The sequence below is a fragment of the Winogradskyella sp. 266wxhm genome, from assembly GCF_058964685.1.
The window spans coordinates 22501-483873 of record NZ_CM179559.1; the positions used below are offsets into that span (position 1 = coordinate 22501).

The 461373-nt window shown below is 33.2% G+C and carries 423 protein-coding genes, 5 tRNA genes, 1 rRNA gene, 6 pseudogenes and 1 riboswitch (2 of these 436 cut by a window edge); of the genes and pseudogenes, 251 read left to right on the forward strand and 184 right to left on the reverse strand.

Annotated features, from left to right (window positions below; genetic code table 11):
* Positions 1 to 864: ribosomal RNA gene (locus tag AC2H4K_RS00115) — 16S ribosomal RNA — on the reverse strand (it extends 662 nt beyond the left edge of the window).
* A 591-nt stretch (positions 865 to 1455) separates the two neighbouring features.
* On the opposite strand from AC2H4K_RS00115, the gene thrS reads away from it, so the two are divergent.
* The 5 genes from thrS to AC2H4K_RS00140 all read left to right on the forward strand — a co-directional run bounded on the left by thrS (position 1456) and on the right by AC2H4K_RS00140 (position 5607).
* Positions 1456 to 3396: a threonine--tRNA ligase gene (thrS, locus tag AC2H4K_RS00120; RefSeq protein WP_281141421.1), complete on the forward strand. Its 1941-nt coding sequence runs from the start codon at positions 1456 to 1458 to the stop codon at positions 3394 to 3396.
* Positions 3397 to 3429: 33 nt separating this feature from the next.
* Positions 3430 to 3978, forward strand: coding sequence for a translation initiation factor IF-3 (gene infC / locus AC2H4K_RS00125; protein ID WP_281141427.1), 549 nt, complete (start codon positions 3430 to 3432; stop codon positions 3976 to 3978).
* A gap of 56 nt (positions 3979 to 4034) precedes the next feature.
* Positions 4035 to 4232 (forward strand): 50S ribosomal protein L35, encoded by a 198-nt coding sequence (rpmI, locus tag AC2H4K_RS00130; RefSeq protein ID WP_102754533.1) that lies wholly within the window; start codon positions 4035 to 4037, stop codon positions 4230 to 4232.
* A 105-nt stretch (positions 4233 to 4337) separates the two neighbouring features.
* Complete coding sequence (gene rplT / locus AC2H4K_RS00135; RefSeq protein WP_281141420.1) at positions 4338 to 4682, forward strand: 50S ribosomal protein L20; 345 nt, start codon at positions 4338 to 4340, stop codon at positions 4680 to 4682.
* 127 nt (positions 4683 to 4809) lie between these two features.
* The gene (locus AC2H4K_RS00140) at positions 4810 to 5607 is read left to right on the forward strand and encodes an HAD family hydrolase (protein WP_281141419.1); all 798 of its coding nucleotides are present in this window, start codon (positions 4810 to 4812) and stop codon (positions 5605 to 5607) included.
* A 10-nt stretch (positions 5608 to 5617) separates the two neighbouring features.
* Here AC2H4K_RS00140 and AC2H4K_RS00145 read toward each other — a convergent pair whose 3' ends face one another.
* Complete coding sequence (locus tag AC2H4K_RS00145) at positions 5618 to 6739, reverse strand: ATP-grasp domain-containing protein (RefSeq protein WP_281141418.1); 1122 nt, start codon at positions 6737 to 6739, stop codon at positions 5618 to 5620.
* Between the two features lie 419 nt (positions 6740 to 7158).
* On the opposite strand from AC2H4K_RS00145, the gene AC2H4K_RS00150 reads away from it, so the two are divergent.
* A complete protein-coding gene (locus AC2H4K_RS00150; protein ID WP_281141417.1) occupies positions 7159 to 8268 on the forward strand; it encodes a hypothetical protein in 1110 nt (369 codons plus the stop codon).
* A gap of 67 nt (positions 8269 to 8335) precedes the next feature.
* On the opposite strand, the gene AC2H4K_RS00155 is transcribed toward AC2H4K_RS00150, so the two are convergent.
* The 9 genes from AC2H4K_RS00155 to tgt form a co-directional block, all read right to left on the reverse strand.
* Entirely contained in the window at positions 8336 to 8758 is a 423-nt protein-coding gene (locus AC2H4K_RS00155) for a secondary thiamine-phosphate synthase enzyme YjbQ (protein WP_281141416.1), read from the reverse strand.
* A 15-nt stretch (positions 8759 to 8773) separates the two neighbouring features.
* Positions 8774 to 9817 (reverse strand): adenylate/guanylate cyclase domain-containing protein, encoded by a 1044-nt coding sequence (locus AC2H4K_RS00160; RefSeq protein WP_281141415.1) that lies wholly within the window; start codon positions 9815 to 9817, stop codon positions 8774 to 8776.
* 47 nt (positions 9818 to 9864) lie between these two features.
* A complete protein-coding gene (locus tag AC2H4K_RS00165; RefSeq protein ID WP_281141426.1) occupies positions 9865 to 11049 on the reverse strand; it encodes an asparagine synthetase B in 1185 nt (394 codons plus the stop codon).
* A gap of 199 nt (positions 11050 to 11248) precedes the next feature.
* Complete coding sequence (locus AC2H4K_RS00170) at positions 11249 to 12283, reverse strand: AI-2E family transporter (RefSeq protein ID WP_281141414.1); 1035 nt, start codon at positions 12281 to 12283, stop codon at positions 11249 to 11251.
* 72 nt (positions 12284 to 12355) lie between these two features.
* The gene (dnaB, locus tag AC2H4K_RS00175) at positions 12356 to 13888 is read right to left on the reverse strand and encodes a replicative DNA helicase (RefSeq protein WP_281141413.1); all 1533 of its coding nucleotides are present in this window, start codon (positions 13886 to 13888) and stop codon (positions 12356 to 12358) included.
* Between the two features lie 169 nt (positions 13889 to 14057).
* Positions 14058 to 15011 carry an acetyl-CoA carboxylase carboxyltransferase subunit alpha gene (locus tag AC2H4K_RS00180; RefSeq protein WP_281141412.1) on the reverse strand — a complete coding sequence of 318 codons (954 nt, stop codon included), beginning with the start codon at positions 15009 to 15011 and terminating at the stop codon, positions 14058 to 14060.
* 140 nt (positions 15012 to 15151) lie between these two features.
* Positions 15152 to 16060, reverse strand: a complete 909-nt coding sequence (locus tag AC2H4K_RS00185) for a DMT family transporter (protein ID WP_281141411.1) — start codon at positions 16058 to 16060, stop codon at positions 15152 to 15154.
* Positions 16047 to 17126 carry an LptF/LptG family permease gene (locus tag AC2H4K_RS00190; RefSeq protein ID WP_281141410.1) on the reverse strand — a complete coding sequence of 360 codons (1080 nt, stop codon included), beginning with the start codon at positions 17124 to 17126 and terminating at the stop codon, positions 16047 to 16049. Before AC2H4K_RS00190 ends, AC2H4K_RS00185 begins: the two co-directional genes overlap by 14 nt.
* 4 nt (positions 17127 to 17130) lie before the next feature.
* On the reverse strand, positions 17131 to 18261 hold the full coding sequence (tgt, locus tag AC2H4K_RS00195) for a tRNA guanosine(34) transglycosylase Tgt (RefSeq protein ID WP_281141409.1): 1131 nt from the start codon (positions 18259 to 18261) through the stop codon (positions 17131 to 17133).
* 168 nt (positions 18262 to 18429) lie between these two features.
* Between tgt and AC2H4K_RS00200 the strand changes: the two genes are divergently transcribed.
* The 3 genes from AC2H4K_RS00200 (at position 18430) to AC2H4K_RS00210 (ending at position 20900) form a co-directional block, all read left to right on the forward strand.
* Positions 18430 to 19275 carry a transketolase gene (locus AC2H4K_RS00200; protein ID WP_281141408.1) on the forward strand — a complete coding sequence of 282 codons (846 nt, stop codon included), beginning with the start codon at positions 18430 to 18432 and terminating at the stop codon, positions 19273 to 19275.
* Positions 19276 to 19292: 17 nt separating this feature from the next.
* A complete protein-coding gene (locus AC2H4K_RS00205; protein WP_281141407.1) occupies positions 19293 to 20246 on the forward strand; it encodes a transketolase family protein in 954 nt (317 codons plus the stop codon).
* Positions 20247 to 20309: 63 nt separating this feature from the next.
* On the forward strand, positions 20310 to 20900 hold the full coding sequence (locus AC2H4K_RS00210; RefSeq protein ID WP_493743056.1) for a porin family protein: 591 nt from the start codon (positions 20310 to 20312) through the stop codon (positions 20898 to 20900).
* Between the two features lie 74 nt (positions 20901 to 20974).
* Here the strand turns inward: AC2H4K_RS00210 and AC2H4K_RS00215 are convergent, their stop codons facing one another.
* Positions 20975 to 22012, reverse strand: coding sequence for an FKBP-type peptidyl-prolyl cis-trans isomerase (locus AC2H4K_RS00215; protein ID WP_281141405.1), 1038 nt, complete (start codon positions 22010 to 22012; stop codon positions 20975 to 20977).
* Between the two features lie 133 nt (positions 22013 to 22145).
* Between AC2H4K_RS00215 and AC2H4K_RS00220 the strand changes: the two genes are divergently transcribed.
* The 3 genes from AC2H4K_RS00220 to AC2H4K_RS00230 are packed head-to-tail and all read left to right on the forward strand — an operon-like array spanning position 22146 to position 23600.
* A complete protein-coding gene (locus AC2H4K_RS00220; RefSeq protein WP_281141404.1) occupies positions 22146 to 22517 on the forward strand; it encodes an RNA-binding S4 domain-containing protein in 372 nt (123 codons plus the stop codon).
* Positions 22504 to 23106 carry a methyltransferase domain-containing protein gene (locus AC2H4K_RS00225; protein WP_281141403.1) on the forward strand — a complete coding sequence of 201 codons (603 nt, stop codon included), beginning with the start codon at positions 22504 to 22506 and terminating at the stop codon, positions 23104 to 23106. Before AC2H4K_RS00220 ends, AC2H4K_RS00225 begins: the two co-directional genes overlap by 14 nt.
* Positions 23097 to 23600: a phosphoribosyltransferase family protein gene (locus AC2H4K_RS00230; protein ID WP_281141402.1), complete on the forward strand. Its 504-nt coding sequence runs from the start codon at positions 23097 to 23099 to the stop codon at positions 23598 to 23600. The genes AC2H4K_RS00225 and AC2H4K_RS00230 overlap by 10 nt, the downstream gene beginning before the upstream one ends.
* Here the strand turns inward: AC2H4K_RS00230 and AC2H4K_RS00235 are convergent.
* The gene (locus AC2H4K_RS00235) at positions 23592 to 24113 is read right to left on the reverse strand and encodes a shikimate kinase (protein WP_281141401.1); all 522 of its coding nucleotides are present in this window, start codon (positions 24111 to 24113) and stop codon (positions 23592 to 23594) included. The two genes, AC2H4K_RS00230 and AC2H4K_RS00235, sit on opposite strands and share 9 nt — an antisense overlap.
* A gap of 137 nt (positions 24114 to 24250) precedes the next feature.
* On the opposite strand from AC2H4K_RS00235, the gene AC2H4K_RS00240 reads away from it, so the two are divergent.
* From AC2H4K_RS00240 to AC2H4K_RS00265, 6 genes are all read left to right on the forward strand, one after another.
* Positions 24251 to 24323: transfer RNA gene (locus AC2H4K_RS00240), tRNA-Lys, on the forward strand.
* 53 nt (positions 24324 to 24376) lie between these two features.
* Positions 24377 to 24460, forward strand: a tRNA-Leu gene (locus AC2H4K_RS00245).
* 120 nt (positions 24461 to 24580) lie between these two features.
* Positions 24581 to 25480, forward strand: coding sequence for a MerR family transcriptional regulator (locus tag AC2H4K_RS00250; RefSeq protein ID WP_281141400.1), 900 nt, complete (start codon positions 24581 to 24583; stop codon positions 25478 to 25480).
* Complete coding sequence (crtID, locus tag AC2H4K_RS00255) at positions 25480 to 26955, forward strand: bifunctional phytoene desaturase/3,4-desaturase (protein ID WP_281141399.1); 1476 nt, start codon at positions 25480 to 25482, stop codon at positions 26953 to 26955. Before AC2H4K_RS00250 ends, crtID begins: the two co-directional genes overlap by 1 nt.
* A gap of 11 nt (positions 26956 to 26966) precedes the next feature.
* The gene (locus AC2H4K_RS00260) at positions 26967 to 27806 is read left to right on the forward strand and encodes a phytoene/squalene synthase family protein (RefSeq protein ID WP_281141398.1); all 840 of its coding nucleotides are present in this window, start codon (positions 26967 to 26969) and stop codon (positions 27804 to 27806) included.
* 16 nt (positions 27807 to 27822) lie between these two features.
* On the forward strand, positions 27823 to 28269 hold the full coding sequence (locus AC2H4K_RS00265; RefSeq protein WP_281141397.1) for a sterol desaturase family protein: 447 nt from the start codon (positions 27823 to 27825) through the stop codon (positions 28267 to 28269).
* 1 nt (position 28270) lies between these two features.
* Here the strand turns inward: AC2H4K_RS00265 and AC2H4K_RS00270 are convergent, their stop codons facing one another.
* The 8 genes from AC2H4K_RS00270 to AC2H4K_RS00305 form a co-directional block, all read right to left on the reverse strand.
* Positions 28271 to 28741 carry a TlpA family protein disulfide reductase gene (locus tag AC2H4K_RS00270; RefSeq protein ID WP_281141396.1) on the reverse strand — a complete coding sequence of 157 codons (471 nt, stop codon included), beginning with the start codon at positions 28739 to 28741 and terminating at the stop codon, positions 28271 to 28273.
* Between the two features lie 241 nt (positions 28742 to 28982).
* Complete coding sequence (locus AC2H4K_RS00275; RefSeq protein ID WP_281141395.1) at positions 28983 to 29921, reverse strand: hypothetical protein; 939 nt, start codon at positions 29919 to 29921, stop codon at positions 28983 to 28985.
* Between the two features lie 72 nt (positions 29922 to 29993).
* Complete coding sequence (locus AC2H4K_RS00280; protein ID WP_281141394.1) at positions 29994 to 30665, reverse strand: Crp/Fnr family transcriptional regulator; 672 nt, start codon at positions 30663 to 30665, stop codon at positions 29994 to 29996.
* Positions 30666 to 30776: 111 nt separating this feature from the next.
* Positions 30777 to 33044: an aconitate hydratase gene (locus tag AC2H4K_RS00285; RefSeq protein ID WP_281141393.1), complete on the reverse strand. Its 2268-nt coding sequence runs from the start codon at positions 33042 to 33044 to the stop codon at positions 30777 to 30779.
* Between the two features lie 397 nt (positions 33045 to 33441).
* Positions 33442 to 34395 (reverse strand): AAA family ATPase, encoded by a 954-nt coding sequence (locus AC2H4K_RS00290; RefSeq protein WP_493742663.1) that lies wholly within the window; start codon positions 34393 to 34395, stop codon positions 33442 to 33444.
* 6 nt (positions 34396 to 34401) lie between these two features.
* Positions 34402 to 35811, reverse strand: coding sequence for a peptidylprolyl isomerase (locus AC2H4K_RS00295; protein ID WP_493742664.1), 1410 nt, complete (start codon positions 35809 to 35811; stop codon positions 34402 to 34404).
* Positions 35804 to 36655: a peptidyl-prolyl cis-trans isomerase gene (locus AC2H4K_RS00300; protein ID WP_493742665.1), complete on the reverse strand. Its 852-nt coding sequence runs from the start codon at positions 36653 to 36655 to the stop codon at positions 35804 to 35806. Before AC2H4K_RS00300 ends, AC2H4K_RS00295 begins: the two co-directional genes overlap by 8 nt.
* 4 nt (positions 36656 to 36659) lie before the next feature.
* On the reverse strand, positions 36660 to 38603 hold the full coding sequence (locus AC2H4K_RS00305) for a peptidylprolyl isomerase (RefSeq protein ID WP_493742666.1): 1944 nt from the start codon (positions 38601 to 38603) through the stop codon (positions 36660 to 36662).
* Positions 38604 to 38829: 226 nt separating this feature from the next.
* Here AC2H4K_RS00305 and AC2H4K_RS00310 point away from each other — a divergent pair, with 226 nt between their 5' ends.
* Both AC2H4K_RS00310 and AC2H4K_RS00315 read left to right on the forward strand, forming a co-directional pair.
* A complete protein-coding gene (locus AC2H4K_RS00310; RefSeq protein WP_281141388.1) occupies positions 38830 to 39285 on the forward strand; it encodes an SRPBCC family protein in 456 nt (151 codons plus the stop codon).
* A complete protein-coding gene (locus AC2H4K_RS00315) occupies positions 39278 to 39517 on the forward strand; it encodes a hypothetical protein (protein ID WP_281141387.1) in 240 nt (79 codons plus the stop codon). The genes AC2H4K_RS00310 and AC2H4K_RS00315 overlap by 8 nt, the downstream gene beginning before the upstream one ends.
* On the opposite strand, the gene AC2H4K_RS00320 is transcribed toward AC2H4K_RS00315, so the two are convergent.
* The gene (locus tag AC2H4K_RS00320) at positions 39514 to 40653 is read right to left on the reverse strand and encodes a lycopene cyclase family protein (protein WP_281141386.1); all 1140 of its coding nucleotides are present in this window, start codon (positions 40651 to 40653) and stop codon (positions 39514 to 39516) included. The two genes, AC2H4K_RS00315 and AC2H4K_RS00320, sit on opposite strands and share 4 nt — an antisense overlap.
* 118 nt (positions 40654 to 40771) lie before the next feature.
* On the opposite strand from AC2H4K_RS00320, the gene AC2H4K_RS00325 reads away from it, so the two are divergent.
* The 4 genes from AC2H4K_RS00325 to AC2H4K_RS00340 all read left to right on the forward strand — a co-directional run bounded on the left by AC2H4K_RS00325 (position 40772) and on the right by AC2H4K_RS00340 (position 47128).
* Positions 40772 to 41197, forward strand: a complete 426-nt coding sequence (locus AC2H4K_RS00325) for a hypothetical protein (protein ID WP_281141385.1) — start codon at positions 40772 to 40774, stop codon at positions 41195 to 41197.
* A gap of 124 nt (positions 41198 to 41321) precedes the next feature.
* Entirely contained in the window at positions 41322 to 42413 is a 1092-nt protein-coding gene (locus AC2H4K_RS00330; protein ID WP_281141384.1) for an efflux RND transporter periplasmic adaptor subunit, read from the forward strand.
* A 25-nt stretch (positions 42414 to 42438) separates the two neighbouring features.
* The gene (locus AC2H4K_RS00335) at positions 42439 to 45687 is read left to right on the forward strand and encodes an efflux RND transporter permease subunit (protein WP_281141383.1); all 3249 of its coding nucleotides are present in this window, start codon (positions 42439 to 42441) and stop codon (positions 45685 to 45687) included.
* Positions 45680 to 47128 (forward strand): TolC family protein, encoded by a 1449-nt coding sequence (locus AC2H4K_RS00340; protein WP_281141382.1) that lies wholly within the window; start codon positions 45680 to 45682, stop codon positions 47126 to 47128. The genes AC2H4K_RS00335 and AC2H4K_RS00340 overlap by 8 nt, the downstream gene beginning before the upstream one ends.
* Positions 47129 to 47202: 74 nt before the next feature.
* Here the strand turns inward: AC2H4K_RS00340 and AC2H4K_RS00345 are convergent, their stop codons facing one another.
* On the reverse strand, positions 47203 to 48642 hold the full coding sequence (locus tag AC2H4K_RS00345) for a pyridoxal phosphate-dependent decarboxylase family protein (protein WP_493742667.1): 1440 nt from the start codon (positions 48640 to 48642) through the stop codon (positions 47203 to 47205).
* A gap of 119 nt (positions 48643 to 48761) precedes the next feature.
* Between AC2H4K_RS00345 and AC2H4K_RS00350 the strand changes: the two genes are divergently transcribed.
* Positions 48762 to 49241: a DinB family protein gene (locus tag AC2H4K_RS00350; RefSeq protein WP_281141380.1), complete on the forward strand. Its 480-nt coding sequence runs from the start codon at positions 48762 to 48764 to the stop codon at positions 49239 to 49241.
* Here the strand turns inward: AC2H4K_RS00350 and trhA are convergent.
* On the reverse strand, positions 49216 to 49842 hold the full coding sequence (trhA, locus tag AC2H4K_RS00355; RefSeq protein ID WP_281141379.1) for a PAQR family membrane homeostasis protein TrhA: 627 nt from the start codon (positions 49840 to 49842) through the stop codon (positions 49216 to 49218). The two genes, AC2H4K_RS00350 and trhA, sit on opposite strands and share 26 nt — an antisense overlap.
* A complete protein-coding gene (locus AC2H4K_RS00360; RefSeq protein ID WP_281141378.1) occupies positions 49842 to 50522 on the reverse strand; it encodes a DUF4294 domain-containing protein in 681 nt (226 codons plus the stop codon). Before AC2H4K_RS00360 ends, trhA begins: the two co-directional genes overlap by 1 nt.
* A gap of 125 nt (positions 50523 to 50647) precedes the next feature.
* On the opposite strand from AC2H4K_RS00360, the gene AC2H4K_RS00365 reads away from it, so the two are divergent.
* The 6 genes from AC2H4K_RS00365 to AC2H4K_RS00390 all read left to right on the forward strand — a co-directional run bounded on the left by AC2H4K_RS00365 (position 50648) and on the right by AC2H4K_RS00390 (position 56552).
* A complete protein-coding gene (locus AC2H4K_RS00365; protein ID WP_281141377.1) occupies positions 50648 to 51736 on the forward strand; it encodes a M42 family metallopeptidase in 1089 nt (362 codons plus the stop codon).
* A 29-nt stretch (positions 51737 to 51765) separates the two neighbouring features.
* A complete protein-coding gene (locus AC2H4K_RS00370) occupies positions 51766 to 52329 on the forward strand; it encodes an NUDIX hydrolase (protein ID WP_281141376.1) in 564 nt (187 codons plus the stop codon).
* Positions 52326 to 53003 (forward strand): PrsW family intramembrane metalloprotease, encoded by a 678-nt coding sequence (locus AC2H4K_RS00375; RefSeq protein ID WP_281141375.1) that lies wholly within the window; start codon positions 52326 to 52328, stop codon positions 53001 to 53003. The genes AC2H4K_RS00370 and AC2H4K_RS00375 overlap by 4 nt, the downstream gene beginning before the upstream one ends.
* A gap of 78 nt (positions 53004 to 53081) precedes the next feature.
* The gene (locus AC2H4K_RS00380; protein ID WP_493742668.1) at positions 53082 to 53558 is read left to right on the forward strand and encodes an acyl-CoA carboxylase biotin carboxyl carrier protein subunit; all 477 of its coding nucleotides are present in this window, start codon (positions 53082 to 53084) and stop codon (positions 53556 to 53558) included.
* Between the two features lies 1 nt (position 53559).
* Complete coding sequence (gene accC, locus AC2H4K_RS00385; protein WP_281141374.1) at positions 53560 to 55002, forward strand: acetyl-CoA carboxylase biotin carboxylase subunit; 1443 nt, start codon at positions 53560 to 53562, stop codon at positions 55000 to 55002.
* A gap of 8 nt (positions 55003 to 55010) precedes the next feature.
* Complete coding sequence (locus AC2H4K_RS00390; protein ID WP_281141373.1) at positions 55011 to 56552, forward strand: acyl-CoA carboxylase subunit beta; 1542 nt, start codon at positions 55011 to 55013, stop codon at positions 56550 to 56552.
* Here AC2H4K_RS00390 and AC2H4K_RS00395 read toward each other — a convergent pair.
* A complete protein-coding gene (locus AC2H4K_RS00395; RefSeq protein WP_281141372.1) occupies positions 56549 to 56995 on the reverse strand; it encodes a DinB family protein in 447 nt (148 codons plus the stop codon). The genes AC2H4K_RS00390 and AC2H4K_RS00395 overlap by 4 nt on opposite strands.
* 83 nt (positions 56996 to 57078) lie before the next feature.
* Here AC2H4K_RS00395 and AC2H4K_RS00400 point away from each other — a divergent pair, with 83 nt between their 5' ends.
* Entirely contained in the window at positions 57079 to 58296 is a 1218-nt protein-coding gene (locus AC2H4K_RS00400; RefSeq protein ID WP_281141371.1) for a multidrug effflux MFS transporter, read from the forward strand.
* On the opposite strand, the gene AC2H4K_RS00405 is transcribed toward AC2H4K_RS00400, so the two are convergent.
* From AC2H4K_RS00405 to AC2H4K_RS00420, 4 genes are all read right to left on the reverse strand, one after another.
* Complete coding sequence (locus AC2H4K_RS00405) at positions 58288 to 59421, reverse strand: carboxylate--amine ligase (protein WP_281141370.1); 1134 nt, start codon at positions 59419 to 59421, stop codon at positions 58288 to 58290. The two genes, AC2H4K_RS00400 and AC2H4K_RS00405, sit on opposite strands and share 9 nt — an antisense overlap.
* Before the next feature lie 8 nt (positions 59422 to 59429).
* The gene (locus tag AC2H4K_RS00410; protein ID WP_281141369.1) at positions 59430 to 60452 is read right to left on the reverse strand and encodes an HTTM domain-containing protein; all 1023 of its coding nucleotides are present in this window, start codon (positions 60450 to 60452) and stop codon (positions 59430 to 59432) included.
* Positions 60453 to 60514: 62 nt separating this feature from the next.
* Positions 60515 to 60868 (reverse strand): hypothetical protein, encoded by a 354-nt coding sequence (locus AC2H4K_RS00415; RefSeq protein WP_281141368.1) that lies wholly within the window; start codon positions 60866 to 60868, stop codon positions 60515 to 60517.
* Positions 60869 to 60994: 126 nt separating this feature from the next.
* A complete protein-coding gene (locus tag AC2H4K_RS00420; protein WP_281141367.1) occupies positions 60995 to 61615 on the reverse strand; it encodes an L-threonylcarbamoyladenylate synthase in 621 nt (206 codons plus the stop codon).
* Positions 61616 to 61694: 79 nt separating this feature from the next.
* Between AC2H4K_RS00420 and AC2H4K_RS00425 the strand changes: the two genes are divergently transcribed.
* Together AC2H4K_RS00425 and AC2H4K_RS00430 are read left to right on the forward strand one after the other, a co-directional pair.
* On the forward strand, positions 61695 to 62654 hold the full coding sequence (locus tag AC2H4K_RS00425) for an aspartyl protease family protein (protein ID WP_281141366.1): 960 nt from the start codon (positions 61695 to 61697) through the stop codon (positions 62652 to 62654).
* Positions 62651 to 63595, forward strand: a complete 945-nt coding sequence (locus AC2H4K_RS00430) for an early set domain-containing protein (protein WP_281141365.1) — start codon at positions 62651 to 62653, stop codon at positions 63593 to 63595. The genes AC2H4K_RS00425 and AC2H4K_RS00430 overlap by 4 nt, the downstream gene beginning before the upstream one ends.
* Here the strand turns inward: AC2H4K_RS00430 and AC2H4K_RS00435 are convergent, their stop codons facing one another.
* Positions 63596 to 65929: an ATP-dependent helicase gene (locus AC2H4K_RS00435; protein ID WP_281141364.1), complete on the reverse strand. Its 2334-nt coding sequence runs from the start codon at positions 65927 to 65929 to the stop codon at positions 63596 to 63598. It lies immediately after the preceding gene.
* Positions 65930 to 66063: 134 nt separating this feature from the next.
* Here AC2H4K_RS00435 and AC2H4K_RS00440 point away from each other — a divergent pair, with 134 nt between their 5' ends.
* Positions 66064 to 67335, forward strand: a complete 1272-nt coding sequence (locus tag AC2H4K_RS00440; protein ID WP_493742669.1) for an amidohydrolase — start codon at positions 66064 to 66066, stop codon at positions 67333 to 67335.
* Here AC2H4K_RS00440 and AC2H4K_RS00445 read toward each other — a convergent pair.
* Positions 67332 to 68909, reverse strand: coding sequence for a hypothetical protein (locus AC2H4K_RS00445; protein ID WP_493742670.1), 1578 nt, complete (start codon positions 68907 to 68909; stop codon positions 67332 to 67334). The genes AC2H4K_RS00440 and AC2H4K_RS00445 overlap by 4 nt on opposite strands.
* A gap of 49 nt (positions 68910 to 68958) precedes the next feature.
* Between AC2H4K_RS00445 and AC2H4K_RS00450 the strand changes: the two genes are divergently transcribed.
* Both AC2H4K_RS00450 and AC2H4K_RS00455 read left to right on the forward strand, forming a co-directional pair.
* On the forward strand, positions 68959 to 70515 hold the full coding sequence (locus AC2H4K_RS00450) for an FMN-binding glutamate synthase family protein (protein ID WP_281141361.1): 1557 nt from the start codon (positions 68959 to 68961) through the stop codon (positions 70513 to 70515).
* 17 nt (positions 70516 to 70532) lie between these two features.
* Positions 70533 to 71054 carry a DUF7935 family protein gene (locus AC2H4K_RS00455; RefSeq protein WP_281141360.1) on the forward strand — a complete coding sequence of 174 codons (522 nt, stop codon included), beginning with the start codon at positions 70533 to 70535 and terminating at the stop codon, positions 71052 to 71054.
* 18 nt (positions 71055 to 71072) lie between these two features.
* Here the strand turns inward: AC2H4K_RS00455 and AC2H4K_RS00460 are convergent, their stop codons facing one another.
* On the reverse strand, positions 71073 to 71957 hold the full coding sequence (locus AC2H4K_RS00460; RefSeq protein WP_281141359.1) for a patatin-like phospholipase family protein: 885 nt from the start codon (positions 71955 to 71957) through the stop codon (positions 71073 to 71075).
* Positions 71957 to 73915, reverse strand: a complete 1959-nt coding sequence (locus AC2H4K_RS00465; RefSeq protein WP_281141358.1) for a M1 family metallopeptidase — start codon at positions 73913 to 73915, stop codon at positions 71957 to 71959. The genes AC2H4K_RS00460 and AC2H4K_RS00465 overlap by 1 nt, the downstream gene beginning before the upstream one ends.
* A gap of 157 nt (positions 73916 to 74072) precedes the next feature.
* Between AC2H4K_RS00465 and AC2H4K_RS00470 the strand changes: the two genes are divergently transcribed.
* Positions 74073 to 76613, forward strand: a complete 2541-nt coding sequence (locus tag AC2H4K_RS00470; RefSeq protein WP_493742671.1) for a DUF559 domain-containing protein — start codon at positions 74073 to 74075, stop codon at positions 76611 to 76613.
* 124 nt (positions 76614 to 76737) lie between these two features.
* Positions 76738 to 77172, forward strand: coding sequence for a universal stress protein (locus AC2H4K_RS00475; RefSeq protein WP_281141356.1), 435 nt, complete (start codon positions 76738 to 76740; stop codon positions 77170 to 77172).
* Between the two features lie 240 nt (positions 77173 to 77412).
* On the opposite strand, the gene AC2H4K_RS00480 is transcribed toward AC2H4K_RS00475, so the two are convergent.
* Complete coding sequence (locus AC2H4K_RS00480) at positions 77413 to 77568, reverse strand: YqaE/Pmp3 family membrane protein (protein ID WP_281141355.1); 156 nt, start codon at positions 77566 to 77568, stop codon at positions 77413 to 77415.
* Positions 77569 to 77739: 171 nt separating this feature from the next.
* Here AC2H4K_RS00480 and AC2H4K_RS00485 point away from each other — a divergent pair, with 171 nt between their 5' ends.
* Both AC2H4K_RS00485 and AC2H4K_RS00490 read left to right on the forward strand, forming a co-directional pair.
* Positions 77740 to 78210, forward strand: coding sequence for a hypothetical protein (locus AC2H4K_RS00485; protein ID WP_281141354.1), 471 nt, complete (start codon positions 77740 to 77742; stop codon positions 78208 to 78210).
* Between the two features lie 265 nt (positions 78211 to 78475).
* A complete protein-coding gene (locus AC2H4K_RS00490; protein ID WP_281141353.1) occupies positions 78476 to 80812 on the forward strand; it encodes an nSTAND3 domain-containing NTPase in 2337 nt (778 codons plus the stop codon).
* Between the two features lie 243 nt (positions 80813 to 81055).
* Here AC2H4K_RS00490 and AC2H4K_RS00495 read toward each other — a convergent pair whose 3' ends face one another.
* Positions 81056 to 82273, reverse strand: coding sequence for a peroxiredoxin family protein (locus AC2H4K_RS00495; protein ID WP_281141352.1), 1218 nt, complete (start codon positions 82271 to 82273; stop codon positions 81056 to 81058).
* Positions 82274 to 82392: 119 nt separating this feature from the next.
* Between AC2H4K_RS00495 and pheT the strand changes: the two genes are divergently transcribed.
* The 11 genes from pheT (at position 82393) to ribB (ending at position 95253) form a co-directional block, all read left to right on the forward strand.
* Positions 82393 to 84819 carry a phenylalanine--tRNA ligase subunit beta gene (gene pheT, locus AC2H4K_RS00500; RefSeq protein ID WP_281141351.1) on the forward strand — a complete coding sequence of 809 codons (2427 nt, stop codon included), beginning with the start codon at positions 82393 to 82395 and terminating at the stop codon, positions 84817 to 84819.
* 13 nt (positions 84820 to 84832) lie between these two features.
* Positions 84833 to 85684 carry a phosphatase PAP2 family protein gene (locus AC2H4K_RS00505; RefSeq protein WP_281141350.1) on the forward strand — a complete coding sequence of 284 codons (852 nt, stop codon included), beginning with the start codon at positions 84833 to 84835 and terminating at the stop codon, positions 85682 to 85684.
* Between the two features lie 106 nt (positions 85685 to 85790).
* Positions 85791 to 86291, forward strand: coding sequence for a thiol peroxidase (tpx, locus tag AC2H4K_RS00510; protein ID WP_281141349.1), 501 nt, complete (start codon positions 85791 to 85793; stop codon positions 86289 to 86291).
* Positions 86292 to 86321: 30 nt separating this feature from the next.
* Positions 86322 to 86696, forward strand: coding sequence for a diacylglycerol kinase family protein (locus AC2H4K_RS00515; protein ID WP_281141348.1), 375 nt, complete (start codon positions 86322 to 86324; stop codon positions 86694 to 86696).
* Positions 86697 to 87182, forward strand: coding sequence for a hypothetical protein (locus tag AC2H4K_RS00520; RefSeq protein WP_493742672.1), 486 nt, complete (start codon positions 86697 to 86699; stop codon positions 87180 to 87182).
* A gap of 13 nt (positions 87183 to 87195) precedes the next feature.
* Positions 87196 to 88113: an ATP-grasp domain-containing protein gene (locus AC2H4K_RS00525; RefSeq protein ID WP_281141347.1), complete on the forward strand. Its 918-nt coding sequence runs from the start codon at positions 87196 to 87198 to the stop codon at positions 88111 to 88113.
* A 72-nt stretch (positions 88114 to 88185) separates the two neighbouring features.
* Positions 88186 to 88962, forward strand: coding sequence for a M15 family metallopeptidase (locus AC2H4K_RS00530; protein ID WP_281141346.1), 777 nt, complete (start codon positions 88186 to 88188; stop codon positions 88960 to 88962).
* 30 nt (positions 88963 to 88992) lie between these two features.
* Complete coding sequence (locus tag AC2H4K_RS00535) at positions 88993 to 91392, forward strand: DNA translocase FtsK (RefSeq protein WP_281141345.1); 2400 nt, start codon at positions 88993 to 88995, stop codon at positions 91390 to 91392.
* Positions 91393 to 91415: 23 nt separating this feature from the next.
* Positions 91416 to 92057: an outer membrane lipoprotein periplasmic chaperone LolA1 gene (lolA1, locus tag AC2H4K_RS00540; RefSeq protein WP_281141344.1), complete on the forward strand. Its 642-nt coding sequence runs from the start codon at positions 91416 to 91418 to the stop codon at positions 92055 to 92057.
* A 24-nt stretch (positions 92058 to 92081) separates the two neighbouring features.
* Entirely contained in the window at positions 92082 to 94076 is a 1995-nt protein-coding gene (locus AC2H4K_RS00545; protein ID WP_348634913.1) for an LptF/LptG family permease, read from the forward strand.
* 28 nt (positions 94077 to 94104) lie between these two features.
* A complete protein-coding gene (gene ribB / locus AC2H4K_RS00550; RefSeq protein ID WP_281141343.1) occupies positions 94105 to 95253 on the forward strand; it encodes a 3,4-dihydroxy-2-butanone-4-phosphate synthase in 1149 nt (382 codons plus the stop codon).
* Here ribB and AC2H4K_RS00555 read toward each other — a convergent pair.
* Positions 95250 to 96446 carry a DegT/DnrJ/EryC1/StrS family aminotransferase gene (locus AC2H4K_RS00555; RefSeq protein ID WP_281141342.1) on the reverse strand — a complete coding sequence of 399 codons (1197 nt, stop codon included), beginning with the start codon at positions 96444 to 96446 and terminating at the stop codon, positions 95250 to 95252. The genes ribB and AC2H4K_RS00555 overlap by 4 nt on opposite strands.
* A gap of 27 nt (positions 96447 to 96473) precedes the next feature.
* The gene (locus AC2H4K_RS00560) at positions 96474 to 97103 is read right to left on the reverse strand and encodes an NAD(P)H-dependent oxidoreductase (RefSeq protein ID WP_281141341.1); all 630 of its coding nucleotides are present in this window, start codon (positions 97101 to 97103) and stop codon (positions 96474 to 96476) included.
* A 112-nt stretch (positions 97104 to 97215) separates the two neighbouring features.
* Between AC2H4K_RS00560 and AC2H4K_RS00565 the strand changes: the two genes are divergently transcribed.
* Entirely contained in the window at positions 97216 to 98067 is an 852-nt protein-coding gene (locus tag AC2H4K_RS00565) for an endonuclease/exonuclease/phosphatase family protein (RefSeq protein ID WP_281141340.1), read from the forward strand.
* Between the two features lie 69 nt (positions 98068 to 98136).
* On the opposite strand, the gene AC2H4K_RS00570 is transcribed toward AC2H4K_RS00565, so the two are convergent.
* From AC2H4K_RS00570 to scpC, 8 genes are all read right to left on the reverse strand, one after another.
* Positions 98137 to 98706 (reverse strand): YceI family protein, encoded by a 570-nt coding sequence (locus AC2H4K_RS00570; protein ID WP_281141339.1) that lies wholly within the window; start codon positions 98704 to 98706, stop codon positions 98137 to 98139.
* Between the two features lie 27 nt (positions 98707 to 98733).
* Positions 98734 to 99567, reverse strand: a complete 834-nt coding sequence (gene ygiD, locus AC2H4K_RS00575; protein WP_281141424.1) for a 4,5-DOPA-extradiol-dioxygenase — start codon at positions 99565 to 99567, stop codon at positions 98734 to 98736.
* 76 nt (positions 99568 to 99643) lie between these two features.
* Positions 99644 to 100174 carry a YceI family protein gene (locus tag AC2H4K_RS00580; protein ID WP_281141338.1) on the reverse strand — a complete coding sequence of 177 codons (531 nt, stop codon included), beginning with the start codon at positions 100172 to 100174 and terminating at the stop codon, positions 99644 to 99646.
* An 80-nt stretch (positions 100175 to 100254) separates the two neighbouring features.
* Positions 100255 to 101088, reverse strand: a complete 834-nt coding sequence (locus tag AC2H4K_RS00585) for a helix-turn-helix domain-containing protein (protein WP_281141337.1) — start codon at positions 101086 to 101088, stop codon at positions 100255 to 100257.
* Positions 101089 to 101239: 151 nt separating this feature from the next.
* Entirely contained in the window at positions 101240 to 102292 is a 1053-nt protein-coding gene (locus AC2H4K_RS00590) for a GNAT family N-acetyltransferase (RefSeq protein ID WP_281141336.1), read from the reverse strand.
* 101 nt (positions 102293 to 102393) lie between these two features.
* Positions 102394 to 103575, reverse strand: coding sequence for an acyl-CoA dehydrogenase family protein (locus AC2H4K_RS00595; RefSeq protein ID WP_281141335.1), 1182 nt, complete (start codon positions 103573 to 103575; stop codon positions 102394 to 102396).
* Between the two features lie 193 nt (positions 103576 to 103768).
* A tRNA-Ser gene (locus tag AC2H4K_RS00600) sits at positions 103769 to 103853 on the reverse strand.
* A 121-nt stretch (positions 103854 to 103974) separates the two neighbouring features.
* Entirely contained in the window at positions 103975 to 105495 is a 1521-nt protein-coding gene (gene scpC / locus AC2H4K_RS00605) for a succinyl-CoA:acetate CoA-transferase ScpC (RefSeq protein WP_281141326.1), read from the reverse strand.
* A 165-nt stretch (positions 105496 to 105660) separates the two neighbouring features.
* Here scpC and AC2H4K_RS00610 point away from each other — a divergent pair, with 165 nt between their 5' ends.
* The 5 genes from AC2H4K_RS00610 to AC2H4K_RS00630 all read left to right on the forward strand — a co-directional run bounded on the left by AC2H4K_RS00610 (position 105661) and on the right by AC2H4K_RS00630 (position 110508).
* Positions 105661 to 106476, forward strand: coding sequence for an AraC family transcriptional regulator (locus AC2H4K_RS00610; protein ID WP_281141325.1), 816 nt, complete (start codon positions 105661 to 105663; stop codon positions 106474 to 106476).
* A gap of 175 nt (positions 106477 to 106651) precedes the next feature.
* Positions 106652 to 107431: a DUF3108 domain-containing protein gene (locus AC2H4K_RS00615; protein ID WP_281141324.1), complete on the forward strand. Its 780-nt coding sequence runs from the start codon at positions 106652 to 106654 to the stop codon at positions 107429 to 107431.
* A gap of 4 nt (positions 107432 to 107435) precedes the next feature.
* The gene (locus AC2H4K_RS00620) at positions 107436 to 107771 is read left to right on the forward strand and encodes an FUSC family protein (RefSeq protein WP_281141323.1); all 336 of its coding nucleotides are present in this window, start codon (positions 107436 to 107438) and stop codon (positions 107769 to 107771) included.
* A gap of 67 nt (positions 107772 to 107838) precedes the next feature.
* Positions 107839 to 108870: a M28 family metallopeptidase gene (locus tag AC2H4K_RS00625; protein ID WP_281141322.1), complete on the forward strand. Its 1032-nt coding sequence runs from the start codon at positions 107839 to 107841 to the stop codon at positions 108868 to 108870.
* Positions 108871 to 108924: 54 nt separating this feature from the next.
* On the forward strand, positions 108925 to 110508 hold the full coding sequence (locus AC2H4K_RS00630; protein ID WP_493742673.1) for a M28 family peptidase: 1584 nt from the start codon (positions 108925 to 108927) through the stop codon (positions 110506 to 110508).
* A gap of 97 nt (positions 110509 to 110605) precedes the next feature.
* Here the strand turns inward: AC2H4K_RS00630 and AC2H4K_RS00635 are convergent.
* Together AC2H4K_RS00635 and bshB1 are read right to left on the reverse strand one after the other, a co-directional pair.
* Positions 110606 to 110681: transfer RNA gene (locus tag AC2H4K_RS00635), tRNA-His, on the reverse strand.
* A gap of 60 nt (positions 110682 to 110741) precedes the next feature.
* Positions 110742 to 111464: a bacillithiol biosynthesis deacetylase BshB1 gene (gene bshB1, locus AC2H4K_RS00640; protein ID WP_281141320.1), complete on the reverse strand. Its 723-nt coding sequence runs from the start codon at positions 111462 to 111464 to the stop codon at positions 110742 to 110744.
* A gap of 216 nt (positions 111465 to 111680) precedes the next feature.
* Between bshB1 and AC2H4K_RS00645 the strand changes: the two genes are divergently transcribed.
* The 3 genes from AC2H4K_RS00645 to AC2H4K_RS00655 are packed head-to-tail and all read left to right on the forward strand — an operon-like array spanning position 111681 to position 115920.
* Entirely contained in the window at positions 111681 to 113519 is a 1839-nt protein-coding gene (locus AC2H4K_RS00645) for an SLC13 family permease (protein WP_493742674.1), read from the forward strand.
* 22 nt (positions 113520 to 113541) lie between these two features.
* Positions 113542 to 115179: a phosphoenolpyruvate carboxykinase (ATP) gene (gene pckA, locus AC2H4K_RS00650; protein ID WP_493742675.1), complete on the forward strand. Its 1638-nt coding sequence runs from the start codon at positions 113542 to 113544 to the stop codon at positions 115177 to 115179.
* 57 nt (positions 115180 to 115236) lie between these two features.
* The gene (locus AC2H4K_RS00655) at positions 115237 to 115920 is read left to right on the forward strand and encodes a DUF2490 domain-containing protein (RefSeq protein WP_493742676.1); all 684 of its coding nucleotides are present in this window, start codon (positions 115237 to 115239) and stop codon (positions 115918 to 115920) included.
* A gap of 32 nt (positions 115921 to 115952) precedes the next feature.
* Here AC2H4K_RS00655 and AC2H4K_RS00660 read toward each other — a convergent pair whose 3' ends face one another.
* Positions 115953 to 117104, reverse strand: coding sequence for a trans-sulfuration enzyme family protein (locus tag AC2H4K_RS00660; protein WP_493742677.1), 1152 nt, complete (start codon positions 117102 to 117104; stop codon positions 115953 to 115955).
* A 271-nt stretch (positions 117105 to 117375) separates the two neighbouring features.
* Between AC2H4K_RS00660 and AC2H4K_RS00665 the strand changes: the two genes are divergently transcribed.
* Entirely contained in the window at positions 117376 to 119061 is a 1686-nt protein-coding gene (locus tag AC2H4K_RS00665; RefSeq protein ID WP_493742678.1) for a carbamoyltransferase family protein, read from the forward strand.
* Between the two features lie 83 nt (positions 119062 to 119144).
* Here AC2H4K_RS00665 and AC2H4K_RS00670 read toward each other — a convergent pair whose 3' ends face one another.
* The 5 genes from AC2H4K_RS00670 to AC2H4K_RS00690 all read right to left on the reverse strand — a co-directional run bounded on the left by AC2H4K_RS00670 (position 119145) and on the right by AC2H4K_RS00690 (position 125365).
* The gene (locus AC2H4K_RS00670; RefSeq protein ID WP_493742679.1) at positions 119145 to 120551 is read right to left on the reverse strand and encodes an MATE family efflux transporter; all 1407 of its coding nucleotides are present in this window, start codon (positions 120549 to 120551) and stop codon (positions 119145 to 119147) included.
* 292 nt (positions 120552 to 120843) lie between these two features.
* On the reverse strand, positions 120844 to 121032 hold the full coding sequence (locus AC2H4K_RS00675) for a hypothetical protein (protein ID WP_493742680.1): 189 nt from the start codon (positions 121030 to 121032) through the stop codon (positions 120844 to 120846).
* 68 nt (positions 121033 to 121100) lie between these two features.
* Positions 121101 to 124370 carry a cytochrome c biogenesis protein gene (locus AC2H4K_RS00680; RefSeq protein ID WP_493742681.1) on the reverse strand — a complete coding sequence of 1090 codons (3270 nt, stop codon included), beginning with the start codon at positions 124368 to 124370 and terminating at the stop codon, positions 121101 to 121103.
* Between the two features lie 100 nt (positions 124371 to 124470).
* Entirely contained in the window at positions 124471 to 124920 is a 450-nt protein-coding gene (gene mscL / locus AC2H4K_RS00685; RefSeq protein ID WP_281141311.1) for a large conductance mechanosensitive channel protein MscL, read from the reverse strand.
* A 55-nt stretch (positions 124921 to 124975) separates the two neighbouring features.
* Positions 124976 to 125365 (reverse strand): group III truncated hemoglobin, encoded by a 390-nt coding sequence (locus AC2H4K_RS00690; RefSeq protein WP_281141310.1) that lies wholly within the window; start codon positions 125363 to 125365, stop codon positions 124976 to 124978.
* A 70-nt stretch (positions 125366 to 125435) separates the two neighbouring features.
* Between AC2H4K_RS00690 and AC2H4K_RS00695 the strand changes: the two genes are divergently transcribed.
* The 11 genes from AC2H4K_RS00695 to AC2H4K_RS00745 all read left to right on the forward strand — a co-directional run bounded on the left by AC2H4K_RS00695 (position 125436) and on the right by AC2H4K_RS00745 (position 137230).
* Complete coding sequence (locus tag AC2H4K_RS00695) at positions 125436 to 126197, forward strand: Rossmann-like and DUF2520 domain-containing protein (RefSeq protein ID WP_281141309.1); 762 nt, start codon at positions 125436 to 125438, stop codon at positions 126195 to 126197.
* Complete coding sequence (locus AC2H4K_RS00700; protein ID WP_281141308.1) at positions 126184 to 126717, forward strand: KdsC family phosphatase; 534 nt, start codon at positions 126184 to 126186, stop codon at positions 126715 to 126717. Before AC2H4K_RS00695 ends, AC2H4K_RS00700 begins: the two co-directional genes overlap by 14 nt.
* 11 nt (positions 126718 to 126728) lie before the next feature.
* Positions 126729 to 127043 (forward strand): hypothetical protein, encoded by a 315-nt coding sequence (locus AC2H4K_RS00705; RefSeq protein ID WP_281141307.1) that lies wholly within the window; start codon positions 126729 to 126731, stop codon positions 127041 to 127043.
* A 9-nt stretch (positions 127044 to 127052) separates the two neighbouring features.
* Complete coding sequence (locus tag AC2H4K_RS00710) at positions 127053 to 127979, forward strand: geranylgeranylglycerol-phosphate geranylgeranyltransferase (RefSeq protein WP_281141306.1); 927 nt, start codon at positions 127053 to 127055, stop codon at positions 127977 to 127979.
* A gap of 1 nt (position 127980) precedes the next feature.
* Positions 127981 to 128571 (forward strand): Maf-like protein, encoded by a 591-nt coding sequence (locus AC2H4K_RS00715; protein WP_281141305.1) that lies wholly within the window; start codon positions 127981 to 127983, stop codon positions 128569 to 128571.
* Positions 128572 to 128603: 32 nt separating this feature from the next.
* The gene (locus tag AC2H4K_RS00720) at positions 128604 to 129542 is read left to right on the forward strand and encodes a septum formation inhibitor Maf (RefSeq protein ID WP_281141304.1); all 939 of its coding nucleotides are present in this window, start codon (positions 128604 to 128606) and stop codon (positions 129540 to 129542) included.
* A 46-nt stretch (positions 129543 to 129588) separates the two neighbouring features.
* Positions 129589 to 130122 (forward strand): mechanosensitive ion channel domain-containing protein, encoded by a 534-nt coding sequence (locus AC2H4K_RS00725; RefSeq protein WP_493742682.1) that lies wholly within the window; start codon positions 129589 to 129591, stop codon positions 130120 to 130122.
* Entirely contained in the window at positions 130122 to 131204 is a 1083-nt protein-coding gene (gene corA, locus AC2H4K_RS00730) for a magnesium/cobalt transporter CorA (protein WP_493743057.1), read from the forward strand. Before AC2H4K_RS00725 ends, corA begins: the two co-directional genes overlap by 1 nt.
* A gap of 564 nt (positions 131205 to 131768) precedes the next feature.
* The gene (locus AC2H4K_RS00735) at positions 131769 to 134288 is read left to right on the forward strand and encodes a PIG-L family deacetylase (RefSeq protein WP_493742683.1); all 2520 of its coding nucleotides are present in this window, start codon (positions 131769 to 131771) and stop codon (positions 134286 to 134288) included.
* A gap of 166 nt (positions 134289 to 134454) precedes the next feature.
* On the forward strand, positions 134455 to 136263 hold the full coding sequence (locus AC2H4K_RS00740) for a sodium:solute symporter family protein (protein ID WP_493742684.1): 1809 nt from the start codon (positions 134455 to 134457) through the stop codon (positions 136261 to 136263).
* Positions 136253 to 137230 carry a Gfo/Idh/MocA family protein gene (locus tag AC2H4K_RS00745; RefSeq protein ID WP_281141300.1) on the forward strand — a complete coding sequence of 326 codons (978 nt, stop codon included), beginning with the start codon at positions 136253 to 136255 and terminating at the stop codon, positions 137228 to 137230. The genes AC2H4K_RS00740 and AC2H4K_RS00745 overlap by 11 nt, the downstream gene beginning before the upstream one ends.
* Positions 137231 to 137296: 66 nt before the next feature.
* Here the strand turns inward: AC2H4K_RS00745 and AC2H4K_RS00750 are convergent, their stop codons facing one another.
* Positions 137297 to 138145 carry a DUF2911 domain-containing protein gene (locus AC2H4K_RS00750; protein WP_281141299.1) on the reverse strand — a complete coding sequence of 283 codons (849 nt, stop codon included), beginning with the start codon at positions 138143 to 138145 and terminating at the stop codon, positions 137297 to 137299.
* Positions 138146 to 138306: 161 nt separating this feature from the next.
* Here AC2H4K_RS00750 and AC2H4K_RS00755 point away from each other — a divergent pair, with 161 nt between their 5' ends.
* The 20 genes and pseudogenes from AC2H4K_RS00755 to AC2H4K_RS00850 all read left to right on the forward strand — a co-directional run bounded on the left by AC2H4K_RS00755 (position 138307) and on the right by AC2H4K_RS00850 (position 154422).
* On the forward strand, positions 138307 to 138636 hold the full coding sequence (locus AC2H4K_RS00755; protein ID WP_281141298.1) for an ArsR/SmtB family transcription factor: 330 nt from the start codon (positions 138307 to 138309) through the stop codon (positions 138634 to 138636).
* A 37-nt stretch (positions 138637 to 138673) separates the two neighbouring features.
* Complete coding sequence (locus AC2H4K_RS00760) at positions 138674 to 139564, forward strand: arsenite methyltransferase (RefSeq protein WP_281141297.1); 891 nt, start codon at positions 138674 to 138676, stop codon at positions 139562 to 139564.
* Positions 139565 to 139588: 24 nt separating this feature from the next.
* Complete coding sequence (locus AC2H4K_RS00765; RefSeq protein ID WP_281141296.1) at positions 139589 to 140203, forward strand: arsenate-mycothiol transferase ArsC; 615 nt, start codon at positions 139589 to 139591, stop codon at positions 140201 to 140203.
* Positions 140204 to 140206: 3 nt separating this feature from the next.
* Positions 140207 to 141250 carry an ACR3 family arsenite efflux transporter gene (arsB, locus tag AC2H4K_RS00770; RefSeq protein ID WP_281141295.1) on the forward strand — a complete coding sequence of 348 codons (1044 nt, stop codon included), beginning with the start codon at positions 140207 to 140209 and terminating at the stop codon, positions 141248 to 141250.
* Between the two features lie 98 nt (positions 141251 to 141348).
* Complete coding sequence (locus AC2H4K_RS00775; protein ID WP_493742685.1) at positions 141349 to 142008, forward strand: TetR family transcriptional regulator C-terminal domain-containing protein; 660 nt, start codon at positions 141349 to 141351, stop codon at positions 142006 to 142008.
* Positions 142005 to 143315, forward strand: coding sequence for an ABC1 kinase family protein (locus AC2H4K_RS00780; protein WP_493742686.1), 1311 nt, complete (start codon positions 142005 to 142007; stop codon positions 143313 to 143315). The genes AC2H4K_RS00775 and AC2H4K_RS00780 overlap by 4 nt, the downstream gene beginning before the upstream one ends.
* Positions 143316 to 143954 (forward strand): flavin reductase family protein, encoded by a 639-nt coding sequence (locus tag AC2H4K_RS00785; RefSeq protein WP_493742687.1) that lies wholly within the window; start codon positions 143316 to 143318, stop codon positions 143952 to 143954.
* Positions 143955 to 145376, forward strand: a complete 1422-nt coding sequence (locus AC2H4K_RS00790) for an SDR family oxidoreductase (RefSeq protein ID WP_493742688.1) — start codon at positions 143955 to 143957, stop codon at positions 145374 to 145376.
* Positions 145373 to 145456 (forward strand): annotated as a pseudogene (locus AC2H4K_RS00795) (DUF2256 domain-containing protein); the annotation flags it as partial. The gene AC2H4K_RS00790 and the pseudogene AC2H4K_RS00795, both read left to right, overlap by 4 nt.
* A 35-nt stretch (positions 145457 to 145491) precedes the next feature.
* Positions 145492 to 146796: a DASH family cryptochrome gene (locus tag AC2H4K_RS00800; RefSeq protein ID WP_493742689.1), complete on the forward strand. Its 1305-nt coding sequence runs from the start codon at positions 145492 to 145494 to the stop codon at positions 146794 to 146796.
* 1 nt (position 146797) lies between these two features.
* Positions 146798 to 148276, forward strand: a complete 1479-nt coding sequence (locus AC2H4K_RS00805) for a cryptochrome/photolyase family protein (protein ID WP_493742690.1) — start codon at positions 146798 to 146800, stop codon at positions 148274 to 148276.
* Positions 148273 to 149718: a cryptochrome/deoxyribodipyrimidine photo-lyase family protein gene (locus tag AC2H4K_RS00810; protein WP_493742691.1), complete on the forward strand. Its 1446-nt coding sequence runs from the start codon at positions 148273 to 148275 to the stop codon at positions 149716 to 149718. Before AC2H4K_RS00805 ends, AC2H4K_RS00810 begins: the two co-directional genes overlap by 4 nt.
* Before the next feature lie 97 nt (positions 149719 to 149815).
* The gene (locus tag AC2H4K_RS00815) at positions 149816 to 150253 is read left to right on the forward strand and encodes a hypothetical protein (protein WP_281141422.1); all 438 of its coding nucleotides are present in this window, start codon (positions 149816 to 149818) and stop codon (positions 150251 to 150253) included.
* Complete coding sequence (locus AC2H4K_RS00820; protein WP_281141286.1) at positions 150244 to 150516, forward strand: TIGR03643 family protein; 273 nt, start codon at positions 150244 to 150246, stop codon at positions 150514 to 150516. Before AC2H4K_RS00815 ends, AC2H4K_RS00820 begins: the two co-directional genes overlap by 10 nt.
* A gap of 55 nt (positions 150517 to 150571) precedes the next feature.
* Entirely contained in the window at positions 150572 to 151264 is a 693-nt protein-coding gene (folE, locus tag AC2H4K_RS00825; RefSeq protein ID WP_243471579.1) for a GTP cyclohydrolase I FolE, read from the forward strand.
* 3 nt (positions 151265 to 151267) lie between these two features.
* Complete coding sequence (locus AC2H4K_RS00830; protein ID WP_243471578.1) at positions 151268 to 151495, forward strand: hypothetical protein; 228 nt, start codon at positions 151268 to 151270, stop codon at positions 151493 to 151495.
* Positions 151495 to 152181 carry an SDR family NAD(P)-dependent oxidoreductase gene (locus AC2H4K_RS00835; protein WP_493742692.1) on the forward strand — a complete coding sequence of 229 codons (687 nt, stop codon included), beginning with the start codon at positions 151495 to 151497 and terminating at the stop codon, positions 152179 to 152181. Before AC2H4K_RS00830 ends, AC2H4K_RS00835 begins: the two co-directional genes overlap by 1 nt.
* A 6-nt stretch (positions 152182 to 152187) precedes the next feature.
* Positions 152188 to 152652 (forward strand): TspO/MBR family protein, encoded by a 465-nt coding sequence (locus tag AC2H4K_RS00840; RefSeq protein WP_281141283.1) that lies wholly within the window; start codon positions 152188 to 152190, stop codon positions 152650 to 152652.
* A 2-nt stretch (positions 152653 to 152654) separates the two neighbouring features.
* Positions 152655 to 153116, forward strand: a complete 462-nt coding sequence (locus tag AC2H4K_RS00845; RefSeq protein ID WP_281141282.1) for an SRPBCC family protein — start codon at positions 152655 to 152657, stop codon at positions 153114 to 153116.
* 1 nt (position 153117) lies between these two features.
* Positions 153118 to 154422 (forward strand): cryptochrome/photolyase family protein, encoded by a 1305-nt coding sequence (locus AC2H4K_RS00850; protein WP_281141281.1) that lies wholly within the window; start codon positions 153118 to 153120, stop codon positions 154420 to 154422.
* Positions 154423 to 154476: 54 nt separating this feature from the next.
* Here AC2H4K_RS00850 and murA read toward each other — a convergent pair whose 3' ends face one another.
* From murA to AC2H4K_RS00865, 3 genes are all read right to left on the reverse strand, one after another.
* Positions 154477 to 155793: a UDP-N-acetylglucosamine 1-carboxyvinyltransferase gene (gene murA, locus AC2H4K_RS00855; RefSeq protein ID WP_281141280.1), complete on the reverse strand. Its 1317-nt coding sequence runs from the start codon at positions 155791 to 155793 to the stop codon at positions 154477 to 154479.
* A 6-nt stretch (positions 155794 to 155799) separates the two neighbouring features.
* On the reverse strand, positions 155800 to 156444 hold the full coding sequence (locus AC2H4K_RS00860; RefSeq protein ID WP_281141279.1) for a DUF4290 domain-containing protein: 645 nt from the start codon (positions 156442 to 156444) through the stop codon (positions 155800 to 155802).
* A gap of 90 nt (positions 156445 to 156534) precedes the next feature.
* Entirely contained in the window at positions 156535 to 156828 is a 294-nt protein-coding gene (locus AC2H4K_RS00865; protein ID WP_281141278.1) for a DUF493 family protein, read from the reverse strand.
* Positions 156829 to 156920: 92 nt separating this feature from the next.
* Here AC2H4K_RS00865 and AC2H4K_RS00870 point away from each other — a divergent pair, with 92 nt between their 5' ends.
* The 5 genes from AC2H4K_RS00870 (at position 156921) to AC2H4K_RS00890 (ending at position 161464) form a co-directional block, all read left to right on the forward strand.
* A complete protein-coding gene (locus tag AC2H4K_RS00870) occupies positions 156921 to 157463 on the forward strand; it encodes an AAA family ATPase (protein ID WP_281141277.1) in 543 nt (180 codons plus the stop codon).
* Positions 157463 to 159355, forward strand: a complete 1893-nt coding sequence (locus AC2H4K_RS00875) for a RecQ family ATP-dependent DNA helicase (protein ID WP_281141276.1) — start codon at positions 157463 to 157465, stop codon at positions 159353 to 159355. The genes AC2H4K_RS00870 and AC2H4K_RS00875 overlap by 1 nt, the downstream gene beginning before the upstream one ends.
* Positions 159352 to 160311, forward strand: coding sequence for a methionyl-tRNA formyltransferase (gene fmt / locus AC2H4K_RS00880; protein ID WP_281141275.1), 960 nt, complete (start codon positions 159352 to 159354; stop codon positions 160309 to 160311). Before AC2H4K_RS00875 ends, fmt begins: the two co-directional genes overlap by 4 nt.
* 197 nt (positions 160312 to 160508) lie before the next feature.
* Positions 160509 to 160781, forward strand: coding sequence for an HU family DNA-binding protein (locus AC2H4K_RS00885; RefSeq protein ID WP_281141274.1), 273 nt, complete (start codon positions 160509 to 160511; stop codon positions 160779 to 160781).
* A 128-nt stretch (positions 160782 to 160909) separates the two neighbouring features.
* Positions 160910 to 161464, forward strand: coding sequence for a YqgE/AlgH family protein (locus tag AC2H4K_RS00890; protein WP_281141273.1), 555 nt, complete (start codon positions 160910 to 160912; stop codon positions 161462 to 161464).
* Here AC2H4K_RS00890 and AC2H4K_RS00895 read toward each other — a convergent pair.
* Both AC2H4K_RS00895 and AC2H4K_RS00900 read right to left on the reverse strand, forming a co-directional pair.
* The gene (locus AC2H4K_RS00895) at positions 161455 to 162312 is read right to left on the reverse strand and encodes an aminotransferase class IV (protein ID WP_281141272.1); all 858 of its coding nucleotides are present in this window, start codon (positions 162310 to 162312) and stop codon (positions 161455 to 161457) included. The genes AC2H4K_RS00890 and AC2H4K_RS00895 overlap by 10 nt on opposite strands.
* 68 nt (positions 162313 to 162380) lie before the next feature.
* On the reverse strand, positions 162381 to 162773 hold the full coding sequence (locus AC2H4K_RS00900; protein WP_281141271.1) for an START-like domain-containing protein: 393 nt from the start codon (positions 162771 to 162773) through the stop codon (positions 162381 to 162383).
* 130 nt (positions 162774 to 162903) lie between these two features.
* Here AC2H4K_RS00900 and AC2H4K_RS00905 point away from each other — a divergent pair.
* From AC2H4K_RS00905 to AC2H4K_RS00920, 4 genes are all read left to right on the forward strand, one after another.
* Positions 162904 to 162977 (forward strand) — tRNA-Met (locus AC2H4K_RS00905).
* A gap of 55 nt (positions 162978 to 163032) precedes the next feature.
* On the forward strand, positions 163033 to 164442 hold the full coding sequence (locus tag AC2H4K_RS00910; protein ID WP_493742693.1) for a tyrosine-type recombinase/integrase: 1410 nt from the start codon (positions 163033 to 163035) through the stop codon (positions 164440 to 164442).
* A complete protein-coding gene (locus AC2H4K_RS00915; RefSeq protein WP_493742694.1) occupies positions 164439 to 165140 on the forward strand; it encodes a hypothetical protein in 702 nt (233 codons plus the stop codon). The genes AC2H4K_RS00910 and AC2H4K_RS00915 overlap by 4 nt, the downstream gene beginning before the upstream one ends.
* A gap of 34 nt (positions 165141 to 165174) precedes the next feature.
* Positions 165175 to 165591 carry a hypothetical protein gene (locus AC2H4K_RS00920; RefSeq protein WP_493742695.1) on the forward strand — a complete coding sequence of 139 codons (417 nt, stop codon included), beginning with the start codon at positions 165175 to 165177 and terminating at the stop codon, positions 165589 to 165591.
* Here AC2H4K_RS00920 and AC2H4K_RS00925 read toward each other — a convergent pair.
* From AC2H4K_RS00925 to AC2H4K_RS00985, 13 genes are all read right to left on the reverse strand, one after another.
* Positions 165588 to 166451 carry a hypothetical protein gene (locus AC2H4K_RS00925; protein WP_493742696.1) on the reverse strand — a complete coding sequence of 288 codons (864 nt, stop codon included), beginning with the start codon at positions 166449 to 166451 and terminating at the stop codon, positions 165588 to 165590. The genes AC2H4K_RS00920 and AC2H4K_RS00925 overlap by 4 nt on opposite strands.
* Before the next feature lie 347 nt (positions 166452 to 166798).
* The gene (locus AC2H4K_RS00930) at positions 166799 to 167809 is read right to left on the reverse strand and encodes a hypothetical protein (RefSeq protein ID WP_493742697.1); all 1011 of its coding nucleotides are present in this window, start codon (positions 167807 to 167809) and stop codon (positions 166799 to 166801) included.
* 6 nt (positions 167810 to 167815) lie between these two features.
* The gene (locus tag AC2H4K_RS00935) at positions 167816 to 170077 is read right to left on the reverse strand and encodes a PIN domain-containing protein (RefSeq protein WP_493742698.1); all 2262 of its coding nucleotides are present in this window, start codon (positions 170075 to 170077) and stop codon (positions 167816 to 167818) included.
* On the reverse strand, positions 170064 to 174383 hold the full coding sequence (locus tag AC2H4K_RS00940) for a sacsin N-terminal ATP-binding-like domain-containing protein (RefSeq protein ID WP_493742699.1): 4320 nt from the start codon (positions 174381 to 174383) through the stop codon (positions 170064 to 170066). Before AC2H4K_RS00940 ends, AC2H4K_RS00935 begins: the two co-directional genes overlap by 14 nt.
* Before the next feature lie 46 nt (positions 174384 to 174429).
* A complete protein-coding gene (locus tag AC2H4K_RS00945) occupies positions 174430 to 177414 on the reverse strand; it encodes a type I restriction endonuclease subunit R (RefSeq protein WP_493742700.1) in 2985 nt (994 codons plus the stop codon).
* Positions 177415 to 177416: 2 nt separating this feature from the next.
* Positions 177417 to 179030: a DNA recombination protein RmuC gene (locus tag AC2H4K_RS00950; protein WP_493742701.1), complete on the reverse strand. Its 1614-nt coding sequence runs from the start codon at positions 179028 to 179030 to the stop codon at positions 177417 to 177419.
* A gap of 24 nt (positions 179031 to 179054) precedes the next feature.
* Positions 179055 to 180365, reverse strand: coding sequence for a hypothetical protein (locus AC2H4K_RS00955; RefSeq protein WP_493742702.1), 1311 nt, complete (start codon positions 180363 to 180365; stop codon positions 179055 to 179057).
* Positions 180366 to 180368: 3 nt separating this feature from the next.
* Positions 180369 to 181763, reverse strand: coding sequence for a restriction endonuclease subunit S (locus AC2H4K_RS00960; protein ID WP_493742703.1), 1395 nt, complete (start codon positions 181761 to 181763; stop codon positions 180369 to 180371).
* Positions 181763 to 183550, reverse strand: a complete 1788-nt coding sequence (locus AC2H4K_RS00965) for a type I restriction-modification system subunit M (protein WP_493742704.1) — start codon at positions 183548 to 183550, stop codon at positions 181763 to 181765. Before AC2H4K_RS00965 ends, AC2H4K_RS00960 begins: the two co-directional genes overlap by 1 nt.
* A gap of 75 nt (positions 183551 to 183625) precedes the next feature.
* Positions 183626 to 184591: a hypothetical protein gene (locus AC2H4K_RS00970; RefSeq protein ID WP_493742705.1), complete on the reverse strand. Its 966-nt coding sequence runs from the start codon at positions 184589 to 184591 to the stop codon at positions 183626 to 183628.
* A gap of 3 nt (positions 184592 to 184594) precedes the next feature.
* Positions 184595 to 186421 (reverse strand): AAA family ATPase, encoded by a 1827-nt coding sequence (locus AC2H4K_RS00975; RefSeq protein WP_493742706.1) that lies wholly within the window; start codon positions 186419 to 186421, stop codon positions 184595 to 184597.
* 31 nt (positions 186422 to 186452) lie between these two features.
* The gene (locus AC2H4K_RS00980; protein ID WP_493742707.1) at positions 186453 to 187469 is read right to left on the reverse strand and encodes a helix-turn-helix transcriptional regulator; all 1017 of its coding nucleotides are present in this window, start codon (positions 187467 to 187469) and stop codon (positions 186453 to 186455) included.
* A 7-nt stretch (positions 187470 to 187476) separates the two neighbouring features.
* On the reverse strand, positions 187477 to 189369 hold the full coding sequence (locus AC2H4K_RS00985) for a DUF262 domain-containing protein (RefSeq protein ID WP_493742708.1): 1893 nt from the start codon (positions 189367 to 189369) through the stop codon (positions 187477 to 187479).
* A gap of 391 nt (positions 189370 to 189760) precedes the next feature.
* Here AC2H4K_RS00985 and dinB point away from each other — a divergent pair, with 391 nt between their 5' ends.
* From dinB to AC2H4K_RS01015, 6 genes are all read left to right on the forward strand, one after another.
* Positions 189761 to 190975, forward strand: coding sequence for a DNA polymerase IV (dinB, locus tag AC2H4K_RS00990; protein WP_493742709.1), 1215 nt, complete (start codon positions 189761 to 189763; stop codon positions 190973 to 190975).
* Positions 190975 to 193971, forward strand: a complete 2997-nt coding sequence (locus tag AC2H4K_RS00995; protein ID WP_493742710.1) for a DNA polymerase III subunit alpha — start codon at positions 190975 to 190977, stop codon at positions 193969 to 193971. The genes dinB and AC2H4K_RS00995 overlap by 1 nt, the downstream gene beginning before the upstream one ends.
* Positions 193972 to 193991: 20 nt before the next feature.
* Positions 193992 to 194729 carry an SOS response-associated peptidase gene (locus tag AC2H4K_RS01000; protein WP_493742711.1) on the forward strand — a complete coding sequence of 246 codons (738 nt, stop codon included), beginning with the start codon at positions 193992 to 193994 and terminating at the stop codon, positions 194727 to 194729.
* A gap of 231 nt (positions 194730 to 194960) precedes the next feature.
* Positions 194961 to 196280, forward strand: coding sequence for a tyrosine-type recombinase/integrase (locus AC2H4K_RS01005; RefSeq protein ID WP_281141270.1), 1320 nt, complete (start codon positions 194961 to 194963; stop codon positions 196278 to 196280).
* On the forward strand, positions 196277 to 197002 hold the full coding sequence (locus AC2H4K_RS01010; RefSeq protein WP_281141269.1) for a hypothetical protein: 726 nt from the start codon (positions 196277 to 196279) through the stop codon (positions 197000 to 197002). Before AC2H4K_RS01005 ends, AC2H4K_RS01010 begins: the two co-directional genes overlap by 4 nt.
* Positions 197003 to 197039: 37 nt before the next feature.
* Positions 197040 to 197456: an FCS-Like zinc finger protein gene (locus AC2H4K_RS01015; protein WP_281141268.1), complete on the forward strand. Its 417-nt coding sequence runs from the start codon at positions 197040 to 197042 to the stop codon at positions 197454 to 197456.
* A gap of 16 nt (positions 197457 to 197472) precedes the next feature.
* Here AC2H4K_RS01015 and AC2H4K_RS01020 read toward each other — a convergent pair whose 3' ends face one another.
* A complete protein-coding gene (locus AC2H4K_RS01020; RefSeq protein WP_348634912.1) occupies positions 197473 to 197748 on the reverse strand; it encodes a hypothetical protein in 276 nt (91 codons plus the stop codon).
* 194 nt (positions 197749 to 197942) lie between these two features.
* On the opposite strand from AC2H4K_RS01020, the gene AC2H4K_RS01025 reads away from it, so the two are divergent.
* The 7 genes from AC2H4K_RS01025 (at position 197943) to AC2H4K_RS01055 (ending at position 203675) form a co-directional block, all read left to right on the forward strand.
* Entirely contained in the window at positions 197943 to 199076 is a 1134-nt protein-coding gene (locus AC2H4K_RS01025) for a tyrosine-type recombinase/integrase (RefSeq protein WP_281141266.1), read from the forward strand.
* 181 nt (positions 199077 to 199257) lie between these two features.
* Positions 199258 to 199884, forward strand: coding sequence for a porin family protein (locus tag AC2H4K_RS01030; RefSeq protein WP_493742712.1), 627 nt, complete (start codon positions 199258 to 199260; stop codon positions 199882 to 199884).
* Between the two features lie 258 nt (positions 199885 to 200142).
* Entirely contained in the window at positions 200143 to 200469 is a 327-nt protein-coding gene (locus AC2H4K_RS01035) for a hypothetical protein (protein ID WP_493742713.1), read from the forward strand.
* Complete coding sequence (locus AC2H4K_RS01040; RefSeq protein WP_493742714.1) at positions 200432 to 200770, forward strand: hypothetical protein; 339 nt, start codon at positions 200432 to 200434, stop codon at positions 200768 to 200770. Before AC2H4K_RS01035 ends, AC2H4K_RS01040 begins: the two co-directional genes overlap by 38 nt.
* Positions 200771 to 200990: 220 nt before the next feature.
* The gene (locus AC2H4K_RS01045; RefSeq protein ID WP_493742715.1) at positions 200991 to 201731 is read left to right on the forward strand and encodes a hypothetical protein; all 741 of its coding nucleotides are present in this window, start codon (positions 200991 to 200993) and stop codon (positions 201729 to 201731) included.
* Between the two features lie 157 nt (positions 201732 to 201888).
* The gene (locus AC2H4K_RS01050) at positions 201889 to 202806 is read left to right on the forward strand and encodes a DUF6268 family outer membrane beta-barrel protein (RefSeq protein ID WP_336127871.1); all 918 of its coding nucleotides are present in this window, start codon (positions 201889 to 201891) and stop codon (positions 202804 to 202806) included.
* 218 nt (positions 202807 to 203024) lie between these two features.
* Complete coding sequence (locus AC2H4K_RS01055; protein WP_493742716.1) at positions 203025 to 203675, forward strand: hypothetical protein; 651 nt, start codon at positions 203025 to 203027, stop codon at positions 203673 to 203675.
* 35 nt (positions 203676 to 203710) lie between these two features.
* Here the strand turns inward: AC2H4K_RS01055 and AC2H4K_RS01060 are convergent, their stop codons facing one another.
* Positions 203711 to 204676: an IS110 family RNA-guided transposase gene (locus AC2H4K_RS01060; protein ID WP_281141647.1), complete on the reverse strand. Its 966-nt coding sequence runs from the start codon at positions 204674 to 204676 to the stop codon at positions 203711 to 203713.
* Positions 204677 to 205107: 431 nt separating this feature from the next.
* On the opposite strand from AC2H4K_RS01060, the gene AC2H4K_RS01065 reads away from it, so the two are divergent.
* From AC2H4K_RS01065 to AC2H4K_RS01135, 15 genes are all read left to right on the forward strand, one after another.
* Positions 205108 to 206577, forward strand: a complete 1470-nt coding sequence (locus AC2H4K_RS01065) for a serine hydrolase domain-containing protein (RefSeq protein WP_493742717.1) — start codon at positions 205108 to 205110, stop codon at positions 206575 to 206577.
* Between the two features lies 1 nt (position 206578).
* Positions 206579 to 207658 carry a serine hydrolase domain-containing protein gene (locus AC2H4K_RS01070; RefSeq protein WP_493743058.1) on the forward strand — a complete coding sequence of 360 codons (1080 nt, stop codon included), beginning with the start codon at positions 206579 to 206581 and terminating at the stop codon, positions 207656 to 207658.
* Positions 207659 to 207827: 169 nt separating this feature from the next.
* Positions 207828 to 208397, forward strand: coding sequence for a hypothetical protein (locus AC2H4K_RS01075; protein ID WP_493742718.1), 570 nt, complete (start codon positions 207828 to 207830; stop codon positions 208395 to 208397).
* Positions 208398 to 208560: 163 nt separating this feature from the next.
* Complete coding sequence (locus tag AC2H4K_RS01080) at positions 208561 to 209430, forward strand: DUF4238 domain-containing protein (protein WP_493742719.1); 870 nt, start codon at positions 208561 to 208563, stop codon at positions 209428 to 209430.
* A gap of 196 nt (positions 209431 to 209626) precedes the next feature.
* Complete coding sequence (locus tag AC2H4K_RS01085; protein WP_493742720.1) at positions 209627 to 210184, forward strand: hypothetical protein; 558 nt, start codon at positions 209627 to 209629, stop codon at positions 210182 to 210184.
* Positions 210185 to 210357: 173 nt separating this feature from the next.
* Positions 210358 to 211428 carry an IPT/TIG domain-containing protein gene (locus AC2H4K_RS01090; RefSeq protein WP_493742721.1) on the forward strand — a complete coding sequence of 357 codons (1071 nt, stop codon included), beginning with the start codon at positions 210358 to 210360 and terminating at the stop codon, positions 211426 to 211428.
* 154 nt (positions 211429 to 211582) lie between these two features.
* The gene (locus AC2H4K_RS01095; protein ID WP_493742722.1) at positions 211583 to 212359 is read left to right on the forward strand and encodes a hypothetical protein; all 777 of its coding nucleotides are present in this window, start codon (positions 211583 to 211585) and stop codon (positions 212357 to 212359) included.
* A 489-nt stretch (positions 212360 to 212848) separates the two neighbouring features.
* The gene (locus AC2H4K_RS01100; RefSeq protein ID WP_493742723.1) at positions 212849 to 213469 is read left to right on the forward strand and encodes a hypothetical protein; all 621 of its coding nucleotides are present in this window, start codon (positions 212849 to 212851) and stop codon (positions 213467 to 213469) included.
* Between the two features lie 3 nt (positions 213470 to 213472).
* The gene (locus tag AC2H4K_RS01105; RefSeq protein WP_493742724.1) at positions 213473 to 213832 is read left to right on the forward strand and encodes a hypothetical protein; all 360 of its coding nucleotides are present in this window, start codon (positions 213473 to 213475) and stop codon (positions 213830 to 213832) included.
* A 661-nt stretch (positions 213833 to 214493) separates the two neighbouring features.
* Positions 214494 to 215375, forward strand: coding sequence for a hypothetical protein (locus AC2H4K_RS01110; RefSeq protein ID WP_493742725.1), 882 nt, complete (start codon positions 214494 to 214496; stop codon positions 215373 to 215375).
* A 154-nt stretch (positions 215376 to 215529) separates the two neighbouring features.
* Positions 215530 to 216165, forward strand: coding sequence for a hypothetical protein (locus AC2H4K_RS01115; protein WP_336071035.1), 636 nt, complete (start codon positions 215530 to 215532; stop codon positions 216163 to 216165).
* A 170-nt stretch (positions 216166 to 216335) separates the two neighbouring features.
* Entirely contained in the window at positions 216336 to 216575 is a 240-nt protein-coding gene (locus AC2H4K_RS01120) for a ribbon-helix-helix domain-containing protein (RefSeq protein WP_121062756.1), read from the forward strand.
* Positions 216568 to 216855 (forward strand): type II toxin-antitoxin system RelE/ParE family toxin, encoded by a 288-nt coding sequence (locus AC2H4K_RS01125; protein ID WP_281141627.1) that lies wholly within the window; start codon positions 216568 to 216570, stop codon positions 216853 to 216855. Before AC2H4K_RS01120 ends, AC2H4K_RS01125 begins: the two co-directional genes overlap by 8 nt.
* Positions 216856 to 217029: 174 nt before the next feature.
* Positions 217030 to 217473, forward strand: coding sequence for an Imm44 family immunity protein (locus AC2H4K_RS01130; protein ID WP_281141643.1), 444 nt, complete (start codon positions 217030 to 217032; stop codon positions 217471 to 217473).
* Between the two features lie 153 nt (positions 217474 to 217626).
* Positions 217627 to 218490 (forward strand): GIY-YIG nuclease family protein, encoded by an 864-nt coding sequence (locus tag AC2H4K_RS01135; protein WP_493742726.1) that lies wholly within the window; start codon positions 217627 to 217629, stop codon positions 218488 to 218490.
* Positions 218491 to 218652: 162 nt separating this feature from the next.
* Here AC2H4K_RS01135 and AC2H4K_RS01140 read toward each other — a convergent pair whose 3' ends face one another.
* Positions 218653 to 220131, reverse strand: a complete 1479-nt coding sequence (locus AC2H4K_RS01140; RefSeq protein WP_493742727.1) for an aminotransferase-like domain-containing protein — start codon at positions 220129 to 220131, stop codon at positions 218653 to 218655.
* Between the two features lie 76 nt (positions 220132 to 220207).
* Here AC2H4K_RS01140 and AC2H4K_RS01145 point away from each other — a divergent pair, with 76 nt between their 5' ends.
* The 24 genes and pseudogenes from AC2H4K_RS01145 (at position 220208) to AC2H4K_RS01260 (ending at position 238307) form a co-directional block, all read left to right on the forward strand.
* Positions 220208 to 220654, forward strand: a complete 447-nt coding sequence (locus AC2H4K_RS01145) for a GNAT family N-acetyltransferase (RefSeq protein WP_493742728.1) — start codon at positions 220208 to 220210, stop codon at positions 220652 to 220654.
* 8 nt (positions 220655 to 220662) lie between these two features.
* Positions 220663 to 220998: an antibiotic biosynthesis monooxygenase family protein gene (locus tag AC2H4K_RS01150; RefSeq protein ID WP_016775870.1), complete on the forward strand. Its 336-nt coding sequence runs from the start codon at positions 220663 to 220665 to the stop codon at positions 220996 to 220998.
* A 20-nt stretch (positions 220999 to 221018) separates the two neighbouring features.
* Positions 221019 to 221426, forward strand: coding sequence for a GNAT family N-acetyltransferase (locus tag AC2H4K_RS01155; RefSeq protein ID WP_016775869.1), 408 nt, complete (start codon positions 221019 to 221021; stop codon positions 221424 to 221426).
* 67 nt (positions 221427 to 221493) lie between these two features.
* Positions 221494 to 222114, forward strand: coding sequence for a GNAT family N-acetyltransferase (locus AC2H4K_RS01160; protein ID WP_493742729.1), 621 nt, complete (start codon positions 221494 to 221496; stop codon positions 222112 to 222114).
* 2 nt (positions 222115 to 222116) lie between these two features.
* Complete coding sequence (locus tag AC2H4K_RS01165; protein WP_493742730.1) at positions 222117 to 222851, forward strand: YggS family pyridoxal phosphate-dependent enzyme; 735 nt, start codon at positions 222117 to 222119, stop codon at positions 222849 to 222851.
* Between the two features lie 12 nt (positions 222852 to 222863).
* A complete protein-coding gene (locus AC2H4K_RS01170) occupies positions 222864 to 223592 on the forward strand; it encodes a type 1 glutamine amidotransferase (protein WP_493742731.1) in 729 nt (242 codons plus the stop codon).
* A gap of 19 nt (positions 223593 to 223611) precedes the next feature.
* Positions 223612 to 224005, forward strand: a pseudogene (locus AC2H4K_RS01175) (alanine racemase); the annotation flags it as partial.
* A gap of 98 nt (positions 224006 to 224103) precedes the next feature.
* Complete coding sequence (locus AC2H4K_RS01180; protein ID WP_493742732.1) at positions 224104 to 224754, forward strand: hypothetical protein; 651 nt, start codon at positions 224104 to 224106, stop codon at positions 224752 to 224754.
* A 154-nt stretch (positions 224755 to 224908) separates the two neighbouring features.
* Positions 224909 to 225205 (forward strand): hypothetical protein, encoded by a 297-nt coding sequence (locus tag AC2H4K_RS01185; protein ID WP_493742733.1) that lies wholly within the window; start codon positions 224909 to 224911, stop codon positions 225203 to 225205.
* A complete protein-coding gene (locus AC2H4K_RS01190) occupies positions 225202 to 225609 on the forward strand; it encodes a hypothetical protein (protein WP_493742734.1) in 408 nt (135 codons plus the stop codon). The genes AC2H4K_RS01185 and AC2H4K_RS01190 overlap by 4 nt, the downstream gene beginning before the upstream one ends.
* Positions 225610 to 225777: 168 nt before the next feature.
* Positions 225778 to 226017, forward strand: coding sequence for a ribbon-helix-helix domain-containing protein (locus AC2H4K_RS01195; RefSeq protein WP_121062756.1), 240 nt, complete (start codon positions 225778 to 225780; stop codon positions 226015 to 226017).
* On the forward strand, positions 226010 to 226297 hold the full coding sequence (locus tag AC2H4K_RS01200) for a type II toxin-antitoxin system RelE/ParE family toxin (RefSeq protein ID WP_281141627.1): 288 nt from the start codon (positions 226010 to 226012) through the stop codon (positions 226295 to 226297). The genes AC2H4K_RS01195 and AC2H4K_RS01200 overlap by 8 nt, the downstream gene beginning before the upstream one ends.
* A gap of 226 nt (positions 226298 to 226523) precedes the next feature.
* On the forward strand, positions 226524 to 227789 hold the full coding sequence (locus AC2H4K_RS01205; RefSeq protein WP_493742735.1) for a hypothetical protein: 1266 nt from the start codon (positions 226524 to 226526) through the stop codon (positions 227787 to 227789).
* A 180-nt stretch (positions 227790 to 227969) separates the two neighbouring features.
* Positions 227970 to 228632, forward strand: a complete 663-nt coding sequence (locus tag AC2H4K_RS01210) for a CPBP family intramembrane glutamic endopeptidase (RefSeq protein WP_194716517.1) — start codon at positions 227970 to 227972, stop codon at positions 228630 to 228632.
* 225 nt (positions 228633 to 228857) lie between these two features.
* Positions 228858 to 229250, forward strand: coding sequence for a lipocalin family protein (locus AC2H4K_RS01215; RefSeq protein ID WP_493742736.1), 393 nt, complete (start codon positions 228858 to 228860; stop codon positions 229248 to 229250).
* Between the two features lie 178 nt (positions 229251 to 229428).
* Complete coding sequence (locus tag AC2H4K_RS01220; RefSeq protein WP_493742737.1) at positions 229429 to 230793, forward strand: hypothetical protein; 1365 nt, start codon at positions 229429 to 229431, stop codon at positions 230791 to 230793.
* Between the two features lie 198 nt (positions 230794 to 230991).
* Positions 230992 to 231618 (forward strand): porin family protein, encoded by a 627-nt coding sequence (locus tag AC2H4K_RS01225; protein WP_493742712.1) that lies wholly within the window; start codon positions 230992 to 230994, stop codon positions 231616 to 231618.
* 244 nt (positions 231619 to 231862) lie between these two features.
* The gene (locus tag AC2H4K_RS01230; RefSeq protein ID WP_194716517.1) at positions 231863 to 232525 is read left to right on the forward strand and encodes a CPBP family intramembrane glutamic endopeptidase; all 663 of its coding nucleotides are present in this window, start codon (positions 231863 to 231865) and stop codon (positions 232523 to 232525) included.
* A 269-nt stretch (positions 232526 to 232794) separates the two neighbouring features.
* Entirely contained in the window at positions 232795 to 235125 is a 2331-nt protein-coding gene (locus tag AC2H4K_RS01235; protein ID WP_493742738.1) for an N-6 DNA methylase, read from the forward strand.
* 9 nt (positions 235126 to 235134) lie between these two features.
* Positions 235135 to 235740: a hypothetical protein gene (locus AC2H4K_RS01240; protein WP_493742739.1), complete on the forward strand. Its 606-nt coding sequence runs from the start codon at positions 235135 to 235137 to the stop codon at positions 235738 to 235740.
* A 172-nt stretch (positions 235741 to 235912) separates the two neighbouring features.
* Positions 235913 to 236350 carry a hotdog fold thioesterase gene (locus AC2H4K_RS01245; protein WP_272973347.1) on the forward strand — a complete coding sequence of 146 codons (438 nt, stop codon included), beginning with the start codon at positions 235913 to 235915 and terminating at the stop codon, positions 236348 to 236350.
* 308 nt (positions 236351 to 236658) lie between these two features.
* The gene (locus AC2H4K_RS01250; RefSeq protein WP_493742740.1) at positions 236659 to 237213 is read left to right on the forward strand and encodes a hypothetical protein; all 555 of its coding nucleotides are present in this window, start codon (positions 236659 to 236661) and stop codon (positions 237211 to 237213) included.
* Positions 237214 to 237380: 167 nt separating this feature from the next.
* Positions 237381 to 237572, forward strand: a complete 192-nt coding sequence (locus AC2H4K_RS01255) for a hypothetical protein (RefSeq protein WP_493742741.1) — start codon at positions 237381 to 237383, stop codon at positions 237570 to 237572.
* Between the two features lie 357 nt (positions 237573 to 237929).
* Positions 237930 to 238307, forward strand: coding sequence for a hypothetical protein (locus AC2H4K_RS01260; RefSeq protein WP_493742742.1), 378 nt, complete (start codon positions 237930 to 237932; stop codon positions 238305 to 238307).
* A 43-nt stretch (positions 238308 to 238350) separates the two neighbouring features.
* Here AC2H4K_RS01260 and AC2H4K_RS01265 read toward each other — a convergent pair whose 3' ends face one another.
* Positions 238351 to 239316, reverse strand: a complete 966-nt coding sequence (locus AC2H4K_RS01265; protein WP_493742743.1) for an IS110 family RNA-guided transposase — start codon at positions 239314 to 239316, stop codon at positions 238351 to 238353.
* Positions 239317 to 240040: 724 nt separating this feature from the next.
* On the opposite strand from AC2H4K_RS01265, the gene AC2H4K_RS01270 reads away from it, so the two are divergent.
* The 4 genes from AC2H4K_RS01270 (at position 240041) to AC2H4K_RS01285 (ending at position 241842) form a co-directional block, all read left to right on the forward strand.
* Positions 240041 to 240346: a hypothetical protein gene (locus AC2H4K_RS01270; RefSeq protein WP_493742744.1), complete on the forward strand. Its 306-nt coding sequence runs from the start codon at positions 240041 to 240043 to the stop codon at positions 240344 to 240346.
* A 159-nt stretch (positions 240347 to 240505) separates the two neighbouring features.
* Positions 240506 to 240682 carry a hypothetical protein gene (locus tag AC2H4K_RS01275; protein WP_493742745.1) on the forward strand — a complete coding sequence of 59 codons (177 nt, stop codon included), beginning with the start codon at positions 240506 to 240508 and terminating at the stop codon, positions 240680 to 240682.
* A 177-nt stretch (positions 240683 to 240859) separates the two neighbouring features.
* Entirely contained in the window at positions 240860 to 241273 is a 414-nt protein-coding gene (locus AC2H4K_RS01280; protein WP_493742746.1) for a DUF3157 family protein, read from the forward strand.
* A gap of 155 nt (positions 241274 to 241428) precedes the next feature.
* Positions 241429 to 241842 (forward strand): hypothetical protein, encoded by a 414-nt coding sequence (locus tag AC2H4K_RS01285; protein WP_281141653.1) that lies wholly within the window; start codon positions 241429 to 241431, stop codon positions 241840 to 241842.
* A 43-nt stretch (positions 241843 to 241885) separates the two neighbouring features.
* On the opposite strand, the gene AC2H4K_RS01290 is transcribed toward AC2H4K_RS01285, so the two are convergent.
* Entirely contained in the window at positions 241886 to 242851 is a 966-nt protein-coding gene (locus AC2H4K_RS01290; protein ID WP_281141647.1) for an IS110 family RNA-guided transposase, read from the reverse strand.
* 369 nt (positions 242852 to 243220) lie between these two features.
* Between AC2H4K_RS01290 and AC2H4K_RS01295 the strand changes: the two genes are divergently transcribed.
* A complete protein-coding gene (locus AC2H4K_RS01295; RefSeq protein ID WP_243472769.1) occupies positions 243221 to 243622 on the forward strand; it encodes a hypothetical protein in 402 nt (133 codons plus the stop codon).
* 42 nt (positions 243623 to 243664) lie between these two features.
* On the opposite strand, the pseudogene AC2H4K_RS01300 reads toward AC2H4K_RS01295, so the two are convergent.
* Positions 243665 to 244629, reverse strand: a pseudogene (locus AC2H4K_RS01300) (IS110 family RNA-guided transposase).
* Positions 244630 to 244978: 349 nt separating this feature from the next.
* Here AC2H4K_RS01300 and AC2H4K_RS01305 point away from each other — a divergent pair.
* Positions 244979 to 245527 (forward strand): hypothetical protein, encoded by a 549-nt coding sequence (locus tag AC2H4K_RS01305; RefSeq protein WP_493742747.1) that lies wholly within the window; start codon positions 244979 to 244981, stop codon positions 245525 to 245527.
* 43 nt (positions 245528 to 245570) lie between these two features.
* Here the strand turns inward: AC2H4K_RS01305 and AC2H4K_RS01310 are convergent.
* Positions 245571 to 246541: pseudogene (locus tag AC2H4K_RS01310) on the reverse strand (IS110 family RNA-guided transposase).
* Positions 246542 to 246887: 346 nt separating this feature from the next.
* Between AC2H4K_RS01310 and AC2H4K_RS01315 the strand changes: the two are divergent.
* From AC2H4K_RS01315 to AC2H4K_RS01335, 5 genes are all read left to right on the forward strand, one after another.
* On the forward strand, positions 246888 to 247379 hold the full coding sequence (locus AC2H4K_RS01315) for a hypothetical protein (protein ID WP_493742748.1): 492 nt from the start codon (positions 246888 to 246890) through the stop codon (positions 247377 to 247379).
* A 23-nt stretch (positions 247380 to 247402) separates the two neighbouring features.
* On the forward strand, positions 247403 to 248029 hold the full coding sequence (locus tag AC2H4K_RS01320; protein WP_493742749.1) for a DUF4145 domain-containing protein: 627 nt from the start codon (positions 247403 to 247405) through the stop codon (positions 248027 to 248029).
* Positions 248030 to 248196: 167 nt separating this feature from the next.
* On the forward strand, positions 248197 to 248604 hold the full coding sequence (locus tag AC2H4K_RS01325) for a hypothetical protein (RefSeq protein WP_493742750.1): 408 nt from the start codon (positions 248197 to 248199) through the stop codon (positions 248602 to 248604).
* Between the two features lie 162 nt (positions 248605 to 248766).
* Complete coding sequence (locus tag AC2H4K_RS01330; protein ID WP_493742751.1) at positions 248767 to 249213, forward strand: hypothetical protein; 447 nt, start codon at positions 248767 to 248769, stop codon at positions 249211 to 249213.
* 187 nt (positions 249214 to 249400) lie between these two features.
* Positions 249401 to 250237, forward strand: a complete 837-nt coding sequence (locus AC2H4K_RS01335; RefSeq protein ID WP_493742752.1) for a hypothetical protein — start codon at positions 249401 to 249403, stop codon at positions 250235 to 250237.
* On the opposite strand, the gene AC2H4K_RS01340 is transcribed toward AC2H4K_RS01335, so the two are convergent.
* The 3 genes from AC2H4K_RS01340 to AC2H4K_RS01350 all read right to left on the reverse strand — a co-directional run bounded on the left by AC2H4K_RS01340 (position 250234) and on the right by AC2H4K_RS01350 (position 252851).
* Positions 250234 to 251535, reverse strand: coding sequence for a DNA methyltransferase (locus AC2H4K_RS01340; RefSeq protein WP_493742753.1), 1302 nt, complete (start codon positions 251533 to 251535; stop codon positions 250234 to 250236). The genes AC2H4K_RS01335 and AC2H4K_RS01340 overlap by 4 nt on opposite strands.
* A gap of 640 nt (positions 251536 to 252175) precedes the next feature.
* Positions 252176 to 252382, reverse strand: coding sequence for a helix-turn-helix transcriptional regulator (locus AC2H4K_RS01345; RefSeq protein WP_281141651.1), 207 nt, complete (start codon positions 252380 to 252382; stop codon positions 252176 to 252178).
* The gene (locus tag AC2H4K_RS01350; RefSeq protein WP_281141650.1) at positions 252372 to 252851 is read right to left on the reverse strand and encodes a hypothetical protein; all 480 of its coding nucleotides are present in this window, start codon (positions 252849 to 252851) and stop codon (positions 252372 to 252374) included. The genes AC2H4K_RS01345 and AC2H4K_RS01350 overlap by 11 nt, the downstream gene beginning before the upstream one ends.
* Positions 252852 to 253201: 350 nt before the next feature.
* Here AC2H4K_RS01350 and AC2H4K_RS01355 point away from each other — a divergent pair, with 350 nt between their 5' ends.
* The 5 genes and pseudogenes from AC2H4K_RS01355 (at position 253202) to AC2H4K_RS01375 (ending at position 258060) form a co-directional block, all read left to right on the forward strand.
* A complete protein-coding gene (locus AC2H4K_RS01355) occupies positions 253202 to 253963 on the forward strand; it encodes a helix-turn-helix domain-containing protein (RefSeq protein WP_281141641.1) in 762 nt (253 codons plus the stop codon).
* A 129-nt stretch (positions 253964 to 254092) separates the two neighbouring features.
* Positions 254093 to 254987 (forward strand): annotated as a pseudogene (locus tag AC2H4K_RS01360) (3-hydroxyacyl-CoA dehydrogenase).
* A gap of 326 nt (positions 254988 to 255313) precedes the next feature.
* Positions 255314 to 255979, forward strand: coding sequence for a hypothetical protein (locus AC2H4K_RS01365; RefSeq protein ID WP_493742754.1), 666 nt, complete (start codon positions 255314 to 255316; stop codon positions 255977 to 255979).
* A 158-nt stretch (positions 255980 to 256137) separates the two neighbouring features.
* The gene (locus AC2H4K_RS01370; protein ID WP_493742755.1) at positions 256138 to 257226 is read left to right on the forward strand and encodes a hypothetical protein; all 1089 of its coding nucleotides are present in this window, start codon (positions 256138 to 256140) and stop codon (positions 257224 to 257226) included.
* Between the two features lie 174 nt (positions 257227 to 257400).
* Positions 257401 to 258060: a hypothetical protein gene (locus tag AC2H4K_RS01375; RefSeq protein WP_281141649.1), complete on the forward strand. Its 660-nt coding sequence runs from the start codon at positions 257401 to 257403 to the stop codon at positions 258058 to 258060.
* Positions 258061 to 258291: 231 nt separating this feature from the next.
* Here AC2H4K_RS01375 and AC2H4K_RS01380 read toward each other — a convergent pair whose 3' ends face one another.
* The 33 genes and pseudogenes from AC2H4K_RS01380 to AC2H4K_RS01540 all read right to left on the reverse strand — a co-directional run bounded on the left by AC2H4K_RS01380 (position 258292) and on the right by AC2H4K_RS01540 (position 294264).
* The gene (locus AC2H4K_RS01380; RefSeq protein ID WP_388021163.1) at positions 258292 to 258933 is read right to left on the reverse strand and encodes a DUF6266 family protein; all 642 of its coding nucleotides are present in this window, start codon (positions 258931 to 258933) and stop codon (positions 258292 to 258294) included.
* 88 nt (positions 258934 to 259021) lie between these two features.
* On the reverse strand, positions 259022 to 259495 hold the full coding sequence (locus tag AC2H4K_RS01385; RefSeq protein ID WP_493742756.1) for a DUF6943 family protein: 474 nt from the start codon (positions 259493 to 259495) through the stop codon (positions 259022 to 259024).
* A gap of 633 nt (positions 259496 to 260128) precedes the next feature.
* Positions 260129 to 260860 carry an SOS response-associated peptidase gene (locus AC2H4K_RS01390; RefSeq protein WP_493742757.1) on the reverse strand — a complete coding sequence of 244 codons (732 nt, stop codon included), beginning with the start codon at positions 260858 to 260860 and terminating at the stop codon, positions 260129 to 260131.
* 2 nt (positions 260861 to 260862) lie between these two features.
* On the reverse strand, positions 260863 to 261450 hold the full coding sequence (locus AC2H4K_RS01395; RefSeq protein ID WP_493742758.1) for a hypothetical protein: 588 nt from the start codon (positions 261448 to 261450) through the stop codon (positions 260863 to 260865).
* On the reverse strand, positions 261447 to 262712 hold the full coding sequence (locus AC2H4K_RS01400) for a Y-family DNA polymerase (RefSeq protein ID WP_493742759.1): 1266 nt from the start codon (positions 262710 to 262712) through the stop codon (positions 261447 to 261449). Before AC2H4K_RS01400 ends, AC2H4K_RS01395 begins: the two co-directional genes overlap by 4 nt.
* Position 262713: 1 nt before the next feature.
* Positions 262714 to 263163: a LexA family protein gene (locus tag AC2H4K_RS01405; RefSeq protein WP_092205671.1), complete on the reverse strand. Its 450-nt coding sequence runs from the start codon at positions 263161 to 263163 to the stop codon at positions 262714 to 262716.
* Between the two features lie 498 nt (positions 263164 to 263661).
* Positions 263662 to 265626 carry a heavy metal translocating P-type ATPase gene (locus AC2H4K_RS01410; RefSeq protein ID WP_493742760.1) on the reverse strand — a complete coding sequence of 655 codons (1965 nt, stop codon included), beginning with the start codon at positions 265624 to 265626 and terminating at the stop codon, positions 263662 to 263664.
* Between the two features lie 33 nt (positions 265627 to 265659).
* On the reverse strand, positions 265660 to 266451 hold the full coding sequence (locus tag AC2H4K_RS01415; RefSeq protein ID WP_177229164.1) for a cation diffusion facilitator family transporter: 792 nt from the start codon (positions 266449 to 266451) through the stop codon (positions 265660 to 265662).
* Between the two features lie 85 nt (positions 266452 to 266536).
* Positions 266537 to 266968 carry a cytochrome P450 family protein gene (locus AC2H4K_RS01420; RefSeq protein ID WP_027885443.1) on the reverse strand — a complete coding sequence of 144 codons (432 nt, stop codon included), beginning with the start codon at positions 266966 to 266968 and terminating at the stop codon, positions 266537 to 266539.
* Positions 266969 to 267096: 128 nt separating this feature from the next.
* Complete coding sequence (lpdA, locus tag AC2H4K_RS01425; protein ID WP_111126196.1) at positions 267097 to 268500, reverse strand: dihydrolipoyl dehydrogenase; 1404 nt, start codon at positions 268498 to 268500, stop codon at positions 267097 to 267099.
* Between the two features lie 87 nt (positions 268501 to 268587).
* Complete coding sequence (locus AC2H4K_RS01430; protein WP_493742761.1) at positions 268588 to 268971, reverse strand: Fur family transcriptional regulator; 384 nt, start codon at positions 268969 to 268971, stop codon at positions 268588 to 268590.
* A gap of 85 nt (positions 268972 to 269056) precedes the next feature.
* Positions 269057 to 271585, reverse strand: a complete 2529-nt coding sequence (locus AC2H4K_RS01435; protein ID WP_093026604.1) for a heavy metal translocating P-type ATPase — start codon at positions 271583 to 271585, stop codon at positions 269057 to 269059.
* 4 nt (positions 271586 to 271589) lie between these two features.
* Entirely contained in the window at positions 271590 to 271916 is a 327-nt protein-coding gene (locus tag AC2H4K_RS01440; RefSeq protein WP_493742762.1) for a SpoIIAA family protein, read from the reverse strand.
* Between the two features lie 37 nt (positions 271917 to 271953).
* Positions 271954 to 272367 carry a Fur family transcriptional regulator gene (locus tag AC2H4K_RS01445; protein WP_493742364.1) on the reverse strand — a complete coding sequence of 138 codons (414 nt, stop codon included), beginning with the start codon at positions 272365 to 272367 and terminating at the stop codon, positions 271954 to 271956.
* Between the two features lie 60 nt (positions 272368 to 272427).
* Complete coding sequence (locus AC2H4K_RS01450) at positions 272428 to 272844, reverse strand: Fur family transcriptional regulator (protein WP_027885450.1); 417 nt, start codon at positions 272842 to 272844, stop codon at positions 272428 to 272430.
* A 15-nt stretch (positions 272845 to 272859) separates the two neighbouring features.
* Positions 272860 to 273198 (reverse strand): P-II family nitrogen regulator, encoded by a 339-nt coding sequence (locus AC2H4K_RS01455; protein ID WP_008613762.1) that lies wholly within the window; start codon positions 273196 to 273198, stop codon positions 272860 to 272862.
* Positions 273199 to 273294: 96 nt separating this feature from the next.
* Positions 273295 to 274533, reverse strand: coding sequence for an efflux RND transporter periplasmic adaptor subunit (locus AC2H4K_RS01460; RefSeq protein WP_281139054.1), 1239 nt, complete (start codon positions 274531 to 274533; stop codon positions 273295 to 273297).
* Positions 274534 to 274555: 22 nt separating this feature from the next.
* Positions 274556 to 278994 (reverse strand): annotated as a pseudogene (locus AC2H4K_RS01465) (CusA/CzcA family heavy metal efflux RND transporter).
* Between the two features lie 138 nt (positions 278995 to 279132).
* Complete coding sequence (locus AC2H4K_RS01470) at positions 279133 to 279444, reverse strand: DUF6660 family protein (RefSeq protein WP_105045957.1); 312 nt, start codon at positions 279442 to 279444, stop codon at positions 279133 to 279135.
* Positions 279445 to 279502: 58 nt separating this feature from the next.
* Positions 279503 to 281566, reverse strand: coding sequence for a Piwi domain-containing protein (locus AC2H4K_RS01475; protein WP_493742763.1), 2064 nt, complete (start codon positions 281564 to 281566; stop codon positions 279503 to 279505).
* 20 nt (positions 281567 to 281586) lie between these two features.
* A complete protein-coding gene (locus AC2H4K_RS01480; protein WP_113966042.1) occupies positions 281587 to 281880 on the reverse strand; it encodes a helix-turn-helix domain-containing protein in 294 nt (97 codons plus the stop codon).
* A gap of 179 nt (positions 281881 to 282059) precedes the next feature.
* Positions 282060 to 285143 (reverse strand): efflux RND transporter permease subunit, encoded by a 3084-nt coding sequence (locus AC2H4K_RS01485; RefSeq protein WP_150313772.1) that lies wholly within the window; start codon positions 285141 to 285143, stop codon positions 282060 to 282062.
* 11 nt (positions 285144 to 285154) lie between these two features.
* Positions 285155 to 286660 (reverse strand): efflux RND transporter periplasmic adaptor subunit, encoded by a 1506-nt coding sequence (locus AC2H4K_RS01490; RefSeq protein ID WP_129760610.1) that lies wholly within the window; start codon positions 286658 to 286660, stop codon positions 285155 to 285157.
* Between the two features lie 11 nt (positions 286661 to 286671).
* Positions 286672 to 286965 carry a hypothetical protein gene (locus AC2H4K_RS01495; protein ID WP_129760609.1) on the reverse strand — a complete coding sequence of 98 codons (294 nt, stop codon included), beginning with the start codon at positions 286963 to 286965 and terminating at the stop codon, positions 286672 to 286674.
* 20 nt (positions 286966 to 286985) lie between these two features.
* Positions 286986 to 288170, reverse strand: coding sequence for a TolC family protein (locus AC2H4K_RS01500; protein WP_129760608.1), 1185 nt, complete (start codon positions 288168 to 288170; stop codon positions 286986 to 286988).
* A gap of 78 nt (positions 288171 to 288248) precedes the next feature.
* Positions 288249 to 288683 carry a DUF6769 family protein gene (locus AC2H4K_RS01505; protein WP_129760607.1) on the reverse strand — a complete coding sequence of 145 codons (435 nt, stop codon included), beginning with the start codon at positions 288681 to 288683 and terminating at the stop codon, positions 288249 to 288251.
* 36 nt (positions 288684 to 288719) lie between these two features.
* Positions 288720 to 290033 (reverse strand): DUF3987 domain-containing protein, encoded by a 1314-nt coding sequence (locus tag AC2H4K_RS01510; RefSeq protein WP_493742764.1) that lies wholly within the window; start codon positions 290031 to 290033, stop codon positions 288720 to 288722.
* A 27-nt stretch (positions 290034 to 290060) separates the two neighbouring features.
* Complete coding sequence (locus tag AC2H4K_RS01515; protein ID WP_493742765.1) at positions 290061 to 290456, reverse strand: PriCT-2 domain-containing protein; 396 nt, start codon at positions 290454 to 290456, stop codon at positions 290061 to 290063.
* Entirely contained in the window at positions 290453 to 291361 is a 909-nt protein-coding gene (locus AC2H4K_RS01520; protein ID WP_493742766.1) for a BT4734/BF3469 family protein, read from the reverse strand. Before AC2H4K_RS01520 ends, AC2H4K_RS01515 begins: the two co-directional genes overlap by 4 nt.
* Positions 291348 to 291620, reverse strand: a complete 273-nt coding sequence (locus AC2H4K_RS01525) for a helix-turn-helix domain-containing protein (protein ID WP_240640170.1) — start codon at positions 291618 to 291620, stop codon at positions 291348 to 291350. The genes AC2H4K_RS01520 and AC2H4K_RS01525 overlap by 14 nt, the downstream gene beginning before the upstream one ends.
* Before the next feature lie 26 nt (positions 291621 to 291646).
* Positions 291647 to 291943 (reverse strand): helix-turn-helix domain-containing protein, encoded by a 297-nt coding sequence (locus AC2H4K_RS01530; RefSeq protein ID WP_093026613.1) that lies wholly within the window; start codon positions 291941 to 291943, stop codon positions 291647 to 291649.
* Between the two features lie 211 nt (positions 291944 to 292154).
* Positions 292155 to 293159 (reverse strand): DUF6617 family protein, encoded by a 1005-nt coding sequence (locus AC2H4K_RS01535; protein WP_493742767.1) that lies wholly within the window; start codon positions 293157 to 293159, stop codon positions 292155 to 292157.
* Positions 293152 to 294264, reverse strand: coding sequence for a site-specific integrase (locus tag AC2H4K_RS01540; RefSeq protein ID WP_125466316.1), 1113 nt, complete (start codon positions 294262 to 294264; stop codon positions 293152 to 293154). Before AC2H4K_RS01540 ends, AC2H4K_RS01535 begins: the two co-directional genes overlap by 8 nt.
* Before the next feature lie 649 nt (positions 294265 to 294913).
* On the opposite strand from AC2H4K_RS01540, the gene AC2H4K_RS01545 reads away from it, so the two are divergent.
* From AC2H4K_RS01545 to AC2H4K_RS01555, 3 genes are all read left to right on the forward strand, one after another.
* The gene (locus AC2H4K_RS01545) at positions 294914 to 295423 is read left to right on the forward strand and encodes a helix-turn-helix domain-containing protein (RefSeq protein WP_493742768.1); all 510 of its coding nucleotides are present in this window, start codon (positions 294914 to 294916) and stop codon (positions 295421 to 295423) included.
* A 129-nt stretch (positions 295424 to 295552) separates the two neighbouring features.
* On the forward strand, positions 295553 to 296449 hold the full coding sequence (locus AC2H4K_RS01550) for a 3-hydroxyacyl-CoA dehydrogenase (RefSeq protein WP_150315369.1): 897 nt from the start codon (positions 295553 to 295555) through the stop codon (positions 296447 to 296449).
* Between the two features lie 309 nt (positions 296450 to 296758).
* Entirely contained in the window at positions 296759 to 297961 is a 1203-nt protein-coding gene (locus AC2H4K_RS01555; protein ID WP_281141644.1) for a retropepsin-like aspartic protease, read from the forward strand.
* 213 nt (positions 297962 to 298174) lie between these two features.
* Here AC2H4K_RS01555 and AC2H4K_RS01560 read toward each other — a convergent pair whose 3' ends face one another.
* The 3 genes from AC2H4K_RS01560 to AC2H4K_RS01570 all read right to left on the reverse strand — a co-directional run bounded on the left by AC2H4K_RS01560 (position 298175) and on the right by AC2H4K_RS01570 (position 300370).
* A complete protein-coding gene (locus tag AC2H4K_RS01560; RefSeq protein WP_281141651.1) occupies positions 298175 to 298381 on the reverse strand; it encodes a helix-turn-helix transcriptional regulator in 207 nt (68 codons plus the stop codon).
* Positions 298371 to 298850: a hypothetical protein gene (locus AC2H4K_RS01565; RefSeq protein ID WP_281141650.1), complete on the reverse strand. Its 480-nt coding sequence runs from the start codon at positions 298848 to 298850 to the stop codon at positions 298371 to 298373. Before AC2H4K_RS01565 ends, AC2H4K_RS01560 begins: the two co-directional genes overlap by 11 nt.
* Before the next feature lie 554 nt (positions 298851 to 299404).
* Positions 299405 to 300370 (reverse strand): IS110 family RNA-guided transposase, encoded by a 966-nt coding sequence (locus tag AC2H4K_RS01570; RefSeq protein WP_281141647.1) that lies wholly within the window; start codon positions 300368 to 300370, stop codon positions 299405 to 299407.
* Positions 300371 to 300719: 349 nt separating this feature from the next.
* Here AC2H4K_RS01570 and AC2H4K_RS01575 point away from each other — a divergent pair, with 349 nt between their 5' ends.
* The gene (locus AC2H4K_RS01575) at positions 300720 to 301106 is read left to right on the forward strand and encodes a hypothetical protein (RefSeq protein ID WP_232395794.1); all 387 of its coding nucleotides are present in this window, start codon (positions 300720 to 300722) and stop codon (positions 301104 to 301106) included.
* Between the two features lie 342 nt (positions 301107 to 301448).
* On the opposite strand, the gene AC2H4K_RS01580 is transcribed toward AC2H4K_RS01575, so the two are convergent.
* Positions 301449 to 302414, reverse strand: coding sequence for an IS110 family RNA-guided transposase (locus tag AC2H4K_RS01580; RefSeq protein WP_281141647.1), 966 nt, complete (start codon positions 302412 to 302414; stop codon positions 301449 to 301451).
* Positions 302415 to 302779: 365 nt separating this feature from the next.
* Between AC2H4K_RS01580 and AC2H4K_RS01585 the strand changes: the two genes are divergently transcribed.
* The 9 genes from AC2H4K_RS01585 to AC2H4K_RS01625 all read left to right on the forward strand — a co-directional run bounded on the left by AC2H4K_RS01585 (position 302780) and on the right by AC2H4K_RS01625 (position 309273).
* Positions 302780 to 303679 carry a DUF1963 domain-containing protein gene (locus AC2H4K_RS01585; RefSeq protein ID WP_493742769.1) on the forward strand — a complete coding sequence of 300 codons (900 nt, stop codon included), beginning with the start codon at positions 302780 to 302782 and terminating at the stop codon, positions 303677 to 303679.
* A 152-nt stretch (positions 303680 to 303831) separates the two neighbouring features.
* Positions 303832 to 304632 (forward strand): TIGR02391 family protein, encoded by an 801-nt coding sequence (locus AC2H4K_RS01590; protein WP_493742770.1) that lies wholly within the window; start codon positions 303832 to 303834, stop codon positions 304630 to 304632.
* Between the two features lie 401 nt (positions 304633 to 305033).
* On the forward strand, positions 305034 to 305174 hold the full coding sequence (locus AC2H4K_RS01595; protein WP_493742771.1) for a hypothetical protein: 141 nt from the start codon (positions 305034 to 305036) through the stop codon (positions 305172 to 305174).
* Between the two features lie 79 nt (positions 305175 to 305253).
* Positions 305254 to 305502: a type II toxin-antitoxin system ParD family antitoxin gene (locus tag AC2H4K_RS01600; RefSeq protein WP_055413791.1), complete on the forward strand. Its 249-nt coding sequence runs from the start codon at positions 305254 to 305256 to the stop codon at positions 305500 to 305502.
* Positions 305495 to 305794 (forward strand): type II toxin-antitoxin system RelE/ParE family toxin, encoded by a 300-nt coding sequence (locus AC2H4K_RS01605; protein WP_493742772.1) that lies wholly within the window; start codon positions 305495 to 305497, stop codon positions 305792 to 305794. The genes AC2H4K_RS01600 and AC2H4K_RS01605 overlap by 8 nt, the downstream gene beginning before the upstream one ends.
* A gap of 522 nt (positions 305795 to 306316) precedes the next feature.
* The gene (locus tag AC2H4K_RS01610; protein WP_281141643.1) at positions 306317 to 306760 is read left to right on the forward strand and encodes an Imm44 family immunity protein; all 444 of its coding nucleotides are present in this window, start codon (positions 306317 to 306319) and stop codon (positions 306758 to 306760) included.
* Between the two features lie 147 nt (positions 306761 to 306907).
* Entirely contained in the window at positions 306908 to 307480 is a 573-nt protein-coding gene (locus AC2H4K_RS01615) for a hypothetical protein (RefSeq protein ID WP_493742773.1), read from the forward strand.
* A 166-nt stretch (positions 307481 to 307646) separates the two neighbouring features.
* Positions 307647 to 308378 carry a DoxX family protein gene (locus AC2H4K_RS01620; protein WP_417859064.1) on the forward strand — a complete coding sequence of 244 codons (732 nt, stop codon included), beginning with the start codon at positions 307647 to 307649 and terminating at the stop codon, positions 308376 to 308378.
* Positions 308379 to 308559: 181 nt separating this feature from the next.
* Positions 308560 to 309273, forward strand: a complete 714-nt coding sequence (locus AC2H4K_RS01625) for a hypothetical protein (protein ID WP_493742774.1) — start codon at positions 308560 to 308562, stop codon at positions 309271 to 309273.
* Positions 309274 to 309316: 43 nt separating this feature from the next.
* Here the strand turns inward: AC2H4K_RS01625 and AC2H4K_RS01630 are convergent, their stop codons facing one another.
* Complete coding sequence (locus tag AC2H4K_RS01630; RefSeq protein ID WP_281141647.1) at positions 309317 to 310282, reverse strand: IS110 family RNA-guided transposase; 966 nt, start codon at positions 310280 to 310282, stop codon at positions 309317 to 309319.
* A 364-nt stretch (positions 310283 to 310646) separates the two neighbouring features.
* Between AC2H4K_RS01630 and AC2H4K_RS01635 the strand changes: the two genes are divergently transcribed.
* From AC2H4K_RS01635 to AC2H4K_RS01655, 5 genes are all read left to right on the forward strand, one after another.
* Positions 310647 to 311270: a hypothetical protein gene (locus AC2H4K_RS01635; RefSeq protein WP_281141248.1), complete on the forward strand. Its 624-nt coding sequence runs from the start codon at positions 310647 to 310649 to the stop codon at positions 311268 to 311270.
* 150 nt (positions 311271 to 311420) lie between these two features.
* Positions 311421 to 311933, forward strand: a complete 513-nt coding sequence (locus AC2H4K_RS01640) for a hypothetical protein (protein ID WP_281141247.1) — start codon at positions 311421 to 311423, stop codon at positions 311931 to 311933.
* A 136-nt stretch (positions 311934 to 312069) separates the two neighbouring features.
* On the forward strand, positions 312070 to 312537 hold the full coding sequence (locus AC2H4K_RS01645; protein WP_281141246.1) for a nucleoside monophosphate kinase: 468 nt from the start codon (positions 312070 to 312072) through the stop codon (positions 312535 to 312537).
* Between the two features lie 485 nt (positions 312538 to 313022).
* Entirely contained in the window at positions 313023 to 314414 is a 1392-nt protein-coding gene (locus AC2H4K_RS01650) for a phage tail-like protein (RefSeq protein WP_281141245.1), read from the forward strand.
* Positions 314415 to 314592: 178 nt separating this feature from the next.
* Positions 314593 to 316035 carry an SLC13 family permease gene (locus AC2H4K_RS01655; RefSeq protein WP_281141244.1) on the forward strand — a complete coding sequence of 481 codons (1443 nt, stop codon included), beginning with the start codon at positions 314593 to 314595 and terminating at the stop codon, positions 316033 to 316035.
* A 3-nt stretch (positions 316036 to 316038) separates the two neighbouring features.
* On the opposite strand, the gene AC2H4K_RS01660 is transcribed toward AC2H4K_RS01655, so the two are convergent.
* Positions 316039 to 317040, reverse strand: a complete 1002-nt coding sequence (locus AC2H4K_RS01660) for a PorP/SprF family type IX secretion system membrane protein (RefSeq protein ID WP_281141243.1) — start codon at positions 317038 to 317040, stop codon at positions 316039 to 316041.
* 9 nt (positions 317041 to 317049) lie between these two features.
* A complete protein-coding gene (locus AC2H4K_RS01665; RefSeq protein WP_281141242.1) occupies positions 317050 to 323118 on the reverse strand; it encodes a PKD domain-containing protein in 6069 nt (2022 codons plus the stop codon).
* Between the two features lie 290 nt (positions 323119 to 323408).
* On the opposite strand from AC2H4K_RS01665, the gene AC2H4K_RS01670 reads away from it, so the two are divergent.
* Entirely contained in the window at positions 323409 to 326594 is a 3186-nt protein-coding gene (locus tag AC2H4K_RS01670) for a DUF8693 domain-containing protein (RefSeq protein ID WP_493742775.1), read from the forward strand.
* A 60-nt stretch (positions 326595 to 326654) separates the two neighbouring features.
* Here the strand turns inward: AC2H4K_RS01670 and hisS are convergent, their stop codons facing one another.
* Positions 326655 to 328322 carry a histidine--tRNA ligase gene (hisS, locus tag AC2H4K_RS01675; protein WP_493742776.1) on the reverse strand — a complete coding sequence of 556 codons (1668 nt, stop codon included), beginning with the start codon at positions 328320 to 328322 and terminating at the stop codon, positions 326655 to 326657.
* Between the two features lie 131 nt (positions 328323 to 328453).
* On the opposite strand from hisS, the gene AC2H4K_RS01680 reads away from it, so the two are divergent.
* A complete protein-coding gene (locus tag AC2H4K_RS01680; protein WP_281141239.1) occupies positions 328454 to 329695 on the forward strand; it encodes an ABC transporter permease in 1242 nt (413 codons plus the stop codon).
* A 148-nt stretch (positions 329696 to 329843) separates the two neighbouring features.
* Here the strand turns inward: AC2H4K_RS01680 and AC2H4K_RS01685 are convergent, their stop codons facing one another.
* The 5 genes from AC2H4K_RS01685 to rpsF all read right to left on the reverse strand — a co-directional run bounded on the left by AC2H4K_RS01685 (position 329844) and on the right by rpsF (position 332454).
* Positions 329844 to 330317 (reverse strand): DUF6495 family protein, encoded by a 474-nt coding sequence (locus AC2H4K_RS01685; protein WP_281141238.1) that lies wholly within the window; start codon positions 330315 to 330317, stop codon positions 329844 to 329846.
* Positions 330318 to 330322: 5 nt separating this feature from the next.
* Positions 330323 to 331189 carry a glycerophosphodiester phosphodiesterase family protein gene (locus tag AC2H4K_RS01690; RefSeq protein WP_281141237.1) on the reverse strand — a complete coding sequence of 289 codons (867 nt, stop codon included), beginning with the start codon at positions 331187 to 331189 and terminating at the stop codon, positions 330323 to 330325.
* A 152-nt stretch (positions 331190 to 331341) separates the two neighbouring features.
* Positions 331342 to 331803 carry a 50S ribosomal protein L9 gene (rplI, locus tag AC2H4K_RS01695; protein WP_281141236.1) on the reverse strand — a complete coding sequence of 154 codons (462 nt, stop codon included), beginning with the start codon at positions 331801 to 331803 and terminating at the stop codon, positions 331342 to 331344.
* A 12-nt stretch (positions 331804 to 331815) separates the two neighbouring features.
* A complete protein-coding gene (gene rpsR, locus AC2H4K_RS01700) occupies positions 331816 to 332112 on the reverse strand; it encodes a 30S ribosomal protein S18 (RefSeq protein WP_281141235.1) in 297 nt (98 codons plus the stop codon).
* Between the two features lie 3 nt (positions 332113 to 332115).
* The gene (gene rpsF / locus AC2H4K_RS01705; protein WP_281141234.1) at positions 332116 to 332454 is read right to left on the reverse strand and encodes a 30S ribosomal protein S6; all 339 of its coding nucleotides are present in this window, start codon (positions 332452 to 332454) and stop codon (positions 332116 to 332118) included.
* 199 nt (positions 332455 to 332653) lie between these two features.
* On the opposite strand from rpsF, the gene AC2H4K_RS01710 reads away from it, so the two are divergent.
* The gene (locus tag AC2H4K_RS01710; RefSeq protein ID WP_281141233.1) at positions 332654 to 333349 is read left to right on the forward strand and encodes a LytR/AlgR family response regulator transcription factor; all 696 of its coding nucleotides are present in this window, start codon (positions 332654 to 332656) and stop codon (positions 333347 to 333349) included.
* A gap of 70 nt (positions 333350 to 333419) precedes the next feature.
* On the opposite strand, the gene priA is transcribed toward AC2H4K_RS01710, so the two are convergent.
* The 5 genes from priA to AC2H4K_RS01735 form a co-directional block, all read right to left on the reverse strand.
* Positions 333420 to 335873, reverse strand: a complete 2454-nt coding sequence (gene priA, locus AC2H4K_RS01715) for a replication restart helicase PriA (protein WP_493742777.1) — start codon at positions 335871 to 335873, stop codon at positions 333420 to 333422.
* Between the two features lie 97 nt (positions 335874 to 335970).
* Positions 335971 to 336504 carry a hypothetical protein gene (locus AC2H4K_RS01720; protein ID WP_281141231.1) on the reverse strand — a complete coding sequence of 178 codons (534 nt, stop codon included), beginning with the start codon at positions 336502 to 336504 and terminating at the stop codon, positions 335971 to 335973.
* Between the two features lie 14 nt (positions 336505 to 336518).
* Positions 336519 to 337034 carry a hypothetical protein gene (locus tag AC2H4K_RS01725; RefSeq protein ID WP_281141230.1) on the reverse strand — a complete coding sequence of 172 codons (516 nt, stop codon included), beginning with the start codon at positions 337032 to 337034 and terminating at the stop codon, positions 336519 to 336521.
* Between the two features lie 50 nt (positions 337035 to 337084).
* Entirely contained in the window at positions 337085 to 337960 is an 876-nt protein-coding gene (locus tag AC2H4K_RS01730) for a tetratricopeptide repeat protein (protein WP_493742778.1), read from the reverse strand.
* An 18-nt stretch (positions 337961 to 337978) separates the two neighbouring features.
* A complete protein-coding gene (locus AC2H4K_RS01735; RefSeq protein WP_493742779.1) occupies positions 337979 to 338404 on the reverse strand; it encodes a hypothetical protein in 426 nt (141 codons plus the stop codon).
* Positions 338405 to 338566: 162 nt separating this feature from the next.
* Between AC2H4K_RS01735 and AC2H4K_RS01740 the strand changes: the two genes are divergently transcribed.
* Both AC2H4K_RS01740 and AC2H4K_RS01745 read left to right on the forward strand, forming a co-directional pair.
* Positions 338567 to 340639, forward strand: a complete 2073-nt coding sequence (locus AC2H4K_RS01740; protein ID WP_493742780.1) for a tetratricopeptide repeat-containing sensor histidine kinase — start codon at positions 338567 to 338569, stop codon at positions 340637 to 340639.
* Position 340640: 1 nt separating this feature from the next.
* Complete coding sequence (locus AC2H4K_RS01745) at positions 340641 to 341375, forward strand: LytR/AlgR family response regulator transcription factor (RefSeq protein WP_493742781.1); 735 nt, start codon at positions 340641 to 340643, stop codon at positions 341373 to 341375.
* Here the strand turns inward: AC2H4K_RS01745 and AC2H4K_RS01750 are convergent.
* Complete coding sequence (locus AC2H4K_RS01750; RefSeq protein ID WP_281141225.1) at positions 341372 to 342328, reverse strand: YihY/virulence factor BrkB family protein; 957 nt, start codon at positions 342326 to 342328, stop codon at positions 341372 to 341374. The genes AC2H4K_RS01745 and AC2H4K_RS01750 overlap by 4 nt on opposite strands.
* Before the next feature lie 27 nt (positions 342329 to 342355).
* Positions 342356 to 343213 carry a carboxylating nicotinate-nucleotide diphosphorylase gene (gene nadC, locus AC2H4K_RS01755; protein ID WP_493742782.1) on the reverse strand — a complete coding sequence of 286 codons (858 nt, stop codon included), beginning with the start codon at positions 343211 to 343213 and terminating at the stop codon, positions 342356 to 342358.
* Between the two features lie 92 nt (positions 343214 to 343305).
* Here nadC and rlmH point away from each other — a divergent pair, with 92 nt between their 5' ends.
* The gene (gene rlmH / locus AC2H4K_RS01760; RefSeq protein ID WP_493742783.1) at positions 343306 to 343779 is read left to right on the forward strand and encodes a 23S rRNA (pseudouridine(1915)-N(3))-methyltransferase RlmH; all 474 of its coding nucleotides are present in this window, start codon (positions 343306 to 343308) and stop codon (positions 343777 to 343779) included.
* 10 nt (positions 343780 to 343789) lie between these two features.
* Here the strand turns inward: rlmH and AC2H4K_RS01765 are convergent, their stop codons facing one another.
* From AC2H4K_RS01765 to AC2H4K_RS01785, 5 genes are all read right to left on the reverse strand, one after another.
* On the reverse strand, positions 343790 to 344218 hold the full coding sequence (locus AC2H4K_RS01765) for a BLUF domain-containing protein (protein ID WP_493742784.1): 429 nt from the start codon (positions 344216 to 344218) through the stop codon (positions 343790 to 343792).
* Between the two features lie 36 nt (positions 344219 to 344254).
* On the reverse strand, positions 344255 to 345283 hold the full coding sequence (locus tag AC2H4K_RS01770) for a helix-turn-helix domain-containing protein (protein WP_493742785.1): 1029 nt from the start codon (positions 345281 to 345283) through the stop codon (positions 344255 to 344257).
* Positions 345284 to 345467: 184 nt separating this feature from the next.
* Positions 345468 to 345767, reverse strand: a complete 300-nt coding sequence (hpf, locus tag AC2H4K_RS01775) for a ribosome hibernation-promoting factor, HPF/YfiA family (RefSeq protein ID WP_281141220.1) — start codon at positions 345765 to 345767, stop codon at positions 345468 to 345470.
* A 126-nt stretch (positions 345768 to 345893) separates the two neighbouring features.
* Complete coding sequence (locus AC2H4K_RS01780) at positions 345894 to 346844, reverse strand: DUF4421 family protein (RefSeq protein ID WP_281141219.1); 951 nt, start codon at positions 346842 to 346844, stop codon at positions 345894 to 345896.
* Between the two features lie 111 nt (positions 346845 to 346955).
* A complete protein-coding gene (locus tag AC2H4K_RS01785) occupies positions 346956 to 349118 on the reverse strand; it encodes a prolyl oligopeptidase family serine peptidase (protein WP_493742786.1) in 2163 nt (720 codons plus the stop codon).
* A gap of 63 nt (positions 349119 to 349181) precedes the next feature.
* Here AC2H4K_RS01785 and AC2H4K_RS01790 point away from each other — a divergent pair, with 63 nt between their 5' ends.
* Both AC2H4K_RS01790 and AC2H4K_RS01795 read left to right on the forward strand, forming a co-directional pair.
* Entirely contained in the window at positions 349182 to 349763 is a 582-nt protein-coding gene (locus tag AC2H4K_RS01790; protein WP_281141217.1) for a non-canonical purine NTP diphosphatase, read from the forward strand.
* A gap of 35 nt (positions 349764 to 349798) precedes the next feature.
* Positions 349799 to 350395 carry a YdeI/OmpD-associated family protein gene (locus AC2H4K_RS01795; protein ID WP_281141216.1) on the forward strand — a complete coding sequence of 199 codons (597 nt, stop codon included), beginning with the start codon at positions 349799 to 349801 and terminating at the stop codon, positions 350393 to 350395.
* 55 nt (positions 350396 to 350450) lie between these two features.
* Here the strand turns inward: AC2H4K_RS01795 and yajC are convergent, their stop codons facing one another.
* The 4 genes from yajC to AC2H4K_RS01815 form a co-directional block, all read right to left on the reverse strand.
* Positions 350451 to 350741 (reverse strand): preprotein translocase subunit YajC, encoded by a 291-nt coding sequence (gene yajC, locus AC2H4K_RS01800; RefSeq protein ID WP_281141215.1) that lies wholly within the window; start codon positions 350739 to 350741, stop codon positions 350451 to 350453.
* 10 nt (positions 350742 to 350751) lie between these two features.
* Positions 350752 to 351306: a DUF1573 domain-containing protein gene (locus tag AC2H4K_RS01805; RefSeq protein ID WP_281141214.1), complete on the reverse strand. Its 555-nt coding sequence runs from the start codon at positions 351304 to 351306 to the stop codon at positions 350752 to 350754.
* A 118-nt stretch (positions 351307 to 351424) separates the two neighbouring features.
* Entirely contained in the window at positions 351425 to 352336 is a 912-nt protein-coding gene (gene nusB, locus AC2H4K_RS01810) for a transcription antitermination factor NusB (protein WP_281141213.1), read from the reverse strand.
* 140 nt (positions 352337 to 352476) lie between these two features.
* A complete protein-coding gene (locus tag AC2H4K_RS01815) occupies positions 352477 to 353580 on the reverse strand; it encodes a Glu/Leu/Phe/Val family dehydrogenase (RefSeq protein ID WP_281141212.1) in 1104 nt (367 codons plus the stop codon).
* Between the two features lie 131 nt (positions 353581 to 353711).
* On the opposite strand from AC2H4K_RS01815, the gene AC2H4K_RS01820 reads away from it, so the two are divergent.
* Together AC2H4K_RS01820 and AC2H4K_RS01825 are read left to right on the forward strand one after the other, a co-directional pair.
* Complete coding sequence (locus tag AC2H4K_RS01820) at positions 353712 to 355469, forward strand: ABC transporter ATP-binding protein (RefSeq protein WP_281141211.1); 1758 nt, start codon at positions 353712 to 353714, stop codon at positions 355467 to 355469.
* Positions 355470 to 355532: 63 nt separating this feature from the next.
* On the forward strand, positions 355533 to 355919 hold the full coding sequence (locus AC2H4K_RS01825; RefSeq protein WP_281141210.1) for a PUR family DNA/RNA-binding protein: 387 nt from the start codon (positions 355533 to 355535) through the stop codon (positions 355917 to 355919).
* Positions 355920 to 355993: 74 nt separating this feature from the next.
* Here the strand turns inward: AC2H4K_RS01825 and AC2H4K_RS01830 are convergent, their stop codons facing one another.
* A complete protein-coding gene (locus tag AC2H4K_RS01830) occupies positions 355994 to 356329 on the reverse strand; it encodes a tRNA-binding protein (protein ID WP_281141209.1) in 336 nt (111 codons plus the stop codon).
* A 35-nt stretch (positions 356330 to 356364) separates the two neighbouring features.
* Between AC2H4K_RS01830 and AC2H4K_RS01835 the strand changes: the two genes are divergently transcribed.
* The gene (locus AC2H4K_RS01835; RefSeq protein WP_281141208.1) at positions 356365 to 356919 is read left to right on the forward strand and encodes a thioredoxin family protein; all 555 of its coding nucleotides are present in this window, start codon (positions 356365 to 356367) and stop codon (positions 356917 to 356919) included.
* Positions 356920 to 357107: 188 nt separating this feature from the next.
* Here the strand turns inward: AC2H4K_RS01835 and AC2H4K_RS01840 are convergent, their stop codons facing one another.
* Entirely contained in the window at positions 357108 to 357494 is a 387-nt protein-coding gene (locus AC2H4K_RS01840; protein ID WP_281141207.1) for a hypothetical protein, read from the reverse strand.
* Between the two features lie 253 nt (positions 357495 to 357747).
* On the opposite strand from AC2H4K_RS01840, the gene AC2H4K_RS01845 reads away from it, so the two are divergent.
* The 6 genes from AC2H4K_RS01845 (at position 357748) to AC2H4K_RS01870 (ending at position 364396) form a co-directional block, all read left to right on the forward strand.
* Positions 357748 to 358923 (forward strand): amidohydrolase family protein, encoded by a 1176-nt coding sequence (locus tag AC2H4K_RS01845; protein ID WP_281141206.1) that lies wholly within the window; start codon positions 357748 to 357750, stop codon positions 358921 to 358923.
* A gap of 40 nt (positions 358924 to 358963) precedes the next feature.
* Entirely contained in the window at positions 358964 to 360004 is a 1041-nt protein-coding gene (locus AC2H4K_RS01850; RefSeq protein ID WP_281141205.1) for a serine hydrolase domain-containing protein, read from the forward strand.
* Positions 360005 to 360081: 77 nt separating this feature from the next.
* Complete coding sequence (locus AC2H4K_RS01855; RefSeq protein WP_281141204.1) at positions 360082 to 360585, forward strand: hypothetical protein; 504 nt, start codon at positions 360082 to 360084, stop codon at positions 360583 to 360585.
* A gap of 135 nt (positions 360586 to 360720) precedes the next feature.
* Positions 360721 to 361260 carry a hypothetical protein gene (locus AC2H4K_RS01860; protein ID WP_281141203.1) on the forward strand — a complete coding sequence of 180 codons (540 nt, stop codon included), beginning with the start codon at positions 360721 to 360723 and terminating at the stop codon, positions 361258 to 361260.
* Positions 361261 to 361579: 319 nt separating this feature from the next.
* The gene (locus AC2H4K_RS01865) at positions 361580 to 363385 is read left to right on the forward strand and encodes a DEAD/DEAH box helicase (RefSeq protein WP_281141202.1); all 1806 of its coding nucleotides are present in this window, start codon (positions 361580 to 361582) and stop codon (positions 363383 to 363385) included.
* 195 nt (positions 363386 to 363580) lie between these two features.
* On the forward strand, positions 363581 to 364396 hold the full coding sequence (locus AC2H4K_RS01870; protein ID WP_493742787.1) for a carboxypeptidase-like regulatory domain-containing protein: 816 nt from the start codon (positions 363581 to 363583) through the stop codon (positions 364394 to 364396).
* Here AC2H4K_RS01870 and AC2H4K_RS01875 read toward each other — a convergent pair.
* From AC2H4K_RS01875 to AC2H4K_RS01885, 3 genes are all read right to left on the reverse strand, one after another.
* Positions 364393 to 364755 carry a VOC family protein gene (locus AC2H4K_RS01875; protein WP_281141201.1) on the reverse strand — a complete coding sequence of 121 codons (363 nt, stop codon included), beginning with the start codon at positions 364753 to 364755 and terminating at the stop codon, positions 364393 to 364395. The two genes, AC2H4K_RS01870 and AC2H4K_RS01875, sit on opposite strands and share 4 nt — an antisense overlap.
* Positions 364756 to 364850: 95 nt before the next feature.
* Positions 364851 to 365381: an SRPBCC family protein gene (locus AC2H4K_RS01880; RefSeq protein WP_281141200.1), complete on the reverse strand. Its 531-nt coding sequence runs from the start codon at positions 365379 to 365381 to the stop codon at positions 364851 to 364853.
* A 40-nt stretch (positions 365382 to 365421) separates the two neighbouring features.
* Positions 365422 to 366078, reverse strand: a complete 657-nt coding sequence (locus AC2H4K_RS01885) for a TrmH family RNA methyltransferase (protein ID WP_281141252.1) — start codon at positions 366076 to 366078, stop codon at positions 365422 to 365424.
* Positions 366079 to 366222: 144 nt separating this feature from the next.
* On the opposite strand from AC2H4K_RS01885, the gene AC2H4K_RS01890 reads away from it, so the two are divergent.
* Positions 366223 to 366897 (forward strand): SIR2 family NAD-dependent protein deacylase, encoded by a 675-nt coding sequence (locus tag AC2H4K_RS01890; protein WP_281141199.1) that lies wholly within the window; start codon positions 366223 to 366225, stop codon positions 366895 to 366897.
* Between the two features lies 1 nt (position 366898).
* Here AC2H4K_RS01890 and AC2H4K_RS01895 read toward each other — a convergent pair whose 3' ends face one another.
* The 3 genes from AC2H4K_RS01895 to AC2H4K_RS01905 all read right to left on the reverse strand — a co-directional run bounded on the left by AC2H4K_RS01895 (position 366899) and on the right by AC2H4K_RS01905 (position 368896).
* A complete protein-coding gene (locus tag AC2H4K_RS01895; RefSeq protein ID WP_281141198.1) occupies positions 366899 to 367921 on the reverse strand; it encodes an LLM class flavin-dependent oxidoreductase in 1023 nt (340 codons plus the stop codon).
* Between the two features lie 49 nt (positions 367922 to 367970).
* Complete coding sequence (locus AC2H4K_RS01900; RefSeq protein ID WP_281141197.1) at positions 367971 to 368240, reverse strand: ArsR/SmtB family transcription factor; 270 nt, start codon at positions 368238 to 368240, stop codon at positions 367971 to 367973.
* Between the two features lie 137 nt (positions 368241 to 368377).
* Entirely contained in the window at positions 368378 to 368896 is a 519-nt protein-coding gene (locus AC2H4K_RS01905; protein ID WP_281141196.1) for a hypothetical protein, read from the reverse strand.
* Between the two features lie 173 nt (positions 368897 to 369069).
* On the opposite strand from AC2H4K_RS01905, the gene AC2H4K_RS01910 reads away from it, so the two are divergent.
* Complete coding sequence (locus AC2H4K_RS01910; protein WP_281141195.1) at positions 369070 to 370476, forward strand: glycoside hydrolase family 27 protein; 1407 nt, start codon at positions 369070 to 369072, stop codon at positions 370474 to 370476.
* Positions 370477 to 370483: 7 nt separating this feature from the next.
* Here the strand turns inward: AC2H4K_RS01910 and AC2H4K_RS01915 are convergent, their stop codons facing one another.
* A complete protein-coding gene (locus AC2H4K_RS01915) occupies positions 370484 to 370684 on the reverse strand; it encodes a helix-turn-helix transcriptional regulator (protein WP_281141194.1) in 201 nt (66 codons plus the stop codon).
* Positions 370684 to 371127 carry a hypothetical protein gene (locus AC2H4K_RS01920; RefSeq protein WP_281141193.1) on the reverse strand — a complete coding sequence of 148 codons (444 nt, stop codon included), beginning with the start codon at positions 371125 to 371127 and terminating at the stop codon, positions 370684 to 370686. The genes AC2H4K_RS01915 and AC2H4K_RS01920 overlap by 1 nt, the downstream gene beginning before the upstream one ends.
* Positions 371128 to 371316: 189 nt before the next feature.
* Between AC2H4K_RS01920 and AC2H4K_RS01925 the strand changes: the two genes are divergently transcribed.
* Positions 371317 to 371838, forward strand: a complete 522-nt coding sequence (locus tag AC2H4K_RS01925; RefSeq protein ID WP_281141192.1) for a hypothetical protein — start codon at positions 371317 to 371319, stop codon at positions 371836 to 371838.
* Between the two features lie 132 nt (positions 371839 to 371970).
* Here the strand turns inward: AC2H4K_RS01925 and AC2H4K_RS01930 are convergent, their stop codons facing one another.
* On the reverse strand, positions 371971 to 373254 hold the full coding sequence (locus AC2H4K_RS01930) for a glycosyltransferase (protein ID WP_281141191.1): 1284 nt from the start codon (positions 373252 to 373254) through the stop codon (positions 371971 to 371973).
* 72 nt (positions 373255 to 373326) lie between these two features.
* Positions 373327 to 373800 carry a heme-binding domain-containing protein gene (locus AC2H4K_RS01935; protein ID WP_281141190.1) on the reverse strand — a complete coding sequence of 158 codons (474 nt, stop codon included), beginning with the start codon at positions 373798 to 373800 and terminating at the stop codon, positions 373327 to 373329.
* 15 nt (positions 373801 to 373815) lie between these two features.
* On the opposite strand from AC2H4K_RS01935, the gene AC2H4K_RS01940 reads away from it, so the two are divergent.
* From AC2H4K_RS01940 to AC2H4K_RS01950, 3 genes are all read left to right on the forward strand, one after another.
* The gene (locus AC2H4K_RS01940; protein WP_348634911.1) at positions 373816 to 374418 is read left to right on the forward strand and encodes a HEAT-like fold family protein; all 603 of its coding nucleotides are present in this window, start codon (positions 373816 to 373818) and stop codon (positions 374416 to 374418) included.
* Positions 374419 to 374518: 100 nt separating this feature from the next.
* Positions 374519 to 375862 carry an adenylosuccinate lyase gene (gene purB / locus AC2H4K_RS01945; RefSeq protein WP_281141189.1) on the forward strand — a complete coding sequence of 448 codons (1344 nt, stop codon included), beginning with the start codon at positions 374519 to 374521 and terminating at the stop codon, positions 375860 to 375862.
* Positions 375859 to 376086, forward strand: a complete 228-nt coding sequence (locus tag AC2H4K_RS01950; RefSeq protein WP_281141188.1) for a hypothetical protein — start codon at positions 375859 to 375861, stop codon at positions 376084 to 376086. Before purB ends, AC2H4K_RS01950 begins: the two co-directional genes overlap by 4 nt.
* A gap of 24 nt (positions 376087 to 376110) precedes the next feature.
* On the opposite strand, the gene AC2H4K_RS01955 is transcribed toward AC2H4K_RS01950, so the two are convergent.
* From AC2H4K_RS01955 to AC2H4K_RS01970, 4 genes are read right to left on the reverse strand one after another with little or no spacing between them, the layout of a single operon-like run.
* Entirely contained in the window at positions 376111 to 376656 is a 546-nt protein-coding gene (locus tag AC2H4K_RS01955) for a GFO_1091 family lipoprotein (RefSeq protein WP_281141187.1), read from the reverse strand.
* 4 nt (positions 376657 to 376660) lie between these two features.
* Positions 376661 to 377236 (reverse strand): GFO_1090 family protein, encoded by a 576-nt coding sequence (locus tag AC2H4K_RS01960; RefSeq protein WP_281141186.1) that lies wholly within the window; start codon positions 377234 to 377236, stop codon positions 376661 to 376663.
* 22 nt (positions 377237 to 377258) lie between these two features.
* On the reverse strand, positions 377259 to 377756 hold the full coding sequence (locus AC2H4K_RS01965) for a PG0215 family putative anti-sigma factor (RefSeq protein WP_281141185.1): 498 nt from the start codon (positions 377754 to 377756) through the stop codon (positions 377259 to 377261).
* Positions 377743 to 378252, reverse strand: coding sequence for a GFO_1088 family ECF-type sigma factor (locus AC2H4K_RS01970; RefSeq protein ID WP_281141184.1), 510 nt, complete (start codon positions 378250 to 378252; stop codon positions 377743 to 377745). Before AC2H4K_RS01970 ends, AC2H4K_RS01965 begins: the two co-directional genes overlap by 14 nt.
* A 161-nt stretch (positions 378253 to 378413) precedes the next feature.
* On the opposite strand from AC2H4K_RS01970, the gene AC2H4K_RS01975 reads away from it, so the two are divergent.
* Entirely contained in the window at positions 378414 to 379841 is a 1428-nt protein-coding gene (locus AC2H4K_RS01975; RefSeq protein ID WP_281141183.1) for a GFO_1087 family putative carboxy terminal peptidase, read from the forward strand.
* Positions 379842 to 379872: 31 nt separating this feature from the next.
* Here the strand turns inward: AC2H4K_RS01975 and AC2H4K_RS01980 are convergent, their stop codons facing one another.
* Entirely contained in the window at positions 379873 to 381804 is a 1932-nt protein-coding gene (locus tag AC2H4K_RS01980; protein WP_281141182.1) for a TonB-dependent receptor plug domain-containing protein, read from the reverse strand.
* A gap of 91 nt (positions 381805 to 381895) precedes the next feature.
* Positions 381896 to 382130, reverse strand: a riboswitch (cobalamin riboswitch).
* Between the two features lie 212 nt (positions 382131 to 382342).
* Between AC2H4K_RS01980 and AC2H4K_RS01985 the strand changes: the two genes are divergently transcribed.
* The 5 genes from AC2H4K_RS01985 to AC2H4K_RS02005 all read left to right on the forward strand — a co-directional run bounded on the left by AC2H4K_RS01985 (position 382343) and on the right by AC2H4K_RS02005 (position 387458).
* Positions 382343 to 383500 (forward strand): ABC transporter substrate-binding protein, encoded by a 1158-nt coding sequence (locus AC2H4K_RS01985; RefSeq protein ID WP_281141181.1) that lies wholly within the window; start codon positions 382343 to 382345, stop codon positions 383498 to 383500.
* Complete coding sequence (locus AC2H4K_RS01990; protein WP_281141180.1) at positions 383501 to 384529, forward strand: FecCD family ABC transporter permease; 1029 nt, start codon at positions 383501 to 383503, stop codon at positions 384527 to 384529.
* Positions 384530 to 384634: 105 nt separating this feature from the next.
* Entirely contained in the window at positions 384635 to 385429 is a 795-nt protein-coding gene (locus tag AC2H4K_RS01995; RefSeq protein ID WP_281141179.1) for an ABC transporter ATP-binding protein, read from the forward strand.
* Positions 385430 to 385503: 74 nt separating this feature from the next.
* A complete protein-coding gene (locus tag AC2H4K_RS02000; RefSeq protein WP_281141178.1) occupies positions 385504 to 386892 on the forward strand; it encodes a DNA recombination protein RmuC in 1389 nt (462 codons plus the stop codon).
* Positions 386893 to 386918: 26 nt separating this feature from the next.
* Positions 386919 to 387458, forward strand: coding sequence for an acyl-CoA thioesterase (locus tag AC2H4K_RS02005; protein ID WP_281141177.1), 540 nt, complete (start codon positions 386919 to 386921; stop codon positions 387456 to 387458).
* Positions 387459 to 387505: 47 nt separating this feature from the next.
* On the opposite strand, the gene AC2H4K_RS02010 is transcribed toward AC2H4K_RS02005, so the two are convergent.
* The 3 genes from AC2H4K_RS02010 to rpmH all read right to left on the reverse strand — a co-directional run bounded on the left by AC2H4K_RS02010 (position 387506) and on the right by rpmH (position 391002).
* Positions 387506 to 387814, reverse strand: a complete 309-nt coding sequence (locus tag AC2H4K_RS02010) for a T9SS type A sorting domain-containing protein (protein ID WP_493742788.1) — start codon at positions 387812 to 387814, stop codon at positions 387506 to 387508.
* A gap of 75 nt (positions 387815 to 387889) precedes the next feature.
* Complete coding sequence (gene carB / locus AC2H4K_RS02015) at positions 387890 to 390742, reverse strand: carbamoyl-phosphate synthase large subunit (RefSeq protein ID WP_281141175.1); 2853 nt, start codon at positions 390740 to 390742, stop codon at positions 387890 to 387892.
* Positions 390743 to 390840: 98 nt separating this feature from the next.
* A complete protein-coding gene (gene rpmH, locus AC2H4K_RS02020; protein WP_281141174.1) occupies positions 390841 to 391002 on the reverse strand; it encodes a 50S ribosomal protein L34 in 162 nt (53 codons plus the stop codon).
* A gap of 159 nt (positions 391003 to 391161) precedes the next feature.
* Between rpmH and AC2H4K_RS02025 the strand changes: the two genes are divergently transcribed.
* Positions 391162 to 391740 carry a tetratricopeptide repeat protein gene (locus AC2H4K_RS02025; RefSeq protein WP_281141173.1) on the forward strand — a complete coding sequence of 193 codons (579 nt, stop codon included), beginning with the start codon at positions 391162 to 391164 and terminating at the stop codon, positions 391738 to 391740.
* Positions 391741 to 391742: 2 nt separating this feature from the next.
* Here the strand turns inward: AC2H4K_RS02025 and AC2H4K_RS02030 are convergent, their stop codons facing one another.
* The 4 genes from AC2H4K_RS02030 to AC2H4K_RS02045 all read right to left on the reverse strand — a co-directional run bounded on the left by AC2H4K_RS02030 (position 391743) and on the right by AC2H4K_RS02045 (position 396020).
* Positions 391743 to 392825 (reverse strand): T9SS type A sorting domain-containing protein, encoded by a 1083-nt coding sequence (locus tag AC2H4K_RS02030; protein WP_281141172.1) that lies wholly within the window; start codon positions 392823 to 392825, stop codon positions 391743 to 391745.
* 90 nt (positions 392826 to 392915) lie between these two features.
* Positions 392916 to 394364, reverse strand: coding sequence for a cardiolipin synthase (gene cls / locus AC2H4K_RS02035; protein ID WP_281141171.1), 1449 nt, complete (start codon positions 394362 to 394364; stop codon positions 392916 to 392918).
* Between the two features lie 8 nt (positions 394365 to 394372).
* Positions 394373 to 395308: a lytic transglycosylase domain-containing protein gene (locus tag AC2H4K_RS02040; RefSeq protein ID WP_281141170.1), complete on the reverse strand. Its 936-nt coding sequence runs from the start codon at positions 395306 to 395308 to the stop codon at positions 394373 to 394375.
* Positions 395309 to 395354: 46 nt separating this feature from the next.
* Positions 395355 to 396020 carry an alpha/beta hydrolase family protein gene (locus AC2H4K_RS02045; protein WP_281141169.1) on the reverse strand — a complete coding sequence of 222 codons (666 nt, stop codon included), beginning with the start codon at positions 396018 to 396020 and terminating at the stop codon, positions 395355 to 395357.
* Positions 396021 to 396195: 175 nt separating this feature from the next.
* On the opposite strand from AC2H4K_RS02045, the gene AC2H4K_RS02050 reads away from it, so the two are divergent.
* Positions 396196 to 396492 carry an N-acetyltransferase gene (locus AC2H4K_RS02050; RefSeq protein WP_281141168.1) on the forward strand — a complete coding sequence of 99 codons (297 nt, stop codon included), beginning with the start codon at positions 396196 to 396198 and terminating at the stop codon, positions 396490 to 396492.
* Between the two features lie 53 nt (positions 396493 to 396545).
* On the opposite strand, the gene mtaB is transcribed toward AC2H4K_RS02050, so the two are convergent.
* On the reverse strand, positions 396546 to 397874 hold the full coding sequence (mtaB, locus tag AC2H4K_RS02055) for a tRNA (N(6)-L-threonylcarbamoyladenosine(37)-C(2))-methylthiotransferase MtaB (protein WP_281141167.1): 1329 nt from the start codon (positions 397872 to 397874) through the stop codon (positions 396546 to 396548).
* Between the two features lie 107 nt (positions 397875 to 397981).
* Between mtaB and AC2H4K_RS02060 the strand changes: the two genes are divergently transcribed.
* Positions 397982 to 399628, forward strand: coding sequence for an ABC transporter substrate-binding protein (locus AC2H4K_RS02060; protein WP_281141166.1), 1647 nt, complete (start codon positions 397982 to 397984; stop codon positions 399626 to 399628).
* Positions 399629 to 399708: 80 nt separating this feature from the next.
* Here AC2H4K_RS02060 and AC2H4K_RS02065 read toward each other — a convergent pair whose 3' ends face one another.
* From AC2H4K_RS02065 to AC2H4K_RS02080, 4 genes are all read right to left on the reverse strand, one after another.
* Positions 399709 to 400017: a hypothetical protein gene (locus AC2H4K_RS02065; RefSeq protein ID WP_281141165.1), complete on the reverse strand. Its 309-nt coding sequence runs from the start codon at positions 400015 to 400017 to the stop codon at positions 399709 to 399711.
* Between the two features lie 41 nt (positions 400018 to 400058).
* Entirely contained in the window at positions 400059 to 400964 is a 906-nt protein-coding gene (locus AC2H4K_RS02070) for a TolB-like translocation protein (RefSeq protein ID WP_281141164.1), read from the reverse strand.
* A gap of 15 nt (positions 400965 to 400979) precedes the next feature.
* A complete protein-coding gene (locus AC2H4K_RS02075; RefSeq protein ID WP_281141163.1) occupies positions 400980 to 402155 on the reverse strand; it encodes a GlmU family protein in 1176 nt (391 codons plus the stop codon).
* Between the two features lie 117 nt (positions 402156 to 402272).
* Positions 402273 to 402524 (reverse strand): type B 50S ribosomal protein L31, encoded by a 252-nt coding sequence (locus AC2H4K_RS02080; protein ID WP_281141162.1) that lies wholly within the window; start codon positions 402522 to 402524, stop codon positions 402273 to 402275.
* Positions 402525 to 402686: 162 nt separating this feature from the next.
* Here AC2H4K_RS02080 and AC2H4K_RS02085 point away from each other — a divergent pair, with 162 nt between their 5' ends.
* From AC2H4K_RS02085 to AC2H4K_RS02100, 4 genes are all read left to right on the forward strand, one after another.
* Positions 402687 to 403199, forward strand: a complete 513-nt coding sequence (locus tag AC2H4K_RS02085) for a DUF4199 domain-containing protein (RefSeq protein ID WP_281141161.1) — start codon at positions 402687 to 402689, stop codon at positions 403197 to 403199.
* Between the two features lie 56 nt (positions 403200 to 403255).
* Complete coding sequence (locus tag AC2H4K_RS02090) at positions 403256 to 404197, forward strand: glycosyltransferase family 2 protein (protein WP_281141160.1); 942 nt, start codon at positions 403256 to 403258, stop codon at positions 404195 to 404197.
* Between the two features lie 89 nt (positions 404198 to 404286).
* On the forward strand, positions 404287 to 406014 hold the full coding sequence (locus AC2H4K_RS02095; RefSeq protein ID WP_281141159.1) for a phospho-sugar mutase: 1728 nt from the start codon (positions 404287 to 404289) through the stop codon (positions 406012 to 406014).
* A 3-nt stretch (positions 406015 to 406017) separates the two neighbouring features.
* The gene (locus tag AC2H4K_RS02100) at positions 406018 to 407841 is read left to right on the forward strand and encodes an ABC transporter ATP-binding protein (protein ID WP_281141158.1); all 1824 of its coding nucleotides are present in this window, start codon (positions 406018 to 406020) and stop codon (positions 407839 to 407841) included.
* Here AC2H4K_RS02100 and AC2H4K_RS02105 read toward each other — a convergent pair whose 3' ends face one another.
* On the reverse strand, positions 407842 to 409875 hold the full coding sequence (locus AC2H4K_RS02105; protein ID WP_281141157.1) for a phage tail-like protein: 2034 nt from the start codon (positions 409873 to 409875) through the stop codon (positions 407842 to 407844). It abuts the gene before it with no gap.
* Positions 409876 to 410258: 383 nt separating this feature from the next.
* On the opposite strand from AC2H4K_RS02105, the gene AC2H4K_RS02110 reads away from it, so the two are divergent.
* The 3 genes from AC2H4K_RS02110 (at position 410259) to AC2H4K_RS02120 (ending at position 411835) form a co-directional block, all read left to right on the forward strand.
* Positions 410259 to 410801, forward strand: a complete 543-nt coding sequence (locus AC2H4K_RS02110; protein ID WP_281141156.1) for an RNA polymerase sigma factor — start codon at positions 410259 to 410261, stop codon at positions 410799 to 410801.
* Between the two features lie 70 nt (positions 410802 to 410871).
* The gene (locus AC2H4K_RS02115; protein ID WP_281141155.1) at positions 410872 to 411378 is read left to right on the forward strand and encodes a hypothetical protein; all 507 of its coding nucleotides are present in this window, start codon (positions 410872 to 410874) and stop codon (positions 411376 to 411378) included.
* A 7-nt stretch (positions 411379 to 411385) separates the two neighbouring features.
* Positions 411386 to 411835: a sensor of ECF-type sigma factor gene (locus AC2H4K_RS02120; protein ID WP_281141154.1), complete on the forward strand. Its 450-nt coding sequence runs from the start codon at positions 411386 to 411388 to the stop codon at positions 411833 to 411835.
* A 112-nt stretch (positions 411836 to 411947) separates the two neighbouring features.
* Here the strand turns inward: AC2H4K_RS02120 and AC2H4K_RS02125 are convergent, their stop codons facing one another.
* Positions 411948 to 413054, reverse strand: a complete 1107-nt coding sequence (locus AC2H4K_RS02125) for a WD40/YVTN/BNR-like repeat-containing protein (RefSeq protein ID WP_281141153.1) — start codon at positions 413052 to 413054, stop codon at positions 411948 to 411950.
* 104 nt (positions 413055 to 413158) lie between these two features.
* On the opposite strand from AC2H4K_RS02125, the gene AC2H4K_RS02130 reads away from it, so the two are divergent.
* From AC2H4K_RS02130 to purL, 3 genes are all read left to right on the forward strand, one after another.
* Positions 413159 to 414373 (forward strand): RsmB/NOP family class I SAM-dependent RNA methyltransferase, encoded by a 1215-nt coding sequence (locus AC2H4K_RS02130; RefSeq protein WP_281141152.1) that lies wholly within the window; start codon positions 413159 to 413161, stop codon positions 414371 to 414373.
* A 10-nt stretch (positions 414374 to 414383) separates the two neighbouring features.
* Positions 414384 to 416210 carry an endonuclease gene (locus tag AC2H4K_RS02135; protein WP_281141151.1) on the forward strand — a complete coding sequence of 609 codons (1827 nt, stop codon included), beginning with the start codon at positions 414384 to 414386 and terminating at the stop codon, positions 416208 to 416210.
* A 161-nt stretch (positions 416211 to 416371) separates the two neighbouring features.
* The gene (gene purL / locus AC2H4K_RS02140) at positions 416372 to 420034 is read left to right on the forward strand and encodes a phosphoribosylformylglycinamidine synthase (protein WP_493742789.1); all 3663 of its coding nucleotides are present in this window, start codon (positions 416372 to 416374) and stop codon (positions 420032 to 420034) included.
* A gap of 93 nt (positions 420035 to 420127) precedes the next feature.
* On the opposite strand, the gene AC2H4K_RS02145 is transcribed toward purL, so the two are convergent.
* Entirely contained in the window at positions 420128 to 421330 is a 1203-nt protein-coding gene (locus AC2H4K_RS02145; protein ID WP_281141149.1) for a retropepsin-like aspartic protease, read from the reverse strand.
* Between the two features lie 229 nt (positions 421331 to 421559).
* Here AC2H4K_RS02145 and AC2H4K_RS02150 point away from each other — a divergent pair, with 229 nt between their 5' ends.
* From AC2H4K_RS02150 to AC2H4K_RS02200, 11 genes are all read left to right on the forward strand, one after another.
* A complete protein-coding gene (locus tag AC2H4K_RS02150) occupies positions 421560 to 423584 on the forward strand; it encodes a tetratricopeptide repeat-containing sensor histidine kinase (RefSeq protein WP_281141148.1) in 2025 nt (674 codons plus the stop codon).
* Between the two features lie 3 nt (positions 423585 to 423587).
* Positions 423588 to 424220 carry a response regulator transcription factor gene (locus AC2H4K_RS02155; RefSeq protein WP_281141147.1) on the forward strand — a complete coding sequence of 211 codons (633 nt, stop codon included), beginning with the start codon at positions 423588 to 423590 and terminating at the stop codon, positions 424218 to 424220.
* Positions 424221 to 424838: 618 nt separating this feature from the next.
* Positions 424839 to 428396 (forward strand): choice-of-anchor Q domain-containing protein, encoded by a 3558-nt coding sequence (locus AC2H4K_RS02160; RefSeq protein WP_493742790.1) that lies wholly within the window; start codon positions 424839 to 424841, stop codon positions 428394 to 428396.
* Between the two features lie 305 nt (positions 428397 to 428701).
* Positions 428702 to 429520, forward strand: a complete 819-nt coding sequence (locus AC2H4K_RS02165) for a helix-turn-helix domain-containing protein (RefSeq protein WP_281141145.1) — start codon at positions 428702 to 428704, stop codon at positions 429518 to 429520.
* Positions 429521 to 429806: 286 nt separating this feature from the next.
* Positions 429807 to 431576, forward strand: coding sequence for an AMP-dependent synthetase/ligase (locus AC2H4K_RS02170; protein WP_281141144.1), 1770 nt, complete (start codon positions 429807 to 429809; stop codon positions 431574 to 431576).
* A gap of 113 nt (positions 431577 to 431689) precedes the next feature.
* Positions 431690 to 432139: a MarR family winged helix-turn-helix transcriptional regulator gene (locus tag AC2H4K_RS02175; RefSeq protein WP_281141143.1), complete on the forward strand. Its 450-nt coding sequence runs from the start codon at positions 431690 to 431692 to the stop codon at positions 432137 to 432139.
* Between the two features lie 8 nt (positions 432140 to 432147).
* Positions 432148 to 434556, forward strand: coding sequence for a 3-hydroxyacyl-CoA dehydrogenase/enoyl-CoA hydratase family protein (locus AC2H4K_RS02180; RefSeq protein WP_281141142.1), 2409 nt, complete (start codon positions 432148 to 432150; stop codon positions 434554 to 434556).
* A gap of 72 nt (positions 434557 to 434628) precedes the next feature.
* The gene (locus AC2H4K_RS02185) at positions 434629 to 435819 is read left to right on the forward strand and encodes an acetyl-CoA C-acyltransferase (protein ID WP_281141141.1); all 1191 of its coding nucleotides are present in this window, start codon (positions 434629 to 434631) and stop codon (positions 435817 to 435819) included.
* A gap of 37 nt (positions 435820 to 435856) precedes the next feature.
* Positions 435857 to 436210, forward strand: coding sequence for a four helix bundle protein (locus tag AC2H4K_RS02190; RefSeq protein WP_281141140.1), 354 nt, complete (start codon positions 435857 to 435859; stop codon positions 436208 to 436210).
* 42 nt (positions 436211 to 436252) lie between these two features.
* On the forward strand, positions 436253 to 438061 hold the full coding sequence (locus tag AC2H4K_RS02195) for an acyl-CoA dehydrogenase FadE (RefSeq protein WP_281141139.1): 1809 nt from the start codon (positions 436253 to 436255) through the stop codon (positions 438059 to 438061).
* 91 nt (positions 438062 to 438152) lie between these two features.
* Entirely contained in the window at positions 438153 to 439727 is a 1575-nt protein-coding gene (locus tag AC2H4K_RS02200) for a steroid delta-isomerase (protein ID WP_281141138.1), read from the forward strand.
* 64 nt (positions 439728 to 439791) lie between these two features.
* Here the strand turns inward: AC2H4K_RS02200 and AC2H4K_RS02205 are convergent, their stop codons facing one another.
* Both AC2H4K_RS02205 and AC2H4K_RS02210 read right to left on the reverse strand, forming a co-directional pair.
* On the reverse strand, positions 439792 to 441108 hold the full coding sequence (locus AC2H4K_RS02205; RefSeq protein ID WP_281141137.1) for an N-acetylmuramoyl-L-alanine amidase: 1317 nt from the start codon (positions 441106 to 441108) through the stop codon (positions 439792 to 439794).
* Between the two features lie 104 nt (positions 441109 to 441212).
* On the reverse strand, positions 441213 to 441596 hold the full coding sequence (locus AC2H4K_RS02210) for a BlaI/MecI/CopY family transcriptional regulator (protein WP_281141136.1): 384 nt from the start codon (positions 441594 to 441596) through the stop codon (positions 441213 to 441215).
* A gap of 90 nt (positions 441597 to 441686) precedes the next feature.
* Here AC2H4K_RS02210 and AC2H4K_RS02215 point away from each other — a divergent pair, with 90 nt between their 5' ends.
* Together AC2H4K_RS02215 and AC2H4K_RS02220 are read left to right on the forward strand one after the other, a co-directional pair.
* Positions 441687 to 442154 carry a DUF6265 family protein gene (locus tag AC2H4K_RS02215; protein ID WP_281141135.1) on the forward strand — a complete coding sequence of 156 codons (468 nt, stop codon included), beginning with the start codon at positions 441687 to 441689 and terminating at the stop codon, positions 442152 to 442154.
* 4 nt (positions 442155 to 442158) lie between these two features.
* Positions 442159 to 442950: a sugar-binding protein gene (locus AC2H4K_RS02220; protein WP_281141134.1), complete on the forward strand. Its 792-nt coding sequence runs from the start codon at positions 442159 to 442161 to the stop codon at positions 442948 to 442950.
* Between the two features lie 2 nt (positions 442951 to 442952).
* Here AC2H4K_RS02220 and AC2H4K_RS02225 read toward each other — a convergent pair whose 3' ends face one another.
* The gene (locus AC2H4K_RS02225; RefSeq protein ID WP_281141133.1) at positions 442953 to 444755 is read right to left on the reverse strand and encodes a glycoside hydrolase family 15 protein; all 1803 of its coding nucleotides are present in this window, start codon (positions 444753 to 444755) and stop codon (positions 442953 to 442955) included.
* Between the two features lie 82 nt (positions 444756 to 444837).
* On the opposite strand from AC2H4K_RS02225, the gene AC2H4K_RS02230 reads away from it, so the two are divergent.
* The 5 genes from AC2H4K_RS02230 (at position 444838) to AC2H4K_RS02250 (ending at position 451253) form a co-directional block, all read left to right on the forward strand.
* Complete coding sequence (locus tag AC2H4K_RS02230; RefSeq protein ID WP_281141132.1) at positions 444838 to 447036, forward strand: bifunctional alpha,alpha-trehalose-phosphate synthase (UDP-forming)/trehalose-phosphatase; 2199 nt, start codon at positions 444838 to 444840, stop codon at positions 447034 to 447036.
* 2 nt (positions 447037 to 447038) lie between these two features.
* Positions 447039 to 448385, forward strand: a complete 1347-nt coding sequence (locus tag AC2H4K_RS02235) for a M28 family metallopeptidase (protein ID WP_281141131.1) — start codon at positions 447039 to 447041, stop codon at positions 448383 to 448385.
* A 46-nt stretch (positions 448386 to 448431) separates the two neighbouring features.
* Positions 448432 to 450063 (forward strand): M1 family metallopeptidase, encoded by a 1632-nt coding sequence (locus AC2H4K_RS02240; protein WP_281141130.1) that lies wholly within the window; start codon positions 448432 to 448434, stop codon positions 450061 to 450063.
* 1 nt (position 450064) lies between these two features.
* Complete coding sequence (locus AC2H4K_RS02245) at positions 450065 to 450634, forward strand: YdeI/OmpD-associated family protein (RefSeq protein ID WP_281141129.1); 570 nt, start codon at positions 450065 to 450067, stop codon at positions 450632 to 450634.
* Positions 450635 to 450704: 70 nt separating this feature from the next.
* Entirely contained in the window at positions 450705 to 451253 is a 549-nt protein-coding gene (locus AC2H4K_RS02250; RefSeq protein WP_281141128.1) for a PepSY-associated TM helix domain-containing protein, read from the forward strand.
* Between the two features lie 20 nt (positions 451254 to 451273).
* Here the strand turns inward: AC2H4K_RS02250 and AC2H4K_RS02255 are convergent, their stop codons facing one another.
* Together AC2H4K_RS02255 and AC2H4K_RS02260 are read right to left on the reverse strand one after the other, a co-directional pair.
* Positions 451274 to 452731, reverse strand: a complete 1458-nt coding sequence (locus AC2H4K_RS02255) for a MoxR family ATPase (RefSeq protein WP_281141127.1) — start codon at positions 452729 to 452731, stop codon at positions 451274 to 451276.
* A gap of 87 nt (positions 452732 to 452818) precedes the next feature.
* Positions 452819 to 453949 (reverse strand): vWA domain-containing protein, encoded by a 1131-nt coding sequence (locus tag AC2H4K_RS02260; protein ID WP_281141126.1) that lies wholly within the window; start codon positions 453947 to 453949, stop codon positions 452819 to 452821.
* Positions 453950 to 454038: 89 nt separating this feature from the next.
* Here AC2H4K_RS02260 and AC2H4K_RS02265 point away from each other — a divergent pair, with 89 nt between their 5' ends.
* The 3 genes from AC2H4K_RS02265 to AC2H4K_RS02275 all read left to right on the forward strand — a co-directional run bounded on the left by AC2H4K_RS02265 (position 454039) and on the right by AC2H4K_RS02275 (position 459910).
* A complete protein-coding gene (locus AC2H4K_RS02265) occupies positions 454039 to 454641 on the forward strand; it encodes a hypothetical protein (RefSeq protein ID WP_281141125.1) in 603 nt (200 codons plus the stop codon).
* Positions 454642 to 454719: 78 nt separating this feature from the next.
* Positions 454720 to 457941 (forward strand): WD40/YVTN/BNR-like repeat-containing protein, encoded by a 3222-nt coding sequence (locus tag AC2H4K_RS02270; RefSeq protein ID WP_281141124.1) that lies wholly within the window; start codon positions 454720 to 454722, stop codon positions 457939 to 457941.
* A gap of 19 nt (positions 457942 to 457960) precedes the next feature.
* Complete coding sequence (locus tag AC2H4K_RS02275) at positions 457961 to 459910, forward strand: S9 family peptidase (RefSeq protein ID WP_281141123.1); 1950 nt, start codon at positions 457961 to 457963, stop codon at positions 459908 to 459910.
* A gap of 49 nt (positions 459911 to 459959) precedes the next feature.
* Here AC2H4K_RS02275 and AC2H4K_RS02280 read toward each other — a convergent pair whose 3' ends face one another.
* The gene (locus AC2H4K_RS02280; protein ID WP_281141122.1) at positions 459960 to 460637 is read right to left on the reverse strand and encodes a Crp/Fnr family transcriptional regulator; all 678 of its coding nucleotides are present in this window, start codon (positions 460635 to 460637) and stop codon (positions 459960 to 459962) included.
* Between the two features lie 32 nt (positions 460638 to 460669).
* Positions 460670 to 461373, reverse strand: the 3' portion of a protein-coding gene (locus AC2H4K_RS02285) for a universal stress protein (protein WP_281141121.1). It continues 115 nt past the right edge of the window; only the last 704 of its 819 coding nucleotides appear in the window; its start codon lies off the right edge, out of view; it ends in the stop codon at positions 460670 to 460672.

The following is a 461373-nucleotide window of genomic DNA, read 5'->3' on the forward strand; positions in this document are numbered from 1 at the left end:
CACTTTCGCTTAGCCACCCAGACCGAAGTCCGGACAGCTAGTGACCATCGTTTACGGCGTGGACTACCGGGGTATCTAATCCCGTTCGCTCCCCACGCTTTCGTCCATCAGTGTCAATATATCGTTAGTAATCTGCCTTCGCAATTGGTATTCTATGTAATATCTATGCATTTCACCGCTACACTACATATTCTAACTACTTCACGATAATTCAAGATGACCAGTATCAAAGGCAATTCTACAGTTGAGCTGCAGGATTTCACCTCTGACTTAATCATCCACCTACGGACCCTTTAAACCCAATGATTCCGGATAACGCTCGGATCCTCCGTATTACCGCGGCTGCTGGCACGGAGTTAGCCGATCCTTATTCTTACGGTACCGTCAGCCACCTACACGTAGATGGGTTTCTTCCCGTATAAAAGCAGTTTACAACCCATAGGGCAGTCTTCCTGCACGCGGCATGGCTGGATCAGGCTCTCGCCCATTGTCCAATATTCCTCACTGCTGCCTCCCGTAGGAGTCTGGTCCGTGTCTCAGTACCAGTGTGGGGGATCCCCCTCTCAGGGCCCCTATCTATCGTCGCCATGGTGCGCCGTTACCGCACCATCTAGCTAATAGAACGCATACTCATCTTTTACCGCCGAAACTTTAATTTCAATAACATGCGAAATTGAAATACTATGGGGTATTAATCTTCATTTCTAAAGGCTATCCCCCCGTAAAAGGTAGATTGTATACGCGTTACGCACCCGTGCGCCACTCGTCAGCAAAAAAGCAAGCTTTTTCCTGTTACCGTTCGACTTGCATGTGTTAGGCCTGCCGCTAGCGTTCATCCTGAGCCAGGATCAAACTCTTCATCGTTAAATCTTAAATATTATTTAACAACTAATAGGAATTTTTCAGTACTCAAAATGGTTTGTTCTCTTGTTTTAAACCAACCGTTTCCAGTTGATTTTTACGCTGTCAATTCAATATGTTAATGAACTTTTCTTTACTTTCTCTTAACGTTGTTTCGCTAAGCGGGTGCAAATATAAAACCCTTTTTTCATTCCCGCAACATCTTTTTAATTTTTTTTAAAAAATTTTTTCGATGTGCTTTTTTATGGAAATGAACTTCTGAAACTTGCCTCTCGGGACGTCTGTTTCGGGGCGCAAATATATAACCCTTTTCCTTATTCACAACTACTTTTTTAATCTTTTTTTAATCTTTTTTACAATTTGCTTATAACTAACCTTTTATAAGCGAAAGTTTTTTAATGGTTAATTATTTAGGATAACTATCCATCTATAAACTATTATTCAAAGACACTTATAATACTATCTATTATTATATGAATACAGAATCAAGACATACATATATTATAAATTCAATATTAATTTATGAAATCTTCATTTTGTGTATTACTTATATAATATATCTTTGTAAGCTAATTTTATACTACTATAATTATAATGATAGATATTACTTTACCTGATGGTTCTGTTAGGTCTTTTGAAAAAGGTGTTACTCCTTTTGAAGTAGCTAAAGATATAAGTGAAGGATTTGCGCGAAATGTTATATCCGCAAAGTTTGATAACACTGTTGTTGAGATAACCACTCCATTACATCATAATGGTAACCTCACATTATATACCTTTAAAGATGACGCTGGTAAAAAAGCTTTTTGGCATTCATCTGCCCATGTGCTTGCTCAAGCCTTAGAGGAGTTGTATCCAGGTGTAAAGTTATGGGTTGGACCTGCTATTGAAAATGGCTTTTACTATGATGTTGATTTAGGTGAAGGTTCTATTTCTGAAAAAGATTTTAAAACCATTGAGAATAAAATGATAGAAATAGCGAGAGGAAAACACGATTTTAAAATGCGTAGTGTTTCTAAAGCTGATGCTCTATCTTATTATAAAGGTAAAAACGAATACAAAGTAGATTTAATTGAAAATCTAGAAGATGGTACAATCAGTTTTTGCGATCACTCAACTTTTACCGACCTATGTCGAGGAGGACACATTCCAAATACAGGCTTAATAAAAGCTGTAAAAATATTAAGTGTTGCTGGAGCTTATTATAAAGGTGATGAAAACGAAAAACAGTTAACCCGAGTTTATGGTATTTCTTTCCCTAAACAAAAAGAGCTTACAGAATATTTAGAATTACTAGAAGAGGCTAAAAAGAGAGATCATAGAAAACTTGGGAAGGAATTAGAACTATTTACTTTTTCCCAAAAAGTTGGTCAAGGTTTACCGCTTTGGTTACCTAAAGGTGCTGCTTTACGCGAACGTTTAGAAAACTTCCTTAAAGCCGCGCAGAAAAAAGCAGGTTATGAAATGGTGGTAACACCTCATATTGGGCAAAAGGAACTTTATGTCACTTCTGGTCACTATGCAAAATACGGTGAAGACAGTTTTCAACCTATTACTACTCCTGCTGAAGGCGAAGAGTTCTTATTAAAACCAATGAACTGCCCTCATCACTGTGAAATTTATAACAGCAAACCTTTTTCTTATAGAGAACTACCAAAACGTTTTGCTGAATTTGGTACAGTATATAGATATGAGCAAAGTGGTGAATTACATGGTTTAACCAGAGTAAGAGGATTTACTCAAGATGATGCGCATATTTTTTGTACACCAGATCAACTAGACACTGAATTTAAAGAAGTCATTGATTTAGTTCTTTATGTATTTGGTTCCCTAGGATTTGAAAACTTTACTGCACAAGTATCATTAAGAGATCCTGAAAACCCAGATAAATATATAGGAAGTGACGAAAACTGGGAAAAAGCAGAAAAAGCAATTTTAAATGCTGCCATAGATAAAGGATTAAATTATGTGGTTGAAACTGGTGAAGCTGCCTTTTATGGACCTAAACTAGATTTTATGGTTAAGGATGCTTTAGGAAGACAGTGGCAACTTGGTACAATTCAAGTGGACTACAACTTACCTGAACGCTTTGATCTTACTTATAAAGGTAGCGATAATGAAATGCACAGACCTGTAATGATTCACCGTGCACCTTTCGGAAGTATGGAGCGTTTTGTTGCTATATTACTAGAACATACAGGTGGAAATTTCCCGCTTTGGTTAATGCCAGAACAAGTAATTGTGCTTTCCGTAAGTGAGAAATATGAAAAATACGCCGAAAAAGTTTTAAATTTGCTAGAAAATGACGAAATTCGCGCCCTCGCAGACAATAGAAACGAAACTGTAGGTAAGAAAATTCGTGAAGCAGAAATGCAGAAGTTTCCATTTATGGTCATTGTAGGTGAGCAAGAAGAAAAAGACAATACTATAACTGTTAGAGCTCACGGTGGTGAAGACCTAGGAACAATTACAGTAGAAAGTTTTGTAAAAACAATAAAAGAAAGAATAAATAAAAGTTTAAAAACTTTTAAATAAATAAAGTTTAATTAAAATTTATAAGCCATAGCAATACGTAGAAACAGAAAGAATTACACAAGAAGAGCTGTTCCAGAGGATCAGCATAGAATTAATTCTAAGATTAGAGCCGAAGAAGTAAGACTCGTTGGAGACAATGTTGAAGTTGGAATTTACCCTCTAAAACAAGCCCTCAGCGTTGCTGACGAACAAGGTCTAGATCTTGTAGAGATTTCGCCAAATGCAAAACCTCCTGTTTGTAAAGTTATGGATTACAAAAAGTTTCTTTACGAACAGAAGAAGAGGGAAAAAGCCTTAAAAGCTAAAGCCTCTAAAGTAGTTGTAAAAGAAATTAGATTTGGTCCTCAAACAGATGACCATGACTACGAGTTCAAAAAGAAACATGCTGAAAAGTTCTTAAAAGATGGAGCTAAATTAAAAGCCTTTGTATTTTTCAAAGGACGCTCAATTGTTTTTAAAGAACAAGGTCAGATTCTTTTATTAAGACTAGCGCAAGACCTTGAAGAGTTTGGTAAAGTTGAACAAATGCCAAAACTAGAAGGTAAAAGAATGATTATGTTCATTGCGCCTAAGAAAAAATAATAACTGTTAATTCAGTAAAAGATAATAAGCGAAACGTAAATTAAATCTAGGAGAAAATGCCTAAAATGAAGACAAAATCAAGTGCTAAGAAACGTTTCAAACTAACTGGCACTGGTAAGATTAAAAGAAAGCACGCTTTTAAGAGTCATATATTGACGAAGAAATCTAAAAAGCGTAAGCTTGCGTTGACTCATGATACTTTAGTACATAAGTCTGACGAGGATAATGTTAAAACAATGTTACGCTTAAAGTAATAAAGTTTTAACCGGTTAAAATAATTTATAAACCCTGGAGTTAGGCAAAAAAATTTAGCAAGTACCAAATGATTGGTCGCCTACTACAAAAAACAATTAAAAGAAATGCCAAGATCAGTAAATTCAGTTGCAAAAAGAGCTAGAAGAAAAAAGGTTCTTAAGCAAGCAAAAGGTTACTTTGGAAGACGTAAAAACGTTTGGACAGTAGCAAAAAATGCGGTTGATAAAGCGATGCAATACTCGTACAGAGACCGTAGAAATAAAAAGAGATCATTCCGTTCATTGTGGATTATGCGTATTAACGCAGGTGCTAGACTACATGGAATGAGCTATTCAAAATTTATGGGAGGATTAAAAGCTAATAATATTGACTTGAACCGTAAAGTTCTTGCAGATTTAGCTATGAATCACCCAGAAGCTTTTGAAGCAATAGTAAACAAAGTAAAATAAGGCTTTTAGCCAAATTAATAACAACATTTCGCTTATAAAACCGATTCTATTTTGAATCGGTTTTTTTATTAATATTTACGAAACAACAAATCTATTTTTAGTTTTTAAATTCATAAAAAACAAACCTATGAAAAATGTAAAAATGGTTATCTCTGACATGGATGGTACATTACTTAATTCTAATCATCAAGTCAGCGATAGATTCTTCGAATTATACAAACAACTTAAACAAAAGGATATTTTGTTTGTAGCCGCTAGCGGTAGGCCTTATTACAGTATGGTCGACAAATTCGGAACTATAAAAAATGATATTACTATTGTTGCTGAAAATGGAGGTCTAGTTTTACAGAACGATCAACTTTTATTGTCTAATTCTTTAAGCGAAGAAAAACTAAAAATGTTGTTTGATCTTACAGGCACAATTAAAGATGCTTATCCTCTATTTTGTACTAAACACAAAGCTTACATCAAAAGAACGTCAGATGAATTGATAACACTGTTTTCTGAATTTTATACTAATTATACTATTATAGATTCTGTTGATGAAATTAAAGACGACGTCATTAAAATAGCTCTATATAATATAACCAATTCTGAAGCCAATATTTATCCGCATGTACAACATCTCAAAGATGAATTTAATGTGGTTGTTTCTGGAAATCATTGGGTTGATATTTCAGATAAAATAACAAATAAAGGTCATGCTATTGAATTTTTACAAAAACATTATAACGTAAAACCTTCAGAAACTATGGCTTTTGGTGATTATAATAATGATTATGAAATGCTTCAACTTGCATCATATAGCTATGCTATGGCAAATGCTCATGAAAACATTAAATCTATTGCCAATTATCAAACTAAAAGCAATGATGAGTTTGGTGTTGAGTATATATTAGAGCAATTGATATTGGAGAAAAAATAAACTTTTATGTTTAACTAAACCTTGACCTTACAATTGTTTTAAAAAAAACAGCATATTTTATGACCACCGGAATAGGGTTTTTGACTACATATCTTAATTGAGTATAGTTGTTCATACACTTCCAGTTAAACAATAATCTCTTATTTATTTTTATTTTCTTACCTAAACCTTTTAAATTAAAATATTCGAATTTTTCGTAATCAGGTGTATCAAATTTTTTATCTAAACTTGCTAGACAATATAAATACGGAAAATTTACTCCGGCTATCATTGAGCCTTCTAATGAGCCCCAAAATCTTGGATTGATTTCAATAACTTTGAATGTATTGCTCTTTTTATCAAATTTTAAATCTAAATGAGCAACACCATTCCAATTTAAGGATCTCATTAAGTTTTCTACAATATTGAACAGTTCTTCATTATATAAAAACTGAACCCCTAGCCAAGGTCTAAACGGATTATTATTTAGCATTGATGCTTTTTGCATAGTACAAGCTAGTATTTCACCTGATTTACATAATAAACTACATCCTACATCAAAACCATCAATGTATTCTTGTATTAACTGATTAGGATTAAATTTATCTTTAGACACATAAGCTTTTAGTTCTTCTACCTTTTTAAATAACATTACACCATCTCCTCCACCTGATATATATGTAGGTTTCATTATTACAGGATACTCGAATTGATTAAAATTATTTTTCTTAATATCTACAAACATATAACTCTTTGGATAAGGGATATCGGTTAATTCCATATGCTTAGATAATGTCCACTTACTTATAGCTATATCAAAATCTTTTATAGAAGGAATAAGACCTAACTTATTATGATCAAACTTATCCTTATACATCGATATTTTCTTTATTCCTGTTTCAAAAACAGGCATAAGTAAATCTATATCATATCGCTCTAGAATTTCATTTGTTTTAGATATAAACTCTAAATCATTACCAGAATCAGGGTAATAAAAGAACTTTTTTATACCTCTAGAGTATCTTATAGGTGGATACTTTTGGTTAGCCATTACATAAATTGTCACATTAGGATTATGTAACAAACAATTAACCACATATAGTGATAAATGGCTCTCACCATCAGGTATTAAAAGAGAAAACTCTTTAAGCATAGAATATATTATACAATATTAGTTTAAAGCGAAGATAATCTTTGTTAGTAATAAAGAGAATATCTTTAATTAGATATAGTTTAAAACAATATTTTCATCGACATAAAAACAAACAAGGAATAAAAATTAGATATAAGGTATGTGAAAAAGTAATGACTAAACATTAAATGAAATAAAGTCAAATAACTTCCGCTCTATCAAAAAATAATATTTAGGATTAAAATATGTTTCACTCAATAATAATCAAAAAAGAGAAGTCAAACGTTTTAACGTGCAAAAAAGCTTTTAAACTAGTATGTTATATTTCAGGCAATTAATAAGTTATTTTAGTTTGATTAATAATTGGTTAATAGCAAAGACACTAATTGAATAAGAATTTAAAACTATTCAAAAGAACCACAATTATTAAGCTAAACAACATGAAAAAAAATCTAATCAATTATTACAAATTATTATTTTGTTTCTTTCTGATTTTAGGCACTTACAGTTGTCAAACAGAAGAAATATCTGAAGCTGATAGCTCTTCTTTAGAAGCTAAAAAAGGTAAAAAGAATCCAAAACAAGGACTTACAATTTCTAATTGCGATGAAGTCTATGACAGTGTTAATCTTTACGCTGGGCAACACACACTAGTTGGTAATGTAACAGTTACTGGTAGTGATGGGAATTATGATGTCACTTATAACATCACTAATGTTGGTTATTGTTTAGTAGAAACTCACCTTTCAGTTGTAACAAACACTAATGATTTCCCTATGAACAATGGTGGAAATCCTGTCCCAGGACAGTTTGAATATAGCGACGAAAACCATAGTTGTATTTCTAGTTATACTTATTCTGTTAACTTAAGTGACTACCAAACTGGAGATGACATTTACGTAGCGGCTCATGCTGTTGTTAATTGTGTTAATGATGTTACTGAAGAAGCTTTTGAAATGTCTCTACCAGATCAAGTAGATGTTTGTGTTACTGCCAAAGGTGTAGCAGAAAGCTACTTTGATATTGAGATTAGCGGAGGTAACTCTTTATCTGGAGCACACGACGCTTGGTGCCTTGATCAAGATGCTACGTTAAACAACTTAGAATGTTTTACAGGAGATGTTTATTCTTCTTATGAAACTTTACCTGAAGGTAAATTTGAGCACCCTGAAAACTTTGGAGCTTTAAACTGGCTCGTTAATCAAGGGCTTATTGGAACTGAAGCTTCGCCTGAATTAGGTAATTACACCTTTGGTGATTTGCAAATTGCAGTATGGAATTTAGTAGATGATAGTGTATGTATTGAGTGTGCTTTTACCGGACCTTATAACAATGATAGAATTGACATGATGGTCGCAATGGCATTAAATCATAATGATTTTGTACCTAGCTGTGGTGAAAACATTGTTATTGTATTGGTACCGACAGATAACAAACAATCTATATTTATTGAAATGCCAGTTCCTTGTGGTGAATGTAGCGAGACTGCATGGGCTGCTGGATGTGATTTCCCTGGTAACAATTGGTCAACATTTTTTAAATATAACTAGAAGAAATTAGTTCACAAACATAAAAGCCAGCTTTTTATAGCTGGCTTTTTTATATCTAAAAATCAAACTAATTTCCAAAGGCTGTAATCACCAAATCTCTTCCTGATGCAAAATTTCTATGCTCACATAAATAAACACCTTGCCAAATCCCTAGATTTAATTTTCCATTTGTAATAGGTATTTGAACAGAAGCGCCCATTAATGAAGCCTTAATATGTGCTGGCATATCATCTGCTCCTTCATAAGTATGTTTATAATAAGATTGATTTTCTGGAACCATTTTATTGATATGACTTTCAAAATCCATTCTCACCGTTGGATCAGCATTTTCATTTATAGTTAAGCTTGTAGAGGTATGTTTTATGAAAACATGCAGCATTCCAATATTGATTTCTTTTATTTCTGGAATGGAGTTTAGAATCTCTGTAGTTATGAGATGATATCCTCTATTATGTGATTTAAGCTTTATTTCCTTCTGAAAATAATTCATAAAATGAGTATAGATTTACAGGTTGGTTATTTCAGAAATATTAACTGTCTCTTCTTTCCCTTTGAGAGAAATAGTTCCTTTTGATTCTGAATTAAATTTTCTTCTAAATTTTAATTGATTCAATAGAGATTGCGATACTAAAAGAGCTGCATTATATTTATTACATAAATCCTGAATTCTTGAAGCTGTATTTATAACATCTCCGTGAAAAGCCAATTCTTTTTTTACTGTACCTACTTCAGTAATGATTAATTTCCCGCCATGAAGTCCAGCTTTAAAAAAAGGGACTAAATCATAATGTTTTGTATAGTATTTTGACCTTTTTTCTATGATTTTCATAAATGCAAAATATATTGCTACACAATTATTATTTTTTGTCGCTTTGTGTATAGGCCAAGTAATTACGGCTTCATCACCAACATATTGATATATACTTCCGTCATACCTATTCACCACCCTATTTAAATCAAAAAAACAATCTTGCAATAATTGGCTATACTTATAGTGGCCTAACTTTTCGGCAATTGAAGTTGAAGATTTTAAATCTAAAAACATAAATACGCGTTCCTCTTCTGTTGGCTGGCGATATTTACCAATAAGCATATTGAATAGTATCCCTCTTCCAAATTTTTCATTAGCGATTTTTATAAATAAGAATATAAAAGAACATATAAAGAAATATGCTGCACAAAGCCAGAAAATAGTATTATCAATCCACCAACCACGCTCTATTGGTAAATCTATATCCATATCCAACTCTATGTAGCTCAATATAAAGGTTAGAGTAAATATGAGTACAAAAATGTACAGTACAACCTTAAGTAATACTGTTACACCGAGGAAAAAACTTTTTGAAAGAAATTTATTGAAGAAAAATTCAATCGTTGCATAGAATATACCCAAAATTACACCTGCCATAACACCATAATGGAGCCATTCTGTGATAGGAACTTCTAATCTCGGATTTACAATAACGTCTCCTTGGTCTTCACCATAAGCCAAAAATCTAATAAGAATAAATAGAATGCATGCTAAAATCCAAAAGATATTAGCAAACACTAACTGCTTAAAATATATCCTTATGTTATACAAGATTGTTCAATATATTAGGTCTTTTGCTTTTTTTTCTTTGCTGCCGGAAATAAAACATTGTTCAATATAAGTCGATAACCCGGAGAATTAGGGTGTAAATCCAACTCGGTTTTAGGGTCTCCTACTCTATGGGTATAATCTTCTGGATCATGGCCACCATAAAATGTAAAAAAACCTTTTCCTTTGATTCCATGAATATATTTAGCCTCACCATTAGTTTTGTTTTCACCCATTACCAAAACATTTGATTTGATTTCTTCTCTAGTAAAAGACGTCGTTTGTCCCATAAAACCTTTTACTAAAGCTGTATGATTTTGAGTAAGCATGGTTGGAATAGGATCCCATTTTGCCGAATACTGCATCAACGAAAAATAATCTGTTTTAAAAGGAATTTGTCGTTTTGATGTCATATCTATGGACGAAAACTCATAAACATTAGGACTCTGTTCTAATATATAATCTTTAAACGCGAATGTTTTGGAATAGTCTATTTTATTTTGATAACCAGGATCACTACCATCACCATCAAACATAGGTTCACAGATATCGACGCCTTCAGCTGACAACGCTATATCAAAACTATCTGTAGCAGAACACATAGCAAACATAAACCCACCACCAACAACATAATCTCGAATTTTTAAAGCAACAGCTAATTTTTCCTCAGAAACTTTATCGTAACCTAGCTTCTGAGCTAATTCTTCCGCATCTTTTTTCTCTTCTATATACCAAGCTGCAGACCTATAAGTTCTATAAAATTTTCCATATTGTCCTGTAAAATCTTCATGATGTAGGTGCAACCAATCGTAAAGTAACAATTCATCATTTAAAACTTCTTCGTCATAAATAGTTTCATAAGGAATTTCCGCATAGGTTAAAACCATGGTTACCGCATCATCCCAAGGTTTTTTTCCATAAGGAGTATACACGGCAATTTTTGGTGCTTTTTCTAAAACAACGGCTTCTTGATTAACAGAAGGACTACTGATATCATCTAAAATTTCTGCCGCTTTTGAATCCGAAAGAATCTCAAAAGAGACTCCTCTTATTTGACATTCACGTCTAATGATTTCTGCATCTGGTAATAAAAAAGAACCTCCTCTATAATTCAACAACCAGTTTACTTTGAGTTCACGCTCTAACGTCCAATATGTAACACCATAAGCCTTAAGGTGATTTTCTTGTGATTCGTTATCCATAGGAATTAGGATGTACGAAGCATAAGAATTTATAGCAAAAAGCGCTAGTAATATTGAGAATATAATTTTTTTCAAGTTCATAGATTTAGAACGAAATATACCAATTTTTAGTTTGTCTCAATAAAAGTTGTATATCTTTTAAGATACTTGAAAAAAATTTTCAATAAAATAATAAACCTGTGAGTGTAAAAACTAGAGTCTACTCTAAAGTTGTTTCACTTCCTGAAAGAAGGCTTGCTATAATTTTAGTTCCTTGAAACTGTTCTAAAATTATTTTAATAAACACTGTTATAGGAATGGCCATTATTAACCCTGGAATTCCCCATAAAAAGCCCCAAAACATCAACATTACAAGTACTGCTATAATATTTATTGAAAAGGATTTCCCCATAAATACAGGTTCTAAAATAGTACCAAAGACAACCTGAACTAAAGCTATGGCTATTATAAAAAAGAATAATGTACTTGTAGGATCCAACTCAACAAATGCAAAAATAGATAGTGAAATTACCGCTATAAATGAACCCACCATTTGTACAAAGTTGATTGCAAAGGCAAATAAACCCCAAAAAATAGGAAAGCTTACATCAAAGAAGACACACATTAATCCAGTAAAAATTCCCGTTAAGGCACTCACTAAAAATTTCACCTTAATAAACTTAATAAGGTCTTTTTCAATTTTCATAAATGCTTTAATAGATGTATGCTTCTGTTTAAGCAAGGTGTTGTTTAGAAGTTTATGCACATTAATAGATTCTGCCAACCACAGTACAACAAAGAAAACAGTCATGAGTACTGTTGTCAAAAATGTTCTTAAAAACCCAAAAGTTGTCCCTAAGTTTTCTTTCTGAAAAAATTGTGCAAGAACATTTTGATCTTCAACAATTTCTACCCCAAAATTATCAGATAAATACAGTTTTAATTGTGTCAATTTCTCTTCTGCTTTAGGAAAGAACTCATCTTTTGTTGCCAAAATTTCTTTACTCGAAAGCTGAATTAATTCTACCCCAATTTTTAATCCAACAGAAACCAATAAAAGAATGATAATTATACTTACAAACTTAGGCACCTTACGTCTTCCTAGCCATCGCATAATTGGCAAAAACAATAATGCAATAAACATTGAAAAAATCAATGGAATGAAAATAAAGGATAAGATTTTTAGTAAATAAAATATAAGTGGTATCGCTATAATGAGCAATAGAATATTAGTGGTTCGTCTTTGGTCTAACATGAGGCGATTTTCTTGTTAAATAGCTAGCCGTAAATGTAATTTAAATAATAGTTGAAGTCTCTTATATTATTGTTAAAACGGCACACCATCATCATCTGGTCCATCGAAAGCATCAGAGGCCGAAGGGAAACTATCTGGCTTAAATGAATCATCGTTAGCTGCTGCATTCATTTTGGAATGAAATTCACCAAAAGGCGTATCAAAATCATCCAAATTATCAAACTTACCAAGGTGACCGATAAACTTCAATCTAATATTTTCTAAACCACCATTTCTGTGTTTTGCAACAATAAACTCACCTTGTCCTTCAGTAGGAGAACGCTCTTCATCATCCCACTCATCAATCTTATAATATTCTGGTCTATAAATGAAAGATACAATATCCGCATCTTGCTCAATCGCACCAGATTCACGTAAATCCGACAATAAAGGTCTTTTACTTCCTCCACGAGTTTCAACAGCACGAGATAACTGAGACAATGCTATAACAGGAACATTCAACTCTTTAGCCAAAGCTTTGAGGTTACGAGAAATCATCGAGATTTCCTGCTCCCTGTTTCCGCCTTTTTGACTTCCTCCAGCTGTCATCAACTGTAAATAATCAATCATGATCATTTTTATACCATACTGAGAAGCTAAACGACGTGCTTTTGCTCTTAAATCGAAAATTGAAAGCGATGGCGTATCATCAATATATAATGGTGCTTTTTCTAAGGTTTTTACCTTTACATTAAGCTGCTCCCATTCGTGTTTTTCAAGTTTTCCCGTTCTAAGTTTTTCAGAAGATAGTCCTGTTTCACTAGAAATTAAACGCGTTATTAATTGAACTGATGACATCTCCAGAGAAAAGAAAGCTACCGGGTTATTAAAATCCACGGCTATATTTCTCGCCATTGTTAGCGTTAAAGCTGTTTTACCCATACCAGGACGAGCCGCTACAATAATTAAATCTGAAGGTTGCCAACCAGAAGTAAGTTTATCTAGCTTATCAAAACCTGTTGGAATTCCACTAAGTCCTTCCTTATTTGAAATTTCTTCAATCTTCTTTTTCGCTTGAATTACTAAACTCTGAGCTGTCTCCGTAGATTTTTTTACGTTACCTTGGGTTACTTCGTAAAGCTTAGCTTCCGCATTATCTAAAAGATCAAAAACGTCTTTGGTTTCATCGTAAGCCTCTTCAATAATTTCATTAGAAATTTTAATCAAACTACGCTGAATGAACTTCTGTAAAATAATACGTGCATGAAATTCGATATGTGCTGAAGAAGACACACGCTGTGTAAGAGAAATCAGATAAAAGTCTCCACCTACTAAATCTAGTTTTTCTTCTTTCTTTAATTGGCTAGAAACGGTTAATAAGTCTACTGGCTCACTGTTTTCAAACAATTTTAAAATAGCTTCAAAAATGTATTTGTGAGCATCCTTATAAAAAGCATCAGCACTCAAAATATCAATAACCTCGTCCACACCTTTCTTATCAATCATCATAGCTCCAAGCACAACCTCTTCTAAATCAATAGCTTGAGGAGGTATCTTACCCTTCTCTAAGCTTATGATTGAGCTTTTGTCGACTTTATAACTTTGTACTGGACTTGGTTGTTTCATAGTTTACGAAAGTAACTAAATAGTATTGATAAACTGTGTTTTGATGGTTTTGCAATCTCAACAGTTCATCAACAATTTAACTGTTAATAACTCTGATTTATTGTTAATAGCGACAAAAAAAACCGAAGTCAAAAACTTCAGTTTTTTAAGTTGCCTATGTTTAGTGGATTTAGTCTTTGTAGACACCCATTTCACTGTATTTTTCCATGCGTTGTTTCACTAACTCTTTTGGTGATAAGTTTTTAAGATCATCATAAGATTTTACAATCGCATCTTTAACAGCTAAAAATGTTTTTTCTCTATCAGTGTGAGCACCTCCAAGAGGTTCCTTTATTATTTGGTCTACAAGCTTCATGCGTTTCATGTCTTTCGCTGTAAGTTTTAAAGCTTCAGCTGCTTGTTCTTTATATTCCCAACTTCTCCATAAAATAGATGAACAAGATTCTGGGGAAATTACAGAATACCAAGTGTTTTCTAACATCATTACTCTATCACCTACTCCAATTCCTAATGCACCACCAGAGGCTCCTTCACCTATAATTATAGTAATGATTGGCACTTTAAGACGTGCCATTTCTAAAATATTTCTTGCAATAGCTTCACCTTGACCACGTTCTTCTGCCTCTAAACCTGGATAAGCACCTGGAGTATCAATTAATGTTACTACAGGAATTCCAAACTTTTCAGCCGATTTCATTAAACGCAAAGCTTTACGGTAACCTTCAGGGTTAGACATCCCGAAATTACGATACTGTCTTGTTTTGGTATTATAACCTTTTTGCTGACCAATAAACATATAAGACTGGTCACCAATTTTTCCTAGACCACCTATCATGGCTTTGTCATCTTTAACATTTCTGTCACCATGAAGCTCTAACCATGAGTCTCCACATAAAGCTTTGATATGATCTAAAGTATAAGGTCTATTTGGGTGACGAGACAACTGTACACGCTGCCAAGCCGTAAGGTTCTTATATATATCTTTTTTGGTATCTGCTAATTTTTTCTCAATTTGCTTACAGGTTTCTGTAACATCTACATCACTCTCTTTTCCTATAATTTCGCATTTATCGAGCTGCTCTTCTAATTCTTTTATTGGCAATTCAAACTCTAAATATTCCATACAATTTGAAGTTAGTTTTATCTTTAGTTAGTGTACAAACCTACATATTCTAATTTAATTACTAAGAACATTTATTATAAATGTAGGAGGAATTAATCGTAAGTGCAAAAATAGGTATTCTAATGCTAACTATAAAAATTTTAACTGGCAATAGTCCTTGTTTTACCTTTTCTTCTTTTTCGGTTTTTCAATATAGCATCTAGTAAAATGGTAGCTAATATCAATATAGCACCTATATAAAATTGTGGTGACATCTTTTCATTTTCAGGAAACAAGAACAAGGCCAACGTAATACCATAAACAGGTTCTAAATTATAACTTAAAATAACTGTGTAAGGACTTATATAGCGCATTATTTCTACAGCTCCAATAAAAGCATAAGCTGTACAAATTGAAGCTAGAATAAAAAGGTAAACCCAATCTGAAGTTGATAATGAGAAAAATTCTAAATTGAATTTTGTGCCTGTAAAAATTATAAAAACAGTTAAAAATAACACACCACTTATAAATTCGTAAAAAGAAATCAATGTTGAATCATAACGTTCTATAAATCTCCCATTTATTACAGCAAATAAAGTAGAAAATAAGGCAGAAATTAAACCTAAAATTATGCCTTTTATATGAGTCATTTCGCTCATTGTAATAAGATAAACACCTAATATTACAATAATTCCGAATAGAATTTCAAAAGCTAAAATTCTTCGTTTGAAAAACAAAGGCTCTATAAAAGACGCAAAAAAAGCTCCTGACGAAAACATAGCTAAAGCTATAGATACATTAGCTTGATTAATGGACTCGAAAAAAGTAATCCAATGTAATGCTATAATCACACCTGCTATCGAAAATTGTAATAGTGTTTTCTTCGAAATTCTCAGCTTTAATTTTCTGAATTTTATATAAAGAAACATTAAAACACCTGCAATAGACATTCTAAACCAAACCAATTCTAATGCTCCAATAGTAATTAATTCACCAAGAATAGCGGTAAAGCCAGCAATAAAAACCAGAAAATGTAAATGTAGATAATGCTTTAGTTTAGCGTTTGGCATTCTGCAAGAGGTATATAGCTAATATACCAAATATAACGTTTGGAAACCATACCGCAATCACTGCGGGAAAGTTGGATTGCTCTGCCATAACTCCAAATATTTTATCAAAGAAAACATATATCATGGCTATAGCAATTCCGAAAGCGAGATTTACTCCCATTCCTCCTCTTCTTTTTACAGAAGACACAGCTACAGCAATAATTGTTAATATATAAATTGAAACTGGTAAGCTCCACTTTTTTAGCTTAACAACTTCATATCTACCTATATTTTTGGATCCTTTTCTTTTTTCTGCCTCTATAAAACGAAGAAGTTCACCATAAGACTTTGTCTCTGCAGCATACTCCACAGGTGTTAAATCCTCAATTTCAAAAGGAAAATCCATTGTTTTACTATGCTCTGTTTCAACCGTCTCAGAGCCATCTTCATTTATAGTTCTTTTTAGGTAAGTTGAAAGTCTATATGTAGAATCTTCTTCAATATATCTTATGTTATCAGCAAAAATTTTATACTTAAGTTCATTACCTTCAAAATGTTCATAGGTAAACTTAGTCCCTACTTTATTTCTTGGTATAAAATTGCTTACATAGATAAAATCATTATCATTTATTTGCTGATATACATCTCGTGTCTCTTGAACTTGTTTATTCTTTTTAAGATATTTATACTTAAACTCGTTAAAGCCTTGACTTGCAATAGGTGCTAAATACATCCCTAAAACCAATGCAAAAGAGGCTACAAGTGTAGCACCAATTAAGTAAGGCCTTAAAAATCTTGAAAAAGACACTCCTGAACTTAAAAACGCTACTATTTCTGTGTTATTAGCCAGTTTTGAGGTAAACCAAATAACTGATAGGAATAAGAATAATGGAAATAACAGGTTAGCAAAATATACGGTGAAATCAACATAATACGCCGTAACCTCACCAAAAGGAGCTTTATTCTCTAATATTTTACCAACTTTTTCTGCTAAATCTACTGTTATACCAATAGGTATAAACAGTAATAACATCATAAGAAATGTAAACAAATAACGCTTTAATATGTACCAATCTAATATCTTCACTTAACTATAATCGCTTATCCATTTGTTTTACCATCTTGTCTTTCCATGATCTAAAATCTCCTGCAATAATATGTTTTCTTGCCTCTCTAACCAACCAAAGATAAAATCCTAAATTATGTATTGTTGCAATTTGTTTTCCTAATAATTCATTAACGGTAAATAAATGTCTTAAGTATGCTTTACTATACTCGGTATCTACAAATGTTATTCCCATCTCATCAATAGGTGAAAAATCTTCGGCCCATTTTAGATTCTTTATATTAATAGTGCCATGTGCTGTAAACAACATTCCGTTTCTCGCATTTCGTGTTGGCATTACACAATCAAACATATCAACACCCAAAGCTATATTTTCTAATATATTTATAGGTGTACCAACTCCCATTAAGTAACGCGGTTTATCTTCTGGTAAAATTTCACAAACCACATCTGTCATTGCATACATTTCTTCTGCCGGTTCTCCTACAGACAATCCGCCAATGGCATTACCTTGAGCTCCCGCATTAGCAATATACTCTGCCGACTGCTGTCTTAAATCTTTATAAGTACTCCCTTGAACAATCGGAAAAAATGTTTGTTCGTAATCGTATTTAAACGGTGTCTTCTTTAAATGTGCTATACAACGATCTAACCAACGATGTGTCATGTGCATCGAGCGCTTGGCATAATTATAATCGCATGGATATGGCGTACACTCATCAAAAGCCATAATGATATCTGCACCAATACTTCGCTGAATTTCCATAACATTCTCTGGTGTGAATGTATGGTAACTTCCATCAATGTGAGATTTAAACTTTACACCTTCTTCTTTAATTTTTCTGTTTGCAGAAAGCGAATAGACTTGATATCCACCTGAATCGGTAAGAATATTTCGGTCCCAATTCATAAACTTATGTAAACCTCCAGCCTGCTCTAAAATAGGTGTTTGTGGACGAAGGTATAAATGATAAGTATTTCCGAGAATAATATCTGGATTAATATCATTTTTAAGCTCTCTCTGATGAACACCTTTTACTGAGCCTACAGTACCTACAGGCATAAAAATTGGTGTTTCTATAGTGCCATGATCAGTTGTTATAAGTCCTGTTCTGGCTTTAGATTGTGTGTCGTTTGCTAGCTTTTGAAATTTCATTAAAATTCTGTCTGAGGGCAAATATAATTAACTCTTAAACATTGACATCTTAATAAAAATTAAAATTGTTAGCAAATCCTTTAAATCGTTAATAAATGACATGCTTCAACCTTTGAAACCCTTTTGTAAAAAACTATTTTTGTAGCTTTGATAATTAAGCAAAATAACATGCCAAACACTAAAGAATTAAACGATTTAGCAATTCAGGTTCGTAGAGATATTTTACGAATGGTACACAAGGTGAACTCTGGTCATCCAGGAGGATCTTTAGGTTGTACAGAGTTTTTTGTAGCCCTTTACAAAGAAATTTTAGAAACCAAAGATGGTTTTGATATGGATGGAATAGGTGAAGATTTATTTTTCCTATCAAATGGTCATATTTCACCTGTTTATTACAGCGTATTGGCTAGGTCTGGATATTTTCCAGTAGAGGAATTAGGAACATTTAGACATATAGATTCTAGATTACAAGGTCACCCAACCACTCATGAAGGTTTACCTGGAATAAGAATAGCTTCAGGGTCTTTAGGTCAGGGAATGTCTGTAGCTATTGGTGCTGCACAAGCCAAAAAACTAAACAATGATGATAAATTGGTTTATAGTCTTCATGGAGATGGCGAACTTCAAGAAGGACAAAACTGGGAGGCTATAATGTATGCATCTGCAAAAAAAGTAGATAACCTTATTTCTACAATCGATCTTAACGGTCAACAGATTGATGGTTCTACTGACGATGTACTACCAATGGGAAGCATTAGAGAAAAATTTGAAGCTTTTGGCTGGTCGGTTTTAGAAATTGAAGAAGGTAATAATCTAGAAGCTGTACTTGAAGGTATGGCTAAAGCTAAATCCTTAACAGGAAAAGGTAAGCCTGTTTGCGTACTTCTAAAAACAGTTATGGGTAACGGAGTAGATTTTATGATGTACACTCATGCTTGGCACGGTAAAGCTCCTAATGATGAACAATTAGAAACAGCTTTAGCTCAGAACCCTGAAACATTAGGCGATTATTAATTCCTTTACAAAAGACAATGAAAACTTACACATATACAGAAAAGAAAGATACACGCTCTGGTTTTGGAGCTGGTTTAGCAGAATTAGGAAGAACTAACCCAAATGTTGTGGCACTTTGTGCAGATTTGATAGGTTCTTTAAAAATGAATGAATTTATAAAGGAAAATCCCGAACGCTTTTTTCAGATAGGAATTGCAGAAGCAAATATGATGGGAATTGCTGCTGGTTTAACTATTGGTGGAAAAATTCCTTTTACTGGTACTTTTGCTAACTTTTCTACTGGGCGCGTTTACGATCAAATTCGTCAATCTATTGCTTATTCTGGCAAAAATGTAAAAATCTGTGCTTCACATGCTGGTTTAACATTAGGTGAAGATGGAGCAACACATCAAATCCTTGAAGATATAGGTTTGATGAAAATGTTACCTGGAATGACAGTTATAAACCCTTGCGATTATAATCAGACAAAAGCAGCTACTATAGCAATTGCAGAGCATAACGGTCCTGTATACTTAAGATTTGGTAGACCATCTGTTCCTATTTTCACACCAGAAGATCAAAAGTTCGAGATAGGAAAAGCTATTCAATTGACTGAAGGTACTGATGTAACTATAGTAGCAACAGGTCATTTGGTTTGGGAAGCTTTAGAAGCTTCAAAAGCTTTACATGAAGAAGGCATCTCCGCTGAAGTGATTAATATTCATACTATTAAACCTCTAGATGAAGAAGCTATTTTGAATTCAGTTTCTAAAACAGGTTGTATTGTTACTGCTGAAGAACACAATTATTTAGGTGGACTTGGTGAAAGTGTTGCTAGAGTTTTAGCTCTAAAACAACCAACACCTCAAGAATTCATTGCTACTAATGACACTTTTGGCGAATCTGGTACACCTGCTCAACTGATGGATAAGTATGGATTAAACAGTGATGCCATTCAGAAAGCTGTAAAAAAAGTTATAAAAAGAAAATAACTTTGTTTTGGCAACGTTTTTGATATTAAGTTCACAATCTTAAAAACGAACAATATGAAAAATTTGCAAAAAACACTCATTGCTAGTTTAGTAATGGTATTTATTGGATTATCTGTAAATGCTCAACGAGGTAGTGCATTTGGTATTAAAGGTGGTTTAAACTATGGTGCTAATGGAGACTATTTTGAATCTATTGGCGATAATGCTAAGCATCCTGACAGAAACTTAGGATATCATTTAGGTCTATTTGGAAAGATTGGAGATAAGTTTTATTTCCGACCTGAATTAGTTTACACAGCTACCAAAAGTGATTATGACAATGATGATTTTCAGATAAAAAAACTTGATGCACCACTTTTAGTTGGAATAAAAGTTTTAGGTCCCGTTAGTGTATTTGCCGGACCATCGTTACAATATATATTAGATACTGAATTTGATGGCATAAGTATAGACGATGTAGAAGATGATTTTTCTGTTGGTCTAAACTTTGGTATCGGTCTCAATTTCAACAAAATTGGATTAGATCTTAGGTACGAAAGAGGTTTTAATGACAATGAAGCTACTTTTATTAATGATAACATCGGTACAAGTTTGGGAAGCAGGATTGACACAAGGCCTGATCAACTTATTCTAAGCTTATCAATAGCTTTATAATAGATAATAAATTCAAATAAAAAAGCAGCTTATTAGTTAATAAGCTGCTTTTTTATATATGTGAATGACCAAAATTACTCTTCAGCCTCATTATAATTAATTGATACTCCTTCATCCAAATAGTCTAAAATACCATTATTATCAGTATCTAAAGCTGTTACTGTAACAACTGTTATCTCATCATCTTCAATACTTCTACTATATTCATATTCATTTTCTTCTAAAACAGGCTCTGGATCGTTACTATTGAAAACGTAAACCGTTTGGACTAATTCATCAAATGTAGCTACACCATCACCATCATCATCACTATCGACATAATTAGGAAGCCCATTATCATCAGTATCATTATCAGAAACATCATTATCATTATCTAAATCTTCGGCATAAGATGGTATACCATCTCCATCATGATCTCTTTGCTCAAACTGAAGTAACTCAAACTTAAATATCAGACTATCATAAGAAGTTCCTGTGGCGGCACCAGCAAAATACGCCAAACCAGAAGGCAAAAACATAACCCCTAATCCAAAATCCTGAAATTCAACACTTCCATTATTATAAGAGAAGCCTGTAGAGGTTTTAAACATTGGCATTACTAATCTCCACCCTTCAATAGAACCAAAAGTATTAAATCCATCACCTTGTAAAAGTAAATCCTCAGGTGATGAAACTGATTCAAAAACTTCACCATCATTGTTTATGGAAGCACCTTCATATCTTACTCTAACTTCATCAGTGAACTTTGGTGATTCACCACCTCCTTCATTTAATGTTAAAATATAATATTCATAATCTATCTCTAAATATGTGGTATAATGAGTCTCTACAGCGTTTAATAATAATGTATGCCCTTCAGGTACTTCCTCTCCATCTTCTAACTGAGTAATTACAATATCTGTATATTTATATTCACTGTTAACTTCAAAAAAACCAGAATTGTAATAATGTGAAGATAAATAATCGTTTATCTTAGCAATATCTTCAGCTTGTTGCTCAGTTCTATCTCTTAGAGTAACACTGCTAGAAGAGTCATCATCACTCTTACATGATACAAAAGTAATTACAATTGCAGATAGTAATAAGCTAATTTTTAATTGTTTTATTTTCATAGATTTTTTTGTTTCGTATATTAAATTACCACAATTTCAATATACTATTCATTATTGCCTTGTTCAGTGGTGCAAGATACAATAATATAATATTTTTGTACGATAAGATTAACGTAGTTTTTAATAAAAAAATATGAGAATAGATAAATATTTATGGTCTGTACGATATTACAAAACTAGAAGCTTAGCAACTCAGGCGTGTAAAAAAGGACAAGTAAAAATTAATGAAGCTGTTGCCAAACCCTCTCGTGAGGTTTACCCGACTGATGAAATCCAACTACGAAAAAATCAAATTACATATAGCTTAACAGTTAATGATCTCCCTCCAAATAGAGTTGGTGCTAAACTTGTAGATATTTACAGAACAGACACAACACCTAAAGAAGCCTTTGAAGCACAAGAGCTTTTAAAGTACAGTAAAGATTATTATCGTAAAAAAGGTACAGGCAGACCTACAAAAAAAGACCGAAGAGATATTGATAGTTTTTATGATGAAGAAGAATAAATTAGATAAGAGTTACTGGGAAAAACGCTATAAAGAAAATAACACTGGTTGGAATATAGGTTACACCTCCACTCCTATAAAAACCTATATTGATCAATTAGAAAACAAAACTTTAAAAATTCTGATTCCTGGAGCCGGCAATAGTTACGAAGCTGAATATTTATGGAGTTTAGGATTCAAAAATGTGTTTTTAATTGATATTGCCAAACAACCTTTAATTAATTTTAAAGCACGCGTGCCTGATTTTCCAGATGACCAATTATTAAATATTGATTTTTTTGATTTAGATAATGAATTTGATCTAATCCTAGAACAAACCTTTTTTTGTGCCTTAGATCCTAGTCTAAGAGAAAACTATGCAAAGAAAATGTCTGAGCTACTTAAGCCTAAGGCGAAACTCGTTGGACTGCTATTTAACTTTGAACTCACAGAAAAAGGCCCTCCTTTTGGCGGAAGTACATCTGAATATATATCGTTATTTGAGCCTAAGTTTGATATAAAGAGATTGGAAACATCAATTAATTCTATAAAACAAAGACAAGGTAAAGAACTGTTTTTTATCTTTGAAAAAAAGACAATATGGCCTTAACCAAGAACACTATTTTAAGTCATAAAGAGATTGAGCACAAAATAAAACGTATAGCTTATCAAATTTATGAAAGCAATGTAAACGAGACAGAACTCATAATTGCTGGCATTGATAAAAATGGCTATATCTTGGCTAAGAAAATAAAAGCGAGTTTAGATAAAATCTCTGAGATAAATTCAATTTTATGTCGTGTTACGGTTGACAAAGAGCAACCTACAAATGCTGTAAAGACTTCATTGAAAAAAGATGAATACACCAACAAATCTATCGTATTAATAGATGATGTACTAAACTCTGGAAGCACCTTAATTTATGGAATAAAACACTTTCTAGATGTTCCTTTAAAACAGTTCAACACAGCTGTATTAGTCAATAGAAATCATAAAAAGTACCCTGTAAAAGCTGATTTCAAAGGTATTTCACTTTCTACTTCGCTTTTTGAACACGTTCACGTTAATTTATCTAAGCAGCCCTACGAAGCTTATCTAGATTAATTGTAACAAAATTGCTTCGGTAATTTCCTTTTCAGATTTATTGTCACAAGCAATAGTGAACTCAGCTTTATTATAAAACTGAACACGTTCAAAAATATGCTTGCCTATAAACTCCGTGAGATCCTCTTTGTTTTCTATATGACTTATCAAAGGCCTTGTACCTCTTTCTTTAAATAAGCGTTCTACAAGGTTAGGAATAGATAATTTAAGATATAACGATTTAACCTTTTCTTCTTGTAACAGTAGCTCTAAATTAGTTCCATAACATGGTGTACCTCCTCCTAAAGCTAAAATTATATTATCAGAACTGGTTATAACCTCTTTTAAATAAGAAGCTTCTATCTTTCTGAAGTAGATTTCCCCTCTTTTTTTAAAAATTCCGTTGATATTAGTTTTCTCTTTTTCGACTATATAATCATCTAAATCGACAAAACGATAATTTAAAACTTCTGCTAATTGCCTTCCAATGGTCGATTTTCCCGAGCCCATATAGCCCATTAAAACTATTATCATTTCGCTTATCTTTTGATTTTTAAAACCATACGTTTACTGACAACAAAAAAACAAAAAATTATATAAAAAAAGTGTTGTTTTATTAATTAAACATTATATATTTGCACCCGCATTAGAGAAACACATTTAGTGCTTTTGACCGGGTAGCTCAGTTGGTAGAGCATCTCCCTTTTAAGGAGAGGGTCCTGGGTTCGAGCCCCAGCCCGGTCACAAAAAAAGTTAAGCAAATTGCTTAACTTTTTTTTTACCTTTACTTTTTAAAGGCGCACGTGGCGGAATTGGTAGACGCGCCAGCTTGAGGGGCTGGTGGACAATAGTCCGTGGAAGTTCGAGTCTTCTCGTGCGCACTTTTTCATATTTCTTTTCTCAAAATCATTCATTTTATAACCTAACATTATTAATTTTTGTTAATTCTGGCTTTTGTATTGATTTAAAACTTATTTTTGTTTAAACATTTTTTAAAAAGAATGAACAATATTAAAAATAGGTTTAGCATTAAAGATTTAGAAAATCTTACAGGCATAAAAGCTCATACTATTAGAATTTGGGAAAAACGCTATAATCTATTAGAACCAAAGCGCACAGATACCAATATTAGATATTACGATCTAGAAAACTTTCAAAAGTTACTCAATGTTAGCTATCTGAACAATAATGGTTATAAGATTTCAAAAATCGCTACTATTGATGAGCCACAAATCCCTGTTTTGGTTAAAGAAATTGCAGCTAAAAGTAGTTTAGACAACCACGCTATAAATGCCTTTAAGCTCTCTATGCTAAACTTTGATCAAAGTTTATTCTTTAAAACTTATGCATCACTGCTTGAAGAAAAAGATTTCAATGAGATATTCTACAATATTTTTATTCCTCTGTTAGATGAAATTGGCCTATTATGGCAAACCGACACCATCACTCCTGCTCATGAACACTTTTTATCGTCTTTAATTAGACAAAAGATTCTAATTAATACCGAAAAGGCTCAAATGCAGATAAAGGAGCGATCCAAAAAAACATTTGTACTATTTCTACCTGAAAATGAAGTTCACGAATTAGGCCTAATGTTTATCAACTATAGATTATCAGAGAAAGGCTATCACACTATTTTCCTAGGACAAAGTGTCCCTTTAGATAGTCTTAAAGACATTCTTAATTATTACGATGATGTCACCTACATTTCTTATTTTACTATCCATCCTACAAAAGAAGAAGTTGTAGATTACCTTCAAGATTTTGATAATTTAATTATGAAAAAGTCAAAATCTCAACTTTGGGTATTAGGAAAAATTTTAGAAGATGTTCAACACAATAAACTTCCAAAAGGAATTACTTCTTTTCAAAATATAAAAAACCTAATAGACAAACTTTAATGAGTAAGACAGTATCTATAATCGGTTCAGGTTTTTCAGCATTATCAGCATCCTGCTATTTGGCAAAATCTGGCTATAACGTATCTATATATGAGAAAAATGATACTGTTGGCGGAAGAGCGAGACAATTAATTAAAGAGGGTTTTACGTTTGATATAGGTCCTAGTTGGTATTGGATGCCAGATATTTTTGAAAAGTTTTTTAATGATTTTGGAAAAAGCTCTAGTGACTACTATCAATTAGATAAGTTAAATCCTGCTTACAAAATATTTTTTGGGGACGATACTATTACCATTGGAGATCATATGGATGGTATTTGTGAAGAATTTGAACGTATTGAACCAGGAAGCTCCAAACCTTTACGTAAATTCATTAAAACAGCTCAAGAGCATTACGATATTGCTATCAACAAAGTGGTTTTAAAGCCTGGGATTTCACCATTTGAATTAGTTACAAAAGATACAATTACAAGAGTAGACCAGTTCTTTAAAACGATAAGTTCTGAGGTTAGAAAGAATTTTAAAAACCCTAAACTCATTTCAACTCTAGAATTTCCTGTGCTATTTTTAGGTGCTAAACCTAGTGACACTCCTTCTTTTTACAGCTTTATGAATTATGCCGATTTTGGCTTAGGCACTTGGCATCCAAAAGGCGGTATGTATGAAATCATTAAGGCTATGAAAAGCTTAGCAGAAAGTTTAGGCGTTTCAATTCACACAAATAGTAATGTTGAAAAAATTAATGTTGAAAACGGAAAATCAACAAGTATTGTTGTAAATGGCGAAACCATAACCTCTGATCTCATTCTAAGTGGTGCAGATTATCATCATACAGAAACACTATTAGACAAACAACATAGACAGTACAGTGAAACTTATTGGGACAAAAGAACGTTTGCTCCCTCTTCCCTATTGTTTTATGTTGGGTTCAGTAAGAAATTAGAAAACGTTGAGCATCATAATCTTTTTTTTGACACTGATTTTGAAGCTCACGCAGAAGAAATTTATGACCATCCAAAATGGCCAGAGAAACCATTATTCTACGCTAATTTTCCATCTGTTACAGATAAAAGCATGGCTCCTGATGATTGTGAAACGGGATTTTTCCTTATCCCAATTGCAACAGATTTAGAAGATACGGAAAAGCTTAGAGAGCGCTATTTTGAGAAAATCATTAGCCGATTTGAGAAACTCACAGGTCAAAGTGCTAAAAATTTCATACTTTTTAAGGAGTCTTTCTGTGTTAACGATTTTAAAAGCGAATACAATTCATACAAAGGCAACGCTTATGGTATGGCAAATACACTTAGACAAACCGCTTTTTTAAGACCAAAACTTAAAAGCAAAAAGGTGAAAGACCTATATTTTACAGGACAGTTAACAGTTCCTGGACCAGGAGTACCACCATCATTAATTTCAGGTAAGCTTGTTGCCGAATTAATCAATAAAAATCAAAGTTTAACCGCTAAGGCATAAATATTTTAATTATGAAATCAATTTTCGACAATGTCTCAAGAGAATGTAGCAAGACTGTTACGAATGCTTACAGTACATCATTCTCTATGGCTACAAAAATGCTGTCACCAAAAATAAGACAGGATATCTATAATATTTATGGCTTTGTAAGATTTGCTGATGAAATCGTAGATACTTTTCACGATTATGACAAAGAGAAACTCTTCAATAATTTTGAAGCTGATTTAGAAGAAGCTCTGAATGCTAAAATCAGTTTAAATCCCATTCTAAATGCGTTTCAAGAGACTTATCATAGATATAACATAGATAAACACTTGGTTGATGCTTTTATGAACAGTATGCGATTAGATCTTTATAAAAAAGATTATCTAACTACTGAAGAGTACAAAAATTACATCTACGGATCTGCTGATGTTGTTGGTTTAATGTGCTTAAAGGTGTTTGTAAAAGGTGATGAAGAAAAATACAATGACTTAAAGCAATCTGCAATGAGTCTAAGTTCTGCTTTTCAAAAAGTAAATTTCTTACGTGATTTAAAGGCTGATTTTGAAGATTTGAACCGAACCTATTTTCCAAATACAGATTTAAGTCAATTAGACGAAAATTCTAAACGAACTATCATAGAAGAGATTGAGAAAGATTTTGCTGAAGGTTTAAAAGGGATAAAGCGCTTACCTCTAGAAGCTAAATTTGGAGTATTTATGGCGTATCGCTATTACAACAAATTATTAGAAAAGTTGAAAAACACTCCTGCTCTTCAAATCAAATCAACTAGGATAAGAGTTCCTAATTATAGAAAGGTTGAGTTATTAACTAGGAGTTACGTAAAGTATCAACTAAATTTACTGTAACCTAAAATAAACTGCTATGCAAACTGTTTTTTGGATTATAATATTTCTTGGAACATTCTTTATTATGGAATTCAATGCGTGGTTTACCCACAAATATATTATGCATGGATTCTTATGGAGTTTACATAAAGACCATCACAAAAAAGATCATGATAGCTGGTTTGAGCGCAACGATGCTTTCTTTATTTTTTATGCTGTTGTTAGTATGACTTGTTTCTACCTGTGGAGCTATGAAAGCGTTTGGTACACTCTACCTATTGGTTTGGGGATTTTATTTTATGGTATTGCCTATTTTGTGGTGCATGACATTTTTATTCACCAACGCTTTAAATGGCTTAGAAATATAGATAACAAATATGCTAGAGGTGTAAGAAGAGCTCATAAAATTCACCACAAACATTTAGGAAAAGAGCATGGAGAAAACTTCGGGATGCTAATTGTACCTTTCAAATACTTTAAATAAGTTATTCACTCAAGAGTTGATCTAGCTGATTTCTTACTTTGTCACTATTCCAATTTACAGCACCAGATTCATCTACAACAATTTCTCCCTTTTTATTTATGATAAAAGTTCGAGGAATTATGCTTGTTTTAAGTGTCTTTGGACTTTCCTTTAAAGGATTATAAATTTTAAAATTATAACCTTTATCCTCTTTGAATTTTGCCACACGATCAAAATCTTCATTGGTTACAAATAGAAATATCACTTTATCTTTATAATCATCATATAACTTTTGAAAACTTGGCATTTCGGCTATGCATGGAGGACACCAAGTTGCCCAAAAGTTTACCAGCACAACCCTCCCTTGAACTTCTGTAAAATTTAGAACTTTGTTGTCTTCAGACATTAGTTGCCAATTATGGTAACTCACCGTTTTTCTTTCACTTTCTTCTATTATTGAAGATTGATTTACAAAACTCAATCCTTTATGCATAAAGACTTGTAGAGCAACTCTTGTCTTTGGAATAATCAACAGAATTATGACAATTAAAAAAATAATATTGGTTTTATTAATCTTCGATTTCATGGGAATATTAAATCATTGTATTTGCGTCAAACGTAAAATAAATTATCAGAAAATAGCGTGATAAAAGTTACATTTTAAAAATAAAAAATAGAAAAGCGCACCATAAAAAGTACGCTTCTCGTTTAACAATTAATAAATAAACTAAGCGTTATTCCATAAACACCACAGGACAATTAACCGTTGCCACGCCTGTAGCTAAAATGTTCGCCATTCCAGCAGAAGACAGGTTATTAACTATATCAAAATCCATATTGTCATAGACATTTACACTCCATAAAGGCGAGTAAAAATCATCTTGTGGTAAAGAGGCTATAACATTGTGTGTTTGGTCAGTTCCCGTTTCCGAAACAAATCCTGATGCTGGTCCACTTTCTGGATTAGAATCATCAGGGTTGATATTAAAACTTACATATATTGGTGATAACGGTACTATGTTTGAAGCACCTCCATCAAGAATTTTCTCGAAAAATGAAAAATAATATACCACTTGATCTTTATACCAACCCATATGTATTTCATTATCTTCACTTCCCAATCTCATTGATGCCGTAGAACCTTCAGGAACTACAGGACAGTTTACAATAGTTGAAGTAGCTTGAATCTCATAACCTGACGCCAATAAATCTTGCATACTTGTTATAGTATTCGCAACATAGTCATCAGAAACAATAACTCTATTTACTTGCCAAAAATCATTGTAACCAGCATCTCCTGGAATAACATCTATAAGGTTTATTTGATTTTCAACAGCATTACCTTCAGTATCAAAAAATAAAAATATTGGTGCCGGATTTGTAGATTGTACATCAAAATTATAATATCTCACTACATCACCACTTGGCGAAAAACCTTGGGTAATAAATGGTGCACCAGAGTCGTAATTAATAGGTTCATTAGCTTCAGGAAGTCCATTGGTTGCTGTTCTAACCATAAGTGTGCCAGCATTTTCACTAAACCTATCCACACTTGCCTTAGGTGCAGTTTCAGGATCTAGAGCTGCAGGACGAGTGTTATTGTCGTCATCGCTACTACACGAATACATACTAAATGCCACTATACATGTGGCTAAAAACATTTTTTTAATCATCGCTTATTTAATTTTAAAATTATGGTTCAAAATTAATAAGCACGAAACTCCTAAAATGTTAGCTAGCTTACACTAAGCAGATTTTTTCAAGATTTTTATTTCTTTCCTATTAAAATCAATGAAGTTTTCATTTTTCAACTCATTCATCAAAATATTAAGTGTTGGTCTAGATGTACCAATTAAGGAAGCAATATCTTTTTGAGAATAGGGATGTCTTATAATTTGATTTCCTGTCTTTTCACAATCGTAACCATAATCTGAACAGAGCTCATTTATAAATTCAACCAAGCGCGTTTTGGTATCTTTAAAGAGTAAAAGCTGAAGACGTCTTTCAAGTTTCTTAAACTTAAAACCAATAAACTTATATACTTTTAGAGTAAATGTTTGATTATCTCTCATTAACTCGTGCATAGTGTCTACACCTATTGGACATATTGATGTAGATTTATCAATAGCTTGAGCGAATTCGGTTCTTTTATTCTCGCCTAAAATAGCTTTTTCCCCAAACAATTCCCCTTTCCCTAAAATAGCCATAATAACTTCAGAACCATCTTCATTATTATAGCCCAATTTCACCTTACCCTTATCAATTAGATAAACTTTGTTTGCCGCATCTTCTTCAAAATATATGTAATCATTCTTATTATATAAATTGAAAGTATGACATTCCTTGTACTCTTTTAACTTATGAGGACATAAAACCTTGAACAGGTTTACATCATTAAAAAACCAGATTGACTGCATTTTTAGAGGTTTTGGTTAGTTTAAAAATTGTCGCCAAAACCTAAATAATCTTACATAAAAAAGCCCTTAATTTCTTAAGGGCTTTCATGTTACTTTTAAAAAAGTATATTATTAAGCGTTTTGCTTTTTAATCAAGTTTAACGCAGAACCTTCATTATACCACTGAATTTGTGCAGCGTTATAGGTATGATTTAATTTAATAACATCTTTAGTTCCATCTGCATGAACAATTTCCAAAGTCAATTGTTTATCTGGTGCAAACTGATCTAAATCTAAGAAGTTGAATGTATCATCCTCTTGAATTAAATCGTAGTCATTTTCATTAGCAAACGTCAATCCTAACATACCTTGTTTCTTAAGGTTTGTTTCGTGAATACGCGCAAAAGACTTAACTATAACAGCCGCAACACCTAAGTGACGTGGCTCCATAGCTGCATGCTCTCTTGAAGAACCTTCACCATAATTGTGATCACCAACTACTATAGATTTGATACCAGCAGCCTTATAAGCTCTAGCAGTATCAGGAACACCTGCATACTCACCAGTCAATTGATTCTTAACAAAGTTAGTCTTCATACCAAAAGCATTTACAGCACCTATTAAACAGTTATTAGAAATGTTATCTAAGTGACCTCTAAAACGTAACCATGGTCCAGCCATACTAATATGGTCTGTAGTACATTTTCCGAATGCTTTTATTAATAATTTAGCACCTTTTACAGTATCACCAATAGGTTCAAAAGGAGTTAAAAGTTGAAGTCTCTCTGAATCTGGAGCAACTTTTACTTCTACACTACTTCCGTCAGCTTTAGGAGCTAAATATCCATTTTCTTTAACCTCAAAACCTTTAGGTGGTAATTCCCATCCTGTTGGTTCATCTAACATTACTTCTTCGCCATTTTCATTTATTAACTTATCTGTCATAGGATTAAAATCCAAACGACCAGCAATAGCAATAGCAGCAGTAATTTCAGGAGATGCCACAAAAGCATGCGTATTTGGGTTTCCATCAGCACGCTTAGCAAAGTTTCTGTTAAACGAATGCACTATACTGTTTTTTGGTGCATTTTTAGGATCGCTATATCTTGCCCATTGTCCAATACAAGGACCACAAGCGTTTGTAAATATTTTAGCATCTAATTTTTCGAATACCTCTAAAATACCATCTCTATCCGCAGTGTATCTTACTTGCTCAGAACCTGGGTTAATACCAAACTCTGCTTTAGTTTTTAAACCTTTATCTAAAGCTTGTTGCGCAATCGAAGCTGCTCTTGATAAATCTTCGTAAGATGAGTTAGTACAAGAACCGATTAGTCCCCATTCAACCTCTAAAGGCCATTCATTTTCAGTAGCCTTTTCAGTCATATTACTTCCTACTGGAGTTGATAAATCTGGAGTAAAAGGTCCGTTTAATAATGGATTTAATTCAGAAAGGTTTATTTCAATAACTTGATCGAAATATTGCTCAGGATTAGCATAAACTTCAGGATCTGCAGTTAAATACTCTTTAACTTTATTTGCTGCATCTGCAACATCAGCTCTATCTGTAGCACGTAAATAACGCTCCATAGATTCGTCATAGCCAAAAGTAGATGTAGTAGCACCTATTTCTGCACCCATGTTACAAATAGTTCCTTTACCTGTACATGACATTGATGTCGCTCCAGGACCAAAATATTCTACGATAGCACCAGTACCACCTTTTACAGTAAGTATATCGGCCACTTTTAATATTACATCTTTAGGTGCTGTCCAACCAGAAAGTTTTCCAGTTAATTTAACACCAATTAATTTAGGAAATTTAAGTTCCCAAGCCATTCCTGCCATTACATCAACAGCATCAGCACCACCAACTCCAATAGCTACCATACCAAGTCCACCTGCATTAACAGTATGAGAATCGGTACCAATCATCATTCCACCTGGGAATGCATAATTTTCTAAAACCACTTGGTGAATAATACCTGCTCCTGGTTTCCAGAAACCAATACCATATTTATTTGAAACTGATTCTAAAAAGTTAAAAACCTCACTACTTGTGTTGTTTGCATTTCTTAAATCTGTTGCAGCACCATCTTTTGCTTGAATTAAGTGGTCACAGTGAACCGTAGTTGGCACAGCCACCTTAGGTTTACCTGCTTGCATAAATTGTAATAATGCCATCTGAGCCGTAGCATCTTGACAAGCTACTCGGTCTGGTGCAAAATCTACATAATCTTTACCACGAACAAATGCTTGTGTTGGTTTTCCGTCCCATAAGTGGGAATACAATATTTTTTCAGAAAGGGTTAATGGTTTACCTACAATTTCCTTTGCTGCATCTACGCGCTCAGAAATTTGGGAATAAACCTCTTTAATCATATCAATGTCAAAAGCCATATAGTATATTTAAATGGTTGATAAATTGTTTATTTAGTGTAACAAAATTACGAATTTTAAAGAGCATTTTAAAATATGTAATAAAAATGCTTTTTCTCTGAAAATAATTCACAGTTCTTCTAAAAACCCTTTAAATCAATGAATAATTAACGGTAAAACAATTAGTTATACAATAATTTAACAAAACAAATTATTTAGAATGACTATGAATTACTTAACAACTGCTCTAAACTCGAATTTGCAGTCTAAAATTAGACAAAATCTAACCCACCACAAGCTTGAATTAATAACTTAATATTATAACTAAATAGTGATAGTTAATACTAAAATGAACTTTTGTAAAATAGAAAAGTTTAAGCTCTAAAATTTAGAAGACAATTAAAATCAAAGTGCAGTATTAAAACAGACTTTCTATTATTTTTTCGTCTGTAATACCTTCGGCTTCAGCTTTATAATTCTTGATAATTCTGTGACGAAGAATTCCTGTAGCAACGGCTTGGATATCTTCTATATCTGGAGAGAATTTTCCTTTAGTGGCAGCATGCGTTTTAGCCGCCAAGATTAAATTTTGCGAAGCTCTTGGTCCAGCTCCCCAATCCACAAACTCTTTCACCACTTCTGCAGCAGTACTTTCGTTAGGTCTGGTTTTACCAACTAATGACACAGCGTATTCAATAACGTTGTCTGCAACTGGTATACGACGTATCACATCTTGAAAATCTATAATTTCCTGTGCAGTAAACAGAGCATTAACCGTTTGTTTTACATCTGTTGTAGTAGATTTAACAACATCTACCTCTTCTTGAAATGAAGGATATTTTAAATTGATTGCAAACATAAAACGGTCTAACTGCGCTTCTGGTAACGGATAAGTACCTTCTTGCTCAATTGGGTTTTGTGTTGCTAAAACAAAGTATGGTAAATTTAATTTGTATTGGTGACCCGCAACCGTTACTGCTCTTTCTTGCATGGCCTCTAATAAAGCTGCTTGCGTTTTTGGTGGCGTTCTGTTTATTTCATCTGCTAAAATAATATTAGCAAATATGGGTCCTTTTATGAATTTAAAATGACGATTTTCATCTAAAATCTCACTACCAAGAATATCACTCGGCATTAAATCTGGTGTAAACTGAATTCTCTTAAAGTCTAAACCTAAAGCTTGGGCAATAGTATTAACCATTAAGGTTTTTGCCAAACCAGGAACACCTATTAAAAGTGAGTGACCTCCTGAAAAAATAGATATCAATATCTGATTAACTACATCCTCTTGACCAATAATTACTTTAGCAATTTCTTGTTTTAAGGTGTCGTATTTTTTTACAAAATTTTCAATTTTGGTTACATCAGACATACACTATTATTGTTTTAACCAGTTACTTTGAAACTCACAATCTCTGTACTCACCGTTTATTTTTATATAAGTTTCCTTAATAGTTTCTTTTTGCCACTTTGCGATAGCTTCAACTTGCTTGTCTTGTAAGGCTAGTTCTTTAATCTTTAAATAATCTCTTGCAAAGTCAGCTTTATGATCATCAATTCTATCTGTTACAGTAAGAATTTTGAACTTAATTCTGTTTACTCGATCTTCATCTTGATACACCTTACTAATTTCACCATCTTTTAAGTCTTGGATTTGCGTATAAAGTTCGGTATCTATTTTTGTTAATTCGAAATTGAAATCCTGAGTTGTTGGGTTTGTCATTTGCCCACCTTCATATTTAGTTTCTTTTTCATCACTAAACTCTCTTGCTGCTTCTGCAAATGTTAGCGTGCCATCTACAATTTTGGCTCTAACTTCATCGATTTTATCTTTTGCCTTTTGAACAGCTTCTTGGGTCAATTCTGGACGAAGTAGAATGTGCCTAACATCATACTCTTGACCTCTAATTTTTTCTAATAATATAATATGGTAACCAAAATCCGTTTCAAATGGTTCAGAGATTTCGCCTTCTTGTAATGAAAATGCAACATCTCTAAACTCTTTAACCATTCTTGGTTGTTTTCTATTTAGTGTATATTTTCCTCCTGTAGATTTAGAACCAGCGTCTTCTGTGTAAAATAACACCTTAGTTGTAAAACTTGAACCATTCTCTTCTACATCTTTCTTGAACCCTTTTAACTTCTCTATTACAGCTTGTTTGGCTTCTTCTGTTACTTCAGGAATAACAACTATTTGCGCTAGTTTTAACTCTGTACCAAAAGTTGGACGTTCATCTTCAGGAATATCATTGAAAAATGTTCTAACTTCCTCAGGAGTTACTTCTATTTCCTGAGTTACCTTTTTTTGCATTTCACTAGCGAGATAACCACTTTTATTAATTTCATACATTTCATCTCTCAGCGATTTCTCAGAATCTTTCTTATAGAATTTTAATAAACCATCCATATCGCCTTGAGTCTGTGCTAAAATTCCTTGTATTTGTTGATCTACTAAAGACTGAATGTATAATTCATTTACTAAAATACTATCTTGAATAGCTTGATGCGCATACAATTTACTCTCTAGCATACTACCAAAAAGTTCACATCTTGTTACACCAGATAAATCAGCTCCCTGTGCTTCAAGCTGTGCTATTTCTCTATCTAAATCTGATTCTAAAACTATAAAATCACCAACCACTGCCGCTACTCCATCCGCTTTAACGCGATCGGTATTACGAATAGTATCCTTAGCTTTTTCTAACTGAGGTTTTTCGTCTTCTATAATTTCTTGGGCACTTAAAAAGTTGAATGAAATAAAGCAAATAAAAAGGATTGCTCTAGTCATAAATTTGGAATTTATTGTTTTCAATGGCATCTTTTGTAATATCATTTTCGAGTTGCTTGATAAGCTCTAACTTTCTTTTATTTATAACAATCTGTCTGATTGAAGGTTTTACGTAGTCTAAAGGTGCATAATCATTTTGAAGACGTACGTCATTAACTTGCATCAAATATAGGTTTAATGAATCTTTGAGTTGTAAGAAATTAGTTTTTTTTAACAATTGGTCTTTATTTTCAAAAGAAACCACTGGAACTTTCTCTGCAACTTGACTAAACTTTACCCAAAGAGAATCATTTAATGAGTAGGCTTTAAACTGTACCGAAATAGAATCTAAATAACGTTTATCCTTATTTTTAAAACGCTGAAATCTATTTTTGATAGTGTCTAAATTAATAGGATTTAACGGTAAGCTGATATACCTAAACTGTAACAAGTCATCATTTAATTTAAATGATTCTTTATTAGCCTCATAAAACACTTCGGCTTCATTTGGATTAACAACCGTATCAATACTCTTATTTACCAAAGCTTCTAAATAAGCCTTAGTATATAAATCGCTTCTATACTGTTCTACAAGTTTTGAAAACTCATTCTGCTTTTCTTCAGATAGATTAACCAGAGCGCCATCCATTAAAAGCAATTGTCTAGCCCAACGGTTTATATAAGCATTTACTAATAAGGTACTGTCTTCTTTTGTAGCACCTTCTGGAACAACACCATTAATATCGTCTTGATATAAATAACTATCATTAACTCTAGCTACAGGAACACGATCATCTGTTTTTTTGAAAAAATCGCAGCTAGTAACCAGTATAAAAAGGGTAAGTATGTAAAAATTGTATTTCAAAAAACTAGTTTTCGATTTTAGATTTTATCGTTTTGAGAGCTTTATCGTTAACTTCAACATCAAAACGTTTGTGTAAATCGCTAATCCAATTGGCTTCTATTTCCATTTGGTAATCATTAATAACATTGCCTTTAGCCTCTTCTAAAGTTTTATTTCCTGAAGGCAACACAGCTTTAACATCTATTACATGAAAAGCGTCGTTGTGCATATAGACTTTAGATAATCCTTCTTTAGCATTAAAAGCTTTTGGCAACTTATTATCATCTGTACTAAAAGTACCTTTTGTAAAGATGATGTTTTGCTTTTTTTCAGAGTTTAGCGCTTCAGTTATGTCTTCTTGGGATTTGCCTTTCTTCATTAACTTAAGAGCTTTCTTTGCTATGGATTCATCGGCTGAAGAAGCCATCATCACCTCTACACGATCTTTCCATTGATATTCTGATTTGTGCTCATCATAGTATTTTTCAATTCCTAAAGAATCTTTTGAAGCTTTATTCCAGACTTCCTTTTCCATAAGGTCAAAAAGTAAAAGTCCGTCTCTATACTCTTTAAGTATATTAGCAAACTCTTCATTTTCATTCTCTAAATTATCTTCTCTGAATTGAAGTATTGCCTTTTCAAAATACGAATTATATTCATTTTCAATAAGCGTTGAGAATTTCAATGATCGACCAGCATACATACGTTGAGAATTCATTAGGTGACGGCCAAAATCATCATAACTGAAAGTCTTTTCATTGATTGAAAATAATTTCTCATCTGCTTTAAAATCTTCAGGAAGTTTCCAAGAACGCTTAAAATAATCTTCGGTTAAAATACCTTCAAAATAAACTTTCGCGTTTGAATTATGTGAAATTTTATAGCGCGATTTTAACTCTTCCACCATAACATCTTTAATAAGTTTAGATCTAGAATCTCTTTGTACTTTATTTTCTAGTTCTGGTCTTAACGCTTCAAGAGTTTTTAATGGTTCTAACTTTATGCGCTTAACAATGTGCCATCCGTAAGCTGTTTGAAAAGGTTTGCTAACATCTCCATCTTCTTTTAATGTAAAAGCTTCATCTTCAAATTTAATGGAACTCAACTGACCACTTTTAAAAGGCGCTAGTTTACCACCATTTCTTGCAGAGCTTTTATCATCTGAAAATTGTTTTGCTAAAGACTCAAAAGCCTCACCTTGGTTGAGCTTTTGATAAATATCTTTTATACGCTTTTCTGGATCGAATAAAGAGTCTTTTTCATTATTAGCCACCATAATATGAGCCGCTGTAATGGTACCTCTAGACTTTCGCCTATCATCAACCTTTACAACATGATAACCAAATTGTGTTCTAAAAGGCATTGAAATTTCACCTTTTGGAGTATTGTAAGCGGCTGTTTCAAAATCATAAACCATTTTAAACGCAGAGAAGTAGCCTAAATCTTCCAAGAAAACGGTCTGCCCATTGTGCTTTTTTGCTTTTACAGCGTCAAAACCTTCTTCCAAAACTTGCTCTCTTAATTTTAAAACCTGATTATATGCTTCTAAAGTATCTTTTTCAGTTTCTGCTAAACGCACTAAAATATGAGATGCTTTTATATCTTCATTACCTCTTTCATAAGCTTCTTTTACCAATTCATCAGTAACCTTATTTTCCGATAAGTAGTTTTTGATAAGCTGATTTTTATAATTGGAAAATTCGCGTTTATAGTTTTTATCTTCATCCAAACCTAAACGACGAGCTTCTTTAAGCTTTAACTGATATTCTGTGAATAATTTTAAATAGCCACCTATATCCTTTTGGCTTTCATCTTTTACTAAATCTAAGTTTTTGTTATAAACCCTAAGGAATTCAGAAGACATGATAGAATCACCATCAACAATTAGCAAAACCTCATCTTGGTTTTGAGCATACGAAAAATTCAATGCTAAAAGCAACAATAACAAACATCTAAGTTTAGCAGTCATAATGTTTTCTTCTTTTATTGTAATTCAGTTTTTTGAAGTTCAGCAAAAATAACATAAATAGGTTATTTAGCAAGTTGAGATTTTGCAACATTTAACAGTCTAGAAAAAACTTTGCCAAAGTACTATTTTGAGTTAAAAATGTAGTTTGAACAGTTAAAACGTATAAACGTCGATTAGGTTAATCTATTGTCAGTAATTTTTCTACATTTATTAAAAATCCCTCAGAATGAAATACACCACTGAAATTATTATTGAAAAACCTATTGAAGAAGTCATTCGGAAGATGGATTCTGTAGATAATTTGAAACATTGGCAAGAAGGCCTTGTTTCTACCGAACATGTTTCAGGAGTGCCAGGGGAAATGGGTTCTACAATGCGAATGAGTTATGATTTTGGCAAGCGGAAAATGGATCTTGTAGAAACCATAACAAAACAAGATTTTCCGAATGAATTTCATGCTACATACACCACCAAAGGTATGCGAAACATTCAAGAAAATTATTTTGAAAGTACTGCAAAAGGCTTTACAAAATGGACTACCGTAAATGAGTTTCAACCTACTACTTTTGCCATGAATGCCATGTTGTTTTTAATGCCTAGCGCTTTTAAAAAACAAACAAAAAAGTACATGACCTATTTTAAAAACTTTGTTGAAAAAGGAATTTCTGTTTTAGATGCGTAAACTTAAACTTATTTGGGATTTTAGAGGTCCTGCCAGTTTAAAAACTGCAGAACACCACCTCATTCACCTAAAGGAATATAAAGAATTAAACAATTTAGATATAGACATCACAGGTATTGAAACTATAAACGATATGCATAGTTATGCCTATTTAGTTGTTGACGAACCTGAGATGAAACCAATAAGAGATGCTCTAAAACCTCATAGAGGACAAGTGTATTCTGAGAGTTAAAATAATCTTTTAATAAACGCTTGAATAAATCGCTTTTTAGGTACCGACAACACAACTTTCAACTCTTGCCACAAGCTCGATTCTTCATCAAGAAACTTAAAAATCGTTTTTACATCCGCCTTTTTGAACATTGAAGAGAAAATAGCAGCTCCTTCTCCATTATGATTTGCCAAAACATCTAATAATATAGTATCGTAAAACGTATGCCGTGTTCTATTGGCAAATTTGGACAAGTCACTGTTGATTTTTAAATAAGCTACTAGTTCAATAGTCTTTTTGGTTGTATTTTTAAAGGTATAGCCTGTACTAGCTTTTGTCCAGCCTCCAGCTGTACCTATATTTAAAATATGATTTGAATTTAGTTTAGAAAAGTCAAAAGCCGTCATAGGTATAGCTCCAATTTCCTTTTCTACTATGGTATAATCAGAAATTTTCCGTTGTTTTAAGTATGCCTCTATAGCCTCTTCATATTCTGATTTATCAAGCAATTCTTTTGAAAATAAGGTATATTCAAATAAGGCTTGTTTCTTAGAAATAGGTAGGATATACATAAACCTTGTATTACACTTCTGAGGCACTTTAAAATCCATAAAAGTGGCTACAGAATCATCAAAGGTTTCTTCACTCGTTTCTATAAACCAACCTAAAAAATGCTGTTGCAAAACAGGATACTTCACCTGATTATCATAAACACCAAGATTTGGTAAACTATTAAAAAGTTGACAACCGGTAAAAGTTGACGTTTTTGTAATAACTTCTACAGCATCTTCAACCTCTTTAAAAGATTCAACTGTATCTTCAAAAAAACTAAAATTAGATTTTAAGTGAATTGATGTCCATAAAAAATCATAAAAACCAGAACTTCTTATCATTTTATATTGATAAGGATTAATCTCAATAGTTTCAGAAAAATCTTTACTTCCAAAAAATATTTTCTTCCACTTTTGGGTTAAAAGGTGATCCCACTCACCCTTATTTTCTTCCCAATAACACCAAGTTCTATCATCACCTTTGTTTTTAATTTTATCAATGATTAAGATGGATTTATCATCAAAAAATTCATCTTGAGACATTCTGTAAGCTAACATTAAACCTGAAGCACCTGCTCCTAAAATAATGTAATCGTATTTATTCAATTCTGTTGATTTTTGAGGAAATAAAGGTAAAACGAAAACTATTTTTATTTCAAAATGTTAAATTATCAATAATCCGTTTTGGTAATATACTCCAATTCATATAATTTTGCGCACTAATATGAAAGTCACTCTTAGAAAATATTTGTTTTTTATAAGCGCAATGTTATTGTGTAGTCTAGCAAATTTACAAGCTAGCGTAGCATATAACAGTGACGAAACATCATCTTATGAAATAATAGATGAAGATTTCTCAGAAGCACTTATAACAACTTTTCTTTCAGATTCTGCAACTTTCACTCCTATTCACAAGGACACAAAGAATGATTTATTTTTTGAAGGCAACGAAATCAATGAATCAGAAAACGAAGAATCTACAGTAAAACACAAATCTAATTTTCAACTTTCATTATTTGCAGCAACACTTAGTGCTGATTTGTATAGAAGTTTTTCTAACGAACTCCAAAGAAACATCTACAGACCTCAACCTGCTGTTACACAACAAGACACAAGACTTCACCTTAAGCTTCAGGTTTTTATAATTTGATTTTTTAAAGAATAGACTTTACACTATAAGTCTAATCCCTAGAACTATTCTTGTTCTAAAAAACACAAGCATCCATCAATTTGGATACTTACATTCAATATCATTTTATAAAAATTTTGAAAAAGTGAAAATCACAATAAAAACACTCGTTTTCACAGCCCTAATTTTAACCATATCATTAACTAGCTGTGAGAAAAAACATGAAGAAAAGCAAGATCATTCTGAGTTTCTTGTTACAAAACCTATAAAAAAGGATACCTCTACAACCAAAGACTATGTTAGTCAAATCCACTCTATAAGACACATTGAACTTAGAGCATTAGAAAAAGGTTATCTGAAACAAATATCAGTAGACGAAGGTCAGCATGTTAAAGAAGGCCAACTGATGTTTAAGATTATGCCAAACATCTACGAAGCTGAACTTCAAAAAGCCAAAGCAGAATCTGATGTTGCTGAAATTGAGCTAAAAAACACACAGCTATTGGCTGATGGAAACGTTGTTTCTCCTAACGAATTAGCTATGGCTAAAGCCAATCTAAACAAAGCCAAAGCCGAAGTGGCACTTGCTCAAACACATCTTGGTTTTACAAATGTAAAAGCCCCTTTTGATGGAATCATGGATCATCTCGAAGTTAGAGAAGGAAGTCTACTAGACGAAGGTGAGTTGTTGACTACTTTATCTGACAACAGTAAAATGTGGGTGTATTTTAACGTTCCTGAAACAGAATACCTTGATTACATAATGAGTAAGGACAAGGATTCTAAAAAACAAGTTGAACTATTAATGGCCAACAATAGAAAATTCAACCAAAAAGGTATTGTTGAAACTATTGAAGGTGAGTTTAACAGCGAAACAGGAAATATTGCTTTTAGAGCTACTTTTCCAAATCCTGATGGTATTTTAAGACATGGTGAAACAGGTAGTATACTAATGACTGTGCCGTACAAAGATGCGCTAATCATTCCACAAAAAGCGACATTCGAAATTTTAGATAAAACCTATGTCTTTGTTATTGACAAATCTAATGTAGTTAGACAGAAAGAAGTAAGCATTGCTGCAGAATTACCTCACTTGTACATTATCAACAAAGGGCTTTCTGAAAGTGACACTATTCTATTGGAAGGTATAAGAATGGTTAAGAACAATCAGGAAATACACACTAAATTTCTTGAGCCTAACCAAGTACTGTCTGAGCTAGACCTCTATGCTGAGTAATTTTTAGAATTTAATCTACAAAGACATGTTTAAAAAATTTATAAAAAGACCCGTCTTGGCTATTGTCATTTCGGTAATCATACTATTTATAGGTGGTCTTTCAATCAAGCAACTACCTATATCACAATTTCCACAGATTGCTCCTACTACGGTAAACATTTTTATTGCTTATCCTGGTTCGAGTTCTGAAGTATTAGTAAACTCTACACTTATTCCTCTTGAAACTGCTATAAACGGTGTACAAGGTATGCGTTATATTGCTTCTGATGCAACCAGTGCTGGTGAAGCAACAATTAGAGTTATTTTTGAGCCTGGTACTGATCCCAATCAAGCTGTTGTTCGTGTAAAAACTCGTGTAGATCAGGTAATGCCACTTCTTCCTGAATTGGTACAACGTGAAGGTGTTATTATTACTCCTATTCAACCAAGTATGTTGATGTATGTTAACCTTTCTAGTACAGACAAAGACAATGATGAAAAATTCCTCTACAACTACGCTTACACTAAGATTGTTCCAGAAATACAACGTATTAATGGTATTGCAAGTGCCCAAATTTTAGGTAGTAGAAAGTATGCTATGCGTGTTTGGTTAAAACCAGACCGTATGCGCGCTTATAATATATCTGCAGAAGAAGTGCTGGAAGCTATGCAAGAACAAAGTATTCTAGCACGTCCTGGACGTTTGGGTAGAAGTTCTGGTATTACCTCACAATCTTTAGAATATGTATTAACCTATCAAAATCGCTATAATGAACCCGAGCAATATGAAGATATTATAATTCGCGCCAACAAAGAAGGTGAAATTATAATGCTGAAGGATATTGCCGATGTAAAATTAGGAAGTGAGTTTTTTGATATCTACTCCAATTTAGACGGAAAACCTTCAGCCTCTATAGTCTTAAAACAAACCTTTGGTAGTAATGGTAGTGATGTTATTGATGCGGTTAAAGAAAAATTAGATGAGTTAAAAGAAGAACTACCACCAAATGTAGACTTCAATATAAGCTATGATGTCTCTAACTTTTTAGATGCTTCCATAGAACAAGTATTACACACACTACGAGACGCGTTTATATTGGTTGCTGTAGTTGTATTTTTATTTTTAGGTGATTGGCGTTCTACATTAATTCCAATTATTGCCGTTCCTGTATCCTTAGTTGGTGCGTTTTTTATAATGCAACTTTTTGGACTTTCCATAAATTTAATTACTCTTTTTGCCCTAGTACTTGCTATTGGTATTGTCGTCGATGATGCTATTGTTGTCGTGGAGGCTGTCCATGTTAAAATGCATGAAAAACACTTGAGTCCGTATCAAGCTTCTAAAGAAGTTTTAGGTGAAATTGGTGGTGCTATTATAGCTATAACATTAGTGATGGTTTCGGTGTTTATTCCAATATCATTTATGACAGGACCTGTTGGTGTATTCTATCGTCAGTTCTCAATTACTATGGCTGGTTCTATTTTAATTTCAGCACTTGTTGCATTAACATTAACTCCTGTTTTATGCGCCATGTTACTTAGAAACAATCATGGCAAAAAGAAAAAATCGCTGGCTGATAAGTTTATTGATGGTTTTAATAATGGTTTTGAAAAACTGACAGGTAAATACGTAAAAGTACTTAACAAAATTGTAGCGAGACGCATCGTAACTTTTGGAATATTAGCGGTGTTTTGTGCCGGAATATTTTTCACAAACCAAGTATTACCAGCCGGATTTATTCCTAACGAAGACCAAGGAATGATCTATGCCATCATTCAAACACCTCCTGGTGCAACTTTAGAGCGCACTAATGATGTGGCTAAAAAACTTCAAAAAATATGCGAAGAAACCGAAGGTGTAGAATCGGTATCATCTCTTGCTGGTTATGAAATTATGACAGAAGGTCGTGGTTCTAACGCTGGTACATGTTTAATCAACCTAAAACCATGGTCTGAGCGTCATCATTCAGTACACGAAATCATGGAAGAACTAGAAGAAGAAACCAAAGATTTGGGTGCCGTAATTGAATACTTTGAGCCACCAGCTGTACCTGGTTTTGGTTCTTCTGGTGGTTTCTCAATGCGTTTATTAGATAAAACCAATTCTACTGACTACCATAAGTTTGAAGACATCAATAACAAGTTTATGGAGGCGTTATCTAAACGTAAAGAAATAACTGGTCTGTTTACTTTCTATTCGGCTAATTATCCTCAATACGAACTTAAAATCAACAATAAAATTGCCATGCAAAAAGGGGTTACCATTAGTAAAGCTATGGAAAACCTAAACATTTTAATTGGTAGTACTTATGAGCAAGGTTTTATTCGTTTTGGTAGATTCTTTAAAGTTTACACACAAGCAGGACCTGAGTATCGTAGATTACCTTCGGATCTAGAAAAACTATTTGTGAAAAATGAAGAAGGCGAAATGGTGCCTTATTCGGCATTTATGTCTATTGAAAAGAAATTAGGTCCTAACGAAATTACACGTTACAACCTTTACAATTCAGCTTCAATACGTGGATTGCCTGCAAAAGGTTTTACTAGTGGTGATGCTATTAATGCTATCCAAGAAGTTGCCGCAAAAGAACTACCAAGAGGTTATGATATTGCTTGGGAAGGTCTGTCATACGACGAAGCTGGCAGAGGTAATGAATCTATTTACATTTTTATTGTAGTATTGGTATTTGTATACTTTGTTTTGGCAGCACAATACGAAAGTTTCCTATTGCCATTAGCAGTTATTTTATCCTTACCTGTTGGTGTTTTTGGATCATTCTTCCTATTAAAAGTTATGGGACTAGCCAATGATGTTTACGCGCAAATTGGCGTCATAATGCTCGTCGGCTTATTAAGTAAAAATGCGGTATTAATAGTAGAATATGCTGTACAAAAACAACAGCAAGGTGCTACGGTTTTAGAAGCTGCAATTGAAGGAGCAAAAGCACGTTTCCGTCCTATTTTAATGACATCTTTTGCATTTATCGCTGGATTAATTCCATTGGTTATTGCAACAGGTGCTGGTGCTATTGGTAACAAAACTATTGGTGGTTCTTCTATGGGTGGAATGCTTGTAGGTACCTTTTTTGGAGTGCTTGTCATTCCAGGCCTATACTACATTTTTGCTAAAATGGCAGAAGGAAAAAGCCTTATTAAAGATGAGAGCAACGAGCCACTTTCAGAAGAATTTATTAGAAACAGTGAGGCTGAAAACCAAACGCGCACTAATACTGAAAGCATTAGCAAACTGAAAAAATTATTAAAAAAACTTAGTAAAAGTAATAAAGATGAATAAATCTAAATTTAAAAGCTGGTACCTACTTAGCCTTTTGATTATTCTCTTTTTAAATTCTTGTGTACCTACACAAAAAGCTATTAGAGAAGAAAACAAGGAAGTACCTCAGCAATATAAAAATCAGTCTTCAGACACAGTCAGCTCTGCATCTGTACAGTGGAAAGATTTTTTTAAAGATCCAAAATTAGTCGCTCTTATTGATACCGCTTTAGCTAACAACCAAGAGTTGAATATTATGCTTCAGCAAATCACAAGAGCTAATAATGAAATTACTGTTAAAAAGGGTGAATACCTTCCTTTTGTAAACATTTATGCTGGTGCGGAAGTAGAAAAAGTTGGCGAATACACCAGAAACGGAGCTGTAGAACACAATCTTAACGTTCGTGAAGATGAAGAATTTCCAGAACCATTGACTGATTTCTCGGTTGGACTTTCTGCCTCTTGGGAATTAGATGTCTGGAAAAAACTACGGAATGGTAAAAAAGCAGCAGTTTTAGAATACCTCAGCACTATTGAAGGCAAAAACTTTATGGTTACAAATTTGGTTTCTGAAATAGCGAGTTCGTATTATGAGCTACAAGCTTTAGACAATCAACTAGAAATCATTGAGCAAAACCTAGACATCCAACAAAATGCTCTTAAGATGATAAGACTGCAAAAAGAAGCGGCGAGAGCAACACAATTAGCAGTGAGACGTTTTGAAGCTGAAGTGTACAAGAATCAAAGTAATAAATTCAAAGTTCAGCAAAGTATTGTTGAAACAGAGAATAAAATCAATTTTCTTGTAGGTCGTTTTCCTCAAACTATCGAGAGGGATTCCGATGAATTTATTGGTACTCCAATAGATACTATTTACACTGGTATTCCTTCTCAATTATTGGCAAACAGACCAGATATCAGACAAGCCGAATATGAACTTGAAGCTTCAAAACTAAATGTTAGTATAGCTAGAGCTAACTTCTACCCTTCTGTAGGAATAAAAGCTGGTGTTGGTCTACAGGCATTTAAAACTAAATATCTAACCTCAACTCCTGAATCGTTACTGTATTCTTTAGTTGGTGATGTGGTGAGTCCGTTGATTAACAGAAATGCTATTAAAGCAGAATATAAAAATGCAAATAGCAGACAGCTTCAAGCCGTTTTTGAGTATGAGAAAGCTATTCTTAATGGTTACATTGAAGTGGCCAATGAACTTTCTAATATCAGTAATTTAAAAGAAAGTTACAGATTAAAAGAAGAGCAAGTTAATGCGCTTAATGAGTCTATTGAATTATCTATCAAACTGTTTAAATCTGCAAGAGCTGAATATACAGAAGTACTCTTTACACAAAGGGAAGCCCTGGATTCTAAAATTGAAATAATTGAAACCAAAAGAGATCAACTTTTGGCTAACGTAAAACTATATCAAGCTTTAGGTGGAGGTTGGAATACTTCTATGTAAAAGGACTTTTTAAAATAACAAAGCACTTAAACAGTTGTATAAATAGACTTCTGTTTAAGTGCTTTTATTTTGATTTAAACTATTTCCTCAGCAAAGCCCAAACACATATCTAAAGTTTCCTTTACATCATCTAATGTTGTTCTAGGATTAATCAAACACATTCTCAATACAACCTGACCTTGCAGAAAAGTAGTTACCAATAATGCTTTTTTGGTATCTATAACACGCTTTGAAATTTCTTGATTAAGCGCATCTAATTTCTTTTCTGAAAATTGCTTTTTCATAGGGTTGTACCTAAAGTTAATCACAGCTAAAGTTGCATGAGATACAATTTCCCAATCGCTACTTTTTCTTAATATATCCTCTACAGACTCAGCCAAATCAATATTATAGGCAATGGCTTCTCTGAAAGCTTTTAATCCAAATGTTTTTATGGACATGTAAAACTTTAGAGCTCTAAACCTACGAGTGAGCTGAATACCATGATCGTAAAAATTGATTTCAGACGTGTTTCCTTCAATATCTCTTAAATATTCTGGTTTTTCACTAAAAGTAGCACTTAGCCATTTGTGGTTTCTAACTAAAAGACATCCCATTTCGTAAGGCTGAAAAAACCATTTATGAGGATCTATGGTTAAAGAATCTGCTTTTTGAATACCTTTTAAAAGTTTAGCACCCTTTTCAGTTAAAATTGCGGCTCCACCATAAGCTCCATCAACATGAAACCAAAGGTTTTCATTTTTACAAAGCTTTGCCAAATCATCTAGTTGATCTACACTTCCTGTATTTGTTGTTCCTGCATTGGCTATTAGACAGAAAGGTTGACACCCTTCTATTCTATCTTTTGCAATAGCATTTTTCAACTTATTGATTGATATTTTATAATCCGAATCTACTGGAATTAAACGTACTTGTTCTTTTTTAAATCCAATGGTTTTTAACGCTTTTATGTTTGACGAATGAGTTTGGTTAGACATATAAATGATAGCCTTAGAAAAATCATCTCCACATTTTTGGCGTCTTGCTGTAACCAAAGCCGTTAAATTAGCCATAGAACCACCACTAGTAAAAATACCTCCACCCTTCTTATTGGGGAATTTAAAAAGTTTTAAAAGCCAATTAATCGTTACAATTTCCAATTCTGTTGCAGCAGGTGAAGCTGCCCAACCCCCAGAAAACACATTAAAACCGGTCGCTAAAGTATCTGCCATAGCACTTATAAAATTACTAGGTCCAGGGACAAAAGAATACGATTTTGGATGCGAAACAATGTTACTTTCCGTAAGCACTTTGTCTATAACAAAATCTAAAACCTGATGCGCGTCTGTTCCTCCTTCAGGGACGTTTTCTAAAAACAGATTATCCATTTCTTCACGAGTAGCTGTAACTACAGGATTCTTTGTGTCTTGCGTATCAAAATGTTCTACAATAGCATCTACAATTTTATAACCATAAGATTGCATTTCGGCTTTTGAAACGGTTAACTTGTGAGCTTCTAAGTTATCTTTAGACATAGTAATTTTCAATTTTGCTGCAAAGATACAGCTTCAAAAGAGCTCTAAAAACTTTTGAGGAACTGTTCTGTAAATTATTACACTAAAAATTTTCTATTTTAGTAATAGATTAATGCATCATGATGACTTCAAAACTACTCGCTAAACAATTACATCAAGTATATTTTGGTGGTAATTGGACGGCTTCAAACTTTAAAGATTCGTTACAGGATATTACTGTAGAAATGGCCAACGAAAAAGTTGCTGAACTCAACACTATTTTAGCATTAACATTCCATATTCATTATTACGTAAAAGGAACTGCTGAAGTTTTTAAGGGTGGTGAACTAACTATCAGAGATAAGTTTAGTTTTGATCATCCAACTATTAAAAACAATGAGGAATGGCAAGAGTTTCAAAACATTATGTGGGATGAAGTTAAAGAATTCATTTCACTCATAGAACAACTTGATGACAATAAATTAAATGATTTTATGGCTGAGGAAAAGTATGGTACTTACTTTAAAAACATCACTGGAATTATTGAGCATACTCATTATCACCTTGGGCAGATTAATGTGATAAAGAAAATTATTATATCACATAAAGAAATATCATAAAGAAATGACAAATCGCTCCAGCAAGAACAAATAAATGCCAAATAACATGATTATAAGGAATACGTTCTATTACATAAAACACAATACCTACAGTATAAAACAATCCACCTGCAAATAACCAAAAAACTCCATTTGGAGTTAATGCATTGGCAACATTGGTATAATCAAACACAATGAGCCAACCCATTACCAAATACAATAATGTTGAGAAAATCTCAAATTTCCCAGTAAAGAATATCTTTAAAACCACACCAAAAACTGCAATACCCCAAACAACCCAAAACAATAGCCAACCCAAACTATCAGTAAGTAAAATGAGTAGTACTGGTGTATATGTCCCAGCGATAAGTAGATAAATACTTATATGGTCTACAATTCTAAAATAGTGTTTTCGTTTTTCTCCCTTTACAGCATGGTAAAATGTAGATGCTAAAAACAATATAATAATTGAAATACCATAAACAACCACACTAAATAAATGCCAAGGTTTTGTTTCATCGGAATATACTATGAGTAGAACTAATGCTACAATACCCAAAGCCGCACCAAGACCATGTGTCCAAGAATTGAGTTGCTCTTCTAATTTTGTTTGCGCTCGCATTATTTTTTAGGTTCTGATTTGCTAGACCATTTATCTACACAAGCATAAAAATCAATATCAAATGCTGGTTCTTGTCTATCTAATCGTTCGTCTTGAAAAGCTCGCTGTAAAATATCTTCAATAAGATAATCTTCTTCTTCATCTATAGGACTAAATTCCTTTTTTAAAGAAATATCAAACAAACTTGCTGTACTATTAAACCAAAAAGCACGCCAACCACTTCGTAATTCTTTAATCAGTTCAAATGTGGTTTTACCAGTTTGTCTGTGAATTAATTTTACTAAAATTTGGCCTTCTGTTTTTGTTAGTTTTTTCAATTCTTCAGAAAACTCATCTTCAATATAACGCTGAATAACTTTTGCGTAGCGTTTTTTATCACGTTTACGCTCTAAAGTTGCCAATCGTTTTTGAAGTGACTCCAATCGTTCCGCAGCTAACTTAGCATAAGGATAGACTTTGAGTGTTTTTCTCCTTAAAATAATATATCTAACACGTGCATCCCTATCTTTAAATTTCAAATTAGGTAATACCAAAACCTCCTTTAAATCTACAGAGGTTACAGGTACTGAATCTCCTTCAATAATCATATAATGCACTACAGTAGTGTCTTGCTTAACAGGATCTTCCTGAGCAAAAATAGTTACTGAAAAAAGTAGCAGTATGTAGGTTATATATTTCATGTTAAAACATTGAACCAAAACCGTTCCAAACTCATGGTTTTAGTCGTTTTCAAAATTAACAATTAATACTACCATTAACCCAAAAATCATATTAATATTATTATTTTTAGGGAAAATTTATAATAATGGCAAAACAACAATTACTGAATAAAAAGTCTATGGACTTTTTAGAAAAATATTTAAATAATGCATCACCAACAGGATATGAATGGGAAGGACAAAAAATATGGATGGATTATTTAAAACCTTATGTAGATGAATTTATTACCGATACTTACGGAACAGCTGTAGCTGTCATAAACCCTAAAGCAAAATTTAAAGTTGTTATTGAAGGTCATGCCGATGAAATCTCATGGTATGTAAACTACATTTCTGACAACGGTTTACTTTATGTAGTTAGAAATGGTGGTAGCGACCATCAAATTGCACCTAGTAAAGTGGTTAACATTCATACTAAAAATGGTATTGTAAAAGGTGTTTTTGGATGGCCTGCAATACATACGCGTAACAAGTCTAAAGAAGAAGCACCAAAACCAGATAATATCTGTATCGACATAGGTGCAAAAGACAAAGATGAAGTTGAGAAAATGGGTGTTCATGTTGGATGCGTAATTACTTACCCTGATGAATTCCATATTCTAAACAAAGACAAATTTGTTTGTAGAGCTTTAGATAACCGAATGGGAGGTTTTATGATTGCTGAAGTTGCGCGCTTACTACATGAAAACAAAAAGAAATTACCTTTTGGGTTATATGTAACCAATTCAGTTCAAGAAGAAATTGGACTACGTGGTGCGGAAATGATAACTCAAACCATTAAGCCAAACGTAGCTATCGTAACCGACGTAACGCACGATACTACTACTCCAATGATTGATCCTAAAACACAAGGTTTAGCTGAAATCGGAAAAGGACCTGTTGTTGCCTACGCTCCTGCTGTACAACAAAAATTAAGAGATCTTATTACTGATACTGCCGAGGCAAAGAAAATTCCTTTTCAACGTGCTGCGCTTTCTAGAGCAACAGGAACTGACACAGATGCCTTTGCTTATAGTAATGGTGGTGTTGCTTCTGCTTTAATTTCATTGCCTTTACGTTATATGCATACTACGGTTGAAATGGTGCATAAAGATGATGTTGAAAATGTAATAAAACTGATTTATGAAACACTATTAAAAATAGAAGACGGAGAAACGTTTAGCTATTTTAAATAGATGATTAAACTCACTTAACCAATCTCTTAATGGAAGAAGAATATTTAGACATAGTAGACGAAAAATGCCGACCTATTGGTGAAAGGGCTTTAAAGTCTGAAGTTCACAAACATGGTTATTTACATAATACCGTTCATGTTTGGTTCTACACTCCTGATGGTAGTATTCTCTTGCAACAGCGTTCCCACAAAAAAAAGATTTGTCCTTTACTTTGGGATGTCTCAGTTGCAGGCCATGTAGATGCTGGTGAAACAATAGAAGAAGCTGCCGTAAGGGAAACTAGAGAAGAAATTGGTTTACAGATTAATGCTAATCAATTACGAAGAATAGGAACGTTTTTCCATTCGGCTTCATATAATGATGGTGAAATTCAGGATAATGAATTTCACCATGTTTTTATTATAGAGTTAAAAGTGAGCTTAGATGATTTGGTTCCTGATCCTGCAGAAGTTGAAGCGCTTAAAATCGTAGACAATACTACATTTACTGACTTAGCTTTTAATAGTGGTAAAAATATGCACTTTATTGAAAGTAATAGCACCTATTATCAAATGGTAGCCTTTGAGATTGTTAACGAAATTCATGGTGAATGAACTTACTCCTACTAGCAGTTGCCCCTGTTTTAACCATTATACTTTACATTTATTTTCAGGATAGATACGACAAAGAACCAACAGGTTTACTTGTTGTTAGTTTTCTGCTTGGCGCAATAGTAAGTGTACTTTTAGTCTTTGGTCTTTATTTCGTTACTGGTCATTTGTTACCTATTACAGATGAATTTAGTATTTGGCAGCAATTTATACAGGCTTTTGTGGTTGTTGCATTGGCTGAAGAATTCAGTAAATACATCATTGTAAAATACTACGCCCAAACTAGGAAAGCTTTTAATGAACCTTACGATGGTATTATGTATGCTGTTATGGTATCTATGGGTTTTGCCTGTACCGAAAATATTCTTTATGTACTACAAGGCGGCTATAGTACAGCGATTTTAAGAGCATTTACTGCTGTTCCTGCACATGCTACTTTTGGGATTTTAATGGGTTATTATATGGGAAAAGCTAAGTTTTCAAATAACCGATTTCTACTAAATATGGCAGGATTATTCTTGGCCGTATTATTTCATGGTGCCTATGACTTTTTCCTATTCATCAACTTTATTCCCGGAATTTCCATTGGCGCATTTATCTCTTTGATAATTGGAATTGTACTCTCTAAAAAAGCTATAAAACGTCACCAAGACAATTCAAACTTTAAAACTTTGTAAAATTCTTAATTTAAGCTGATTTATTTCATATTTTAGAAGAAAATTACGCAATAACTTAGCAAAAATAAAATCACAATTATGTACAAAGTAAAAGTGAATGCTTCCCATCTATTTGACGTTGACAAAAAAGATGTGGAGGCACTAGATTGTATTGAGGTATCTGATAAAAATTTTCATGTACTTCAAAACAATGTTTCCGTAAAAGCTTCTATTCTAAATTCTAATTTTAATCGTAAGAAGTATACCGTAAAAGTCAACAACAATACTTACCAAGTAGACATTCAAGATGCTTTAGATCAGCAAATATTAGCCTTAGGTTTTGAGGTTGGGGCTTCTAAGAAAGTTAATAATATTAAAGCACCAATGCCTGGACTCATATTAGAAATTAATGTTTCTGAAGGTCAAGAGGTCAAAGAAGATGATGCGCTTCTAATTCTTGAAGCCATGAAAATGGAAAATGTTATTAATTCACCAAGAGATGGTGTTATTAAATCCATTAAGATTGACCAAGGAAAAACTGTTGAAAAAAACGCTTTGCTAATTGAATTTGAATAAGATGAAAAAAATATTAGTTGCCAATCGTGGGGAAATCGCCATTAGAGTAATGCGAACCGCAAAAAAGATGGGAATAAAAACCGTAGCGGTATTTTCTGAAGCCGATAGAAATGCACTACATGTAAAATATGCAGATGAAGCCGTTTGTATCGGTCCTGCTCCATCCAATCAGTCATATCTCAAAGGTGATAAAATTATTGAAGTTGCCAAAGACTTGGGTGTTGATGCTATACATCCAGGTTATGGATTTTTAAGTGAAAATGCAGATTTTGCTGAATTAGTAGAGAAAAACGACATTACTTTTATTGGGCCTCGTTCTAAAGCCATAAAAATGATGGGAGATAAACTTGCAGCCAAAGATGCTGTTAAAGATTATAATATTCCTATGGTTCCAGGTGTAGACCATGCCATCACAGATCCTGAAGAAGCTGTGGAAATTGCTAAAAATATTGGTTTCCCTATTTTGATAAAAGCTGCTGCAGGTGGTGGTGGAAAAGGTATGCGTGTCGTAGAGAAAGAAAAAGATGTGGTTGAGCAGATGAAACGTGCTATCAGTGAAGCTACTTCTGCTTTTGGTGATGGTTCTGTCTTTGTTGAAAAATATGTCACTTCACCAAGACATATTGAAATTCAAGTGATGGCAGATAGCTACGGAAATATTCTTCATTTCTTTGAACGTGAATGTTCTGTACAACGTCGTCATCAAAAAGTTGTTGAAGAAGCTCCCTCTTCTGTTTTATCACCAGAATTAAGAGAACGTATGGGACAAGCTGCTATTGACGTAGCTAGATCTTGCGACTATCTTGGGGCTGGAACTGTTGAGTTTCTTCTAGATGGAGATCATAATTTCTACTTCTTAGAAATGAACACCAGACTTCAAGTTGAGCATCCTGTAACAGAATGGGTTTCTGGTGTTGACTTGGTAGAGCTTCAAATTAAAGTCGCAAGAGGTGAAGCTATTGATATGAAACAAGAAGATTTAAAAATAAATGGTCACGCGCTAGAACTTCGCGTATATGCAGAAGATCCAATGAACGATTTCTTACCAAGCGTCGGTAATTTGGAAGTTTACCAACTTCCTGTTGGTGAAAATATCAGAGTTGATAATGGTTTTGAAGAAGGTATGGATATTCCTATTTATTACGATCCTATGCTTTCAAAATTGATTACCTATGGAGATACTCGTGAAGAAGCTATAGAGCTTATGATAAAAGCTATAGACAATTATCATATAAAAGGTGTAGAAACTACCTTACCTTTTGGAAGGTTTGTTTGCGAACATGATGCTTTTAGAAGCGGAAATTTTGACACCCATTTTGTGAAAAAGTACTACTCACCTAGTCTACTAGAAGAGCAACATAAAAAAGAAGCTGAAATCGCTGCAAAGATTGCCTTGAAGCAATTTTTAGAAGACCAAAAAATATTAAGGCTACCAACAAACTAAAAACAACTATGGAAACTAAAATAAAATCACTTAATGATAAAATTGCCTTATCCAAACTTGGAGGAGGTCAAGCCAGAATAGATAAGCAACACGAAAAGAAAAAACTAACAGCTAGAGAACGTGTTTTATATTTTCTTGATGAAAACTCGTTCGAAGAAATAGGAGCTTTGGTAACACACAGAACTAAAGACTTCGGAATGGCTGATCAAAAGTTCTACGGAGATGGTGTTGTTACTGGTTATGGTACTGTAGATGGACGATTAGTATATGTTTTTGCTCAAGATTTTACGGTTTTTGGTGGTTCTCTATCTGAAACACACGCTGAGAAAATTTGTAAAATTATGGACATGGCTGTTAATGTTGGCGCACCAATTGTTGGGCTTAACGACTCTGGTGGAGCTCGTATTCAAGAAGGTGTTCGTTCTTTAGGTGGCTATGCTGATATTTTTTATAGAAATGTTCAGGCTTCTGGAGTGATTCCTCAGATTTCGGCTATCATGGGACCTTGTGCTGGTGGTGCTGTATACTCACCTGCAATGACAGATTTTACAGTTATGGTACAAGACACAAGCTATATGTTTGTTACAGGTCCGAATGTTGTTAAAACAGTAACAAATGAAGAAGTAACAAGTGAAGAACTCGGTGGTGCCAGTGTACATTCTACAAAGTCTGGTGTAGCTCACAAAACTTCTACAAATGATGTTGAGTGTCTTGAAGACATTAAAAAACTATTAGGCTACCTACCACAAAGTAATCGAGAAAAACCACAAGATATAGCCTATGATTTTCAAGATGAAATTAGAGACGGTTTAGCAGATATTGTTCCAGAAAACCCAAACAAGCCTTATGATATGCATCAGGTTATAGAAGGGATTATTGATAAAGATTCTTTCTATGAAATCCATAAAGATCATGCAGAAAATATTATTGTAGGTTTTGCGAGACTTGGTGGTAAATCTATTGGTATTGTTGCTAATCAGCCCATGTTTTTAGCTGGTGTTTTGGATGTAAATAGTTCTAAAAAAGCAGCACGCTTTGTTCGTTTTTGTGACGCTTTCAACATCCCTTTACTGGTACTAGAAGATGTCCCTGGTTTCTTACCTGGAACAGATCAAGAATGGAACGGTATTATTGTTCATGGTGCTAAATTACTCTATGCTTTCAGCGAAGCTACAGTTCCTAGAGTAACTGTTATTACCAGAAAAGCTTATGGTGGCGCTTATGATGTAATGAACTCTAAGCACATTGGAGCCGACATGAACTTTGCTTGGCCAAATGCTGAAATTGCAGTTATGGGTGCTAAGGGTGCGGCTGAAATTATATTTAGAAGAGAAATAAGCAAAGCTGAAGATAAAGAGGCTAAATGGAAAGAAAAGGAAGCAGAGTATGCTGAACTTTTTGCTAATCCATATAGTGCTGCTGAACGTGGTTTTGTAGACGAAGTTATTCTACCTAAAAATACACGTAGAAAACTTATAAAGGCATTTAGTATGTTAGAAAATAAGACGGTTAATAAACCTAAGCGAAAGCATGGGAATATTCCGCTTTAATTATCTAACAATCTTCTGTGATAATTAATTTGACCTAAATGATAGGCTAAATGCATTGTAAGATGTACTAAGAAATATTCTGTAGTCATAGGTTCACCAAAAACTCTATGTCTATATTCCTTTTGCAAGTCATCATTTGAAAGTTTACCTAACACTTCCTCAACCATAGCAATAGTATCATCTACTTGAGCTATGAGTTGAGATTTAGGTACATCTTTTAATGAAAATTCCAACTCTCGCTGCCTCACATAGCCTGTGTTTCCTAAACCTTCTCCAATAAAGTGATTCAAGTTACCTACTAAGTGTAAACATAAATTACCTGAAGAATTAGAAATACCTTCTTCAAGAATCCAAAGGTTAGGTTCTGTTTTATAAAGATTTATCTCTTCTTTTAGTTTTTCAAGATCTCGTTTGAATAAGTTTAATAGAACTTCTGTTAACATGCTATTGTTTATTTGAATGTTAATGTTGCGTTATAGTATTGTCGCACCTCAAAAATAGATAATAATTGGCTTACTTTTGCGCCATGGAAAACCAAAAAAAATCACAATTAGAGTTTGTAGTCTTAATGGCTGCTTTAATGTCCATAGTAGCACTTTCTATTGATGCTGTTTTACCAGCCTTACCAATGATTGGAGATCACTTAAGTGTTTCAAATCCATTAGATACTCCTAAACTTATTACAACAATATTTTTGGGTATTGGTGTGGGACAATTATTTTTTGGACCTATTTCTGATAGTTTGGGACGAAAATTTGTAGTCTATGTTGGTTTTGTAATCTTTATTATTGCTTCAATAATATGTGTGACTACAAAAAGTTTTGAGATAATGATTCTTGGCCGTTTTCTACAAGGAGTAGGACTTGCTGCACCAAGAACCATGAGTATTGCTATGGTTAGAGATACTTACGAAGGAGATTATATGGCAAAAATATTATCGATTGTAGTAATGGTTTTTATCCTTGTACCAGTAATTGCCCCAACACTAGGTCAATTTATAATGAACCACTACGATTGGAAAACCATTTTTATTTTCAACCTTATTTTTGGGATCTTAGTTATGATTTGGTTTTGGCTAAGACAACCCGAAACGTTACGAAAAAAATATAAAATTCCTTTTAGATTAGCTATTTTCAAAACAGGAACGCAGGAATTTTTCAGAATAAAATCTGCTGTTATATACACTTTACTTTCAGGATTTATCACAGGTTCTTTCATGGTGTATTTGAGTACATCTCAACAGATTTTTGAAAATCAATATAATTTAGCCGAAGAGTTTCCTCTAATATTTGCAAGCTTAGCAATTTCAATAGGTTTATCTACTTTTATGAATAGTCAACTCGTAGTGAGATTTGGAATGCGGAATATTGCCCATGTTTCATTATTAAGCTTCTTAGTCATTTCCCTGGTATTTATCATTTTATATCATTCAGGAAATAACCCAAGTATTGAAGTTTTGATCACCTTTTTTGCACTTCAATTCTTTACTATAGGCTTTATTTTTGGAAACCTAAGAGCTTTAGCAATGGAACCTATTGGTCATATTGCTGGTATAGGTTCTGCTTTAAATGGTTTTATTTCCACCGTAATGGCTGTTCCTATTGCAAATTATATAGGTGGATTTGTGAAGGATTCTGTAACACCTCTTTTTGTTGGTTTCTTGGTTTGCGGATTGATTTCTTTAGTACTCTTTTACCTAAATAGTAATGCTGTTTCTAAAGTTTTGAAGTTAAGATTAAGATGAGAATCGCTGAGCTAAAATCACTCTAGTTCTATTTACAAATCTTAAAATTACAGGTAAAGGGTCTTTTATAGAAAAAAACAATGGTGTCTGATTTTTCAGAAAAGAAAAATTAAACACCTTTAAAGGTGCTCGTTTTATATGTTTGACTAGTCCTTTTAAGCTAAGATATGTCTTAGTTTTATAATTTATTTGTTCAACATTTTCTCCTAAAGATACTCTAATGTAAAGGTCTGCAAAGTTAACGCCAACTAGCATAGAGGCATCAACCGATCCCCAAAACCTTCCATTTATTTCTATGACTTTAAATGTATTAGTATCACTATCAAACCTAAGATCTATATGAGCTAATCCAGACCATTGAAGTGACTTCATGAGTTTTTTAACAACATCTAAGAGGTCTTCATTGTATAAAAACCCAATACCTATTGGTGGTGCAAATCTTCGGTTCTCATATTCAGATCCTTTTTGAATTGTATTTGCTATTATCTGACCATCTTTACAAAGTACACTACAATCTATATCGTATCCATTAATAAATTCTTGGATGACATATGTTTTTGAAGTAGTGAGTACAAAATCTTTTAACTCAGACGGCTCTTTAAAAATATGAATTCCTTCACCACTAATACCTGAAGCTGGTTTTACAATGCATGGAAAAGATAAACTTTTTATATTACCATCTGCGATAGTACTATTTTTTAGAATATATGTTGAAGGACATGGTATATCAAAGGTTTTCATATGCTGAGCTAGCTCAGCTTTATTTATTCCTTTTTTATAAAATTCACTAGATGTTAGAATTGTTGTTTTATTAAAATTGTCCCAAGAATTTTTATGATCTAAAAGAAATAATATCCCATCTTCAGAAATGGGCATAACTAAATCAATATCATTTTTCTCTATAATTCCGTCTAAATGATTAAACCACTTTTCAGAATTTTCAAATTCAGGAACATGAAAAAACTTATGAATATATCTTGAGTGTTTCATTGGGACTTTGTCATTTTTAGACACCACATACACTCGAATATTTGAAGATTTTGATAAACAATAAACCACTTGTGTCAAAAGCGGATGCTCACCATCAGAAATCAATATCGATATATTTTTAGACTTTAACCCCATAAATAGTTTTACTTTCTAATTTTTTTCTTTAAACGTTCGTATAGAATTGGAGAGAGAAACCCTATCAATGACCAAAATAATATCATAAGACAGATATATTTTGCTACACCATCAAAAAGAAAAAGTATTCCCATTTCTGAAAATAATAGCAAAATATAAAACCCTGTTGTACTCATAAGCATGTATGTTATAGCTTTTCTACCGCTATACACTCTTCCATCAATAGTTGCATTTATTTCAGGCTTTATAGTTCTCCTTTTTAAAACAAATCGTTTGTCAAAATCTATCAGCTTAAAGAATGTTATAAATATTTCATTGAAACTAGACGAACTATATTTTACTTCAGATTTATCTTTTGGCCAAGACCTAAAAGCTATTAAAATAATAAGAACATCTTCCATAAAATAACCAAATGTTTCACCAGTAAATGAAAATAAAATGCTGTGAAAAACTAATATCAGAGCAATAGCATAAAAACGAAACTTTGGAATTAATAAAACAATAGCAATAACTAGCTCTACAAACATTGCCGAGTAAGACATGATTTTTGCCAAGACAAAACTTTGAGTTGCGTCAAACCAAGCATTATACAAAGGGTTTTCAAGTGCAACGGACAACCAGTTATGCATAAACTGACCACTCCACCATTCTATCTGCCACATTTTATTTAGTAATGCTCCAAAATAGATAACACTAAGCTGAAAATATAACAACCATGGCGCTTTGTTTTTCTCTGAAAGCCCTGATAAAAATAACATACAACCTATAACAAACAGATGATTTCTAAACAATGGTTTTGAAGCAATTATGGCTAAGAAGATAGTCATAGCAATAAGAATAGCACTCAACCTAACTTTGAAGTTAAAAATCAAGGAAAGACCAGCTATTACAAATAACGATTTTAATGTAATCTCAAAAAATCTAGGATATTCATTAAGATTATTTAACCCTTCTAAGAATGGAATGTATGGGTCTGATATGCTACTATAAAATCCATGAGCAACAAGTAAAAGCACAAAAATCTTACACATTAATAAAATGCTTGGACTCATTGATGTTCCATATACACTAACAGGTCGTCGCAGCATATTTATCACTCTGTTGGTCGCCATATCTGCTCTGAATTACCGTTAGTGTTATATCTGATTTCTACCTTAGCTTGATCGTTCTTACCATATGTATCTTCATATTGTTGAACCATTGAAAAAACATTATCAATACTTCTAGTCTCCCAACCCTCAGGCCTGTAATGATAACGTTGTTTTATCTGGTTTTTTGAAAGTGCTTGACCATCTATAGTCACATTAATAGAATAATGTGTATGCTCATCGTATGGCGCCCAGCAGAAAAAACGCTCAGGAATGAATCTCGCATAAATTATTGACGCCACTTGTAAGAGCAAGAAAACAACTCCAATAACTTTAAAAAACTTAGTAGATTTAATCAAAATAGGTAGCAGTTTGTTTGTGAGTCTAAATTTGACAAAAACGATTCAAAAACAACAATCTCTTAGACCAAAAGACAAAATACTCTACAAAATAACCGTTTGAAATTCAGAACAATAAGATACTAATTAAAAAATCTCTAAAGAGCCTTTCCCTTCTCTTACAACTGTTGGCTGATCTTCAGATAAATCAATTATTGTAGAGGCTTCATTTCCACCGTAACCACCATCGATAACAATATCTACAAGGTTATCCCATTTTTCTAAAATCAACTCAGGATCAGTGGTGTATTCTATAACATCATCATCATCTCTAATAGAAGTTGAAACAATTGGGTTTCCTAAAGCAGATACTAAAGCTAAGGTAATGGCATTGTCTGGCACTCTTATACCAACTGTCTTTCTTTTTTTGAATGGATTTGGTAGGCTTTTAGATCCAGGAAGAATAAAAGTATATGGACCAGGTAAGGCACGCTTAAGTATTTTAAAAGTTGTCGTATCTATCTGTTTTACGTAATCACTAAGGTTACTTAAATCTTCGCAAACAAAAGAGAAGTTGGATTTTTCCAGCTTAACTCCTTTTATTCTTGCTATTTTTTCAAGAGCTTTTAGATTAGTGATATCACAACCCAACCCATAAACGGTATCGGTAGGATAAATGACCAAACCACCTTCTTTAAGGACTTTTATAACCTTTTGTATTTCCCTTGGGTTAGGGTTTTCAGGATATATCTTTATAAACTCTGCCATAAAGTAAAGATAATCTATTTTTTAAATGTTAAAACAATAAATTTCTGTAACATTTTAGCTAAATTACAGTCTATATTATATGCATCAATCAATCAAAATAATCATCCTTTTATTATTATCGGCAAAACTTTTTGCTACGGAATATACACCTCCAATAGTTTTTACTCAGGCCGAGTTTGTTAACAACACCACAACTCGTATCCCTTTTAAGGTTATAGATCAACTCATTATTGTTGAAGTTGAAATCTTAGACAAATCAGGCAACTTTATCATTGATACTGGTTCTGAAACTTTAATATTAAATAATGTTCATTTTAAAGCTCCTAAAAAATATTTAGACAGTGGTAAAGAAACCAATGGAGTTCATGGAAGCTTAGAAAATGTAAAGGAAAAATATCTTGAAGAACTCAGAATTCACAACCTAAACCTTGAACAACTCAATGCAGATGTCATTGACCTTTCTCATTTTGAAAAGGTTAAAAAAATTGAACTTTTGGGTATTATAGGCTACAGTGTTTTAAAAGATTTTGAAGTATTCATAGATATGCACCTTAATCAAATCACCTTAACAAGAACCGATAAAAAAGGGAATCATTTAAGTGATAAGGTATATGCAGAAACCATTCAAGATAGTATTGATTTTAAATTAAAACAGCATACCATCGTCGTTGACGCTTATGTTGGAGACCAAAAAGTAAAGTTTGGTATAGACACTGCGGCTGAATATAATCAGATTAATAAAGACATAGATTCAGAAATTTTGGAGTATTTTTATCCTAGCAGAGAATTAAAACTTACTGGTGCTAGCGGTAAAAAGAAGAAAGTTTTGGCAGGGAAATTGTATAGAGTTAGTTTGAACGATTCAATCTATCTTGGTCCGATGAAAACTGTGCTTACTGACTTAAAACATATGAAAAGTGCATTTAGCACTAAACTCGACGGCATTTTAGGTTTTGAATTTTTCGCTCAAAAAAGAACGATAATCAATTACAAAAAAAGGAAACTTTATTTTATAAAGAGTCCTATTATAAAACCTTGAAAACCCAACAAAAATATAGTTTATTCCTATTTATCTTCATCATTTCATTAAGCTCCTTTTCACAAAGCAAAACCAAGAAAGGATATGATATCAAAGGTGAAGAAGTTACTTTTATTTTCAATCTAAAAGATTATCCAAACATAGAAAACAATGGTGATTCGGTCGATGATGTTTTCGTTTCTGGTGAATTCAACAATTGGGCAAAAGATCAATGGAGAATGACCAAACTTAATGACACCCTTTACACGCTGAAAAAAGATTTATCTGATTTTACCACCGATTTTGATTGGGAGTTTAAATTCATCGTTAACAGCGAACATTGGGCAGAACCTACTAGCGATTTCAAAAATGCTACCGACGCTATGTCTGACCAAGGTTGGTATTATGGCGTATACAACCTAAAACTCTACAGTGCTTTTGCTACAGATTATGGTAATATTACCTTTAGACTTAAAGGTTATGAAAATGCAAAAAAAGTAATTCTAAGTGGCACTTTTAACCGTTGGGATGAAACAGGTTTTAAAATGAAACGTACCGAAGACGGCTGGAAGGTAACATTACAATTACGACCAGATATTTACCAATATAAATTTATCATTGATGGCAATTTTTGGTTAACCGACCCACAAAATCCTTCAAAAACAGAAAATGAGTTTGGTGGTTATAATTCGGTTATTGACGTTCAAAAAAATGTAAAATTCCGGCTTTGTGATTATCAAGATGCAGAAATCGTAATCCTAAGTGGTGATTTCAATAATTGGTCAGAACACGAATTTGAAATGCAAAAAGTAGATGGCTGTTGGATTTATAACCAAAGATTATCTGGTGGAAAACACCATTACAAGTTTATTGTTGATGGCGAATGGATTACCGACCCTATTAACACCGTTAAGGAATATGATGACGAAGGCAATATAAATTCGGTTTGTATGGTGAAGTAGTTAGCTTATAACTTCAAGCTTTGCGAAACGTAATAGTAACTTCTTAGTATCTCCATTCTGAAATTTGATTTCTGCTTTCACATCTCCTCCTGCACCTTCAATTTTTATAACCTCTCCTCTACCAAAACGTTGATGGTTTACAATATTTCCAACTGTAAGTTTACTATCAAATAAATTTGAAGTACCACCATTGCTCTCAGTTACTTTCTTGAGTTTTTTTGGAGTGCTGATTTTAAAGTTTTCAGCTTTCTTTTGAGTATCCTTTTTCTGAAACTTAGGTGATTTTGGTTTAGCAAAACGTACTTTATTAGGTTCTACATCACCAAAAATTGAAGCATCCAACATCGGATTGAAACGTTGCTCTTTTAAAGGAGTTTCAATATCTACATACTCATCATCAATTTCTTCTATAAATCGGCTAGGCTCTGCATCAATAAGTTTTCCCCAACGGTAACGCGAAACGGTATAGGTTAAATACGCTTGCTTTTCTGCTCTGGTTAAAGCCACATAGAACAGGCGACGCTCTTCTTCTAGTTCGCTTCGTGTGTTCATACTCATGGCACTCGGAAATAAATCTTCTTCCATACCAACAATAAACACATTATTAAACTCCAATCCTTTTGCTAAGTGAATGGTCATTAACGCCACATGATCTGGATCACCTTTATCACCATCTAAATCAGTAGCTAAAGCCACATCTTCTAAAAACTCTGCTAAAGATCCTGTAGTATCAGCAACTTCAATTTGTCCTTCAACAAAATCTTTGATACCGTTAAGTAATTCTTGAACGTTATCCATCTTGGTCACACCTTCTGGCGTACCGTCTTTGCCCAACTCTCTAATTAAACCACTAGTTTTAGCAACATGTTCTGCTAAATCAAACGCATTAGAGGTTTTATTCATTACTTGGTAGCTTTCAATAAGCGTTACAAAGTCTCTTAGTTTATTTTTTGTACCTCCATTGACATTAACATCTAAACTGTCAATATTTTGAATAACCTCAAAAATACTTTTACCATAACCATTGGCTGCCACCACTAATCTGTCTACAGTAGTTTGGCCAATGCCTCTAGCAGGATAATTTATAATTCGTTTTAAGGCTTCTTCGTCAGCAGGATTTAATATCAGTCGTAAATAAGCTGTAACGTCCTTTATTTCCTTTCGCTGATAGAAAGATAAACCACCATAAATTCTGTAAGGAATGTCTCGTTTTCTTAAAGCATCTTCAATAGCACGAGACTGCGCATTAGTACGATACAAAACAGCAAAATCACTGTTATGCAATTGCTCGTTCATTTTGGTTTCCCAAATAGTACTTGCTACATAACGTCCTTCGTCAGCATCAGTCATAGAACGATGCACTTTTACTTTTTCGCCTTCTTCATTTGCCGTCCAAACAATTTTATCGAGTTTGGTTTTATTGTGTTCAATAACCGAATTTGCAGCTCCTACAATCATTTTTGTAGAACGGTAATTCTGCTCTAAACGGTACATCTTTACACCATCATAATCCTTCTGGAAGTTTAGAATATTATTGATATTCGCACCACGGAACGCATAAATACTCTGCGCATCGTCACCCACTACACATATATTCTGAAAACGATCTGCCAAAGCTCTTACAATAAGATATTGCGAATGGTTAGTATCTTGATACTCATCAACCAAAATATATCTAAAACGATCTTGATATTGAGCCAAAACAGCTGGAAAACGCGTTAGCAACTCATTAGTTCTAAGCAATAAGTCATCAAAATCCATCGCTCCAGCCTTAAAGCATCTATCCACATACTCTTTGTAAATCTCACCCATTTTAGGACGTCTAGCCATAGCATCAGCCTCCATTAATTCAGGATTTCTGAAATAAGCCTTTACCGTAATAAGACTGTTTTTATAAGAAGAAATTCTGCTATAAACCTGCTTGGTCTTATAAACATCCTTATCTAGTCCCATTTCCTTAATTATGGAACCCAAAAGCTTCTGAGAATCTTGAGTGTCATAAATAGTGAAATTACTTGGGAAACCTAAATGATGCCCTTCAAAACGTAGAATTTTTGCAAAAACCGAATGAAAAGTTCCCATCCATAAGTTTCTAGCTTCACCGTCACCTACAATATCTGCAATTCTGCCTTTCATTTCTTTGGCAGCCTTATTGGTAAAGGTTAGTGCTAAAATATTAAAAGCATCTACACCTTGACTCATCAAATAAGCAATACGAAAGGTTAACACTCGTGTTTTACCAGAACCAGCACCTGCAATGATTATCATTGGGCCATCTTTCTGAATTGTTGGTGCTAATTGTGCGTCGTTTAGTTGACTGAGATATTTTTCCAAGGCTACATTTTTTCAAAGGGTAAAATTACACATAGCCTTAGGTTTTTCCATAGAGATTTACCATTAATTATAAACAATATATTAAGACTCAAGTTTTGACCTTTTTTCAATATCTTAGTACAAAATTCAACTTTATGAAAGCCTTAACCATCCTCTTTTTATTTGTTTCTGCACTCTCATTTTCCCAAAACTCGATTGAAAAAGATATCGAAAACATTGAAGAAAAAATGATTGAGTGGAGGCATTACTTTCATCAAAACCCTGAATTATCTAACCACGAAACAAATACCGCTAAGAAAATAGCCGAACATTTAAAATCACTTGGACTGGAAGTAAAAACCAATGTTGCAAAAACTGGAGTTGTAGGACTATTAAAAGGTGATAACCCAGGAAAAGTAGTAGCAATACGAGCTGATATTGATGCATTACCTGTTACCGAACGTAATGATTTACCCTATAAATCTGAAGTAAAAACAACATTTTTAGGCACAGAAACAGGAGTTATGCATGCTTGTGGACACGATACACACATATCCATTTTAATGGCTACAGCCGAAGTGCTTTCTAAACACAAAGATAAAATTAACGGAACTATTAAATTCATTTTTCAACCTGCAGAAGAAGGTCCGCCTCCCGGCGAAGAAGGTGGTGCTAAACTTATGATAAAAGAAGGAGTTTTAGAAAACCCAAAAGTTGATGCCATCTTTGGATTACACATTAATTCAGAAACACCTGTTGGCACCATTAAATATAAAGCTGGTGGTATAATGGCTTCTGTAGAACGCTTTGTTATTGATGTAAAAGGCAAACAATCTCATGGCTCACAGCCTTGGTCTGGTGTTGACCCAATTCTTATTTCAGCAAAAATTATTGATGGACTGCAAACGATTATTAGTCGTGAATCTAAATTGACCGATGAGGCAGCAGTAATTACAGTTGGTAAAATAACTTCTGGAACACGATTTAATATTATTCCTGAATCTGCTGAAATGATAGGAACTGTTCGTACGCTAGATCCTAAAATGCGTGAATTGATTATAAAACGAATGACCGAAATGACAGAAACCATTGCCAAAGCTTATGGTGGCGAGGCAACAATCACTTTTCAAAATAACACCTCAATAACCTACAATGATCCTGAATTGACGGCTAAGGTTTTACCATCTTTACAAAAAGTTGCTGGAGAAGACAACGTACAAATCACGAAAGCTGTGACAGGTGGAGAGGACTTTTCATACTTCCAAGAAGTGGTTCCTGGAGTTTACTTCTTTTTAGGAGGTATGACACCTGGAACAACCGAAGCTTTTCCTCATCACACACCAGATTTTAAAATTGATGACAAGGGAATGTTGCTAGGTGTAAAAGCGTTTACGCAAATGACATTAGATTATTTAAACAATCATTAATCCTTTTCGCCATCTCCTGTCATTGCTGAGAGCAAACCTCCTTTGATATTTAGCCAAATAAAATTAAATACCGATTTTGTTTTGTCACGCTCAATATCATTGCCTTTTCCGTATCTAAAATGATCTTCTTTATCATTGCTATCTTTGGAAACAAATAAATTTATTAAACCTGATAGTAACTTTTTCTTTTCTCTACCATTATCCTTTAAAACCGAGATTTTAAAATCATCATACTTAATTCTTAAATCAGTGTTCCCTATATTTTCATTACCATAAACCGAAAAATAGGTCTTATCTAACACGCCTTCTAACCTTACTTTTAAATCTGGCTCTATAAATTGATTCATTTTATCTGCACTAAATTGATTCAGTTCTGCTTTAAAAGTAAAAGCATCTATAGAATCTTGCACTTTAAAGTTCCAATCAACATCTAACTGTGGACCTTCCATAAATACAGCGCCAATATTTATTTGGGTATCGTCACTTCCAAATACATTTCCAACGTTTGTGATGTTTGCATTCAAACTCGAAAAATCTAACTCTCCTTCAGGATCGGAAGCATTAACTTTTTCAAAATATTTTAAAGTCCCATTTTTAATTTCAATTGTATTTAAAGCCAAATCAAAGTTTAAATCCCTAAGCATTTTACTATAAAGTGGTTTTTGGGTAAAATCGTCTGGCACCAATTTATCTCTGTAAATTTCAGCCAAAGGTGTGTTTATTAACGTTTTTTCGGATTTAAAGAAAAAACTGTTGTCTTTTTCAAATCCAAAACTCATGCTAGATAAATCGAGATTTTGAATCTGGATTTTAAAATGGTCTCGTTCTTTCTCCAAAATTTTGGATAACGAATCTTTAGACATTCTCGTCTCCAACTTTAAATCATTAAAACTTGCATTGTCTTCTGCAATTTTAAAATTGCTGACATACAAATCATCATAAGCATTCAGTACCCATTTTAGATTTTTACCTCCAACGCCAAAGTTTTTATACTCCAATTTTGAAGTTTTATTAGGATAAAGGTTAATCTTGTTCATATTAAAATTGAAATCTGAAACTGCTAATATGGTAGAATCTTTTTCAACATCAACCATTAAGATATCTGCATTATTAATCTCTATCTTACCAACAGCAATTTCGGTTTCAAGATTTTTTAGAAGTCCTTGGTTATAGCTTTTGTTCTTTACTTTAGAATTATGACGATATTTTATCACTGGTTGGTCTAAAATAATAGCATCTAAAGAAATTTTATCATTAACCAAATAATCCCAATAGCCCAAATCCTTAATATAAATATCTTGAAAATCAGCATCGAACAAAATGGTATCTGTAGTTTTTCCTTTGATTAAAATGTATGGTGAAAATAATCTTAAATCTCCAGAAAACACATCAGCTTCAATAGCAGTGTGCTGAAAAAGAATATGTTCTGGCAATTCCTTTAGTTTATTGATGATTTTTCTTTCAATAACAATATTTAAAATAAAAGGTAATACAACCACCAAAAACACTATGGCTATTGCGACTCCAAGGATTTTTTTATTTCTAGACTTCATTTCATAAAGATAAAGTTTCATTGTTTTGGGAACAATAATTTTTGAAATATCTTTACTTCAAATTAAGTATATGGATTCCTTTTTAGACTTTATCTCAGATATTCCTTGGTGGGCTTGGATTCTGATTGTACTGGTAATAATTTTCCTAAGAGATATTACTCAAAGAAAACATACCATAGTTCATAATTTCCCATTAGTAGGTCATATTAGATATTGGCTGGAAAGTATTGGCCCGGAATTGCGCCAGTATTTAGTCGCAAATAACAGAGAAGAACTTCCTTTTAATAGAATTGAGCGTGGCTGGGTGTATGCGTCTTCAAAAAACGAAAATAATTATGAAGGCTTCGGAACCGACAGAGACATCTACGCACACCAACACATATTTGTCAATAATGCGATGTTTCCTTATAAAACAGGTGAAAATCATCCAAATACTTTAGATAAATACTTTTTACCATGCGCAAAGGTAATGGGTGCTTACAATAAGCGAAGAAAACCTTACAGACCAGGTTCCGTAATTAATGTCTCTGCTATGAGTTTTGGGTCGTTATCCGCAAGAGCTATTGAATCTCTAAACAAAGGAGTGAAAATCGCTGACGCCTACCATAATACAGGTGAAGGAGGACTTTCTCCTTACCACAGTAATGGTGGAGATGTTGTATTTCACTTCGGGACAGGATATTTTGGTGTTAGAGATGAAAACGGGAATTTTTCCATGGATAAGTTGGTAAAACTTGTTGAGGATAATCCTTTTGTAAGAGCTATTGAAATTAAATTATCTCAAGGTGCTAAACCTGGAAAAGGTGGTGTTTTGCCTGGTGCAAAAATCACGGAAGAGTTAGCTAAAATCAGACATGTTGAAATTGGTAAAGACGTCTTATCTCCACCTAACCATTCAGCTTTTTCAACAGTACAAGAAATGGTTGATTTTATTGAAGAAATTGCAGAAAAAACAGGCTTACCTGTTGGTATAAAAGCTGCTATTGGTAAATTGGGCCAATGGGAAGAGCTTGCTAATATTATGCTAAAGACCAATAAAGGTCCAGACTTTATTACTGTAGATGGTGGTGAAGGTGGAACTGGCGCTGCTCCACCTAGTTTTGCTGATCACGTATCTTTACCTTGGGTCTATGGTTTTGGAGATTTATATAAGTTATTCAAAGAAAAAGACCTAACAGAACGTATTGTTTTTATAGGAAGTGGAAAGCTTGGTTTCCCTGCCAAAGCCGCTATGGCCTTTGCTATGGGTGTAGATTGTATTAACGTGGCACGTGAAGCTATGATGAGTATTGGTTGTATACAAGCGCAGGTTTGCCACACCAATCGTTGTCCTGCTGGTGTAGCTACACAAAACAAATGGCTACAACGCGGTATTGATGTTCCTCTAAAATCTGAACGTTTAGCACAGTATTTTAAAACCTTCAGAAAGGAGTTTATTGAAATCACCCATGCGGCTGGCTACGAACATCCTTGCCAATTTACAATGGATGATATTGAAGTGAATGTAGACGACCATAACTTAGCTAAAGATTTGAGCAGTACTTACATGTACCATAAAACAAAAGTTCCGTTTACATCTATGCAAGATTTAAAGGATTGTCAGTATCTTGGCGGTCACAAAAAATAAAAAACTAAACATTAATAATGGACATCGATCAAATCACAGACGTATTAATTAATCTTTTACCTGCAGTTTTAGTTGCTGCTATTGCGATATTTTTCTTTAAACAATTTGTAGATAACGAACAACGTAGAAGACGTTTTCTTATTCAAAAAGATTTAAAAAAAGAAAGCTTACCTGTTAGACTTCAAGCCTATGAAAGAATGACTTTATTTCTTGAAAGAATATCGCCTACAAAACTAATTACCAGAGTTAACCCAACCTCCTCAAATAAAGAAGATTACGAAGCCTTACTTATTGCAAATATAGAACAAGAATTTAACCATAATTTATCACAACAAATCTATGTTACTGATGAATGTTGGAGTGTTATTACAGCTTCAAAAAATGCTACTATACAGCTTATTAGAAAAGCTAACATGCAAGAAAAAACAGATTCTGCAGATAAGCTTAGAGAAGTTATTTTGACAGATCTTATGGATAAACAAGCACCAAGTAACACAGGCTTATCATACATTAGACAAGAAGTGAGTCAACTTTTATAAAATTTAGGATGACCTTAATTATTTCTGGTGACGTTTTTCAGCGTAGTCAAAACCTTGTTGCCACCATTTTGCCATCAATCTTTTACTAAAGATTAACGAGTTTTCAGTTAAAGTCGTTGGAGTGTAATACAAATTTAGCTTTACATTTTTGTTTCTAGCTGCAAGCTTTCCGATGATGATATCATTTCGCTCCACCTGATCTAATAAGTGACCAAACAAGCTAATCATTAATGAGAATGGGTTTTTACCCAAAACTTTTTGTTTCCCTAAACTTTCCGCCTCAAGAACTATAGCATCAACTTCTGTAGCACCTCTGAGAATAGCCTCTCGAATTGGTATTACGCTTCCTAAGCCACCATCTGCATATTCATAACCATCTACTTTCGCCAATGACATAAAAGGGATGTAATTGCACGAAATCCAAATCCAATTACAGAATTCCTCATAAGAACATTCCTGAATAGACTTATATTCCACTCTATTCATAGACAAATTAGAAACCGTCACCACAACATCATGCTTGGTCTCTTTTATTCTTTGATACTCTTCAAAAGTGAAATTCTTCTTGATGTGTCTTCGCAAGGCTTTACTCTCTCCAAAGGTTCTTTTACGTTTCATAAACTGCCACAAAGAATTCACAAAATCGATAGACACATATTCCCTATCTCCTTTTTTGCGCTGCACAAATGGACTTACACTAAAAATATCCTGTTGCTGTACATTGGTAAAAATATCGTAAAGCTTATCTATTTTATTTAAAGCTAAGTGCGGCACCAACAAACTACCTGTAGATGTTCCAAGGAACATATCATATTCCTTTTTTTCAATTTCCATAAGGTATTGCGCTACTCCTCCGGCAAAAGATCCCTTACTGCCTCCTCCGGAAATTACCAATGCTCGCATTAATTTTTGTTTTGTAGTTGTTCCGATAATTCTTTTGCAAACTTAACTAATCTCCAGTTATGATGCGATTTTGCATTTTCAAGGTTCTTTTTACAGTTATCATCGCAAGATTTTATCATTTTCAAATAGTTGAACGCATTGATGCGCAAATCTGCATCATAGCGCTCACTGGTATAATCAACCAATTCGTTGTACAATGCTGCTTTATTATCTGCTTCGTAGAAAGGCGTATTCAAATTCAAAACAATCCATAATAGTCGTACATTTTTGTCACTGAAACCATGGATATTTCTTGTTTTAAACAAATACTTTGTGCGTTCTTCAGGAAAATTCACCCACAAATTATACAACGCACTTTCAATAGTAAGGTAGGACTTATCATCTAACAAGGATTCAAATTCTTCTTTTAAACCCTTTGGGATAACGGTCATATACTGCGCAATTGCCTGCCGTACCTTAAGGCTATTTTTAAACGCATCTTTAGTTACCCATTGCGGATTTTGCGCAATAATTCTAACTTTAGCTTTATCCGAAATATAAGACGTTAGCTGTTCGGCACATTTTGAAGAATTTGCTTCACAATCCACCATAACGTACTCATTTATTTTCACAGCTTGCTTTTGCAACAGATGAATAGCCGAATCAAATGGAAATTCCTTTTGTTCAACCCAAAGATTAAAGAAGCTTGTTAGCTTAGCTCCATAAACTTTCTCAACTTCTGTTATAAAATCATTGGTTTCAGCACTCGAAAATTGATATTTAACTAAATAATTCTTTACTGCTTGCGTAAACACATTATCACCAACTTTAGATCTTAAGGCATGAAGCACCCAAGCACCACGCTGATAAAACGTAAGACTACTCGACTTCGGATTTAACAACGAAGTGCCTTCACCAGCAACATCTTGCCTTCCGAGTTCTTGTGCAGTATCAAAAAGTGCAAAGTAGAAATATTCATTACCAAAAATTTCCTTTTCAGCCAACAAAGCGTAATAGGTCGCAAACCCCTCCTGCAACCAATGATGCTCACCAGATTTCGCCGTTACCAAATCTCCAAACCATTGATGCGCCAATTCATGAGCATTCACATTAACGTAGTTTCTATCGTTAAACCCAATAGAATCTACTACATAAGCGTCAGAAAAAATAGTACAGCTGGTGTTTTCCATTCCAGCATATAAAAAGTCGTGCACAGGCACTTGCTTATAATTTTGCCAAGGAAATGGCACAGCTATTTCTTCCTCAAGATAATCGAACATTTGTTTGCTATAACGGTATGTCGGTTCCACTTTTAAGGAGTCTTCTAGGTAGTAATAATATTCTAGAGGAATACCGCTTTTTGAGGTTTCTGTCTTTTTGCTATAGTTGCCAACAGCCAAAGCCACTAGATAGCTAGACATTGGTTTTTGCATATCATAATGCCAAATAAACGACGAGCCATTAACTTGCTTATCTACAAGTAGACCATTAGATACTACTTCATACTTTTTATCACAGGTTATAAGTAAATCAAATTCAATTTTGTCGTTAACATCATCTATACTTGGCAACCAATTACTTGTGTATTTTCCCTGACCTTGCGTCCAAACCTGTTTATGCTCACCACGATTAACAAAGTACATTGCCTTTTTTGGTTTTGCTGAATACAAAATCAATACATCGTTGTCTTTTGAAGTTGAAAACTGATTTTTTATAACCACCTTATCCTTAAGTTGATTAAAAGCAATCGGTTCATTATTTAAAAACACATCAGCAATATCAAGGTTTTCTGCATCAACAAATATTGAATCTACAGGCTTTTTAATATCAAATTTATAAGCTACCATTCCAGATATTGAATTCGAATCTGGAACAACCTCCAGCTTCACCATACCATGAGTAAAATCCACATAATCCGTTTGCTGAGCAAAGCTTAAACTCGATAAAAAAATAAAAAATATAATAAAGAATTGTTTCATGCTTTAGATTTGAACAAGAATAAGACCAAAATACAATTTTCTGTCATTTCCAAAGCGGAACGATTGAGAAATCTCTTCTTTTCATTAGATTCTTCACTACGTTCTGAATGACAAAAAGAAACTTTATCGTTAACAAGAATTTGGTAAATTCGCAATCATGAGTGTGAACTTACAAACTCCTATAGACTACCTCAAAAGCGTTGGACCAAACCGAGCGGATTTATTGCGTTCGGAATTGGGCATTCACACCTACCAAGATCTTATCAACTTGTTCCCAAATCGTTATATCGATCGCACCAAATATTACAAAATCAACGAACTACAACGCAACAATGCCGAAGTACAAGTTATTGGTGTAATTACAAGCTTTAGGGAAGTTGCCCAAAAACGTGGCAAACGCTTAGTTGCCGAGTTTAGAGACGACACAGGCATGATGGAATTGGTGTGGTTTAGAGGTCATAAATGGATACGCGAAAGCATTAAAACAGGGAAACCTTACGTGGTTTTTGGTCGCACCAATTGGTATAACGGCACCTTTAGCATGCCGCATCCTGAAATGGAACTGCAATCTGAGCACGAAAAAAACCTACGCTCAGCCATGCAAGCCATTTATCCCTCCACCGAAAAATTATCAAACAAGGGTATTACCAATAAAGTGGTGAGCAAAATAATGCAACAATTGTTCTTGGAAACCAAAGGACGATTTGTAGAAACCTTATCGGAAACAGTTAAAGGAGAATTGAAATTATTATCCAAATCTGACGCCCTTTTTAACATCCATTTTCCGAAGTCTCCAGAGCTACTTTCTAGGTCTCAATTTCGATTAAAATTTGAAGAATTATTCTACATTCAATTGCAATTAATTCTGAAAAATTTAATCCATAAATCCAAAATCAAAGGCTTTACTTTTGATAAAGTTGGAGACTATTTTAATAGTTTTTTTAACACGCATTTACCCTTCGATTTAACCAATGCACAGAAACGTGTTCTTAAAGAAATAAGAGCCGATTTAGGCAGTAATGCACAAATGAATCGTCTTTTACAAGGAGATGTGGGTTCTGGAAAGACCATTGTTGCGTTTATGTCAATGCTAATGGGACTTGACAACGGTTTTCAATGCTGCTTAATGGCACCAACTGAAATTTTGTCAGTTCAGCATTATAACGGATTACTTGAATGGTGTAATAAATTGAATATCAGCATTTCATTATTAACTGGTTCAACTAAAACTTCAGAAAGAAAAATAATTCACCAAAATCTTGAAAATGGCGATTTACAGATTTTAGTTGGTACTCATGCCCTACTTGAAGACAAGGTAAAATTCAAAAATTTAGGGCTTGCGATTATAGATGAACAGCATCGGTTTGGAGTCCAGCAACGATCAAAATTGTGGAAAAAAGGCCCCCTTCAATTCCCCCAAAAGGGGAACGTAAAATCGGTTCTAAAAAAATATCAAACCGCTCGTCCTTCAACCTACAAATTGATGAAGAAATTACAACAAGAAAATAAAAAAAATGGCACTGAAGCCGAGCGTATTTTATGGGAATGTTTAAGAGCAAAAAAATTAGATTTTAAATTTAGAAGACAACATATCATCGATGAATTTATTGTTGATTTTGTTAACCTAGAAAAAAATCTAGTTATAGAAGTTGACGGAGGTTATCACAACACTCAAGAACAACAAGAAGTAGACGAAATTAGAACATTAATTTTAAATGAACTCGGTTTTAAAGTCATCAGATTTTCCAATGAACAAATTATTGGAGATATCGATTCTGTTCTAAATACTATAGAGCAACGCTTAAAAAGCCTCCCTTCTGGGGAGGTTGGTGGGGCTTCGCATATCCCTCCACATATTCTGGTCATGACTGCAACTCCAATTCCACGAACTTTAGCCATGTCCGTTTATGGTGATTTGGATATCTCAATTATTGACGAATTACCAGCCGGAAGAAAGCCTATAAAAACAGTCCATCGTTATGACAATAATCGTCTGAAAGTTTTCAAGTTTTTAAAAGATGAAATTGCTAAAGGCAGACAGATCTATATCGTTTATCCTTTAATTCAAGAAAGCGAAAAAATGGATTACAAGGATTTAATGGATGGCTACGAAAGTATCTCTAGAGAGTTTCCGATGCCCAACTATCAAATCTCTATTGTTCATGGGCAAATGAAAGCTGCCGACAAGGATTACGAAATGCAACGTTTTGCCAAAGGCGAAACCAATATTATGGTGGCCACAACGGTTATTGAAGTTGGCGTTAATGTGCCAAACGCTTCGGTAATGGTGATTGAAAGTGCCGAACGCTTTGGTTTATCGCAATTACACCAGTTGCGTGGACGTGTGGGTCGTGGTGCCGAACAAAGCTACTGTATTCTTATGACTGGACACAAACTTATCAACGATAGCAAAACACGTTTAGAAACCATGGTTCGCAGTAGTGATGGTTTTGAAATTGCCGAAGTTGATCTAAAACTTCGTGGTCCTGGTGATATTATGGGTACACAGCAAAGTGGTGTTCTTAATCTTAGAATTGCTGATATTGTAAAGGATAAAGACATTCTAGATCGTGCGCGCTATTACGCCAAACAGGTTTTAAAACTCGACCCAAGCCTTACCTTGCCAGAACACAAAATGATTCTCTACACCTATCGCCAAATGAGCAAATACCGCAACATTTGGAACTATATTAGTTAAGAAAAATTTAGCATTCTCAATTGTCTTTTGCTAGTCTATTCACTTGATTTTCATTCAAAAAAGAAGTAACTTTAAGGAAGGTCGTAAAAACGTTACAACACCCTTCATTTTAAAAAATAATGTCATGAAAAATATATTAGTTGCTATAGATTTAGACGGAAACGAACAAAAACTTTTAGACAAAGCTTATGAGTTTGGTATAGCTTTTAATGCTAAAGTTTGGCTGATTCATATTGCTGCACCAAATCCTGATTTTGTCGGTTTTGAAGCTGGTCCGCAATACATAAGAGACGAACGCGCTACCGAACTTCGCGAAGAACACCAACAACTACAAGCGTATGCAGATGCGCTATACAACAAAGGTATTGAAGCTGATGGTTTATTGGTACAAGGTGCCACTTTAGACATGATTTTAGAAGAATCTAAAAAACTAAACATAGATCTCATTATCATTGGCCATACCGAACACAACTTTATCTACAAAGCTATTTATGGCAGTGTATCTTTAGAAACCGTAAAACAAGCTGATATACCAGTATTAACCGTACCTATTGACTAAAATAAAAAAGGCCTAGCTAAATCGCTAGGCCTCAAAACATAAGTGAACGTATTTTGCTGATGAATATGCTGCAAAGTAGTTGTAAACTTAACATAAGAATGTTAGCGACTTGTTAAAGCAATTACACCAACTGTTAATTAACGTCACGTTAAGACATAAAAAAAGGAAATGCTTCATAGAAACATTCCCTTTTTTTGATAATGACATAAGTAGCAATACCTACGCTATTTTATATCTTCTCTATTTACTATTTACATAAAACGCGTGAATAACACCAGGCAACCAAGCCAATAGTGTTAACAACAGGTTCAGTAAAAAAGTAGTGCCCAAACCATGTTTTAAAAACACAGCTAATGGAGGAATAAGTATATTTAATATGATTGTTATTAATGACATGTTATAATGTTTTTGGTTTATACCAAAATTAAGACCTAGCTACTTCCACCCTTGTCGTAAACCAATTGAATGTTAGCGCAAATAGTCTTAAATAAATATTTAACCCTTCTGTTACAGCGTTTTTTATTATGTTTAACACTTATTTATAACATAAAAAACTCAACACATTAAATGAAAAAATTTAAAGCCCTACTCGGAACCTTAATCACTTTAACAATTTTATCATGTTCCTCAGACAGCAATGACTCTGAATCAAATGATCCAATAGTAGGTGAATGGTTTTATATAAAGTTAGTAGAGATTAACAACAACACAACTTACGAATCATTTCCAGACAATTGTGAACTACAAACTAGTCAAGTGTTTAACTCAAACGGAAATTATTCATTCATGTTTTATGGTATTCCTGAAAACTCATCAAACTGTGAAGTTTTAAACGAAAGTATATCTGGGGATTGGGGAATTTTAAACAATAACTATGACATTAACTACATATATCAAGATAATATTACTAATGAACAGTTTGATAGTAATGAGTATATAGAATATCAATCTAGAGAGATTTTTATACAAAATGACACTCTTAACATTAGATACAATTTCTCAGATGGACACAGCAGTAACTCACAATTTGTGAAGTAAAAATGTACTTCAGATTATTTAACTGATAAAACCAAAAATCCCAAGACGCGTCATGGGATTTTTGGTTTTATTCCTTGAGTAATTTTGAATTAACACTAACCGTTTGAATCTCAGTTAAAACACCTATTGAAGTGTTTATAACTTTTAACATCTCAAACCATAACCTGTTGATTTTCAAATTTCAAAAATCTAACTTCGCTTATCGATCGATATGATTCATTAAAAACGGAATCATATCTTAACGTTCTCTGCAATTAAAAACTGAATGAAAAATTATAATTTCCAAATACTTTCTCCTTACGAATTTGAAATGCTATCTAGAGATCTGATCCAATTGCATTTAAATGTTTTTTTAGAGTCATTCGGAGAAGGACAGGATGATGGAATAGACTTAAGATGTTCTAAAGGAGATTATATAGTTATTCAAGCTAAAAGATATAAAAACTTCAGTTCTTTATTATTTAACCTTAAGAAAGAACAATTAAAAGTTGAAAAACTTAAACCTGAAAGATATATTCTGACTACCAGTTGTTCATTATCTCCTGGAAATAAGGAAATAATTAAGGAATTATTTAAACCTTATATAAAGTCCAATGAAGATATACTTGGAAAAGAGGATTTAAACAATCTTCTAACAAAATTCCCATCTATTGAAAAGAATTTTTATAAACTATGGTTAGCAAGTGTTGATGTATTAAATAATATACTTAATAGTCAAATCATTAACCAATCAAAATTTTTACTTGAGGATATTCAAGAAAAAATTGGAGTTTACGTCGAAAATAATAGTTTTGAAGAAGCTCTTTCTGTAATTAAAACTAACAATTATGTAATAATTTCAGGTTCCCCAGGAATCGGAAAAACTACTCTGGCTGAAATGTTGGTATTCCATCTTTTAAGCAAGGGAATGGAAGAATTTGTATTTCTATCAGATAGCATAAATGATGGCTATAAATTCTATAATGATAGTAAAAGACAAATTTTTCTTTTTGATGATTTTCTAGGACGAAATTTTCTTCAAAACACTTTACCAACGAATGAAGAAAAACAAATTTTACGGTTCATTAACAAAATCCAAAGTTCTTCTAATAAGGTACTCATATTTACTACTAGAGAATATATATTAAATCAAGCAAAACAAAAATTTGATGTCTTTGAAAAAGACTTTTCTAAATGCATTTTAGATATTACAAAATACAGTACGATTGTAAAAGCCAAAATACTCTACAATCATCTATCTATTAATGAAATGCCGTTTGAATATGTAGATGAAATCATTAAACAGGGATATCTTTTAAAAATAATCAAACACGCAAATTATAATCCTCGTATAATTGAATCATTTACTCAAAGAAAATTGTGGAAAGAAACTAAACCAAGTGAATTCCCGTCTAAATTGATTAATTTATTCGACGCTCCTTTTTTGGTTTGGGAACATGTTTATGAAAATCAAATTTCTCCAATTTCAAGGATGGTTCTTAATTCCATACTTATATCTGGAAATGAAATTGAATATGATCAACTATTCAAACAAGTTAAAACTTACTCAGAACAAAATAAAGATAGTTTTGATTTCACCGTAAACAATCATAACTATAAATTATCTATACGTGAATTAGAAAATTCACTTATTCAAATTAATAAAAATCATGATGGAAGTTTAATTATTCAATATCAAAACCCATCAATTCAAGACTTTCTCGTTAGCTATATAAACAAAGACAAAGTTGCTATAAATTATCTTATAAACTCATTACATTTTTTAAGACCATCACTCAATATTTTCAGCCAAAAATCAGATTTATTTTCAAAACAAAAAATTATACTTGATAATAGACTATCAGGTTGTTTACAGGGGAAATTATTAGATAGGTTTAATAAACTTGAAGTTGACTCTAAACTTCCAAAATATTCTAAACCAAGTGAGGATGATAATTATATTATAAAACTATTCTTGATTTTTGATTTTTTTAAACCGGAAAATGACATAGTGGATTCTTTTATTCAAAATAAAATTGAAGATGTGATATACTCGGAAAATATTACTAACCGATCCATATACGAGTTTACGCAACTACTCATTTGGTTTTACGATTGTGAAAAATTTGATTCTGAAAAAATATTGCTGAATATCTCAGGATGCTTTTGGGACTATGATGATTTAGGGTACTTATATGAAATTAAAGGGCTATTTGAGGATGAATTTGAAAATTACACAGAGAATGCAGAGGATATAATTGGTGATATCATATATGATATCGCCTATGGAATAGCAAATACTGATTCGGATGAAATTGAAGATTTAAGAAGCTATATTGATCAGCTAAGATTAATTGAAGATGATTTTCATTATAATGTAGATAATGAAATAGATGAAATAAATAGTAAAATCAGACGAATTGAAGAGGAAGAATTTAGGCTTCAAGATGATTTTTATGATGAATTCCCAGATGCATATTTTCCTCAAAGAGTAAGTTATATTGATGGAAGCTTATCAAGTTATATTTCAAATCAAGAAGAAAAAGAATCGCGAAGAGAATCTTATGAAAACCCAAGAGATGAAACCGAAATAATAAATGATCTTTTTAAATCTTTGAAATAACTGCAGAGAACAACGTGTATAAAACATAGCTAATAAGTGCTTAGCCAAAAGCATTGTAAACATTTCGAAAGACCGCCAAATTTTTAATTTGGCTTTTAAAAAGAGAAAAGTTAAAAACAAAATGTAAAAATTCGGCTCTGTGTTTATCCAAAAAGTTAGTGTCTTTTTGCACGCTACGTTTCATACAAAAACCGATAAGCACAACCAACCAAAACCAACAATAAATCGCTTTAAAAAAACCTCTTATTCACTCAACAACGTCTCCACAAAACCTTCAAACTCTTCTTGGAACTCAATATATTTTTCACCTGTTGCTGGGCCGTTAAATCCTGTATGTATTTTTCTAACCTTTCCTGTTTTATCAATAAAAATTGAGGTTGGGTAAGACAACACATGGTTAAGCATTGGTAGTTTTTCTTGGGCTTTAGCTTTATCAGACGTGCCGTATTGCGCTAAAAGAATTGGGTATTCTATACCAACATCTTGTTTTAAACGCTCAATACGTTTAAAGGCTTCGGGCTTGGTTTTGGCATATTCAAAAGCTAAGGCTACAAATTCCAAACCCTTGTTTTTGTTGTTGTTATAAAACTCAGAAAAGTATCGGCTTTCATCCAAACAGTTTGGGCACCAGCTTCCCATAATTTGCACAATCACTACTTTATTCTTAAAACGCTCATCACTGAGGCTAACCATTTCGTCTTTGGTGTTCGGGAATTCAAACGCAATACTGTCGTAACCCTCTTTAAGGTATGTCAACTCATTAGCATTTGGCAATTCAAACTCAGGATTCTTTTTTGCTACAAAAGGTTCTTTCCAATGATTTCCAGAATAGAAAGTGCCTTCCATTGTAGAGTCGGTCACTTTAGCTGTAAAATAAAACGCATGCGCACCATCAAAAGTTGAGAGTTTTAAACGTGTACCATCCAAAACACCTTCCAAATAGCGGTAATCGCCTGTTGTGGTTCTAAAAGTTCCGGTAACCTTACCATCATCCTGTTGTTTAAAAATGCCTTTAGCTACGTACTCATCACCAACCACACCTTTACTAAACACAGTTTCCCAAACTCCATCAATATTATAAGCAGCACCTGTTCCTGGCTTAAATCTTAAGGTATCGTTGTAAACCGCTTCAAAAGGCACCACTCTACCCAAACTTTTCTTTATAAAACTGCCTTTAAGCTCATCACCATCAATTTTTGCTGCGATATAACCTTCAAATACAGGCGCTGTGATATACACCGAATCGTTTTTGTAAACCATATCCTTAACATGAATATCTTCAGCCGCATTGTAGATATGTAGTGTAGAATCTGGCTTTACTTCAAATATAAATGGCAATTGCTCAGCATCTTTAACTTGCATTTCGGCACGGTAAGTCCCTGTTTTTAATTTTGAAATTTGCACTTCATTTTTACAAGCCGTGATTAATAAAACCACTAATAATCCTAATATATATCGCATCTTAAAACATCTTTTTATGAAGTTCGAAATAACAACAAATACCTTACATAAAAAAGCAAACTTCGTATTTCATTAAGCCACAAGTATTATTATCTTTGTAGCCTTATTAAAATAAGTACATGAAGATTTCTTACAACTGGTTAAAGCAGTTTTTAAATATTGAATGGGACGCTGAGAAAACAGGCGAATTGCTAACAGATCTTGGCTTAGAGATAGAAGGTATTGAACGTTACGAATCCGTAAAAGGAGGTTTAGAAGGTATCGTTGTTGGTGAAGTACTCACTTGCGTACAGCACCCAAATGCCGACCGATTAAAATTAACAACCGTAAATATTGGTGCAGAAGCTCCTGTACAGATTGTTTGTGGAGCACCTAATGTTGCTGCTGGACAAAAAGTACCTGTGGCTACAGTTGGTACAACGCTTTACACACCTGAAGGCGAAGCTTGGCAAATAAAGAAAGGTAAGATTCGTGGTGAAGAAAGTCACGGTATGATTTGTGCCGAAGACGAACTTGGCCTTGGCGAATCTCATGACGGTATTATGGTTTTGGATGCCGACTTAAAAGTAGGCACTCCTGCTGCAGCTATTTTTGATATTGAAAACGATCAGGTTTTTGAAATTGGATTAACTCCAAACCGAGCGGATGCCATGAGTCATTACGGTGTGGCAAGAGATTTAAAAGCTGGGTTACTTCAAAAAGAAGTACAGTTAGAACTTATTACTCCGTCGGTGAGTTCTTTTCATGTCGATGCCAGAGCATTACGCGTGGAAGTTGATGTACAAGATCACGACAGAGCTCCACGCTATTGTGGTTTAACGATTTCTGGTCTTAAGGTAGCTCCATCTCCAGAGTGGTTACAACACCGTTTAAAGTCTATCGGTTTATCACCAATTAACAATGTGGTTGATGCGACTAACTATGTTTTACACGAGTTAGGCCAACCGCTTCATGCTTTTGATGCTCATAAAATTTCAGGCAATAAGATTGAAGTTAAAACCTGTAAAGCCGGAACGAAATTCACCACACTTGATGAAGTCGTAAGAGAATTACACGAAGATGATTTAATGATCTGTGATGCCGACAAACCAATGTGTATTGCAGGTGTTTTTGGTGGTATTGATTCTGGAGTAACAGAACACACAACCAATATATTTTTAGAAAGCGCTTATTTCGATCCCGTAAGTATTCGTAAAACCGCAAAAAGACATGGTTTAAATACTGATGCATCTTTCCGTTTTGAAAGAGGTATCGATCCTAATATCACAGAATATGCGCTAAAACGTGCCGCTTTATTAATTAAGGAAATTGCAGGTGGAGAAATTACAAGTGACATCATTGATGCGTATCCTAAAAAAATAAAGGACTTTGAGGTTAGACTAAGCTTTGATAATGCTAAAAAATTGATTGGTGAAGAAATTCCGAAAGAAACCATAAAGAGCATTTTAACCTCCCTAGAAATTAAAGTAAATAACGTTACTGAAGCAGGTTTAGGTCTTACCGTACCAGCTTACAGAAACGATGTACAGCGCGAAGCTGATATTATTGAGGAAATTCTTAGAGTTTACGGTTATAACAACATCAAAACCACTGAGAAGTTAAATGCTTCAATATCCAATTCATCTCGATTTGAAGATTATAAACTTCAGAATATCATTGGTAACCAGTTGGTTTCTCAAGGGTTTTATGAGATTATGGCCAACTCACTAACATCTCCTAAATATGTTGAGCTTAGTGAAGGTTTAAATACTGATCATAATGTGAAAATGTTGAATCCTTTGAGTAATGATCTTGAAGTGATGCGACAATCGTTATTGTTTTCTGGCTTAGAAGCTGTAGCTCATAATATCAATAGAAGACGTACAGATTTAAAGTTATTTGAATTTGGTAAAACCTACCACCAATACGATGATAACCGTGAAGAACACAAACATTTGTCCATTTTTGTAACAGGTAATAAATCTGAAGAACGTTGGAACTCACCAGAAAACCCAAGCGATTTCTTTTACCTAAAAGGCACTATTGAAGCCGTTTTACAACGTTTAGGTTTAACGCGTTTAAAATCTGCTCCTACAAAAGAAAGCATGCTAAGTGAAGGGATGAGTTTTTCTATCAGGAAAAAGAATTTGGTAGATTTTGGATTGGTTAAAAAATCGGTATTAAAGCATTTTGGAATTTCTCAAAACGTCTTGTTCGCTGATTTTAATTGGGACAATGTGTTAGAAATGGCACAGCATAACAAAATAAAGTTCAATGACATCCCTAAATATCCTGAGGTACGACGAGATTTCGCTCTTTTATTAGATAAAAATGTTACGTTCGAAGATATTCATACTATCGCCAAAAAAACTGAAAAACAACTACTTAAAAACGTAAATCTTTTTGATGTTTACGAAGGAAAAAATCTTCCTGCAGGAAAAAAGAGTTACGCTGTAAGTTTTACGCTTCAAGACGAACTAAAGACGCTTACAGACAAGCAGATTGACAAAATTATGAACAAACTACAATCTAATTTTGAAAACAAGCTTGGAGCTGAGTTAAGATAGTTCAGATTAAACAATGAAACATTTTTTAGTTATTACCTTTAGCATTATGCTATTGGGTAAGGGTTATGCTCAAGATTTATTATACACTATAGATCAAGACAATGCCTCAACATGGTCTTTATTAAAATACGATTTTAATACCACTTGGCATGGAGTTAAACATTCTTTTACCAAACCGTTAAGCTGGAAAGAGAAAGATTATCTAAAATTAGGAGGCATCATTGTAGGTACCGTTGGCTTATCATTCGCTGATGAAACTATAAACGATTATACCGAAAACCATAGATCTAGCTTCCCTAAACACGTTAGGGATTTTGGGTGGTATTTTGGAAGTCCTCAAAATTATTTTATTGCCAATGCTGGTTTGTATGGCTTTGGACTACTCACTAAAAATAGTAAAGTAAGGCGCACAAGCGTTCTTATTATTACCTCTTCAATAACTACTGGTTTTATACAGACAATAGCCAAAAATGGTTTTGGTAGGGCAAGACCTGGTGTTGGCAGAGGAGCTCATCATTTTAAACCATTTTCAAAAGAAGGAGGACAGCATTCTTTCCCTTCTGGACATACAGTTTTATCAGTAACAATGGCTCATTCCATAGCCAAACAATTTCAAAATCCTTGGGTAAAAGCAGGCATTTATACTATTGGAGCGATTCCTCCTGTCTCTCGACTCATTGACGAAGCACATTGGTTTACGGATATTGCCTTTAGTACTGTTGTTAGTATTATTGTTGTAGATGGTATTGATAACTTCTTGTTCAAAGAAAAAGCGTTTGATATAGAAAGACCTGATCAAAACAATAAGATCTCATGGAATTTCTCTTTCACGGGCAACACCATTGGGTTTGTAGGTACTTTTTAAAATCTTCTTTTTTCACTAGCCATTAATTACACAAACATTATTATTTATTTAATAGTTGTTGGTTTAATTATTTCTAACTTTATAGTTCTAACAAAACCAAAAAAACATGGCAAAAGTAACATTAGGAGGTAATCCAGTAGAAACTATAGGAAACATACCAAACGTTGGTGATAATGCACCCGATTTTAAACTTACAGCAACAGATTTATCAGATAAAACCAATGCTGATTTTAAAGGAGAACGTTTAGTTTTGAATATATTTCCAAGTGTAGATACTGGGACTTGTGCACAATCTGTAAGAACTTTTAACGAAAAAGCAAGTCAGCTTGAAAATACTAAAGTCCTTTGTATTTCTAAAGATTTACCTTTCGCCATGCAACGTTTTTGTGGTGCTGAAGGTTTAGATAATGTTATTAGTCTGTCCGATTACAAAACGGGTAACTTCGGTAAAGATTACGGTTTAGCTTTTAGCTCTGGAACATTTGAAACTTTGCTCTCAAGATGTGTGGTTGTTATAGGTGCAGACGGTAAGATTTTACATACAGAGCAAGTTGCAGAAATAGCAGATGAACCAAATTACGAGTCGGCTTTAGAAGCTTTAAAATAGATTCAACACAAGTTTAGCGAGAATTTATTCATGCAAAAAAAAGAACCTTTTATCATTAATAGGCTAAAAAGTGTTGGCTATGCTTTTAAAGGCATGCTTATTCTTATAAAAACTGAAGCCAGCATAAAGATTCAGTTGTTTATTGCTATTGTGGTGACTATTGCTGGATTTTATTTTGAGATTTCAAAAACCGAATGGATTGCGCAAATCACTATGATTGGCTTAGTTATGAGTATTGAAGGTGTTAACACTGCTATTGAATACATTGCCGATTTTGTACATCCTGAACATCATCATAAAATTGGACTAATTAAAGATGTTGCCGCAGGAGCTGTGTTTATTGCTTCAATTATTGCCGTTATAATTTCTGGGATTATTTATTTGCCTAAGTTTGGTGTTATTTAAATGGGTTTTCCTGTCTTTATATTTGAGATCTTATTAATATTAATCACAAGTCCTTTATTGATTTATGTTTATTTCTTGGTTTTTAGAAAATCACTAAAAAAATTATCTGTAAATAAATCTATAGCTATTCATTATATCATGATTACTGGCTTAGTAATCCTTGGTATTGTTACTTCAAATCTTTTACGGCTTATTTTAGGAATTACATCAATATACTTGCCTCTTGAATATGAAAATATCAGGCAATTTGGACATTTACTGTGGTTCACACCATATGAACAAAAACCAACAATCGAAATTATAGCTTATATATCAGTTATTATTTTAAACATTTTTGTTACTTATAAAATTATCAGGTTTTATGAAATGAGATCTTTAAAAATGTTAGCCAAAAATTATGCTTTATTTACAACTCTAATTTTTAACACACCTATTATCTTATCAAAAATTTTTCAAATAATTTTAGCCTTTTATTATATAAGTTAAAACAAAACTGAATATGAAAATCATTTTTTGTGATAGCGTAATAGATAATAAGACTGTTGAACCAGATTATCATACTGAATTTATTTCAGCAAAAAATAATGGATTCAACACCGAAATCATCAGCTTTGAAGCTCTTGAAGAAGGTAACATTAAAAGTGCTTTAAAATACATGAAAAGTTGTGACAAGCAGGAACTAGCAATTTACCGTGGCTGGATGATGAGACCGAAAGTATATGAAGCCTTTTACCAAGGTCTCCTAATGAAAAATATCATATTGATTAATAATCCAGTTGAATATAATCATTGTCATTATTTACCTAATTCTTATGACAAAATTATTAATGAGACCCCTAAATCTAATTGGACAAAAGATTTATTACAAAATAATATTCTTGATTTAGTAAAAGATTTTGGCAACAATCCTATCATCGTTAAGGATTTTGTAAAATCTGAAAAACACCATTGGAAAGACGCCTGCTTTATTCCAAACGCTTCGGATAAAAATAAAGTTCAGGAGGTCACAAATAAATTTTTAGAACTTAGAGGCTCTTACCTTAATGAAGGTCTTGTATTTAGAGAGTTTGTTGAGCTAGAATTTTTAACTGACCATTCAAAAAGCGGAATGCCTTTAACAAAAGAATTTAGACTTATTTTTTTGAACAAAGAATTGGTTCAAGTGCTAGACTATTGGGATGAAGGAGTATACGATTCTGAAAAGCCAGATATTGAATTCTTTAAAAATATTGCTAATAAAATAGAAAGCAATTTTTTTACAATGGACGTTGCAAAAAAGAAAGATGGTAATTGGATAATCATGGAGTTAGGTGATGGCCAAGTAGCTGGACTTCCCGATCATGCTAATACAGATGAATTTTATTGTACTATGAGATCTATTTTAAAGAATATACCCAATAACAATTTACTATCATAAATACCAAAATCTAAACAAAACCCGTTTCTAAACTATAATTTGTTTAGTTTTAATATTTCTATAATCATAAGAATGAGACCTACCTTATTAATCCTTTTATTTTTGATTCTATTTGCTAGCTGCAAAGAAGCAACAACAAATCAGAAAGAAAAAGTACAAAATACTATTCCTGAGACGGAAGTCATACAAAAAAAAGATACTATCTATGATAACCTGACCAAAGATTTTGTTTTAGGTAAATTCAATTACAGAACACATTCAGATTTTATAAAAGTAGAAACTATTCACTCCTCAAAAACATTATATCTCAATAAAGAAGTTTACACAGCTTTTGTAAATATGTTTGAAGCTGCAAAAAATGATGGTATAGATCTAAAAATTATCTCAGGAACTCGTAATTTTGATGAGCAAAAAGTCATTTGGGAAAGAAAATGGAAAACCTATAACAGTCTCAATCCTAATGAACGCGCTTTAAAAATCTTAACCTACAGTTCAATGCCTACAACATCGAGACATCATTGGGGAACAGATATTGACCTAAATAGTTTAAGTAATTCGTATTTTAGCAGCGGAAAAGGACAGACAGAATATAATTGGTTAGCCAAAAATGCAGAGACGTACGGGTTTTATCAACCTTATACTGAGAAAGATCATGGAAGAACCGGTTATAATCTAGAAATGTGGCATTGGTCGTATTTACCTTTAGCAAGTAAATATTTGAAATATTACAATAACAATATTAAGTATTCAGATATTGAAGGATTTAAAGGAGATTCACTTGCACAATCCATTGAAATGATTGACCGTTATGTTAATGGTTTATCCAAAAAAGTAAAAGCATATAATTAAACACTATAATTTCGGTATTTTCGAAATAATATGGCAAAAAAAAGAACTAAAAAGAAAACCACCACAACAAAGTCTAAAGCTAAACCAAGAAAGCTTTCGTTTGCGTTATCCAATCAGCAAAAACTGATTTTTGGTAGCCTACTTATTATTTTAGGTGTGCTTCTTTTTATCTCCTTCTTATCCTTCATTTTTACAGGAAAAGAAGACCAAAGTATTCTTAGTAACTTCCCAGACCGCTCAGAAGCCTATAAAAATTGGGCAAGTCAGCTTGGTGCTTGGGTAAGTGAGCTGTTTATTATTAAAGGATTTGGTATACCTTCATTTATATTCTCAGGTTTATTATTTCTCTCTGGAGTCTATGTGACTTTAAATCTAAAAAAAACTAAACTAAGAAAACACTGGATTTGGGGAACATTAATCGTCATTTGGTTATCGATTCTATTCGGTTTCTTTACACATAAATTTGATATTCTTGGTGGAGTTATTGGTTATGAAATCAATCTCTTTCTTCAAGATTACATAGGTAAAATAGGTACTATCCTACTCCTTATTTTTGGATTCATTACCTATTTAGCTATTCGATTTGAAGTTACAGGAGAATCTATTGCTAATATCTTCAAAAGTGCAAAACGAAATATTAAAGATGATTTTCAAACCGCTTCAGAAGAACAAACTGTTATTATTGACAATAGCTTAACCGAAGAAGCTGAAGCGATTAAGTCGGCACATGAAATTTCACTAGATGACAACACTTCTAAAACCGAAAAAACACCTGTTCCTGACAAGAAAATTGAAAACCTAAAAATTGAAGTTTCAGAAAAAGAAGAGGAAACTATTGACACACCAGAGTTACAAGTTGAAGTTGAAAAATTTGAAGAAGAAAAATCCGAAACTGATAATTTAGCAGATAAACTTGTTGAAGATTTCGGGCAGTTCGACCCTACTCTAGAACTTGGCAAATACCAATTTCCACCTTTAGATCTTTTGAAAAAATACGAAAATGAAGGTATTTCAATAGATCAAGACGAACTTGAAGAAAACAAAAACCGAATTGTTGAAACACTCAATAATTACAAAATTGGCATCACCAGTATAAAAGCTACAATTGGTCCGACTGTAACTCTTTACGAGATTGTGCCAGATGCTGGTATCCGAATTTCTAAAATCAAGAATTTAGAAGATGATATTGCACTCTCGCTAGCTGCACTTGGTATACGTATTATCGCGCCAATTCCTGGTAAAGGGACTATCGGTATTGAAGTTCCGAATAAAAATGCAACTATTGTATCGATGCGTTCTGTGATTGCTTCACAGAAATTTCAACAATCCAAAATGCAACTTCCGATTGCGCTTGGTAAAACCATCAGTAACGAAACACTTGTTGTAGATTTAGCAAAAATGCCGCACTTACTTATGGCTGGTGCTACAGGTCAAGGTAAGTCTGTTGGTCTTAATGCTGTGTTGACGTCTTTACTTTACAAAAAACATCCTGCAGAGGTTAAATTTGTACTTGTTGATCCTAAAAAAGTAGAGCTTACACTTTTCAATAAAATAGAACGTCACTATTTAGCTAAACTTCCAGATAGTGAAGAAGCTATTATAACAGATAATACCAAGGTTATTAATACGCTGAATTCACTTTGTATTGAAATGGATAACCGATACGAAATGCTTAAAAATGCATTTTGTAGAAATATTGCTGAATACAACACCAAATTTAAAGCACGAAAATTAAATCCAAACGACGGTCATGCTTATCTACCATATATTGTATTGGTTGTAGATGAGTTTGCCGATTTAATTATGACTGCTGGTAAGGAAGTAGAAACGCCAATTGCACGTTTGGCACAATTGGCACGTGCCATTGGTATTCATTTAATCATTGCAACCCAACGTCCTTCGGTAAACGTAATAACAGGTATCATTAAAGCGAATTTCCCAGCACGTATTGCCTTTAGAGTAACAAGTAAAATTGATAGTAGAACAATTTTGGATGGTTCTGGTGCAGATCAGTTAATTGGTCGTGGAGATATGCTTTACACACAAGGTAATGATTTAATTCGCATACAATGTGCTTTTGTTGATACACCAGAAGTTGAAAAAATTACGGAATTCGTAGGGTCACAAAAAGCTTATCCAGACGCACATTTATTACCTGAATACGTTGGTGAAGAAGGTGGCACAAATCTTGATATAGATATATCTGACAGAGATAAATTGTTTAGAGAAGCTGCTGAAATTATTGTGACATCACAGCAAGGTTCAGCATCTCTTCTACAACGAAAACTGAAATTAGGCTACAATAGAGCTGGTAGAATTATTGACCAATTAGAAGCAGCTGGCATAGTTGGTTCTTTTGAAGGTAGTAAAGCCAGGCAAGTATTAGTGCCAGATTTAGTAGCTTTGGATCAATTATTAGAAAACGAATAATAAACATAACAACTTAAATAAAAATGAAAAAAATATTAGTATTTGCCTTTTTAGCCTTTGGGTTTACAGCTTTTTCGCAAAATGATGCTAAAGCTGAAAAACTGCTAAATGAAGTAAGCGCTAAGATTAAATCTTATAAAAACATCAGTTTAGATTTTAAATACGAATTAAGCAACTTAAGTGAAAACATTAAACAAGAAACACGTGGCGATGTTGTTATTGAAGGCGAAAAATATAAGCTTAATATTCTAGGTATTACAAGAATTTATGATGGTAAAACTTTGTATACCATCAGTCCGGAAGATGAAGAAGTCACCATCTCTTCCAACAATACTGAAAATGAAAATACAATTACTCCTAGTGATATGCTTTCATTTTATGAAGATGGCTACACTTACAAGATGGATATTGTTCAAAACGTGAAGGGTAGAAAAATTCAATATGTAAAATTGAGTCCTATTGATGCTAATTCTGAAATAAAGTATGTTCTTTTAGGTATTGATGCCACAACAAAACATATTTATAATTTAATTGAAGCTGGAAATAACGGTACCAAAACTACACTTACTGTTAATTCTTTTAAAACCAACGAACCTATCTCAAAAACCTTATTTACTTTTGACGAAAGTAAATACAGTGATTACTTTATCAACAAAATTGATTAAGTTTCAAGCTTAAAAAATTATTAAGTGAAAATATTAGATAGGTACATACTTATCACGTTTTTAAGGACGTTTTTTAGCGTCTTTGTTATATTCATGTTCATCTTTGTTTTGCAAGGGGTTTGGCTATACATTTCCGAACTTGCAGGAAAGGATTTAGATGTTGCTGTTACGGTAAAGTTTATTTTTTACTACATGCCAAAGTTGATTCCTTTGGTAGTACCTTTGAGTGTCTTGTTATCTTCCATTATGGTTTTTGGAAACTTTGCCGAAAACTATGAATTTGCTGCAATGAAATCTACCGGTATTTCGCTACAGCGTGCCATGCGAAGCCTAAGTGTATTTATTGTGATTCTTGGTATAGGTTGCTTCTTTTTTGCTAATAATGTTATTCCTTGGGGTGAATATAATTTTTATAACCTAAGACGTAATATCGCCAAGAAAAAACCTGCACTAGCTATCGCTGTAGGTCAATTCAATGAAATTGGTAATATCAATATTAAAGTTGAAGAAAAAACAGGTGAAAATGGGCAATTCCTCAAAGATGTTATCATTCACCAAAAAAGCGATACTCGTAAAGGAAATTACACCGTAATTAAATCTGAAGAAGGTGAATTAAAAAGTAGTGAAGAATCCAATATTCTTAAACTCGAATTAAAAAATGGTAATTATTATCAGGAAATTGTAGATAAAGACGTCCGAAAAAATATAAAAAAGCCTCACGCCAAAAGTTATTTTGACACCTATGTTATAAATGTAGATCTCGAAGAGTTGAATGCTGATGATATGGATGAAAGAAATCATTCAGATCGCTATAATATGCAAAATATAAGCCAGTTAAACTATACCATAGATAGTTTAACGGCAAAGCAAACTAATGATGCCGAAGCCTTATCAAATACTTTATATAATAGATCAACTTATGCTTCCCTTAATAAGAATATTGAGATTAAATCATTAGAGAAGAAAGATTCAATTTATACTAATAACATTATTGATCTATTCGATAAAACTAACACTAAAGTACAAGTTATTAATCTCGCTATAAACTCGGCTAATAGTACAAGACAAATTATAGATTCAAATCTAAAAAATCAAGAATCTAAAAATATTTGGTTGAACAAGCACATTATTGCTCTCCACGATAAATTTGTTTTAGCTTTTGCTTGTGTTATTCTGTTTTTTGTAGGAGCACCTCTTGGAGCTCTAATTCGCAAAGGTGGCTTAGGTCTACCAATGGTTATTGCTATAGTATTGTTTTTAACCTATCATTTCTTTGGAATATTTGCAAAAAACAGTGCTGAAAAAGGAAGTTTCAGCCCAATTATAGGTTCGTGGCTTTCAACAGCCATAATGTTGCCTTTAAGTATTTATCTTACCACAAGAGCCACAAATGACAAGGGCGTTTTTCAATTCGATAATCTTATTGCTCCTTTTAGAAGAATGTTTGCGCCAAAGAACAAACTTCAACTTTCTGAAAGTGATACAAAATCTTATAACTATTACAAAAAATATTCAATTGAAGAGTTAGTCGCTATTATTAAAAAACAAGACGAATTTGATTTAGATAAAAAACCTAAAGAAATAGCACTTCATAGTTTATTGAGTAGAAATATAGCTCTTGAAGGTCTTAAATCTGAAGGCCTCTATGTTCCTGATAAGCTCATTAAAGCCAAATCATTGATGAAGGACTACAAAGATTATTCAAAAACCAGTTTAGTAAGTTATAGTATTGGTGCCATATTGTTAATTCTTCATTTTGTTTTTAAGAACAATAAACTTCCTGAATTTGCAGAAGCCTCTTTAAGCTTAAGCATCATCGGATTTATATTTTACGCTATCTACGTAATTGTAGATGCTTACGTCTATTCAAAATTTTATAAAACTATAAAGGATGAGAAAAAACGAATTAATCCTCTGATTTTAATTCTGTCACTTCCTTTCTACCCTTTAAAATACCTTTATTTAAGAAATAAGATTTCTTACGACTTCTATCTAAGTTGCGTTAAGAACATAAAATAAGCGTATCTTTGCTTAATAAATTTTCATTATGATATCTAGTGCTGTGAATACCGAAACACGTTTAAATACTATTGAAGAAGCTATTGAAGACATTCGCCAAGGTAAGGTTATCATTGTTGTCGATGACGAAAACCGAGAGAATGAAGGTGACTTTTTAGCTGCTGCTGAAAAAGTATCTCCTGATATGATCAATTTTATGGCTACTCATGGTCGTGGATTAATTTGCACACCTTTAACCGAAAAGCGTTGTAAAGAACTAGATTTAAAGGTTATGGTTACTAACAACACGGACCCTATGGAAACGGCTTTTACGGTTTCCGTAGATTTAAGAGGAAATGGTGTTAGTACAGGAATTTCTGCTGGAGATAGAGCTAAAACTGTAAAGGCATTAGTGAATAAAGAAACAAAGTCTTTTGAGCTCGCAAGACCAGGTCATATTTTTCCTTTAATTGCTAAAAATGGTGGAGTATTAAGACGTACAGGACATACAGAAGCCGCTATTGATTTTGCGCGTTTAGCTGGTTTTGAACCTGCTGGTGTTATTGTTGAAATTATGAATGAAGATGGTTCTATGGCACGTTTACCTCAATTATTGGAGGTCGCTAAAAAGTTTGATTTAAAGATTGTTTCCATTGAAGATTTGGTTGCTTATCGTATGGAATATGATTCTTTGATTGAAAAAAAAGAAGATTTTGATATAGAAACGCGCTTCGGTAAGTTTAGATTAAGAGCATACCAACAAACTACCAATAACCAAGTTCATATTGCTTTAACAAAAGGTAACTGGAAATCTGATGAACCAATCCTAACTCGTGTTAATGCTACTTTGGTAAATAATGATATTCTTGGTACACTTACAAATAATGCGGATCAAAAGTTAGACGATATGTTTAACGTTATTAATTCGGAAGGCAAAGGTGCTATCATATTTATCAATCAACAAGCACAGTCTATGAATTTGCTAAATAGATTGGCAATTCTAAAAGAAGAGCAAGTTGAAGGTAAATTAGTAAAAGCTCCGAGTATTGCTATGGACACCAAAGATTTTGGTATTGGCGCGCAAATACTTCACGATTTAAAAATCAGCAAGTTGAAATTAATTTCAAACAGTCTACAGACCAAACGTGTTGGAATGATTGGCTATGGTTTAGAAATTGTTGATTACGTAAATTATTAAGAAAGTACACTCTTAATAATTTCAGCCATCTTATCTGCTCTGTCCTTCACTTCTTGTTCTGTCCAAGATAATTTAATCAGGCAAGAAATATTTCTACCTATAAAATGATCTGATTGTTCGAAAGACTTTGTCTGAAGATAACTTAAGCCCTCCTTAACTTCTTCGGAAATTGGGAATAATGATTTTAAATCCTTTAAATGGTCCCATTTACGAATGTAATGCCAATTGTTGTCATAATAGTTCCAACAAGCATCTATACCATTTTCCTTAAAAGCCTGAATTACTTTTCGTGTAATCTCTATATTTGGAAGGAAGAAATTGAAGAAAGCTCCACTCTCTACTCCACCTTCTGGTACAGTTCTCAATGTGATTTCAGGAATTTGAGATAATGTCTCTTGAAAAATTTTGAGGAATTTACGTTGAATTTCTAGAAACTCTGGTAAACGCTTAACCTGAGCCAAACCTACAGCTGCATGGAGTTCTGAAATTCTAAAGTTATATCCTAAAAACGGATGGGTTTCCGCACCTCTATCATTGCCAATATGATCATGACCATGATCACTGTAATGATCTGCATTAATGTAATAATCTTTATTATTAGTGATAACAGCACCACCCTCGCCACAAGTAATGGTTTTTACAAAGTCGAATGAAAAACAACCTAAATCACCTACACTTCCTAGTGGCTTTCCTTCATAAGTGGCACCAATGGCTTGGCAAGCATCTTCAACCAAAATTAAATCTTTAGCATTACAAATATCTTGAAGTTCATTTAGATCTGCCATACTACCACACATATGAACCACCATTACGGCTTTAGTTTTATCCGTAATAGCTGCTTCTACAGCTTTAGGATCTAAAGTTAGAGTGTCATCAATATCAACCAAAACAGGAATTGCTCCTAACATCATAATAGCTTCAAAACTAGCAACAAAAGTAAATGTTGGCATAATAACCTCATCTCCTGCACCTACACCTGCAGAAGCCAATGCCACAGATACAGCTGCAGTTCCGCTAGATACCAATTGCACGTGTTGGGTTTTAAATGCAGTTTCGAGTTCTGCTTCAAGTTCTTTTGCTTTCCAATGACCTTTTCGCATCCCATCAAAACCATAGCGCATTAACACACCATTATCTAAAACATCATTTACTTCTTTTCGTTCTGCTTCACCAAATAATTCAAATCCTGGCATAAATATTTACTTTTCTTAGCATTTTAATTATAACTCAACTACTGTTTCTGAAACTGTTTTTCTAACTTTCTTAAACGTTGAAAACATATCATCCTCTGCTCTATACCCTACAGGAAGCAATAAAACAGAATTTAAACCTAATTCATCTAAAGCTAAAGTTTTGTCTACTTCTGCTGGCTTAAATCCTTCCATAGGACAGCTATCAATACATTCTACAGCACAAACAGTCATTAGATTTCCTAATGCTATATAAGCTTGTCTTGTTGCCCAATCTACTTTTCTATCTAATGACATAGAAGAAATTGTAGATTTCATCTGGGTTTTAAATGGGTCTAGAATATGATCTGGAGTTTCACGGATATTTTTAATATTATCAAAATGATTATCAACATCTTTATCATCTATTTCTGATTGAATACACAATACCAATAGATGAGAGGAATCTATTACCTGACGTTGTCCAAAAGCACATGGCAATAACGCCTCTCGTTTAGTCTTATCCTTAACTACAACTAACTTTAGAGTTTGTAATCCATAAGATAAGGCTGTTAAATTAAAAGCTTCTTTAAGAGTTTGGAGTTTATCATTTGATAATTCTTTATTACTATCAAATTTCTTTGTAGCGTAGCGCCACTGTAATTTTTCTATAATAGACATGGTCTCTTTTTTGACAAAAATAAGTATTTAATCTATGATGGAAATAATATTACCTACTAAAGAAATCTTAATAACAGCTTTATTATTTTTGTGAAGACCAATTACATAAAATATGAACTTTATAAAAGCAACACTCTTATTATTTATCATTGTTTTCACAAGCTGTGCAGAGAAAAAAGTTCCTGAAGACAATGCTAAAATAATGTCCTATAACATTAGACTTAATGTAGCTTCTGACGGAGAGAACGCGTGGCCAAACCGAAAAGAATTTTTGACTTCTCAAGTATTATTTTTTGCTCCTGATGTGCTTGGAGTTCAAGAGGCTTTGCCTGGTCAAATGAAAGATTTAGATACTTTATTAACTGATTATAATTTTATAGGTAAAGCCAGAGATGGCGTAGATAAAGGTGAATACTCAGCTATTTTTTACAATAAGAAGACTGTATCAGTAGAAAAAGATAATACATTTTGGCTATCTGAGACACCAGATGAGTTATCTCAAGGCTGGGATGGTGCTTGTAGAAGAGTATGCACGTATGGGTTGTTTACTCTTAAATCTACAAAGGAAAAATTTTGGGTTTTCAATACACATTTAGATCATGTTGGAAAAGTAGCCCAAAAGAAAGGTTTAAAATTGATTTTAGATAAAGTTAAATCAGTAAACACGGAAAACCTTCCTGTGTTTATTACTGGTGACTTCAATGTAGAACCAAACAGTGATGCTATAGCACAAACAAAAGTAGATTTTTATGATTCAAAGGAAATAGCTGATATTATTTTTGGACCAGAAGGAACTTTCACTGGTTTTAAATATGATGAGCCTGTAAATAAAAGGATTGATCATATTTTGGTTTCAAAAAACCCTAAGGTGAATGTTGAGAAATATGCTATTTTCTCTAGTTCTGTAAATTTCAAATTTCCTTCAGATCATTTTCCTGTATTTATTGAAGCTGAGTTAAAATAAGAAAAAAGCAGGCTCTTATAAATAATGAGCCCACTTTTTAGCTATCAATCAATCTATTTTAGGTAATATTTATTGGATGAATTCAGCATCAGCTTTAATTCTAACCTCATCGCTAATCATAGCTTCAGGGAATTTTTCGCCAATGTTAAAGTCTGATCTTTTTAAAGTTCCTGTAACTTGAAAACCAGCAGTTGTTTTCTTATTCATTGGGTTAACTGTTGTTCCTCTAAACGTTAGGTCTAATGTTACTGGCTTTGTTACACCATGCATTGTTAAGTCACCCTCAAGTGTATAATGATCTTTCTTTACTTTTTTCATTTTGTTACTCTTAAAAGTTAATGTTGGAAATTTTTCAACATCAAAGAAATCTGCACTTTTTAAGTGATTGTTTCTAGCTTCAACTTCTGTATCAATTGAAGCCGTTTTAGCTTCTAATGAAAATTCAGCATCACTAAAATCTTCTTTTGAAGCTTCTAAAGTAATATCAATATCATTGAATGTTCCTGTAACATCGTTGATACCTAGATGAGTTACCGTAAATCCTAATGTAGAATGCGCATCATCATTACTCCATGTAGTGTTTAAGGCTGTAAAAGCCGTAGCAAAAAGTGTAAATGTTATTAATAAATAATTTTTCATGATTTTTAATTTTTAGTGTTTAAAATTTTAAGTGTTTGGTGTTATTTTAACTGATGTCATAGTCAACGATCCTCCTAGTGGCTTATCATTAAATAATGATACATCATCATTTTTGTCTTTAAATGCCATGGTATAAATTAATGGCATGTAATGCTCTGGTGTTGGTATTGCCAGCTCAAAGGCTTTACCTTGTGATCTAAAGTTTATTAGATCTTTATGATTATCGTCTAAAATGAAGTTTTTCATGCTTTCGTTAGCTTCAATAGCCCAATCGTAAGCATATTCTTCGTTAAGTTTTCTCCAGTTTACCATTCTAAGGTTATGTACCATATTTCCACTTCCAATAATTAGAACGCCTTTATGTCTAAGTTCTGAAAGTTGTTTTGCTAAATCGTAATGGTATTGTGCCGGTTGTGTATAATCAATACTCAGCTCAATCACAGGAATATTTGCGTCTGGATACATGTGCTTTATAACACTCCACGAGCCATGATCTAATCCCCAATTTTCATCGAGACCAACTTCTGTTGTTTTAATTAAATCCTTAGTGGTTTGAGCCAATTCAGGACTACCAGGTGCTGGATATTGCACATCAAACAACGCTTGTGGAAAACCGCCAAAATCGTGTATAGTTTTTGGTTGTTTCATCGCTGTAACGAAGGTCCCCTTGGTTTCCCAATGCGCTGAAATACAAAGAATAGCATTTGGCTTTTGAATTTCCTGACCTAACTTTCTAAAGCCTGAAACAAATTCATTCTCCTCAATAGCGTTCATTGGACTACCGTGACCTAGGAATAATACTGGCATTTTGCTGGTATTACTCATTTTAGATGTTATTTTGTTTAAGTCTTGTAAGTTCATAGATGCTCCTATTATTGGCAGCAATGCCATTGATTTAATAAATTTACTTCGCTTCATCTTAGAGAAATAAAATTAATTATGCTTGTTTAACAAACTGTAATTCTCCGATGATTTTAACTTCATCACTAACCATAACTCCACCTGCTTCTAAAGCAGCGTTCCAGTTAAGTCCCCAATCTTTTCTATTGATTTTACCATTTACAGAAAATCCTATTTTTTCGTTTCCGTAAGGATCTTTCATTTGTCCTCCGTACTCTAATAACAATGCGATGTTTTTAGTTGTATCTTTTATGGTAAGATCACCTTCTAATGAATATTCATCATCATCAACTTTTGTAAGCTTTGTACCTTCAAAAGTTATAAATTCATGTTTTGAAGCGTCAAAGAAATCTTCGCTTTTTAGGTGTGCATCTCTATCCGAGTTGTTTGTAAAAATAGAATCTGACTTTACTTTTGCTGAAATTTTAGATGCTGTAAAATCTTCACCGCTAATTTCTGCTTCAAACTCAGTAAACTCACCTTTAACATTAGAGATCATTAAGTGTTTTACTTTGAAATTGATTTCACTATGTGTTGGATCAATTGTCCATTTTGCTGTAGTACTCATTGTTTATGTTTTTTGTTGGTACAAAGATGCAATGAGAATACAGTAAGTTCTTTACACTATTCGGTAAATGAGTTGTAAAATTAAGAAATCAGCAAGTTTTTCATCTCTTCTCTAAACTCTGTAGGACTTTGTCCGGCCTTCTTTTTGAATACATTAGAGAAATAAGAATTCTCATTATAACCTAATTCGTATGCGATTTCAGAGATGGATTTATTAGTACTGACTAACAAATTTTTGGCTTCAATAAGCTTTCTTGTTTCAATAATTTCAGAAACGCTTTGCGATAAAATATTCTGACAAATTAAATTCAGATTTCTTGAAGACATAAAAAGCTTCTCAGCATAATATTCCACACCAACGGAACGCTTGTAATTTTCTTCAAGGATTGATAGGAAATTTTTGAAAGATATGTGTTGCGTTTTCTGCAAATCCTCATCATATGGATTGATTCGTTGTCTTTCACCCTCAACAATCGTAAAAATAAGGTTTAAAGTTTGCTGTATAATAGCATAATTAGGAACAGTTTTTTGGTTTTCATCAAAAATCATCTGGCACAACAAAATCAGTCTATTAAAGCAAATTCCACAATCTAATTGCAAATCTGCCTGATTGTGGTAATAGGAATACAATTGAAATGTAGTCTCAGGAATAAATTCACTTTTGAAACGGATAACCCAAATATCACACTCTCCATTTAATGGCTTTGGTTGCACGCGGTGTACTTTACCTTTGGTTACAAAACTCACAAAAGGCGCTCTGGTTTCAACCGAATCGAAATCAATGAAGTGTTCTAAAACTCCCTTGTTTCCTATCATTAATTCTTCAAAATCATGTCTATGTGGCTCATTAGCTTCAGAAGCTATTCGATTGGCTTCTTCAACATCAACTTTGAAAATTTGGAAAAGAGAATCCATAAGAAATGAAGTTATTTACTATCTAGTTTTATTTACTTCAAAGATATTGATTTTTGAATATAGAATTCAATATCTCAACACAATTAACCCAAAACAAAAGCCGTAAACTTTATCAAAATTTACGGCCTTATTTTTATATATTAAGTAAATCTTATGATGTTGTTACTTCTAACTTTGCTCTGTAAGCTGGAAAAAAACCTGAATAACTCAATTCAATATCTTCGGTTGTTGCCAAACGGTTCTTCAATAAACTCTTATAAGCTTCTTCGTCTACTATATATTTCCAAACTTTGAAATCTTTGAAATCTTTTGAAAAACCACTTTTAAACCTGAATAATGAATCCTCGTTACTACCTCTTCCACCTCCAAGGTTAAAAATTTTATAACCTTCATCTGTAGCTTCTATTCTGGCTTCATCAATAATGAGTTTAATTGGATCTACCTCATAGGTATCTTCGCTTAATCCTGATAGATGATACTGAACAATATCTCCTGTTTTTATAAAAATCGCAGCACCTATTATAGATTGAGTTTCATTATGAATACAGAGCTTTAATACTGACTCAAAGTCATCACTTGAAAGAATTTCTTGATAATACTTATCGGAAAAGAAATAACTATCGTCAGCGTCTACACGCCTCATATTTTCTTCATATAAATTCACGAAAATATCTTTATACTCTTCAACACTTCCATTAATCACTGTACATAGCTTTCTGGATTTGTTTAGATATGTTTTTAATCTTCTATTGAATTTTGCTCTTTGATTCTCAATGGTATCAGTTAAGTCTATACAAACCACTTTTCCTAGTGTTGTGATTTGACCTAAACCATTCAAAATATCATCTTGATACTCTAATATAGGATGAAATCTAGAAAAAACTGAAATGATATTATTCTCTTTAAAGTAAGCGTTTAACTCTTTATAAAAGTTGTCCTTATTAAATTTTTCGTCTGTGCCAGAGCTTAAAATACCCGAATAGCCATAAACTGATACAGCATCTTTAAATTCTGAGTTTTCTATGGTTCTTATTAAGAGTGGCAAACCTAACACCGTTTCACCTTCAGTATATTTTATTAAGACAGGAAACTCCCCTTCATTTTTAGAAAGTTGGTGGTAGTCATAAGTGTGATAGAAATCAATATTTCCAAAGACTTCTAAAAGTTCAACCCATTCTTTCTTATTTTTTATAACGTCTATCATTAAACTTTTTATTTTAATTTAAAATTAGAATTAATGCTTATAGAAAAGCATTAATATTTTAATAAATTAAAGTTGTTTTATGTTAAATTTTAAAATTAGTGTTACACCCTAAACATTGCTCCTGTAGGTTCTAAGCCAACATAGGCTCTTCCTGCTTGAGTTAACCAGTGAGGCTGTATAATACCATGTTGTAGAACAGCATGAATATCTCTGTGTGCACGTTCTATATGTGATGTTGTATACAATGACGCTGTTCCTGCTACAGCATATATTTCAGTAACCATAGCTCTTGCTTCTGTTGCTGCCTGTACAGAGGCTGACCAAACATCTGCCAATTGTATATCTGTATATCTGTTATTAGCTTTAGCTTCTTCCCATATTACATTTACTGTACTGTGCAATTGACATCTTTTAGAATCTAAAGTTGTTATTGCCTTGGCTAAAGCACTCTGAATTTGTAGCCTATCTCTTAAATCAGGATTTTTACCTGGTGTAACACGCTCAGCACACAAACGCTTTAAATCTGTAATAGCAGACTTCAAAATCCCTAGGGCAATTGACGCATTACCTACGGCATTCATACAGCCTATAGGTAATCTACTGTAAGGGTTATCAATTTCAACTGGGCTATCGAAATCAATGGCGTATTTTTCTTCAACAAAAGCATCTTTTATCTCAACATCATGGCTTCCCGTTCCTCTCAACCCACCAACACTCCATGTGTCAATAATATTTATTTCAGATTTAGGAAGAAAGAGTAATTTTAATTTGGCGCCAGGTCCTAATGTTTTTGGTAAATGATCAGAAGTAACAAGGCAACGTAAAGCAAACCAATCTGATATTTCACAACCAGATACTAGTGTCCAACGTCCAGAAACTTTATATCCACCTTCTACGATTTCCGCTACACCTTCTGGTCGTGCAGAGTTAGCGTACACATCAGATGAATTTTTATAAATTTCATTCATACTTTCCTGATCTAGGAATCTACCGAAGGTACAAGCCAAATGATTATTCCATGCACTCCATGCTACAGATGCTTCAGCGCTTGCTAACAACTCATAAACCTTGAATACTTCTACAGGATTTTCTTCCCATCCTCCAAGATATTTTGGTAAACCAAGTCTAAACAATTGCAAATCCTTCATACGGTCAACAACCGCTGGTGCCATTCTTCTTAGTTGTTCGGTTTCATCTCGATGTTTAATTGCTAAATCGTAAATCTCTAAAGCTGCTTCTGTAGGTGACAAGCTAGTTTGTTTAAGCGTAGATGTATTACTCATAATATATTTGATTTAAGGCTTTTATATAAGTCTCTTTATATTCCGATTCTAAATATATTGTGAAAGCTACAGTAGCACATAATTAATTGTTAAAATGCCAAAAAAATTGATAACGTGAGTTTTAACATGTAAAAAATTTTACAAATAATTTACGAAAACAAAAAAGGCTTTACCAATGTTGGTAAAGCCTTTGCGGAGAAAGAGGGATTCGAACCCCCGGAGGTGTGACCCTCAACAGTTTTCAAGACTGCCGCATTCGACCACTCTGCCATTTCTCCGATTGCGGGTGCAAATATAAAAACTATTCTCTAAAAGAACCTATTTTTTAAGTGAAAAATATTAGACAATTTGAAATATCTTACTAACTCTCTGATAAACATGTTTTTTTGATATAAAAAATTAGCTTTCTACAACCTCTAAAGACTTCATGCTTCCTTTGTTTTTTAATCTGCTATGCCATTCAAAAGCTTTTTTTAATACATGTGGTGTGTGACCACCTAAAGCGTAAGCTTCTTCAAAATATGCCTGTAAAGCTTCTTGATATTCAGGATGCACACAATTATTAATAATAACACGAGCTCTCTCAATTGGTGCCAATCCACGAATATCTGCCAAACCTTGTTCTGTTACCAGAATATCTACATCGTGTTCTGTGTGGTCTGTATGAGATACCATAGGGACTATATGTGAGATTCTACCTTCTTTAGAAATTGAAGGACAAGCAAAAATACTCAGATAGCCATTTCTAGCAAAATCTCCAGAACCTCCAATACCATTCATCATTTTGGTTCCGGTAATATGTGTAGAATTGACATTTCCATAAATATCAAACTCAATTGCTGTGTTAATACCAATTACTCCTAAACGACCTATCACCTCTGCTGCATTACTAATATTTTGTGGGCGTAACAACAATTTGTCTTTATACTTTTCAAAATTGCTGAAAATCTTTTTTGAGCAATCTTCTGTAACGGTTATAGAAGATGCTGACGCAAACAATAACTTTCCAGAATCAAATAATTCGAAAGTACTATCCTGTAACACTTCCGAATACATGGTTAAGTTTTTAAATGGACTCTTGGTAAATCCAGAAAGTATAGCATTGGCGGTTTTACCAATACCAGCTTGTAAGGGAAGTAAAGATTCTGATAGTCTACCTTCTTGAACTTCCTTTTCTAAAAACTTTAAAATATGATTGGATATGGCAGTGGTTTTATCATCTGGGTCAGAAATCACGGCTGGACTGTCTGGAACTTCTGTAAATACTACTGCAACAACCTTTTTGGGATCAATTTTAATGAAAGGATCACCAATCCTAGTGTTGGATTGAGTGATAGGGATAATGTCTCTATTAGGTTGTTTTTTTACAAACATAACATCATGAATTCCTTCAATCGTTTCTGGAAAAGTGGTATTGATTTCAATAATAATTTTATCAGCTTTTTCAGTGAAAACTGGAGAGTTTCCTACTGATGTTGTAGGTACAATATAACCTTCTTCTGTTATAAAAGCAGCTTCAATGATAGCAACATCAATCTTAAAATTATCTAAGCTTTGTAGCATATCTGCTGTTTGTCCCAAGTGCTGATCTACATAAAGCACATCGTGGTTATTAATACTTTTTCGCAATGTAGGATCTGCTTGAAATGGCATGCGTTTATATAAAGCGCCATTTTTAGCCAAATCGGCATCTGTGTCATAGCCTAAAGAAGCACCACTTAATACCGTTACTTGTATGTCTTCATGTAGCGCTCTCTCAGCTACTTGTGGTAAAACCGTTTTACTATCACCTGCTTTGGTAAAACCACTTACTCCTAATACGTTGTGGTTTTTTATTAGAAGAGCAGCTTCTTCAGGGGATTTAATTTTTTGTTTATAATCTTTATACTTGATTCTATTCATGTCTATTAAATTGTTCATATTAATAATATTTAGGTTAAAAAAATCTTTAATTACTGAATTTCACTTGCCATAATTATGATATTGACAAAACAGTTTAGCAATTTATAAAGGATATCTAATGACTATTTATTTAAAAGAGACATTTATTTATTAATTTAGTGCAGAAATACATTTTACAATAAATTGATCCAGAAAAGGAAATATTATCTTACTGAAGTAGACAAGATTCCTGAAAGTGTTTATTGCTACCATGATTTAATGGGAGAAACGTTTATTGAATCTCATAGCCATGAAAAAGGCCAATTTTTATACACAGAAGGCGGTTTGGTACAAGTAAAGACGCTTAGCAGTACATATTACTTACCGGCACGACATTACATGTGGATTCCGCCCAGAGTAGAACACGCTATTTACCCCAGTTCTCCTAAGGTTCTTATGCGGAACTTATATTTTCCTATTCAAGGAAGTTCTAGTAAGTTTTATGAGAGCGAAGGGATTTATCCTGCTAATAATTTATTGATGGAACTCTTATTGTTTACCAAAGATTGGAAAGGAGATATTCTACCATTTCAAGAAGCTCAGTACGCTATTGTAACAGCCTTTAAAGTGCTTTTAGAACAGACTATTCCAGAATCTTTACCCTTACAATTACCAGAACCAACTAATCAGAAACTGATTCAGATAATTACATTTTTGGCAAACCATATTCAGCAGGAACATTTATTACCAGAGTTAGCTGCCAAGTTTAGCATGACAGATAAAACCTTATATCGTCTTTTTAAAAAAGATCTTGGAATGTCTTATATAAGTTATTACACTCAACTTAGAATTTATAAATCTTTAGAGTATTTAATGAATTCTAATTATAATATTTCTGAGATTGCTAATATGGTCGGCTATAGTAGTTTGCCAACTTTTAGTAATACGTTTAGCAAAATTATGGGAAGACCTCCTTCAGAATACAGAAAGTCTAATGAAATCTATTTAGAATCTCATTAATAACACACCATGTATCCTATTACGAGTGCAAACATAAAATCCTTTTTTAGTCTAGGTATTTTTTTTATCTATTTTTTTTAGATAAAAAAATTACGATTTCAAAAATTAGTAACATTTGATAAAGCATCGTATTTTCGGCATAATAAATGATATCATCATTTTATACATTTCTTTTATGAAAAAGCTCTTTCTTATTCTTTTGTTTTTAGCGTGTTATCAAAATTTTGCTCAAAACAAAACCATTGCTACTGGAGAAAAGTTAGTATATACTGCATCTTATAATATGTCTGGAATATTAACAGACATTGCCCAAGTAAAAATGGAAACAAGTGAAGTAAAAACTTCCAAAAACATATTGTTACGTCTTAAATGTACTGCAACAACCTACACTAAATGGGATAATTTTTTTAAGATTAGAGATCTTTACGAAAGCTATGTAAATGTCAATTATTTAACTCCGTATTTATATAAAAGAGATATCAGCGAAGGTGGCTATTATAAATTTATGCAGTATAAATACAACCATAAAACAAAATTGGTACAAAGTCTTAAAAGGAAAAAGAAGAAAGATGGACAAACTTGGGACGAGAATAAAAGTATAAAAATCGGAGCTTCTACTAAAGATATTGTCAGCACATTGTACAATATTAGAAACTTAGATATTCATAAAGCCAAGCCTGGAGATCAGTCCTACTTCACAGTTTTATTTGATAATAAAGAAACAATTATAACCGTAAAATACCTCAATAAAGAAACAATTTCAACTCAGATAGGAAGTAAAGAATGTTATAAACTATCTATAGCCGTAAAAGGAAGTGACATCTTAAAAGGTAGTAATTCTAACTTACTTTGGCTTACTGCAGACGATAATAAAATCCCTGTCTATGCTAAATTTAAAATTCCTGTTGGTAATGGTGAGTTAAAAATCGTTTCCGCCTCTGGACTTAAACATTAATTACATGAAAAAACTACTCAGCACCTTAGGGTTTATTTCAGCTATACTAGCAACAATACTAGCCGTAACACCTTTATCTAATCTCGCCATATTCCCTATTATAGCAGGATTTATATGCGGAATAGTTATCGTTTTTCTTTCTAAAAAAGAAAAGCAAAAACCAAAAACCATTCAGTATATCTTTCTTTTAGTTATTATTTCTTTAAGTATTACTATATATAAAGGTGTTTTTACAACACTTGAAGTTGGAGACACAGAACAACTCGAAGAAAGAGATGAAGAAAATCTTGAAGATTCTAAAGAGATTCTTGAAGGCTTAGACATCGATGAAGATTTGTGATTTTTTGGTATTCAGTTAAGAAATTATGTTATAGAATTCGTTATTTTTGCTTAAATCAATCCGTTAGATGAAACTACTTTTTGCTTCAGCCCTCATCCTTGTTGGGTCTTGTGCCTCCCTTAGGCATAGTGAAAAAATCGATAATTTAAGGAATAGCATAACCTATGACGATAAAAAAGTAGTTGAAAAATACCTCAACACTATTAAGCCTGAAGAACTCAAAACTCACGTAGTAGAAGTATCTTCCGATAAATATAACGGTAGAATGACAGGTGAAGAAGGGCATGATGACGTTTGCGACTACATTAGATCTTATTATAAATCTAAAGAGATAAAAGCTCCAAAATCTAATAAGGACTACTATCAAAAAGTACCTAAAAGTGTTTTACCTGATAATTTAAACGATTCTCAAAATGTAATTGCCTACATCAAAGGTTCTGAGTTTCCAGATGAATATGTATTTATAACAGCCCATTCTGACCATGAAGGCATAAAAGATGGTGAAATATATAATGGCGCTGATGATAACGGCTCAGGAACTGCTGCTGTATTAGAAATGGCAGAAGCTTTTAAAAAGGCCACAAACGACGGTTATAGACCTAAACGTAGTGTTGTTTTTCTTCACGTTACAGGCGAAGAAGTTGGACTCCATGGTTCTAGATATTATACTGAAAATCCTGTGTTCCCAATAGAAGAAACCGTTGCTACACTTAACATTGATATGATTGGACGAGTTGATGACAGGCATATTGATAACGAAAACTATATTTACCTTATAGGATCTGATAAGATTAGTACAGAATTGCATTTTATTGCTCAAAAAGCTAATAAAGAGTTTACAAATCTTAGCTTAGATTATAAGTATAATGAAGATAATGATCCAAATAGGTATTATTATAGATCTGATCATTATAATTTTGCACTACAAAACGTTCCTGTAATTTTCTTCTTTAATGGTGAACACGAAGACTATACAAAGCCGACAGATACTGCCGATAAAATCAATTATCGTTTATTAACTAAGCGTACAAAATTAATATTTGCAACGGCTTGGTATATCGCAAATTCAGACGAAAGGCTAAAACCCGAAATCATTTAAAACACTTAAATCGACTTTATTAATTTAAAGTCACAATTAAACTATTCCATATAAATGAAAAAGATAATTCTACTGAGTACTGCTATTTTAATTGCTAGTTGCGGTACTTCATCAAAAACTAGCACCTCTACCTCTACTCAGCAAACCAAAGTAGAAACGGTTGACCCTACTAAATATGCTGCAACAATAACATCAGATGAGCTTAAAACCATGCTCTTCAAATATGCTTCTGATGAATTTGAAGGAAGGGAAACCGGAGAAAAAGGTCAAAAGATGGCTGTAGAATATTTAAAGGAGCAATACATCGCTATGGGAATCCCTTCCCCTTTAGGTGGTAATGATTATTTCCAAGAAGTGCCTTTAGAAAAGCAAAAAGTCGCGTCTGCTTTAGTTAAGGTTAATGACAAAGAGTTCATAAGTTTTGAAGACCAAATCGTTTTAAGAACACCAGAATCTGTAAATGTTTCCAATAATGATATTGTTTATGCTGGTTATGGCATTGATACCGAAAACTATTCGGACTATAATAACATTGATGTTAAAGGAAAAATTGTGTTAGCTAAAGCAGGTGAACCAAAAAACGAAGAAGGAAATTACGTCACATCAGGTACTTCTGAAGAAACAAAATGGTCCAGTGGCAGACAATCATTGTCTAGCAAAAGAGAGGCTGCATCAGATAAAGGCGCAAAAGGTCTCATCTTAATGGATGATGAACAATTTTCTAGATTTGCACCATTTTACCAAAGAGTATTTGAATCTGGTGAATCAGGTCGTCTATCCATTAAGGGTAATGATGGCGCTATGTTTATGTTATTAGTTACAGAGAATTTAGGAAAGACATTAAATCCTGACATTACTGAATCGGATACTCCAAAAGTAATCAATACTAACTTAGAAATTAGTATAGAAAATCCATCAGAAAATATCACTTCAGAGAATGTTTTAGCATATATTAAAGGTTCTGAAAAACCAAATGAAATTGTAGTAGTATCAGCGCATTTAGACCACGAAGGCATAAAAAATAGCGAAGTTTACAATGGTGCAGATGATGATGGTTCTGGAACTATTGCTATTCTTGAAATAGCCGAAGCTTTTAAAGCTGCTGAAAAAGATGGCAATGGTCCTAAAAGATCTATTCTATTTCTACATGTTACTGGTGAAGAAAAAGGTTTACTAGGTTCTAGATACTACACCGATGTTGATCCTGTTTTTCCTTTGGAAAATACTGTTGCAGATTTAAATATTGATATGATAGGTAGAACTGATCCTAAGAGAAAAGAAGGAGATAGAAACTATATATACTTAATAGGAAGTGATAAATTAAGTACAGACCTACACAATATTTCCGAGTCGGTAAATTCAACATACACAAACATAGAATTTGATTACACCTACAACGATGAAAATGATCCAAACCGTTTTTACTTCAGATCTGACCATTATAATTTTGCTAAAAACAATATTCCTGTAATTTTTTATTTTAACGGTACACATGATGATTATCACAAACCAAGTGATACACCAGATAAGATTGAGTATGATCTTTTAGAAAATAGAACAAGACTTGTATTCTACACGGCTTGGGAAGTTGCTAACAGAAACGACCGAATTGTAGTAGACAAAGCTACAGAAGAATAAAAAATTAAATTTACAATCTTAAAGCCTCTCAAAATGAGAGGCTTTTTAATTTTAGACACAAAAAAAGCCCTTCATTTCTGAAAGGCTTTATCTTTTTGGGTGGAAGATGGGACTCGAACCCACGACATCTGGTACCACAAACCAGCGCTCTAACCAACTGAGCTACAACCACCATTTTAATTAGGGTTGCAAATGTATATTATTTTACCTTTTCTACAAAAGGTTTTTTTAAATTATTTTAAATCAAATAAACTATCAACAGCCGGATAACGTTCAACTGTATAACCCTCAGCGAATTCTGTTCCGATTAATCTTCCTAAATTTCTTGCTCTATAGGTAATACTATCGGTGAAATTTTTACTTGAAATAGGAGTTTGAGGCTCTTTACTATCTGGATCAAAGAATTGCGTCTTATAAGCCAACACAGATGCCATCTTTTGCTCCATATAACCCGTAACATCTACAGCAATGTCTGGCTCAATATCTTTCCATTGAATAAAATGATAGACTACCTTCGGTCTCCACGGCATTTGCCAATCGTCTTCATCATTATGCTTTGTGTTTATTTTTCTCAAACCGCTTAAAAAACAGGCATCACTTACCAGTTTACTTCCTTTTCCATGATCTATATGACGATCATCAATGGCATTGCAAATAACTATCTCTGGTCTATACTTTCGAATTTCTTTTATAATTTCAATTTGGTGTGCTTTATCGTTAACGAAAAAGCCATCAGCAAATTCCATATTTGTGCGCATAGCTACACCTAGAATTTTAGCAGAATCTGCCGATTCTTTATCTCTGGTTTCAGCAGTTCCTCGCGTACCTAATTCGCCTCTTGTTAAGTCAATTATACCAACTTTTTTTCCGTTGGAAACTTCTTTTGCCAATGTAGCTCCACATCCCAATTCAACGTCATCTGGATGTGCACCAAAGGCTAGGATATCTAATTTCATGAATTTTTTTCTTTTCGTAGATGTCAAAAATATTAAAAAGCTAACAGATTATAACATTGTTTTTATTTCGAAAACGCTTTCGTGTAGTAAAAATTCTATAATTCATCATTTAAATCACCTAAAATTGAAAACTTCGTAATTCGTCAAAAGCATGACATTTGTCATAATAATTGCTTTGTCTTGCCAGTAATTTTATACTATAAAAATCACCACACCATGAGCTTAATGCTAATCATACTAACCGTTACCATTCTCTTATTCATTTGGGGAAAATTTACACCAGACATCATAGCTCTACTATCTATGATTAGTTTATTCCTTTTTGGGATATTAGATCTCAATGAAACTCTGAGTGGATTTAGCAATACTACAGTTATTATGATTGCTGCGTTGTTTATTATTGGAGAAGGACTATCTCAAACTGGTTGGACTGCTTTAGCAGGACAGAAATTCATTAAGCTAGCTGGAAAAAGTTCAACCAAATTATTGCTTATAACAACATTAGGATCTGGTTTACTTTCTGGAATTGTTAGCAACACAGGTACTGTGGCTACTTTAATGCCTGTTACCATTGCTTCTGCTTGGAGTATCGGAACTTTACCATCAAAATTACTTATGCCTGTGGCGTTTGGCTCTAATACAGGTGGACTACTTACCTTAACAGGAACACCTCCAAATATCATTGTTAACAATACTATGATTCAAAGTGGTATGGAGGGCTTTTCTTTCTTTGAGTTTGGATTGATTGGTTTACCATTATTACTTCTAACCCTACTCTATTTCAGATTTGTCGGTTATAAGTTGTTACCAAAAAACAAAACGAATAACAAACCTGTAGACATCAGTAACACATTACACAAATGGATTGAAGCTTATAGATTTGAAAACGATTATTACAGACTTAGAGTACGTTCTGTTTCACCTTTATTGAATACAGAAATGGGTGAATGGAATTTTGAACGTGAGCACAAAGTTTCAATCATTAGAATAAAAAGAAGACACCCAAATGTTTTAAAAGGAAACGAACCTTATATAGAGTTCCCTACAAACTCAACAGAATTTTTATATCATGATATTATAACCGTAAAAGGAGATACCGAAGCTATTAACGCTTTAATGATAAAATTTAGACTAGGACTTTTACCTATTGAATCTATTGAAGATGAAGTAATACATAATCTCATTAACCAAGAGGTTGGTATGGCAGAAATCTTGGTGACTCCAAAATCTATTTTAGTTGGAAGAAAAATGAGATTAGGTAATTTCTTTAAACGTTTTGGAATACAATTAATGGCTGCTTCTAGAAATAACATACCAATTACAGAAAGAGAGGTTTTGGTTAAAGCTGGTGACGCCTTTTTGGTAAGAGGTAGTTGGAGCGATATCGATCAGTTGAAAGAGCATCATGAAAACTTGGTAATATGCGGTAGTCCTGAAGGGATGTCTAAAACAATTACTGACTTAACTTCAAAATCATTTATAGCACTGTTTGCGCTTCTATTAATGATTGGATTATTAGTCTTTAAAGTAGTACCTGGTGCCATCGCAGCTCTTATTTCTGCTGGTATTGTATTGATTACTGGTTGTGTACCTATTTCAAAAGCTTACAAAGGTATTAGTTGGATAAGTGTAGTTATGATTGCAGCTATGATTCCGATGGGAATTGCGTTACAAAAAACAGGAACTGCAGAGTTAATTGCCAACGGTTTAGTTAATATACTAGGACAACAACATCCAGTTGTATTATTAGCTGGAGTGTTCTTACTCACTACAACATTTAGTCAAGTTATCAATAATTCTGCAACAGCTGTTCTTATGGCACCTATAGTAATTATTGCTGCAAACACTTTGAATATTTCAGCAGCACCATTTATGATAGTTGTTGCTATAAGTGCATCTACAGCATTTTTAACACCAGTTGGCACTACAACAAACGCCATGGTAATGACAGCTGGTGGGTATAAATTTATGGATTATCTAAAGGTCGGAGCACCTTTGCTTCTACTTTTCTTAATAGTATCATTAGTATTAGTGCCATTGATTTGGCCATTTTAAACAATTCAAAAAAACATTAATCATGGAAACCTTATTAAAACAACCGATTATGAAAACCAGAGACTTAACGAAGTACGGAATTGAAGGAGCCACTGCTCAATGGAATTTATCTCCAGAAGAGCTACAAACCATTACCATTGAAAAAGGAATGGGTAAAGAAACTGCTAACGGAACTTTAGCTATAAATACAGGAAAATTTACTGGTAGATCACCTCAAGACCGTTTTATCGTAAAAGATGATTACACTAAAGATAAGGTTTGGTGGGGAAAAACTAACAAAGCTATATCACCTGAGAATTTTGACTTCTTACAAAAAGAAATCACTGATTATTTAAGTGGAAAAGAAATATATGTAAGAGATGCTTATGTATGTGCTGACCCTGAATATAAAACCAATGTAAGAACCGTTACCGAATATCCTTGGTCTAACATGTTTACTTACAATATGTTTTTGAGATATAATGAAAGTGAACTTGAAAATTTTAAGGAAGACTGGTTAGTACTTTGTGCGCCAGGTTATGAAGCAAAAGATCCTAAAAGTTGTGGGTTAAGACAAGGTAATTTTTCAATCCTTAACTTCAGTAAGAAAGTAGCACTTGTAGGTGGTTCTGCTTATACAGGAGAAATTAAAAAAGGTATTTTCTCTTCTTTAAACTTTATTCTTCCTGTTGAAGAAAATGTGTTACCAATGCACTGTTCTGCAAACGTAGGTGAAGATGGTGATACTGCTATTTTCTTCGGACTATCAGGTACTGGTAAAACAACATTGTCTGCAGATCCTAATCGTAAATTGATTGGAGATGATGAACATGGCTGGACAGCTAACAATAATATTTTCAATTTTGAAGGTGGTTGTTATGCAAAAGTTATTGACCTTACAGAGGAAAAAGAACCAGACATCTATAGAGCTATAAAACCTGGAGCTATTTTAGAAAATGTAGTTTTTAAAGATAGTGGTGAGGTTGACTATATGGATAGTACAATTACACAAAACACACGTGTAAGTTACCCTATCTATCATATTGATAACATTCAACAACCATCATACGCTGAGAATCCTAAAAACATTTTCTTCTTAACTTGTGATGCATTTGGTGTATTACCTCCTGTGTCTAAATTAACTCCTGGGCAAGCAGCTTATCATTTTATCTCTGGTTACACTGCTAAAGTAGCGGGAACAGAAGCTGGAATCACAGAACCTGTACCATCATTTTCAGCTTGTTTCGGAGAACCATTTATGCCACTTCACCCAACAGTTTATGCTGAAATGTTAAGTGAAAAAATGCAAGAAGCAGGTGTTAATGTTTGGTTAGTGAATACTGGCTGGAGTGGTGGCCCTTACAGAGTAGGTTCTCGTATAAAACTAAAATATACAAGAGCTATGATCACTGCCATTCTTAATGGTGAATTAGACAATGTAGATTTTGAACAACATCCAATATTTGGGTTATTTATGCCAAAATATTGTCCAAATGTGCCATCAGAAATGCTAGACCCAATGAATACTTGGTTACAAAAAGGCGCATACATTAGTAAAGCGATTCAGTTAGCACATTCATTCCACTTAAATTTTGAAAAATTTGCAAGTGAGGCTTCTGAACAAATCATAGAAGGTGGGCCATTAATTGATGAACACCATCACTTAAATGACCACGTTTAAATAATTCCATGACTGAAAGAGCCCAGAAATGGGCTCTTTACTTTTTAAGTCGTTATCATGAAAACTAACCTATTTATATTACCATTTACACTCCTGTTTCAGTACTTGATTTTTGCTCAAAATTTGGGTGAAACTACTTGGGGTTCTTGGTATGAAATTACATCATCCAACAGAATTACAAACGCTTTGAGTTTAAGCGGTTCTTACACCAATTGGAATTACGAGCTTCCTAGAAAAAACACACATTTGCATTTGGGAATTGTTGGTATAAACTATCATTTTAATAAAAATGTTAGTGCTGGCGTAGGCTATGCTTATGGTGACATAGACACTTCTTTTGAAATAAATAACACTCCAGATATTTTAGAACACCGCATCTTAGAACAGGTTGTTCTAAAACACAAACTCTTTAATCTAAATTGGTCCCATCGATTTAAATTAGAACAGCGCTTTTTAGAATATCCAACAGAAGATATCCTTAAACATAGATTACGTTATAGATTAAAAGTGAAACAACCACTAAACAAAACGTTATTTCTATCCTTTTATGATGAAATTCATTTTAATCTAAACGAATTCGATTTTCAACAAAACAGAGCTTACTTTGGACTTGGCATAAACATTGACAATCATACCAATATAGATTTGGGCTATGCCAGACATTCGTTTAAAACTAAAAGCTTTCACCGATTGTCTGTTCAACTCAATTTAAAATATGATTTTAGAAATAAGAAAAGCTGATGAAATTTACTTCTTCAAGAAACTATAATTGTTTATTCAATCATTTTTATAGCATTAGTAATATCACGCTTTAAATCTTTAACGTCTTCAATACCTACAGAAAAACGAATCAATTGATCACTTATTCCTATAGCATCACGTTCTTCCTGAGTTAATAATGCATGAGAGGTTAAATGTGGTGAAATTACAGTGCTTTCTACACCAGCTAAACTCATTGATGATTTTATTAATCTTAACGCTTTCTGAAACTTATAAGCATCTAAATCTTCAGTAAGTTCAAACGAAAGCATCGCTCCAAAACCAATCATCTGAGATTTTGCTAATTTATGTTCTGGGTGAGATTTTAAGCCAGGATAATACACTTTTGAAACTTTTGGATGCTTGTTCAGCCATTTGGCCATTTTAATAGCATTTTTAGTTTGTGCTTTCACTCGTAGTCCTAAAGTCTTTAAACTACGTTCTAGCATCCAAACTGTCATGTCGCTAAGATTACCTCCTAAATTTTTACCGACATTAAAAATTCTTTCAATAAGTTCTTCACTACTAGCAACTGCTCCCGCCAAAATATCACTATGACCACCAAAATATTTAGTTGCAGAATGCATCACCATATCAATACCTAAATCGATTGGTTTTTGATTCACTGGTGAAGCAAACGTATTATCTATTGATGTTAAAATGCCCTTGGACTTACCTAATCTTGCAATAGCCTTAATATCTGTAATAGTCATCAAAGGATTCGATGGTGTTTCTATATGAATAAGTTTTGTATTAGGCTTTATCGCTTTTTCAAAATCCTCAACCGAATAACCATTGGTAAATGTGTATTCAATTCCATACTTAGGAAATTCCTCCTTAATGAAATTTACGGTTCCACCATACAATGTATTTTGCACAACCAAATGGTCTCCTTGTTGTAGAAAAGCCAAAAACATAGTACTTATGGCTGCCATACCAGAACCGAAAATCAAAGCAGATTCTGTATTTTCTAATGCTGCTATTTTTTTAGCTAAAAACTCTTGGTTAGGTGTATTAAAGTATCTTGGGTAACGCTTTACATCAACGTCTAGAAACTCGTAAGAAGAACTTAAATACATGGGCGACACGGCACCTTTGAACTGTTCATCCTTAACTTCACCAACATGTATACAAATAGTATTTAAACCTAATTTTTTCTTTGACATAACATTTATAAATTATGACTATAAAATTAATGAAAGCTAAAAACATCTTTAAGGTTTAGTTAGATTATTTTGAATAATCATATTGTGTTTATTTTATCCTTCACTCAATTGGTTTTCAAAAATTTAGAATTCAAAAAATCAACAATTCATCAGATATATTTTCATTTTTTTTATTAAAAAAACATTTTGACGAAGAATTTCAACCTACAAAGAAATTACATTTATTCTAAAAAAAATATGCTTTATTTAGTGCATTCAAAAAAATAAAACAATGGTAATTTTAGGACTTAATTATTACTTCCATGATTCTTCGGCTTGTATCGTTAAAGATGGAAAACTTATCGTGGCTATTGAAGAAGAACGATTAAACAGAGATAAGCACACACAAGCTTTTCCTGAATTGTCTATAAAAAGATGCTTAGATATTGCTGGGCTAACATATTCTGATATAGATCATATCGCAGTTTCAATAAAGCCAACAACCAATTGGAGCAATAAACTAGGCTTTTTATTAAAACGTCCTAAACTTTTTATGCCCTTTTTCGGTCATCATGTTGTTAATGCTTATGCAAAGCAAAGACGTTTTAAGATTTGGTATGGTAAGATTTTTAATAATACTAAAGGACCTGAAGTTCATTTTATAAAGCATCATTTAACACATGTTGCAGGCTCATTTTTTGTTTCCCCTTATGAAAAGGCTGCCTTGTTAGGTATAGATGGTTCTGGTGAATGGGCTACTTCTTGGCTAGGCTATGGAGATGGTAATACTATAGAACAGTATAGCGAAAGTTTTTTTCCTCATTCGCTAGGTTCGTTTTATGAAACCGTAACACAATTTTGTGGTTTTAAACCTAATTATGATGAAGGTAAAACTATGGGATTAGCACCTATGGGTGACCCAAATGTCTACAAGGATGAAGTAGATAAAATGATAAATGTAGATGATAATGGTAAATTAAAAGTAGATTTATCTTATTTCAATTATCAGCACCTTATAAAAGCGCCATACTCAAAGAAGTTTTTAGATCTTTTTGGAGAGCCTAGATCTAAGGATGGAGAATTTAAAGATAATCATATTAACCTCGCCGCTGCTTTTCAGCATGTTTTAGAAAATAAGGTTCTCAAAATGTGTAGAATTCTCCATGAAAAAACTAAAGCCGATTACTTGGTAATTTCTGGAGGTGTATCTCTAAACAGTGTAATGAATGGCCGAATTGTACGGGAAACACCTTTTAAAGATGTATATGTAATGCCTGCTGCTGGGGATAATGGAACCTCAATTGGCGCTGCTTTTTACTTGTATAACGGCTTACAAAAAAAGCCTAGAGTATTTGTGCATGATAACCCATATATTGGTACTCAATATTCTAATGAAGCTATAAAAAAAGCTATCGATGGTGCTAAATTAACACCAGAATATATAGAAGATCCTTCTGAAAAAGCTGCATCTTTATTAGAGCAAGGAAAAATCATTGGTTGGTTTCAGGGTGCAATGGAAATTGGACCTCGTGCATTAGGAAGCAGAAGTATTCTAGCCAACCCAGCATTCCCTGACATGAAACGTAAAATAAATGCTGAAGTAAAGCACCGAGAAGCCTACAGACCTTTTGCACCGTCTGCTTTGGTTGAATCTTACAAAGACTATTTTGACTTAGAGGTTGAAGCACCATTTATGCTTAAAGTATGTAATGTCCTTAAAGATAAACAAGAAATCATACCATCTATTACTCATGTAGATGGAAGTGCAAGGTTACAGACGGTAAATAAAGAAACTAACCCTCGCTATCACAGTTTAATATACAAACTCGGAGAAAAAACAGGAGTTCCTGTTGTTTTAAATACCAGCTTTAATATTCAAGGAGAGCCTGTTGTAGAATCTCCCGTAGATGCATTAAGATGTTTTTACTCTACAGGATTAGATGCCTTGGTTATTGGTAATTATTTATTAGAAAAATAATACAACTAAAGTATATAAAGTTAAAAAAGGGAAGCAATATAAAATTGTTTCCCTTTTTTTAATCTGCCATCTTATAATAGACTCTAAACCTTAACAGATTTCCAAAACCCCTTTTTAAACCAAATAACACCTAAAACGGTTATAAAAACCTCAGCTATAGTAATGGCTGCAAAGACACCAACTGGCCCAAAATCTAAATTAATTGCTAGTAAGTAAGCAAAAGGCAATTGAAATAACCAGAAGCAAATAAAGTTAATCCAAGTCGGTGTTTTAGTATCTCCCGCTCCATTAAACGCATTGATGATTACCATACCGTAACCATAAAAAATGTAACCAGCAGCTATGATTCTTAGGCAAAGCGCTCCATTTTTTATGACTTCTGGTTCTGGTGTAAACCAAGAAATGATTTCATTTGCAAAAATCAAATAGAAAACTGAAACAATTCCCATGAAAACAGCACTAAATTTTCCTGTTTTCCAAACCGACTGTTCTGCTCTATCTGGTTTTTGAGCACCTAAATTCTGACCTACCAAAGTTGCTGCAGCATTGCTCATACCCCAAGCTGGCATTAGCGTAAACATCATCACTCTTATGGCAATTGTATAACCTGCTAAAACTTCGCTACCAAATTCGCTCATTATTCGCATTAAAAAAACCCAAGACGAAGTCCCTATTAAAAATTGTCCTATACCACCTAATGATACTTTTATCAAATTCAGAATTACAGCAACTTTTAGTACTAAGTCCTTTAGTTTAATCTTTATTTTACCCCAACCATAAAATAAAATTCCTATTTGAAATAACACTGCAGAACCTCTACCGATTGTTGTTGCAATTGCAGCTCCTTCTACACCAAAAGCAGGAATGGAACCAAGACCGAAAATAAAAATTGGATCGAGAATAATGTTCAATCCATTAGATAACACCAAAGCCCACATGGCTATTGATGCATCACCTGCGCCTCTAAAAATAGCGTTGATTAAAAACAACAACATTATAGTAACATTTCCACCAAGGAGTACTTGTGTATAACCGTAACCTTCGGCTATCAATTCTGGCTCTCCTCCCATTAAACCTAAAATTTCCTTAGGGTAAAGAATTCCAAAAACACTAATAAAAATAGCGACTAATATTCCTAAGAAAATAACCTGAGTTGCTGCTTGTGATGCTCCTTCCCTATCCTTTTCTCCAATACGCCTTGCCACAATCGCTGTCGCTGCCATACTTAACCCTATAGCTATGGCATAAACCAAAGTTACTACCGATTCTGTAAGCCCGATTGTAGCTACAGCATTAACGCTAACTTTAGATACGTAGAAAATATCGACAATAGCGAAAATAGATTCCATCAACATTTCCAAAATCATGGGAATGGATAGCATAAAAACGGCCTTACGAATACTGCCAGAAGTAAAATCTTGTTCCTTACCAGAAACTGCGATTTTAAAATAATGAATGAGTTGTTTTATTGAAACTTTATTTGATTGCATTGTTTGAAAAATTTAAAATAACCACTAGTCAAACAAAAGTTTGTTTGACAATCACATCGCTTTGAGTAGCGATTACATGTTCCGTATGAGTTATTAAGCAATCATAATGACGCAAATATGCGTATTATTTTTGAAAGAAAAAAGATAATTATTTAGGTCGCAATTAATTGAAAAAGAAAAACATTCAATTAACTACTTTTTATTTCGTCCTATTCTATTGTAAAAACGAATTACCCAAATTGCCCAAAATAAAACTATTACCGATACAATGATAGACAGTAATAATATGATTTCATTTGCCTCCATCTCCAACAAGTTTTAGATAAATCATTATACCTAGTATGGTAGGAGACCAAAGACCAACAAAAATACCGTGAAGTTCGTATCCGCTTAAAAATAAATATTCAGCTACAATAATTATAGCAATGCATAAAACTAACATTAAGAGATTTGGAATTCCTAACTTTTTTAAAAAATTCATTGAGGGTTGATTTGTTTATTCAACAATTTACTAAAATTAGATGAATATAAAATCGAATCCTTTATCTATTATTTTTTATAGTGAATCCTATACTTCCTATAAGCAAAGAATGCTATAATAGCAATTGCTCCTAACGTTATAGCTATAAATTGAAAACTCAATATCTGATCTCCACTGGCGTAAGAGTGTAATCCTGATAAGTAAAAATTTACACCAAAATACGTCATTAAAATACTTGCAAATGCTAATACGGACATCAAATTATATAGCCACCTTCCTCTAAGTCCTGGTACCAAACGCATGTGGATAACAAAGGCATAAATCATAATACTAATTAGTGCCCAAGTTTCTTTTGGATCCCAACCCCAATAACGTCCCCAACTTTCATTGGCCCACATACCACCAAGAAAGTTTCCTATAGTAAGCATAACAAGACCTACTGTCAATGCCATTTCATTTACGATAGTTAGCTCCTTAATACTAATATCCATTAATGCCTTATTATTTTTTGTGGTAAAGATCATGAGTAATAAACTTACCAAACCTAATATCATTCCCAATGTAAAAGGCCCATAACTAGCTACAATTACAGAAACATGTATCATTAACCAGTATCCTTGTAATACAGGTTGAAGATTTGCGATAGCAGGATCCATCCAGTTCCAATGTGCTACCATAAGAATCATTGAAGTTACAAAAGCTCCTGCTGCCACAGTTAAACTAGATATACTGCCTTTATTAGAAATAATTGATAAGATTATTCCTGAATAATCTTTTTTATGAATTTTGTTGTCTTTTGTAGTTATGCTAGTTATAAAACTAAACAACATTGTTGACCATGCTACATAAATCATAGACTCATAAGCATCGCTCCAAGGTGCATGTCCAGATAAATACCATCTCCATATCAAACCTAGAGTATGTAACACAAATAAAAGAGCAACAACACCAATAAGAGTGTTTATGGCATATTTAAGAGGTTTGCTTTTATATTTAAATATCTGTGCGATTACTAAAATAAACAGCACTGTTGAAGCATACATATACCAACTAAACAGTTTTTTAAAGATATCGTACTTATTATAAAGAATTTCTGATTTTATCTTATCCTCAGAAAGCATAACATCACCACCTAATTGTTGCTGTGTTTTTTTAATGCCTTGAAGTAATTCTTCAGCCTTTGAATAATCACCTACTTGTTTTGCATTATTTAAGGTTACCAAATAAGCATTGAATCCATTATTTATGAAGTTACCATAAAGACTATCTTTTATCTTATCCTTATAACCTTCTTCCCTATATTCCTTGGGTGAAATCCACTTATTATTTTCATCATTAGGGACTGGAAATATTTTAATAGATAAACCTTCAATATCGTTGTATAATAAATTAACCCTAGAATCCGCTTCCTTAACTTCCTTTTGAAAACCATTTGGTACTTGAGCTTTATAAGCTTCTTCAAGATATGGTGCTAATTTATAACGACCTTGTGGCGTGAAGAAATCAACCAAGCTTGCATATTTTTCCTCATAATCTAAACCGATAATATTTCGGATGGAATCTGCTTTTCTAGGTTTTAAATAAATTACAGGAACATTATACCACAGCAATGGACTTTCTTGAATAGAAAGAAAAACCTGAGTGGCGTTAAAGTCTTCGTAAGTATCCTTTTTACTCAACTTTCTAAGCGTTTCAGAAGCGTAAGTATGCATTGGCATCATACGTCCGCTATAATCCTGAATCACCATCTCAGCAAACTTTTCGGCATGCTCTTTTGGGGTAATGTTTGCTCTTAGAATAGAGTCTATTTGCGCTTTTGATGTCTTCTTTATATGATCGTGACCATCGTTATCTGAATGTTGTTGTGCAAAACCAGATAAACTTAATAGCAGCACTATAACGGTCATCATTTTAGCTTTTTTCTCTTTTAGCTTTGATAAACGTTTTCTTATATCATCAAAACGCGTATTTTTTGCAAACAAAATCGCCATTAAACCTAGATAAAGCATAAAATAACCAAAATAGGTAATGTAGGTTCCCCAACGATCGTGATTTACCGAAAGTACCGTTCCTTTTTCATCTGGATCGAAACTTGCTTGGAAAAATCTATAACCTTTATGATCCAAAATATGGTTCATGTAAATGTGATAATCAAAATCACCTTGTTCCTCATCTATGATTGTCACTTTACTTTCGTAAGAAGAGTAAGCATTCTCAGTTCCTGGATATTTTTCAGCAATAAAATCATTCAGTTTTACCTTAAATGGCAATTGCTCCATTCGAGATCCAAAACGTAAAGCCACATCAAGTCCACCTACTTTAATTTCTTCCATAGGTGCATAAGTACCTGGTCCACCTAAAAGATTGATACTTTTTGTTTCTCCATTTGCTGTAACATCTAGAACAACTCCACTTTCGTCATTCTTTAGAATTCTTGGTTTCTGAACAATATCAAAAACACCTTTAACTACAGGCTTAGGAAATACCAATTGCATATTTCCAATCACATATCTAGAACGTAAGATTAATGGCTGAAGACTATCTTTTTCTAACTTACCAGTGGCCATAGTTGCCATGGTCATGTACTCACCTTCGTAAGGCGATTTTATAAATAAACCTTCATCTGTATCAAAGATTTGTATAGCTCCTTCCTGTTCCTTATTCAATGAAATAAGTACATTGTGCATGTTGGCAACCTCACCTACTTTAAGATAATGGTTATGAGGCATACCATCTGCAGCTTCAACTATTTTTAGGTAAGATTCACCATTCTCATCTGGAACAACATCTTTCTCTGCACCTTTTATAAATTTCTTTAGCTTAAATGTAATTTCCTTATCGCCATAATCGTAAGTTCTTTCAAAATCATTGTCTAGTCTTGGTGAGAAGTCTACTTCTTCCATCACATTACGCTGTTGTAGCTGACCGTTGATTTCGTATTGTCCAAGGATTCGTCCACTGATATAGGTTTTTTGAGAACGGAACTGACTTTCAGTAGCTCCTTCTCTAATAGACATCATGCCTTCATAACCAATATAACGCGTTACAAATGCACCTACTAGAATGAAAATAAAAGCTAAGTGCAAAATTAAAGTTGCCCACTTTTCCTTTTTATGAAGTTTGTATCTAACAATATTCCCAACAAAGTTGATGACAAAAAATACCATTATGGTCTCAAACCACCACGCATTATAAATTAATATTCTTGTGTAAGGTGTTGGTGACGTATCCATGTTTCGGTCTAGAATAGTACCAGTTGCCATGGCTGCCGCAAAAACGATAAATAATACAGCAGTAAGTTTTGTTGAGAAAAAGAAACTAGCGATTTTTTTTTGCATAAGAAGTGCTCATTTTAAGCTCGCGCAAAGATAAGGCTTTTTGTGTACTTAGATAAGTGTTTTCACCTTTCAAAAGATGTTAAAGTTTATTGAAAACTATCTATTTAGATCCATTAGATTTTAGTAGTTTATTTTGCTCTTCCATTAGCTCTTTTAAATGTGTCAACAACTCAATATCCTTAGGAGTTGTGACGGTTGCATCTTTCGGATCTTGTGCTTTATTACGCAGTCTGTTCATAAACTTTACAACAATAAACACGGTAAAACCAATAATTAGGAAATCTAAAAACACTTCAAAAAGTTCTCCGTAAGCTATAGCAACTTCACTAATAGTAACTTCACCTGAAACATTAGTTACCTCATCTCTAAGTATTATTTTTTTATCACTAAATCCAACACCATCAGTCATTAAAGATAATGGCGGCAACAATACTTGTTTTGCCAGTACATCTATAACTTTATTGAATGCCGCACCAATGATAATACCAATAGCCATATCCATCATATTCCCCTTAACAGCAAACTCTTTGAATTCGTTTAATAACTTCATAAACTTATGTAATTTAGATTTAAGCCTACAAAGTTAATGAGAAGTAAGATTTTAATTACGACCTTCTGGCTTCAAAAATTTTGAGATATAGAAAAGTGCCCATTTTCCTTGCGCGTCGCTTGGCATTATTGGCATATTCACCTTCAAAAAGTTCATCTATGGTTTGGTGCCAAAGATTTAACCAGAGTCCAAAATGTAATTCGGTTATAGTATTATTATTGGCTTTATCTACGTTTACGTGAACTTCCAACGGATTACCATAATAGCGCGTTTTTAGAAATAAACTAGATTCCCAAAAGGTTGTAAGGTGTTGTAGATGGGCATCCCAGTCTTTAATGCTATTGTTAAAGAAGGGACCCAAAACGGTATCTTTCCTAACTTTTTCATAAAACTTAGAAACCAATAGGAATATATCTTCTCGAGATGTAATGTCTTTTTTATGCATTGCAATCAAAGTTATGATTTTAATTGGTGACAGATTATAACAAGCGAGCAAAACTTACTATTTTTACGGCATGAAATCCGTAATTTTACTTGGTGCTGGTAATGTAGCCACACATTTATATAAAGCATTTTCAAAAGCTGAAAATGTATTAGTGAAACAATGGTACAACAGAACGCGTTCGTCCATTTCGTCGTATGCCAACGAAGTTGAAATCATTGATGACCTAAATCAACTAAAGGAGGCTGACCTCTACATTTTAGCTGTTAGCGATGACAGCATTGCAGAATTATCTAAAGCTTTACCTTTTGAAAACCGATTGGTTGCTCATACCTCTGGCAGTGTTTCTATTCATGATCTGGACAAAAAAAATGAGCGTGCTGTATTTTACCCTTTACAAACATTTTCTAAGAATGCTGAACTAGATTTTAGTGAAATTCCTATTTGTATAGAAGTCACCGAAAAGCACAATTTTCAGTTTCTGAAAGACTTAGCAGAAGACCTTGGTTGTATTAGCTATAAGATTAGTACAGAGCAACGACAGACGTTACATTTATCTGCTGTTTTTGTGAATAATTTCACCAATCAACTCTACAGAATTGCACACGAAATCAGTGATGCAAAAAGTATTAATTTTGATATTCTGAAACCGTTGATAATGGAAACTACCAGAAAAGTCCAAGATATGTCACCTTACATGGCTCAAACCGGACCAGCAAAACGAAACGATAAGAAGACCATAAAACGTCAGTTAAAACAATTAGAAAACGAAGACCATAAAGCTATTTATGAGCTTTTAACAGCTTCAATTAAAAAAACGCATGGACAACGATAAAAGTTACAAAGAATACTTAGCAGATATCACCACTTTTATATTTGATGTTGATGGTGTACTTACCGATGGCACCATAACAGTTACAACTGATGGCGAAATGCTTAGAACAATGAATATTAAAGATGGATTTGCCTTAAAAACAGCTGTTATGGCAGGTTTTAATGTATGTATTATTTCAGGTGGTACTAATGAAGGTGTTCGTAAGCGTTTAGAAGGTTTAGGCATTAAAGACATTTATCTTGGCGCACATAATAAAATAGAGCAACTTAACGATTATCTTAACAAGCATAACATTACTAAATCACAAACGTTGTATATGGGAGATGATATCCCAGATTTTCCAGTTATGAAACTCGTTGGATTACCTTGTTGCCCACAAGATGCTGTTGCTGAAATTAAAGGTATTTCAAAGTATGTATCCCATAAAAATGGTGGAAAAGGTGCTGTAAGAGATGTGATTGAGCAAGTCCTGAAAGTACAGCAAAAATGGAACGGTAATTTTGATGCTAAATACGATTAAAATAAATTAAAATGTCACGTAAAGGCAGACGACATAGTACAGGTTTTGGATATATTGGTTTTGGTAACAATCAGTCTACGTTTAACCAAAAAACGAGCACACCATTTTCTGTTTACAAAGAAAAACTAGATTTAGAAGCGCATTTGCATTATGAAATGCATTTTTTGCATAAAGATCTCAGCAAATCCGATAAGCAAAAAATAAAGGATAAAATCAGGGAACAAGAGCGAAAAGACTTTATAAAAACCGCTATTGTCAGTATTGTAATATTTCTTGGTGTAGCTTACTTGGCTTACTATTTAATCAATCAAATTCTTTCGCATTAATATTTTAAAATGACGGACTTTTTTAAACTCATACGTTGGAAAAATCTTTTAATGATTGCCTTGGTGCAATATTTAATTAAGTATGCCCTACTCAATCCTTTTACAGTATCTCATGGAGTTGCAACAACACTAGATCATTTTCATTTCGCACTGTTAGTGTTAGCTACACTTTGTATTGCTGCTGGTGGTTATATTATCAATGACATCTATGATGTAGAAACTGATAAAGTTAATAAACCCGATAACGTAATTATAGACAAAACTATTTCCGAAAAAAATGGCTATACCTATTTTATGGCTTTGAATATTGCTGGTGTAGGTCTTGGGTTTTACTTATCAAACCATGTAGGTGTTTCTGCTCTATTTGTAGCGTTTTTTGTTAGCTCAGCTTTACTTTACATCTATTCTTCAGCTTTAAAACAAATGTTTCTCATAGGAAATATTATAGTTTCACTAGTGGTGGCCTTAAGTATTTTAATCATTGGTGCGTTTGAATTATTACCATCAATGACCTCAAATAATAGTGTGGCTCAAATGACTTTTTTAGACATTATAAAAGACTATGCCATCTTCGCTTTTATGATTAATTTGGTTAGAGAAATTGTAAAAGATATAGAAGATATTGATGGAGATTATAAAGTAGGAATGCGTACAATGCCTATTGTTTTAGGAAGAACCAGAGCAAACAACATCGCTTTTGCTTTGTCTTTAATTCCTGTATTTGCTGTAATATATTACGTCATCACTTTTTTATTTAAACAGGAATTGGTTGTCGGCTACTTTTTAATTTTTGTTATCGCACCTTTAATTTACATTAGCATCAAACTATTTAGTGCAAAACAAAAATCGCATTATAAACGCATTAGTTTAATATTGAAACTAACGATGTTTACAGGTATGCTATCCTTGGTGCTTTATAATTTCATATTAAAGTAAAATGCTAAACGAAAAGCTAAAAGACTTCAATATTATTCTGGCTTCTGGCTCACCAAGAAGGCATCAGTTTTTAAAAGATTTAAATATTGATTTTGAGGTAAAACTAAAGCCTGTTGAAGAAATCTATCCAGAGCATTTAAAACGAGAAGAAATCACAGATTACTTAGCTAAATTAAAGGCTGAGGCTTTTCAAAACGATTTAAAACCTAATGATATTCTTATCACTAGCGACACTATTGTTTGGCTACATGAAAACGCTATTGGTAAACCCAAAGATGAGGATGATGCTTTTGAAATGATTTCCTCTTTAAGTAATCAAACCCATGATGTAATCACTTCTATTTGCTTCACTCAGCAACAGCAACAAAAAGTTGTGAATACTATTACTTCTGTTACGTTTAAAGCACTTACAGAAGAAGAAATCAGATATTACATTAATACCTACAAACCCTTTGATAAAGCTGGTGCTTACGGTATTCAAGAATGGATTGGTGCCATTGGTATTACCAAAATTGAAGGTTCTTACAATAATGTCGTTGGGCTACCAACACATTTGCTTTACGAAACGTTAAATAGTATTGCTGAAGGTTAATCGAATCGTAATTTTGTAAGAAACTGTGTCTTATGAAAGCTTTTATTTACGTCGTTATATCCTCTTTTTTAGTCACAACTTTTTCTTCATGTAAAGAAAACAATTCCAACACAACAAGCGATTCAAAAACCGTAATAACAACTACCAAGAAAACCGAACCAGAGCAACCGAAAGCCAAACTTTCTGAAGAATTTAAAGCATTTTGGTATAAAGGCGAAGCAGAAATTACGTCTTACAAACTAGAACAAGCACGTTATGGAGAAATGCGAGAAGGCAATGCGGTTTTGGTTTTTGTTACAGAAGATTTTCTACCGGACGAGCAGGTAAAAGCAGATATGTATGACACATCTAATATTCCAGTTTTAAAGTTGAATGCTACAAAGACATTCAACACGGGAATTTATCCATATTCCATAATGCAAAGCACTTTCTACCCTGTAGCTAACAATAAGCATGCTATAAAAATATCGGCTTCTGTACAAGAATGGTGTGGCCATGTGTATACCCAACTTAATAATCGGGATGATTTTGAAATCACCTCACACTCCTACTTTCAAAATGAAGCTGATCAAAAATTTAATTTAGAAAAAACATGGACTGAAAACGAGTTGTGGACAAAGCTTCGAATAGATCCTAATTCACTACCTATAGGTGATATAAGCATAATTCCATCTTTAGAATTCATTCGTTTAAAACACGTTGAACTTAAAGCTTACGAAGCAAGAGCCACTTTAGATGATGATAATTACACACTTACCTACTCTGAATTGAATAGAGTTTTAAAAATTAATTTTAATCCTAATTTTCCTTACGACATCAATGGTTGGGAAGAAACTATAGATAGTGGTTTTGGTGAAGATTCAAAAACATTAACCACAAAAGCCACAAAATTAGAAACTATAAAATCTGACTACTGGAACAAAAATCATAATTCGGATTTAGAACTAAGGGAAACCTTAAAACTTCAATAATTATAAATTATTCTAAACTATATTTGTTTTAGACAACTAACTCATCATGCTTAATTTTTACAATACATTCCGTTCTGAAATTATATACTCCATAATACTTTTAGTAGTTCTCTTTATTATAAGAGCTCTAATTGTGGTCACAGTAAAAAAAATAGGGAAGCAAAGTGGTACTACAGAGGCGCGTGCTAATTTAATAGGACGGTACGTTACCGTTACCTTGGTACTTGTAGCTATTTTAATAGAGGCTTTCATACTTGGTGCACAGACTAGAGATGTTACTCTTGTGTTCTCGTCTGTATTTGCCGTCATTGGTATTGGACTTTTTGCAATTTGGTCTATATTGAGCAATATCACCTCTGGCGTAATTATGTTCTTTTCATTTCCTTATAAAGTTGGGGACAAAATAAAAATACACGATAAGGACTATCCTGTAGAAGCTATTATTGAGGATATCAGGGCATTTCAGTTGATTTTAAGGGAAGATAACGGAGATTTAGTAACTTACCCTAACAATTTAATTCTTCAAAAAGCTGTAACTTTAATGGAGAAAGATGCCTTAGACGATAGCAGTATTTTATGATGATAAAGTTTAGAAAAAAGAAAAAAAAACGCACCCAAAATTACAAAAAGCATATTGGGCAAGTTCCTGGAACCTTAGTTTATACAGGTGAAAAGTCTGGCAAACTCATCATAGAATCTTTTGATTACAACAAAGATAATGTTGAAGAAACTGTACTCCTAAATATTCAAGATGCAGTACCTTTTAAAGATACCGACTCGGTAACTTGGATTAACATTAACGGACTTCATTATGTAGAGGATATTCAAAGTATTGGTGAGCAATACGACCTTCATCCTTTAGTCCTTGAAGATATTGTAAACACAAGTCAACGACCAAAAATAGACGAGTACGAAGATTACATTTTCGTTGTGTTAAAGATGTTGTATTATGATGACAATGAAAATTTAGTCATAGAGCAAGTGAGTTTTGTTTTGGGTAAAAATTACGTATTGACATTCCAAGAATCTGAAGGTGACGTTTTTGATACTATTCGGGATCGTTTAAGACACAGTAAAGGCCGTATTAGAACTTTAAAATCTGATTACTTACTTTATGCTCTAATCGATGCTGTTGTCGATAATTATTTCAGCATTATAGAAACCTTAGGCAATAAAGTTGAAGATTTAGAAACTGAATTGTTTGGTGGTCAAGCTGAAGAAAGTATCAGTTCAGAGATTCAGCAACTAAAACGTGAAATTCTAAAAGTGCGTCGCGCCATTTTTCCACTTCGTGAAGTGATTAATCGCATCGAAAAAATCGAGCATCCATTGATATACAAACGTACCATTACCTACTTTAGGGATGTTTACGACCACATCATACAAGTATCAGAAAATATAGACATATACCGCGAAATGATTTGGAGTTTGATGGACATGTACATGACCACCATTAGCAATAAAATGAACGAGGTTATGAAAGTGCTTACCATTATTGCTACCATCTTTATTCCCCTGACTTTTATAGCAGGAATTTATGGCATGAATTTCGACTACATCCCAGAACTACATTACAAATACAGCTATTTTATACTTTGGGGTATAATGATTCTGTTATTTATTGCCATGATTATCTATTTTAAACGAAAAAAGTGGTTGTAATATAACTTAATGGAGTTAGCAGATAAACTTTTTGAAATCCCAATATTCATAAGTAGGTATATCATTTCCTATATTTATCTACCTGTATTACTTCTTATCATCCTAAAATTATCTATTAATACAAATAGTATAGCTATACCTTTAAAATTTATTAAGTGGGTAATAATAAGCTATTGTATAATAACCATATTATGCTGCCTACTCATACTTATCATACCTAACTCTGGCTATTATGAATTTAAAAGAAGAGCTACAGGGTCATATGCTTGGGCTTATTGGCTGATGTTGTTTTTCAATTGCCTTCTTCCGTTAGTTCTGTTATTCAAAAAATTTGGAAAGAATGTTTATATCGTATTTACCATTTCATTTTTAATGAACATTGGTTCCTTGTTTGAAAAATTTGTTATTATAATTACAAGTTTTCACAGAGATTATTTACCATGATAGTCCGCTAAAAACCATACACAAAACACTAATTACTTTTTGTAACAGTTAAACAAAACCAAAAAACATAGAAAAAGTTAGCATCTTTTTTATATTTGAAAGCAACTAACTAATAACCTCATGTTCCAGATTAGAATCTGTACCCTACTATTTTTAAGCAGTTTACTTGTATTACCTGCTCAACAACCCAAAAAACTTAATTCCTCAGAAATCTACGAAGCTGTTCAAAAACTGAATGTTTTAGCTTCTGTATTATATATCGCAGCACATCCTGACGACGAAAACACACGCTTAATTTCGTACATGTCTAACGAAGTTAAAGCTCGTACTGCTTACCTTTCATTAACACGTGGAGATGGTGGACAAAACCTTATTGGTCCTGAAATCAGAGAGCTTTTAGGTGTCATTAGAACTGAAGAATTACTGGCAGCCAGACGTGTTGATGGTGGCGAACAACGCTTCTCTAGAGCCAATGATTTTGGTTACTCTAAACATCCTGACGAAACTTTAGAAATTTGGAATAAAGATAAAGTCCTCTCAGACATCGTTTGGACCATTAGAAATTTTAAGCCAGACATTATCATTAACCGTTTCGATCACAGATCTCCGGGTACAACACATGGTCATCATACCAGTTCTGCCATGCTAAGCGTAGAAGCTTTTGATTTGGCTAATGATGCTTCAAAATATAATACGCAATTACAATTAACCGAAACTTGGCAACCAAAACGCTTATTTTTTAATACCAGTTGGTGGTTTTACGGTAGTGAAGAAAATTTTGAAAAAGCCGACAAAAGCAACATGCTAAATTTTGATATTGGTGTGTACTATCCGACTAAAGGCCTATCTAATAATGAAGTGGCTGCTTTAGCAAGTAGTCAACACTTATGTCAAGGATTTGGGCGCTTATCTCAACGTGGCACTCAACAAGAATATATAGAGTTCCTCAAAGGAGACCCTTTAGATAATAACAACAATATTTTTGCTGGTATTGACACCTCTTGGAATCGCATTAAAGGCGGAAAAGCCATAGGTGATATTTTGAACAAGATAGAGTCAGATTTTAATTTTGTTAATCCTGCGTCCCATTTACCACAACTTCTCAAAGCTTACCAACTTATTCAAACTGTAGAAAACAAACATTGGAAGGCTGTAAAAACCAAAGAACTAAAAGCTATTATTGAAGCTTGTGCTGGTTTGTATTTAGAGGCTTCATCAAATACTCCAAATGCTACACCTAATTCTAATATTACGCTCAATTTAGAAGTGTTAAACCGTAGTAGTGCTAATATTAGTCTAGCTTCTTACAAACTTTCCACACTTTCTAACGGTATTTCTAAAAACATGGAAATGTCAGAGAATCAAAAGTTGAATTTTGAAGAAGACATTACGATTCCAGCAAATACAAACTACACTACTCCATATTGGTTAAATAAAAAGAGTACACTCGGTATGTACCATGTGGAAGAGCAGGAATTAATAGGTCTTCCTGAAACTCCAAGAGCTATTTTTGTAGATTTCAATTTAAATATTGAAGGGACACCAATTACGATTACCAAGCCTGTTGTTTACCGTTATTCGCAACCAGATAAAGGAGAACTTTATAGACCTTTTGAAATCATTCCGGAAGTTTCCGCTAGTATTGCTGATAAGGTTTTCATTTTTGAAAACGATCAACAAAAAGAAATAGAAGTAACGGTAAAAGCTGGTAGAGATGCTATTGAAGGTTTTGTACAAATGGCATATCCTAACGATTGGAATGTTTACCCTTCAAAACAAAAAGTAGAAATTGCGAACAAAGGTGATATTCAAAAAGTAGTTTTTACCGTTATTCCACCAAAAAATCAAAGCGAAGGACTTATTACTCCGATGGTAAATATTAATGGTGAATTTTACACTGATGAACTCATTGAAATCGACTACTCACATATTCCATATCAAACCGTTTTGATGCCAAGTGAAAGCAAAGTGGTGCGCTTAAATATTGAAAAAAGAGGTAATAACATTGGCTATATTGAAGGTGCTGGAGATGTTGTCCCTGAAAGCTTAAGACAAATTGGTTACAATGTTACTATCATAAAACCTGAACAAATTTCACCTGAAAACCTAACAAATTTTGATGCCATTGTTGTTGGAATCAGAGCTTATAATGTTGTTGAGGAATTAAAATTCAAGCAAAGACACCTATTGGATTATGTTGAAAATGGTGGCAACCTCGTAGTACAATATAACACCAATAGAGGTTTAAAAGTAGATGATTTAGCTCCTTACGATTTAAAATTATCTAGAGATCGTGTTACTGACGAAAATGCTTTAGTAAGAATTTTAGAACCTAACCATCCTATTCTTAATTTCCCAAACAAAATAACTATTCGGGATTTTGAAGGTTGGGTACAAGAACGAGGACTGTATTTCCCTAATGAATGGTCTCAAGAATTCACACCATTATTGGCTTCTAATGATAAAGGTGAGTCTTCTAAAGAAGGTAGTTTGCTTATCGCTAAATACGGAAAAGGAAACTATATTTATACAGGATTAAGTTTTTTTAGAGAATTTCCTGCAGGTGTTTCTGGAGCTTACAGGTTATTTGCTAACTTGCTCTCAGCAGGTAAGGAAGATAATTCAAACCTAAAAGACTAACAACTAACAACTAACAACTAACAACTAACAACTAACAACTAAACTAATGGAAAACCAACCACAACCAAAAAACAAATGGGACAAAATGTACACCATAGTACTTATTGCTAACGCCTTATACATTGTTCTATTCTATTTTATAACAGCTTCATTCGCATAAACTAATATGCCACAAACATTAGATTGGATAGACTGGATTGTACTAATTGCTACATTAGCCATTATTGTTGGTTATGGCACTTGGAAAACCAGAGGAAGTAAAAATGTTCAGGATTATGTAAGAGGTGGCAACACATCCAAATGGTGGACTATAGGCTTGTCCGTTATGGCAACGCAAGCCAGTGCCATTACGTTTCTTTCTACAACAGGTCAGGCATTTTCTGACGGTATGGGATTCGTTCAATTTTATTTTGGACTACCAATCGCCATGGTTATTATCTGTCTGGTATTTATTCCGATTTATCATCGGCTTAAAGTCTATACTGCCTACGAGTTTTTAGAAAATCGATTCGATTTAAAAACCAGAAGTCTAACAGCCATTCTATTCCTTATTCAGCGAGGATTAGCCGCAGGCATAACCATTTTTGCTCCTGCCATTATACTTTCGGTAGTACTGGGTTGGAATATAGTAACACTAAACATTATTATCGGTGTTTTGGTAATTATCTATACAGTTTCTGGCGGCACCAAAGCTGTAACTGTAACACAGAAACAGCAGATGTTTGTCATTTTTGCTGGTATGATTGCCGCATTAGTAATCATTATTAACCTTATTCCCAAAGAAGTCTCTTTTGTAGATGCTATTGATATTGCTGGAGCTACAGGAAAAATGAAAGTACTGGATTTTTCTTTCGATTTAGAAAATCGTTATACTGTTTGGACAGGTCTTCTTGGTGGTACTTTCTTAATGCTATCCTACTTCGGCACAGACCAAAGTCAGGTACAGCGCTATCTTTCTGGCAAAAGCATGAAAGAAATGCAAATGGGTTTATTATTCAACGGTTTACTAAAAGTACCTATGCAATTCTTTATTCTTCTGGTGGGAGTTATGGTATTTGTGTTTTATCAATTCAATCCTTCACCTTTGAATTTTATAGATCGATCAACCGAAACAGTTTTAGCTTCAGAATATGGTGATGATTACAGAGCACTTCAGGCAAAACAAGATTCTATATTTCAAATAAAAAAAACAGTAGCGCTTCAGGTTTCTAGTGACACAAATAATCAATTGAGCAATCAATTATTTGAGCTAGATAGTCTTGAAAAAAATCTTAGAACTGAATCAAAGTTTTTAATAAAAAAAGCGGTTGATAAAGACTACGCTACCCAATATGAAAACCTTGAAAATGAAATTAAATCACTAAACTCAGAAGATAAAACGTATGTTGATAAAACGCAAACTTTAGAGGCTCTGTATGAAACTGCTGCAAAAGACACCAAAACTAATGACAGAGATTACATGTTCATTAGTTTTATCCTAAACAATCTACCAAAAGGTTTAATCGGTTTGCTATTGGCTGTCATACTTTCTGCCGCCATGTCTTCTACAGCATCAGAAATTAATGCGCTTGCTACCATTACATCCATCGACTTATACGGAAGAAATTTAAACGAAGATAAAGGTGATGGTCATATGGTAAAAATGACCAAATGGTTCACACTAGGTTGGGGAATTATTGCCATACTTATTGCTTGTTTTGCCAATTTAGCCGAGAATTTAATTCAGTTGGTAAATATCATTGGATCCATCTTCTATGGGAATGTTTTAGGAATATTCTTATTAGCGTTTTTCTTTAAACATATTAAAGGGAATGCTGTTTTTTCAGCGGCTTTAATAACGCAAGTCATTGTAATAATTGGCTGGTGGTTTGAGTGGATGCCTTATTTATGGTTAAATTTATTCGGTTGTATATTGGTGATTTTCATAGCACATTTGCTTCAACCAATATTTAAAATGTCTACTCATGGAAACTAAAGCAATACGTTGGGGAATTATTGGAGCAGGAAAAATTGCTACAAAATTTGCTAAAGATTTAAGCACTGTTCCTAATACTAAACTATACGCTATTGCATCAAGAAATCTTGAAAAAGCTAAAGTTTTTGGACAAGAATTTGAAGCTGACGTTGCTTATGGTAATTATAAAGAACTGACTTTAGATCCTAATGTTGATGCTGTTTATATCGCAACACCTCATAGCTTTCACAAAGAACATACGATACTTTGTCTGAATCAGAATATTCCTGTTTTGTGTGAAAAGCCTTTTGCGATGAATTTGCAAGAAGTTAAAGACATGATTCAGCTATCGAAAGAAAAGAACACCCTTCTTATGGAAGCCTTATGGACAATTTTTCTTCCGCATTTTCAATACGTTATTGAACTATTGAATAAAAAACATTTTGGTACTGTTGTAAAACTTGAAGCTGATTTTGGATTTAAACCAGAATATGATGAAACGTCTAGGGTGTTTGATAAATCGGTTGGTGGTGGAAGCCTTTTAGATATTGGCATCTATCCTATTTTTGCAGCGCTTTCTACACTAGGAAATCCAAATAAAATTGATGCCAAGGCTAACTTTTTTGAAAGCGGAGCAGATGCGGAATGCAAAATGATATTCAGTTATAATGAAGCCGAAGCTCATTTAAAAAGTACTCTAACCGAAAATACTCCCACAGAAGCTATTTTCACATGCTCAGAAGGTACCATAAAGATTAACACCAAATTTCATCAACCTTCTACAGTTACTCTAATAGATAAGTTTAATAATTTTGAACTTGTAACATTCAATTATAACACCATTGGTTATAGTTACGAAATAGAACATTTTAATCAACTAATAAGAGATGGTAAAACCGAAAGCGATATAATGACTTTTGAAAAAAGCATCGCATTGATTTCTACACTAGATAAGGTAAGAAATAGTATTGGGCTGCAATACCAATAAAAAACGCAACTCATTATGAGTTGCGTTTTTTTAAATTATATACGATAATAGCTTAATATCTAACTATTATTTTGCTCCCCATTCTTTTAATGAATCTTCATTCATTTTTACATAATCATCATTTCCAGCCTTTTTAGCAGCCTCTAAAGATTTTTTCGCAGCAGCTATAGCACCTTTCTTATCACCATTAGCAGCATGGATTAAAGATTGTTGTCTAAAATACCAGAAGCGAGGCTCGTCTTTAGACATTTCAACCGCTTTGTCAATCCATTCCATAGCTTGTTCTAAATCTTCTTTTTCAGATAATTTGTACACAGCAGCCGAATAATAATCGTTTGCAGATGGACCAGACATCGCCTTTTCAATTGAAGCAGCTACTTTAGTTTGTGTTGGAACTTCAAATTTTACCGCTACATAAGCTTTCTCCCACATGATACCAAGGTTTGCAGAATTATTTGTTAAGTCATCAAATGTAATGGTGTATGTTTCTATATCTACAGGTAATTCATAAACTTGTGCTGTAGCTTTTACCGCTACTTTAGAATCATCCCATTCTTGTGGATTTCCCCAGTTATTTGTATCTGTATAAAAGATAACTTCCCAGGATTTCTCAGAAGGAATAATATAAATAGCATAAGAACCTGCCTTTAACGTAGTACCATCAATAGTTACATCATCACTAAAAGTGATAACAGTATTCCTATTTGCTCCTGCTCTCCAAACTTTTCCGTAAGGCACAAGGTCGCCAAAAATAACTCTACCTCTCATGTTTGGTCTAGAGTATTCTAATGTGACATCTGTAAGTCCAACTTTCTGTTCTACAGTACTAAAAGGACTCGGTTGTGGTGTTTCAATTTGTGCATTTACAGACACTGTGAGCGCTAGTGCAAATACAAAAAGTATTAGTTTTTTCATCTTTGTTTGTGTTGATTATTAATAACTCAAAATTACAATATAAGCTTCCCTGAGAATGTTAACGAATACTTAAAATGAAATTTAACACAAAAAATAACACGAAAATAACATTGAATAGCTTATTTAATCGTAATATTGCAATATAATAATTAAGTGAATTTATGGGACTAACGAAATCTGAGATTTTTACAGAAGAACAAAACCAAATTGCTACCATAGCTAAGGCTTTTGCGCATCCAGCAAGAGTGGCTATACTGCAATATATTTTCAATTCTAGCACTTGTATTTGTGGTGATTTGGTGGACGAAATTGGCTTGGCACAAGCTACAATATCCCAACACCTTCGAGAACTAAAAAACATAGGTTTAATTAAGGGAAATATAGAAGGTACAAGCGTTTGCTATTGTATAGATGAAGATAATTGGGCTAATGCAAAAGATCTTATTTCTCAATTTTTAGATTATGAATCTAAAAAAACTAATTGTTGTTAAATCATATTGATTTTATATCAATACAAAACATATAATTATGAAAACTGAACAAGAACTTAAAGACATCGTAAAAGAACGATACGCAAAAATTGCAGAACAAGGCAAAGCAGAAAATGCTTCATCTTGTTGTGGTGCTACTACTCCATCCAACAAAGTTTATAACATTATGATGGATGATTACTCAGAAACTGACGGCTATGTTAGTGATGCCGATTTAGGCTTAGGCTGTGGATTGCCAACACAATTCGCTTTAATCCAAAAAGGAGATACTGTTATAGATTTAGGCTCTGGTGCTGGTAACGATTGTTTTGTGGCGAGACATGAAACAGGTAGCAGAGGTAAAGTTATTGGTATTGACTTTACACCTATTATGATACAAAAAGCACGTATCAATGCTGAAAAACTAGGCTACAACAATGTTGAGTTTAGAGAAGGTGATATAGACAATATGCCTGTTTCAGATAATATTGCCGATGTCATTGTGAGTAATTGTGTACTTAATTTAGTGCCTAACAAACAAAAAGTTATCAGTGAAATTTTTAGGGTTTTGAAACCTGGTGGTCATTTTAGTATTTCAGATATCGTCTTAGTTGGTGACCTACCTAAAGCTTTAAAAGAAGATGCCGAGATGTATGCTGGTTGTGTGGCTGGTGCTATTCAAAAAGAGAATTATTTAAAACACATTTCTGATCAAGGCTTTATAAACATCAATATTCAAAAAGAAAAGCCTATTACTATTCCTGATGATATCTTAAGCAAGTATTTAGATGAAGAGTTGATTAAACAGTTTAACTCTGATAATGTAGGTATTTTCAGTATTACAGTTTATGCTGAAAAACCAGGAAAAAAGGAAACTAAACCAAAACTTCAATTAGCAGACATTACAAATGATGAGCCTTGTTGCTCACCTGATGGTAATTGTTGTTAAATCATATAAAATCACCAACCAAGTATGTTATTTTCAAAATTATCAGAAAAAATAGATAGTCTTAACACATCTATAATTTCAGAAGAAAGAAAAGCTGTTTTACAACCTTTAATTGACTTCGTTCAGTCTAAAGTTGATGTAAAACAAATTATCAATCTCAATTTTATTTGTACACACAATTCCAGAAGAAGTCATCTATCCCAAGCTTGGGCTCAAGTGACAGGCTCTTATTTTGGGATAGAAAACTTGTTTTGTTATTCTGCAGGTACCGAAGCTACAGCTTTGTTTCCTGTAGCTGCAAAAACCTTAGAAAATTCAGGATTTAAAGTAGAAACACTATCTCAAGGAGAAAATCCTATTTACAGTATAAAATACAGCGAGAACCAACATCCTATTATTGGATTTTCAAAAACCATAGCTTCAGATTTTAATCCAGAAAGTGGTTTTGCTGCTATTATGACCTGCTCTTCTGCTGATCAAGGCTGTCCGTTTATTGTAGGTGCAGAAAAACGTATTCCTATTACATATGAAGATCCAAAAGTCTCAGATGGCAAACCGCAACAAGCTGAAAAATATGAAGAACGTAGCATTCAAATCGCTACTGAAATGAAGTTTATTTTCTCACAAATAAAGCTATAACAAATGAAAAAGAAACTTAGCTTTTTAGATAGTTACCTAACACTTTGGATATTTTTAGCAATGATTATTGGTGTTGGAATTGGTTATTTTGCTCCTTCTTTTCCTGAGTTAATCAATAGCTACAGTAGTGGTTCTACAAACATTCCCATAGCAATCGGACTGATTTTAATGATGTATCCTCCATTAGCAAAAGTGAATTATGCCTTATTACCAAAAGTGTTTAAGGATGTAAAAATACTTTCAATTTCATTGATTCTCAATTGGATTATTGGCCCAATTTTAATGTTTGTTTTAGCTATTATCTTTTTACAAGATTATCCAGAATATATGGTTGGACTCATTCTTATTGGCTTGGCACGTTGTATTGCGATGGTTTTAGTTTGGAATGATTTAGCAGAAGGTAGTAGTGAGTATGGAGCTGGCTTAGTGGCGTTGAATAGTATTTTTCAAGTTTTTGGCTATAGCTTTTATGCCTATTTATTTATTACAGTATTGCCTCCATATTTTGGCTTTGAAGGTGCCATTGTAGATATTTCAATTGCAACTATCGCTGAAAGTGTTGCCATATACTTAGGCATTCCTTTTCTACTAGGCATTTTATCACGACTTATGCTTGTAAAACTGAAAGGAGAAGAATGGTACACTAAGAAGTTTATCCCAACTATCTCTCCATTGACTTTAATAGCATTGCTTTTCACCATCGTGGTAATGTTTTCTCTTAAAGGTGAGCTTATTGTAGAGATTCCAATGGATGTGCTAATAATAGCTATACCATTGCTAATATATTTTGCCCTTATGTTTATTATAGGCTTCTTTACTAGTAAAGCCATGGGTGCCGATTATGATAAAAATGCAGCCATTGCCTTTACAGCAGCTGGTAATAATTTTGAATTGGCTATTGCTGTAGCTATTGCTGTATTTGGATTAAATTCAGGACAAGCATTTGCAGGAGTTGTTGGCCCTTTAGTAGAAGTTCCTGCTTTAATTTTATTAGTTAGAGTGGCTTTTTGGTTACGAAAAAAATACTATTTGCCTCAAAAAGCCTAATTTTTAAATCTGCTTGTTTTATAGTTTAGTTAAATTTTGTTTAACTTTTAAAATAAATAGTTAAACATTTAATATCTTTACGTTGTAAATCAATTACCATGGCAAAGAAAAAAAACATAAAACAAGCAGATTTGATGTCGCTATATATGGATTATGTATTAACGCATAACCAACAACCTAAATCTGTATACTCCTTTTCAAAAGACAACAATTTTGAAGAACAAAAATTCTACGAACATTTCAATTCTTTTGATGCTTTAGAAAAAAGTATTTTCAAAGCGTTTTTTGATAATACTCATGACGTTTTACAAAAAAGCGAAGACTATCAATCTTTTGATGCTCGCAATAAACTTTTAAGTTTTTACTATACATTTTTTGAAGTACTTGCGGCTAATAGAAGTTATGTCATCTATGCTCTAGAAAATGAAAAAAACAAGCTAAAAACACTTAAGACGCTTTCAAGCTTGAAATCTAGCTTCATCAAATATATTTCTATTTTAGATATTAAAACGCTAGACTTGAAAGAAGAAAAGTTAGAGAAACTTCAAAAAAGAAGTATTGAAGAATCTGCTTGGATACAACTTTTAATGACCATAAAGTTTTGGATAGATGATACTTCTAAAGCGTTTGAAAAAACAGATGTGTTTATTGAAAAATCAGTCAACACCAGCTTCGATCTTATCGATACCACTCCATTAAAAAGCCTTATAGACTTCGGAAAGTTTATTTACAAAGAAAAATTTAAAATGAACGCATGAAGACGATAGACAAAATACCTGTTTCAAAAATATCAAGAGCTACCAAATTAGTCTCTACTGGAGCAAAAGTTGGTGTAAACTACTTAAAATATTACGGAGATAAGATTACTAAATCTGAGGAAGAGGCTAAAGAACGTCTCAATAAAAATAATGCTGAAGATATTTACGATAGCCTAAAACAACTTAAAGGTAGCGCACTAAAAGTCGCGCAAATGCTAAGTATGGAAAAAAGCATATTACCACAAGCTTATGTAGAAAAGTTTTCGTTATCTCAATTTTCTGTACCTCCATTGTCTGCTCCTTTGGTGATTAAGACGTTTAAAAAATATTTTGGGAAACACCCAGAAGAATTATTCGATACTTTCAATGCAACTTCAGTAAATGCTGCAAGCATTGGCCAGGTTCACTTGGCCGAAAAGGATGGGAAAAAATTTGCTGTGAAAATCCAATATCCTGGAGTTGCAGAAAGTATTGCTTCAGACTTAGCTTTGGTAAAGCCCATTGCTATTAAGATGTTCAATATTAAAGGGAAAGATTCGGATAAGTACTTCAAAGAAGTTGAAAATAAACTCGTTGAAGAAACCAATTACATCTTAGAATTACAACAGAGCAAAGCGGTTGTAGAGGCATGTAATCATATTCCAAATCTTAAATTCCCAGAGTATTACGAAGAATTTTCGTCGGAACGCATTATCACAATGGATTATATGAAAGGTGAACATCTTTCTGAATTTGTGCAACATAATGCAGATCAGGAATTATCCAATCAATTGGGACAAGCGTTATGGGACTTTTATATGTTTCAAATACATAAGTTGAAAAAAGTTCATGCCGATCCACATCCTGGTAATTTTTTGATTTCTGAAGATGGAAATTTAATCGCGTTAGATTTTGGTTGTATGAAAACCATTCCAGATCAATTCTATAAACCGTATTTTGAGTTGGCTGACAAAAAAGTGATTAGTAATCCTGAAGAGTTTAAAGCCAAACTTTACGAATTAGAAATCTTAAGAAAAGATGATTCTGAAGAAGAAATTATCTTTTTCACTGATATGTTTCATGAATTGCTAAGCTTATTTACCCAGCCTTTTCATGCAGAAAATTTCGACTTTTCGGATGCTCAATTTTTCGGAAAAATTACTGAAATGGGACAGAAATATTCTAAGAGTACAGAATTGAGAAACATGAACGGTAATCGTGGTTCTAAACATTTTATTTATATCAACAGAACCTTCTTTGGACTTTACAATTTAATGTTCGACCTCAAAGCAAAAGACATCAAAATCAACAACTTTAACAACCTATAAATGATAGAATTTGATAACAACGATATTAACCAAATGCATCATTTATACCGAATAAACCTTATTAATAGTTGTTCTGGCTACAAGTCTGCAAACCTTATTGGCACAAAAAGTAAAGACGGTATAAGCAACGTAGCTGTTTTTAGTTCTGTAACACATTTAGGATCTGATCCTGCTTTATTGGGCTTTTTCCTCAGACCGACTACAGTTATCAGAAATACGTATGACAATATAAAAGAAACTGGTTTTTTCACATTAAATCATATTCATCAAAATATTCTTGAAGATGCACATCACACCTCTGCAAAATACGATGCTTCTATTTCTGAGTTTGATGTTACTAGTCTCGATGAAGAATTCAAGGATAATTTTTCAGCTCCATTTGTAAAAAACTGTCCATTGCAATTGGCTTTGGAATATGTTGAAGAGTATTCAATTAAAGCTAATGATACTATTCTATTGATTGGAAAAATCAAGAAATTATATGTGAAAGATGGCTTATTAGAAAAGGACGGCTTCATCAATTTGTCAAAAGGAAAAGTTGCAGCAATTAATGGTTTAGATGCTTATGCTGTTCCAAATTCCAACACACGTTTAGAGTATCAAAGACCTAAACCTGAATTTGAAAACATAAATGATTAAATGCGAATTCTACTCACAGGTACAACGGGCTATATTGCCAAAAGATTAGCACTTCAGCTTTTAGAAGATGAGCATGAGCTTGTTTGTTGTGTCCGTGATTTAAATCGTATTCCAGATGAAATTGAAAATCATCCCTCTTGCTCTTTTATTAAGCTCGATTTTTTAGATCCAGAACCTAATAAGATTCCAGAAGATATAGATACAGCTTATTATCTGATACATTCTATGTCCACAAGCTCTAACGACTTTGCGGATTTAGAGCGTCAATGTGCTCAGAATTTTAAGAATTTGGTCAATGCTACACGTTGCAAACAAGTGATTTATCTCAGTGGTATTGTTAACGATAATTCACTTTCAAAACATTTAAAATCGCGCTTACAAGTTGAAAACACACTAAAGTCAGACAACTATGCACTTACAACATTTAGAGCCGGAATTATAGTCGGTAGTGGAAGTGCTTCTTTTGAAATCATAAGAGATATTGTAGAAAAGCTACCGTTTATGATTACTCCGAGATGGCTAAAAACAAAAACGCAACCTATTGCCATTCGTGATGTATTAGGTTTTCTGTCTGGCGGATTGGGCAAAGAAGAATTGTACAATAAATCCTTCGATATTTTCGGTCCAGAAGTGCTTAGCTACAAAGAAATGTTATTACAATTTGCTGAAGTCCGTAACCTCAAACGTCATATCGTAACACTTCCGGTTTTAACACCAAAATTATCATCTTACTGGCTGTATTTTGTAACCTCAACTTCGTTTAAATTGGCTGCTGCTTTGGTAGATAGCATGAAAGTTGAAGTGATCGGAAAACCTAGCAACATCAATGAAATCATTGGTATAGAACCTGTAGATTACAAAACAGCTGTAAATCTTGCTTTTCAAAAAATTGAGCAAAATGCTGTAGTCTCTAGTTGGAAAGATGCCATTAGCAGTGGCAGATTTAACGTGCAGCTCTCTAAATATATTGAGTTACCACATTTTGGTTGTTATAAAGATATACGACATAGAACGGTAAAAGATGAAACGTTTACCCTCAATAAAATCTGGAGTATTGGTGGGCGAAATGGTTGGTATAGTTTTAACTGGCTTTGGAAAATTAGAGGTTATGTTGACAAACTTTTTGGAGGTGTTGGATTACGTCGTGGAAGAACGCACGACACTTATTTAGAACCAGGTGATGCTCTCGATTTTTGGCGTGTACTATTTGCCGATAAAGACGAAAAACGCTTACTATTATTTGCTGAAATGCGTCTACCAGGTGAAGCTTGGTTGGAATTCAAAATTGTAAAAGACCAGCTCTACCAACGTGCAGTTTTTAGACCAAGAGGTATTTGGGGACGATTGTATTGGTACGCGGTTCTACCCTTTCACGCTTTCGTTTTTAATGGAATGATTAACGCCTTGATTAACAAAAAGTGAAAGGTGTAAAAAAACAACATTTGCCCACAAAAACATGTCTTGTTTGTGAGCGACCATTTACATGGCGCAAAAAATGGGCATAAGATTGGGACAACGTTAAATATTGTAGCGAAAAATGCAGAAGGACAAAATAGAAAACTTAGTTTGGTTCAGAAATGATCTTAGAACCATAGATAATGCTGTATTAAGTGAAGCTACAAAAAATGGTAGTAAAGTTTTTGGTGTGTATTGTTTTGATCCAAAACAGTATGAAGTCGATGCTTTTGGTTTCAAAAAAACTGAGAAATACAGAGCTAAATTCTTAATTGAAACTGTTGAAAATTTAAAAGCGCAACTCAGTAACCTTAATATTGACTTATTAGTTTACCATGAGCATCCTGAGGAAATCATTCCTTCAATTTGTGAGACTTACGATGTTAGTAATATTTATCTTCAAAAAGAATGGACACAGGAAGAAGTTGATGTTGAAAATACTGTTAAAGAAAAAGTAAACAATGTGTTTTGGCATCACATTTATAATCAGTTTCTATATCATCCTGAAGATATCAACTTTGAGATTCACCAAACACCTCAAGTATTTACAGTATTCCGAAAAAAACTTGAAAAGTACATCGCTATTCGACATGAGTCGACAATCAAGAAACAATCTGAAACTAATAGAATTGAAAACGAAACCAGAATTCCAACATTAACAGATTTAGGTTTTGAAGATTTTGAAACGCATACCAATTCTGCGTTTCCATTTAAAGGAGGTGAAACCGAAGCTTTACAACGACTGGAAGACTATTTCTTCAACACCAAAAAATTAGGTTTTTATAAGAAAACTAGAAATGGTTTAATTGGTAAGGACTACAGCTCAAAATTTTCACCTTGGTTGGCTAACGGAAGTATTTCCGCTAGAACGATTTATTGGAACGTCAAGCAATTTGAAAAAGAACACTACAATAATGAGTCTACCTATTGGCTCATTTTTGAATTGATTTGGCGCGACTATTTTAAATACATTTCCCTGAAGCATGGTAATTCAATTTTTAAGTTAGATGGCATTCTAAATAAAAATTATGAGTGGAAAACAGACCAAAAATTAATTGACGATTGGATTAATGGAAACACTAAAAGCGACTTTGTAAATGCCAACATGATTGAACTCAAAGAAACGGGCTGGATGAGCAATAGAGGTCGCCAAAATGTTGCATCCTATTTTGCAAAAGAGTTGCAACTAGATTGGCGTATTGGTGCCGCCTATTTTGAATCACTCCTACTCGACTACGATGTTCACAGCAACTATGGCAATTGGATGTATGCAGCAGGAGTTGGTAACGATCCAAGAGATAGAAAATTCAACATACAGCTTCAAGCTGAACGCTACGACAGTAAAGGAAGTTATAGAAATTTATGGTTACAACCGAGTTTGTTTTAAGATGAAAAAGAAAGAACACATATTACTCTTCCCACATCAATTATTTCAGAATTCTCCAATTCTAAATATTAATGCAGAAATCTATCTCATTGAAGAGTATCTATTTTTCATACAGTATAAATTCCATAAACAAAAAATAGCGTTTCACCGAGCTTCTATGAAGGCTTATGCCGATTTTTTAAAGTCTAAAGGTAAAACTGTTCATTATATTGAAGCAACTTCAGACGATAGTGACATCAGAACATTGATACCCAAACTGATTGACAATGGTGCAGAAACGCTTCATATTATTGACCCAACAGACAATTGGTTAGAAAAACGTATTAAATCAAATGCAAAAGACTTAACAATTGAATGGTACGAAAGCCCGCTGTTTATCAATACAAAAAAAGATTTAAGCTCATTTTTTAAACCTTCAAAAAATAAATTCTTTCAAACCTCCTTTTATAAAGAACAACGGAAAAAACGAGATATTTTAATAGTTTCCAAAGAACCAGAAGGTGGCAAATGGACTTACGATTCTGAAAACCGAAAGAAATACCCAAAAGATAAAACACCTCCAAATATTCAATTTCCTGATAAATCAAAATATCACAAAGAAGCCGAAAACTATGTAGAGGAACACTTTGGTAATCATTACGGAGAACTGAATGACTTCTTAGCTTACCCAATCGATTTTGAATCTGCAGAGCAATGGTTACAGCAATTTTTCGACTATCGCTTTCATGAATTTGGAGTTTATGAAGATGCCATTGTAAAAGAAGAACATTTTTTAAATCATAGTTTGTTATCTCCATTAATCAATATTGGTTTGCTAAACCCTTCCGAAGTGATTGATAATGCTATTGATTATGCTAAATCTAATGATGTTCCAATAAATTCCACAGAAGGATTTGTGAGACAAATTTTAGGTTGGCGAGAATTTATTAGAGGTGTTTACGAAGTAAAAGGTACAGAAGAGCGTACCAAGAATTTCTGGAATTTTAAACGAAAAATCCCTTCGTCATTTTATGATGGTTCCACTGGTATAAAACCTGTTGATGATGTAATTAAGAAAGTTAACAAAACTGCTTATGCACATCATATAGAACGTCTGATGATTCTGGGAAATTTTATGGTGCTTTGCGAATTTGATCCAGATGATGTTTATCAATGGTTTATGGAATTATTCATTGATGCCTATGATTGGGTTATGGTACCCAATGTATATGGCATGAGTCTGTTTGCCGATGGTGGTTTAATGTCTACCAAACCTTACATAAGTAGTAGCAACTACATCATGAAAATGAGTAATTATTCCAAAGGTGATTGGCAAGACGTATGGGATGGATTATTCTGGACATTTATGGATAAACATAGAAACTTTTTTGAAAGCAATCCTAGATTAGGTATGCTCTTAGGTAATCTCGATCGCATGAAAAAAGAGACTTTAGAAAACCATTTTAATAACGCTGAAAAATTCCTCAAGACTCTAAAGTGACACCTAAACCACATATCAACGTCGTCTGGTTAAAACGAGACTTAAGGCTTCAGGATAATGAAGCTATTAGTAATGCACTTAATACTGATAAACCTACCCTACTGCTCTATGTGTTTGAACATATTTTACTCAACGATAACCATTACAGCGAACGTCATTTTAATTTTATTAAAGAATCCATTAGAGATCTCAATGAGCAATTAAAACCTTTTGACTCTAAAGTTCTTGCGGTAACAAGTGATGTTCAAACTGTATTTAATATAATTCAAGAATTCTATAAAATTGACGCCATTTACTCTCATGTAGAAACTGGCATTTTGGTGACATACAACAGAGATAAAGAATTTACACGTTACTGTAGAAACAATTTTATTCAATGGAATGAAAGTAAAAACAATGGCGTAGAACGTGGACTCATAAACAGAGATAACTGGTTAGAAAAGTGGGAGGACTATATGAGTCAACCTCTCGACGTATTTCAACCTACACAAAATCAACTAATAGATATAAACACCATATCAAAATTAGAAAATGTTCTAACTGTTGCAGATTTAGACACACCTAAAGATTCGTTATTTCAAAAAGGAGGAAGTACTACTGCTTGGAAATATGCTTATTCATTTTTTGAAAATCGTCATAAAGACTATATGTTCAACATATCAAAACCTGAAGCATCACGCACAAGTTGTAGTAGACTTTCACCTTATATTGCTTGGGGCAATATATCTATAAGGCAGATTTTCAAAAAAGCACAAAAAGTCAAGGAACAAAGTAAAGATAAAAGACATATTGGTGGCTTTTTATCGCGCTTACGTTGGCAAGCACATTTTATTCAAAAGTTTGAAATGGAACATACCATGGAAAACGAAAGCGTTAACAAAGGGTATCACAAATTAAAAAAGAGCATCTCTCTAAAATACCAACAAGCTTGGCAAGAAGGTCAAACAGGTTATGTAAACTTTAGAATGCGGGCGATGCTAGTTTCGTTCTTTACTCACATTTTATGGCAACCTTGGCAAAATGCTTCTGAACATTTATCGCAACAGTTTTTAGATTTTGAACCTGGTATTCATTTTCCGCAATTGCAAATGCAAGCTGGTGAAACAGGAATAAATAACTTAAGAATTTACAATCCAACCTTAAATGGACTTAAACACGATCCTGATGCTGAATTTATAAAAAAATGGGTACCAGAACTTGCTCACCTAGATATTCCTTTTATTCACGAACCTTATTTAATGACCGAATTAGAGCAAGGCTTGTACGAATTTAAACTTGGCAAAGACTATCCAGAACCCATCGTAGACATTAAAGAAAACAGAAAGCGTGCTAGCGATATACTTTGGAATATGAAAAAAAATCCAGAGGTTGTAAAAGAAAGTTTTCGCATTTTAAAACGACACACTTTACAAGACAGAAATAGCCTTTTGAGAAACAACTAAGCTGTTTTGCTTTACTATAAAAATATTACCATCATAATTCTCTGTTAATTTTGTTTAACTTTTTAAAATAAAAGTTAAACATTTAGTATATTTGAATATGCTAATAGATACTACACATCATAATTCTGAACACAAACAAATCATTTCTGATTTAGTTGGTAAACCATATAGTTTGGTACAGAAATTGAAACTAAGAGGTGTAGGCTCTAAGCGCATGATTATTGACGAAGTTAGCCCTAATTTACAACAAGTTTTAAATACAGTATCGGACATAAATTACGGTAATATTGAATTGCGACCAAAAGGCATTTTGGTTCATATTACAAAAGGCTTAAAAAACTTTACTTGGATTATACCTTATTACCATTTGGTTATTTATAAAATCAATGGTTCTAGCATACATGCACAAGGAAAATTTGTGCACTTTAGAGCTAACAAAACTTTTAGAGAAAATAAGAAATTTTTCGACAAGTTAGTCGACCAAAAAACAAAGCATGATATGCTTTACAAGATACCTCAGTCTTTATGGATTTAACCCAAAGACATATAGATCGAGTTATTGAAATGGCTTGGGAAGATCGAACACCTTTTGAAGCTATAAAATTTCAATTCGATTTAAAAGAACAAGAGGTTATCACTTTAATGCGCAAGGAATTAAAGCCTAGTAGCTTTAGATTATGGCGAAAACGCGTTCAAGGAAGAGCTACTAAACACATAAAAAAAAGAACGTTCGACAAAGGCAGATTTAAATGCTCACGTCAAAAAACAATAACGCACAACTCTATTTCAAAACGCTAACACGTGCTTTGATTTAAGCTTGGAGTACTTAAAGACAGCACATTAAAAAGATGCTATGAATACAAAAGCAATTTCCAAAAAAAATGGTCACAACCTCAACGGTTTTAGTACAGAAGCTATTGGTGACGACCATCTATTTACAAGCTTAGAAACACCAATGAAAGCAAACGCTTTCGACATGTCTAATGAAGAAAAGAAAAACAGAATTTCCATTTTATTTTCTGAAATTATGGACGTTTTAGGTTTAGATCTTACAGACGATTCACTTAGTGGCACACCAGACCGCGTTGCCAAAATGTATGTTGAAGAAATATTTTCGGGTTTAGACCCTCAAAATAAACCCAAGGTTGCATTATTTGATAATAAATATCAATACAACCAAATGTTGGTGGAAAAGAATATCACTTTTTATTCCAACTGTGAACATCACTTTGTGCCAATTATAGGAAAAGCGCATATTGCTTACAAATCTTCAGGTAAAGTTATTGGGCTTTCAAAACTCAACAGAATCGTTCAATATTACGCTAAAAGACCTCAGGTACAAGAACGTTTAACGCAGCAAATAGCCAACGAGCTAAAAACGATTTTAGATACTGAGGATATTGCTGTAATTATTGATGCTAAACACCTTTGCGTTTCTTCAAGAGGTGTCCAAGATGATACCTCTACTACAGTTACGACCTACTATGGTGGCATTTTTAATACGCCAGAAAAAATAAATGAAATTCAGAATTACATAAATAATTAAGTCATGGATATAATAGATCAAGCCAAAGAATTCGAAAACAGAAAGTTTTCATTCAAGACAACTAGCGACAGAATTTTAGCTGCCAGAGAAGCTAAAGACATAATTCTTGCTGTAAACGAGATTTACAAAAAGAAAAAAGACCAAAAACTTATGGATCTTATGAAGCGCCTGACGGTTATAAAACAAAAAATAGAAAAACGTTTAAAAGGTAAGCCCTTAACTGCTGCATAATGAAAACTATAATTGTTATAGGAGGAAGCAAAGGCATTGGTAAAGCCATAATTTCGTCTTTGCTTTCTTCTTATGATAACATTATTAATATCAGTAGAACTGAACCCGAAGTTTCTGGTGATAATGTAAAGCATTATTCTTGTGATATTCTCACGGATGATTTACCAGATATTGAAAGTGCAGAGGGACTGGTTTATTGCCCTGGAAGCATTAATCTTAAGCCTATAAACCGTTTAAGTATTGAAGATTTTCAAGACGATTTTAATATCAATGTTATTGGAGCTGTAAAAGCGATTCAAAAATATTTACCGGCATTAAAGAAAGGAAATAATCCTTCTATTATACTTTTCAGTACTGTTGCTGCAAAATTAGGAATGCCGTTTCATGCTAGTGTTGCTGCATCAAAATCGGCAGTTGAAGGTTTAACAAAATCTTTAGGCGCTGAACTAGCACCAACGGTTCGAGTTAATGCTATTGCACCAACAGTGACTGATACACAGTTAGCATCAAAACTTTTGAGAAACGATAGTATGGTTGAAAAAATGAACGAACGTCATCCTCTTAAAAAATTCCTTCAACCTGAAGAAGTTGCTGATATGGCTGCTTTTTTATTGTCTGATAAAGCTGCATCATTATCAGGACAGATTTTTGAAATGGATTGTGGAATCGTAAGCTTTAAACTTTAGTGTTTGATGAAAAAAATCCAATATCTCATACTATTTTTAGTCATTAACTTTGGTGGTTTAGCTTTAGGAAGCTGGCTGATGGATAATGGACCAACCTCTGATTGGTATTTAAGTTTAAGTAAAGCTCCTTGGACTCCGCCTGGTTGGTTATTTGGTGTGGCTTGGGGCACAATTATGGCTTGTTTCTCTTGGTATTTAGTAGAGCTGTTTATACTGAGAGCTTCAAAATATTTATGGATGATATATGTGTTTCAGGTCATTTTGAATGTTGGCTGGAACTATGTATTTTTCAATCAACATTTAACCACTGTCGGGCTTGGAGTTATTATCCTACTAACCTTAGTCATTCTTTATTTATTCATAACATTTAGAAGTGATCGATTGAAATATGCCAAATATCTACTTCTACCCTATATCATTTGGTTGTGTATTGCTACATCACTAAATGCTTACATCGTTTTAAATAACTAAACATGAAAATTTATACCTTACATAAAAAGCAGAATTTACCAATTTCTGTAGATGAAGCATGGGATTTTTTATCCGACCCAAAAAATTTAAAAACCATTACTCCAGATTATATGGGTTTTCATATACTCTCTGGTTCCGATAGACCAATGTTTCCCGGACAAATTATTCAATATATTGTCACACCTGTTTTAGGAATTAAAACAAAATGGGTTACAGAAATCACACACGTTAAGGATAAAGAATATTTTGTAGATGAACAACGTTTTGGACCTTATTCCCTTTGGCATCATAAGCATTTCATAAAACCTATTGAAGGAGGTATAGAGATGGAAGATATTATAGATTATAAAGTTCCTATGGGTATTTTGGGTCAAATGGTACATCCTATTTTGGTAAAGCCAAAACTTGAAGAAATTTTTAATTACAGAACAACAAAGCTTGAAGCGCTTTTCGGAAAATATTAATATGAGCAAGACAGTAAACATATTTTGGTTTCGTAGAGACCTTAGACTAGATGATAATGTAGGGTTTTATGAAGCCTTAAAAGGTGAACATCCTGTTTTACCAATTTTTATTTTCGATTCTGAAATATTAGACAAATTACCTGAAGACGATGCTCGTGTTACTTTTATACACGAAACCTTGCAAAACATGCGACAAACTTTGCAGGATGAACATAGCAGCAGCATTGCCATATATCATGGTAAACCGATTGAAATCTACAAACAACTTAAAGAAGACTTTAAGATTGATACTGTTTACACCAATCATGATTATGAACCTTATGCCAAGGAACGTGACGAAGAAATTCAATCCTTTTTAAAAACACAAAACATTGAATTTAAAACGTTCAAAGATCAAGTGATTTTTGAAAAGGACGAAGTAGTGAAGAATGATGGTGATCCTTATGTCGTTTACACTCCTTATATGAAAACTTGGAAGGAGAAATTCAAAACCATTGATTTAGAAATTTTTTATACCAATGAATATCTAAACAATTTAATAGAGCATACACGCTTACCTAATCTGAGTTTATCTGATATCGATTTTACAAAGTCAAAACAAGAGATTGCGAATTATGATGTTACACCAACGCTGATTCAAGACTACGAAGACACTCGAAATTTCCCAGCTAAAGACAGCACCTCTCGTTTAGGACCTCACCTTCGTTTTGGAACAGTAAGTGTTCGAAAAATGGTAAAAAAAGCTATAGCTGAAAAAAATGAAGTCTTTTGGCAAGAACTTATTTGGCGTGAGTTCTTTATGCAAATCCTATGGCATTTTCCACATACGGTAGATAAGGCTTTTAAAGCTAAATATGACAGAATTGAATGGAGGAATAACGAGGAAGAATTCAAAACGTGGTGTGAAGGAAAAACTGGTTATCCTTTAGTTGATGCAGGAATGCGTGAATTAAACGAAACAGGTTTTATGCACAACAGAGTACGCATGTTAGTTGGTAGCTTTTTGTGCAAACACTTACTTATAGATTGGCGTTGGGGAGAAGCGTATTTTGCAGAAAAATTACACGATTACGAAATGGCAAGCAATGTTGGTAATTGGCAATGGGTTGCTGGTTCTGGTGTAGATGCTGCGCCTTATTTCAGAATTTTTAATCCAACAACTCAAATTCAGAAATTTGACAAAGAACATCACTACATAAAAAAGTGGGTTCCAGAATATCAAGAACTCACATATCCTAAACCTATGGTAGACCATAAAAAGGCTAGAGAACGTTGTTTAGAAACTTACAAAACAGCCTTAAATTAAAAAAAGCTTCAAGTTGATTCTTGAAGCTTTTCGTTTATAAAATATTTTTCAATTCTAATTTCCTTCTACACGCTCAATTTTAGCTCCAATAGCTCTTAAACGTTCATCAATATTTTCGTAACCTCTATCAATTTGTTCAATATTATGAATTGTAGACGTTCCTTTTGCAGATAAAGCTGCAATTAATAATGATATACCAGCTCTAATATCTGGTGAGGTCATTGTTGTAGCTTTTAGTGTAGATTTAAAGTCATGTCCGATTACAGTTGCTCTATGCGGATCACAAAGTATAATTTTTGCTCCCATATCAATTAACTTATCTACAAAGAATAAGCGACTTTCAAACATCTTTTGGTGAATCAGAACTTCACCTCTGGCTTGCGTTGCTATTACTAAAACAATACTTAGCAAATCTGGCGTAAATCCTGGCCAAGGTGCATCTGCTATTGTTAGAATAGAGCCATCAATATAATTCTGAATTTGGTACCCATCTGTATGTGCAGGAATATGAATATCATCTCCTTGTTGCTCTACCGTAATTCCTAATTTTCTAAATACTGATGGAATTTGTCCTAAATCGTCCCAGCTTACATCTTCAATCGTCAATTCACTTTTGGTCATAGCAGCTAAGCCAATCCAACTACCAATTTCAATCATATCTGGTAGCATTTTGTGTTCGGTACCACCTAAACTTTCAACACCATCTATAATGAGCATATTAGAACCAATACCTGAGATTTTGGCACCCATTCTATTTAGCATTTTACACAACTGCTGTAAATAAGGTTCACAAGCCGCATTGTAAATTGTTGTTTTACCTTTAGCTAAAACGGCAGCCATAACAATGTTTGCTGTACCTGTCACAGAAGCTTCGTCTAAAAGCATGTATGTACCTTTAAGCTCGTCTGCTTCTACTCCGTAAAAATAGTCTTCTCTATTGTATCTGAATTTTGCGCCAAGATTTATAAAACCTTCAAAGTGCGTATCTAAACGACGACGACCAATTTTATCACCACCTGGTTTTGGGATATACCCTTTACCAAAACGCCCTAATAAAGGCCCAACAATCATTATAGAACCGCGTAACCCCTTTCCATCTTCCTTAAATTCTGCCGATTCCAAATATTTTAGGTTGACTTCGTCTGCTTTAAAAGTGTAAGATCCTTTACCTAACTTTTCGATTTTTACTCCAAGCTTTCCTAATAAAGCAATGAGTTTATTAACATCAATAATATCTGGAATATTATTTATCGTAACCGTTTCTGGAGTTAATAAAACTGCACAAAGTATTTGTAAAGCTTCATTTTTAGCGCCTTGAGGTTTAATAGATCCTTTAAGTTGGTGTCCGCCTTCTATTTTAAATGTACTCATTCGCTATTAGTAACGTTTACGGTTGTTAGAATATTTTTTCTTTCCTTTTTTATTGGAATTATTCTTACTATACTTTGATTTTGAACGCATTAAACTATTAGCATCACTTAAATCTTCATCAACATTCTTTAGGTTTATTTTTCCTCCAGAAAGCTCATAAAGATGATCGAAAATCACATCATCTTCCACTGTATCTTTGTTCCAATTAAGGAAACACTTTTTCATATGATTGGCAATAGTAAAGGTCAAAGCTTCCTTTAAATCACCATCCTCCCAACTTACAGCAACATCAATCATCGTTTTGATATTATTACCATAAAAACGGTATTTCGGATGGTTTTGAGGATATTTTAAAGGCTCTGGCCTTGCTTGAATATCTTCTTTTGAAGGTTTGCCGTATGGTGAGTCTACATCAATATCAAAATCTGCCATTATAAAAAGCTGATCCCATAATTTATGTTGAAAATCTGGCACATCTCTTAAATGTGGTTGTAGATTTCCCATCACCGAAATTATAGCTTTTGCTACTTTGTTACGTTCTTCTTTAGTCTCACGCGACCTCGCATAATTAATCATCTTTTGCAGATGACGTCCATACTCGGGAATAATAAGATGTTCGCGCTCTGTATTGTATTCTAAATTGTCGATCAAAATTATAAAATGTGTAGTAAATAATTATTAAAACCTGAAGTCTCTAGGTTTTGTTGCAAAGTACAAAAAATTATGATGCTTAAAAGAAATTTAAAGAGAAATTACTCCTTCCACATTTTCTGCAACCTCCTTGTATTTGGCAATTACAGCTTCAGGATTTTTCATTCTAACATTGATGGATACACTGGTATATTTACCATTTTTAGATTCGTTGGTATTAATTACCGCACCCAAATTATCAAAAAGGTCTTCTATATCTTTAATTCCACTCCCCTTAGAAACCACAATAAATTTATACAAATACTCTGAAGGCCAGAGTGCTGTATCGTAGAGTTGTGACTTAAGTTTATCGTAAAATTCTTCTGTTTTTTTAGAACTATCCATATCAAAATTTTTCAGTTGCAAAGATACATTTAACTTTACACTTTTATCTTTTTATTTTTGTCACGAATTATACTTCAAAAACATTGCCAATATTGAATCCTAAAAAAATTGTTATCGCTGGTGGTCCAGGCACAGGAAAAACGTCCATTATCAATCATTTAATAGCTGATGGTTATTTATGTTATGAAGAAATTTCTAGACAAGTAACGCTACAAGCTAGAGCTGAAGGCATAGATCAGCTTTTTTTAACCGAGCCGCTACGCTTTAGTGAAAAATTATTAGAGGGCAGAATTAAGCAGTTTAATGATGCCGAAAAAGAATCTTCGGAAGTTGTTTTTATAGACAGAGGTTTACCTGACGTTTTGGCTTATATGGATTATATAGGTGACACCTATCCTGATCATTTTGTAAATGCTTGTGAAACCTATAAATACGATGCTATTTATATTTTGGCACCTTGGCAAGACATATTTACAAGTGATAGCGAACGCTATGAAAACTTTGAAGAAGCCATAGAAATACACCATCATTTGCTTGAAGCCTACAAGCGATTTGGGTATCATTTAATCGATGTTCCTTTTGATAGTGTTGAGAATAGAAGTAAATTTATTCTAGACTCATTAAATTTGCAGTAATGCATCCTATAGAAGTTTTAGAACGCTATTGGAATCATAGTTCCTTTAGGCCATATCAAGAAGAGATTATAACTTCGGTTTTAGAGCACGAAGACACTTTTGCCTTGCTACCAACTGGTGGTGGAAAATCAATTTGTTTTCAAATTCCGGCTTTAATTCAAGATGGGATTTGTATTGTAGTCTCACCTTTAATTGCTTTAATGAAAGACCAGGTAAATACTTTAAAGCAAAAAGGTATAAAAGCTATTGCATTAACTTCAGGATTATCTTATGCTGAATTAGATACCAAGTTAGACAATTGTATTTACGGTAACTATAAATTTCTATACCTCTCACCAGAACGTCTACAACAACCTATTGTACAAGAACGTATTCAGCAAATGCGTGTGAATTTAATCGCTGTAGATGAAGCTCATTGTATTAGCCAATGGGGAAATGATTTTAGACCAGCTTACAAAAATATTAGTATGTTGAGGCAAATACATCCGCATGTGAATTGTATTGCACTAACCGCTACAGCAAAACGAGACGTCGTTGAGGATATCATTGATAATTTAGACTTTATTAATCCGAAGATTTATAAGGCATCATTTTCTAGACCGAACATTGCTTATGGTGTTATTAAAACTGACGATAAGCTTTTTCAGCTTCAACATATTTTAAAAACCAATCAAGGAGCTTCAATTGTCTATGTAAGAAATAGACGAAGTACCATTGAAATCAGTAATTATTTAAATGCTAAAGGTTTTGCTTCCACATTTTATCATGGTGGCATAACTAATAAAGAAAAGCAAGAGCGACTTTACCAATGGACCAATGAGCAAAAGCAAATCATGGTAGCAACTACGGCTTTTGGAATGGGTATTGACAAAGCTAACGTACGCAATGTTATTCATTTTAATTTACCCGAAAGTCTCGAAAATTATTACCAAGAAGCCGGAAGAGCTGGAAGAGACGGAAAACCAGCAAAAGCCATTATTTTAAAACAAGCGATAGATGAAGATCATTTACGAAATCAGTTTCTGAGTACATTGGCTTCCGTTGAGTTTGTTAAGACCGTTTTTAATAAACTTTGTAACTACTTTCAAATCCCTTATGGTGAAGGCGAAAATAGTCTACATCAGTTCGATTTTAAAACCTTTTGTTCTACTTACAAATTACATCCAGGTATTACTTACAATGCCTTATTGTTATTAGATAGAAATGCTGTTATTTCACTCAATCAGCATTTTAACTTTAGAACTAAAATTCAATTTGTAATAACAAATGCGGCTTTATTTCAATATTTAGAAAGGCATTTACAGCTCAATACTATTGTAAAAGTATTGCTAAGAACGTACGGAGGTATTTTTGATTATGAAACCAAAGTGAACCTGAATCTTATTGTTCAGAAAACGGAGCTTTCAGAAAAAGATGTTATTGCTCAGCTAAAACAATTAGAAAAGGATGAGATTATAAAACTTCAGATTGCCAATACCGATTCTGAAATCACTTTTTTAAAACCTCGTGAAGACGACATCACTATTAACCCAATTGCCAAAACCATTAAACAACAGCATACACTAAAACATCAGCAAATTGCTTCGGTTTTAAGCTATGTTAATAATGATACCAAATGTAGAAATCAACAGCTCTTGGCCTATTTTGGTGAAAGTTCTAATGAAGAATGTGGTATTTGTTCCGTTTGCAGAAAAAATACTAAAGGATATAAGCCCTCAAAAACTAAGGTTTCAGATCAAATTCTAAAAGCTTTACAGAATGAAGCTTTATCTTCGCGGCAATTACTTTATAAACTTGAATGTTCAGAAAAAGAATTACTAGAAAGCCTTTCTGAACTCATTGAAATTAGAAAAATTAAAATCACAAACGCTAACACCTATTCTATTATATGACGGACAAACGCAACTTACGAATTGTTTTTATGGGTACACCAGATTTTGCAGTAGCAACCTTAAAAACCTTAATTGATAACAATTATAATGTTGTTGGTGTCATCACCGCACCAGACCGACCAGCTGGTCGTGGTCAAAAGTTAAAAGCATCTGCTGTAAAAGAGTTTGCGCTAAAGCATGATTTAAATGTTTTACAGCCTAAAAACTTAAAAGCAGAAGATTTTGTTAACGAACTAAAAGCCTTAAATGCCAATCTACAGATTGTAGTGGCTTTTAGAATGCTACCAGAAGTTGTTTGGCAAATGCCAGAATACGGTACTTTTAACCTTCATGCTTCGTTATTACCACAATACAGAGGTGCTGCTCCGATACATTGGGCTATTATAAATGGTGAAACTAAAACGGGAGTTACCACATTCTTTATAGATGAAAAAATTGATACTGGTGCTATTATAGCCAGTAAAGAAACAGAAATTAAAGATGACACTACTGTTGGTGAGCTTCATGATGAACTTATGGAAGTTGGTAGCCAACTCGTTATAGAAACCGTAAAGCAAATTGAAGAAAACTCAGTTAGAACTACAATACAGACTCAAGAAGACGATTTAAAAACAGCTTACAAGCTCAATCGTGATAATTGTAAAATAGATTGGTCTTTACCTTTAGATACTATATATAATAAAATAAGAGGCTTAAATCCTTTTCCAACGGCTTGGTGTTATCTTAATAACGGGGAAGAAACATCTTTAACGGTTAAAATTTATGGTGTAGAAAAAGTTAAAGACGAGCATAATCTTGACAATGGTTTTATCATCTCAGATAAAAATGAATTAAAGGTAGCTTGCTCAGGAGGTTATATAAATATTAAAGAAATGCAACTTCCTGGAAAACGAAAAATGGATGTAAAATCACTTTTAAATGGATATAATTTTTCCGAATCAGCAAAACTGCTGTAAACCCCTGTTATCATTGGTTTTATAAAAAATCCGACGAAATGCATGGTCTTTATTAACAAATGCCCTAAGTTATCAACAATATCCCGTATTTCCCTTGCTATTACTTGCGTAGCTTAATTTTCCTAATAATTTTGTCTGACGGATTTTAAGAACTAATATTTAAAAACCGATTTTTTAACAATTTAAATTTAATATTTATGAACAAAACAGATTTAATCAATGGTATGGCAGAGAATGCTGGAATTACAAAAGCAGCTGCAAAAAAAGCATTAGATTCTTTATTAATTGATATCGAAGGATCTCTACAAAAAGGAAACAGAGTTTCTTTAGTAGGTTTTGGTTCTTGGTCAGTTTCTAAAAGAGCTGCAAGAGAAGGAAGAAACCCTCAAACTGGTAAAACTATCAAGATTAAAGCTAAAAATGTAGTAAAGTTTAAGGCAGGTTCTGACTTAAGCAATGCTGTTAACTAAGACATTTTTTGTTTAAAATATCAAGTCCGCTCGTTGAGCGGACTTTTTTTATTCCAATTTTTAAAGCCATTATTTTGCATTTTTGATAAAAAAAATTTAGATTTAGTTGTCCTAAAAGCAAAAAAGTGATGAATAAACCCGAAAAAGGCAACCTATTAATTGCTGAACCATCCATAATCGGTGACTTATCATTCAACCGTGCCGTTATTCTTTTGGCAGATCATAATGCTTTAGGATCAGTAGGCTTTATCCTGAACAAACCTTTAAACTATAACCTTAAAGATCTTATTGAAGGTACCGATTCGGAATTCACTATCTATAATGGTGGTCCTGTAGAGCAAGACAATCTTTATTTTATTCATAAATCACCGGAGCTTATACCAAATAGTATAGAAATTTCTAATGGTATATTTTGGGGAGGCGACTTTAATGTTGTCCTAGACCTTATCAATAAAAATATGATATCTAAAGAAGACATTAAATTCTTTTTAGGATATTCGGGTTGGGATGAGCAACAACTAGATAACGAACTTCAATCTAATGCTTGGCTTGTTTCAGAAAACATTCACAACAACGAAATCATTGCCAAAAGCTGTTCTACATTTTGGCGCGAAAAAATGTTAGAATTGGGTGGTGACTACAGTATTTGGTCTAATGCACCAGAAAATCCAAGTTATAACTGAGCCAAACGCAGTTTAGCATTCAATTTACCTACCAAACCTTTAGAAAACTGTGTCGAAAATTTCTTTTTACGATATTGAGTTATTGGTACAATACCTTTTATAACATTGGTTACAAATAATTCATCTGCTTTTTGAAGTTCAAAAGGACTTATAGAAGCTTCTTCAACATATAGATTAACATTTTTTGAAAGGATTTCGAGAATCTGTTTCCTCATTACTCCTTTTAGACAACCATCTTCAAGAGGTGGTGTTTTTATCTTATCGCCTTTTACCAAAAAAAGGTTTCCGTTTAGGGCTTCAATAACGCTTTTATTAGTGTTTAATACTAAACAATTATCAAAATCATTTTCATTGGCATAAATACTTCCCAAAACCTGAATAGCTTTATTGTTAGATTTTAGACCAGAAAGTAATCCTGGAGCCATGAAATAATCTTTATACAGATCTACAATATAATTAGAGTCTTCGTCTATAGAATAGAAAGGTTCTGAATGTACTTCCGCAGTAATATTATAATTTACTTCAGCTTCAGTGGATGGTAAATATAAACCTCCTTCACCTCTATCAACATTAAAACGGACTCTTGCAGCTGTATTGAGCAAGTCATTGGCTTCAACAGTTTTTAATATTTCGGCTTCCAGAAATTCCATTGTAAAATTCATAGGAATATCCATTCTAAGAATACGCATAGAAGCCATTAACCTAAAGTAATGATCTTCCCAAAAAAATATTTTGCCATTTACAACTTTTAGGGTTTCAAATAAAGCATCTCCATACTTATAACCTCTATTGTTTGTAGATAATTTTGAATCTGTTTTTGGAAGTATTGTTCCGTTAAAATTTACCATAAAAAAAGTCTCGATTTATATAAAATATGAAATCGAGACAAAGATATAATAGAATAGTTAGTTACACCTTATGCTGAGCCTAAAACTTGTTTTAGACCAGAAATTTGGTTTTCCCAAAGCATTTTAGCTTCTTCTACTTCATCATCTTCTGCATAATCCGTAATCATCAAGGAAACATCTTTTGTTATCTCATCGACTTGGATACGCATTTCAAAATAGTAAGAAGCACCATCTTCATCATCACTTAGCCATCTAAATTTTATTCTTTCACCACTTTTTTTACTTAATAATTTGGCCTGTTCCTCGGAACCATCCCAAATAAAAGTAAACATTTCACCACGAGAATTTACGTTATCAGCAAACCACTCTGATAAACCCGAAGGTGTTGATATATACTGGTACAGAAGCGATGGTGATGCATGTACCACAAACTCCATTTCAAATTTTTCTTTATCGTCCATATATGCGTTGTATTATGTGCTCAATATATGCAATTATGGTTCAATTCAAAACTTTATATGAAAAATAATTTTTTTAGAATGTATTGTTTGTGGTACTAGATTTTGTTTATATATTTGCAACCGCAAAAATGGCGAGGTAGCTCAGTTGGTTAGAGCGTCGGATTCATAACCCGGAGGTCTCGAGTTCAAATCTCGATCTCGCTACAAAAACTTAAATTACACAAAATCAACGGTTTAGTTCACGCTAAACCGTTTTTTTATGTGTATTATTTATGATTTGATTACCTTAGAGTTCTTAAACGAACACGATTTAGAACACGATTTGGAACACAAAAGAAAATTTTCAGCACCAAAAATTTTTGACGCAGACGGAGATTTAAGCAAGCGATGGTATGTTTATTTTTCGTACCGCAACCCGGAGACGGGAAAGATGAAACGCATGAAAAACATATACGGAGGTGCAAATCGATTTAAAACTAAAGCCGAGCGCTATAGTGTACTTAGTCTATATAAGAAGCGTTTATTGCGGTTTTTGAAACAAGGTTATAATCCGTTTGAAGACAATACAGAGCTTTACCAAAGGCATACTCAAAAACCAACACAAACTACTGAAAATCATAAAGTTTTAAGATCTACAGAAACTTTACCGCAGAAGGAACACGAAAAAGAACACGTTTCTGAAGTTACACCCAAAACAGAGCCAAAACCTGTTGAAAAAACAACACCAAATCCGAAAAAAGAAAAACCACTAAAACCCTTGTCACCAAAGGTTTTAGACGCCTTTAACCGTGCATTAGAGCTAAAAATCAACGTCACCAAAGCAAAAACACTCGAGGACTATACATCTCGTATCTATAAATTTCACAGATGGCTTAAAAAAAGACATAAAGCAATAACTCATATTGAGCATTTAGAAAAAAAGCATGTCTTAGAATTTCTTAATGAAGTACAGCTTCAATCTTCACCAAGAAATAGAAATAATTACAAAACAGTGTTTAGCACAATTTTTCAGGTTTTAGAAGATAACGAAATTATAGAGCGTAATTTTATAAAAAGTATTAAGTCGTTAAAATCTAAACCTCAGCGACACAAAACCTATACCGATAAGGAGCAAGAACGTATTTTTAGCCATTTAGAAAAAGAAGATCCTATTCTCCTACTCTACATTAAATTCATTTCGTATAACTTTCTAAGACCTCTAGAAGTTTGTCGATTGAAAATTAAGGATATTAATTTTGATGAAAAGACTTTAAAATTTGAAGCCAAGAATAAGGTTTTAAAGACTAAACTCATACCAGACATTTTGTTTAACGAACTGCCTGATCTTTCGAAATGCCAACCAGAAGATTTATTGTTTACACCAAACAAAATTGGAGGACCATGGAAAGCAACAGAAATTAACCGCAGAACTAATTTTGGGAAACGATTTTCAGAGATAAAAAAAGAACTAGGTTTTAATAAAGATTATACACTCTACAGTTTTAGACATACTTTTATCACAAGACTATACAGGGCAATGGCTAAAGATACTTCACCTTTTGAAGCCAAAAGTAGACTAATGCTTATCACAGGTCATAGTACTATGACAGCATTAGAAAAATATCTTCGTGATATAGATGCTGAGTTACCGCAAGATTATTCCGATTTATTAAAAGGTAAAAAAATATGAATCAAAACACATTAGAAGCTTTACTCCTAGGAATTAGTCAACCTGCAATATTCTTCCTTCCTAGAAAGTTGTTTGAAAAAGCAATAGGTAAAGATCTAAGCGAACTCGATAACATTAAATTCACTAATCATTTAATTGTTAGAAATAAGGAGAACGAATATAAGGTCTACTCAAATATTTATGATGCTCTCCCTATAACGGATAAAAAGGTAATTCTAAATTCTAACCTTTTTGAAATTTTAAAAATGCGAGAGCAGTATAATGATGATACTTTTAAATTTTTTATAGATCAATATTTTACAGAACTAGATACTTGGCTGACAGTTGCTGAATTGACTAAAAATGATGCTTTACATCAAACCTTGAACTATGATTCTCATGTACAAGGGTACTTAGAATCACAGTACGATCTTCTAAAGAACCACAAAGAACAACTGAAATCTCATTTCGGTATTTGGAAGGACTTAGTTGATTATAGTAGAGTTTTTAAAATGAAACCTCCTTCATTCCAAGATCTAAAAAATGTTGATCAAAAGGTTAATAAGTCTAAACCAAAAAAGTCTATACCAAGAATTTCAAAACCTAAGAAAGCCGATACAAAGCAGAAAGCCATATTGCCAACAAAAGAAGAGGTTGATTTAGTATTGTTGCAGCAGGTTTTTAACATCGACCCTAAACTTTTGAAAGAAAAACGGTAACTTAGCGTAAAACAAACGTTTATTTTACGCTTAAATGAGAGACAAGGAATTTTATATATGCGAATATTGTTACATTAAGTACAAACCCAAACGACGCCGAGTACAGCGATATTGCAGTAATTCTTGTCGTTCTGCGGCATATCATTCACGAAAAACTGTAAACAACAACAACTTACCGCAACAAAAGTCACCTGATAACACTAACCAAAGTATGTCTTTGGCAGGTGTAGGTAATGCAGCTACTGGAACCCTATTAGCTGATACCATAACCAAACTTTTAACTTCTGAAAAGAATAAACCTGCCACAAAAGGAGATTTAATTTCCATTATAGAAAAACTAAATGCTAGATACCATCCTATAAAAAATTTGCCGGCTAATCACCTTGGTGACTATCCCTATTATGATATGCAGGAAGGTATAGTAATATATATTAGTGTAAACAATTATTAATCAAAATACTCCTCTTCAATATGCTTTTTTATTATGGAACATATACTATATGGTATTTTCCTCTTGGACGTATCATAAGGTTGGTCACCAAATTTATTCCTATACACATCCGATATGTATAAATCCCCTAGTTTCTCCTTTAAGTAGCTATAGTTGTTATTAGTAATATATTTTAATACTTGTTTTTGTGTTTTTTTCTGAAGTTCAAAACGTTTGAGCATTTTCTCAGGGTTTGAATAGTCTATTTTACTTTCATCATAACTCAAAAGAAATGCAGAAACTACCTCTAAATATTCAAAAAAAGTAAGCTTACCTGAGTTTTTAGAGTTTCCTTCATTTATTTTATCATTGTATTTACCCTGAAAAAAAAATTTCAACCAATAATTAAATGGACGAGGATCTGGATAGCCTAATTCTTTTCTGGTATTTGCTAGATTAAAAATAACATTCTCATTAATATAATTGATAAGGTTATCTTTAGAGGTTTCAGATATGTCAACGTGCTGTGCTGCATTTCTTAACAGCCCTAAGTTATTTAAGAATGTTTCTTTACTTTCTCGAGTTTCTTCTTTTAAAATGTTTTGCTTTACTTTTTGTAGATTTTCAAAGGTCTCTTTTAAATTAGATGCCTCTGTAAAAGAATTCAAAATTTGAATAATTTTATCCAATCCAAACTCAGAAAAAATTAATTCTTGAAGATTATCATTTTTTTTAGATTGTTCTAAAATTGCTTTAAAAGCCTCCTTAGCTTTTTCTTCACTGCCATACTTATTTATAAACAAACCCTCTACAACTTTCAAACTACTGCTATTACTCAGAAGCTGCTTATTTTCATCAATCAACTTTATAAAATCTATCATATAAACAAAAATAGCAATGCTATAAAAACATTGCTATTAGTTTGGAAAATTTATAAACTCATTTTATCATGAACTTATGCTATAAAAATAGTAAAAATCATTTTTACTAAACCAATTAGGATTATCTAAATTAGGTTTTAGTTTTCTTCCCTAGAATGCCAGTATTCTTCGTTATTGGGGTTCAATTGGTTTGCATGGTTATCTAAATCCGCTTGTGTTGGTTCATCTTTAAATCTTTTCATTTTTTATATTTTAAAATTAATATGATTCAAAGTTATGAAGGAAGGCTTGTAGGATTTTTTAAATAATACATGAATCCTAAAGTCATGCAGCCTACTACTCCAATACTAATCCTTAAGCTCAAAATCAAATGGATTATCAGAACTAATTGGTAAAATATCTAAATACTTCTTATGAAGCTTGAGATTAGTAATTAAATCATAATGTATACTTCCAAATTTAGTAAAGTGTTCCATGGTCGGTTTATACTTCTCCATGAGCTCAAACTCTTCCTTAGAATATAATTCAGCAAATATAAATGCATCTATACAACTTGAACAATCAACGATAACGTCTAAGTTTTCAGACAATCGAATAAAACCTGTTTTTCGCCATTTTTCAGTGCGTTCAAAAACATTATGTAATTCGATATCCTTATTATCTATTAACCATTGCACCAAACTCTTTTCAGACTTAATTGAATGGTATTCTTTCAATGCCTTACTAGAAGACCTTGCATTATATTTAAAATCTAAAAAACTTACAACATCATAACATAACTCGTCAAACTCAATAAAACCATTATATTTTTCTAACACAAATGGATCGTTGAATCCAAAACGCTTTACAATATCTTTATATTTTTTCTTCCAGTCCTCAAGGTCATCAATATTTATTAGCTGGTTCCTAGTTAGATACTTGAAATCATCAACCGCTCTATCGGCCTTTTGTTTTTTGTATAAATAACTTTCTGATGGAACAAAATTTGTATTACTTTCTTCATAAAATGAGAATGTAATATTATTCTGGATTTTATCCTTATGTAAAAAGTCATGACATAAATATATGTCTATTACCTCGTCACCTCTTACCTCAAAAAACAAGTCCAAGGATAAACCGTTTGAAATAAAACTATGGGAAGTACATCCTTTATTACAAGACCCACAACTTCCAACTAACACTTTATCAAAACCCTTAAAGCCTCCATTTACCTCTTTTTGAATCTCACTTTTTAAAGCTTTTAAAAAACTCGCTTTAGGAACACCCATGTATGATCTATTGTCGTCAAGTAATAGATCTAACTTTTCTAGATTTAATGTTTTGATACACTCTATTATGTTTTGTAATGAAGTTTTCATAAAACATTAATAACGTAATTGCATTAAAAAAGCTTTTAAAGAAATAGTTGTAACCTTTAATCCTTTAGCTTTTACTTGTAGGCCATTATCCGAAGTTAAAAGAATAGGATTTTCTGATTTGAATTTTAATGCCACTGTCAGAATCTGGTTATCAGGGGAATGTTTGTTAAAATCAACCGGTAATAAGGATGTATCTGATAATTCCATTCTTAAATCTCTGGTTTCCAAATGACCGTTTATTGACTTTAACGCTTTTTGTACATTTCTTTTTCCTTCGTTATCCAATTTAGACTTTAAATGATCCAATTCATCAATAACTTTTGCAGATAAGATTATTGGATATTCTTTACTTATTTTGGATATAATCTCGGGATAATCTACAAATACGTTTGTATCAATGATATAAAGGTTTTCCTTATTTTTATTGATCTCCTTTCGTGGTTTTTCAAATTTGGATGGGTCTATATAACCAACAATATTAGGTCTTTTTTGATTTTTTGTTTCGGTTATATTTTTTGATTGAATATTTTCTGTTTTTTCTTCACAATAACTTGAATTGCTTATTGAGAGCATGAATTGTTTTACATTTTTATCAATAACAGAATAGAATGAGGGAATCGTTTCGTCTGAAACAATTAACGTACAAAATTTAGATCTTGATGTGGCTACGTTGAAACGATTTGCTTGTAATGCAAATGGAATACCTTCAACCGGAACAAAGAAAATACAAAAATCTGTTGTAAGCCCTTGAACTCTATCAATTGTTTCTACTAAAAGATTTTCAGTGTTTACACATTTTGCAAAAATTTCTTTTTGAAGTGAACGAATGGAATCTTTATGAAAAGCTAAAACTGCTATTTCTGATTTCTTATTATACTGTTTAATTTGGTCAACTAATTGCACAATAAATCTTGAACATTCAGCAGAAGGAAGCCTACCTTCGGGTAGTTGGAACCTTATCAAACTCGAACCACCAAGATTATTCAAGTACTTTTTAAGCATTGGATAATTGAAAAAATCAAGTGGAAGCTTTATATCTGACTTGCTTTTTAATACATCTCCATAAAACAAATTTGTTCCTTTAATAGCGTTTTCAGTTAAACGATAAGATTCGGTTAAGATGTATTGCTTTGCACCTGGAAAATAAAAACTTATAGATTTAAGCCCACAAATCATCCAATGATAATTATTTATGTCTTCGGGCGCATATTCTTTATGAAAAATTGGTTCAAGTTGTTTAATATCACCAATTACTATGCATTTTTTACCAAGCTTTTTTGCTAACGCTATAGTTGACAAAAAGGCCTGACTTGCTTCTTCTATAATGATATAATCAAAGTGTTCATCAACGACTGCTTTCGTTGCAATTTGACTCATTATGTAATAAGTAGTCAACAACATTTGCGGTTGTTGCTTGCTCAAACTTTTAAAAGATTGAAGACCTTTTGCTTTTTCATTTTTTTGTTCTTCAGCCGTTAATGCCGATTTATAAACTTTACCTTGTTGTAATGCAGTTTTTAAATGCTCTTTCTCCGCTAATTCAATCAAAGCTCTGTTAGTTAATGCAGTAACAAGTATTCTAAATTCAGATTTAAGTAATGCACCACACAATAAGGCCATAAGGTAAGTTTTTCCTGTACCCGGTGGTCCTTGTATAATTATTGTATCTGTTTTGAAAAAATCTGTTTGTATGTTAGTTATAATGTCTTCATCCACAACTAAAGGCAGTGGATTCCAATTTTTCTCTTCAATGTTTAACTCTAATAGTTTATTTGTATTTGGCTTTACTTGTTTTAAAAAGTCCACAAGATTAATCAGGTATTGTAATGGCGGGTCAGTTGGGGCTAAAAACACTAAAGCATTTCTTTCATACTTTTCAATATCTTCAACTTTTACTCCAGACAGCCCAACAATAGTTTGATTGGTTTCATATTTAAAAAACACCGTTTTACTCTCAAATTGAGTAGCAACATTTGTTCTCAATTTCTCATAAGTAAGACCTCCCCAATTTTTCACATTATCATCTTGAATTGAAGAAACGAAGCATTGTAAATTTTCATTCTTACGTGGTGGAAAGCATATTTTATGATCAAACCTTACAATAATATTACCCCTAACCTCATCATATCCTTGGTATCTACACAAATAAAGCTGATTCTCTACAAACATTTTTGCTGCTTGTTTTTTCAGCAATTTTTCGAACTCATTTGTTTGATAAAGTAGTTCGTCTTGTATTAAGTTAATATGTTTACTATTATTGATAGTCATCTTCACTATTGTTAAATAATTTTAGGTATGCTTTAGATTTTTCATTTGCATTGTCTTTATCAATAATTAGTAAGTGTTTTTTCTCGCCTCTATTCGCTTCACAAAAAGCAATTAAATCTTCAAATGGTTTATCACCTTGAAAAGCAAGAATGTGGTTTGTGTTTAATTCAAGTATGTCTTCTGCCTTGTCATAGATTTTAATTCTTGATTTAGTATTAAAATCAAGAGCCATTTTGTATTTCTCATTTATCATTTTTAGAATCTCATTCGGATGAATATAGGCAAACGCCCCTCTAGCACTATGTACAAAATACTTTTCATCACCTATTTTTACAACATTAAAACCTTCATCCGAATCTTCATATTTAATATTCCTTTCTTTTGCTAATTTGATTTTAGCAATTAGGTTAAATAGTTTCTGTTTTTCTTGAGGATGATTACTAAAATCTTGTAATAAATTCTTTAAATCAGGTATGTAATCAGACCATTCCGTATCTTCAAGTTCTTCAGCTATAAATTGATTTACTTCATCAAGGAAAGAGGTATTGGGGTGTTGATCTTCTTCATTTTCACCTTCATTCCTTTCACCAAAAAATTCCAACAAATCTTTAGGTAAAAAATTATTTTTATCATCAGAGGCTACTTTTAGAAGTGTTTGCATTTTATCTTTTTTTGAATTTATATAAATGATGTTATTATTTACGGCATAATCACCATTCCTGTAGGCATAAAAAACATACTCTTTAATTTCATTAAGTCCGATCAGTAAAGGCATTTGATCTTCGTACAATAAAACAGTGAAACTCTCTGTTTCTTGCCATATTGTTGAATTTTCCTTTAATACTTCAAAGTTGTATTCCTTTTGTATTATTAATTCACCTTTACTTTTTCGACTTTCATTGATAACACCTACAATCTTCTTTAATGATTCAAACTGTTCTGATGCTGGAAGTTTTATTCCTTTTACTTTGAGCCATTCAAACGTATTAAATAGCATTGTTTCATCTTCATTAAATCGGGTGTCTTGTGCCAACCTAACATTGGAAAATTCATTAATATCTCCTTTCAAAAACTTACGTAACTGTACCAAAACAGTGTTTTCAGTCCAAATACCTAATTTTTCAAGTTCGGACAATTTAATTTCTTCGTTATTTATCCATTTTTTCAAATATTCAGGTAGTTTTTCATTTTCTAACGCATATTCAGACGGGAAAACAGCATGTTTCAAATCAAAACCCAATTTTGATATATCTGAATCTGGATTTTTTTGATGATAATAAACTAAAAAAAAGAATTGCTCTGGGTTTTCCAGTGTTTCGGCTTGTTCTATAAACTTTTCAAACACATTGTCTTTATCAACTTCTTCATTAACCCCAAACAAGATATTCAGTTTTTCATTCGGTATACCTAAACCATTAAATTGTGAAATTAAATCACTTATCAAATCACTATTTTGATGTGTCAATGGTAAAATTTTTGATAAGCTAAATTCTCTATTAGCAATTTCTATTCTATCAGTAAATAACGAAATCTCGGAAAGATTATAAATTGGGCCATCTTTTACTATTTTAACTCTCTGCCTAAAATTTTGAAAATCATTTTCCTTTAATTCACTGCAAGCCAATTCCATTATTTTGAACTCGTAATCATCTTTAGTATAGACAGATTTAGAATTAAACCTGAACTTTGAAAGTTCTTGCAGAAAAAGCTTTTTTGCTTCTTGATAATGTATAATATTTACAAGTTCTTCCTTGTGAAGATTAACATCTACAATCTCAATTATTTTTTTGTGTAAATCAATAGTCTTTACTATACCGTCTTCATCTTTATATTCCAAAAACTCATAAGGAAGTACAAATAGATTGTTAGCACAGTTTTTATGAATAAATTTTCTTGCTTCTGGATCGGCTGATTGTACTTGATACGTACTACTTGTTTTTTGAGCTATTGAAAAAGAATGTTCCGTTTTCTTTATGATATATTCCTTAAAAAACTGCTTTTGATTATCATGGTAAAGTTTTATCAGTGATTTTATTTCGTTTGCTTCTGTTAATTCAGAAAGGATTTTTTCTTGATTAGGAATAAATATTTCTTCAAATATTTCTTCTTGCTCGGAAAGCAAATAAGGTTTTAATTCAGTAAAAAACTCATCTTTGTTTATTTTGTAAGTATTTAGCCAACTTGCTGTATTAAGATTACAATCAATAAGTTTATTCAGTGATTTTATTTCGGAATTGCTGTTGCAAAATAGATGTAAATCTTTTAAGGTGCCTTCGACTACATTGTCAAATTTTGTTGCATCGCTAATGAAATTGAGGAATAGTTTTTTCTTTTCATCGGCTAATAGTTTATTTCCATTTTCTATGCACCATTTAGCAATTAGGTCATATTGTTTTCTACCATCGGGTGAGATAATTGTAGAAAAAATAGTAGGATAATCTTCAATCAACAATTCTGAAACGACCAGTCCTAATTTAATAAGTTCATTTTTTATTCCTTTGGTTTTGATGCTACTCAAAAAGCAATTTGAATATCTAAATTTAGGTCTACCATAATCATCCTTTATAATTACTTCGTTAAGCGAAAAAAACTTTCCATTGGTAAATTTAAAGAGTTTAATTTGACGAATCTTTTCTTTAGTTTCTGATCTTAAATAACTTTCTTCTAATTCATTTAAAAAGTCATTATACGCTGGTTCTTCACAATTAGCAATCCAATTATTTATACTATCAATATCGGCATTTTCTATAACGTTTCTTATGTCCCATTCTTCAATCCCCAATTTTTCAGATTTGATAGCTTCCTCTATAAGCAATCTATCTGCTTCATTATCCCACTCAAACCATTGAATATGACCTAATCCAAAATCCGCTAATTTTAGTTGAGATTTAAGCTTGTTGATTTTTACGTTTTGAGGATTGTTTGAATAGTTACCATTTTTTGCTGGTACAACTCCCCTTATATACTTTAATAAATTATTATAAAAAAATTCATTTTGCCAACCGCTCCCCGAAGAACCACTTGATGCTTCTTCAGACATTAATATACTTGTGAAAAGATTTTTAAATGTATCTCTGTTTGAAGATTTATAGACATCCATCCTGGCTATCAACTGTTTTGATAATAGCTCAAGTAGATTTTTATTGATAGGTGTTTCTGTAAGATTTTGTCTGTTACTCGATAATTCAAATAAATTACTGTGAATTACAAATGCTAATTTATTAACCTCTTTAACCGCAGGGAAATATTTGTATATATTGGGATGTTTTTTTATTTCGTTTGCAGAGCTAGCATTATCAGCAAAACAGATTTTAAATTTTGCATCTGATTCCTTGTCTCTCGTCTCTGTTAAGCCAATTTCATTGAAACTATCTGAACCATTTTTAATGGTAAATTCTAAAACATTAGTTGCTTCTATATCTTTGTTTACAAGGTTTTCATTTATAACTAATGTGTCAAGTGATTTTAGGAAATGCATTGAAGTGGATAATCCATTCAAATACTCTTGTTCCTGTTTTTGAAGATAATCAAATTTATTATCACCAAGTTTTAGAAAAAAAACAGTTCCACTGTTAGAGGGCTTCAAATCAATTTTATCACTACAAGAATTTAAAAAGGATTGAAAACTTTTTAATTCTTTGTTTTTAAATGGTTCAATTTCACTATAATCTAAATCTTTTACTTTCTCATTGGGCTGTGCAGGGAAATTAGTGATTAGAATTTTCAATATCCAAGGTGCATTATTATCGTTGAAGTGAACATATTCAAAATCATCTGCATTTAAAAAGCTATCGAATTGTGATTTATCTGACCAAGAAAACAAAATTGGACCTCTATACCCTTGATTATCTACATTGAGTAATTCGTTTAGTCCTGAAGATTTACCAACCAATCTATGCACCAATTTAAACCCTATCCCATATCTGCCAATTTTATCAGGGTCTTGTTTTCCATAACTTTGGCCGATATTCAAAATTGATTTAATTCCTTCTTTTGAAAACACGCTTCCGTTGTTTATGACCATTAAGTAATTCTCATCATAAAACATGTAAAATTTTGTAGAATCACTGTCAGCCGCATTTTGGACAAATTCGTAAATAGCTTGTCCGTCTTCGGCCATTTCAACTTCTTTTCTTAAGAAATCATATACATTTACTTTATCGCCATGATACATTGTAAAAAAACCTGAAAAATCTTCATGTTGTGCACCTATGAAATTTTCATCCCAAAATTCAGATGCTTGTTGTCTTGCTGGGGTTAAGTTCTTATACCATTGCCGAAAGGATTTAGCACTTTTTATTTTCATATTATTTCATTTCCAATAATTTAATACAGTTGGGCATTACAATACATTATTTACCAATACCTCTAACACGAGCATCATACAATTCGTTAAACCACATGGTTTTGAATAGCGTGTTAATCTTATCTTCTGTCATTTTATTGTAAAAATCCAACTTCTTATCAATGAAGTTTAATAATTCTGAATCTACTTCTTCGCTGAACTTATCTTTGATGTTATCCTTTGAGTTTCCTTTATTAAAGAAAGACATTAACTCTGCGTTCGAATAAATATTCTCTTTCATTCTTTTAAACTCGACCTTATCTTCATCAGTTAATTCTATACCGTAGGTTTCATTTAAAACCTTTATAATTTTGGTTAAGAAATCAAACTCATCATTATTTGAACCAGATGCTCCACTTGGTTGCATACCTTCTTGTTCACCATCTGCTGATTCTAACTTTAATTGGGTTGTGTACTTATGTTGAATTTTATAACTATCTAACTCTACATCGTTTACTACATCTAATGGCAAAGATGTTTTAGCATAAGGCAACTTTTTTATTAATGCTGTTAAAAACACATATACCTTTTCCAATTCTACATCGGTAAATGTGATAATTTGGCTTAAAAAACGATAGAGTTTCACAAAAGAACTGGCTGCGCTTTTAAAGGCTGCTTGGTCTTCCTCTTCTAAATTATCTACAAAACGAGCCGCTATCTCTTCTAAAATAGGTTGTAGCTTTTCAAAGTTATCCTCTTCCGTAAAAAATATACTGGCAAAAGCTTCAACTTCTTGAGGGTAGTACACTTCAAAACTTTCCACCTGATTTAAGCTATCATAAATCGCATTAGGGTCTGTTAAGTTTTCTTCTTGAATAAAGTTTTTACCGTAATATTTTTGAAAATCTGCTTGTACATCTTCTGGATCGTTTACAAAATCTAATACCATAGTAGATTCTTTACCTCGCGCATTTCTATTTAAACGTGATAAGGTTTGCACGGTACTGGTACCTCCTAATTTTTTATCAACAAACATTGTGTGCATCATAGGTTCATCGAACCCAGTTTGGTATTTGTTTGCAACAATTAACAAGCGGTATTTAGGTAGTTTAAGCGCATCAGGAATGCTAATTTTCCCACCTAAATCATTCATATTGGTTTCGGTATATTCCTCACCTGTTTCATCATCCTTTACAGTACCTGAAAAAGCCACTAACGCTTCGTAAGGCAATTTCATTTCTCGCATTACATCGTCAAATTTTCTTTTAAAACGTACTGCGTGTAAACGTGATTTGGTTACGAGCATTCCTCTTGCTTTCCCCTGAATTTTATTTTGAGTTTCGGCTGAAAAATGTTCTAAAATAATACGAGCTTTCTTTTCGATTGCGTGGTCTTGTAAATCTACATAATTACCTAAAACACGTACGGTTTTTTTCTTTTCGTATTCTTTATCTTCTATATCACTACGCTTAATTAATTTGTAATAGCGTTTAAATGACATATAATTTTCTAATACATCTAAAATAAAACCTTCTTTAATGGCTTGCTCCATTGAGTAAATATCAAATGGTTCTTTACCACCATCTGCTTGTACTGTACCAAATAACTCAATGGTTTTAGGTTTAGGTGTAGCTGTAAAGGCAAATTGAGAAATATTAGGTTGTTGTCCTTTTTTACTGATTTCGTCTGCTATTACCTCATCTAAATCCTTTTCAGGTGTGTCTAGTTTAGCTGCATCTTCTAAACTTAAAGCTTTACGCATATGCCTTGAGGTCTCACCTGACTGTGAACTATGCGCTTCATCAATAATTACTGCATATTTACGGTCTGGAAACTCACTTACTGCATCTGAAATGACTGGGAATTTTTGAATGGTCGTAATAATAATTCTTTTCCCATCTTTGATTGCTGTTTTTAAATCTTGCGATGTTTTTTTCTCATCTACATATTCTACCATACCAGGAACATTGTCTATTTGCCTGATATTATTTTGTATCTGCGTATTTAATACACGCCTATCGGTTACTACAATAATAGAATCGAATAAAGCAGCATCATCCGTATAATTTTGGTAGAAATTAGCCAAACGATATGCTAACCAAGTAATGGTATTAGATTTACCTGAACCTGCTGAATGTTGTATTAAATAGTTCGTACCGGTACCATCAATTTTTAATTGGTCTAATAAACGCCTAACCGCTTTTAATTGATGAAATCTTGGAAACAACAACTTTGTAGATTTCTTTTCTACAATGGCTTTCTTTTTAGGGTCATACACTTTTTCAACATCTTCTTGTAGATTGATAAAGTTTTGTGCTAAATCCAATACTGAATCTTTACGTAAAATATCTTCCCAAACATAGGCTGTGGCAAAACCATTAGGATTGTAATTTCTTAACCCTTGATTAAACGGTAAAAAGAAGGTTGACTTACCTGCTAATTTGGTGGTCATAAACACTTTTTCTGTACCGATAGCAAAATGTACCAAACAACGTTGAAACTCCAACAAGGATTCCCCATTAGGGTCTCGGTCTTGCATATACTGTTTAATGGCATTGTGATGGTTTTGCCCAGTAAGTGCATTTTTTAATTCAGCAGTGGCTACAGGAATACCATTAATAAAGAAGCATAAGTCTAATTCATTATTATTTTTAGTAGAATACGCTAATTGTCTAATAATAGATAAACGGTTTTGCTTATACCACGTTTCGTGCTCTGGTGTTTTGTTGTTAGCTGGTTGAAAATATACCAAATCTAAACGCTCACCAGAAATACGTAATTTACTGCGTAAGGTTTTTAAGGTTTTGTTGTTACGTACACTTTTGGCAACCGCTTCTACAATTTTAGTATCTGTAGATTCCCCTAAATGGGTTTTTATCTTCTTATATTTTTTGAGTTGACTTTCTTTTATAAATGTCAATACATCTTCTGGTATGATGCATAATTTTTTATCGTACTTTTTTGTATTCACCAAGTTATACTCTTTAACCTCTTGGGTTAAATAGTTTACTATATGGTCTTCAAAATGTATTTCTTTAGTTCCTCCTGCCATAACTATTCTGTAAGTTTATGTATCTCTGCATCGTTGACAATGCTTTGATTTAACTCTTTTTTATTTTTAATCCCTAGTTTTTTAAGTTTTGTAGCCTGTAAAACTAGGTTATCATTACCCGTACTTAATTGTTTAAAAGAATCTGTGTAAGACGATTGTGCTCTTTCTAAATGAGTACCTACTTTTTCTAAATTATCTACAAACCCAACAAATTTATCGTATAGTTTTGCCCCTCTATCTGCAATAGCAATAGCATTTTGATTTTGGTATTCGCGTTTCCATAAATCCACAATTAATTTTAAAGCAGTGATTAAATTAGTTGGATTCATTAATAAAATACGCTTATCATAAGCATAATTCCATAAGTTCGGGTCTGCTTGCATTGCAGCAATATAAGCAGGTTCACTCGGTATGAACATCATTACAAAATCTAGTGCTTTATCATAATCGTCATAACCTTTAGTACTCAAAGCAATTATATGGGTTTTAATTGCTGCTATGTGGGCATCTAATTCCTTTTTCTGTTCCTCTACATCTGATGTTGCCAAATAGCGAGTAAATGCATTTAAAGACACTTTAGAATCTATGATTACATTTCTGTTATCTGGATATTTAATGACTGCATCGGGACGCATTTTTTTATTTTCGGAATCAGAACGTAAAGGTTTGCCATTTTCATCGGTTAACTGGTGCTCCATAAAGTACTCTTCGTCTTTACGTAAGCCTGATTTTTCAAGTATGGTTTCTAAAATCATTTCACCCCAATTTCCTTGTGTTTTTGCTTCACCTTTTAGGGCATTGGTTAGGTTTATAGCGTCTTGACTAATTTTATCGCTTTTCTCTGCTAATTCTTTTACTTTTTCACCTAATGAAAAACGTTCTTTTGCTTCCTTATCGTAAACTTCTTCTACTTTGGTTTTAAATGCTGCTATATCTTTATTTAGAGGTTTTAGTAACTCATTAATTTTAGCTTCGTTCACTTCTGAAAAGGACTTTGTATTATCTTTTAATATTTTACTAGCAATATTTTCAAATTCTGTATTGAACTTTTTACCAAGCTCCTCTATTTCTTTCTTCTGTGTTTCTAAATTTGCTTTTAATGCTTTGTTATCAGCTAAAGCTGATGCTAATTGTTTATTAGCTTCATTGAAATCGTTTGTTTTTTCTGTTAAACGCTCATTAGTTTCAGCTATGTTTTTTTCTAGTTTAGCTTCCGATTGTTTATTTTTTTCAATAGTAGCTTCTAGCCCTTTGTTAAACGATTTTGCTTGTGATAACCGCTCGTTGACGTCTTTTAAGTCTTGATCTAATTGCTTTTTTTGTTTCTCAATTTTTGTAAAGTCTTCTTGGTGTTTTAGAATATCCTTATTTAATCCTGAAATTACCACTTGGTTCTCTCTTAACTTTATAATAGCATCGTTGTTTTTAGCATTTAAAGTTTCATAATCCTTCTCTAAACTATCAAGTTTATTAATAGTTGAAGCCAATTCGTTTTCTGCTTGTTCTTTATTAGCCGATAACCTCGCGTTTTGAGCTGCAAATTTTTGCTTTAGCCATAAAAAGACAATAATAGTACCAAGTAGCACACCAATGATTAGATAAATATACTTTTCCATTTTTTATGATTTATGTTTTTGAATTTAATTTTCCCATTCTAATAGGGTTAAAAACTTATTGTAAACAGCTAGTAAAAGATCTGAAAGTATATCTAGATCTTGTGTTGTTTTATCTAGGTTTTGTAAGTACTTATAAGGTATTAGTATTGTTATTTCGTATCCAAAAGATAGATCAAAACGTGTACGATTACTTTCTTTAATTTTAATTGTCCAATTGCATTTTTCTCGCCAATTATAATTTTCAACGAAAGAATTATCAAAGAAACGCTCTAACTCGTCCCAAGATTCTCTATATCTTCTGCCAGTAAAATGAAAATTGTTGGTTGTACAAATAGGCTGCTTTTCATCTTCATTAGAAAACCATAAACCCGTAATATATCCTTGCCCTGAAAACTTTATATGGGATGTAATTTTGGTTTCAAACTTCTTTCCATTAATTTCTACCTCTTTTAGATTGCGCCAATTTTGATTATTTTTTGCATAAAAAGAATACCCTTGTGATTTTGTGTTTCCTGGATAAATAGCAACCACTAATGTATTATCCTCACGAAAGCTATATAAAACTTCATCAGCCCAAGGTAATGGAAATTGAAATCCTATACGACCACCTTTACCAATTAAGTTTAATTCTTCTATAGCTTCAGTTGCTGCTTGTAACCTTAACCAACGCTGTTGATTATAGGTTTCCTCATTTGGTAAACTAGCAAATGGTGTAACAGGTAACCAACCAGAACGATATTGCCTTATTAAGCCTAAAAAATCATGTAAAAAAGGTTGGCTTAAATTAGTGTATTTTTCAAAGTTATGCGTTTTATACACTTGCTCCATAACAGACAACCAACTTATGCTTTTAACTATTACGTCACTTGGTATTGTATCCGAATTTAGTAGCAGTTGATGTATTTGGTTATACAATTGTTGCCTGCAATCTTCACCATGTCTTTTTACTTCAATAATAATTAATACATCATTTAGATTTATAAAAATATCGGTTTCTGGTCTGTAGTTTTCTAATTGTTTAAAGCTATATACATCAAAAAAACCAAGCATTTCTAACTCTTGACTTGTAAGCGCTATAGCGTAGATAGACTTGTAAGCTGTACTATCTACTTTTAACAAGTTTACTTGAATATCTATAAAAAAATTAGCGTTAGGATTAAAGTTATTAAATAAGTAATCATAATCTTCTGATGATATAACACCCTTAATAAACTTATGAAATAACACTTGGCTATTTTGTAAGCACAACACAAAAGCCCTACTAATATTGTCTTCTATATGCTCTTTAGCTTGATTGTGGCTAAAAGGCCTAAATATGTTTAGATGCCTATCCATACATTAACTGTTTGGTTTTTGCCAATCTCTTACATCTATTTTACCCGTTACTGCTTCTGAAATTAAAGACTGACGATAGTCTTTGAGTTTTTGGATTGAGGTTTTTACGTTTTCTAAAAGAGTATTTACTGAATTGTCATTTGAAATTAAATACTCTTTGATTTCAATTTGTTCTTCAATTGGAATTAATGGAATAGGTGACTCTAAAAAATCTGATTTCGTAATGTTCTTCATACTGGGACTTGTTCCACTTGCTTTTGAACTAACCAATTTTCTGTACAAGTCAGATTTTAAGATATAACATAAAAATTCTACATCAATTTCACTCGAATCTTCAATAACTGTCTGCCATAATCGATCAGGTAAAAAAAGATTGTCATAATCTTTATTCACATACCCTAATGATCCTACTAAATCAGGTGTATTCATTCTACTAATTATTATAGAATCCTTCCTAACTGGGCATTTAAGTCTATTAACTTCGTTGTCAACAACTTTTTTGTTTTCCAATGGATTAAAGTCGTAAGCAAATACTGCACTTGTTTTTAATATCCCATAATCAGAACCATTTGGTTCAACAATTTCTCCTTCGGAATTAACACTAACTCCTGACTCTAATTCATTAATAACAAATTTCAACTTCACCACCTCCCAATGCTCTGGAATGTCACCCAACCACTCAATGCCACTATCTTTTAAGGCTACATTTTTATTTAAACCTTTGGTTACTGCTTCGTTAATAATGGCTTGTCGTTGTTCTTGTAGTTTTTGTATAAGGGTTTCTTTTTTGCTAATTAAGGTATCTATTAACTGGGTATGGTAATCGAGATAGGCTGCGATTTGGGTTTGTTCTTGTTTTGAAGATGGAATAATAACAGGTAAATTTTCAATTTTACCCATTTGTAAATTAATTCTTGTGAATCCTTTTGCTTCAATTGATAATGTCTTTCTATAAATATCACCAGACAATAAATAATTTAAAAAACTAGCATCAACTTCCTCTTGATTATATAACCTGAAACCTTTACAAAAGCTATTTAAATATGTGTTATTTAATTCATCTTTTAAAACAGATGTTTTTCCTATATCATCATAATTTTCAGAACTCATCAAGAAAAATAAATCGTTCTTTTTTACATCATTCTGATTTTCATTTTCAAAAATCTCAACTGTGTCTAATTTTTCAGAGTCTATTTGAAAATTATTTGCAATATTCGTAAATGGTATATAGTGCTTATTAAATTCAGAATCTTCTCTTCTAAAGTCATCTCCTTTCTTTCCACTTAATCCACTATACAAATAGCCTAAAAACTTCAACTTAATAGAGTCCCAACTTTCAGGAATATCTCCAATCCATTCTACACCACTATCCTTATATGTCTCGTATGCCTTTTCCATTAGCTGATTAGGTCTTTTAATAAGTCAGCAATGTCATTCTCCAAGGTTATAATTTCAGTTTTAATTTCACTCGCTGGTCGTAAAGGTGTATAGTTATAGAAATACTTGGTAAAGTTAATTTCGTAACCAATACGGGTTTTATCGTAATCTATCCAAGCATTAGGCACGTGTGGTTTTACTTCGGTTTCAAAATAGGTTTCTACATCTTCAGTCAATGGAACACTTTCTGAATCTCTTTTTTTGGTATCTGGTTTTGGATTGCCTTTACTATCTTTAACTATATTTCCTTTAGCATCTACTTTAGGCTGTTCAACTGTTAGTTGGTAGTAGCCAAAGTATTCGTTATCGAATATTTTAGAGTGGTCGGTTTCCTCAAAGTTTTGGTACATTTCCAATAACTGCGCAATGTGTTGCGATGTGATTTCGTTTCGTTTGTTACCCAAACTCTTTTTGTTGGGTTGGCAGAACAGGTGTTTTTCTTTGTCTTTTCCGTTACCATCTGTTTTAATGATTTTTTTAGCATCACCATTTATCAACTGCACTTTCCCTTTACGATGTGGTGCTTTATTATTGGTTAAAAACCAGATGTACGTGTTAATACCTGTGTTATAAAACAAATCTTTAGGTAAAGCTACGATACATTCTAACCAATCGTTTTCTATAATCCATCGACGTATATCGCTCTCGCCACTACCCGCAGAACCTGTAAACAAGGGTGAACCATTGGTTACGACACCAATACGAGAACCTTCGCGTTCCATTTTAGATAACATATGCTGTAAAAACAGTAATTGCCCATCACTAACTCTTGGTGTACCTGCATAGAAACGTCCAGAAGGATTTAAGGCTTCATTCTCTATAAACTTTCGGTCTTTTTTCCAAGTAACGCCGTACGGTGGATTTGCCATTATATAATGAAAGGATTTCCCTTGAAAACGGTCTTCGCTAAATGAATTACCGTGTTTGATATTATTGGCATCTTCTCCTGTAATTAAGGCTTCTGATTTTGCTATGGCATACGATTGTTCGTTAATTTCTTGTCCGTAAGTTACTAATGTCGGTTTATGATTACTATCGGCACATACCTTATCGAGAATAAACTTTTTACCCAAGTTTACCATACCACCTGTACCACAAGCAGGGTCAAAAATGGTACGAATGATACCTGGTTGTGATAGCTTTTCTTTTTCGCCTGCGAAAAGGAAATTGTTCATAATTTCAATCACATCACGAGGTGTAAAATGCTCTCCAGCTGTTTCGTTAGATTGCTCGTTTGATATACGAATTAACTCTTCAAATACATATCCCATACCGTGATTGTCGATAGCCTCTGTGTGTAAATCTATTTTACAGATGGCATCAATCATTTCGTATAACAACCTGTTTTTAACCAAACGTGCTACAATTTTATCGAATTGGAAACTCTCTAAAATTTCTTGTACCTCTGGGTTAAAACTTTGCAAGTAGTTGTTAAAGTTAATTTCTATGTATTGCGGTTCGTCTTTTAAAGACTGTAAAGTATGTTTAGATGTATTATAAAATTTTAAGCCACCTGCTGCTTTACGCAACACGGGAATTAATTTTTCTGAAGATAGTTTGTCGTGGAATTTTTCGAAGGTTTCACGAACTTTTGCATTTACAGGTTGTAAAATACAATCTAATCTACGGATCACTACAAACGGTAATACGACATCGCCAATCTCATTTTTTTTGAAGGCATCACGTAATACATCGTCTGTAATCTGCCAAATAAATCCTACTTCTACTTTATTATTTTGGTTGCTCATTTTTAGTGTTTGTTGTCTTTTATTTTGTTTGACATTGCAAATATGGGGATAATGTGTGCATTTTTAGTGCACAGATTAAAAATTTAAAAAACCCGATACTTTATCTCCTATTATATCGTCTGGATTGTTTCCTTTTGTAAAATCTAAAATCTTTTGAAAATCGTTAATTCTTAATTTTAAATATTTATAATTTTCATTATGACATAGGCTTTCATAATCTAATTCTTTCCCCTTTGATAATAATACGCCTTGATTGTTCCAAAACGTAAATGAATCACCTGCTTTAAGTCTCTTATAATTTGTTATTATTGTTCTATCGTGTTCTTTAGAAGTTTTAATAATAGTTACACTACAACTTTTACCCGTACTATCATTAAGAACTTTTTTTAATTCTTTAACTACATCGTCAAGGTTATAACTAATAGAATCAGGATTGGCAAACAGTACAATTCTTACTTTGTTAAAAGATAGATTAGTTAATACATCAATCGCTTCGTATAGATTATGAATTGTATCATCACCATTTTTCTTTGATAATATATATGGATCACCGATAATTATATCTGTAAGAGGTAATGAAAAGGTTCTTAAATCATTCCAATTCTGAAAACCTACTTCTCCAATTCTCCAACGTTTATGAAATACATAATCATCTTGGTTAAAGAATAATTTCTTTGTCTCGTTTATTTCTTCTCCTAATAGTGCAATTAAAACCGAACCAGCTCCCAAAAGTTTATAACTATCTGCATCATCAATCCAATAAATTGATGACAACTGTTCTGAATTAAAATGAATAGCTGAATTTGTTTTTAATGGCCTGTTTGGGAATGCATTGTCAAATGTAGTTTCCGTATCAGCAACACCGCTTGTTAAGGTTGGAATAATTGCTGATAAATTTTCATTCTCTTTTAATCTATTTTTAGAAAAATTAAAGTTGATATTTAATTGTTGTTTTAACAATTTTAAAACATCATGAAATAAAGCGTGTTCTTTTTGACTTAAAAAAGATTCTAAATTAGTTTCGTCAATATATATATCCATACCTTATAAAATATCAAAAGCTAAATCTGAACTTACATCAAAAAAGCCTGGTTTAAAGTCATTCATAAATTTACCGTCTTTACGATACTTCATTATATAAGGTGGTTCTTTTATATTAACTGGAAAATAAAATACTTTAAAAGGATTAGGGTTTAATGAATCTAGATCACCGTATTCTTGTGTTTTAGTTAATACTTGAGATTTTCTAATCATATACTCTGAATGGGTTTCTACGATAAAATTAAAACCATATTGTTTATGAACTTCGTTAAAAAGGTCTGTTAATTTAGATTGTAAAGCAGGATGCAGGTTTAATTCAGGCTCTTCAACCAAAACAGTGATATACTTTTTATTCTTTTTACTTAAACGAATTAAACTTGCTATTTTTAAAATGAGTGTCATTGCTTGTAAAGATCCCATACCTTTATCAGAAAGAGATACTGCTGTTTTAGAATCTTCTTCAAAGATTTTAAACTCATACGCCTCTCCAGCTTGCATATTAATATTGAAATCTACACCAACTTCAAATACTTGCATCCATTCTTTGATAAACCTTGTCTCCTCATTATTTTTTTCACCTGCTGTTAATTGATAAAAATTATGTATCGCTTGTGCAAGTGCATTGTTCTTGTCTCTTAAATAAAAAAGTGCTGATTGTTTAGAGGGATTTGCACCAATAAAGTAAAAGTATTGTCGGTTTATAGATTGGGTTATCTTATTAGAAAAATCTGTTAAGTGGCCACTATTTCTTTTTAACTCTAATACATCATCGAAATTCTTAATTTCTTTTTTACTCTTGGTTGATAGTACTTCGTTATGTCTTATAAATTTTTCGATGGTGGCTCTCAAAAGATTATCATCATTATTGTCATATGGTAATACATCTGATAAAGGATATGTTAACGTGTATTGTTTATCACCCTTTAACTTGTTTTCTTTTGGAAGTAATTTTTTAGCGTCTTTAAGCTTTTCGCTTGCTTTTCTATGAGCTGTCATTAATTCAATTGACTCTTTAGATGTTTTATCGGTTATAGCATCTAATTCCTCTTGTAATTCTGATACTGAATCTTCAAGTTGTTTTATAACATTAAGTTTATTATCATCAACTTTTTCATCTTCAATAAGCTCTTTACTTACCGTAATATTACCTTTTGAATAATTGATATTTAAGTTAGTACCCGTTTTAGCATCATTAACACTTAATACATTTACTTTTGCTTTCGTGTTTTCATCTTGTCCGGATATGATAATATGAATATCAAATTCATCCAATTGATATTCAAATGTAATGGTAGGCTCTTTAGATATATTGTTTTTTGCTCTACCAAAGGTTACAATATTAGCATCTTCAAGTACGACATTATCAAATGAAAAGGTATCTGACAACTGATTTTGTAGGTAATCGGTAATTAATAGTAATGCTTTTACCATTGTAGATTTACCTGAATTGTTTCGTCCTACCATATAGGTAATATTTCCTAATTGAAGCATTGGGAAATTTTGGAAACGTCTGAAATTTTTAAAGGCAATACCTTTTCCAGAACGTTTCACTTTTGATTCTAAATATTGTTTTTCCTCAAGTTCACGTTCTCTAATTTCACGAAGCTTTTCTTTTTCTTTGAGTTTCGATTCACTAACTTCTTGGGCTTTTTCGCGTTTGATAGCGTCTGTCTGAAACTCATCAGAAAGCATATCATAAACCTCTTGTGAAATTTTTGTATTAGGGCTCTTCTCAATTTTGACACCTTTTGATTCTAAAAAATCCAAAGCACGATCTATTGAGATATTTAGTTCCCTTAATACTTTATTTAATCTTGTTATTTGCGCCATAGTTGAGCTAACTTATTTGTAAACTATGCATTTAAACTGCACTATTATAGTTACTTTTCATTTTGATTATTGTTTTCTCTAAAGATAATCGTAATGACTGGGGATTAATTACGGTTAACCTTCCACCAAATTGAAGTAGCACACTTTCAAGCTCATAATTTGGTATTAACTTTAAAGTGATTATAGTAAAATCTTCGGTAATCTCTTTTATCTTTTGGGAACCGTGTAATGGTTTTGTTTTAATATATGGCCATAATGATTTTTCAATTCTTATGGTTATTTCAATAGGGGTTTGATTTTCGTCAAAAGTTACACCGATTATATCTTCAAAGTATTCTTTAAAATCAATATTAGTTTCTGAATACTGCTTATCTGATATTTCAATATTAATTATACGGTCTAACGCCAAATTGGTAATGTTATCAAAGTTAGGGTTTTTACCAAATGAAAACCAGCGGTTATTATACTGTTTTAGGTAATAAGGATGAAACTCAATGACATTATTTACTGCTGACTTAAAACTCTCATAAGTAACTAATAAAACCGTTTTATTGAGAATTGCGTGATATAATGTATTAATAAACTCCTTTCCCTTTAAAAATTCATTCTGATCGAACTCAATAATTTCGTTAGCCTGTTCACCAAATTGAAAGGATGCTTCTAATCTGGTGGTTATATTTTCAATCCATTCAAATTGAGGTAAACCTTTAAATCTGTTTAATGTTATTAAGGTTTCCTTTAATTCTAATGCTTCTGATTCGGTAAGCGGTTGATTATTTATAGAGAAATTAACATCACTGTAGTAATAATATACCTTTCTACCCATTTTATCTTTTTCAATGGGTGCGTTATAACCGTTCTCACTCATCATAAAAGCTATATCGTCATATACTTGCCTTTTCTGAACACCTTCTGCATTTCCTGTAAAGTTTTCAATAGCAGATTGACAAGCATTTACTAAATCATCAATAAAATACCTTTTAGATTTATTTCTGAAACATTTATCCAATGTTTGGTATCGAAGTATTTGATTCTTATTGACTGGCATCAAACAACTATTCCTTTACTATATCATCATCAATCTCATCGGTAATACCTTCTTCTTGTGATTGGTAATATGGATTGGGGTATTTATCTTGAAACCAATCTTCTGTTTTCCAGTTCTTTTTTATGAATTTCAACAATTCGTCTTCTCTATTTGTTACACTTGTGGGGTTCCATTCGTTATTGTTATCGGCAATTTCTATTTCGGAAAATGATCCGTAATAGTATTGCTTCTGTTTATTTTCGTAGCTTGAATTTCTCAACGATGAATTTTTATCAGTAGTGATCAATAGTAAATTACCCAATGAGTGTAAACACCTTTTAACTTCCTTTTCATCGTCTTTAATAGCTTCCATTTCATTTTCCCAAAATTTTTGGTAAGCTTGTGGTAGAATATGTTCTACACTTTTGGTCTTTTTACTTGCAAAATCATAAGACAATTTTGAATCCTGATTTTTTCGTAAGTATTCTTCATATTCGTATAAAAAATAAGATAAGCCAACCCACGAATAATAACCCTGCTTTTTTGAGGAGTCAAATAATTCCTTGATTTCATACTCGAACCTATCCCAATCACCATGATTATCGATGTACCAAGCCAAATAAAATTTTGCGTGCGCAATCATCTTATCATTGGTATAATCATTATGCCAATTTGAACAATGCCTATAGATATCCGCTTTACCCGTATCTGAACGTTTTCTGTTCATTGAAAATAATCTAAAGCTGAATACTTCTGCCAGTTGTGCCATCTTCAAAAGGTCAGTAGGCTTTTTAGACATCAAGCCCATAAAGCTTAATAATAATGGTCTTACCGTACTGTTATTAAGTCTATTTAATTTTTCAAAAGCCTTTTTGATTTTGTTTCGTAAGTTATTATTATCTACTTCCTTAAATGCTCCTTTTTCAGTTGGGTAATTGATAAACCTCCAATGCAAGGATGTTACTGCTAATGAGTTGACATAAGCCTCTATGTCTTTTTGCATTTTTATTGGGTCTTTTACCATTTGTTCAATGGTAAATATTTTATTTAAAATCTGGTCTTTGGCTTGGTTATCTTTTGTCCATCCGTAATAGATCGTCCAATGGTTATTTAAAAAGCTATTTTCGTCTAATGTTTGATGTGGCAATGTTAAGTTACGTAGGATAATAGCCCATTTTTGATTGATGTTGTCTATGACCTGTTTGGTACGGTGTTCTTCATCTTCAATCTTAATTTTAGTGGCTAAAAACAATAAACGGTTTTTAACAATTTCTAAATCTGAAAGTCCAATGCCTCTATTGTTCATTGTTTCGAAAACTACGCCGATGTCGCCTGTTGTGTTGACAATATATTCATTGAACATCAAGCGGTTTTCAATAGCCATTAAATATTCCAGCTCCTTGTCTTTTGCATGTGGTTGTTTAAAATATTCAGCTATATCCCTTTTTGCATTTTTTAGGTTAAAAGTGTAAAGGTTTTCGTCTGGCGAGGATAAACTTTGATGTTCTAAAATTACGGAATGGAAGTAGTTTTGGCTTACTTGGTCTATTTCGTAACGAAATAAGTATGTACCCTTATTGATAATATAATTAGCTGTTTTTTCTTTTACCTCATCTGAGTAATCTGGTTGACTTCCTAATCTTTTTAATAGATAGTTTAGAATTAACGTTATGGTGGTGAATCTCTGCTGACCATCTACCAAGTGATACATACTGTATTTAGTCATCCCTATTAATTCATCTTGGTCTTGTTTGTGAATGGTAATAGTTCCTGTGTAGTGATCTGACTCTAATTGGTTGGCATGTTTTAAATCGTTTAGTAGATCATAAATTTGTTTTGTCTTCCAACTATAACCTCTTTGGTAATCTGGTATTACATAAATGCGTTTATTATAAAAATGGCTGATTGGTTTAAGTTCCATAAGTTAATTGTCTCTTTGTTTTTTATAGCCTATTTGTTCTATATTGGCTTGTTGCGTTTATTCTCAGTTACCAAACAAGAACCGATATTAGTTTAAACAAATAAAGCGGCTCGAATGGAGTCGCTATTAATTAAGGGTCAATAAAGATAGAAAAAGTCAATAGTTAAACAAGTTTATTTTTCGTAACCTATGATTGTCTATATAAAGCCAAATGGAATTAGATTTCTTTAATTTATTAGGATTGGATCCTAAAATATAAATAACTCAAAAACTTATAACTAAATAAATGATTAACAAATACATTTGTAATTAAAGAATCAAAAACTAAATCTAATTCTTAATACTACAATTATTAGCAATAATTACTTCTATTTGTAGCTAATTTTGTAAAATGCAAAAAAGTATTTTACATCTAGATTTAGACACATTTTTTGTCTCTTGCGAGCGTCTTATTGATAGAAAGCTACAAAACAGACCGTTGTTAGTTGGTGGAACTGGCGACCGAGGTGTTGTTGCAGCTTGTAGCTATGAAACGAGACTTTTTGGTGTGCATTCTGGAATGTCAATGAAAGTTGCAAGACGATTATGTCCAGAAGCTGTTGTTATTCGTGGTAATTCATCCATATATACAAAATACTCTCATACTGTTACTGAAATCATAAAAGAAGCTGTTCCTGTTTTTGAAAAAGCTAGTGTAGATGAATTTTATGCCGATCTATCAGGCATGGATAAATTTTACGGTTGCTATAAATATGCATCTGAACTACGTAAAAGGATTATTACAGAGTCTGGATTGCCAATTTCGTTTGGTTTATCTGCTAATAAGATTGTCTCAAAAGTTGCCACAGGTGAAGCCAAACCTAATAATCAGCTAAAAATTGATACAGGATTTGAAAAAGATTTTTTAGCACCACTATCGATACGTAAAATACCTTCTGTTGGCTCAAAGACATACCAAGTATTACGAAACCTTGGTGTAGAAACGGTAAAAACCGTACAATTAATGCCGTTGGAAATGATGGTCAGTGCGTTAGGTGCTAACGGAAAGACAATTTGGAAAAGAGCAAACGGCATTGATAACCCACCGATTGTACCGTTTCATGAACGAAAATCAATATCTACTGAACGTACTTTTAATAGAGACACCATCGACATTACCGTTTTGAAAACAACCCTTTTTGCTATGGCAGAGAATTTGGCATTTCAATTAAGAAAGGGTAATAAACTTGGCGGAAGTATTAGTGTAAAGATTAGGTATTCGGATTTTAACACGTATAGCAAACAAACCAAAATACCTTATTCAAGTGCCGATCATATCATTATTCCAAGAGTAATGGAACTGTTCGAAAAGTTATATCAACGTCGCTTACTAATTAGACTGGTTGGTGTAAAAATAAGTGATATCGTAAACGGTCATTACCAGATCAATTTGTTTGATGATACCGAAGAAATGATTAACCTCTATAACGCTATGGATAAGGTACGTATGCGTTATGGTGAATTAAGTATTATGAGAGCTTCTTCTATGGGTGCAAAAACAATTGGGCGTTTTCATAATCCATTTAACGGCGAACCACCAATCCTTTTAGCTCATAGAAAACAATAATGTATCTCAATTGTCATACATATTACTCATTGCGTTTCGGAACTTTCTCTGAGATTGAACTATTAGAACTTGCTAGAGAAAATAGTATTAATTCTTTGGCCTTAACCGATATAAACAATACATCAGCCTGTCTAAATTTTATTCGAAAAGCAAAGGAATTCAATATAAAACCTATCGTAGGAATCGATTTTAGAAACGGAAACGATCAACTCTATGTAGGTCTGGCAAAAAATAATCACGGTTTCCAAGAATTAAACCGTTACCTATCTTACCATTCAGAAAAGAATATACCATTGCCAGATGAGCCTTCTAATCCGTTTGATAACTGTTATATTATTTATCCATTTGAAAAGGCTTTACAGCTTGAAAAAACGGTACTGAGACCGTACGAGTTCATTGGGGTTTCTAAAGAGGAATTAAGAAAATTACGGTTTTCAAAATTGTTGACACTTAAAGATAAGTTGGTCATTCAGCAACAAGTAACAATTAGAAACAAACGTGATTTTAATGCACACCGTTTATTACGTGCTATTGACAAAAATACCCTTTTAAGTAAGCTCGATAAATCAGAAGAGTGTTTAACAACGGATAAAATGCTTTGTAAAGTAGAACTTGAAGAAACTTTCAAAGATTTTCCGTTTATAATTGATAATACCAAACGAATTATTGAAAACTGTAACATCGATTTTGAGTTTGGAAATAATAGAAAATCACAAAACCTAAGGTTATATACCAGTTCTTTTGAAGAGGACTATGAAATGTTAGAAAGTTTATGTTTTAAAAACCTAAAGAAACGGTACTCCAACCCTTCATCTAAGGTGATGAAACGGTTAAAAACGGAACTTGAAACTATAAAAACCCTAGATTTTGTCTCTTTTTTTCTGATTAATTATGATATTGTGTCTTATGCTAAAAGCAAAGGCTATTTTCATGTAGGTCGTGGTAGTGGTGCCAATAGTATAGTAGCTTACATTATCGGAATTACAGATGTTGATCCTATAGAACTCGACCTATACTTTGAACGTTTTATCAATCCCTTTAGAGCTTCACCACCAGACTTTGATATTGACTTCTCGTGGAAAGATAGAGATGATGTCACGGATTATATTTTCAGACGTTTTGAAAACACAGCTTTAATGGCTACCTACAATACATTTAAATATCGTGCTGTAGTTAGGGAATTGGGCAAAGTCTTTGGTTTACCCAAAGAAGAAATAGACAAGTTAAGTAAGGGTAACTATTTATTACATAGTTTAGACGAAATTTCAAGACTCGTCCTTCGCTATGGCAAGTTAATTGAAGGATTTCCAAACTATTTAAGTGTACATTCCGCAGGTATCTTAATATTAGAAAATCCCATTCACTACTATTCGGCAACTGATCTACCACCAAAAGGATTTCCTACTGTTCAGTTTGATATGATAATTGCTGAAGATGTTGGTATATTCAAATTTGATATTTTAGGTCAAAGAGGATTGGCTAAAATTAAGGATGCTTTAGATATCATTAAAATCAATAGACCAGATGTAAGTGAAATAGACATTACTAATGTAGAAGCTTTCAAAGCAGATAAGAAGATCAATCAACTTTTAAAAACGGGTGGTGCTATTGGTGCATATTATGTTGAATCTCCTGCCATGCGTGGACTTATGCAACAACTGCAAACTGAAGATTATTTAGGTTTGGTAGCTGCCAGTTCAATAATTAGACCAGGCGTATCTAGTTCTGGTATGAAGGATGAATTTATAAAACGGCATAGAAACCCTGAAAACCGTAAAAATGCACATCCCATATTAATGAAAATTATGCCAGAGACCTATGGTGTTATGGTGTATCAAGAAGATGTTTTGAAAGTTGCCAATCAGTTTGCTGACCTTACTCTTGGTGAAGCAGATATTTTACGACGTGGTATGAGTGGCAAATACAGGTCCAGAAAGGAATTTCTGGAAGTTGAACAAAAGTTCATTTCTAATTGTAGAAACAAAGGTTTTAAAGATGACTTAATATTAGAGGTTTGGAATCAGATTAAAAGTTTTGCTGGTTATGCTTTTGCCAAAGGCCATTCCGCTTCCTATGCTGTAGAAAGTTATCAAAGTTTGTTTTTAAAATGCTATTATCCATTGGAATTTATGACTGCTGTTTTGAATAATGGTGGTGGTTTTTACAGTACAGAACATTATTTGCATGAAGCAAAAAAACAAGGTGCAGAAATTTGTCTACCGTGTATAAATAGTAGCGATCATCCCAATAGATTAATTGGAAAGTCCATTTATCTCGGTTTTGGTTACCTCAAAAATTTAGAAACATACACTATAAAAAGAATACTTACTGAACGTCAACTTCATGGGAATTTTAAATCGTTGGATGATTTTATAGACCGTGTTTCAATAAGTATTGAGCAGTTAACTATATTAATCCGTATTGATGCTTTCCGCTTTACTAAGAAATATAAAACCGAATTGTTATGGCAGGCTATTTTCAAACTAAATGCTTCAAGTGATAAAAGTAAACAATCACAATTATTCAAGATTCAACATAAGCAGTTTGAATTACCTAAACTAAAAACTAATTGGATAGAAAATGCCTATGATGAAATGGAACTTCTTGGCTTTCCGATTTGTAATTATTTTAAATTGGTTAATAAGAAAATGCAAGGAGGTATACTAGCAAAAGATATGAAAGACTATATCGGAAAAAATGTGGTCATCTATGGTTCTCTTGTTACTACTAGATTTAATAAAACCTCACAAGGTAAGTTGATGAGATTAAGTACATTTATTGATAAAAAAGGCGACTATTTCGATGCTGTACATTTTAGTGATGTTGTAGATAAATATCCTATAAATGGTTTGGGTGTTTATTGCTGCTACGGAACGATTAAAGATAGATTTGGCTTTTACAGTATGGTGATAGTTAAAAGCAAAAAATTATCGATAATACCTGATCCCAGAAATGCTTCTTACCTTAGTTTAAAAACTGTCAACAGGATTTCTTAATTTTAAGAAAAAAATAGAATATGTGTTTTCACACCAGCACTACTGATAAGGTCAAAAAATTAGAGAAGCATTTCAACGTTAACATAGTTGATTCTTCTATGGAATCCTATTTTGATAAACCTACTTATCATCATAACGGTTTTTCTCACCCAAATATGCTTGTTATACCTCAAGAACGTTCAGACGTTTTAGCACCAGGAATTTGGGGTATAGTACCAAACTATAAAACTAAGGTCGAAATAAAAGAATACTATAAGGAATCTGTAAGCTATGGAGGTGGTTTAAATGCTAGATCAGAAAAAGCATTTGATCACTTTATTTATAAGGAGGCAATTATGGAAAACCGTTGCATAATACCTGTTTCTGGTTTCTTTGAACCACATGACCATAAAGGAAAAAAATATCCTTTTTATTTTAAAGACAAAGCTGATAAACCTCTAGCATTAGCAGGACTTTATACTGTAATTGACACCTACATAACTTTTACCATCCTGACGAAAGAAGCGTCTCCATTATTTGCTAAAATCCATAACAAAAAAAATAGGCAACCTCTAATATTGAATGAGAACTTAACACATAATTGGTTGTCCGTTGATTTAAAGGAATCAGATATTGAAGATATCCTTCATTTTAGTTATCCAGAAGATAAATTGGATGCTTACTCCGTAAGCAAAGATTTGTTTAGTCCCAAAGTGGATAGTAATGTTGAATCAATAATCCATGAAATCAATTATTCTGAACTAACCAAAATCAAATAAAAAATATCAACTTATTTTAATATATTTGAAGCATTAATCAGTGAACACAAACCGAACACGATTTGAACACGATTTAACATTTTGTAAATTTATAAATAATTGAAAATCAGTATTTTAAAAATTGATTTTGTCAATTCATAACCCGGAGGTCTCGAGTTCAAATCTCGATCTCGCTACGAAACATAAAAGTCAGAATTTAAACGGTTTAGGTTTTCTCTAAACCGTTTTTTTATGCTTTCAATTAAAGAAATCATTACTTTTGCATACGATAGTGCATACGATTTGTCTGAAAAACAACTTTTTACAACACCTAAAATCTACACTGCTAAGGGAGACCTGAACAAACGTTGGTATGTCTATTTTTCCTTTAGAAACCCTAATACTGGTAAACTTAAGCGACTTACCCCTTTTTATGGTGAGGCAAATAAATACAAAACCAAAGAGGAACGTCTAGAGGTTCTTACAGTATACAGAAAAACATTACTGAAGTTACTTAAACTAGGTTACAATCCTTTTGAGGATAATACAGAACTTTTTAACAAGCTAAACAATAAAAGTAAACGATCTGAAAAAAAGAATAACACTAATAGTGAAATAGAACAAGAAAAGAAAAAGCTCTCTGAACAGGAAAGTCTTGAGAATAAAATGATGATTGAGGAGGCTTTTCAACTAGGCTTAAAACTCAAAGAAAATACGGTAAGTGACCGAACACTAAAGGATTATGAGAATAAGGTATATTTGTTTTTAAATTGGTCAAAAATTAATCATGCTGAAATTAAAACGGTTGACCAATTGAATAAAGCCGTCTTTCAAAACTATTTGAATTACGTCTTAGCAAAGTCATCACCTCGTAACAGGAATAATTACAGAACAGATTTAAGTAGCGTTGTACAAGTATTGGTCGATAATGAAATATTAAAGGACAATTATCTCAAGAAAATCAAAAAATTGAATGCCAAACCTCAAAGACATAAAACCTATTCGAGCGAGATAGAAAATGAGATTTTTAATTATCTAGAGGAAAATGATCCTATTTTGTTATTATTTATTAAGTTTTACGCTTATGCTTTTATGAGACCTATTGAAGTCTGTAGAATAAGGGTAATGGATATAAACATTAAGGACAAGACCATAGTATTCAGGGCAAAAAACAGTACGCTAAAGACCAAAATACTTCCACAAATACTTTTGGATGATCTACCTGACCTATCTAGTTTAGAATCAAATTCTTTACTTTTCAGTCCCAATAAGATAGGTGCGCAATGGGACGCTAATGAAAACAGTAGAAGGGATCATTTTACAAAAAGGTTTAAGAAAGTTGTGAAAGACCATTTTAAACTTGGAACGGACTACGGACTTTACAGTTTTAGACACACTTTTGTTACCAAACTTTATAGAGAACTTATTAAAGAATCATCTCCAAATGAGGCAAAAAGTAGATTAATGCAGATTACCGGTCATACTACAATGGCAGCAGTAGAAAAATATCTTCGTGATATTGACGCTGAATTACCAAAGGATTATTCTGAAATGCTAAAACAAAGCAAATGAAAGAAGAATCTTTATATGATTTTCACTTAGGGTTAATTCCTAATTTGGTAACTGAACTATACTTCTATTTACCTAAAGATAGAATAAATCAAAACATAGTAGAAAAAATAGATCTTTTAAAAGATTCAAGCGTTTATAATAAAGTTTTAGTATTAGATTATCATAAGGGGCCTATCTACTATAATAAAGACAGAAGTCTTAAAGAAATTGTATTGGTAGAAGGAAGAATTGAAAAGAACATTTTTCAATTGCTAGAAAAGAAAAGTGAAATTTCTGAAGACCAGTTTAAATATATTCTAGATAAATACTTTGAATATGTAGACAGCATGCTTTATTGTGCCGAATGGATGTATAAAAATCTAAATAATTTTATTTCATGTGATGTAAAATTAAAAAATATCTTCTTCATTCAATTTAGGCGATTTGAAAAGCATTTTAACGCATTAGTCCAAACTTTCTACATAAACAAAACTATTCCAAAGGCTAATTACAACACAAGTAGGATATGGGAAATTTTTATTCCTAAATCAAAGTCTTCTTTATTGGAGAAGCATCATAAAATTGAGAATAAAGCAAATGAAAAAACATCTGGATTCAACAAAAACCAGCAAGATGTTGTAAAGTATGAATTCGAGAATCCAAAGAAAAAACCTTTGATAAGCGAACAAGAAGCTAAGAAAATTTTATTAAAAAAGTTTTTTGGAATAAATATTAAAGACTAATTTAAGCGTAAATTAAACGTTTAATTTACGCTTATTTATGAAATTTACAAACTTTTGCAACTACTGCGGTAAAGAATATATTCCTAAGCGACGTGGTGTACAACAGTTTTGCAGTAACTCCTGTAGAAGCAGGAATTGGCAAGTCAAACAAAAGAGAAATAAATTGACTACCACTAAAGAGAATAGTGTTATACCTGAAATAGTTAAACCGTCTGAAAACAATAAAATTACAACTGCGGGAATAGCAAATGCTGCACTTGGATTTGGAGCTGCAACTTTAACCCAACATTTATTCACCCCAAAACATCAAAAGAACGCAACGAAAGAAGATATTCAAAAGTTATCGTCACTTATAAAAGGGCAACGTTATTTTCTTGTAAATAACTTACCAATTGATCAATTTAGAAGGAAACCATTTTACGATATTGAAACAGGAAATGTTATATATCTATAAATATAGATTCATATTCTTACCTCATATAATTTTGCCATTTAATAAGTAAATACTTATTGCTATCTTTTTCTTTCTTACTCAAAAAACCATACTCATAAACAAACAGATAGACATCGCCTTTTGCATTCTTCCAGTAATGAGTAAAAAATTTGGGATTAAATCCCTCTGTTTTCAAAACTGATTGCCTTACAATTGCCTTACCTGCTTTATTATATTCTTTTAGTATTTTTCTGTTTAACCGTAATTGATTATCTACTTTGTGGTAAAAACCTTGTGGATTTTCCCTTTTCATCTTATACTGATATGCACTCTTACATTGAGGGTCGCAGTATTTTTTATCAACCCTTCCTTTAAGTTTCCTACCACAGTTTAGGCAATTACTCTGAAATCCGCTCATTATCTAAACTTAAATGTATATTATACGTAAGCTATTCGTATAATATACAGCTTTTATTTTTACTAGCCCTATTTTTGATTAAAGTAAATATGAAAGATAGAATCCAAATAACATTAAAACCTTTATGGTATAATAACCGTAAACTTGTAGCCATTGATTTTCATAATAATGAAAGCGTAAAAGAATATATTAATTCTTTGGAAGGTGTTCGCTACAGTAATATATATAAAACACATTACGTAATTTACCGAAGTAACATAATTAATGAGCTCTTTAACTATTTTAGAGCTAAGAAATGGTTCGTAGATTATTCTGCCTTTAAAGAAAACAACTCAAAACCCAAGAGAGAAGTAAACTATAGAGAAAACTATAAACTACCTCCGCTAAAAGATGAAAGCCTCAAGGAGCTCAAAAGTTTTGGAAAATGGCTTTTACAAAAACGTTTTAGCAAGAATACCGTACATACCTATGTGGAAGTTACTGGTCTTTTTATACGTTATATGGAACTTAAACAAATCAGCACAATATCTTCTCGGAGTGTAGAACAGTTCAACTATGATTTTATATTCAGCACAAAAAAATCCGTGTCCTATCAGAACCAATGTATTAGCGGTATAAAGCAGTTTATAGCTTTTAAGAAACTAACCATTGAAAATATTGATATTAAAAGACCGAACAAGGATAAAAAGTTACCAACTGTTTTGAGCAAACTTGAAGTAAAATCTATATTGGATGCTACCAAAAACCTAAAGCACAAAACGCTTTTGAGCTTAGTTTACTCTGCTGGACTTAGAATTGGTGAAGCCCTTAACATAAGACCGGATGACATAGATACCGAGAGGGGACTTATTCATATTAGGTCGGCAAAAGGAAGAAAAGACCGCTACACCCTACTTGCTCCTAGCTTGGTTCCCTTACTTCAAGCTTATTTAAATCATTATACTCCAAAACACTTTCTTTTCGAAGGACGTAATGGTGAAACCTACACTCAAGTAAGCGCAAGACAGGTTTTGAAAAAGGCTCTAAGGCTTGCAGGTATAAAAAAATATGCAACTTTGCATACGCTTAGGCACAGTTTTGCTACTCATTTGTTAGAAGGCGGAACCGATATTAGGTACATCCAAGAACTATTGGGGCATAACAGTCCAAAAACTACTATGATCTATACTCATGTTTCATCGACTAATTTAAGTAAAATTAAAAACCCTTTCGACAATTTGTAAAAAGTGATTATATTAGAAATCAAAATATTAAAAGTTGTATATCGATGAAAAAAAATCAAAAAATCATCGTTATACCTCCATAATGGAACATTATGGAACTTTTAATAACTCATATAAACAAGTTGCCCACAATTATAAAAAAACTCGAACTAAATTAAAATCAAGAATTAAAACAAAACTTATGAAAAAACTCAATTTTATCTTCACATATGTCTTCTTATTTTCAATTTCATTTGTTCAATCTCAAGAGGAAAACCAAAATTCGAAATTTAGTATTATCGCTTATGGAGGAATAGGTTACACGAAAGTCCAAAATGATTTGGAACTTGATTATGATTTAAATGTAAATACGGCTGAAATTCTAATCAATTACAAAATATGGAATGATATAGGTATAGCATCTGGAATTGGGTATTCAGAGTTAAGCGGTGCTGGTTATAATTCAACAGGCAATTTTTATCACGAACGAAATGTTGTTAAAATTCCTCTTCTTTTAACAGCAAATAAAAACTTTTCTGAAAATCTAGTAATTTTTGCGAATTTTGGGTTTTATGGACAAACAATTGTTAAAGATGAATTTCGATATTTATTAACAACAAGAGATGATATTTATGAAGGATTAAATTTTGGAGCACAATTAGGTTTAGGACTTGGATATCAAATTGATGAAAGATTTGCTATCGGATTTAATTTAAGCGCACAATCAGATTTTAACAGTTTTGAAACAACGAATAACACTATCGTAAATAACAAACAAAAGCATAAAAATTTGACAACGGTTGGAATATTTGGGACAATCAGTTTGTGAAAATAACTGTGGGCAACAACGTATATAGCTCATAGCTTGGTAGTTGCTTAATCGAAGTTAAGGCATATTTGGAAAGTCGCCAAATTTTTAAATTTGACGATTTCCAATAAAAAGATAAATAGTAAAATTTAAAAATCTGGCTTGTGCTTAACCGAATAGTTATCGCTATTTTGCACGCTACGAGCCATATACAAGACCGTTGCCCACAATTATAAAAAAACTCGAACTAAATTAAAATCAAGAATTAAAACAAAACTTATGAAAAAACTCAATTTTATCTTCACATATGTCTTCTTATTTTCAATTTCATTTGTTCAATCTCAAGAGGAAAACCAAAATTCGAAATTTAGTATTATCGCTTATGGAGGAATAGGTTACACGAAAGTCCAAAATGATTTGGAACTTGATTATGATTTAAATGTAAATACGGCTGAAATTCTAATCAATTACAAAATATGGAATGATATAGGTATAGCATCTGGAATTGGGTATTCAGAGTTAAGCGGTGCTGGTTATAATTCAACAGGCAATTTTTATCACGAACGAAATGTTGTTAAAATTCCTCTTCTTTTTAACAGCAAATAAAAACTTTTCTGAAAATCTAGTAATTTTTGCGAATTTTGGGTTTTATGGACAAACAATTGTTAAAGATGAATTTCGATATTTATTAACAACAAGAGATGATATTTATGAAGGATTAAATTTTGGAGCACAATTAGGTTTAGGACTTGGATATCAAATTGATGAAAGATTTGCTATCGGATTTAATTTAAGCGCACAATCAGATTTTAACAGTTTTGAAACAACGAATAACACTATCGTAAATAACAAACAAAAGCATAAAAATTTGACAACGGTTGGAATATTTGGGACAATCAGTTTGTGAAAATAACTGTGGGCAACAACGTATATAGCTCATAGCTTGGTAGTTGCTTAATCGAAGTTAAGGCATATTTGGAAAGTCGCCAAATTTTTAAATTTGACGATTTCCAATAAAAAGATAAATAGTAAAATTTAAAAATCTGGCTTGTGCTTAACCGAATAGTTATCGCTATTTTGCACGCTACGAGCCATATACAAGACCGTTGTGTGTCATTTGAGAAACAATGAAAAACCATTTAATAATCTTACTTCTAATTCTAACTTCTTGCAATTCTGACAAAATTGACAAAGCGGAATTTAATGCCTTTTCGGACATTGAAATTCGATTTAGAACTGGAGATGAAAGAATTGAATTTTACTCAATGGACATTTTTAAAAATGGAGAAAAAATAAAAGCAATTAAAAAAAGTCCGTTTTATTATTATGGCTCTGGAACTGACTCAACTTGGACAACTGAAATTGGAAAATCGGACTTGAAATTAATAAACGAATTTATTAATAAAGCCAAATCGATTAAAGATACTTGTTCTTTCAATTCTTCTTCAATTGACTACTACGACATCAAAACCAACGGAAAAGAAATAAAAATTATCGGAAACTGCGAATGGAATGGAATTGATTATGACAGTTTAGAAAGTAAAATTTTCAAACATAAATTCGTTGAATTAAAGAAAAAACGTGAAATCGTTGCTGACTCTTTAGTAAAAAGCTTTAACGGAGTTTGGAATGTTTCTGGTTGGGAAAATGGAGTTCTTAAAAATCGGAATTTAACACTTACGAGAACAACAGAAAACGAACCAAAAATTGACGGAATTTATCGCTGGACTTTTGACAAAACAAAAGAATCGGAATTCAAAAAGAATTTAGATATTGACGAAGGAAGTACTCTAATTGAAATTGGTGCTTCAACTTACGAAGTTCTAAATATCGGAACTGATAAAATTGAATTAAAATATTTGTGGTAAAAAAAACGCCACACAACACCGGCTATAGTTCATTGCTTCTGACTTTCCTATCGGAAAGTCCTCGCAAATTTGCTATCTTCGGTTTACGGCGGAAAATCCTCGCGGATTTTCACGCAACGAAACCATAGCCAAACACGTTGGTAGTAATTTAACCCAAATGATGACTAAGAGATTAATTATAATATTGACAGCTACTTTAGCAATAAATCTAACTTATGCTCAAAGTAAAACAGATTCTTTACAATACAAAAGACTTACCAAATTTCCAGTTTTTTCAACAAACTATTTTAATTATAGTAGTTCTGAATTTGATATCAATAATCAAAAAGGAAAAATTGAGATGGATGAATGGACTACTATGCTTCAATTCGCTTTTCCTATAAAAGAAAAAAAATGGTATTTATCTAATAGAGTTCAATATACCTATTTTACATTTGAGGCAACAACTGAGCTAACCAATTTCAAAGCTTCAAAAGACTTTCATTCCATCGCCTATTCTATAGGAATAATTAAAATTTTACCCAAACGCTGGAAATTAGTAGCAAGTTTCACACCTACTCTAGCTTCTGATTTTGAAGAATCATTGCATTCGGACGACTTCATTTTTCAAGCAGCAGCTTTAGCAATGAAAAGGTCATCCCAAAATTTTGAATATGGATTTGGAGTCGCCTATACGACAAGGTTTGGTAATGCGACTTTAATTCCACTAGTAAACTTAACTTATAAAGTTAATAATTGGGAGACTTTGGTGATATTACCAGCGTATATTTCACAGAACTATTTATTTAATAAAAACACCAAATTAGGTGGGAAATTAGCTGTTTACGGTAATTTATATAATGCCGTATTTAGTAATACCACCTCAAATATAGATTTAAACCGTGTTTCTTATTCCAGAATTACAATAGGCCCAGATTTTCAGACCAAATTATTTGGAGATTTTCATTTGAATGTTGGTGCTGGTATAGCAATGCGTAATATATTGGAATTTCAGGATGATGACTTAAATTCAGAATTAGATTTTAGTACTGATAATAAGTTCTTCTTCAACATAGGAATAAAATTATTGAAGTAAAAACTACTACCAACAACGTGTATAAAGCATAGCTATTATAGGCTTTCCGAGAGGTTTTTGTATATTTACAAAGTACGCCAAATTTTTTATTTGGTTATATTTATAAAGAAAATTAAACATAAAAATAAAAAATTCGGCTCGTGCTAAATCCGAAAAGTTAGTGTCTATTTATACGCTACGTTTCATACACAAGACCGTTGGCGTTAATTTGAGAAAAAATGGAACATACAATAAAAATGTTTCTGAAAATAGGAAAAGAGGAACATATCAAAGACCTTTATGAAAACGGAACTGTTTACATAAATACGATTGAATATTTTAGAAAAATCGAAGATGAGGAATTACGTGGAGATGGATACGAAGGAGCTTCCGAAATAATTAATTCCTTGCCTGGAACTTTTAAAATCCCAGGAATCGACCGAGAATTTAAGTATGAGAAAATCCATATAAAAAAGTCTTTCGAAAAAGTTCTCGGAAACATCTACTCACTTTATTGCATTTCATCAAAGGGTTTTCCAAATCCTTTAGACTTTAAACTGGATGAAAAGAATTTAAGGTTCGGAACTCATTGCTTAATGATAAAAGACAATCAATATTTCTTTGACAAAATCCAATCTGAACTGAAAAACCGTGGATTTGAATATAGACACGGATTTGTAGATTACTATGATAAAGACAAAATCAGCAATAAAAAACTGACTTTATTTGACAAACCCAAAGAATTTGAATACCAAAAAGAGTTTAGGTTTTACGTTCACAATAAAGAACTTAAACCTATCAAATTACAAATCGGAAGTCTGAAAGGGAAAGCCGAAATAATAGAAGCAAAACATTTGACTGAACTAAAACTTGAACTGAATAAAAACTAACGCCAACAAAGAACTGAGTTAAAAACCAAGCTTTTCTAGTTTAAATTTGACACATAATTTTCATCAAAGGGTAATTTTGATTTAGCAATAGCAAAGGCCTGTTTCAGTAGCTTGTTAGCTACCGCGATTAAGGCTAATTTTTTACTCTTGCCTTTGGCTATAATACGCTCGTATAACTCTCTGCAAGCCTTGTTATGATTGCATGCTGAAAATGCGCATAAAAAAAGCAGGTTTCTTAATTTCCTGTTTCCGATCTTACTGATCCTACTTCGTCCTCTAACACTACTGCCAGATGCTCTTATGGTTGGCGTAATACCAACATAACTGCACAATTGTTTAGCATTTTCAAACTTATTAAAGCCATCTGTTAGTACTATTAAAAATAAGGCTGTTTTTACTCCTATTCCTGGGATGCTCTTCAATAGTGTTAGTTGGTCTTGCTGTTCGCTTTTTACCAGTTCTAAAAGCCGCTCTTCTAAGCCTTTTATTTCCTTGGTAAGGTATCCTTGGTTTCTTTTGAGCGATTGATACACAAAACGTGATGGTTTCCCTAAGGCTTCTTCTCCTTTGATCTTGTTTTTGATGGCTGTACGCTGTTTTATATAAATATCCAATAACCTGAAAAGCTGCAAACATTCTGCCTGAACCTCTGTTAAGGCACTATACAAAGGAACAGCATTGTGCTCACCATAATCGCATATGGCCTTTGCATCGCTCTTATCGGTCTTTACTTTTGACAAGCGCATCTGGATAAAGCGTTTTACAGATAAGGGATTAACAACTGAGACAGTCACACCATGCGTGTGCAAATACTGCGCTAATCGGTAATGGTAGTAGCCCGTGGCTTCCATTATTACTAGTGCATTTTGTGGTAATGCTTTTAAAAGTAACTTAAAGCCTTTGTCATCATTGTTTAATTGATTGTGACCACTCGCTGTACTATAAACATCGAAGACGCTTTTACTGATGTCTATACCATAAATTTCTTTATCTTTAGTCATATGAAGTGATTTTGAAAGGACAATCTACTTTAGCATCAACAACTTAAAAACGAGCTCTAAAGGCTCACAGAACTGAACGATATCTAAGTAGAAAAGAGAGGGGATTATCATTGTTGTCGAAGTCTGTGCTTCACTGTATAACTTAACCTTAATCCTCTCTTTTGTGCTTTCTGATTAATAGTCTAAATGTAATGGATTGTAAACTTAAGATGTATAACCGCAATTACGGCGGATTCGACTACGTCCGAATCCACTCGGAATTGCTAACGTCTGTTCTAAACCGAAAATCATTATCTTTAATCCCGTAACTGACGGTTATACGAGACCGTTACCACACATTTTGAGACAATAGTTTTGACAAGTTCGATTAATTCCAACCAAAAACTGTAACACTTTCAGAATTCTGTAATCTTTATAGAAAACAATCAAAAATGAATAAACTTATTCTTCTCTTTTTTATAGCAATTATTGGATGTACCACCAAAACTTCCGAATCCAATATTAAAAACAGCAAAAATGACCAGCATAATAATATACACATAGAAAATATTCAGAAAAATCTAGTCCCAATTCATTATTTAAAAGGTTATCCCGATAGTAAATCCATTACCCAGATGATGGTGGAAGAAAAGGTACCCGGCGTTAGTATTGCATTTATTGAAAATGATAAAATAGCTTGGCAAAAATCCTATGGCTATGCTAATTTGCAAGATTCAATTCCTGTAAATCCGAATACATTATTCAACGGAGCTTCCCTGAGTAAGCCTGTTGCGGCTATGACTGCTTTAAATCTCGTAGAAAAAGGCTATATAAATCTGAACGATGAGGTCAATATCTATCTTAAGGATTGGAAAGTTCCCGACAACAAATTCACCGAGCAAGAAAAAGTTACCTTAAAAAGACTTATAGGCCACACGGCAGGGATAGATAACGATGTGCCAAAATCATATTTTCTTAACGAAGAAGCCCCAAATATCAACCAGTTGCTGTCAGGGACGAAACCATCCGTTGACCCATCTGCTTCCGTGGTTTATGTTCCGGGTGAAAAAGAAAAATATTCAAATCCCGGTTATTCTATCATTCAAAAATTGATTGAAGATGTGTCCGATAAAAAATTTGAATTTGTGGCAGAAGAATTGATATTCGAACCTTGTGGAATGAACCATAGTTCATTTGAGCAGCCCCTTCCTGCCAATTTATTAGAAAACACCGCTACCGGGTATTCAAACGATCTAACACCTTATCCTTATAAAGTTTTTCCTTGGAAAGCTGCAGGTGGGATTTGGACAACCCCTGCGGATTTGGGTAAATTTTTAATCACATTATTAGAGGATTATCATTCAGGTAAAAACGTCATTCTGTCTAAAAAAATGGCAGATAGCGTATTTCAGAAAAAACCCGAGCGATTGGGGTTTGGAAAGCTATACAATCAGGAAAAGCAGGATTTGCTATTTGAGCATTGGGGCAGTAATTCAGGTTTTACTTGCTATATGGTTGCTTCGCTCAATAAAAAGCAAGGTGTGGTAATTATGAACAATGGTGATAATGGAACAGTTCTGTTAAGCTATATTGCAAGAGCGATAGCACAAGAATATAAGTGGGATTTTTTGCAACCCACCGTGTTTGAGACTTTTAAATTACCTGTGGAAAATTTGAATGCCTTTGTTGGAACATATACAGGTGGGAACGAGTTAATGGAATTTAAAATCGAAAATGAGAATCTTATTTTAACAGATGATGAAACTAATAATACTATGCTCATACCGGTTGGTGAAAGCAAATTCATTTTACCGGATAACAATAATCTCTACGAATTTTTAACAGGTAAAAACAACAAAGTCAACTATGTCCGCATAACAAATTCAGACAGCTTTAACAATGATTATTGGAAACAAGAATAATATGCAGGTAAAATTAATTTATTTTTGTTTATTCACTTGCCTGCTGCTTATTTCCTGCACCAATAGACACAGAACAATACAAACTATTCAGGGTAAAGAAATACGCATTGCTGACTTAAATAGTTATATCCAAAATCAGATGGATTCACTCGAAATCGCAGGGTTATCCATTTCGATAATTCAGGATGGCAGAATTGTCTACGAAGGTGCATTTGGCTCAAAAAGTTTAGCTTCTGAAGAACCTGTAACAAACAACACACTGTTTGAAGCCTGTTCTTTATCAAAACCTGTATTTGCCTATTTGGTGATGCTGCAAGTCGAAAAAGGAGTTCTTGATTTGGATACACCTCTTTATAAATATTTACCTAATTCAGATATTGAAAACGATGAGCGACACAAATCAATAACCGCCCGTATGGTGCTGACCCATACTTCTGGGTTGCCAAATTGGAGAGAGTACACCAATGGTAAATTAAAAATATTATTTGAACCAGGGACAGCTTTTGGCTATTCCGGTGAAGGCTATCAATACTTAAAAGACGTATTGAATCATCAATTAGAGGTTGATGATAAAGGCTTGAACGAGATTTTTCAAATAGAAGTGGTAAGACCATTGGGTATTAATTTTATGCATTTCACCTGGAAAGACAGCTTTTCTTCAATAAAGGCATTTGGACACAGAAATGGAGTGCCAACAGACAATAAAGCCCAACTATTGGGCGATAGAGATGACACATTTGGAGCTGGCTATAGCCTATATACTACGTCATCTGATTATGCTCAATTCTTAATACAACTAATGAATCCGAACAAAAACCGTAAAGACCTTGTTGAAAAAATGTTACAGCCCCAAAATGATTTGCCGAATGAAGAGGGTGAACCACACAGGAGTATAGGGTTTCCTATAAAATATGAAAATAACATTACTAAATATTCTCATTCGGGAGATAATGGTGATTTTAAATCCTATTGTCAGTTTTACAAAAAAAATGGATATGGTTTAGTGATGCTGAGCAATTGTGATAATTTCTTCTTATCAGGCTTTGCTCGAAGTTTAGTTAACTTTATAGAAATAGAATAGATGTATCTTGATAAAAAACGTGTGGTAACAATGTATAACCGCAATTACGGCGGATTCGACTACGTCCGAATCCACTCGGAATTGCTAAGGTCTGTGCTAAACCGAAAATCATTAACTTTAATCCCGTAACTGACGGTTATACGAGACCGTTGTAAGCAATTAGAAAAAAATGAGAATCCTATTAAAAATAACATCTATTTTTTGCACAATTATTCTCTTAACGAATTGTGCAGCGTTCGGAACAAAAACACTTTACAAAAAAGAAAAAAACAGTCTTGTAAAGCCCAAAACACTCGGATTTAGTCAGCTGGAAAACGAGCCGATAATCGACAAAATCGTAACCGGAACTTCAGATGTTTATGACAAAGTTATGAGTTCAGAACTTAGTAAATTGGATATTAAACCTAAAAGTATTGAATACCCAAACTTTAAAAAGTGGACTGAACTTGAAAAACAAACAATATCTGAATTATGTAATACCAATGAATTGGACGGAATAATTTTTACTCAACTTAAATTTGTTAACACCAATTATAGTATGATGTTCATTCCTATTGGCAAAAGTCAAGATACAGAAGTGGAAATGAAATATTTTGATTCTAACGGAAACTTATTGTTACATACAAAGCACAATACTGCAATGGGAAATTCTTACATGGATTATCCTGATGCTGAAAAAACTGTACCTGATGGAGTTAAGGGTGCGTTAAAAAGAATATTCAAGGAAATTGAAAAATAAAAACTGCTTACAACAATGTATAAATTCAATTGCAATGAATTTCCTACGGAAATTCATTGCAATTTTCTATCTTTCAGCTCAATCGGAAAATCGTACCGATTTTCCGCAACTGAAATTTATACGCTAACGTTGTTGTGTAACATTTTGACTCACTGCAATTTGAATGAAAAACAAATCTTGGAGACATCATTATTTACCAGTTTTTTATCTAAAAGGATTTACTAAGGAATCAAATAAATTCAAAATTTATAATGTCCAAGAAAAAAGATTCATTAAAAATGGTAAGGAATTCTCACCAGAATCATACTTCTTTGAAAAAGACGGAAACACCATAAAATTTAACCAATCTGAAACCGATTTCTTGGAAACTGAACATTACAGTCATTTTGATAATAATGTCGCTAAATTGATTGAGAAAATTAATTCTTCGAGTAATGAAAATCGATACAATGTTGACGAAGATGATATGCCAGTACTAAATCATTTTGTGAGTCTAATGTATTGGCGTTTACCTCACAGAAAAAAAGAATTAAAAAAATTAATATCACAGAATGACTTAAACACATTAGGAATAGCCATTAAAAGCAAGGATGGAATAAACAAAAAAGAGATTGAAGACAAATTTAAAAATACTGAACAGTTTCTAACCGCTTATAAATATTATAATTCTTTAATGGACTCTATGAGAGGATTTAAATGTAGAACACCATACACGATTATTGAAAGTACCGACAAATTCCCTTATTTGTGTTCTGACAATCCTGTGATTTTTGAAAAAAGTGAAATGCCTAAGGTTTATGAAGATGATTATCTTTTTCCATTATCCGGTAATAGGTTATTTATAAAAACAAATAGAAGAGAGAATTTCCCTTTACACATAAGACTTATGGTAGACACTCTGGTTTATAAGCAAGCGGTGAAATATGTGAGCTGTACAGATGAAAGATATATTGATATTTTGGAAAACAATTTTCAGAAATATAACATATCTATAGAAGAATTAAGAATTCATATATTTAATAAACTGAAATAAAAAACGTTACACAACAACGTGTATAGCTCATTGCGGCTGAATTCCTAATCGGAATTCATTGCAATTTGCTATCTTTCGGTTACGGCGGAAAATCCTCGCGGATTTCCCGCAACGAGCCATACACAAAAACGTTGTGGTGCATTTACCAAAACTAACGCTGGAATCAAAAATTGACTAAAACCGAATTGAATTTTTAATGAATTTTTCACGACATTGTAATTTATGCGAAAACCAAATAACGAGTCTTGAAAAAGGAATTACTTGCAAGCTGACTAATAAAAAACCTGACTTTAACAACACTTGTTCTAAAATCAATCTTGATAAAAAATTTCAAGAAAAGTTAGAAATTGCGAATCTCGAATTGGAAATAATCCGCAGAAATCAAAAGTCAACACATTTGACCTTCTATGGCTTAATAATTATTGGTTTTCTTTTAATACTTCTTGGATACTTTTTATCTGACTGGAATATATTTAGCTTGTACCTATGGTACGTGAAAATTGGAATAATCGTAGCTGGATTTTCATTTTTGGGAACTGCTTACTCAAAACTGAATAAATATAGAAGAGAAAAGAAAAAAGCCGAACTTGAAAAAAATAAAATTGATGAAGTCCTTAATAAATATGGAATTTCATATAATGGAGACTTTGATTTTAAAGAAAAAATTCACGGAACTCAAGAAGTAATTGTGAACGTTGAATTTAAAAATTGGATAAAACAAAAAACAACAAACTCTTATAAATTTGACTATTAAAAGTAAAAAAACGACACCACAACAACGGCTATAGTTCATTACGGCGGAATTTCCTATCGGAAATTCCTGTGTGTTTGCTATCTTTGGTTTACGTCGGAATAGTTCTGCCGAACCATTCCGTAACGAAACCATAGCCAAGACCGTTGTAACACATTTAAAACAAAAATCAAACAATGAGAAAAATTTTAAGTTTATTGACAATCTTTGTAATTGTTTCTTCTTGCTCTTCAGATGATTCGACAGAGCAACAACAAAATGAATTTCCAACCAATATCGAAATAACAACACAATCGGCTGAAGTTGGAGAAGTAATCACAATCAACGGAAATAGTTTTTTTTCAAACGAAACTTACACAGTAACATTTGCAGAAAATAAAATTGCCGAAATAATCGAAATCAACACCAATTACCTAAATGTTGAAGTTCCTGAAAATGCAGTTTCAGGTTCTATAACTCTAACATTTAACGACCAAACTGAAACAATTGGAACAATTGAAATTAATCAACAAATTTCAACAAGAATTTTTGGCTACGTGAATTATGATAAAATTGTAGAGATTAATCCTAATGATGGTTCAGAAATCGGAACAATAGCAACATTAGGTTCTGAATACGCTAATAATTTTGTATTCTCGGAACAAAACAATGAAATTATTTTTAACCAAAATGACCAAACACTTAAAGCAAACGTTCAGACAGGGAATATTTCCACACTAAATAATTCTGACTACGAAAGATTAATAATTTCAAATAGCCAAAACAGACTATTCGCTTATATTGCTTACGACAAAATCATTGAAATCGACATTAATAATGGCTCTGAAATTGGAACAATAGCAACTTTGGGTTCGGATTATGCTGATAATTTTGTGCTATCAGAACAAAACAATGAGATTATTTTCAATCAAAATGACCAAACCAAAAAAGCAAATATAGAAACAGGATTAATTTCTTCATTGAGTAATTCAGACTATGAGAATTTAATAATTTCAAAAAACGAAAATAGACTTTTTGCCTATATTGCTTACGACAAAATTATTGAGATTGACATTAATAACGGTTTAGAAATCGGGACTACTATAACTCTTGGTTCAGATTATTTTGCTGACTTTATTGTTAATGAGGAAATGAATGAAATTATTTGTCACGATTTTGAGAATACTTATAAAATAAATATTCAAAATGGAAATATTGAACAAATAAGTTCGACTTATTATGAATCGTTTATTGCAGAAAATGAATAAAAAAACGTGTTACAACAACGTGTATAGCTCATTGCGGCTGAATTCCTAATCGGAATTCAACGCTTATTTGCTATCTTTGTGTTACTGCGGAAAATTCTCGCGAATTTCCCGCAACGAGCCATACACAAACTCGTTACCTGCCATAAAACCACAAATGAAAATTACTGTTTTAACATTGGGCTTTTTACTTTTAACTAACTTCTGTTTCTCTCAAATTAAGAAAAAGGAATTAGATGGAGAATGGTATTCTGATAATGATTTTGGACAATACTATAAAAATGACACAATCCTATTTACGAGCCGAATTAAAAATCCCAAACAAGAAAAAAGAGACTGTGAACAAATAAAATGGGAAAAAGAAAATAGGACTTTCAAACTGACTGAAGTAAATATTTGCAAAGCCAGAGCTAAAGCCACAAAAGGTTTTTTAACGCAAAAAATTAAATTACGAAAAACGGATTTTGGACAAATAATAGAATATTATCAAGACAAAAAAATATCAGATAAGTTCAGAATCATAGAACTAAGCAAAGATGTTAAGTCCGAACTCAAACTTATACGTTTTGACAAACTATCTGAGCAAAAAGTATATAAATATGTGGACTCTTTGGTTTTCAAAGTTCTGAACTACAATCCAGATGGTACAGATAATAATTATGGAGTAACAATTTCGGACTCTAATCCAAATGTGAAAATAAAAATAAGAGACGGCGGAATTGGAAATCCGGAACCACTTGTTGTCGTGAATGGACGACCATTACAGGATAGAGAGCTTTTGAAAGAACTATTGCTCGTGGAAACTTATGCGATAAAATATTTGACTAAAGAACAATCTGCGAGTATTTACGGTTCGAGAGCGATAAATGGAGTTATATTATTATTGACATCTGAAAAAAGATTTAAGAAAATATGGAAAAAATACGGCAGGTAACAATGTATAACCGCAATTACGGCGGATTCGACTACGTCTGAATCCACTCGGAATTGCTAACGCCAGTTCTTAACCGAAAATCATTATCTTTAATCCCGTAACTGACGGTTATACGAGACCGTTGGCAACAATATGAACGAAACGAACAGCATAGAAAAAATTAAGACTGAATTGATTAATTCGTGTGTGAATTACGATACAAAATCATTCATTCCTTTTCTAATGTCAAAAAACGTTCTGACTGGAATGCCAAACAAAACAAGATTTTATAGTTTTTTCAAACATATGGTTAGTTGTACAAAACAATGTTCGGAAGGACAACTTACATTCAAAATAGAACACGAAAAAAGAATAAATAATCAGAGAAATTATTACTTAAATTTTTACGACAAAATTCATAAATATTCCCGTTTATCAATCGAAGTCAGAGAAACGAAAGAAAATATATATCTCGACACATTACCATTTTAAAAGCTTATGGATGATTTTATGAAAGAATGCTTTATAGAAGCATTTTCAAAAACAAACATTGATGATATTTGGGAAAATAGAACATCAAAAACCGACATTCTACCGATTGAAACCGACTTGCCTATTCGCAACAAACTAAATGATGTTGGTACTCGAAATATTGAGATTATGCTTCAATCACCTTTTGGTTTAATGTACAAAACTCTTGGACTTGTCGAAAATGACCAAATAATAATTCCTAACGAATTTAGCAGTCTAAAATCTCAAGTTGATTTTGGAAACTTCAAAACTTTCAACTTTAAAAGAGAAATTGATATTATGATTGGAGCTTTTTCAATGGATAGCCTTTTACAAGCAGTTGGTAATGAAGACGTGGACTTGTACAAAGCCAACGGAATTGATTTTGAAATGGTAAAAGCATTTGACGGAACAATGCAAACATTTACAAAAGAAAAAGAAGGTTTAGACTTTTTCAATCCTTTGACAAGACTTCAACAAACTGAATTGGATGGCAATCCTGTTTCTGCGTTTAAACTTCGTTCTCAACCATCTGGAGTTTTTCCAACAAACAATTCTCATCAATGGTTAGACCGTTTAGCACCTCAAAGATTAATGGCAATTTTTACAATGGAACAATAAATTATGGAAAGTATCAAAGAACAAATGAAAATGCCTATATCATTGGACTTGCATATGACAATTTCAAAACTGGCAGAAAAAAATGAAATAGATAAAGATTCGGCATTAGAAGCAGGAGCATTCGTTGCCGCACAGTTTATGGAAAGTGTAAAGAAAACTAAATTTGAAAATAACCAAGGTCCATTATCAAAAGAGGAATTAAAAGCTATTTTTGAGGTTATCGGAGAATTTTATTCGGAGAGTTTTAAAGGACAATTTACTCAATCAGATTTTGACACAATCACTCAAAAAACAATGAGTTTGATAATGTCGCCTAACAAAGACTCAACGATTTCAAATTATTTCAAAAAACTAATGGAATAAAGTTAAAACCGAATTGAATAATAAAAAATACTGTTGCCAACACCGTATATAAAAAATTGCTGGTTTTGGCTTAAACAAAAGTCGTTGCACGTTTGCTACGTCTGATTTTCCTTCGGAAAATCATCGCACACAAACACGCAACTTTTCATATACAAACACGTTAGCTTTAATGCGGGAGCAAGTTTGCGGTTTGAAAAAAAGCCTGGTTTATTTTTCGATTTTTTTTTAGAATTTTAAAGTAGATAAATCCGAAAAACTGTTTCGGATTTAAAAAATTTTTGGAATTACCACTCAAACGTGGAATGAAAAACAACAGCGGAATTACTCACTCAAACTCTGAATTTAATTACGGCTGACTTTTTAGCTTGTTTGCGCAATCGGAACTGGTAAACAACGCTGGAATTGCTTACTCAAAACTGAATTAAAAAATGGTCGGAATTTGAGCAAGTTTGCGGAATAAAAAGCTGACCGAAAAAACAAAAACGGAATGAATTATAAAAGCACTAAAAGCTAACAACGGCTATAATTCATTACGGCGGAATTTCCTCGCGGAAATTCCATACATTTTTGCTATCTTTCGGTCAACGGCGGAATGACACTCACGTGCCATTCCGTAACGAAATCATAGCCAAAACCGTTGTGCATAATTTTGAAAAACTGAATGGATAAAACAAAACTTTGGAAAGTTGAGAATAATAAATTGGTTGAAATCAACTCAAATAACCTTGATTACGAAGACCGAATACACAAATGGATAGAAGAAGATATTTCAATTGTTCTGCCAGATGCTATTCTTATTGGTTCTAAAATTAAAACCGACCACGGAAAAGAAATTGACTTGTTGGCAATTGACGAAAATGGAGACTTAATTGTTTTGGAGCTTAAACGAGGTTTGACTACAAGAGAGGTAACAGCTCAAGTTTTAGATTATGCATCTTGGATAAATACGCTTGATGAAGATGGGATTAATGACATTCTGACCAAAAACGGAATTGAAAAAAGCGTTTCTGAATTAATGTCTGAAAAGTTCGATGACTACGAAGAGGACATTGAAATTAATGAAAACCAAAAGATTTATATTGTTGGCTCTTCAATTGACTTAATCACAGAAAGAATATGTAAATATCTTGCTGGAAATGGACTTCAAATTAATGTATTGACTTTTGATTATTTTCAAGATAATGAAAATGAATTTATTGCAAGAAACTTTCTCGTAACTGAGTCGGACTCGCCAAAAGACACAGGCAAAAAAAGAAAAGGTAGATACATAACAAAACTATTTCAAGAAGAAAAAATAAAAGTTGGTCAAAAAGTAAAATACATACCTTTAAGTGAAGAAAAAGGAATTGAAAAAATTGCGACTATTTACAGAAAAGGAAGTAAATGTTTAAAACTGGATGATACTGGAGAAACTTATTCGTTCAGCGGATTAAGAAAGAAAATGATTTTGGAAAATGGTCTTGATTTAAATCCTCATTTTCCATATTGGCAATGGACTGAATGGCTACTGATAGACAAAAACACAAAATTATCTGACCTATAAAAAACTATGCACAACAATGGCTATAAGTAATTGCTTGTTCTCGCCTACTTCTGAAAATCCTCGCGGATTTTCAGTTTGGTGCGTACTTGCAAAGTTAACCGCTAACCCACGCAACTACTCATAGCCGAGACCGTTGGCAAAAATTTTGAAAAAAATGAAACGAATTTTAATACTTTTCTTTTTAAGTTTTATTTATAATTCTTTTGGACAAACTAGAGAGATTTATCTTAATGATGATTTAAAGAATATATCTGAATCTGAATTTAATGAAAACACCAAAGAACTCACATATAATCTTCAATTTGATTTGGATACTTTAATTGTAAATGTTAAAGTTTTAAGAGTTAAAAAAGGTAAAATATCAAAACAAAAACTTGACTCTATAAAAACCAATTTATCAAAATCATCAGGAAAAGAGTTAAATGAAAGTGACATTATTGTCATTAATTATTTTCCAGGATTAGACAGATGTAATTCAGGAGCTGGAAGTTCTTTTTTACGTGAAAAATATAGTCGCTATTTAAGAAAAATAAATAAGAATGAAAATGTAAGTCAGTTTTTTGTTTATAAAACAATAGAAGGCACTAAAAAATACGGACGAAAATTAGAATGGATTCCTGACATTGGAAATCTTATAGAAAAAATCTTCTTTCCAATACATTATAATTGTGGAAGTTTTGCTTTGATTGACGAAAACGGGAACTACTATTTGACCAAAGGGGAATATGATATTGAAAAAATTATTGATTTAATTAAAGACAAGAAAAAAACTTTTGCCAACAATGTATAACCGCAATTACAGTGGATTCGACTACGTCCGAATCCACTCGGAATTGCTAACGTCAGTGTTAAACCGAAAATTAACGCATATTAACCCGTAACTGACGGTTATACGAGACCGTTGGCAACAATTTGGAAATGGTTCGTATTTGGTGTATATTTACATCAAATAAATAAATTATGGCAAGACAAAGTATATCATTTACAAAGCCAAACGATGAATGGCTGAAAACCCAAGTGGATAAAAAAGAGTATTCAAGTAAGAGTGAACTAGTAAACGACTTAATTAGACAAGCTCGAAAACAACAAGTTGAAATTAACTGGATTCGCGCTAAATTGGAAAAAGCCGAAAATAGCGGATTTACAAGTGAAAGTAAAAATGAAATTTTAGCGCAATCAAAGTCTTTGCTTAATGACTAAATATAGATTAAGCAATGAAGCGAAAAATGACTTGATACGGATTCATCATTACGGTGTGAAAAAATTTGGAATGACTCAAGCGGATAAATACTTTGAATCATTTTTTAAATATTTCGAAATAATTGCCCAAAGACCTTTTTCATTTGAATCGGTTGACTATATAAAAAAAGACTACAGACGCTGTGTTTGTGGAGTTGATAGCATTTATTTCAAAGTAAATGAGAATATTGTAGAAATAATGGCAATTGTTGGAAGACAAGATTTGAACGAAAGACTGTAACCTGAATTAATAAAAACTGTTGCCAACAATGGCTATAAGTAATTGCTTGTTCTGGCCTACTTTGGAAATTCCTGTGGAATTTCCAACTTGGTGTGTACTTGCAAAGTTTATTGCTAAAACACGCAACTACTCATAGCCGAGACCGTTGGCTACAATATAAAAACAGAGCGCAAATTGACTTTCGGAATAGCACAATATACTAACTTAACTCAAGAACAAAATAATTGGATTAATGACTTATCTGTTGAGTTAAAAACGTTTTTTGAAAATCGGAATTATGGTGAAGACCTAAACCAACTCTATTTCGGACTAATAACTGTGAAACCTGAATTTGACCAGTTTTTCAAAAAGAAAAGACCTAGATATCTACCAGGTGAAAGAACTTCATATGTGGACGGAATTGAAATAAAGTCAAATAATTGCGTGGAAATTGATTGTAAAATTGAGTTTAGCCAAGTTTCGAATTTAAAAAAGGATGAGCTAATTGAAAAAGTGTGTAATGAAATACTGACTGAATCTGATAGCCTAACTCGATTATCAAAACTCAAAAAATTTGACTTTGAATCTTATATGTCTGATTTAAAAAATTATCTGATTGACAAAAAGTATACTAAATAAAAATACTGTAGCCAACAATGGCTATAATTCATTGCGGCTGAAATTCCTATCGGAATTTCATTGCAATTTACTATCTTTCGGCTACGGCGGAAAGAATCCTGCGGATTTTTCCGCAACGAAATCATAGCCGAGACCGTTGCCACCAATACGAAAATGACCGCAAACGATTGGAAATACTGCCAAAAGAACTCTGATTTGATTTTAATTTCAGGCTTAACCGAACTGAAAAAAAGCAAACGGAAAAACTTTGAATCTGACTTTGAAAATGGATATGGAAATTATCTGATTTCAGACAAAAAGAATCTATGGAATTATACAGGAGAAGCGAAAAGTTTATCTAAAAGACTAAAACAACATTCAAGAGAAAAGACATCAACATTCTTTAAAAACTATTCGAAATTCGCAAAGCAAAACGGGAATTTAAAAAAACTATTGAATATTTCGGATTTTGAAATAAGAACAATCAATACAGAAATTGGTCGAAAAGAATTAGAAGAGTTTGGAATTGTAAATATTCCCGCAAATCTGAATAAATTCCAACTTGGAAAAAGAGGTTTATATAGAGAAAAAGCAAACAAAAAATTATGGCTTGAAATTCAAGAAAACAAGAGCCAAATAATTGAACAAGGAGAAAAGGAATTAAAAAAAGCGAAAATTTACAATTGGTTTTCTGCCGAAATAAAATCAAACGCAGGTCTTTATTGGGTTGAGCATAAAACCAAAGGACTGATTTATATTGGAGAAAGTTCAGATATAAATAAAAGGTACGAAACACATTCAGGAAAAACATACTTCTCGGCATTGAGAAGGAATTTAGGAGAAACGGTTTTAGGATTTAAGTTACAAACTATAAATGGTCGAAAAAGATATTTTTCCGATATTGAAGACAAGAAAATAACTGAATTTTTAAAAAAATGTTCGATTAAAACATTGCCGATTTCATTTGGTAGATTTGAGTTAGAAGAATATTTAATAAGAAAAAACAGTTCAATATTAAACCGAAAAGATAACAAATGAAAAAAGTACTGGTGGCAACAACGTGTATAATTAATGGCTAGTTATAGCCTACTTACGAAAATCCTCGCGGATTTTCTATTCGGTTTTTATTTGCTAAATTAGGTGCTTAAACACGCCACTAATCATACACAAAACCGTTGTACGCAAGCTAAACCCCACGCTCTAAACCAACCCTTTCAAAATGTCCACACATTTAATCAAAGCTTCGTTTGAGGAAGAAGCAAAGCCCAAGCGAACACCATTTACATCATAATTTGGATAGCGGTGCAAGTTCCCATTGGAAATGAACAGACCTTTTTGCAAAGCACTTTTTGCCAATGCTTCAAGATTGATGGATTTATCAAATTTCGTCCAAACGGTCATTCCACCTTCGGGAACGGTAAAACTTACGGCATTTTTTAATTCACTTTCCAACAAACCACAAAACAGGTTTCGCCTTTCTTCGTAAACAGGCAATGCTTTTCTGATGTAGCGTTGTATCGTTCCGTCATCCAATAATTCCGCCAAAGCCTTATCCATAATATGGTCGCCTTGTCGGTCGATTAAAATACGGACATTGGCGAGATGTTCAATCACGTTTTCCGAAGCGACCAAATAGCCCATACGAAAAGCGGGCGAGAAACTTTTGCTGAACGAACCGCAGTAAATGACCATTCCGTTTTCATCAGCACTTGCGAGTGGCAATAACGGACGGTGCTTGTAATGAAAATCGTAATCGTAATCATCTTCAAAAATGATAAAACCATATTCATTGGCAAGTCGCAACAATTCCAATCTTCTATCTATTCGCAATGAAACCGTTGTGGGATAATGGTGGTGCGGGGTTACATACACCATTCGTACGTTTTTCGTTTTGCAAATCCTTTTCAACTCATCTACTACCAAGCCGTTTTCATCCACAGGAATAGTTATGTGTTTGGCTTTAGCGTGAACGAAATTCATTTCGGCTTTGTTCCAACCCGGAACGCCCGAAACAACAACATCGCCCGGACTTATCAATGCGTTGCAGACTAAATTCAAGCCCATCAAGGTGCCTCTTACCGAGAAAATATTTTGGGAAGCCGTATTTAAACCTCTCGTTTCGTTTAGATAAGTCGCTATCGCTTTTCTAAATGAATCAGAACCTTCGGGATTGGCGTAAAAACCGAACTTATTGTAAAATCCGCTTCGGGTCAATTGGTTTCGGTACGCTCGGTGCAGCTCTTTTAAAGGCGTTAGTTTTGGGTCGGACAAACCATCGTCTAAATGAAGTTGGGCAGAAGAAGCCGAATACCGCCTTTCTAAATAAGGTTTTGATTGAATTATAAAACCTGCTTTTTGTAAGTAATTTGAAGTCGGTTGCTTTTGCAATTTTATCGGTTCTATTTTAGGAATATGCGAAGAAACAAAAGTGCCACGCCCTACAGAGCTCTCAAGCCAACCTTGCGTTTGCAGTTCTTCGTAGGCTTTTGAGACCGTTATCCTGTTCAAATCCAGCCAAATTGCTATTTCTCTCGAACTTGGTAGTTTTTGCCCTGAAATAATAGACCCGTTTTTTATCAACGATAAAATAGCATCTGCCAATTGCAAATAAACGGCTCTACCATTGGTTCGGTCAAGTCGTAAACTTTCAAAAATACTTTTAATAATTGGACTACTCATTATCTTTAAATTGGAATACAAAGATAGTCCTATTAAAATCTAAATTTGCAACCTAAATTTAAAATAATTTAAAACTATGGATTACAACATTAAAAAAGCGAGTCTTGAAGATTTAGACACAGCAGCAGAACTGTTTAACCTTTATCGCATTTTTTACCGTCAGGCAGACGATTACGAAAAATGCAAACAGTTTATCAAAGAACGATTGGACAATGACCAATCCATTTTTTTAATGGTCTATGTGGACGACAAAGCTGTTGGATTTACACAATTATACAAATTGTATCACTACATCAAATTACAAAAACAATGGTTGTTGAGCGATTTATTTGTTCATCCCGATTACAGAGGCAAAGGTTTGTCTGTTGCATTGATAGACCGTGCCAAACAATGGTGTGAAGAAACAGGAGCTTGTGGTTTGATGTTGGAAACCGAAAAAACAAACGACATCGGAAATCAACTATATCCACGTTGCGGATTTGAGTATGATGGCAATCACAATTATTACTATTGGTGGAAATAAAGAAACAGATGATAGCAGTAATATTTGAAGTATATCCGAAAAACGGAAAAGTAGATGAATATTTAGACATAGCACAGGAATTGAAACCCGAATTGAGTAAAATTTCGGGCTTCATTTCTATCGAACGCTTTCAAAGTTTGGTTAATCCGGACAAGATTCTTTCACTCTCTTTTTGGGAAAATGAAGAAAGTGTAAAGCAATGGCGAAATGTAACATTACACAGGAAAGCACAGGAAAAAGGACGAAATTCTGTATTTGAAAATTACCGATTGCGTGTAGCCACAGTAATCAGAGATTACGGAATGACAGAAAGGGAACAAGCACCCAAAGACAGTATATTTTGAAATTCAAAAAATTAGCAAAAATGATAACGTATCAAATAGAAGAAAAAATCGGAGCAGAAGAATTTACGCAGGTATTGATAAATTCTACTTTAGGTGAAAGACGACCTGTAAACGAACCCGAAAGAATTACCCAAATGTTGCAACACGCCAACCTTATCGCAACGGCAAGAGATAATGGAAAATTGATTGGCGTATCAAGGTCATTAACGGATTTCGTTTACTGCACCTATCTTTCAGATTTAGCCGTAGATGAAAACTACCAGAAAATGGGAATAGGCACGGAGCTCATCCGCATAACCAAAAAACATACACCAAAAGCGAAATTGATTTTGTTGTCCGCACCAAAAGCAGTGAATTACTATCCAAAAATCGGTATGACCCAATGGGAACAGTGTTTTGTACTGGATAATGTAGAAGATTTGAAATAGGGAAATAAAAACACATAAGTTTTTATAACGGATTAGCCTCATTTTGATAATCATAAAAGAAAGACCAATGACACAAACAACAGTATTAGAGGGCAAATACGTTTTATTAAAACCTTTGGAACACAGCCATATAAAAGGACTTGTTGAAGCAGCTAATGAAAATCCGTTGCTTTATAAATGGACGCATGTCCCTCAAGACGAAACTTCAATGACGAAGTACGTGCATAAAGCCATTGAGGGCAGAAACTCAGGAACTGTTTTTCCTTGGATTATTATTGGAAAAAACGACAACCAGATAAAAGGAACAACAAGATATTGGAATATTGAAAAATGGGAATGGAAAAGCGGACACCCATTAGATAGAAATGCCGTTTTAGACGTGTGCGAAATAGGGCATACCTGGCTTCGTGAAAATGCAATACGCACCGCTATCAATACCGAAACTAAATTACTACTGCTTTCCAATCTGTTTGAAGATTGGAAAGCACTACGAGTATGCTTCAGAACAGACGTAAGAAACGAACGTTCGCAGGCAGCAATAGAACGTATTGGAGGAAAATTAGAGGGAGTTTTACGTGCCGATAGAATGGCGATTGACAACACCATTAGAAATTCTTGTAGATATTCCATACTCTTTTCAGAGTGGGAAAATGTAAAAGAAAATTTGCAAAAACTTTTACGCAGATAACTATGCAAATTCAAATCATTAATAACATACAGCAGATTCAGAAACGTATAGCAACAGCTTGTTATAAGGCAAACCGTAATCCCAATGAAGTAAAATTATTGTTAGCCACCAAAACAGTACCTGCAGAGCGTATCAAAATTGCCTTACAAGCAGGGCATACATTGATAGCGGAAAACAAGGTACAAGAACTCAAAGAAAAATATGAAGCATTAAAAGAAATTCCGCATACCAATCATTTTATCGGGCATTTACAAAGCAATAAAATCAAGGATATTTTGAAATATGAAGTTACTTGTGTGCAGTCGCTTGACCGTTTGGATTTGGCAGAAAAATTACATCAACGTTTACGGTTTGAAGGCAAAACCATTGAAGTATTGATACAAGTAAACACTTCATTTGAAAAAAGTAAATTTGGCGTAAGTCCTGACAAAGCTATCGAATTAGTAAAGCAGGTTGCACAATTTGATACCCTAAAAATAAAAGGATTAATGACGATAGGTTTGTTTAATGCCGAAACCGAAAAAGTGCGAAAATGTTTCCGATTGCTTAAAGATATTCAACAGCAAATAATAGTTTTAAACATTCCGAATGTTAAAATGAAGGAATTGTCGATGGGAATGAGTGGAGATTTGGAAACAGCCATTGAGGAGGGAGCAACTATTGTAAGAGTAGGCACGGCTATTTTCGGACAAAGAATTTATCCGGATAGTTATTATTGGAACGAAAAACAAAACTAAAAAAATAAGAAAATGAACATACATTTTATACAACACGAAACATTTGAAGCACCAGGTGCTTATTTGCAATGGGCAGAACAAAGAAATCATAACATTACCTTTTCAAAGGTATTTGAAAATCAAACCTTGCCCGAAACAGCAGATAATATTGACTTATTGATAGTATTAGGAGGACCGCAAAGTCCGGTTACAACAAAAGAAGAGTACCCTTATTTTGATGCCAAAGCAGAAATTGAATTTATAAAAAAAGCAATCGATTATAAAAAAGCAGTTGTCGGTATTTGCTTGGGTTCTCAACTCATAGGAGAAGCCTTGGGAGCGAAATTTGACCATAGCCCCGAAAAGGAAATTGGGGTTTTCCCCATACAACTTACAGCAGACGGATTAAAAGACGATAAAATAAATCATTTCGGCTCAATCTTGTCTGTAGGACATTGGCACAACGATATGCCCGGACTTACCGCAACTAGCAAAATATTAGCCACAAGCATAGGTTGCCCAAGACAAATAGTAAAATATTCAGAGCTTGTTTACGGCTTTCAATGTCATATGGAACTGACACCCGAAGTAGTGGAATTGCTAATTGCAGAAGAATTAGATTTTTTAACCAAGAATACAACCCATAGATATGTTCAAAAGCCGGACGAAATACGGAGTTTTGATTTTACCGAAATGAATGAAAAACTGTTTTTCTTTTTAGACAAATTAACAACAGCGTACAAAACCAAAACAGGGAATTAAAACAATGAACAACAACCATCAAATAAACACTTCATTTGAAGAAAGCAAATTTGGCATAAGTCCTTACAGCTATTGAATTAGTAAAACAAATAGCACAGTTTGAAACCTTAAAAAATAAAAGGATTAATGACGATTGGTTTGTTTAGTGCCAAAACCGAAAAAGTGCGGAAATGTTTCCGATTGCTTAAAGAGATTCAACAGCAAATAATAGCTTTAAACATTCCGAATGTAGAAATGAAAGAGCTTCTATGGGTATGAGTGGCGACATGGAAACAGCCATTGCAGAGGGAGCAACTATTGTAAGAGTAGGCACAGCTATTTTCGGACAAAGAATTTATCCCGATAGTTATTATTGGAACGAAAAACAAAGCCAGCGTACAACATTGTATAAGCGTAATTCGGGGCGGAAGTGATAAATTTAAAATTTGTACATTTACCAAACTTTCGGCAAGGTTGAAAGTGAGTGCCTTCTAATCCCGCACTACGCTTATACTTGACCGTTGTGCGTCATTTGAGAAAAAAATTGAACTACACATTTAACGAAATAGAAAAAGATATTATTCAGAGACTTAAAAACTCTGAACCAAAGCGAATATGGACTGAATTTATTAAAGTCATAATTGAGTTTGAGGAATATTATATCGAGTTGGAATGTGTGCCCGAAATTGCAAGTTCGCAAAATAAAGCTGACGAAGCTATGACAGCAAAAGTTCGAGAATTTAAAAAAAGCTATTCGCCCCATAAAAATGCAAAAGTACTTGCAGAAAACAAACCGATTACAGAAGTCAAAACCGTTCGGACATTTTTATACTTTACCGATTCGATAACTGAACCTGCGAAAGTCAAAAAAATCGACTCTAAATGGAACAGAATGTTCAGTAAAATAGCCGGAATAAGAAAAAGTGAAATCGAAAAATTACTCGAAGGAACTACAAGTAGTTATCACGACGAAATTATATGCAAACCGAATTCAGATAAAGCTAAAAAAGCAAACGAAGAATTTTCTAACTTAATAGACGTTGGAATAATTTTAGAAATTGGAGAAAGGTATTTACCTGCTTTTGTTCAGGGGAATGGATATGGGTTTGCTCATTTGGAAAGAAATGCGCTTTTGAAATCGGAAGAACTAAAAGGTATATTAACTGAATACGAACTGAATTAAAAACGAACGCACAACACCGTGTATAATTAATTGCTTGGTTCTAGCCTACTTACGAAAATTCCGCTGGAATTTTCTATCTGTGATTAGTTTGCTAACTTAGTTGCTTAACCACGCAACTAATCATACACAAACCCGTTGTGTGCAAGCTGAAAAAATGAAATCGACAATAAAAATATTGACCATAATTCTGTTCATTGGACTTTACAGTTGCGAATTTAAAAATGACCGACAAGAATACGCTGAAATGCTTATTGAGAAAGTTGAGACATTTAAGAAAACAAATAACCGACTACCAAAAAATGTATCTGAACTTGGATTGACTGAAAAAATGGATAGTCCTGCTTTTTATCAAATGGAAACGGACACGACATATATGGTTTGGTATGGATTGAGCGTAGGAGAATCCAAAATTTATAAGTCTTCAACAAAAAAATGGACTAAAGAAGGATGATTTCAATACTATTATTAATTCCTTGGATAATATTTGGATTCAAAAACCCAAATCAGAATTTTATTGGACTTAATCAAACTAAAAAATCGCTGATTTTGCTTTTAGTAATTGAAATTTTGTTTTTTCTAATTCTTTATTTGACTCTACCTGAACCGACTTCAAAAATTGCTGGTTTACAAAGTTTCTCGTGGAATTATTTTATAGCATATTATGCAAAAGGAATTGCCCCAACTTGGCTGGTGGCCGAATATATTAATGGAAATTTAGGAGATAAAATTGATTTGAATTATCAATACATCTTTTTAATAGTAAGCTTAATCATTGACTATTTGATTTTGAAAATAATTAGTCCGAATATTAGAAAAATATGGAAAAAGAAAAAGCCTGCACACAACACCGTATAAAATTAATGGCTAGTTCTCGCCTACTTACGAAAATCCTCGCGGATTTTCTATCTGGTGTTTATTTGCTAAATTAGGTGCTTAAACACGCCACTAATCTTATACATAAACGTTGGCAACAATTTGGAAATGGTTCGTATTTGGTGTATATTTACATCAAATAAATAAATTATGGCAAGACAAAGTATATCATTTACAAAGCCAAACGATGAATGGCTGAAAACCCAAGTGGATAAAAAAGAGTATTCAAGTAAGAGTGAACTAGTAAACGACTTAATTAGACAAGCTCGAAAACAACAAGTTGAAATTAACTGGATTCGCGCTAAATTGGAAAAAGCCGAAAATAGCGGATTTACAAGTGAAAGTAAAAATGAAATTTTAGCGCAATCAAAGTCTTTGCTTAATGACTAAATATAGATTAAGCAATGAAGCGAAAAATGACTTGATACGGATTCATCATTACGGTGTGAAAAAATTTGGAATGACTCAAGCGGATAAATACTTTGAATCATTTTTTAAATATTTCGAAATAATTGCCCAAAGACCTTTTTCATTTGAATCGGTTGACTATATAAAAAAAGACTACAGACGCTGTGTTTGTGGAGTTGATAGCATTTATTTCAAAGTAAATGAGAATATTGTAGAAATAATGGCAATTGTTGGAAGACAAGATTTGAACGAAAGACTGTAACCTGAATTAATAAAAACTGTTGCCAACAATGGCTATAAGTAATTGCTTGTTCTGGCCTACTTTGGAAATTCCTGTGGAATTTCCAACTTGGTGTGTACTTGCAAAGTTTATTGCTAAAACACGCAACTACTCATAGCCGAGACCGTTGTGCGTAATTTGAACAACCGTACTTTTTAAGTTAATTAATTACCTTTTCGACTGTAAAGTCTTTATTAACAAACAATTTATGAAAAACCATATATCACATTCAATAATGACACTCTTGATTATTAGCCTTTTGTTTCATAATTGCTCAATTAAAAAAAAATATTCTGTAAAGAATTTAAAAAACACAAATACAGTTTTTGATACTATCTTTTTTTCTAAAGACAACAACTTTGCTAAAAATGCAATAACAGTGAAAGATGGGTTTTTGATAACTGGTCAGAAATTCACAAAAACAGATTCAACTGAATTACGCTCAGCAACTATAAAGACTTCCTTTGATGGAAGCTTATTAAAAAAAGAATTTTCTGGAAATGACAATCTAAACCACTCTAGACTTGAAACTATATTTAAAATTAACAATGATAGAATAATACAAATAGGTGAAAAGCAACGCAAATTATGGATAAGAGAAATTGATGATGATTTAAATACTATTAATGACCTTATAATACCTATGGACATAAATAGCTTAAATGAACCTAAAGTTGGAATAGAGAAAAACGGATTTATAGTATTATACAACAATTATCAAACAAATAGTATGTTTAATCTTTCTTACTTTAATAATGATTTGATAAATACTAAGAACATAAAGGTTAATAGAGATTATACAGATTATTTTGATTTTAAAATACTTGATGCTGAGTATGATAATCAGAATAAAGTCTTTTACATTATAGGTAGTGGCTGTAAAAAAAGAGACTCTCAAGGAATTTGTGAGATTCAAGAAAAATCAATTATAATGTATAACATTACAGACCAATCAATAAAAAGAATCATTCCTATTCAGACTATAAAAATGGATAAAGGAAACATTATTCCTATTAATAAAATGTTTAATACAATTGCGATTTATAATAATCGGTTATATACAGCTGGAATTATTCTTGATAATAAAGAAAGAAAAAAAATAGCGCAGACTTTTACAGAATACGATAACTACAAAGGTTCAATACCTTTTGATTTAAATATAATGACTTTCTCAAAGGGTGGTGATAAAATTTCAGAATTCACTCATACAATTAATGAAGATCAATATAAAAATGGTAAAATTTATGATATTTTAATAAAGGAAAACAAGATACATCTTGTAGGTGAAATAAGTTCATATAAACAATTTTTATCAATGTATTTAGTTTTAAATTTAAACGGTAAATTAGAAGAGAAAAGAATATTTGGTGACCCGAAAAGTTCAGAAAATAGAATAATTAAAATACTTGAAACATCGAATAATGATATTTTGCTCTTGGGAAAAGGTAAAGGATGGAGAATTATGAAAATATAAAACTACGCACAACACCGTGTATAATTAATTGCTTTGTTCTTCACTACTTGCTAAAATTCCTGCGGAATTTTCACGGGTTCGTTAAAGTTTGCTAACTTAGTTGCTGAACCACGCAACTAATCATACACAAACACGTTATGCACAAGTTAAAAGCAAAACGATTAAATAAAAAAAGTGAATTTGAAAATAAACAATAAAATAAAACCATATTTAGTGCCATTGGTTTATTTTATTCTCATATTTTCGATTGGAGCCATTCTGCAAATTTTTTCTAAAGTATATCTCGAAAAACCTTTCCCAAACCTAATTTTCAAATCTTTTACTTTATTATCATTTCTCACACTAATTTCACGTTATAAAAACGAAAAATGGAATATTTTTAAGATAAATAAAATTTCAAAACGACAATTATTAATTATACTATTCTTATTCTCTCTATTCGTCATAACTAACTATATTTCCATAACTTTTTCTAACCAAGAAGATTATGCTAATTATATAAGAGAAAATCTTAATTCGTTTATTTTGATAATAACTATCTCATCGATTGGAGAAGAAATTATTTACAGAGGCTTCATACAAACCTATATAAATCAGTTTTTTAAAGATAATAGAATAATAAGTCGTGGAAATATTTTTGCATCTATATTATTTTGGATTACCCATTTAGGGTTTTTTACTATAATGCAACCCTCATTCGCAATAATGTCATTAATTTTAGTAGCTATTTCATCAATTGTACTTGGATATTTAAAAGATAAAAATAAAGGAATTATACTTCCAATAATTGTTCATTTGATTTGTAATTATATTCATACATTTATGAAAATTACTTTAGGATAAAAAACCAGTGCATAACACCGTATATAACAAATAGCTGCGTTGTTTCTAAATCGAAAATTTTGGTATCTTTACAAAGTCGCCAAATCTTTTGATTTGGCATTTGAACAAAAAAGGTAAAAGCAAAATACAAAAAATTTGGCTTGTTTTTAGCCGAAAAATAATCGCTAACTTGCACGCTACTTGTCATATACAAATACGTTGTAGGTAATTTAAAAATCAATTCTTATGAAAAAAATATTTTGTATTCTTATCATTATTTTTCTGTTAAATTGTGATTCAATAAATGACAAAATTATAGGAAAATGGGAAACAGTCGAATTTAAGACAATGGATATGAAAGTAGATAGTGATTTCACTCAATCGGAAAAAATAGCACTTTCTACTGATTATACTTTTAAATCTGACAATAAGGTTAATATTACAGGTAATGTCCAGGGTAATGTAAACGGAAGTTATCTGATTAAAAATGACTCTCTAACTTTAGCATATATTCTTGGCTCTAAAAATGTAAAAGAAAGATTCAAGATTATCGATATTACCGAAAATCAAATGGTTTTAGCACAAAGCTTTGTGGACTATGGTGAAATTAATTTTATACTAAATAGAATTTACGAATAAAGTAAAAACTACCTACAACACTGTGTATAATTAATTGCTTGGTCACTGCCGACTTACGAAAATTCCGCTGGAATTTTCTATCTGTGATTTGTTTGCTAACTTAGTTGCTCAAACACGCAACTAACCATACACAAACCGTTAGGCAACATTTTGACCTACGACAATGAAATTAACTATTTTGAAAATATTTCTTTATTTCTTTCTTATTCTAATTATACAAAGTTGCTCATCTCAAAAAAAGGCAAATAGGTTTGAGTATGAAACTATGGTAGGCTTTCCTTTAACTAAGGAACAAGCAGAAAAAACTAGATATGTTTATTACGAATTAGGCTATTATAATGATGAATTGCTATATAAAAAATCAAAGCACAATAGACTCGAAAATTTTAATATAGAATATTTTAATCCATCAAAAAGAAAGAAAGATTCCTTAAGAAACATAGTAGATAATCCTAAACTAATAAAACTAGATAATGGGAAAGAAGCTTCATCTTTAACTAATAGTCAGTCAACATTTACAGATATTGAAGAGTATAAAAACTACAAGGTATTTGAAACAGAACGATATGGAACAACAAATATAATTTATCAAACAGGTGTTTTATTAGATGATAAATTAATCGCTGAAAGATATGAAGACAAACCAAATATGAACTTTGAGGGTCACAAAAGCAGTTATAGCTTTTCTAAAAATAGCTACTTCGTAAAACATCATTTTAATTCTTCAAATAAGTTAACCCTTTACTGTAAATATTATACAAATTATGAAGATGAATGTTTTGTATGTAAGCACGATAAAACTGGAAGTATAGAAGAAATCGAAACCTTTAAACTTTCTGAATTTAATACAATTAAGCAAAAATATTTTCCTTTAGAAGATATTAGCTACTTAGAAGATGATGAACTACGACCATCAAATTCTTACATTAAAAATCTAAAAAGTAGAGAACAAAAAAGACACAATTATACTACAGTAATTGGTACAAAAACATCCAAAGAATTTTTAAGTCTATTAGATATTTATAACAAGCACATTTACAGGGATACTATTTTAAAAAAAATAGAAACACATAAAAACAACGAAATTCATAGCGTTACTTACTACCTAGATGAAGAAGAAAATTATGACGTTATATTAAAAAGTTTAAGTGAAGAATTAGATAACTACATAATAATTACTAATCGTTTTTCAGAATATAAAGCACCTGAAATAATTTATTCATATCAAAGTGATAGCTTAGTAAAAAAAGAGAGGATTCAGAAAAACGAGAACAATAAAATAATACAAATTGACACATTCAAAGAAGAAGATGATTTTTCTAAGGTGGATAACTCAAAAACAGTAAAAATTCTTTATAGAAAAAATAATAACCCAATATTTTTTCTATATAATAAAAATGGTAGTATCAGAGAAATTAGAGTTGGAAAAAATAGTCCGCACTCTAATATTCTCGATAATACAATGACATATAATTGGATTAAAATAAAATCGATGTATTTCCCTTATGAAGATGTTTGGTTTTACAGTAGAGCAAATTTTTAATAATATAAACGTTGCCTAACAATGTGTATAATTCATTGCTAGTAAAGGCTTACTTACGAAAATTTCGCTGGAATTTTCTATCTGTAATTATTTACTAACTTTATTGCTTAAACACGCAACGAAATCATACACCAGACCGTTGCCCACAATTATAAAAAAACTCGAACTAAATTAAAATCAAGAATTAAAACAAAACTTATGAAAAAACTCAATTTTATCTTCACATATGTCTTCTTATTTTCAATTTCATTTGTTCAATCTCAAGAGGAAAACCAAAATTCGAAATTTAGTATTATCGCTTATGGAGGAATAGGTTACACGAAAGTCCAAAATGATTTGGAACTTGATTATGATTTAAATGTAAATACGGCTGAAATTCTAATCAATTACAAAATATGGAATGATATAGGTATAGCATCTGGAATTGGGTATTCAGAGTTAAGCGGTGCTGGTTATAATTCAACAGGCAATTTTTATCACGAACGAAATGTTGTTAAAATTCCTCTTCTTTTAACAGCAAATAAAAACTTTTCTGAAAATCTAGTAATTTTTGCGAATTTTGGGTTTTATGGACAAACAATTGTTAAAGATGAATTTCGATATTTATTAACAACAAGAGATGATATTTATGAAGGATTAAATTTTGGAGCACAATTAGGTTTAGGACTTGGATATCAAATTGATGAAAGATTTGCTATCGGATTTAATTTAAGCGCACAATCAGATTTTAACAGTTTTGAAACAACGAATAACACTATCGTAAATAACAAACAAAAGCATAAAAATTTGACAACGGTTGGAATATTTGGGACAATCAGTTTGTGAAAATAACTGTGGGCAACAACGTATATAGCTCATAGCTTGGTAGTTGCTTAATCGAAGTTAAGGCATATTTGGAAAGTCGCCAAATTTTTAAATTTGACGATTTCCAATAAAAAGATAAATAGTAAAATTTAAAAATCTGGCTTGTGCTTAACCGAATAGTTATCGCTATTTTGCACGCTACGAGCCATATACAAGACCGTTATGCACAAGTTAAAAGCAAAACGATTAAATAAAAAAAGTGAATTTGAAAATAAACAATAAAATAAAACCATATTTAGTGCCATTGGTTTATTTTATTCTCATATTTTCGATTGGAGCCATTCTGCAAATTTTTTCTAAAGTATATCTCGAAAAACCTTTCCCAAACCTAATTTTCAAATCTTTTACTTTATTATCATTTCTCACACTAATTTCACGTTATAAAAACGAAAAATGGAATATTTTTAAGATAAATAAAATTTCAAAACGACAATTATTAATTATACTATTCTTATTCTCTCTATTCGTCATAACTAACTATATTTCCATAACTTTTTCTAACCAAGAAGATTATGCTAATTATATAAGAGAAAATCTTAATTCGTTTATTTTGATAATAACTATCTCATCGATTGGAGAAGAAATTATTTACAGAGGCTTCATACAAACCTATATAAATCAGTTTTTTAAAGATAATAGAATAATAAGTCGTGGAAATATTTTTGCATCTATATTATTTTGGATTACCCATTTAGGGTTTTTTACTATAATGCAACCCTCATTCGCAATAATGTCATTAATTTTAGTAGCTATTTCATCAATTGTACTTGGATATTTAAAAGATAAAAATAAAGGAATTATACTTCCAATAATTGTTCATTTGATTTGTAATTATATTCATACATTTATGAAAATTACTTTAGGATAAAAAACCAGTGCATAACACCGTATATAACAAATAGCTGCGTTGTTTCTAAATCGAAAATTTTGGTATCTTTACAAAGTCGCCAAATCTTTTGATTTGGCATTTGAACAAAAAAGGTAAAAGCAAAATACAAAAAATTTGGCTTGTTTTTAGCCGAAAAATAATCGCTAACTTGCACGCTACTTGTCATATACAAATACGTTGGCAAACATTTGAAAAACAAATTCAAAAATCAACTAACAAAATAAAAATAATTATATTTTTGTTTTCAAATGAAAAATCTATTCGACATACAAGTCTGGAAACAGCAATTAGGTCTTCTACCAATTCATTTAAATCCTTTGAATGAAGATGGAGGCCATATGATGTTAAATGGCGGTAATGGCGATTTTTGTCTTAAAACAACTGGTTTAGAAACAGATAACTTTGATTTTTATTCGAAGTCTTGGTCAAGTAGTACAAAAAACTTTCTTACTGTAGAGAATGAGAATATCCATATTCATAATTGGTTAAATGAAAAAACTGAAACAGTTTCACAAAAAATTGTTGCAGATAACTTCAATAAATTTTATAACTACTTATTATCCAAAAATTATAAGTCCTCTAAAGATTTAGTACCATTTGTTATTGATATTTTTCGTCAATTCAGAAACTTGACATTTGAAAAATCCAATCCAGTTCAGGCTCTGAATTTGCTTTTTGGATTATTAACTAGTTTAGAAGATGATATTAATAATTTAGATACTGAAAAATGGGGCCTTGAGAACATTGATATCCCAGATGGATTTGATTATTACATAGAACAAATTCAAGGTGGATTTTCAAATATAAAGCCAGATTTTGATTTGATTATTAGACATTCAGCCGGTATTTTATTTCAAGAAGCTCAGAAAGAAGTATTATTCTTCAATCCTCAAAAAAATTTATTTGGTGGTACATCTAGCAGCTTAAATACAAAGATAAACCTCTATTCTAGTATACACTACACGCCACCTTTTTTATCAAGAACTATTGTTGAAAATTCATTACGTAATACAAATTTAGAAGCTGAAGAATTGAAAATTCTTGATCCTGCTTGTGGTTCATCTGAATTTTTAATAGAAGTTTTAAAACAGTTAAAACAACTTAATTATCAAGGTAAAGTAAAAATTTTTGGTTGGGATATTTCAGAAACAGCAATAAATACTTCAAGATTTTTACTTACCTACGAAAAAAGGACAATATGGAATGATAGATTAGAGTTTAATCTTAAAATTGTTGAAGACTCTTTATTAGAAAATTGGGATAATGATTATGATTTAATTCTTATGAATCCGCCTTTTTCGTCTTGGGAACTTATAAATACAAAATCAAGAAGAGATGCCATTAAAGATGCTTTAGGCAATAGTTTTATTGGAAAAAAACCAAATCAAGCGAGTGCATTTTACTACAAATCTATAAATAGTCTTAATCAAAATGGAGTCCTAGGATGTGTAATTCCATCTTCAATTCTAACTTTAGATTCATATTCTAAATTAAGAACAGATACAGAAGATTTAATTGATATTAAACTCTTAGCTAAATTAGGAAATTTCATTTTTGAAGATGCATTAACTGATGTTAGCTTTATAGTTGGTAAAAAACCTTTAACTAACCACATCCCAACTATTATTTGGACTAAAAATGAAAAAGGAATTGCGCAAGAAGCTTTACGAGATTTCAGAAAATCACTTTACAATAACCAAATAACCATAAATAATCCAAATTATAGCGTATATCAGCCAATATCCTTTCCTATTCTAAAAGAAAGTTGGATGCCAATTTCTATAAAAAATCACGATTTATATAAAAATATAGAAAGATTCGTTGTAGAAAAAAAATTATCTAGAATTATTGATATTTTTAATGTCAAACAAGGTATAAGAACTGGGAACAACAAGGCTTTCAAAATTTCTGTAAAAGATTACATCAACTTACCAGACGAAGAGAAATATTATTTTAGACCTGCAACGGAGAACGAGTCCTTTAAGAATGGGCAAATCTATGTAACTAGCTATGTGTGGTATCCTTATAATGAAAATGGTTTGCAAATTGTCACGGAGGATGAATTGGCAGAAAAAGTCCCAACATTCTACAGACGAATATTGAAAGACAAAATTGAATTATCAAATAGAGCAAGAAAAGATGTATCTAATTGGTGGCATTTAAGCGAACATAGAGCTTGGTTAAGAAAACCTAGTTTAAAATTAATATCAGCTGAGTTCGGTAACTCAGCAAGGTTTGGTTTAGATAAAAAAGGAGATTTTGTTGTAGAAAGAGGGAATGCTTGGATACCTAAAAAGAATTTCACCAAAGATGATTACTTTTTTTACTTAGCACTTTTCAGCAGTGTATTCTTTAATAAACTTTTAGCCATTTATTCAAAAGAATTACTTTCTGGATGGGATTTAGGAAAAAAATATACTAGGAATATACCTATCCCAAATGTTCATAGGGACGAAGTTAAAAATTCCAATGGTTATCAACAAATGGTTGAAATTGGAAAAGAAATTTCTGAGGGTAACATTTACACCAAATCTATTTCAGATAATATATTAGAGAGATATTTCTATCCAAATATTTAATTTATTTCTATGATAGAACAATTGAAATTCATAGATGATATTAATAAAAGTTGTAAAGCTTTTTTTCTAGAATCAACTTTTTATTTACACCTAACAAAAGCCAATAGGTTTGAATTGAAAGGAAATAACGCTTCAAAAGCTTTAAATAATTATAAAAGCTATGGAGCTGAAGTTTCTGTTTTAAAATGGTTTGATGATTATTGGGTTTATTTAGAAATAAGATTTGAAGATAAAAATTCTTTTATAACAATTTCGATTTTTCAAGGAGATGCTGATGACGATATTAAAAATCAATTATTTCGAGCTGAATGGGATGATTATAATAATCCAGATGAAAAACATCCACAACCGCATTGGCATATAACTTCAAACCAAGCAATAGAGAATACATTTACAGAATTAATTGAAGACGATAAAGAGGAGGGTTTTGCAGCTCAAATTCTAAATGAAGAGAAATCTAAAATAATTGATTTAAATAGGATACACTTTCCTATGAATGGCAATTGGATGAATGATGGTGGTCATATCCATTTAATTGATGATAATTCTAAAATGGTAAAATGGTTTCAAGGTTTTTTCTCAACTATGAGAGAACAATTAGAATATGTAAAATAAAAACGTTTGCCAACAACGTATAACAACAATTGCGGCTTTGTGTCCTGCGGACACAACCGCGCAAGCACAAAAGTCGGTAATTTTAGCTATCTTAGTTTTTAACCAATCCGCAACTGATTGTTATACAAGACCGTTACCAGCAAGCAAAAAACAAAGATTAAAACCGAAAGAAATGATAGAAAATAACATAGAATTTATTAAACAAGTAATTGAAAAAAATATTCCAATTCATAATTTTTTAGGACTAAAATTGTTAGTCATAGAAAAAGGATTTGTAAGAGTAAGTGTCCCTTTTAGAGATGAAGTTGTTGGAGACATTAGAAAAAATAGATGGCACGGAGGAATTATTGCAACAATAATGGATTCAGTTGGTGGAATTGCTGGCGGAACTCATTTCAAATCTTTTGACGATAAATTAGCAACAATTGATTTAAGAATAGATTATCTAAAAGGAGCAGAAGCATCATCTATAATTGTAGAAGGTAAAATTGTTAGATTGGGAAATAGAATACTTGTTACGAAAATGAAAGCCTTCCAAAATGATGAATTAATCGCTGAAGGAAAAGGTGTCTATAATTTTATACGTATTGATAATTCAACTAAGAAGTAATAAGTAACTCGAAATTAGATAGAAATTAGGATAATAGGATTTATTCGAGTGCCAAAATAAATGACTGAATTAAAAGTTAAAAAAATTATGGGTATAATAAAGCCAGCAGGTAACACGGTATAAAAATAATAAGGGTTAAGTGCCAAACCCAAAGTCGGTGCATATTAACAAAGTCCGCCAAATTTACAATTTGACGGTTTAAAGAAAATTAAAGAAAAAATTGTAAATTTGGCTAAGTGCTAAACTTGAAAGTAAGTGCGTTTTAATCCCTTACTATTCTTATACTAGCCGTTGGCAACAAGCTGAAAATGAAACTCAATAACAAACATATAATTGGAATATTATCCACAATCGTAATTCTGACCTCTTGCAAGTCCGAAATGAAAAATGAATTGACCGAAAAAACATTTCCAGTAGTAATTGAAGAATTTTCACAAAGCAAATTTCATCATTCTGATTCAACAACTTTAACTATCCGAAAAAATGACAGCATAAACTTTCACTTATTTGGACTTGATAGTGATGGAGAGTATGAAATAATTATGGATTACCCTTTCGAAATCAATCAAAAAGATAGTTCCCAAATTCTGATTGACAAAATTCCTGCAAAATTAGTTTCCGAAAAACAGTATTCTGACAAAAACAAAAAATTAACTGTAAAGAAATATTATTTCGACATCGAAAATCAGGCAGATGAAGAAGGGAATTTTTTTGTGATGGAGGACAAAGTTATAGCTTTTAGTTCAGACGCTTGGAATTTGCAAAAATTTTATAAATATGAGAATTCTAAAATTTACGAATTACTAAAAAAAGATACAACTGATTTCTTTTATAGATTTAAAAGTGATAGAATAATTGAATAAAAAAGCCAGTTGCCAACAATGTATAACCGCAATTACGGCGGATTCGACTACGTCCGAATCCACTCGGAATTGCTAACGTCTGTGCTAAACCGAAAATAATCGCTAATTTAACCCGTAACTGACGGTTATACGAAACCGTTGCCTACAATTGCGAAAAAACTAAACGAATGAAAAAAGAGAATTTACCATTGATAATAATTATCGCAAGTTTGATTTTAATTGTTCTGAATTTTATTTTCACTTCAGATGAAATGGATTTGGGCTTTTGGATGCGAATTATATCAAGTGCACTTATAATTTTAGCAATGTTTTTAACAATTCGAGATAGAAAAAAACAAAGAGAAAATAAATCGGACTGAAAAACATAACGGAATTTAGAGCAAGTTTGCGGAATCTAATCGCAATCGAAATTTAATAACGTTGCGAAAAGTTTGAAATAAACCTAAAAACTCACTCTAATGGAATTAAAAACTGAATGGAATTGAGCAATTTTACGGAAAAAATTATTCACTCAAACTCTGACAAAAAAACGAAAACGAAAAATGAACGAATAAAAAACAACTGTAGGCAACAATGTATAACCGCAATTACGGCGGATTCGACTACGTCCGAATCCACTCGGAATTGCTAACGTCAGTGCCAAACCGAAAAATTTGCGTACTTTAACCCGTAACTGACGGTTATACGAGACCGTTAGCCACAAGTTGAAGAAACAGATGAACTACAAAATACCTAATTCATATAATTGGTTTGCAAAACTGAATTTAACCCAATTCATTCCTTGGAATTTTGAAACGGAAATTAATCCTAATTCATCAATCAACGAAAGATTTAAAATTGAATGCGAGCAGAATCGAGAAGTTCTGACTTTCGGACGCAGGCAAGATATGGACACCTTTGTTGGATTTGAAATTGTAAACGGAGAAGTAAAAGAAAATGTAATAGTCTTTCATCCTTCATTCGGGACAAATGTGAAAGGTTGGGATATTATCGAATCTGAACATTTGGATTTTTTTGAATTTATGCAAAAAAGAGTTTTGCCAGAAATGAAAGAATGGATTCCTGAAGATGACGTGAATGATTATATTGAATAAAAACCAGTGGCTAACAAAGAACTGAGTTAAAAACCAAGCTTTTCTAGTTTAAATTTGACACATAATTTTCATCAAAGGGTAATTTTGATTTAGCAATAGCAAAGGCCTGTTTCAGTAGCTTGTTAGCTACCGCGATTAAGGCTAATTTTTTACTCTTGCCTTTGGCTATAATACGCTCGTATAACTCTCTGCAAGCCTTGTTATGATTGCATGCTGAAAATGCGCATAAAAAAAGCAGGTTTCTTAATTTCCTGTTTCCGATCTTACTGATCCTACTTCGTCCTCTAACACTACTGCCAGATGCTCTTATGGTTGGCGTAATACCAACATAACTGCACAATTGTTTAGCATTTTCAAACTTATTAAAGCCATCTGTTAGTACTATTAAAAATAAGGCTGTTTTTACTCCTATTCCTGGGATGCTCTTCAATAGTGTTAGTTGGTCTTGCTGTTCGCTTTTTACCAGTTCTAAAAGCCGCTCTTCTAAGCCTTTTATTTCCTTGGTAAGGTATCCTTGGTTTCTTTTGAGCGATTGATACACAAAACGTGATGGTTTCCCTAAGGCTTCTTCTCCTTTGATCTTGTTTTTGATGGCTGTACGCTGTTTTATATAAATATCCAATACCCTGAAAAGCTGCAAACATTCTGCCTGAACCTCTGTTAAGGCACTATACAAAGGAACAGCATTGTGCTCACCATAATCGCATATGGCCTTTGCATCGCTCTTATCGGTCTTTACTTTTGACAAGCGCATCTGGATAAAGCGTTTTACAGATAAGGGATTAACAACTGAGACAGTCACACCATGCGTGTGCAAATACTGCGCTAATCGGTAATGGTAGTAGCCCGTGGCTTCCATTATTACTAGTGCATTTTGTGGTAATGCTTTTAAAAGTAACTTAAAGCCTTTGTCATCATTGTTTAATTGATTGTGACCACTCGCTGTACTATAAACATCGAAGACGCTTTTACTGATGTCTATACCATAAATTTCTTTATCTTTAGTCATATGAAGTGATTTTGAAAGGACAATCTACTTTAGCATCAACAACTTAAAAACGAGCTCTAAAGGCTCACAGAACTGAACGATATCTAAGTAGAAAAGAGAGGGGATTATCATTGTTGTCGAAGTCTGTGCTTCACTGTATAACTTAACCTTAATCCTCTCTTTTGTGCTTTCTGATTAATAGTCTAAATGTAATGGATTGTAAACTTAAGATGTATAACCGCAATTACGGCGGATTCGACTACGTCCGAATCCACTCGGAATTGCTACCGTCTGTACTAAACCGAAAATCATTAACTTTAATCCCGTAACTGACGGTTATACGAGACCGTTGTGCGTCATTTAACGGACGAAATAAAAAGCAAGTGAAATTTGAAAATTCTTCTGAATAAAAAGTCATTAAGAGAAATTATAATTAATCATATTTCGGAAAATGATTTAGGTTTCATTTTTTCAAAATATAATGATAGGATTTACTATTTTCAAAGAGAACCTCAAAGTGTCGAAGCTTTTGATACAATGAAAATTAAGGTTCATTTCAAAAAAGGAAAAATTTATTGTACGCTACATTCTATCGTGAATAAATCCTTAAAGAATAACCTATATGTTTATAAATGGTTTATTAAATCGGCAATTGAGATTGGAAAATTCCTTTATCGACTCAACTACTTTTCCAAAAAACATTTGCTATAGATTTGAAAATACAGAAGAATCATTAATTCAGACTATGAGCAGAATTTTATATGACCTAAATACAAAAGGCAAAAATTTTATTGAAGAAAGTGATGAACGATTCTATGACAGTAAGTACAAAAAAGCAATGGAATTTATTAATAATCTTAATTTGGATAAATTAAAATTAAAAGAACAATTCTATAAAGATTCTGCTTTTGCAAATAATTCAATTCCAAAAAACAGTAATCCTACTTTTCGTAAGTTAGTTTCTGAACTGAATGATATAAATAAAGGTGAATTTCCTGTTGAAAATCATATGATAGCATTTGAATTTTTACATAAATATATGAATGAATAAAAAACGAACGCACAACAACGTGTATAGCTCATTGCGGCTGAATTTCCTCGCGGAAATTCAATCTTATTCGCTATCTTTGGTCAACGGCGGAAAATTCTCGCGAATTTCCCGCAACAAGCCATACACAAAACCGTTGTAGGTAATTACAACACGAACAAAATGGCAGACCATTACGAACTAAAGTACATAGTTGAACAGTTAAGAGAAAAAAATACAGAAGAGGCTAATAGAATGGCGGACAAACTCGAAAATATGAAACATAATGACGAGTATATAGACTTTAAATGGGACTTAAAAATAAAAGCTATGTTAGATACTTTTAGTAAGCACTTTTAAAGAATCTATTAAATCACTAAAATCTTTATATTCAGGGGTTGATTTCGGTAACGATTCTAAATGTTTTCTGCTTAATTTAAGAATTATATCTGATTGTAGTTTTATAATTTCCAACAACTTTGTATTTTCCATAGTATAAAATTTAAAATCAAATATAAACAATTAAAAATCTTTATTATGAGAAAATTATTTTTACTAGGATTAATACTAATGTCGACATATTCTTTTGGTCAGGATATAAAAGCAACAACCGAAGACGGAAAAAAGGTTATCCTAAAATCTGATAATACTTGGGAATACGATAAAACAGAAAACAATAATACTTGTACAGTCGGAACAGACTTCAAAGAACCGAAATATAACACTAGTAAGTCTTGGAAAAGAATGGGTTCAACAGTAGATGATTTGAAAAAACATATCTCTGTGGATATGGAAGTAAAACAAGATAATATAATCTTGCTTGAAGTTTCTGAACAGTTGGGAAATGGTGCCTATATTCTCTGTGTCGACGGACAAAAAATGAAATGGAGAAGAACAGGTTCTATATTCAGAAAAGATGGTGAGGATGTGTTGAATATGAAAAAGGAATAAAAACTACCTACAACAACGTATAAACGCAATAAGGGAGAAGTTGTTTAGCCTAAAGAAAAAGTAAACAGCAAAATTAATACACAACGGAAAATATAAGCCTTTAATCCCCTTACTGCGCTTATACACAAACGTTGTAGGTAATTTGACCAATCAGAATGGAAAACAAGAATGAATTGAGAAAACAAGAAAAAACAATCCGAAAAAGTCTTGCATTTGTGTTTATTCCGATTTTCATTGTAATTGTTTCTATCTCATTAATTCAAAACAATTCGGAAAGCTATCTTGAAAAAGAATATAAAAAAATCCGAAATAACTCTTACTCTGGAAAAATAACAAGCTTATTACCTGAAAAAGATAACGGACGAACAAGACCAATTCTAATTGACAATAAATGGGAAAAACAAGTTCCTTTTTTTATACACGAAAAACTGAATGTTGGCGATTCTTTGTTTAAGAAAACTGACTCTGATTTTGAATTTTATATTGTAAAATCACAAACAGACACTATAAAAAGAGATGTGAATAAGTTTTATCGGAAAAAATATTTTGACAAACTGAATGAAAAATAAAAAACTACCTACAACAAAGAACTGAGTTAAAAACCAAGCTTTTCTAGTTTAAATTTGACACATAATTTTCATCAAAGGGTAATTTTGATTTAGCAATAGCAAAGGCCTGTTTCAGTAGCTTGTTAGCTACCGCGATTAAGGCTAATTTTTTACTCTTGCCTTTGGCTATAATACGCTCGTATAACTCTCTGCAAGCCTTGTTATGATTGCATGCTGAAAATGCGCATAAAAAAAGCAGGTTTCTTAATTTCCTGTTTCCGATCTTACTGATCCTACTTCGTCCTCTAACACTACTGCCAGATGCTCTTATGGTTGGCGTAATACCAACATAACTGCACAATTGTTTAGCATTTTCAAACTTATTAAAGCCATCTGTTAGTACTATTAAAAATAAGGCTGTTTTTACTCCTATTCCTGGGATGCTCTTCAATAGTGTTAGTTGGTCTTGCTGTTCGCTTTTTACCAGTTCTAAAAGCCGCTCTTCTAAGCCTTTTATTTCCTTGGTAAGGTATCCTTGGTTTCTTTTGAGCGATTGATACACAAAACGTGATGGTTTCCCTAAGGCTTCTTCTCCTTTGATCTTGTTTTTGATGGCTGTACGCTGTTTTATATAAATATCCAATAACCTGAAAAGCTGCAAACATTCTGCCTGAACCTCTGTTAAGGCACTATACAAAGGAACAGCATTGTGCTCACCATAATCGCATATGGCCTTTGCATCGCTCTTATCGGTCTTTACTTTTGACAAGCGCATCTGGATAAAGCGTTTTACAGATAAGGGATTAACAACTGAGACAGTCACACCATGCGTGTGCAAATACTGCGCTAATCGGTAATGGTAGTAGCCCGTGGCTTCCATTATTACTAGTGCATTTTGTGGTAATGCTTTTAAAAGTAACTTAAAGCCTTTGTCATCATTGTTTAATTGATTGTGACCACTCGCTGTACTATAAACATCGAAGACGCTTTTACTGATGTCTATACCATAAATTTCTTTATCTTTAGTCATATGAAGTGATTTTGAAAGGACAATCTACTTTAGCATCAACAACTTAAAAACGAGCTCTAAAGGCTCACAGAACTGAACGATATCTAAGTAGAAAAGAGAGGGGATTATCATTGTTGTCGAAGTCTGTGCTTCACTGTATAACTTAACCTTAATCCTCTCTTTTGTGCTTTCTGATTAATAGTCTAAATGTAATGGATTGTAAACTTAAGATGTATAACCGCAATTACGGCGGATTCGACTGCGTCCGAATCCACTCGGAATTGCTAACGCCAGTTCTTAACCGAAAATTATTAACTTTAATCCCGTAACTGACGGTTATACGAGACCGTTGTAAGCAATTTGCGAAAACCGAAATCTAACTGAATTAATATGTTTAGTTTCTTAAAAAAGAAAAGAGATTTACCTGAATTTGATTTTATAAAATCATACTCTGAAAAGGAAAAATACTTTGTACGAACAAAAAAATGGAATTGGTTAAATCCCGAACAAATCGCTTTGTTGGAAAAAGACTCTGACGGAAAAATTAAAATGACAACAATGGATTATTGGCATCAAGAAATGTTTTTAGATGCTGACGGACAAAAGACAATTTCGGAATATTTAAGTGTTTTAATTAATCAATTTAGAGACAGTAAAATGGAAATTCCATCCGACTTGGATAAGTTTATGGTGGAAACTCTTTTGAGCTTAAAAACGGACTTAAACGCAATAGAATTTAGCAAAAAACCGACTGAAATTAAAACTGAATTTAGGAACCCTATAAAAGAATAAAAACTGCTTACAACAAAGAACTGAGTTAAAAACCAAGCTTTTCTAGTTTAAATTTGACACATAATTTTCATCAAAGGGTAATTTTGATTTAGCAATAGCAAAGGCCTGTTTCAGTAGCTTGTTAGCTACCGCGATTAAGGCTAATTTTTTACTCTTGCCTTTGGCTATAATACGCTCGTATAACTCTCTGCAAGCCTTGTTATGATTGCATGCTGAAAATGCGCATAAAAAAAGCAGGTTTCTTAATTTCCTGTTTCCGATCTTACTGATCCTACTTCGTCCTCTAACACTACTGCCAGATGCTCTTATGGTTGGCGTAATACCAACATAACTGCACAATTGTTTAGCATTTTCAAACTTATTAAAGCCATCTGTTAGTACTATTAAAAATAAGGCTGTTTTTACTCCTATTCCTGGGATGCTCTTCAATAGTGTTAGTTGGTCTTGCTGTTCGCTTTTTACCAGTTCTAAAAGCCGCTCTTCTAAGCCTTTTATTTCCTTGGTAAGGTATCCTTGGTTTCTTTTGAGCGATTGATACACAAAACGTGATGGTTTCCCTAAGGCTTCTTCTCCTTTGATCTTGTTTTTGATGGCTGTACGCTGTTTTATATAAATATCCAATAACCTGAAAAGCTGCAAACATTCTGCCTGAACCTCTGTTAAGGCACTATACAAAGGAACAGCATTGTGCTCACCATAATCGCATATGGCCTTTGCATCGCTCTTATCGGTCTTTACTTTTGACAAGCGCATCTGGATAAAGCGTTTTACAGATAAGGGATTAACAACTGAGACAGTCACACATGCGTGTGCAAATACTGCGCTAATCGGTAATGGTAGTAGCCCGTGGCTTCCATTATTACTAGTGCATTTTGTGGTAATGCTTTTAAAAGTAACTTAAAGCCTTTGTCATCATTGTTTAATTGATTGTGACCACTCGCTGTACTATAAACATCGAAGACGCTTTTACTGATGTCTATACCATAAATTTCTTTATCTTTAGTCATATGAAGTGATTTTGAAAGGACAATCTACTTTAGCATCAACAACTTAAAAACGAGCTCTAAAGGCTCACAGAACTGAACGATATCTAAGTAGAAAAGAGAGGGGATTATCATTGTTGTCGAAGTCTGTGCTTCACTGTATAACTTAACCTTAATCCTCTCTTTTGTGCTTTCTGATTAATAGTCTAAATGTAATGGATTGTAAACTTAAGATGTATAACCGCAATTACGGCGGATTCGACTACGTCCGAATCCACTCGGAATTGCTAACGTCAGTGCTTAACCGAAAAACAATAACTTTAATCCCGTAACTGACGGTTATACGAGACCGTTGTGCAACATTTGACAAAAAATGAAAATCCGAATATTAATTTTACTGACATTAGTAATTTCTATCTATTCTTGCCAAGAAAAATCGGACTTTCTCTTTGATTGTGAATGCGTGAAAATAGATTTAGAAAAGGGAATTGAAGTAACCGACAATCTTGACAGATTCCGAGTAACTTTTCCGAATGAAAATTGGGAACCAAATCTTCACACAGACGAATTGGGTAATGGAATTGTTGGAGCTCTACTCGATGGAGATAGTTTTAAATCATTTGGAGTTACGGAATTGACTAAAACTGAAAACTGGATGAGTAAAAAAGAAATGCAAGCTGATATAGAATCGAAATACAATGTTATAGAATCTGGCTCAACGAAAATAAACGGAATAGAATCTTTATGGAATTTGGTTGACTTTAAAAATGATTCAATTCCTTCTTTAACTTTGTATATAACGACCGAACATCCAACAGAAAATTTATTTTATACTTTAAATTTATCTGTAAGTAAAGGCAAATACGGAAAAAAGGAACTTTGCGAATTAGAGAATCTAATAAGAACATTTAAAACGAATTAAAAAACGTTGCACAACAAAGAACTGAGTTAAAAACCAAGCTTTTCTAGTTTAAATTTGACACATAATTTTCATCAAAGGGTAATTTTGATTTAGCAATAGCAAAGGCCTGTTTCAGTAGCTTGTTAGCTACCGCGATTAAGGCTAATTTTTTACTCTTGCCTTTGGCTATAATACGCTCGTATAACTCTCTGCAAGCCTTGTTATGATTGCATGCTGAAAATGCGCATAAAAAAAGCAGGTTTCTTAATTTCCTGTTTCCGATCTTACTGATCCTACTTCGTCCTCTAACACTACTGCCAGATGCTCTTATGGTTGGCGTAATACCAACATAACTGCACAATTGTTTAGCATTTTCAAACTTATTAAAGCCATCTGTTAGTACTATTAAAAATAAGGCTGTTTTTTTTACTCCTATTCCTGGGATGCTCTTCAATAGTGTTAGTTGGTCTTGCTGTTCGCTTTTTACCAGTTCTAAAAGCCGCTCTTCTAAGCCTTTTATTTCCTTGGTAAGGTATCCTTGGTTTCTTTTGAGCGATTGATACACAAAACGTGATGGTTTCCCTAAGGCTTCTTCTCCTTTGATCTTGTTTTTGATGGCTGTACGCTGTTTTATATAAATATCCAATAACCTGAAAAGCTGCAAACATTCTGCCTGAACCTCTGTTAAGGCACTATACAAAGGAACAGCATTGTGCTCACCATAATCGCATATGGCCTTTGCATCGCTCTTATCGGTCTTTACTTTTGACAAGCGCATCTGGATAAAGCGTTTTACAGATAAGGGATTAACAACTGAGACAGTCACACCATGCGTGTGCAAATACTGCGCTAATCGGTAATGGTAGTAGCCCGTGGCTTCCATTATTACTAGTGCATTTTGTGGTAATGCTTTTAAAAGTAACTTAAAGCCTTTGTCATCATTGTTTAATTGATTGTGACCACTCGCTGTACTATAAACATCGAAGACGCTTTTTTACTGATGTCTATACCATAAATTTCTTTATCTTTAGTCATATGAAGTGATTTTGAAAGGACAATCTACTTTAGCATCAACAACTTAAAAACGAGCTCTAAAGGCTCACAGAACTGAACGATATCTAAGTAGAAAAGAGAGGGGATTATCATTGTTGTCGAAGTCTGTGCTTCACTGTATAACTTAACCTTAATCCTCTCTTTTGTGCTTTCTGATTAATAGTCTAAATGTAATGGATTGTAAACTTAAGATGTATAACCGCAATTACGGCGGATTCGACTACGTTCGAATCCACTCGGAATTGCTAACGTCAGTGCTTAATCAAAAAACATTAACTTTAATCCCGTAACTGACGGTTATACGAGACCGTTGTGCACAAGCTAAAAAATGAGCTACTCAAAAGAACAAATAGAGGAAAAAATCAAACTTACAATTGACGAATTGTATGAAAAGGATTCTGAAATCATATTCAAAACATACAATTTACACGAAAGGTCTATTGCTCACAGATTTGCTCTTTATTTAGAAAAGCACTTTAATGACCAAGATTATGTTGTAGATATTGAGTATAATAGAATGCTAAATGATTATGGCGAAGATATAATCGGGAACGAAATTGGAAAAAGACTAGATTTTGAGAAGTATGGAAAAGAAACTAGTGCAGTTTATCCAGATGTAATAGTTCATAAGAGAAATACAACTGACAATCTATTGGAAATAGAAATGAAAATGCAATGGAAAAACTCAAAAAAGGAATTTGACTTGATAAAGATTAACGAATACATAAATCAACTCAGTTACCAATTTGGAGTTTATTTAGAACTGGCAGAAACTAGAAATGATTGTCAAATAAAATTTGGACCATTTGAAATCAATTAAACAAAGTAACAGCATTATTAAATATGGATAAATACACACCACCAGAATACCAAAAAAGTGCTTTCAACTGTCCGAATTGTGGAGCCTATTCGAATCAACAATGGTTTGGAACTTATTTTAGAGAAGAAGGATTTAGAGAAATAACAAGTCTCAAATATTGCCTTTGCACTCATTGTTATACTTATTCCTTGTGGAGAAATGAAAAAATGATGTTTCCGTCAACTGGTAATGCACCTTTAGCAAATGCTGATTTACCGCAAGATATCAAAGACGATTATGAAGAAGCTAGAGCCATTATGTCAACTTCACCGAGAGGTTCTGCAGCGTTGTTAAGGTTAGCTATTCAAAAGCTATGCAAACATTTGGGAGAAAAGGGAAAAAACATAAACGAAGACATTGGAAAACTTGTCGAAAAAGGTCTTCCCATTAAAATTCAAAAGTCTCTTGACATTGTTAGAGTTATTGGAAATGATGCAGTACACCCAGGAAAAATCGATTTGAAAGACGATACAACGACAGCAGGAAAATTATTTATTCTTGTAAACCTGATAGCAGAAGTAATGATTACACAGCCAAAGGAAATAGATGATTTATTTGATTCACTACCTGAAGAAAAGAAAAATGGAATTACAAATCGAGATAATAAATAAAAAGCCAGTGCACAACAATGGCTATAAGTAATTGCTTGTTCTCGCCTACTTTGGAAATTCCTGCGAAATTTCCAATTTGGTGTGTACTTGCGAAGTTAAGTCCTAAACCACGCAACTACTCATAGCCGAGACCGTTGTGCATAATTAAAACCTAAAACATGTCTGAAATGTCTACTAATGAAAAACTTATGGAATTAATCTTTAAAGGAGTTGACCATAGTATTAAGTCAATTAAAGACTCTAAAATACCCTTAATTCCATTTGTTATGACTCAAAAAGAAGAGAGAATTGAAATAAAAAGATTTGTTGCAGTAAAATTAGAAGAAGCTGTTGAAAAAGCAAGAGGTTACATTGTAGATTTAACCGACATTCCTGATTTTGCAATTTTAGCTTATGAAGGTAACTTAGTATTGAATGGAACTAAATATGACGCTATTCTAATAGATGCTTTTGATAAAAATGACTCAATAGCATATTGTTTTGCTCAAAGATTTAAACCTAAAAAATTCCTTTCTAAATTTAAACAGATTGGAAATATAGCATTAGTGGATAAATTTGAAAGTCCTTTTTACTAAAAATAACTATGCACAACAATGTATAACCGCAATTACGGCGGATTCGACTGCGTCCGAATCCACTCGGAATTGCTAACGTCAGTGCTTAACCGAAAATTATTAACTTTAAATCCGTAACTGACGGTTATACGAGACCGTTGTAGCACATTTGACGAACACAATATGAAACTAATTTTCAGAATTTTATTCTCATTGATAATATCTTCACAGACATTTAGTCAAGTTAGAAATGATAAGAGTATGATTCTGATTAGTACAAAATATAACAACAATCAATGTGAATATGTAGCCTTTCGTGTTACAAATCGTAAAATTGAAATTGATAATTGCTATAATATAGATTCAGAAAAATTTAATTTTATTAAAACTATTAACTTGTTAGACGAAACATTTATTAGAAAGGCTTATAAAAAATCTACTGAAGAATTAACAGGTTATGAAAAGGAAATTAACGCCACAAATTGCGACTATTTAGCACCTATTACTATATTAATTTCTGAAAATGGAAAAGACACTAAAATTGAATTAAAAAGTATAAGAAATTGTTACCCTAAATCAATGAAAGTTTTGATTGAAGGACTTGAAAAAACATTTGATAAATATAAATAAAAACGTGCTACAACACCGTGTATAGCTCATTGCGGCTGAATTCCTAATCGGAATTCATTGCAATTCACTAAATTTGGGCTACGCGGAAAAATCCACACGGATTTTCCCGCAACGAGCCATACACAAAACCGTTGTGTGCCATTTGAACAAAACAAGAAAAATCATCATATTTGCAGAAAAATAATAAATGGATAGAACAATTGACATTGAAAACGAAAGAGAAGAATTAAACGAATGGGTTTTAAAGAGTATTGAACTTTTCGAAAACACACCTTATTTAGATAATCTTTTAGAGGTCTATCCATTAGAAACAGCAGTACCAAGTCATTTAGAACAGAGATTAAAACGTAGAATTATTTCAGCCCATCAAGGCAGAAGAACGACTGAATTAATGGATATTCTACAAGCCGAAGTAAAATTTCCGTACGATGAGCCTTTATCATTTTTAATTAAAGAAGTTAAAGATTGTAAGAACCTTAATCCTCGACAGATTAACAGAATTGCAAATACTCTGTATGCTATGACAGCAGAGGAATTAGTAATTCGATTAGAAGCTGCACCTAAAATAAACCAGCAAATGGGACCAATGTTTACCAATTGGTTGAGGACTAAATTTGAATTATTAAATATAGACGATTTTCAGAGGTCATCAGAGGGTATTTTCATTTTAAGTTCTTCAGAAGAAGATGGCAAAAATTTTGTAAATGAGGTTTTAAATCAAAATTTAAGAAAACGACCCGATTTAGTAGCAAAGGTTAACGAAACTTATATTGTTGGCGAAGCCAAATGGATTGGTAGGTCAGGTGGAAATCAAAATAATCAAGTACGTGATGTTGTTGATTTTTGTCGTGAACAACGAGGTAATGCAATCCGAATAGGAGTAATAGATGGTTTTCCTTGGGCAACACGAAAAGTAAATGATTCAATTATTTATGATAAAGTAAATGTTTTAGTTCAAGAATGTCCATATGACGTATTAAGTGCTTTATTACTTGAGGAGTATCTAAACACTTTTTTAGACTAACTCAAAGTCTGATATTCATAGAAATTACATAATATTTTTTCATTTTTAAAAGTATCTCTAATTACCTTTAAAGAATGATTAGAATTATCAATTCCAATCCATTCCCTGCCTAAAGAATTTGAGACTTTCAAAGTGCTACCAGAACCTGCAAAACAATCAAGAACTATGGAATTTTCGTTAGATGAATTTTTTATTATTCGCTCTAACAAATCATAGTTCTTTTGAGTAGGATAATCAACATAAGACATTCCTTTATCCTTAAATTCCCATAAATCTTGAATTTTAAATCCTTTATGGTCTTTAGCTAAAACAATCTTTCGAGGATTTCCATTACTTGACCATTCAATTAACCCAAGAGAATCTAATTCATCCAATACTTTCCTTGAATAACGCCAATGTCTACCTTTTGGTGGCATTAGACCTTTCCATTCCATTCCAGTATCACCATCGACAGTTTTCCCAGGAGCGTGTATTGGATTTGTAGTATAATAACCTAATTTAGAGTGTTTTTTTGGAAATAGCTCTTCTCTTTTAGCTTTTGACATCGGCTCTTTAACATCATTCCAAATTTGTTTATCTCTATTTTTCGCATAATACAAAATCATATCGGTATAATTACCGTAAGCATTTCTTGCAAAATTTTTAGGGTTGCATTTTATTCTAGTTATATCATTTATAAAGTTTTTATGTCCAAAAACTTCATCCATAATTATTTTCACATAGTGTCCGATTTTTTTGTCAATATGCAAGTAAATGCTTCCTTGTTCAGATAACAATTCACGTAAAATGAATAATCTTTTTCTTAAAAATTCAAGGAATTCACTATCAATTAATTTGTCAGAGTAAGCATTATCATCATCAATTGAGTTAAAATTTTGACCTGTACCAAATGGTGGGTCTATGTAAACCAAATCAATTTTTGATTTATGTGTGTCTAATAACTTTTTTAGGACAAATAGGTTGTCGCCAAATATAAATTTATTGTTATCTTTATTATGGTTGGTTTCAATGCACTTAAATTGTCCGCTTTCAAAACCGTGTAAAATTTCAAACTCATCTGACTTATCTGAATATTCAAGGAAACAATTTTTAGTTCTTCTCAAATAAGCAACTTGAGGTTCTTCAGCAGTAGAATTTTTGTTCAAAAAAGATTCAAAGTCGTCAACAGTAATTCTATAGCTTTTATTTATTTTAACAGCATTCAATTCACTCGACCGAATATACTTAGATACAGTTTGCCGAGTAACTTTAAGATTTTCAGCAACTTCTTCGACTGTAAGGAAACTTGATTGATACATATGCACTTATTTTGACGCAAATTAACGCATATTAACTCAAAAAAACAAGTGACATTAAAAAAAACGGCACACAACAATGTATAAACGCAATAGCGGTGTAGGTGCAAACACATATATTTTTGGGTTTATTTATGTATATTGCTATCCGAAAAATAAAAGATTTTTATTCCGCTACTGCGCTTATACTAGACCGTTGGTTGCAATAGCAGAATTAAAAACTAAACGTGAAAATTGTTCGAATTCCGAACTTTGAAAACAGCGGAACTTTGCGCAAAAAAGATTTTCGGAAACTGAATTTAATACTCAAAACCGAAACGTAACGCTGAATTGAAATTGTAAAACGGAACTGTGCGCAGAAATTCACTCGAGCGGAATTTGAAAAACGTGAATTGATCACTGCTACTCGATTGAATTCCAAAAATTACGGAATCAAAACGTGGAATTGAATAGCTGAACGCAAATCAAAACGGAATGAATCTCTTAAAACTGAAATATAACTGCAACCAACATTGTATAAATTCAATTGCGGCTGAATTTCCTACGGAAATTCATTGCAATTTTCTATCTTTCAGCTCAATCGGAAAATCGTACCGATTTTCCGCAACTGAAATTTATACGCTAACGTTGGCAGTAATATGAACTAATCCCAATCAGAGTCTTCTAAAGTGAAGATTTTGCTTACTTCGATTTCAAAAATTTTAGCTAATCTCAAAGCTAAAACTGTTGAAGGAACATATTTCCCTAATTCCATTGCATTTATTGTTTGCCTACTGACTTTAGCCAATTTTGCTAATTCAGCTTGCGTAATATTCTTTTTTGCTCTTTCGACCTTAATACTATTCTTCATAATAAGCTGATTTTTTTAGTTTGGAAATTTGCCAATTAAATCTAACTATGAAAAACAGCAAGACTGTGAACATATTAAATATCATAACCCATAAAAAATACAAACCATAAACGAACAAAAATGATAATAAAAGAATGGCAAAATTGAAATAAACAGCCCAAACCAAAGACTCTAATCTAATTTTAGAAATATACTCATCTTCCGATTTTTCTTCTGAAAAAGCAACTAATAATGAACTGATAATAATCAAAACACCTAGAATTTCATTTAATACATTATTATTAACCATTCTGAAAGTTTTTTTACCATCAGAAAGTATTTCACCTACAAAAATTGCAGGAACATTAAAATCTAAAAAACTTGGCTCATATTCATAGATAAGAGTTATTAAACCAATAATTGCGGAAGGAATGAGAATAAACCACCCAATTTTTTTAAACTTATTCGGAAATAAAAAATTTAGTTTCATAATAAACGGATTTGAATTTATACAAATGTAAAACAAACAATTCTATTTGACAAACAAACTTTACATTTAGTAAAACAAACACTACTGCCAACAACGTGTAAGCGCAATAACGGCTGAATTTTCTACCGAAAATTCAACTCGTTTTTGCTATCTTTAGTGCGTCAGCGGAAAGTAATCGGGTACTTTCCCGTTACTGACGCTTACACAAAACCGTTGTGCGTCATATAAAATAAAATCATTTGTACCAAAATCTTAAACAGATACTTTCGTTTTATGGTGTGGCTTGTGATAAGCCTTACTATATTTCTTCGGGGAAATCAATTTTTCAATTTCCCGAAAACTCGTTCCGCATGGATTTTTATTCACTGTGCATCTGTACAAGCGGAAAAATGACTATGGAAATAGATGGTAATAATTATCTTATTCAACAAAATAGTTTTCTTATTTCCGCACCATCTACCATTGTCCATTTTAGGAAGTTTAGTAAAGATTTTAAAATGAAACTTCTGTTTTTTGAAAAAAATTTCTTACTCAAAAATATTTCTAACCCATTTATTATTGAAAAAAGTGGTCTGTTTCAACAAGTTAGCTATTCCTTATTAAATGCACCCGCAAAAGACATAGAACATATATTGACCTTGCTTGATTACTTAAAACATAAAACTAAAACCCACGGAAATTTTATTGATGAAATTATTCGAAGTATTATTTTTAACATATTACTTGAAGTTGCCGAAATTACACATCGCTATGCTAACGAACCAGAAAGTAAAGACCAAGTCATTTCTACTATTTATTTGAAGTTTAGGAAACTGGTACAAGAACAAATTTTAGAACATAAAACAGTACAATTGTATGCCGACCAATTGCATATTTCTAATAAATATTTAATTGAAATAGTAAAAAAAACAAGTGGAAGAACACCGCATGAAGTCATTAATGAAATACTGCTAAAAGAAGCGTATGTACTATTGGGAAATCCTGAACTCACAGTAACTGAAATTGCATTTCAGTTACACTTCAATTCTACCTCTGCCTTTGGGCGATTCTTTAAAAAACATACCACAATTTCACCTTCACAATATAGAACAAGACAAATCATAGTTCGATAAGAATTAACGGACACAAATACCGAATTAAAGGATATATGTAAATTTAAGTATAGCCATATCTTTGTTATCATTAAATAATCAAATACTTTAACAATGAAGAAAATAACAGATAAGTTTGATTCGTTTCTTATGAATTATAAAAATATTACAGTAGCCGGAAGTGGCGTATTAGGCTATCAAATTGCTTTCCAGACGGCATTTCATGGATTTAATGTCACCGTTTATGACATTAATGATGAAGTATTGGAAAAAGCAAAAGGCAAGTTTGAAATTATGAGTTCCGCATTTAAAAGTGATTTGAATGCAAGTCAGCAACAATTGGAAGATACATATCAAAAATTAAGGTACTCATCTAATTTAGAAGAGGCTGTAAAAGATGCCGACCTGCTGATTGAAGCCGTACCGGAAAATCCGCAGATTAAAATCGGTTTTTACGAGCAGTTAGCAAAAGTTGCCCCCAAAAACTGTTTTTGCTACGAATTCTTCCACACTCTTACCAAGTCAGTTTGCTTCCTCTACTGGAAGACCGGAGAAATTTGTTGCCCTGCATTTCGCCAACGAAATTTGGAAACACAATACCGCAGAAATTATGGGGCATCCAACTACTTCGCACAAAGTGTTCAACGATGTGGTGGAGTTTGCAAAAAGAATTGGAATGTTGCCTTTGCCATTGCACAAAGAACAGCCCGGTTATATTCTCAATTCTTTACTTGTACCTCTTATAGGTGCTGCGTTGGATTTGTATGTGAACGAAGTGGCAGATGTGGAAACCATCGACAAAACATGGATGGTCGCAACCGGTGCACCAGTTGGACCATTTGGTATTTTGGATGTGGTAGGCGTTACAACAGCTTACAACATAAATAAAATAGCAGCCGAGAAAACACAGGATGCCAACAGGATAAAAGTGATGAAATATTTAGAAGAAAATTTCATTAATAAAAATAAATTAGGTGTGGCTACGGGTGAAGGATTTTATACATACCCAAATCCAGCTTTTCAAAAAAAGGATTTTTTGAAGTAGAAAAAATAAATCTATTATTGGAAGTTTATATTGTGTTGTTTTAGAGTTCGTTGACCAACAATTGGAATTCATGATAATAAGGATATGGTAGGCAAAGGTTTTAGCTATTTTTGAAAATGCACAATTTTCTGATTTCAACTGAATAAAAAATACGAACGCACAACAATGGCTATAAGTAATTGCTTGTTCTCGCCTACTTCTGAAAATCCTCGCGGATTTTCAGTTTGGTGTGTACTTGCTAAGTTAAGTGCTAAACCACGCAACTACTCATAGCCGAGACCGTTGTGTGTAATTTGACCAAACCAACCATAAAACAAAAAAAACGAATGAAAAAATTTTTTAAAATCGCAGGAATAGGCTGTGCAAGTTTAATTGGACTTTTCTTAATTATTGGAATTATAGGTGCAATTTTTAGTTCTGATTCCGAAATTGAATCGGATAACAAAAACTCTAAATCTGAAATAAAAGTTGTCGATAGTTTAGAATTAAAAAAACAGGAAAGAATTAAAGATAGTCTTGCGATTGTAAATAAGAAAAAGCGAGAAAAAGCGGAAAAAGATTTAAAATCATTTAAGAAAAAAGAAGATGAATTTGAGGGAAATGCTTTTTATAGAGACCCAAGAACGCCATATTATGCTAATGTGAATTTTATTTATCCTTATATTGGACAAAAAGGAGACAATTATTGGTTGAGATTAAAATTTCAATATGCAGCAGATGATTGGCTTTTTATAAATAATGGAGTTCTATTAGTTGACGGAGAAAAATTTACAATAAATGGAAATTGGGAAAGAGATAATAATTCTGGAATTTGGGAGTGGTTAGATATTTCTGTGCGAGATACTGAACGATTAATTTTGGAAAGAATAGCAAATTCTAAATCTGCTAAAATAAGATATGTTGGAACTCAATATCATAACGACAGAACAATAACACGAAAAGAAAAAAGTATTATCAAAAAAACATTGGAAATTTATGATAATCTGAAATAAAAACTACACACAACACCGTATAAAAATAATTGCGGTTTTGTGCTAAAACAAAGGTAGTTGCGTATTTACTACATCTGATTTTCCTTCGGAAAATCCTCGCACGCAAATCCGCAACTATTCTTATACAAACACGTTGTATGCAATTTAAACCAACCTCAATGAGCATATTTAAAATTAAAGAAAATAAGAAACCTTCACTAATCGGAAAAATCCTTAAAAGGACACCGAAAGAAAACGCTCTGATTGAAATCAATAATCTTTTCGTTGAAAATGAAGACGATTTGACCAAAGTAAGTTTGGAACAAATCCAAGATATAACGGATAAATACAAATTAAAATTAAACAAAAAGTTTAAAGAACTTCGACTCGACTTATTCAGGAAATATATACACCATTGTCTAGAAGACCACGTAATTGAAGAAAGCGAAATCAACACTTTTTTACACTTAAAAAAATTACTGCATTTGACTGATGTAGAAATTAAGCAAGTCTTGAATTTTGAAACAAAAAAGCTATTCGACCAAGAAGTGAAAAATGCTATTTCGGATGGAATCTTAACGCAGGAGGAAAAAGACAATCTGGAATTACTTAAAAAGAATTTGTTGCTTAATGACCAAGTTGCTGACGACATTCTAAAAACTAATTCAAACAAGGTTTTAAACGATTTTATAAATGACGCAGTTTCGGACGAAAGATTGAGTGACGAAGAATTTGAGAAAATGAATGAGATTTCTTTAAGTCTCGGAATTGAACCAAATCTTAATCAAAGAACAAAAGAAAATCTTGAACGATACCGACTTTATTGGACTATAGAAAACGGAGAACTACCGATTTATGAAAATCCGCCAATTAATATCCAAAAAAGCGAAAATTTGTACTTTATGGCTAATGTAAATTGGCAAGAACAGAGGCGAGTAACAAAACGAATAAATTACGGAGGACCAACAGCACGAATAAAAATTGCTAAAGGAGTTTATTATCGAATGGGTAGCATTTCTGCAAAATCAGTTTCTGAAGATGTTTGGCAAGTTATCGACAACGGAAACATTTATCTGACAAATAAACGGCTGATTTTTATGGGTTCGAGAGGTAACAAAACAATCCGACTGAATAAAATACTGGACATAACACCTTACAAAAATGGAGTTGACATTCAAAAAGACGCTGGAAAAAGCCCATTTTTGGAATTTAATACAAACGTGGATATTTTTTCAATGATGCTTGTCCGATTAATGAATGAACTATAAAAAACTGCATACAACAATGGCTATAAGTAATTGCTTGTTCTCGCCTACTTCTGAAAATCCTCGCGGATTTTCAGTTTTGTGCGTACTTGCAAAGTTAAGTGCTAAACCACGCAACTACTCATAGCCGAGACCGTTGTGCGTCATTTAACGGACGAAATAAAAAGCAAGTGAAATTTGAAAATTCTTCTGAATAAAAAGTCATTAAGAGAAATTATAATTAATCATATTTCGGAAAATGATTTAGGTTTCATTTTTTCAAAATATAATGATAGGATTTACTATTTTCAAAGAGAACCTCAAAGTGTCGAAGCTTTTGATACAATGAAAATTAAGGTTCATTTCAAAAAAGGAAAAATTTATTGTACGCTACATTCTATCGTGAATAAATCCTTAAAGAATAACCTATATGTTTATAATGGTTTATTAAATCGGCAATTGAGATTGGAAAATTCCTTTATCGACTCAACTACTTTTCCAAAAAACATTTGCTATAGATTTGAAAATACAGAAGAATCATTAATTCAGACTATGAGCAGAATTTTATATGACCTAAATACAAAAGGCAAAAATTTTATTGAAGAAAGTGATGAACGATTCTATGACAGTAAGTACAAAAAAGCAATGGAATTTATTAATAATCTTAATTTGGATAAATTAAAATTAAAAGAACAATTCTATAAAGATTCTGCTTTTGCAAATAATTCAATTCCAAAAAACAGTAATCCTACTTTTCGTAAGTTAGTTTCTGAACTGAATGATATAAATAAAGGTGAATTTCCTGTTGAAAATCATATGATAGCATTTGAATTTTTACATAAATATATGAATGAATAAAAAACGAACGCACAACAACGTGTATAGCTCATTGCGGCTGAATTTCCTAATCGGAAATTAAAAAACCCTTATTTATAAGGGGTTTCACTTAAAAAGGCAACAATAAGGCAACAAATATTTGATTATAAGAACTAATCAAAGGAAAGAAATAATAGATAAAATTAGGAACTTATTAAACGATAAAAATAAAACCGTTCGTGTAGAACGGTTTTATTATTTAAACATCAACCGTTAATTAGCTGTTCCAGAGCCTAAATAAACGCTGTTTGATACGATACTACCATCTGCTGTAGTAAATGCCATAAAAAGCTCAACAGTATCACCTGCATAGGTACTTGGAATTGTAATGATTTGTGATCCTACAGTTCTATCAGCACCATCAAGAATATACATTGATTCTTTTTTACTTGGATTGTAAACTAACACCATTGCTTTATCGGTTGCATTTGCATTACCTTCAGCAGAGTTATCATCCCAAGTAAACTCAACTTGTCCAGCAGTTGCTAAATCTGTTGCAGGGTTTAATGCTCCTGATAAGTTACCTCTACTTAATAAAGCTAAAGCATAATCTACAGTAAAGTTTGGTGCAGCTCCTGTAATAGCATTATTCAATACATAAGACATTGCAGCATTAAACTCTGTTTTTTGCACCGCATAAGACTTATATCCTTTTTGGATAAAGCCTAAATTCGGTTGAAGATACTCCAAAGTAACAGTAAACTTGTTTCTTTGGTTAACTTGCCCCTCTGTACGTGGATTTGCCACGCTTGAAGGTTTGATTCTCAAATAGTCAATACCTTTCCAAGAAGCACCGACTACGTTTCCTACTTTTCCTGATACACCGCCCAGGATTCCTTGTGAAATTACACCCATAACATATAAAATTTAAAATTACTACTTATTCGAAGTTGGTACGGACTTGGTAAGGTCTTTTACCAACACAGGTAATATATGGCAAATACTATGCTAATGGATTGATTTGGTTTTTGTTGCCCTTTGTTGCCCGATTTTGCTTTTTAGAAAATAAACTTTGAATATATGACACCTTTAAATCTGCCATTTTTGAAATTACTTTTTGAAGTTCAGCTTCTTTTTTACAAATTGCTGACACTATATTAATATGCTTTTGTAACTCAAATTCATCACTTAACAACGAGGTGTAACTATTTTTTAAGGTGTTTCTGCAATCATCTATTGAGATAAACGGAATAACACTCCCTTTTAAATAATAAGCATAAAAACCGCCTATTTGCAACATCATTGATAAATGGTAAAGGGTTTGTTTTTCTACTTCGGTTGGTACAGTTACCACAAAGCAATTAGGACAGGGATTTATTAAAGGCTTACCGCTGTTTTGCCCTTTGTTCAGAATAAAAAAATGAGGTTGCGAGTAGATTCTTCCGATTTGGTGTGTTTTCAGTTCAAAAGTTGACATAGCTATCCAATTTAAAATTGCTTCGCTACGCTTCGCACCATTAATTTTTTAAAAGAAAAACAATAAAAAAAGAAAGCCGAATGTTCTTGTGGCGTGGATAAGGCTGTCAAGGTTTTTGGAAAAAATACTACCCACCAATTCAATATAAAGTTTGGGTGCAGATTTTTTTCAAAACCCGTAGGGCTTGACCTTTATAGCCTTGCGCGTTGGCAGAAGGAAGCCACATATATTTGCTACCTTTTTTTATTATTTTTTTTATCTAACTTAATTCACTTTTTGGGGAATAAACTCTTAAAAAAATAGGTTTTTGATAAGTTGTGTGATGGATGAAGCGTTTGTATGGGTAGCGTTTTAAATAGTTGTTTGATAAAACAGCATTTAAACAAGCTACTTATACAGGACTATAAGACAATAGCTTTTTGTTTTTTTGAGGAACGAGAAAAAGCAATATGCTATGGCGTATTACTACATTTTATGAACCTATTTTTTTATAACCGTTGACTTGGGTGGTGGGGAAAAGTGGACTATTATATTTGTTAACGAAATGAAACAAACAAAGACTTGAGGTAAGGAATACTTGGACTTAACGATGGTTTTGTGCAGATTGAATGAGGTAACTAATTATAATAATATTTAGATTTGAACACCTTCGTATTTTACTTCATCGATAATTGATTCTGTATCTGTATTAATTTTAATTTGAAATAAATCACGACTTACTGTGTATGTATCTAATTCCTCTTCATTGTAATTTAGATTAATTAATTCATTAATTCCGTTTTCGTTTAAATCATCTTTTAACCATTCTTGTTCAAAGTCCTTTTGAAGTATTACCGGTTGTCTATTCTTTTTATTATGAATTTTTGCAAATAATGGTGATGCTTTTTTAGTAAGAATAGTAAAGGTAACAACATCTCCAATTATTGTATATAACCCAGCTAAAGACAAAACATCGTTGTTTTTGTTCTTTATATGAAATGGATATTTTTTTCCTTTGTACTCGTGAGGTTCAAAAAATCCTGTTACTGGAATTATACAACGTCTTGTTAAGGCTGAATGTTTGTATATAAAATGATTAAATAATTTTTCGGATTGAGCATTAAGACCACCACCATACCGAACAGCTTCTTTGTAATAATCGGTTAATTGTTCAGGTTTTTTATTGCCTGGAACTATACCCCATAATGCAGGTGCTAAAGCTGATGGACCTTCTTGTGGTATTATAAGCATATCAGGATGAGAAAAACCGTTTAAGTGGTATCTTGGAATATCATACGCTTCTCTTGCATCATCCCTTGTCAATGAAACATCATAGCGGTTTTCAAGCTCTATTACTTTTTTAGTTTGAGAAGTATGGAAACACATTATTAAACGTCTTTTAAAACATAAAAATAAGATAAGAAATTTTTTGAAACTTTGGAATCTACTATTTCTAATTTGCTAATGTCAGTATTAATTCTTGATTTTTGTTTAGGAAAATCTATTGTGTGATTTCTATGGTTTAAGTCTAATGGAAAAGGATATATAAATGCTATACAATATGCATATTCATAATTATCATCTTGTATTTTTTTAAAATCATCTACAAAAGATTGAAAATCATCAGACAACCTCTTGCTTTTATCTTTAATATTAATAGCAGAATAATTTGTTGGTATCGTTTTGAGTTCAATACCTATAAATTTTTTTCTCTCTTTAAAGATGCCTAAATCTAATGTTAACCCTTTTTTGGATATTTTTTTACTGACTTCTATTTCGTTTAATACCTCAACATCTTTATACTCTTTTAATTTATTAATTAATAAGCCTAATAATTCAATATGCATCCATTTTTCAAATTTTAACCTTTCCTTAAAAATAAAGTTAACCCCAATACTATCTTTAATTTTATTTGTTAATAAACTTAAACACTCAAGTAAATCGTGATTGAATGTCTCTATATTTAAATCTTTCATTGAATACAATTTATTTTGATTATTTCATTAATGTTGGTTGAATATCGTGGGGATAGGCGTTCTTGTTTCATTTTCCATTGCCTTCCTAATGATTGACTACCAAACTTTATTTTATTGTTACCGTAAGCTTTATTTAGCCTATCTACGATATTCATTATTGGTTGGTGCTTTGGGTTTTCGGAAGTAAAAAGTGTGAATTGTTTTTGATTACTTGGGGTTAATCCCATTACAATAACACCTGCTTTTTTATAATGAAAGCCCTCTCTATAAATTGCTTGTAACCCTGCTTCTGCATATTTAACTAAATCTATGCTGGAATTGGTTGGATAGTGCGTTTTTACAACAATGTTTCTACCGTATTGAGGTAAATCTTTTCTGAAACCATTGGTATGCAAAAATACCATAAGCATATTGCATTGTGATTTTTGATTACGTAATTTTTCTGCACAAGACACAGCAAACGTAGATACACGTTCTCTAATATCTTGATATGATGTAAGCATACCCTCAAATGAACGTGTTGTTGCTATCATTTTCTTGTTTGCAGTAGTTTCTAAATCTAAAGTAGGTTTGCCCTCTAAATCGTGTTTTAGACGTAAACCAACAACAGACATATTTTTACGCACCCAATCATCTGACAGTTGGGAAAATTGATAAGCATTATGAATATTTAAGTTTTTTAGTCTTTTGGTATGTTGTCTACCAATACCCCAAACATCTTCGATTGGTAACCACTTTAAGGCTTTTATGCGCTTTTCTTCATTATTTATTACATAAACATTGTTTGTACGTTCTGGGAATTTCTTTGCTATTTTATTGGCAACTTTAGATAATGCTTTTGTTGGTGCAAAGCCAATACTTATTGGAATACCTGTACCTTTTGTTACACGATTACGCATTGTTTCTCCAATTTCCTGAAGGCTAAAAAGTTCAAAACCTATAAACTTTAAAAATGCTTCGTCGATACTGTATATTTCAACTTCTGGTGTAAACTCTGAAAGTAGATTCATCACTCTACTACTCATATCGCCATATAAAGCATAATTTGAAGAAAAAACGTTTACGTTTTGCTTTTCAAATGTTTTAGCATATTCAAATGCAGGTGCGCCCATTGGAATACCTAACGCTTTAGCCTCGTTGGATCTTGCAATAACACAACCATCATTGTTTGATAAAACTACTACAGGTTTACCATTTAATAATGGGTTAAAAACACGCTCACAGGAAGCGTAAAAGTTATTGCAATCAACGAGTGCGAACATATCATAGGTTTTTGATTACGTTAGTAACAATACCCCAAATGATAAAATCATTGTCTTTAGTGACTTGAATAGGTTTGTAATTTTGATTTTCTGCAATTAACCAAACACAGTCTTTTTCTATGCTAATGCGTTTAACAGTAAACTCACCATCTATAAAACAAACAGCTATTTTGTTATTTGTAGGTTCTAAACTTTTATCAATAATTAGTAAATCACCATCGTGAATACCTGCATCTATCATTGAATCACCACGAACACGACCATAAAATGTTGTACTTGGGTTTTTAATTAGATGTTTATTGAGGTCTATGTTTATATCTAAAAAATCATCTGCTGGTGATGGAAACCCTGCGCTTATACCATTAGCCACAAAAGGCAATTTTAGATGTGTTGAAACATCTGCACCATAAAATTCAATTGCTCTTGTATTATATAATTTTCTGACTTGCATAAATGATAATTAGATAAAAACACCAAAGTCATTGCCTTGAGGGATACAGTCCAACAGGAACTACACTTTGGTGATTTGTTATCCAACACAATGGATTGAAACACCAATGCTGTAATAACATTTTACAAAGTTATATAAAAAAAGGTTGTTTATTATTTCTGGATTTTCAATTTATTAACGGATTTGAGCGCAAAGGCATAGCGGATATTTTACATAATGGCGTTATAACTACAGCTTTGGTGATGCGGTGGGTGTAGCGGCTGCTATTATAACTACCCGTTATGTAAACATAGCTTGGGGTAGTTTTTGGTGTGAGGGATGGCAACAGCTCTTTGCTTTTTTATTGTACTACTTTTAAAATATAATAGCAAATAAAATAAGCAATGTGCTGTGTGAGGGTTGGCAACCAAAAACTACAAGTGCGGTGGATAGCGGAACAAAACAAAAGACAGAGGATTTTGAGGTACGAAAAAACTGGGTTTTGGGTTGTGGGGACAATTACCAACTCATTCGTTGTAATCTAACTGCATTTAAAATTGCTAATAATGCTACTCCTACATCTGCAAAAACTGCTTCCCACATTGTAGCTAAACCACCTGCACCGAGAATGAGGACTATAACCTTGACTCCAAATGCAAGCCCGATATTCTGCCATACAATACGGCGCGTTGAACGACCAATTTTAATCGCTCTTGCAATCTTGCTCGGTTGGTCTGTCTGGATGATAACATCGGCTGTTTCGATGGCGACATCGCTTCCTAAACCACCCATCGCAATACCTACACCACTTGCTGCCAAAACGGGTGCATCGTTAATACCATCGCCAATAAATGCTACTTTGGTTTCGGGTTGTTTTTTGAGCTCTTCAACTTCATTGAGTTTATCTTCAGGCAACAATCCACCTTTCGCCCAATCAATATTTAACTCTTTTGCAACTTGCTGTGTAATAGAGTCCTTGTCGCCTGATAGCATTATAATTTTTGAAATTCCGGAATCTCGAATTTGTTTAATGGCCTGGTGCGCATCATCCTTTAGTTCATCTGCAATGGTTACATAACCTGCAAAATTTCCATCAATGGATACCATTACGATGGATTCTACAATACCATCTGTTTCCGAGGGGACTTCTATGCCATTTGAGGTCATCAAAGCTTTATTACCTACCAATACCGTTTTACCATTGACCGTTCCTTTTAAACCTTTTCCTGCAACTTCTGAAACATCGGTCGCCTCGTAATCCGAACCGTCTGCTTTGTATTCGAGAATCGCTTTTGCAATAGGATGGGTAGATTGCTCTTCCATTGCCATCAGGTATTTCATAAATTCGGCTTCCTCAAATGTGATGGAATTGATTTCTTTGATTTTAAAAACCCCTTTGGTAACGGTTCCTGTTTTGTCCATTACGACCGTGTTTACTTGGGTCATTGCATCTAAAAAGGATGCACCTTTAAAAAGAATACCATTGCGCGATGCCGCACCCAAACCGCCAAAATAGCCGAGAGGAATAGAGATGACCAACGCACAAGGACACGAAATCACGAGGAATATCAATGCTCGATAGAGCCAATCCCTAAACACATAATCATCTACAAAAAAGTAAGGTAGAAACGTCAGTCCGATGGCAAGGAATACAACGATAGGCGTATAAATCCTTGCAAATTTTCTAATGAACAGTTCGGTCTTTGATTTTTTGGCGGTTGCATTCTGCACCATATCCAGAATTCGTGCAATGGAACTATCCTTGAATTCCCTGGTGGTCGTCTCGATTTCGATTACGCCATCAAGATTAATGCTTCCGGCAAAAACAGTATTGCCTTTAGCAATCGTATCAGGTTTGCTTTCGCCTGTCAAGGCAGCAGTATTAAAAGAACCCTTTTCAGAAAGCAGAATACCATCAAGCGGAACTTTTTCGCCTACACGTACCTGTATCTTTTCGCCAATTTCAACAGTCTCGGGATTTACTGAAACAAAGTCGCCATCACGATAAACCAAAGCTTCATTGGGTCTTACATCGAGTAAGGCTTTTATATTTCCTTTCGCACGGTTAACGGCCGCATTTTGGAAGAGTTCGCCCACAGCATAAAACAGCATTACGGCAACACCTTCGGGATATTCGCCAATGGCAAATGCACCTAAAGTGGCTATGGACATTAAGAAGAATTCCGTAAAAAAATCACCATTTTTAATACTTTTCCAGCCTTCTCTTATCACCGGAAAACCTACAGGGATATAGGCTACCGTGTACCATACTACGCGAATCCATCCTTTGAAGAAAGGAAACGCATCAAAGTAATCAATAGCGATTCCGGCTATCAACATCACAAAGCTGAAAATAGCCGGTAGATAGGTTCTAAAATTTGAAATTTCTTCAGGGCTGCTATGGTTATGGCCATCGTCGTGACTGTGCTCGCCTTGTTGTTTTTTTGGTTCTAAGTCACGTAAGTTTATTTTTTTCTTTTTCATATGTTCTAATCAAGTTTGATATCATTTTAAAAACTACTTCGATAATTTCAATATTCTTAATGCACCGCGCATTACAAAAGTGAAAACGATGCCGCCAATCACTAAATCGGGCCATTTACTATTCAGAAAATAAACCAGCACCCCAGCTACTATAACACCACCATTAACAATAATATCATTGGATGTAAAAATGGCACTTGCCTGCATATGAGCCTCTTGACTCTTTGCCTTGTTGATGAGCCAGAGCGATATCAAATTACCTGCCAATGCGAAAATTGAAACGATAATCATCCATTGAAACAAGGGTGTTTCGGTATTGCTAAAAAACCTTCTCAAGACCTCTGCAAACCCAAGTGTTGCCAATGCCATCTGAAAGTATCCGCTGTATTTCGCAACCTTCTTTTTTCTTGAAATGGCACCGCCTACCGCAAATAGGCTTAATGCATATACGATGGAATCTGCCAGCATATCTAATGAGTCTGCCACAAGTCCCATAGAAGAGGAAATCCAACCTGTGGTCATTTCGATAACGAAAAAACCAAAGTTGATGCCCAAGACCCACCAAAGGATTCTTTTTTGTTTGGATTGGTCTTCCATTACGGGTGGTTCGGCTTCTGTGGTTCCCTCTAAAGAATCCCCAAGGTTTAAACCGGCTATTGATGTTTGTATATCTTCAATGCCATCCACATGATATACTTCCAATTTCCTGTTGGGAATATCAAAATCCAAATATTTCACTTGAGCATAAGATTCCAACTTCATCCGGATCATCTGCTCTTCCGAAGGGCAATCCATTTTGGTTATCTTAAATGTTGTTTTCTCCATTATCTCTTTTTTTATTTTTAATATTCGTTATAATAGTTGTCCTTTATCCGGATACAATTGTTACAAAATCCTTTTAGCAGCAGGTTTACTTCTTCTGCCTGAAACCACTCCGGCAAAGGCACTTTTGCTCTTCATCTTTCTCCCATTTACCAATGTATGTTTCCCAGTAGCTCTTTTGAATTTTTAGGAACCCCCGCAGGCTATCCGGTTTCATCAAAGACATAGACATTTCATTTCTTTGCCTGTATGCTGAATTATTCAGTGTCTGGACACCCTTCTGGAGGAATAATGTTTTTTGCACTCTTTTAGGAGCAGCGTCTTTTCGCTGAAACTTTTCAGTGTCATAGAAAACCTCCGCGGCTTCTTTTCCACTCATGCAGATCGTTTCCTTTAACATCAAACGGGTTCTAAAAATATCGGACCAAAGCTTTTGACGCTTTTTCTGAATAAATTCATAGCCGTCACGAAGTAGCGTCAAACTACTATCGATGTTTTTGTCTTTCGGAATAGTTCTCATGCTCTTTACATTTTTAAAATATTTATTTTATTTTTTAGACCATAAACTTAAACTTAATACAAACTGATTTAAGTCTTATGAAATGATTAAAAACTGCCTAATCCGATTTTACAATTAAATTAAGGCCGTTAAATATGCAACGCTCTGTCTTCGGTGGCTGCCAGACAGGCCTCTTTAAAGGTTTCTGAAAAAGTTGGGTGCCCGTGGGACATCCTTGCAACATCTTCGGCAGATGCCCTGAATTCCATCGCTACCACCGCTTCGGTATAGCTGTCTGCAATGCGTGGCCCTATCATATGCACTCCCAATATCTCATCAGTTTCTTTATCTGCGATTACTTTTATGAAGCCGTCGGTGTCCATACTTATTTTCGCCCTTGCGTTGGCCTTAAAAGGAAAAGAGCCTGTTTTAATACTTCTTCCTGCTTCTTTCAATTCTTCTTCGGTTAAGCCTACCCCGGCCACTTCGGGCTGGGTATAAACAATATTAGGAATAAGCGAATAATTGATATGTGGCTTTTGATCTGCTATCCTTTCGGCTACAAAAACGCCCTCTTCACTGGCTTTATGGGCAAGCATTGCCCCTCGGATTACATCCCCAATGGCATATACACCCTTGACATTGGTTTCAAGGTTCTCATTTACCGTTACCTGTCCTTTCTCATTGGTTTCCACGCCAATGTTTTCAAGGCCTAAATTGGCGGTGTACGGTTTCCGGCCAATGGCCATAAGGCAATAGTCGCCTTCTAAATTCATTTCTTTTTTATCGGACAGGTTTTCCGCTTTCAATTCAACTTTGTTGTCCGTTGCTGTTGCATTGGTCACTTTATGTTCCAAATAAAACTCAATTCCCTGTTTTCTTAGGGAACGATGCAATTGATGTCCCAGTGCGCCATCCATAGTGGCGATGAGGCTATCAAAATATTCCACAATAGACACCTTAGAGCCCAGGCGGGCGAAAACAGAACCTATCTCAACCCCGATAACGCCTCCACCAACGACCAATAAATGGTCGGGAATTTCCTGTAGCGCAAGGGCCTCGGTAGAAGAGATTATCCTTTTTTTATCGATTTTAATATTGGGCAAGGAAGCGGGTTTGGACCCTGTGGCAATGATAATTTTATCGGTTTCTATAGTTTCCGTTTTAGCTTCGGCCTTAATCTCAATCGTGTTTTTGTCCTTGATGGTGCCGTGGCCTTCATAGACGGTAACTTTGTTCTTTTTCATCAGATACCCAACGCCATTGATGATTTCCTGTACCACATCCTGAACCCTTTGGTTCATTTTTTTGATATCGACATTGGCTTCTTTTACATCAATCCCAAAATTTTCGAATTGATGTTTGAGTTTGTAATAATGCTCAGAGGCTTCAAGCCAGGCTTTTGACGGGATACAGCCCACGTTAAGGCAGGTGCCGCCAAGCGTGCTGTACCTTTCAATAATGGCTACTTTTAATCCTAATTGGGCGCAACGTATAGCGCTTACATACCCGCCAGGGCCAGAGCCTATAATTGTTACATCATATTTTTCCATATTCGTAAATTTTTTAATTAAATAAGGTGGGGGAAACCTTAAGCTGACCAGGGGCGCAAGGGTTCAGTTTTAAGGTACTCCCACCTATTATTTTTTACTACAATTTTTACATACCCCTTTTAATACCAGGTTCAAATCGTTTATTTCATAATCGTCCGGCAAGTTTTGTTTCGATATTCTATCCGGCAAGCAAATAGTTTTTCCGCAAACGGTACAATGAAAATGCATATGTAAATCTGTACCGTATTTACCTTTGGCCTTTTTATCGGAAATTGCAAATTTTGCCACTCCTGTCCCATCATTAATCTGATGAATTAGCCCTTTATCTTCAAAAGTTTTTAGGTTTCGATAAAAGGTAGTTCTGTTTGCCGTTTTGTTTTTTTCGCTTTTAGCGATAAAGACTTTTTGCATTTCGTTTAAACTTACTGCATAGGTCTTCCTATTGAGGTATTTGTGAATTTTCAACCTCATTTCAGTGGGACGTATCCCTTTTGACGATATTTTTTTTCCGTTTTTGTCATTTTATATTCTTTCGAAAAACAGTCTAAGTCCGGATCTAATCTTTTTTATAAGCCAAAAGCCTTAACGCATTAAAAACCACCAGAAGCGTCGAACCTTCATGGATTACTACAGCCACTCCAATATTTGCCAAGCCGAATATGGTTGAAGGTATAAGCAGGGCCACAATACCAAGGCTAACCCAAAGGTTTTGCCTGATAATCGCCTTTGCCTTCCTGCTTAAGCCTATGGCAAAGGGCAGGGTTTCCAACTTATCGGCCATTAGCGCAATATCCGCCGTTTCCAAGGCTACATCACTTCCCGCAGCACCCATAGCTATGCCTACAGTGCTGTTTGCCATGGCAGGGGCATCATTAACGCCATCGCCCACCATTGCCACCTTGGATTCCTTTTCTTTTAATTCTTTTATAGCATCCACTTTTTCTTCCGGCAATAGGCTCCCCCAGGCATCGGTCAATCCTATTTCTTCTGCTACAGCGTCTGCTACCTTCTGGTTATCTCCGGTAAGCATGATCATTCGTTTAATGCCGATTTCTTTTAATTTTTTGAGGGTTCCCTTGGCGGCTTCACGAGGGGTATCCATTAATGCAATGATGCCTATATATTCTTCATTTTTTCGTATAAGCATTGTTGTATTTCCACCACCTTCAAGACCACGCACTTTCGTAGCTATTTTTTCGGAAGGTGTACTCTCATCAAGCCCTTCGTACAGGTCGAGGTTACCTATATAGATTTTATCATTGCCAAACGATGCTTTAATCCCTTTACCCAGAACTGCCTCCAAATTAGAGGCATTTGGGATTTCCTCGCCTTCCAGACGCTCTTTTCCATCACGAACTACAGCTTTGGCCAGGGGGTGATCACTCAAACTTTCCACAGCTACTGCTATTTTGAGAAGTTCGTTTTCAGATATATTTCCAAGTGGCACCACTTGGGTAAGTTTTGGCTTTCCTTCCGTTAGAGTTCCGGTTTTATCAAAGGCTAGGGCGGTAATAACCCCCAGGTCCTCCAGAGGGCGCCCTCCTTTAATTAATACCCCGCCACGGGCAGCTCTGGCCACTCCACTCAATACAGCACTTGGGGTCGAGATTGCCAACGCACAGGGACTTGCAGCTACCAGTACCGCCATTGCCCGGTAAAAGCTCGCGCTAAAGGGTTCGTCAATAACTAAAAAAGCGAACAAAAGAATCCCGACCAAAATAAGGACGGACGGCACAAAATATTTTTCAAATTTATCGGTGAGCAACTGGGTAGGTGATTTTTGGGTCTGGGCCTCGTTAACCAGTTTCACCAATCGGGAAAGCGTTGAATCTTTGGCTGCTTTGATCACTTTAATTTCCAAAGTATTGTTCCCATTGATCGTTCCGGCAAAAACGCGGTTTTCATCCTTGATATCATCTTGCGCCGAATAATCCTTGTCAACATCTTCTACGGGAACTTTATCTACCGGTACACTTTCCCCGGTAATCGGAGCTTGGTTGACACTGCTTTTTCCGTTGACCACAACGCCATCGGCAGATATTTTACTGTTCGGCTTGACCACGATAATATCGCCTATACCCAATTTTTCGATACCCACCTCTTCGGTTTTGCCATCTTTTTTGAGCAAAGCTGTTTTTGGTGCGAGATCGGCAAGGGCCGCTATGGACTTTCGGGCCTTGTTCATTGCATAGTGTTCCAGGGCGTGGCCAAGGCTGAACAGGAACAGCAAGAGTGCACCTTCGGCCCATTCTCCCAGAACAGCGGCACCTATGGCGGCCACCAACATTAAAAAATCGATTTCAAAACCACCTTTGGCAACGGTCTGTATGGCCTCTTTTGCCGTAAAGTAACCCCCAAAAAAGTAAGCACCTATGTATAAAGTAAGACTGACCCAATCTGGGATGGATGCAACATAGGAAAGTCCGAAACCTATCCCGAGAAGGGCGCCGCAGATAATAGAAAAAATAAGCTCCGTATTTTTACCGAAAATCCCACCGTGGGCGTGCCCTTCTCCTTCCTCGTGGGTCTCGCCCTCTTTGTGCTCGTGCCCCTCTGTGGAAGTTTGTTCTTTAGTATCTTCCTTCTTTGAACGCTCCTGTTTTTTGGATGCTTTGGTGTAATCATTTTCGTTTGAAGAACTCCGCTGAATCTGAAGGTATTCTTTTTCAATTTGTTTACTTATTTCATCAAAATTCGTTTGCTTTTTATCAAATTCAAGTCGTACCATTCCAGAGCCTGAAACGGAAACTTCCAAAACTCCATTGATTGCCAAAAGGCTTTTCTCGATGGAACGAGCGTGCCTTGTATGTCTAATCCCCTCAACCTCTAAAAGAAGATGACCATATTTTTCTGTAATTTCTGCCCCGGCATTTTCCGCCAAAGATTGAATTCGGTCAATAGAGATAATGTCCGGATCATAATGAAAGCACAGTTGCGGCACCGTATCTTCCTGATCATCTACTATATGTACTTTTTCAAGACCCTCTTTGGCCTCTAATTCAGCAATGAGCCTTTGCACACAAGTGTCTTTTTCATTTGGCACCTGAGGTAGCAATACCGGAATTTTTAGTTGTAGCTTTTTCATATCCCTATTGGTTTAATATCCATCTTTTAGCTTCTTCCTTTTCGGTAAAGTCGAAATATTTAACTTCCGAGCTTGTAAAAAAATCAGTGGCTTTAGCAGCCCATTCCTGCCATTCTTTTTCACCCACAAAGGCCATCTTTCCATAATCTGAAATATGGGCGGTATCAACTTTTAAATCTTCCCATAAGCCTTTGAGATCGTAGCCCTTAAAGTTAACTAGTTCAAAAAAGAAATTCACCTTATTTCCATTTTTGACAATATTATGTATCAAAGGATGGATTTTCTCTATATCCTCTTTAGTAATCTTACCGCTTATTGAAGCGGATATCAAATTGCTTTTTTGCTTTTTTCGACATTTTTGATTCGTATCATTGTTTTAAGTTTTTATGAGCAGATTGGTCTATGTTATATTTTAGCTTCTTTGCTTTTTGGCATTTTACACATGCCCCCTTCAAAACTAAATTTACTTCGGTTATTTCGTATTTGTCAGGTAAATTTTCCTGTGGAACTTTATTGGGCAAACAGAAGGTTTTGCTGCAATTCATACAGTGAAGGTGTAAGTGTAGATCCAGCGAATTCTTATCAGAATATGCATATTTTGCGGTAGCCGTACCGTCATCAATTTGATGTATAATCCCTTTCTTTTGAAATAATTTTATACTCCGATAAATTGTTGTTCTATCTCGTGTATGTTTACTTTTTTTAACGAAAGCCGTTTCTATTTCCCTTAATGTTACAGCATAAAACTTTCTTTTGAGATATTTATAAATAAATAATCTCATTTTGGTAGGTCTAATCCCGTTGTTTCTAAGTGTTTCTTCGGCTTTGGTCATCTCATAAAATTAAACGCCACTACATTTCTCACATATTCCCTTTACTACCAGATTGATATCCTCTGCCACATAGCCTTCGGGCAGGTTTATCTGAGGGATTTTGTGCTCTGTAAGGCACACGGTTTCCCCGCAACTATTGCAATGAAAATGTAAGTGAAGGTCGTTTCCCACCTCACATTCACAATTGTCTTCGCACAGGGCATATTTAATGATGCCGGTGCCATCCTCAATTTGATGCACGATTCCTTTTTCTTCAAATGTCTTCATAGTACGGAAAAGCGTACTCCTTTCCGAGCTTTCGAAATCCTTTCCAAGGTCGCCTAAGCTAACGGCCACATTCAGTTGTGCCAGCCGTCTATAGGTCATCAAGCGCATTGCCGTAGGGCGGATGCCTTTGCTTTCCAACTTTTTTACTATTTTTTCCATTTGCTATAAAAGTATTTAGGGGTCGTAACGCTTTATGGATTCCCCGGTTTTTATCTGGAAGGCATCTTCAATATCGGAAAGATAAATTATTCCGTCACCGGGTTCAGTTGTTTTTGCATTCTCAAGGATAATATCTATTGCTGATTGTGCTTCTTCGTTTTGACATACCAGTTCTAACTTTACAACCGGACTGTCTGTTACACGGAAATCTAAAGAAGGTGATGCGCCTTTTGCTTTAAAAGCCCCGGTACCTTCCCCCTGGGAAAGCGTCATACTTTTGAATCCACTTTCACTAAGGGATTCTATCACTTTTTGAACTCGTTTCGGTTTTATAAATGCTTTTATTTCTTTCATTGCTGTAATATTAATTTTAGTATTAAGGATGAACCCTCTGGAATTTTAATTAAGACAAACATTTAACAGAGAGTCCATCCATCTAATTTTTTTAATTTAATGACCATGGGAAGTCTGGCTTTTCTGCATTTCAGAAACCAGATAATAGGCATTATTATAGGCAACCAACGTACCTTCAGGCAGAGGCTCCAGCAGTTTAATTTCAACCCAACCATCTTCATTTATTCCCGTTCTAACCTGCACTGGTTTCAATTCCCATTCGGTTTCACCATCTTCCTGGTGTTTTTGGGCCGTAAAGATGTAGGGATTTCCTTCTTCTTCAATTATTGCTTCTTCCGGTAAGGCAGGAACAGCTTCTTCACCGGTCCTGATTTTTCCGTTTATATACATCCCCGGAATTAGAAAATCTTCTTTATTATCGATTTCTGCATGCACATGTACCGCTTTGGGGTTTTGTTCAAATTGTTTCCCCACTGAATAAATTTCCCCGGTTAAATTACTGCCTGGAACCGATTCCAGTGTAAACGCAATCTTTTGGCCTTCTTTCACCTTATAAATATCTTTTTCAAAAACCATTAGATCGGCATGCACATGTTCATTATCAACTACCATAAACATACTGGTTTGTGGTTCTACATATTGGCCAATTTGCACCTTTACTTTTTCTATATAACCTCCAATTGGGCTTACTACCGGAATATATTCATATAATTCACCGTCTCTAACCTGGGAAGCATTTAGGTTTAACTGCCGTAACTGTGATTCATACCCCCGCACTTCACCTTGTACAGACTGGTAATCTGATTGGGTTTGTTGAAAAGATTTTCCAGATCCTACCTCTGCTTCATATAAACGTTTCTGTCTTTCAAATTCCTTTTCCAAAAATTGCATCCTACTATATGCATTAATATAATCAGACTGCATTCTGGTTAAATTTGGGTGAGAAAGATAAGCCAACACCTGACCTTTATTTACCTTATCCCCCTCAATAACCTTTATAGAAGTTATATTACCGCCTAAAATTGCCGTAACGGTAGCTTCATATTGTGGCGGCACTTCTAACTGGCCATTGGCTTCCACAATACCGGACAAAGCTTTTTTAGGCAAGGTATCTACTTTAATCCCCAGACTATTGAATTTCATTTCTGAAAGATGTACCGAACGCATCCCTCCTTCTTCTTCATCTCCTTCCTCACCGTGATTTTCACCTTCTTCGGTATTAGTAGTTGCAGTTTCACTGGAAGCATCTTCCCCTGCCGCAGGATTTTCTTTACATCCAAAGAATATGCTGAGCGTTAAGGCAAGCATTAGAATATTTATTGATCTTGTATTCATATCGATTTTCTTATTTTAATTTTTAATTTGAATTCTTAAGGTAATATTCCAGTTGGTAACGGCTGTCGAGATAATCGTTAAAAGCACTCCAGGCATTTACCTCGATTCTAATGGCATCTCTTATATTTTGAAGGAAAGTTATATAATCTATAGCTCCCTCTTTAAATGCTAATACTGACCCTTCCTGTTGTTCCTGTGCTAAAGGAAGTGCTTCATCCCTATAATAATTCCATGAGTTTCTCCATTTGATATAGTCTTCACGCATATTTTTATAGGCGGTTTCCAGTTCGATTTTATCCTGATAAAAGTTTTGCTCTGCAATCTGTCTATTTACTTGTGCTTCCTGTGTACGGCCTAATTCCGGCCCAAAAAACAGCGGAATTTGAATTCCTATTTGATATTGGAAGAAACCCGATTGCCCGGCTATTTCCTGCCTACCGTACTGACCCTGAAATTTGGGCAAAAATTCAGATTTTCGTTCTCTGGTAACCGCTTTGGCAACATCTATCCTTTGTTCCGAAACCTGTAGCAACGGATGATTTTCAAGCGACTCTACCAGAAAGTTTAAAGGTTCGTCTAAAGTTTCAACAGGCAAATCTGGTACATCATAGATTGTGTCACTAACGAACCATAGGTTTAAACGCTGTATTGATTTCAGGTAATCTCGGTACGATTGTTCCAGCTGTATTTTAACCTCGTTCGCCTGGTTGGAGGTAGCAAGATATTCCAATTTGGAGGTGGCCTCTGTTTCATACCTGATTCTTGCAGCCCTTTCAATATCTTCAAAAATTGAATCCATTTTTCTATAAACCTGGAATGTCCTTTTAGTTGTATAAACCGAGGCCCAGGCCCTGCTTACTTCACGTTCAATTTCAATAGTAGATAACTCTAAGGCACTTTCAGCAAGGGCAACCCTTTCTTTCTGCAATTTTAACCGGGGGGCAATTCCAAAAATATCAATGCCTTGCTGTTGGACGCCAATTTGAGTATAGACCCCATCAGAGCCATTTCCTACTTCTTCTTTTCCTGTAAAGATTTGGGTATTTCCAAAATCATAGGCGGTTTTACGCAATACTTCCTCACTTTCAATTTCAAGTTGAGCAGCTTTTAATTGCGGAAAGTTTTGGATTGCCATTTCTTTAGCCTCTTGCAAACTAATAGTTTGTAAAGAATCCTGTTGTGAATATTCAGATGACATTGCATCAGATTGTGCATTTACAGAAAAGGTTCCGCCTAAAACAAAGCCAATTATCAAAATCGTAGCTAAAGATCGTGAATTGGAAGAACCAAGCTTGTTCTGTTCCTTTTTCTCCCGTCTCTTCTCTACAAATGTATAAAGGACAGGAAGAACCACCAGCGTAAGCAAGGTAGCCGTAAGCATACCACCTATAACAACTGTAGCAAGTGGTTGTTGAACTTCTGCACCGGCAGATGTGGAAAATGCCATTGGTAAAAAACCGAAAATATCTGTTGTTGCTGTTAACATAATAGGTCGTATTCGTTCTTTGGTTCCTGTAAAAATTCTATCTCTTATACTGGTTACTCCTTCTTCTTTTAAAGAATTGAATCTATTTATTAGTACCAGTCCGTTTAAAACTGCAACACCAAACAGAACAATGAAGCCTACACCTGCGGAAATGCTAAATGGCATACCTCTTAACCAAAGGGCAAAAACACCTCCGATAGCAGCCAATGGTATCGCCATATAGATCATGATAGATTGGGAAAAAGATTTTAAGGCAAAATATAGAAGCACGAAAATCAGGAATAAGGCTATCGGTACCACAATCACTAATCGGTCTTTGGCACTCTGAAGGTTTTCGAACTCCCCTCCATAAGTAATATAATAACCTGGTGGCAATTCTAATTCCTCATCTAATTTTTGCTGAATGTCGTTCACCACAGACTCTACATCTCTTCCCCGGGCGTTTACACCCACATAGGTTCTTCTGTAGGTATCATCTCTTGAAATTTGCATAGGCCCCGGAACATACTCAATATCTGCTATTTCTTTTATAGGCACCTGAGTTCCGTCTGGAAGATCGATATACATACCACGCAAATCATCAATATTCTTTCTATGATCTTCATCAAATCTTACTACCAGATCAAATCGTTTTTCTCCTTCAAAAATGACTCCGGCTGTTCCTCCTGCAAAAGCTGTACTTATGTAATCATTGGCTTTTTGGATATCCAGTCCATATTGCGCAATTTTATCACGGTTAAATTTAACGGTCATTTGCGGAAGGCCTGATGTTCGCTCCGCGTTTACGTCTCCTGCACCAGGCACGGTTTGGATAATACTGGCCATTTCCTGTACCTTTTCCGACAACACCCCCAGGTCCTCTCCATATAGTTTAACCGCAATATCTTCTCTAACCCCCTCTAATAATTCGTTGAACCTTAATTCTACAGGTTGCGTAAACACAAGGTTTACCCCAGTAAGTTCTTTATTGAGTTTTTCCTTGATTTGCGCTATAAGTCCTTCTTTAGTTTCAGCGGTTGTCCATTTATCCTTATCTTTTTCAAGAATCAGGTACATATCTGCTATATCCATCGGCATGGGATCTGTTGGGATGTCGGCCACTCCAATTCTTGCTGTTGCTGTTTTAATTTCAGGAAAATTTTCTAGAAGGATATTTTCTATTTTTTTGGAAACTTCAATAGACTCTGTTAATGAACTTCCTGGTCTGATTAAAGCCTGCATTGCAATATCCCCTTCATCCAGTTGAGGCACAAATTCTCCTCCCATTCTCGAAAAAAGAAAACCGGCTAACACAAGCAGTACCACTGCAGATCCTATAACAATTAATTTCAGTTTTAAGGCTCCTTTTAATAAGGGCATATATACTCTTTGTATTCCGCCAATTATCTTATCACTGATTTTTTCCAGCCAACGTTCAAATTTTCCAAACCAGTTCTTTTTATTCTGAATTGGTTTCATGAATAAGGCCGACATCATAGGTACGTAGGTAAGACACAAGAAGATAGCACCTATCATGGCAAAACCGAAAGTGTAAGCCATCGGCTTAAACATTTTGCCTTCTACCCCGGTAAGAAAAAGAATGGGTGTAAATACGATAAGAATGATAATTTGTCCAAAAAATGCAGAGCCCATCATCGTACTTCCGGCATCATAGGCTACTTTATCCATTACGCCTTGATTGAATTTTAGCTTTCCAGACCTAATCCGTTTTTGGATCTCATACACCGTTCCTTCTATAATAATCACGGCACCATCTATAATAATCCCAAAGTCTATAGCTCCCAAGCTCATTAAGTTTGCCCATACATTAAATTGCTTCATTAATATAAAGGCAAAAAGCAAGGACAACGGTATGGTCGTGGCCGTTATGATGCCACCTCTTAAACTACCCAACAATAAAACAAGGGCAAATATCACGATTAGGGCGCCTTCCAGTAAATTGGTTTTAACGGTATCGGTCGTTCTGGCAATTAGCTCACTACGATCAATGATAGGGGCGATAGTGAGACCTTCTGGCAGGGATTTTTCAATTTCTGCCATACGATTCTTAACATTTTGAATAACCGCATTAGGGTTTGAACCTTTTAGCATCATTATTATTCCTCCCACGGCTTCCTTACCGTCTTGCGTAAAAGCACCATAACGTACCTGATTCCCAAAATGGACGCGTGTTGCAACATCTCCAATAGTTACGGGAATGTTGCCCTCGTTAATAATCGAAATATCTTTAATGTCTTCCAAAGAGCGAATAAGACCTTCACCTCTTATGAAATTTGACATTTTATTTTTTTCTATGTAAGCACCGCCTGTATTCACATTGTTCCGAGCGAGAGCCTCATACACTTGTGAAATACTAATACCCAAACTATTCAACTTATCTGGGTTGACAGTGACCTCGTACTGTACTGTTTAATACTGCCTCCATAAGAGTTGACCTCTACCACGCCTTCCAGTAATGTGAGTTGTCGTTTGATAACCCAATCTTGCACGGTGCGCAGTTCCATAGGCGAATACTTGTTTTCAAAACCCTCCTCTGGCTTTATAGTGTATTCATAGATTTGACCTAAACCAGTAGAGATGGGACCCATAGATGGACTTCCAAATTTTTCAGGGATAGATTCGCCCAGTTCGTTTAGTTTTTCCTGTACCAGCTGTCGAGGAAGATAGGTTCCCATATCGTCTTCAAAAACGATAGTAACTACGGAAAGGCCAAAGCGTGAGATAGATCTTATTTCTGTAACGCCTGGTAAATTACCCATAGATAGTTCTACGGGATAGGTTACAAATTGTTCAATATCTTCTGTGGCAAGATTTGGCGACTGGGTGATCACCTGAACCTGATTGTTAGTAATATCTGGCACCGATCCCAGGTTGACGGTCATCATGGACCAAATACCCGTCCCTATCAGCGCTAAGGTAAGTAGTCCAATAATAAATTTATTATTAATGGAAAATGCGATTATCTTATTAATCATATAAATAAAAATTTAATTCAGTTAAAATTCTTGATAATAATTTTGTGCCTAACAAAATCTATCAATAGGACCAAGGATCTAGTATGAGAACCAGGATTTGGTCAAAAAAGGATATAATTATCCTTTAAAAAAACTGAATTATGCCTGTGGTGGCTGTAAAATGGAAGTGGTAAAATCTTTTTTTATACCGTTTAAGTAGAGAAAATCTTGAGAAGAAATGTATTTAAACTCAAATTTTATTTCTGCGAATTTGAAATAAGTTACGTTTAAATGGCAACATTGGCAAATACAAAATGGGGAACATAAATCTGCATCTTGATGTTGGTGGTTATCACCTAAATCTTGAGAAATTTCTGTTTTAACTTCATTGTCAAAAGTACCTGTATCTTCACAAGGCACTAAATTTAGTGTGAAGATATAGATTGACAATATGAATGCTAAAAATTTCATTAAGGCAAATATAAGAATTTTTTAATGCAATGGTTGTGCAAAGAAAAAAGGCTTCGGATTATAAAAACCATAAGGTTTCTTGACCAAAAGGTGGTATTTCCTTGCTTTCAAAACGAGGTGCTATTTCTGCAACCATTTCAGGATATTTAATTGTTATTGGTACGTTTTGTTGACGTAAGGATTTCCAATATAGCCTACTAAATTGATACACTTGCTCTATTAGCTTTCTAATCATTTTACTATCATTTAAAGCCTCTGGTGTAGGACTTGATATTTTAAGTTTTATTGGAAATGAGTAACTTGAATGACTTGGGTATTGAACTGTTGTCTTATACCTTAAATTATTAAATAAAAGATATTTGTGTTCATCTTTCCTGCCTATATTTATAAAAGTACCACTCATAGGTATTAGCTCACCATTCCAATTTTGGTCGAAAGCAATTATATCTTGAGATTTTGTTTTATTGATATTTAAAACAAATAAAGGACAAGGCAATTTAAGTTTATCCATCATTTCTAAAACAGGTTGTATTTCCTCATCCTTCATATCCTTATAAAAGTGAATAACTATTTTTTCAGGTATTTGGTTTGTTGGTACGTATTGATAGATAGCATCACTTAATGCACCCCCTAACTGTTTAACATCAGATTTACTGAAATAATGAAATTCATTAAACCTTCCATTATTTTTAAAACTGAATGCACTTGCTACATATCGAATGTTTTCTTCGGTATTTTTAAATGCACCCACACCAATAACTAATTCATTTTTAGGTTTGACATTTAGTTGCCAAGGTGTACCATCTAATTTTGCTAATAAGGCTAATGAAATGTTTGTTAAATCGTATATGAACTTATGTTGATTTCTTCTAAATCTATCAAACTCTATTACTTGAGATATAATTCTTTTATATAAAAGCTGTTCTTTAACCTTGTAATACACTAACTTTTTTTCAAGATTGGGTTCGTGCTTGTTAAAAGGGCTTAAATAAATAGCAACGTAATTAATGTTAGGGTCTGATTTAAAGTCTTTTATACCTTGTGAAATTTGAGGTAATGGATTTTCTAAATCATCAAATACTATATTGACATCATTATCGAAATGTGCTAAAACACCTGCATAAATGTTTAAACCTTTATACCAACTTGTACCATCTTCCAATAATTTTTGCAATGCTTCTACTTCTTTAGCATAACTTGTATGATGTATAAAGAAGAAATGCACATTATCTAACTGACAAGGATTTAAAGGTTTTAAGTTCTTAAAATCTATTTTGGGATTTCTACCAACACCATTTTGGAACAATAAATCATTACTTTCATCAGTTACTTCACCAATGCGATTTATTTCTACTGGCAGGTAATCATCATTATTTACAGGGATAACTTTCTTAAATTCATCACTTAAAATGAAATGTTGAATAAACTTATCAATTTTGTGTTTATAACCAATATATTTATTGGAATCATCTTTGGGTTCTGGTTTAATTTTAAACGCATTACGTAAATCGTTATTCAAAATGGCAAAAGCCTTTGTGTTATCATCAATAAATTCCTTTTCCTTATGATATTTTAATAACCTCATTTTATATACAACTTTATTAAGATTTGTTGTTGAGGTATGTTTTATAATTTCAGAAATAGGTTTTTTAAACACTTTAGCCATACCATCATAAGAAATAACTAACTCACCATATTCACTAACTTCTTTAATTTGTACTTTGACCGTAAACTTATAATACTGCGCGAAACTTTTATTTTGATATGATCTATTACCTATCCAAATTTGATTATCATTCACAAAGTTTTGACCAACAAGTTTTTTAATGCTATTAAAGAATTTTTTGATACGCCAATTATAATAGTGTTTAATTAAGTCGGTTGGTTGTTCCTTTAGATTGAGTGATAAGGGATGATAGCCTTCTTTTTCGTAAATAAACGATGTGTATATGAAATCAGGGTTTTCTTCTTTTATACCAGGAAACAAATCTTCTATATTGGTTGGAAACTTTGTTTTATAGAGCTTTTGAGCATTACCAATTTTCTCTTTACTTAAATAAAAAGTTATTGGTTTGTCTGGTAAATCAAACGTTATGATATTGAAATAAAGTTCCTGACTCATAAGACTTGGGTTTATTAATTCTACTTCTTGCTCAATCTATTAATTTTTTGTTCTACAATTTTGAGGATTTCCGTACTGTTCTTTTCATCTTTTAACATAAAGACAATTTTATCTGCCATCCAGAATTGAAGCAATTCATTTTTATTTTGTTTTAATACTTTGGCTAATGCTTCAGCTTGCTCTTTACGAGCCATACGAGTACCACGTTCAATTTTACTTAAAAGTGCCGTATCTATATTCATTTGAGATGCAACTTCTCTTAATAGTAATTGCTTTTCTTCTCGTATTTCTCTGATGTATTCTCCAAACGTCATTTTGGGGATATTTTGACTTGTCAATATTTGTCTAATGTAAGAAAAAGAAAATAAGAACTAACAAAAAGATATTAACAATTATAAACAGGAAATGAGGAAGTTAAGGATTTGAGGATATGAATAAAAAAACCTCCCTAAAAAGAGAGGTTTCCTTAAATCCTGTATTTCCTTAAAATCCTTTAATGGGTATTTTTTGTGACCAATTGATAAACACAAGGAATTACTACCAAGTTTAATATTGTAGCAGATAGTAAACCACCTAAAATAACAACTGCCATTGGGCTTTGTATTTCACTACCTGGTTCACCACCTTTTAAAGCCAATGGAATTAACGCCAAACCTGTTGTAAAAGCGGTCATTAAAATTGGATTTAAACGGTCTAAAGCTCCTGTTTTTATCAACTGAAACCCTTTCATTCCTTCTTGTCGTAAGTCTTCATAACGTGATACTAATAAGATACCGTTACGTGTTGCAATTCCGAAAAGACTAATAAATCCAATTGTGGCTGCAATACTTATGATTCCTGATGTGAAATACACAATCAAAATACCACCAATCAAGGCCAACGGTAAATTAATCAATACCACAAATGCCAATTTTACATCTTTAAATTCATAATAGAGTAAAAGGAAAATAATGGCTATCGCAACGATTGCTGTTATCATAAGTAATTGTGATGCTTTGGATTCGCTTTCAAACTGTCCGCCATATTGCACACGATAGCCTTCTGGCATATTCACATTGTTTGCAACCACTTCCTTGATTTCGTTTACTGCACCACGTAAATCCCTGCCTTGTACATTGGCAGCAACCACAATTTTACGTTGTACATCTTCACGATTAATGGTATTTGGACTACTTACCGATTGAATAGTTGCCAATTCCCCTAATATGGTTTGTCCACCATTTGGTAAACTGATTAAGGCGTTTTTGATATTTTCAATATCATCCCGGAACGGTTTTTCGTAGCGAACTATCAAATCGAAATACTGCTGACCTTCGTAAATTTCACCTGCTTCTTCTCCTGCAAACGCAATATCTACTTGTTCCATTAAATTGCCAACGGTCATTCCATACGCTGCTAAAATCTGACGTTTGGGTTTGATGCGGATTTGTGGCACTTCAATTTGTTGGTCAACCGCAACATCTGCCAATCCATCAATCTCTTTGATGTTTTGCTCTACGCTTTTACCAACCTCGAATAAACGTTGTAAATCTGAACCAAAAATCTTTATGGCAATATTGGCACGTGTTCCAGAAAGCATATGGTCAATTCTGTGTGCAATGGGTTGTCCTAAAGTGATATTCACTCCTGGTGCAACGCTCAATTTGTTTCGGACTTCTTCAAAGAATTCTTCTTTGGTTTTATCTTCAAGCACAAAAGGCACATCAATTTCAGATGCATTTACGCCTTGTGCGTGTTCATCTAATTCTGCTCTTCCTTGTCGTCTTGTAACAACGTCCACTTCTGGTAAATCCAATAGAATAGTTTCTATCAATTTTCCTGTTTTGTTGCTTTCTTCCAAAGACATACCTGGTGGACCAACAACACTAATTACCAAAGAGCCTTCATTAAATTCTGGTAGAAAACTTCGTCCCAATTGTGTGAGTACTAAAAGACTTATGATAAATGCAATTATTGTAGTTCCAATAATGGTTTTTGGAATATTAGTGGCACGTTCCAAAAGATTACCATAATGTTTTTGTAACCAACGCTCTACACGTGTTCCTTCTGCTTGTTTATTGAGCAGTTTTTCATTGTTCAATAAATAAGAACACAAAATAGGTGTTACTGTTACTGCCACTATCAATGATGTTAACACAGAGGTTACAAAAGCAATACCTAATGGTTGCAATAACCGACCTTCCATTCCGCTTAAAAAGAATAGTGGAACAAATGACACAATAATAATTAGTGTTGCGATAATGATGGAACTTCTAATCTCTACAGAGGCATCACGCACAACCTTAATTGTAGATTGTCGTTCTGCTTTCGGCTTTTTGATGTTCTCTCGTAAGCGTTTATACACGTTTTCAACATCAATAATCGCATCATCAACCAACGCACCAATAGCAATTGCCATACCACCTAAACTCATTGTATTGATGGTGTAACCCAACCATTTTAAAATGATAATGGACACCAACAATGAAATTGGAATTGCCAACAATGATATTAAGGTAGTTCTCCAATTCATTAAAAAGATGAACAGGATAATCATTACAAAAAATGCACCTTCTAAAAGGGTCATATTTAGATTGCTAATTGAAGCATCAATAAAATCGGATTGTCTGAAGATCTGACTTTTAATGTTTACACCTTTTGGTAAGGTTTTTTGTAAATCTGCAATCGCTTCATCCAAGCGGTCTGTCAATTCCAATGTATTAACATCAGGTTGTTTTGAAATGGTTAAAATCACCGCAGGATTTGCGTTTAAAGAACCATCACCAATTTTATCGGAAGCTCCAATTTTCACAGTCGCTACGTCCTTAATTTTTATGGTTTGCCCATTGACTTGTTTTAAAACTGCTTCCTGCAAATCTTCTAACGCATACGCTCTACCACTACCTTTAATGATGTATTGATTACCGTATTGGTTCACAACACCACCAGGTGCATTTGTATTTGCTTCCTTAACGTGTTCTACCAATTCAGATAGACTTACATCGTAATGTTTCATCTTTTCAGGATTAGCAAATACTTGGTATTGTTTGTAATCGCCTCCAATGACTACCACATTTGCAATACCACCAATTGCTTTTATGCGTGGTCTAATTGTCCAATCGGAAAGTGTTCGCAATTCCATTGGTGACAAACTATCTGACGTTACTCCCAAAAGCATTATTTCACCCATAATCGATGAAATAGGTGCCATTGTTGGTGCTCCGATACCTTCTGGTAAATTTTCCCGAACCATTGGGATTCGTTCACTTACAATTTGTCGAGCACGATAAATATCGGTTCCCCATTCAAATTCTACCCAAACAATGGAAATTCCAGCTGCCGATGACGAACGGATTCGTCTTACATTGGGCGAACCGTTTAAGGCTGTTTCTAATTGATAGGTGACTAATTTCTCTACTTCTTCCGATTCCATTCCGTGCGCTTCGGTAAGAATAGTTACCGTTGGTGCTGTTAAGTCTGGGAATACATCAACATTCATCGTCTTTGCATAATACACGCCTAACACACTCAACACCACAGCTCCTAACAGAATAAGCAATCTGTTATGAAGTGATATATTTAATATTTTATTCAACATAACTTTTGCTTTTAGTGTTCGTGTCCGTGTGCAGGTGTAGAACCTGACATTGATGCCATTTTAACTTGGTAGGCTCCTGTGGTTACAACCACATCACCAACCTGTAAACCTTTAAGCACCTCTACGTTTTTACCATTTCGTTTTCCTATGGAAATAGGGCGTCTTTCAAAACTTTCTCCAGAAAGTTGCACCATTACCGAATAGTTGCCATAATCTTCCATTAAAGCCGATTCGGGTACAAGTGTTCCTTGTTCTCCGTTACCCATAGCAATTTGTACTTGGGTTAGACTTCCATCTGGCAAGTTTATAGCATCGTTTACTTTGGCATATACCGAAATTAACGGACTGTCGCGTTCTACATCTTTGGATATGGACAGAATTTCACCTTCTGAATCTAAAATGCTTTTCCAATTTCCTATTTCAGTTTGATACCAAACGTTTTTAATGTTTTGCATCGTCAACCCATATGTAGGTGCTATTTGCGATTTAAGCACTTTAGATTGTTCGGTTGCAACACTTATTAAAACCGTTCCTTGTTCTGCATAATCACCATTGGCAACATTTACACTCCTTATAAACCCATCAAAAGGTGCTCGTATTTGTTTACTGCCACCAGAAACTCCTGAAGCAAGCGATTGATATTGCGATTTTGCAATAGCATAGTTGCTTTCTACTTTTTCAAATTCTGATTTTGGTATAATCTTACTTTCGTAAAGCTCTTTCTTCCTATTATACTCGGATGTGGCTTGGTCATAGTTCGCTTTGGCTTTAGCTATTTCTGCGCTTAAATTATTGCTTGCCAATCCTTGACTACTTACATTCATAAGCAATTGACCTTGTTTCACTTCCGTTCCTTCCGTTAAGTTAGTTGTGGCAAAATTTACGGTTCCATTAGCCGTTGCGACCATTGTTTTTACAGAACCCTGTGCAGGCTGCCAAACTCCCGATGTCTTAATCACATCGTAAATTTCACCATTCATTACAGATGCTGTTTGAAACTCTATTTTCCAAGCCTGTTCTTTTAAAAAGGATATAGAACCATCTTCTCCTGCATCGTCTATTGCGTTATTGGCTTCTTCCATATTAGCATACACCATTAGGTCTTTAATCATAATTTTATCGGTGTATTGTGGTGTGGAAAGGTCGAATACCAATTGATGTATTCCCGATTCCTTTGGTTGAATGATGGGCGAAAATATTCCTGGTGATGATGGACTTTCTGCTGTAGCACGAATGCCTTTGTCACCTTTAATTAAACTTACTGTAACCGAACCTTCACGCACAGGTTGATGTTTGTCCATTACCGTAAAATGCGCTGCAAATTTGCTGGGTTGCCCAACAATAAGTACAGGAAATTCAACGAACAATTCGGTTTGGTCTGTCCAAATGGTATAATCCACTCGAGGTATTTCTTCGCCTACGTGACTTCCATCTGGATTGTGGGCGTGATTATCTTCATTATTTTGCTTACAAGCTATTGCCATAAAGGCAAGCACAATTATTACATACTTTTTCATTTGTTTTATTTTTAGTGGTCGTGGTGTTCTTCTCCGTTGTCGTGAGTGTGTGTTTTCTCATCGGATTTCATAGAATCCTTGTCCACGTTAAACTCTTCTTGTTTTACGTCTTCGTGTTCAGTCTTATGACTACCATCAGCATTATGCTCGTGTCCGTGGTCATCGTTTGTTTCTTCTTTTTTTGTGTCTCGACAACTTGTAATACTTATTGCAAGGATTACAGTTAATGCCAATAAAAATTTTGATACTGTTTTACTCACAATGAGTTTATTTGTTTTAAGGTGTTCGTGAATCTGTGATTTCATTGTTTTAGATTTTTAAATTGTTAAAGTTTGTGTATTAATAATTGTGCTTGTAAAAGCTGTAATTCTTTTTCCATTTGCAGCATTTTGTCGGTAGCATCCCGATAAAACTGCACTTCCATATAGTACTCCAAAAAGGAATATTCCCCTAAATTGTAGGCTTTAAAAAGCAAATCTTCGCTGTTTAGGGATTCTATGATATTTTGGTATTCGGTGTATTTATCAAACAATAATTGATACTGATTATACTCCTGTTGCAAATCGGCATACAATAGTTGTTTGGTTACTTGCGAACTTGATTGTTGGTACTCGTAATTTGCCTGGGCAGCTTTAACTTTATTCTTGCTGCTCCATAATGGAATGGACAAACCACCGTAAACACCAGAATAATTATTGCCATTTACACCTTGATAATTATATCCTAAAGCAAGGTTGGGCAAAATTTTATTCTTTTCGAGTGTTACATTTTGAAGTGCTGACGCTTCATTAGCCTGTAACTCCAATAATTTGGGGTCACTTGCCAATTTGTCGCTCCATAGTGTTTCCATAGTTTGCAGTTCAAAAGGAATTTCCAATTGCAGATTATCCAACTCAAGCGATTGCTCACCATTTAAGGTTTGCAATACCGTAATTTGATTCTGAATTTCAGCTTCTAATTGTTCTACTACAAATTGTTCTTGAATCCAAGCTACTTTCGCTTTGTTAAGGTCTAAAATGCCAACTTGCTCTTTATTGAAAAGCTCTTGCATTTGCTCATAAACCTGCTTGCTTTGTTGCTTTCTATTGGTTTCAATAGTCTTTTGCTTTTGAAGTATATAGAGGCTAATTAACCCTTGTTTTGCTTTTAAGAGTACTTCCTGTCGCTTTTTAGTAAATAGGGCTTGTAGCTGTTCTGCTTTCAAGTTATTCCATTTGCTACGCGCTGCATACACCGTTGGAAATTCGAAGGATTGCGATATTTGATATTCGGTGTAATTTCCCGTTGCGTTATCGCCAAATGGCAAATAATAGCCTAAAAGCTGTGGGTCGGGTAAATTATTGGCGCTCTTGTTTTCGAGCTGTTGGCTTTCAATGAAAGATTGATAGGCTTTTAACTCGGTATTGTTCTGTTCTATTTGGTTAAGTAATTCATCTACTGATTTTGTTTGAGAATAAATGTTACCAACGAACAGGCATACACCAATGGTGCATACTAATTTTATGTTCATAATGATGTTTTTTTAGGTTTATCAAAATAGAATTACAGGGTGTTTTTTGTTTATACTAACAAAACCCTGTATAACTGATTAACCTAAACTTGGTGGTCCCCGAAGTGAGCAATTGGGGAAATATGTGTTTTGAAGTTTATCTGGCGGATGATACCATCTTTCTTTTGAGGTATCAACATCTATAAGTGCAAGATTTACGGTTTCAGGAAATAGTGTTCTTACCGATTCTTTTTCTACGGTAATTTTCTTTACTGTTGATTCCTTCAACACCAACACATCTGTTGTTGTATTGGTATGCACGTGCATTTCTACAAACCAATCAAAAAATCCTTTTTTAGAATTATCTTTTTCAGGGGTTTCGTGATGATGTTCGTGATTGTGCGAATGTGCTACTGCACTATGTTGATGTTCTTCTTGATGTTGATGATGCCAATGTGGCACAACTTGGTGCATCAGTAACATACTGAATATGCCCAAGAAAAATAGTGCCTTTATGTTTTTGTGTTTTTGCATCACGTACAAAAGTAATAAAATATAAATAGAGTATTATTAATTCTTTTGACTGTTCGAATAATTGTTATGTGCTTCTCTGTGTATTAATCCTGCTTCTACAAATTTGGTAATATAGCCTTCTGCGGTTTTGTGTGGTATTTTGTTTTTGTCGGCTATATTTAGGTAATCTTGTCTTGAAAATTGATAAGGTAATTCTTCTAAAAAACGTTCTTTTCGATTGGCTCGTTTAACTTGCTTTTGTTCAATAGGCAAATCGTTAAACACCTTACTACTGTGCTTTACTAATACGCTTATCATTTCCAATGTATTTTCAAAATCTATATCCTCACAATATCTTACTTGGTTTACATCACCATCTTCCATAATGCGAAATACAGAAAACAACATTATAATTCTAAATGCTATTAACCCCAAACGTCTAACAGTTGCTATATAGTCATCGGGTTGAAGATTGAGGTATTTGGTTTGAAGCTTCTCAAAAAACACATTAAACTTTTGTTGTTGCTCGGTTGTTAGCCTTACTTCAATATCAGGATTGTTTTTTAGGGTTTTGTATAACCCAAAAAATTCTTTTCCTAATTGGTCGTAATATTCATCTAAACCATTGGTTGTATCAGTTTGAAAAACGTTCTTCCAAGTAGGTTTGATATTCATATAATAAAACATAAAACGACTAAACAAGCCATTTTCAGCACTTGGAACCAATGCCTGAATCTGCTTTGGTGTACCAGACAACACCGTTGACAAACAAGGTCTTTCAATATCTACATACTCTCTGTCCGTTCTACGATAGTAACTAATGGTTTCGTGGTGGAATGCTTTACGAAAACCATCGGAATAATTACCGTAATCACTTTTAAAAGCTTGTGCTAAAGTATCTCCTTCGGTTTCAAAAATTAACCCTCTACCTTCATTATCCGATATTAATTGATAAACACCTGTTACACTATTGTTAGCCGGAATAAACAGCATTCTTTCAGGTGGTTTACTCGGTTTTTCCATAGTTTCACTTTTGCCCTTATTCATATTATAAGTAGCCATTTCAACTTGATGCTGTTGTTTTAGGGTTTTGGATTGTTCGCGCTTTTCTTTGTGAACAGGATTTACCAAATTTTTAATTTGGTTTAATCTCCCTTTTCCTGCTGAAGCAGGTGCAGTAACAAATAAATACAAGTTGCTAAACACTTTCCGTTGGTCGTACACACCAAATAATTTTGGAAAACAGGCACTAAATGCAGTTAATGCACCCAACAACAAAATATCACGTTCTTCATTACTGCTTGATGGTTTTACTACTTGTTGCAAAAATGTTGGGATGTTGTTGTAAACTGTTGTTGGTATTGTTGGCAATGGTTGTTTTTCTTCCTCTGGATGTTGCTATACTTCAACAACTTGTTGTTGCTGTTTTGGTTTAATACCAACTTGATGCAAATGGTGGTATAAGGTTGCTATGCTTATACCGTGTCCTTTTGCTTGTAAGCATTTATTATACTGTTCGTCGCATTCTTTATGGTCGTAACCTGAATAATTTCTGCTAATTCTATGGTAGTAATCACGTCCAGCTTCACCGTATTCCTCTGAAATAGCAAAACCAATATCACGCCACTTTTCATAAGTATCAGTAATATCGATACCTGATTGTTCTAAAGCGTTGATATATGTTTCAATATCATTTGCAACAACCGTTGTCGGTTTGTTGTTGATTGGTTTTTTAGGTACTTCTTTTTGCTCTGGAACAGCTAACCAATCTTTCGGGTTGAATATTTTTGTCATAGCTTTTGATGTCTTTTATGTAGGTATGCCAATGGATCGTGGGATAAAAAACACGCTCTGGAAATGTCTTTACCCGATTGGTCTACCTCAATGTTATATGTTTGCTTTATGTAATTGGCCACCGCAATAAAATATTCATTGTGTGACACTTTGGATAAATCGATTCTAATTATCCATTTTAAGCCTTCTCCTGAAGGTGATGTAAACAACATTTCGGTTTCGAAATATTCATCGTTTAATAATTGTTGTTTTAGTTCTTCAAGATTTTCTAAATGGTCAAAATCGATTGTCAATAATGATGAATGCTCAATTAAGCTATCATCATTTCGTTTAGAAAACACACCTGAAAATGTTACATAATCAAAATGATTTGCTTTAAATTTCCGTGCTTCTTTAGGGTCTTTAATCGCTCTAAATTGCTCTGTGATACTTTTATACTTATTACTTGTAATACGCTCAAATATTTGATATAATCTTACTTTTTCAGTTGGAAAAACATTTCTAATTGGTGCTTTGTAAAAACTGCTGTAAGCATACCAAGTATCATCAGGTGCATCTAACCAGGATAATTCATCTTCTTTTTTAACTTCAAAATTTAGATGCAGTACCTCATTGATTTTTAGTAACAATTCTTCTTCATTAATGATTTTAAAATGATAGGATGCAAAATCGAATACATCACCTTTAAAATCGGTTAATTCTATGTCGTAATGCATTGCCTTATTTTCAACAACATTAATTTGTAATGTTGATTTACCACCATTAAAAGGATTTCGGGTTATCCCGCAGTCCCTTCCTTTTAAGGAAAGGACTGTTGATTTAGGATAATACTGCCTTAATACATAAGCATAAATATTTAACCCGTAATGCGTTTTCTTTAAGATGCTTTCTTTACTTATTTCCATCGCATTTAAAATTTGGGTTATAATAATTGCTTTGTAATAGTTCCTCTATATCAGATACTTTGTAATAAAATTTACCTTGTATCTTGCTATATGGAATCGTACCATTTGAACGGAATGTTTGCAATGTCCGTTGGCTAATATGTAGCGTTTGCATTACGTCCTGATTGTCAATCCACGTATCTTTTAAGCGTTCTGCTCTCGTAGCTCTTATTAATTCGATACGTGCCTTTAAGTCCTTAATCTCTTGTGAGAGTGCCAAGAGTAAATCGATGATTTCAGTCATAACTAAATCCTTCCTTTTTTGATTAAGTAATTAGCTGCCTGTTGCTCGATTTCGTCTTGGGAATCCATACGGTTACGCAATAACCATTGGTCTAATTCCTGACGTTGGAAATAGATTTTTTTACCATTCGGTTTATAGTGTGGAATGGCTCCCGTACTTGTAAGTTTATACAAGTGCGATTGTGATAGTTCTAAATACTGACAAGTTTCATTGAAATTCAATACTTGCTTTTGCAACGTTTGTTGTTCTACTAACAACTTTTCGATGCGTTCTAAACGTTCAATTATTTTAACGTCCATCTTATTATAAATTTTAATTAAAAAATGGACTTCTGCGCAAAAGTCATCCTTGATTGTCAAGGACATAACAAATATTGAAAAAGGTGTTTGGTATAACAGAAAAGAGAAAAAATGGTATTATTAAACCATTGTAAAACAATGATTTACACCGTTTTTGGTATTATCTATTTGGTATTAAGTAGAGAAAATACCACTTTTAAAAAGTGAAGTTTTATTTGATTTGGTCAAGCCAAAAATTGGCTTCAACTAATTTTTGATAGGCTCTTTTTTCAGTACCTAAAAATCTACGGTATTCTTTACCTGCATTACTACTTGGTCCATACCGATAAGCAAAGAATTTATAAATGTGTTTAGGCTCTATTTTTTTAGATGGTTTACTGTCAAAAAATATTCTTTCATTAAAATATTTAGTTTCTGTTAACTTAACCATAAAAGCTGCAAGTAAGATTTTATTACCTCTATCCTTTATGAAGTTATATTCATCATCTATAATGCCTTTTTCATTTAACAGCTCCTCTAATTTTGCAAATTCTCTTTGTTTAATCTTATTAATAAGTTCGTTATAGGATAAGACATCATTGTTTTCCTCTCTAAAATCACCTTGTATAGCGTTGAAAATTGAACTTTGTTTTACTTTTTTCCTGACCGTTTTTATTTCTGCACCGGAATAGGATTTTACAATTAACTCTTGAGGTGGTTCTTCATTAAAAAATACTTCGTGTAGTTCTTCGATAGTATAAATTTCTGTATCACTTAAATCTGAAAATCGGTCTTGAAGTTCCATAAAAAGCATCATCGCATTAGCTTTTAAAAATGAAATGATATAGGCTTCATCTGATTTGTCATTATTAATAGGCTTTAAATACAAACTTTCATCAAGATCATTTTCAGAAATGTAATTGCTAATCTGGGTTAAATAATTTGTAATTCGGTTAGATTCTTTGTCATAGAGAAAAGACAAATGACCAGGTGTTGAATTTGCTTCAAGGGTGTCATTAATAGCATTAAACTTTTTGATATAATCATTTTCAATTAGTTTAAAGTAATATTTACGCTTGTTTGAATATGCTTTTTTAAAGTCGATTTCATAATTAGGCGTTGTATTGAGGTATTGCTTTTTAAAGCCTTTTAAAAGCTCTTTAAATTGGTTTTCGGTTCTTTTATCATCAGTAACCTTTTCCACATACAGTAAGTCGATAAATAAGTCTTTAGCCATTTGGGTTAAGGTTTATTCTGTAAGCTGCTTGTTTCTTTTTGTCATCAATTACTTTAGCGTAAATTTGAGTTGTTTTCAAATTCTTATGACCTAACATTTTTGATACTGTATAAATATCAGTACCCAAAGTCAGTTGTAATGTTGCAAAAGAATGACGCGCACAATGGAACGTGATATTCTTCTTAATTTCTGCCTCACCAACCCATTCTTTTAGTAGGTCATAATTTCTCTGAACGTTATTAATATTCTCGAAAACTTTTTTAGTCGATTCGCCTTTTTCTCCTAACAATTCAAATGCTTGTTCGGAAATTGGTAAGGTTTCAGCTCCTTTAGTTTTCTTTTGCTTAAATCTAATAAAATTTCCATAGGTTTCTGAATATTGGATTTCAGACCATTGAAGTTTTGTAATATCTGACCAACGCAAACCTGTAAGGCAGGAAAAAAGAAACGCATTTTTTAATTGTGGATGTCGGCTATCTGTGTTAAAAAGCTTTCTAACTTCTTCTAAAGTTAAAAATTCCATATGTGTATCTTCTTCTTTAAAGTTTTCAACTGAAATAGCAGGATTGTATTGTATTACCTTTTCTTTAACAGCTTGTCGTAATACCGCTAAAAGTTTTTTAAAATATGCTGATTTTGTGTTTTGGCTTAATGGTCTTTTACTTCTGGAAAGTGCTTTTTTGTCTAAATACTCTTTAAAACCTTCTACCCATTCTTCATCTATTCTTTCAAAAGAAATACCTATTGGGTGATAATCTTTTAAATGTTTTAGTGTGCTATTCCATACACCTAAATTGCCTTTACTTTCTGAACGTCTTTCAATCCATTGTTCTAAATACACGAAAAAATTTCCTTGTTTCTTTTCTTTATTTTCAAAACCATAAATATTATTCTGTACCTCTAAATGTCTTTTGGCTCTGATGCTTTCAGCAAGTTGTAAGATTTTCTTGTTTTCTAATTTCTGTGCTTTAGTTAAGGACCCTTTGTCGGGTTCTGGCGTTAAATATAATTTCAAGTACTCGTACTTACGATTTCCGTTTTCGTAATAATCAAGATATAAACTAATTCGTTTCCCTTTTCTACGTTGGCGTAAAGTAACTTTCATTTTCCTTATATTTACTGTGTTAGACTGTGCGTTTTATGAGTGTTGTATGGGCAACAATACGGCAACAAATATAAGCAAATAAAGGCAGTTTGGCAACAAAAAAGAATGTGAAAATTTACATAAACTAATGATTAATAGATACATAACAAACAAAGGAAAGATAATGAATTTCCTATCGGAAATTCAATCTTATTCGCTATCTTTGGTCAACGGCGGAAAATTCTCGCGAATTTCCCGCAACAAGCCATACACAAAACCGTTGTGCGTCATATAAAATAAAATCATTTGTACCAAAATCTTAAACAGATACTTTCGTTTTATGGTGTGGCTTGTGATAAGCCTTACTATATTTCTTCGGGGAAATCAATTTTTCAATTTCCCGAAAACTCGTTCCGCATGGATTTTTATTCACTGTGCATCTGTACAAGCGGAAAAATGACTATGGAAATAGATGGTAATAATTATCTTATTCAACAAAATAGTTTTCTTATTTCCGCACCATCTACCATTGTCCATTTTAGGAAGTTTAGTAAAGATTTTAAAATGAAACTTCTGTTTTTTGAAAAAAATTTCTTACTCAAAAATATTTCTAACCCATTTATTATTGAAAAAAGTGGTCTGTTTCAACAAGTTAGCTATTCCTTATTAAATGCACCCCAAAAAAGACATAGAACATATATTGACCTTGCTTGATTACTTAAAACATAAAACTAAAACCCACGGAAATTTTATTGATGAAATTATTCGAAGTATTATTTTTAACATATTACTTGAAGTTGCCGAAATTACACATCGCTATGCTAACGAACCAGAAAGTAAAGACCAAGTCATTTCTACTATTTATTTGAAGTTTAGGAAACTGGTACAAGAACAAATTTTAGAACATAAAACAGTACAATTGTATGCCGACCAATTGCATATTTCTAATAAATATTTAATTGAAATAGTAAAAAAAACAAGTGGAAGAACACCGCATGAAGTCATTAATGAAATACTGCTAAAAGAAGCGTATGTACTATTGGGAAATCCTGAACTCACAGTAACTGAAATTGCATTTCAGTTACACTTCAATTCTACCTCTGCCTTTGGGCGATTCTTTAAAAAACATACCACAATTTCACCTTCACAATATAGAACAAGACAAATCATAGTTCGATAAGAATTAACGGACACAAATACCGAATTAAAGGATATATGTAAATTTAAGTATAGCCATATCTTTGTTATCATTAAATAATCAAATACTTTAACAATGAAGAAAATAACAGATAAGTTTGATTCGTTTCTTATGAATTATAAAAATATTACAGTAGCCGGAAGTGGCGTATTAGGCTATCAAATTGCTTTCCAGACGGCATTTCATGGATTTAATGTCACCGTTTATGACATTAATGATGAAGTATTGGAAAAAGCAAAAGGCAAGTTTGAAATTATGAGTTCCGCATTTAAAAGTGATTTGAATGCAAGTCAGCAACAATTGGAAGATACATATCAAAAATTAAGGTACTCATCTAATTTAGAAGAGGCTGTAAAAGATGCCGACCTGCTGATTGAAGCCGTACCGGAAAATCCGCAGATTAAAATCGGTTTTTACGAGCAGTTAGCAAAAGTTGCCCCCGCAAAAACTGTTTTTGCTACGAATTCTTCCACACTCTTACCAAGTCAGTTTGCTTCCTCTACTGGAAGACCGGAGAAATTTGTTGCCCTGCATTTCGCCAACGAAATTTGGAAACACAATACCGCAGAAATTATGGGGCATCCAACTACTTCGCACAAAGTGTTCAACGATGTGGTGGAGTTTGCAAAAAGAATTGGAATGTTGCCTTTGCCATTGCACAAAGAACAGCCCGGTTATATTCTCAATTCTTTACTTGTACCTCTTATAGGTGCTGCGTTGGATTTGTATGTGAACGAAGTGGCAGATGTGGAAACCATCGACAAAACATGGATGGTCGCAACCGGTGCACCAGTTGGACCATTTGGTATTTTGGATGTGGTAGGCGTTACAACAGCTTACAACATAAATAAAATAGCAGCCGAGAAAACACAGGATGCCAACAGGATAAAAGTGATGAAATATTTAGAAGAAAATTTCATTAATAAAAATAAATTAGGTGTGGCTACGGGTGAAGGATTTTATACATACCCAAATCCAGCTTTTCAAAAAAAGGATTTTTTGAAGTAGAAAAAATAAATCTATTATTGGAAGTTTATATTGTGTTGTTTTAGAGTTCGTTGACCAACAATTGGAATTCATGATAATAAGGATATGGTAGGCAAAGGTTTTAGCTATTTTTGAAAATGCACAATTTTCTGATTTCAACTGAATAAAAAATACGAACGCACAACAATGGCTATAAGTAATTGCTTGTTCTCGCCTACTTCTGAAAATCCTCGCGGATTTTCAGTTTGGTGTGTACTTGCTAAGTTAAGTGCTAAACCACGCAACTACTCATAGCCGAGACCGTTGGCAGTTATTTAAAAAAAACACAATATGAACAATAAATTATTAATAATAGTTTCGCTTTTAATTTTTATCAAAACTTATTCGCAACAAACAATTAGTGCTAATCAAGGTTTTGTGGAAAATAAAGAATATTTCAGTAAAATGAAATATGAAAATAAAAATGGAAAAATAATAATCAAAGTTTCAATTAACCAAACTGAATATGATTTTCTATTAGATACTGGTGCGACAACAGCAATATCAGAAAATTTATACGATTTGATTAAAACTAATAAACTTGGAAGTGTAAAAATAAAAGACCAGTCTGGTATCACAGATAGTTTAGAAGTTGTATCCATACCAGAGATTATAATTAATGAAATAAAATTTAAAGAAATTCCTGCATTTGTCTCAAAAAAGGGCTTAAATCCTATTTTTGAGTGTTTCAAAATTGACGGTATTATTGGTAGTAATTTATTGAGAAATTCAACAATTCAATTTGACTCTCAAAAAAATGAAATTATTCTAACAGATAATAGTAAGAATTTGGGATTGAAAAAACGAGATGCAATCGAGATGAAAGTTAACAAAATTCAAAGTAGTCCATTCATCCCAATAAAACTGATAAAAGAAAAACACGAAGGAAATGGATATGTATTATTTGATAGTGGCGATAATAATTTTTACATAATATCAAACACAGCTTATCATCAACTTCGATCCCAAGTAGATATATTTGAAACCATAGCCAAAAATGTCGGTACATTTAGTGTAGGTTTATTTGGTACTGCAAATGAAAATGAACATTTAGCTTTGAAAGTCACAAAATTAAAAATAGGAGATATAGATTTTAAAAATGTGATTACAAAAACTACATATGGCGAGACTTCCCGAATTGGTTCAGAATTATTGAAATATGGAAAAGTTACGTTAGATTATAAAAAAGAACGATTCTGGTTAGAAAGTTTTGATAAAAAAAAATCTATTGAACTTGCTGAAAAAATGTGGCCTATTGAACCCATTTTAAATAATGACAATGAAATTGTAGTTGGTATTATATGGGATAATTCATTAAAAGGCAAAATTAACCTAGGAGATAAAATTTTAAAATTTGATACTATTAATTATGAAAATATGGATTACTGCGAAATTCTAAATTTAATTTTAAAAGTGAATAAACCAAAAGCTAAATTAACTTTTCAGGATAAAAATACTAAAGAAATTAAAGAATTAGAATTAAGCAAAATATAAAAAAACAACTGCCAACACCGTATATAGCTCATAGCTAGTTAGTTGCTTAAGCCGAAGTTAAGGTATATTTGCAAGTCCGCCAAATTTTTTAATTTGGCTTATTGATAAAAAAGATAATAAGAAAATTAAAAAATCTGGCTTGTGCTTAATCCGAAAACAACCGCTAATTTACACGCTACGAGCCATATACAAGACCGTTGGCAGTAATATGAACTAATCCCAATCAGAGTCTTCTAAAGTGAAGATTTTGCTTACTTCGATTTCAAAAATTTTAGCTAATCTCAAAGCTAAAACTGTTGAAGGAACATATTTCCCTAATTCCATTGCATTTATTGTTTGCCTACTGACTTTAGCCAATTTTGCTAATTCAGCTTGCGTAATATTCTTTTTTGCTCTTTCGACCTTAATACTATTCTTCATAATAAGCTGATTTTTTTAGTTTGGAAATTTGCCAATTAAATCTAACTATGAAAAACAGCAAGACTGTGAACATATTAAATATCATAACCCATAAAAAATACAAACCATAAACGAACAAAAATGATAATAAAAGAATGGCAAAATTGAAATAAACAGCCCAAACCAAAGACTCTAATCTAATTTTAGAAATATACTCATCTTCCGATTTTTCTTCTGAAAAAGCAACTAATAATGAACTGATAATAATCAAAACACCTAGAATTTCATTTAATACATTATTATTAACCATTCTGAAAGTTTTTTTACCATCAGAAAGTATTTCACCTACAAAAATTGCAGGAACATTAAAATCTAAAAAACTTGGCTCATATTCATAGATAAGAGTTATTAAACCAATAATTGCGGAAGGAATGAGAATAAACCACCCAATTTTTTTAAACTTATTCGGAAATAAAAAATTTAGTTTCATAATAAACGGATTTGAATTTATACAAATGTAAAACAAACAATTCTATTTGACAAACAAACTTTACATTTAGTAAAACAAACACTACTGCCAACAACGTGTAAGCGCAATAACGGCTGAATTTTCTACCGAAAATTCAACTCGTTTTTGCTATCTTTAGTGCGTCAGCGGAAAGTAATCGGGTACTTTCCCGTTACTGACGCTTACACAAAACCGTTGGTTACAATAGCGGAATTAAAAACTAAACGTAAAAATCGTGCGAATTCCGAACTTTGAAAACAGCGGAACTTTGCGCAAAAAAATAACGGAACTGAATTTAATACTCGAGACCGAAACGTAACGTTGAATTGAAAAATGTAAAACGGAACTATGCGCAGAAATCAACTTGAGCGGAATTTAAAAAACGTGAATTGATTACTGCTACTCTATCGAATTCCAAAATTGCGGAATCATAACGTGGAATTGAATAGCAGAACGCAAAACAAACTCTGAATGAACCTTAAAAAACTGAAATATAACTGTAACCAACAAAGAACTGAGTTAAAAACCAAGCTTTTCTAGTTTAAATTTGACACATAATTTTCATCAAAGGGTAATTTTGATTTAGCAATAGCAAAGGCCTGTTTCAGTAGCTTGTTAGCTACCGCGATTAAGGCTAATTTTTTACTCTTGCCTTTGGCTATAATACGCTCGTATAACTCTCTGCAAGCCTTGTTATGATTGCATGCTGAAAATGCGCATAAAAAAAGCAGGTTTCTTAATTTCCTGTTTCCGATCTTACTGATCCTACTTCGTCCTCTAACACTACTGCCAGATGCTCTTATGGTTGGCGTAATACCAACATAACTGCACAATTGTTTAGCATTTTCAAACTTATTAAAGCCATCTGTTAGTACTATTAAAAATAAGGCTGTTTTTACTCCTATTCCTGGGATGCTCTTCAATAGTGTTAGTTGGTCTTGCTGTTCGCTTTTTACCAGTTCTAAAAGCCGCTCTTCTAAGCCTTTTATTTCCTTGGTAAGGTATCCTTGGTTTCTTTTGAGCGATTGATACACAAAACGTGATGGTTTCCCTAAGGCTTCTTCTCCTTTGATCTTGTTTTTGATGGCTGTACGCTGTTTTATATAAATATCCAATAACCTGAAAAGCTGCAAACATTCTGCCTGAACCTCTGTTAAGGCACTATACAAAGGAACAGCATTGTGCTCACCATAATCGCATATGGCCTTTGCATCGCTCTTATCGGTCTTTACTTTTGACAAGCGCATCTGGATAAAGCGTTTTACAGATAAGGGATTAACAACTGAGACAGTCACACCATGCGTGTGCAAATACTGCGCTAATCGGTAATGGTAGTAGCCCGTGGCTTCCATTATTACTAGTGCATTTTGTGGTAATGCTTTTAAAAGTAACTTAAAGCCTTTGTCATCATTGTTTAATTGATTGTGACCACTCGCTGTACTATAAACATCGAAGACGCTTTTACTGATGTCTATACCATAAATTTCTTTATCTTTAGTCATATGAAGTGATTTTGAAAGGACAATCTACTTTAGCATCAACAACTTAAAAACGAGCTCTAAAGGCTCACAGAACTGAACGATATCTAAGTAGAAAAGAGAGGGGATTATCATTGTTGTCGAAGTCTGTGCTTCACTGTATAACTTAACCTTAATCCTCTCTTTTGTGCTTTCTGATTAATAGTCTAAATGTAATGGATTGTAAACTTAAGATGTATAACCGCAATTACGGCGGATTCGACTACGTCCGAATCCACTCGGAATTGCTAACGTCAGTTCTTAACCGAAAATTATTAACTTTAAATCCGTAACTGACGGTTATACGAGACCGTTGTAGCACATTTGAGGAACTATGAAACCTGAATTAAAATATATAGAGTTAAAAACTGGATTTGGAGATAACGGACCTGCTTGGATTGGAATGGCGGAATTCTCAAAATCTGGTCGAACTCTGTATTTTAATGGAAATGCTCTTAAAAATTCAAATGCACAAGGAATTGCTGGAAACTACTACGACATAGAAAACGGAGATGAATATTGGATTTCAGGAATAAAGAAAAACGGAACTGACCGACATTGGGCTGGAGGCGGAAAAATAATGATTGACCGAAATATTGTAGACTTATATTTAAGTCTGGTTGACTTCAATTCGTTGGACAAAAATCGATTTGAATTAGTGGACATTTTGCCAACTGATAAACAAAAGTTTGCGGAATTGGAAAATCAGAAATTAAATTAGAATATTGAATTGAAAAAGAACGCAAACATCATTTTGGGAATAATTCAAGTTGTACTATCAATTTACTGGATATACCATATAGCTTTACTTTTTTACTATTATCATTTTACAGATATTCTTTTTGCATTTATATATCCCGATTGGGTCTTATTTATAAATATAATTCTTGGTCTGATTAACCTTTATTACGGAATAAAACTGACTATGAATAAAGTTTCAATAAAAAAGAGTTATAGCCTAATGGGAACTTCAATATTTATTGGAATAATAGTTAATAATTTTATAATTTAATTTGAATAAAAACGTGCTACAACAAAGAACTGAGTTAAAAACCAAGCTTTTCTAGTTTAAATTTGACACATAATTTTCATCAAAGGGTAATTTTGATTTAGCAATAGCAAAGGCCTGTTTCAGTAGCTTGTTAGCTACCGCGATTAAGGCTAATTTTTTACTCTTGCCTTTGGCTATAATACGCTCGTATAACTCTCTGCAAGCCTTGTTATGATTGCATGCTGAAAATGCGCATAAAAAAAGCAGGTTTCTTAATTTCCTGTTTCCGATCTTACTGATCCTACTTCGTCCTCTAACACTACTGCCAGATGCTCTTATGGTTGGCGTAATACCAACATAACTGCACAATTGTTTAGCATTTTCAAACTTATTAAAGCCATCTGTTAGTACTATTAAAAATAAGGCTGTTTTTACTCCTATTCCTGGGATGCTCTTCAATAGTGTTAGTTGGTCTTGCTGTTCGCTTTTTACCAGTTCTAAAAGCCGCTCTTCTAAGCCTTTTATTTCCTTGGTAAGGTATCCTTGGTTTCTTTTGAGCGATTGATACACAAAACGTGATGGTTTCCCTAAGGCTTCTTCTCCTTTGATCTTGTTTTTGATGGCTGTACGCTGTTTTATATAAATATCCAATAACCTGAAAAGCTGCAAACATTCTGCCTGAACCTCTGTTAAGGCACTATACAAAGGAACAGCATTGTGCTCACCATAATCGCATATGGCCTTTGCATCGCTCTTATCGGTCTTTACTTTTGACAAGCGCATCTGGATAAAGCGTTTTACAGATAAGGGATTAACAACTGAGACAGTCACACCATGCGTGTGCAAATACTGCGCTAATCGGTAATGGTAGTAGCCCGTGGCTTCCATTATTACTAGTGCATTTTGTGGTAATGCTTTTAAAAGTAACTTAAAGCCTTTGTCATCATTGTTTAATTGATTGTGACCACTCGCTGTACTATAAACATCGAAGACGCTTTTACTGATGTCTATACCATAAATTTCTTTATCTTTAGTCATATGAAGTGATTTTGAAAGGACAATCTACTTTAGCATCAACAACTTAAAAACGAGCTCTAAAGGCTCACAGAACTGAACGATATCTAAGTAGAAAAGAGAGGGGATTATCATTGTTGTCGAAGTCTGTGCTTCACTGTATAACTTAACCTTAATCCTCTCTTTTGTGCTTTCTGATTAATAGTCTAAATGTAATGGATTGTAAACTTAAGATGTATAACCGCAATTACGGCGGATTCGACTGCGTCCGAATCCACTCGGAATTGCTAACGCCAGTTCTTAACCGAAAAACATTAACTTTAATCCCGTAACTGACGGTTATACGTGACCGTTGTACGCAATATCCCAAAAACATCACGCTGAAATAAATGTTTAGTTTTAAAAAGAATAATTTAAAGAAAATAACCTCATTCATTCGGAATTCAGAAGAAGTCCAAATTGATAATGAAGACAAGGAGGAACTAATCAAAATGATTAAACCAACTGTTGGCATTAAAACTAAAGCGAGTGATGATAAAAACCTAAAAATTGGACAATCTAAAATTGGCGGAAAACCTGATTTACCAAAAGACTTTGAATGGCCAAGAGCAAATGAAAAACCAATGTTATTTTGTGCTCAATACAACCTTTCTGAAATTACGAGATTTGATAAAGAAAACGAATTACCAAAAAAAGGGTTTTTCTATATCTTTTTAAGTCTTAACGAAGAATGGAACGAATTTAATGGAATAAATCAACCTTTTAAATTTATATTCAGCAAGAGTAAAAATCTAATTAGAACCGAATTTCCGAATGACATTAATGAAAATCAGACGTTTAAAACAGCCGTAATAGAGTATTTTGAGTATTACACAATTCCCCATTGGCAGAATTATAAACTATTTGAATTCGACAAAAAATATGACGATTTCAATTTCTACTTTATTGAACCAATTGAATTTTATATGATTGAGGAATTATATCAAGATTCTGATAATATGCATCAAATTTTAGGACACGATAGGTCTATTCAGTCAAGTGTAGTTTATGATTTCGCTTCAAAAGAATTGGGACTTTATGGTGCAGAAAGTTCTGAATATCAAAAACGGTGGAATGATATTTTAGAATTATCAAAAACATACGAATTGTTACTTCAATTAGACTGCTATGATTCAAATACTGACTTAACAAAATTTGGTGGAAGTGGAACTTATTATTTCGGACTATCAAAAACCGATTTAGAAAATATGAATTTTAACAATATAAAAATGTCGTTTCAAATGACATAAAATACTGCGTACAACAATGGCTATAAGCAATTGCTTGTTCTCGCCTACTTCTGAAAATCCTGGCGGATTTTCAGTTTGGTGCGTACTTGCAAAGCTAAGTGCTAAACCACGCAACTACTCATAGCCGAGACGTTGTACCACATTAACAAAATATGACTTCATCCTTCGACGATATAACATTAAGAAATCTATCTGACTTAATATCGGATATGTTAACACATAAAAAAATCACTGAACATTTTTCAAGTTTAGGATTTACTGAATCCAACGAGGGAAAGAATAAATCAGACCGAATTTTCTATACTTTAAAAGCTCGACAAAAACAAGACAATTGCGGAAATAATGTACTTCTATTTGTTGTTAAATTAATCAATCCAAGACGATATAACGACGAAAAAGAATTTGAAACTCATAGAGCAAAAATAAACGAAAAATTACTTTACGAGGGAATTGAAATTAATGAACGCGGAGAACCAAGAAATGTAAACAAAGCAAAAACTATTTCGGAGGCTAAAGAAAGATCTTTAAAAATTAAACAGAAAGTTCACGGAATAGGAATTCATACCGAAATTATTCCATATTGCGAAGAAGAATGGCTGAGAGAAAATTATTTCCACGCAATTTTGGAAATTACAAAAAGTGTTGCGGAAAGGTTTAGACAAAAAAGTGACTACAAATCTGATGGATCAGAATTAATTGATGAATGTTTAGGTCTTGGAAAAGAAAAGAAACCAATGTTAGCGTTTAATACTTTGCAAAGCACTAGTGATGAAAGTGAGCATAAAGGATTTGCTAATTTTTGTAAAGGTTTCTTCAGTATGTATAGAAACCCGAAAGCACATAATCCGAAATTATTAGAGGAAACCCAATTGACAGAAATGACAGAGGTACTTGTTATTGCAACGATTATCCATAATAAACTAGACAAAACATTTAAAACTGGATATAAATAACGTGGTACAACAACGTATAACAACAATTGCGGCTTTGTGTCCTGCGGACACAACCGCGCAAGCAAAAAAGTCAGGAATTTTAGCTATCTTAGTTTCTAAACAATCCGCAACTGATTGTTATACAAGACCGTTAGTTTTAATAGCTGAGCTCAGCCGTGCGGATTGAAAAGCGGAATAAGAAACTGTTGAGTTTTTTATCACTCAATCGCTGACTTGAGCACTCTAAATTAAGTCGAACTAAACGCTGAACACTCACCCGTGAAAAACAAAATGCGGAATGAAAAGCAACACGTTGAATTGAGCCACTTACGGTTGACTTTTTCACTCATAATCTGAATTTGCTCACTCAAACTCTGACTTAGGCGTTTGAAAGAATACATCGAAATTGTTTGAGAAAAATTATGAAAAAGCTACAAAAACTAACATTGCATATAAAAAATTGCTTATTTTTAGCTCAAACTATAGGCGTTGCTCTTTTTGCAATCTCTGATTTTCCTGCGGAAAATCTGCCGTTTGCAAAACCGCAACATTTTATATACTAACACGTTGGGTGTAATTTGAGCGAAAATCTACAAATTTGATTTTTTACCAAAAATTGGTATATTTGATAAAAAGAATAAAATGAAAAACACATCAATATCGCTCGGAAATTATTTTGACCAGTTTGTACAAACCCAAGTTTCTGCTGGACGATACAAAAATGTAAGCGAAGTAATCAGAGCTGGACTTCGACTTTTAGAAAATGAGGAAAGTAAAGTAATTGCGTTAAGAAATGCTATTCAAGAAGGAATTGATAGCGGAATTGCTCACGATTTCGACCCTAAAAAAAATCTTGAGGAATTAAAAGCTAAACGCAAAAAGAATGGCTAAATACGAACTGACCAACAAAGCCGTAGCGGATTTAAATGGAATTTGGGAATATACGCTCGAAAATTGGTCGGAGAATCAAGCTGACAAATATTACGAAATGCTTCTTGATATTTGCCAAGACATAGCAGATAATCCAGAATTGGGAAAAAACTATGATGGAATCAAAACTGACCTTTTCGGATTAAAAGCAAATCGACACGTAATATTTTATCGAAAAAGAATTGACTGTCCGATTGAAATCACAAGAATATTACACGGTCAAATGGACTTGAAAAACAGAATAACCGAATAAAAAAACTACACCCAACAATGGCTATAAGTAATTGCTTGTTCTCGCCTACTTCTGAAAATCCTCGCGGATTTTCAGTTTGGTGTGTACTTGCAAAGTTAAGTGCTAAACCACGCAACTACTCATAGCCGAGACCGTTAGCAGCAATGCGACACCGAGTTTTTGCCCAGTTTATTTTTCGGAGATTTTTTTTTTTAGATTTTTAAGCCAGATAAATCAGAAAACTTGAATTTCAAAAAAATTCACTTGACGTCGGACTTATTTCTTGTCCGCCAAATTCGTGCCTGAGAGATCTTAATTGCTAACCAGAATTACAACGTCGGACTGATCCTCAGAACGTGCAAAGCTGAACCCTATAATAAAAAACGGCTGCTAACAATACCTATAGTTCATTGCACTGGAATTTTCCGCTGGAAAATTCCTTCCCTTTTTACTATCTTAGTGCTTCATCGCGAAAAACAGTACCTATTTTTCGCAACAAACCATAGCCTAACCGTTGGCTACAATATAAAAACAGAGCGCAAATTGACTTTCGGAATAGCACAATATACTAACTTAACTCAAGAACAAAATAATTGGATTAATGACTTATCTGTTGAGTTAAAAACGTTTTTTGAAAATCGGAATTATGGTGAAGACCTAAACCAACTCTATTTCGGACTAATAACTGTGAAACCTGAATTTGACCAGTTTTTCAAAAAGAAAAGACCTAGATATCTACCAGGTGAAAGAACTTCATATGTGGACGGAATTGAAATAAAGTCAAATAATTGCGTGGAAATTGATTGTAAAATTGAGTTTAGCCAAGTTTCGAATTTAAAAAAGGATGAGCTAATTGAAAAAGTGTGTAATGAAATACTGACTGAATCTGATAGCCTAACTCGATTATCAAAACTCAAAAAATTTGACTTTGAATCTTATATGTCTGATTTAAAAAATTATCTGATTGACAAAAAGTATACTAAATAAAAATACTGTAGCCAACAATGGCTATAATTCATTGCGGCTGAAATTCCTATCGGAATTTCATTGCAATTTACTATCTTTCGGCTACGGCGGAAAGAATCCTGCGGATTTTTCCGCAACGAAATCATAGCCGAGACCGTTACCCACAATATGAAAACATTCGAAAAAGAAATAACAGAAGATATTTTAAATCAAATTATAGAACCAAAAAAAAATGGTTTGATTAAACTCTTGACTGAATTTATTAATGTTCATTCAATCAAACTAATAGACGAATCTAAAAAATTAAAAGTGGTAGCATTCGAATATGAAATGCCATTTGAATTTTACTATGTTGGTTATCCAGAGTCTGAAATTATAGCTCAAGATTATTGGAATGACCATCACCATATTGATGTCTCTGATGACAATGATGATGACAAGATAGAACAGATTTTCGAAAAGTACGGCTTCGAACTCGTTGAAGGCGAATCATATCACTGGGAAAATGAAGATAACGGAGAATACATTGAGGCGAACTTTATTTTTGAAAAACTAGAATACGATATGTTTCACGAAGCTTGGACTGAAGCAAAAAGAATGACTAATTCAAATTATCGTTGCTTCTTTTTTCAGCACGATTCTTATTACGGAATAGATGCTGATACAAGAAAAGAAGCAGGTTCTGATAATGTAATCGAAATTTTGAATAAAGAAAATTTCGACTATATACTGATGAAATAAAATACTGTGGGTAACAATGTATAACCGCAATTACGGCGGATTCGACTACGTCCGAATCCACTCGGAATTGCTAACGCCAGTTCTAAGCCGAAAATTAACGCATATTAACCCGTAACTGACGGTTATACGAGACCGTTGTGCGTAATCTAATAAAAATCGTGAATAATTGAACAATCTGACTAAATTCGACCAATTTTACCTGAAAATAAAAGCAAACAGATGGTATTGGTATTTTTCCATTTTTTGCCGACTGACTTTAGCTCTTGGATTTATAGTTGCGGGAATAACAAAAATAATTGACGAACGATTTGCTAGCGGATTGTCGGAAATTCATCCGATGGGAGCATATCTAACTGCATTGCATCGCACAGGATATTATTATCACTTCATTGGTTATGCTCAAGTTTTTTCAGCCGTTTTACTGCTAATACCTCGAACTGTCACTTTAGGAGCACTACTCTATTTTCCAATAATTGTAAATATCTGTATTCTTTCTTTCGCTGTACGATTTGAAGGTTCATTTATTTCTGCACCATTAATGGTTTTAGCGAATTTGTATATTCTCGTTTGGAATTATGACAAGTTAAAATATATTTTACCATTTAAAAATATACCAGATTATGGCATTGTAAAGCGACCAAAAAAATGGAGCAATAAATTCCCATTTCTGTTTTTTGGTGGAGTTGCTGCAACCTTTGGACTTATAATTTTAATGTTTCTAAAAGGATTTGAAATTATGCCAAGAAATTCATTATCCGATTGTAAAAAACAATATGCTAATACTAAATATGAGAATATTGGAAATGAATTTTGTGAGTGTATTCATTCAAAAGGCAATGAGTTAGATGACTGTTTAGAAAGTTTTTCGGAAAATAAAAAAAGAATGGAAAAGAATTAAAAGCGGAAAAGACTACGCACAACAACGTGTATAGCTCATTGCGGCTGAATTTCCTATCGGAAATTCAATCTTATTCGCTATCTTTCGGTTACGGCGGAAAATCATAGCTGATTTTCCGCAACGAGCCATACACAAAACCGTTGTACGCAATGCCGGAAAATCAAGAACCTGAAAAGAATAAATGAAAACTGAAACTCTAATTAAGTTTTATAACGATAATGAAATCGAAACTGTAAAAGACTACTTGAATACAGTAATCGACAATATCAAAGAGACTTCGAAATTAGTATATAAATATTTAATGTATTTAGTTGGAATTCTTTTTATTTACTACTTATTGCAAGAAAGCACTTTGACTTCAATAAAATTTGGAGTGATTGATATAACAGATTTGAAAGTTGTGAAAATTTTTACACCACCAATTTTCGCTGTAGTCTATTTAATTGTTTTTGTTGGAGAACACAGAAGAGAGCGTTTAATGCATCAAGCAAAAGTACTCTTTAACTTGATAAATAAAACTGAGTTAAATTCTGACGACTTAGATAGACATTATTTTAATGACTTCAATATCTCATTCTTACCTTTCTACTTACCTGCCGAATTAAATCACAAAATGAGAAATTCTTGGTTTTGGGATTTCGTCGGAGTTATGACTCTATTGATTCTATATTTAGTGTTAGGAACTGCGTTATACGTATTTGAATTTTACATTTTAAAAGAACTTTACACACTTTGGAATGACAGTTTTTTAGTAAAATCGGTTTTTGTAATTACTTGTATTTTGGTTTTTATTTCATTTTATTTTTCATTTAAAATTGTATTTAAAAAACAAAGAGAAGTTAAAGAAGATAAAGAGTTTTGGAAATTGAGAAAACTGGAAAACTATAATGAATAAAGCACAGCGTACAACAAAGAACTGAGTTAAAAACCAAGCTTTTCTAGTTTAAATTTGACACATAATTTTCATCAAAGGGTAATTTTGATTTAGCAATAGCAAAGGCCTGTTTCAGTAGCTTGTTAGCTACCGCGATTAAGGCTAATTTTTTACTCTTGCCTTTGGCTATAATACGCTCGTATAACTCTCTGCAAGCCTTGTTATGATTGCATGCTGAAAATGCGCATAAAAAAAGCAGGTTTCTTAATTTCCTGTTTCCGATCTTACTGATCCTACTTCGTCCTCTAACACTACTGCCAGATGCTCTTATGGTTGGCGTAATACCAACATAACTGCACAATTGTTTAGCATTTTCAAACTTATTAAAGCCATCTGTTAGTACTATTAAAAATAAGGCTGTTTTTACTCCTATTCCTGGGATGCTCTTCAATAGTGTTAGTTGGTCTTGCTGTTCGCTTTTTACCAGTTCTAAAAGCCGCTCTTCTAAGCCTTTTATTTCCTTGGTAAGGTATCCTTGGTTTCTTTTGAGCGATTGATACACAAAACGTGATGGTTTCCCTAAGGCTTCTTCTCCTTTGATCTTGTTTTTGATGGCTGTACGCTGTTTTATATAAATATCCAATAACCTGAAAAGCTGCAAACATTCTGCCTGAACCTCTGTTAAGGCACTATACAAAGGAACAGCATTGTGCTCACCATAATCGCATATGGCCTTTGCATCGCTCTTATCGGTCTTTACTTTTGACAAGCGCATCTGGATAAAGCGTTTTACAGATAAGGGATTAACAACTGAGACAGTCACACCATGCGTGTGCAAATACTGCGCTAATCGGTAATGGTAGTAGCCCGTGGCTTCCATTATTACTAGTGCATTTTGTGGTAATGCTTTTAAAAGTAACTTAAAGCCTTTGTCATCATTGTTTAATTGATTGTGACCACTCGCTGTACTATAAACATCGAAGACGCTTTTACTGATGTCTATACCATAAATTTCTTTATCTTTAGTCATATGAAGTGATTTTGAAAGGACAATCTACTTTAGCATCAACAACTTAAAAACGAGCTCTAAAGGCTCACAGAACTGAACGATATCTAAGTAGAAAAGAGAGGGGATTATCATTGTTGTCGAAGTCTGTGCTTCACTGTATAACTTAACCTTAATCCTCTCTTTTGTGCTTTCTGATTAATAGTCTAAATGTAATGGATTGTAAACTTAAGATGTATAACCGCAATTACGGCGGATTCGACTACGTCCGAATCCACTCGGAATTGCTAACGCCAGTTCTTAACCGAAAATCACTAACTTTAATCCCGTAACTGACGGTTATACGAGACCGTTAGGCAACATTAACCACAAAACTAAAATGAAAACAATGAGAAATTTGACCTTATTACTAATCGTAATAGTGACCTCTATTAATCTAAATGCTCAATCAGATTCTGAAATTAAAAACTCTATCCGAATTAATGCCTTGGGCTTATTTACTGGTTTTTATGAATTTCAGTATGAAAGAGTGATTAGCGAAAAAGGAGCAATAAAAATTGGTTTCGGAACTGGAACTTTAAGAGATGTGTCAGGTAGTGATGCCGATGATGATTTTATGGATGCATTTGGAACAAATGCATTTAACAATAATAATCAACGAGTAGTTGAGGGATTTACAATAAATGCTGGGTACAGATATTTTTTCAGTCATTTAAAAGCACCCAAAGGTTTATATGTGAGCCCAGGAATTCAATATCTGAATTTAAATGAAAAATACACATATACAGATAGTAATAACCAACCTTCAACCTTAGTTGATAATGATTATTCAATTTTTAATATCAGAGGTCTTTTCGGGTATCAATTTATAATAGCAAAAAGAATTATTTTAAATCCGTATTTAGGTGCAGGAATTGCTTTGGGTAGTGTTGATGAAAATAATAGTAGAGCTGACGCATTCGGAACAGGATTTTCGATAAATGGTGGAATTGATATTGGTATTGGATTCTAAAATAACGTTGCCTAACAATGGCTATAAGTAATTGCTTATTCTCGCCTACTTCTGAAAATCCTCGCGGATTTTCAGTTTGGTGTGTACTCGCAAAGTTAAGTGCTAAACCACGCAACTACTCATAGCCTACACCGTTAGCATTTATAAAAAGTGACGAAAAAAGAAGCTGAAATATTAGTTCAAAATTATTTAGCGAAAAATCTAAAAGGTTTTTCCATAATACCTGAATCTACAATGGAATCGGAATCTTGCTTTGCGATATTTTATCAATCGGATGAATACTTAAAATCTAAAAAAATCGAAGATATGGCAATTGGACAAGGACCAACTATTGTATCAAAAATTGACGGAAAATTATTCCAAACTGGTTCGGGACGTTTTGTTGAGGATTCAATAAACTCGTTTGAAAAATACGGCGATCCTTATTTAGAAAAAGACAATTCAAGAATTATTTTATCATTAGATAAAAATGCGAGTATTGAATCATCATCAATGATTTCGATATTAAAAAAAATAACAGGAAAAGGTATATTAGAATCTAAACAAATTCTAACCGATTTGACAAATGGAGGAACAATTGATTTTGAAAATGAATTGACTGAAAATGAATTTGAACAATTGAATAAGTTGGGATTTATTATAGACTATCCTTGGCTTAATTGAAATAATAAATTACAAATGCTAACAATGGCTATAAGCAATTGCTTGTTCTCGCCTACTTCTGAAAATCTTCTCGGATTTTCTATTCAGTTTTTATTTTTAAGTAAGTTATATAAAACCGTTAAGCACAATCAAAAAAATGCGAAAATCGAATATTTTATTCCTTGACTGGGGACTTTCACAAGATAAAATTGGAAATACATTATCTTCTGAATTAAATTCTTCAATTTTTAATTTAAGTAATTTATTAAAAGAACAATTACAGAATAATGATAGTTTAGGAAATGAAATGAGGAAAATACTTGAAAGCGGAAAAATGTTTACAACTGAAATGATTGGAAAATTTATCTCAAGAAACTTAAAAGAAGTTAATAAAAATGTATTCTTTCTTGAATATCCAAGAACAAATGAACAATATGACGGGTTGAAAAAAGTATTAGCTGATGAAAATATTGAATTGGAAAATATTTGGTATTTCAAACAACGTGAACCAAAAGAGTTTATGACCAACCATTTTAAAAACCCAGAAGAAAAACAATGGCTAGATAAATATGGGAATGAAGTGATTGAAAAATGGAGAGTCGAATTTACTCGAAGACGTGAATAAATATCTAAAATTCGAAATGTATCTGAAAGTTCTAAATGGAAAATTATAGAAATGGATTACATTGAGAATTTAAGTTCGGAATATATTACACGAAAAATAAAAGACTGCTCCTAATTATCTATAAATTAATATAAAATATAACCAAGAACATCGTCTTAACTTCAAACAGAACAACATTATCCTAATAAAAAATAGAACGACTTAAAAAATTCTAAAAAAGAATGTTAATACGTCTTAAAGTGGCGTACCGCATAGGTTTTATACTACAAAACGAAGTATTTAACACCTATTTAGATTCAATTTTTGAACCTTTAACTATAGGAAAAAGTAATAGATACTTCTTAAAATCATTTAAAAAATTAATAAAAAACAAATAAATATCATCAAATTTTAAGTATTTGGTAAAAATTCCTAATCAACTATTGATTAGATTTCTAACAGATTGATAATGGTTAATTTTGTAGTCCCCTAATTCCTTATACAAAATGAAACCCTATTTTCCCCTTTTTTTCTATCTATTTTTTGCTACACTATCTTTCGCCCAAGTTGGTATTGGAACAACATCTCCTTCAGAAGCTAGTATTTTAGATATTACATCTTCTGATAAAGGACTTTTAATTCCTCGTGTAGCTTTAACAAATTCAAACGACGTTACTACCATTACTGATCCGGTGGAAAGTTTACTCGTTTACAACACCTCTACCTCGAGTGACGTTTCTCCTGGCTTTTATTATTGGACTGGAACGACCTGGAAAACGCTGACATCATTTTCAGACGAACAGAATCCCTCTTCAGATAATGCTTGGACTCTAGATGGCAATTCAATTTCTAGCAGTAATTTTTTTGGTACTACAAACGAACAACCTATCCGATTGCGTACCAATAACGCAGAACGGTTTAGCTTTACTACCTCTGGTCAATTAGTTTTTAATAATGGTATTGAGTTAGGAACCTCATCAAACACAAACTCTAATAATGCTATTGCTATTGGTGTATCGTCTAACGCTTATTCAAATTATGCTATTGCCATTGGAGATGAAACAAATGCCACTGAAAATGCTATTGCTCTAGGAAGAACTGCAAATGCAACAGGTACTGGTTCAATAAAAATCGGTCAATCAGGTGGTTCAAATGGCACTAACTCTATAGCTATAGGAACTAATGCCAATTCATATGGAGGCTCTTCCGTCTCAATAGGTAACAACGCCTCATCAGCAGACAATTCCGTCGCTTTAGGTAACGATGCAAATGCATATGTAGCTAACACTATAATTTTAGGAAATCATAATAATAGTGCTCTTAACGTTGGTATTGGCACAAACACCCCTCAGGCAAAACTTCAGGTAAACAATTCTTTTAGATATGTTGATGGTAATCAAAGTAATGGTAAAGTTTTAACAAGTGATGCAGATGGCGATGCGAGCTGGCAGACACCTGCAAATCAAGTTTATGGTGAGATGTATGATGATGCAGGCAGTACTAGCGTGACTTCAACTGGAGTATCATTAACCCGTACCATGCCTTCAGCATCAGTATTAAAAAACGTAAGTCATCAAAATAACTATTTGCAAGTGGCTTATGCTGGTGTTTACGAAATTTCATTTAGTGCAACCGTAATCCAGAACAACAGTGACTCAAGAATCGTTGAAATGTATCTTGAAACTGCTCCTGGCAACACTACTTTTACTAAGGTGAATCGCAGTTCTGCTTTTGTAACTCACTTAGTGCAAAACGAGAGACAAAATGTTAAGAAGACAATTTTAATTTCGCTGAATAGTGGAGATCGTGTTCGATTGGGATATACTATTACGGGTTCAGGGAGCACACTCTTTCCTGCAAACACCAGTAATGTTGTTCTAAAAAGAATAGATAGCTAAATATATATAAACTCAGTATTCGCTTGTAGAAATCACAACGTTACTCTATAATTCTTTGTAATAAGAATTTAGTAAATATTGTCTTCAAGGTATATAGCTCATTGATACAAAAATTTTCTTTAAGAATTTGATTTCATTTAATTTTCTATCTTTCGGCCAAAGAAAACTAAATACATAAATGATCCTTTCTAAACAGAAAATCGGGCTTTTTCTTGGGCCTTTTTTATTTATTCTTCTAAAATTTTTCTTTCAGCCCGAAGGACTTTCAGAAGAAGCTAATGCTATTTTAGCTTCTACAGCTTGGGTTGCCGTTTGGTGGATTACTGAAGCTATTGCTATTCCGGTTACTGCTTTACTACCAATTATATTATTTCCGCTCTCTGGTGGACTTTCTTTAAGTGAAACAACAGCATCTTATGGTCATAAATACATTTTCCTGTTTATGGGTGGTTTCATTATAGCTATAGCTATTGAAAAATGGAATTTGCACAAACGGATTGCTTTGAATATCATCAAACTCGTAGGTACCAACGTAAGTAAAATTATTCTAGGTTTTATGGTAGCTACAGCATTGTTATCGATGTGGATTTCGAATACCGCTACAGCCGTAATGATTCTTCCTGTTGGTATGGCCATTGTATTACAACTAAAAGACAATCCCAAAACCAAGAAAAACGAAAATTTAATTTTCGGTAAAGCTTTAATGTTAGCCATTGCTTACAGTGCTTCAATTGGAGGTATGGCAACACTTATTGGCACACCACCAAATTTGGTGTTAGCAGGTGTTGTAGAAAGCACCTACAATACTGAAATAACATTTTCGCAATGGTTTGTTTTCGGCTTTCCTATTAGTATAGTTTTATTAATTGTATGTTGGATTTACCTCACCAAATTTGCCTTTAAGTTTGAGCAGAAAGAATTTCCTGGTGGTCGTGCAGAAATAGACAAACAATTACAAGCTTTGGGCAAAATCACTTATGAGGAAAAAGTGATATTGATTGTCTTTTCAATCACTGCAATCGCATGGATTTGTAGATCTTTTTTACTCTCAAAATGGTTACCTGAAATTGATGATACTATTATTGCTATAACAGCCGCAATCGTTCTGTTCCTAATTCCAAATAAAGAAAAGAAAAGTGCTCTTATCTATTGGGAAGATGCTGTAAAACTACCTTGGGGAATACTTCTGCTTTTTGGAGGTGGCATGGCTTTAGCTTCTGGTTTTGAGTCTAGCGGTTTAGCTGTTTGGATTGGAAGTCACCTTACATCTTTAGTTGGAGTGTCGATTTTTGTGCTATTGTTGGTTTTAATAGCTTCCGTTAACTTTTTAACAGAGGTGACTTCAAATATGGCTACCACAGCTATGCTTTTACCTGTATTGGTGTCGTTGGCAGCCATCATAGAGGTTCACCCTTATATTTTATTGGTCAGTGCCACGTTAGCTGCTTCATGTGCTTTTATGCTTCCTGTTGCTACACCACCTAATGCTGTGGTTTTTGGTTCTGGATACTTAAAAATTGAAGACATGGTAAAAAAAGGCATATGGATGAATATTATTTCCATACTGCTAGTAACGCTTATCGTTTACTTTATACTACCTCTCATTTGGAAATTGAACTAGCAACTATCGCTTACGTCTTCTATCAACCTTACAGTTTCTACACCTTGAAAGATACGTTAAAGAAAACTCGTAAACACCATTAGTTCTGCCAATATTAGTGGTATTAGCATCATAAGACAGCCCAAACCTAAAAGCTTCATATTCTAATCCAACAAATGCATTAATTGAAGTTAAAAGATGACTACTATCATCATTTTTTGCAGGGTTTGTAGCTGCTGTTACTCCTACCAAAAATTGATTTACAGTAAACAATGAGCCTATATCTAAACGATTATACTCTCCTTGCTGCATGTAATTGGCCGTCATCATAATCTTATAATCATTCAAAAATGGAAAACGAAAATTACCATGAACCGAATAGAAGATATCCAATGGTAATTTTTCTCCATCTACAAATGAAATATTAGGACGATTGAGGTGTTTTGCAGATACTCCAAACCAATAGGTGACATTATTAAGTTCCTCTCGTTCAACAACTATTCCTGCAGAAATATCCCCAAAAAATACGTTGTCTGCATTGTTACTTAAAGGATCTACAGAATTTGGGTTTACAACACCTGTATTTATATTAATTTGATCTGCTAAAGTCAAGTTACTAAAACCAATGTCCTTAAAGCCTAAACCAACTTCAATAGCTGGTCTAAAAAACCATCCATCGTTAAGATTCACACGATGCATGTAGTTGACATTAATCTGATAATAATTGTATTTATTGAAAGTCTCATGTTGTCTCAAGAAGTTAATTCCTAATCCAAAGCCAAGGCTTGGACCATAATCAAAAGACTTGTTTAAATAAGCATATTGCGTATCTATTCTTAAATCTAAATTTGGCCACTGAGTCCTAGTTAACAACCCTGCAGCTATTCTATCACTATCTTCAAAACCCGAAAATCCTGGATTTAATGTTTCTTGTATGTAGTTAGATTGTGTGAAAATTGGATCCTGAGCGTAGACCTTAACGCTCCCTAAAACCAATACCAAAGTAATAATATGTTGTATTCTCATGTATTGGTACTATTTAATATAAACAAAAGCTCCTTGCTTTTTAATTTCATCTCCATAAAATGTTTTTGCAGAAAAAGTATAATAGTAGTTTCCGTTTTCAGCAACTTCTTCTTTTACCTTTCCATCCCAACCTCTAATAGCATCACCCTTCTCTTTGTATATAAGACTTCCCCAAGTATCAAAAACACTAAGTTCTAGAGAATTTAAGCCTATATGCACAGGCGCAAAATAATCGTTGAGTCCATCACCATTGGGAGTAAATGCATCTGGCATTATGAGTTTATAACCTTCTTCAACATAAAGCGCAACAACTTTAGTATAGACGCACCCAAAAGGATATGTTACGGTTTGGGTTACGACATGGCTACCTACTTCAAAATAAGTATGGATTGGGTTTTCTTCTGAAGAAAAACTACCATCACCAAAATCCCATAAAATGCTTTCGTAATCACCTGTAGCTGTATTTGTAAACTGAATTGGATCTTGAATAGCATACACTCCATAGTTTTCATAACCAAAGGATGTTGTAGTGAAATCAGCATTACCTAGAATTGGAGTATCAACATTAAGCGAATAATTTGTTGAACAACCTAAAGCATCAATAACTTCCAAAATCACCAAACCATCTTCATCCGTTGTCATTAATTCATTGTTAGCTCCACTAACATTTCCAGTTGACCAATTGTACTGATACGGTGGCACTCCTCCACTCGCTATTGCTTGAAAAGTTTGATTCACAGTACGTGTCTCACAATCCACATCAGACTGTATGTTGACATCTAAAACCAAAGGCTCAAATCGATTTACAGTCCAGCTTCCTTGAATCTCACAGCCATTAGCATCTACAACGTTGGCCACATAAGTATTTGGAGGCACATTATTTAAATCTTCAGTCGTAGAATTATTAGACCAAGACACATTAAATGGTGGTGTTCCTCCTTGAATAATAAGGTTGATAGAACCACTATTGGCATCATCGCAATCTAAAGCATCACTTACATTGGCTGATAGCTGCAACGGAAGAATGTCATAAATAGTAAAACTTTCTTGAATAATACAAGGTGCGCCGTCAGTAATCGTCACGGAATACGTACCTGCCGCTAAATTATTGCGCTCTGTACCTGCTGTGGAATCATCATCCCAAACTAAGTTTACAGGATCTATTCCGCCTTGAAAATTCAAGGTAATACTTGCGTCGTTCTCACCTGCACAAGTCATTTGTGTAACGACAGGTTCTATCAAAAATATTGGAGCTTCTTCAATTTCTATTGGAAAAGCACGCTCACAATTTTCGGCATCTGTGATCGTTATGGTATAAATTCCTGCTGAAAGATTTGTTTGACTATTTCCTGACCCAAAATTACTCCAAGCAATGTCATAAGGCTCTACACCACCTGTTATATTATCTATTGTAATCGATGCGTCATTATCTCCGTAACATTCAATTTCTGTTGTCGTTACTTGGATATTAATTTCATCATTCTGAAGAATTTCAACTTCTAAATTATCTATACATCCTGAACTGTCTGCAACTGTTAAATTGTAAACTCCTGCGATTAGATTATCTATATTTTGATTAGGACTTGTAAATCCACTCGGTCCTATCCAGCTGAAATTATAATCTAAACGTCCTCCTACAACATTTACAACAATTGCTCCTGTGGCATCGCCATAGCAAATAACATCTGTTTTTGTATCTAAGTTTACCTCAAGTAAATCTGGCTCTATAATAGTAAAATCTAAAGTTATAGGCCCACAATTATTAGCATCTGAAACCGAAATGGAATAATCGCCTGGGCCAAGATTTGTTAAATCTTCATTTGTAGAAAATGGTGAACTGTTTAAAGTCCAACTATAAGTATAAGGAGCAGTTCCTCCTGAAATATCTATTCCTATTTCTCCATCGTTAGCACCAAAACATGAAATGGTTTCAGGATCAAAATTCACATCACTAAATACTAACTCGTCTGGTTCAGTGATTATAAATGTTTCTGTATACGGACAGCCACCATCATCTTGAATGTCTAAATTATAAGTTCCCGCAGCAAGATTAAAAATACCTTCGTTAGTACTAGAAAATCCATCAGGTCCTGACCAAGTAATACTATATGGATCTCCTGTTGAGAAAGGAATGCCTCCTACTATATTAATCTCAATAGATGCATTATCAGACTGAAAACATGTATTATTTACAACCGTTGAAGTTACAGAAATAGAAGGGTTAACGGTAACAGCTACTGTAAAATTTTCTCCAACGCAATCACCTACTATTGGCGTCACAGTATAGGTAACTGTTGCAGGATTTACAGTTATATTTTCTAAAAATTGCGAGATCGAAGTTGTTGGTGTTAGTTGCTCTAGAGCACCTGTAACGCTACCTGCAGGACTTACAACTGGATTTGTCCAAGTGTAAACTATATTTGATGGCACTATATCTCCATTACTTTCATCTGGAGTATATTCAAAAGTATTACCACTACATATTAAAAGTGCTGTATCACTAACACTTGGTGTAACATTTACAGTAATCTCTGCTGTATTTGAGACTATCTCCGAACATCCTCCAGAATTAAACGTTATTATGGCATAATAATATAATGTTCCAACTGTACTTACGTCTGGGCTAAAGGTATCTGCTTCAGCTCCTGAGACTAGAGTTCCAGTTGCTGTATCATTAATTGTATTTACATACCACTGATAGCTAGGTGTACCTGTACCATTTGTATATGATACCGATAAATCTGTCGTAGTTTCACCGAGACAAAGTTCATCTGGAATAGGCTGAGAAGTAAATTGTGCTCCTGCACTTATCTCAATTTCGCTAATAGCACTTGTAACTTCACAACCCGATACATCTTGAGTAATAACACAGTAATAATAGAGTGTCCCTACAACATCTGTTGGAAGTGAATATACTGAAGCTGTAGCACCAACAATTGGTGTTCCTGAAGTTGAATCGTTAACTGTATTAACATACCACTGATAAGAGATATTTCCTAATCCACCAGAAGATATAACTTCTAAATCTTGAACTGCTGCATTTTGACATAAACTCTGAAATGGTATAGGTTGTGTTGTAATTTCAGGATCATCTACAACAATAATTTCTGCAACATCACTTATTAAATCTGAACAGCCATTGGCTTCATAAGTGATTTCAACATAATAGTAATAACTACCTAGTGTTGTAAATGCTGGAGGTGTATATGTTGATAGGGTTGCGCCTGAAATAATTGTACCACCTGAATTGGTGTTAGTAGTATTACTATACCATTGATAAGACAGGTTACCTGTTCCACCGGAAATAATTATTTCAAGTTCATCTGCAACACCTCCAATACAAATAGATTGAGAGCTTATGGGTTGCGTATCTATCTGTGATAAATCTGCCACTGCAATTGCTGCAGTGTCCGAAACAATTTCACTACATCCTCCTGTTGTAAATGAAATGACTACATAATAATACGTTATACCTACAGCATTGGTTGGAGGTAAAAAAGTTGATGAGGTTGCTCCTGAAATCAATGTTCCAGAAGTATTATTATCAATAGTATTTTGATACCATTGATAAGTTGCAGTTCCTGTACCATTGATAGTAACTGATAAGGGATCTACACTCCCATTTAAACAAACAGCCTCAGACAATGGTTGGTCTGTAATCAATGGAGCTGGCTCAACAATAATTTCAAAATTCATAGGACTTCCAGCACATCCATTAATTTCCGGAACTACCGTATAAATTAATGAAGTACTATTTGATGATGTATTCACTAATGTTTGAACAGGAATAGTATTCGATGTACCACTAGGAATATATCCTGTAATATCTGTTGGGTTGTTGGAAGACCAACTGAACGTCGTATTCGGATTATCAGATGTTAAAACAATCTCAGTTGTTGAGGTGCCAGAACAAATTGTCTGAATTAAGTCTGTATTAGTCAAGTTCGGCGACTCATTAATAGAAAATGTTTCCGATGTTGTAGTTACACCACAATCATTGGTCACCGTAAATGTTACCGTATAATCACCAGCGACAGTATAAGAAATTGTTCCTGGATTTAACTGGTTTGAAGTTGCAGGTGAACCACCTGGAAAAGACCAGCTATAAGTTATGGTCTCTGAACTTGGGGCGCAGGTATCTACAGTAGCAATAGGATTAATATCTGCCGAACCACAAGCATCATCGATTTCAGAAATACTAGCTGTTGGAGGTTGTTTTACTTCAATTGTTTGAGAAGTTGTAAAATCACCACAGGAATTTGTGACAGTCATTGTCAGTTCATAAATCCCAGCATTATTAAATTGAAATGAAGGGTTGACCGAAGTCTCATCTGTACCATTGGTAAATTCCCAATCTTCTGTAATGCCACAAAACTCTGAAATATATGTTACTTCCCACAGATAAGTCTCACCTCCACAAGATTCAGCCAAATTAGTGGTATCATTAGCATCAATGTTAAATGGCACACAACCAGAATTATTGCTAACAGTAAACGCTGGCACCAAACCTGGTTCTATACAAATGGTCTTGGTTACAGGGTCTGTTGTTCCACAAAAATTCTCTTCGATAAGTGTTACAGTATAGGTGCCAGGTGACGTATAGGTATGAGATGGGTTTTCTAAATCAGAAGTAGTACCATCACCAAAATCCCAAGAATGAGCCGCTTGCTCAGTACAATTAGGTCCATAGCCACCTTCAGTAGTATTTGTAAACTGAATTGCTGTATTCACACAACCCGGATTTGTAAATTCAAAATCAACATTTGGTTTTTCTAGAATTATTATAGGACCTGCCGTTAGAAGTGTTTCACCACATGAAGTTGCCACAACTAGGGTTACAAAATAATTAGCGTTAGGACAATTAGACTGTGTATATTCATGTGGAATCGGAAAATTCTGAGACGCATCTGGATCACTAGCATTATAGTATGAAGAGCTTTCTAACTGATCTTGTGTATAAAACTCTTGCGTACCATCACCAAAATCTACAGAATAGGTTGTATCTGGTGGATTAGAACCCCAAGAACTTATTTTAAAATCTAGCGCATCAATAGGTAAACACAAGTTTACCGTTCCTGGTGGATTAATAATTCCACCTGTTGGGTTACTAGAGTTTTTCACAAGAATAGTTTCAGTAGAAACACATCCACTATCTCCATAACCTGTAATGACCATATTGAATGATCCCAACTCAGTATAAGTATGATTTAAAGGAAAGGTTACATTTGTCTCAACGGCAGTTCCATCTCCCCAATTCACATCATAAGACGTTACACAGCTATCGGACGGTGAAATATTCCCGACATCAACTGTATACGCTGGATCAACAGTATTATTTCCACAATTATCAAATGGAGGTGTAAACTCTGCATTTAAATCTTCAAAAGCTAATTCTGGTCGTTGCTCTACACTGATGGTTTGAGATGTTGTATCTGTACAACCATTGCTATCAGTAACTGTTAATTCTGCTGTAAATGTTGAAAATCCACAACCAAAAGCATTATATATATGTGTAGGATTAGCTACAGATGAAACAGTACCATCTCCAAATTGCCAGTCATAAGTGAATGGTCCATCTCCTACAACATTAGATGTAAAGTTTATTGGAGTACCAGAACAAGCACCATTATTATTAAACGTAAATGAAACATCTGGTGGACTTGCTACCGTAATTGTTGCTGTACCATTTTCTGAGCTGGTATCGTTAGATCCATCAGTCACAGATATTAATTCATAGATAAAAACACCAACTGCATTTGTCATCACATCTACAGATATAGATTCATTAGTCCCTGTCGTTTCTGCAATCTGAGGAGCTCCTGCGTTTATGGTATAGGTAAAAGTATAAGGTGTATTACCACCACTTCCTGTAAAAGTAACTTGTGGTAAAGGATTTTCATTTAGGCAAACTGTAGCCGTTCCAGAAATCGATGCGCTAGGCGGTAAAATCTCAGTATTTTCAGAAGTAAAATTCAAAAAACTATTTGTCAGTTTTGAACCTTCATCCCTGTTAAATGCAACTACTACTCCCAAAAAGCAAACAAAAAACAATAAGAAATGATTCTTTATTTTCCCCATAAAAAATTAATAGCTAATTACTTACGCGGATCAAAGTAGTTAAAATCTTGTTAAGACAATATTAACTTTATTTTTTATCGACAATCGCCAAATATTTCTGTTAAAACGACAAAAAACACTGTTTTTTAAGTATTTACAAAGAATTAATCATCATCAAAAATACTAGTCTAAGAATATTACTGATTTTTATAAAATTGCATTTAATCGGTTTTTTTTGCGTTTTATGGATTAAAATCGAAAAATAATTCTATATTAGCCACATAATTGATTTTCATTCACTCCCAAATCTGATGAAAAAAATTAGACCAACCCTACTTATGATGGCTATATGCCTATGTATTTCTGTAAACGCACAAGAAATAGATGGTATTATTGCTGATGTTATTGAAAGTCAATTTTCTGGATCTGGTTATGACCATAATGTCTCTTATTTAGATTTTTCTGCGAACAATATAATTGAAAACACAAATGATGTTGATATTAGTATTTTAAACTCTAATAGTTCAAACACTGCTCCTAATACCGATGACCCTAACAACAATTCTATTATTATTTGGGGTGATAATGGCAGTGATATCAACATTGATAATGCACCTCTAACAAGTAATTTAAGTATTGATATAGAATCCGCCTTAGATACTAATGTTTCTTTCTCTACTAAACAAAAGGTATGGAAAGTAACTGAAAATGGAAATATCCCTACCGTTTCCATTAAAATTCCATTAGAGTTTATTGAGAACAACTCCGAGCTAGGAAAGTACTATATGTTTATTTCTGACAACGAAGTGTTTGATACTTCTTCAAAATTCAGAATTATGACTTTAAATTCAAATGGTTATTTGGAAACTAATTATAATTTTGAAGGCATAAGTTACATCACTTTTGGCTTTTCACCACAAATCTCAGAAGAGCGTTCTATAAAATTTGATGGAGTAGACGATTTTATAGAAATCAATGAAACTGCAGATATTAACCCTTCAGAATTTACAATTTCTGCATGGATAAAACATAATTCTGAAACATCAACAAAAGCATCAATAGTTTCTAAAAGAAGTTCTAATTTTTCTACAGGTTTTGATTTTTCCTTAGTTAGCAATAACCGAATAAAAATCATATGGAAAAACGAACAGACACAATCTTTAGTTTCAAATACTTCAATACCAAATAATGAATGGCATCATGTTGCTGTCACTTACAACAACTCAATCGTTTCTATATATATTGATGGTGTTTTAGATACTTCCGCTTTTAAATCTGCACTTATACCAAACAATGAATCATTATTGATTGGAGCTTCAGATAAAAACTCTCCTGTTCAACATTTCAAAGGATCGATTGATGAAGTTAGAATATGGAATATTGGACTCAATCAAGATCAGTTGCGATTTATAATGAATCAAGAAATCAGTAATAACAATGGATTCGTTTCAGGTTCAGAATTACCGAATTCAATAACAAAAAATGATATTTCATCCATACCATGGTCTTCTCTTACAGCCTACTACCCTATGTCTAATTTTACATACGATGCTGTGATTGATGCTTCTGGAAATAACAATGATGGTATTTTAAAAAATATTTCATCGGTTGATTTAGAAACAACACCATTACCTTTTACATCTAAGCAAAATGGAGACTGGAACAATGCTTCTTCTTGGAGTTTAACAGATGATTTATACATTCCTGGATCGGCTTCCATTGTAGATCCGAACATTACAATAGATTGGAATATTGTAAAAACGACTCATAATATCACAATGAGTAACGAGGTTTTACCAGCTTCAAAATTTCAAAATAGAACAATTTTAAGTCTTGACATTGAAAATAGTTTAGCCGTTTTAGGTGATAATGAAACTCACAGTGGTAATGGACTAACAGTTACACACTACTTAAAATTAGATGGGAAGCTAGATTTACAAGGAGAATCCCAATTAATACAACCTATTGATAGCGATTTAGAAGTACTTTCTAATGGTCATCTAGAACGTGATCAACAAGGCACAGGAAGTGAATTCACCTATAATTATTGGTCATCTCCCGTTACTAAACAAAATGCTTCTGTAAACAGTTTTAAGGTTATTGATGTCCTAAAAGATGGTACAAATGCCGAAAATCCGTTAACTATAAATTTTTCCTCTTCTGGTTACAATGGTGCACCAACAAGCCCGATAAAAATTGCTGATTATTGGATTTGGAAGTATGCTAACAGTGCTTCAGGAAATTATTCTTCTTGGCAACATATAAGACGTACAGGAACTATTTTTCCTGGTGAAGGCTTTACCATGAAAGGTCCTGGAATTGAAGATGAAACACTAAAACAGAATTACGTTTTTAGTGGAAAACCTAACAACGGAGATATTACCTTAACGCTTGCCCCAAATAACGAATATCTGGTTGGTAATCCTTACCCTTCAGCTATTGATGCCAAGCAGTTTATACTAGACAATACAACTAATGCTTCTGGCACAGGACCTACCATTTCTGGAACTTTATATTTTTGGAACCATTATGGTGGTAATTCTCATGCAGCTCAGAACTATCAAGGTGGTTATGCTACATATAACTTTTCTGGTGAAGTTGCTGCTGCCTCAAAAGGTTCTATTTTAGAGAATAACATTAATATGATTGCTCCTGAAAAACCTGGTCAATATATTCCTGTCGGACAAGGTTTCTTTGTGATTGGAAAAAATGGTGGCACTATTAATTTTAATAACGGTCAGCGTATTTACAAGCAAGAAGAAGGTTCTAACTCTATTTTTATGCGAGGCATGGTTGATAACTTTTCTAAATCTGCGGACAATCGTATGAAATTTAGAATCGGTTACAGTTCTACAAACACCATTAATCGTCAGTTACTTTTAACCATTGACAGCAATACAACTTCTGATATTGATTGGGCTTATGATGGCGAATTAAACGAAACGCAAATCGATGATATGTTTTGGCTCATCAATGATGAAGAATTCATTATTCAAGCGAGTAATGATGCTGAAGTTTCAGCCATTTATCCTTTAGGTATAAAAATCTCTAGTGACGGATTAAACACTATTAACATTGATGATCTTGAAAATGTTCCTGATAATTTCAATATCTATTTACATGATAAAGTTCTAAGTCTTTATCACGATTTAAGACAAAGTGATTACAGTGTGTTTTTGAATGCCGGTGAATATTTAAACAGGTTCGAGATTACTTTTGGATCCGATGAATTATTAGGAATCGATGACCATTCTAGCCAAAGTATTGATATCCTTTATTCTTCTGACATCAACCAATTGGTATTGATAAACCCAAATCAAATAGACATTACATCGATTGTTCTTTTCAATATGCTAGGACAATCTGTTACAACGTACAATACAATAATAAAAAGTAGTCATTCGGAATATGATGTTAACCTTAGTTCAGGTACTTACATTGTTAAGCTAACCGCTAAAAATCAATCCGTAATGACCAAGAAAATATTAGTTAAGTGATTTAATTATTTTTAGTTAGTGATTAGCAAAGTCTCAGTCAACACATTGACTGAGGCTTTCTTATTTAAGGACTTCTAACATCGCTTCAAAAGAAAGTTTGTCCTGCTCACCAGACTTCATATTTTTAAGTGTAAACAAACCTGCATTGATTTCTTCTTCACCCACTAAAACCACGTAAGGAATATTACGACGATCAGCATGTGTCATTTGCTTTTTCATCTTGGCACTATCTGGATAAAGTTCTGCCTTAACACCATTAGTTCTCAATTTAGAAACCGCTTGTAAACAGGCCATAGCTTCCTTATCACCAAAGTTTATGAACAACACTTTTGTAGATTCTGTTATGGTTGCTGGAAACAAATTCAACTCGTCTAACACCAAATAAATACGGTCGAGACCAAAACTAATACCAACTCCACTCGTATCTGGTTTACCAAAAATATTGGTTAAATCATCGTAGCGACCTCCACCACCAATAGAACCCATTTTTACGCCTTTAGGTGCTGATACTTCAAAAATAGCACCTGTGTAATAGTTAAGACCACGAGCTAAAGTGACATCTAATTGTAGTTGCGCTGTTTTCAACTTTAAGTTTGAAATCGCTGTGTTTATAAACTCTAATTCCTCAATACCTTTTAGACCGATTTCAGAAGTTCCTAAAATAGATTTTAAACTCGCCACCTGATCTCCAAAATCACCTTTAAGTTCAAACAAAGGTTGAAGCTTTGCAATACCTTCTTCAGAAATATCCTTGCTACGCATTTCTTCCTTCACTTTCTCCTCTCCTATTTTATCGAGCTTATCTAAAGCTACCGTGAAATCAATAAGTTTGTCTTGTGCTCCGATAACTTCAGCAATACCAGATAAGATTTTACGGTTGTTAATTTTTATAGTAACTCCTTTTAGATCTAAAGCTGTAAAAACCGCATCATAAAGCTGTACAAATTCTACTTCTTGAAATAAAGATTTTGAACCCACCACATCAGCATCACATTGGTAGAATTCTCTAAAACGCCCTTTTTGCGGACGGTCGGCACGCCAAACGGGTTGAATTTGATAACGCTTAAACGGAAACTCAATCTCATTTTGATGCTGCACCACATAACGTGCAAAAGGTACGGTAAGATCGTAACGAAGGGCTTTTTCTGAGATTTTAGTTGCGGCTTTGGTTGAATTTAAAAATCCAAAATTGTCAAGATATATTCTAAAAAAAGACTTAAAATGTTTATTTCTAAAGTCTATAAAATCTCTATTCTTTGTCTCATCATCATTTTTCAGACTTTTCTCATAAAATTCTAAAAAATCATTTTTAATACTTAAAAAAAACTTTTCAAAAAACTCGCTTTGTTCATCTGATAAATCATCAGCATGAAAAAAGTTTAATTTAACGTTCAGTAATCCATCATAATTATCTTCACCCTTATAAACATCTAATAATGTTTCAAGTATATCATTGAACGCAAGTGTAAACATGGTTGAATATGCAACATCACTTCTGACGTCTTTTAAATAATCACCACTATTCAATATCTTAAAAATCAAGCGATCTCCTTCATCACCATATTTTCCCATTAAGGTATCAGAGTTCTCAAAACTTGGTGTTTCTATAGGTTGAAAACCATACAGCTGAAACTGTGTTTTTATGGTTTCCATAATATAGGAACGTTTTGCGACTTCTTCTGCATTAAAATCTCTTGTGCCTTTTGGTATACTTGGTTTTTGCGCCATCTTCTGATTTAATTTGTCACAAAAATATTATAATTTTTAGAGGTCTAAAGAAGATATTTCGTTTTTATAGTAACTTTATGCTGTTTTAGTAGTCTTATACGTAAAACAAGCCAAAACCGAAATACCAAACTATGTTTTCACTTCTTAAGGAAAATTTTAAAATTGCTTTAGGTTCTATAAAAAGTCAACTACTCCGTACCATTTTAACGGTTTTGATTATTGCTATTGGTATTATGGCTTTGGTTGGTATTTTAAGTGGTGTTTCGGCTTTAGAAAATACGCTTTCTAGCAATTTCTCTTCTATGGGTGCTAATACATTTAATATTCAGCGTTATGAGTTCACTGCGCAACGCCAAAGCAGTAGAGAACGCCAAAAAGTGAATCCCGTTATTAGCTATAGAAACGTTAAGGATTTTGAAGATAATTACGATTATCCGTTTACAAAAGTGGCCGTGTCTTTCTACGGTTCTGCAACCTCTGAAGTGAAATATGAAAATATAAAAACCGATCCTGAAGTTGCCGTACTTGGTGCTAATGAAAACTTTATTGAAAATTCTGGTTTAGAGTTGGAAACTGGTCGTTCTTTGAATTCATTTGATGTTGATAACAACAGTTCAGTCTGCGTTATTGGTAGCGATTTGCAAAAAGCGTTATTTCCAGATGATAATCCTTTAGATAAAACCATAAGTGTTAGAGGTTCTAAATTTAAGGTTATAGGTGTTTTAAAGGCGAAAGGTTCTACGTTTGGAAACAATCAGGATTTAAGAATGATTATTCCTATTCAGAAAGCACGTTCCATTTTTACAAGTCCGAATATCAATTATACCTTGAGTGTAAAAGTGGACAAAAAAGACATGCTAGAAACCGCACAAGATGATGCTATATTGACTTTTAGAAATATTCGTGGACTTAACCCGATTGAAAAAAATGACTTCGGCATTGAACGTAGTGATGATTTGTTGAATAGAGCTGCTGAAAATACTAAAGTACTCTACATTGCTGCTTGGATCATAAGTATCATCACCATTTTTGGTTCTACCATAGCATTGATGAACATCATGCTAGTTTCCGTAACCGAACGTACTCGTGAAATTGGTGTTAGAAAAGCACTTGGTGCTAAACGTAAAACGATTGCATCGCAATTTTTTATGGAAACCATAATCATTGGGCAGTTTGGTGGTATCCTCGGAATTATCCTTGGCATTCTCATTGGTTGGGCTGTATCTTATAAATTTGAATTAGATTTTTCAGCTCCATGGGTCGCTATGATTTGGGCAACGAGTATTGCGTTTATAGTTGCTGTGATTTCTGGATTGTATCCAGCTACAAAAGCCGCAGGATTGGATCCTATTGAGTCTTTGAGGTACGAATAGTTGGTGTCTGGTGGATGGTTTTTGGCAAACAAAACTCAACCGATTTTGTCACGCTGAACTTGTTTCAGTGTCTCTGAAATAAACACAGTGCTATATATAATTCTGAAAAAGGACTTCGACAAGCTCAGTCTGACAACTAGTTTTAGAACTACTGTCTGATCAACTTTTCAAAATATTGAAATAATTCACCTTTTGTGATATTAGCTCCTTGTTGAACAAGTTTAAAAATATCCATATGCTTATCATCCGAGTAATCTTTTTTAGCATTGAAAAATTCGATATCATCAGATAATAAATTATCGCGCAACCACTGAAAACCTTCTTTTGTTGTAAAATCAGCTTTTTCGCTTTTAAGCTTTAAAGCGATAAGATGCATATCTTTTTCGCGACACTTAAATAGATGTATTTGCTGTGGTGAAATATGCTCTAGATACTCTACTTTGTCTAATACACCATACCAAACCAAATCACTAAAAACATCCAATTCTTGCTCGGCAGCTTCAGGTTTATTTTTCTTAATGTCTTCCCATTCTTCAGCAGTTATGGATTGTGTTGCCAAGAAATTGATAAACTCTTGGTGTAATTCTTCAAACTGTTCTTTCGTTAATCTTGCGTATTTCATGAGAATTATTTTCGTATTGCTTTTTGAACTTCAAAAGGTCTATCAGTTGCCAAAATGTTTACTCCTTTACTCATCCATTCATTATATAAATGATTTCCTCTAGCTTCAGCTTGTTTATCTAAGTTGCCTAAAGTTCCAAGCATCGCTACAATATTTTTATCCTTCAACCTTTTATATAAATTAGGATTTGACAAACGTGTTCCTGTAAATGCTAACATATTTTTGGTTGGAATTTCAGAAGCAAATAACCTATTTAATTCCTCATCATTTCTAGCCGAAACTGAAATTAAAAGTTCTGGTGCTAAAGCGTAAGATGATTTTGCTTGGTTAAGATCATAAGTTATGATAACACAAACATCTTCTGCGTTGGCTTTTTTAATGGCTTCAATCACTACCGACTGACTTACGGAACGTTTTATATCTACAGTAAGAATGACATCATTAGCCTTACACCATTCTAAAACTTCAGAAAACAACGGTATTTTATAATTGGTTTCGTTTCCGTAATCATCTACTAAGTTGAATTTATGCAATTCGTCGTAGGTGTAATCTTTAACCAAACCTGAACCTGTTGTGGTTCTTTCCAAAGAATTGTCGTGCATTAAAACCAGTTTTCCATCTTTGGTTTGTGCGATGTCAACTTCATAAATAGCATTAATACTATCACTAACATATTTTATGGTTTCCAAGCAATTTTCAGGATAGTTAATAATTCCCTTTCCACCTCTATGTACACTGATTTTTGGATAATCGGATTTTGAAGCCCTAAACACATCTAAAAGCACAGATGTATCAGAAACGTTTTGCTCTGTTTTGACTTCTTTACAAGCAAGAAAACTTATAAATAAGAAAGCAACTAAAATATATCTCATAGTGTATCTACATTTGTTGGGATCCTGATTATCATCGGGATATTTTAACTATTATTTTTGAATTCGCAAACTTTCTTGCTTTTCAAAAATTAGTTTCAATAAAAAAAACCGCTTAGTAAACTAAACGGTTTTAAATATTTTAAAGACTAAGATTAAGCCTCAGCAATTACTTCGAAAGTAAAATCTACATTTACAGATCTGTGTAATCTAATAACCGCTTCGTACTGACCTAAACGCTTAATGTTTCCACCGTTGATAGAAATGTATTTTTTATCAACTTCGTGACCTTCTTTTCTAAGCGCTTCAGATAAATCCATATTAGTTATAGAACCAAATAATTTATCACCAGCAGTTGCACCTGTACCAGCTTTTGCAGTAATCTTGATGTCTAAAGTCTTTAATGCTTCAGCTGTTTTTTCAGCTTCTGCAATGATTGACTTCTCTTTATATGCTCTTTGTTTTAAAGTTTCTGCTAAAACTTTCTTAGCAGAAGGAGTTGCCATAATAGCGTGTCCTTGAGGAATTAAAAAGTTTCTACCATAACCGTTCTTTACTGTTACAATATCGTCTTTAAATCCTAAATTTTCAACGTCTTGTTTTAATATAAGTTCCATTGTTATGATATTTTATTTTAATAAATCTCCTACGTATGGTAACAACGCTAGGTGTCTAGCTCTTTTTACTGCTACCGATACTTTTCTTTGGTATTTTAAAGAAGTACCTGTTAAACGTCTTGGTAATAATTTACCTTGCTCGTTAACGAAGTTTAATAACCAATCTGCATCTTTGTAATCTACGTACTTAATGCCAGACTTCTTAAAACGACAATACTTCTTAGTTTTAGAAGTTTCGATATTTAATGGAGTAAGATATCTTACTTCTCCATCTTTTTTTCCTTTTGCTTGTTGTTCTATAGATGACATAAATTACGCTTTTTGTTTCATTTTTTCTCTTCTTCTCTCAGCCCAAGCAACAGCATGCTTGTCTAACTTTACAGTTAAATAACGCATAAAACGCTCATCACGTCTAAACTCTAACTCTAAAGGTTCAATTGCTTCACCAGCAACTTGATACTCGAACAAGTGATAAAAACCACTTTTTTTGTTTTGGATTGGGTAAGCTAATTTTTTTAGTCCCCAATCTTCTTTGGCAATCATTTTAGCACCTTTGTCAGTTAAGAAATCTTCATACTTCTTTACTGTTTCCTTTACCTGATCTTCAGATAAAACGGGATTTAAAATGAAAACAGTTTCATAATGATTCATAATAAAAAATTTTGTTTATCGTTAAAACGGGTGCAAAAATACATATAAATTCCAATTTCACCAACGTTTTCTAGCGAAAGTTTCACTAAATTTGCCCGCTAAAAATTATGTTAAAATTTACAGTTGAACGGTATTATTTGTTTTTTAACCGAAATTATCGTACTATTGTCGATATCTTAACCTAAAAATGTATAATGTTATGACTTTAAACTGTGTAGTTGTTGATGATTCTGCGATTCAGCGCCTCTCTATAGTAAAGTTGATTGAGAATCATTCTTCTCTCAACCTTATTGCAGAGTACAGCAGTGCTTTAGAAACTAAAAACGGTCTTAATACACATAAGGTAGATCTTATCTTTTTAGATATAGAAATGCCTGTATTAAACGGTTTTGAGCTTTTGGATGTACTCAACAACAAACCCCAAATTATTTTTGTCACAGGTAAAACCGAGTATGCTTTTAAAGCATTTAATTACGATGCTACCGACTACCTTCAGAAACCAATCACAAAAGAACGTTTTAACACTGCAGTTGAGAAAGCTATTGAGCAACACAAGCTTAAATTAGACTTTAACGAAACTGACGGTGAACACATCTTTGTAAAGAGTAATCTTAAAAAACGTAAAGTTTACATCAAAGATATTAAATGGATTGAAGCCCTTGGTGATTACGTAAAAGTAGTGACAGAAGAAAACAGCTTAGTGGTATTATCTACAATGAAAGCTTTTGAAGCAGAATTACCAGAAGGTAAATTCTTAAGAATTCACAAATCTTACATCGTAAATCTTGATAAGATTGATAGATTTAACAGTAAGAACGTTGAAGTTGGTGCCTACGAAATCCCTCTAAGTAGAAACAAAAAAACACAATTAGTTGACGCGCTCAACAACATGTAAACTATTACACTTTGAATTAACACGCCCTCAAAATATTAAAAAGTCTCACCAATTGGTGAGACTTTTTCTTTTAATAATTATCGACATTTAGTACTACTCTTACCGCTCTGAAATCCTTAACAGCATTAAAGCTATTATCTATCTTTAAAATAGCCTCTTTTGTTTTTCCTAAAGATTGATTTGGAGAAATCTTAATTAAAATATTTTTATTGTATAAATTCCTGATTCTTGAAACAGGTGGAAATTCTGGTCCTAAAACATTAGCCTTAAATATCTGTCTTAATGATTTAGCATACCAATCTGCCGCAAGATTGACTCGATTATAATCTTTATGCTTAAATGTTATTTTAATTAATCTATAAATTGGTGGGTACTTAAAGTTATAGCGATCATTCATTTGCTCTGCAAACATTTCCTTATAACTGTTTGTAGATACTTGCTGTAAAATATTGTGATGCGGATTGTAGGTCTGAATTAAAACCTTACCTCTTAAATCGGTACGACCTGCCCTACCCGAAACTTGAGCCATAAGCTGATAACTCCGCTCGTGCGCTCTAAAATCTGGGAAGTTAAGTAAGTTATCTGCATTCATTATACCTACTAACTTTACATGTCTAAAATCTAACCCTTTGGTTAGCATTTGTGTACCTACCAAAATATCGATGTCTCGTTGCTCAAAATTATTAATGATTTTTTCGAAACCGTATTTCCCTCTTGTGGTATCCAAGTCCATTCGAGCTACTTTTTTATCTGGAAATAAGACTTTAACTTCTTCTTCTATTTGTTCAGTACCAAAGCCTTTAGTATCTAATGTTGGATTACCGCATGCTTGGCAGTTTTGTAACATGGCTGAGTTATAGCCACAATAATGACAACGTAATTGATTTCTGTATTGATGATACGTTAAACTTACATCGCAATTAGGACATTGTGGTGAGTTTCCACAAGTGGTACATTCTATAATAGGTGAAAAACCTCTTCTATTCTGAAATAATATAATTTGAAAACCTTCATCCAAGGTTTCTGCCATTTCTTCAATCATTCTGTCGCTAAAATGACCTTTCATTCGCTTTCGCTTGTACTTATCTGCTAGATCTACTAATTCTATATCTGGCATCAATACATTATTGTAGCGAATATTTAACTCTACAAGACCATATTTGCCTTGTGTGGCATTATAGTAACTTTCTAAACTTGGTGTGGCAGAACCCAAAAGCGTCTTGGCCTTATGGAAATTTGCTAAAACAATAGCTGCATCTCTAGCATGATATCGAGGTGCTGGATCAAATTGTTTGTAAGATTGTTCATGCTCTTCATCTACAATTATTAAACCCAAATCATTAAAAGGTAATAATAATGATGAACGTGCTCCGATAACCACTTGTGCTTTTTCAGAATTTTTGAGCATATTATGCCAAACCTCAACACGCTCGTTGCCAGAATAACGACTATGAAACACAGCAACCTTATCTCCAAAATAATCTTGTAAACGTTGTACAAGTTGGGTTGTTAAGGCAATCTCCGGCAATAAATACAAGACTTGCTTACCAAGTTCTAATTGCTTTTGGATGAGCTGTACATAAATTTCAGTTTTACCAGAAGATGTCACACCATGCAACAATGCCACTGGCTTTTCTTCAAAAATTGAATTGATGGAATCTAAAGCTTCTGATTGCGCTTCACTCAATTGTTTTGTATCAGCATCTCCTTCTCCATCAAATTGAATCCTGTCTGTTTTTAAATGATATTCTTCTAAAATAGTCTTGTCTATCAGACTTTTTACGATAGATGATGACGCACCACTCCTATCTGTTAACTCAGATACTTTAATTGGTCTTCTTTCAGAAGCTTCCATACTGAACAAAGTCAGCACAACCTCACGTTGTTTTGGTGCTCTACTTAATTCCTCTAAAAGCTCTTGTAGTTTTACTTCAGATTTATGGTTTTCATGAAGCTTAACATAGCGTACCAACTTGGGTTGGTACTTCTCATATAGTTCTTCTTGAAGGTTTACAACACCTTTTTCAACCAGACTATTAATAACTGGAAGCACTCGTTTTTTATCTAAAATAGATACCACATCATTAATTTTTAATGACGACTGGTATTGTAAAGCCTCATAAATAAGAAACTCTTCATCTTTGAGCTCCGTGTCTTTTACTTCAACTTTTTCGTTCTTAGAAATGATTGTTTCACTTTCAAGAATAAAAGCATTTAGCATAGCTGCTCTCATCACTTCACCCAAACTACACATATAGTAGCCAGCTATCCATTCCCAGTGCTGTAGTTGACTTTTTGTAATTACAGGTTGTTCATCTAGAATTTGATGAATTGTCTTTGCATCGTAAGCCGTAGGTGGATTATTATGAATTTTATAAACCAAGCCTGTATAAATCTTACTTTTTCCGAAGGGTACAGCAACACGCATCCCTATCTCTAAAAACTCAGATTCGGCTTTAGTGATATGATAAGTAAATGCCTTTTGTAGTGGAATAGGCAATAAAACGTCTATAAAATGATGCATAGACCAAAAGTAAGATGTTTGCACAAAAAAACCACCTCAATTAGAGATGGTTTTTCAACACTTAAAAAAGCAACTAACTATTGTTTTATGATCTTAATTAATTCTCAATAGTATAGGATACATTATTAAAAGTACCTTCACTTACTGAGTAAGTGACATCTGGATTATCGTTATCTATAGCCACAAAACTAAACTCACCAGATATCACTTGATTTACTTTATCTATAGATGATATTTTTAGATAGGTATTTTCATCTGATGCACCTCCAGATGAATTACCGTTAATTGATGCAGCATACTGACCTGACACATAAAAGTCCTGACCGTCACCAAAGACCTCAAAACCATCTATAACTGATCCAAAATCAATGCCGCCAAATGTAATACCAATTGTACTAGCATTATTTCCACCTTCATAATCTACAGCAGCCAAACCAAATGCAAAAACCGAATTATTCTCATATAGTTGTGCGGATATTCCACTTAATCCTAAGTCTGCTAAAAAATTACTACCATTCACTTTTGCAGAAACGAAAGTTCCACTTGGATTACTATCACCATCAGAGTTATCACTTACACTACAAGCTAAAAGCGATATTGACATTGCGAATAAACAAAATATCTTTTTCATAATTTACTGTGACATTAGAGATTAAAATAATAATGTATACCTGCACCATATGCAAAACCTGCATAAGTACCAACACCATCATCAAAAGACCCGCCAACGTATCCTAACTCTGCATTAAAAGCCAAGCCTTCAACAAAATTTGGAATTGTAAACTCTACGCCTCCACCTACTCCAAATGAAATGGTATTAAATGATTCCGAATAGCCTAAAAACTCATACTTAACAGTAAAGTATCCTAATTGCCCATATGCATATGGTCTATAAATAAATGAATCTCCTTTTTCCTGAAAGTTATAAAGATACCTTCCTGACATAGCAAATGAACTTGATCCAAACCCATAAGATGCACCTCCGACAATGACCTGAGCCGCATGGTTTTCCGTAAAATTGTACTTTGCACTTAGTCCGTAAGCTGGATAAGAAGAGGCTAAACCTACACCTAATTTACCTGGCTCGGACAAATCCTGAGCTTGAAGAGACATCGAAAATAAAAACGCTAATAAAGCAATAGATAAATAATTGATTTTCATATTTTAAAATTTAAATTGATTAATGATATTTTAATTGAAGTTTAATTTGTTCAATCGTCCATTTTGAATAATTTTCTAAGAGATGCTGTATCTTTTTTCTTAGTAACAGTATTTGAGCCTCTTGTTTTTACTGAAGCAGATCCTTTAGTTGATTTCTTTGAATCTGCTCTAGTTCTACGACTTGAAGCCTTATCCTTTTTAACTTGATTGTTAGCATTAGAAATTTCTGGTTTTGTAGGAGCTGTTCCTCCTGACTTTTTATCCGCAAGAGCCCTTAAGATTAAAATTTCGGTATCATAATCACCTAAATAAATTTTGTCATAGACTGTTATAGCATCATTAAATCTGTTTTGTTCTTCGTAAATCCAGCCTAGCAATAGGAGCTCACTCCTTAGTGATTTAACATTTTCTTTGTTTGGATTAACTTCTATGCTTTTATCAATATCAGATTCGGCCTCTTTGAGATTTCCTAGTTTAAATTGAAGTTGGGCTCTCATGAAATAAGTGACGGCATTAGGTGTTAATGCCACTTGTTGATTATATGACTCTAGGTCTCCTTCTTTTACTTGCTCAGCTGCTATCAATCTTCTACTTACTTTTAAACCTTCTAAAAATTCGTAATAAGTATCACAACTATAGACCAATTCATATTTAAAAGATTGTAAAAGTTCCTTTCGAGCTAGCTGACCTTTGTAAAACTTTTGGCTTACATCTTCTTCAACTATCTGAGCATCAATTTGCGCCGCATAATTCGGTAATGTTTGCTTATAGCACGTATTATATGTATTCTCTGTAAGTCTACGTTTAAGCTTTTCTTGCGTTAGGCAATCGCAAATATCAGATTTAAAGGAATCCTTATAATTTTGAGCCTGCCCTGTAGTGACACCAAAAAGGAAGAGAATTATAAATGTGTTTAGATTTTTCATGTCTAAAAATTTTAATATTTATTCTTCATCCTCTTTAGTGCCTACAAAATATGTCTTAACTGTAACAGCACAGAATTTCAACACCTTTTTAGCCTTATTCATATTTAAAGTAGCTTTTGCTTGCCTCATAAAGGGAGCATAACTGATATCATCCACAACGTCTGGTGCAATACTCCATAAACTGTCAATATCTTGTTCTGCTCTTTCTGCTAATTCGTCTTCAATTTCAGCTGGTACCTCAACACCTTGCTTCACTAAACTGTCATAAACAAAAACTTTATGATATAAATCGAACGACTTATTTACAAATAGGTCTACACTTTCAACCTTAGATTCTCTTTTTGGTGGCTTTATTCGTTTTTGTGACCAACTTAATATTGGAATACAAAAAATTACAGAAAGAATAAGGGTTTTTCTTTGAATTGAATTGATAACTGGTTTCATTGTTTGCGGTTTTGTGGATTAATTTGATATAAAACAATCAAATCTTTTCTTTTAAAACCATTACCAATCTATTATCGTTGGATTTGAATATATTAACGTAATTTCCTTTCAAATGATTTGATAATAAATTACTATTTTTACTTGGCTGCTAATTAATCAACAATGAAAGGATTCCTTTTCTTACTCTTTTTGGTAACTACTCTTTTAGGTTATTCCCAAAACAGCGTTATTGATTCTTTAAAAAACGAATTAAAAAATCAAAAAAACGATAATCTTGAAAAACTAAAGACACTCAATCATTTAGCTTACTATACTCATGTTGAAAATCCAGAGGAGGGAATAAACTATTCTAATAAAGCTATTTTTCTAGCAAATAAATTAGATTTAAAAAAAGAGAAAGCCTTAGCTTATAGATATAAAGCATACAACCTAACAGAGCTAACCAAAGACTCACTCGCTATTGAAGCTTACAACAATGCAATTGAGATACTTAATTCCGAAAAACTATGGTTAGATATTGGAAAGTTAGAGTTTAACAAAGGGCTTCTTTATTTTAATAAATCAAATTTTTATAAGGCTATTGTCTGCTATGATAAAGCCTTAGATATTTTCGAGAGAGAGAAAGACAGTATGTTAATGTCTATTGTTCTTAATGGGAAAGGAACAAGTCAAATGTACCTTACACAATATCCTGAAGCTATAAACACCTATCTCAAAGCTTCTTCTTTACATGAAAGTATGGGTAGTACAAAAACAGACAGGCATGCAGAAATATTAAGCAACATAGGGATTTTATATTCTAGACTTGAGAAATATAATACAGCATTAGATTATTATAATAGAGGTTTAAATATTTATAAAGAATCTAACAATAGTTATGGAATAGCAAATACACTAACAAACATAGGTAATGCTTACGATAATCTTAAAAAACCCGAAGAAGCTATAAGTAATTATGAACTAGCCTTAGAAACAATGACTAAGCTCAATAATAAATATGGTATAGCTAGCGCACTTGTTAACATAGGCATTGCTAACATTACTTTGAAGAATTATGACGAGGCCTTATCCTATCTTTTACGTAGTAAAACATTGTTTGAAGATCTAGAAAACACTTTTAACCTAGCAATCGTTTATGAAAACATTGGATTAACATATCTCGATAGCGCCAATTCTGATATCACCAAACTTAAAAAAGCTAAATTCTACTTTGAACAAGCCATGATTTATGTTAATGCTATTGAAAACTTAAAAAGCAAAGCTAGCATACTCGAAAAATTAGCAGAAGTTAATGTTCAATTAAACGATTATAAATCCGCATACTTAAATCTAAACGAATCCCAAAAAACTAAAGCGAGCTATTTATCAATAGAAAAAAAGGAAGAAATAGCTAAGTTAGAGTCAAAATTTGAATACGAAAAAAAAGAAACAGAACTTACCGCTCTACATGATAAAGAACAAGCCGTAAAAGAAGCAGAAATCTTGCGCCAAAGATCCATTAAGAATGCCTCAGTTATTGGTGGTAGTGGAATCATAGCAGCTTCCTTAGTTGGTTTTGTGCTCTACAGAAGAAAACGAAACGCTGTTTTAAAATCTAAAGAAGCTGAATTTAATGCTAAGGTATCCGATACAGAACTTAAGGCTTTAAGATCACAAATGAATCCTCATTTTATTTTTAATTCTCTTAATTCCATTGGTGATTATATCTTAAAAAACGACACACAATCTGCAAATGATTATCTCAGTAAGTTTGCTAAGCTTATGCGTATGACTCTTGAGAATTCTGAAAAAAAAGAGATTTTACTTAGTGAAGATATTACTCTCCTAAAAACTTATATGGATATAGAACGTAAACGTTTCAATAACAAGTTTAACTACACAATAGACATTGAATCTTCATTAGATCCTGACGATATTTTGGTACCTCCTATGATTCTTCAGCCGTTTATTGAGAATAGTATTATACATGGCTTAGCTCTAAAAGATGAAGGGCATATTATTATTTCGTTTAAGGAAAAAAATAGCATGCTTATTTGTAGTGTAGACGACAATGGTATTGGTAGAGAAAAATCCTCTAGTAGTTCTACACACAAAAAATCCTTGGGTATGGCGATTACAAAAAGTAGAATTGAGATTATTAATAAAATAAAAAATACAGAAGGTGACATAAAAATAATTGATAAAACAAAAGGCACTAAAATTGAAGTTTCACTTCCTATGCAATTAGCTTATTAGTATGATAAAAACTATAATAATAGATGACGAAGACCACTGTACTGCAAGAGTCCTTAATTTAATTGAGCAACACCCAAATACTTTTGATGTTTTGGCAACTTGTAATACTGTTGATTTAGCTCTAAAAGTAGTTCCGGTAATGCAACCTGATTTAGTGTTTTTAGACATTCAAGTTCATGATAAAACGGGTTTTGATTTTCTACAGGAAATTGACAAAGTAAGCTTTAAAGTAATCTTCACCACAGCTTTTGATAATTATGCCATAAAAGCTTTTAAGTATAGTGCTATTGACTATCTGCTTAAGCCAATTGATAAAGATGATTTTGATGGAGCCATTAACCGTTTAAAGGAAGATTTAAATTCAAAAAATATAGAAAGTCAAATTCAGAGTTTGTTTAAAAACTTAAAACCGAACACTAAGAAAGTTATCACCATTCCTTCATTAACTGGTTTTGAAACACTAAAAGTTGAAGATATTATTCACCTAGAAGCAGATACAAGCTATACTCACATCTATACGAGTAATAATAAACTTATGGTTTCTAAGCCTATAAAATATTATGAAGATTTGCTCGACGAAAATATTTTTTTCAAAACACACAAATCGCACCTAATCAATTTAGATCACGTAAAGCAGTATTATAAAGGTAAACAGAGTTACGTTGTAATGTCTAACGACTCGCAAGTACCAATTTCTGTAAGAAAGAAGGATGAGTTTTTAAAACGTTTTGATTAAATACTTTCACCTTTATTCACTTTCCTTAAAAAATGAAGCGATGCATTAAGTTCATAACCCAACAATAGAATATTAGAGTTTAACCACAAATACAAAAGCAATATCAATAAAGCTCCAATAGATCCGTAAAGCTCATTATACTGAGAAAAATTTTCTATATAAACACCAAACAGGAATGAGGTTAGCATGATGAGCAATGTCGTTAACAACGCACCTACCGAAAAGAACTTTGAATGTCTTCCTTCTTTTGTTCCAAAATAATACAATGTAGCCGTTGCTAAATATACCATGAGAACGAAGAATAAATATTTTGCAACCAAAATCCAGCCCAAACCTTTGTCTCCATCTTCAAAGGCTTCACCACTGAAACTTTCATATAAAGGTTTAATAATATAAATCTGAAAGTATCCAAAAACAGCAACAGTTATCAATAATAAAAATGCAAGGATTAAAGCAATACCCAAAGCAAACATATATTGCTTAAACACGTTTCTATACAGCTGCCTATGATATGAACTTTCAAAACCTGAAAAAACAGCATTAACACCGTTGGCCATTAAAAATATAGATAATAAAAACACAGAAGATATTATTCCACCATTTGCATTACTACTGATGCCTTTAAAGATATTATCAAAGAAAAATTCCGATGTTTGAGGAGGTAAAAATGAGTTCAAAAAGCTTTCAAACTCTTGTGGAAAACCTTCAATAGGAATATGTGGTAACACAATAACCACAAATAATAAAAAAGGAAAAATAGCAGTAAAAAAACTAAAAGCAATAGCACTAGCTCTTGTTGTTAATGCTCCTTTAAAAATACCCAACCCATACAATTCCAACAAATCGTATACTGACAAACCTTCAAAACCAGGTAATTTAATTTCCTTAAAAAAACGGACAAGGAGATTAACTACTGGTATTTTTTCTAATTTATCTTCAATAGGTTTAGTCATGTAGTATTAAGTTCTAGACTTTGGGTTTTAGACAGCTTTTAAGCTTAAATCCATATTGTAAACTGAATGCGTTAGAGCACCAGATGAAATATAGTCTACACCACACTCAGCATAATTTCTAATGGTTTTTTCAGTAATACCTCCAGAAGATTCAGTTAAGCATTTATCTCCAATGAGCTTTACTGCTTTCCTAGTGTCATCGTAATTAAAATTATCGATAAGGATTCTATAGACTCCGCCACAACTTAAAATCTCTTCTATTTCGCCTAAATCTCTAGCTTCGACAATAATTTTTAGATCTCTGTTAGTATCCTTTAAATATTGTTTTGTCTTTTCTATGGCTTTAGATACTCCTCCTGCAAAATCAATATGGTTATCCTTTAACATTATCATATCATACAGTGCAAATCTATGATTCTCACCACCACCAATTTTCACAGCCCATTTTTCCAAAGCTCTTATTCCTGGTGTAGTTTTACGTGTATCTAGGATCTTTGTCCCTGTACCCTCTAATAAGTCGACATACTTTTTAGTTTTAGTCGCAATCGCACTCATACGTTGCATAGCATTTAAGACTAAACGCTCAGCCTTTAAAATTGATTGTGATGCTCCTTCCACATAAAATGCAATATCTCCATACTTCACTTTACTTCCATCTTCAATCAAAGTTTCAACTTTCATGTCTTTATCAACGTAAGCAAACACTTGCTTTGCAAATTCCACACCAGCAATTACACCTTCGTCTTTTACCAAAAGTTTAGCTTTTCCTTCAGCTGAACCTGGTATACACGCTAACGAACTATGATCTCCATCTCCTACGTCTTCGCGGATAGCATTAGAGATTATTAATTCTATTTCTTTATTGAATTGTTCTTGAGAAATCATTTTTCAAACTTATTTAATGTAAAAATAGGCATTGAAAGATTAAAATCTGAATAACTAAATACCAAATTCTAAAAAAGTATAACTTTATACGCATGAATATAAAATTGATTGCCATTGGCAAAACCGACAATAAAAATCTTATCTCATTAATTGAAGATTATTCAAAGCGCTTGAGCTTCTACATTAAGTTTGAATTTGAGATTATTCCTGATATCAAAAATGTAAAGAACCTCTCTGAAGCCCAACAAAAGGAAAAGGAAGGCGAGCTTATTTTGGCAAAAACACAAAATTCAGATGTACTAATTCTATTAGATGAAAACGGAAAACAGATGGATTCCGTTGCATTTTCTAGTTACCTACAGAAGCATATGAACTCCGGAATTAAGACTTTAATATTTGTTATTGGTGGACCGTATGGATTTTCAGACGATGTGTACAGCAGAGCAAATGGAAAATTAGGGTTATCTAAAATGACTTTTTCACATCAAATGGTCCGACTATTCTTTATAGAACAGCTATATAGAGGCTTTACCATTCTTAGAAATGAGCCTTACCACCACAGGTAATCATTCTAATTTACTTATCGCTTAATAACTCTAAAACATTAGATTTTAAAACTCTGAGTACCTCAGAATTACTTTGATTTTCATTTGCTCTATCAAAATAAGATTCCAATAAAATTCTACTATGCTTATTTTGATCAGAACTACCAGCAAAATTATAAAACGCCATAGACCAATCGTCCCACAAAGTTTCTTTAGTTTTAGTTTCTATTAGTGTCGTAACATCAAAATGTCTTTCGTCATTTTTAATACTTGCATAGAGCTCTTTTATCGGCTGTTCTGGACCTTCAATAATCTGAATAAACTGATGATCGCTATATACAATACAACCTGTAATATTTTGGCTCTTATTGTGCTTTTTGGCTTTTAATAGCATATTTTCTATCTCTAATAGAACAAAGCTTTCTTTGGCCGTAGACTTATAAATTATGGAATGAAACATTAATTAAATAAAAATATATGCCTGTGAAGAAGTAAACTAGGCCATTAACAATTCAGGATTACTAATACATTTAGATGGTAACATGCCAAAACGTTTTGAGAATATTTTGGTAAAATAACTTCTACTCGAAAAACCTACGCTATAAACTATTTCAGAAACATTAAGATCTGTTTCTCTAATTAGTGTAGCGGCTTTATCGAGTCTTTTATCTTTTATATAACTGCAGATAGTATCATCAAAAAGGTAGCTAAAGCCTTTTTGTAATTTACTCGCATTTAGTCCAGAAAGCGTTATTAAACGATTCACAGAAAGATCTTCTGATAAATTATTGGATATAAAGTTTTCTAGTGCAATTATTTTATCTATTTCAGATTGACGGATTGGCGCTTCTGACAAATCACTCTTAGTGTCTCTATCGTGCCTATCAATCTGAGAAGCTAATATATTTAGTATTGCAGCTTCCTTAAACAGAATTTCTGCAGATGTTTGAAAAGAATATTTTAAAGCTTCTTGTACAAATGTGGCCGTTTTAAAACAAATTCTTCCTAAATATCTATAATCATGACTTAAGTACATTTGAGACATAAGGTATAAAACCTTTTCTCTCATGCGCTCTAATTCTGTCTCGCATATTTCGTCTATATACTTATCTGGTGTATAAGACGTAATGCTAATTTTTAAAGGTATGTTTGCCGGAAACTTTAAAACGCTTTTAGTTTTTGGTGGTCTACTAATAATAGAATTTTGCCTAAAATTTATACGTTCATAAGATTTAGCATTCTTAAATTTATGAGACATTGAACCTTCCAAACAATAAATAAAATCTATACTGCTTGAATTATTCCCTGAAAGATATAATTCAAATTCATCATCTAATGTTACATCAAACATCAGATTAGTGATATCCTTAGAAATTTTGGTAACAGTTACCACACCACTACCATAAGCTTCATTGATGTTGGTGTACAATGAACTTTTTTCGCGATGAACTTTATCGCCTATGGCATTAGAAAGAATTAACAAATCCTTTATAGTGTCAATTCCAGATGATTTTACTTGTGGCATTAATTTTTATTAATTTATTATCTAAGGTACGCATTTAATATACGCAACATGTTTTTAAAACCGAAATTATCAATATTTTGAATCGATTGAGCACAAAAAAAGAGAGTCTATTATTTTAAGGAATGAACCCAATCAAACATTAAAATAATAAACCCTCTAATATTAAACGTCTTAGCGCTCTAAATTAATGTGTTTTAAAAACTTCTTTGCGTTTCTTTAGTTGACGTTCTAAATCATTGATAGTTTCCCTAACCGCAACTTCATAATTACTTTTATTTGAAGTGGCAAAAATTCGAGGACCAGGAAGACTCAACTCAATATCACAAAACTTTCCTTCGTTGTGTAAATTATCATCATGCTTAAAACGAACTGTGGCACTAATTAAAAATTCATATCTGTTAAACAATTTACCTAATTTTTCTTCGGTGAAAGCAGATAGTGTCTCACTTACATCTGTATTCACATATTCAAAATTTACCGTCATAATAATTGTGTTTATATTGTTAATTCTCTTTATCTAAGATACGATTTTACACCAGCATCTTGAGTGATAAATATCATAAATTTGAATTAAATTTCACCAAAAAACTTATTAATAAAGACTTAAATTTTACTCCTCAAACAGGCTTTGTTTAAGTTTTCTTTTTTTATTAGGCTGCCCTAACCTGTAGCCTAAGGCCAACTTAGCATTACCTATATTTAATCGGTAGTTGTTATCATATCCAAAATCTGTAGCATATAATCCGTTATTATAGGTTAAACAAGCATATAAGCGATCTAGTTGATATGCCAAACCTAGCGAAAAATCCAACTTATAAAGTATTGGTTTTTCTGGTTTATAATCTCCATCTTGTAATGTAATTTTCTTGCTCATAACACCAACACCTGGCATTATATTTACAGCAGCTCTTATATCTTCTTTTATCTTAAAATAAGAAATTGCACCACCCATTACTCCAACAGTAACTCCTTGGTAACGTTTTATATCGGCTTGTTCATTGAAATACTCTAGCGCAATTTCTGAAAGCACACTTGTATCCGATGAGAAATAATCAAACATTCCAAAGACACCCAATCCGCCTGTAATAAATACATCTTTATCATCTTCATCTAAAAGACCTGCCTTTAACAGTGAATACGAAAACTCTATTTCATCAAGAGTATACAAGTAATTAAAACCAAAACTAACAGACCTCATATCTCCTCTAAAAACTGAAGATTCACCAAAGTTATTTTTGGCTTGAAAACCTTTATACGATTGAATATACAAGTCAGTATAATTTCTCTTCTTTATAATAGCAGTACCTTGAAAATCAAACCTAGCAGTTTCTTCTTTATTCGGGTTTTTTAGATTGAAGCCTATATCTAAAATCATTTTTTTGTTAGCGACACCAAAACCTATACCATGCCTATTATTTGGTGTAAACTTAACATCATAGTATGAGTTTAAAACACTAAATTTATTGACCTTGTAGTTTGTAAAAAAACGTATAGAATAGTTATCAATATCTCTATCAATAAGCAATGAATCTAAATCTTTGAAGTTTTGTGCATAGTCCAAAACCGGACAAAAACAAAATAAAGCAATGTATAATACTTTTAATTTCAGAGTCTCTAATTAGATTAAGGGTTATTGATGATGTTTAAATTATAACTATTTAATAGTAACTCTTTAAATTCTAATTCCTAATTGATTGAATAAAAAAGAATATTTTTTAGATATTTTTTGAGTAAACTCTTCTGATGAAATTGCTCCTCCATGCCCAGAACCATTTACAACATGCAATATATACAGAGAAGTATTACTCCCCTTATCTTGTAACGTTGCTAAAAATTTATAAGAATGTAAAGGAGGAACTCTATCGTCATCTGATCCTGTTATTAAAAGTAAATTTGGATACTTCACACCTTCTTTTATATTATGTAAGGGTGAATAAGATTTAAGATTAAAGTAATCTTCTTCAAACGCAGTATTTCCAAACTCATTCAAATTTACATTAACAGAAGCCACCGTATATTTTTCAAATCTCAACATATCAAATGGTCCTGCTTCAGCAATAACAGCTTTGAATAATTCTGGCCTTTGTATCATAGATGCACCAACTAACATACCTCCATGAGAGCCACCATTAATGGCCAATTTTTCTGGATTTGTATATTTTTCTGAAATTAAAAATTCAGCAGCACTAATAAAATCATCTATAGCTTTTTGCTTGTTTAAACGTCTACCTGCCAATGCCCATTCGTTACCTTTAGCACCACCACCTCTAATATTTGGTACAGCTAAAACACCGCCATGTAATAACCATAAAGTCTGTGATTGATCATATCTAGGCTCAACCGTAACACCATAACCTCCGTACCCATACAGTAAAGTTGGATTATTTTCATCTAGCTCTACTCCCTTTAAATGTGTTATATACATTGGTACTTCGGTACCATCCTTAGAAGTATATGTCACATATTTAGTCTCTAGCTTTTCAGCATCATATGGTATAGAGGTTGTACCAGCAGGTTTGAACGTTAAATCCTCTAAAGATAATTGATACCAAATGTCAGGATGATAAAATGATGAAATACTAAAATCTGTATGTGTGACGTCCTCATTTGATTCATACAAATAATTTAATTTTTTTCCCTCTGGAAAATCAATTCTTCGTAATAACTCACCTTCTAAATTAAATATCAATGCTACATCCTTACCATTGTAAAAATAAATACAAGCTAACTTATTCTTACCTAATTTATTTACGTTTTTTAGCATAATATCATACTCTGGTATGAATTCTGAAACTTGGTTTAATTGATTTATGTTAGCCTTTAAAACTCTACCATTTTTTGCTTCCCAATTTGTGTTAAGTATAGCAACATCACCTTCTAATTCTTCGACCGTCATTTGTATTTCTTTTGAATTCGGGTAAATCAAAAATTTTGAAAGGTAGAATGACTCAGGTCTAATATTACCCAAAGACAAAGCTCTATAGGTTTTTCCTTTTACAGTTAGATAATGATGAAATATAATTTTTTCATCTCTTTTAGAAAACCTAAACGAATTAGTACCTGTTACATCTGGATTCTGGTAAAGTAGTTTATCTTCAGACTGTGATTCTGTTAGATTATGATAATATAATTTCTGTCCTTTGGCCTTATCTAACAATTCTCGTCCTTTTTCAGGTGTATCAAAAGCGTCATAGACAAATGCATCTTTTAACCAAATACAACTACTAGAAATCCTTATATTTTTAAGTTTATGCTCAAATTGTTCTCCTGTAATCAAGTTAAAAAAATAGATTTCCCTCCAGTCACTTCCATTATTTGATATCTCAATAGCTATTAAATCATAGTCTTCATTAACATAAGTGTTGGTTATATCAATATGACTGTTTTTATCAGGTGTATAATCCTTTATATTAAAAAGTTTGTTAAAGTTAAGTTCACTACCTCTTCGCTTGTAAAGCAGATCTAATGATCTTTTAGTAGAACTTTTTCTATACTTAAAAATATATTTGCCCTTTAAACTATCATTTTTTTTCATGTAGCTATGGCTCTCATCATATTTTACGTCATAGTACATAGAACCTATTTGACTTCGCAATGTCCACTTATCTAAATATTTATCAGTTTCCCTTTCTGTTAGCCTATTTTGAGTGTTTAGCCAATTATTTAACCTAGAATCCTCTGAGTTTTCCATCCATTGATATGGATCGTATATTTTATCATCAAAATATATATCTATAAAAGAATCTTTTGGAGTTTCTGGATACTTATATTTTTTTTGAGCACTACAATTAAAAATTACAAATAGCACCAACACTATAAAAAGAGTATTCTTCATCGATATATTTTTATTTTTGAATGCTTAAATATAAATCTATTTTTAAGTTATAAAAACTATATCATGAAACTCGTCTTCGCAACAAATAATCTTAACAAACTAAAAGAAGTTCAGGCCTTAGTGCCAAACCATATAGAATTACTAAGTCTAAGTGATATTGGCTGCAATGAAGACATACCCGAAACCCAACCTACAATTGAAGGTAATGCTATTCAAAAAGCAGAATATATAAAAAATAATTACGGTTATGATTGTTTTGCAGACGACACAGGTTTAGAAGTAGATGCTCTAAATGGCGAACCAGGAGTGTACTCTGCGAGATACGCTGGACCTCAACGCAATGCTGAGGATAATATGAATAAACTTTTATCTGCACTGCAAAACAAACCCAATAGGAAGGCTCAATTTAAAACCGTTATTGCATTGCATCTTAATGGCAAACTAAAATCGTTTACTGGAATTTGTAAAGGTGAAATCACCTCAGAGAAGCATGGCGAAAAAGGTTTTGGTTACGATCCCATTTTTAAAGCCGAAGGTTATACACAAACTTTTGCTGAAATATCTTTAGAAGAAAAGAATAAAATTGGTCACCGAGGCAAGGCTGTTAGTATGCTTGTAAATTACTTAGAAAACTTAAGTGAATAAAAATCCGTAATTTAAGCTTATAAAAACTTTAAAAGATGGCAAAAATTGATTCGGTTGAAGCTTACATTGAAAAGCACAACCATTGGGCGAAAGAAATAAGCGTATTACGAGATATTGTTCTTAAAACCGAATTAGAAGAAACCCTAAAATGGGGAGCGCCTGTGTATTGCTTGAATGGAAAAAATGTGCTTGGTCTAGGAGCTTTTAAACATCATTTTTGCATTTGGTTTTTTAATGGCGTTTTCCTTAAAGATGAACATAATATCCTCATGAACGCACAAGAAGGCAAAACCAAAGCGTTACGACAAATGCGTTTTACTTCTATAAGTGAGATTAATCCTGATTTAGTTTTAGACTACGTTAAAGAATCCCTAGAAAATCAGCGTTTAGGTAAAGAAATAAAACCAAAACGAACCAAAACAGTTGTCATCCCTGCCGAATTAAAAAACGAACTTAAAACCAAAAAAGATCTAAAACAGGCCTTTGATAAACTTTCTCCCTCACATCAACGTGAATATTGCGAACACATTTCTGAAGCCAAAAGAGAAGCTACCAAAATTAGGAGGTTAGAAAAAATAATTCCAATGATTTTAGAAAGCAAGGGGTTACACGATAAGTACAAAAACTGCTAAATAAAAAAGCCACTCTGTGCAGAGTGGCTTTTTTATTTTTATATGAACGACCTTACTACTTTGTTGTAGCTGGTGCGTTTAGTTTTTTACTCATTTCCATTGAGATTGCAGAACGATCGAATTTGATTTTCCCAGCTAAAGTTTCAATAACACAGCTGTTATCCTTTTCGTTTAAATCTACAACCTTACCATGCATACCACTTTTGGTAATAACACGGTCACCGCGTTTTAATTCACTTGCAAATTTCTTTTCTTGCTTAGCACGCTTCATTTGAGGTGCTATCATAAGAAAATACATTACAGCTAATACGGCAATTAATGGTAAAAAATTTCCTAAGTCTCCCATCAAATACTAATTAATCGTGGTTATGTCCTTCGTGACCTGGTTGAGTCGAAGATTTTACTGCTGGTGTAGCAAGTGGGTTTGTTCCAGTAGTTGCTGGAGCTGTTCTTGCTGGTGCATTTGGATCTTTCTCAACAAAAGCTGTGATTTTTACTACTTCTTTACCTTTTTCTGTATTTGTAGTCATTGTAATAGATTTAGAAACTTTATTACCGTTTCCTTTTCCATTAAACTTTACAGTAAACTCACCTGTTTCACCTGGAGCAACTTCTTTAGTCCAGTTAGATGGTACTGTACATCCACAAGTACTTTTAATATTACTTACTACTAACATAGAGTTACCAGTGTTTGTATATTTAAATGTAGTTTCTACAGGAGTTCCGTTTTCAATAGTACCAAAATCGTGCTCTGTCTTATCAAAAGAAATTGATGGTAAATCACCAGCGTTTGCATCTCTCTCAGCAGCTACTGCTACATTCTCTGATTTTACTTTACTAGCGGCATCATCTTTACAAGATGTAAAAGCTACCATACATAATGCACTAAGTCCTAAAATTACTTTTTTCATTATTGAATTTTTTTAATTAAGTGTTACTAATTCTTGTTAAGCCACCAAATTTAGTAATAATTTCATCGAATTAAAACTTTTAAGCTGATGTTAACAAATTGCCAAAATCAATATTGGCTTACATTAAGCCTCTACCTACTTTTTGATGAATGTTTTTAGATTGGTATTCTTTAACGATTTTATCTAGAATACCGTTTAAGAATAAGCTACTTTTTGGTGTAGAATATTCCTTAGCTATTTCTAGATATTCGTTGATGGTTACCTTATAAGGAATAGACGGAAACTTCTGAAACTCACACAATGCCATCTTTAACAACACACCATCTAAACTCGCTAAACGCTCACTGTCCCAATTGGTTGTTTTTCCTGCTATTTCTTCAGCATATTTAGAGGAATTGAGAAATGTTCTTTTAAATAACTCGCTAGCAAACTCCATATCATCGTCATCCTTGTATAGATCTGGTAACAAGTGTGTTTCTGGAGACGTAAGTTTTAATTTTCTTAAAACTTTAATCAAAGCCGTATTTACTACAGGTAAATCATCTACCCAAGTAAGACGCTTGTCTTCAAAATAATCATACAACTTCTCGTTTGGTGCTATGATTTCAGTATAAACATCTAGAATAAAATGTTTATCCTTCTTATATGAAGAATCTTTTTCAGCTAAATAATCTTTATAGAGTTCACTATTGATAATTTCCTTAAAAAGAATATCTACATACTCAAAATCTAAATCCCAAAAATTGAGTTTTCTTTTAGATATTGCCTCTTGAAGCATCTTATTACTGCTCAAAAGATTTAAGATCTCGTTATTCTGAAACTTTGTACTCGGATTTTTATCTGAAGCCGATCCTAAGATTTTATTCTGCAGTTTGGTATTGTAATCTTTACTTTTCTTATGAATCTCGATAAGTAAAGCCAATATTGAGATGTATAAATCATACATGCTATCTAAACTGTGACGTAAAAACTTTTCATCTTTTTTAAAATCATCACTTTCTGAGCCTTTGAAAGCGTATAATGATTGCATCACTTTTATTCGGATATGTCTTCGGTTAAGCATGTCTAAGAACTATACTATATTTAATTATTTATGATTAAAAAAGGTGAGCCTAAACTCACCTTGCAAAAATACTATTATTTAATTCTGAAATAAAAATTAAATCACTCCTATTTAGAGTTTTCTCTTTTACGTGTTTCAATACGCTCTCTAGCAATATTCATTGCTGCTGTTTGTGTTGTAATGTTGTTCACTTTAGCATTATCTAAAATTTCTAAAGTTGTATTGTAAATATTTTCTGTTTTACGCATAATTTCTGGCTTATCATAACCTTCCAATTCTGCGTAAACATTAATAATACCACCAGCATTTATTAAAAAATCTGGTGCGTAAACAATACCTTTTTCTTGTAAAATTCTGCCGTGTTTTTTCTCATCTTCTAACTGGTTATTAGCAGCACCAGCGATGATTCTAGCTTGAATTTTATCTATAGTTTCATCATTTATAGTAGCTCCTAAAGCACAAGGTGCATAAATATCCATGCGCTCACTATAAAGATCATCTCCTCCGTAAATGGTTACTCCAAACTTAGAACGAACTTCTTCTAAACGCTCTTGGCTAATATCAGAAATAGTAACGTTAGCTCCTTCATTTACCAAATGCTCAACCAAAGCTTCACCTACGTGCCCAATACCTTGAACAAATACATTTCTATCTTCTAAGATATCTGAACCAAACTTAAACTTCGCTGCAGCTTTCATTCCCATAAAAACTCCATAAGCAGTTATTGGTGAAGGGTTACCAGCACCACCTTTACTTTCTGAAATACCAGTTACGTAAGGGGTTACTTCTCTTACAGTATCCATATCTTCAGTAGTCATACCCACATCTTCTGCTGTGATGTATTTTCCATTTAAAGAATGAACAAACTCACCAAAACGCTTCATTAATTTTGGCGTTTTTTGTGTTTTAGCATCTCCTATAATTACAGCTTTACCACCTCCAAGGTTTAAACCTGTAATCGCTGACTTAAAAGTCATTCCTCTAGATAAACGCAATACATCATTGAGGGCTTCCCACTCACTAGCATAGTTCCACATTCGAGTACCTCCCAAAGCAGGTCCTAAAACTGTATTATGAATACCGATTATAGCTTTTAATCCAGTATCTTTGTCATTGCAAAAAACAATTTGCTCATGATCATCAAAAGAATGTTGTCCAAAAACAGGATCCATTTTTTTTAGCTCTTTTGATGTAATAATTTCTGAAGTCATTATCATTTGATTTAAGGCTGTTTTTAATATAACAAAAAACAGCGTGCAAAAGTAAATTATTAATAAAGGATTAGCAAAATATTAACTGTAAAATAAGATTATCGTAATACTTTTGACCGACCAAATACAACATGAAGGCACTAAAGCATCTCAATAAATATTTTTTAAAGTACAAATACAGCTTAATTATTGGTATCGTTATCACCATAGTAGCTAAAATATTTGCATTATTTACACCAAGATTAGTTGGTGCATCTATTAATGTCGTTTCTGATAGATTAAACGGAAAAATTACCGAAGAAGTCTTTAGAAGTGAATTAATGATTAACATTCTGTACCTTATTGGTGCGGCTGTTGTTGCAGGAATTTTTACGTTTCTTATGCGACAAACCATCATTAATGTTTCTAGATATATTGAGTTTGATCTTAAAAATGAAATCTACCAGCATTATCAAATTCTATCTTTAAACTTCTACAAATCCAACAGAACAGGTGATTTAATGAACCGAATTAGTGAGGATGTTGGTAAAGTCCGTATGTACGTTGGGCCAGCTATTATGTACACCATGAACACTATTACACTTTTTGTGGTGGCATTGATTTACATGATTAACACAGCTCCTTCCCTAACCTTATACACATTGATTCCGTTACCTGTATTATCCATAACGATATACAAGTTAAGCCGAATGATTAACAAGCGAAGTACCATAGTACAACAATCACTTTCTACGCTATCTACTTACACACAAGAAGCTTTCAGTGGTATTTCAGTGATAAAATCTTACGGTATTGAACCTAGAACCAATGTAGAGTTTGAAGATCTATCGAATCAAAACAGAGAAAAGCAAATCGATCTTACCAAAGTACAAGCCTTGTTTTTTCCATTGATGGTATTACTTATAGGTATTAGTAACTTAATTGTGATCTATGTTGGTGGTATGCAATATATCAACGGTAAGATTGAAAATATTGGTACTATAGCAGAGTTCATTATCTACGTTAATATGCTAACATGGCCAGTAGCAACTGTGGGTTGGGTAACTTCTTTGGTACAACAGGCTGAAGCTTCACAAGAACGTATTAACGAATTCCTAAAAACCGATCCTGATATAAAAAATCACAATAACGAGCTTACTCCTATAAAAGGAGATATTGAATTTAAAAATGTATCATTCACCTATCCAGATACCAATATTACGGCTTTAAAAGATGTAAGCTTCAAATTAAAATCTGGTGAAACACTAGCGGTTTTAGGAAAAACTGGTTCAGGTAAATCCACTATTCTCGATTTAATTGGTCGTCTTTACGATATTGAAAATGGTGAACTTTTGGTTGACAACACCTCTATTTCTAAACTCAACCTGTATAGTCTAAGAGAAAGTATTGGCTACGTGCCACAAGATGCCTTCTTATTTTCAGATTCCATTAAAAACAATATTAAGTTTGGTAAGGAAGATGCCACAGACGAAGAAGTTATTGAAGCAGCTAAAAATGCCAGAGTTCACAAAAACATCATCAAATTTACCAAAGGTTATGACACTATTCTTGGTGAACGGGGTATTACGCTTTCTGGTGGACAAAAGCAACGTGTATCTATTGCCAGAGCGATTATAAAGCATCCAGATATTTTATTGTTTGACGACTGTCTTTCTGCTGTAGATACCGAAACTGAAGAGAAAATTCTTAAGAATTTAGTGAAGCTTACTAAAGACAAAACGACCATTATTGTAAGCCATCGTGTGTCTTCTGCTAAAAACGCAGATCATATTATTGTCTTAGATGATGGAAAAATAATTGAGAGCGGTAATCACAATACACTCATCAATTCAGATGGTTACTACAAAGAATTATACACCAAACAACTCTCTGAAAAAGAAATGCTATAATTTGTTGGTTACTTTACTTTTTTTTTAGATTTTTGGCTTTAAATTTAAAAAAAAGATTGACTTATGAGCGACTATGAAACGATGGACAAAGAAGAAATATACTCAAAAGTACTACGTGCAGGTAGAAGAACTTATTTCTTTGATGTTAGAGCGACTAAGGCGGGAGATTACTACTTAACAGTTACAGAAAGTAAAAAATTTACTAACGACGATGGGTCTTTCCATTACAAGAAGCATAAAATTTATCTTTACAAAGAAGATTTCTTCGAGTTTAGAGACATTTTAACTGAAATGACCGACTACATCATCAACGAAAAAGGAGAAGAAGTTATCAGTGAGCGTCACCAAAAAGATTTTAAACGCGAAGATAATTTTGAAACTGAAGCTAGTGCTTCTGAAAGTACTAAAGGAACTGATAGTTTTACAGATATTAGCTTTGACGATATCTAAAAACTATAACTCAAAATAACAAAAAAGCCATTACAGAAGTAGTGGCTTTTTTGTTTTCCAATGTTTTTAAAAGTTTACGATACGGTTGATCCGTTTTTAACTTTAGATTCTGGATGCAATAAAAACACATCCTTCTCTTTTACAGCTCCCACTACTAAACATTCGCTCATAAAATTGGCAATTTGCTTTTTAGGAAAGTTCACCACAGCCACAATTTGTCTGTGAAGCAAATCTTCCTTTTGATATTGTGTGGTGATTTGTGCCGAGGATTTCTTTATACCCAAATCCCCAAAATCTATAGTAAGTTGATATGCTGGTCGGTTAGCCTTCGGGAAATCATTAACTTCAATAATGGTTCCTATGCGTAAATCTACCTTTGTAAAGTCTTCAAATGTTGTTATATTATCCATTCAACAAAACTAACAAATAAAACAAAATTCACATAATGGCATTGACTCCATCTAACATGTTGCCTTTAGGCACAAAAGCTCCAAATTTTGAACTTGTAGACACCATTGATGACACCAAAAAATCTTTAGACGAACTCAAAGGTACTACCGGAACGCTAGTGATGTTTATCTGTAATCACTGTCCGTATGTTATCCATGTGAGCGATCAGTTATCTAAGTTGGCAAAAGACTATATTTCAAAAGGCGTAAACTGCATAGCAATTTCTAGTAATGATGTTGAGAACTATCCACAAGATAGACCTGAGTTGATGAAGAAAAACGCTATTGAAAACGATTATATCTTCCCTTATCTATACGACCAAACCCAAGACGTTGCTAAAGCTTATGACGCAGCTTGTACTCCAGATTTTTTCTTATTCGATGAAGATTTAAAATTGGTTTACGTAGGTCAGTTAGATGATTCGCGTCCTAAGAGTGACATTCCTGTTACAGGAAAAGATTTACGTGGAGCTATAGAGGCTTTAATCAATAATCAACCAATTGATGAGAATCAAAAGCCAAGTATGGGTTGTAATATAAAATGGAAATAAAAAAGAGAGGGGTTTGGTTTTATCCCTTACGCTGTCATATTGAGCGCAGTCGAAATATCATAGAAGTTTGTACCTATTTGACTACGTAAAGTTCTTAATTTTTAGATTCTGAAATAAATTCAGAATGACAGTATTACTCAGATGAATCCCAAAACCCTCTCCAATATCAAAAGTGTGAAGCAAAATGCTTACTCACACCATAAGGTTAATTCTATAACAATAACTCCATCTTCGTTTTCCAAATCGCTTGATAAAGTCACAACTTCAGAAGAAGTACCACAGAAATACCCTTGGTAAGAATCAAAACGGTAGGTGCCTTCTGCTAAACCGTAAAAGCAATCCGCATCGTAGCGTCCTGGATATACATAACTTCCAGTTTGGTAATCGTAAGCCGCATAACCTTGTATATCATTATTAGTGGTAGGATTTCCTTGATTATCCACTAATTGAATACACACATCGTACTCCACAGGATAGACTTCCGTTTCGGAAACAATCGCCTGATTTTCAAAAGTGTTGTCAGTCATAAATAAGCTTGCAAAAACAAACAATGGCAATAAAAAAATAGTTTTCATAATTAAAATATTTAAGATTATAACCCAAAGTTACCAACCTATATTTCAGATGGTGTTATGCTAGTTTTATGCAATCTTTAATTCCAATTTTCACTTTTTATAAAAGTGTAAGAATAAGCTGATTAGTGATAGAAAATTAATATCTCTTAGGTGTTATCAAAGCAATAACTCTATATCAACAAAAACCATAGCCTATTGATTTTCAGAATATAATGTTTATATTGTTTCATCTTTTTAACATTACAACCAACCGATGCAAAGAATTATTCTACTAGGACTTATAGCGCTTGCCATGAGTTGCGCTAAACCAAAAAACTATGATCTAGTTTTTTTAAACGCACAGGTATTCGATGGCTACGAAGACAAAGGTCTCGTGAATATTGCCATAAATAATGATACTATTGCCGCAATAACTTTAGAGGAAATTACAGGAGATTCTATTATCGATGCTTCAGATAAATACATTATTCCTGGTATTGTAAATGCACATGTTCATGCCAATTCCGTTGACGACCTTAAAGAAGGTTATCCTTTAGGCATTCTCACGTTATTAAATATGCACACAGGATTGGAAGACAGAGAGTCCGAATGGAAAAAACTTTCCAAAGATTCTTTAGGATTTTCAACACTCTATGGCTCTGGTCATGCCGCTACGGCTCCAGGCGGACATCCAACACAGTTTAGTCCAGATATGGAAACCATCAATGATTCCTTATCGCCTGATACTTGGATAGAACATCGTTTGGCTAAAGATGTGGATTACATCAAAATTGTACGAACCAATGCAAGTATGTTTGGTGATCCGGTACCACCAACGTTAAGTTACGAGCAAATCGGAAAACTCATTGACCTAGCACATCAAAAGAATCTTAAAGCTGTAGTGCATACCAGCACTTTGGAAGGCATGCTTGAAATTGCAAAATACAAACCCGATGGTTTTGTACACATGCCATCTCGTAAAGATGAATACCCACTTTCGGATGAATTCTATAAAACGATAGCGGCAAATGATATTTTTATTGTGACTACAGCTGGTATCAATTTAAAACCTATTGAGGAAATGCTTCCTCCTGATATGGCTAAGTGGATAAGAGAAAATATTATGAGTGCAGATGAACACTCTAAAGTAGTTAAGAAAATGCATGACAACGGCATTTTAATTGTTGCTGGGACAGACTCCCAAGAGTATCAGATGGATTTTGGTAAAGACTATTATCTAGAATTAGAAATCTACAAAAACGCAGGACTTTCAAATCTTGATATTTTAAAAATTGCGACAGGAAATGCCGCAAAGGCCTTTAATCTTCCAATAGGCGAACTAAAAGTTGGTAGCAAAGCCGACTTTGTCATTCTAAAAGCCAATCCTTTAGAAAACATTGATAATATTAAAAAAGTAGACCAAGTTTGGAAAAACGGTAAAACCTTTTAATATATTTCGGCTTTCAATCGCTTAAATTTCAATCAATCAAATGACTAAAAAATCAACCAAAACCATCATTAGGGTGTTACTCTTTTTGGGTACCGCAATTTCACTCTACTTTGTACCATGGCTTTTAGTAAAAGCTTGGATATTACCCTTACCAGATACCGTTCAAGAACAAGCCGATAAAGCTATAACACATGGATTTGACGGTATCATTGTTTACATCGATCAAGCTGGCAAACCACCTCAATATGTGGCTTCTGGTTGGCATAATAGAGCAACTAAAACACCTGCCAATCCGCATGATTTATTTAAAATTGCCAGTATAAGCAAACTCTACGATGCTGTGGCTGTTACCAAATTGGTCAATGACGGACGACTGTCTTTAGACAAAACCATAGCAGATTATTTACCAGAACTTGTAGGCAGAATAGAATATGCCGATAAGATTACTTTACGATTAATGATACAGCATAGAAGTGGCATGCCAAATTTTACGGATACTTATAATTTTTGGGCAAATCCCACACAATCTTATGAGGAAAGTGTCGCTTTAATTCTAGACCAACCAGCAAATTTTAAACCAGATGAAGACTATGAGTATTGTAACACCAATTATCTGCTGATTAATAAGATTATGGATGATGCCTTAGGCTATAACAACTTTCAATTCATCAAAGAAGAAATTTTAGAACCCTTACAACTCAACAATACCTACGGTTCGTTAAGCGAAGTTAATATAGACGATGTTATGAGTGGTTATCACGTTGGTCATCCTCACGATTTAAAAACTGACGAGCATGGTATGTTAGCCACTGCCGAAGATGTAGGCACGTTTATACGTGCTTTAAATGACGGTTCTGTGTTTGAACCTGGTGAACAAGACATCTACTCCTCTATTTATGAGTACGAACATGCAGGTTGGGTGCCAGGCTACCAAAGTTTTGCAAAGTACCATAAAGATCTCGATGCGGTTACGGTTGCCTTTTACAGCACCACAGATTCTAAACTCTACAATTGGAACTTATCTGAAATTATAAATAAACGCATTGTAAAAATACTTCGGAAAATCACAGAGCAAAACTAACATAATGGTAACTTATTGATTTTGAGAATTTATCATTACATTGCAATACAACTAACCAACCAAAAAAACAACATCTTATGAAACATCTATTGCTTTTTGTATTAGTAGTATCACTTTGCTCTTGTGATGAAAAAACCAACAAAACAGAACCAACAAACGAAGAAACAGAAACTGTAGTCACCACAATAGATACTGAAGCTGAATTAGCAGCTATTGAAGAACTTAGAAAAGGTTTTACAACTGCTATTAAGGAAAACCGATTTGCAGATTTAAAAAACTACTCCATGTCTAACGTTAAATCTTACGATCCTGACTGTGGATATTGGGCTACCTACAAGCGTTTACGTGAAAAACCAACAGGTGCGTATCATTACGATAGTTTAGTGATGCGACCAGTAGAAACCAAGTTGGTTAGCGACAGTATAGCTTACGATTTTGGTACAAGCTCTACCTATTACACCAATGCCGAAGGCGAACATATAGAACTCACCGCAACCTTTTTAGCGCTACTTAAAAAAGATAAAGCCGATGGCAAATGGAAACTCTTTAGAGAAGTCGCTAATACACGAGATATGGAATAGTTAGACATCCTAAAACTTTAACAGATTTAAAGGTAGATTATTGATTATCAAAATTTAAGACTATTTTAGCTTATCAATTGACATAGTTCATTGAAATAGAACTATATGTTGACGTTACAATCATTTAAATCAACTATGGGAATAAAATTAGGATCTTACGGACAAAAGCCTGAATACAATACAGACGAATATCTTGAAAAGTTTATTCCTTTAGTTATTAAACACGCGCCGAAATATGATAATTTCTCTATTTCTGATTTAAAATCTGATTTGAATTTATCTAAAAACGACCAATTAATATTTAGTGACTTGACTTTTAAAATAAGACAACACTTTATTAATAACGATATAGCTGAAATGTATGGCTCACGCCAAATAAAACTACTTGATAAAGGTCGAGATATAAAAAACGGAAATGAAAAAATATTTGGTGTAATCATAAATAATGATTTTAGTAATTCAACAATTGGGACTGTTATTCAAGAATCAGATTTGAAAAAAGCACGTATAATAAGTAATCCAAAAACAGAAAATAATACACCATTAAAAAAGTCTCTGATACAAAAACTATTATCTAATCCTTGGTTTATTGGAATTGTGCTAGCAATAGTGGCTGCAATATTAAATACTGAAAGAATAATGAATTTTATAAATAATGTTATTAATAAATTTTAAAAAACGGCTACCAACATTACCTATAATTCATTGCTAGTTAGAACCTGCTTATGAAAATTACGATAGAATTTTTTATCCGTGATTTGTTTGTTAACCTAAATACTTAAACACCAAACAAAATCATACCCTAGCCACTAACCCACTCCCAAAAATTGCCAATCCAATAAAATAACGTACTTTTGCGCCTTCAAACTCAGAATAGCTGAGTTTGGGTTATCCTCAAGGTGAGGATGTGTTACCAGAAGTTTCAGGTTTTAAGTATGTCGATTCGCTTCTTTTGTAACACTACATAATAATTATCGAATACTTAAAATTAAGAATGAGCACATTCAAAGAATTGGGTCTTAACCAAGATCTACTCAATGCTATTGCCGATTTAGGCTTTGAGCAACCTAGTGAAGTACAACAGAAAGCTATCCCTGTTTTATTAGAAGAAGAGCGCGATTTAGTGGCTTTGGCACAAACCGGAACCGGTAAAACGGCTGCCTTTGGTTTTCCTATGCTTCAAAAAATCAATGTGGATAGTCGTACCACACAAGGACTTATTTTATCACCAACACGCGAACTTTGTTTGCAAATTACCAACGAGCTAAAACTTTATGGTAAATATTGCCAAGGACTAAACGTGGTGGCTATTTATGGTGGTTCTAGCATTACAGAACAAGCCAAGCAAATAAAAAGAGGAGCGCAGATTATTGTAGCTACTCCTGGTCGTATGAAAGATATGATTAGCCGTAAACTTGTTGATATTTCTAAAATTGAATATTCGGTTTTAGATGAAGCCGACGAGATGCTAAACATGGGCTTTTATGAAGATATGACCGAAATCCTATCGCACACTCCAGCCGATAAAAGCACCTGGTTATTTTCGGCAACCATGCCAAAAGAAGTGGCTGCGATTGCTAAGGATTTTATGTTCAACCCCATTGAAATTACAGTTGGTAACAAAAACGAAAGCACAAGCAACGTTTCTCACGAATACTATTTGGTAAATGCTAGAGATCGTTATTTAGCGTTGAAACGTTTGGCAGATGCTAATCCAGATATTTTTTCTGTGGTATTCTGTAGAACCAAACGCGATACACAAAAAGTAGCCGAAAAACTGGTTGAAGATGGTTACAGTGCAGGAGCATTACACGGAGATTTAAGCCAAAACCAACGTGATTTAGTGATGAAAGCTTTTAGAAACAAGCAAATTCAAATGCTTGTCGCTACTGATGTTGCTGCTCGTGGTATTGATGTTGATGATGTTACGCACGTTATTAACTACCAGTTACCAGACGAAATAGAAACTTACACACACCGTTCTGGTCGTACTGGTAGAGCCGGAAAAACTGGTGTTTCTATGGTAATTGTTTCAAAAAGTGAAGTTCGAAAAATTAAAAGTATCGAGCGTATCATTAAGAAACAGTTTGATAAGAAAGAGATTCCTTCTGGTATGGAAATCGTTGAAGTACAGTTAATGTCTTTGGCGAAGAAAATTCATACTACTGAAACCAACCACGAAATCGATCAGTATTTAGGCAGTATCAATGAATTGTTTAAAGATACTGACAAAGACGAATTGATTAAGAAATTCTTCTCTGTAGAGTTTAACCGTTTCTTTAACTACTACGATAAATCTAAAGATCTTAGCGTTGAAGACTATGGCGGAAGTGATAGAGATCGTGGAGATAATAAATCGTCTAACGATACACGTTATTTCATTAACGTTGGTCGTAAAGATGGTTACGATTGGATGAAGTTGAAAGACTTCTTAAAAGAGCAGTTAGAATTAGGTCGTGATGATGTCTTTAAAGTCGATGTAAAAGATAGTTTTTCATTCTTCAACACTGAAAAATCACAACAAGAAAAAGTATTGAACTTCTTTACCGATTTTAAATTTGAAGGTAGATTTGTTAATGTTGAAGTGAGTGAAAACCGTGGTGGTGGCGGAAGACGCGACAGAGGACGTGGCAAAGGCGGAAAACGCAGTGGTGGCGGAGAAAGACGTTCTAGTAGACGTAGCGATAGCCAACCAAAAAACGAAAGACGCTCTAGAAGAAGTGACAGTTCGGATAACCGTAGCGAAAGACGCAGTAACCGTTCTGGTTCAGACAGACCAAGACGTTCTAGACGTAAATAAGAATTCAATTAAAAATCCAAATTCCTTAATATGAATTTGGATTTTTTGTTTTTATGAGAACCTGTAGTCTATATCTCAACTGCGCTCGATATAACGTTCAACCAACCAAGTAAGTTTGTTAATATTTAGTCAAAAATAATAGGCTAATTATTAATGTCCGTTTTCTTTATTACCTTTACATCGTAACAGATACGCATGCGATATATCCTACTTTTATTTTTATGTTTTACTTCTGTACATAGTTATGCACAAGAAACTAGTACTGATAGTACAGAAACTGATGCGCCAAAAATGGTGAAAGGAACTATTATTAGTGCCACAACCGACGAGCCATTAAGTGAAGTAAATATCGTAAATATTAACCAAGTGGTCGGTGTGGCTACAGATGATAATGGTGAATTTGAAATTAAAGCCAAAGCCAACGACACCTTACACTTATCTTATTTAGGTTACAAATCCATAAAAGTAAGAGTTACCAATGACTGGTTAAAATTCGGAAATACGGAAATTACCATGACTGAGCTTGCTCTAGCTTTGGAAGAAGTTACCGTAAAGCAATTACAGTTAACGGGTTATTTGGAAGTAGACATAAAGCAAGTACCTATTCAATCTAATAACCAATACCGTATCTCTGGTTTACCAGGGCAAGGTTATGAAGGTGGAAAAACCAATATTGCTACCAAAGTGCTTGGTGCTATTTTTAATCCTGCAGATTTTCTCTACAACATGTTTGGTAAAAAACCGAACGAAATGCATAAGTTGAGAAAAATGAAAGAGGATGACGAAATCCGAAATCAGCTTGCCAAACGCTACGACAGAGAAATGTTATTGGTATTACTACAGGTCACTAAATTCGATTTAGATGAAATTGTGAACCAGTGTAACTATTCTAAAGAATTTATCAATACGGCTAACGACCTACAGATCTTAGACGCTATAAGCGAATGCTACGAAGAATACAAAGTTATAAAACGTAGTAAAGAGCGTAAAAGTGGTAAAGGGAAAGCTTAAGAATTAGAGTGTAAAGCGACACGATTCCCTTCCGTATCTATAAAAACTCCCATACAACCGTGTTCATCTGAAATTTTAGTTTTCTCTTGGTAGATTTTTCCACCTGCGGCTTCTACTCTATCCAATTCATTTTGCACATCATCAGACATAAAATACACCAAAGTCCCTTCTTGACTTGGAATGTAAGAGTCTTGTTTAATAAGTGTTCCCGTAGCTCCATAAGCGCCATTATTATCAGGAAACCAACCCATTTCTAGACCTCCAAAATCCACATCTTTAATTTCAACTTTAAAGACCGTTTCATAAAAGGTCTTAGCACGATTCATATCGTTTACGGGAATTTCAAACCAACCTACCATAGTTTTAAGTTTTTTAATATTAGTTTTATTTAGAAATAGACTTCGACAAGCTCAGTCTGAAAAGTTTAAATTTTTCTGCTTTCCATCAGTTCTAGTTACTTAGATTCTAAAATTCGTTTTAAATCGCTTAAACCTTCCTCAAAATCCTTTCCTACGGCTTTATCCATATTAAAGAACAAAAAGAAAATATTTGAAGGTGGTTTGTTCACTCCTGTAAAACCCCAAACTACTTCTGTTGTATTGGCATCAATCTCTCGAGTAGTAATGTAAGCATCGGACTGTGATTTCCAAGGTTTGTAAAATCGTAATTGACTTTCAACAGATGAATTTTCAGTAATTCCTGTAAGTTCTTGCTCACCTACTCCAACATCCTTATTGCCTTCCCAACGCGATACAAAACCTATTTCTCCATCAGTTCCTGTAAAAGTTTGCTTCATGTCAGGGTCTTTCTTTTTCCAAGGAGACCAATCATCTTGATTTTTAATATACTTCAGATAATTGAAGACTTCTGCAATGGGTTTTTTAATGATAACACTTCGGCTAACATTGTAGTTTTTGGGAGCTATAACTGCCAAAAGTATGATGACAGCAATAATGGCAAGGATAACATAGAGCGCAATAATCATGATATTTTAGTTTTTGGTTAGTGAACTAAATTTACAAAATTTAAGCTTCGGTTTGATACCGCTCTACTATAGCATCGTAATTTTTTATGGTTTTTTTAATCCAATCGAAACGTTTTTCTAGGATTTCTTCATCTGATAATTTCCAATGGATATCAGATTTTCTAAGCTTCGAAGTCACATGCTGAAGAATAATGGCTGCGGATACCGAAATATTCAAACTTTCGGTAAAACCAACCATAGGTATTTTTAGAAAAGAATCCGCTTCATCTAAAACTTGTTGCGATAAACCTTCGGTTTCCCTTCCAAAGAAAAAACAGGATTTTTGGGTGATATCAAAATCGATTAACTCACAATCATTGGTGTGTGGTGTGGTTGCTACAATCTGATACCCTTTTGCTTTTAAATCTTGAATACAGGATTTTACGGTGTGATAGCGATTCAAGTCCACCCATTTTTGTGCTCCCATGGCAATTTCTCGGTCGATACGTTTGGAATTGACTTCCTCAACAATATTCACTTCCTGAATACCAAAAACATCACAAGAGCGAATAACAGCACTGGTATTGTGCAATTGATAAACGTCTTCAGTAGCTACCGTAAAATGTTTGGTACGTTGAGACAGCACCTTATGGAATCGGTTTTTTCTGTTCTCAGTTAAGTACGATTCTAAATATTCTAAGAGTTTTAAATCTGGCATGAGCCAAAAATACATAATGTCATTCAGAGCGTAGCGAAGAATCTCTCGATTTCTTAAGATTGTAAAACGTGTTTCAGGATAAAGTCATTAAAAAGATTACCACGTCACTTTGTTCCTCGTAATGACATTTTGTATTTTTAATCCATGAGCAAACACATCGTTGTACTAACAGGAGCAGGCATGAGTGCCGAAAGTGGAGTAAAAACCTTTAGAGATCATGATGGCCTTTGGGAAGGTCATGATGTGATGCAAGTAGCCTCACCAGAAGGTTTTAGAAATAATCCTGCTTTGGTTCTTGATTTTTACAACCAACGACGTCGACAACTTAAAACCGTGACTCCCAATAGTGCGCATATCGCAATTGCCAACTTAGAAAGCGATTATAAAGTTACTGTGGTGACACAAAATGTAGATGATTTACACGAGCGTGCTGGTAGTACTAATGTAGTACATCTTCACGGTGAACTCAACAAAGTTAGAAGTACTGGAAATCCGAACGATATTAAATTCTGGACAGAAGACATTAACCTTGGAGATACCTGTGAAAAAGGTCACCAACTAAGACCACATATCGTTTGGTTTGGAGAGGAAGTGCCTATGATAGAAAAAGCCGTGGACATTTGCTACACGGCTGATATATTGGTCATCATCGGTACGAGTATGCAAGTCTATCCAGCAGCTAGTTTAATGCATTATGTTCCAGAGAATATTCCGATGTATTACATTGACCCGAAACCTGCCCTAAATAATGATGGTAAAGTAACGGTTATTGCTAAATCTGCCACAGAAGGTATCAAAGATTTTATAGCTTCTCTATAACTTACACTTGGGCAACCTCAGCATTTAGCTCTTCCATGATTTCAGCGAAAAGACGATAAGATTTTATTCTATCCTCACCATCATAAATATTGGTCACTGCTATCAGTTCATCAACACCTGTGTTTTCCAAAAAGCTTTCGACCTTACTTTTTACAGTTGCCTTACTTCCAATAAAAGAATATTTCAGCATTTGCTGCACCGAAGGATGATTAGAAACTTCTCGCAAATCGTCTGTCATTTCTATTGGTTCTTGCATATAATCGCGCTTTCCAGTAAGCAATCCAATAATCATTCTGTATAAGGACGTAGAAATACGCTCAGCTTCTTCGTCCGTATCTGCTACAATAATATTTACACCAGCCATAGTGTATGGCTGGTGTAAAATTTCAGAAGGTTGAAATTCGTTACGGTAAATATTTAGAGCATTGTACAAATGTGTGGTTGCAAAATGACTAGCAAAAGCATATGGCAAACCTTTTCTTGCTGCAAGATGTGCACTATCTGTACTCGAGCCTAAAATGTAAAGTGGCACATCTACTCCTTCAGCTACATTGGCTCGGACTCTTTTAGTGTAATTAGAATCCGAAAAATAACCTTGAATTTTTTCAATTTCCGAAGGGAAAGATTGTGCCGCTTGATAAAAATCTGAACGTATGGCTTGAGCTGTCTCTCTATCGGTTCCTGGTGCTCTACCCAAACCTAAATCGATACGGTTTGGATAAAGAATTCCTAAAGTCCCGAATTGTTCTGCTACAATTAAAGGAGAATGATTAGGCAACATAACACCACCAGAACCAACTCTGATGCGCTCTGTTCCTTCGGCTAATTTCCCGATTAAAATTGAAGTCGCACTACTACCAATGGCATCTGTATTATGATGTTCTGCCAACCAATAGCGCTTATAATTGAGCTTATCGGCAGCTTGTGCCAAAGCTAAAGAATGCTTAAATGTATCGCTTAAAGACTGACCTTTAGAAACTATAGCAAGATCTAAAATTGAATAAGCGATGTGTTTTTTCGACATAAATAAACTTATTTATATATTTAAAAGTTTCGATGTTTTAATTAAAAAATTAAAGGCTTTTTAGTGCCACTTGGTAAGTATCCCAAGTTTCATTATTTAGTGAATAATGGAAATTTCTGCCTATTTTATATTGACTAATAAGCTCAGCTTCAACCAACTTTTTTATATGATGACTCACGGATGGCTGTGCTAAAGACAATAAATTACAAGCATGAGTACATTCTAATTTTCCCTTATTCTTTTGCATGTATTGCAAAATTTTTAAACGGTTAATGTCACTCAATGCTTTAGATATTTTTTCAACTTGTTTTAAATCCATTATTCAAAATATATAGACAAATGCAAATGTATCAATATTATTTTGAAAGATAAAATTACACGTCTAATCTTTTAAAAAGCGAAAACCATAAAACGAAAATGCTTTATGGTTTCTCTCAAAATAATTGGTTGGTTAGTTTATCCTTTAGTATATATTAGAGTGACATCCTCTTGTACATCGTAGTAGTTTGTACCATTATACATTTCAATATTAAAAAAATCTGGAATAACAACAGTCATGGTATTTCCGGGAATAGTGCCTTGTAAGTTAGTGGCACCATAATGCACAATTACCATATCATTTTTTTGGTCCCAAACCGTATCTACATCATAACCATCTTGACATTCGTAATTATAGCTGTAGTCCGTAGCACTAACCACATCGGCATAAATATAAGTTAATGACGTAACCACTCTTGCAGTTCCATCAGCATTTAAGGTTACAAAATCACCATTGTAGCAAGGGGTTTCTTCAAATAAATTTCTAGATGCTGTACCATCATTATTGAAATCGAAAGCAGTTTCAATACTTAAAGATGTGAGCATCCAATTACCAGCTGGTGTTGTTTCGGATGGAGAAGCATCATCATCTGACGAACAAGACACAATGCCTAGAATAAGTAAAAGAGCAATAAAATTTTGGAATTTGGTTTTCATAATAGCTTAAATTTTTAATTCACTATAACATCGGAAAACCAAAAAAATGTCATCACAAATAATCTTAAAAACAGCTTATTAAGCATTATTATTTTGAAATAAACTAATAAAAATTTACATTAGTGTGATTTTTACACTTATAAAACTTATCAAATATTTTTATCCAAGCCATTATGAAACTCTTCAAACATTTATCTCTTATACTGATTTCCTTTCTAGTTGTAAACTGTAAGCAAAACACTGAAAAAAAAGTCTCTGAAGTTAGTGTTCAAAATGAAGCTAAAACAGATACAAAAGACTTTAAAACTTGGGCAATGACTCCACCTATGGGCTGGAACAGTTGGGATTGCTACGGTCCTACAGTAAGAGAAGATGAAGTTAAAGCGAATGCCGATTACATGGCAGAGCATTTGAAAGATTTTGGTTGGGAATATGTCGTTGTGGATATCAGATGGTTTGTAGAAAACACAAAGCGCCATGGCTATAACCAGAAAGATCCTATTTACGTTATGGACGAGTATGGTCGTTATTTACCTGCCCAAAACAGATTTCCGTCAGCTACAAAAGAAGATGGCTTTAAGGCCTTAGCAGACTACATTCACAATAAGGGTTTAAAATTCGGCATTCATATTATGCGTGGTATTCCGAAAGAAGCTGTAGAAAATAAACTTCCTATTAAAGGAACTGATGGCATTACGGCTGACCAAATCTATACTACCGAAAATCAGTGTAAATGGCTTAAAGATAATTATACCATAGTTGCTGATAAGCCAGGAGCACAAGAATACTATAATTCTATTTTTGAATTATACGCAGAATGGGGAGTTGATTTTATCAAAATCGATGACCTCTCTGCACCTATTTATCACGAAAAAGAAGTTGAACTTATACGAAATGCCATTGATAACTCAGGTAGAGCGATTGTATTAAGTACGTCACCAGGCGCTACTCCGTTTGATGCTGCTGAACATGTTAGTGAACATGCAAATATGTGGCGAATGGTTAACGATGTTTGGGATAGTTGGGATCACTTAGATCATTTATTTGACGTTAGCAAAGCTTGGTATCCTTACATTGGAGGTGGTACATGGCCAGACTGTGATATGATTCCGCTAGGACGACTATCCATTCGTGGTGAGCGTGGCGATGATCGCATGTCTAAACTGACCAATGACGAGCAATACACACTGATGACATTATTTAGCATATTTAGATCTCCATTATTTTTTGGTGGAGATTTACCAAGTAATGACGAATTTACGCTGTCTCTACTTACCAATAAAGACGTTCTAAAAATGCATGCTGAAAGTATAGATACCCAACCTTTGTTCTATAAGGAAAATAGTATTGCAATCACTTCAAAACATAAAGATTCTGGTGATACGTATTTGGCCTTGTTCAATATTTCTGATGAAGATACTTTAGATGTTGAAGTGAACTTATCAGGACTAAATCTTAATGGTAATATTACTATAACAAATCTTTGGACTGGTGAAAAGCTAGGTGTTTTTAATAATACATTTAGCCAAAATTTGAAACCACATGCTTCAGGACTTTATAAACTTGAAACCGCAGAATAAACTGTGACTAATCCTCTGGACTCAGTTTAAAAAATTCATTAACCGGTTTACCAAATACTTCAGATAGTTTTAAAGCTAAAACAGTTGAAGGCACATATCTATTGGCTTCAATAGAGTTTATAGTTTGGCGCGATACTCCTATTTTCTCTGCCAAATCGCCTTGTGTTAAACTCAAAATGGCGCGTTCTACTTTTATTGTGTTTTCCATTATCTGCTGCGTTTTAGAACTTCAAAAAATAGAATCTGGATTAAAAGCATAAATGACAATACCTGAAAATAAGTGAATGTGTCATTAAGATGTTCTTTTCCTAATACATTAAAGACAAGAACATTTACCGCAGGTTGCACCAAAGCATATAAAACAGCAAGTACAAAAGCTAAGGTGAAGGACTTTGCTCGAAGTGACACAATCATCTCATCCTCTATTTTTTCTTTGGATAGAGAAACAGCCAATAGACCAACCAATAAAGCGCGTCTTAAACCAAACTTAACCCATTGGTAATCGGTATCCGTAAACTTTAAGGCTATTAATGCTATAATGACGGCTACACAAAAAATAATAGCCCTGGTTTTCCAAGGATGAGCTAACTGAAACTGCGACCAACGTTCTATTCTACTACGTTCGCAATCTTGAATACGTTTTAAATTCATGACAAGTATATTTTATAATTAGTAAAATTATTTTTACTATATGACAAATATATTTTACATTTTGATTTTAAGCAAGTGTTTTAACATAAACTTGATTTTTTAGGAAATTTAGGCGAACTTCGTTAACTGTAGATATAAAATCAATAATACGGATTCATACCCCAAAAGTTAGCACTATTATACACAACCATGACATATAAAGAAATCCAAAATAAATTCGACAATAGTGATTTCATTTTTTATTATCATTATTTTTATGGTTTTTCTGAAAAATTATGCAGTTATACTTTTTTTATTAATAGTAATTTTAATTTTGATTTAATATTAAATTTTCATGAAAAACCTATAGATTTCTCTAAGGTTTTGTCAAATGATATAAGAGATTATAGAAGAGAACTTTACTTAAAATGTAAAACACCAGAAGCTATAAGACATAAGCTAAAATATATATTAGATAATCCATTTGAACTAAAAGATTCTTATTTGAAAAAATCTGAAATTGGTAAATATTCTTCATCTGACACCGTTAATCAAAGCTCATATATCAATCATAAGAACGGAAAATTTTCAATAAATTTAGGGGATGGGTTTGACCGAAATTTAATAATAACTAATGCGGAAATTGATTTTATGGATTTAGTAATGCTTGTTCATAAATGGTTAGACGAAATTTCTGATGATTTAATGAAATATTACGGTTACACTGAATAAAGTTGAATAGAAAAATTGTGGCAAACAACAGCTATAATCCATTGCAATCTTTCAGCTTAGGCGGAAAGAATCCTTGCGGATTTTCATGCAGCAAATCATAGCCAAACCGATAACGAAAGTTGAAATTAAATCTCAACTATTCTTCTCCTCAATCCATTTGCTCATATACTTAGTACTTTGCATGGTTTGGTGTTGCAATAGGTTACCGATAAAATTGTTTTCGCGATGCGATTTTATATTGCTTTGTAAGCTTGCTATTCGCTCAGCAAAATCTTGAGTGAAATGTGTTTTACTAAAACGGTTTTCTAAAATCTTAAAGCCTTGTTCTTGTTTAGTTTTCCAAAGATTACCATTGGTATAAAGTTCAACAGCCTTTTGGGTAAAGGTTTCTGCTTGGTCTTCTATAAAGCCATTTGTTATACTATTTGAGTTATCCTCTGGTGAGACTTCGACAGGCTCAGTCTGACAAGCATTGAAGCTAAACATACCTTCTGCCGCAATGCTAGACATTACGCAAGGTGTTCCGTTTTGCATGGCATCTACTAATTTGCCTTTCAGTCCTGCGCCAAAACGTAACGGAGCTAAACATACTTTGGCGTTTTTCATGACTGCGTTGACGTCTTCAGCAAACCCTTTGATTAAAAAGCCTTCTTTCTCATTATGTAATTGGGTGACCTTTTGTGATTCGTAAGCACCATAAATATGAAGTTCTGCTTTGGACAATTGCTTTCTTATCAATGGCCAAATGGTCTGTTTTAAATACAAAACCGCATCGTAATTTGGTGGATGTAAAAAATTACCAATGGTTATAAAATGTCCTCGATTTTCAAAAAGTGGTAATTGCGATTGCGCTGCTTTAGACACTGGCTCTAACAAAAATGGCACATAGCACAAAAGTGCTATATCAATTTTGAATTGCGTGGTTAGGATTTCAATTTCAGCTTCGGAAATAATCAGGCTTAAATCGCAACGATACATACTGGCTATTTCGCGTTTAGTAGTATCGTTTTGTAATAGTTCTGTTGTGAGTTCGGTATTTTGCTTTAATGCCAATTCCCTAGCTTTTCGTAAACCATGAAAATCTTCGGTATCCAAAATCCGTAAAGCATCAGGGCACTGCTCTGCAACGCGCCAACCAAACTGCTCTTCTATCATAAAGCGATCAAAAAGTACAACATCTGGCTGTAATTGGCTTACGAAGTCATCAAAAGATGCATCGTTTAATTTTATCGCTTGAGTTGCGATATTCAGCGTAGATAAATCAAACGTGTTTGCTGATTTTTTTGCTGTTGAAGCAAAGGTGATATCAAAACCTTGACTCTGAAACTGCTCTAACAACTGTAACATTCTACTTCCAGCTGCAGAACTTTTTGGTTCTGGCCAAACAAAGCCTATGACTAATAATCGCTTATTCATGCTGGTAAAAGTCCAAAAACAAAATCAATAATTCCAGAATTTTCTGTGGTAATTCAGAAAAGGTATGTCAATTTACTGTGGTTCTTTCATGAACACGTATTTAATCCGTGCCATTTCAACCCATTTTATCACAGCATCAATTTGCTCTTGGGATAACTTAGCATCACTATGTGCCCAAGTATAGCTTTCTAAAGGCATACTTTTTCGCTCCACCTCTTCTGCTAATTCCTCAAGTTTATGATCTTTCTTTTTATCGGAATAGCTTGACCATTTCGATACATCAAAATGTTTTTTTCCATCTTCTACATGTTCCGCCAACCAATAATTAACAGGTGTAATATTATTGTACCAAGGATAGCGCGTGTGATCACTATGACAATCAAAACAGGCATTTTTTAGAATTTGCGTTACATCTTCAGGTGGATTGGTTTCCGTTAAAAAGGTATTTACCGAAGCGATATCACCTTCATTTTTTTCAGGCCCAAAGAATTGTGCGATAATAAATATCACCAGAAGGAAGAGCAAAAGCTTTTTGAGAATCTTCATTTTTGATTAATTTAGATGTCTAAAGTTAAGTATTTTAAATTGACAAAAAACCAACTTTACGAAGAATTAAGTTACGTTAACCACTCGCGTGAAAAACGTCTATTCTATTCTAAAATGGTATTGGATCATCCTGAATTGGTTTCATATCTGTTAGATATCCTCTTTGACGTAGATGATAACATTTCGTGTAGAGCTGCTTGGGTTTTTGAATTTATGTGTGGTGAGAATTTAGAAGCTGTAATTCCACATTTAGACACTTTCACTGAAAATGTTTCCAAAGTTCATCTTGATCCTGCAGTAAGACCCGTGGCCAAGGTTTGTGAATATTTAGCTATAGCTCATTACAAGGAAAAGAATCAAAACATCATTAACGCGCTCACTACTCAGCACAAAGAAAAAATTATTGAAGCTTGTTTCGATTGGATGATTAATGATGAAAAAGTGGCTCCTAAAGCTTATTCTATGAATACGCTGTTTTTGTTAGGTAACGAATTCGATTGGGTACATCCTGAACTTGTTATAATTTTAGAACGAGATTTTCATATACAAAGTGCTGCTTTTAAGGCTAGAGCTCGACATATTTTGAAGAAGATAAAAAAGTTAGAAGCGCGAAGTTAGAAGCTTCAAGTATTGCTCAAAAAGCTAAAAAACTTCATGCCCTAGACTTCTTACTTACAACTTACTTCCCTATCTTTGGGGCTTCAAAATTTTATAGCAAATGCAATACTCAGTACTTAGCGCCATTTCACCAATTGATGGTAGATATAGATCTAAAGTTGAAGCTTTAGGAAATTACTTTTCAGAAAAAGCATTGATAAAATATCGTGTTTTAGTTGAAATTGAATATTTCATTGCTTTGTGCGAATTGCCATTACCACAGCTAGAGTCTGTTCCGCATTCCGTTTTTCCTGATTTAAGAGACATCTACGAGAACTTTACAACTAACGATGCTTCTGCTATAAAAGACATTGAAAAAGTTACCAATCATGATGTTAAAGCTGTTGAATATTTTATAAAAGAACAGTTTGACAAACTTGGGTTATCGGATTACAAAGAGTTTATCCATTTCGGATTGACGTCTCAGGATATTAACAACACAGCAATTCCTTTGAGTATTAAGGACGCTATGAATGATGTTTATGTTCCTGAATATCTTTCGGTATTAGAAAAAATTGAAAGTTTAGCTAAAGAGTGGGAAAATGTACCTATGCTAGCCAGAACTCATGGACAGCCAGCATCTCCTACACGTTTGGGTAAAGAAATTGAAGTTTTTGTGGTGAGACTGAAAGAACAGTTCAATTTATTGAATGACATCCCAAGTGCTGCAAAATTTGGTGGTGCAACAGGAAATTATAATGCTCATAAAGTGGCTTATCCTAATATTGACTGGAAAGACTTTGGAACAAAATTCGTTCAAGAAAAATTAGGTTTACAACATTCATTTCCAACAACACAAATAGAGCATTACGACCATATGGCTGCGTTGTTTGATGCTTTAAAACGTATTAATACCATTATCATAGATTTAGATCGTGATATTTGGACATACGTTTCTATGGATTACTTTAAGCAAAAGATTAAAAAAGGGGAAGTTGGAAGTTCTGCTATGCCACACAAAGTAAATCCTATTGATTTTGAAAACAGTGAAGGTAATCTTGGGATTGCTAATGCAATTTTAGAACATTTGTCTGCAAAATTACCTATATCAAGACTACAACGTGACCTTACAGACAGTACAGTTTTAAGAAACGTTGGTGTACCTTTTGGACATACTATTATTGCTTTTAAATCTACCTTGAAAGGTTTAGGCAAGTTATTACTTAATGAAGCTAAATTTGCTGAAGACTTAGAGAATAACTGGGCTGTTGTGGCAGAAGCTATTCAAACTATCTTAAGACGAGAAAATTACCCGAATCCTTATGAAGCTTTAAAAGGTCTTACAAGAACTAACGAAGCGATTACTAAAAGCTCCATATCAAATTTTATTGATACTTTAGAGGTTTCAGATGCAATAAAAACCGAACTAAAAGCGATATCTCCAAGTAACTATACTGGTATATGAAACTATTACCCGCGAACAAAAATGATATCGCAAGAATTTTTGTATTTATAATTCCTGTTACTTTTTTTGTTGCTGGAATGTTTGATGCCTTAAACAATTTTCTTGTGAAGATTTTATTGTTTTTAGGGTTTGCAGCTTTAATAAGTGTTGCTATAACTTACGCTTTAAAAAACGAGGAAAAAGAAAATCGCCTTGAAGATGACCTTCAAGACGATTCTCATTAACATTTAAATAATACTGTCAGTTTATTATTTAAAAAAATCTTTAAAGCTATTTAACTGCTCGTTATCTATATCTGCTTTTTGTAAAACATCAGATAGTTTCATAAGCTTACCTGCATTCATATCATCACCCAAAACTCTCACTACAATAAAGCCTTGATCGCTAGAACTACCGAAAAGTATTAATTCGTCTATACTCGCTTCGGAATCACCAATAAATTTTATAGAAAACTTACCATCTGAAGTAGAACCTCTCATCAGTTCTTCGTACTTCTCATCTTTAAGAATCGTTTTAACTTTTCCTAATTCAGTTTTGTATTCTTCGGTATTTTTATCGTCAGCCTTAAAAGCTAAAATATTTAATTTATCTACCGACTCATAAGCTTCTCTTTGGTCTTCAGTAAGATCGACACCTTCTAAGTTTATAAAACTTGCAGGTACATCACCAGAAATAAAACCTGGTTTTAATTCATTATCTACATAATAGGTTTGCAATGTTGGCCCTTGGTTACAGCTTAGAAAAACTGTAACCAAAAGCAACATAACCATTGATTTTTTGATTGATTGTATCATAGGTTTATTTACTTTTCTTTTCACCTGCTTTTTTCAGATTATCACCACCTGGAACGTCCATTTTATTAGTGATTTTAGAAATCTGTCTTAGATCGATATCGCCTGTTAGAGATAATATAAGTGTTTCAAACTCTCTTTTCTTTCCGTTGATTTCAATGTTTTGTCCTTCGGTTAATTCTTTTAAACCTGTGATAAACATTAATAATTCTTTTACATGGTTTTCGTCCTTACCTTCTCTAACATAAAACTTCACGGTTTGCTCACCATCTTTAAAACGCATTAACTCTTCTAAGTTTGCTGATTTAAGGTAATTGGTTACTGTAGACTTCATATCAGAAGATACTTTTTCATCACCAGTTGTAAATACTTTAAGACCTGTTATTTTTTTAGCCATTTCTAAGAATTCTTGATCTTCTTTATCATCTAAATCAATATCTATACTGGCTAACATTCTGAACATTTTTTGATTGATGACAAATGATGACACACCTTCGATATCTTCAAACTTATCAAATACACCTTGAGCAAACGTTGCTAATGGTGCTAGTAAAAGTGCTGCTATAATTACTACTTTTTTCATAATTTCTAATCTTTAAATTTGTTTACTTGTTTTTTAAAATTCTGTTTGTTACTTGATTAAATTCACTTAGCCTACTTGCTTGCTGAGCACCTTCATTAATGTTCTCTCCAACTAAGGCTAAATTGGTTAATTGTTCCTTGCCCTCATTCATTCCTAATGAAACTAGACTCAAAGCTTCCATAGTTCTATTATAGGTTTCCATGGCTAGTTCTCGCTGTTTTAATTCTTCATCAGAAGGACCAAGAATTTTGGGAACAATTATGCCTAACATAAGAACGGCTACAGCTGCGACAGAAATCCACTGATATAATCTTGTTTTTTTCTTAGTGTTTAATGGAACGTCTTTGGTAAACTGCTCTTGTTGAGACAATGAAAAGTATTGAAACAAAGGCTTGTATTGCTCTAAATGCGGTGCTACATCATCACTATTAAAATAAGCCTTTAACTGCTTTTCTTCGGCTAACGATGTCTCTGCATTGTTATACTTTTCTATTAATTTTTCTATATTATTTAATACCATATTGATGCGTATTAGTTAATTTTTCTCTTATTGTTTTTCTTGCTCTTGATAAATTGACACGTATTGCGGTTTCATTCATATCTAACATTTTAGCTATCTCTGTAAAATCGTATTCTTCAATATCTCTTAGCTGCACTATTATTTTTTGTTGTTCGGGTAAATCGTCCATAATTTTTGATACCCAATCCACACTATCCTTTGCTTCTACTTGCTTTTGTAATGACGAACTGTTGTCTGTATAATTACTATGAACAATTTTAAGATTCTGCGCTTGTTTAGACTTCAGTCTATCTAAACAGAAATTCTTTGTCATTGTCATAGAAAAGGCTTCCACATTTTTATAGTCGCCAATTTTCTGTTTGTTATTCCATAATTTCAAAAGTATTTCTTGTGTAGCGTCTTCAGCTTCTTCACGAGAAACCAATAATCGTTTGGCTAAACGAAATACTTTATCCTTAAATGGCATTACTAAGCTTACAAAATCTGTCTGCTTCATTACTTTTTGATTGGTGGTTAAAAGCTTTTTTACTTGCTTTCATAATTACGACGAACCACATTACATTTTGTTACAAAGTTTTTTTATTTATAATAATGTAAGTAAATTTAGAGTTTTACAACTATGTGTAAAATTTTGCTACTAAAGAAAAAATTGAAACTATGAAAAAGTATATTAACCTATTATTTGCGGGAGTTGTATTACTATCCTTATCGAGCTGTTTTGATGATATGGATGATAATATTACCTACTCTAGTACAGATGTAAAGGATTTTGTATGGAAAGCTATGAATGCTGTGTATCTATATAAGTCTGACATTCCTGATTTGGCTAACGATAGATTTTCTTCCAACGAAGAGTACAGTGATTATTTAGCTACCTATGAAACACCTGAAGTTTTATTTGAAGATTTAAAATATGATCCACAAAACGTAGATAAATTTAGTCGCATTTATAGTAACTATTATGATTTACAAAATCAATTACAAGGCACATCATTAAGTAATGGATTAGAATTTAATCTATACTATGTGCCTGGAAGCGACTTTGAAGTTTTTGGTGTTATAACTTTAGTATTGAACAATAGTGCTGCCTCAAATTTAGGTTTACAACGCGGACAAATTTTTAGGGTGGTAAATGGTGAAACCTTAAATGAAACGAATTATGCTAGCCTATTGAATTCGACCTCATATACATTGAATTTTGCTGATTATGATAATAACGGAACTGAAGACACGTCTGATGATACTATAACCTTAAATGGCGAAAGTGCTGATCTTACTAAAGTCCAGTATACTGAAAACCCTGTCCACACTGTAGAAACTTTAACAGTAGACGGAACTTCAATTGGTTATTTACTATATAATAGATTCACTAGCAATTATGAAGATGAATTAAATGATGCTTTTGGACAGTTACAAGCTGCTGGAGTAACAGAATTAGTTTTAGACTTAAGATATAATGGCGGTGGTTCTGTACAAACAGCTGCATATCTTGGCAGTATGATTACAGGACAGTTTAATGGAAGTATTTTTTCTAAACTACTGTTCAATGAAAACCTAAGTAATAATGATACAAATTACTTATTTACTAACTCAATTCAAGGAGGAGGCTCTATAAATAGCTTAAACCTATCCAAGCTCTACGTGTTAACTACCAATAGAAGAACAGCTTCAGCAAGTGAAATGATTATAAACAGCCTAGAAGCATATATTGATGTTGTAGTAATTGGTGAAAATACGGTTGGAAAATCTCAAGCTTCAAACACAGTTTTTGACTCTCCAAGTTTATTTGGTACGGACAACATTAATCCAAACCACACGTATGCTTTACAGCCCTTAATTTACTTTACAAGCAATGTAAATGAAGAAATTGTTCCTAGTACTGGAATAGTTCCTGATGTAGAAATTACTGAATCTCCAAGTAATCTTGGAATTTTGGGTGATGTTAACGAACCTCTTTTAGCAGCAGCTATACAAGATATAACTTTAAACGGAAGGCCTTTAAATCAATCTATTGAAACTATTAGTTCTTTACGACTTATAAAATCGAAATTGAAACCACTAGAACAAGACATGTATATTGAATAAAAAAAGAGCCACTTAAAAGTGGCTCTTTTTTTTATAAGTTGAGATTGAAACCTAAATTAAAACCTCGACCTCTTGTTGAGAAACCATAAAGCTCTTGATAATCCTCGTTCAAAATATTGGTGAGATTAGCAAAAATGGTCATTGTATTTTTTAACACCTTATGACTGATATAAAAATCTAATAAGTTATAAGATTTCAATGCTACAATATCATTCATAAAAGTAGTGCTGTTATAAACAGAATCATTACGCTCATCATTATACTGATACGACAAACTCAACATCGTAGCATCGCATAACTGATAATCTAACCTAGAATTAACTTTGATTTCAGGAATTCTCAAATTTAAGTCTTCATCTACTTTGGTATAAGTTCCGTTAAGATTAAGATTTAAGTTTTTTGCTATTTTCAATTGTGCTATAAGCTCCAAACCACTTGCTGTAAATGATGTATCTACATTACTATATTGATAAACGAAATTTCCTAAATCTACAAAATCTATAAAATTGTCTTCATTTCTATTAAAATAAACCAAACTCACTGTAGCAATATCCTCTACCAATAACTCAGCTCCTACTTCTATCGTTTGATTTTCTTCTGGTTCTAAGTCTGCATTACCATAAGCTGGTTCAAACAATTGATATAAAGACGGTGTTATAAAAGCTGTACTATAGCTCGCCAATCCTTTAATGTATCCAAAGGACAAATCCTTTTTAAAAGAAGGGTTTACACTATACACTAAATGACTTCCATACTCACTGTGGTTATTTAAACGTGCGCCAGCATTAATATTCAAACCAAAATCTGACACATAGACTACATTAGCATAAGGATCTGTAATGGTAAATTGTGCGTTTTCTGGATCTATGTCTTGACTAAACTCTGTTTCTCCAAAAGGAATGGAAAAACTTTCCATTTGGTTATCCTGAAAATTCACACCCAAAACTGTATAAAACTTTTTGTTAAACGTGTATCTATTATAAGCATCTACAACAATACTTTGGGCATCATATCGCGAAGGGTAGCTAGACTGAATATCTCTTTCAATATCATTATAAACAGCATTAACAGTAATACTACCATTATTGTATTTGAATTCTGGAGAAGCCCCTATTCTATATTGTTTAGATTCTGAAACATCATCAGTATCAACCATAGCAAAGCTGTCATCAAAATTAGCTTTATAATTATCAAAACTAGCATAAGTGTTTAGCTTAAAATTACTGCTGAATTTATATCCTAGTTTTAAATTACCATTATAACTGTTAAAAGGGTCGGACTCTGTACCATTTGAAATTGCCGACAACCCATCAGTGTATTGGTGTCCAAAACTAGCTAAATAATTAAAATCACCAAGACTTCCATTTAAAGACACACTGTTTCTAAAATCTTCAATTGCATAATCGCTCTCTTTTGCGGTTTGGTTGGTTCCCAATACCGTTTTTAAATTTAAATTAACAGCTTTTTTTGAGGCTTCTTTCAATTTAATATTGATTACAGCTGTTGCCGCACCTGTGCCGTATAATGTACTTGAAGCACCCTTTAAAATTTCTACAGATTCTACCTGATCTGCATTCAACAAACGTAAATCGTAATCATTGGCTATCTGAGATGGATCTGTAACCTGAATACCATCAATGAGTACCAAAACCTGTCTGTTTCTTCCACCACGAACAAAATAACTTAAGTTTTGCCCTGCATTACTTCTAACACCATTGATTTCGATACCTGCAGTTCTTCCTATAATTTCTGCAATAGACTGTCCTTGAAGTTTTTCTAAATCTTTTGAAGTGATTTTTGTGATAACTTTACCTGAATTTTCACGTTTGAGTTGAAATTTAGAATCCGTAACTACAACTTCGTCTAGTTGTTCAACTTTTAAAGAGTCGGATGGTGTTTGTGCCAACCCAACAGTAAACATACCCATACCAAGTATGTTACAAAACAATTTTGTTTTGTTCATTTTAAGAATTAATTGCTCGAGAGAACATACAGCGATGATGAGAAAATGAATTCTCTATTATCGAGTAAACTTTTATCCCGAAAGTTTGACTTTGTTTGATTTGAATTTGGCAGGTCTCCTGACTTATTTTCTATTGCCCTAACCTTCCCATTCTTAAAAGAACAGTGGTTTATGAAGTAAGCAATAACCGAAAATGGTACCGAAAATGTTTCGGCAAAAATTTACAGTTGCGGGAACAGCTCTGGATTTTCACCAGATTCCCTTTTAATCGAAGTGGCTGTATCTCACCTTAATTTTAAGACATAACCTTATCGAACCAAAAATTCTCAGCAAAAATAGAACATTAAAGAATTTTAGAAGTGAATAATTTACTTTTTCTTATTCATTTTATAAATGAGATAAATAAAGCCAATTACAAAATGAGCTATAATGATTCCTGCAACAATATATAGTGTTAAATTTGAATCTCCTCGCATCTTATTGTAGTTTTACCAAATTTACCAACAGAACAAAAATTGTTTCGTTACAAAGGTTACATATGAGAAAGTTTCTAGTTTTAATAATTTTATTGGTTCTATTACTTGGCTGTAAAGAAGACAAAGATGCTTCAAGAATCTTACCTGAATTACCAAGCAAAGACCAAAGTGCATTAATACTAAAATATGCCGAAGGATTTGCTATTGAAGATTATTCTAGCCATAAAATTTTAATCATAAAAAATCCTTGGCCTGAATCCGAAAAGAGTTATAAATACCTTATCGCTTCAAAAGAACAATTATCGAAAATGACCTTTCCAAAAGATGAATATGATACTTTTATAACTGATAGTATTTCCAAAATTGTAGTAACCTCAACAACTCATATTCCCGCTTTAGAACTCTTGGGTGTGGAACAAACTTTGGTTGGTTTTCCTGGCACAGACTATGTGTCTTCTGAAAAAACTAGAGAACGTATAGATAATGGTAAAATACGTGAACTTGGAAAAAATGAAGGTATAAATACCGAAGTATTGTTAGACCTAAATCCTGATATAGTTATTGGTTTTGGTGTTGATGGTGTTAACAAAACTTTTGAAACCATAAAAAAAGCTGGAATACCAGTAATTTACAATGGAGACTGGGTAGAATCTTCTCCTTTAGCTAAAGCGGAATGGATTAAATTTTTTGGTACAATTTATAATAAAGAAGCTAAGGCTGACTCTATTTTTAATGCTATTGAAGCAAATTATTTAGAAGCGAAAAAATTAGCAAAAAACGCAAGAAATAAACCAACAGTTTTAAGTGGAGCTATGCATAAAGATGTTTGGTACTTGCCCAATGGCTCTAGTCCTGAAGCACAACTTCTAAAGGATGCTAATGTAAATTACCTATGGAAAGATACTTCTGGAAATGGCAGTTTAGCATTGAGTTTTGAAGCCGTTTTTGAAAAAGCAAAAGATGCCGATTTATGGTTAAGTCCTTCTTATTACAGCAGTTTAGAACAACTTGAAAGTGCCAATGCCTTATATACCAACTTTAAAGCTTTTAAGAATAAAGCTATTTATAGTTTTACAAATACTACTGGTAAAACAGGCGGTGTTTTATACTACGAATTAGGAACAGCGCGACCAGATTTAATATTAAAAGATCTTATAAGAGTTAGTCACCCTAAATTATTAGAAGATTATACTCCTTTCTTTTTTAAACCACTTGAATAGTTGAACAATCAAAATACATATTACACCTCATTTACAATACTTGCCTTAGTTTTGGTAATATGTTTTTTTATAAATATAAGTCTTGGCTCTGTAAGTATTCCTCTAAAATCAACCATTTCAATTCTACTTGGAAATTCTGAGAATGAAACTTGGCAAATCATTATTACAAATGTTAGATTACCAAAGGCTATAACTGCAATTTTGGTAGGTTCAGGACTGGGTATTTCAGGGCTTTTAATGCAAACACTATTTAGAAACCCCTTAGCAGGTCCTTTTGTTTTAGGTATCAGTTCTGGTGCTAGTTTAGGTGTAGCTTTGGTTATTTTAGGTTCTGGGTTATTTGGTGGTCTTTTTGCTTCAACTTTAATTTCTAAGTGGAGTATTGTTATCGCTGCTAGTTTGGGGAGTTTTTTAGTACTTATGGCTGTGTTAGCTGTATCGAACAAAGTAAGAGACACTATGGCAATCCTTATTATCGGATTAATGTTTGGAAGTATAACTGCTGCAGTGGTGAGTGTACTTTCATACTTCAGCTCTGCAGAACAATTACAACAATACATTTTTTGGGGATTTGGAAGTCTAAGCAACCTATCTTGGAACGAACTCTTAATTTTCTTTGGTATTTATTGTGCAGGAACTATTCTGAGCATTTTTTCTATCAAAGGGCTCAACAGTTTACTATTGGGTGATAATTATGCCAAAAGCTTAGGCTTAAATCTCAAACAAAGTCGCTTAATTATCATTTTAGCTACAAGTCTTATTGCAGGTACAATTACTGCTTTTGCTGGTCCGATTGCTTTTATTGGCTTAGCCATTCCACATTTAACACGACAGATTTTTAAAACCTCAAACCATAAAATCTTATTACCTGCTGTATTTTTGTTTGGAGCTATAGTGATGCTAATTTGTGATAGCATAGCGCAAATACCAGGAAGCGACTACACCTTACCTATCAATGCCATTACAGCTTTGGTTGGTGCACCAGTTGTGATTTGGTTATTGGTTAGACAACGAAAAATGATGTTTTAGAAAAGTTAGAATTATGAAGGTAGACCTTAATTGTCATTCCGCACTTGATGCGGAATCTTATAAGATCCTGAATCAAGTTCAGGATGACAGAATATTTTTTAAATTTTGAAAATCACCAATCAACATACCATCCTAAAAACAGAAAACCTTATCATTGGTTATAAAACCAAAAAGGAAGCAACTGTTATTGCCCAAAATATCAATTTTGAATTACAAAAAGGGCAATTAATAGGCTTGGTTGGTGCAAACGGTATTGGAAAATCCACATTATTAAGAACACTTATAAAAGTGCAACCTGCTTTATCTGGGAAAGTGTTACTCAACAATAAATCCCTAGAGTCCATTTCACCTATTGAACTGGCTACTCAACTTAGCATTGTATTAACCGAAGCTTTAACTTCAAAAAACCTTTCTGTATTAGAACTTGTGGCTTTGGGCAGGCAACCTTACACCAATTGGATTGGTAATCTTAGCCATACAGACATCGATATTATTAACTCTGCATTAGAGCAAATCAATATTGCTGACTTAAAATATAAAAAGTGTTACGAGCTTAGTGATGGTCAACTACAAAAAGTAATGATTGCTCGTGCACTAGCACAAGATACAGACATTATTGTTTTAGATGAGCCTACTACTCACCTAGACATGTATCACAAAGCTTATATCCTGAAACTACTTCAAAGGCTGACAAAAGATACAGGAAAAACAATCTTGTTTTCCTCTCACGAAATTGATTTAGCCATTCAACTTTGTGACCATATGATTGTGATGACGCACAATAATATATTTTACGACCAACCTTGTAATCTTATCTCACAAGGTGTTTTTGAGTCTCTTTTCCCTGATGACTTAATTACTTTTGATAATACCTCTGGTGGATTTAAAGTGAAGAAATAACTCCTATTTCTTCTCGCTTCTTACTTCAGACTTCAGGCTAAATATTTATCTTTGATAAATTTCCTTTTTAAAACATGAACGACACACTCATTTTATTTATAGCCATATTAATATCTGGCGGAATTGGCGCTTTTATCGGCTTAAAATTTGCTCAATTAAAGAGTAAAAGTGACAAAAGTACTTTAGAAGAACGCAACGCCAATCTTAAAAAACAATTTGAAGAGTTAAAACAAAATTCTGAACTAGAAAATGAAAAACAACATATACTTTTTAATCAGCAATTGCAAGATTTAAAAGAAACCATTTCTAAGATAGAAATAGAACGTGAGGATATTCGTAAAGAGAAAGATTTCCTTAACGCTGAACTTTCACGAAGAAATACCGAATTTGAAAATCTTCAACAACACAACCTAAAACGTGACGAAGAACTTGCCAAACAACAAGAACAATTACGCAAAGATTTTGAATTGATGGCTTCTAAAATATTAGATGAAAAGTCAGAAAAATTCACACTTCAGAATAAAGAAAACATTAAAAACATTCTTAATCCACTTGAAGAAAAAATAAAAACTTTTGAAAAGCGTGTTGAAGATTCTCAAAAGGAAAGTATTAGTATGCATTCAGCTTTAAAAGAACAATTGTTGGGCTTAAAAGATCTTAATCAGCAAATGGCTAAAGAGGCCACTAACTTAACAAAAGCTTTGAAAGGTGATAGTAAAACCCAAGGAAATTGGGGAGAATTGGTATTGGAACGTGTTTTAGAAAAGTCTGGTTTGGAGAAAGATAGGGAATATTTTGTTCAGCAGAATTTTCAACGCGAAGATGGTTCTCGTGTAATGCCTGATGTGGTTTTACATCTTCCTGATTCAAAAATAATGATTATCGATTCCAAAGTGTCCTTAACGGCTTACGAACAATTGGTAAATGCTGAAGATGAGGAACGCCCTTTATTTTTAAAAGCTCATGTTAATTCCATTAAAAAGCATGTGGATCAACTTTCCGCAAAAAACTATCAAGATTTATATGATATAGAATCCCCTGACTTTGTATTGATGTTCATTCCTATTGAACCTGCTTTTGCTGTTGCTATTAATGAAGATAACACACTTTACAATAAAGCATTTGAACAAAATATAGTCATAGTTACTCCTTCTACCCTTTTAGCCACATTACGCACCGTTGATACCATGTGGAATAACGAAAAGCAGCAACAAAATGCTATGGAAATTGCCAAACAAGCAGGTGCGTTGTATGATAAATTTGAAGGTTTAGTTTCAGACTTAACTGGTGTTGGTAAAAAATTAGATGCTGCTAAGACTGACTATTCTGCTGCCATGAACAAACTTGTTGAAGGTAAAGGCAACCTAATTTCGAGAGTTGAAAAAATTAAGAAAATGGGTGCCAAAGCAAAAAAAGCACTACCAGAAAGCATTATAAAGCGTGCTTCGGATGATGATATTTAGAAAATTATATTAGAAACACAACGTTTATGTTTAAAACTACTGAAGACTCCAAAATCCAGATTTCCGAATTAATGCTACCATCTAACACCAACTTTGGTGGTAAAATACATGGTGGTTATATTCTAGGCTTAATGGATCAAATTGCTTTTGCTTGTGCCTCAAAACACTCCAGAAGTTATTGTGTTACAGCTTCTGTTGATAAAGTAAATTTTTTAAGACCTATTGAGGTTGGCGAATTAGTAACGATGAAAGCGTCTATTAATTACGTTGGTAAATCGTCAATGGTTGTTGGTATACGTGTTGAATCTGAAAACATAACAACAGGAGAGGTAAAACATTGTAATTCTTCTTACTTCACTATGGTTGCTGTCGATGAATTTGGAAAAACAGCATCAGTTCCTGGGTTAATCATAAAATCTAAAATTGAAGCTAAACGCTTTATTAGAGCGATTAAGCGTCGAGAAGACGATGCTAAAAAAGCTGAGTTTCTAAACGAAATCTATAAAAATGTTGACGATTATCTAGATTTACTTAAAGACTTTAGAGTAAAAATTGATATGAAATAAAAAAAGCCATCACAATGTGATGGCTTTTCAATATTTTGGTTTTAAACTTATTGTTTAATAAATCGCTTAGTCTGAGTAACTTTATCATTAGTCACTCTCACTAAATATACTCCATTCTTCCAATCAGATACATTGATTGAGGACTCTAGACGTGTTAAAACACCTTTGTACACTCGCTTTCCTAATACATCAAACACTTCAAGTTTAATATCACTATCCGTACTTGGTAATGTAATATTAAGCTTATTTTTTGCTGGATTTGGAGAAATAGTAAATTCATCCCTTTGATCAACATTAAGCTGTGCAAAGGAAAAAGCAGATACAAAAAACAATAAAAATAGTAGTTTTATTCTCATACTCGTACACTATTATACATGCTAAGTTAGCAAATATTAATTAATATACTTAACACGTCATCGAAAATTATGCCATTATTTGCTCAAATACATTTTTCTTCTTGCATATAAATCATAAAATTCGTCATCCTTTAAACTTTCGATAAACAAAATACTTTCACCTGTACTCTTCATTTCAGGACCTAATTTTTTATTTACATTAGGGAACTTATTAAACGAAAAGACTGGTTGTTTTATAGCATAACCATCTAACTGTGGCTTAAAGTCAAAATCTGACACCTTCTTCTCTCCCAACATTACTTTTGTAGCATAATTAACGTAAGGCTCTTTGTAAGCTTTAGCTATAAAAGGTACAGTACGAGATGCTCTTGGGTTAGCTTCAATGATATAAACAATATCATCTTTAATTGCAAACTGAATATTGATTAAACCAACCGTATTCAGTGCCAACGCTATCTTTTTAGTATGATCTTTGATTTGCTGCATTACGAACTCACCTAAATTGAAAGGTGGCAATGTTGCATTACTATCACCAGAGTGAATTCCGCATGGTTCTATATGCTCCATGATACCTATAATGTAAACATTTTCTCCATCACAAATAGCATCTGCTTCAGCTTCTATTGCTCCATCTAAATAATGATCTAGAAGTAATTTATTTCCAGGAATCGATTTCAATAAATCAATAACATGCTCTTCTAATTCCTTTTTATTGATGACAATTTTCATCCCTTGACCACCTAGTACATAAGAAGGTCTTACCAAAATTGGAAAATCTAATACATCTGCAATAGCCAAAGCTTGATCAGCAGTTTCTGCAACGTCAAATTTTGGATAAGGAATATTATTTTCTTTCAATAAGGTTGAGAAACTTCCTCTGTCTTCAGCTAAATCTAAAGACTGGAAACTTGTACCCATGATCTTTACACCATATCTATCAAGCTTTTCTGCAAGTTTAAGAGCGGTCTGACCACCTAACTGTACAATAACTCCTTCTGGTTTTTCATGTTGAATGATATCATAAATATGTTCCCAGAAAACTGGTTCAAAATAAAGTTTATCAGCTGTGTCAAAATCTGTAGAAACCGTTTCTGGGTTACAGTTTATCATTATGGTTTCATAACCACATTCTGCTGCTGCTAATACACCATGTACACAACAATAATCAAACTCTATACCTTGACCTATACGGTTAGGTCCAGAACCTAGTACTATGATTTTTTTCTTATCCGTTACTAAACTTTCATTGGCTACTGTTACAGTACCATCTGCAGTTTCCACTTCACTCTCAAAAGTAGAATAGTAGTAAGGTGTTTGAGCTTTAAATTCAGCAGCACATGTATCTACCAATTTATAAACTCTATTAATCTTTAAATCTCTTCTTTTATTGTAAACTTCACTTTCTAAACATTTTAGCATATGGGCGATTTGTCTATCACCATAGCCTTTTTGTTTAGCTTCCAACAATAATTCTCTATCAATATTGTCAATATTATAAGTTGAAATTTCTTTTTCAAGGTGGAAAAGCTCTTCATATTGCTTTAAGAACCACATATCGATTTTTGTAATATCATGAATTCGACTCAAAGGAATTCCCATCTGTATCGCATCATAAATCACAAATACACGGTCCCAACTTGCATGTGTTAATTTATCTATGACCTCATCGTAATTCGTATAACCTCTACCATCAGCACCTAAACCGTTACGCTTAATTTCTAAAGATTGCGTTGCTTTGTGTAATGCTTCTTGGAACGAACGACCGATTGCCATAACCTCACCAACTGCTTTCATTTGAAGACCTAAAGTTCTATCAGAACCTTCAAACTTATCAAAATTCCAACGTGGTATTTTTACAATAACGTAGTCTAATGTAGGTTCAAATAAGGCTGAAGTTGATTTAGTAATTTGGTTATTTAATTCATCTAAAGTGTAACCTAAAGCTAACTTGGCTGCAATTTTAGCAATAGGATAACCCGTAGCTTTACTTGCCAATGCCGAAGAACGAGATACACGTGGGTTAATCTCAATTGCAATGATTTCCTCTTCTTCATCAGGACTCACCGCGAATTGAACATTACAACCACCTGCAAAGTCACCAATACTACGCATCATATGAATTGCCATATCACGCATTTTTTGGAATGTTCTATCAGATAATGTCATTGCTGGTGCTACAGTTATTGAGTCACCTGTATGAATTCCCATTGGATCCATATTTTCGATAGTACAAATAATAACCACGTTATCATTTCTATCACGAAGAAGCTCTAACTCATACTCTTTCCAACCCATCATAGCTTTATCAATCATTACTTCGTGGATTGGTGAAATTTCCAAACCTCTAGTTAGTGATTCATCAAATTCCTCTTCATTATAGACAATAGAAGCACCTGCTCCTCCTAAGGTAAAAGATGCTCTAATGCATAATGGAAATCCGAATTCTTGAGCAATTTCTTTTCCTTTTAAAAATGAAGTTGCCGTTGCCTGTGGTGCCATACCAACACCTATTTTCAACATTAACTCTCTAAATTTCTCTCTGTCTTCGGTAATATTAATAGCATCGATATCTACTCCGATGATTTTAACTCCAAAATCTTCCCAAATTCCTTTTTCATCAGCTTCAATACATAAGTTTAAAGCTGTTTGGCCACCCATTGTTGGTAAAACCGCATCAATTTGAGGGTGTTCCTTTAATATTTTAACTAAAGATTTTGTAGTTAGAGGCAACAAGTATACATGATCGGCCATTGTTGGATCTGTCATGATTGTTGCTGGGTTTGAATTGATAAGGATTGTTTCAATCCCGTCTTCTCTTAAAGATCTTAAGGCTTGTGAACCTGAATAATCGAATTCGCAAGCTTGACCAATAACTATTGGTCCTGATCCTATAAGTAAAATAGATTTGATGTTTTTATTCTTTGGCATGAGAGTATGTTTTGGTGTGCAAAAATAGTTATGAATTAGGTATAAAAAAAGGCGTTACACCTAAGTAACACCTTTAAAATATCAACAATTGTTAATCATTATTTCTTATGTCTTGATTCTGAAGATACAGATAATCTCTTTCTACCTTTAGCTCTTCTACGTGCTAAAACTTTTCTTCCGTTAACAGAAGCCATTCTTTCTCTGAAACCGTGCTTGTTTCTTCTCTTTCTTTTTGACGGCTGAAACGTTCTTTTTGGCATGACTTATATTTTTTTAAAACTAATTTTCTTTAATTAATTGAGCGGTATCTCAAAACTGGGTGCAAATATACAACAAGTTTTTACTTTAGCAAGTACTAAAATAAAAATATTTCTATTTGTTTTTATTACCTTTGCTCACCTCAAAAATAATATAGAATAATGTTCAATAAAAATATAAAACTTGCTATTGCTGTCCTTATTATTGGTTATGCTATCTATCAATTTATAGAAGGCTACATTGGGAACGGCATTATGTTTATTTTACTTTCTTTAATATTTATCTTTTTATACTTTAAAAACGAGTTTATACTTCTTGCGTTTTTAAAATTGAGAAAACAGGATTTTGAAGGTGCTAAAAAATGGTTAGACAAAATCAAAAATCCGGAAGGTGCCCTTGTAAAAAAGCAACAAGGTTATTTAAGCTATTTAAATGGTATTATGGTTTCTCAAACCAATATGAATGAAGCTGAAAAGTATTTCAAAAATGCTGTTAGTTTAGGTTTGTCTATGGATCATGACTTAGCGATGGCTAAGTTAAATTTAGCTGGTATTGCTTTTTCTAAAAGAAGAAAGCAAGAAGCTCAAAAATTATTAGCCGAAGCTGAAAAGCTTGACAAAAGGGATATGCTAGCTGACCAAATAAAGATGATGAAGCAACAAATGAAAAAGGCTTCTATCCCAAGACAACATTATGGTCAGCCAACTTCAGCAAGACAAAATAGAAGAAGTAGACGATAGATCTAATTCTTAATAAATTTCTTTACCTGCTTACCTGTATCGCTTTCTAAGGTAACTATGTATATTCCTGAATTGAGTTGACTTATATCAATTTCATCTTGATTAGATTCCGCATCTAAAGTAGATACTGTCTGACCAAGTGAATTGCTTATCACAATTTTATTAAACTGAACATTAGCTTTAATATTCAAAAAGTTTTTTGCCGGATTGGGATATAGGCCGAAGCTTTCTAATGTCTCTTCCTCAATACTTAAAGGAGTTAAATCTACTCTCGTAAAGTATTGTGATGACCCTGAAATTATACTTGTAGAAGTATTAGACCCTGTATCTAAACTAAATACACCTGAACTATTGGATACTAAAAATTCGCCATTATCTAATTCTATTACTCCACGCAAACTTGAAACGACACTCGAGTAATATTGCTGAGTTCCTGTAGCAACATCAAATTTATAAAGTCCACTTGGACTACTAAACCCTGTTACATAAATTGAATTATCGCTGCTATTATATTGTAATTGTTGAGGAAAATTAACAGAAGTTGTTATGGTTGACAAACTATTTCCGCTGTAATCATATCTTTCAATAGAGTTTGAAGAAATAAAACTTATTATAGCTTCCGTTCCTGTATCAATAACATCAAAAGGGCTATTAGGTGTAGCAAAGCTACCAATCAATGTACCATCTGTATTTAATCTTACTATCGCCGTTCCTGGTGCTTCATTACTTCCACCTGCGTTACATACCCAAACCTCACCGTTTACAAGAGCCATACCTCTAATATTATCTAAACCTATTGAGCTACTAATAGTATTAATGTAGCTTCCTGACAAATCAAAAATGTCTATTCTATCTGCAATTTGATCTGAGATCCATAATTCGTCATTAACTTGCAAAATATCTTTAGGTGTTGCTGCAGCTAAGGACGTCAAATCTATAAAATTATAATCAACAACACTGCCATCCGTCGGGTCCAGAAGCAATACTATATCTGAAGTATTTTGGGCTACAGCAATATATTCTTGAGAGAAGCTAAAATTGAAAAATAATGTAGTTAAAATGAATAAGAAGTAATTTTTTTTCATATCAAAAATGTTGGTTAGAACTTAAATCTACAACATTTCTAGCATTTATTCATTTAGGAAACAGTCTTTTGAGAGAAAAAGACGACTTATTTAAAGGAGTGGAGCTAAAAGACGTGCTAAAGCTTCTATAATTTTTGTTCGTTTAGACCTGTTTTGCCAAGATTCTAGTTCTAGTTTTTCACAGTCTTTAATATCCTCAAGAAAGATATCTTTTAACTCATTACTTACTCCTTTGCTATAGATTAACGCATTGACTTCAAAATTAATATTGAAGCTTCTGTAATCCATATTTGCTGTACCTATCGAACTAAATACACCATCAATTACCATAGTTTTAGCATGAACAAAACCTTTGGTGTAGTGATAAACTTCTACACCTGCTTCCAGTAAAGATTCTAAATATGAATTTGTTGCATACTCTGCAATCCAAGAATCTGATTTTTTTGGAACTATCATTTTCACCTTTAAATTACTACGAGAAGCTACTTGAAGTGCCGTAATAATTTCATCATTAGCAATAAAATATGGTGTGGTTATATAGATGTACTCTTCTGCATTAGTTATGGCTACAAAGACAGCTTCCATAATATTAGACCAATCGGTATCTGGACCACTAGCTGCTATTTGTAGAGGGACATTTTCTTTACAATTATGTTCTGGAAAATAGTCTTTTGAAATCTCCAATTCTTCTTCACTAGCAAAATCGTAAGAGGTAAAAAACAGAATCTGCAAAGGTTTTACTGCTTCACCTACAACTCTAAGGTGAGTATCTCTCCAATAGCGTTTATTATGAGCATTTACATAATTATCTGAAATGTTTACTCCACCAACATAACCAACTTTGCCATCTATAACCACAATCTTTCTATGGTCGCGATAATTCATTTGACCAGTAAATCTCGAAAATAATACAGGCATAAAAGAATGCATTTCTATGCCGCATTCCTTGATTCTTCGTTTCATTTTTGATGAAATGGAACTCCCTACATCATCAATTACAATTCTTACTTTAACTCCTTCACCTGCCTTATCACAAAGAATATCAAATAACTCTGTACCTATCTTATCGTCTTTTATAATAAAATACTCAAAATGAATATGGTGTTCTGCCTTTTTTAAGTCATCAAACAACAACTTAAACTTATCATCACCGTTTTTAATAATCTTTACAGAGTTATTAATAGTTAGCTTAGACTTTTCATTATTGTATAATAACGGTATGAGTTTTGATTTTTCATCTAGAAGATCATCAACAGCATTAATAGTTCTGGTATCCAGTTCTAATTCTTCTTGAATTTTTTTAACAACGGAATTGTTCAGTACATTTTTTCGACTGAAAATCTTTGTTTTTCTATATTCTTGTCCGAATAAGTAATAAAAAATCAATCCAACGAATGGAAAAACCAAAAGCCCTATGATATAACTTAGGGCTTTTGTTGGGTTTAATTTCTTTAAAAGTATTGTTGCTACAGCAGAAAGCGCCAAAATATAATTTAGCGCTATGAGTATTTTCCAGATATTATCTTTTATAAATTCCAATAATTCATTTATGGTTTTGTACTGTAATAACCTGCTTTAGGAATTTCAATTTCATATTGTTTTCTAGAACTGTTATTGAGATGCTTTTCTCTTAACCAAGGATTATGCAGTTTTAAAATCTTGTAGTTAATTCCGAATTTCTTAGCAAATTGCGCAAAGTCCGTCACTGCAGTATCAACTTCAACTTTATAAGTCGGTACTTCCTTATATAAATGACTTTTATTGAAATTAAAACCATACTTATCTGGATTAGATAAAATTTCTTTAAGTGCTATAATTCTAAAAACATATCTACCTGTTTCCTCACCTAATAACAGGTCATAATAACCTGAAACATCTTGCTGATTCAATCTTCTAGATACTCCTGCATTTCCTGCGTTATAAGCCGCAGCAGCTAAAGTCCAAGAACCAAGATTTTCTTTTGCCTTCTTTAAATAATCACAAGCTACTTCAGTTGCCTTTTCTAAATTATAACGCTCATCAACATTAGAGTTTACTTCTAATCCATTTTCTCTACCTGTAGCTTTCATTATTTGCCAAACACCTGTAGCACCTGCTGGTGAAACAGCATTGGTTAAACCACTTTCTATTACTGCTAGATATTTAAAATCATCTGGAACACCATTCTTTTTTAGAATAGGCTCAATAATTGGAAAGTACTTTTGCGCACGTTTAAACATCAACAAACCATTAGATTGCCAATAGGTATTTACTAAAAGCTCTCTATCCATACGCTCGTAAATATCTGGATTATCAACAGGAACCGGTTCCCCTGCAAAATTTAATCCTTCAGGCATTTCTAACGCATACACATTGTAATCATTTACCATTGGTTTTTCTTTTCCTATGGTATCATCCGATGGTGCTTTTTGCATCGAGAATATCAATATTCCTGATACTGAAATGACACCAATCACTGCCAAAATATTTTTTAAGAATTTCATTTTCTAATTTTTTCTAAATTTAATAAACTAATCAATACTTTCAAATTCAAGATTCTATAAGTTTTGGTAAATTTTCGTTAAACCATTTATACTTATTTATGATCATAATATGTGTTCCACCTTTTAGTATAATGCAATTTCCTGTACAAGAATGCGGAAAAACTACATCCTTATCTCCGTGAATATATATAGCATCTGGATTGGGTTCTTCTTGTTCCCAACAAACAATCTCTTTTATAGCCCAATCTAAATAAGCTGTATCACTAACCGAAAGGTATTTTTTATATAAATCTACACGTTTCTTAATCGTTTCACCTAAAGCATATTTTGCCAATAAATCAATATTAGCAACCAATCGTGTTGGTAATACTTTGTATGCTTTTGTATGTTTTAAGAATTTTAAACGTTTTGGAAGTTCGTGATGTGATTTGATACTTGAGACTACAAATAGTTTTTTAACCTTTATAAACTTGCTCATTTCTTGAACCAACATACCTCCAAACGATACACCAAGTAAAACAATATCTTCATACTCAATAAACTCGCACATACGCTTAGCGTATTCACTTAAAGTTTCCCCTTTAAGTGGCATTTGCCATTCTAACCAATGGATTTTATACTTGTCTTCTGGTAACTTTATATACTCAAAAATGGATGGATTAGCAGCCATTCCTGGCATAAGGTAAACATGAGTTAAATTCTGATTTTCCATCATTTTTTGAGTTTTATTTAATTATCTACTTTAAATCAACCTCACAATCGCCTATTGTATAATGTTTTAACAGTTTCCACTTCAGATTTTGATTGATTTTTCGTACCTTTGCATTGCAAAACTATGGAAAAACATAGTATCTACACGCCAACCGCTAATCTAAAATTAAAGAATTATGACTGAAACTGCTGAACTAATTGATAACGATTTCTTACGTCAATTTGAACTAAAGGTTGATAATGACATGGCTGTTATTGAGTATTCTTTGCAAGAGCGAAAAATATTTTTGACCAAAATGATTATTCCAGAGGCAATTAAATCTGATGAATTTGAAGTAGACTTTGTAGACTTGGTATTTAGCAACATTAAAGAACGAAACATTAGTGTTGTACCTACAAGTCCTGAAATTGCTAAATTCGTTAGAAGAAACAGAAAGTACAAACGTATGTTACCTGTTGGTATTCGTATATAATTTCTAAGAAAATCAAACAAAAAGCCGAAGTTTAAACTTCGGCTTTTTGTTTATTAACTTGCTAGTTCTTTTATAAAATCGAATCTCACTAATCCGTCTTCATCTATTTTAGTGAGCTCTACTTCATGAAGCGTATTAACCAATTCCGGATTCCATGGAGCTTTAACCTTTACATAGTTTTCTGTAAAACCATGAATATATCCTTCTTTATTTTCACCTTCAAACAACACTGTTCTTGTAGAGTTTAACTGCTCCTCATAAAATGCTCTACGCTTTTTAGCCGATAAGCCACGTAACATCTTACTACGTTTAGAGCGTACTTTTTTAGGTACTACTCCATTCATTTGAGCAGCTTCGGTATTATCTCTCTCTGAATAGGTAAAAACATGCAAATATGAAATATCTAAATCATTCAAGAAATTATAGGTTTCTAGAAAATGTTCATCTGTTTCTCCTGGAAAACCAACAATAACATCAACACCTATACATGCATGCGGCATTACTTCTTTTATTTTAGAAACACGATCCATATACAATTCTCGCATATAACGACGCTTCATTTTTTTAAGAATATCATTACTTCCACTTTGTAATGGCACATGAAAATGCGGTACAAATGCTCGTGATTCTGAAACCAATTCTATAGTTTCATTCTTTAATAAATTTGGTTCTATAGAAGAAATTCTTAACCTTTCTATACCTTCAACTTTATCTAGTTCAGTAACTAAATCCAAAAAAGTGTGTTCGTGCTTTTTATTACCAAATTCACCTTTTCCATAATCACCAATATTAACTCCTGTGAGTACTATTTCTTTTATATCTTGTTCTGAAATTTCCTTTGCATTTTTCAGAACATTGTTCATGGTATCACTTCTTGAAATACCTCTAGCCAAAGGAATTGTACAATAGGTACATTTATAATCACAACCGTCTTGCACTTTTAAAAATGCTCTGGTTCTATCACCTATTGAATAAGAACCTACATAAAAATCCGCCTCGTTGATCTCGCAACTATGTACTTCACCTTGATCGTTTTTAGACAAATCATTAAGATAACTCGTGAGTTTAAATTTCTCTGTTGCACCCAAAACCAAATCAACACCATCAACATCAGCTAACTCTTCAGGCTTGAGCTGCGCATAACAACCAATGGCAGCAACAAAAGCATCTGGATTAGTTTTTTGAGCTTGCTTTACAATCGTTTTAAATCGCTTATCTGCATTTTCGGTAACAGAACAGGTATTTATAACATAGATATCTGCATTTTCATTAAAATCTACACGATCAAAACCTTCGTCTTTAAAACTTCTTGCAATTGTAGAAGTTTCAGAAAAGTTAAGCTTACAACCTAAAGTATAAAACGCTACTTTTTTTGTTTCCATTTTTTTATCCTGAATTTGTTTCAGGGGCTTTTTAAATTTACCTTTAGCATTTAAAACCAAAAGTACATTTAGTTTTTGTGGCTGCAAATTTACAACATTATACTAATATGCTAAAACTGAATAACTCGTTATTCATATTGATTATAATTCCGTTGTTGCTATGCAATTGCTCATCTAAACGAAAATCTAATCAAGATCATCTCGTCTTTAGATATAATGAACACAAAAATATAGGCTCTTTAGACCCTGCTTTTTCTAAAGACCTTGCCGATATTTGGGCTACACACCAGTTATTTAATGGATTGGTACAAATGGATGACCAACTCAACGTTAAAGCTTGTATTGCAAAAGATTGGACCATTACAGATAGCGCTAAAACATACACTTTTAACCTAAAGAAAGATGTTTATTTCCATAAGCATCAATTGTTTAGCACTTCGACATCGCTCAGTAACCAAGATTCTACAAGAACAGTAAAAGCATCAGACTTTGAATATAGTTTCAACAGATTAAGAGACAAAGCCATTGCTTCTCCTGGAAGCTGGGTTCTCAATAAGGTTGAAAATTTTTATGCGGTAAATGACTCTACATTTCAAATAAAATTAAAACAACCTTTTCCTGCATTTTTAGGGTTGTTAACTATGAAATATTGCTCAGTTGTGCCTAAAGAAATTGTTGAGCATTACGGTAGCGAATTTAGATCTAACCCAATTGGCACTGGTCCTTTTAAATTTAAGCGTTGGGAAGAAAACATAAAACTCGTTTTTAGACGGAATAATAATTATTTTGAAGTAGACAATAATGGCAAACAGTTACCTTACCTCGAAGCCATTGCCATAACATTTCTTCCAGACAAACAAAGTGAGTTTTTACAATTTGCTCAAGGTAATATTGATTTTGTCTCAGGTTTAGATGCTTCATACAAAGACGAAATTTTAACCGCTGAAGGTCAGTTAAGACCTCTTTATGCTGAAGATGTAAATATGATTAGAGGTCCATACTTAAACACTGAGTATTTAGCCTTTTTTATGGAAACTGAAATCTCAGAAATTCAGTCTCAAAAGTTAAGAAAAGCCATAAATTATGGTTTTGACAGAGCAAAAATGATGACATATTTAAGAAACGGGATTGGCATACCTGCTTATGGAGGATTTATCCCAAAAGGACTTCCTGGTTATGACGATTCAATAGGATTTACCTACCAACCTGAAAAAGCAAAGCAATTACTTTTAGAATTTAAAGCTGAAACTGGTATTCAAAATCCTAAAGTCACTTTGACTACAACCAGTAATTACCTTAGCTTTTGTGAATTTATTCAACGTGAAATACAGAAGATTGGAATCAATGTCAATGTAGATGTGATTCCTGCATCGAGTTTAAAAGACGCTAAAGCCAATGGCCAACTCGATTTTTTCAGAGCCAGCTGGATTGCTGATTATCCTGATGCTGAAAACTATTTATCACTTTATTACAGTAAGAATTTTGCTCCAAACGGACCAAATTATACACATTACTCAAACGATACATTCGATAAATTGTATGAAGCCGCTTATCTAGAAACAGACCCCAAAATTAGAGCTCAACTCTATACTAAAATGGATTCGCTGATTATGAGTTCAGCTCCTATTGTACCAATGTTTTATGATGAAGTTGTCCGTTTTACTAGAAAAGAGATAAAGGGTCTTGGGATTAATGCTACTAATTTGTTGGAATTGAAATCAGTTAAAAAAACTACTAATCTTTTATCTGATTGATAATTCTTTCTAAATATTCTTTACCATAGGTTGACACATCTTCATTAAACAACTCGTTTAGACTAAATGATTCAAAATAACTACAACCAACTGCATACGTAAACCAAGCCTTCAGATTTTTTAACTTTATTAATAAGTTTTGCTTCATCTTCCGATAATTCATATTTGTTCAGATCTGTTAGTTTTTCCAATGAAAGAACAGACATATATCTCTCTGCATTATTGTTAGATGATAATTGATTTGAAATCCACTTATAATCTTTATCAATCAATTTTTTGAAATATTTTAATACAGTCTCTGAAGGGCTTCCAGCATAGTTACATGCAAATCCGATAATTTCATCTTGATTTACATCTCTCTGAGCATTAGTATAATTAACCAACGTCATAAAAGTAATTACACAAAAAATTCTGAGAGTAATTTTCATTTTTAAAACTTATTGAAATAGTACAAATCATCACCACCTTCACCTCTTGTTCTTCTTGAAGAAAGATAACCTGTAGTTAAATCGTCATTTAAAAAGAATGAAAAGTCGTCACCAATAGTATTAATTGGGTCATCTAAGCATACTGCTTCTTGATTTTCATCATCAGACTCTAAATCGTACACGTAAATATCCAAACCTCCTTTTCCACCTCTTCTATCAGAAGTGAAATATAATTTGTTATCTGCACTTACAAAAGGGTAGCCTTCAGACCTAGAAGAATTTATTGAATCATTAAGACGCTCTACCTCGCCATAGGTTTCATGGTTAGATACCGATACTTTGTAAAGATCTGACTTTCCTTTTTTACCTTTTAGGTCAGCAAAAAAGTAAAGCGTAGAACCGTCTGGACTCAAAGCTGGATGACCAAAATTATTTTCAGGATTACAAAAAGGTAAAGTTGTGAAGTTTACCCAACCTCTGCCCTCAATATATTCTGCACGTTGAATTATAAGGTTTCGTGTGTTATAGCCTTTAATTTTATTTTCAGCTTTTCTGTCTGCATTAGAGGTAAAATACATGTACTTCCCATCACTTGAAAACGTCGCAATAGACATATTAAATGTTCCTATCTCCATTTTTTCAATAGGTTTTACATTGGTAATTTCACCCTCACCATCAAACTCACCTTCATACAAACCATAAATACTTTGTCCAAAGTTATCTTTAAGCGGTTTTTCTCTTCTATTCACAAGATTTGAGCTAAAGTATATTTTTTGACCAACGACACGCGCAGCAAAGTGATCCAAGTCGTTATTTATCTTAAGCTGTTTTAATTCTACATCTTTACTCTGGGAAAATGTAGAATTTAGGCTAAGCAATACTAATAATAGGGTAAATTTGGTTTTCATGATTCTAAATTATTTCTATTCTCTTCTATATTTTTTAGTTTCTTCGAACACATATTCTAAAATAGCTTTGTCTTTTTCTGAAAACTCTTCATCTCTTCTTGCCATTACCACTTCCGCAACTTCAAAAGCTTTACTGGTCTTGTAAGTGACAAAACCTTTACTTCCTCCCCAAGAAAAACTAGGCACAAAATTGCGTGGAAAACCACTTCCGAATATGTTAGCACTAACACCAACAACTGTACCAGTATTAAACATGGTATTAATTCCACATTTACTGTGGTCTCCCATCATAAGTCCACAAAACTGTAATCCTGTTTTAGCAAAACCTTCGGTTTGATAATCCCAAAGTCTTACTTCAGCATAATTATTTTTAAGATTACTATTATTAGAATCTGCACCAAGATTACACCATTCACCTAAGACAGAATTTCCCAAAAAACCATCATGTCCTTTGTTGGAATATCCGAAAATTACAGAATTATTAACCTCACCACCAACTTTACTGTGAGGACCAATGGTTGTTGGACCATAGATCTTTGCACCCAGTTTTAATGTTGCATGGTCGCACAAAGCAAAAGGGCCTCTAACAATTGAGCCTTCCATAACTTCTGAATCTCTACCAATATAAATTGGACCAGAACTCGCATTGAGAATTGCAAAATTTAGTGTTGCTCCAGGCTCTATAAAAATATCATCAGGATTTATAGTACTTACAGTTGAAGGGATAGGTTGTGACTTTCTACCTTTAGTTATAAGATTAAAATCTTCGGCCAAAGCTTCTCCATTTTTGGCAAAAATATCCCAAGTATGTTCAATTTTAATAATCTCACCATCAAACTCAACAGTTTCAAACTTTGAAAAATCTGTAACCTCTTCTCCTTCCTTAGCAAAAAACGCAATAACATCTTCATCTTTAAACAAAGCTTGGTTTTCTTCAAGACTCTTCACAACTTCAATAACTTCAAGATTTGGAAGAAAAGAAGCATTAATCATAATATTTTCTTCCATTTCAATCATCGGAAACTTATCAGACAAATAATCTTCTGTAACCGTTGTTGTGGTATACTCCAAATACGATTCCCATTTTTGGCGAATAGTTAGTATTCCAACTCTAAGATCTGCAACTGGTCTTGTAAATGTGAATGGCAATAGATTATTGCGATATGGACCATCAAAAAGAATATAATTCATAGTGTGTTTAAAGTTAGAAGTCATTCATGGTTATGATTTCAAAAATAACCTAATTGCCGAAAACAAAAAAGCCTTTCTTTATCAGAAAGGCTTTTTAATATTTTGATATACTTAAGCTTATTTTTTAAACTTTGCGTATTTGTTTTTGAACTTATCAATACGACCAGCTGTATCTACTAATTTAGATTTACCAGTGTAGTAAGGGTGTGATGTTCTAGAGATTTCCAACTTAACTAATGGATATTCTACACCATCAACTTCAATAGTTTCATTTGTATTTGCAGTAGACTTGCTTAAAAATACATCATCGTTAGACATATCTTTGAACGCTACTATTCTATAATTTTCTGGATGTATTCCTGCTTTCATCACTAAATGCTTTAAAATAATTCGATTTTTTCGAGGTGCAAATTTAAGCAAATTTTATTATTGCACAATGTTTTTATAAAATTTTATTTCAATCAATTTAGTGTAACATTTAGTTATCTTTGAATACTAACTAAGCAATTAACTAATTAAATCAACTTTATTATGGAACATCAAACACCTTCAATTAAGCCCATAGCATATACTTATGGATTATACTCAGCTTTACTAAGTATAGCAGGATTAATAATTATGTATGTTGCAAATATGGACAAAAATTGGATTCTATCTTCAATAAGCGTTGTTGTAAGCATATTGATTTTTGTTTACGGTATTAAAGCTTTTAAAACTGCTAACGCCAATATACTCTCGCTAGGACAAGCTATAAAAGTTGGTCTTGCTATTGCTGTTATTGCAGGTGTTATAACCGCTATTTATTCGTATGTGCATTATGAATTTATCTATCCAGAGTTTATAGAAATGCAAAAAGAAACAGCCTACAACCAAATGATTGAACAAAACCCTAACATGACAGATGAACAAATAGAACAAGCTATGAGCATTAGCAACCTTTTTATGAACTCTACATTCTTTAGTCTATCTTCAATTTTAGGGTCTTTAATCTTTGGTCTAATTGTTTCCTTAATTGCTGGATTAATCATGAAAAATGACCGATAAAATCTGCTTAAATAATTTACTTATTTTTGAAGTCTAGAATTTAGACCATTCAAAATATGAATATATCAGTAGTTATACCACTACTTAACGAAGAAGAATCTTTAAAAGAACTACACGATTGGATTGTATCTGTGATGCAATCCAATTCGTTTTCTTATGAAATTATCTTTATTGACGATGGTAGTACTGATGATTCTTGGCAAATTATAACAAAACTTTCAGAAGCTAATCCCAACGTTAAGGGCATTCGTTTTCTGAAAAACTTTGGAAAATCTCAGGCCTTACACGCTGGTTTTGCAAAAGCCGAAGGAAATGTTGTTATAACCATGGATGCCGATTTACAGGATAATCCTGAAGAGATTCCAGAATTGTATCAAATGATTTCAGAAGAGAAATTCGATTTGGTTTCTGGTTGGAAAAAGAAACGTTTCGATTCTTATTTCTCTAAAAATTTACCTTCAAAACTATTTAATTGGGCTGCCAGAAAAACTTCTGGTGTAACGCTTAATGATTTCAATTGTGGTCTTAAAGCCTATAGCAACCAAGTTGTGAAGCATATTGATGTTTATGGAGAAATGCATCGATATATCCCTGTTTTGGCAAAAAATGCTGGGTTTATAAATATTGGTGAAAAGGTCGTAAAACATCAAGCTAGAAAGTATGGCAAAACCAAATTTGGTATGAACCGATTTATAAATGGTTTTTTAGATTTAATCACCATTTGGTTTATTTCTCGTTTTGGTAGACGACCAATGCACTTATTTGGTTCGCTTGGTGTTATAATGTTTATTATTGGTTTCGGCTTTGCTTTTTACTTAGGTGTAGATAAATTGTTTATCAACCCAACAGGAAGACTTATTACTGACCGTCCACAATTCTACATAGCGCTTTCAACCATGATTATAGGTTCTCAATTTTTTATCGCTGGTTTTTTAGGCGAACTCATTTTAAGAACTAAAAGGCAACAACAGCGTTATTTCGTTAAAGAAGAATTTTAACCCGTAAATTTCATCGTATTTTAAAGTGCTGTTACTCATTAGTAACAGCCTAAATGTTTATTTTTGTATAAAACAACAATAATTATATCATGATTCACATAAAACCAGAAATTTTAGAGAGCGTTAATGCATGGTTAACACCTGCTTTTGATAGTGAAACTCAAGAACAAATTAAAAATTTAATTGCATCTAATCCTAAGGAATTAGAAGAGAGCTTTTACAAAAATTTAGAATTTGGAACTGGTGGAATGCGAGGTATCATGGGACTTGGTACAAATCGTATCAATAAATATACATTAGGAAAAAACACGCAAGGCCTTAGTAATTACCTAAATGCATCCTTTCCTAACGAAACTGTGAAAGTAGCTATTGCTTACGATTGCAGACATAATAGTCAGACTTTCGGAAAAGTTGTTGCTGACGTATTTTCTGCAAATGGGATTCAGGTATATTTATTTGAAGATTTAAGACCTACGCCAGAATTATCTTTTGCTTTAAAGCATTTAAATTGCCATTGTGGCATTGTATTGACAGCATCTCATAACCCACCAGAATACAACGGTTATAAAGTGTATTGGCAAGATGGCGGACAATTAGTACCACCACAAGACGGAGAAATTATTGCTGAAATAAATAAATTGGATTATTCTGAGATTAAATTTGAAGCTAATTCAGACCTAATTCAATATATAGGAAAAGATGTAGACGATGTTTTTATTGAAAACTCAATTAAAAATGGAAGTTTTGAAACCTCAAAAGAAGCTAAAGAAAACCTAAATATTGTTTTCACTTCACTTCATGGCACATCAATCATGGCAATCCCAGAAACCTTAAAACGCGCTGGTTACACCAATGTTAATATTGTTGAAGAACAACGTGAGCCAAACGGTAATTTTCCAACCGTGGTTTCTCCAAATCCTGAAGAACCAGAAGCTTTAAAAATGGCTATGGAACTAGCCGAAAAAGTTGATGGAGATATTGTCATTGGTACAGATCCTGACTGTGATCGTTTGGGTGTTGTTGTTCGTAACCTTGAAGGTGAATTGGTGATTCTTAACGGGAATCAAACCATGATTTTAATGACAGATTTCCTTTTAAAACAATGGAAAAAAGAAGGCAAAATTAACGGCAACCAGTTTGTAGGTTCTACAATTGTATCTACTCCAATGATGACCGCTTTAGCAAATGCTTATAATGTTGAATGTAAAATTGGACTTACAGGCTTTAAATGGATTGCCAAAATGATTAAAGATTTCCCTGAGATGGACTTTATCGGAGGTGGTGAAGAAAGCTTTGGTTATATGGTTGGTGATTTTGTAAGAGATAAAGATGCTGTTACTTCTACCCTTTTGGCTTGTGAAATTGCAGCCCAAGCAAAAGCTGAAGGGAAAACATTATATCAAAAATTAATTGACTTATATGTTGAACACGGTTTCTTTAAGGAGCGTTTAATATCTCTTACTAAAAAAGGTATTGAAGGTGCTCAAGAAATAAAACAAATGATGATTGATGCTAGAAATAATCCATTAAAAGAAATTAATGGTGAAAAAGTAGTTCTTATTGAAGATTATCAAACGTCGACTGCAAAAAATCTTCAAACACAAGAAGAGACTGCTATTGATATCCCAAAATCAAACGTTTTAATCTATTATACAGAGGAAGGTAGCAAAATAGCATTAAGACCAAGTGGTACTGAACCAAAAATTAAATTCTATATCAGTGTAAACACAGATCTTGACAATGTGTCTGATTTCGCCAAAACGGAACAAGAATTGGAAAATAAGATTGACGCTATCCTAAAGGATATGAATTTATAGTAAATGAATTATTTTAAGCAAATTATTGGCTTTGCCAAACCATATAAAACCTTTGCAGTTTTAAACATAATAAGTAATATTTTTTACGCTTTATTTGGTACGCTTGCAATGGTATCTCTTTTCCCTATGCTTAATGTTTTATTTGATAAAACAAAGCAAATAAACACAAAGCCAACTTGGGAAGGCATTGGCAAAGTAAAAGATTATCTAGAGAGCTACTTAAACTATTTTGTTACTCAAAAAGCTAATGAAGGCCATGATGATGTTCTTATTTTTATGGTTGTATTAGTGGTCAGTATGTTTTTGCTTAAAAATTTATTTAGCTACTTAGCTATGTACTTTATTACCTTTTTAAGAAACGGTGTTTTAAAGGATATTAGAAATGCACTTTACGATAAAGTTATAGACCTACCAATTGCTTATTTTTCTGAAAAAAGAAAAGGTGACACTATAGCAAGAATAACTACAGATGTCCAAGAAATACAAACGTCATTTCTTTCTATATTAGAATTAATTGTAAGAGAACCTTTGATGATTCTCTTTACGATAATTACAATGTTTTTAATTAGCGCTAAACTTACCTTATTTGTCTTCATTTTTATTCCAGTTTCAGGATTTATTATTTCAAGGATTGGAAAAAGTCTCAAAAAACGATCAGATAGAGTACAAAGTGAACAAGGCCAATTATTATCTATTATTGAAGAAACATTAGGAGGTCTTAAAGTAATAAAAGGGTTTAATTCTCAAAAGATATTTGGAGACAAATTCAAAGAATCCACTGATCGATTTAATAAATTTTCTAACAACCTCCTCCACCGTCAAAATTTAGCTTCTCCTACTAGTGAGTTTTTAGGCATTCTTGTTATCTCTGTACTTTTGTGGTATGGTGGACAAATGGTTTTAAACGATGGTAATCTAGAAGCTGGTTTATTTATAGTATATATGGGATTAGCCTATAACATTCTAACTCCAGCCAAAGCTATAAGTAAAGCCAGCTACAGTGTTAAAAAAGGTAACGCTGCTGCAGAACGTGTTTTAGAAATCTTAAATACAGAATCAACTTTAGCAGACGTACCAAATGCAAAAACAAAAACCGATTTTACATCACAAATTAGCATCGATGATATCTCTTTTAAATACGAAGATGATTTAGTACTTAAAAACTTTTCGCTTACAGTACCTAAAGGAAAAAGTGTTGCATTAGTCGGACAGTCTGGAAGTGGAAAAAGTACGATAGCCAATTTAGTTACACGCTTTTATGATGTTAATAAAGGTGATATCACTATAGATGGTGACAATATAAAAGGTTTAACAAAACACTCTTTAAGAAACCTTATGGGTCTGGTTACCCAAGATTCTATTCTATTTAATGAATCAGTCGCCAATAACCTAAAGATTGGTAAAGAAGATGCTACTGAGTCGGAAATCATTGAAGCTTTAAAAGTGGCCAACGCTTGGGAATTTGTGAAAGACCTTCCTAATGGCATCAATACTAATATAGGTGATGCAGGAGGTAAACTTTCAGGAGGACAAAAGCAGCGCTTAAGTATTGCTCGTGCTGTACTTAAAAATCCACCTATCATGATTTTAGATGAAGCCACTTCCGCTTTAGATACAGAAAGCGAACGTTTAGTGCAAGATGCTTTAGAAAAAATGATGAAAAACAGAACCTCTATTGTTATAGCCCACAGACTTTCTACTATCCAGAATGCAGATTTAATTGTAGTAATGCAAAAAGGTGAAATAGCAGAACAAGGCACACACACCGAACTTATCGCTAAAAATGGAGTTTACAAGAAGCTTGTTGAAATGCAGAGTTTTGAGTAATTAGTTACGTTTGATTTGCTCTATCTCCATGAAAGTCTTTCCTGTAAAAGCATCTATATCAACAGAGTTACTTTCTGCTCTAATCCTAATTTCTACTGTATCACCAGCAGAAAGTGAAGCTATACAATCTACTTGTCTATAAACATCACCAACATTATGATGATTATATGTTGATTCAGAATAAAGATTACCATTTACATATACAGCTATTCCATAATAATTTGTATTGTTTTGAGCACTAGTATGAAACCCAGCGTTTATTCTATAATAACCAGCACTTCCTGAAGTAAATGTATTATTACCAGTATCAAATTCGCCATTGGTATCAAAAACTATAGAATCAAAATATATATTAACCCACGCTGAGCCCGTAGCAGCTTGTGTGTATATACCAGACACATTAACTCTAACCAAGGATAATGAAGAGTTATCATTTTTATTTTGCCAAGTTACATTTCCTGATGCATCTGTTTGCATTATTTGATCATTTGCACCTCTAGATTCTGGTAATATATAATTATCCGTACCATCAGTCCCAACAGAAACTCTCCCTAAAAAATAACCAGAATAACTATTTGATTTTGTAACTTCAGAATAAATCCCATAATGCACTCCCCCTGCAGAAGGATCAAAGTAATTATTGACTCCATATTTATTACCAGTTCCTGTACTAGTTACATTATTATTTAGTCCATAAAAATCTTGAACTCCACCATTCACCACATTAGAAATACCATACATGGTTCCCAAAGAAGAATCAAATTGATTATACGAACCAAATTGATTTCCATTAGCTAGATTATCAAATACTGAAAACGAGCCAAAATTATTAGCACTTGTTGCAATAGTACCTGAAAAATTGTTATCAACTCCTTTAGTCATTAAACTCTCGGTTCCTAAAAACTCATTTTTCACACCTGTCATCTCTAAAGCCGCACCGCTAAATTCATTATGACTACCTATTGCTGAACTTGCACTACTTGATGCCGAAAATGTATTATGAACACCTTTAGCTTCTGTAGAATTAGGCACAGAAATTTCGTTGATTAAACCAAATTTAAGTCCACCACCTGTTTGCATTTGATTTACTATTCCATAATGGGTACCTGTACCTGTATTACCAATAAATTGAAAAATGCCATACTGATTCTGATTAGAATCTCCTACCATAGAAGTAAAAACCCCATAATCTGTTGGACTTAAAGAATTCGATGAATCAAAGCTGTTATATAAACCATATCTATTAGCAGAGTCAGACTGCTCAAAATTGTTGTACACACCTCTTTCATCAAAGGATGAACCATCAAAATTATTATGCAACCCATAGTGGGCTGCACCACCTGTACTTGTAACATCATTGTATATCCCAGTAATTGCTCCAGTTCCTGTTCCGGAGAATATATTATAACTACCATATTTAGAACCAGAACCAGTACCTAATAAGTTGTTATACACACCATAATGAGGATTATTTCCTGTTCCCCCTAATAAGTTAAAGAGCCCTCGTTGCAAATCAGTATTAGCCATATTTCCTGAAATCTCATTATAGATTCCTGACGTCACTCCACTCGTTGCACCATTGAACAGGTTTATAGTTCTAGTATCATTAATTTCACTTATATCCAAATTATAATCAGCTGTATTCTTTCCTATAGCAAGGTTACCCTGAGTATAAATATCATCTGTAATATCTGTCGGAACATTAGTGGTATTTTCTAAGTAAAAGTCTGCATCGTTATTTAATGTCTGTTGAATAGGTATCCATTGCGCGCCATTAAAAAAGTAAAAACCAACACCATTGCCTCCAGTCACAGAAGCATTAGTATTCCAAACTAATAAACCTGTAGCAGGAGAGTTTATTGGGCTTGATAAATTTGTAACATCATTTAAACTTAAACGAGGTACTAAAACACCTTTATCAGAAGAGGAAATATCTAACATTGACGATTCATCTGGATTTGTTGTTCCTACTCCAACCTGACTTAAAACGAAAATTGGAAATAAGAACACAATCATTAGGGAAATATGCTTCATTTTATTAAGAACTTATTAAAAGATAATATTTAAAAATAATAAAATAACTTACCTTTAGAAAAGTAAAACGATATAACAACCAAAAAATCAGAGGAATAAAAGATTAAGAAATAAAAAAAGGATGTATAAGGCATACATCCTTTTCCAAATGTTACCAGATTTGGGGAACTGGTAACCGTTCATAGGTTAAGCTGGGTCAAACATAGAACAAATATTTCTTTTAAACAAGAAAAAAATGCATTTAATCGATATTTTATGCTTTTAATCGAATTTACATATTTTAAATATTTGATTTACAGTCAATTAAAACCAATTCCGTTTTTCGCTTAATTTTCATTTAAACTTTTGGTAATTTCACCTGTCTTACTATTAAAGAAAATTACTTGAATAACGAGTCTGAATTCATATTACGTTTACAAGACCCTAAGTCAAAAGAAGCTGCTTTTAGAGAATTATTACAACTCTATAAGGAGCGCTTATATTGGCATATTAGAAAAATTGTAATTAGCCATGATGATGCAGACGACGTACTTCAAAATACTTTTATCAAAGTATATCGAAATATTGATAAGTTTAAGGGTGAAAGTAAATTATTTTCATGGTTGTACAGGATTGCTACCAATGAATCTATAACGCATTTAAACAAAAACACAAAGCGTTTGAAAATAACTAACAAAGAACATCAATCCAACGCCATTAATAACTTAAAAGCTGACGATTATTTTGAAGGTGATGAAATTCAATTAAAATTACAACAAGCCATTGCTACATTGCCACAAAAACAACAATTGGTATTTAACATGAAATATTTTGAAGATATCAAGTATAAAGAAATGGCTGAAATTTTAGATACCAGTGAAGGAGCTCTGAAAGCTTCTTATCATATTGCAGTAAAAAAAATAGAAGCTTTTTTAACCTCAAATTAAACCAATTCATTAATTTAAGGTCATACGTATAGATAGAAAATTAAAAAAACTGAACCAAGTTCAGCATAAAATGAAAAAGGACAAATTATATAACATAAAGTCTACAGGTTTTAAAACACCTGATAATTATTTTGAAGATTTTGAAAATGTTTTTTTTGAAAATTTAGAATCAAAAACAGCTCTTAAAGATATTGAAGAGACTGGCTTTACTGTTCCTAAAGATTATTTCAATACTGTTGAAAATGATATTTTAAACAAGCTAAAGAATGAAGACAAGCCGGTATTTAGCTTAAAAACAAGAAAGACCTTTTTCTATGTTGCCGGAATAGCTGCCTCTTTAATTTTATTAGTTGCCATATTTTTTAATAACAACAGTGAAAGTGAAGAAGAAATTTCAGTTGATATGGTAGAAAGCTATCTTGAAAACAGAAGTCTAAATAGCTATGAACTTGCTCAACTTTTATACGATGCTGAAGTTTTAGAAGAGGACTTCACAATTATTGAAAGTTATTACGAAGAAGAAAATTTAGAGTCTTATCTCCTAGAGAATTCAGACATTGAAAACATTTTAGAATAAATTGAAAATGAAAAAATTAATCCCATTACTGCTACTATTTATTAGCTTTTCGAGTTTCGCACAACGCAATGGCATTATAAAAGAGCGTATAAAAGCTCAGAAAGTTGCTTTCATTACAGAACAGTTAAGCCTTACGTCTGAAGAAGCTCAAGGATTTTGGCCTATTTATAATGAATTTGAAGAAACAACAGATAAAATAAGATCTCAAGAGCTTAGATCTATAAAAATGCAATTGCGCAGAAATCCTGATTTATCAGATAAGGAAGCTGACGAACTTTTGAAAAAATTAATGAAAGCAGAGAGCGATATGCATACTGCCAAATTGAAACTGGTTACAGATCTTAAATCTGTAATTTCAGCAAAAAAGATTATTAAATTAAAAGCTGCTGAAGACGAGTTTAACAGAAAACTTTTGGATAGACTTAAAGAGTTTAGAGATAAGCGAAACCGAAGATAACTACAAGACTTCATAGATGCAAAACTAGCAGTTTACAAATATAATATCACAAGTCAATAAGATTCTGAGACAAGTTCAGAATGACAAAGTGTTGATGTTTTTTGTGCAGTCATTATTTGCTAAACGTCAATTTGCTAATTCTACCCTTTCCTGCTGCATAGGCTATAGAATCATTAAGAAACCTTATCGTATAAAAACCTTCATCGCTAAGATGTTTCCATGTATCTCCAGAATCCTTACTGTAATCAATACCTTTAAAGCCGACAGCTACTAGTCCTTTTGCATTACTATTTGGCACATACTGTACACAACTTCTATAGCCAGGTCCTTTTCCTTGAGCTACAACTTCCCAAGTTTTACCACCATCAATTGTTCTAATTTTATTATTTAGTGTATCATTAGGCTTGGTGTAATCTCCACCTATTGCAAAACCATGCTTTTCATCATAAAAATCGATGGAATACATTCCTGTAGTTGCTGCACCTTGTATTATTGGAGTATCATAAATTTCCCATGTTTTTCCTTTATCTGGCGAATATAAAATTCTACTTGCTTTACCTCCTGTGGCTACCCAAGTATGCTCACCTATTATGGAGATATTAGTATCACTTGCCGCAAAAGCAGCTTCTCCATCTCTGACTTTTGGTAACTCATCGCAGGATAATTTTGTCCATGTTTCACCTCCATCTCTTGTAATAATCACACTCATACAATCATCCGTTGGGTCACCAATAGCAATACCTTCTTTATCGTTCCAAAAGTCCATAGAATCGTAAAAGGCTTTGGGATGTGATTCTTTGTAAACAATATTTCTATCATTAGCCTTATATCTAGTAAATACTGATGGACTACCTGCAGTTATAGTGAAAAAACCATCATCTGTTTTGGCTATAGCCCTCAACTCATATCCTGTTGAGTCACTGTTCATATTTCTAGACATATGTCCTTGATAATTATGAGATATACTTTCATACTTTTTAAAAATATCTGATAGATCTATTTCAGGATTTATATCCTTTAAATCCCAATTTCCATAATACCCATCTGATCCTGCAAACCAAACACGATTATTTGACACTTTCAAGGCTCTAATATTCAAAAAAGAATCCTGTAACAAAGGTTCTATTTCAACTTTTGAAAAATTTCTAGATCTAACTGTTTTTTCAGATTTACATGAATAAAACCCAATCATCACAAAGCAAAATAAGATGAATCTCATGATTTTCAATTTTCTCTAAAAATAGAAAAGCATATTCAATAAAATCACAAACTTTGCTACAAATGAACATTAAAATGTACCTTTGCATGCTTTAATTTTTTGAAATGCGACTACATAGAAATTTATGCTTTGCGGTTATTGATGGTTTACACAAAATTTTCAATGAAGGTGAATATGCTGATAAAGTTATACAACAATTGCTAAAACGCGATAAGCGTTGGGGAAGCAGAGATAGAGGTTTTGTTGCCGAAACGGTTTATGAAATCGTTCGCTACAAAAGACTTTATGCTGAAATTGCTGATGTAAAAGCTCCGTTTGACAGAGATAACCTATGGAGAATCTTTGCAGTTTGGGCAACACTTAAAGGCATTAAACTTCCAGACTGGAAATATTTTACGGATACTCCAACACGTAAAATAAAAGGACGTTTTGATGAATTGTCTAAAATTAGAAAATACCGAGAGTCTATTCCAGATTGGATTGATGAATTAGGTGAAAAAGAATTAGGCGCTGACGTATGGACTAAAGAATTAGCGATGCAAAATGAACAGGCAGACGTTATTCTTAGAGTTAACACGCTTAAAACAACTAAGCAAGATTTACAACTCAAATTACAATCCGAAAATATTGAGACGGAATTCATTCCTGATTATCCCTATGCTTTAAAACTAAAAGAACGCGCTAACGTTTTTATGACTGAGGCTTTTAAGGAAGGCTGGTTTGAGGTTCAAGATGCGTCATCGCAATTAGTAGCCGATTTTTTAGATGTAAAACCAGGAATGAAAGTTGTTGATTCTTGTGCTGGTGCAGGTGGAAAAACCTTGCATTTAGCGTCACTCTTAGAGAACAAAGGCCAAGTCATTGCTATGGATATCTATGAGAGTAAACTAAAAAAGCTTAAAGTTAGAGCACGTCGCAATGGTGTTCATAATATAGAAATGAAAGTCATTGACTCTACAAAACCTATAAAAAAACTTTATGGCAAAGCCGACCGTCTACTGATTGATGCTCCATGTTCTGGTTTAGGTGTTTTACGTAGAAATCCAGATTCTAAATGGAAATTACAACCAGAGTTTGTCGATAATATCAAGAAAACTCAAGAAGAGATCTTAGAGCAGTACTCAAAAATGGTTAAACCTGGTGGAAAAATGGTTTATGCCACATGTTCTGTATTGCCTTCAGAGAATCAAAATCAAATTGATAAATTCTTAACATCCGAAGCCGGAAAAGACTTTACTTTTGTAAAAGACAATAAAATATTAGCCTATAAATCTGGTTTTGACGGATTTTACATGGCATTATTAGAAAAGAAAAAATAAACCCAAATAAATGAAACAATTCTACACTTTATTAATCACTCTAGTTTTTTCAACCTTAGCATTTGCCCAAATTCCTTCAGGATATTATGATAGTGCAACAGGAACTGGTTACACATTAAAGACACAACTTCACAATATCATAGATAATCATAACGACCAAGGTTATGATGCAATGGATGGTTTTATAGCGTCTTATGATTTAGACAACTACTACGAAACTGGAAGTAACACCATTTTAGATCCTTATTCAGAAAATCCTTCTGGATCTGATCCATACACATTTTCTCCAGTTAGTGATGAATGTGGAAATTATAGTGGTGAAGGAGATTGTTATAACAAAGAACACGTTATTCCTCAATCTGTTTTTAGTCAAAACTTACCAATGCGAAGCGATGCGCACCACCTTTTACCTACAGATGGCCGTGTTAATGGTTTTAGAAGTAATTATCCTTTTGGAGTGGTTGATGATAGTCAATTAGTAAACCAAAGTGGTATTTCTAATCCAACTCAAAATGGTTCTAAACTTGGAGGTAACCTTAACAGTGGTTATTCTGCAGGTTATAGTAACACAGTTTTTGAACCTATAGATGAGTTTAAAGGAGATATTGCTCGTATTTATTTCTATTTTGTAACACGATACGAAGATCAAATCAGTAATTGGGGAAGTTACCCAATGTTTGACGGAAGTTCTGATAAAGTACTAGATGACCCATTTTTGAATATTCTTTTAACATGGCATCAAAATGATCCTGTATCGCAAAAAGAAATAGATCGCAACAATAACATTTACTACAATCACCAAGGTAATAGAAATCCATTTATAGATAATCCTAGTTGGGTAAACGACATATGGGTATCTACACAAGACACTGAAGCTCCTACAGCTCCAACAAATTTAGTTGTAACTAATGAAGCTTCAACATCTATAAACCTTAGCTGGACAGCTTCAACAGACAATGTAGGAGTGGTTTCTTATGATGTTTATGTAGATGGTGTTTTTAATACTAACGTAACTATAAATACTGCAAATGTTATTAACCTAACTCCAGAAACTACATATTCATTTTATGTTATTGCTGTTGATACTGCAGGAAATGAATCAACTCAAAGTAATTCTGTAAATGGTACAACAACTGAAACAGGTACACCAGGAAGTGATTGTGTTGTTGAGGATTTTGAAAATATTCCTGCAAATAGCTCACAGTATACAAATAGAACTTGGACAGGTACAAACGGTACATGGAATGCTACCGAAGCAAGAACTGACCAAACCATTAACAACAGAGCCATACTCATAGATTATAGAGGTAGTTCTGACTCAGGTATTTTAACTTCACCTACTGTAAGTGGTGGTATTGGGAACCTTACTGTTACAACTCAAAGAATTTTCTCAGGAACTGATGGAAATTTGGATGTTCTAGTAAATGGAAGTTTGGCAGGAACAATTCCATACAGCGACACTCAACAAACTACAACAATAAGTGACATAAATATTGAAGGTTCAATAACTGTTGAGATTGTTGACAATAATTCTGGTGATGCAAGAGTTGGTATTGATGATTTATCTTGGACATGCTATTCTTCATTAAGCTTGGTAGATAATACTTTTGATAATACTACAATCTACCCAAACCCTGTAAAATCAAATTTAAATATTGAGCTAAATTCTACTGAAGAAACTTTAGTAGAAATCTATAGTATCTTAGGAAAAAGAGTTTTAAAAACTCAAATCAATTCTTCAGATAGCATCAATTTACAAACATTAAAATCTGGTGTTTATATTTTGAAATTAACACAAAACAATTCATCTGTAAGCAAAAAATTGATTAAGAACTAATCAAAGATTAATATTATTGAAAAAGCAGTTCAAAATTGAGCTGCTTTTTTTGTTTAAAACATGTTGAATAAGTCTACTAATTGAATTCTTTTTTATAGTCTCATTATTTTAAAATGAATTAACTTTGTGTTTTTATTTTTCACACCAAACACAACACTCTAATGATTCATTTCTTTGGAAACCAAAACAGCAAAGTTTTCGCTGTTCAAGCCACAAAAGAATTATCAACTGAAACCATTTCAAAATTGACATGGTTATTTGGCGACCAGCCAAAAATAGAACAAGCATCTCTAGATGCTTTTTTTGTTGGCCCAAGAGCCGCAATGATTACTCCTTGGAGTACCAATGCTGTAGAAATCACTCAAAATATGGGGATTTCTGGCATTTTACGTATTGAGGAATTCACATCAGTTTCAGAAGATTTCAAAGGGTACGACCCAATGATTTCTGAAAAATTTTCAAGCTTAAATCAAGACATCTTCACCATAAATATTCAACCTGAAGCAATTCTTGATATTGAAGACATTTCGGCATACAACCAACAGGAAGGTTTATCGCTAAGTGATGAAGAAATTGAATACCTAGAAGGTGTTTCTAAAAAAATTGAACGACCTCTAACAGACTCTGAAGTATTTGGATTCTCACAAGTGAACTCAGAACACTGTCGTCATAAAATTTTCAACGGAACGTTTGTTATCGATGGAGAAGAGAAACCGACGTCGTTATTCAAAATGATTAAGGAAACATCAAAACAAAATCCTAATGATATTGTTTCCGCATACAAAGACAATGTAGCGTTTATAAAAGGTCCTGTTGTAGAGCAGTTTGCTCCAAAACGTGCTGATGTTCCTGAATATTACCAAACTAAAGATTTTGAATCTGTAATTTCATTAAAAGCAGAAACCCATAATTTCCCAACAACTGTAGAGCCTTTTAATGGTGCTGCAACGGGTTCTGGTGGTGAAATAAGAGATAGACTTGCTGGAGGTAAAGGTTCTATTCCTTTAGCAGGAACGGCTGTTTACATGACATCATATTCACGTTTAGAAGAAGAACGGCCTTGGGAAAAGGCATTTCCTGAACGTAAATGGTTGTACCAAACTCCTATGGATATTCTAATTAAAGCTTCTAATGGAGCTTCAGATTTCGGAAATAAATTCGGTCAACCATTAATTTGTGGTTCTGTTTTAACCTTCGAACATCAAGAAAATAATGATAAGATTGGTTACGACAAAGTGATTATGCAAGCTGGTGGTATTGGTTACGGCAAAGCAGACCAAGCCATAAAAGACATACCAAAAGCAGGTGACAAAATCGTAATTCTTGGTGGTGACAATTATAGAATTGGTATGGGAGGTGCTGCTGTATCTTCTGCTGATACTGGTGAATTCGATTCTGGTATCGAGCTAAATGCCGTTCAGCGTTCTAACCCAGAAATGCAAAAGCGTGCTGCCAATGCTGTTCGTGGTATGGTAGAAAGTGACGAAAATTATATTGTCTCTATTCACGATCATGGCGCTGGTGGACATCTTAACTGTTTATCGGAACTTGTTGAAGATACTGGTGGAAAAATCGATTTAGACAAATTGCCTGTTGGTGACCCAACGCTTTCTTCAAAAGAAATTATTGGCAATGAGTCTCAAGAACGTATGGGATTAGTTATTGGAGATAAGCATTTAGAAGTACTTCATAAGATTGCCGACAGAGAACGTTCACCTATTTATGATGTTGGTGAAGTTACCGGAAAACACCGTTTTACATTTGAGTCTGAAACTAATGGAGAAAAACCAATGGATTTAGCTCTGGAAGATATGTTTGGTAGCTCTCCAAAAACTATAATGACAGACCATACGGTTGAAAAAAACTACAGTGATGTATCTTACAACAGAGATAATTTTTACGATTATTTAGACCAAGTTTTACAGCTCGAAGCAGTTGCCTGTAAAGATTGGCTAACCAATAAAGTAGACCGTTGTGTTGGTGGTAAAGTTGCCAAGCAACAGTGTGTAGGACCATTACAATTGCCATTGAACAATGTTGGTGTAATGGCATTAGATTATAAAGGCAAAGAAGGTATTGCTACCTCAATTGGTCACTCGCCTATTTCGGGATTGATAGATCCTGTAGCTGGTAGCCGCAACTCTATTACAGAAGCCTTAACTAACATTATTTGGGCTCCTTTAAAAGATGGCTTGAAGAATGTTTCACTTTCTGCAAACTGGATGTGGCCATGTAAGAATGAAGGTGAAGATGCACGTTTGTACGAAGCTGTAAAGGCGGTTTCAGAATTTGCTATTGATTTAGGGATTAACGTACCAACAGGAAAAGATTCGCTTTCTATGAAGCAAAAATATCCTGATGGTGATGTTATTTCTCCAGGTACAGTTATAATTTCAGCTGCTGCAAACTGTATTGATATTAACAAAGTTGTTGAACCTGTGTTCCAAAAGAACGAAGGTGATATTTACTATATCAACTTATCTCAAGACAACTTTAAACTAGGTGGAAGTTCTTTTGCACAAGTAGTTAATAAAATTGGTAACGAAGCTCCAACAGTTAAAAGTGCTGATTATGTAAAAACGGTTTTCAATACCATTCAACAATTAATATTAGATGGTAAAATTGTCGCTGGACACGATGTCGCTTCAGGTGGTTTAATTACTACACTTTTAGAACTTTGTTTTGCTGATAATACTATTGGTGCAGAATTAGATTTAACCGCTTTAGCTGAAAAAGATTCTTTCAAAATACTTTTTGCTGAAAACTCAGGAATTGTAATTCAGGCTAAAGATAAAAGTATCGAAACCGTATTATCTGATGCTAAAATTGATTTCCACAATATTGGTAAGGTTATGAAAAGTGATGTGCTTAGCATCATCAATAGTAATGAAGTCTTTACTATGACCATTTCGAGATTGAGAGACATGTGGTACAAAACTTCTTTCCTACTCGACCAAAAGCAAACCGCTAATGGTTTAGCTAAAACACGTTTTGATAATTACAAAAATCAACCTTTACATTTCGAATTTCCGAAACAATTCACTGGAAAACTTCCAAAAACAGATTCAAGTAAACCTAGACCTAAAGCTGCTATCTTACGTGAAAAAGGAAGTAATTCTGAACGTGAAATGGCAAACGCTATGTACCTAGCTGGTTTTGATGTTAAAGATGTTCATATGACCGATTTAATTTCTGGTCGTGAAACTTTAGAAGACATTCAATTCCTTGGTGCCGTTGGTGGTTTCTCAAACTCTGATGTTTTAGGATCTGCTAAAGGTTGGGCTGGTGCTATAAAATATAATGAAACAGCAAATAAAGTCATCAAGAACTTTTTTGAAAGAGAAGACACCTTATCTGTTGGAATTTGTAACGGTTGCCAACTATGGATGGAATTAGACCTCATCAATCCAGATCATGATATTCATGGCAAAATGGTTCATAACGATTCACATAAGCATGAGAGTGCTTTTACTTCTGTGAAAATTCAAGAGAATAACTCTGTTATGTTATCGTCTTTAGCCGGAAGTACGCTTGGTGTTTGGATTAGTCATGGTGAAGGAAAATTCAATTTACCTAAGGATGAAAACCAATACGATATTGTAGGGAAATATGCTTATGCTGAATACCCACATAATCCTAACGGTTCAGATTATAATACGGCTATGATGTGTGATAAAACGGGGAGACATTTGGTAACCATGCCGCATATTGAACGATCTATTTTCCAGTGGAATTGGGCTAACTATCCTAGTAACAAACAGGACGAAGTTTCTCCATGGGTTGAAGCTTTTGTTAATGCTAGAGAGTGGATAGAAAAGGTTTAATTTGATTTAAATATAATAACAAAACCCCGATATAAATTTATATCGGGGTTTCTTTCTTTATCTACAAAATTTATTGCTTAATATAAAAGTGGATTATTTTAACCTACCTACTGTTACAGTTTTAATTTCTCCAGAATCCACATCTTTTAGGGTCATTACTAGTTCATCATCTATATCATCATTCTGATGTAGTACAAATTCACAGAAATTTTTATCTTCATAGGAAAATTCATTGACTTTCAAGATGTGATCTCCTAATTTTACTTGCTCCCTAAGTGTTTCATCCCAAACAATACCCACTACCAATTGTTCGTCTTTCATAGTTGGCTCCACTAGAAATGGAGGTTTTACAACGGCTTTTATATCTACCAAATCATAGGGATCGAAATAAAAACGCTGCTTGTTATAATCCAACGTCACTTTTCCAAAAGACAATACTTTGGCTCCAAACCGTGACTCGTTGCTGGTGGTAGTATTTACAAGAACATCTTTAAACACCTCTGTATTAATAGTTAATAGGGGGACTTCGAGTATTAATTGTTCATCTTTTTCGGCAAATCCATGCATTCCCCAACTATTAGCTCCATCTGCTTTAGCCAGAACATCCAACACATCTGTTTTTTCTTCAAAATACTGATAAGCCTTCCTAGACATAGCGTAGAAGTCATCGGCTCCAGTATCAAATAATACCCGATCTGAAGCACTAGCTTTACCCTTCTCTAATTTAATATGAATAAATGGATTACTTTGTGTTTTGGAAAGTTCCATTGTTGAATAAAACTCCGTATTTATTTCTAGGTTCTTGGCCTTGTCTGTTATAATAATATGTTTCTTTTGATCATCTATTTGTAACACAGAATTGCGCAACATATTGCTCCCAATAATACCATCAATTCCCATACATTGGAAATAAACCTCTGCATTTTGTTGCAATAAAAACCCTGGAGTATCTTCAAAAATTAAGTTTCCTAACTGTAACTTGGGCAAAGAAATAATATTAATGGCAGCTACATTTCCTGATGCATCATGCACGTCTATGGCACCAATAATAGAAGACTTGAACTCTTGATAAAGAGCTTTTGATACAGAAAAGGGTGCTCCTGTATCAAACAAAAAGGTATAAGATTTCCCTTCAATAATGACAGGCACCAACATTTTATCTTTAAACATATTGTATGCGATTGTGTCGTGATAATGTTTTTGGGAAATTTGTCCATGATTGATATTAGAAGGCTTTTTTTGGGCAAAGCCAACAAGCGTCAAACAAATAGTAAGAACACACAGAATTTTTTTCATATTGAGATAATTTTAATAAAGAGAAAGGTAGGAAAAAACCTCGTTTTATTCTATCAATGACAACGAAATATTAGGGAAACACTTTATATTACTTGGAACTGGGCATACTACCCAAACAACATGCAAGACGAGGTTCTGCCTTGGGTTGTAACTTTTGCTAATACCAAAAAATGAATTGAGAATAGGTAGTCATTTTTTTTAACTACATTAGTAGAGAAAATCACCCCAAATGAAACAATTTTCACTTGTATTTTCTCTACTATTTATTTTATCTGTAAATGCACAAAATTCCGATTTACATACACTTGTAAATCAACTAAAAACTGAAATACAATCTGAAAATGACAATGCTAAAAAGTTATTTCTTTTAGATAGCTTAACATCGGTTGTTAGAGATAAACCTAATTTTCCTTACGACTCTATTGCGCGTACCACTATAGATCTTGCTATAAAGCTAGACTCTTTTAATCTGGCTGCATACAACACTACAAACCTTATTAATTATCACAATAATTTTTTAGGAAAACCTAAAACAGGTATTACTATTTTCAACACCTATTTTAAAACTCTAAAAAATAATATTAATGCCAGAAATTTAGCGAGTTTATATATAGATTCTGGCGATAGTTATTACTTTACACAACAAGTAGATTCTGCTATGGCACATTATGACAAAGCCATTACTTATGCAGAAAAAGCTAAGGACAACCGCGTAAAGGGATTTGCAGTTTTGTACAAAGGCTACGCCTATTCTGACGAAGGAAAATTTGTATTAGCATCACAAACCTTAAAACAAGCTTCTGAGGTTTTTATTCAAGAAAAAGACACCTTTAATATTATAGCTGCCAAAAACGCTTTGTCTTTACTATATAGCGCAAATGGCTTTTTAGAAGAAGCGCAGCAAGAACGAACCGAAACCATTGCTCTTGCTGAGATAACAAAAAGCTACGGACAACTTATTCCACTTTATGTAAATGAAGCTACAGATAATAAAAAGCAAAATTTACAAACACAACGTATTAAGAATTTACACAAGGCCTTAGAAGCTAATAAAAAATCTAATTATGTTGATTATTTTAAACCTATCTTACTTAATGAATTAGTTGTTGCCTATGCGGAAAATGACAGCTTAGATAAAGCAAATTTTCATCTAAAAGAAATAGAAAAAGACACCCGTAATACAGAAGGCATATACACACCAAATTATTATAATGCGTTAAAAAAATTAGCCTATGCCAATAAACAATATCAAAAGGCAGAAGCTTTAGGTATCAAGCATCTAACTATACTTAAGGAGACAAACGATATTAACGACATTCAAAAAGCAGAAGCCTTTTTAAGTCAGGTGTATGAAGCAATAAATAAACCATCACAAGCATTAGCGCATTTTAAAGCTTCTCAACATATTATAGACTCTATAAAATCGGTACAAAAAACAAAAGCGCTTGCCTATTACCAAACCTTATACGAAACCGAAAAACGCGACCAAAAAATAACATTACAAAACAGTAAAATAACCTTATTAGACGAACAGAATAAACGCAAAAAACAAACCCTATGGTTTGGTGGTTTGGCACTAATAGCTCTTTTTAGTATCATCTTTTTATGGCGCTCTCGAAGATTCTCACAAAAAAAAGCACAACTGCAAGAAACCTTTGCTCAAGATTTAATTAGAAATGTAGAAACCGAACGCAAACGCATTTCTAGCGAGTTGCATGATAGTGTTGGCCAAAGCCTATTACTTATAAAAAATAAAGTTTTTCTTAATAACGATCAAAATCAGGATACTAAAATTATTGATGATACCATAGACGAAGTAAGAAGTATTTCCCAAAGCTTACATCCATTTCAGTTTGAAAAATTAGGTCTAATAGCATCTATAAAAAATACAGTTGAAACCTTTCAGAAAAATTCGGATATTTTCTATTCTGAAGACATTGATGTAGAGCACCTAAATATTTCAAAAGATAAAGAGATTTTTATATTTAGGATGATTCAAGAATGCTTAAACAATGTTGAAAAACATTCTAAAGCAAAAGCCTGTAACATCTTGGTAGAAGACAGCAATGATTCTGTCTTATTTCAAGTAAAAGATAATGGTATTGGGTTTGACGTGTCTGAAAACAACGAAATTTTAGATAGTCTAGGTTTAAAAACACTTAAAGAACGTGCCCAAATTATTGGTGCGCAATTAAGCATCAATTCAACCAAAGGAAAAGGTACAACTGTACAGATTAAAGTCCCTAAACACTAACATATGTCAACAACTATTATTATTGCAGATGACCACCCGTTACTGCTTAATGGAACTAAAGAATTTTTAGAAAAAAAATGGTTTAAAGTTATTGATACGGCAACTGACGGAAATACAGCGTACAACAAAATTATAAACCATAAACCTGATATTGCTATACTTGATTTTGACATGCCCAAACTAAACGGTTTGGAAGTCGCTCAAGAAATTCAGCGCAATCAGATACAAACCAAGGTTATCATTTTAACCCTACACAAACAAGAGTCGCTGCTAAACGAAGTTGGCAAAACTATTCATGGTTATATAACTAAAGACAGTGCTTTAGAAGAATTAGAACAATGCCTAGAAATCATAAAAAAAGGCCATACTTATATAGGCAAAAAACTAAAAAGCAGCATCCATTTTGACAGTAGAACCAATACATCTATAGACCAACTAACCGCTACTGAAATAAAAATTTTGAAATACTTAGAAAAAAACCTCAACAGCACTCAAATTGCCGAAGAACTTTTTATTTCTAAACGCACAGTAGAAAAGCACAGAAGTAACATTATAAAAAAACTAGAGATAGATACAACCAACCAAAATGCTCTTTTTGTCTGGTTAAAACAAAATCCTAATATCTTTAATACGTAATCCTACGTATTTCACTACTTAACAATAGGTTATAATTTTGAAAGACTATAAAATTATAGCATCCTATTATCACAAAACACAAATATAATTTACCTATTAACTATTGGGTTGTCGATGTCTATTATATAAGCCTAAGTAATAAAGACTATCATCAATTGCAACCCGACGGGTTTAGTTATATTTTATATTCAGAAGAAAATAACATAACCTGTCATAAACCGTTTGTTAGCCCTCTAGAATTAAAGTCTTCTTATATTATAGTTAAATGCAGACCAACGTATATAGACCATCTTCTTGAAAACAATATAACTATAAAAGCTGCTAATGCTAATGCTTTTTTAGCTCAGTTTAATACACCCAAACTTAAAAACTTCACACCCTCAATTTTAGATAACATTGTTTTTTATCTTCACTTTTTTAAAGGACATATCTCACTAGACCAACTCTCAAAACGGTATCAATATAGCAACCAAAAGATTAAAAATGGCTTTAAAAATTCCATAGGACTTTCCTTTAATGAATACAAAAACATTTTACTGTCCATTACGTAGACCTACGTATTGAACCACATCCTTAATCCCAATACTTTAGCATAGTAAACCAAACAACCTATTAGTTATGAAAAAACTACTACACTTTATTTTAACACTTACGCTATGTCAAATAGGGTTTTCGCAAACCACCTTCTATGTAGATGTCTCACGTCCTGACAATACAGGCGATGGTCTCTCTTGGGCTACAGCAAAAAAAGACTTACAAAACGCCTTAGATCTAGTTGTGGATGGCGATGAGGTACGTGTAGCCTCGGGCACATATCATCCGAATTCAGCACCAGGTACTACACTTACAAACCCTACCGAGTTTTATTTTTGGATGAACACAAACATAAAACTTAAAGGAAGTTATGACCCTAGTACCAATACCCAAGATTTCAGCAATCCTTCCATACTCTCTGGAGATTTAGGCACTACCAACACGGTACACGTATTAGTAACTACCAACCTCAACAATACTGCGCTGGTAGAGGGTTTTACCATAACAGGAGGTGCTGCCGTATATAACTCAGGGAGCGTAACCATTGGTGGGCATACATTACAATATAGAGAAGGTGGTGGTATGTATAATGCTTCGTCTTCCCCTAACTTAGTCAATGTAACCTTTTATAACAATTCTGCATCAACTTATGGAGGTGGAATATACAATACCTCATCTTCCCCAAACTTAGTCAATGTAACCTTTTATAACAATTCTTCATCTTCTTTTGGAGGTGGAATGGTAAATAACTCATCTTTCCCTAACTTAGTCAATGTAACTTTTTATAACAATTCTGCATCAACTTATGGAGGAGGCATGGTAAATAATTTAAACTCAAATGCAACACTTAACAACACGCTTTTTTATGGAAATACCTCATCGAATAGTCTAGATATATATAATGGTTTTGATAGTAGTAGTGTTTCAGGGTCTCATAATGCTTCAGATGTGAGTGGAAGTGTTTTAACTGGACAAACAGGCTTTGTAGATCTTACGAGCAATCCATTTGTTAGTACTACCTATCCTGCTGGATTGGATGGTATTTGGGGTACAGCAGACGATGGCTTATACCCTGCCAATGGCAGCGTACTTATAAATGCAGGCGATAATAGTTTTAATACAGAAGCAACCGATATTACAGGAAACCCAAGAGTTTTTGATGGCACTATAGATATTGGCGCGTATGAACAAAATCCATGTTTGAATGTAAGTTCTATAATTTATGTAGACCAAGATGCTACTAGTGGTACTAACAACGGTAGCTCTTGGAACAATGCCTTTACAGAATTAAGTGAAGCAATAAATTCAGCCTCAAATTGCATCCTAGTAACTGAAATCTGGGTCGCTACAGGTACCTACACACCTGGAACGCTTGAAACAGATAGTTTTACAATTCCTAGCAACGTTACTGTTCTTGGTGGCTTTAACGGAACAGAAACCACTGCCGATGAACGCAATTGGGCAGAAAACCCAACCATTTTGAGTGGTGATTTAAATGGTTCAGGAACTGAAAACCCAGGAGACAGCCATACCATTGTTACCATGCTAGGTGACAATACCGAAATAAACGGCTTCTTTATACAATGGGGCTTTGCCGATGATAGTACCGATAACTCACAACTAGCTATTGGACGTTCTGGAGCAGGTGTGTATAACAATGGAGACAACCGCATTTACAATTGTACTTTAAGAAGTAATGTAGCAGATACCACAGACGACCCAGAAATAGGTATTGGTGCTGGGTTAATATCCTTTGGTGGTACACTAGATATTATAAATTGTCTTTTTAACTCAAATACCGCTTCTGCTAATGGTGGTGCTATGTCTGCTGAAAGCGGCACTATAAATATTATTAACTGTACCATTGCCAATAACAACGCCTACAAAGGTGGTGGTGTTCATTTTTTTAATGGAAGTATAAACGCTACTAATACAATTTTTACCAATAACAGTGGCACTAATGGTAACATAAATGATGATGGCGGTGGTGGTACAGGAACCGCAAATTATTGTTTGTTCTATAATACAACGACTGATAATGATGGTAATCTACCAACTAATATTACTGGAAACAATAATATAGAAAACACTGATCCGATTTATACTAACGGGTACCAAATAGTATACAGTTCTCTTGCTACAGATGCTGGAGATAACACCGCCAACCCTTTATTGCTAGACCTAAATTCTCAAAATAGAATCTCTAATACAACTATAGATATTGGCGCTTATGAGTTTCAAAACCATTTACAACCAGATGCCAATAACATTATTTACGTAAATAAAAATGTAAGTGGCGGCAATGAGATAGGCAACTCTTGGGCAAATGCTGTACCAGAATTGGCCGATGCCTTACTTTGGGCAAATAGCTTACAAGATACAGCTTGGGAAACTACGCCTTTACAAATTTGGGTAGCTGGTGGAATCTACACCCTAAAATATAGTCCAGAAGATGGTGCTAATTTTGGAACAGATCAAGGTAGAGAAAATGCTTTTTTAATGGTCGCAAATGTACAATTATACGGTGGATTTGCAGGTAATGAAACTTCTTTAGCTGATCGCGATTTAAGCATCACTACCAATACTACAGTTTTAAGTGGCGATATTAATGGTAACGATGCGTTAATTAGCCCTGCACCTATTGCTGGTAATCCTTACACATCAACTTCTATAGCAGATAATACCTACCATGTAGTCATGGGAGCTGGTAATGTAGGTGAAGGTATTATAGATGGCTTTACGATTACTGGAGGAAATACCATAAGCAACCATAATGATTATTATATTAATGGTTATTTTTTTATTAGGAGTGCTGGAGGTGGTGTTTACCTTCGAGGTTCTAACCTTAAACTTAAAAATATCATCGTATACGGAAACAATGCGGATACTTATGGTGCAGGAATAGTTATTTTAGAGAGTGCACCATTATTATTAAATGTAAACATTAATCGAAACACCTGTAATAGTCAAGGAGGAGGTTTATACATTCATTCAAGTTCTTTTAACTCAACCAATGTAAGTATTACTAGTAATACAGCTACGACCGGAAGTGGAGTTTATAATCGGAACTCTTCACCAAGTTTTAACAACTGTATTATTTGGGGAGAGATTTACAATGGTAACTCTTCACCTACCTATACAAATAGTCTTATAGAAGGAAATACCGATACTAGTAACGGTAATATTGATGCTACAGGACTAATAGAAACAGATATTTTTACCGACCCTACAAATGGTGATTTTAGTTTAATAAGTGATAGTCCTGCCGTTAATGCAGGTAACAACACTGCTTATACAAATGCTGGTGGAGATTTAACTAACGATACCGATTTAGCTGGAAACCCTAGAGTTTTTGATGGCACTATAGATGTTGGTGCTTACGAACTTCAATCAACTTTAAGCAATAACATAGTAAGTACTACAGACTTTATGGTTTACCCTAATCCAACAACCAATATGCTATACATAAAAACTAATTTAAATAATTATAGCTATGAAATGTACAACATACAAGGGCAAAAAGTTATGGCTTCAAAACAAAACGTAGATACAATTAATATGTCGCAACTCGCTACTGGAGTTTATGTATTACAACTAAAAAGCCATAACAAAACACAAAGTATAAAAGTAATTAAACAATAACAAAAGAAGCTATTAATCAGTTCTTTAAGGTCAAGACCATTAAAAACGTCTTGGCCTTTTTTATCCTTCTATTCAAGTATCATATAAAAAGAATTAAATTCTGTAAAAAACACATCTAGGACATTCAGTTTTGAGAAACTCAACAAATTATACAGACAGCAGACACAACTTGTATCGTCTTATTTTGGGGTGTTTATAAATATTTGTAATAAATTGAATATCTTCAGATTTAGACTAAGTTAATTATATTTCAATTTTGTAATTTTTAAAATATTGTCGTATTTTCCCTACGATTAATTCGTTGTATGACTATAAAATATTATGAGACTTCTACTATAGAACATATAGTAGAAGAACTCTATTCTTTTGCATTTGCAAAAAAAGATCTTCCCTTTGAGACCCCTATTTTGCCACTATGTGCTACGCATATTTCTTACTTTTTTGGAAGTGAGCATAATTGTTATTTAAATAATAAAAAATCTATTCTCCAAGGTTTGATGGTGTCTGGTCAATTCACAGAGTCCTATCAGATAAAAGTAGATGGTGAAAGTCAGGTTTTCGGGATGTTATTATCACCTACCTCATTATACAAACTCACTAAACTTGATATTTATAAAATTCGGAATAAACATATTCCTTTAATCGAATTTTCTGAAAGTTTATTCAATACTCTAAACCCAGTATTTGAAAAGTACGGAAATGACATGGTTAAATTAAATGCAGAGATAAAAAAAGTGCTTGCCAGTTTTGAACTAAAAATGGATAAAAATGTATCTCAAATTGATAATGTCATCAACTATATAGGTAGTAAAGACGGCATGCTAAATACTTACGAACTTTTAGACCATGTTAGCTTTAGTCAAAAAACTTTAGAGACACAGTTTAAAAAAATTGTGGGTATTACTCCAGGAAAATACATAAGATTACATCGTTTTATTAAATTGATGAGAAAGTATGAAAGGAATAAAATAGACATTAAAGATTTAATCTACATGTACAATTATTATGACCATTCACATTTTACAAAAGATTTCAAACATTTCATGAAACAAACACCAAAAGAATACTTCAAATCTGATTATCCTTTTTTAACTCAATACCTTAAAAAATTATCATTACGATAATTTACAAGAATTATCAATTTATAGTATATACATTTAGCAAGATGCTTTTTTTCTAATATTTATTTAATATAGGGTTATTGAGTATTTATTAGTACACACAGAGTAAAGTATCGTATATAAAGAGGTTTTAGGGTTATAAAACCTCTTTTTTTTGTATAACCCTAAAATCGAGATTATAAATTGTATTAATTTCACGTTAAAAAGATCATCTACTCTTAAAATTTCATTTTATACAATTAAATTTGATATTTTCGCAATTATCTATACTAATTTTTGCTAATATATTATGACAGATGTTAAACGTCTATTTGATTTTCCTTATTATCAACTAGAACACAAACCTACTGATACTGCTTTAGTTACAAAATACGATGGTGAATGGACACCTATGTCTACTCAAGAATATGTAGACAAAGCCAATGCAATTAGTAGAGCCTTATTGAGACTTGGTGTACAACCAAATGATAAAATCGCAGTCATTTCTTCTACAAATAGAACTGAGTGGAATATCATGGATATTGGCATTTTACAATTAGGCGCCCAAAATATTCCTATTTATCCAACCATCTCTCCTGAAGATTACGAATATGTTTTAAATCATAGTGAATCTATTTACTGCTTCGTATCCGATGAAGAAGTTTTAGAAAAAGTGAGAAAGGTACAAGCAAATACAAAACTAAAAGAGGTTTACTCTTTCAACAAAATAGAAGGTTGTAAGCATTATTCAGAACTGTTCGAACTCGGTAAAGATGAAAGCAACCAACCAGAAGTAGAAGCAAGAAAAGATGCTGTAAAACCTGAAGACTTAGCTACAATAATTTATACTTCAGGAACCACAGGAAAACCAAAAGGTGTTATGTTATCTCACAAGAATATCACCAGTAATGCTCTTGATTCTTCAAAACGTCTTCCTAATATTAATGGAGAAACCAGAATATTAAGCTTTCTACCTATCTGCCATATTTTTGAGCGCATGCTAATTTACCTTTATCAGTATGTAGGTGCAAGTGTATATTTTGCTGAAGGTTTAGACAAAATTGGTGAGAATGCTAAAGAAATTAAACCCCATCTTATGAGCGTTGTACCTCGTTTATTAGAAAAGGTTTTTGATAAAATCATGTTGAAAGCTGATGAGCTAAAAGGCATAAAACACAAACTTTTTTATTGGGCTGTTGAACTTGGTGAAATTTGGCAACCTTACAAAGCAAATGGCTGGTGGTACGAATTTAAACTTAGTATTGCCAAAAAACTAATATTTAGTAAATGGAGAGCCGCTTTAGGTGGTGAATTAACCACTATGGTTTCTGGTAGTGCTGCCCTACAACCTCGACTTTCCAAAATTTTTGCCGCTGCTGATATGCAGGTCATGGAAGGCTATGGACTTACAGAAACATCACCTGTTATTTCAGTTGGTATGTATAGAGAAAAAAGCTACAAAGTTGGTACTGTAGGTAAACCGATTAGAAATGTTGAAGTTAAAATTGCCGAAGATGGTGAAATCCTAATCAAAGGTCCTAATGTGATGATGGGTTATTATAAGGACGAAGAGAAAACAGCTTCTGTAATGACTGACGCCTACTTCCATACTGGTGATAAAGGTGAGATTGATGAAGACGGCTTTTTGAAAATCACAGGACGTAAAAAAGAAATGTTTAAAACCTCTGGTGGAAAATATGTCATTCCTACGCTACTTGAAAACGATTTGAAGCAATCGCTTTTCATAGAGCAAGTTATGGTGATTGGTGAAGGTGAAAAAATGCCTGCTGCTATTATTCAACCTAATTTTGATTTTATTAGAGACTGGATAGATCACAAAGGTCATAATATCAGTAAGTCTGAATCTGAAATAGCCAGATCTCAAATTATTAAAGATCGTATTCAGAAAGAAGTAGATAAATACAATCAAAATTTTGGCAAATGGGAGCAAATAAAGCGTTTCGAATTAACCGAAGTTGTTTGGTCTGTAGATAGTGGTCACCTCACGCCTACTATGAAGATAAAACGAGATGTCATTAAAAACATCCACAAGGATCTTTATGATAAAATCTACAATTAAACACATCTAAAATTACAAACACCTTAATATAAGGTGTTTTTTTATGTTAAATTATTATTATTTATTATGCGTGCATAATAAATTTTTTTATATTTGGTCACCAAGAATTTAACATGAAAAACAAAACAATAGATTACATTTTAAGGACCACTTGGTTGGCCGTAAATAAAATGTATAACGAAGAAGCTGCAAAATTTGATTCCACTATGGCAACAGGTTTTGCACTTTTAAGTATAGATCCCGAAAATGGGACACCATCAACTTCACTAGGCCCAAAAATGGGTATGGAAGCCACTAGCCTTTCGCGTACTTTAAAAAGTATGGAAGAAAAAGGACTAATCATTCGCAAACCAAATCCTGAAGATGGTAGAGGTGTATTAATTCACCTAACGGAATTTGGTCTAGAAAAAAGAAATTATTCAAAAGAGAAGGTACTCACCTTCAACGAAGCTATAAAAAACAATGTCTCTTCAGAGGAATTAGATAGTTTTTACAAAGTAGCTGAAATAATAAATAACATGATTTCTAATAAACAAATATACAATCACAAAGAACATTCTTAACATTCATTATGAGTAAACGTAGAATAAATAAAGTAGCCATTATTGGATCCGGAATTATGGGAAGCGGTATTGCTTGTCATTTCGCCAATATTGGTGTAGAAGTCTTATTATTAGACATTGTACCAAGAGAGTTAAATGATGCTGAAAAAGCTAAAGGTCTTACCCTTGATGATAAGGTAGTAAGAAACCGTATTGTTAATACAGCTTTAGCTACAGCTTTAAAATCTAAACCTTCACCAATTTATCATCAATCTTTTGCAAGCCGAATTACCACAGGTAATCTTGAAGATGATATAGCAAAAGTTGCAGATGTAGATTGGATTATGGAAGTGGTTGTAGAAAGACTTGACATTAAAAAGCAAGTATTTGAAAAACTAGAACAACACCGTACACCAGGTACTTTAATTACATCAAACACATCTGGTATTCCTATTAAGTTTATGAGTGAAGGACGCAGCGAAGATTTCCAAAAACATTTCTGCGGAACGCATTTCTTTAATCCAGCGCGTTACTTAAAGTTATTCGAAGTTATTCCTGGACCAAAAACATCTCAAGACGTTTTAGATTTCTTAAACGGTTATGGCGAACAGTTTTTAGGAAAAACATCTGTAATCGCTAAAGATACACCAGCATTTATTGGTAACCGTATTGGTATTTTTGGTATTCAATCGTTATTTCATCAAGTAAAAGAATTAGGATTAACTGTTGAAGAAGTTGATAAATTAACGGGTCCTGTTATTGGTCGCCCAAAATCGGCAACTTTCCGTACGGTAGATGTTGTTGGGTTAGACACTTTAGTACATGTTGCTAACGGAATTTACGACAACTGTCCTGATGACGAAGCACATGAGCTTTTCAAATTACCAGATTTCATCAATACTATGATGGAAAACAAATGGTTAGGAAGTAAAACAGGTCAAGGGTTCTATAAAAAAGTTAAAACAGACGATGGTAAAAGCGAAATTTTATCATTAGACTTAGATACATTAGACTATCGCTCTAAAAAAAGAGCCTCTTTCCCTACTCTAGAATTAACAAAAACTGTAGATAAAGTCATCGACCGTTTTCCAATTTTAGTAAAAGGAAAAGATAAAGCTGGTGAGTTTTATCGCAAAAACTTTGCAGCAATGTTTGCTTACGTATCACATCGTATTCCTGAAATTTCAGACGAATTATATAAGATAGATGATGCTATGAAAGCAGGATTTGGTTGGGAACATGGTCCTTTCCAAATTTGGGATGCTATTGGCGTAGAAAAAGGTCTTGAAATAATGAAAGCTGAAGGTAAAACACCAGCAGCTTGGGTAAATGATATGGTTGCTTCAGGTAACACATCATTTTACACAGTAAAAGATGGTGCAACGTATTACTATGATATTGATAAGAAAGCACAAGAAAAAGTACCAGGTCAAGATAGTTTCATCATATTAGATAACATCAGAAAATCTAATGAGGTATTTAAAAACTCTGGTGTTGTAGTTGAAGATTTAGGTGATGGCATTTTAAATGTAGAATTCCAATCTAAAATGAATACCATTGGTGGAGACGTTCTTGCTGGAATAAATAAAGCAATAGACATTGCTGAAAAAGATTTTGCTGGTTTAGTTGTTGGTAACCAAGGAGCAAATTTCTCGGTTGGTGCAAACATCGGAATGATTTTTATGATGGCTGCAGAGCAAGAGTATGACGAGCTTAACATGGCTATCAAATACTTCCAAGATACGATGATGCGCATGCGCTACTCTTCTATTCCAACCATTTCTGCACCTCATGGTATGACACTTGGTGGCGGATGTGAGTTATCAATGCACGCCGACAAAGTTGTTGCTGCTGCCGAAACTTACATTGGTCTTGTAGAATTTGGTGTTGGTGTGATTCCTGGTGGTGGCGGATCTAAAGAAATGGCTTTAAGAGCACAAGACACCTTCAAAAAAGGTGATGTTGAGTTAAATACACTTCAAGAGTATTTCTTAACTATTGGTATGGCAAAAGTATCAACCTCAGCATACGAAGCTTTTGATTTAGGTGTACTTCAAAAAGGAAAAGATGTAGTTGTTGTTAATAAGGATAGACAAATTGCAACAGCAAAAGCCTATGCTAAATTAATGGCAGATCAAGGCTATACGCAACCTGTCAAACGTAATGACATTAAAGTACTTGGTAAGCAAGCATTAGGTATGTTCTTAGTAGGAACAGACGCTATGGAAGCAAGCCATTACATTAGTGAACACGATCAAAAAATAGCTAACAAATTAGCTTACGTTATGGCTGGTGGTGATTTATCAGAGCCAACTAAAGTAAGTGAGCAATATTTATTAGATCTAGAACGCGAAGCATTTTTATCGCTTTGTACTGAAAGAAAAACATTAGAAAGAATTCAGCATATGTTGAAGACTGGAAAACCACTTAGAAATTAGAAAAAAGAAACAAGATGCAAGAAACAAGACATCTTGATTCTTGATTCTTGGCTCTAAAAATCAAAAGAAAAAATGAAACAAGCATATATAGTAAAAGCATACAGAACAGCAGTTGGTAAAGCACCACGAGGCGTGTTCCGTTTTAAAAGAGCAGACGAGTTAGGTGCAGAAGTGATTCAGCACATGATGAAAGAATTACCAAATCTTGACGTAAAACGTATTGACGACGTTATAGTTGGTAACGCTATGCCTGAAGGATCTCAAGGGTTAAATATGGCACGTTTTATCTCATTAATTGGGTTAAATAGTGTTGATGTTCCTGGTGTAACCGTTAACCGTTTTTGTTCTTCAGGAATAGAAACTATCGGTATTGCAACTGCAAAAATCCAGGCAGGTATGGCCGATTGCATCATTGCTGGTGGATCAGAAAGTATGAGTAGCGTACCAATGACAGGTTTTAAACCAGAACTTAATTACGATACTGTAAAAGCTGGTCACGAAGATTATTACTGGGGAATGGGTAACACTGCAGAAGCAGTTGCTAACCAATTTAAAGTGTCTCGTGAAGACCAAGATGAATTTGCTTACAATTCACACATGAAAGCACTAAAAGCTTTAGCTGAAGATCGTTTTCAAGACCAAATCGTTCCAATTGAAGTTGAAGAAACTTACATAAACGAAAATGGTAAAAAAGCAACAAAAACATATACTGTAAATAAAGACGAAGGACCTCGTAAAGGTACAAATGTAGAAGCTTTATCTAAGCTACGTCCTGTTTTCGCTCAAGGCGGAAGTGTAACCGCAGGTAACTCATCTCAAATGAGTGATGGTGCTGCATTTGTCATGGTTATGAGTGAAGACATGGTAAAAGAATTAAACCTTGAACCTATCGCAAGACTAGTTAATTATGCTGCTGCTGGTGTAGAACCAAGAATTATGGGAATTGGACCAGTAAAAGCAATCCCGAAAGCATTAGACTTAGCAGGATTAAAACAATCTGATTTAGAGTTAATTGAATTAAACGAAGCTTTTGCTTCTCAATCAATTGCAGTAATTAGAGAATTAGGACTAAATCCAGACATTGTAAACGTTAATGGTGGCGCAATTGCATTAGGTCACCCGTTAGGATGTACAGGTGCAAAACTATCAGTACAATTATTTGACGAAATGCGTAAACGCAACATGAAAGGTAAATATGGTGCTGTAACCATGTGCGTTGGAACTGGTCAAGGTGCTTGTGGAATTTTTGAATTTTTAAACTAGAGACAAGATTTTAAGAATCAAGAAACAAGAGGTGAAGATGCATAATTTTAAAAAATTAAAAATTTGGAATGAAAGCATGAAAATAGTTTCTGAATCTTATAAAACTACTAGAACATTCCCAAAAATTGAAACTTATGGATTAATGAGTCAAATGAATCGAAGTGCAGTCTCTATTCCTTCAAATATTTCAGAAGGTTCAAGCAAAAGCTCTGATAAGCATTTCAATATTTATTTAGAAAACAGCTTAGGTTCTGCTTTCGAATGGGAAACACAATTAAATGTAGCTTTCAATGAAAACTATATTACAGAAGAAAAAATTTTAGAATTAGAACAACAAATAAAACAAATACAAAAAATGATTTCGGGATTTCAATCTAGACTTGATTTATAAGTCTTGGATCTTGAATCTTGAATCTCTTAATCTTATAAAAATATGGCAGAAACAGAAAAAGACATCCTACGTGGCGGTCAATTCTTAGTAAAAGAAACAAACTGTGAAGATATTTTCACACCTGAAGATTTTTCAGAAGAACAACAAATGATGAAAGAATCGGTTATGGAATTTAATGACCGAGAAATCATTCCTAACAAACCTCGTTTTGAAGCTAAAGACTTCGCTTTAACTGAAGAGGTTATGCGCAAAGCTGGAGATATGGGCTTTTTAAGTGTTGCTGTTCCTGAAGCTTATGGCGGAATGGGAATGGGATTTGTATCTACGGTATTAACTTGTGACTATATTTCTTCTGGTACAGGATCTTTTAGTACTGCTTTTGGTGCGCATACAGGTATTGGTACAATGCCAATTACACTTTATGGTACCGAAGAACAAAAACAAAAATATGTACCAAAATTAGCTTCTGGCGAATGGTTTGGTGCTTATTGTTTAACAGAACCTGGTGCTGGATCTGATGCTAATTCTGGAAAAACTACTGCAGAGCTTTCTGCAGACGGAAAAACATATAAAATCAACGGACAGAAAATGTGGATTTCTAACGCTGGTTTCTGTAACTTAATGATTGTTTTTGCTAGAATTGAAAACGATAAAAATATCACAGGTTTTATTGTAGAATATGATAAAAACAATCCAAACGGAATCACATTAGGTGAAGAAGAGCATAAATTAGGTATCCGCGCAAGTTCTACGCGCCAAGTATTCTTTAACGATACTGAAGTTCCTGTAGAAAATATGTTAGCTGGTCGTGGAGAAGGTTTTAAAATTGCAATGAATGCCTTAAACGTTGGTCGTATCAAATTAGCTGCTGCTTGTTTAGATTCGCAAAGACGTATCACAACTACAGCTGTTCAATATGCAAACGAGCGTAAACAGTTTAAAACACCTATCGCTGATTTTGGTGCTATAAAAATTAAGTTAGCCGAAATGGCAACTAACACTTACGTTGGAGAATCTGCAACTTACAGAGCTTCTAAAAATATCGAAGACCGTATTGCTTTACGTGTTGAAGCAGGAAACTCACACCAAGAAGCAGAACTTAAAGGTGTAGAAGAATACGCTATCGAGTGTTCTATTTTAAAAGTAGCAGTATCAGAAGACGTACAAAATTGTGCAGATGAAGGTATCCAAATTTTTGGAGGTATGGGATTCTCTGAAGAAACACCAATGGAAGCTGCTTGGAGAGATGCACGTATAGCACGTATCTATGAAGGAACAAACGAAATTAACCGCATGCTTTCTGTAGGTATGTTAGTTAAAAAAGCAATGAAAGGTCACGTAGATTTATTAGGTCCTGCAATGAAAGTTCAAGAAGAATTAATGGGTGTTCCATCTTTTGATACACCAGATTATTCTGAGTTATTTTCTGAAGAAAAAGAAATGATTGCAAAACTTAAAAAAACCTTCTTAATGGTTGCTGGTGCTGCAGTGCAAAAATTTGGACCAGATCTAGAGCAACACCAACAATTACTAGTTGCTGCTGCAGATATTTTAATTGAAATCTACATGGCAGAATCTGCAATTTTACGTACAGAGAAAAACGTAAAACGTTTTGGTGAAGACGCACAATCTGCGCAAATCGCAATGTCTAAATTATACTTATATCACGCTGTAGAAACTATAGAGAAAAAAGGAAAAGAAAGCATTATTTCTTTCGCTGAAGGTGATGAGCAACGTATGATGCTAATGGGACTTAAGCGTTTTACTAAGTACCAAAACTATCCAGACATTGTTGACTTACGTAAGGAAGTCGCAGAAAAAATAAAAGCAGAGAATAAATACTGCTTTTAATTTAGTTTTAAGTTAAGTAATAAAAAAGCCGATTCAATAAAAGAATTGGCTTTTTTTATTTTATTACCTTTAGTTCTTAAAATCAGGACTTATGAAAATTTCAAGTTTTATTATTTTCATTTTTTTCACTGCAACTTTATACGCTCAATCAGACACAGAGGTCTTTTTGTTCGATTTAGAGTCTAGCAATAAAATTGAAGTAAAGAATGGTAAAAACATCTCGAATAATAAAGGCTACAACAATCAGCCTTCTTTTTTAGATGATAGATACATCCTATTTTCATCAACAAGAGATGACCAAACAGATATTGCCAAATACGATACGCAATACAGTAGTAAAACTTGGATTAATTCATCTGAAGGAGGTGAATATACTCCTATTAAAATTCCGAATAAAAATAGTATTTCCGCTGTGCGACTAGACAAAGATGGCAAACAACGTTTATACGCATATGATGCCAGCAACGGAGAATCAACAGAACTTATTAAAGATTTGGTGGTTGCTTACTATACGTGGTATAATGAAGATATTGTGGTTTCTGCCGTAATTGAAAACGAACAGCTAAATTTATACAGCTCCAATATAAAAGAAGGTACCAACAAAAAAATGGCCAGTAATGTTGGACGTTCATTTCATAAAATTCCTAATTCTAACTTAATTAGTTTTATCTCTAAAGCCAATTCTAAACAGTGGCAAATAAAATCTCTTAATCCAATTACAGGAGACACAAAACTTATTGCAAATACCCTAAAAGGAATAGAAGATATTTGTTGGCTCAACAGTACCAATCTGCTCTCAGGAAAAAAAGGTATTCTTTACAAGCTCACACTTCAAAAGGATTATAACTGGAAAAAAGTTGAGAATTTAAAAGACTACGGTATTTTAAATATAACACGTTTAGCAACCAATAAAGATGGTTCAAAATTATTAATCGCTGCAGAAATCGATCCTGATATTTCATCTTCGTACACTGTAAGTAACCAATCAAACACTATTGAAGATGAAGCCGGAAAAATTATTGATAAGCACATCGACCTTTTTAATAACCGTAATTTAAAAGATTTCTCAAAGACTCTAAACGTCAATGTTCTTGTAAAAGATTTTCCTTCCGAGATTAAATATTACGGTCGAGATAATCTTATTGAAAATTACACCCAATTTTTTAAGGACAATGAAAAATCAAATCTTAAGGTTCTTAATAGAATTGCTTTAAAAAATATTATTGTAGAAGAAGAATTATTGAGCCTAAATAGTTCCACTAAAAGACAAGTTACTATTTACGAAACTGAAAACGATAAGGTCACTTCCATGACATCTATTGAAAATTCCAAATTCAAGAAAAAGCAAGAAGCATTGATAAATGAACATGTAAAAATGTACAACGAAAAAGATGTAAAGGCATTAGGAAGAACTTACGCCAAAGATGTTATGATATATAATTTTCCTGATGAAGTTGTTTTCGAAGATAGATCTGCTGTACGAGATGATTATATTGCGCTTTCAGAAAGCACACCAAATCTGTATGCTGAAGTACTGAACAGAATAATCATCGGCAATAAGGTTATAGATAAAATAAAACTCACCAAAAACGATCAATTTGAATATTTCGTTGCTATTTATGAGATAACAAATAATCTTATTGATAAGGTTACTTATATAAGATAGTTTGAGTATATTATAAAAATACCAAAATAGAAAAGCCGACTCTTTTGAGAATCGGCTTTTCTATTTATCTATTTTCTCTAATCTGATTTAAACTTTTAAATATAGCGTCGGCTATCTCACTTCGTTTCTGATTACTCGCTAATATCTGCACATCTTTTTTATTAGAAAGAAATCCAAGTTCTAAAAATGTTGCAGGACAATTTATCTTTTTAAGTAATTGAAAATTTGCAGTCCTAATACCTCTATTTTTATAAAACATCTCTTGTTGATTGTCTAATAAAATTCTACTATACTTATCCGATTTTTCCGCATTTTCATTTTTATCGTAGTAATAAGCTTCAATACCATTTATAGCTTCATTTGTGCTGAAGTTGTTATGTAAGCTAATCATAAAATGAGGTTTTACTTTATTAATCATATCTGCACGTTCACTTAGAGAAAGAAAATCATCTGAATTTCTAGTCACTATTATTTTTACCTTTTCATTACTTAAAGAAGCCAACTTATTTGAAATATCAAGTAAAACGTCTTTTTCCTTTATATCTGTAATACTTCCAGAGCCTTCGTCAAGTCCACCATGTCCAGCGTCTACAACAACTACTAAGGTTTCTTTTAAATCTTTGTAAGAGCTAAAAATAAGTATACCTGTAACTAATAATATTGATGTTGAAATTTTTACAACACGCTTTAATACTGATGATTTTAATTGATGTAACATAATAATTCGATTTTTGATTTGAATGAAATTAAATCCGCTAGTCAGAGGAACGCAGTATTCCTTTTGTCCTAAATTTATAATAGATTTTGAATACGATTCTATATCAATTCCTGATAAAATTGATTTTTCATCAGCTATATATTCATGATTTTGAAGGATATCTTTTTTATATAACCATACAAATGGATTGACCCAAAAAATACAGGTCAAAAATTCTAAAATAATAACATCAACAGTGTGAAATTCTTTACTATGAATTAGTTCGTGAGCCATAACGCTAGAAAAATCTTCATCTTTTATGGCATGATTTTCAGGAACAAACACATAGTTAAAGAAACTAGACACCATATCAGAATCTTTAACTTTTATTATCCTAAGTTTTCCTATACTCTTAAAGTTTCCTTTTGTCAGATAGAAAATGCTAAACAAGTTCTTCAAAAATCTTGATAAGAACAGAACAAAAAACAAAACGTAAGCATAAGTCCAAAAGCTAACTTCTGATTTTTGTTGGGCTGTAGTATTACCTACTACGACATCTTCAAAATCATTGTTTACTTGTAATTCACTAAAGTTTTCTACTGGTATTTGGGTTATACTTGGTACAGATGAAAATATTTCAAACTCTATAAAAGGTGACAACAAGCATAAAAAAATTGAGCCCAATAAAAAGAAGCGATTAAATTGAAAAGTCTTCTGCCTTCTCAACAAGAAAAAATACAATAGGTAGGAACAGCCTAAACTAATAATGGTATATAAAAAGTAATTAATCATTTGTGCTTTTTCTCCTCAATTTTCTGTTTTAATAAATCTTGTAATTCTTCTAATTCTTGCACGGACAAATCTGCATTCTTAGTGAAGAAAGAAGCAAATTGTGCTTTAGAATCATTAAAAAAATGCTGAATCATTCCATTAACCTGTTTTGAAAAATAGTCACTCTTCCTTAAAATAGGATAATATTGTTTATCCCTTCCCAATCGTTCAAAACCTATATAATTCTTATTACACATTCTAGATAATAACGTTGAAATAGTTGTGTAAGCTGGCTTTGGCTCTGGAAATTGTTCTACAATATCTTTCATGAAACCTTTTTTAAGATTCCATAAATATTTCATTATCTGTAACTCTGATTTATTTAATTGTTTTATATCCACAATTATAGTTTTAATACTACAAATGTAGTAATAAATTTTTAAATAACAAGTTTACATCAAAAACTCTATATTTATATCAAAATACTTCTAATGAAAAAATTTCTTTTAACCTTATGCATAATGCCTTTTTTCGTTTGGTCTCAAGAAAACAAAACTCTAGAACCTAAACTAGAAAATATTGCTTGGATTGCAGGCTCATGGCATGGTGAAGCTTTTGGTGGTATAACCGAAGAAATATGGAGTGAACCCTCTGGAGGTTCTATGATGGCAACCTTTAAACTCATTAATGATGGTAAGGTTTCTTTCTATGAAATTGAAGTCATTAGAGAAGTTGAAAACACCTTAATTCTTCAATTGAAACACTTTGGTCCAGACCTCAAAGGTTGGGAAACAAAAGATGAAACGGTTGATTTTCCTCTCAAAGAAATCACCGAAGATAAAGTCGTTTTTGAAGGGATGACATTCGAAAAAATATCTGCAAACGAAATGAACATCTATGTTGATATTAAAAACGACGATGGTTCAGTAGAAACCGTAAAATTCAATTATAAAAAATAATTACATGAAAAGATTTATTGCTTCAATACTAATATGCCTCTGCTTTTTCAACTGTAAAAATGATAAAAATGATAAAAATGAAACTGTTGAAGAAAAACCTGAAATAGCAAAAACATCAACTAAAATTGAAAAACAACTTAGAAAAATCAATAAAGTTGCAAACACTATTTCTGTTGATGGAGTTGCTAATGAAATTTCATGGGAAAAAGCTAAATGGTATCCAATGGATCAGGTTTGGTTAGGCGATTCTATTTCTAATGAGGATTTTTCTGGACGTTTCAAATTGTCTTGGGACAATGATGCACTCTACGTTTTAGCCGAAATCAAAGATGATACTTTAATTGATAACACTAAAGATTCACTTGTAAAATGGTGGGATGACGACTGTTTAGAAATCTTTGTAGACGAAGATAATAGTGGTGGCGAACATCAATATAACCACAATGCTTTTGCATATCACATCGCATTAGACGGTAATGTTGTAGATATGTCTACCGAAAAAGTTGGTAAAATGTACAACACTCATGTAGAGTCTAAACTCATTACTGAAGGTAATACTTCCATTTGGGAAGTAAAACTCTATCTGTATGATGATACTTATGACGATAATTCAGACAGAAACACACCTATAAAGCTTTCACCAAACAAAAAGGTTGGTTTTGCTATTGCGTATTGTGATAACGACTACAGTATAGAACGTGAAAACTTTATAGGCTCTATACCTGTTGAAGGTGAAGACAAAAATCGTGGCTGGATTGACGCCAATATTTTTGGCACCTTACTTTTATCTGAATAGTTTTAACCTATAGAACCTTTTACTTTTTCTTGATCGGTTGTAACATTAGACAGGTTTATCGCTGTTTCTATCAACGCTAAATGCGAATAAGCCTGCGGGAAATTACCCAACAATCGTTTGGTTTTAAAATCTATATCCTCACTGAATAAGCCTAAATGGTTACTATAAGATAGTAGCTTTTCAAACTGTTCTGTTGCTTTTTGCTCCTCTCCTATTTTGTATAAACTATTTATAAACCAAAATGTACAGATAGTGAAAGATGATGACGGTAAACCAAAATCATCTTTATTCTTGTAGCGATATAGCAATCCATCATAACAAAGATCGCGTTCAATCGCTTTAACCGTACTGACATATTTAGGATGCTTAGCATCAATAAAACCGTAAGGTTCCATAAGTAGTACAGAAGCATCTAAATCTTCGGAATTATAGGATTGCGTAAACGCTTGTACTTTATCATTCCAAGCATTTTTCATAATATCTTCTCTAATGGTTTCTTCAAGAAGTTGCCATCTTGCTATTTTTGAGGTTTTACCAAGTATCTTAGCTACTTTCAAGGCTTTATCTACAGCTGTCCAACAAAGGATTTTTGAAAATGTAAAATGTTGGTCGTCACCTCTAAATTCCCAAATACCTTTGTCTGGTTCTTCCCAGTGTTTATTTACAACCCAAACAATACCTTTGGTCATCGTCCAAAGTTCTTCTCCATTTTCTATATCGTTACTAAAGTTGACAATCAATTGGTAAATAACATCCATTAAAATTCCATAGATATCATTTTGTTTTTGTTTGTAAGCCGCATTCCCTATACGTACAGGTTTTGAGTTTTTATAACCTGCTAAGTGTCCTAAAGATTCTTCGGTTAACTTTTTCTCTCCGCTAATACCGTACATAATCTGCAATTTCTCATCCTTGTCTGGCATTAAGTCAATTATAAAACGGAGATAGCGTCTGGCGATATTTTTATGCCCTAATTGAGAGATGACCTTAATGACCATTGATGCATCTCTAATCCAACAAAAGCGATAATCCCAATTTCTCACCTCTCCAATAGTTTCTGGTAAAGATGTGGTTGCTGCAGCTAAAACCGCACCAGATTTGTCATAGCTTAAAAGCTTCAATGTCATGGCACTTCGTGCAATCTCATTGTTATATTTCTTGTACTTTGGAGTACGTTCCATCCAATTAAGCCAATAGACTTTAGTGCGTTCAAAATCTAACAACGACGATTTTAAGGTTGGCACAAATAACTTTTCGTTATAGCCAACTAAGAAGAAATGATCTGAATTTATTGAAATGGGTTCTCCTTCTACAACAGCTTTTTTATCTAAGTCTGTGTAAAGAAACAGCGTATCGTAAGTATCTTCATCGTTTAAACTTACGATGAAATCATCCTTTATATATGTTGTAGTAACTCCTTTGGCGTATTCTAATTTTGGGTCGTAATTAACCTTCATAGTTGGTTTTCCTGAAACGTGGCGAATGTATCTTATGAATTCTGGTGGTGCATGATAACCTCTTTGAATTTTGTGATATCTCGGCATAAAATCAACAACTTCAAAAGCATCTATACCGTTACTAAAACGGGTTACCAAAATGGCCGTGTTTTCTAAATAAAATTGAGTTGTTGTATAACTTTTATCAACTTTAAAACCAAAGCTTCCTCCCTTTTCTTCGTCCAATAATTTAGCAAAAACAGAAGCAGAATCAAACTTTGGTAAGCAGCACCAATCTATTGAGCCATCTTTTGATACTAAGACCGCACTTCTACAATTTCCTATGATTCCGTAATGTAAATTATTCATTAAATTTTTGTTTAATAATGATGTTAAGACTTCTATTTTCTTTAAATTAACGAAAATCTGAAAAACCTTCCAAAATAATAACATGAATAAAACAATAATAGTCTCCAACAGGCTTCCCCTTCAAATTTCAATAAGTGATAATGAACTAAACGTAACTCCCAGTGTAGGTGGACTTGCCACTGGAATGAAGTCCGTACATGCAGAGGGAAATGGTGTTTGGGTAGGCTGGTCTGGAATTACGGACGAAGAACTCGATGATGAGCTAAAACCTAAAGTCAATGAAAAAATTGAAGCTTCAAAGTGTAGAGCTGTTAGCCTCACTGAAGATGATGTTAATGACTTTTATCTTGGATTTAGCAATCGTACACTTTGGCCTTTATTTCACTATTTTTTGGAATATACAGAGTTTGAAAATTTACATTGGGAAGCTTACAAACGGGTTAATGAAAAGTTTGCTAAAGTGGTGTTAGAAACTATTGAAGATGGAGATACTGTTTGGGTACACGACTACCAATTATTGTTGCTACCACAACTTATTAAAGATGTAAAACCAGACGTTACTATTGGTTTCTTTTTACATATTCCGTTTCCGTCTTATGAGATTTTCAGAACCTTTCCTTGGCGTGAAGAATTGCTAAAAGGCATGCTAGGTTCCGATGTTATTGGATTTCATACTTACGACTACGAACGCCATTTCTTAAGTTCCGTAAAAAGAATTATGCGTTTGGAAGTGAAGTTTAATGAAATCACTTATTACGATAGAGTTATAAAGGTAGATTCTTTCCCTATGGGAATTGACTACAACAAGTTCCATGAAGCTGCTCTAAAACATAACGATCCTAATTCTAAAAAATCAGAGTTACAAAGACGTTTAGATACACACTTAAATGAAGGTGATGATAAAAAATTCATTCTTTCTATAGACCGTTTAGACTATACTAAAGGTATTCCAAACAGGATTCGTGCATTTGAATATTTCCTAAACAAACATCCTGAATACAAAGAGAAAGTACGCTTAGTAATGCTTGCTGTGCCTTCACGTTCTGGTGTTCCTCAATATCAACGTTTAAAACGTGAAACTGACGAATTAGTTGGGCGCATCAATGGTGAATTTTCTACCGTGAGTTGGACTCCTATTTGGTATTTCTACAGATCGCTTCCGTTTGAAAATTTAATCGATTTGTATACCTCATCTGATGTTGCACTTATTACTCCCGTTAGAGATGGTATGAATTTGGTAGCCAAAGAATACGTTGCCACGCGAACTAATGAAGATGGTGTACTTATTTTGAGTGAAATGGCTGGTGCTGCTAAAGAAATGAATGAAGCTATATTGATTAACCCAAATAATTTTGAAGATTTTGCTCACGCTATTAAACGTGCACTAACCATGCCTTTGGAAGAACAACAAAGCAGAATGAAAATTCTTCAAAAACGACTAAAACGCTATGATGTTGAAAAATGGGCTGAAGAATTCTTCAAAACACTAGATGCTACAACTCAAATGCAAGAAGTTGTAGTCTCTAAAAAGTTGAACGAAGAAGAAGAAAATCTTATCGTTGAAAATTATAAAAATGCTGAGAAACGTTTAGTACTTCTAGATTATGATGGCACTTTAGTCGGCTTTAAAGACAATCCTCAAGATGCCAAACCAGACGAAGAACTTTTTGCACTCTTAGATAAGTTTGAAAACCAAGAAAACACACATCTTTGCTTAATAAGTGGTCGTGATAAAGCCACTTTCGAAAAATGGTATGGTGATAAAAGTTATAGCCTTATCACAGACCACGGAGTTTGGAGACGCGAAAACAATAAATGGTCTCCGCTAGAAGTTCTAAAAACCGATTGGATGGCAAACATTAAGCCTATTTTAGAAACTTTTGTAGATAGAACTCCTGGTACATTTATTGAAGAAAAAGAATATTCATTGGCTTGGCATTACAGAACTGCAGATCCTGAGTTGGCGCAAATTCGTACTATCGAAATCAATACGGTTTTAACAAGTATGGTGGCCAATAACGAGTTGTCAGTTTTACAAGGAAATAAAGTCATTGAAATAAAAAGTAGTAACGTTAATAAAGGAAGGGCAACAACGCAATTACTTATGAAAGACGATTATGATCATGTACTAATTATGGGTGATGACTGGACAGACGAATATATGTTTGAAGCTGCACCAGAATTTGCTACAACAATTAAAGTTGGCTACGTAAAAACAAAGGCTAAATATCAGATTAAAGATTCCGATAGTGTTAGAAAACTATTACATAAACTCGTTTAAAAATGCGCAATTATATTTTCCTATTTATAGCTTTTGCTACCCTAAATCTTAGTGCACAAACCGACCCTAAAATCTATGATATCATCGATGCCATTTCAGAAGAACGCCTTAAGAATGACGTAAAAACCTTAGTAGATTTTGGTACACGTCACACATTAAGCGATACTGTTTCGAACACAAGAGGTATCGGTGCAGCTAGACGATGGATAAAATCGCAATTTGATAATATTTCAAAAGACTGTAATAATTGTTTAGAGGTTTTTTATCAAAATAACTTGGTAGAAAAAGGCACTAATCAGCGCATTGTAAAAGATGTGAATGTGGTTAATGTTGTTGCTGTTCAGCGTGGTACAAAATATCCTAATCAATTCATTATAATGAGTGGTGATATTGATTCTAGAGTTTCAGATCCTAATGATTATACGTCTGATGCTCCAGGCGCCAATGATAATGCGACAGGAATGGCTGGAGCTATTGAAGCTGCTAGAGTTTTATCCAAATATAAATTTGAAAGTAGTATTATTTTCGTTGGCTTATCTGGTGAAGAACAAGGACTTTTTGGTGGACAAGGATTAGCTAAATATGCTAAAGACAATGATTGGCAAATTATTGGTGTACTTAACAACGACATGATTGGAAATATTGAAGGTGTAGATGGTGTGATAGACAATCGTACCTTCCGAATATTTTCTGAACCTATTACTACTGACGAAACTGATGCAGAAAAATTAGCAAGGCAAGCCAGAGCTAGACGTTTTTATGGTGGAGAAGTTGATGGCATTTCGCGACAGCTAGCGAGATATGTTTACACAACAACTAAAACCTACATGCCAGAAATGAATCCAATGATGGTGTATCGTCTCGATCGTTTTGGTCGTGGTGGACATCACAGACCTTTTAATGATTTAGGTTTTGCAGGTATCCGAATTATGGAAGCGCACGAAAATTACACACAGCAACATCAAGATATTAGAACCGAAAACGGCATTGCTTACGGAGACACGTTTGAGCATGTCAACTTTCCTTATTGTAAAAAACTAACGGCTGTCAATGCTATTACTATGGCAAGTTTGGCCTCTGCACCACCTTCACCTAAAGAAGTTAGTATTGGCGGTATTGTTGAAGCTTCGGCTAAATTACAATGGAGTAAAGTTGAAGGAGCCAAAGGCTACAAAATATACTGGAGAGACACTACCTCGCCTACTTGGGATAACAGTCGCTATGTAGGTGATGCTAATGAATTCACCTTAGAAGGTATAGTTATTGACAACTTCTTTTTTGGAGTGGCTGCAGTTTCAGAGGATGGACACGAAAGTTTAGTTATCTTTCCGAACAAAATATTGAGATAATTTTTCTGTCATTCCTCCGAAAGCAGGAATCTAAACATTATTCAAAATGATAAAGAAACACATAGCGTTTACATTTTTATTAGTTAGTACTCTAATAGCTAACGCACAATTATTCAAAAAGAATAACACTTTCACCAGGCAAGATACGCTTAGAGGTAGTATAACTCCAGAACGTGAATGGTGGGATCTCACTTATTATCATTTAGACATCGAAGTAAAACCAGAAGAAAAGTTCATTGCTGGTACTAATACCATACAGTATAAAGTATTAAAACCGCATCAGGTTATGCAGATAGATTTGCAAGAACCTATGAAAATTACCAAAGTAACTCAAAATGGTAAGGAACGTGCTATAAAACGAGAAGGCAATGCTTTTTTCATCATGCTTGATGAACAAAATACAGATGATATTAATTCTGTTGTAGTACATTATGAAGGCCATCCGAGAGAAGCTAAACGCGCACCTTGGGATGGAGGTTTGTCTTGGAAAAAAGATGAAAATGGTAACCATTTTATTGCGACGTCTTGTCAAGGTCTTGGAGCCAGTGTTTGGTGGCCAAATAAAGACCACATGTACGATGAAGTAGATAGCATGCTCATTAGTGTTACTAACCCTAAAGGATTAACAAATGTGTCAAACGGTAGGTTACGAAAAGTTGACGATTTAGGTGACAAAGTAAAATCACATTGGTTTGTCTCCAATCCAATCAATAATTATGGTGTCAATATAAACATTGCCGACTATGTTAACTTTTCCGAAGTCTATGATGGAGAAAAAGGTCCACTAGATATGGATTACTGGGTGCTTTCCTATAATCTAGAAAAAGCCAAAGAACATTTTAAAGACGCACCAAAAATGATGAAAGCTTTTGAACATTGGTTTGGTCCTTATCCGTTTTACGAAGACAGCTTTAAACTGGTTGAAGTGCCTTATTTGGGTATGGAACATCAAAGTTCCGTTACTTATGGAAATCAATACAAAAAAGGTTACAGTGGTTATGATTTATCCCGAACGGGTTGGGGTTTAAAATTCGATTTTATCATAATTCATGAAGCTGGTCATGAGTGGTTTGCCAACAACATTACATATAAAGACATAGCAGACATGTGGGTTCATGAAGGATTTACAGCCTATTCAGAAAATCTCTTTTTAGATTATTATTACGGAAAAGAAGCCTCTGCAGAATATGTTATTGGTACACGAAATGGTATTCAGAATGACAAACCTATAATTGGCTATTATGATGTGAATAATGAAGGCTCGGGAGATATGTATTATAAGGGAGCTAACATGTTACATACCTTAAGACAACTTGTTGAGGATGATGAGAAATGGAGAGAAATTTTAAGAGGCTTGAATACTGAATTTTATCATCAAACCGTAACTACAAAACAAATTGAAGATTATATCAGCCAACAAACCAAGAAAGATTTAACGGCGTTTTTCAATCAATATTTAAGAACGACTCAAATTCCGACTTTAGAATATAAAATTGAAAACAATCAATTAAAATTCCGTTATACTAACATTGTAGACGATTTTGATATGCCGATTGAAGTTGAAATTGATGGTAAACATGAATGGATTTTTCCTAGTTCTGAATGGAAAACAAAGTCTATTAAAGGTGAAGATTTCTCAGTAGATAAAGACTTCTATATTTATTCTAAAAAGGTATAAGTTGGAAATCCCAGAACTCTATTTTGAACGTGACACTGACTGGTACGATTGGTTATTGAACAATCATCATAAGCATGATGCCGCTTACTTAATTTTTTACAAAATAGATCATCATATGCCATCTATGCGATGGGAAGAGGCTGTAAAAGTCGCTATTTGCTTTGGTTGGATTGACTCTACAGTAAAAAGTTTGGGCAGTGGAAAAAGACAGCAATACTTTACAAAACGAAATCCTAAAAGCACGTGGAGTGCTTTAAACAAAACTTACGTCAACCACTTAGAAAAAGAAGGCCTCATTCATGATACAGGTTGGGAAGTTATAAATCTGGCTAAAGAAACTGGAAAATGGTCTGAAATGGATGATGTTGAAAATGGCATCATCCCTAAAGATTTACAAAATGCTTTTGATAACAATCCTCAAGCTTTTAATAACTATCAAAACTTTGCAAAAGGCTATCAAAAAGGCTACTTATCATGGTTGCACAGTGCCAAGCGCGAAGCTACACGACAAAACAGAATCGCAGAGATTATAAAACTGTGCAACGCCAATAAAAAAACTCGCGACAACTGATAATTTCATTAACGTCTTATTAAGAAGAATACCAATCGATTTTTCTTAGTTTGCAGGTTTATGCATAACCGTGAAATCTAAAAACAAATCTTTAGCGAAATCTGTAAGATGGTACCGCAAATGGCATCGCTACATTGCCATGTCGCTTCTGGTATTTATTGCTATTATAAGTCTTAGTGGCATTTTACTGGCATGGAAAGATGAATTACAACTAAAACCACCTTCTGAAAAGTCTGCAAATACAAATTTAGAATTGCTCCCTCTCAGCAAAATTGAAACTATTGCTGTTAATCATATTAAGGATACAAACTTAGATACTACAATAAACCGTATTGACTACAGGCCAAGAAAAGGCATCGCAAAAGTGCGTTTTGAAACGCATTTTACAGAACTTCAAATAGATTGTTATACAGGTAAAATACTATCAGAAAAAACAAGAACCGCTGATATTATAGAAATGATACACGAAGGTTCTATAGTAGATTTTTTATTTAATTCTGAAAGTAAATCTGTTAAGCTTATCTATTCTTCTTTAATAGGATTTGGACTTTTGTTTTTGTCTTTCAGTGGCTTTTGGCTTTGGAAAAAACCTAAACAAATAAAGAAAAATAAATTTTAGCCGTTAAAATGCTATTCTTTCTACAACCCACTAATATAACTCCCATAAGGATCTTTGAACTGCAAACCTTCGGAATAACGGTATTTGCTCAGTTTCTTAAACTGCACTAATCCCCAAAGAATAAATTCTTTTTCAAAATACACATCTTTAGAATCTATATCTGGCTGATAGTCGGCTATTAAAACATCTAAAGGCTTTACTTCATCTAATTTTGATTTGTATGTAGTATCATCATAATCGTCTAAAAGCTCAAATCCATCATTATTAAAAAACCAAGACACTAAATCATCATAAGGTGTTTCCTCTCCTTGTTTTTCTAATTTTTCAATTTTTGGAAAATACTTAGGAAACAATGTTTTTACCGCACTTTCTATTAAAATATTGGCTACAAAATCGGCACCTTCTTGTTCTCCTTCATACACCAACTCTACTTTTCCTGTAATGGCAGGAATAACCCCTGTAAAATCCGATAGCCTCACTGAAGTCTCTTCATCACCCGAAATTAAAGCTCTTCGCTCAGCTGTACTTAATAAATTCTCAAAAGCAGTAATACTCATACGCGCACTCACACCACTTTTTACATCCACATATTCACTATCTCTAGCTTCAAAACTTATTTGTTCTAAAAGATCTTTTGCCAAATCTGGTACGTAAACAGATGCTGACTGTCGCTCATCTAAATTAGCTTCTTGGGAGGTGATGGTTCTTGCTGTCTCAACAGAATCTGGATAATGGGTTAAAATTTGAGAACCGATTCTATCCTTTAAAGGAGTTACTATACTTCCTCTATTGGTATAATCTTCAGGGTTTGCGGTAAACACAAATTGCATATCCAAAGGCAATCTTAGCTTAAATCCTCTAATTTGAATATCTCCTTCTTGCAAAATATTAAACAAAGCTACTTGAATTCTAGCTTGTAAATCTGGCAATTCATTTATGACAAAAATGCAACGATTAGCACGAGGAATCATCCCGAAATGAATCACACGATCATCTGCATAACTCAATTTTAAATTCGCTGCTTTTATAGGATCTACATCTCCTATAATATCAGCAACAGTAACATCTGGAGTAGCTAATTTTTCAGCAAAACGCTCATCTCTATGTAACCAAGAGATTGGTGTATTGTCACCTTTTTCTGCTATCAACTCTTTAGCATATCTGGACATTGGTTGTAAAGGATCATCATTTATTTCAGAACCTTTAACTACTGGAATATATTCATCCAACAAAGTCACCATCATACGTGCCAGACGTGTTTTTGCCTGACCTCGCAATCCTAAAAGATTAATATTATGTCTTGATAATATCGCTCGTTCAAGTTCTGGAATCACCGTGTTTTCATAACCGTGAATACCTTCAAATGTTGTGACTTTATTCTTTATATTTTCAATAAGGTTATCTCTTAATTCATCTTTAATCGATTTAGATTGATATCCTGATTTTTTTAATTCTCCTAGTGTTTTGATGTCTTTCATTTTCTAGCTTTTGGCTATTTGCTTTTGGCTATTAACAATTCTGTTTTTTAAAACTAAGTGCTAATTCCTAAAAGCTAATAGCTATTTTTATCCTTTAATTCTTCTTTTTCTATTGTTTTCGTAATCTTCAAAAATCATTTCTCCTAGACCTTTTAAACCTGTGTAAAATGCTTTCCCTCTATTGGCTTGCGTAAACTCTCGTATAAATTTCATCAAATAAGGGTCTTCTGCAATCATGAAGGTTGTAATTGGTATATGCAAACGTCTTGCTTGCTGTGCCATAGCATAGCATTTATTAACTATATAAGGATCTAAACCTACACTATTTTTATAATATTGACCATCTGGCATTCGCAAGCAACTTGGTTTACCATCAGTAATCATAAAAATTTGTTTGTTCGTATTTCGTTTTCTACGCAACATATCCATTGCCAATTGTAAACCTGCAACAGTATTGGTATGATAAGGTCCAACCTTAAGATATGGCAAATCTTTAATTTTTATAGGCCAAGCATCATTACCAAATACTAAAATTTCGAGTGTATCTTTAGGATAACGTGTTGTAATCAGTTCGGCCAAAGCCATGGCTACTTTTTTAGCTGGAGTAATACGATCTTCACCATACAAAATCATACTGTGGCTAATATCTATCATCAGCACTGTACTCATTTGACTTTTATGAAGGGTTTCTTCAACGACTAAATCATCTTCCGTTAGGTTAAAATTCCCAATACCGTGATTGATTTGAGCATTTCTAAGACTCTCAGTCACGGAAACTTTATCTAAGGCATCTCCAAATTGATAAGCCCTAAAGTCACCTGTATGTTCATCGCCAATACCAAGACCTTTGCTTTTGTGATTTCCTGAACCACTGCGTTTTATCTTTCCAAAAATATGATCTAGAGCCTGTTGTCTAATGGCGCGTTCAGTTTTTGCCGTGATCGCCATGCCGCTTCCACCATTGCCATCGTTATCAATTTCTTCTCGTATATAACCTTTCTTTTTTAGGTCTTCAATAAAATCATCAATGGTATAATCTGGTGTAGTAAGCTTATATTCTACATCTAACTGTCGCAACCAATCTATGGCCTCATCAAAATCTCCTGAGGTGTAAGTAATCAGCTCCTTGAAAATTTCAAAGAGTTTTTCGAAAGGAGATTGGTTTGGCGCTTCATACGTTTTGAATATAAAGCCCGATTTTCTTCTTTGTTCCTTCATAGCATTATAAAAATAACACTTTTAAATGTAACATTTACATATTTTCAGATTCTAACATTTTGTTAACTTTACTCGAAACTTATCTTACAATGTCTGAGGAAACTGAAATAGAACAGCCAAAAAAGTCTAGAAAAAAAATCAACTGGACTACTGATAAAATCATGAGTACCTCTGCCCTATTTATCAGTGTTATTTCACTTGTAGCTTTACTTTATCAATCGTATTTAGCTAGAGAAGAAAACAAACTTACACAAATGCAACAGAGTGCGTCCGTGCTTCCACACCTAAATCAATGGTATAGTGAATACGACAACAATTTTAAATTCGTCATAGGAAATAAAGGTGTTGGACCAGCCTTTATTGATGATGTTGAAATTGAGTTAGATGCAAAACATAAGTTCAACAATACCGATGACTTATTCGACCATATTTTCAATAACACCAAAGGCTTAGACACTATTCCTTATTCAAAAAACACACTCATTAAAGGATTTGTATTACAAGCCAATGAGCAAATCAATGTTTTAGAAATAGAGAACGCTAATAATCTAGACTTCGTAAAAGACTTGTTAAGCAAGAAAACTATTCTTTACAAAATTACTTACAAAGATGTTTATGGTGCCAAATGGTTATTATCAAATGAGAATTACAGCAATAATAGTACTACAATTCCTATTTTACTAGATAACTAGAACACAACTTTTTACATCTTTTATAATTCTCAAATTTCTTTTCATTATTTTTAAGGGTATTAATCAACCTAAACAATAATGAAACGTTTTCTCTTATGTGTTATGCTTTGTGGTGTAGCACTTCTTTCTGCACAAGAATTTTCGATGGATTTAGTAAAGAATATGACACCAAGAAACATTGGTCCCGGTGGTATGTCTGGTCGTGTAACAGCTATTGATGTTGTAAACAACAATCCTGATATTATGTATGTTGGAACTGCCTCTGGCGGACTTTGGAAATCAACTTCTGGAGGTATAAAATGGGAACCTATTTTTGATAAAGAACTTACTGCTTCTATAGGAGCTGTTGAAATTCAACAATCTAACCCGAGTGTTATTTGGGTTGGTACAGGTGAAGGTAACCCAAGAAACTCATTAAATGGCGGTTATGGTGTATACAAATCGCTTGATGGTGGAAAATCATGGAAATCTATGGGTTTAGAGAAAACAAGACATATTCATAGAATCATTGTAGATCCAACCAATCCTGATGTAGTTTATGTAGGTGCTATTGGTTCACCTTGGGGCGAACATCCAGAACGTGGAGTCTTTAAAACTACGGATGGTGGCAAAACATGGGAAAAGATTCTTTTTGCAAATAACAAAACTGGTGTTGCTGATTTGGTGATGGATCCTTCTAACCCAAATAAACTATTCGCTGCCATGTGGGAACACAAGCGCGATCCTTGGTTTTTTAATTCCGGTGGTGAAGGATCTGCACTACATATGACGCACGATGGAGGTAAAACATGGAAAAAAATCACTGAAGAAGATGGTTTCCCAAAAGGAGATTTAGGCCGTATTGGTGTGGCTATCTCACCTGGAAAACCAGACGTTGTTTATGCTCTTGTTGAAGCTAAAAAGAATGCGCTTTATAAAAGTGAAGATGGTGGTTTTAAATGGCAAAAAGTAAATGATAAAAACGATATTGGAAATCGTCCCTTTTACTATTCTGAAATCTACGTAGACCCACAAAATGAAAACCGTGTTTATTCTGTATTCACATATATCAATGTTTCTGAAGATGGTGGAAAAAACTTTACACAACTCATGCCTGCTTATGGTGTGAGTAATGGAGTGCATCCAGATCATCATGCGTGGTGGATTCATCCTGAAAATGGCAATTTTATGATTGATGGCAATGATGGTGGTATGAATATTACCAAAGATGGTGGAAAAACGTGGCGATTTATTGGCAATCTTCCTGTGGCACAGTTTTATCACATAGCCGTAGATAATGAATTTCCTTATAATGTATATGGTGGCATGCAAGACAATGGGTCTTGGAGAGGACCTGCCTATGTTTGGAAAGACCAAGGCATTAGAAATAGTTACTGGCAAGAAATAAGCTTTGGTGATGGTTTTGATGTGGTTCCTGATAGAGATGATTCGCGTTACGGTTGGTCTATGAGCCAACAAGGTTACGTTAGCAGATACGATTGGCAGACAGGAAATAATTATTTGGTGAGACCAACACACCCTGATGCTGATGTACAATTACGTTTCAATTGGAATTCAGCCATAAATATTGATCCTTTTGATAATAGTACTATCTATTTCGGAAGCCAATTTGTACATAAATCGACTGATAAAGGTGAAACTTGGACAATTATATCACCAGATCTTACCACTAACGATCCGGAAAAACAAAAACAATCTGATAGTGGTGGTTTAACTATGGATGCCACAGGTGCGGAAAATCACACCACAATTTTAGTTATTGAACCGTCACCAATTGAAAAGGACATGCTTTGGGTTGGTACAGATGATGGTAAAGTACACTACACTACTGATGGAGGTAAAAACTGGACCGATGTTTCCAAGATTAAAGGTTTACCAGAAAACAGTTGGATAGCACAAATAAAAGCGTCTAACAAAAATAAAGGGGAGGCACTTTTGATAGCTAATGATTATAGACGCTTCAACTACAATCCTTATGCCTTTAGAACTAAAAATTATGGTAAAACTTGGGAAAGAATTGTAGATGAAAACGATGTTCAAAGTTATGCCTTAGCAATTATTGAAGATATTGAACAACCAAATCTTATGTTTCTTGGAACTGATGATGGACTTTATATCTCACTAAATGCTGGAGAAAAGTGGACCAAGTGGACAGAAGGTTTCCCGACAACATCAGTAAAAGATTTAGTCATTCATTCTAGAGAGCATGATTTAGTTATAGGAACATTTGGAAGAGCTGCTTGGGTTTTAGACGATATTAGACCTTTGAGAGCTATGGCGAAAGATAAGTCAGTCCTCAATTCAAATATTGAATTATTCGACCCACCAATAGCCTATCAAGCAGCCTACCAACAACCAACCGGAAGTCGCTTTGGTGCAGATGCCATGTATCATGGCGAAAATCGTGGTTATGGAGCGCATTTCACCTATCTGTTCAACAAAAAGAATGAAGATATCATTCAGAACGATAGTGAAGAATCTCAAAACGAAAATGATGATGAAATCGAGAAACAAGTTAACAACGACACTGACAACGTCGTAAAATGGGATTCCCTAACTTTAAAACTATACGACGGAGAACGCTTGATTAGAACTCTAAAACAAAAAGCTCCTAAAGAAAATGGACTCCACAAATGGACTTGGTATATGGACGAAGCTGGCGCTGATAGACCTTCTCGTAGAATTAGAAAAAACGATAGAGAATCTGGTGGTGTTAATGTAAAACCAGGAACTTACAAAGCAGTCCTTCACTACGGAGATTTAATCTCTGAAACAACAATCAAAGTAGAGTCTGATCCAAGACTTGAGGTCTCTCAAAAAAATATAAATGAAGTTTATACAGCGCTTAAAGATTTAGAAGCTATTCAACAAACTACTGCTGATGCTTTAGAGCAATTGGTAAAAAGTAAAAATATCGCTGAAGATTATAAAAAAGAACTCACCAAACTCGATAAGGATAAATACAAAGAAGAAATAAAAGCTTCAAAAGAGGTAGTAAAATCGATTGATAGCCTCATTGACAAATATTTAGGTAAAGAAGATAAACGTCAAGGTATTACAAGAAATCCTGATGTAACTCCTCTTCAGAGATTAGGTCTAGCTGCTGGTTACGTTAGCAATAGCCAAACAGGATTAACCTCAACAGAAACCACTTTAATTCAACAAGCTAAAGATGCCATCAGTACTTTACTAGCTGAAACAAACACATTTTTTAATGACGATTGGACAACCTACAAAACAAAGATGGAACAAGTTAAAACCAATCCTTTTAAGGAGGTTAAAACTTTTAAGATAGATTAATCAATTAAAATCAATTAATATGAGAACATTTTTCCTGACTTTTAGTTTTCTCGTTCTTCTGGTATCTTGTAAAGAAGAGACCAAGAACGAAACCGCTAAAGAACGTGAGATTCAAAACTATACCATAAATCAATTTATGGACAATGAATCTGTAAGTGGTGGTAGTTTTTCTTCAGACAATAGTAAACTTTTAGTTTCTAGCAACCGTTCTGGAATATACAATGTTTACACTATTCCTGTGACTGGTGGTGAACTAACACCTATAACACAATCAGACTCAACATCGTATTTTGCCAATTCTTACTTTCCTGATGATGATAGAATGCTATTCAGTGCCGATAATAATGGTGATGAAATAGACCACATTTATGTTAGAGAACTTGATGGTAACATAAAGGATGTTACTCCAGATGATGGAGCTAAATCTGAATTTTATAGTTGGGCTGAAGATGACAAGCACTTTTACTACGGATCTAACAAAAGAGATCCGCGGTTTTTTGATGTATATAAGATGTCTATAGATGATTATTCTTCCTCCTTATTATATAAAAACGAAGATGGTATGGACTTATCTGGTATTTCTAATGACGAAAATTATTTTGCGCTTTCAAAAACCATAAATACCAATGACAGTGATTTGTTTATACATAATGCCAAAACAGGTGAAACATTAAAAATAAATGAAAACCTTAGCGGTAACTCTGCTCAGGATTTTTCAAAAGACAGTTCAAAATTATATTACACTACAGACGATTCTTCTGAATTTGAATACCTAATGTCTTATGATTTAGAAACAAAAGAAAGCAAAAAGGTATTAGAAAAGTCTTGGGATATTCTTGGTGTTAGTTTTACTTCAGGCGGAAGTTATATGACTGTTTTTGTTAATGAAGATGGTAAAAATGCTATTGAAGTACTAAGTTCAGAAACCATGAAGCCTATTGAATTACCAGATTTTGGTAATAAAAGTATTACAAGCGTTAGTTTTAGTGATGATGAAAAATGGATGCGCATGTATGTAGGTGGCTCAAATGCACCTTCAGATTTATACACTTATAATTTAGAAACTAAAGAACAATATAAAGTCACTGATGTATTAAATAAAGACATAAATCCCGAAGATTTAGTATCGGCAACTGTTGTTAGATACAAATCGTTTGATGGTGTAGAAATCCCAGCAATCTATTACCTACCTCATCAAGCATCAGAAGAAAATAAAGTTCCTGCCATGGTTTGGGTGCATGGTGGACCTGGCGGCCAAACTAGACAGAATTTTAATTCGTTAATTCAATATATGGTGAATCAAGGCTATGCCATTCTTGCCGTGAACAATAGAGGTAGTAGTGGTTACGGAAAAACCTTCTTTCAAATGGATGATAGAAATCATGGTGAAAAAGACTTACAAGATTGTGTTGAAGGCAAAAATTGGTTAGCAAAACAACCTGAGATAGATGGTGACAAAATAGGAATTTTAGGTGGATCTTATGGTGGTTATATGACCATGGCTGCTTTAACATATGCACCTGAAGAATTTGATGTAGGTGTAAATATTTTTGGAGTTACGAACTGGATGCGCACATTAAAGAGTATTCCACCTTATTGGGAAGCTTTCAGAGAAGCGCTCTACAAAGAAATGGGAGATCCTTTTACTGCTGACTCTGTTAGGCTAAAACGTATTTCTCCTTTATTTCATACTGATAAAGTAACCAAACCTTTAATCGTTCTTCAAGGCTCTCAAGATCCAAGAGTTTTACAAGTTGAATCTGATGAAATTGTTGAAGGTGTTAGAAAAAATGGAGTTCCTGTAGAATATGTTCTATTTGAAGATGAGGGTCATGGTTTTGTAAAAAAGGAAAATCAAATTGAAGCTTACAGCAGAATTGTGAAGTTTTTAGATACTTATCTTAAAAAAGAAAATGAACCTTTAGATGGTGAGACCATTTCAACCGAAATAGATTCCGAATCTAATTAAGATAGATGACAACAATAAAAAAAGCGTCTCTTTTTTGAGACGCTTTTTTTTATTCTATACGATTAAGACCACTAGGATCTTCTATCTTTATTTGCTTTCCTTTTGTGGAGATTAAGCCTTCTTTTTTGAACTGAGATAAAATTCTAATAGCAGATTCAGTTGCTGTGCCGACAATATTTGCATAGTCTTCACGAGAAAGCACTATATCTAAATACTCGTCACTTTCAGAATTAAAATTATTATGAATATAAAGTAATACTTCAGCCAATCTTCGTTTGACCGATTTTTGTGCCATACTTACTATAGTATCGTCAGAAATTTTCAACTCATTAGCCATTTCTTTTAAAACCTCCATAGAGAAGTTAGGGTTTTGGGCTAAGTCATCCATAATTTCACTTTTTGGGATGAAGCACATCTCCATATCGTTAATGGCAACAGCACTAAGGTTGGTTTTTTGGTCAGTTACCAAAGAACGCTTTCCTAATATATCTCCTTTAACAACAAGTTTTACAACCTGATCCTTTCCGTTTTCGCTTAACTTAGTAAGCTTACATACTCCTTCTCTAACACAATAAACTCCGTTAAGCGTTTCTCCTTCTTCAAAAATAACCTGACCTCTTTTATAGATTTTACCTGTTTTACAGCTTGATATGCGCATTAGCTCTTCGCGCGATAGTGATTTTAATGCATTTAATTCTCTTATAATACAAGATTCACATTTACTCATAATTCATAATTTAATGAAACTACCTTGATATTCTAATGCAATACTAAAAAAGGAATATCAGTGTAGTATTTTACTTTGGGTGTTTTAGGATGAAATAATATTTTTTCAAAATAATTTAAATTTTTAGCCAACATAGTTATTAAATCTATTTTGCGCTCTTCAACAAAATCTTGGACCTGATTTTCTATATGATAGTTAGATAAAAAATGAAAACTATGTTCATTGGCACCTAGATAGGCTTCTAATAATTCTTTATTTCGTTTTTGATCTTCATTTAAAACTACAGCTTCATTTTTAATATGTAAAACTCTGGCAGAAGCTTTATTGGATTCAACAATACTTGTAATAGCCTCTAATGTTTTAGGAGAATATACCGAAAGGAAATCTGTTGGAAAAGCAATTTCTGTTAACTTCGAATACTTAGCATTCTCAGGTACTACAATGGTAGCGCATCTTACTTTAGTAATTACATTAGAAGCATTGCTACCTATAGGTGTTGCCTTAGCGCCTGAACCTCCTCTAGTTCCCATGACTATAAAATCTATCTGATTTTGCTCTACTTGCCTACGAACAGAACTTACAAGATAGCCCGCATCTATAATAGTGAAAAACTTATGCTTTGCATTATTAGAAAATTTGCCTTGTATTTTATGCAAAAGTAACTGCAACTTTTCTTTGCACTCTTTTTGCTCTTCTAAAATTGCTTTTGCATTAGGGCCATGACAAACATGTAACA

What these genes read in the sequence shown, in the direction of transcription:
- thrS (WP_281141421.1), top strand. Translation starts at nt 1,456, where the DNA reads ATGATAGATATTACTTTACCTGATGGTTCTGTTAGGTCTTTTGAAAAA.
- rpmI (WP_102754533.1), top strand. Translation starts at nt 4,035, where the DNA reads ATGCCTAAAATGAAGACAAAATCAAGTGCTAAGAAACGTTTCAAACTA.
- rplT (WP_281141420.1), top strand. Translation starts at nt 4,338, where the DNA reads ATGCCAAGATCAGTAAATTCAGTTGCAAAAAGAGCTAGAAGAAAAAAG.
- AC2H4K_RS00140 (WP_281141419.1), top strand. Translation starts at nt 4,810, where the DNA reads ATGAAAAATGTAAAAATGGTTATCTCTGACATGGATGGTACATTACTT.
- AC2H4K_RS00145 (WP_281141418.1), bottom strand. Translation starts at nt 6,739, where the DNA reads ATGCTTAAAGAGTTTTCTCTTTTAATACCTGATGGTGAGAGCCATTTA.
- AC2H4K_RS00150 (WP_281141417.1), top strand. Translation starts at nt 7,159, where the DNA reads ATGAAAAAAAATCTAATCAATTATTACAAATTATTATTTTGTTTCTTT.
- AC2H4K_RS00155 (WP_281141416.1), bottom strand. Translation starts at nt 8,758, where the DNA reads ATGAATTATTTTCAGAAGGAAATAAAGCTTAAATCACATAATAGAGGA.
- AC2H4K_RS00165 (WP_281141426.1), bottom strand. Translation starts at nt 11,049, where the DNA reads ATGGATAACGAATCACAAGAAAATCACCTTAAGGCTTATGGTGTTACA.
- AC2H4K_RS00170 (WP_281141414.1), bottom strand. Translation starts at nt 12,283, where the DNA reads ATGTTAGACCAAAGACGAACCACTAATATTCTATTGCTCATTATAGCG.
- dnaB (WP_281141413.1), bottom strand. Translation starts at nt 13,888, where the DNA reads ATGAAACAACCAAGTCCAGTACAAAGTTATAAAGTCGACAAAAGCTCA.
- AC2H4K_RS00180 (WP_281141412.1), bottom strand. Translation starts at nt 15,011, where the DNA reads ATGGAATATTTAGAGTTTGAATTGCCAATAAAAGAATTAGAAGAGCAG.
- AC2H4K_RS00185 (WP_281141411.1), bottom strand. Translation starts at nt 16,060, where the DNA reads ATGCCAAACGCTAAACTAAAGCATTATCTACATTTACATTTTCTGGTT.
- tgt (WP_281141409.1), bottom strand. Translation starts at nt 18,261, where the DNA reads ATGAAATTTCAAAAGCTAGCAAACGACACACAATCTAAAGCCAGAACA.
- AC2H4K_RS00200 (WP_281141408.1), top strand. Translation starts at nt 18,430, where the DNA reads ATGCCAAACACTAAAGAATTAAACGATTTAGCAATTCAGGTTCGTAGA.
- AC2H4K_RS00205 (WP_281141407.1), top strand. Translation starts at nt 19,293, where the DNA reads ATGAAAACTTACACATATACAGAAAAGAAAGATACACGCTCTGGTTTT.
- AC2H4K_RS00215 (WP_281141405.1), bottom strand. Translation starts at nt 22,012, where the DNA reads ATGAAAATAAAACAATTAAAAATTAGCTTATTACTATCTGCAATTGTA.
- AC2H4K_RS00220 (WP_281141404.1), top strand. Translation starts at nt 22,146, where the DNA reads ATGAGAATAGATAAATATTTATGGTCTGTACGATATTACAAAACTAGA.
- AC2H4K_RS00225 (WP_281141403.1), top strand. Translation starts at nt 22,504, where the DNA reads ATGAAGAAGAATAAATTAGATAAGAGTTACTGGGAAAAACGCTATAAA.
- AC2H4K_RS00230 (WP_281141402.1), top strand. Translation starts at nt 23,097, where the DNA reads ATGGCCTTAACCAAGAACACTATTTTAAGTCATAAAGAGATTGAGCAC.
- AC2H4K_RS00235 (WP_281141401.1), bottom strand. Translation starts at nt 24,113, where the DNA reads ATGATAATAGTTTTAATGGGCTATATGGGCTCGGGAAAATCGACCATT.
- AC2H4K_RS00250 (WP_281141400.1), top strand. Translation starts at nt 24,581, where the DNA reads ATGAACAATATTAAAAATAGGTTTAGCATTAAAGATTTAGAAAATCTT.
- crtID (WP_281141399.1), top strand. Translation starts at nt 25,480, where the DNA reads ATGAGTAAGACAGTATCTATAATCGGTTCAGGTTTTTCAGCATTATCA.
- AC2H4K_RS00260 (WP_281141398.1), top strand. Translation starts at nt 26,967, where the DNA reads ATGAAATCAATTTTCGACAATGTCTCAAGAGAATGTAGCAAGACTGTT.
- AC2H4K_RS00265 (WP_281141397.1), top strand. Translation starts at nt 27,823, where the DNA reads ATGCAAACTGTTTTTTGGATTATAATATTTCTTGGAACATTCTTTATT.
- AC2H4K_RS00270 (WP_281141396.1), bottom strand. Translation starts at nt 28,741, where the DNA reads ATGCATAAAGGATTGAGTTTTGTAAATCAATCTTCAATAATAGAAGAA.
- AC2H4K_RS00275 (WP_281141395.1), bottom strand. Translation starts at nt 29,921, where the DNA reads ATGATTAAAAAAATGTTTTTAGCCACATGTATAGTGGCATTTAGTATG.
- AC2H4K_RS00280 (WP_281141394.1), bottom strand. Translation starts at nt 30,665, where the DNA reads ATGCAGTCAATCTGGTTTTTTAATGATGTAAACCTGTTCAAGGTTTTA.
- AC2H4K_RS00285 (WP_281141393.1), bottom strand. Translation starts at nt 33,044, where the DNA reads ATGGCTTTTGACATTGATATGATTAAAGAGGTTTATTCCCAAATTTCT.
- AC2H4K_RS00290 (WP_493742663.1), bottom strand. Translation starts at nt 34,395, where the DNA reads ATGTCTGATGTAACCAAAATTGAAAATTTTGTAAAAAAATACGACACC.
- AC2H4K_RS00295 (WP_493742664.1), bottom strand. Translation starts at nt 35,811, where the DNA reads ATGACTAGAGCAATCCTTTTTATTTGCTTTATTTCATTCAACTTTTTA.
- AC2H4K_RS00305 (WP_493742666.1), bottom strand. Translation starts at nt 38,603, where the DNA reads ATGACTGCTAAACTTAGATGTTTGTTATTGTTGCTTTTAGCATTGAAT.
- AC2H4K_RS00310 (WP_281141388.1), top strand. Translation starts at nt 38,830, where the DNA reads ATGAAATACACCACTGAAATTATTATTGAAAAACCTATTGAAGAAGTC.
- AC2H4K_RS00315 (WP_281141387.1), top strand. Translation starts at nt 39,278, where the DNA reads ATGCGTAAACTTAAACTTATTTGGGATTTTAGAGGTCCTGCCAGTTTA.
- AC2H4K_RS00325 (WP_281141385.1), top strand. Translation starts at nt 40,772, where the DNA reads ATGAAAGTCACTCTTAGAAAATATTTGTTTTTTATAAGCGCAATGTTA.
- AC2H4K_RS00335 (WP_281141383.1), top strand. Translation starts at nt 42,439, where the DNA reads ATGTTTAAAAAATTTATAAAAAGACCCGTCTTGGCTATTGTCATTTCG.
- AC2H4K_RS00340 (WP_281141382.1), top strand. Translation starts at nt 45,680, where the DNA reads ATGAATAAATCTAAATTTAAAAGCTGGTACCTACTTAGCCTTTTGATT.
- AC2H4K_RS00345 (WP_493742667.1), bottom strand. Translation starts at nt 48,642, where the DNA reads ATGTCTAAAGATAACTTAGAAGCTCACAAGTTAACCGTTTCAAAAGCC.
- AC2H4K_RS00350 (WP_281141380.1), top strand. Translation starts at nt 48,762, where the DNA reads ATGATGACTTCAAAACTACTCGCTAAACAATTACATCAAGTATATTTT.
- trhA (WP_281141379.1), bottom strand. Translation starts at nt 49,842, where the DNA reads ATGCGAGCGCAAACAAAATTAGAAGAGCAACTCAATTCTTGGACACAT.
- AC2H4K_RS00360 (WP_281141378.1), bottom strand. Translation starts at nt 50,522, where the DNA reads ATGAAATATATAACCTACATACTGCTACTTTTTTCAGTAACTATTTTT.
- AC2H4K_RS00365 (WP_281141377.1), top strand. Translation starts at nt 50,648, where the DNA reads ATGGCAAAACAACAATTACTGAATAAAAAGTCTATGGACTTTTTAGAA.
- AC2H4K_RS00370 (WP_281141376.1), top strand. Translation starts at nt 51,766, where the DNA reads ATGGAAGAAGAATATTTAGACATAGTAGACGAAAAATGCCGACCTATT.
- AC2H4K_RS00375 (WP_281141375.1), top strand. Translation starts at nt 52,326, where the DNA reads ATGAACTTACTCCTACTAGCAGTTGCCCCTGTTTTAACCATTATACTT.
- AC2H4K_RS00380 (WP_493742668.1), top strand. Translation starts at nt 53,082, where the DNA reads ATGTACAAAGTAAAAGTGAATGCTTCCCATCTATTTGACGTTGACAAA.
- accC (WP_281141374.1), top strand. Translation starts at nt 53,560, where the DNA reads ATGAAAAAAATATTAGTTGCCAATCGTGGGGAAATCGCCATTAGAGTA.
- AC2H4K_RS00390 (WP_281141373.1), top strand. Translation starts at nt 55,011, where the DNA reads ATGGAAACTAAAATAAAATCACTTAATGATAAAATTGCCTTATCCAAA.
- AC2H4K_RS00395 (WP_281141372.1), bottom strand. Translation starts at nt 56,995, where the DNA reads ATGTTAACAGAAGTTCTATTAAACTTATTCAAACGAGATCTTGAAAAA.
- AC2H4K_RS00400 (WP_281141371.1), top strand. Translation starts at nt 57,079, where the DNA reads ATGGAAAACCAAAAAAAATCACAATTAGAGTTTGTAGTCTTAATGGCT.
- AC2H4K_RS00405 (WP_281141370.1), bottom strand. Translation starts at nt 59,421, where the DNA reads ATGGGGTTAAAGTCTAAAAATATATCGATATTGATTTCTGATGGTGAG.
- AC2H4K_RS00410 (WP_281141369.1), bottom strand. Translation starts at nt 60,452, where the DNA reads ATGTGTAAGATTTTTGTGCTTTTACTTGTTGCTCATGGATTTTATAGT.
- AC2H4K_RS00420 (WP_281141367.1), bottom strand. Translation starts at nt 61,615, where the DNA reads ATGGCAGAGTTTATAAAGATATATCCTGAAAACCCTAACCCAAGGGAA.
- AC2H4K_RS00425 (WP_281141366.1), top strand. Translation starts at nt 61,695, where the DNA reads ATGCATCAATCAATCAAAATAATCATCCTTTTATTATTATCGGCAAAA.
- AC2H4K_RS00440 (WP_493742669.1), top strand. Translation starts at nt 66,064, where the DNA reads ATGAAAGCCTTAACCATCCTCTTTTTATTTGTTTCTGCACTCTCATTT.
- AC2H4K_RS00445 (WP_493742670.1), bottom strand. Translation starts at nt 68,909, where the DNA reads ATGAAACTTTATCTTTATGAAATGAAGTCTAGAAATAAAAAAATCCTT.
- AC2H4K_RS00450 (WP_281141361.1), top strand. Translation starts at nt 68,959, where the DNA reads ATGGATTCCTTTTTAGACTTTATCTCAGATATTCCTTGGTGGGCTTGG.
- AC2H4K_RS00455 (WP_281141360.1), top strand. Translation starts at nt 70,533, where the DNA reads ATGGACATCGATCAAATCACAGACGTATTAATTAATCTTTTACCTGCA.
- AC2H4K_RS00460 (WP_281141359.1), bottom strand. Translation starts at nt 71,957, where the DNA reads ATGCGAGCATTGGTAATTTCCGGAGGAGGCAGTAAGGGATCTTTTGCC.
- AC2H4K_RS00465 (WP_281141358.1), bottom strand. Translation starts at nt 73,915, where the DNA reads ATGAAACAATTCTTTATTATATTTTTTATTTTTTTATCGAGTTTAAGC.
- AC2H4K_RS00470 (WP_493742671.1), top strand. Translation starts at nt 74,073, where the DNA reads ATGAGTGTGAACTTACAAACTCCTATAGACTACCTCAAAAGCGTTGGA.
- AC2H4K_RS00475 (WP_281141356.1), top strand. Translation starts at nt 76,738, where the DNA reads ATGAAAAATATATTAGTTGCTATAGATTTAGACGGAAACGAACAAAAA.
- AC2H4K_RS00480 (WP_281141355.1), bottom strand. Translation starts at nt 77,568, where the DNA reads ATGTCATTAATAACAATCATATTAAATATACTTATTCCTCCATTAGCT.
- AC2H4K_RS00485 (WP_281141354.1), top strand. Translation starts at nt 77,740, where the DNA reads ATGAAAAAATTTAAAGCCCTACTCGGAACCTTAATCACTTTAACAATT.
- AC2H4K_RS00490 (WP_281141353.1), top strand. Translation starts at nt 78,476, where the DNA reads ATGAAAAATTATAATTTCCAAATACTTTCTCCTTACGAATTTGAAATG.
- AC2H4K_RS00495 (WP_281141352.1), bottom strand. Translation starts at nt 82,273, where the DNA reads ATGCGATATATATTAGGATTATTAGTGGTTTTATTAATCACGGCTTGT.
- pheT (WP_281141351.1), top strand. Translation starts at nt 82,393, where the DNA reads ATGAAGATTTCTTACAACTGGTTAAAGCAGTTTTTAAATATTGAATGG.
- AC2H4K_RS00505 (WP_281141350.1), top strand. Translation starts at nt 84,833, where the DNA reads ATGAAACATTTTTTAGTTATTACCTTTAGCATTATGCTATTGGGTAAG.
- tpx (WP_281141349.1), top strand. Translation starts at nt 85,791, where the DNA reads ATGGCAAAAGTAACATTAGGAGGTAATCCAGTAGAAACTATAGGAAAC.
- AC2H4K_RS00515 (WP_281141348.1), top strand. Translation starts at nt 86,322, where the DNA reads ATGCAAAAAAAAGAACCTTTTATCATTAATAGGCTAAAAAGTGTTGGC.
- AC2H4K_RS00520 (WP_493742672.1), top strand. Translation starts at nt 86,697, where the DNA reads ATGGGTTTTCCTGTCTTTATATTTGAGATCTTATTAATATTAATCACA.
- AC2H4K_RS00525 (WP_281141347.1), top strand. Translation starts at nt 87,196, where the DNA reads ATGAAAATCATTTTTTGTGATAGCGTAATAGATAATAAGACTGTTGAA.
- AC2H4K_RS00530 (WP_281141346.1), top strand. Translation starts at nt 88,186, where the DNA reads ATGAGACCTACCTTATTAATCCTTTTATTTTTGATTCTATTTGCTAGC.
- AC2H4K_RS00535 (WP_281141345.1), top strand. Translation starts at nt 88,993, where the DNA reads ATGGCAAAAAAAAGAACTAAAAAGAAAACCACCACAACAAAGTCTAAA.
- lolA1 (WP_281141344.1), top strand. Translation starts at nt 91,416, where the DNA reads ATGAAAAAAATATTAGTATTTGCCTTTTTAGCCTTTGGGTTTACAGCT.
- ribB (WP_281141343.1), top strand. Translation starts at nt 94,105, where the DNA reads ATGATATCTAGTGCTGTGAATACCGAAACACGTTTAAATACTATTGAA.
- AC2H4K_RS00555 (WP_281141342.1), bottom strand. Translation starts at nt 96,446, where the DNA reads ATGCCAGGATTTGAATTATTTGGTGAAGCAGAACGAAAAGAAGTAAAT.
- AC2H4K_RS00560 (WP_281141341.1), bottom strand. Translation starts at nt 97,103, where the DNA reads ATGTCTATTATAGAAAAATTACAGTGGCGCTACGCTACAAAGAAATTT.
- AC2H4K_RS00565 (WP_281141340.1), top strand. Translation starts at nt 97,216, where the DNA reads ATGAACTTTATAAAAGCAACACTCTTATTATTTATCATTGTTTTCACA.
- AC2H4K_RS00570 (WP_281141339.1), bottom strand. Translation starts at nt 98,706, where the DNA reads ATGAAAAATTATTTATTAATAACATTTACACTTTTTGCTACGGCTTTT.
- ygiD (WP_281141424.1), bottom strand. Translation starts at nt 99,567, where the DNA reads ATGAACTTACAAGACTTAAACAAAATAACATCTAAAATGAGTAATACC.
- AC2H4K_RS00580 (WP_281141338.1), bottom strand. Translation starts at nt 100,174, where the DNA reads ATGAGTACTACAGCAAAATGGACAATTGATCCAACACATAGTGAAATC.
- AC2H4K_RS00585 (WP_281141337.1), bottom strand. Translation starts at nt 101,088, where the DNA reads ATGGATTCTCTTTTCCAAATTTTCAAAGTTGATGTTGAAGAAGCCAAT.
- AC2H4K_RS00590 (WP_281141336.1), bottom strand. Translation starts at nt 102,292, where the DNA reads ATGATAGACGTTATAAAAAATAAGAAAGAATGGGTTGAACTTTTAGAA.
- AC2H4K_RS00595 (WP_281141335.1), bottom strand. Translation starts at nt 103,575, where the DNA reads ATGAGTAATACATCTACGCTTAAACAAACTAGCTTGTCACCTACAGAA.
- scpC (WP_281141326.1), bottom strand. Translation starts at nt 105,495, where the DNA reads ATGAACAATTTAATAGACATGAATAGAATCAAGTATAAAGATTATAAA.
- AC2H4K_RS00615 (WP_281141324.1), top strand. Translation starts at nt 106,652, where the DNA reads ATGAAAAAGCTCTTTCTTATTCTTTTGTTTTTAGCGTGTTATCAAAAT.
- AC2H4K_RS00620 (WP_281141323.1), top strand. Translation starts at nt 107,436, where the DNA reads ATGAAAAAACTACTCAGCACCTTAGGGTTTATTTCAGCTATACTAGCA.
- AC2H4K_RS00625 (WP_281141322.1), top strand. Translation starts at nt 107,839, where the DNA reads ATGAAACTACTTTTTGCTTCAGCCCTCATCCTTGTTGGGTCTTGTGCC.
- AC2H4K_RS00630 (WP_493742673.1), top strand. Translation starts at nt 108,925, where the DNA reads ATGAAAAAGATAATTCTACTGAGTACTGCTATTTTAATTGCTAGTTGC.
- bshB1 (WP_281141320.1), bottom strand. Translation starts at nt 111,464, where the DNA reads ATGAAATTAGATATCCTAGCCTTTGGTGCACATCCAGATGACGTTGAA.
- AC2H4K_RS00645 (WP_493742674.1), top strand. Translation starts at nt 111,681, where the DNA reads ATGAGCTTAATGCTAATCATACTAACCGTTACCATTCTCTTATTCATT.
- pckA (WP_493742675.1), top strand. Translation starts at nt 113,542, where the DNA reads ATGGAAACCTTATTAAAACAACCGATTATGAAAACCAGAGACTTAACG.
- AC2H4K_RS00655 (WP_493742676.1), top strand. Translation starts at nt 115,237, where the DNA reads ATGAAAACTAACCTATTTATATTACCATTTACACTCCTGTTTCAGTAC.
- AC2H4K_RS00660 (WP_493742677.1), bottom strand. Translation starts at nt 117,104, where the DNA reads ATGTCAAAGAAAAAATTAGGTTTAAATACTATTTGTATACATGTTGGT.
- AC2H4K_RS00665 (WP_493742678.1), top strand. Translation starts at nt 117,376, where the DNA reads ATGGTAATTTTAGGACTTAATTATTACTTCCATGATTCTTCGGCTTGT.
- AC2H4K_RS00670 (WP_493742679.1), bottom strand. Translation starts at nt 120,551, where the DNA reads ATGCAATCAAATAAAGTTTCAATAAAACAACTCATTCATTATTTTAAA.
- AC2H4K_RS00675 (WP_493742680.1), bottom strand. Translation starts at nt 121,032, where the DNA reads ATGAATTTTTTAAAAAAGTTAGGAATTCCAAATCTCTTAATGTTAGTT.
- AC2H4K_RS00680 (WP_493742681.1), bottom strand. Translation starts at nt 124,370, where the DNA reads ATGCAAAAAAAAATCGCTAGTTTCTTTTTCTCAACAAAACTTACTGCT.
- mscL (WP_281141311.1), bottom strand. Translation starts at nt 124,920, where the DNA reads ATGAAGTTATTAAACGAATTCAAAGAGTTTGCTGTTAAGGGGAATATG.
- AC2H4K_RS00690 (WP_281141310.1), bottom strand. Translation starts at nt 125,365, where the DNA reads ATGCATAAAAAAGACATTACATCTCGAGAAGATATATTCCTATTGGTT.
- AC2H4K_RS00695 (WP_281141309.1), top strand. Translation starts at nt 125,436, where the DNA reads ATGAAATCCGTAATTTTACTTGGTGCTGGTAATGTAGCCACACATTTA.
- AC2H4K_RS00700 (WP_281141308.1), top strand. Translation starts at nt 126,184, where the DNA reads ATGGACAACGATAAAAGTTACAAAGAATACTTAGCAGATATCACCACT.
- AC2H4K_RS00705 (WP_281141307.1), top strand. Translation starts at nt 126,729, where the DNA reads ATGTCACGTAAAGGCAGACGACATAGTACAGGTTTTGGATATATTGGT.
- AC2H4K_RS00710 (WP_281141306.1), top strand. Translation starts at nt 127,053, where the DNA reads ATGACGGACTTTTTTAAACTCATACGTTGGAAAAATCTTTTAATGATT.
- AC2H4K_RS00715 (WP_281141305.1), top strand. Translation starts at nt 127,981, where the DNA reads ATGCTAAACGAAAAGCTAAAAGACTTCAATATTATTCTGGCTTCTGGC.
- AC2H4K_RS00720 (WP_281141304.1), top strand. Translation starts at nt 128,604, where the DNA reads ATGAAAGCTTTTATTTACGTCGTTATATCCTCTTTTTTAGTCACAACT.
- AC2H4K_RS00725 (WP_493742682.1), top strand. Translation starts at nt 129,589, where the DNA reads ATGCTTAATTTTTACAATACATTCCGTTCTGAAATTATATACTCCATA.
- corA (WP_493743057.1), top strand. Translation starts at nt 130,122, where the DNA reads ATGATAAAGTTTAGAAAAAAGAAAAAAAAACGCACCCAAAATTACAAA.
- AC2H4K_RS00735 (WP_493742683.1), top strand. Translation starts at nt 131,769, where the DNA reads ATGTTCCAGATTAGAATCTGTACCCTACTATTTTTAAGCAGTTTACTT.
- AC2H4K_RS00740 (WP_493742684.1), top strand. Translation starts at nt 134,455, where the DNA reads ATGCCACAAACATTAGATTGGATAGACTGGATTGTACTAATTGCTACA.
- AC2H4K_RS00745 (WP_281141300.1), top strand. Translation starts at nt 136,253, where the DNA reads ATGGAAACTAAAGCAATACGTTGGGGAATTATTGGAGCAGGAAAAATT.
- AC2H4K_RS00750 (WP_281141299.1), bottom strand. Translation starts at nt 138,145, where the DNA reads ATGAAAAAACTAATACTTTTTGTATTTGCACTAGCGCTCACAGTGTCT.
- AC2H4K_RS00755 (WP_281141298.1), top strand. Translation starts at nt 138,307, where the DNA reads ATGGGACTAACGAAATCTGAGATTTTTACAGAAGAACAAAACCAAATT.
- AC2H4K_RS00760 (WP_281141297.1), top strand. Translation starts at nt 138,674, where the DNA reads ATGAAAACTGAACAAGAACTTAAAGACATCGTAAAAGAACGATACGCA.
- AC2H4K_RS00765 (WP_281141296.1), top strand. Translation starts at nt 139,589, where the DNA reads ATGTTATTTTCAAAATTATCAGAAAAAATAGATAGTCTTAACACATCT.
- arsB (WP_281141295.1), top strand. Translation starts at nt 140,207, where the DNA reads ATGAAAAAGAAACTTAGCTTTTTAGATAGTTACCTAACACTTTGGATA.
- AC2H4K_RS00775 (WP_493742685.1), top strand. Translation starts at nt 141,349, where the DNA reads ATGGCAAAGAAAAAAAACATAAAACAAGCAGATTTGATGTCGCTATAT.
- AC2H4K_RS00780 (WP_493742686.1), top strand. Translation starts at nt 142,005, where the DNA reads ATGAAGACGATAGACAAAATACCTGTTTCAAAAATATCAAGAGCTACC.
- AC2H4K_RS00785 (WP_493742687.1), top strand. Translation starts at nt 143,316, where the DNA reads ATGATAGAATTTGATAACAACGATATTAACCAAATGCATCATTTATAC.
- AC2H4K_RS00790 (WP_493742688.1), top strand. Translation starts at nt 143,955, where the DNA reads ATGCGAATTCTACTCACAGGTACAACGGGCTATATTGCCAAAAGATTA.
- AC2H4K_RS00800 (WP_493742689.1), top strand. Translation starts at nt 145,492, where the DNA reads ATGCAGAAGGACAAAATAGAAAACTTAGTTTGGTTCAGAAATGATCTT.
- AC2H4K_RS00805 (WP_493742690.1), top strand. Translation starts at nt 146,798, where the DNA reads ATGAAAAAGAAAGAACACATATTACTCTTCCCACATCAATTATTTCAG.
- AC2H4K_RS00815 (WP_281141422.1), top strand. Translation starts at nt 149,816, where the DNA reads ATGCTAATAGATACTACACATCATAATTCTGAACACAAACAAATCATT.
- AC2H4K_RS00820 (WP_281141286.1), top strand. Translation starts at nt 150,244, where the DNA reads ATGGATTTAACCCAAAGACATATAGATCGAGTTATTGAAATGGCTTGG.
- folE (WP_243471579.1), top strand. Translation starts at nt 150,572, where the DNA reads ATGAATACAAAAGCAATTTCCAAAAAAAATGGTCACAACCTCAACGGT.
- AC2H4K_RS00830 (WP_243471578.1), top strand. Translation starts at nt 151,268, where the DNA reads ATGGATATAATAGATCAAGCCAAAGAATTCGAAAACAGAAAGTTTTCA.
- AC2H4K_RS00835 (WP_493742692.1), top strand. Translation starts at nt 151,495, where the DNA reads ATGAAAACTATAATTGTTATAGGAGGAAGCAAAGGCATTGGTAAAGCC.
- AC2H4K_RS00840 (WP_281141283.1), top strand. Translation starts at nt 152,188, where the DNA reads ATGAAAAAAATCCAATATCTCATACTATTTTTAGTCATTAACTTTGGT.
- AC2H4K_RS00845 (WP_281141282.1), top strand. Translation starts at nt 152,655, where the DNA reads ATGAAAATTTATACCTTACATAAAAAGCAGAATTTACCAATTTCTGTA.
- AC2H4K_RS00850 (WP_281141281.1), top strand. Translation starts at nt 153,118, where the DNA reads ATGAGCAAGACAGTAAACATATTTTGGTTTCGTAGAGACCTTAGACTA.
- murA (WP_281141280.1), bottom strand. Translation starts at nt 155,793, where the DNA reads ATGAGTACATTTAAAATAGAAGGCGGACACCAACTTAAAGGATCTATT.
- AC2H4K_RS00865 (WP_281141278.1), bottom strand. Translation starts at nt 156,828, where the DNA reads ATGGATAGTTCTAAAAAAACAGAAGAATTTTACGATAAACTTAAGTCA.
- AC2H4K_RS00875 (WP_281141276.1), top strand. Translation starts at nt 157,463, where the DNA reads ATGCATCCTATAGAAGTTTTAGAACGCTATTGGAATCATAGTTCCTTT.
- fmt (WP_281141275.1), top strand. Translation starts at nt 159,352, where the DNA reads ATGACGGACAAACGCAACTTACGAATTGTTTTTATGGGTACACCAGAT.
- AC2H4K_RS00885 (WP_281141274.1), top strand. Translation starts at nt 160,509, where the DNA reads ATGAACAAAACAGATTTAATCAATGGTATGGCAGAGAATGCTGGAATT.
- AC2H4K_RS00890 (WP_281141273.1), top strand. Translation starts at nt 160,910, where the DNA reads ATGAATAAACCCGAAAAAGGCAACCTATTAATTGCTGAACCATCCATA.
- AC2H4K_RS00895 (WP_281141272.1), bottom strand. Translation starts at nt 162,312, where the DNA reads ATGGTAAATTTTAACGGAACAATACTTCCAAAAACAGATTCAAAATTA.
- AC2H4K_RS00900 (WP_281141271.1), bottom strand. Translation starts at nt 162,773, where the DNA reads ATGGACGATAAAGAAAAATTTGAAATGGAGTTTGTGGTACATGCATCA.
- AC2H4K_RS00910 (WP_493742693.1), top strand. Translation starts at nt 163,033, where the DNA reads ATGTGTATTATTTATGATTTGATTACCTTAGAGTTCTTAAACGAACAC.
- AC2H4K_RS00915 (WP_493742694.1), top strand. Translation starts at nt 164,439, where the DNA reads ATGAATCAAAACACATTAGAAGCTTTACTCCTAGGAATTAGTCAACCT.
- AC2H4K_RS00920 (WP_493742695.1), top strand. Translation starts at nt 165,175, where the DNA reads ATGAGAGACAAGGAATTTTATATATGCGAATATTGTTACATTAAGTAC.
- AC2H4K_RS00925 (WP_493742696.1), bottom strand. Translation starts at nt 166,451, where the DNA reads ATGATAGATTTTATAAAGTTGATTGATGAAAATAAGCAGCTTCTGAGT.
- AC2H4K_RS00930 (WP_493742697.1), bottom strand. Translation starts at nt 167,809, where the DNA reads ATGAAAACTTCATTACAAAACATAATAGAGTGTATCAAAACATTAAAT.
- AC2H4K_RS00935 (WP_493742698.1), bottom strand. Translation starts at nt 170,077, where the DNA reads ATGACTATCAATAATAGTAAACATATTAACTTAATACAAGACGAACTA.
- AC2H4K_RS00940 (WP_493742699.1), bottom strand. Translation starts at nt 174,383, where the DNA reads ATGAAAATAAAAAGTGCTAAATCCTTTCGGCAATGGTATAAGAACTTA.
- AC2H4K_RS00945 (WP_493742700.1), bottom strand. Translation starts at nt 177,414, where the DNA reads ATGGCAGGAGGAACTAAAGAAATACATTTTGAAGACCATATAGTAAAC.
- AC2H4K_RS00950 (WP_493742701.1), bottom strand. Translation starts at nt 179,030, where the DNA reads ATGGAAAAGTATATTTATCTAATCATTGGTGTGCTACTTGGTACTATT.
- AC2H4K_RS00955 (WP_493742702.1), bottom strand. Translation starts at nt 180,365, where the DNA reads ATGGATAGGCATCTAAACATATTTAGGCCTTTTAGCCACAATCAAGCT.
- AC2H4K_RS00960 (WP_493742703.1), bottom strand. Translation starts at nt 181,763, where the DNA reads ATGGAAAAGGCATACGAGACATATAAGGATAGTGGTGTAGAATGGATT.
- AC2H4K_RS00965 (WP_493742704.1), bottom strand. Translation starts at nt 183,550, where the DNA reads ATGAGCAACCAAAATAATAAAGTAGAAGTAGGATTTATTTGGCAGATT.
- AC2H4K_RS00970 (WP_493742705.1), bottom strand. Translation starts at nt 184,591, where the DNA reads ATGGATATATATATTGACGAAACTAATTTAGAATCTTTTTTAAGTCAA.
- AC2H4K_RS00975 (WP_493742706.1), bottom strand. Translation starts at nt 186,421, where the DNA reads ATGGCGCAAATAACAAGATTAAATAAAGTATTAAGGGAACTAAATATC.
- AC2H4K_RS00980 (WP_493742707.1), bottom strand. Translation starts at nt 187,469, where the DNA reads ATGCCAGTCAATAAGAATCAAATACTTCGATACCAAACATTGGATAAA.
- AC2H4K_RS00985 (WP_493742708.1), bottom strand. Translation starts at nt 189,369, where the DNA reads ATGGAACTTAAACCAATCAGCCATTTTTATAATAAACGCATTTATGTA.
- dinB (WP_493742709.1), top strand. Translation starts at nt 189,761, where the DNA reads ATGCAAAAAAGTATTTTACATCTAGATTTAGACACATTTTTTGTCTCT.
- AC2H4K_RS00995 (WP_493742710.1), top strand. Translation starts at nt 190,975, where the DNA reads ATGTATCTCAATTGTCATACATATTACTCATTGCGTTTCGGAACTTTC.
- AC2H4K_RS01000 (WP_493742711.1), top strand. Translation starts at nt 193,992, where the DNA reads ATGTGTTTTCACACCAGCACTACTGATAAGGTCAAAAAATTAGAGAAG.
- AC2H4K_RS01005 (WP_281141270.1), top strand. Translation starts at nt 194,961, where the DNA reads ATGCTTTCAATTAAAGAAATCATTACTTTTGCATACGATAGTGCATAC.
- AC2H4K_RS01010 (WP_281141269.1), top strand. Translation starts at nt 196,277, where the DNA reads ATGAAAGAAGAATCTTTATATGATTTTCACTTAGGGTTAATTCCTAAT.
- AC2H4K_RS01015 (WP_281141268.1), top strand. Translation starts at nt 197,040, where the DNA reads ATGAAATTTACAAACTTTTGCAACTACTGCGGTAAAGAATATATTCCT.
- AC2H4K_RS01020 (WP_348634912.1), bottom strand. Translation starts at nt 197,748, where the DNA reads ATGAAAAGGGAAAATCCACAAGGTTTTTACCACAAAGTAGATAATCAA.
- AC2H4K_RS01025 (WP_281141266.1), top strand. Translation starts at nt 197,943, where the DNA reads ATGAAAGATAGAATCCAAATAACATTAAAACCTTTATGGTATAATAAC.
- AC2H4K_RS01030 (WP_493742712.1), top strand. Translation starts at nt 199,258, where the DNA reads ATGAAAAAACTCAATTTTATCTTCACATATGTCTTCTTATTTTCAATT.
- AC2H4K_RS01035 (WP_493742713.1), top strand. Translation starts at nt 200,143, where the DNA reads ATGAAAAAACTCAATTTTATCTTCACATATGTCTTCTTATTTTCAATT.
- AC2H4K_RS01040 (WP_493742714.1), top strand. Translation starts at nt 200,432, where the DNA reads ATGTTGTTAAAATTCCTCTTCTTTTTAACAGCAAATAAAAACTTTTCT.
- AC2H4K_RS01045 (WP_493742715.1), top strand. Translation starts at nt 200,991, where the DNA reads ATGAAAAACCATTTAATAATCTTACTTCTAATTCTAACTTCTTGCAAT.
- AC2H4K_RS01050 (WP_336127871.1), top strand. Translation starts at nt 201,889, where the DNA reads ATGATGACTAAGAGATTAATTATAATATTGACAGCTACTTTAGCAATA.
- AC2H4K_RS01055 (WP_493742716.1), top strand. Translation starts at nt 203,025, where the DNA reads ATGGAACATACAATAAAAATGTTTCTGAAAATAGGAAAAGAGGAACAT.
- AC2H4K_RS01060 (WP_281141647.1), bottom strand. Translation starts at nt 204,676, where the DNA reads ATGACTAAAGATAAAGAAATTTATGGTATAGACATCAGTAAAAGCGTC.
- AC2H4K_RS01065 (WP_493742717.1), top strand. Translation starts at nt 205,108, where the DNA reads ATGAATAAACTTATTCTTCTCTTTTTTATAGCAATTATTGGATGTACC.
- AC2H4K_RS01070 (WP_493743058.1), top strand. Translation starts at nt 206,579, where the DNA reads ATGCAGGTAAAATTAATTTATTTTTGTTTATTCACTTGCCTGCTGCTT.
- AC2H4K_RS01075 (WP_493742718.1), top strand. Translation starts at nt 207,828, where the DNA reads ATGAGAATCCTATTAAAAATAACATCTATTTTTTGCACAATTATTCTC.
- AC2H4K_RS01080 (WP_493742719.1), top strand. Translation starts at nt 208,561, where the DNA reads ATGAAAAACAAATCTTGGAGACATCATTATTTACCAGTTTTTTATCTA.
- AC2H4K_RS01085 (WP_493742720.1), top strand. Translation starts at nt 209,627, where the DNA reads ATGAATTTTTCACGACATTGTAATTTATGCGAAAACCAAATAACGAGT.
- AC2H4K_RS01090 (WP_493742721.1), top strand. Translation starts at nt 210,358, where the DNA reads ATGAGAAAAATTTTAAGTTTATTGACAATCTTTGTAATTGTTTCTTCT.
- AC2H4K_RS01095 (WP_493742722.1), top strand. Translation starts at nt 211,583, where the DNA reads ATGAAAATTACTGTTTTAACATTGGGCTTTTTACTTTTAACTAACTTC.
- AC2H4K_RS01100 (WP_493742723.1), top strand. Translation starts at nt 212,849, where the DNA reads ATGAAAGAATGCTTTATAGAAGCATTTTCAAAAACAAACATTGATGAT.
- AC2H4K_RS01105 (WP_493742724.1), top strand. Translation starts at nt 213,473, where the DNA reads ATGGAAAGTATCAAAGAACAAATGAAAATGCCTATATCATTGGACTTG.
- AC2H4K_RS01110 (WP_493742725.1), top strand. Translation starts at nt 214,494, where the DNA reads ATGGATAAAACAAAACTTTGGAAAGTTGAGAATAATAAATTGGTTGAA.
- AC2H4K_RS01115 (WP_336071035.1), top strand. Translation starts at nt 215,530, where the DNA reads ATGAAACGAATTTTAATACTTTTCTTTTTAAGTTTTATTTATAATTCT.
- AC2H4K_RS01120 (WP_121062756.1), top strand. Translation starts at nt 216,336, where the DNA reads ATGGCAAGACAAAGTATATCATTTACAAAGCCAAACGATGAATGGCTG.
- AC2H4K_RS01125 (WP_281141627.1), top strand. Translation starts at nt 216,568, where the DNA reads ATGACTAAATATAGATTAAGCAATGAAGCGAAAAATGACTTGATACGG.
- AC2H4K_RS01135 (WP_493742726.1), top strand. Translation starts at nt 217,627, where the DNA reads ATGACCGCAAACGATTGGAAATACTGCCAAAAGAACTCTGATTTGATT.
- AC2H4K_RS01140 (WP_493742727.1), bottom strand. Translation starts at nt 220,131, where the DNA reads ATGAGTAGTCCAATTATTAAAAGTATTTTTGAAAGTTTACGACTTGAC.
- AC2H4K_RS01145 (WP_493742728.1), top strand. Translation starts at nt 220,208, where the DNA reads ATGGATTACAACATTAAAAAAGCGAGTCTTGAAGATTTAGACACAGCA.
- AC2H4K_RS01150 (WP_016775870.1), top strand. Translation starts at nt 220,663, where the DNA reads ATGATAGCAGTAATATTTGAAGTATATCCGAAAAACGGAAAAGTAGAT.
- AC2H4K_RS01155 (WP_016775869.1), top strand. Translation starts at nt 221,019, where the DNA reads ATGATAACGTATCAAATAGAAGAAAAAATCGGAGCAGAAGAATTTACG.
- AC2H4K_RS01160 (WP_493742729.1), top strand. Translation starts at nt 221,494, where the DNA reads ATGACACAAACAACAGTATTAGAGGGCAAATACGTTTTATTAAAACCT.
- AC2H4K_RS01165 (WP_493742730.1), top strand. Translation starts at nt 222,117, where the DNA reads ATGCAAATTCAAATCATTAATAACATACAGCAGATTCAGAAACGTATA.
- AC2H4K_RS01170 (WP_493742731.1), top strand. Translation starts at nt 222,864, where the DNA reads ATGAACATACATTTTATACAACACGAAACATTTGAAGCACCAGGTGCT.
- AC2H4K_RS01185 (WP_493742733.1), top strand. Translation starts at nt 224,909, where the DNA reads ATGAAATCGACAATAAAAATATTGACCATAATTCTGTTCATTGGACTT.
- AC2H4K_RS01190 (WP_493742734.1), top strand. Translation starts at nt 225,202, where the DNA reads ATGATTTCAATACTATTATTAATTCCTTGGATAATATTTGGATTCAAA.
- AC2H4K_RS01195 (WP_121062756.1), top strand. Translation starts at nt 225,778, where the DNA reads ATGGCAAGACAAAGTATATCATTTACAAAGCCAAACGATGAATGGCTG.
- AC2H4K_RS01200 (WP_281141627.1), top strand. Translation starts at nt 226,010, where the DNA reads ATGACTAAATATAGATTAAGCAATGAAGCGAAAAATGACTTGATACGG.
- AC2H4K_RS01205 (WP_493742735.1), top strand. Translation starts at nt 226,524, where the DNA reads ATGAAAAACCATATATCACATTCAATAATGACACTCTTGATTATTAGC.
- AC2H4K_RS01215 (WP_493742736.1), top strand. Translation starts at nt 228,858, where the DNA reads ATGAAAAAAATATTTTGTATTCTTATCATTATTTTTCTGTTAAATTGT.
- AC2H4K_RS01225 (WP_493742712.1), top strand. Translation starts at nt 230,992, where the DNA reads ATGAAAAAACTCAATTTTATCTTCACATATGTCTTCTTATTTTCAATT.
- AC2H4K_RS01235 (WP_493742738.1), top strand. Translation starts at nt 232,795, where the DNA reads ATGAAAAATCTATTCGACATACAAGTCTGGAAACAGCAATTAGGTCTT.
- AC2H4K_RS01240 (WP_493742739.1), top strand. Translation starts at nt 235,135, where the DNA reads ATGATAGAACAATTGAAATTCATAGATGATATTAATAAAAGTTGTAAA.
- AC2H4K_RS01245 (WP_272973347.1), top strand. Translation starts at nt 235,913, where the DNA reads ATGATAGAAAATAACATAGAATTTATTAAACAAGTAATTGAAAAAAAT.
- AC2H4K_RS01250 (WP_493742740.1), top strand. Translation starts at nt 236,659, where the DNA reads ATGAAACTCAATAACAAACATATAATTGGAATATTATCCACAATCGTA.
- AC2H4K_RS01255 (WP_493742741.1), top strand. Translation starts at nt 237,381, where the DNA reads ATGAAAAAAGAGAATTTACCATTGATAATAATTATCGCAAGTTTGATT.
- AC2H4K_RS01260 (WP_493742742.1), top strand. Translation starts at nt 237,930, where the DNA reads ATGAACTACAAAATACCTAATTCATATAATTGGTTTGCAAAACTGAAT.
- AC2H4K_RS01265 (WP_493742743.1), bottom strand. Translation starts at nt 239,316, where the DNA reads ATGACTAAAGATAAAGAAATTTATGGTATAGACATCAGTAAAAGCGTC.
- AC2H4K_RS01270 (WP_493742744.1), top strand. Translation starts at nt 240,041, where the DNA reads ATGAGCAGAATTTTATATGACCTAAATACAAAAGGCAAAAATTTTATT.
- AC2H4K_RS01275 (WP_493742745.1), top strand. Translation starts at nt 240,506, where the DNA reads ATGGCAGACCATTACGAACTAAAGTACATAGTTGAACAGTTAAGAGAA.
- AC2H4K_RS01280 (WP_493742746.1), top strand. Translation starts at nt 240,860, where the DNA reads ATGAGAAAATTATTTTTACTAGGATTAATACTAATGTCGACATATTCT.
- AC2H4K_RS01285 (WP_281141653.1), top strand. Translation starts at nt 241,429, where the DNA reads ATGGAAAACAAGAATGAATTGAGAAAACAAGAAAAAACAATCCGAAAA.
- AC2H4K_RS01290 (WP_281141647.1), bottom strand. Translation starts at nt 242,851, where the DNA reads ATGACTAAAGATAAAGAAATTTATGGTATAGACATCAGTAAAAGCGTC.
- AC2H4K_RS01295 (WP_243472769.1), top strand. Translation starts at nt 243,221, where the DNA reads ATGTTTAGTTTCTTAAAAAAGAAAAGAGATTTACCTGAATTTGATTTT.
- AC2H4K_RS01305 (WP_493742747.1), top strand. Translation starts at nt 244,979, where the DNA reads ATGAAAATCCGAATATTAATTTTACTGACATTAGTAATTTCTATCTAT.
- AC2H4K_RS01315 (WP_493742748.1), top strand. Translation starts at nt 246,888, where the DNA reads ATGAGCTACTCAAAAGAACAAATAGAGGAAAAAATCAAACTTACAATT.
- AC2H4K_RS01320 (WP_493742749.1), top strand. Translation starts at nt 247,403, where the DNA reads ATGGATAAATACACACCACCAGAATACCAAAAAAGTGCTTTCAACTGT.
- AC2H4K_RS01325 (WP_493742750.1), top strand. Translation starts at nt 248,197, where the DNA reads ATGTCTACTAATGAAAAACTTATGGAATTAATCTTTAAAGGAGTTGAC.
- AC2H4K_RS01330 (WP_493742751.1), top strand. Translation starts at nt 248,767, where the DNA reads ATGAAACTAATTTTCAGAATTTTATTCTCATTGATAATATCTTCACAG.
- AC2H4K_RS01335 (WP_493742752.1), top strand. Translation starts at nt 249,401, where the DNA reads ATGGATAGAACAATTGACATTGAAAACGAAAGAGAAGAATTAAACGAA.
- AC2H4K_RS01340 (WP_493742753.1), bottom strand. Translation starts at nt 251,535, where the DNA reads ATGTATCAATCAAGTTTCCTTACAGTCGAAGAAGTTGCTGAAAATCTT.
- AC2H4K_RS01345 (WP_281141651.1), bottom strand. Translation starts at nt 252,382, where the DNA reads ATGAAGAATAGTATTAAGGTCGAAAGAGCAAAAAAGAATATTACGCAA.
- AC2H4K_RS01350 (WP_281141650.1), bottom strand. Translation starts at nt 252,851, where the DNA reads ATGAAACTAAATTTTTTATTTCCGAATAAGTTTAAAAAAATTGGGTGG.
- AC2H4K_RS01355 (WP_281141641.1), top strand. Translation starts at nt 253,202, where the DNA reads ATGGATTTTTATTCACTGTGCATCTGTACAAGCGGAAAAATGACTATG.
- AC2H4K_RS01365 (WP_493742754.1), top strand. Translation starts at nt 255,314, where the DNA reads ATGAAAAAATTTTTTAAAATCGCAGGAATAGGCTGTGCAAGTTTAATT.
- AC2H4K_RS01370 (WP_493742755.1), top strand. Translation starts at nt 256,138, where the DNA reads ATGAGCATATTTAAAATTAAAGAAAATAAGAAACCTTCACTAATCGGA.
- AC2H4K_RS01380 (WP_388021163.1), bottom strand. Translation starts at nt 258,933, where the DNA reads ATGGGTGTAATTTCACAAGGAATCCTGGGCGGTGTATCAGGAAAAGTA.
- AC2H4K_RS01385 (WP_493742756.1), bottom strand. Translation starts at nt 259,495, where the DNA reads ATGTCAACTTTTGAACTGAAAACACACCAAATCGGAAGAATCTACTCG.
- AC2H4K_RS01390 (WP_493742757.1), bottom strand. Translation starts at nt 260,860, where the DNA reads ATGTGTTTCCATACTTCTCAAACTAAAAAAGTAATAGAGCTTGAAAAC.
- AC2H4K_RS01395 (WP_493742758.1), bottom strand. Translation starts at nt 261,450, where the DNA reads ATGAAAGATTTAAATATAGAGACATTCAATCACGATTTACTTGAGTGT.
- AC2H4K_RS01400 (WP_493742759.1), bottom strand. Translation starts at nt 262,712, where the DNA reads ATGTTCGCACTCGTTGATTGCAATAACTTTTACGCTTCCTGTGAGCGT.
- AC2H4K_RS01405 (WP_092205671.1), bottom strand. Translation starts at nt 263,163, where the DNA reads ATGCAAGTCAGAAAATTATATAATACAAGAGCAATTGAATTTTATGGT.
- AC2H4K_RS01410 (WP_493742760.1), bottom strand. Translation starts at nt 265,626, where the DNA reads ATGAAAAAGAAAAAAATAAACTTACGTGACTTAGAACCAAAAAAACAA.
- AC2H4K_RS01415 (WP_177229164.1), bottom strand. Translation starts at nt 266,451, where the DNA reads ATGGAGAAAACAACATTTAAGATAACCAAAATGGATTGCCCTTCGGAA.
- AC2H4K_RS01420 (WP_027885443.1), bottom strand. Translation starts at nt 266,968, where the DNA reads ATGAGAACTATTCCGAAAGACAAAAACATCGATAGTAGTTTGACGCTA.
- lpdA (WP_111126196.1), bottom strand. Translation starts at nt 268,500, where the DNA reads ATGGAAAAATATGATGTAACAATTATAGGCTCTGGCCCTGGCGGGTAT.
- AC2H4K_RS01430 (WP_493742761.1), bottom strand. Translation starts at nt 268,971, where the DNA reads ATGAGGTTGAAAATTCACAAATACCTCAATAGGAAGACCTATGCAGTA.
- AC2H4K_RS01435 (WP_093026604.1), bottom strand. Translation starts at nt 271,585, where the DNA reads ATGAAAAAGCTACAACTAAAAATTCCGGTATTGCTACCTCAGGTGCCA.
- AC2H4K_RS01445 (WP_493742364.1), bottom strand. Translation starts at nt 272,367, where the DNA reads ATGAGATTATTTATTTATAAATATCTCAAAAGAAAGTTTTATGCTGTA.
- AC2H4K_RS01450 (WP_027885450.1), bottom strand. Translation starts at nt 272,844, where the DNA reads ATGGAAAAAATAGTAAAAAAGTTGGAAAGCAAAGGCATCCGCCCTACG.
- AC2H4K_RS01455 (WP_008613762.1), bottom strand. Translation starts at nt 273,198, where the DNA reads ATGAAAGAAATAAAAGCATTTATAAAACCGAAACGAGTTCAAAAAGTG.
- AC2H4K_RS01460 (WP_281139054.1), bottom strand. Translation starts at nt 274,533, where the DNA reads ATGAATACAAGATCAATAAATATTCTAATGCTTGCCTTAACGCTCAGC.
- AC2H4K_RS01470 (WP_105045957.1), bottom strand. Translation starts at nt 279,444, where the DNA reads ATGAAATTTTTAGCATTCATATTGTCAATCTATATCTTCACACTAAAT.
- AC2H4K_RS01475 (WP_493742763.1), bottom strand. Translation starts at nt 281,566, where the DNA reads ATGAGTCAGGAACTTTATTTCAATATCATAACGTTTGATTTACCAGAC.
- AC2H4K_RS01480 (WP_113966042.1), bottom strand. Translation starts at nt 281,880, where the DNA reads ATGACGTTTGGAGAATACATCAGAGAAATACGAGAAGAAAAGCAATTA.
- AC2H4K_RS01485 (WP_150313772.1), bottom strand. Translation starts at nt 285,143, where the DNA reads ATGTTGAATAAAATATTAAATATATCACTTCATAACAGATTGCTTATT.
- AC2H4K_RS01490 (WP_129760610.1), bottom strand. Translation starts at nt 286,660, where the DNA reads ATGAAAAAGTATGTAATAATTGTGCTTGCCTTTATGGCAATAGCTTGT.
- AC2H4K_RS01495 (WP_129760609.1), bottom strand. Translation starts at nt 286,965, where the DNA reads ATGAAATCACAGATTCACGAACACCTTAAAACAAATAAACTCATTGTG.
- AC2H4K_RS01500 (WP_129760608.1), bottom strand. Translation starts at nt 288,170, where the DNA reads ATGAACATAAAATTAGTATGCACCATTGGTGTATGCCTGTTCGTTGGT.
- AC2H4K_RS01505 (WP_129760607.1), bottom strand. Translation starts at nt 288,683, where the DNA reads ATGCAAAAACACAAAAACATAAAGGCACTATTTTTCTTGGGCATATTC.
- AC2H4K_RS01515 (WP_493742765.1), bottom strand. Translation starts at nt 290,456, where the DNA reads ATGACAAAAATATTCAACCCGAAAGATTGGTTAGCTGTTCCAGAGCAA.
- AC2H4K_RS01520 (WP_493742766.1), bottom strand. Translation starts at nt 291,361, where the DNA reads ATGGAAATAAGTAAAGAAAGCATCTTAAAGAAAACGCATTACGGGTTA.
- AC2H4K_RS01530 (WP_093026613.1), bottom strand. Translation starts at nt 291,943, where the DNA reads ATGGACGTTAAAATAATTGAACGTTTAGAACGCATCGAAAAGTTGTTA.
- AC2H4K_RS01535 (WP_493742767.1), bottom strand. Translation starts at nt 293,159, where the DNA reads ATGGCTAAAGACTTATTTATCGACTTACTGTATGTGGAAAAGGTTACT.
- AC2H4K_RS01540 (WP_125466316.1), bottom strand. Translation starts at nt 294,264, where the DNA reads ATGAAAGTTACTTTACGCCAACGTAGAAAAGGGAAACGAATTAGTTTA.
- AC2H4K_RS01545 (WP_493742768.1), top strand. Translation starts at nt 294,914, where the DNA reads ATGCACCCCAAAAAAGACATAGAACATATATTGACCTTGCTTGATTAC.
- AC2H4K_RS01550 (WP_150315369.1), top strand. Translation starts at nt 295,553, where the DNA reads ATGAATTATAAAAATATTACAGTAGCCGGAAGTGGCGTATTAGGCTAT.
- AC2H4K_RS01555 (WP_281141644.1), top strand. Translation starts at nt 296,759, where the DNA reads ATGAACAATAAATTATTAATAATAGTTTCGCTTTTAATTTTTATCAAA.
- AC2H4K_RS01560 (WP_281141651.1), bottom strand. Translation starts at nt 298,381, where the DNA reads ATGAAGAATAGTATTAAGGTCGAAAGAGCAAAAAAGAATATTACGCAA.
- AC2H4K_RS01565 (WP_281141650.1), bottom strand. Translation starts at nt 298,850, where the DNA reads ATGAAACTAAATTTTTTATTTCCGAATAAGTTTAAAAAAATTGGGTGG.
- AC2H4K_RS01570 (WP_281141647.1), bottom strand. Translation starts at nt 300,370, where the DNA reads ATGACTAAAGATAAAGAAATTTATGGTATAGACATCAGTAAAAGCGTC.
- AC2H4K_RS01575 (WP_232395794.1), top strand. Translation starts at nt 300,720, where the DNA reads ATGAAACCTGAATTAAAATATATAGAGTTAAAAACTGGATTTGGAGAT.
- AC2H4K_RS01580 (WP_281141647.1), bottom strand. Translation starts at nt 302,414, where the DNA reads ATGACTAAAGATAAAGAAATTTATGGTATAGACATCAGTAAAAGCGTC.
- AC2H4K_RS01585 (WP_493742769.1), top strand. Translation starts at nt 302,780, where the DNA reads ATGTTTAGTTTTAAAAAGAATAATTTAAAGAAAATAACCTCATTCATT.
- AC2H4K_RS01590 (WP_493742770.1), top strand. Translation starts at nt 303,832, where the DNA reads ATGACTTCATCCTTCGACGATATAACATTAAGAAATCTATCTGACTTA.
- AC2H4K_RS01595 (WP_493742771.1), top strand. Translation starts at nt 305,034, where the DNA reads ATGAAAAAGCTACAAAAACTAACATTGCATATAAAAAATTGCTTATTT.
- AC2H4K_RS01600 (WP_055413791.1), top strand. Translation starts at nt 305,254, where the DNA reads ATGAAAAACACATCAATATCGCTCGGAAATTATTTTGACCAGTTTGTA.
- AC2H4K_RS01605 (WP_493742772.1), top strand. Translation starts at nt 305,495, where the DNA reads ATGGCTAAATACGAACTGACCAACAAAGCCGTAGCGGATTTAAATGGA.
- AC2H4K_RS01615 (WP_493742773.1), top strand. Translation starts at nt 306,908, where the DNA reads ATGAAAACATTCGAAAAAGAAATAACAGAAGATATTTTAAATCAAATT.
- AC2H4K_RS01625 (WP_493742774.1), top strand. Translation starts at nt 308,560, where the DNA reads ATGAAAACTGAAACTCTAATTAAGTTTTATAACGATAATGAAATCGAA.
- AC2H4K_RS01630 (WP_281141647.1), bottom strand. Translation starts at nt 310,282, where the DNA reads ATGACTAAAGATAAAGAAATTTATGGTATAGACATCAGTAAAAGCGTC.
- AC2H4K_RS01635 (WP_281141248.1), top strand. Translation starts at nt 310,647, where the DNA reads ATGAGAAATTTGACCTTATTACTAATCGTAATAGTGACCTCTATTAAT.
- AC2H4K_RS01645 (WP_281141246.1), top strand. Translation starts at nt 312,070, where the DNA reads ATGCGAAAATCGAATATTTTATTCCTTGACTGGGGACTTTCACAAGAT.
- AC2H4K_RS01650 (WP_281141245.1), top strand. Translation starts at nt 313,023, where the DNA reads ATGAAACCCTATTTTCCCCTTTTTTTCTATCTATTTTTTGCTACACTA.
- AC2H4K_RS01655 (WP_281141244.1), top strand. Translation starts at nt 314,593, where the DNA reads ATGATCCTTTCTAAACAGAAAATCGGGCTTTTTCTTGGGCCTTTTTTA.
- AC2H4K_RS01660 (WP_281141243.1), bottom strand. Translation starts at nt 317,040, where the DNA reads ATGAGAATACAACATATTATTACTTTGGTATTGGTTTTAGGGAGCGTT.
- AC2H4K_RS01665 (WP_281141242.1), bottom strand. Translation starts at nt 323,118, where the DNA reads ATGGGGAAAATAAAGAATCATTTCTTATTGTTTTTTGTTTGCTTTTTG.
- AC2H4K_RS01670 (WP_493742775.1), top strand. Translation starts at nt 323,409, where the DNA reads ATGAAAAAAATTAGACCAACCCTACTTATGATGGCTATATGCCTATGT.
- hisS (WP_493742776.1), bottom strand. Translation starts at nt 328,322, where the DNA reads ATGGCGCAAAAACCAAGTATACCAAAAGGCACAAGAGATTTTAATGCA.
- AC2H4K_RS01680 (WP_281141239.1), top strand. Translation starts at nt 328,454, where the DNA reads ATGTTTTCACTTCTTAAGGAAAATTTTAAAATTGCTTTAGGTTCTATA.
- AC2H4K_RS01685 (WP_281141238.1), bottom strand. Translation starts at nt 330,317, where the DNA reads ATGAAATACGCAAGATTAACGAAAGAACAGTTTGAAGAATTACACCAA.
- AC2H4K_RS01690 (WP_281141237.1), bottom strand. Translation starts at nt 331,189, where the DNA reads ATGAGATATATTTTAGTTGCTTTCTTATTTATAAGTTTTCTTGCTTGT.
- rplI (WP_281141236.1), bottom strand. Translation starts at nt 331,803, where the DNA reads ATGGAACTTATATTAAAACAAGACGTTGAAAATTTAGGATTTAAAGAC.
- rpsR (WP_281141235.1), bottom strand. Translation starts at nt 332,112, where the DNA reads ATGTCATCTATAGAACAACAAGCAAAAGGAAAAAAAGATGGAGAAGTA.
- rpsF (WP_281141234.1), bottom strand. Translation starts at nt 332,454, where the DNA reads ATGAATCATTATGAAACTGTTTTCATTTTAAATCCCGTTTTATCTGAA.
- AC2H4K_RS01710 (WP_281141233.1), top strand. Translation starts at nt 332,654, where the DNA reads ATGACTTTAAACTGTGTAGTTGTTGATGATTCTGCGATTCAGCGCCTC.
- priA (WP_493742777.1), bottom strand. Translation starts at nt 335,873, where the DNA reads ATGCATCATTTTATAGACGTTTTATTGCCTATTCCACTACAAAAGGCA.
- AC2H4K_RS01720 (WP_281141231.1), bottom strand. Translation starts at nt 336,504, where the DNA reads ATGAAAAAGATATTTTGTTTATTCGCAATGTCAATATCGCTTTTAGCT.
- AC2H4K_RS01725 (WP_281141230.1), bottom strand. Translation starts at nt 337,034, where the DNA reads ATGAAAATCAATTATTTATCTATTGCTTTATTAGCGTTTTTATTTTCG.
- AC2H4K_RS01730 (WP_493742778.1), bottom strand. Translation starts at nt 337,960, where the DNA reads ATGAAAAATCTAAACACATTTATAATTCTCTTCCTTTTTGGTGTCACT.
- AC2H4K_RS01735 (WP_493742779.1), bottom strand. Translation starts at nt 338,404, where the DNA reads ATGAAACCAGTTATCAATTCAATTCAAAGAAAAACCCTTATTCTTTCT.
- AC2H4K_RS01740 (WP_493742780.1), top strand. Translation starts at nt 338,567, where the DNA reads ATGAAAGGATTCCTTTTCTTACTCTTTTTGGTAACTACTCTTTTAGGT.
- AC2H4K_RS01745 (WP_493742781.1), top strand. Translation starts at nt 340,641, where the DNA reads ATGATAAAAACTATAATAATAGATGACGAAGACCACTGTACTGCAAGA.
- AC2H4K_RS01750 (WP_281141225.1), bottom strand. Translation starts at nt 342,328, where the DNA reads ATGACTAAACCTATTGAAGATAAATTAGAAAAAATACCAGTAGTTAAT.
- nadC (WP_493742782.1), bottom strand. Translation starts at nt 343,213, where the DNA reads ATGATTTCTCAAGAACAATTCAATAAAGAAATAGAATTAATAATCTCT.
- rlmH (WP_493742783.1), top strand. Translation starts at nt 343,306, where the DNA reads ATGAATATAAAATTGATTGCCATTGGCAAAACCGACAATAAAAATCTT.
- AC2H4K_RS01765 (WP_493742784.1), bottom strand. Translation starts at nt 344,218, where the DNA reads ATGTTTCATTCCATAATTTATAAGTCTACGGCCAAAGAAAGCTTTGTT.
- AC2H4K_RS01770 (WP_493742785.1), bottom strand. Translation starts at nt 345,283, where the DNA reads ATGCCACAAGTAAAATCATCTGGAATTGACACTATAAAGGATTTGTTA.
- hpf (WP_281141220.1), bottom strand. Translation starts at nt 345,767, where the DNA reads ATGACGGTAAATTTTGAATATGTGAATACAGATGTAAGTGAGACACTA.
- AC2H4K_RS01785 (WP_493742786.1), bottom strand. Translation starts at nt 349,118, where the DNA reads ATGAAGAATACTCTTTTTATAGTGTTGGTGCTATTTGTAATTTTTAAT.
- AC2H4K_RS01790 (WP_281141217.1), top strand. Translation starts at nt 349,182, where the DNA reads ATGAAACTCGTCTTCGCAACAAATAATCTTAACAAACTAAAAGAAGTT.
- AC2H4K_RS01795 (WP_281141216.1), top strand. Translation starts at nt 349,799, where the DNA reads ATGGCAAAAATTGATTCGGTTGAAGCTTACATTGAAAAGCACAACCAT.
- yajC (WP_281141215.1), bottom strand. Translation starts at nt 350,741, where the DNA reads ATGGGAGACTTAGGAAATTTTTTACCATTAATTGCCGTATTAGCTGTA.
- AC2H4K_RS01805 (WP_281141214.1), bottom strand. Translation starts at nt 351,306, where the DNA reads ATGAAAAAAGTAATTTTAGGACTTAGTGCATTATGTATGGTAGCTTTT.
- nusB (WP_281141213.1), bottom strand. Translation starts at nt 352,336, where the DNA reads ATGCAATCATTATACGCTTTCAAAGGCTCAGAAAGTGATGATTTTAAA.
- AC2H4K_RS01815 (WP_281141212.1), bottom strand. Translation starts at nt 353,580, where the DNA reads ATGACTTCAGAAATTATTACATCAAAAGAGCTAAAAAAAATGGATCCT.
- AC2H4K_RS01820 (WP_281141211.1), top strand. Translation starts at nt 353,712, where the DNA reads ATGAAGGCACTAAAGCATCTCAATAAATATTTTTTAAAGTACAAATAC.
- AC2H4K_RS01825 (WP_281141210.1), top strand. Translation starts at nt 355,533, where the DNA reads ATGAGCGACTATGAAACGATGGACAAAGAAGAAATATACTCAAAAGTA.
- AC2H4K_RS01830 (WP_281141209.1), bottom strand. Translation starts at nt 356,329, where the DNA reads ATGGATAATATAACAACATTTGAAGACTTTACAAAGGTAGATTTACGC.
- AC2H4K_RS01835 (WP_281141208.1), top strand. Translation starts at nt 356,365, where the DNA reads ATGGCATTGACTCCATCTAACATGTTGCCTTTAGGCACAAAAGCTCCA.
- AC2H4K_RS01840 (WP_281141207.1), bottom strand. Translation starts at nt 357,494, where the DNA reads ATGAAAACTATTTTTTTATTGCCATTGTTTGTTTTTGCAAGCTTATTT.
- AC2H4K_RS01845 (WP_281141206.1), top strand. Translation starts at nt 357,748, where the DNA reads ATGCAAAGAATTATTCTACTAGGACTTATAGCGCTTGCCATGAGTTGC.
- AC2H4K_RS01850 (WP_281141205.1), top strand. Translation starts at nt 358,964, where the DNA reads ATGACTAAAAAATCAACCAAAACCATCATTAGGGTGTTACTCTTTTTG.
- AC2H4K_RS01855 (WP_281141204.1), top strand. Translation starts at nt 360,082, where the DNA reads ATGAAACATCTATTGCTTTTTGTATTAGTAGTATCACTTTGCTCTTGT.
- AC2H4K_RS01860 (WP_281141203.1), top strand. Translation starts at nt 360,721, where the DNA reads ATGGGAATAAAATTAGGATCTTACGGACAAAAGCCTGAATACAATACA.
- AC2H4K_RS01865 (WP_281141202.1), top strand. Translation starts at nt 361,580, where the DNA reads ATGAGCACATTCAAAGAATTGGGTCTTAACCAAGATCTACTCAATGCT.
- AC2H4K_RS01870 (WP_493742787.1), top strand. Translation starts at nt 363,581, where the DNA reads ATGCGATATATCCTACTTTTATTTTTATGTTTTACTTCTGTACATAGT.
- AC2H4K_RS01875 (WP_281141201.1), bottom strand. Translation starts at nt 364,755, where the DNA reads ATGGTAGGTTGGTTTGAAATTCCCGTAAACGATATGAATCGTGCTAAG.
- AC2H4K_RS01880 (WP_281141200.1), bottom strand. Translation starts at nt 365,381, where the DNA reads ATGATTATTGCGCTCTATGTTATCCTTGCCATTATTGCTGTCATCATA.
- AC2H4K_RS01885 (WP_281141252.1), bottom strand. Translation starts at nt 366,078, where the DNA reads ATGCCAGATTTAAAACTCTTAGAATATTTAGAATCGTACTTAACTGAG.
- AC2H4K_RS01890 (WP_281141199.1), top strand. Translation starts at nt 366,223, where the DNA reads ATGAGCAAACACATCGTTGTACTAACAGGAGCAGGCATGAGTGCCGAA.
- AC2H4K_RS01895 (WP_281141198.1), bottom strand. Translation starts at nt 367,921, where the DNA reads ATGTCGAAAAAACACATCGCTTATTCAATTTTAGATCTTGCTATAGTT.
- AC2H4K_RS01900 (WP_281141197.1), bottom strand. Translation starts at nt 368,240, where the DNA reads ATGGATTTAAAACAAGTTGAAAAAATATCTAAAGCATTGAGTGACATT.
- AC2H4K_RS01905 (WP_281141196.1), bottom strand. Translation starts at nt 368,896, where the DNA reads ATGAAAACCAAATTCCAAAATTTTATTGCTCTTTTACTTATTCTAGGC.
- AC2H4K_RS01910 (WP_281141195.1), top strand. Translation starts at nt 369,070, where the DNA reads ATGAAACTCTTCAAACATTTATCTCTTATACTGATTTCCTTTCTAGTT.
- AC2H4K_RS01915 (WP_281141194.1), bottom strand. Translation starts at nt 370,684, where the DNA reads ATGGAAAACACAATAAAAGTAGAACGCGCCATTTTGAGTTTAACACAA.
- AC2H4K_RS01920 (WP_281141193.1), bottom strand. Translation starts at nt 371,127, where the DNA reads ATGAATTTAAAACGTATTCAAGATTGCGAACGTAGTAGAATAGAACGT.
- AC2H4K_RS01925 (WP_281141192.1), top strand. Translation starts at nt 371,317, where the DNA reads ATGACATATAAAGAAATCCAAAATAAATTCGACAATAGTGATTTCATT.
- AC2H4K_RS01930 (WP_281141191.1), bottom strand. Translation starts at nt 373,254, where the DNA reads ATGAATAAGCGATTATTAGTCATAGGCTTTGTTTGGCCAGAACCAAAA.
- AC2H4K_RS01935 (WP_281141190.1), bottom strand. Translation starts at nt 373,800, where the DNA reads ATGAAGATTCTCAAAAAGCTTTTGCTCTTCCTTCTGGTGATATTTATT.
- AC2H4K_RS01940 (WP_348634911.1), top strand. Translation starts at nt 373,816, where the DNA reads ATGTCTAAAGTTAAGTATTTTAAATTGACAAAAAACCAACTTTACGAA.
- purB (WP_281141189.1), top strand. Translation starts at nt 374,519, where the DNA reads ATGCAATACTCAGTACTTAGCGCCATTTCACCAATTGATGGTAGATAT.
- AC2H4K_RS01950 (WP_281141188.1), top strand. Translation starts at nt 375,859, where the DNA reads ATGAAACTATTACCCGCGAACAAAAATGATATCGCAAGAATTTTTGTA.
- AC2H4K_RS01955 (WP_281141187.1), bottom strand. Translation starts at nt 376,656, where the DNA reads ATGATACAATCAATCAAAAAATCAATGGTTATGTTGCTTTTGGTTACA.
- AC2H4K_RS01960 (WP_281141186.1), bottom strand. Translation starts at nt 377,236, where the DNA reads ATGAAAAAAGTAGTAATTATAGCAGCACTTTTACTAGCACCATTAGCA.
- AC2H4K_RS01965 (WP_281141185.1), bottom strand. Translation starts at nt 377,756, where the DNA reads ATGGTATTAAATAATATAGAAAAATTAATAGAAAAGTATAACAATGCA.
- AC2H4K_RS01970 (WP_281141184.1), bottom strand. Translation starts at nt 378,252, where the DNA reads ATGAAGCAGACAGATTTTGTAAGCTTAGTAATGCCATTTAAGGATAAA.
- AC2H4K_RS01975 (WP_281141183.1), top strand. Translation starts at nt 378,414, where the DNA reads ATGAAAAAGTATATTAACCTATTATTTGCGGGAGTTGTATTACTATCC.
- AC2H4K_RS01980 (WP_281141182.1), bottom strand. Translation starts at nt 381,804, where the DNA reads ATGAACAAAACAAAATTGTTTTGTAACATACTTGGTATGGGTATGTTT.
- AC2H4K_RS01985 (WP_281141181.1), top strand. Translation starts at nt 382,343, where the DNA reads ATGAGAAAGTTTCTAGTTTTAATAATTTTATTGGTTCTATTACTTGGC.
- AC2H4K_RS02000 (WP_281141178.1), top strand. Translation starts at nt 385,504, where the DNA reads ATGAACGACACACTCATTTTATTTATAGCCATATTAATATCTGGCGGA.
- AC2H4K_RS02005 (WP_281141177.1), top strand. Translation starts at nt 386,919, where the DNA reads ATGTTTAAAACTACTGAAGACTCCAAAATCCAGATTTCCGAATTAATG.
- AC2H4K_RS02010 (WP_493742788.1), bottom strand. Translation starts at nt 387,814, where the DNA reads ATGAGAATAAAACTACTATTTTTATTGTTTTTTGTATCTGCTTTTTCC.
- carB (WP_281141175.1), bottom strand. Translation starts at nt 390,742, where the DNA reads ATGCCAAAGAATAAAAACATCAAATCTATTTTACTTATAGGATCAGGA.
- rpmH (WP_281141174.1), bottom strand. Translation starts at nt 391,002, where the DNA reads ATGCCAAAAAGAACGTTTCAGCCGTCAAAAAGAAAGAGAAGAAACAAG.
- AC2H4K_RS02025 (WP_281141173.1), top strand. Translation starts at nt 391,162, where the DNA reads ATGTTCAATAAAAATATAAAACTTGCTATTGCTGTCCTTATTATTGGT.
- AC2H4K_RS02030 (WP_281141172.1), bottom strand. Translation starts at nt 392,825, where the DNA reads ATGAAAAAAAATTACTTCTTATTCATTTTAACTACATTATTTTTCAAT.
- AC2H4K_RS02040 (WP_281141170.1), bottom strand. Translation starts at nt 395,308, where the DNA reads ATGAAATTCTTAAAAAATATTTTGGCAGTGATTGGTGTCATTTCAGTA.
- AC2H4K_RS02045 (WP_281141169.1), bottom strand. Translation starts at nt 396,020, where the DNA reads ATGGAAAATCAGAATTTAACTCATGTTTACCTTATGCCAGGAATGGCT.
- AC2H4K_RS02050 (WP_281141168.1), top strand. Translation starts at nt 396,196, where the DNA reads ATGACTGAAACTGCTGAACTAATTGATAACGATTTCTTACGTCAATTT.
- mtaB (WP_281141167.1), bottom strand. Translation starts at nt 397,874, where the DNA reads ATGGAAACAAAAAAAGTAGCGTTTTATACTTTAGGTTGTAAGCTTAAC.
- AC2H4K_RS02060 (WP_281141166.1), top strand. Translation starts at nt 397,982, where the DNA reads ATGCTAAAACTGAATAACTCGTTATTCATATTGATTATAATTCCGTTG.
- AC2H4K_RS02065 (WP_281141165.1), bottom strand. Translation starts at nt 400,017, where the DNA reads ATGACGTTGGTTAATTATACTAATGCTCAGAGAGATGTAAATCAAGAT.
- AC2H4K_RS02070 (WP_281141164.1), bottom strand. Translation starts at nt 400,964, where the DNA reads ATGAAAACCAAATTTACCCTATTATTAGTATTGCTTAGCCTAAATTCT.
- AC2H4K_RS02075 (WP_281141163.1), bottom strand. Translation starts at nt 402,155, where the DNA reads ATGAATTATATTCTTTTTGATGGTCCATATCGCAATAATCTATTGCCA.
- AC2H4K_RS02080 (WP_281141162.1), bottom strand. Translation starts at nt 402,524, where the DNA reads ATGAAAGCAGGAATACATCCAGAAAATTATAGAATAGTAGCGTTCAAA.
- AC2H4K_RS02085 (WP_281141161.1), top strand. Translation starts at nt 402,687, where the DNA reads ATGGAACATCAAACACCTTCAATTAAGCCCATAGCATATACTTATGGA.
- AC2H4K_RS02090 (WP_281141160.1), top strand. Translation starts at nt 403,256, where the DNA reads ATGAATATATCAGTAGTTATACCACTACTTAACGAAGAAGAATCTTTA.
- AC2H4K_RS02095 (WP_281141159.1), top strand. Translation starts at nt 404,287, where the DNA reads ATGATTCACATAAAACCAGAAATTTTAGAGAGCGTTAATGCATGGTTA.
- AC2H4K_RS02100 (WP_281141158.1), top strand. Translation starts at nt 406,018, where the DNA reads ATGAATTATTTTAAGCAAATTATTGGCTTTGCCAAACCATATAAAACC.
- AC2H4K_RS02105 (WP_281141157.1), bottom strand. Translation starts at nt 409,875, where the DNA reads ATGAAGCATATTTCCCTAATGATTGTGTTCTTATTTCCAATTTTCGTT.
- AC2H4K_RS02115 (WP_281141155.1), top strand. Translation starts at nt 410,872, where the DNA reads ATGAAAAAGGACAAATTATATAACATAAAGTCTACAGGTTTTAAAACA.
- AC2H4K_RS02120 (WP_281141154.1), top strand. Translation starts at nt 411,386, where the DNA reads ATGAAAAAATTAATCCCATTACTGCTACTATTTATTAGCTTTTCGAGT.
- AC2H4K_RS02125 (WP_281141153.1), bottom strand. Translation starts at nt 413,054, where the DNA reads ATGAGATTCATCTTATTTTGCTTTGTGATGATTGGGTTTTATTCATGT.
- AC2H4K_RS02130 (WP_281141152.1), top strand. Translation starts at nt 413,159, where the DNA reads ATGCGACTACATAGAAATTTATGCTTTGCGGTTATTGATGGTTTACAC.
- AC2H4K_RS02135 (WP_281141151.1), top strand. Translation starts at nt 414,384, where the DNA reads ATGAAACAATTCTACACTTTATTAATCACTCTAGTTTTTTCAACCTTA.
- purL (WP_493742789.1), top strand. Translation starts at nt 416,372, where the DNA reads ATGATTCATTTCTTTGGAAACCAAAACAGCAAAGTTTTCGCTGTTCAA.
- AC2H4K_RS02145 (WP_281141149.1), bottom strand. Translation starts at nt 421,330, where the DNA reads ATGAAAAAAATTCTGTGTGTTCTTACTATTTGTTTGACGCTTGTTGGC.
- AC2H4K_RS02150 (WP_281141148.1), top strand. Translation starts at nt 421,560, where the DNA reads ATGAAACAATTTTCACTTGTATTTTCTCTACTATTTATTTTATCTGTA.
- AC2H4K_RS02155 (WP_281141147.1), top strand. Translation starts at nt 423,588, where the DNA reads ATGTCAACAACTATTATTATTGCAGATGACCACCCGTTACTGCTTAAT.
- AC2H4K_RS02160 (WP_493742790.1), top strand. Translation starts at nt 424,839, where the DNA reads ATGAAAAAACTACTACACTTTATTTTAACACTTACGCTATGTCAAATA.
- AC2H4K_RS02165 (WP_281141145.1), top strand. Translation starts at nt 428,702, where the DNA reads ATGACTATAAAATATTATGAGACTTCTACTATAGAACATATAGTAGAA.
- AC2H4K_RS02170 (WP_281141144.1), top strand. Translation starts at nt 429,807, where the DNA reads ATGACAGATGTTAAACGTCTATTTGATTTTCCTTATTATCAACTAGAA.
- AC2H4K_RS02175 (WP_281141143.1), top strand. Translation starts at nt 431,690, where the DNA reads ATGAAAAACAAAACAATAGATTACATTTTAAGGACCACTTGGTTGGCC.
- AC2H4K_RS02180 (WP_281141142.1), top strand. Translation starts at nt 432,148, where the DNA reads ATGAGTAAACGTAGAATAAATAAAGTAGCCATTATTGGATCCGGAATT.
- AC2H4K_RS02185 (WP_281141141.1), top strand. Translation starts at nt 434,629, where the DNA reads ATGAAACAAGCATATATAGTAAAAGCATACAGAACAGCAGTTGGTAAA.
- AC2H4K_RS02190 (WP_281141140.1), top strand. Translation starts at nt 435,857, where the DNA reads ATGCATAATTTTAAAAAATTAAAAATTTGGAATGAAAGCATGAAAATA.
- AC2H4K_RS02195 (WP_281141139.1), top strand. Translation starts at nt 436,253, where the DNA reads ATGGCAGAAACAGAAAAAGACATCCTACGTGGCGGTCAATTCTTAGTA.
- AC2H4K_RS02200 (WP_281141138.1), top strand. Translation starts at nt 438,153, where the DNA reads ATGAAAATTTCAAGTTTTATTATTTTCATTTTTTTCACTGCAACTTTA.
- AC2H4K_RS02215 (WP_281141135.1), top strand. Translation starts at nt 441,687, where the DNA reads ATGAAAAAATTTCTTTTAACCTTATGCATAATGCCTTTTTTCGTTTGG.
- AC2H4K_RS02220 (WP_281141134.1), top strand. Translation starts at nt 442,159, where the DNA reads ATGAAAAGATTTATTGCTTCAATACTAATATGCCTCTGCTTTTTCAAC.
- AC2H4K_RS02225 (WP_281141133.1), bottom strand. Translation starts at nt 444,755, where the DNA reads ATGAATAATTTACATTACGGAATCATAGGAAATTGTAGAAGTGCGGTC.
- AC2H4K_RS02230 (WP_281141132.1), top strand. Translation starts at nt 444,838, where the DNA reads ATGAATAAAACAATAATAGTCTCCAACAGGCTTCCCCTTCAAATTTCA.
- AC2H4K_RS02235 (WP_281141131.1), top strand. Translation starts at nt 447,039, where the DNA reads ATGCGCAATTATATTTTCCTATTTATAGCTTTTGCTACCCTAAATCTT.
- AC2H4K_RS02240 (WP_281141130.1), top strand. Translation starts at nt 448,432, where the DNA reads ATGATAAAGAAACACATAGCGTTTACATTTTTATTAGTTAGTACTCTA.
- AC2H4K_RS02255 (WP_281141127.1), bottom strand. Translation starts at nt 452,731, where the DNA reads ATGAAAGACATCAAAACACTAGGAGAATTAAAAAAATCAGGATATCAA.
- AC2H4K_RS02260 (WP_281141126.1), bottom strand. Translation starts at nt 453,949, where the DNA reads ATGAAGGAACAAAGAAGAAAATCGGGCTTTATATTCAAAACGTATGAA.
- AC2H4K_RS02265 (WP_281141125.1), top strand. Translation starts at nt 454,039, where the DNA reads ATGTCTGAGGAAACTGAAATAGAACAGCCAAAAAAGTCTAGAAAAAAA.
- AC2H4K_RS02270 (WP_281141124.1), top strand. Translation starts at nt 454,720, where the DNA reads ATGAAACGTTTTCTCTTATGTGTTATGCTTTGTGGTGTAGCACTTCTT.
- AC2H4K_RS02275 (WP_281141123.1), top strand. Translation starts at nt 457,961, where the DNA reads ATGAGAACATTTTTCCTGACTTTTAGTTTTCTCGTTCTTCTGGTATCT.
- AC2H4K_RS02280 (WP_281141122.1), bottom strand. Translation starts at nt 460,637, where the DNA reads ATGAGTAAATGTGAATCTTGTATTATAAGAGAATTAAATGCATTAAAA.